At 61.6% G+C, this 438171-nt stretch carries 421 protein-coding genes, 7 tRNA genes, 14 pseudogenes and 1 riboswitch; of the genes and pseudogenes, 186 read left to right on the top strand and 256 right to left on the bottom strand.

All coding sequences use genetic code 11. From position 1 onward, the window contains the following. Positions 1–148: 148 nt before the first annotated feature. Positions 149–2344 carry a catalase/peroxidase HPI gene (gene katG, locus NKJ75_RS07435; RefSeq protein ID WP_352499502.1) on the bottom strand — a complete coding sequence of 732 codons (2196 nt, stop codon included), beginning with the start codon at positions 2342–2344 and terminating at the stop codon, positions 149–151. Between the two features lie 140 nt (positions 2345–2484). Between katG and NKJ75_RS07430 the strand changes: the two genes are divergently transcribed. Then, a complete protein-coding gene (locus NKJ75_RS07430) occupies positions 2485–3393 on the top strand; it encodes a hydrogen peroxide-inducible genes activator (protein ID WP_023834022.1) in 909 nt (302 codons plus the stop codon). Positions 3394–3396: 3 nt separating this feature from the next. Here NKJ75_RS07430 and NKJ75_RS07425 read toward each other — a convergent pair whose 3' ends face one another. Further along, positions 3397–4425, bottom strand: a complete 1029-nt coding sequence (locus NKJ75_RS07425; RefSeq protein WP_023834023.1) for a glycosyltransferase family 2 protein — start codon at positions 4423–4425, stop codon at positions 3397–3399. A 79-nt stretch (positions 4426–4504) separates the two neighbouring features. Here NKJ75_RS07425 and NKJ75_RS07420 point away from each other — a divergent pair, with 79 nt between their 5' ends. From NKJ75_RS07420 to NKJ75_RS07410, 3 genes and pseudogenes are all read left to right on the top strand, one after another. Next, a complete protein-coding gene (locus tag NKJ75_RS07420) occupies positions 4505–5869 on the top strand; it encodes an NDP-hexose 2,3-dehydratase family protein (RefSeq protein ID WP_352499501.1) in 1365 nt (454 codons plus the stop codon). Positions 5870–6097: 228 nt separating this feature from the next. Further along, positions 6098–6829, top strand: a complete 732-nt coding sequence (locus tag NKJ75_RS07415) for a class I SAM-dependent DNA methyltransferase (RefSeq protein WP_352499500.1) — start codon at positions 6098–6100, stop codon at positions 6827–6829. Beyond that, a pseudogene (locus tag NKJ75_RS07410) lies at positions 6768–7006 on the top strand (LysR substrate-binding domain-containing protein); the annotation flags it as partial. The gene NKJ75_RS07415 and the pseudogene NKJ75_RS07410, both read left to right, overlap by 62 nt. 129 nt (positions 7007–7135) lie before the next feature. Here the strand turns inward: NKJ75_RS07410 and NKJ75_RS07405 are convergent. The 5 genes from NKJ75_RS07405 to hisS all read right to left on the bottom strand — a co-directional run bounded on the left by NKJ75_RS07405 (position 7136) and on the right by hisS (position 13830). Continuing rightward, a complete protein-coding gene (locus NKJ75_RS07405; protein WP_023834027.1) occupies positions 7136–8239 on the bottom strand; it encodes a calcium:cation antiporter in 1104 nt (367 codons plus the stop codon). A gap of 101 nt (positions 8240–8340) precedes the next feature. Continuing rightward, a complete protein-coding gene (locus NKJ75_RS07400; RefSeq protein ID WP_352499499.1) occupies positions 8341–10101 on the bottom strand; it encodes an AMP-binding protein in 1761 nt (586 codons plus the stop codon). Between the two features lie 234 nt (positions 10102–10335). After that, complete coding sequence (gene hisG, locus NKJ75_RS07395) at positions 10336–11037, bottom strand: ATP phosphoribosyltransferase (RefSeq protein ID WP_023834029.1); 702 nt, start codon at positions 11035–11037, stop codon at positions 10336–10338. Beyond that, positions 11034–12155, bottom strand: coding sequence for an ATP phosphoribosyltransferase regulatory subunit (locus tag NKJ75_RS07390; protein WP_023834030.1), 1122 nt, complete (start codon positions 12153–12155; stop codon positions 11034–11036). The genes hisG and NKJ75_RS07390 overlap by 4 nt, the downstream gene beginning before the upstream one ends. Positions 12156–12327: 172 nt before the next feature. Beyond that, positions 12328–13830, bottom strand: a complete 1503-nt coding sequence (hisS, locus tag NKJ75_RS07385) for a histidine--tRNA ligase (protein WP_352499498.1) — start codon at positions 13828–13830, stop codon at positions 12328–12330. Positions 13831–14033: 203 nt separating this feature from the next. On the opposite strand from hisS, the gene NKJ75_RS07380 reads away from it, so the two are divergent. Next, a complete protein-coding gene (locus tag NKJ75_RS07380) occupies positions 14034–14276 on the top strand; it encodes a hypothetical protein (protein WP_023681830.1) in 243 nt (80 codons plus the stop codon). Positions 14277–14402: 126 nt separating this feature from the next. Here the strand turns inward: NKJ75_RS07380 and NKJ75_RS07375 are convergent, their stop codons facing one another. Further along, on the bottom strand, positions 14403–15041 hold the full coding sequence (locus NKJ75_RS07375) for a DNA-3-methyladenine glycosylase I (protein WP_023686832.1): 639 nt from the start codon (positions 15039–15041) through the stop codon (positions 14403–14405). A 209-nt stretch (positions 15042–15250) separates the two neighbouring features. On the opposite strand from NKJ75_RS07375, the gene NKJ75_RS07370 reads away from it, so the two are divergent. Together NKJ75_RS07370 and NKJ75_RS07365 are read left to right on the top strand one after the other, a co-directional pair. Next, complete coding sequence (locus NKJ75_RS07370; protein ID WP_023686831.1) at positions 15251–15994, top strand: L,D-transpeptidase; 744 nt, start codon at positions 15251–15253, stop codon at positions 15992–15994. 271 nt (positions 15995–16265) lie between these two features. Continuing rightward, positions 16266–17186: a bifunctional 5,10-methylenetetrahydrofolate dehydrogenase/5,10-methenyltetrahydrofolate cyclohydrolase gene (locus tag NKJ75_RS07365; RefSeq protein WP_023670547.1), complete on the top strand. Its 921-nt coding sequence runs from the start codon at positions 16266–16268 to the stop codon at positions 17184–17186. 4 nt (positions 17187–17190) lie between these two features. Here the strand turns inward: NKJ75_RS07365 and glcF are convergent, their stop codons facing one another. From glcF to NKJ75_RS07345, 4 genes are all read right to left on the bottom strand, one after another. Beyond that, entirely contained in the window at positions 17191–18516 is a 1326-nt protein-coding gene (gene glcF / locus NKJ75_RS07360; RefSeq protein WP_023745707.1) for a glycolate oxidase subunit GlcF, read from the bottom strand. Between the two features lie 4 nt (positions 18517–18520). Further along, positions 18521–19732 (bottom strand): FAD-binding protein, encoded by a 1212-nt coding sequence (locus tag NKJ75_RS07355; protein ID WP_023732344.1) that lies wholly within the window; start codon positions 19730–19732, stop codon positions 18521–18523. Between the two features lie 235 nt (positions 19733–19967). Beyond that, on the bottom strand, positions 19968–21464 hold the full coding sequence (locus NKJ75_RS07350) for an FAD-linked oxidase C-terminal domain-containing protein (RefSeq protein ID WP_023686828.1): 1497 nt from the start codon (positions 21462–21464) through the stop codon (positions 19968–19970). A 258-nt stretch (positions 21465–21722) separates the two neighbouring features. Further along, positions 21723–23045 (bottom strand): DUF3422 family protein, encoded by a 1323-nt coding sequence (locus NKJ75_RS07345; RefSeq protein ID WP_023727715.1) that lies wholly within the window; start codon positions 23043–23045, stop codon positions 21723–21725. Positions 23046–23250: 205 nt separating this feature from the next. Between NKJ75_RS07345 and NKJ75_RS07340 the strand changes: the two genes are divergently transcribed. Genes NKJ75_RS07340 through NKJ75_RS07330 form a run of 3 tightly spaced genes read left to right on the top strand, consistent with a single transcriptional unit; the run spans position 23251 to position 26020 of the window. After that, positions 23251–24048 carry an FCD domain-containing protein gene (locus tag NKJ75_RS07340; RefSeq protein ID WP_023692349.1) on the top strand — a complete coding sequence of 266 codons (798 nt, stop codon included), beginning with the start codon at positions 23251–23253 and terminating at the stop codon, positions 24046–24048. 12 nt (positions 24049–24060) lie between these two features. Next, positions 24061–25197, top strand: a complete 1137-nt coding sequence (locus NKJ75_RS07335) for an alpha-hydroxy acid oxidase (protein WP_023745710.1) — start codon at positions 24061–24063, stop codon at positions 25195–25197. A gap of 55 nt (positions 25198–25252) precedes the next feature. Further along, entirely contained in the window at positions 25253–26020 is a 768-nt protein-coding gene (locus NKJ75_RS07330; RefSeq protein ID WP_023681837.1) for a metallophosphoesterase family protein, read from the top strand. On the opposite strand, the gene NKJ75_RS07325 is transcribed toward NKJ75_RS07330, so the two are convergent. Then, a complete protein-coding gene (locus NKJ75_RS07325) occupies positions 26017–26157 on the bottom strand; it encodes a hypothetical protein (RefSeq protein WP_006206855.1) in 141 nt (46 codons plus the stop codon). The genes NKJ75_RS07330 and NKJ75_RS07325 overlap by 4 nt on opposite strands. Before the next feature lie 371 nt (positions 26158–26528). Next, the gene (locus tag NKJ75_RS07320; RefSeq protein WP_023681838.1) at positions 26529–27227 is read right to left on the bottom strand and encodes a type 1 glutamine amidotransferase; all 699 of its coding nucleotides are present in this window, start codon (positions 27225–27227) and stop codon (positions 26529–26531) included. An 86-nt stretch (positions 27228–27313) separates the two neighbouring features. Here NKJ75_RS07320 and NKJ75_RS07315 point away from each other — a divergent pair, with 86 nt between their 5' ends. From NKJ75_RS07315 to NKJ75_RS07300, 4 genes are all read left to right on the top strand, one after another. Beyond that, on the top strand, positions 27314–27961 hold the full coding sequence (locus tag NKJ75_RS07315) for a hypothetical protein (protein ID WP_023692351.1): 648 nt from the start codon (positions 27314–27316) through the stop codon (positions 27959–27961). A 31-nt stretch (positions 27962–27992) separates the two neighbouring features. Next, on the top strand, positions 27993–28727 hold the full coding sequence (locus NKJ75_RS07310) for a 16S rRNA (uracil(1498)-N(3))-methyltransferase (protein ID WP_023745711.1): 735 nt from the start codon (positions 27993–27995) through the stop codon (positions 28725–28727). Between the two features lie 114 nt (positions 28728–28841). Beyond that, entirely contained in the window at positions 28842–30215 is a 1374-nt protein-coding gene (locus NKJ75_RS07305) for a glutamate--cysteine ligase (protein WP_023692353.1), read from the top strand. Between the two features lie 90 nt (positions 30216–30305). Beyond that, the gene (locus tag NKJ75_RS07300; protein ID WP_023692354.1) at positions 30306–31367 is read left to right on the top strand and encodes a DUF937 domain-containing protein; all 1062 of its coding nucleotides are present in this window, start codon (positions 30306–30308) and stop codon (positions 31365–31367) included. Between the two features lie 232 nt (positions 31368–31599). On the opposite strand, the gene NKJ75_RS07295 is transcribed toward NKJ75_RS07300, so the two are convergent. Then, complete coding sequence (locus NKJ75_RS07295; protein ID WP_023692355.1) at positions 31600–31890, bottom strand: DUF1127 domain-containing protein; 291 nt, start codon at positions 31888–31890, stop codon at positions 31600–31602. A 178-nt stretch (positions 31891–32068) separates the two neighbouring features. Here NKJ75_RS07295 and NKJ75_RS07290 point away from each other — a divergent pair, with 178 nt between their 5' ends. Continuing rightward, complete coding sequence (locus NKJ75_RS07290; protein WP_023692356.1) at positions 32069–33025, top strand: LysR substrate-binding domain-containing protein; 957 nt, start codon at positions 32069–32071, stop codon at positions 33023–33025. Between the two features lie 6 nt (positions 33026–33031). On the opposite strand, the gene NKJ75_RS07285 is transcribed toward NKJ75_RS07290, so the two are convergent. After that, positions 33032–35230: a bifunctional diguanylate cyclase/phosphodiesterase gene (locus NKJ75_RS07285; RefSeq protein WP_023827913.1), complete on the bottom strand. Its 2199-nt coding sequence runs from the start codon at positions 35228–35230 to the stop codon at positions 33032–33034. A 91-nt stretch (positions 35231–35321) separates the two neighbouring features. Between NKJ75_RS07285 and xseA the strand changes: the two genes are divergently transcribed. Next, entirely contained in the window at positions 35322–36995 is a 1674-nt protein-coding gene (gene xseA, locus NKJ75_RS07280; RefSeq protein ID WP_023727722.1) for an exodeoxyribonuclease VII large subunit, read from the top strand. An 8-nt stretch (positions 36996–37003) separates the two neighbouring features. After that, the gene (locus NKJ75_RS07275; RefSeq protein ID WP_023727723.1) at positions 37004–38122 is read left to right on the top strand and encodes a DmpA family aminopeptidase; all 1119 of its coding nucleotides are present in this window, start codon (positions 37004–37006) and stop codon (positions 38120–38122) included. A 27-nt stretch (positions 38123–38149) separates the two neighbouring features. Here the strand turns inward: NKJ75_RS07275 and NKJ75_RS07270 are convergent, their stop codons facing one another. The 7 genes from NKJ75_RS07270 to NKJ75_RS07240 all read right to left on the bottom strand — a co-directional run bounded on the left by NKJ75_RS07270 (position 38150) and on the right by NKJ75_RS07240 (position 45677). Then, positions 38150–38392 (bottom strand): DUF768 domain-containing protein, encoded by a 243-nt coding sequence (locus NKJ75_RS07270; protein ID WP_023670565.1) that lies wholly within the window; start codon positions 38390–38392, stop codon positions 38150–38152. A gap of 621 nt (positions 38393–39013) precedes the next feature. Beyond that, on the bottom strand, positions 39014–39907 hold the full coding sequence (locus tag NKJ75_RS07265) for a sugar phosphate isomerase/epimerase family protein (protein ID WP_023707957.1): 894 nt from the start codon (positions 39905–39907) through the stop codon (positions 39014–39016). 66 nt (positions 39908–39973) lie between these two features. Continuing rightward, positions 39974–40912, bottom strand: a complete 939-nt coding sequence (locus tag NKJ75_RS07260; RefSeq protein WP_023670567.1) for an ABC transporter substrate-binding protein — start codon at positions 40910–40912, stop codon at positions 39974–39976. A 76-nt stretch (positions 40913–40988) separates the two neighbouring features. After that, positions 40989–41981, bottom strand: coding sequence for an ABC transporter permease subunit (locus NKJ75_RS07255; protein WP_023745714.1), 993 nt, complete (start codon positions 41979–41981; stop codon positions 40989–40991). Continuing rightward, positions 41978–43474 (bottom strand): sugar ABC transporter ATP-binding protein, encoded by a 1497-nt coding sequence (locus tag NKJ75_RS07250; RefSeq protein WP_050592391.1) that lies wholly within the window; start codon positions 43472–43474, stop codon positions 41978–41980. Before NKJ75_RS07250 ends, NKJ75_RS07255 begins: the two co-directional genes overlap by 4 nt. A 44-nt stretch (positions 43475–43518) precedes the next feature. After that, on the bottom strand, positions 43519–44898 hold the full coding sequence (locus NKJ75_RS07245) for an FGGY-family carbohydrate kinase (RefSeq protein ID WP_352499497.1): 1380 nt from the start codon (positions 44896–44898) through the stop codon (positions 43519–43521). Then, complete coding sequence (locus tag NKJ75_RS07240) at positions 44895–45677, bottom strand: DeoR/GlpR family DNA-binding transcription regulator (RefSeq protein ID WP_023701285.1); 783 nt, start codon at positions 45675–45677, stop codon at positions 44895–44897. The genes NKJ75_RS07245 and NKJ75_RS07240 overlap by 4 nt, the downstream gene beginning before the upstream one ends. A 193-nt stretch (positions 45678–45870) precedes the next feature. On the opposite strand from NKJ75_RS07240, the gene NKJ75_RS07235 reads away from it, so the two are divergent. From NKJ75_RS07235 to NKJ75_RS07225, 3 genes are read left to right on the top strand one after another with little or no spacing between them, the layout of a single operon-like run. Further along, positions 45871–46914 carry a class II aldolase/adducin family protein gene (locus NKJ75_RS07235; RefSeq protein ID WP_352499496.1) on the top strand — a complete coding sequence of 348 codons (1044 nt, stop codon included), beginning with the start codon at positions 45871–45873 and terminating at the stop codon, positions 46912–46914. Then, positions 46898–48187: an FGGY-family carbohydrate kinase gene (locus NKJ75_RS07230; protein ID WP_023745718.1), complete on the top strand. Its 1290-nt coding sequence runs from the start codon at positions 46898–46900 to the stop codon at positions 48185–48187. The genes NKJ75_RS07235 and NKJ75_RS07230 overlap by 17 nt, the downstream gene beginning before the upstream one ends. After that, positions 48184–49035: a TIGR01459 family HAD-type hydrolase gene (locus tag NKJ75_RS07225; protein WP_352499495.1), complete on the top strand. Its 852-nt coding sequence runs from the start codon at positions 48184–48186 to the stop codon at positions 49033–49035. Before NKJ75_RS07230 ends, NKJ75_RS07225 begins: the two co-directional genes overlap by 4 nt. Positions 49036–49110: 75 nt before the next feature. On the opposite strand, the gene NKJ75_RS07220 is transcribed toward NKJ75_RS07225, so the two are convergent. From NKJ75_RS07220 to NKJ75_RS07205, 4 genes are read right to left on the bottom strand one after another with little or no spacing between them, the layout of a single operon-like run. Next, positions 49111–50292: a hypothetical protein gene (locus NKJ75_RS07220; protein ID WP_023745720.1), complete on the bottom strand. Its 1182-nt coding sequence runs from the start codon at positions 50290–50292 to the stop codon at positions 49111–49113. A 21-nt stretch (positions 50293–50313) separates the two neighbouring features. Continuing rightward, complete coding sequence (locus NKJ75_RS07215) at positions 50314–51324, bottom strand: succinylglutamate desuccinylase/aspartoacylase family protein (protein ID WP_023686805.1); 1011 nt, start codon at positions 51322–51324, stop codon at positions 50314–50316. A 2-nt stretch (positions 51325–51326) separates the two neighbouring features. Next, positions 51327–51671, bottom strand: a complete 345-nt coding sequence (locus NKJ75_RS07210; RefSeq protein ID WP_023686804.1) for a RidA family protein — start codon at positions 51669–51671, stop codon at positions 51327–51329. Positions 51672–51709: 38 nt separating this feature from the next. Next, positions 51710–53035, bottom strand: coding sequence for an alanine racemase (locus tag NKJ75_RS07205; protein ID WP_352499494.1), 1326 nt, complete (start codon positions 53033–53035; stop codon positions 51710–51712). 71 nt (positions 53036–53106) lie between these two features. On the opposite strand from NKJ75_RS07205, the gene NKJ75_RS07200 reads away from it, so the two are divergent. Further along, positions 53107–54048: an amidohydrolase family protein gene (locus tag NKJ75_RS07200; protein ID WP_023692366.1), complete on the top strand. Its 942-nt coding sequence runs from the start codon at positions 53107–53109 to the stop codon at positions 54046–54048. Here NKJ75_RS07200 and NKJ75_RS07195 read toward each other — a convergent pair. Genes NKJ75_RS07195 through NKJ75_RS07180 form a run of 4 tightly spaced genes read right to left on the bottom strand, consistent with a single transcriptional unit; the run spans position 54022 to position 58531 of the window. After that, on the bottom strand, positions 54022–54993 hold the full coding sequence (locus NKJ75_RS07195; protein ID WP_023695084.1) for an ABC transporter permease: 972 nt from the start codon (positions 54991–54993) through the stop codon (positions 54022–54024). The genes NKJ75_RS07200 and NKJ75_RS07195 overlap by 27 nt on opposite strands. Further along, positions 54990–55955 carry an ABC transporter permease gene (locus tag NKJ75_RS07190; protein ID WP_023686801.1) on the bottom strand — a complete coding sequence of 322 codons (966 nt, stop codon included), beginning with the start codon at positions 55953–55955 and terminating at the stop codon, positions 54990–54992. The genes NKJ75_RS07195 and NKJ75_RS07190 overlap by 4 nt, the downstream gene beginning before the upstream one ends. Next, positions 55952–57451, bottom strand: coding sequence for a sugar ABC transporter ATP-binding protein (locus NKJ75_RS07185; RefSeq protein WP_196815217.1), 1500 nt, complete (start codon positions 57449–57451; stop codon positions 55952–55954). Before NKJ75_RS07185 ends, NKJ75_RS07190 begins: the two co-directional genes overlap by 4 nt. Positions 57452–57478: 27 nt before the next feature. Next, positions 57479–58531 (bottom strand): ABC transporter substrate-binding protein, encoded by a 1053-nt coding sequence (locus tag NKJ75_RS07180; protein WP_023748647.1) that lies wholly within the window; start codon positions 58529–58531, stop codon positions 57479–57481. Between the two features lie 229 nt (positions 58532–58760). On the opposite strand from NKJ75_RS07180, the gene NKJ75_RS07175 reads away from it, so the two are divergent. From NKJ75_RS07175 to NKJ75_RS32845, 4 genes are all read left to right on the top strand, one after another. Next, positions 58761–59567, top strand: a complete 807-nt coding sequence (locus NKJ75_RS07175; RefSeq protein ID WP_023723361.1) for an IclR family transcriptional regulator — start codon at positions 58761–58763, stop codon at positions 59565–59567. 1431 nt (positions 59568–60998) lie between these two features. Next, a complete protein-coding gene (locus NKJ75_RS07170) occupies positions 60999–61376 on the top strand; it encodes a hypothetical protein (protein WP_023729078.1) in 378 nt (125 codons plus the stop codon). Between the two features lie 34 nt (positions 61377–61410). Further along, positions 61411–61539 (top strand): hypothetical protein, encoded by a 129-nt coding sequence (locus NKJ75_RS07165; protein WP_023729077.1) that lies wholly within the window; start codon positions 61411–61413, stop codon positions 61537–61539. Between the two features lie 81 nt (positions 61540–61620). Continuing rightward, on the top strand, positions 61621–61977 hold the full coding sequence (locus NKJ75_RS32845) for a hypothetical protein (RefSeq protein ID WP_502903841.1): 357 nt from the start codon (positions 61621–61623) through the stop codon (positions 61975–61977). Positions 61978–62999: 1022 nt separating this feature from the next. Here NKJ75_RS32845 and NKJ75_RS32840 read toward each other — a convergent pair. Continuing rightward, entirely contained in the window at positions 63000–63308 is a 309-nt protein-coding gene (locus NKJ75_RS32840) for an AraC family transcriptional regulator N-terminal domain-containing protein (protein WP_502896565.1), read from the bottom strand. Between the two features lie 463 nt (positions 63309–63771). On the opposite strand from NKJ75_RS32840, the gene NKJ75_RS07150 reads away from it, so the two are divergent. From NKJ75_RS07150 to NKJ75_RS07125, 6 genes are all read left to right on the top strand, one after another. Continuing rightward, positions 63772–64314: a sigma-70 family RNA polymerase sigma factor gene (locus tag NKJ75_RS07150; protein ID WP_352499493.1), complete on the top strand. Its 543-nt coding sequence runs from the start codon at positions 63772–63774 to the stop codon at positions 64312–64314. Further along, positions 64311–65150: an anti-sigma factor family protein gene (locus tag NKJ75_RS07145; protein WP_031204120.1), complete on the top strand. Its 840-nt coding sequence runs from the start codon at positions 64311–64313 to the stop codon at positions 65148–65150. Before NKJ75_RS07150 ends, NKJ75_RS07145 begins: the two co-directional genes overlap by 4 nt. Positions 65151–65430: 280 nt before the next feature. Further along, a complete protein-coding gene (locus tag NKJ75_RS07140; RefSeq protein ID WP_023670610.1) occupies positions 65431–65676 on the top strand; it encodes a DUF680 domain-containing protein in 246 nt (81 codons plus the stop codon). A gap of 95 nt (positions 65677–65771) precedes the next feature. Then, on the top strand, positions 65772–66743 hold the full coding sequence (locus tag NKJ75_RS07135; protein ID WP_023834044.1) for an MBL fold metallo-hydrolase: 972 nt from the start codon (positions 65772–65774) through the stop codon (positions 66741–66743). 31 nt (positions 66744–66774) lie between these two features. Further along, positions 66775–67254, top strand: a complete 480-nt coding sequence (locus tag NKJ75_RS07130; RefSeq protein WP_023670612.1) for a tetratricopeptide repeat protein — start codon at positions 66775–66777, stop codon at positions 67252–67254. A 53-nt stretch (positions 67255–67307) separates the two neighbouring features. Next, a complete protein-coding gene (locus tag NKJ75_RS07125) occupies positions 67308–67811 on the top strand; it encodes a DoxX family protein (RefSeq protein WP_023834045.1) in 504 nt (167 codons plus the stop codon). Positions 67812–68154: 343 nt separating this feature from the next. Here the strand turns inward: NKJ75_RS07125 and NKJ75_RS07120 are convergent, their stop codons facing one another. The 21 genes from NKJ75_RS07120 to NKJ75_RS07020 form a co-directional block, all read right to left on the bottom strand. Further along, on the bottom strand, positions 68155–68463 hold the full coding sequence (locus NKJ75_RS07120; RefSeq protein WP_280806236.1) for a flavin reductase family protein: 309 nt from the start codon (positions 68461–68463) through the stop codon (positions 68155–68157). Beyond that, a complete protein-coding gene (locus NKJ75_RS07115; RefSeq protein WP_023834046.1) occupies positions 68427–68660 on the bottom strand; it encodes a flavin reductase in 234 nt (77 codons plus the stop codon). Before NKJ75_RS07115 ends, NKJ75_RS07120 begins: the two co-directional genes overlap by 37 nt. Before the next feature lie 27 nt (positions 68661–68687). Next, positions 68688–70118 (bottom strand): FAD/NAD(P)-binding protein, encoded by a 1431-nt coding sequence (locus NKJ75_RS07110; RefSeq protein WP_023746468.1) that lies wholly within the window; start codon positions 70116–70118, stop codon positions 68688–68690. Further along, positions 70115–71290 carry an FMNH2-dependent alkanesulfonate monooxygenase gene (gene ssuD, locus NKJ75_RS07105; RefSeq protein WP_023746467.1) on the bottom strand — a complete coding sequence of 392 codons (1176 nt, stop codon included), beginning with the start codon at positions 71288–71290 and terminating at the stop codon, positions 70115–70117. Before ssuD ends, NKJ75_RS07110 begins: the two co-directional genes overlap by 4 nt. Before the next feature lie 33 nt (positions 71291–71323). Continuing rightward, entirely contained in the window at positions 71324–72571 is a 1248-nt protein-coding gene (locus NKJ75_RS07100) for an SfnB family sulfur acquisition oxidoreductase (RefSeq protein ID WP_023746466.1), read from the bottom strand. After that, on the bottom strand, positions 72568–73359 hold the full coding sequence (locus tag NKJ75_RS07095; protein WP_023746465.1) for an ABC transporter ATP-binding protein: 792 nt from the start codon (positions 73357–73359) through the stop codon (positions 72568–72570). The genes NKJ75_RS07100 and NKJ75_RS07095 overlap by 4 nt, the downstream gene beginning before the upstream one ends. Before the next feature lie 65 nt (positions 73360–73424). Next, entirely contained in the window at positions 73425–74756 is a 1332-nt protein-coding gene (locus NKJ75_RS07090) for an ABC transporter substrate-binding protein (RefSeq protein ID WP_023701787.1), read from the bottom strand. A gap of 50 nt (positions 74757–74806) precedes the next feature. Then, the gene (locus tag NKJ75_RS07085; protein WP_023701788.1) at positions 74807–75856 is read right to left on the bottom strand and encodes a branched-chain amino acid ABC transporter permease; all 1050 of its coding nucleotides are present in this window, start codon (positions 75854–75856) and stop codon (positions 74807–74809) included. 3 nt (positions 75857–75859) lie between these two features. Next, positions 75860–76756 carry a branched-chain amino acid ABC transporter permease gene (locus NKJ75_RS07080; protein ID WP_023701789.1) on the bottom strand — a complete coding sequence of 299 codons (897 nt, stop codon included), beginning with the start codon at positions 76754–76756 and terminating at the stop codon, positions 75860–75862. After that, positions 76756–77658, bottom strand: a complete 903-nt coding sequence (locus tag NKJ75_RS07075; RefSeq protein ID WP_023670621.1) for an ABC transporter ATP-binding protein — start codon at positions 77656–77658, stop codon at positions 76756–76758. The genes NKJ75_RS07080 and NKJ75_RS07075 overlap by 1 nt, the downstream gene beginning before the upstream one ends. A gap of 51 nt (positions 77659–77709) precedes the next feature. Further along, positions 77710–78810: a dimethylsulfone monooxygenase SfnG gene (gene sfnG / locus NKJ75_RS07070; protein ID WP_023701791.1), complete on the bottom strand. Its 1101-nt coding sequence runs from the start codon at positions 78808–78810 to the stop codon at positions 77710–77712. 24 nt (positions 78811–78834) lie between these two features. Beyond that, entirely contained in the window at positions 78835–79401 is a 567-nt protein-coding gene (locus NKJ75_RS07065; protein WP_352499492.1) for an NAD(P)H-dependent oxidoreductase, read from the bottom strand. A 793-nt stretch (positions 79402–80194) separates the two neighbouring features. After that, positions 80195–81433, bottom strand: a complete 1239-nt coding sequence (locus tag NKJ75_RS07060) for a Zn-dependent hydrolase (RefSeq protein WP_352499491.1) — start codon at positions 81431–81433, stop codon at positions 80195–80197. Beyond that, entirely contained in the window at positions 81430–82278 is an 849-nt protein-coding gene (locus tag NKJ75_RS07055) for a BtpA/SgcQ family protein (protein ID WP_352499490.1), read from the bottom strand. The genes NKJ75_RS07060 and NKJ75_RS07055 overlap by 4 nt, the downstream gene beginning before the upstream one ends. Further along, entirely contained in the window at positions 82275–83186 is a 912-nt protein-coding gene (locus NKJ75_RS07050) for a ribokinase (RefSeq protein WP_352499489.1), read from the bottom strand. Before NKJ75_RS07050 ends, NKJ75_RS07055 begins: the two co-directional genes overlap by 4 nt. Before the next feature lie 2 nt (positions 83187–83188). Further along, positions 83189–83959, bottom strand: coding sequence for a glutamine amidotransferase (locus tag NKJ75_RS07045; RefSeq protein WP_352459480.1), 771 nt, complete (start codon positions 83957–83959; stop codon positions 83189–83191). Between the two features lie 32 nt (positions 83960–83991). Next, positions 83992–85080 (bottom strand): phosphotriesterase family protein, encoded by a 1089-nt coding sequence (locus NKJ75_RS07040; RefSeq protein ID WP_352499488.1) that lies wholly within the window; start codon positions 85078–85080, stop codon positions 83992–83994. A 1-nt stretch (position 85081) separates the two neighbouring features. Then, positions 85082–86092, bottom strand: coding sequence for an ABC transporter permease (locus tag NKJ75_RS07035; protein WP_023672472.1), 1011 nt, complete (start codon positions 86090–86092; stop codon positions 85082–85084). Beyond that, positions 86089–86889 (bottom strand): ATP-binding cassette domain-containing protein, encoded by an 801-nt coding sequence (locus NKJ75_RS07030; protein ID WP_023713118.1) that lies wholly within the window; start codon positions 86887–86889, stop codon positions 86089–86091. The genes NKJ75_RS07035 and NKJ75_RS07030 overlap by 4 nt, the downstream gene beginning before the upstream one ends. A 95-nt stretch (positions 86890–86984) precedes the next feature. Beyond that, positions 86985–87926 (bottom strand): ABC transporter substrate-binding protein, encoded by a 942-nt coding sequence (locus tag NKJ75_RS07025; RefSeq protein WP_352499487.1) that lies wholly within the window; start codon positions 87924–87926, stop codon positions 86985–86987. Positions 87927–88067: 141 nt separating this feature from the next. Continuing rightward, complete coding sequence (locus NKJ75_RS07020; RefSeq protein ID WP_023672469.1) at positions 88068–88685, bottom strand: cupin domain-containing protein; 618 nt, start codon at positions 88683–88685, stop codon at positions 88068–88070. A gap of 177 nt (positions 88686–88862) precedes the next feature. On the opposite strand from NKJ75_RS07020, the gene NKJ75_RS07015 reads away from it, so the two are divergent. After that, positions 88863–89072: a hypothetical protein gene (locus tag NKJ75_RS07015; RefSeq protein WP_023701801.1), complete on the top strand. Its 210-nt coding sequence runs from the start codon at positions 88863–88865 to the stop codon at positions 89070–89072. A 154-nt stretch (positions 89073–89226) separates the two neighbouring features. Here the strand turns inward: NKJ75_RS07015 and NKJ75_RS07010 are convergent, their stop codons facing one another. The 3 genes from NKJ75_RS07010 to NKJ75_RS07000 all read right to left on the bottom strand — a co-directional run bounded on the left by NKJ75_RS07010 (position 89227) and on the right by NKJ75_RS07000 (position 90404). Beyond that, positions 89227–89451: a hypothetical protein gene (locus NKJ75_RS07010; RefSeq protein WP_352499486.1), complete on the bottom strand. Its 225-nt coding sequence runs from the start codon at positions 89449–89451 to the stop codon at positions 89227–89229. 70 nt (positions 89452–89521) lie between these two features. After that, a tRNA-His gene (locus NKJ75_RS07005) sits at positions 89522–89598 on the bottom strand. Positions 89599–89945: 347 nt separating this feature from the next. Beyond that, positions 89946–90404 (bottom strand): phasin, encoded by a 459-nt coding sequence (locus NKJ75_RS07000; RefSeq protein WP_023669330.1) that lies wholly within the window; start codon positions 90402–90404, stop codon positions 89946–89948. 324 nt (positions 90405–90728) lie between these two features. Here NKJ75_RS07000 and NKJ75_RS06995 point away from each other — a divergent pair, with 324 nt between their 5' ends. Then, on the top strand, positions 90729–94733 hold the full coding sequence (locus NKJ75_RS06995; RefSeq protein ID WP_352499485.1) for a PAS domain S-box protein: 4005 nt from the start codon (positions 90729–90731) through the stop codon (positions 94731–94733). A 265-nt stretch (positions 94734–94998) separates the two neighbouring features. Here NKJ75_RS06995 and NKJ75_RS06990 read toward each other — a convergent pair whose 3' ends face one another. After that, complete coding sequence (locus NKJ75_RS06990) at positions 94999–96963, bottom strand: acetoacetate--CoA ligase (RefSeq protein WP_352499484.1); 1965 nt, start codon at positions 96961–96963, stop codon at positions 94999–95001. A 365-nt stretch (positions 96964–97328) separates the two neighbouring features. Between NKJ75_RS06990 and NKJ75_RS06985 the strand changes: the two genes are divergently transcribed. Beyond that, positions 97329–99182 carry an AsmA family protein gene (locus NKJ75_RS06985; protein WP_023746253.1) on the top strand — a complete coding sequence of 618 codons (1854 nt, stop codon included), beginning with the start codon at positions 97329–97331 and terminating at the stop codon, positions 99180–99182. A gap of 42 nt (positions 99183–99224) precedes the next feature. Here NKJ75_RS06985 and NKJ75_RS06980 read toward each other — a convergent pair whose 3' ends face one another. The 7 genes from NKJ75_RS06980 to NKJ75_RS06950 all read right to left on the bottom strand — a co-directional run bounded on the left by NKJ75_RS06980 (position 99225) and on the right by NKJ75_RS06950 (position 107352). Continuing rightward, positions 99225–100043, bottom strand: coding sequence for an ABC transporter permease (locus NKJ75_RS06980; protein ID WP_023669326.1), 819 nt, complete (start codon positions 100041–100043; stop codon positions 99225–99227). Beyond that, positions 100040–101005, bottom strand: coding sequence for an ABC transporter permease subunit (locus tag NKJ75_RS06975; protein WP_027049422.1), 966 nt, complete (start codon positions 101003–101005; stop codon positions 100040–100042). Before NKJ75_RS06975 ends, NKJ75_RS06980 begins: the two co-directional genes overlap by 4 nt. A gap of 9 nt (positions 101006–101014) precedes the next feature. After that, positions 101015–102154, bottom strand: a complete 1140-nt coding sequence (locus NKJ75_RS06970; RefSeq protein ID WP_023729070.1) for an ABC transporter ATP-binding protein — start codon at positions 102152–102154, stop codon at positions 101015–101017. Positions 102155–102236: 82 nt separating this feature from the next. Continuing rightward, positions 102237–103334, bottom strand: coding sequence for a polyamine ABC transporter substrate-binding protein (locus tag NKJ75_RS06965; RefSeq protein ID WP_023669323.1), 1098 nt, complete (start codon positions 103332–103334; stop codon positions 102237–102239). Positions 103335–103760: 426 nt separating this feature from the next. Continuing rightward, positions 103761–104714: a DMT family transporter gene (locus NKJ75_RS06960; RefSeq protein WP_023689324.1), complete on the bottom strand. Its 954-nt coding sequence runs from the start codon at positions 104712–104714 to the stop codon at positions 103761–103763. A 160-nt stretch (positions 104715–104874) separates the two neighbouring features. Then, positions 104875–105774, bottom strand: a complete 900-nt coding sequence (locus tag NKJ75_RS06955; RefSeq protein ID WP_031193251.1) for a DUF2167 domain-containing protein — start codon at positions 105772–105774, stop codon at positions 104875–104877. A gap of 150 nt (positions 105775–105924) precedes the next feature. Next, complete coding sequence (locus NKJ75_RS06950; RefSeq protein ID WP_352499483.1) at positions 105925–107352, bottom strand: helix-turn-helix domain-containing protein; 1428 nt, start codon at positions 107350–107352, stop codon at positions 105925–105927. A gap of 248 nt (positions 107353–107600) precedes the next feature. Here NKJ75_RS06950 and aceA point away from each other — a divergent pair, with 248 nt between their 5' ends. The 3 genes from aceA (at position 107601) to NKJ75_RS06935 (ending at position 109923) form a co-directional block, all read left to right on the top strand. Further along, positions 107601–108890, top strand: coding sequence for an isocitrate lyase (aceA, locus tag NKJ75_RS06945; RefSeq protein ID WP_352499482.1), 1290 nt, complete (start codon positions 107601–107603; stop codon positions 108888–108890). A gap of 52 nt (positions 108891–108942) precedes the next feature. Further along, positions 108943–109185: an SMc00767 family acetate metabolism repressor gene (locus tag NKJ75_RS06940; RefSeq protein WP_023669318.1), complete on the top strand. Its 243-nt coding sequence runs from the start codon at positions 108943–108945 to the stop codon at positions 109183–109185. A 276-nt stretch (positions 109186–109461) separates the two neighbouring features. Beyond that, positions 109462–109923, top strand: coding sequence for a response regulator (locus NKJ75_RS06935; protein ID WP_352499509.1), 462 nt, complete (start codon positions 109462–109464; stop codon positions 109921–109923). Positions 109924–109953: 30 nt separating this feature from the next. On the opposite strand, the gene NKJ75_RS06930 is transcribed toward NKJ75_RS06935, so the two are convergent. After that, positions 109954–110661: an HAD family hydrolase gene (locus tag NKJ75_RS06930; RefSeq protein WP_352499481.1), complete on the bottom strand. Its 708-nt coding sequence runs from the start codon at positions 110659–110661 to the stop codon at positions 109954–109956. 147 nt (positions 110662–110808) lie between these two features. Here NKJ75_RS06930 and NKJ75_RS06925 point away from each other — a divergent pair, with 147 nt between their 5' ends. The 3 genes from NKJ75_RS06925 (at position 110809) to NKJ75_RS06915 (ending at position 114773) form a co-directional block, all read left to right on the top strand. Then, a complete protein-coding gene (locus tag NKJ75_RS06925) occupies positions 110809–112245 on the top strand; it encodes a glutamine synthetase family protein (protein ID WP_023669313.1) in 1437 nt (478 codons plus the stop codon). Between the two features lie 120 nt (positions 112246–112365). Then, positions 112366–113652 carry an NAD(P)/FAD-dependent oxidoreductase gene (locus NKJ75_RS06920; protein WP_352499480.1) on the top strand — a complete coding sequence of 429 codons (1287 nt, stop codon included), beginning with the start codon at positions 112366–112368 and terminating at the stop codon, positions 113650–113652. A gap of 275 nt (positions 113653–113927) precedes the next feature. After that, positions 113928–114773 (top strand): SH3 domain-containing protein, encoded by an 846-nt coding sequence (locus NKJ75_RS06915; RefSeq protein ID WP_023746246.1) that lies wholly within the window; start codon positions 113928–113930, stop codon positions 114771–114773. 21 nt (positions 114774–114794) lie between these two features. Here the strand turns inward: NKJ75_RS06915 and NKJ75_RS06910 are convergent, their stop codons facing one another. The 3 genes from NKJ75_RS06910 to NKJ75_RS06900 form a co-directional block, all read right to left on the bottom strand. Further along, positions 114795–116090: a Mur ligase family protein gene (locus NKJ75_RS06910; protein WP_352499479.1), complete on the bottom strand. Its 1296-nt coding sequence runs from the start codon at positions 116088–116090 to the stop codon at positions 114795–114797. A gap of 85 nt (positions 116091–116175) precedes the next feature. Continuing rightward, positions 116176–117471, bottom strand: a complete 1296-nt coding sequence (locus NKJ75_RS06905; RefSeq protein ID WP_023704507.1) for a Mur ligase family protein — start codon at positions 117469–117471, stop codon at positions 116176–116178. A gap of 179 nt (positions 117472–117650) precedes the next feature. Next, complete coding sequence (locus NKJ75_RS06900) at positions 117651–118397, bottom strand: SDR family oxidoreductase (protein WP_027049416.1); 747 nt, start codon at positions 118395–118397, stop codon at positions 117651–117653. 321 nt (positions 118398–118718) lie between these two features. On the opposite strand from NKJ75_RS06900, the gene zwf reads away from it, so the two are divergent. The 3 genes from zwf (at position 118719) to edd (ending at position 122772) form a co-directional block, all read left to right on the top strand. Further along, positions 118719–120188 carry a glucose-6-phosphate dehydrogenase gene (gene zwf, locus NKJ75_RS06895; RefSeq protein ID WP_023669307.1) on the top strand — a complete coding sequence of 490 codons (1470 nt, stop codon included), beginning with the start codon at positions 118719–118721 and terminating at the stop codon, positions 120186–120188. Continuing rightward, positions 120170–120886, top strand: coding sequence for a 6-phosphogluconolactonase (gene pgl / locus NKJ75_RS06890; RefSeq protein WP_352499478.1), 717 nt, complete (start codon positions 120170–120172; stop codon positions 120884–120886). Before zwf ends, pgl begins: the two co-directional genes overlap by 19 nt. 62 nt (positions 120887–120948) lie before the next feature. Beyond that, entirely contained in the window at positions 120949–122772 is a 1824-nt protein-coding gene (gene edd / locus NKJ75_RS06885) for a phosphogluconate dehydratase (RefSeq protein WP_352499477.1), read from the top strand. A gap of 67 nt (positions 122773–122839) precedes the next feature. Here the strand turns inward: edd and NKJ75_RS06880 are convergent, their stop codons facing one another. The 4 genes from NKJ75_RS06880 to NKJ75_RS06865 all read right to left on the bottom strand — a co-directional run bounded on the left by NKJ75_RS06880 (position 122840) and on the right by NKJ75_RS06865 (position 129210). After that, a complete protein-coding gene (locus NKJ75_RS06880) occupies positions 122840–124498 on the bottom strand; it encodes a vWA domain-containing protein (RefSeq protein WP_352499476.1) in 1659 nt (552 codons plus the stop codon). A 148-nt stretch (positions 124499–124646) separates the two neighbouring features. Beyond that, entirely contained in the window at positions 124647–125639 is a 993-nt protein-coding gene (locus NKJ75_RS06875; RefSeq protein ID WP_032905230.1) for a GlxA family transcriptional regulator, read from the bottom strand. Positions 125640–125656: 17 nt separating this feature from the next. Then, entirely contained in the window at positions 125657–126556 is a 900-nt protein-coding gene (gene folD, locus NKJ75_RS06870; RefSeq protein ID WP_023669302.1) for a bifunctional methylenetetrahydrofolate dehydrogenase/methenyltetrahydrofolate cyclohydrolase FolD, read from the bottom strand. A gap of 356 nt (positions 126557–126912) precedes the next feature. Beyond that, positions 126913–129210 carry a GumC family protein gene (locus NKJ75_RS06865; RefSeq protein WP_352499475.1) on the bottom strand — a complete coding sequence of 766 codons (2298 nt, stop codon included), beginning with the start codon at positions 129208–129210 and terminating at the stop codon, positions 126913–126915. Positions 129211–129408: 198 nt separating this feature from the next. On the opposite strand from NKJ75_RS06865, the gene NKJ75_RS06860 reads away from it, so the two are divergent. Beyond that, entirely contained in the window at positions 129409–130704 is a 1296-nt protein-coding gene (locus tag NKJ75_RS06860; protein ID WP_023669300.1) for a lipopolysaccharide biosynthesis protein, read from the top strand. On the opposite strand, the gene NKJ75_RS06855 is transcribed toward NKJ75_RS06860, so the two are convergent. From NKJ75_RS06855 to NKJ75_RS06845, 3 genes are read right to left on the bottom strand one after another with little or no spacing between them, the layout of a single operon-like run. After that, the gene (locus NKJ75_RS06855) at positions 130701–131624 is read right to left on the bottom strand and encodes a DUF6492 family protein (RefSeq protein WP_023669299.1); all 924 of its coding nucleotides are present in this window, start codon (positions 131622–131624) and stop codon (positions 130701–130703) included. The genes NKJ75_RS06860 and NKJ75_RS06855 overlap by 4 nt on opposite strands. Then, complete coding sequence (locus NKJ75_RS06850) at positions 131621–132415, bottom strand: WecB/TagA/CpsF family glycosyltransferase (protein WP_023669298.1); 795 nt, start codon at positions 132413–132415, stop codon at positions 131621–131623. The genes NKJ75_RS06855 and NKJ75_RS06850 overlap by 4 nt, the downstream gene beginning before the upstream one ends. Then, positions 132412–133584: a glycosyltransferase gene (locus tag NKJ75_RS06845; RefSeq protein ID WP_023834059.1), complete on the bottom strand. Its 1173-nt coding sequence runs from the start codon at positions 133582–133584 to the stop codon at positions 132412–132414. The genes NKJ75_RS06850 and NKJ75_RS06845 overlap by 4 nt, the downstream gene beginning before the upstream one ends. A 172-nt stretch (positions 133585–133756) precedes the next feature. Here NKJ75_RS06845 and NKJ75_RS06840 point away from each other — a divergent pair, with 172 nt between their 5' ends. The 3 genes from NKJ75_RS06840 to proC all read left to right on the top strand — a co-directional run bounded on the left by NKJ75_RS06840 (position 133757) and on the right by proC (position 136942). Further along, the gene (locus NKJ75_RS06840; RefSeq protein WP_023692395.1) at positions 133757–134755 is read left to right on the top strand and encodes a glycosyltransferase family 2 protein; all 999 of its coding nucleotides are present in this window, start codon (positions 133757–133759) and stop codon (positions 134753–134755) included. Continuing rightward, on the top strand, positions 134724–136043 hold the full coding sequence (locus tag NKJ75_RS06835) for an O-antigen ligase family protein (RefSeq protein WP_023746238.1): 1320 nt from the start codon (positions 134724–134726) through the stop codon (positions 136041–136043). The genes NKJ75_RS06840 and NKJ75_RS06835 overlap by 32 nt, the downstream gene beginning before the upstream one ends. Positions 136044–136126: 83 nt before the next feature. Further along, the gene (gene proC / locus NKJ75_RS06830) at positions 136127–136942 is read left to right on the top strand and encodes a pyrroline-5-carboxylate reductase (protein ID WP_023832763.1); all 816 of its coding nucleotides are present in this window, start codon (positions 136127–136129) and stop codon (positions 136940–136942) included. A gap of 22 nt (positions 136943–136964) precedes the next feature. Here the strand turns inward: proC and NKJ75_RS06825 are convergent, their stop codons facing one another. The 7 genes from NKJ75_RS06825 to NKJ75_RS06795 all read right to left on the bottom strand — a co-directional run bounded on the left by NKJ75_RS06825 (position 136965) and on the right by NKJ75_RS06795 (position 146201). Then, positions 136965–137864: an MBL fold metallo-hydrolase gene (locus NKJ75_RS06825; protein WP_023740456.1), complete on the bottom strand. Its 900-nt coding sequence runs from the start codon at positions 137862–137864 to the stop codon at positions 136965–136967. 269 nt (positions 137865–138133) lie between these two features. Continuing rightward, on the bottom strand, positions 138134–138526 hold the full coding sequence (locus NKJ75_RS06820; RefSeq protein ID WP_352499474.1) for a type II toxin-antitoxin system VapC family toxin: 393 nt from the start codon (positions 138524–138526) through the stop codon (positions 138134–138136). Further along, positions 138526–138768, bottom strand: a complete 243-nt coding sequence (locus NKJ75_RS06815; protein ID WP_023669292.1) for a type II toxin-antitoxin system VapB family antitoxin — start codon at positions 138766–138768, stop codon at positions 138526–138528. Before NKJ75_RS06815 ends, NKJ75_RS06820 begins: the two co-directional genes overlap by 1 nt. Positions 138769–138846: 78 nt before the next feature. After that, complete coding sequence (locus tag NKJ75_RS06810; protein WP_023834060.1) at positions 138847–140160, bottom strand: NAD(P)H-dependent oxidoreductase; 1314 nt, start codon at positions 140158–140160, stop codon at positions 138847–138849. A 152-nt stretch (positions 140161–140312) separates the two neighbouring features. Further along, complete coding sequence (locus NKJ75_RS06805) at positions 140313–141707, bottom strand: multicopper oxidase family protein (RefSeq protein ID WP_352499473.1); 1395 nt, start codon at positions 141705–141707, stop codon at positions 140313–140315. Positions 141708–141890: 183 nt separating this feature from the next. Then, positions 141891–145760, bottom strand: coding sequence for a caspase family protein (locus NKJ75_RS06800; protein WP_081726077.1), 3870 nt, complete (start codon positions 145758–145760; stop codon positions 141891–141893). Positions 145761–146126: 366 nt separating this feature from the next. Beyond that, positions 146127–146201 (bottom strand) — tRNA-Thr (locus NKJ75_RS06795). 498 nt (positions 146202–146699) lie between these two features. On the opposite strand from NKJ75_RS06795, the gene NKJ75_RS06790 reads away from it, so the two are divergent. Further along, positions 146700–146855: a hypothetical protein gene (locus tag NKJ75_RS06790; protein ID WP_352499472.1), complete on the top strand. Its 156-nt coding sequence runs from the start codon at positions 146700–146702 to the stop codon at positions 146853–146855. 219 nt (positions 146856–147074) lie between these two features. Here NKJ75_RS06790 and NKJ75_RS06785 read toward each other — a convergent pair whose 3' ends face one another. The 10 genes from NKJ75_RS06785 to NKJ75_RS06740 form a co-directional block, all read right to left on the bottom strand. Continuing rightward, the gene (locus NKJ75_RS06785) at positions 147075–147743 is read right to left on the bottom strand and encodes a hypothetical protein (RefSeq protein ID WP_352499471.1); all 669 of its coding nucleotides are present in this window, start codon (positions 147741–147743) and stop codon (positions 147075–147077) included. Between the two features lie 144 nt (positions 147744–147887). Beyond that, on the bottom strand, positions 147888–148037 hold the full coding sequence (locus NKJ75_RS06780) for a hypothetical protein (RefSeq protein ID WP_352499470.1): 150 nt from the start codon (positions 148035–148037) through the stop codon (positions 147888–147890). 206 nt (positions 148038–148243) lie between these two features. Then, positions 148244–148741, bottom strand: coding sequence for a hypothetical protein (locus NKJ75_RS06775; protein WP_352499469.1), 498 nt, complete (start codon positions 148739–148741; stop codon positions 148244–148246). Between the two features lie 10 nt (positions 148742–148751). After that, positions 148752–149933, bottom strand: a complete 1182-nt coding sequence (locus tag NKJ75_RS06770) for a peptidoglycan-binding protein (RefSeq protein WP_352499468.1) — start codon at positions 149931–149933, stop codon at positions 148752–148754. Positions 149934–150066: 133 nt separating this feature from the next. Continuing rightward, positions 150067–150714, bottom strand: coding sequence for a hypothetical protein (locus NKJ75_RS06765; RefSeq protein WP_352499467.1), 648 nt, complete (start codon positions 150712–150714; stop codon positions 150067–150069). Beyond that, positions 150711–151196, bottom strand: coding sequence for a hypothetical protein (locus tag NKJ75_RS06760; protein ID WP_352499466.1), 486 nt, complete (start codon positions 151194–151196; stop codon positions 150711–150713). The genes NKJ75_RS06765 and NKJ75_RS06760 overlap by 4 nt, the downstream gene beginning before the upstream one ends. A 3-nt stretch (positions 151197–151199) precedes the next feature. Then, a complete protein-coding gene (locus NKJ75_RS06755) occupies positions 151200–154709 on the bottom strand; it encodes a phage tail protein (protein ID WP_352499465.1) in 3510 nt (1169 codons plus the stop codon). Beyond that, a complete protein-coding gene (locus NKJ75_RS06750; RefSeq protein WP_352499464.1) occupies positions 154709–155551 on the bottom strand; it encodes a phage/gene transfer agent baseplate hub protein in 843 nt (280 codons plus the stop codon). The genes NKJ75_RS06755 and NKJ75_RS06750 overlap by 1 nt, the downstream gene beginning before the upstream one ends. After that, positions 155548–156159, bottom strand: coding sequence for a DUF2460 domain-containing protein (locus tag NKJ75_RS06745; protein ID WP_352499463.1), 612 nt, complete (start codon positions 156157–156159; stop codon positions 155548–155550). The genes NKJ75_RS06750 and NKJ75_RS06745 overlap by 4 nt, the downstream gene beginning before the upstream one ends. Continuing rightward, positions 156149–159385 (bottom strand): tape measure protein, encoded by a 3237-nt coding sequence (locus tag NKJ75_RS06740; RefSeq protein ID WP_352499462.1) that lies wholly within the window; start codon positions 159383–159385, stop codon positions 156149–156151. The genes NKJ75_RS06745 and NKJ75_RS06740 overlap by 11 nt, the downstream gene beginning before the upstream one ends. A gap of 56 nt (positions 159386–159441) precedes the next feature. On the opposite strand from NKJ75_RS06740, the gene NKJ75_RS06735 reads away from it, so the two are divergent. Next, the gene (locus NKJ75_RS06735; protein ID WP_352499461.1) at positions 159442–159768 is read left to right on the top strand and encodes a hypothetical protein; all 327 of its coding nucleotides are present in this window, start codon (positions 159442–159444) and stop codon (positions 159766–159768) included. A gap of 7 nt (positions 159769–159775) precedes the next feature. Here the strand turns inward: NKJ75_RS06735 and NKJ75_RS06730 are convergent, their stop codons facing one another. The 5 genes from NKJ75_RS06730 to NKJ75_RS06710 all read right to left on the bottom strand — a co-directional run bounded on the left by NKJ75_RS06730 (position 159776) and on the right by NKJ75_RS06710 (position 162069). Then, entirely contained in the window at positions 159776–160090 is a 315-nt protein-coding gene (locus NKJ75_RS06730; protein ID WP_502903840.1) for a phage tail assembly chaperone, read from the bottom strand. 29 nt (positions 160091–160119) lie between these two features. Then, entirely contained in the window at positions 160120–160584 is a 465-nt protein-coding gene (locus NKJ75_RS06725) for a phage-derived protein YdaY family protein (protein ID WP_352499459.1), read from the bottom strand. Positions 160585–160620: 36 nt separating this feature from the next. Then, positions 160621–161121: a hypothetical protein gene (locus NKJ75_RS06720; protein ID WP_352499458.1), complete on the bottom strand. Its 501-nt coding sequence runs from the start codon at positions 161119–161121 to the stop codon at positions 160621–160623. Positions 161122–161230: 109 nt separating this feature from the next. Next, a complete protein-coding gene (locus NKJ75_RS06715; RefSeq protein ID WP_352499457.1) occupies positions 161231–161668 on the bottom strand; it encodes a hypothetical protein in 438 nt (145 codons plus the stop codon). Then, on the bottom strand, positions 161665–162069 hold the full coding sequence (locus NKJ75_RS06710; protein ID WP_352499456.1) for a hypothetical protein: 405 nt from the start codon (positions 162067–162069) through the stop codon (positions 161665–161667). The genes NKJ75_RS06715 and NKJ75_RS06710 overlap by 4 nt, the downstream gene beginning before the upstream one ends. Positions 162070–162152: 83 nt before the next feature. Between NKJ75_RS06710 and NKJ75_RS06705 the strand changes: the two genes are divergently transcribed. Continuing rightward, entirely contained in the window at positions 162153–162347 is a 195-nt protein-coding gene (locus tag NKJ75_RS06705; protein WP_352499455.1) for a hypothetical protein, read from the top strand. Here NKJ75_RS06705 and NKJ75_RS06700 read toward each other — a convergent pair. Then, positions 162287–162667 (bottom strand): hypothetical protein, encoded by a 381-nt coding sequence (locus NKJ75_RS06700; protein WP_352499454.1) that lies wholly within the window; start codon positions 162665–162667, stop codon positions 162287–162289. The genes NKJ75_RS06705 and NKJ75_RS06700 overlap by 61 nt on opposite strands. A 13-nt stretch (positions 162668–162680) precedes the next feature. Here NKJ75_RS06700 and NKJ75_RS06695 point away from each other — a divergent pair, with 13 nt between their 5' ends. Next, positions 162681–162887 (top strand): hypothetical protein, encoded by a 207-nt coding sequence (locus tag NKJ75_RS06695; RefSeq protein WP_352499453.1) that lies wholly within the window; start codon positions 162681–162683, stop codon positions 162885–162887. Here the strand turns inward: NKJ75_RS06695 and NKJ75_RS06690 are convergent. From NKJ75_RS06690 to NKJ75_RS06550, 29 genes are all read right to left on the bottom strand, one after another. Continuing rightward, positions 162850–163896, bottom strand: coding sequence for a phage minor head protein (locus tag NKJ75_RS06690; RefSeq protein WP_352499452.1), 1047 nt, complete (start codon positions 163894–163896; stop codon positions 162850–162852). The two genes, NKJ75_RS06695 and NKJ75_RS06690, sit on opposite strands and share 38 nt — an antisense overlap. Then, positions 163896–164099 (bottom strand): hypothetical protein, encoded by a 204-nt coding sequence (locus NKJ75_RS06685; protein ID WP_352499451.1) that lies wholly within the window; start codon positions 164097–164099, stop codon positions 163896–163898. The genes NKJ75_RS06690 and NKJ75_RS06685 overlap by 1 nt, the downstream gene beginning before the upstream one ends. Beyond that, the gene (locus NKJ75_RS06680) at positions 164099–164608 is read right to left on the bottom strand and encodes a DnaT-like ssDNA-binding protein (protein WP_352499450.1); all 510 of its coding nucleotides are present in this window, start codon (positions 164606–164608) and stop codon (positions 164099–164101) included. Before NKJ75_RS06680 ends, NKJ75_RS06685 begins: the two co-directional genes overlap by 1 nt. Before the next feature lie 2 nt (positions 164609–164610). Next, entirely contained in the window at positions 164611–164913 is a 303-nt protein-coding gene (locus NKJ75_RS06675) for a phage fiber-tail adaptor protein (RefSeq protein WP_352499449.1), read from the bottom strand. 14 nt (positions 164914–164927) lie between these two features. Beyond that, entirely contained in the window at positions 164928–165152 is a 225-nt protein-coding gene (locus NKJ75_RS06670; protein ID WP_352499448.1) for a hypothetical protein, read from the bottom strand. After that, complete coding sequence (locus NKJ75_RS06665) at positions 165152–167629, bottom strand: hypothetical protein (protein ID WP_352499447.1); 2478 nt, start codon at positions 167627–167629, stop codon at positions 165152–165154. The genes NKJ75_RS06670 and NKJ75_RS06665 overlap by 1 nt, the downstream gene beginning before the upstream one ends. Next, positions 167630–168568 (bottom strand): hypothetical protein, encoded by a 939-nt coding sequence (locus tag NKJ75_RS06660; protein ID WP_352499446.1) that lies wholly within the window; start codon positions 168566–168568, stop codon positions 167630–167632. It lies immediately after the preceding gene. Then, positions 168565–169494, bottom strand: coding sequence for a hypothetical protein (locus NKJ75_RS06655; protein ID WP_352499445.1), 930 nt, complete (start codon positions 169492–169494; stop codon positions 168565–168567). The genes NKJ75_RS06660 and NKJ75_RS06655 overlap by 4 nt, the downstream gene beginning before the upstream one ends. A gap of 3 nt (positions 169495–169497) precedes the next feature. Beyond that, entirely contained in the window at positions 169498–169836 is a 339-nt protein-coding gene (locus NKJ75_RS06650) for a hypothetical protein (RefSeq protein WP_352499444.1), read from the bottom strand. Positions 169837–169904: 68 nt separating this feature from the next. Then, positions 169905–170885, bottom strand: a complete 981-nt coding sequence (locus NKJ75_RS06645; protein WP_352499443.1) for a major capsid protein — start codon at positions 170883–170885, stop codon at positions 169905–169907. 123 nt (positions 170886–171008) lie between these two features. Further along, a complete protein-coding gene (locus NKJ75_RS06640; protein ID WP_352499442.1) occupies positions 171009–171869 on the bottom strand; it encodes a hypothetical protein in 861 nt (286 codons plus the stop codon). 207 nt (positions 171870–172076) lie between these two features. After that, positions 172077–172385, bottom strand: a complete 309-nt coding sequence (locus NKJ75_RS06635; RefSeq protein ID WP_352499441.1) for a hypothetical protein — start codon at positions 172383–172385, stop codon at positions 172077–172079. Between the two features lie 55 nt (positions 172386–172440). Further along, positions 172441–172525: transfer RNA gene (locus tag NKJ75_RS06630), tRNA-Ser, on the bottom strand. A gap of 5 nt (positions 172526–172530) precedes the next feature. After that, positions 172531–172899, bottom strand: coding sequence for a hypothetical protein (locus NKJ75_RS06625; protein WP_352499440.1), 369 nt, complete (start codon positions 172897–172899; stop codon positions 172531–172533). 96 nt (positions 172900–172995) lie between these two features. Further along, positions 172996–173092: transfer RNA gene (locus tag NKJ75_RS06620), tRNA-Ile, on the bottom strand. Positions 173093–173802: 710 nt separating this feature from the next. After that, a tRNA-Met gene (locus NKJ75_RS06615) sits at positions 173803–173879 on the bottom strand. 108 nt (positions 173880–173987) lie between these two features. Further along, positions 173988–175238 (bottom strand): hypothetical protein, encoded by a 1251-nt coding sequence (locus NKJ75_RS06610; RefSeq protein ID WP_352499439.1) that lies wholly within the window; start codon positions 175236–175238, stop codon positions 173988–173990. A 3-nt stretch (positions 175239–175241) separates the two neighbouring features. Next, entirely contained in the window at positions 175242–176090 is an 849-nt protein-coding gene (locus tag NKJ75_RS06605; RefSeq protein ID WP_352499438.1) for a radical SAM/SPASM domain-containing protein, read from the bottom strand. Then, positions 176090–176284 (bottom strand): hypothetical protein, encoded by a 195-nt coding sequence (locus tag NKJ75_RS06600; RefSeq protein WP_352499437.1) that lies wholly within the window; start codon positions 176282–176284, stop codon positions 176090–176092. Before NKJ75_RS06600 ends, NKJ75_RS06605 begins: the two co-directional genes overlap by 1 nt. Beyond that, positions 176281–176925, bottom strand: coding sequence for a class I SAM-dependent methyltransferase (locus NKJ75_RS06595; protein ID WP_352499436.1), 645 nt, complete (start codon positions 176923–176925; stop codon positions 176281–176283). The genes NKJ75_RS06600 and NKJ75_RS06595 overlap by 4 nt, the downstream gene beginning before the upstream one ends. Beyond that, positions 176925–177977: a pyridoxal phosphate-dependent aminotransferase gene (locus NKJ75_RS06590; protein WP_352499435.1), complete on the bottom strand. Its 1053-nt coding sequence runs from the start codon at positions 177975–177977 to the stop codon at positions 176925–176927. The genes NKJ75_RS06595 and NKJ75_RS06590 overlap by 1 nt, the downstream gene beginning before the upstream one ends. Next, positions 177974–178180, bottom strand: coding sequence for a hypothetical protein (locus tag NKJ75_RS06585; RefSeq protein WP_352499434.1), 207 nt, complete (start codon positions 178178–178180; stop codon positions 177974–177976). The genes NKJ75_RS06590 and NKJ75_RS06585 overlap by 4 nt, the downstream gene beginning before the upstream one ends. Continuing rightward, positions 178177–179619, bottom strand: a complete 1443-nt coding sequence (locus NKJ75_RS06580; protein ID WP_352499433.1) for a DUF4055 domain-containing protein — start codon at positions 179617–179619, stop codon at positions 178177–178179. The genes NKJ75_RS06585 and NKJ75_RS06580 overlap by 4 nt, the downstream gene beginning before the upstream one ends. Then, a complete protein-coding gene (terL, locus tag NKJ75_RS06575; RefSeq protein ID WP_352499432.1) occupies positions 179619–181112 on the bottom strand; it encodes a phage terminase large subunit in 1494 nt (497 codons plus the stop codon). The genes NKJ75_RS06580 and terL overlap by 1 nt, the downstream gene beginning before the upstream one ends. Beyond that, on the bottom strand, positions 181112–181795 hold the full coding sequence (locus NKJ75_RS06570) for a helix-turn-helix domain-containing protein (RefSeq protein WP_352499431.1): 684 nt from the start codon (positions 181793–181795) through the stop codon (positions 181112–181114). Before NKJ75_RS06570 ends, terL begins: the two co-directional genes overlap by 1 nt. Further along, positions 181792–182037, bottom strand: coding sequence for a hypothetical protein (locus NKJ75_RS06565; RefSeq protein ID WP_352499430.1), 246 nt, complete (start codon positions 182035–182037; stop codon positions 181792–181794). The genes NKJ75_RS06570 and NKJ75_RS06565 overlap by 4 nt, the downstream gene beginning before the upstream one ends. After that, on the bottom strand, positions 182030–182245 hold the full coding sequence (locus NKJ75_RS06560) for a hypothetical protein (RefSeq protein ID WP_352499429.1): 216 nt from the start codon (positions 182243–182245) through the stop codon (positions 182030–182032). Before NKJ75_RS06560 ends, NKJ75_RS06565 begins: the two co-directional genes overlap by 8 nt. Then, the gene (locus NKJ75_RS06555; protein ID WP_352499428.1) at positions 182235–183023 is read right to left on the bottom strand and encodes a ParB/RepB/Spo0J family partition protein; all 789 of its coding nucleotides are present in this window, start codon (positions 183021–183023) and stop codon (positions 182235–182237) included. The genes NKJ75_RS06560 and NKJ75_RS06555 overlap by 11 nt, the downstream gene beginning before the upstream one ends. Further along, positions 182983–184317, bottom strand: coding sequence for a GNAT-like putative antirestriction protein (locus tag NKJ75_RS06550; protein ID WP_352499427.1), 1335 nt, complete (start codon positions 184315–184317; stop codon positions 182983–182985). Before NKJ75_RS06550 ends, NKJ75_RS06555 begins: the two co-directional genes overlap by 41 nt. Positions 184318–184415: 98 nt before the next feature. Here NKJ75_RS06550 and NKJ75_RS06545 point away from each other — a divergent pair, with 98 nt between their 5' ends. The 19 genes from NKJ75_RS06545 to NKJ75_RS06455 all read left to right on the top strand — a co-directional run bounded on the left by NKJ75_RS06545 (position 184416) and on the right by NKJ75_RS06455 (position 197306). Beyond that, positions 184416–184664, top strand: a complete 249-nt coding sequence (locus NKJ75_RS06545; RefSeq protein WP_352499426.1) for a hypothetical protein — start codon at positions 184416–184418, stop codon at positions 184662–184664. A gap of 123 nt (positions 184665–184787) precedes the next feature. Then, positions 184788–185045 (top strand): hypothetical protein, encoded by a 258-nt coding sequence (locus NKJ75_RS06540; RefSeq protein ID WP_352499425.1) that lies wholly within the window; start codon positions 184788–184790, stop codon positions 185043–185045. After that, the gene (locus NKJ75_RS06535) at positions 185045–185779 is read left to right on the top strand and encodes a DNA N-6-adenine-methyltransferase (protein ID WP_352499424.1); all 735 of its coding nucleotides are present in this window, start codon (positions 185045–185047) and stop codon (positions 185777–185779) included. The genes NKJ75_RS06540 and NKJ75_RS06535 overlap by 1 nt, the downstream gene beginning before the upstream one ends. After that, a complete protein-coding gene (locus NKJ75_RS06530; protein WP_352499423.1) occupies positions 185776–188001 on the top strand; it encodes a DNA cytosine methyltransferase in 2226 nt (741 codons plus the stop codon). Before NKJ75_RS06535 ends, NKJ75_RS06530 begins: the two co-directional genes overlap by 4 nt. Positions 188002–188075: 74 nt before the next feature. Further along, positions 188076–188297 (top strand): hypothetical protein, encoded by a 222-nt coding sequence (locus NKJ75_RS06525; protein WP_352499422.1) that lies wholly within the window; start codon positions 188076–188078, stop codon positions 188295–188297. A gap of 243 nt (positions 188298–188540) precedes the next feature. Continuing rightward, on the top strand, positions 188541–188843 hold the full coding sequence (locus NKJ75_RS06520) for a hypothetical protein (RefSeq protein WP_352499421.1): 303 nt from the start codon (positions 188541–188543) through the stop codon (positions 188841–188843). A gap of 36 nt (positions 188844–188879) precedes the next feature. Beyond that, positions 188880–189161: a hypothetical protein gene (locus NKJ75_RS06515; protein WP_352499420.1), complete on the top strand. Its 282-nt coding sequence runs from the start codon at positions 188880–188882 to the stop codon at positions 189159–189161. Continuing rightward, positions 189158–190729 carry a DUF4942 domain-containing protein gene (locus tag NKJ75_RS06510; RefSeq protein ID WP_352499419.1) on the top strand — a complete coding sequence of 524 codons (1572 nt, stop codon included), beginning with the start codon at positions 189158–189160 and terminating at the stop codon, positions 190727–190729. Before NKJ75_RS06515 ends, NKJ75_RS06510 begins: the two co-directional genes overlap by 4 nt. A gap of 64 nt (positions 190730–190793) precedes the next feature. After that, positions 190794–191135 carry a hypothetical protein gene (locus NKJ75_RS06505; RefSeq protein ID WP_352499418.1) on the top strand — a complete coding sequence of 114 codons (342 nt, stop codon included), beginning with the start codon at positions 190794–190796 and terminating at the stop codon, positions 191133–191135. After that, a complete protein-coding gene (locus tag NKJ75_RS06500) occupies positions 191117–191563 on the top strand; it encodes a hypothetical protein (protein ID WP_352499417.1) in 447 nt (148 codons plus the stop codon). The genes NKJ75_RS06505 and NKJ75_RS06500 overlap by 19 nt, the downstream gene beginning before the upstream one ends. 104 nt (positions 191564–191667) lie before the next feature. After that, positions 191668–192342, top strand: coding sequence for a hypothetical protein (locus NKJ75_RS06495; RefSeq protein ID WP_352499416.1), 675 nt, complete (start codon positions 191668–191670; stop codon positions 192340–192342). Then, positions 192339–192941 carry a DUF488 family protein, N3 subclade gene (locus NKJ75_RS06490; protein ID WP_502903835.1) on the top strand — a complete coding sequence of 201 codons (603 nt, stop codon included), beginning with the start codon at positions 192339–192341 and terminating at the stop codon, positions 192939–192941. Before NKJ75_RS06495 ends, NKJ75_RS06490 begins: the two co-directional genes overlap by 4 nt. 103 nt (positions 192942–193044) lie before the next feature. Next, positions 193045–193245 (top strand): hypothetical protein, encoded by a 201-nt coding sequence (locus NKJ75_RS06485; RefSeq protein ID WP_352499414.1) that lies wholly within the window; start codon positions 193045–193047, stop codon positions 193243–193245. Positions 193246–193291: 46 nt separating this feature from the next. Next, complete coding sequence (locus NKJ75_RS06480; RefSeq protein ID WP_352499413.1) at positions 193292–193705, top strand: hypothetical protein; 414 nt, start codon at positions 193292–193294, stop codon at positions 193703–193705. 4 nt (positions 193706–193709) lie between these two features. Continuing rightward, positions 193710–194510 carry a hypothetical protein gene (locus tag NKJ75_RS06475; RefSeq protein WP_352499412.1) on the top strand — a complete coding sequence of 267 codons (801 nt, stop codon included), beginning with the start codon at positions 193710–193712 and terminating at the stop codon, positions 194508–194510. Then, a complete protein-coding gene (locus tag NKJ75_RS06470; RefSeq protein ID WP_352499411.1) occupies positions 194503–195012 on the top strand; it encodes a hypothetical protein in 510 nt (169 codons plus the stop codon). Before NKJ75_RS06475 ends, NKJ75_RS06470 begins: the two co-directional genes overlap by 8 nt. Before the next feature lies 1 nt (position 195013). After that, positions 195014–195889 (top strand): ParB/RepB/Spo0J family partition protein, encoded by an 876-nt coding sequence (locus NKJ75_RS06465; protein WP_352499410.1) that lies wholly within the window; start codon positions 195014–195016, stop codon positions 195887–195889. Further along, complete coding sequence (locus NKJ75_RS06460) at positions 195886–196443, top strand: HNH endonuclease (RefSeq protein ID WP_352499409.1); 558 nt, start codon at positions 195886–195888, stop codon at positions 196441–196443. Before NKJ75_RS06465 ends, NKJ75_RS06460 begins: the two co-directional genes overlap by 4 nt. A 134-nt stretch (positions 196444–196577) precedes the next feature. Then, positions 196578–197306, top strand: a complete 729-nt coding sequence (locus NKJ75_RS06455; RefSeq protein WP_352499408.1) for an antA/AntB antirepressor family protein — start codon at positions 196578–196580, stop codon at positions 197304–197306. 25 nt (positions 197307–197331) lie between these two features. Here the strand turns inward: NKJ75_RS06455 and NKJ75_RS06450 are convergent, their stop codons facing one another. The 15 genes from NKJ75_RS06450 to NKJ75_RS06380 form a co-directional block, all read right to left on the bottom strand. Next, complete coding sequence (locus NKJ75_RS06450; RefSeq protein ID WP_352499407.1) at positions 197332–197604, bottom strand: hypothetical protein; 273 nt, start codon at positions 197602–197604, stop codon at positions 197332–197334. Continuing rightward, the gene (locus tag NKJ75_RS06445) at positions 197601–197882 is read right to left on the bottom strand and encodes a hypothetical protein (RefSeq protein WP_352499406.1); all 282 of its coding nucleotides are present in this window, start codon (positions 197880–197882) and stop codon (positions 197601–197603) included. The genes NKJ75_RS06450 and NKJ75_RS06445 overlap by 4 nt, the downstream gene beginning before the upstream one ends. After that, on the bottom strand, positions 197879–198583 hold the full coding sequence (locus NKJ75_RS06440) for a hypothetical protein (RefSeq protein WP_352499405.1): 705 nt from the start codon (positions 198581–198583) through the stop codon (positions 197879–197881). The genes NKJ75_RS06445 and NKJ75_RS06440 overlap by 4 nt, the downstream gene beginning before the upstream one ends. A 168-nt stretch (positions 198584–198751) precedes the next feature. Continuing rightward, positions 198752–198994, bottom strand: coding sequence for a hypothetical protein (locus tag NKJ75_RS06435; RefSeq protein WP_352499404.1), 243 nt, complete (start codon positions 198992–198994; stop codon positions 198752–198754). Continuing rightward, entirely contained in the window at positions 198994–200115 is a 1122-nt protein-coding gene (locus NKJ75_RS06430) for an MT-A70 family methyltransferase (RefSeq protein ID WP_352499403.1), read from the bottom strand. The genes NKJ75_RS06435 and NKJ75_RS06430 overlap by 1 nt, the downstream gene beginning before the upstream one ends. 2 nt (positions 200116–200117) lie before the next feature. Further along, positions 200118–200459, bottom strand: coding sequence for a hypothetical protein (locus NKJ75_RS06425; protein ID WP_352499402.1), 342 nt, complete (start codon positions 200457–200459; stop codon positions 200118–200120). After that, on the bottom strand, positions 200456–200809 hold the full coding sequence (locus tag NKJ75_RS06420) for a hypothetical protein (RefSeq protein WP_352499401.1): 354 nt from the start codon (positions 200807–200809) through the stop codon (positions 200456–200458). Before NKJ75_RS06420 ends, NKJ75_RS06425 begins: the two co-directional genes overlap by 4 nt. 32 nt (positions 200810–200841) lie before the next feature. Next, positions 200842–201150: a hypothetical protein gene (locus NKJ75_RS06415; RefSeq protein ID WP_352499400.1), complete on the bottom strand. Its 309-nt coding sequence runs from the start codon at positions 201148–201150 to the stop codon at positions 200842–200844. Further along, entirely contained in the window at positions 201150–201575 is a 426-nt protein-coding gene (locus tag NKJ75_RS06410; RefSeq protein WP_352499399.1) for a hypothetical protein, read from the bottom strand. Before NKJ75_RS06410 ends, NKJ75_RS06415 begins: the two co-directional genes overlap by 1 nt. Beyond that, positions 201565–202257 (bottom strand): hypothetical protein, encoded by a 693-nt coding sequence (locus NKJ75_RS06405; protein WP_352499398.1) that lies wholly within the window; start codon positions 202255–202257, stop codon positions 201565–201567. Before NKJ75_RS06405 ends, NKJ75_RS06410 begins: the two co-directional genes overlap by 11 nt. A gap of 4 nt (positions 202258–202261) precedes the next feature. After that, positions 202262–203116, bottom strand: a complete 855-nt coding sequence (locus tag NKJ75_RS06400; RefSeq protein ID WP_352499397.1) for a helix-turn-helix domain-containing protein — start codon at positions 203114–203116, stop codon at positions 202262–202264. Continuing rightward, the gene (locus NKJ75_RS06395) at positions 203113–203619 is read right to left on the bottom strand and encodes a GIY-YIG nuclease family protein (RefSeq protein ID WP_352499396.1); all 507 of its coding nucleotides are present in this window, start codon (positions 203617–203619) and stop codon (positions 203113–203115) included. Before NKJ75_RS06395 ends, NKJ75_RS06400 begins: the two co-directional genes overlap by 4 nt. Positions 203620–203675: 56 nt before the next feature. Continuing rightward, positions 203676–203903: a hypothetical protein gene (locus tag NKJ75_RS06390; RefSeq protein ID WP_352499395.1), complete on the bottom strand. Its 228-nt coding sequence runs from the start codon at positions 203901–203903 to the stop codon at positions 203676–203678. Between the two features lie 109 nt (positions 203904–204012). Beyond that, entirely contained in the window at positions 204013–204564 is a 552-nt protein-coding gene (locus NKJ75_RS06385) for a hypothetical protein (protein ID WP_352499394.1), read from the bottom strand. Then, positions 204533–204796 (bottom strand): helix-turn-helix domain-containing protein, encoded by a 264-nt coding sequence (locus NKJ75_RS06380; protein WP_352499393.1) that lies wholly within the window; start codon positions 204794–204796, stop codon positions 204533–204535. The genes NKJ75_RS06385 and NKJ75_RS06380 overlap by 32 nt, the downstream gene beginning before the upstream one ends. Before the next feature lie 93 nt (positions 204797–204889). Between NKJ75_RS06380 and NKJ75_RS06375 the strand changes: the two genes are divergently transcribed. The 33 genes from NKJ75_RS06375 to NKJ75_RS06215 all read left to right on the top strand — a co-directional run bounded on the left by NKJ75_RS06375 (position 204890) and on the right by NKJ75_RS06215 (position 220258). Continuing rightward, entirely contained in the window at positions 204890–205486 is a 597-nt protein-coding gene (locus NKJ75_RS06375; protein WP_352499392.1) for a helix-turn-helix domain-containing protein, read from the top strand. Positions 205487–205807: 321 nt separating this feature from the next. After that, on the top strand, positions 205808–206887 hold the full coding sequence (locus tag NKJ75_RS06370) for a hypothetical protein (protein ID WP_352499391.1): 1080 nt from the start codon (positions 205808–205810) through the stop codon (positions 206885–206887). Continuing rightward, on the top strand, positions 206884–207108 hold the full coding sequence (locus NKJ75_RS06365) for a primosomal protein N' family DNA-binding protein (RefSeq protein WP_352499390.1): 225 nt from the start codon (positions 206884–206886) through the stop codon (positions 207106–207108). Before NKJ75_RS06370 ends, NKJ75_RS06365 begins: the two co-directional genes overlap by 4 nt. After that, positions 207105–208124, top strand: coding sequence for a recombinase family protein (locus NKJ75_RS06360; RefSeq protein ID WP_352499389.1), 1020 nt, complete (start codon positions 207105–207107; stop codon positions 208122–208124). Before NKJ75_RS06365 ends, NKJ75_RS06360 begins: the two co-directional genes overlap by 4 nt. A 1-nt stretch (position 208125) precedes the next feature. Then, entirely contained in the window at positions 208126–208539 is a 414-nt protein-coding gene (locus tag NKJ75_RS06355) for a hypothetical protein (protein ID WP_352499388.1), read from the top strand. After that, positions 208536–208979 carry a hypothetical protein gene (locus NKJ75_RS06350; RefSeq protein WP_352499387.1) on the top strand — a complete coding sequence of 148 codons (444 nt, stop codon included), beginning with the start codon at positions 208536–208538 and terminating at the stop codon, positions 208977–208979. Before NKJ75_RS06355 ends, NKJ75_RS06350 begins: the two co-directional genes overlap by 4 nt. Further along, on the top strand, positions 208976–209233 hold the full coding sequence (locus NKJ75_RS06345; RefSeq protein ID WP_352499386.1) for a hypothetical protein: 258 nt from the start codon (positions 208976–208978) through the stop codon (positions 209231–209233). Before NKJ75_RS06350 ends, NKJ75_RS06345 begins: the two co-directional genes overlap by 4 nt. Next, complete coding sequence (locus NKJ75_RS06340; protein WP_352499385.1) at positions 209230–209532, top strand: amidohydrolase family protein; 303 nt, start codon at positions 209230–209232, stop codon at positions 209530–209532. Before NKJ75_RS06345 ends, NKJ75_RS06340 begins: the two co-directional genes overlap by 4 nt. Then, entirely contained in the window at positions 209529–209882 is a 354-nt protein-coding gene (locus tag NKJ75_RS06335) for a hypothetical protein (RefSeq protein ID WP_352499384.1), read from the top strand. The genes NKJ75_RS06340 and NKJ75_RS06335 overlap by 4 nt, the downstream gene beginning before the upstream one ends. A gap of 1 nt (position 209883) precedes the next feature. Then, positions 209884–210222 carry a hypothetical protein gene (locus tag NKJ75_RS06330; RefSeq protein WP_352499383.1) on the top strand — a complete coding sequence of 113 codons (339 nt, stop codon included), beginning with the start codon at positions 209884–209886 and terminating at the stop codon, positions 210220–210222. Position 210223: 1 nt separating this feature from the next. Continuing rightward, positions 210224–210541 (top strand): hypothetical protein, encoded by a 318-nt coding sequence (locus NKJ75_RS06325; RefSeq protein WP_352499382.1) that lies wholly within the window; start codon positions 210224–210226, stop codon positions 210539–210541. Position 210542: 1 nt separating this feature from the next. Then, positions 210543–211022 carry an endonuclease domain-containing protein gene (locus NKJ75_RS06320; RefSeq protein ID WP_352499381.1) on the top strand — a complete coding sequence of 160 codons (480 nt, stop codon included), beginning with the start codon at positions 210543–210545 and terminating at the stop codon, positions 211020–211022. Further along, positions 211015–211920: a DUF5131 family protein gene (locus NKJ75_RS06315; RefSeq protein ID WP_352499380.1), complete on the top strand. Its 906-nt coding sequence runs from the start codon at positions 211015–211017 to the stop codon at positions 211918–211920. Before NKJ75_RS06320 ends, NKJ75_RS06315 begins: the two co-directional genes overlap by 8 nt. Further along, positions 211917–212189, top strand: a complete 273-nt coding sequence (locus NKJ75_RS06310) for a hypothetical protein (protein ID WP_352499379.1) — start codon at positions 211917–211919, stop codon at positions 212187–212189. The genes NKJ75_RS06315 and NKJ75_RS06310 overlap by 4 nt, the downstream gene beginning before the upstream one ends. Further along, positions 212186–212389, top strand: a complete 204-nt coding sequence (locus NKJ75_RS06305) for a hypothetical protein (RefSeq protein WP_352499378.1) — start codon at positions 212186–212188, stop codon at positions 212387–212389. Before NKJ75_RS06310 ends, NKJ75_RS06305 begins: the two co-directional genes overlap by 4 nt. Beyond that, entirely contained in the window at positions 212382–212621 is a 240-nt protein-coding gene (locus NKJ75_RS06300; RefSeq protein WP_352499377.1) for a hypothetical protein, read from the top strand. Before NKJ75_RS06305 ends, NKJ75_RS06300 begins: the two co-directional genes overlap by 8 nt. Further along, a complete protein-coding gene (locus NKJ75_RS06295; RefSeq protein ID WP_352499376.1) occupies positions 212621–213019 on the top strand; it encodes a hypothetical protein in 399 nt (132 codons plus the stop codon). Before NKJ75_RS06300 ends, NKJ75_RS06295 begins: the two co-directional genes overlap by 1 nt. After that, the gene (locus NKJ75_RS06290; RefSeq protein WP_352499375.1) at positions 213016–213540 is read left to right on the top strand and encodes an ASCH domain-containing protein; all 525 of its coding nucleotides are present in this window, start codon (positions 213016–213018) and stop codon (positions 213538–213540) included. Before NKJ75_RS06295 ends, NKJ75_RS06290 begins: the two co-directional genes overlap by 4 nt. Continuing rightward, on the top strand, positions 213537–213749 hold the full coding sequence (locus NKJ75_RS06285; RefSeq protein WP_352499374.1) for a helix-turn-helix domain-containing protein: 213 nt from the start codon (positions 213537–213539) through the stop codon (positions 213747–213749). The genes NKJ75_RS06290 and NKJ75_RS06285 overlap by 4 nt, the downstream gene beginning before the upstream one ends. A 175-nt stretch (positions 213750–213924) precedes the next feature. Beyond that, positions 213925–214743 carry a hypothetical protein gene (locus tag NKJ75_RS06280; protein WP_352499373.1) on the top strand — a complete coding sequence of 273 codons (819 nt, stop codon included), beginning with the start codon at positions 213925–213927 and terminating at the stop codon, positions 214741–214743. Further along, a complete protein-coding gene (locus NKJ75_RS06275; protein ID WP_352499372.1) occupies positions 214740–215072 on the top strand; it encodes a hypothetical protein in 333 nt (110 codons plus the stop codon). The genes NKJ75_RS06280 and NKJ75_RS06275 overlap by 4 nt, the downstream gene beginning before the upstream one ends. Further along, positions 215069–215329, top strand: a complete 261-nt coding sequence (locus NKJ75_RS06270; RefSeq protein ID WP_352499371.1) for a DUF4326 domain-containing protein — start codon at positions 215069–215071, stop codon at positions 215327–215329. Before NKJ75_RS06275 ends, NKJ75_RS06270 begins: the two co-directional genes overlap by 4 nt. 187 nt (positions 215330–215516) lie before the next feature. Beyond that, positions 215517–215912: a hypothetical protein gene (locus tag NKJ75_RS06265; RefSeq protein ID WP_352499370.1), complete on the top strand. Its 396-nt coding sequence runs from the start codon at positions 215517–215519 to the stop codon at positions 215910–215912. After that, the gene (locus tag NKJ75_RS06260; protein WP_352499369.1) at positions 215909–216157 is read left to right on the top strand and encodes a Lar family restriction alleviation protein; all 249 of its coding nucleotides are present in this window, start codon (positions 215909–215911) and stop codon (positions 216155–216157) included. Before NKJ75_RS06265 ends, NKJ75_RS06260 begins: the two co-directional genes overlap by 4 nt. 94 nt (positions 216158–216251) lie before the next feature. After that, positions 216252–216530 carry a hypothetical protein gene (locus NKJ75_RS06255; protein ID WP_352499368.1) on the top strand — a complete coding sequence of 93 codons (279 nt, stop codon included), beginning with the start codon at positions 216252–216254 and terminating at the stop codon, positions 216528–216530. Between the two features lie 62 nt (positions 216531–216592). Beyond that, a complete protein-coding gene (locus tag NKJ75_RS06250; RefSeq protein WP_352499367.1) occupies positions 216593–217030 on the top strand; it encodes a Ros/MucR family transcriptional regulator in 438 nt (145 codons plus the stop codon). Positions 217031–217038: 8 nt separating this feature from the next. After that, a complete protein-coding gene (locus NKJ75_RS06245) occupies positions 217039–217275 on the top strand; it encodes a hypothetical protein (RefSeq protein WP_352499366.1) in 237 nt (78 codons plus the stop codon). Continuing rightward, positions 217272–217526, top strand: coding sequence for a hypothetical protein (locus NKJ75_RS06240; protein WP_352499365.1), 255 nt, complete (start codon positions 217272–217274; stop codon positions 217524–217526). The genes NKJ75_RS06245 and NKJ75_RS06240 overlap by 4 nt, the downstream gene beginning before the upstream one ends. Then, positions 217523–217984, top strand: a complete 462-nt coding sequence (locus NKJ75_RS06235; protein ID WP_352499364.1) for a hypothetical protein — start codon at positions 217523–217525, stop codon at positions 217982–217984. Before NKJ75_RS06240 ends, NKJ75_RS06235 begins: the two co-directional genes overlap by 4 nt. After that, on the top strand, positions 217981–218166 hold the full coding sequence (locus NKJ75_RS06230) for a hypothetical protein (protein WP_352499363.1): 186 nt from the start codon (positions 217981–217983) through the stop codon (positions 218164–218166). Before NKJ75_RS06235 ends, NKJ75_RS06230 begins: the two co-directional genes overlap by 4 nt. A gap of 202 nt (positions 218167–218368) precedes the next feature. Next, positions 218369–219454 (top strand): tyrosine-type recombinase/integrase, encoded by a 1086-nt coding sequence (locus tag NKJ75_RS06225; RefSeq protein ID WP_352499362.1) that lies wholly within the window; start codon positions 218369–218371, stop codon positions 219452–219454. Continuing rightward, a complete protein-coding gene (locus NKJ75_RS06220; RefSeq protein WP_352499361.1) occupies positions 219451–219894 on the top strand; it encodes a hypothetical protein in 444 nt (147 codons plus the stop codon). The genes NKJ75_RS06225 and NKJ75_RS06220 overlap by 4 nt, the downstream gene beginning before the upstream one ends. A gap of 22 nt (positions 219895–219916) precedes the next feature. Further along, positions 219917–220258: a hypothetical protein gene (locus NKJ75_RS06215; RefSeq protein WP_352499360.1), complete on the top strand. Its 342-nt coding sequence runs from the start codon at positions 219917–219919 to the stop codon at positions 220256–220258. A gap of 3 nt (positions 220259–220261) precedes the next feature. On the opposite strand, the gene NKJ75_RS06210 is transcribed toward NKJ75_RS06215, so the two are convergent. Further along, positions 220262–220337, bottom strand: a tRNA-Thr gene (locus NKJ75_RS06210). A gap of 150 nt (positions 220338–220487) precedes the next feature. Here NKJ75_RS06210 and NKJ75_RS06205 point away from each other — a divergent pair. The 11 genes from NKJ75_RS06205 to NKJ75_RS06155 all read left to right on the top strand — a co-directional run bounded on the left by NKJ75_RS06205 (position 220488) and on the right by NKJ75_RS06155 (position 228134). After that, positions 220488–220682, top strand: a complete 195-nt coding sequence (locus NKJ75_RS06205; protein WP_023701829.1) for a hypothetical protein — start codon at positions 220488–220490, stop codon at positions 220680–220682. Positions 220683–220816: 134 nt separating this feature from the next. Beyond that, entirely contained in the window at positions 220817–222109 is a 1293-nt protein-coding gene (gene murA, locus NKJ75_RS06200) for a UDP-N-acetylglucosamine 1-carboxyvinyltransferase (RefSeq protein ID WP_352499359.1), read from the top strand. 167 nt (positions 222110–222276) lie between these two features. Beyond that, positions 222277–222711: a DUF2948 family protein gene (locus tag NKJ75_RS06195; protein WP_023681909.1), complete on the top strand. Its 435-nt coding sequence runs from the start codon at positions 222277–222279 to the stop codon at positions 222709–222711. 134 nt (positions 222712–222845) lie between these two features. After that, positions 222846–224138 carry a histidinol dehydrogenase gene (hisD, locus tag NKJ75_RS06190; protein WP_023834062.1) on the top strand — a complete coding sequence of 431 codons (1293 nt, stop codon included), beginning with the start codon at positions 222846–222848 and terminating at the stop codon, positions 224136–224138. Positions 224139–224144: 6 nt separating this feature from the next. Beyond that, complete coding sequence (locus NKJ75_RS06185) at positions 224145–224630, top strand: UPF0262 family protein (protein WP_023669283.1); 486 nt, start codon at positions 224145–224147, stop codon at positions 224628–224630. After that, the gene (locus NKJ75_RS06180; RefSeq protein ID WP_502903839.1) at positions 224618–225082 is read left to right on the top strand and encodes an arsenate-mycothiol transferase ArsC; all 465 of its coding nucleotides are present in this window, start codon (positions 224618–224620) and stop codon (positions 225080–225082) included. The genes NKJ75_RS06185 and NKJ75_RS06180 overlap by 13 nt, the downstream gene beginning before the upstream one ends. 185 nt (positions 225083–225267) lie before the next feature. Then, a complete protein-coding gene (gene infA, locus NKJ75_RS06175) occupies positions 225268–225486 on the top strand; it encodes a translation initiation factor IF-1 (RefSeq protein ID WP_006200926.1) in 219 nt (72 codons plus the stop codon). 19 nt (positions 225487–225505) lie between these two features. After that, on the top strand, positions 225506–226132 hold the full coding sequence (locus tag NKJ75_RS06170) for a Maf-like protein (RefSeq protein ID WP_023681911.1): 627 nt from the start codon (positions 225506–225508) through the stop codon (positions 226130–226132). Beyond that, complete coding sequence (gene yacG, locus NKJ75_RS06165) at positions 226129–226320, top strand: DNA gyrase inhibitor YacG (protein WP_023669280.1); 192 nt, start codon at positions 226129–226131, stop codon at positions 226318–226320. The genes NKJ75_RS06170 and yacG overlap by 4 nt, the downstream gene beginning before the upstream one ends. A gap of 214 nt (positions 226321–226534) precedes the next feature. Then, positions 226535–226610, top strand: a tRNA-Phe gene (locus NKJ75_RS06160). 213 nt (positions 226611–226823) lie between these two features. Beyond that, a complete protein-coding gene (locus tag NKJ75_RS06155) occupies positions 226824–228134 on the top strand; it encodes a tyrosine-type recombinase/integrase (RefSeq protein ID WP_352499358.1) in 1311 nt (436 codons plus the stop codon). A gap of 313 nt (positions 228135–228447) precedes the next feature. Here NKJ75_RS06155 and NKJ75_RS06150 read toward each other — a convergent pair whose 3' ends face one another. Continuing rightward, positions 228448–229962, bottom strand: coding sequence for a hypothetical protein (locus NKJ75_RS06150; protein ID WP_023692440.1), 1515 nt, complete (start codon positions 229960–229962; stop codon positions 228448–228450). Next, the gene (locus tag NKJ75_RS06145) at positions 229959–234890 is read right to left on the bottom strand and encodes an AAA domain-containing protein (protein ID WP_023692441.1); all 4932 of its coding nucleotides are present in this window, start codon (positions 234888–234890) and stop codon (positions 229959–229961) included. Before NKJ75_RS06145 ends, NKJ75_RS06150 begins: the two co-directional genes overlap by 4 nt. A gap of 678 nt (positions 234891–235568) precedes the next feature. Here NKJ75_RS06145 and NKJ75_RS06140 point away from each other — a divergent pair. The 3 genes and pseudogenes from NKJ75_RS06140 to NKJ75_RS06130 all read left to right on the top strand — a co-directional run bounded on the left by NKJ75_RS06140 (position 235569) and on the right by NKJ75_RS06130 (position 239033). Further along, a complete protein-coding gene (locus tag NKJ75_RS06140; RefSeq protein ID WP_352499357.1) occupies positions 235569–236753 on the top strand; it encodes a T6SS phospholipase effector Tle1-like catalytic domain-containing protein in 1185 nt (394 codons plus the stop codon). Between the two features lie 249 nt (positions 236754–237002). Then, positions 237003–237840 (top strand): annotated as a pseudogene (locus tag NKJ75_RS06135) (tyrosine-type recombinase/integrase). A gap of 3 nt (positions 237841–237843) precedes the next feature. Next, positions 237844–239033 (top strand): annotated as a pseudogene (locus NKJ75_RS06130) (IS91 family transposase). Between the two features lie 111 nt (positions 239034–239144). Here NKJ75_RS06130 and NKJ75_RS06125 read toward each other — a convergent pair. The 9 genes and pseudogenes from NKJ75_RS06125 to NKJ75_RS06085 form a co-directional block, all read right to left on the bottom strand. Further along, a pseudogene (locus NKJ75_RS06125) lies at positions 239145–240203 on the bottom strand (IS3 family transposase); the annotation flags it as partial. 334 nt (positions 240204–240537) lie between these two features. Continuing rightward, positions 240538–241005, bottom strand: coding sequence for a hypothetical protein (locus NKJ75_RS06120; protein WP_352499356.1), 468 nt, complete (start codon positions 241003–241005; stop codon positions 240538–240540). Between the two features lie 71 nt (positions 241006–241076). After that, positions 241077–243173, bottom strand: a complete 2097-nt coding sequence (locus NKJ75_RS06115) for a hypothetical protein (protein ID WP_352499355.1) — start codon at positions 243171–243173, stop codon at positions 241077–241079. 27 nt (positions 243174–243200) lie between these two features. Then, positions 243201–243656, bottom strand: a complete 456-nt coding sequence (locus NKJ75_RS06110; RefSeq protein WP_352499354.1) for a hypothetical protein — start codon at positions 243654–243656, stop codon at positions 243201–243203. A 109-nt stretch (positions 243657–243765) separates the two neighbouring features. Beyond that, the gene (locus NKJ75_RS06105) at positions 243766–244533 is read right to left on the bottom strand and encodes a hypothetical protein (protein WP_352499353.1); all 768 of its coding nucleotides are present in this window, start codon (positions 244531–244533) and stop codon (positions 243766–243768) included. A gap of 83 nt (positions 244534–244616) precedes the next feature. Then, positions 244617–244754 carry a twin-arginine translocase TatA/TatE family subunit gene (gene tatA, locus NKJ75_RS06100; RefSeq protein WP_352499352.1) on the bottom strand — a complete coding sequence of 46 codons (138 nt, stop codon included), beginning with the start codon at positions 244752–244754 and terminating at the stop codon, positions 244617–244619. Positions 244755–244785: 31 nt separating this feature from the next. Then, positions 244786–250263, bottom strand: coding sequence for a hypothetical protein (locus NKJ75_RS06095; protein ID WP_352499351.1), 5478 nt, complete (start codon positions 250261–250263; stop codon positions 244786–244788). Further along, positions 250260–259955 carry a hypothetical protein gene (locus NKJ75_RS06090; protein WP_352499350.1) on the bottom strand — a complete coding sequence of 3232 codons (9696 nt, stop codon included), beginning with the start codon at positions 259953–259955 and terminating at the stop codon, positions 250260–250262. Before NKJ75_RS06090 ends, NKJ75_RS06095 begins: the two co-directional genes overlap by 4 nt. Positions 259956–260018: 63 nt before the next feature. Then, the gene (locus NKJ75_RS06085; RefSeq protein WP_352499349.1) at positions 260019–260408 is read right to left on the bottom strand and encodes a hypothetical protein; all 390 of its coding nucleotides are present in this window, start codon (positions 260406–260408) and stop codon (positions 260019–260021) included. Positions 260409–260661: 253 nt separating this feature from the next. Here NKJ75_RS06085 and NKJ75_RS06080 point away from each other — a divergent pair, with 253 nt between their 5' ends. Genes NKJ75_RS06080 through NKJ75_RS06065 form a run of 4 tightly spaced genes read left to right on the top strand, consistent with a single transcriptional unit; the run spans position 260662 to position 264982 of the window. Beyond that, positions 260662–262611, top strand: coding sequence for an AfsR/SARP family transcriptional regulator (locus NKJ75_RS06080; RefSeq protein WP_352499348.1), 1950 nt, complete (start codon positions 260662–260664; stop codon positions 262609–262611). A 12-nt stretch (positions 262612–262623) separates the two neighbouring features. Beyond that, a complete protein-coding gene (locus NKJ75_RS06075) occupies positions 262624–263106 on the top strand; it encodes a hypothetical protein (protein WP_352499347.1) in 483 nt (160 codons plus the stop codon). 23 nt (positions 263107–263129) lie between these two features. Further along, complete coding sequence (locus tag NKJ75_RS06070) at positions 263130–264356, top strand: YcaO-like family protein (RefSeq protein ID WP_352499346.1); 1227 nt, start codon at positions 263130–263132, stop codon at positions 264354–264356. Continuing rightward, positions 264353–264982 (top strand): TfuA-like protein, encoded by a 630-nt coding sequence (locus NKJ75_RS06065; protein ID WP_352499345.1) that lies wholly within the window; start codon positions 264353–264355, stop codon positions 264980–264982. Before NKJ75_RS06070 ends, NKJ75_RS06065 begins: the two co-directional genes overlap by 4 nt. On the opposite strand, the gene NKJ75_RS06060 is transcribed toward NKJ75_RS06065, so the two are convergent. The 3 genes from NKJ75_RS06060 to NKJ75_RS06050 all read right to left on the bottom strand — a co-directional run bounded on the left by NKJ75_RS06060 (position 264983) and on the right by NKJ75_RS06050 (position 268640). Next, positions 264983–266494 carry a hypothetical protein gene (locus NKJ75_RS06060; protein ID WP_352499343.1) on the bottom strand — a complete coding sequence of 504 codons (1512 nt, stop codon included), beginning with the start codon at positions 266492–266494 and terminating at the stop codon, positions 264983–264985. A 1043-nt stretch (positions 266495–267537) separates the two neighbouring features. Then, on the bottom strand, positions 267538–268239 hold the full coding sequence (locus tag NKJ75_RS06055; RefSeq protein WP_352499342.1) for an RES family NAD+ phosphorylase: 702 nt from the start codon (positions 268237–268239) through the stop codon (positions 267538–267540). Positions 268240–268244: 5 nt separating this feature from the next. Next, entirely contained in the window at positions 268245–268640 is a 396-nt protein-coding gene (locus tag NKJ75_RS06050) for an antitoxin Xre/MbcA/ParS toxin-binding domain-containing protein (RefSeq protein ID WP_352499341.1), read from the bottom strand. A 271-nt stretch (positions 268641–268911) separates the two neighbouring features. Between NKJ75_RS06050 and NKJ75_RS06045 the strand changes: the two genes are divergently transcribed. Genes NKJ75_RS06045 through NKJ75_RS06025 form a run of 5 tightly spaced genes read left to right on the top strand, consistent with a single transcriptional unit; the run spans position 268912 to position 271680 of the window. After that, positions 268912–269151, top strand: a complete 240-nt coding sequence (locus NKJ75_RS06045; protein ID WP_352499340.1) for a DUF2188 domain-containing protein — start codon at positions 268912–268914, stop codon at positions 269149–269151. 28 nt (positions 269152–269179) lie between these two features. Continuing rightward, entirely contained in the window at positions 269180–269455 is a 276-nt protein-coding gene (locus NKJ75_RS06040) for a multiubiquitin domain-containing protein (protein WP_352499339.1), read from the top strand. After that, entirely contained in the window at positions 269415–270605 is a 1191-nt protein-coding gene (locus NKJ75_RS06035; RefSeq protein WP_352499338.1) for a ThiF family adenylyltransferase, read from the top strand. Before NKJ75_RS06040 ends, NKJ75_RS06035 begins: the two co-directional genes overlap by 41 nt. Continuing rightward, a complete protein-coding gene (locus NKJ75_RS06030; RefSeq protein ID WP_352499337.1) occupies positions 270596–271003 on the top strand; it encodes a ubiquitination-like system serine protease family protein in 408 nt (135 codons plus the stop codon). Before NKJ75_RS06035 ends, NKJ75_RS06030 begins: the two co-directional genes overlap by 10 nt. Before the next feature lie 2 nt (positions 271004–271005). Continuing rightward, on the top strand, positions 271006–271680 hold the full coding sequence (locus NKJ75_RS06025; RefSeq protein ID WP_352499336.1) for a hypothetical protein: 675 nt from the start codon (positions 271006–271008) through the stop codon (positions 271678–271680). Between the two features lie 312 nt (positions 271681–271992). Here the strand turns inward: NKJ75_RS06025 and NKJ75_RS06020 are convergent, their stop codons facing one another. Then, positions 271993–272622, bottom strand: coding sequence for a hypothetical protein (locus NKJ75_RS06020; RefSeq protein WP_352499335.1), 630 nt, complete (start codon positions 272620–272622; stop codon positions 271993–271995). A gap of 255 nt (positions 272623–272877) precedes the next feature. Then, positions 272878–273093 (bottom strand): hypothetical protein, encoded by a 216-nt coding sequence (locus NKJ75_RS06015; protein WP_023692444.1) that lies wholly within the window; start codon positions 273091–273093, stop codon positions 272878–272880. Positions 273094–273216: 123 nt separating this feature from the next. Between NKJ75_RS06015 and NKJ75_RS06010 the strand changes: the two genes are divergently transcribed. The 5 genes from NKJ75_RS06010 to NKJ75_RS05990 all read left to right on the top strand — a co-directional run bounded on the left by NKJ75_RS06010 (position 273217) and on the right by NKJ75_RS05990 (position 276167). Continuing rightward, positions 273217–273984, top strand: a complete 768-nt coding sequence (locus NKJ75_RS06010) for a hypothetical protein (protein WP_023825853.1) — start codon at positions 273217–273219, stop codon at positions 273982–273984. Between the two features lie 393 nt (positions 273985–274377). Then, positions 274378–274773: an avidin/streptavidin family protein gene (locus NKJ75_RS06005; RefSeq protein WP_023692446.1), complete on the top strand. Its 396-nt coding sequence runs from the start codon at positions 274378–274380 to the stop codon at positions 274771–274773. 303 nt (positions 274774–275076) lie between these two features. Next, positions 275077–275292: a hypothetical protein gene (locus NKJ75_RS06000; protein ID WP_023692447.1), complete on the top strand. Its 216-nt coding sequence runs from the start codon at positions 275077–275079 to the stop codon at positions 275290–275292. Between the two features lie 404 nt (positions 275293–275696). Next, positions 275697–275969: a hypothetical protein gene (locus NKJ75_RS05995; protein WP_155923938.1), complete on the top strand. Its 273-nt coding sequence runs from the start codon at positions 275697–275699 to the stop codon at positions 275967–275969. A 114-nt stretch (positions 275970–276083) separates the two neighbouring features. After that, positions 276084–276167 (top strand): MucR family transcriptional regulator, encoded by an 84-nt coding sequence (locus NKJ75_RS05990; protein WP_081731033.1) that lies wholly within the window; start codon positions 276084–276086, stop codon positions 276165–276167. Between the two features lie 169 nt (positions 276168–276336). Here NKJ75_RS05990 and NKJ75_RS05985 read toward each other — a convergent pair whose 3' ends face one another. The 15 genes and pseudogenes from NKJ75_RS05985 to NKJ75_RS05915 form a co-directional block, all read right to left on the bottom strand. Beyond that, positions 276337–276615 carry a DUF2274 domain-containing protein gene (locus tag NKJ75_RS05985; RefSeq protein ID WP_023692449.1) on the bottom strand — a complete coding sequence of 93 codons (279 nt, stop codon included), beginning with the start codon at positions 276613–276615 and terminating at the stop codon, positions 276337–276339. A gap of 13 nt (positions 276616–276628) precedes the next feature. Continuing rightward, positions 276629–277846 (bottom strand): TraB/TrbI/VirB10 family type IV secretion system protein, encoded by a 1218-nt coding sequence (locus tag NKJ75_RS05980; RefSeq protein ID WP_023806697.1) that lies wholly within the window; start codon positions 277844–277846, stop codon positions 276629–276631. 10 nt (positions 277847–277856) lie between these two features. Continuing rightward, positions 277857–278885: a P-type conjugative transfer protein TrbG gene (gene trbG, locus NKJ75_RS05975; protein ID WP_031198762.1), complete on the bottom strand. Its 1029-nt coding sequence runs from the start codon at positions 278883–278885 to the stop codon at positions 277857–277859. Beyond that, entirely contained in the window at positions 278875–279606 is a 732-nt protein-coding gene (gene trbF, locus NKJ75_RS05970) for a conjugal transfer protein TrbF (RefSeq protein WP_023711815.1), read from the bottom strand. Before trbF ends, trbG begins: the two co-directional genes overlap by 11 nt. Then, positions 279607–280929 (bottom strand): P-type conjugative transfer protein TrbL, encoded by a 1323-nt coding sequence (trbL, locus tag NKJ75_RS05965; protein WP_352499334.1) that lies wholly within the window; start codon positions 280927–280929, stop codon positions 279607–279609. Positions 280930–280965: 36 nt separating this feature from the next. Beyond that, the gene (gene trbJ, locus NKJ75_RS05960; RefSeq protein ID WP_023669263.1) at positions 280966–281691 is read right to left on the bottom strand and encodes a P-type conjugative transfer protein TrbJ; all 726 of its coding nucleotides are present in this window, start codon (positions 281689–281691) and stop codon (positions 280966–280968) included. Then, positions 281688–284138: a conjugal transfer protein TrbE gene (gene trbE / locus NKJ75_RS05955; RefSeq protein ID WP_023711817.1), complete on the bottom strand. Its 2451-nt coding sequence runs from the start codon at positions 284136–284138 to the stop codon at positions 281688–281690. The genes trbJ and trbE overlap by 4 nt, the downstream gene beginning before the upstream one ends. Further along, entirely contained in the window at positions 284132–284404 is a 273-nt protein-coding gene (locus NKJ75_RS05950; RefSeq protein WP_023689361.1) for a VirB3 family type IV secretion system protein, read from the bottom strand. The genes trbE and NKJ75_RS05950 overlap by 7 nt, the downstream gene beginning before the upstream one ends. Next, entirely contained in the window at positions 284404–284712 is a 309-nt protein-coding gene (locus NKJ75_RS05945) for a TrbC/VirB2 family type IV secretion system protein (RefSeq protein WP_023711818.1), read from the bottom strand. Before NKJ75_RS05945 ends, NKJ75_RS05950 begins: the two co-directional genes overlap by 1 nt. A gap of 11 nt (positions 284713–284723) precedes the next feature. Continuing rightward, positions 284724–285692: a P-type conjugative transfer ATPase TrbB gene (gene trbB / locus NKJ75_RS05940; protein ID WP_023711819.1), complete on the bottom strand. Its 969-nt coding sequence runs from the start codon at positions 285690–285692 to the stop codon at positions 284724–284726. Further along, positions 285689–286102, bottom strand: a complete 414-nt coding sequence (locus NKJ75_RS05935) for a hypothetical protein (RefSeq protein ID WP_023711820.1) — start codon at positions 286100–286102, stop codon at positions 285689–285691. Before NKJ75_RS05935 ends, trbB begins: the two co-directional genes overlap by 4 nt. A 119-nt stretch (positions 286103–286221) precedes the next feature. Then, positions 286222–288252: a conjugal transfer protein TraG gene (locus tag NKJ75_RS05930; RefSeq protein WP_023711821.1), complete on the bottom strand. Its 2031-nt coding sequence runs from the start codon at positions 288250–288252 to the stop codon at positions 286222–286224. Positions 288253–288690: 438 nt separating this feature from the next. Beyond that, positions 288691–289709, bottom strand: a pseudogene (locus NKJ75_RS05925) (IS110 family RNA-guided transposase). Positions 289710–290046: 337 nt separating this feature from the next. After that, a complete protein-coding gene (locus NKJ75_RS05920; RefSeq protein WP_023711822.1) occupies positions 290047–291048 on the bottom strand; it encodes a ParA family protein in 1002 nt (333 codons plus the stop codon). Positions 291049–291305: 257 nt separating this feature from the next. Then, positions 291306–291575 carry a site-specific integrase gene (locus NKJ75_RS05915; RefSeq protein WP_023806689.1) on the bottom strand — a complete coding sequence of 90 codons (270 nt, stop codon included), beginning with the start codon at positions 291573–291575 and terminating at the stop codon, positions 291306–291308. 245 nt (positions 291576–291820) lie between these two features. Here NKJ75_RS05915 and NKJ75_RS05910 point away from each other — a divergent pair, with 245 nt between their 5' ends. Genes NKJ75_RS05910 through NKJ75_RS05900 form a run of 3 tightly spaced genes read left to right on the top strand, consistent with a single transcriptional unit; the run spans position 291821 to position 293873 of the window. Further along, entirely contained in the window at positions 291821–292342 is a 522-nt protein-coding gene (locus tag NKJ75_RS05910) for a KwaA family protein (RefSeq protein ID WP_023711823.1), read from the top strand. After that, positions 292343–293212 (top strand): hypothetical protein, encoded by an 870-nt coding sequence (locus NKJ75_RS05905; RefSeq protein WP_023711824.1) that lies wholly within the window; start codon positions 292343–292345, stop codon positions 293210–293212. It begins immediately after the preceding gene. A gap of 4 nt (positions 293213–293216) precedes the next feature. Beyond that, positions 293217–293873 carry a hypothetical protein gene (locus tag NKJ75_RS05900; protein ID WP_023806687.1) on the top strand — a complete coding sequence of 219 codons (657 nt, stop codon included), beginning with the start codon at positions 293217–293219 and terminating at the stop codon, positions 293871–293873. Positions 293874–293976: 103 nt separating this feature from the next. Here NKJ75_RS05900 and NKJ75_RS05895 read toward each other — a convergent pair whose 3' ends face one another. The 5 genes from NKJ75_RS05895 to NKJ75_RS05875 all read right to left on the bottom strand — a co-directional run bounded on the left by NKJ75_RS05895 (position 293977) and on the right by NKJ75_RS05875 (position 299171). Beyond that, on the bottom strand, positions 293977–295866 hold the full coding sequence (locus NKJ75_RS05895; protein WP_352499333.1) for a hypothetical protein: 1890 nt from the start codon (positions 295864–295866) through the stop codon (positions 293977–293979). Between the two features lie 10 nt (positions 295867–295876). Beyond that, entirely contained in the window at positions 295877–297322 is a 1446-nt protein-coding gene (locus NKJ75_RS05890; protein ID WP_352499332.1) for an ATP-binding protein, read from the bottom strand. A 43-nt stretch (positions 297323–297365) separates the two neighbouring features. Beyond that, positions 297366–297866: a hypothetical protein gene (locus NKJ75_RS05885; protein ID WP_352499331.1), complete on the bottom strand. Its 501-nt coding sequence runs from the start codon at positions 297864–297866 to the stop codon at positions 297366–297368. After that, positions 297863–298375 (bottom strand): hypothetical protein, encoded by a 513-nt coding sequence (locus NKJ75_RS05880; RefSeq protein WP_245260670.1) that lies wholly within the window; start codon positions 298373–298375, stop codon positions 297863–297865. The genes NKJ75_RS05885 and NKJ75_RS05880 overlap by 4 nt, the downstream gene beginning before the upstream one ends. A 313-nt stretch (positions 298376–298688) precedes the next feature. After that, positions 298689–299171 carry a hypothetical protein gene (locus NKJ75_RS05875; RefSeq protein ID WP_023711829.1) on the bottom strand — a complete coding sequence of 161 codons (483 nt, stop codon included), beginning with the start codon at positions 299169–299171 and terminating at the stop codon, positions 298689–298691. 413 nt (positions 299172–299584) lie between these two features. On the opposite strand from NKJ75_RS05875, the gene NKJ75_RS05870 reads away from it, so the two are divergent. Next, entirely contained in the window at positions 299585–299959 is a 375-nt protein-coding gene (locus NKJ75_RS05870) for a hypothetical protein (protein ID WP_245263882.1), read from the top strand. A gap of 201 nt (positions 299960–300160) precedes the next feature. On the opposite strand, the gene NKJ75_RS05865 is transcribed toward NKJ75_RS05870, so the two are convergent. Further along, positions 300161–301576, bottom strand: coding sequence for a mannose-1-phosphate guanylyltransferase/mannose-6-phosphate isomerase (locus tag NKJ75_RS05865; RefSeq protein ID WP_023711831.1), 1416 nt, complete (start codon positions 301574–301576; stop codon positions 300161–300163). 240 nt (positions 301577–301816) lie between these two features. Further along, positions 301817–302803: a nodulation protein NodZ gene (locus tag NKJ75_RS05860; RefSeq protein WP_023711832.1), complete on the bottom strand. Its 987-nt coding sequence runs from the start codon at positions 302801–302803 to the stop codon at positions 301817–301819. 974 nt (positions 302804–303777) lie between these two features. Between NKJ75_RS05860 and gmd the strand changes: the two genes are divergently transcribed. The 3 genes from gmd (at position 303778) to NKJ75_RS05845 (ending at position 307566) form a co-directional block, all read left to right on the top strand. Beyond that, positions 303778–304848, top strand: coding sequence for a GDP-mannose 4,6-dehydratase (gene gmd / locus NKJ75_RS05855; RefSeq protein WP_023692482.1), 1071 nt, complete (start codon positions 303778–303780; stop codon positions 304846–304848). Further along, positions 304848–305792, top strand: a complete 945-nt coding sequence (gene fcl / locus NKJ75_RS05850) for a GDP-L-fucose synthase (protein WP_023689384.1) — start codon at positions 304848–304850, stop codon at positions 305790–305792. Before gmd ends, fcl begins: the two co-directional genes overlap by 1 nt. Before the next feature lie 352 nt (positions 305793–306144). Continuing rightward, positions 306145–307566: a phosphomannomutase gene (locus NKJ75_RS05845; RefSeq protein ID WP_352499330.1), complete on the top strand. Its 1422-nt coding sequence runs from the start codon at positions 306145–306147 to the stop codon at positions 307564–307566. Positions 307567–307734: 168 nt separating this feature from the next. Here the strand turns inward: NKJ75_RS05845 and NKJ75_RS05840 are convergent, their stop codons facing one another. The 4 genes from NKJ75_RS05840 to pdxR all read right to left on the bottom strand — a co-directional run bounded on the left by NKJ75_RS05840 (position 307735) and on the right by pdxR (position 313287). After that, positions 307735–310131 carry a transketolase gene (locus NKJ75_RS05840; protein WP_023822549.1) on the bottom strand — a complete coding sequence of 799 codons (2397 nt, stop codon included), beginning with the start codon at positions 310129–310131 and terminating at the stop codon, positions 307735–307737. 51 nt (positions 310132–310182) lie between these two features. Continuing rightward, a complete protein-coding gene (locus NKJ75_RS05835) occupies positions 310183–311133 on the bottom strand; it encodes a PDR/VanB family oxidoreductase (RefSeq protein ID WP_023822548.1) in 951 nt (316 codons plus the stop codon). Positions 311134–311139: 6 nt separating this feature from the next. Continuing rightward, complete coding sequence (locus NKJ75_RS05830) at positions 311140–311631, bottom strand: MOSC domain-containing protein (RefSeq protein WP_031198755.1); 492 nt, start codon at positions 311629–311631, stop codon at positions 311140–311142. Positions 311632–311790: 159 nt separating this feature from the next. Beyond that, on the bottom strand, positions 311791–313287 hold the full coding sequence (gene pdxR / locus NKJ75_RS05825; RefSeq protein ID WP_502903838.1) for a MocR-like pyridoxine biosynthesis transcription factor PdxR: 1497 nt from the start codon (positions 313285–313287) through the stop codon (positions 311791–311793). Positions 313288–313370: 83 nt separating this feature from the next. On the opposite strand from pdxR, the gene NKJ75_RS05820 reads away from it, so the two are divergent. Continuing rightward, the gene (locus NKJ75_RS05820; RefSeq protein ID WP_023806678.1) at positions 313371–314603 is read left to right on the top strand and encodes a trans-sulfuration enzyme family protein; all 1233 of its coding nucleotides are present in this window, start codon (positions 313371–313373) and stop codon (positions 314601–314603) included. 52 nt (positions 314604–314655) lie between these two features. Beyond that, the gene (locus NKJ75_RS05815) at positions 314656–315558 is read left to right on the top strand and encodes a dihydrodipicolinate synthase family protein (protein ID WP_352499328.1); all 903 of its coding nucleotides are present in this window, start codon (positions 314656–314658) and stop codon (positions 315556–315558) included. A 527-nt stretch (positions 315559–316085) separates the two neighbouring features. Here the strand turns inward: NKJ75_RS05815 and NKJ75_RS05810 are convergent. After that, complete coding sequence (locus tag NKJ75_RS05810; protein WP_352499327.1) at positions 316086–316328, bottom strand: ATP-dependent DNA ligase; 243 nt, start codon at positions 316326–316328, stop codon at positions 316086–316088. Positions 316329–316720: 392 nt separating this feature from the next. Here NKJ75_RS05810 and NKJ75_RS05805 point away from each other — a divergent pair, with 392 nt between their 5' ends. From NKJ75_RS05805 to NKJ75_RS05790, 4 genes are all read left to right on the top strand, one after another. Continuing rightward, complete coding sequence (locus NKJ75_RS05805; protein WP_023689394.1) at positions 316721–317179, top strand: (2Fe-2S)-binding protein; 459 nt, start codon at positions 316721–316723, stop codon at positions 317177–317179. A 3-nt stretch (positions 317180–317182) separates the two neighbouring features. Beyond that, positions 317183–319393 carry a xanthine dehydrogenase family protein molybdopterin-binding subunit gene (locus tag NKJ75_RS05800; protein WP_352499326.1) on the top strand — a complete coding sequence of 737 codons (2211 nt, stop codon included), beginning with the start codon at positions 317183–317185 and terminating at the stop codon, positions 319391–319393. A 1139-nt stretch (positions 319394–320532) separates the two neighbouring features. Next, positions 320533–322596, top strand: coding sequence for a carbamoyltransferase family protein (locus NKJ75_RS05795; protein ID WP_023708043.1), 2064 nt, complete (start codon positions 320533–320535; stop codon positions 322594–322596). 238 nt (positions 322597–322834) lie between these two features. Further along, the gene (locus NKJ75_RS05790; RefSeq protein ID WP_023806673.1) at positions 322835–323188 is read left to right on the top strand and encodes a hypothetical protein; all 354 of its coding nucleotides are present in this window, start codon (positions 322835–322837) and stop codon (positions 323186–323188) included. Between the two features lie 51 nt (positions 323189–323239). Here the strand turns inward: NKJ75_RS05790 and NKJ75_RS05785 are convergent, their stop codons facing one another. After that, complete coding sequence (locus NKJ75_RS05785; RefSeq protein ID WP_352499325.1) at positions 323240–323878, bottom strand: FMN-binding negative transcriptional regulator; 639 nt, start codon at positions 323876–323878, stop codon at positions 323240–323242. 49 nt (positions 323879–323927) lie between these two features. Beyond that, the gene (locus tag NKJ75_RS05780; RefSeq protein ID WP_352499324.1) at positions 323928–324728 is read right to left on the bottom strand and encodes a helix-turn-helix domain-containing protein; all 801 of its coding nucleotides are present in this window, start codon (positions 324726–324728) and stop codon (positions 323928–323930) included. On the opposite strand from NKJ75_RS05780, the gene NKJ75_RS05775 reads away from it, so the two are divergent. Continuing rightward, positions 324727–325806 carry a trans-sulfuration enzyme family protein gene (locus NKJ75_RS05775; RefSeq protein ID WP_352499323.1) on the top strand — a complete coding sequence of 360 codons (1080 nt, stop codon included), beginning with the start codon at positions 324727–324729 and terminating at the stop codon, positions 325804–325806. The two genes, NKJ75_RS05780 and NKJ75_RS05775, sit on opposite strands and share 2 nt — an antisense overlap. Positions 325807–326354: 548 nt before the next feature. Then, positions 326355–328001 (top strand): MFS transporter, encoded by a 1647-nt coding sequence (locus NKJ75_RS05770; RefSeq protein ID WP_023704122.1) that lies wholly within the window; start codon positions 326355–326357, stop codon positions 327999–328001. A 407-nt stretch (positions 328002–328408) separates the two neighbouring features. On the opposite strand, the pseudogene NKJ75_RS05765 reads toward NKJ75_RS05770, so the two are convergent. The 11 genes and pseudogenes from NKJ75_RS05765 to NKJ75_RS05710 form a co-directional block, all read right to left on the bottom strand. After that, positions 328409–328801: pseudogene (locus tag NKJ75_RS05765) on the bottom strand (nodulation factor fucose acetyltransferase NolL); the annotation flags it as partial. 1287 nt (positions 328802–330088) lie between these two features. After that, positions 330089–332056, bottom strand: coding sequence for a relaxase/mobilization nuclease RlxS (gene rlxS / locus NKJ75_RS05755; RefSeq protein WP_352499322.1), 1968 nt, complete (start codon positions 332054–332056; stop codon positions 330089–330091). A 187-nt stretch (positions 332057–332243) separates the two neighbouring features. Then, positions 332244–332900, bottom strand: a complete 657-nt coding sequence (locus NKJ75_RS05750) for a lytic transglycosylase domain-containing protein (protein WP_352499507.1) — start codon at positions 332898–332900, stop codon at positions 332244–332246. A 17-nt stretch (positions 332901–332917) separates the two neighbouring features. Beyond that, positions 332918–333466, bottom strand: a complete 549-nt coding sequence (locus tag NKJ75_RS05745) for a S26 family signal peptidase (RefSeq protein ID WP_352499321.1) — start codon at positions 333464–333466, stop codon at positions 332918–332920. Then, positions 333463–333732 carry a helix-turn-helix domain-containing protein gene (locus NKJ75_RS05740; RefSeq protein WP_023808108.1) on the bottom strand — a complete coding sequence of 90 codons (270 nt, stop codon included), beginning with the start codon at positions 333730–333732 and terminating at the stop codon, positions 333463–333465. The genes NKJ75_RS05745 and NKJ75_RS05740 overlap by 4 nt, the downstream gene beginning before the upstream one ends. A 170-nt stretch (positions 333733–333902) precedes the next feature. Continuing rightward, positions 333903–334226, bottom strand: coding sequence for a DUF736 domain-containing protein (locus NKJ75_RS05735; RefSeq protein WP_352499320.1), 324 nt, complete (start codon positions 334224–334226; stop codon positions 333903–333905). A 546-nt stretch (positions 334227–334772) separates the two neighbouring features. Next, positions 334773–335444 carry a hypothetical protein gene (locus tag NKJ75_RS05730; RefSeq protein ID WP_352499319.1) on the bottom strand — a complete coding sequence of 224 codons (672 nt, stop codon included), beginning with the start codon at positions 335442–335444 and terminating at the stop codon, positions 334773–334775. Beyond that, positions 335362–336159, bottom strand: a complete 798-nt coding sequence (locus tag NKJ75_RS05725; protein WP_352499318.1) for a hypothetical protein — start codon at positions 336157–336159, stop codon at positions 335362–335364. The genes NKJ75_RS05730 and NKJ75_RS05725 overlap by 83 nt, the downstream gene beginning before the upstream one ends. A gap of 211 nt (positions 336160–336370) precedes the next feature. Further along, positions 336371–336790: pseudogene (locus NKJ75_RS05720) on the bottom strand (DUF2958 domain-containing protein). Positions 336791–337037: 247 nt separating this feature from the next. After that, positions 337038–338000, bottom strand: a complete 963-nt coding sequence (locus NKJ75_RS05715; RefSeq protein WP_352499317.1) for an ArdC family protein — start codon at positions 337998–338000, stop codon at positions 337038–337040. 372 nt (positions 338001–338372) lie between these two features. Further along, positions 338373–338606: a helix-turn-helix domain-containing protein gene (locus tag NKJ75_RS05710; protein WP_023694857.1), complete on the bottom strand. Its 234-nt coding sequence runs from the start codon at positions 338604–338606 to the stop codon at positions 338373–338375. A gap of 104 nt (positions 338607–338710) precedes the next feature. Here NKJ75_RS05710 and NKJ75_RS05705 point away from each other — a divergent pair, with 104 nt between their 5' ends. Next, a complete protein-coding gene (locus NKJ75_RS05705) occupies positions 338711–338992 on the top strand; it encodes a DNA -binding domain-containing protein (protein WP_352499316.1) in 282 nt (93 codons plus the stop codon). A gap of 94 nt (positions 338993–339086) precedes the next feature. On the opposite strand, the gene NKJ75_RS05700 is transcribed toward NKJ75_RS05705, so the two are convergent. From NKJ75_RS05700 to NKJ75_RS05640, 13 genes and pseudogenes are all read right to left on the bottom strand, one after another. Beyond that, positions 339087–340997: a putative bifunctional diguanylate cyclase/phosphodiesterase gene (locus NKJ75_RS05700; RefSeq protein ID WP_352499315.1), complete on the bottom strand. Its 1911-nt coding sequence runs from the start codon at positions 340995–340997 to the stop codon at positions 339087–339089. Between the two features lie 289 nt (positions 340998–341286). Further along, on the bottom strand, positions 341287–342468 hold the full coding sequence (gene ubiM / locus NKJ75_RS05695) for a 5-demethoxyubiquinol-8 5-hydroxylase UbiM (protein WP_352499506.1): 1182 nt from the start codon (positions 342466–342468) through the stop codon (positions 341287–341289). Positions 342469–342877: 409 nt separating this feature from the next. After that, positions 342878–342970 (bottom strand): annotated as a pseudogene (ccoS, locus tag NKJ75_RS05690) (cbb3-type cytochrome oxidase assembly protein CcoS); the annotation flags it as partial. Positions 342971–343162: 192 nt separating this feature from the next. Beyond that, positions 343163–343861: a CBS domain-containing protein gene (locus NKJ75_RS05685; protein WP_352499314.1), complete on the bottom strand. Its 699-nt coding sequence runs from the start codon at positions 343859–343861 to the stop codon at positions 343163–343165. Positions 343862–343925: 64 nt separating this feature from the next. Further along, entirely contained in the window at positions 343926–344096 is a 171-nt protein-coding gene (ccoS, locus tag NKJ75_RS05680; RefSeq protein WP_023697810.1) for a cbb3-type cytochrome oxidase assembly protein CcoS, read from the bottom strand. Continuing rightward, complete coding sequence (locus tag NKJ75_RS05675; protein ID WP_352499313.1) at positions 344093–346381, bottom strand: cation-translocating P-type ATPase; 2289 nt, start codon at positions 346379–346381, stop codon at positions 344093–344095. The genes ccoS (NKJ75_RS05680) and NKJ75_RS05675 overlap by 4 nt, the downstream gene beginning before the upstream one ends. Then, positions 346378–346875: a FixH family protein gene (locus NKJ75_RS05670; RefSeq protein WP_352499312.1), complete on the bottom strand. Its 498-nt coding sequence runs from the start codon at positions 346873–346875 to the stop codon at positions 346378–346380. Before NKJ75_RS05670 ends, NKJ75_RS05675 begins: the two co-directional genes overlap by 4 nt. After that, complete coding sequence (gene ccoG, locus NKJ75_RS05665; protein ID WP_352499311.1) at positions 346872–348431, bottom strand: cytochrome c oxidase accessory protein CcoG; 1560 nt, start codon at positions 348429–348431, stop codon at positions 346872–346874. The genes NKJ75_RS05670 and ccoG overlap by 4 nt, the downstream gene beginning before the upstream one ends. Before the next feature lie 127 nt (positions 348432–348558). Further along, positions 348559–349422 carry a cytochrome-c oxidase, cbb3-type subunit III gene (gene ccoP / locus NKJ75_RS05660; protein ID WP_023822528.1) on the bottom strand — a complete coding sequence of 288 codons (864 nt, stop codon included), beginning with the start codon at positions 349420–349422 and terminating at the stop codon, positions 348559–348561. 2 nt (positions 349423–349424) lie between these two features. Further along, positions 349425–349574: a CcoQ/FixQ family Cbb3-type cytochrome c oxidase assembly chaperone gene (locus tag NKJ75_RS05655; protein ID WP_023766610.1), complete on the bottom strand. Its 150-nt coding sequence runs from the start codon at positions 349572–349574 to the stop codon at positions 349425–349427. A gap of 11 nt (positions 349575–349585) precedes the next feature. Continuing rightward, the gene (gene ccoO, locus NKJ75_RS05650) at positions 349586–350317 is read right to left on the bottom strand and encodes a cytochrome-c oxidase, cbb3-type subunit II (protein ID WP_031198745.1); all 732 of its coding nucleotides are present in this window, start codon (positions 350315–350317) and stop codon (positions 349586–349588) included. 11 nt (positions 350318–350328) lie between these two features. Continuing rightward, positions 350329–351939 (bottom strand): cytochrome-c oxidase, cbb3-type subunit I, encoded by a 1611-nt coding sequence (gene ccoN, locus NKJ75_RS05645; protein WP_352499310.1) that lies wholly within the window; start codon positions 351937–351939, stop codon positions 350329–350331. A 556-nt stretch (positions 351940–352495) separates the two neighbouring features. Further along, positions 352496–353242, bottom strand: coding sequence for a Crp/Fnr family transcriptional regulator (locus NKJ75_RS05640; RefSeq protein WP_352499309.1), 747 nt, complete (start codon positions 353240–353242; stop codon positions 352496–352498). Between the two features lie 152 nt (positions 353243–353394). On the opposite strand from NKJ75_RS05640, the gene hemN (NKJ75_RS05635) reads away from it, so the two are divergent. Further along, positions 353395–354744: an oxygen-independent coproporphyrinogen III oxidase gene (gene hemN / locus NKJ75_RS05635; protein WP_352499308.1), complete on the top strand. Its 1350-nt coding sequence runs from the start codon at positions 353395–353397 to the stop codon at positions 354742–354744. A gap of 236 nt (positions 354745–354980) precedes the next feature. Here hemN (NKJ75_RS05635) and queE read toward each other — a convergent pair whose 3' ends face one another. From queE to queC, 3 genes are read right to left on the bottom strand one after another with little or no spacing between them, the layout of a single operon-like run. Next, entirely contained in the window at positions 354981–355715 is a 735-nt protein-coding gene (gene queE / locus NKJ75_RS05630; RefSeq protein WP_023713158.1) for a 7-carboxy-7-deazaguanine synthase QueE, read from the bottom strand. Further along, positions 355712–356068: a 6-carboxytetrahydropterin synthase QueD gene (gene queD, locus NKJ75_RS05625; protein ID WP_023807034.1), complete on the bottom strand. Its 357-nt coding sequence runs from the start codon at positions 356066–356068 to the stop codon at positions 355712–355714. Before queD ends, queE begins: the two co-directional genes overlap by 4 nt. Next, complete coding sequence (gene queC / locus NKJ75_RS05620) at positions 356068–356766, bottom strand: 7-cyano-7-deazaguanine synthase QueC (RefSeq protein WP_023807035.1); 699 nt, start codon at positions 356764–356766, stop codon at positions 356068–356070. Before queC ends, queD begins: the two co-directional genes overlap by 1 nt. Before the next feature lie 556 nt (positions 356767–357322). Between queC and NKJ75_RS05615 the strand changes: the two genes are divergently transcribed. After that, complete coding sequence (locus NKJ75_RS05615; protein ID WP_023747260.1) at positions 357323–357712, top strand: hypothetical protein; 390 nt, start codon at positions 357323–357325, stop codon at positions 357710–357712. A gap of 56 nt (positions 357713–357768) precedes the next feature. Then, positions 357769–358092: a hypothetical protein gene (locus tag NKJ75_RS05610; RefSeq protein ID WP_023807036.1), complete on the top strand. Its 324-nt coding sequence runs from the start codon at positions 357769–357771 to the stop codon at positions 358090–358092. A 71-nt stretch (positions 358093–358163) separates the two neighbouring features. Here NKJ75_RS05610 and NKJ75_RS05605 read toward each other — a convergent pair. Together NKJ75_RS05605 and NKJ75_RS05600 are read right to left on the bottom strand one after the other, a co-directional pair. Beyond that, positions 358164–359318 (bottom strand): annotated as a pseudogene (locus tag NKJ75_RS05605) (IS1380 family transposase). A 97-nt stretch (positions 359319–359415) separates the two neighbouring features. Next, positions 359416–359517: pseudogene (locus NKJ75_RS05600) on the bottom strand (LysR family transcriptional regulator); the annotation flags it as partial. A gap of 575 nt (positions 359518–360092) precedes the next feature. Here NKJ75_RS05600 and NKJ75_RS05595 point away from each other — a divergent pair. Beyond that, a complete protein-coding gene (locus NKJ75_RS05595; RefSeq protein WP_031206078.1) occupies positions 360093–360368 on the top strand; it encodes an acyl carrier protein in 276 nt (91 codons plus the stop codon). Then, positions 360369–361574, top strand: coding sequence for a beta-ketoacyl-[acyl-carrier-protein] synthase family protein (locus NKJ75_RS05590; protein WP_023808085.1), 1206 nt, complete (start codon positions 360369–360371; stop codon positions 361572–361574). Between the two features lie 319 nt (positions 361575–361893). Here the strand turns inward: NKJ75_RS05590 and NKJ75_RS05585 are convergent. The 5 genes and pseudogenes from NKJ75_RS05585 to bluB all read right to left on the bottom strand — a co-directional run. Further along, positions 361894–362773 (bottom strand): annotated as a pseudogene (locus NKJ75_RS05585) (IS1380 family transposase); the annotation flags it as partial. A gap of 682 nt (positions 362774–363455) precedes the next feature. Further along, a complete protein-coding gene (locus NKJ75_RS05580; protein WP_352499307.1) occupies positions 363456–363710 on the bottom strand; it encodes a helix-turn-helix domain-containing protein in 255 nt (84 codons plus the stop codon). A gap of 452 nt (positions 363711–364162) precedes the next feature. Continuing rightward, positions 364163–365983, bottom strand: a complete 1821-nt coding sequence (gene glmS, locus NKJ75_RS05575; RefSeq protein ID WP_023808082.1) for a glutamine--fructose-6-phosphate transaminase (isomerizing) — start codon at positions 365981–365983, stop codon at positions 364163–364165. A gap of 385 nt (positions 365984–366368) precedes the next feature. Continuing rightward, positions 366369–366494: a class I SAM-dependent methyltransferase gene (locus tag NKJ75_RS05570; RefSeq protein ID WP_352447890.1), complete on the bottom strand. Its 126-nt coding sequence runs from the start codon at positions 366492–366494 to the stop codon at positions 366369–366371. 353 nt (positions 366495–366847) lie between these two features. Further along, positions 366848–367481, bottom strand: a pseudogene (bluB, locus tag NKJ75_RS05565) (5,6-dimethylbenzimidazole synthase). Positions 367482–368492: 1011 nt separating this feature from the next. Here bluB and NKJ75_RS05560 point away from each other — a divergent pair. The 3 genes from NKJ75_RS05560 to NKJ75_RS05550 all read left to right on the top strand — a co-directional run bounded on the left by NKJ75_RS05560 (position 368493) and on the right by NKJ75_RS05550 (position 370691). After that, the gene (locus tag NKJ75_RS05560; RefSeq protein ID WP_352499305.1) at positions 368493–368780 is read left to right on the top strand and encodes a hypothetical protein; all 288 of its coding nucleotides are present in this window, start codon (positions 368493–368495) and stop codon (positions 368778–368780) included. An 831-nt stretch (positions 368781–369611) separates the two neighbouring features. Beyond that, positions 369612–369824 (top strand): hypothetical protein, encoded by a 213-nt coding sequence (locus tag NKJ75_RS05555; RefSeq protein ID WP_155921670.1) that lies wholly within the window; start codon positions 369612–369614, stop codon positions 369822–369824. Between the two features lie 111 nt (positions 369825–369935). Then, on the top strand, positions 369936–370691 hold the full coding sequence (locus tag NKJ75_RS05550; RefSeq protein WP_352499304.1) for a Crp/Fnr family transcriptional regulator: 756 nt from the start codon (positions 369936–369938) through the stop codon (positions 370689–370691). A gap of 437 nt (positions 370692–371128) precedes the next feature. Here the strand turns inward: NKJ75_RS05550 and NKJ75_RS05545 are convergent, their stop codons facing one another. The 7 genes from NKJ75_RS05545 to panB form a co-directional block, all read right to left on the bottom strand. Beyond that, on the bottom strand, positions 371129–372103 hold the full coding sequence (locus NKJ75_RS05545) for a hypothetical protein (RefSeq protein WP_023708080.1): 975 nt from the start codon (positions 372101–372103) through the stop codon (positions 371129–371131). A gap of 169 nt (positions 372104–372272) precedes the next feature. Then, complete coding sequence (locus NKJ75_RS05540) at positions 372273–372683, bottom strand: DUF2285 domain-containing protein (protein ID WP_023673629.1); 411 nt, start codon at positions 372681–372683, stop codon at positions 372273–372275. Positions 372684–372741: 58 nt separating this feature from the next. Next, positions 372742–373116 (bottom strand): transcriptional regulator domain-containing protein, encoded by a 375-nt coding sequence (locus NKJ75_RS05535; protein ID WP_352447891.1) that lies wholly within the window; start codon positions 373114–373116, stop codon positions 372742–372744. 22 nt (positions 373117–373138) lie between these two features. After that, the gene (locus NKJ75_RS05530) at positions 373139–373771 is read right to left on the bottom strand and encodes an acyl-homoserine-lactone synthase (RefSeq protein WP_031206361.1); all 633 of its coding nucleotides are present in this window, start codon (positions 373769–373771) and stop codon (positions 373139–373141) included. Positions 373772–373863: 92 nt separating this feature from the next. Then, positions 373864–374589: a LuxR family transcriptional regulator gene (locus NKJ75_RS05525; RefSeq protein ID WP_352499303.1), complete on the bottom strand. Its 726-nt coding sequence runs from the start codon at positions 374587–374589 to the stop codon at positions 373864–373866. Positions 374590–374682: 93 nt separating this feature from the next. Further along, on the bottom strand, positions 374683–375546 hold the full coding sequence (gene panC, locus NKJ75_RS05520; RefSeq protein WP_352499302.1) for a pantoate--beta-alanine ligase: 864 nt from the start codon (positions 375544–375546) through the stop codon (positions 374683–374685). Then, complete coding sequence (gene panB / locus NKJ75_RS05515) at positions 375543–376403, bottom strand: 3-methyl-2-oxobutanoate hydroxymethyltransferase (RefSeq protein ID WP_352499301.1); 861 nt, start codon at positions 376401–376403, stop codon at positions 375543–375545. Before panB ends, panC begins: the two co-directional genes overlap by 4 nt. Positions 376404–376565: 162 nt before the next feature. Here panB and NKJ75_RS05510 point away from each other — a divergent pair, with 162 nt between their 5' ends. The 11 genes from NKJ75_RS05510 to groL all read left to right on the top strand — a co-directional run bounded on the left by NKJ75_RS05510 (position 376566) and on the right by groL (position 388556). Further along, positions 376566–377534, top strand: a complete 969-nt coding sequence (locus NKJ75_RS05510) for an NUDIX hydrolase (RefSeq protein WP_023673634.1) — start codon at positions 376566–376568, stop codon at positions 377532–377534. A gap of 67 nt (positions 377535–377601) precedes the next feature. Then, positions 377602–378576: a quinolinate synthase NadA gene (gene nadA / locus NKJ75_RS05505; RefSeq protein ID WP_352499300.1), complete on the top strand. Its 975-nt coding sequence runs from the start codon at positions 377602–377604 to the stop codon at positions 378574–378576. After that, positions 378573–380114, top strand: a complete 1542-nt coding sequence (locus NKJ75_RS05500; protein ID WP_352499299.1) for an L-aspartate oxidase — start codon at positions 378573–378575, stop codon at positions 380112–380114. Before nadA ends, NKJ75_RS05500 begins: the two co-directional genes overlap by 4 nt. Beyond that, complete coding sequence (gene nadC, locus NKJ75_RS05495) at positions 380114–380968, top strand: carboxylating nicotinate-nucleotide diphosphorylase (protein ID WP_023807057.1); 855 nt, start codon at positions 380114–380116, stop codon at positions 380966–380968. Before NKJ75_RS05500 ends, nadC begins: the two co-directional genes overlap by 1 nt. A 98-nt stretch (positions 380969–381066) precedes the next feature. Further along, positions 381067–382074 carry a biotin synthase BioB gene (gene bioB / locus NKJ75_RS05490; RefSeq protein ID WP_502903837.1) on the top strand — a complete coding sequence of 336 codons (1008 nt, stop codon included), beginning with the start codon at positions 381067–381069 and terminating at the stop codon, positions 382072–382074. After that, positions 382071–383225 carry an 8-amino-7-oxononanoate synthase gene (locus tag NKJ75_RS05485; protein WP_352499297.1) on the top strand — a complete coding sequence of 385 codons (1155 nt, stop codon included), beginning with the start codon at positions 382071–382073 and terminating at the stop codon, positions 383223–383225. The genes bioB and NKJ75_RS05485 overlap by 4 nt, the downstream gene beginning before the upstream one ends. Beyond that, positions 383222–383857, top strand: a complete 636-nt coding sequence (gene bioD / locus NKJ75_RS05480) for a dethiobiotin synthase (RefSeq protein WP_352447895.1) — start codon at positions 383222–383224, stop codon at positions 383855–383857. Before NKJ75_RS05485 ends, bioD begins: the two co-directional genes overlap by 4 nt. After that, entirely contained in the window at positions 383857–385122 is a 1266-nt protein-coding gene (locus NKJ75_RS05475; protein ID WP_352499296.1) for an adenosylmethionine--8-amino-7-oxononanoate transaminase, read from the top strand. Before bioD ends, NKJ75_RS05475 begins: the two co-directional genes overlap by 1 nt. Further along, positions 385119–386102 carry a 3-oxopimeloyl-[acyl-carrier-protein] synthase BioZ gene (bioZ, locus tag NKJ75_RS05470; RefSeq protein WP_352445627.1) on the top strand — a complete coding sequence of 328 codons (984 nt, stop codon included), beginning with the start codon at positions 385119–385121 and terminating at the stop codon, positions 386100–386102. Before NKJ75_RS05475 ends, bioZ begins: the two co-directional genes overlap by 4 nt. Positions 386103–386532: 430 nt before the next feature. Next, entirely contained in the window at positions 386533–386829 is a 297-nt protein-coding gene (gene groES, locus NKJ75_RS05465; RefSeq protein WP_019863563.1) for a co-chaperone GroES, read from the top strand. A gap of 62 nt (positions 386830–386891) precedes the next feature. Then, complete coding sequence (gene groL / locus NKJ75_RS05460; RefSeq protein WP_352447897.1) at positions 386892–388556, top strand: chaperonin GroEL; 1665 nt, start codon at positions 386892–386894, stop codon at positions 388554–388556. 573 nt (positions 388557–389129) lie between these two features. Here groL and hemN (NKJ75_RS05455) read toward each other — a convergent pair. Continuing rightward, the gene (gene hemN, locus NKJ75_RS05455; protein ID WP_352499295.1) at positions 389130–390452 is read right to left on the bottom strand and encodes an oxygen-independent coproporphyrinogen III oxidase; all 1323 of its coding nucleotides are present in this window, start codon (positions 390450–390452) and stop codon (positions 389130–389132) included. A 679-nt stretch (positions 390453–391131) separates the two neighbouring features. Here hemN (NKJ75_RS05455) and NKJ75_RS05450 point away from each other — a divergent pair. Beyond that, positions 391132–391722 (top strand): hypothetical protein, encoded by a 591-nt coding sequence (locus tag NKJ75_RS05450; protein WP_352499294.1) that lies wholly within the window; start codon positions 391132–391134, stop codon positions 391720–391722. 395 nt (positions 391723–392117) lie between these two features. Here NKJ75_RS05450 and NKJ75_RS05445 read toward each other — a convergent pair whose 3' ends face one another. Together NKJ75_RS05445 and NKJ75_RS05440 are read right to left on the bottom strand one after the other, a co-directional pair. Next, the gene (locus tag NKJ75_RS05445) at positions 392118–392960 is read right to left on the bottom strand and encodes a hypothetical protein (protein ID WP_352499293.1); all 843 of its coding nucleotides are present in this window, start codon (positions 392958–392960) and stop codon (positions 392118–392120) included. Between the two features lie 519 nt (positions 392961–393479). Further along, positions 393480–394262 carry a hypothetical protein gene (locus tag NKJ75_RS05440; protein ID WP_352499292.1) on the bottom strand — a complete coding sequence of 261 codons (783 nt, stop codon included), beginning with the start codon at positions 394260–394262 and terminating at the stop codon, positions 393480–393482. A 658-nt stretch (positions 394263–394920) separates the two neighbouring features. Between NKJ75_RS05440 and NKJ75_RS05435 the strand changes: the two genes are divergently transcribed. From NKJ75_RS05435 to NKJ75_RS05410, 6 genes and pseudogenes are all read left to right on the top strand, one after another. Further along, a complete protein-coding gene (locus NKJ75_RS05435) occupies positions 394921–395667 on the top strand; it encodes a hypothetical protein (protein ID WP_352499291.1) in 747 nt (248 codons plus the stop codon). 521 nt (positions 395668–396188) lie between these two features. Then, positions 396189–397331 carry a porin gene (locus NKJ75_RS05430; RefSeq protein WP_352499290.1) on the top strand — a complete coding sequence of 381 codons (1143 nt, stop codon included), beginning with the start codon at positions 396189–396191 and terminating at the stop codon, positions 397329–397331. 18 nt (positions 397332–397349) lie between these two features. Further along, positions 397350–397610: pseudogene (locus tag NKJ75_RS05425) on the top strand (thiazole synthase); the annotation flags it as partial. Positions 397611–397631: 21 nt separating this feature from the next. Next, positions 397632–398181 (top strand): annotated as a pseudogene (locus NKJ75_RS05420) (thiamine phosphate synthase); the annotation flags it as partial. Positions 398182–398229: 48 nt separating this feature from the next. Next, on the top strand, positions 398230–398568 hold the full coding sequence (locus NKJ75_RS05415; protein ID WP_352499505.1) for a bifunctional hydroxymethylpyrimidine kinase/phosphomethylpyrimidine kinase: 339 nt from the start codon (positions 398230–398232) through the stop codon (positions 398566–398568). A 477-nt stretch (positions 398569–399045) separates the two neighbouring features. Next, positions 399046–399540 carry a MaoC family dehydratase gene (locus NKJ75_RS05410; protein ID WP_031194149.1) on the top strand — a complete coding sequence of 165 codons (495 nt, stop codon included), beginning with the start codon at positions 399046–399048 and terminating at the stop codon, positions 399538–399540. 798 nt (positions 399541–400338) lie between these two features. On the opposite strand, the gene NKJ75_RS05405 is transcribed toward NKJ75_RS05410, so the two are convergent. Together NKJ75_RS05405 and NKJ75_RS05400 are read right to left on the bottom strand one after the other, a co-directional pair. After that, positions 400339–400815 carry a type II toxin-antitoxin system VapC family toxin gene (locus NKJ75_RS05405; RefSeq protein WP_023822889.1) on the bottom strand — a complete coding sequence of 159 codons (477 nt, stop codon included), beginning with the start codon at positions 400813–400815 and terminating at the stop codon, positions 400339–400341. Further along, entirely contained in the window at positions 400812–401114 is a 303-nt protein-coding gene (locus NKJ75_RS05400; protein ID WP_023671839.1) for a hypothetical protein, read from the bottom strand. Before NKJ75_RS05400 ends, NKJ75_RS05405 begins: the two co-directional genes overlap by 4 nt. 404 nt (positions 401115–401518) lie before the next feature. Between NKJ75_RS05400 and NKJ75_RS05395 the strand changes: the two genes are divergently transcribed. From NKJ75_RS05395 to metE, 5 genes are all read left to right on the top strand, one after another. Beyond that, positions 401519–401851, top strand: a complete 333-nt coding sequence (locus NKJ75_RS05395) for a recombinase family protein (RefSeq protein ID WP_352499289.1) — start codon at positions 401519–401521, stop codon at positions 401849–401851. Between the two features lie 622 nt (positions 401852–402473). Beyond that, entirely contained in the window at positions 402474–403811 is a 1338-nt protein-coding gene (glyA, locus tag NKJ75_RS05385) for a serine hydroxymethyltransferase (protein WP_352499287.1), read from the top strand. A 53-nt stretch (positions 403812–403864) separates the two neighbouring features. Next, entirely contained in the window at positions 403865–405040 is a 1176-nt protein-coding gene (metK, locus tag NKJ75_RS05380) for a methionine adenosyltransferase (protein WP_352461117.1), read from the top strand. A gap of 108 nt (positions 405041–405148) precedes the next feature. Further along, positions 405149–406141 (top strand): adenosine kinase, encoded by a 993-nt coding sequence (locus NKJ75_RS05375; protein ID WP_352499286.1) that lies wholly within the window; start codon positions 405149–405151, stop codon positions 406139–406141. 408 nt (positions 406142–406549) lie between these two features. Next, positions 406550–406751: riboswitch (cobalamin riboswitch) on the top strand. Positions 406752–406845: 94 nt separating this feature from the next. Continuing rightward, positions 406846–409197: a 5-methyltetrahydropteroyltriglutamate--homocysteine S-methyltransferase gene (metE, locus tag NKJ75_RS05370; RefSeq protein ID WP_352499285.1), complete on the top strand. Its 2352-nt coding sequence runs from the start codon at positions 406846–406848 to the stop codon at positions 409195–409197. Between the two features lie 438 nt (positions 409198–409635). On the opposite strand, the gene NKJ75_RS05365 is transcribed toward metE, so the two are convergent. Beyond that, positions 409636–410691 (bottom strand): cytochrome-c peroxidase, encoded by a 1056-nt coding sequence (locus NKJ75_RS05365; RefSeq protein WP_023685632.1) that lies wholly within the window; start codon positions 410689–410691, stop codon positions 409636–409638. Between the two features lie 939 nt (positions 410692–411630). On the opposite strand from NKJ75_RS05365, the gene NKJ75_RS05360 reads away from it, so the two are divergent. Continuing rightward, positions 411631–411984 carry a hypothetical protein gene (locus NKJ75_RS05360; protein ID WP_023690586.1) on the top strand — a complete coding sequence of 118 codons (354 nt, stop codon included), beginning with the start codon at positions 411631–411633 and terminating at the stop codon, positions 411982–411984. Positions 411985–412120: 136 nt separating this feature from the next. On the opposite strand, the gene NKJ75_RS05355 is transcribed toward NKJ75_RS05360, so the two are convergent. Next, entirely contained in the window at positions 412121–413125 is a 1005-nt protein-coding gene (locus NKJ75_RS05355) for a glycosyltransferase family 10 domain-containing protein (protein ID WP_155921702.1), read from the bottom strand. 1155 nt (positions 413126–414280) lie between these two features. Between NKJ75_RS05355 and NKJ75_RS05350 the strand changes: the two genes are divergently transcribed. Beyond that, a complete protein-coding gene (locus NKJ75_RS05350; protein ID WP_023690583.1) occupies positions 414281–414754 on the top strand; it encodes a Ros/MucR family transcriptional regulator in 474 nt (157 codons plus the stop codon). A 220-nt stretch (positions 414755–414974) separates the two neighbouring features. Here the strand turns inward: NKJ75_RS05350 and NKJ75_RS05345 are convergent, their stop codons facing one another. Beyond that, positions 414975–415187: a cold-shock protein gene (locus NKJ75_RS05345; RefSeq protein WP_023671852.1), complete on the bottom strand. Its 213-nt coding sequence runs from the start codon at positions 415185–415187 to the stop codon at positions 414975–414977. Between the two features lie 367 nt (positions 415188–415554). Between NKJ75_RS05345 and NKJ75_RS05340 the strand changes: the two genes are divergently transcribed. The 3 genes from NKJ75_RS05340 (at position 415555) to NKJ75_RS05330 (ending at position 419048) form a co-directional block, all read left to right on the top strand. After that, a complete protein-coding gene (locus tag NKJ75_RS05340; RefSeq protein ID WP_245260682.1) occupies positions 415555–415782 on the top strand; it encodes a hypothetical protein in 228 nt (75 codons plus the stop codon). Positions 415783–416491: 709 nt separating this feature from the next. After that, positions 416492–416866, top strand: coding sequence for a hypothetical protein (locus NKJ75_RS05335; protein WP_156933859.1), 375 nt, complete (start codon positions 416492–416494; stop codon positions 416864–416866). Positions 416867–417590: 724 nt separating this feature from the next. Then, positions 417591–419048 (top strand): NAD-dependent succinate-semialdehyde dehydrogenase, encoded by a 1458-nt coding sequence (locus tag NKJ75_RS05330; protein WP_196815273.1) that lies wholly within the window; start codon positions 417591–417593, stop codon positions 419046–419048. Positions 419049–419372: 324 nt separating this feature from the next. Here NKJ75_RS05330 and NKJ75_RS05325 read toward each other — a convergent pair whose 3' ends face one another. The 6 genes from NKJ75_RS05325 to NKJ75_RS05300 form a co-directional block, all read right to left on the bottom strand. Then, positions 419373–419582 (bottom strand): hypothetical protein, encoded by a 210-nt coding sequence (locus NKJ75_RS05325; protein ID WP_352499282.1) that lies wholly within the window; start codon positions 419580–419582, stop codon positions 419373–419375. Between the two features lie 226 nt (positions 419583–419808). Further along, positions 419809–421812, bottom strand: coding sequence for a class I tRNA ligase family protein (locus NKJ75_RS05320; RefSeq protein ID WP_352499280.1), 2004 nt, complete (start codon positions 421810–421812; stop codon positions 419809–419811). 324 nt (positions 421813–422136) lie between these two features. After that, complete coding sequence (locus NKJ75_RS05315; RefSeq protein ID WP_352499279.1) at positions 422137–422916, bottom strand: phytanoyl-CoA dioxygenase family protein; 780 nt, start codon at positions 422914–422916, stop codon at positions 422137–422139. 499 nt (positions 422917–423415) lie between these two features. Then, positions 423416–424720 carry a lysine N(6)-hydroxylase/L-ornithine N(5)-oxygenase family protein gene (locus tag NKJ75_RS05310; RefSeq protein WP_023820147.1) on the bottom strand — a complete coding sequence of 435 codons (1305 nt, stop codon included), beginning with the start codon at positions 424718–424720 and terminating at the stop codon, positions 423416–423418. 9 nt (positions 424721–424729) lie between these two features. Continuing rightward, positions 424730–425113: a hypothetical protein gene (locus tag NKJ75_RS05305; RefSeq protein ID WP_352499278.1), complete on the bottom strand. Its 384-nt coding sequence runs from the start codon at positions 425111–425113 to the stop codon at positions 424730–424732. Positions 425114–425990: 877 nt separating this feature from the next. After that, a complete protein-coding gene (locus NKJ75_RS05300; RefSeq protein WP_352499277.1) occupies positions 425991–426209 on the bottom strand; it encodes a hypothetical protein in 219 nt (72 codons plus the stop codon). Between the two features lie 98 nt (positions 426210–426307). Here NKJ75_RS05300 and NKJ75_RS05295 point away from each other — a divergent pair, with 98 nt between their 5' ends. Beyond that, on the top strand, positions 426308–426988 hold the full coding sequence (locus NKJ75_RS05295) for an OmpW/AlkL family protein (RefSeq protein WP_352499504.1): 681 nt from the start codon (positions 426308–426310) through the stop codon (positions 426986–426988). A gap of 344 nt (positions 426989–427332) precedes the next feature. On the opposite strand, the gene NKJ75_RS32835 is transcribed toward NKJ75_RS05295, so the two are convergent. The 3 genes from NKJ75_RS32835 to NKJ75_RS05280 form a co-directional block, all read right to left on the bottom strand. Then, on the bottom strand, positions 427333–427584 hold the full coding sequence (locus NKJ75_RS32835) for an ArdC-like ssDNA-binding domain-containing protein (RefSeq protein ID WP_502903830.1): 252 nt from the start codon (positions 427582–427584) through the stop codon (positions 427333–427335). A 429-nt stretch (positions 427585–428013) separates the two neighbouring features. After that, entirely contained in the window at positions 428014–428229 is a 216-nt protein-coding gene (locus tag NKJ75_RS05285) for a helix-turn-helix domain-containing protein (protein WP_023682784.1), read from the bottom strand. Positions 428230–428403: 174 nt separating this feature from the next. Next, the gene (locus tag NKJ75_RS05280; protein ID WP_352499276.1) at positions 428404–428682 is read right to left on the bottom strand and encodes a helix-turn-helix domain-containing protein; all 279 of its coding nucleotides are present in this window, start codon (positions 428680–428682) and stop codon (positions 428404–428406) included. 92 nt (positions 428683–428774) lie between these two features. Between NKJ75_RS05280 and NKJ75_RS05275 the strand changes: the two genes are divergently transcribed. After that, the gene (locus tag NKJ75_RS05275) at positions 428775–429053 is read left to right on the top strand and encodes a DNA -binding domain-containing protein (RefSeq protein WP_023671869.1); all 279 of its coding nucleotides are present in this window, start codon (positions 428775–428777) and stop codon (positions 429051–429053) included. A gap of 8 nt (positions 429054–429061) precedes the next feature. On the opposite strand, the gene NKJ75_RS05270 is transcribed toward NKJ75_RS05275, so the two are convergent. Continuing rightward, complete coding sequence (locus tag NKJ75_RS05270; protein WP_352499503.1) at positions 429062–429493, bottom strand: DUF2285 domain-containing protein; 432 nt, start codon at positions 429491–429493, stop codon at positions 429062–429064. On the opposite strand from NKJ75_RS05270, the gene NKJ75_RS05265 reads away from it, so the two are divergent. Then, positions 429392–429628 carry a hypothetical protein gene (locus NKJ75_RS05265; RefSeq protein WP_352499510.1) on the top strand — a complete coding sequence of 79 codons (237 nt, stop codon included), beginning with the start codon at positions 429392–429394 and terminating at the stop codon, positions 429626–429628. The two genes, NKJ75_RS05270 and NKJ75_RS05265, sit on opposite strands and share 102 nt — an antisense overlap. Here the strand turns inward: NKJ75_RS05265 and NKJ75_RS05260 are convergent. From NKJ75_RS05260 to NKJ75_RS05220, 9 genes are all read right to left on the bottom strand, one after another. Continuing rightward, positions 429615–429872, bottom strand: a complete 258-nt coding sequence (locus NKJ75_RS05260; RefSeq protein ID WP_023747687.1) for a transcriptional regulator domain-containing protein — start codon at positions 429870–429872, stop codon at positions 429615–429617. The two genes, NKJ75_RS05265 and NKJ75_RS05260, sit on opposite strands and share 14 nt — an antisense overlap. A gap of 33 nt (positions 429873–429905) precedes the next feature. Further along, positions 429906–430532, bottom strand: a complete 627-nt coding sequence (locus NKJ75_RS05255; RefSeq protein ID WP_352499275.1) for an acyl-homoserine-lactone synthase — start codon at positions 430530–430532, stop codon at positions 429906–429908. 90 nt (positions 430533–430622) lie between these two features. Then, on the bottom strand, positions 430623–431351 hold the full coding sequence (locus tag NKJ75_RS05250) for a LuxR family transcriptional regulator (RefSeq protein WP_352499274.1): 729 nt from the start codon (positions 431349–431351) through the stop codon (positions 430623–430625). Positions 431352–431869: 518 nt separating this feature from the next. Then, positions 431870–433276 (bottom strand): aminotransferase, encoded by a 1407-nt coding sequence (locus NKJ75_RS05245; protein WP_352499273.1) that lies wholly within the window; start codon positions 433274–433276, stop codon positions 431870–431872. Between the two features lie 555 nt (positions 433277–433831). Beyond that, a complete protein-coding gene (locus tag NKJ75_RS05240; protein WP_352499272.1) occupies positions 433832–434284 on the bottom strand; it encodes a ubiquitination-like system serine protease family protein in 453 nt (150 codons plus the stop codon). A 5-nt stretch (positions 434285–434289) separates the two neighbouring features. Next, positions 434290–435744 (bottom strand): HesA/MoeB/ThiF family protein, encoded by a 1455-nt coding sequence (locus tag NKJ75_RS05235; protein ID WP_352499271.1) that lies wholly within the window; start codon positions 435742–435744, stop codon positions 434290–434292. Beyond that, positions 435741–436163: an E2/UBC family protein gene (locus tag NKJ75_RS05230; protein ID WP_352499270.1), complete on the bottom strand. Its 423-nt coding sequence runs from the start codon at positions 436161–436163 to the stop codon at positions 435741–435743. The genes NKJ75_RS05235 and NKJ75_RS05230 overlap by 4 nt, the downstream gene beginning before the upstream one ends. Further along, complete coding sequence (locus NKJ75_RS05225; protein WP_352499269.1) at positions 436163–436444, bottom strand: multiubiquitin domain-containing protein; 282 nt, start codon at positions 436442–436444, stop codon at positions 436163–436165. The genes NKJ75_RS05230 and NKJ75_RS05225 overlap by 1 nt, the downstream gene beginning before the upstream one ends. Before the next feature lie 164 nt (positions 436445–436608). Further along, positions 436609–437106, bottom strand: coding sequence for an Lrp/AsnC family transcriptional regulator (locus tag NKJ75_RS05220; RefSeq protein ID WP_352499268.1), 498 nt, complete (start codon positions 437104–437106; stop codon positions 436609–436611). Positions 437107–438171: the final 1065 nt, after the last annotated feature.

Below are 438171 nucleotides of genomic sequence, written 5' to 3'. Positions count from 1 at the left end.
GGCGGTTTAGCGTGGCGCCGCTGAGCGGGGGCGCGAGCCCCGGCGTCGGCCCCACGGCGCGCAGCTGCCAAACGGACTCATTTCCACGCCGCAATAAAAAAACCGCGCGGGCCTCGGCCCGCGCCTTTTTGCTTGGGAGGCACTGCTATCAGGCGGCGATGTCGAAACGGTCGGCGTTCATCACCTTGGTCCACGCCTTGACGAAATCACCGACGAATTTCTGCCCGGCATCCGCCGACCCGTAGACCTCGGCCAGCGCGCGCAGCTGCGCATGCGAGCCGAAGATCAGGTCGGCGCGCGTGGCGGTCCACCTGACCGCCCTGGTCTTGCGGTCGCGTGCTTCGTAGACCTCATGCGAGCCCGGCTCGGAGGCCGGATCCCAGATGGTGCTCATCGAGAGCAGGTTGACGAAGAAGTCGTTCGTCAGCGTGCCCGGCCTGTCGGTCAACACACCATGCTTCGAGCCGCCGGTGTTGGCGCCGAGCACGCGCAGGCCACCAACCAGCACCGTCATCTCCGGCGCCGTCAGGTTGAGCAGTTGCGCCCGGTCGACCAGCATGGCTTCGACCGACATGGGCGGTTTGCCACTGACATAGTTGCGGAAGCCGTCAATTTTCGGCTCGAGCGCCGCAAAGGAATGGACGTCCGTCTGCGCCTGCGAGGCGTCGGTGCGGCCGGGCGTGAAGGGGACCTTCACCGCATTGCCGCCATCCGTTGCGGCTTTCTCGACCGCGGCGACGCCGCCGAGCACGATGAGGTCGGCCAGCGAGACCTTCTTGCCGCCTGCGTTGAACTCGTTCTGGATGGCTTCGAGCTTCGCCAGCACGGTAGCCAGTTCGACAGGCTGGTTGACCTCCCAGTCCTTCTGCGGCGCCAGGCGAATGCGCGCGCCATTGGCGCCGCCGCGCTTGTCGGAGTTGCGGAAGGTCGAGGCCGAGGCCCAGGCGGTCGAGACCAATTGCGAAACGCTGAGGCCCGAAGCCAGGATCTTGGCCTTCAGCAATGCGATGTCCTGGTCGCTGACCAGCTCATGGTCGACGGCCGGAACCGGATCCTGCCAGATCAGCTCTTCCTTCGGCACCAACGGGCCGAGATACCGCACGACCGGCCCCATGTCGCGATGGGTGAGCTTGTACCAGGCACGGGCGAAGGCATCGGCGAACTGCTCCGGATGCTCATGGAAGCGGCGCGAGATCTTCTCATAGGCGGGGTCGGCCCGCAGCGCGAGGTCGGTGGTCAGCATTGCCGGCGCATGACGCTTCGAGGGATTGTGCGCGTCCGGCACCGTAACCGCGCCAGAGCCGCCCTTCGGCGTCCACTGATGGGCCCCGGCCGGGCTCTTGGTCAGCTCCCATTCGAAGTTGAAGAGATTGTCGAAGAAGTTGTTGCTCCACTTGGTCGGCGTCGTCGTCCAGGTAACTTCGAGGCCGGACGTGATGGCATCGCCGGCAATGCCGGTGGCATGCTTGCTCGACCAGCCGAGGCCCTGCGCCTCGATGCCCGCGCCTTCCGGCTCGGCGCCGACCAGTGTTGCATCACCGGCGCCATGGGTCTTGCCGAATGTGTGGCCGCCGGCGATCAGCGCCACGGTTTCCTCATCGTTCATTGCCATGCGCGCGAAGGTCTCGCGGATGTCGCGGGCCGAGGCCAGCGGATCCGGCTTGCCGTTCGGCCCTTCCGGGTTGACGTAGATCAGGCCCATCTGCACCGCGCCGAGATGGCCGTGCAACTCACGGTCGCCGGAATAGCGCTTGTCGTCGAGCCACTTGGTTTCCGAACCCCAGTCGACATCCTGCTCGGGCTCCCAGACATCGGCGCGGCCACCGGCAAAGCCAAAGGTCTTGAAGCCCATCGATTCCAGCGCGACGTTGCCGGTGAGAATCAACAGGTCGGCCCAGGAGATCTTGCGGCCGTATTTCTGCTTGACCGGCCACAGCAGCCGGCGCGCCTTGTCGAGATTGGCGTTGTCCGGCCAGCTGTTCAGCGGCGCGAAACGCTGCTGGCCCGCACCGGCGCCACCCCGGCCGTCGCCGATGCGATAGGTGCCGGCGCTGTGCCAGGCCATGCGGATGAACAGCGGCCCGTAATGGCCGAAATCGGCCGGCCACCAATCCTGCGAATCCGTCATCACCTTGTGCAAATCCTCGATCACCGCGTCGAGGTCGAGCGTCTTGAACTCCGCGGCGTAGTCGAAAGCTTCGCCCATCGGGTCCGAAAGGCTCGACTGCTGGTGGAGAACGCCGATGTCGAGCTGGTTCGGCCACCAGTCGCGGTTGGTCCTGGCGGAGGTTCCATGCGCGACCGGGCATTTGCCCGCGCTGTTGTCGTCGGTCATCGCGTCCATCTTGGCCTCCGAATTGCTGATTTATGTGTTGTTTTTTCCGGGCCGGCCGGGAGCCGCGCCATTCTGGAATGGTTCCAGACTAAGCCGTCTCTTCGATAAAAACAAATTGCCTTTCCTGTTTGTTGCGATAGGCTTTCCTTATGATTGGCTTGACCGTGCGGCAGATGCAATATTTCGAGGCTTTGGCGCAAACGCTGCATTTCGGCCGCGCAGCAAAACTCGCCGGCGTCAGCCAGCCGGCGCTGTCCGCGCAGATCGCCGAGATGGAGCAAAGGCTGAACTGCCGGCTGTTCGAACGCGGCGGCAAGACGGTGCGGATGACCGAAGAGGCGCAAGCGCTGCTGCCACGCATCGAGCGCATCCTGCGCGATATCAGCGAAGTCGAGACGACAGCGCGGCGCGGCCGCCCGGCCATGGAAGGGCGCTTCCGGCTGGGTATCATCCCGACGGTGGCGCCCTATCTGTTGCCGTACGCACTGCCGGAGCTGAAGCGGCATTTTCCCGCTTTGCAGCTCGAACTGCGCGAAGCGGTGACCGCGTCGCTGGTCGAAGACACGGCAACGGGACGGCTCGACGCCTTCATCGCCGCGCTGCCGCTCGACCAACCCGGCCTGGTTACCGAGGCGCTGTTCGCCGACCGCTTCTTCCTCGCCGTGCCGTCAGGCGACCCGGCCTTCGCCTCGCCGCCGGTGCCGCCGGAAAGCCCGGCGCTGGAGCGGCTGATGCTTTTGGAGGAAGGCCACTGCCTGCGCGAACAGGCATTGGCACTGTGCGGCAGCGTGCGCCCGGTGGCGATGGCAAGCTACGGCGCTACCAGCCTGACGACGCTCTTACAGATGGTGGCACATGGGCTCGGCGTCACGCTTATCCCGGAAATGGCGGCAAGGCCGGCCAGCGCCATGCCGGACCTCAAGATCGTGCCGTTCCAGGAGCCGATGCCGCAACGCACGATCTGCCTGGCATGGCGCCGCAACAAGGTGCGGCATGATGAGTGCGTGGAGCTGGCCAAGATCATTCGTGGGTTGGATGCGGCGGTGCTGGGGGCGTGAGAGTTAAACTCTTGATCCATCCCGACAGTTGGTGCGCTCCTGGTTGATGCGCCTGGCTCTTTTGACTTCGTCGGCGATATGCAGCGCATAGCCGTCCGCTGATGGCAGCGGCAGCGATGTTCTGCCAATCGAAGCCTTCAGAAAACCTTTGCCGGCTGTTCTCCCTGTAAGGCGACGGCGCAGCGCCGTTGCATCGATACCGCTCGAGCGGTAAAGCGCGGCAGAAATACGGTCCGGTTTGCGCCGATCGGGTTGGGGGTCATTGGCCGCGGCCATCGCGATTTGGCGCTGCTCATCCGCATCCTTGCCGGATAAAAGGATCTCCAACGCCTGATGCTGGCGGCTTGCGACGGCGTAAGTACCGCCTGGAGAGCCTCCTCCACGATAGGTCACGATCTTCAACACTGTCGGTGTATCTCCGAATGCGAAATGTGCGCCGGCACGCCAGGCTCGCATCACGAAGTCCTGCAACGGTGGACGATAGAGCGTCAACGGGTGCGCCCACAAACCTATTCGGTCGACAATGCCGCGGTCGAAAATCCAGGCGCTGGCGGGCTCAAACAAATAGTAGTTGCGATCGCAGACGTCGTGGTCCACCCGGTCAGCGCGGGATATTCGTGCAAAGAGCGGCACTGGCGAATCCATCGCCTCGCTGGAGGTACCTTCGGCGTAAAGGGCTGCGCCAACGAAGAAGTCAGAGCGCGCGTGAAGTTTCGCCCTTGCCCGCGCTATGTGATCTGGCAGCAATATGTCGTCATGGTTGAGGTAGGCAAGGAGCGGTGTCGAGGCGACGAGACTGCCTACCGAGTTCGGCCCGGATTGATGCCCGAAACGCCTTTGGAGGTTGAGATAAGAGAAACGCGAATCGGCCATCGAGCGCACCACAGCTTCGGTCTCCGGCGCGCAATTGTCGCCGACGACGAGCACCCGCCAACCCTGATCTGTCTGGCGTTGGACTGAGCGCAAGGCGATTGCCAATGTGTCGGGGCGATTATACGTCGCCACGACGAAGGTTATCTCATCGTCACGCATCGCTCCTTCCAGACCAGACATCATTCTTGTTCCCGTATCTCTCAGTGTGGTAACCAGCGGCTCGGGGGATTGGGAAAATATGCAGGACAGGCTGGATTCGGTTGAGCAGATTCTCGACTGGCGATCAAAGCAGCTATCCCTGAGTGCTTTTCACTATGAACGCATCCCGCTTTCCCAGTGCCGCGCTTGGCGCTTGGCGGACGGACGCATCGAGCATTCCACCAGGCGATTTTTCAGCGTCGCCGGCATAGCAGCCGCATCTGCCTCCCCTGCCGTCAACACCCAAAGCCAACCTATCATCGACCAGCCCGAGGTGGGAACGCTTGCTTTCCTGTTGCGACACCTGGATGGGCAATGCGACGTCCTCGTTCAGGCCAAGACAGAGCCTGGAAATGTCGGCGCGGCGCAACTGGCGCCAACCGTCCAGGCGACGCTCAGCAATTACAACAGGCTCCATGGTGGGGCGCCGACACGCTATCTCGAGTATTTTGACATCACGACCGACACGACCAGCGATCAGCTGCAGTCCGAGCAAGGAACGCGTTTTCTGGCAAAATACAACCGCAATGCGACGCGCGAAATCGTCGGCTCCGGTCCTGAGCCGGCCGGCGAGGCATGGCGATGGTGTGGCATGGAGCCTTTGCTCGCGTTGCTCCACCATGACTACGTCATCAATACAGACGCACGCTCGGTGCTGGTCGCCAGTCCGTGGGAATCGCTTGGCCCGGACGGATCGCCGTTTTCATTCGCGCGAGGTGCCTGCAATTTCGGCGCGGATCTCTTCACCTCGCATGGGACGCAAGACGACAAAGCCGTGCATAATTTCGTCGACCTGCTGGACAGGCTGTCTGCCGCCCGCTTGTCCGCATCGATTGTTCTGTGCCCTGTCCCCATCGACAGCATATCCGGCTGGATTTTCGAAGACAGCGAGATCGCCGACGAAGGTCGTAGCCGGTTCCGTGTCGGATATCATCGCATCCAGGCACTCGACCGCGAGGTGCCGCGATGGGATCAGCCGCTGCTATCGGACTTCCATGCCGTGAATGTCGTGCTGGTCTGCCAGCGGCGCGGCGGTGTGCTGCACTTCCTGTTGCGGCATGCCGTGGAGATCGGTTTTCGTGAAGGCGTTCAATTCGGCCCGAGCCTGCAATTGACCGCAACGGAGCATTTGCGCGACCCTTTTCAGCGGCCGCTCGTCGATCTCATTGAAGAGGGCATCGTTCACGCTGACGTCTGGGCATCAGACGAAGGCGGCCGTTTCGACCACAACCGTGTGCGCTACCGCATGGTCCAGCTACCTGACGGGTTGGAATGCTCCGATGGCCCGGCGGCCTCGTGGGCGACGCTGTCGCAGATACGCAAGCTTCTGAAGATTTCCGGCGCATTGACCAATGAAGCGCGCAGCGTCCTGTCCCTGCTGCTGCCGTATTTGTGGAAGGCTTGAGTCACGTTGTCTTCTGCGCCACCAATCCGAACTCCTCCACCATCGTCTCGCGCATCGAGAACTTCTGCGGCTTGCCGGTCACCGTCGTTGACCAAAAGAACCCCGTTATCGCTTCGAGGTGATCCGCCCTTCCATTCGGTATTTCGCTCTTCCAGATAGTCTATCTCTGGAACGCGCGGTTGCCGGCAGCGTTGCATCCCAACCAATTCCGTAACCGGAGGATGCGATATGGAAGGATTCAGGCCTGAAGACAGCTTTCGCGGTGACGTTGCAAGGCGTTACGACGATGAGCTGCGCGGCGATGAGGACGAGACGGTTCTGTTCCTGCAGGAGATCGCTGCCGGACGGGATTGCCTGGAATTCGCGGTCGGCACGGGGCGAATTGCCTTGCCGCTGGCGGCCACCGGTCTGCGCGTCGACGGCATCGAGCTTTCGCCCGACATGATCGACATGCTGAAGGCCAAGCCCGGCGGATCGAAGATCGAAGTCGTCAATGGCGACATGACGGCGGTGGAAACGGGCCGGCGATACGGGCTGGTCTATCTGGTATTCAATTCGATCGGCAACGTGATCACCCAGGATGGCCAGGTCAAGTGCTTCGAGAATGTGGCCCGGCACCTCGATAAGGATGGCGTTTTCCTGCTCGAATGTCGCGTCCCCACGGCGCCAATGCAGGCCGACAACGGCTTTGTCGAAATTTCCCATCCTGGAACCGGGTCGGTGCACATCGCGGCGTGCAGATATGATCCGGTCAGTCAGGTGCTCGATCTGTCACATATCGATATCGGCAACGACAGTGTCCGCATGGTCCCGCTGAGGCTGCGGCTGGCAAATCCTCCCGAGTTCGACCTGATGGCGCGTTGCGCCGGCCTGCAGCTCGACCAGCGATACGGCGGCTGGAAGCGCGAACCCTTCGATGCCCGCAGTTGGCGCCACATCAGCATCTATCGGAAGAGGTAGGCTCGGCGTCACGCTTATCCCTGATATGGCGGCCAGGCCGGCCAGCGCCATGCCGGACCTCAAGATCGTGCCGTTCCAGGAGCCGATGCCGCAGCGCACGATCTGCCTGGCCTGGCGCCCAACAAGGTGCGGCATGATGAGTGTGGGGAACTGGCGAAGATTATACGCGGCCTGGATGGCGGTGCTGGGGGTGTGAGGCGCTTGGGTCTCAGATGTCGCCTTGGGAACACCGGGAAAAGAAACTCAACCCAAGCGCGTTCGAGAGTATCCGCCTTGATGGGCTGATCGCCAGATCGCACCAAAGCCTCAAGGTATAAATATCAGAAATACATACGTAAAAAAAACAACAGCATGGACCATTCCGGTCAGGAACGTCGTCCTTTCGTTACTAAAGCTTACGCCGCATATGAAAAGCGCTAAAACCAAAAGTACTGCGTCGGCCTCCGGTAGCCCCAAGGTCAACCCTCGTCCCGTCAGCAGGCTGGCTGCTGCGACCGCCGGTATTGTCAAACCAATCGTGGCGCAAGCCGAACCCATTGCGACATTCAGGCCGCGCTGCAGCTCATTGTTGAGTGAAGCACGAACCGCCGAAATGGCCTCCGGCATCAAAACCAGACCCGCGATCATTGCCCCCACAATGCTGTCAGCCTGGCTCACCTGGTAGGCAACGAGCGCATCTTCAACACTTGCGGCGACCTGCTCGGCGAGCATGACAATTCCGATCAGCCCGATAACCAGGAGCAGAGCGCTGGAAGAGACGCTTGCGTGAGGGGTGGTTCGCGCCGAAACGTCATGTGCCAGTCCTTCGATGAAATCGTCCCGGTGCCGGACTGTCTGCGCGAACACAAAACTTGCATAGAGCAGCACAGAAAGAACGCTTACAAGGCCAAGCTGAGCTGCTGAAAATGTGCCGGGATCAGTGGTCCGCGTGTAGGTCGGCAGGATAAGCGTCATGACGGTCAGTGCGACCAGAACCGCCAGATATGCGCTGGTCCCCTGCCGGACAATTGCCTGCTTGCGGTGACGCCAGCCGCCCAACGTGAGACACATTCCGACAACGCCGGTGGAGGCAATCATCACCGTCGAGAAGACGGACTCACGCGCAAGCGTGGGGTTGTTCTCTCCATGCAGCATCATGGAAACGATGATCGACACTTCGATTGCCGTTACGGCAAAAGTCAGCACCAATGTGCCATAGGGCTCGCCCACACGGTGGGCCACCGCCTCGGCGTGATCGAGCACCACAAAAATGGTGATAAACATGATCGCACTCGAAAGCGCTCCGACGAGGATCCTGACGCTCGGCGAACCTTCGTCCACCGATAGCCCGCTGGCTCTGACCGCAACGGCCATTGCCAGGGCGGCCAAAGGCATCGCATAGGAAATCGCCGATCGTGCGAAACCAGTCATTCAAGCCCCCATGCGTCTCTGCAACCCGTGCGGAAAGCCTGTGCGAAGTACCCCAATGTCATTGCGAAGCCGGCAATCCCCATCAACCGGCACCAGCCCCCTCAAGCCGTCTTCTGCACCACCAGCCCCAGTTCCTCCACCATCGCCTCGCGCATCAGAAACTTCTGCGGTTTTCCCGTCACCGTCATGGGCAGTTCGGTGCGGAAGCGGATGTAGCGGGGGATTTTGTAGTGGGCGATCTGGCCGGCGCAGAAATTCTTGATCTCCTGCTCGGTGGCGATCTGGTTGGGCTTCAGCACGATCCAGGCGCACAGCTCCTCGCCATATTTGGCGTCGGGAATACCGAACACCTGCACCTCCTTGACCTTGGGATGGCGATAGAGAAATTCCTCGACCTCTCTGGGATAGACGTTTTCGCCGCCGCGGATGACCATGTCCTTGACCCGGCCGACGATGTTGCAATAGCCCTCGGCGTCGATCGTGGCGAGGTCGCCGGTGTGCATCCAGCCATCGCTGTCGATCGCCTCGCGGGTTTTTTCCGCGTCGTCCCAGTAGCCTTTCATGACGGAATAGCCGCGGGTGCACAGCTCGCCCGGCGCGCCGACGGCGACGGTGGCGCCCTCGGCGTCGATGGCCTTGACCTCGACATGCGGATGGATGCGGCCGACAGTGGAGACGCGTTTTTCCAGCGGATCGTCGACGCTGCTCTGGAACGAGACCGGGCTGGTCTCGGTCATGCCGTAGGCGATGGTCACCTCTTCCATATGCATCAGCGTCACCACCTTCTTCATCACCTCGATCGGGCATGGTGAGCCCGCCATGATGCCGGTGCGCAGGCTGGAGAGATCGAAGCTGGTAAAGTCGGCGTGGTCAAGCATGGCGACGAACATGGTCGGCACGCCGTAGAGGCCGGTGCAGCGTTCCTGCGCCACCGCCTTCAGCGTCGCGCCGGCGTCAAAACCCTCGCCAGGAAACACCATGGTCGCGCCCTTGGTGACGCAGCCCATCGTGCCCATCGACATGCCGAAGCAGTGGTAGAGCGGCACCGGGATGCAGAGCCGGTCGTCGACGGTGAGCTTGATCGCAGCGGTGACGAAATTGCCATTGTTGACGATGTTGGTGTGGGTCAGCGTCGCGCCCTTGGGCGCGCCCGTCGTGCCTGATGTGAACTGGATGTTGATGGCCTCGCCCGGCTTCAGCCCTTCGGAGATGCGGTCGAGGCTGTCATGCTCGTCGCGGCCGGCCATCGACAGCACATCGGCGAAATTGAACATGCCGGGCGAGTTGTCGTCGCCCATGCGAATGACGATCTTCAGCGTCGGCAATTTCTGCGCCTTGAGCTTGCCCGGGGTGGCGTTGGCGAGCTCCGGCGCCAGCGTCTCGATCATGCCGAGATAGTCGGAGGTCTTGAAACTGGCGGCGGTGACCAGCGCCTTGCAGCCGACCTTGTTGAGGGCATATTCCAGCTCCGTCAGCCGGTAGGCCGGGTTGATGTTGACCAGGATCAGGCCGATGCGAGCGGTGGCGAATTGGGTGACCAGCCATTCCCAGCGGTTGGGCGACCAGATGCCGACACGGTCGCCTTTTTCGAGGCCGAGCGCCAGGAAGCCGGCGGCGAGCGTATCGACCGTGTCCGACAATTCGCTCCAGGTGAAGCGCTTGTCCTGTCCGACGAAGACGGCAGCATCCTGCGTGGCGTATTTGCTGACCGTGCCGGAGAAAAGCTGAGGGATCGTCTTGTCGAGCAGCGGCACCGAACGGTCGCCCGACACATGTGCCAGGCCGTCGAGCGGAGCGATGAACGCCCTGCCGCGCCCGCGCAGATTGGTGGCGTTCTTGAGCTCGTCGAGATTGATCGCCATCGCCGTTTCCTCCCGGGATATGGCGAGCCTATCAGCCTGATGGGATGGTGGAAAGTAGAGGCGGTTCCCCTCCCCCTCGCGGGGAGGGTGCCTCGCGAAGCGAGGCGGGTGGGCTCCTCGGCGAAGTGCTCGACTTCCTTGGTCACGGTCGACCCGGCTTGGGTCGTCTCGCGTCGAGCACTGCCGGAGCGACCCCACCCGTCCATCCGCCTTTGGCGGCTGTCCACCCTCCCCTCAAGGGGGAGGGAGCGCGCTCATCTTCGCGGCTATTTCCCGCACTAGCGCCTCATCCGCAGCAGCACGATCTTTCCTGGCAGCCACGAGGCAGGCCTGCGACTTCAGCACAACCCCATCGGCCAGCACCTTGAGATGGTTGGCGCGCAGGGTCGAGCCGGTGGTGGTGATGTCGACGATGACATCGGCAAGGCCTGCCGCCGGCGCGCCTTCGGTGGCCCCGAGGCTTTCGACGATGCGGTAGACCTGGATGCCGTGCTTTTGCGAGAAGAACTGCTGCGTGAGCCGCCAGTATTTGGTTGCGATCCTCAGTCGCCTGCCGTGGCGCTGGCGGAAATCGGCGGCGACATCGTCGAGATCGGCCATAGTATCGACGTCGAGCCAGATGCCGGGCACCGCGACCACGACATCGGCATGGCCGAAGCCGAGGCGAGCGACGATTTCGGCGCGCGCCTCCCAGTCGGCGAGGTTTTCGCGCAGCAGATCCTCGCCGGTAATGCCGAGGTCGACCGAACCTTGCCCAATCTCGCCGGCGATTTCGGACGCCGACAGGAACGCCACCTCGATGCCCTCAGTGCCGTCGATGCGGGCGCGGTACTGGCGCTCATCGCCGGGCAGGCTGACGGCAAGCCCGGCCTTGGCCAGTACCTCCAAGGCCTGCTCCTTGAGCCGGCCTTTCGATGGGATCGCCAGCGTGATCATTGCGGCTCTCCCCGCAGCGCTTCGATGCGGTCGAGCCAGACGGAGAAGCCGACGCCGGGGATCGGCGTCTTGGCGCCGAGCAGGGTCAGCAGCCGGTCGTAGCGACCGCCGCCGGCCAGCGGCCGCTCGCCACCAAGTGCTGCGATCTCGAAGACGATGCCGGTGTAGTAATCCAGCGGACGGCCGAAGGCGGCGTCATAGCGGATCGTCTTTGCGGGCAGGCCATGCGCCTCGATGGCTTTGGCGCGGGCGGCGAATTTTTCCAGCGCCGCGCCCAGCGAAAGCCCGGCACCAGCGGCGAAGCTTTCGAGCGCAGCGCTGGCGCCGTCGAGCGGCACGTCGATGGCGAGAAAATCCCTGAGTGCTGCAAACGCTTCGTTCGACAACCGCACGCTGCGCAGTTCGGCCTTTTCGATCAGCCGCCGGGCAATGTCGGCGGGCGCGCGTCCGCCGGATGCCAGCAGGCCGGCCTCTTCCATGCCGCCGGCAATGTGGGCGGAAAGCGCTTCGAGATCGCCATCGAGGACAAGGGCCGCGACTTCGCCGTCAAGCTGACCGTTGCGTGGCGGATTGGCGAGATCGGACAACGCTGCCTGCAGCATCGGCCCCGAACCGAAGGCGCGCGCAAGTCGCATGCGCCAGCCGCGCGGCAGGCCGAGGGCCGCCAGCACCGCCTCGAAGATGGTCTGGTCGCCGAGCGTGATCGCAAGAGGTTGCGCCGGCAGCACCAGCTGCAGCAGCGCATGCGCATCGGCCAGCGAACGCGCATCGGCCTTGGCCGTATCGCGGTCGCCGAGATCCTCGATGCCGGCTTGGAAAAACTCGTTGCCGCCCTCGCGGCGCTGGCGGAACACTTCGCCGAGATAGGAATAGCGGCGCGGCGTGCCGGCCTGCGAGGCGATGTGGTCGAGGCAGACGGGGATGGTGAATTCGGGACGAAGGCACAGCGTCTTGCCGGTCTCGCTTTCGGTGAGGAAGATGCGGCGGCGCAGATCCTCGCCGGCCATGTCGAGGAATGGGTCGGCCGGCTGCAGCACCGCGACCTCGACCGCATGGGTGTTGCGGGTGGCGAAGAGTTTGGTGATTTCGGATGCGATGGCGGGATAGCGGGAGGTCATGCGTGGCGCGAGGCACCCCCCTCTGGCCTGCCGGCCATCTCCCCCTCAAGGGGGGAGATTGGCAGCTCGGAGCGCAGCGCCTCTTCTTCAACGCCGGAGATTGGCGAAACCATGCGCGACATCCAATCTCCCCCCTTGAGGGGGAGATGGCCGGCAGGCCAGAGGGGGGCGTTCAAGCGCCACCCTTCGCACGGTCAGCGGCCTGCACCGCCAAAATCTTCCTCACCTCGGCGGCCAGCTCTCCCTCCGCCACCGTCACCTGCGCCGGGCGGGCAGCCCGCCATTCAGCGTTGTCGGCGATTTCAGCGGACATGCGCGCGCCTTCGATCAGATCCTTGATCTGCAACTCGCCCTTGGCGCGCTCATCGCCGCCCTGGATGATCGCGACCGGGCTACCGCGGCGGTCGGCGTATTTCAGCTGCGCCTTCATGCCGGCGCCGCCGAGATACATCTCTGAGCGGATGCCGGCGGCGCGTAGCTCTGCGACCATCTTCTGGTAGCGGCCAAGGCTTTCCGTATCCTTGTCCATGACCAGCACGACGACCGGCGCGATGACATCGGTGGTGTCCAGCTTGCTGAGGTTCTTCAGCGCCGTCATCAGGCGGGAGACGCCGATCGAAAAGCCGGTCGCCGGCACCGGCTCGCCACGGAAGCGCGAGACCAGCCCGTCATAGCGGCCGCCACCACCGACCGAACCGAAGCGCACGATCTGGCCGTCTTCGTTGGGGATTTCGGCCAGAAGCTCGGCCTCGAAAACCGGGCCGGTGTAGTATTCGAGGCCACGCACGACGGAGCGGTCCATGGCGATACGATCTTCGCCGTACCCTGCCGCCCTGACCAAGGCTTCAATCGTGGAGAGCTCGCCAACGCCTTCCTGATAGATCGCGTTCGCATCGACATTGGAATCCTGGCGGGCCTGTTCCCTCGCTGTCGCGAGAAGAACGGCCTCGGCTTGCGCCTCATTCAGTCCGGCACCCTTGGCAAAGTCACCCTCGCCTTCCTTGCCGCCATCCCAGCGCCCCGGACCAAGCAGCAGTCTCACGCCTTCCGGTCCGAGCTTGTCCAGCTTGTCGATCGCGCGCAGCACCGTCAGCCGACGCCCTGCATTCTCATCGCCGCCAAGGCCGATCGCTTCCAGCACGCCATCGAGCACCTTGCGATTGTTGACGCGGATGACGTAGTCGCCGCGCTTGATGCCGAGCGCTTCCATCACGTCGGCCATCATCATCGCCATTTCAGCATCAGCCGCGACGCCCGGTGTGCCGATGGTGTCAGCGTCGAACTGCATGAACTGGCGGAAGCGGCCGGGGCCGGGCTTTTCGTTGCGGAACACCCAGCCGGAGCGGTAGCTGCGATAGGGCTTCGGCAGTCGCTCAAAATTCTCGGCGACATAACGCGCCGTCGGCGCGGTCAGGTCGTAGCGCAACGACAGCCACTGCTCGTCATCGTCCTGGAAAGAAAATACGCCCTCATTAGGCCGGTCCTGGTCGGGCAGGAATTTGCCCAGCGCATCGGTGTATTCGATCAGCGGCTGGTCGGCCGGCTCGAAACCATAGAGCTCATAGACCGAGCGGATCGTCGCCATCATCTTCTCGACGGCGCGGATGTCTTCCGCACTGCGGTCGGCAAAGCCGCGCGGCAGCCGCGCTTTCGTCTTTTCCGATTTGTCGGCCATGGGATGGGTCTTTTCGCTTAGTAATCGATGACTTGTTTGGAGTGGGCGTGTCCTAACCGAAGCGGCTTGGTGCGGCAAGGGTTTGCGCTTTTTCCTTCTCCTCCGAAACAAAACGCACCAAAAGGAAACAATTCCGCCATCGGCGCGGCATCGTGCCGACACAATCAGAGCCGATAAGCGCGCCGAAACAAAGGGTTGGGGCCATGACTGCGGCACACAAGTTCGACATCAGAGACGACGGCCTGCATGAAGTCCGGCTGCGGCCGGCCGAGAGCCGTGCGCAGGTGACGGCGAGCCTCGGTCCGTTTGAGGTCACCGCCGACGAGCGCAAGGGTTCCACCATGCGCGAGGCGCTGATGACCGGATTGCTGGTGATTTATCCGGCCTTTGCGGCACTGGCGGCGATTGTGGCGGGATTGTTCCTGACTGGCGCCAGCGGGACGTGAGTTCCTTACCCTCCCCTTGTGGGGAGGGTCGACGCGTAGCGTCGGGGTGGGGGTGCGGCGCCAAGATACCCCCACCCGCGCCTTCGGCGCGACCTCTCCACAAGGGGGAGGTAGGGGGACAGCGCCCTACTTCGGCCTCTTAAAGGCCTTGCGTTCCTTCTCCACCTGCTCCCGGCAAACACACCCCTCGAGATGGTCGTTGACCAGACCCATCGCTTGCATGAAGGCATAGACCGTCGTCGGTCCGACAAAGCTCCAGCCGCGCTTTTTCAACTCCTTCGAAATCCTGATCGAGACCGCTGTCGTCGGGTTGGCCCGCAGGTGGGCGAGGTCGACGATCTCCGGCCGCTCCTCCGACCCCGGCTCGAACTTCCAGAACCAGGCGGCCAGCGAGCCGAATTCATCCACCATTTCGCGCGCGCGTTTGGCGTTGTTGATGGTCGAGACGATCTTGCCGCGGTGGCGGATGATGCCGACATTGGCGACCAGGCGCTCGACATCCTCGTCGGTGAAGGCAGCGACCTTGTCGAAGTCGAAACCGGCGAAGGCCTCGCGGAAATTCTCGCGCTTGCGCAGAATGGTCAGCCAGGACAGGCCGGACTGAAAGCCTTCCAGGCAGATTTTTTCGAACAGCCTGCGGTCGTCGGCGACCGGCCGGCCCCATTCATGGTCGTGGTAGTGCAGATAGTCCGGCAGATTGCCGTGCCAGAAGCAGCGCGTGATCCCGTCGGAGCCGGTAAGCAGTCCGGTGTTGTCTTGCGCCATGGCCAATCCATCCGTTAACGCGCTTTCGCGCTGCATTTACCGCGGCTTTACCAGATTCCTGAACCCGGCGGTAACCACACCAAAAGGTTTACTGACAAAGCGGCATTTTACGCATTCCGATTCATGTTTCGGTTGCCGCTTCGCGCCAAGGATCGCGCAACCGGGGGCAAGTTCCGCCTCCGTCCGTTCGACGATCAAGGTGCGTTCCGATGAAGATCTTTTTGCGTTCCGTGCTCGGCGCCGTGGCCATTCTGGCCGCCGGCGTCACCTCCTCTGCCGCCAACGACCGCTATGCCGACAGGCCGCCGGTGATGGTGAGCCCCGACCTTTCCGCACCCTGGGTGCTGCAGCTTGGCCGGGCGCCCGGCATCGTGCGGCAGAGCCGACAGGTGGTCCAGCAGCCGCGACTTCGCTATGCGCAGCCGGCGCGACCCGATCGGGTGCGCACTGCTTCCGTGCAGGCGCCGGCCAAGCGCGTGGTGATGCGGCCGCAGATCAATCCGCTCTACCTGCCGCAGGAAGTCGCCTATGACGGCCCGCAGAAGCCGGGCACGATCGTCATCGATACGACGCAGAACTTCCTGTTCCTGGTCGAGAAGAACGGCAAGGCGCGGCGCTATGGCGTCGGCACAGGCAAGCCTGGCTTCGAATGGTCTGGCACGCACAAGATCACCAACAAGCGCGTCTGGCCGGACTGGCGCCCGCCAGCGGAGATGATCAAGCGCGAGGCCGCCAAGGGCCGCTACCTCCCGACCTATCTGGCCGGCGGCGAGGAAAACCCGCTTGGCGCCCGCGCGCTCTATCTCGGCACGACGGAATACCGCATCCACGGCACCAACCAGCCATGGACCATCGGCGGCTCGGTGTCTTCCGGCTGCATCCGCATGCGCAACGAGGACGTGGTTGACCTTTACGAGAGGGTCAATGTTGGAACGACCGTGGTCGTGATATAATCGGCTACCGAATCATCTGATCCAGAAGGTTAGACCTTCAGGATCGGGAAGAGTTTGCGGGGGACGGGCCGTGTGGGGATGCGGCCAGTCAGGAAAGGGCAGCCCGGGAAACCGCGCTGCCCTTTCTCTTTGCGGCTATAGCTGAGCCAGGCTGCGCCAGAACGTCGCGCCAGGGGGATGACGGTTCGCTTTCACGCTGCCTTGCCGCATTTCCCCTGCTATAGGGACGGCCAAACTCCCCTGCGCCAAACTCCGCTGCAAAGGTCCAGCCATGTCTCCGCCAGACGATAGCCGTTATCTCCGGGGCGGCCCGGTCGCCCAGCGCATCATGGCATCCGTGCGCGAGGATGCCGCCATCGCTACCGCCGAAGGTTTTCCGCCCAAGCTGGTGTCGATCACCGTCGGCGATACCGCTGCCGTAGATGTCTATGTGCGCAACCAGCGCGCCAAGGCCGCCCTTGCCGGCATCGGTTTCGAGGAGCGGCGGTTCCCCGCCGACATCAGCGCCGGCGAACTCGAGGCGGCGATCCACGGCCTGAACGCCGACCCGCGCGTCACCGGCATCATCATCCAGCGGCCGGTGCCGGCGCATATCCCGATCAAGACGCTGCAAGCGGCGGTGCATCCACTGAAGGACGTCGAGGGCATGCATCCGGCGTCGATCGGCAATATCGTCTACAATCAGCTCGACCTCGCGCCTTGCACGGCTGCGGCCTCGGTCGAGCTGCTCAAGGAAACCGGCCTCGACCTCAAGGGGCTCGAAGTCGTCGTCGTCGGCCATTCCGAGATCGTCGGCAAGCCGATTGCCTTCCTGCTGATGAGCGAAGGCGCGACGGTGACGGTGTGCCATCACATGACGCGCTCGGTGGCGGCACATGCGCGCCGCGCCGATGCGCTGTTCGTCGCCGTCGGCAAGCCGCGGCTGATCAAGGCCGACATGGTGAAGCCCGGTGCGGCCGTCATCGACATCGGCATCAATTCCGAGATCGGCCCGGACGGCACGAGCCGCATCGTCGGCGACGTCGACACCGAGAGCGTGAAGGAAGTCGCGTCCTGGATCACGCCGGTGCCGGGCGGCGTCGGCCCGATCACTGTGGCGATCCTCTTGCGCAACACAATGGTCGCGCTCAGCCGCCAGCGCGCGCGCTACCAGGCGACGTATGGCGTGGTGGACCGGCTGGCAGCGGAATAGCTGCTTACTCGGCGGCGACCAGGTTTCCTTCGGAGACGCCCTCCGGCTTCGGACCACCATAGGCCCAGTCGAGCAGCTTGATCGTGTGCACCACCGGCAGCTTTGCAGCCGAAGCGATCTGGGTGATGCAGCCGATATTGCCTGTGGCAACGATCTCCGCGCCGGTGGCCTCGATGTTTTTCACCTTTCGGTCGCGCAGCTTCTCCGAAATCTCCGGCTGCAGGATGTTGTAGGTGCCGGCCGAGCCGCAGCACAGATGGCCCTCGCGCGGCTCGCGCACGACGAAGCCGGCCTTGGCCAGCAACTCCTTCGGCTGGCGGGTGATCTTCTGGCCGTGCTGCATCGAACAGGCGGAGTGGTAGGCAACGACCGTGCCGGGCTTGCGCACCGGCTCCGGCAGGTCGAGGCTTGCGAGATATTCGGTGATGTCCCTGGCCAGCGCCGAGACCTTTGCAGCCTTGTCGGCATAGGCCGGATCGAGGCGCAGCATGAAGCCATAGTCCTTGATGGTGGTGCCGCAGCCGGACGCGGTGATGACGATGGCATCGAGCCCACCCTGGTCGATGGCGCGTGTCCAGGCATCGACATTCTGCCGGGCCGAGGCAAGGGCTGCTGCCTCGCGGCCCATATGATGGACCAGCGCGCCGCAGCAGGCCTCGCCCTCAGGCACCACGACCTCGACGCCGAGCCTGGTCAGCAATGCAATCGTCGTCACGTTGATGGCGGGATCGAGCACCGATTGGGCGCAGCCGGTGAGGATGGCGACGCGGCCCTTTTTCGCTCCCTGCCCGGCATGGACGCCAGGAGAGGCCATTGGCGAGGCGGCGGGAATAGAGGCCGGCGCCAGCTTCAGCATAGCACCGAGCGGCTTCAAGGCTGGGACCTTTTCGAACAGGCCGATGAACGGCTTGCCCAATCTCGCCAGCTTCAGCGCGGCGCGAAAGCGCGCGGGGTAAGGCAGCACTAGGGCCAGCAGGGCGCGGGTCAGCCGGTCGAGCAGCGGCCGCCTGTAAGTCTCCTCGATATGGGCGCGGGCATGGTCGACCAGATGCATGTAGTTGACGCCCGACGGGCAGGTCGTCATGCAGGCGAGGCAGGACAGGCAGCGGTCGATATGGGTGACGATCTCCTTGTCGGCGGGACGGCCGTTCTCCAGCATATCCTTGATCAGGTAGATGCGCCCGCGCGGTGAATCCAGCTCGTTGCCGAGTGTGACATAGGTCGGGCAGGTGGCGGTGCAGAAGCCGCAATGCACGCATTTGCGCAGGATCTTCTCCGATTCCGCGACATGCGGATCGGCGAGCTGGGCAAGGGAGAAATTGGTCTGCATCGCGTTAGCCCTGGGCCATGCGGCCGGGATTGAGGATGGCCTTGGGATCGAACTCGGCCTTGAGCCTAGCCGACAGGGCGGCCAGATGCGGCGCCTGTGGCTCGAACACCGGCACGGCGGCGCGATGCGCGGGCGCGGCGCGCACCAGCGTCGCGTGGCCGCCGCCATGTTTTCTGATCAGCCCGCGCAGCAGGGCGGCCTCGGGATCGCCCTCCTCCATGCGCAGCCAGACCAGCCCACCCTGCCAGTCGTAAAAGGCGCTGACGCCGATCTGCATGCGCAGCGTCAGTACCATCTGGTGGGCCTGGGACGGCGCCATCGAAACGCGCCAGACCGGCTTTTCACTGCCGTCGGCGAAGGGAGCGCAATCCCTGATATCACGCCAAAGGGCATGCGAGGCCTCGCCGGCAATGTCCTGCAACGGGCCGGCATTTTTCAGCAGGGTTTTCAGTGCCTCGATGCGATAGGCGACCGAAGGGCCGAACCCTTCGACGCGCAGCAGCGTCGCGGCGTCAGTGCCGAGCGCGCCGTCGGCGACACGCGCGGCGATCCGCTCCGGCAGATGCGCGGCGCTCGACACTTCGGCGCTGGAGCCGAGCGCCAGCGCCATGGCGGCGGCCGCCGCATCGTCGAGCAGGCCACGCACGGCAAGCGTGACCTCGGTCTCGGCCGCCGGCAACACCTTGAAGGTGACGTCGGTGAACACGGCCAGCGTCCCCCAGCTGTTGGCCATCAGCTTCGACAGGTCGTAGCCGGTGACATTCTTGACGACGCGGCCGCCGGACTTGAAAGCCTCGCCGCGGCCGGCAACGGCGTTGATGCCGAGGATGTGGTCGCGCGCGGCGCCCGCCTTCAGCCGGCGCGGGCCGGACAGGTTCGCGGCAAGCACACCGCCGATCGTGCCTCTTCCCTTGATGCCGCCGAACAATGGGCCGTAGTCCATCGGCTCGAAAGCAAGTTGCTGGCCGTTTTCGGCGAGTAGGCTTTCTATATCGGAAAGCGGTGTGCCGGCCTTCGCCGACAGCACCAGTTCGGCCGGCTCGTAGAGCGTGACGCCGGTGAGTTTTGAGAGATCGAGCGTGTGCTCGGTTTGCGATGGCCGACCGATGCCGCGCTTGGAGCCGTGGCCGATGGTCTCCAGCGGCGATTCCTCCGCAGCCGCCCATTGGACGGTGGAGAGGACTTCGGTGGACGAGGTGGGAGTGAAGGTGGTCATGGCGACGCGCCGCTTGCGAGTGCAGAGACGTCGAGTTCCTTCGTGCCCCCCTCTGTCCTGCCGGACATCTCCCCCACTTGGGGGGAGATTAGCAGCTTTGGCGACCGCGCCTCTCTAGCAACGTCGAAGATTGGCGAAGGCAGAGATGACTGGTGATCTCCCCCCTTGTGGGGGAGATGTCCGGCAGGACAGAGGGGGGCGCGAAGGATCGCCGACGTGAGATATTCCGCCCCCATCAAAACCTCGGAATATCCGGAAACGCGACCTGCCCGCGATGCACATGCATGCGTCCAAGCTCCGCGCAGCGGCGCAGTTGCGGGAACACTTTTCCCGGGTTGAGCAGATGGTTGGGATCGAAGGCGCATTTGACGCGCATTTGTTGGTCGAGGTCGATCTGGTTGAACATCTCCGGCATCAAATCGCGCTTCTCGACGCCGACGCCGTGCTCGCCGGTCAAGACGCCGCCGACCTTGACGCAGAGCCGCAAGATGTCGGCGCCAAAACTTTCCGCCTTGTCGAGTTCGCCCGGCACGTTGGCGTCATAGAGGATCAGCGGATGCAGATTGCCGTCGCCGGCGTGGAAGACATTGGCGACGCCGAGGCCGTATTTCTCCGACAGTTCGCGCATGCCGGCGAGCACACCCGGCAATTCCTTGCGCGGGATGGTGCCATCCATGCAGTAATAGTCGGGCGAGATGCGGCCGACCGCCGGGAAGGCCGCCTTGCGACCGGCCCAGAAGCTCAGCCGCTCCTGTTCGGATTGCGAGACGCGGCATGTGGTGGAGCCGTTCCTGTAGGCGATCGCTTCGACGAGACCGATCAGGTGATCGACCTCGACGCCCGGCCCGTCGAGTTCGACGATCAGCAGCGCCTCGACATCAAGGGGATAGCCGGCGTGGACGAAATCTTCCGCGGCATGGATCGCCGGCCGGTCCATCATCTCCATGCCGCCAGGGATAATGCCGGCGCCGATGATGTCGGCGACGCATTGGCCGCCCTGCTCGCTGGTCGGAAAGCCGATCAGCAGAGCACGGGCCGTCTCTGGCTTTTTCAGGATGCGCACGGTGACCTCGGTGACGACGCCGAGCAGGCCTTCGGACCCCGTCATGACGCCGAGGAGATCATAGCCTTCCGAGTCCAGATGATTGCCGCCAAGCCGCACCACCTCGCCGTTCATCAGCACCATCTCAATGCCCAGCACATTGTTGGCGGTCAGGCCGTATTTCAGGCAGTGCACGCCGCCGGAATTTTCAGCGACATTGCCGCCGATCGAGCAGGCGATCTGGGAGGATGGATCGGGCGCATAGTAGAAGCCCTCCTGCTCGACGGCGGTGGTGATGCCGAGATTGGTGACGCCGGGCTGAGCGACGACGACGCGATCGGGATAGTCGATGGCAAGGATGCGGTTGAAGCGGCTCATGACCAGCAGCACGGCATCCTCGAGCGGCAACGCGCCGCCGGAGAGCGAGGTGCCGGAGCCGCGCGGCACGACACGGATGTTGCGGTCGTTGCAGTATTTCAGCACCCGCGACACCTGCGCCACCGTTTCCGGCAGCACCACGACCAGCGGCAATTGCCGGTAGGCGGTGAGACCGTCGCTTTCGAAGGCGCGCATTTCGTTGGTGGCGTCGACGACGCCCTCGCCCGGCACGATGATGCGCATATCGGCGACGATCTCTGCGCGCCTTCGCATCGTGGCGTCGTCTGGCTTGGGCATGACAAGGCCGGACATTGGCGGCGTCCTCCGCTTGGCTGGTAAAAATCTTTTACCAGTTACATCCGGATGTTGCAAACACCGCGTCGGGCAAAGAGCGTACTGCCAGCCTTCCGCAGCGGCAATCTGCCGCTATTCACCCTCCCCCTTGTGGGGAGGGTCGCGAACGCAGTGAGCGGGGTGGGGGTCCGCGCGACGAAGCTCTTTACGAGCACCCTCACCCCGATCCGCTATGCGGATCGACCCTCCCCACAAGGGGGAGGGTAAAGTGCGCTCCTACTCCCCCGGATGTTTCGCCGGCTCGGAGTGCATCCGCCTGACTCGCCGCACGCCCCACCAGACCAGCAGGATGGCGACCGGCACCGCGACGGCCGTGACGACTTCCGGTGCAAAGGCATGGCCGAAGATCGAGGCGCCCTTGGCGAGATAGGAGATCAGGCCGACGACATAGTAGGACACTGCCGCCACCGACAGGCCTTCCACCGTCTGCTGCAGCCGCAGTTGCAGCCGGGCACGGTTGTTCATCGACGCCAGCAGATCGCGGTTCTGCTTCTCGACCTCGACATCGACCCAGGTGCGCAGCAGCGTGGTGGCGCGGGTTAGTTTGCGCGACAGGTTGGCCTGGCGCTCCTCGACCGAACGGCAGGTGCGCATGGCGGGTGCCACCCGCCGCTGCAGGAAGCCGCCCCAAGTGTCGTAGCCGGGCACGGCTTCTTCGTCCAGCGCTTCCAGCCGCTCGACAACGATGCCGTCATAGGCGCGGCTGGCGCCGAAGCGATAGAGGCTGGAGGCGGCATCAGCCTCGAGTTCAGCGGCAAGCTCGGTCAGGTCGGCGAGCAGCGTCTGGCTGTCGCGGGTTTCAGCGACCTTCATTTCCAGCGTGGTCTGCGCCAGCCGGTCCTCGATGCGGCGGGCGCGGCCCGACAGCGTCAGCGCCAGCGGCAGGCCGAGCATGGCAAGCGTGCGATACGTCTCGACGTCGATCAGCCGCTGCGACAGCGCGCCGGTCCGCGCCGGCGTCAGGCCGCGATCAAGCACCAGGATGCGGGTCAGGCCGTCGCCGTCCTGGCGGAAATCGGTGACGATGGCCGCATTGCCGCGCTCGACCAGCGAATAGCAGAGGCTCGTCGGGTCGAAGGCCGCAATCAGCTTCTCGCTTGCCGGCGTCCATTTGCGGATCTCCAGCCTTATGCCTGAGATCACCGTTCCCGGCGGCGAGAACCCGTTGCCGAAAGGAGAATCCTCCTGCGCCCTGCCGCTTTCGGCAAGCGGCCCTTCCCAAAGATAGGTCGAGAATTCCGTATGCCGCTCCCAGCGCAGCGTACCCTTGCCCCACTTCATGGCGTGGTGGCGGGCATGACGGTCGGGCGCCGCGATGCCGAGGCGCCGCGACAGTTCGGAGAGCACGGCCATGTCGACGCTGGAGCCGCCCTCGGTCATGAAGGCGAGTTGCACAAGCACGCGCGGCTTCTCGATCAGCGGATGCGGCCGGGCATGGACCTCGCCGATCGCGCCGGGCCGTCCCTCATGCGCGGGAAAGCCCATCACGCTGCCCTGGGCGCGCGGCTGGAATTCGAGGTTGGACGTCTCGTCCGACACGGTGGTCCCCCTGTTCTCGACCCTTCGTGTGATGGCGTCCTCTAAAGGCAATCCATGAGGCGCGTAAACACCAAAGTCTAGCATCGTAGGTCCTGCCGGCGCGACGCGCAGACCGACCCGATTGGGCAAATTGGATAAATAATTTGACCAGTTGGCGACGCTGGCTTTATCTTGCGCGACGCCGGTTCAATTTCCCAGGCCCCCGTTGAGCGATATTTTCTCCAGGATCGAGCATTCGCGCACCGCCGACGAGGTGGTGCAGCAGATCGAAAGCCTGATCCTTGAAGGCGTGCTGCGCACCGGCGACCGGCTGCCGGGCGAGCGCGAGCTGGCGCGCCAGTTCGACGTGTCGCGGCCGATCCTGCGCGATGCGCTGAAGGCGCTGGAAGGGCGCGGGCTGCTGATCACCAAGGCCGGCGGCGGCACCCATGTCGCCGACGTCATCGGCCAGTTGTTCACCAAGCCGGTGACCGACCTCATCTCGATGCACCGCAAGGCGGTGACCGACTATCTGGAATACCGCCGCGAGATCGAAGGTGTTGCGGCCGAATATGCGGCGCGGCGCGCGACAGCGGACGACATTGCGCTGCTCGACCGCATCGTGGCGCGCATGGACGAGGCGCACCGCACCGGCGATTTCGACGACGAGGCGGAAATCGACGTCGAGTTCCACCATGCTGTGTGCGAATGCGCGCACAACATCATCCTCTTGCACACGCTGCGCTCCTGCTACCGGCTGCTGTCTGAAGGCGTGTTCCAGAACCGGCTTCTGGTGTTCAGCGTGCCCGGAGCGCGCGAGGCGCTGCTGGCCCAGCACGGCGCGATCTACAAAGCCGTGAAGGCCGGCGATCCCTCAGCTGCCCGCCAAGCGGCGATGGACCATATCTCCTATGTCGAGCGCTCGATGCTCGAGGCCGAACGCAGCGGCGACTGGCAGCGCGTGTCGCGGCTCAGGCTTAAGCAGCGCTCCGACGCCGACGACGGCTTCAAGACGACTGGCTAACGAGGAACCACCATGAGCGACATCCTCACCATTGCCGATCTCAAGGACCTGGCGCGCCGGCGGGTGCCGAAGATGTTCTTCGACTATGCCGATTCCGGCGCCTGGACCGAAAGCACCTACCGCGCCAACGAAGAGGACTTCCAGAAGATAAAATTCCGTCAGCGCGTACTGGTCGACATGAGCAACCGCTCGCTGGAATCGACCATGATCGGCGAGAAAGTGGCGATGCCGGTGGCGCTTGCCCCAACTGGAATGACCGGCATGCAGCATGCCGATGGCGAGATGCTGGCCGCGCAGGCGGCAGAGGAATTCGGCGTGCCGTTCACGCTGTCGACGATGAGCATCTGCTCGATCGAGGATGTCGCGTCGGTGACCAAGAAGCCGTTCTGGTTCCAGCTCTACGTGCTTCGCGACAAGGATTTCGTGCTCGACCTGATCGACAGGGCGAAGGCTGCAAAATGCTCGGCGCTGGTGTTGACGCTCGACCTGCAGATCTTGGGGCAGCGCCACAAGGATGTCCGCAACGGGCTGTCGGCGCCGCCCAAGATGACGCTGGCCAACATTGCCAACATCGCCATGCGGCCACGCTGGCTGATGGGCATTGCCGGCACCAAGCGCCGCACCTTCCGCAACATTGTCGGCCATGCCAAGGGCGTCGGCGACGTCGCTTCGCTGACATCGTGGACGACGGAGCAGTTCGACCCGCATCTGTCGTGGAAGGATGTCGCCTGGATCAAGGAACGTTGGGGCGGCAAGCTGATCCTGAAAGGCATTCTCGACAAGGAGGACGCGCTGATGGCGGTCGAGACCGGCGCCGACGCCATCATCGTTTCCAACCATGGCGGGCGCCAGCTCGACGGCGCATCGTCGTCAATCATGGCGCTGGAAGAGATCGCCGATGCCGTCGGCGACAGGATCGAGGTGCATATGGACGGCGGCATCCGCTCGGGCCAGGACGTGCTGAAGGCGCTTTGCCTCGGCGCCAAGGGCACCTATATCGGCCGCCCGTTCCTGTACGGATTGGGCGCTATGGGCAAGCAAGGCGTGACCCTGGCGCTGGACATCATCCGCAAGGAGATGGACATCACGCTGGCACTGTGCGGCAAGCGGCTGGTGACCGACATGGGCAAGGACCAGTTGCGGCGCTAGGGTCTTGTTCACCGATTAGACCCTAGCCTCGCTGGATCACGGAGACGAAGCCGCCTTGACCGAGACCGGCATCCACTACCTCGACGCGCGCGCACCCGATGGCATGCGCCTCTATGCGATCGGCGACGTGCATGGCCGGCTCGATCTGCTCGCCGCCATGCATCGCCGCATCGAGAGCGAACTCGAATACAAGCCGACCAGCGATTGGCGCGTCATCCACCTCGGCGACTATGTCGACCGCGGACCAGAGTCCAAGGGCGTCATAGACTTCCTGATCGAGGCACAGAAACGCGATCCGCGGCATCTGATGCTCGCCGGCAACCACGATATCGGCTTCCTCGACTTTCTCGACGAGCCTGACCCGGAAGGGCTGTTCATCCGTTATGGCGGCGTGCAGACGGCACAATCCTATGGTGTCGACTTAGCGGGACACGCAAGCTGGTTCGGCAAGGCCGAGGCGTTACGGCGGGGACACCAGGCACTGGTCAATGCTGTACCGCAAGCCCATGTCGACTTCCTGCGGTCGCTGCAATTGTCACTGATATCAGGTGATTTCTTCTTATGCCATGCCGGCGTCAGGCCTGACGTGCCGCTGGCGAGCCAGAGCCCGCAGGATCTGGTCTGGATCCGCGACGTCTTCCACAACCATCCAGGGCTTTACCCGAAGGTGATCGTGCACGGCCACACACCGGTGCCGCAGGCGGAGGTGATGCCGAACCGCGTCAATGTCGACACACTCGCCTGGCAGTCAGGCATGCTCAGCGCGCTCGCCGTGGACGGCGCGGACAAGCGTATCCTGACTGTGCAGGGAAAAGCGTTTTAGCGAAGCGCGGCGGTGACGCCGTAGCCGTCGACGGCCTGATGGTTGTTGGCTGCATCGGCGGAATAAATGCCGAGACCGCACAAAACGATGGCAGACAGCATGACAAAGGACAGAAGCGCTGCTTTCACGGACGTCATCTCTAGTTGAGCTTCCTGCATCTGGGCACGAGGCGGTTACCAATGGGTTGAAACCGAGAATTCGTCTCAAAGTTTCGACGATTTCGCGCTTGTAGGTCGATTCTGTATCGGCGGTGTGTCGCGCGGATCACACAGAAGGTTCATCGCGGTTGCATTGCCGTTGCATAGCGCGCGCCTTGTAGGATAGCGTTCGGCCACAAACCAAGGACGAAAGAAGTTGTCCCCGGCAGATTCCCCGCCGCGTGCCAATTATGCAACGGATAGAGCGGTTCGCCGCTACGGCGAACCGCTCTATCTTTTTATCTGACGCAATTCCGGACGGAAAACCGCTTCACACTTTTCCTGGAATTGCTGACTGCGCGCGGCCAGTCTCAGATCGTCGCCACCCAGGCGCGGGCAATGGCCAAGCCCGCGGCGTCGGCCTCGGGGCCGTTGCGTGCCATTTCGCTGTCGAGGCGATCCTGCCAGTCGGGATGGCGATCGGCAATCAGCGGCGCGAAGGATGTGCTCCAGTCCCTCACCATCGGCTGGTCGGCCTCGAAATGGAACTGGAAGCCGTAGACGGCGCGGCCGATACGGAACGCCTGGTTCTCGGCAATTTCGCTGCCGGCAAGCCGCACCGCATTTGACGGCAGCGCGAAAGTGTCGTCGTGCCATTCGAAGATGGGGAAATCCTGGGGAAGTGCGCCAAGCACCGGATCGGTTCTGGCGTCCGGCGTCAGCGATACCTTGTGCCAGCCGAATTCCGAGGCGCCGCCGATCTGGTTCTCACCGCCGAAAGAGCGGGCAACCAACTGGCTGCCTAGGCAGATACCGAGAACCGAGCGATCCTTGGCGGCGAAATCGCGGGTCAGTTCGAGCAGCACCGGGAAATACGGGTAGTCATCGTCGGCCAGCGCATTCTGGCCGCCGCCCAGCATCACCATGGCATCGTGTCCGGTCGCGTCGTCCGGCAGCGCATCGCCCTTGTAGGGCCGGCGCAGGTCGAGATCGGCGCCGGCTTCGGCGAGCGCGGCACCAACCTGGCCAAGGCCGGTGTTGTCGTAGTTCTGGACCACCAGCACCCGCATCGCAAAACCCTGCTGACATGAAATGACGCGACGAGCGATATCATGTCGCCAGCATTGCAGCCAAGATGCGTATTCGGGAGAGAGCTATGCCACTGCAGAACCGGGTCGATCCGTTCGGCGCCATCCATGCCATATCCGAGCGCGGCCTGTTCACCGGCAATCGCGGCATCATCCACGATCCTGAGACCAAGACGCTGCTGAAAAAGCGTTGGGCCTTGCCGGCCTGGATCATCTGCGTCTGCCAATTCCGCAATGTGCGGCGCGAGCCGATGGGCAGGAATCGGCCGGGCGGCAGGGCCGGCTGGACCGAGTTGTTCTTCCTCGACGAGGTGACGGCGCTGGCCGCCGGGCACCGTCCCTGTTTCTATTGCCGGCGTGAGCGAGCCACGGATTTTGTCGGGCGTTTCGGCAAAGTCTTCGGTGTAAACGAACCGCGCGCGCCAATGGTGGACAAGCGGCTGCACAAGGAGCGGCTGGCTTCGGGCGGCAAGCCACCTGATGTCACCATGGGAGAGCTTGCCGAATTGCCGGACGGAGCGATGATCGCGGATGGCGGCTCGGCCTATGCGCTGCGCGGCGGCAACGCGCTGCCCTGGTCGTTCGCAGGCTATGGCGATGCGGCGGCCTTCGACAGCCTTGCCGGCCGTTCGCTGCGCCTGCTCACACCGGCCACGACCGTTTCGGTGCTGCGGCACGGTTTTGAACCGGTGTGGCATCGTTCCGCCGAGACTTGACGCCAGGCACCGCCTCGCCCATTCCTCGGCGATGCGCGCCAATTACAAGATGCAGCGGCTGTTCTTGGCCGACGATCTCGCAGCCGACATCGAATTCGATGCCGGCCAGCAGCAAAGCCATTACCTCATGCATGTGCTGCGGCTGGGCGAAGGCGCCGAGATTCTGGTCTTCAACGGCCGCGACGGCGAGTGGTCGGCGGCGATCGCTTCGAAGTCGAAGAAGGCGGTGCGGCTGAGAGTGCTCAGCCAACAGCGGCCGCAACCGCCTTTGCCCGATCTAGTTTATTGCTTCGCGCCGCTGAAGCAGGGGCGGCTCGACTATCTCGTGCAGAAGGCGGTGGAGATGGGCGCCGGCATCCTGCAGCCGGTGATCACCCAGCACACGCAATTGGCAAAACCCTCCATCGACCGGCTGCGCGCCAATGTCGTCGAGGCGGCCGAGCAATGCGGCATACTGGCGGTGCCGGAAGTGCGCGAGGCCGAGAAATTCGAGCGCCTGCTCTCCGGCTGGGACAAGGAACGCCGGCTTATCTTCTGCGACGAGGATGCCTCGACCAACAATCCACTGCCAGCGCTGCAGGGGTTGAGGGAAAAGAAACTGGCGCTGATGGTCGGACCGGAAGGCGGCTTTTCCGACGAGGAACGCAAGATGCTGCGGGCGCTCCCCTTCGTCACCGCCATCCCGCTCGGACCGCGCATCCTGCGCGCCGATACGGCAGCGGTGGCGGCGCTTGCGGTGATGCAGGCGACGGTCGGAGACTGGTAAGAAGCGTAAAGATCAATTCCTGTTGACCTGTGGCTCAGGATTTTTCGCTTGATCGGCTGCTGACATTTCGTCCATTTAGCGCCGGCGGGCTCCGAGAGCCGCAGAGGGGGCCCCATGGCGCGCGACACAACCGATTTCCGGGCAATCGAAGGCATCGACGAACTGGTCGAGCATCTGGCCGAAGGCAACAAGCCGCGCGACAAGTGGCGCATCGGGACCGAGCACGAGAAGTTCCCCTTCTATGTCGACGGGAACGCGCCGGTGCCCTATGGCGGCGAGCGCGGCATCCGCGCCATCCTCGAAGGCATGCAGCAAAAGCTCGGCTGGGACCCGATCATCGATGACGGCCGCATCATCGGCCTGGTCGAGCCGACCGGACAGGGCGCGATCTCGCTGGAGCCTGGTGGCCAGTTCGAGCTGTCGGGCGCGCCGCTGGAAACGATCCACCAGACCTGTCGCGAGGGCAATGCGCATCTGGCGCAGGTCCGCGAGATCGCCGAGCCGATGGGCATCCGCTTTCTCGGCCTCGGCGGCAGCCCGAAATGGTCGCTGGCCGAGACGCCGAAAATGCCGAAATCGCGCTACGAAATCATGACCCGCTACATGCCCAAGGTCGGCACCAAGGGTCTCGACATGATGTATCGCACCTGCACCATCCAGGTGAACCTCGACTTCGAAAGCGAAGCCGACATGCGCCGCAAGATGCAGGTGTCGCTGAAGCTGCAGCCACTGTCGACGGCGCTGTTTGCCAACTCGCCCTTCACCGACAGCCGGCCGAACGGGCTGCAGAGCTGGCGCGGCGACATCTGGCGCGACACCGACAACCAGCGCTCGGGCCTGCTCGAATTCTGCTTCTCGCCCGAGTTCGGCTTTGCCGACTATGTCGAATGGGCGCTCGACGTGCCGATGTATTTCGTCATCCGCGACGGCCACTATCACGACATGACGCACATCACCTTCCGCCGGTTCATGGCCGGCGCTGCCCGCAATGAAGTACCAGACGGACTGCCGACCATGGGCGACTGGGCGAACCATCTGTCGACGCTGTTCCCCGACGTCAGGCTGAAGCGCTTCCTCGAAATGCGCGGCGCCGATGGCGGGCCGTGGCGCCGCATCTGCGCACTGCCGGCCTTCTGGGTCGGGCTGCTCTATGACGAGGCCGCGCTCGACGCCGCCGAGGCGCTGACTTCGAGCTGGACGTATGAAGAAACGCTGGCGATGCGCAATGCGGTGCCGGAACAAGGCATTTCCGCGCCGTTCCGCAACACGACGCTGCGTGAGATCGGCCGCGATGTAATGACGATTTCGCGCCTTGGGCTGAAAAATCGCGGCAGGAAGAACCGCGACGGCTATGACGAGACCTCGTTCCTCAACACGCTGGACGAAGTCGTGGCGCGCGGTACCACCAGTGCCGAGGAAATGCTGTCGGCCTACCACACGCGCTGGGGCGGCTCGATCGAGCCGGTGTTCATGGAATATGCGTATTAGCGTCGCGCCTTGAGCAGCGGCAAAAGCCGCTTCAATCGAACATCGAAACGAACTAGGTTCTCCCTCGAGGATTTCCCGGAGGAGAAACCGATGCCTACCTTGTTCGACATATTGGCGCAGGCGCAGAACGGCAACGGCATGCAGGCGCTTGCCCAGCAGTACGGGCTTTCCATGCAGCAGACGCAGGCGGCTGTCGCCGCTCTGCTGCCGGCCTTCTCGCAAGGGTTGCAACGCAACACCGCCGATCCCTATGGGCTAGGCGCCTTCATGACGGCGATGGCGAGCGGCCAGCACGCGAAATATTTCGAGGACGCGACCAGGGCTTTCTCACCGCAAGGCGTCAATGAGGGCAATGGCATTCTGGGTCATCTGTTCGGCTCGAAGGAGCTGTCGCGCGCGGTGGCCAGCCAGGCCGCGCAGGCGACCGGCGTCAGCCAGCAGATCCTGCAGCAGATGCTGCCGGCCATCGCTTCGATGGTGATGGGCGGATTGTTCAAGCAGACGACAAACCAGTTGACCGGGGGTCAGATGCAGGCCGCCGGTGGCTTCGGCGGCGGCAGCAATCCGCTCGGCGAGATCATCGAACAGATGATGCGGCAGGCGGGCGGCGGGGCACAGCCTCCGCCGCAGCCAGCACCCAATCCTTACGGTGAGAACCCGCTGGGCAAAGTGCTGCAGGACATGTTCGGCGGCGGCGCCCAACAGCCGCAAAGCCAGCCGCAACAGGCGCCCAACTCCTATGGCGACAATCCGCTGGGCAAGGTGCTGCAGGACATGTTCGGCGGTGGCGCGGCACAGCAACCGCAGGGCCGGCCGCAGCAGCCAACACAGCCGCAACAGACGCAGAGCCCTTACGGCGACAACCCGCTGGGCAAGATTTTTGAAGAGATGATGCGGCAAGGCGGTGGTGGCGGCTTCGGCCTGCCCGGTGGGCAGCCGGCGCCGCAGCAGCCGCAAGCACCCCAGCCGCGACAGGCACCGCAGGAGCGCGAGGCGCCGCAACCGCAGGCCAATCCGAGCGGCAGGCCACGCAATCCGTTCGACGATATTTTCGGCAAGATGTTCGAGACCGGCGCCCAGCAGCGCGACGACTATCAGAAGGGCGTGGAAACGATCTTCGACCAGTTCAAGCGGGACATGGACCGGCGGTAGTTGGCGGTAGTTGGGCGCTGACCTTCGCGGCTTCGGAGCAAGGAACGAAGCGAGCGGCGCAGACCGCACGATGACGACGGAGCTTTAAAAGAAAAGCCCGGTCCTGGAGGAGGACCGGGCCAGTGTGCAGGCTGGCCGGCGGGGAACCGGCAGGGAGTGGGGAGCCTGCTATACTCGTTGGTCGCAGCGAGCCTGAGAAAGGTTCACGGCAACCGAAACAATGCGCCCGATATCACGCTATCTGGCGGGCGAGATCTTCGATCGTATCGGCACGATCGCTCGCAATCGCACGCAGCTTCACGGTCGGATCGGCGCCGAACGGCACATCGATGGCGACATGGAGGTCCGAGCGCGTCAGGCCGATATCGGCGAGTTCGGCGTCCGACATCTCGCCAAGGCGATAGAAGGCGCGGCGATTTTTCCAGGCCTGGTAGGCATTGAGAAGAGTGTTGGCCACGCGCGTCGCAACGGCCGGACGCGAGGTGATGCGCGAGGTCTCGGTGGCGAAATCAAACGTGGTCATGTCGGTCTCCTTCAGACTCGAACTGGACAAGACCAGGCGATCGGCGCTGGGGACAGCGGCCGTTCCGGTCTCGATTCACATGCTTTCATGTGGACAATGTGAATTTGCCACGCACCGATTGATTAATCCAACGAATGTTTCTAATCTTTAGCATCAACGCTAGTGATGGATTGGACCGATGAAAGCGCCACTCGATCTCGACCAGTTGCAGACCTTCATCTCGATTGCCGATACCGGCAGCTTCACCCGCGCGGCCGAGGAAGTGCTGCGCACGCAATCGGCGGTGTCGATGCAGATGCGCCGGCTGGAAGAGCGGATCGGCAAGCCGCTGTTCGAAAAGGACGGCCGCACCAACAGGCTGACCGAGGAAGGCGACAAGCTGCTCTCCTACGCGCGCCGCCTGCTCTATCTCAACCGCGAAACGCTGGCCGCCTTCGATGACCAGCGGCTCGAAGGCACCATCCGAATCGGCACCCCCGACGACTATGCCGACCGGTTCCTGCCCGAGATCATGGCGCGCTTCACGCGCTCCAACCCACGCGTCGAGCTGACCGTGATCTGCGAGCCGACACCAGGCTTGGTCGAGCATATCAAGCGCGGCAATCTCGATCTTGCGCTGGTGACGCACAACGATACGCGCGGCCAGTCGGAAGTGGTGCGGCGCGAGCCGCTGCTATGGGTGACCTCGGCCAACCATGCCACGCACGAACAGGAAGTGCTGCCGATGGCCTTCGGCCGGCCGAACTGCATCTGGCGGCGCGCCGCCGTCGATGTGCTCGACCGGCAAAACCGCGACTATCGAATCCTGTTCACCAGCTTCTCGGCCACCGTCATCACCGCCGCGGTGCTGTCGGGGCTGGCGATCTCGGTGCTGCCGGAATGCGCGCTGCGGCCCGGCATGCGAGTGCTGGGCGAAGCCGACGGTTTTGGCGCCCTGCCCGACTGCCGCATCGGCATCATGCGCGGCCAGACCTCGCGTCCCGAAATCGTCGACGCTCTGGCCCGGCACATCTCGGAAAGCCTCGACAATATTTCCGTGCCGCTCGGCGAAGAAACGGGAAGCTTCGATTTCGCCTCGCTCGCCTTCGCCAAGATGAAGCGGGGCAAGCCGAACCAGATCCTGCCTGGCTGGTAGGAACGATCAGGCCGACGCTGCCGCCTCCGTCGTTGCGTTGGCCGACGACAGGCCGGGCAGCGCCACCAATTGCGCCGGCTCCAGCGGCGGCGACAAGAGGTAGCCCTGCAGCTGCTGGCAGCCCATGGCGACCAGCAGCGCCTTTTGCACCTCGGTCTCTACGCCCTCGGCGGTGACCTCGACCTTGAGCGCGCCGGCGAGATCGATCAGCGCCTTGACGATGGCGCCCGAATTGCCGTCGCCGTCGAGAAGCCGCACGAAGGAGCGGTCGATCTTGAGCTTGTCGATGGCATGGCGGCGCAGATAGCTCAGCGACGAATAGCCGGTGCCGAAATCGTCGAGCACAATGCCGACGCCCGACTGGCGCAAGGCTGCCAGAGCCGCTCTGGTGGTGTCGTTGTTTTCCAGGAGAACGTTTTCGGTGATTTCGAGCTGCAGGCGCTTCGGCGCCAGTCCGGTTTCGGCGAGGATCGAGGCAACCTCTTCGGCAAAGCCGGCGTCGCGCAATTGCAGCGGCGAGACATTGACGGCGAGCCACGGCAGTTTGGTCTTCACGGCGAAGCGGCAGGCTTCCAGCAGGGCCCATGCGCCGAGCTGCCCGATCATGCCGCGTTCCTCGGCGATGGCGATGAACTGCGCCGCCGGCAGTGCGCCATGGACCTCATGCGCCCAGCGGATCAGCGCCTCGGCGCCGACAATGGTCTTGCCATCGCTGGCAAAGACCGGCTGGTAGGCGAGCTTGATACCGGTGCCGCCATTCAGCGCGCTGCGCAGCTCGCTCTCGACCTTGCGCTTGCGCAGCAAAAGGTCGTCCATGTCGCCGGCGAAGACCTGGTAGCGGCCACGGCCGTTCTTCTTGGCTTCGTAGAGCGCGATGTCGGCCTTGCGCAGCAGATCGTCTGCATCGGCATCAGGGCCTGTCGACAAGGCTATGCCGATGCTGGCGCTGATAAAGACCTGATCGTCCATCAGTTTGAACGGCTCCTGCAGTTTCTGCAGCACCCTCTCGGAAATATCCTCTGCGTTCCTGACGTCGCGGACATCGATCAGGATTACCGCGAATTCGTCGCCACCCAGCCTTGCCACCGTGTCGACGTCGCGAACAGCATGGTGAAGCCTGGCCGCCGTCTGGCGCACGAGTTCGTCGCCTGCCGGGTGACCAAGCGTGTCGTTGACATGCTTGAAGCGATCTAGATCGAGATAAAGCAGCGCGACCTTGCTTTCATTGCCGGAGGTAAGCAAGGCACGCCGCAGCCTGTCCTCGAACAGTGCCCGGTTGGGCAGGCCGGTGAGCGTGTCGTGAAAGGCGAGATATTGCGCCTGGGCCTGGCTGGTCTGCAGCGCCGATGACGCACGGCGCAGACGCCGGAGCAGAAAGGCGAGCACGCTCGCCGCAACCAGCGCGGCCAGAGCCAGGGCCGGGCTGGCCTTGCCCACCAGCGTCAGGCCGGGCCGTTCCTGGTCCCAGGCAATATAGCCGAGGATGACACCCTGTTTGTCGATAAGCGGAATGGCAGCCGAGCCAAGCGGCTGAGCCATCGGCAGGAGATGCGCCCCCGCCAGAAGATATTTCTGCGCGATCTTGCCGATCACCGCGTCGTTGATGAACTCTATGGAGACATGCAGATATTCGCTGCCGGATGCCTGGGTGACGCGATCCGAACTCGGCACCAGAGGCATGACGCTGAGTATGGCAGGCTGACCGCCAAGCGAGACCAGATCGTCGGCAACGAATTTTGCGCCGGCCTGGCTTGCGTCCTTGCTCATCATCTGGCGCAACCTGGCGATTGTCGGCCGCAAAGCGGGTTCGTCCTCGCCAAAGACGGCAGGCGACACGACCTTCCCTTCGCGCATGGCGTGGACCGGCCGGTTGGCGTCGTCCAGCACATAGACCCGGTTGTGGCCGTAATACGAGGACATCCAGACGCTGAGATTCTCTGCCATCCAGGTCTGGTTGCCGGCCTTGGCGTTGATAACGGAATCATCCCAGACGGCGACGCTTTCCTGCTCGCGCTTTACCGCGGCGATCTGGTCCTGCAGGCCGTTGGCCAGGAAAACCTTCTGCCGCTCGAGCGAGACCCGGTCGGCCTGCATGGTGGCGTAAAGGCCGAAGCCGACAACGATGGCCAGTGCAAAAACGGCAAGCGTCAGCACCGTCAGGGTGACCTGGAACGTCAACGGGCTGCGTTGTCTGCGGGCGCTCATGCGTCCTCCTTGGCCCAGAGTCAATCAGGACAGGCTTAAGATCAAGTTATGGAATCTTGACGCGGAGCGACAACAGCCGCTCAATCGGCCGATGAGCGACGCAGAATCCGAATCACGAACCAATGCCACCGAATACACGGTGAGCGAGATTTCCGGCGCGCTGAAGCGCACGGTCGAGGATGTCTTCGGCCATGTGCGGGTGCGCGGCGAAATTTCCGGCTATCGCGGGCCGCACTCTTCCGGCCATGCCTATTTCACCCTGAAGGACGACCGCGCGCGGCTCGATGCCGTGGTCTGGAAAGGCACGATGAGCCGGCTGAAATTCCGTCCCGAAGAGGGGATGGAGGTGATCGCCACCGGCAAACTCACCACCTATCCCGGCAAATCCAACTACCAGATCGTCATCGACAATCTAGAACCCGCCGGCGCCGGGGCGCTGATGGCGCTTTTGGAAGAGCGCAAGCGGCGACTGCAGGCCGAAGGACTTTTCGATGCCGGCCGCAAGCGGCGGCTGCCGTTCATGCCGCGCACCATCGGCGTCGTCACCTCGCCGACCGGATCGGTGATCCGTGACATCATCCATCGCATCAAGGACCGCTTTCCGCTGCATGTGCTGGTCTGGCCGGTAAGAGTGCAGGGCGAGACGGCGGGGGCGGAAGTGACGGCGGCCGTCAACGGCTTCAACGCGCTGGCCTGGGATGGAGCGATCGTGCCGCCCGACCTTCTGATCGTGGCGCGCGGCGGCGGCAGCCTCGAGGACCTCTGGGGGTTCAACGATGAAGGGCTGGCGCGCGCCGTCGCCGCCTCGCGCATCCCGGTGATTTCGGCCGTCGGGCACGAGACCGACTGGACCTTGATCGATCTCGTCGCCGACATGCGGGCACCCACGCCGACAGGTGCGGCGGAGATCGCGGTGCCGGTGAAAGCGGACCTCGAAGCGACACTAGCCAGTCTTGGCGCACGGCTCAAAGCAGCCACCTTGCGCAATTTCGAACGCAAGCGGCAGGCCTCGCGTGCGGCCGCCCGCGCGCTGCCCTCGCCCGACCAGTTGCTGGCGCTGCCGCGACGGCGGCTGGACGAGGCGGCCAGCCGGCTTAGCCGGGGGCTGATGGTCTCCACCGAAAGAAAGCAAGCTCGGTTCTTCGCCGTGAAGCTCACTCCGGCAACGCTGTCGCGGCGAATTGCCGAGGCGCGACGCACCAACGACCGCAACCTTTTGCGCGCCCAGGGGGCGCTGCGCGCATTGGCGAGAGCCCGGCGCGCGGAGTTGAATCGTGCGGCGGATCAGTTGCCAAAATGTGCGAAAGCATCCCTGCAACGGCACAGGCAGCAACTGGCTTTGCTGCAAGGCCGCATTACGATCGAGCCAACGGCACGGCGGCAAACCGTGCAGAGGGATCTTCTGACAGCTTTGACGAGACGAGGCACGCAAGCGGTACTGCTCAGGCTGGAGCGACTGCGCGGCCGCATCGTCCAATCCGAGAGGCTGATGGCAACGCTGTCGCACAAGGCTGTGCTGGCCCGCGGCTTCGCGCTGGTCAAGGATGCCGGCGGCGCGGTGATCAAACTGGCAGTTGATGTGGCGCCGGGCGCTGGCCTGCAGCTGGAGTTCGCCGACGGCATCGTAAATGCAGTCGCGACCGGCGACGCCGAGCGGGTGCAGGCCGTTGCCAAACCAGCGGCCACGCCGCCCGCCAGCAAACCCGCCGCAAAGCCGACGGCCAGCAAACCGAAAGAGCCGGGCAATCAGGGCTCGCTTTTTTAGAGGACCGCATGACCGGACATGACCCGCATCTTCAAACGCCGGCGGGCAAGCCGCGCGCGCGTGCTTTCGGCATTACCTTCGAGGGCACGCCGGGCGGCTTCAACGCCATCACCGATGTGCCCGGCGTATCGGTCGGCTATGCGACGCTGATTTCCGGCGAGGGTCTGCTCGAGGTTGGCACGGGGCCGGTGCGCACCGGCGTCACCGCCATCCTGCCGCGGCCGTCGGCTGAGCTCGCCACGCCGGTGTTTGCCGGTGTCTTCAGCCAGAACGGCAATGGCGAGTTGACGGGGTCGCACATTATCGAGGAAGTCGGCGCCTTCAACCTGCCGGTCACCATCACCAACACGCATTCCTGCGGCGTTACCCGCGACGGCACGCTGCGCTGGATGCAACGCGTGCTGCCGGCGGCGCTCGACAGCGGCTGGGGCCTGCCGGTTGCGGCGGAGACCTATGATGGTTTCCTCAACGACATCAACGGTCATCACGTCGGCTTCGAAGATGTCGAAGCCGCGCTCGACGGTGCCGCCGGTGGAGCGATCGAGGAAGGCAGTGTCGGCGGCGGCACCGGCATGATTGCCTTTGGCTTCAAGGCCGGCTCGGGCACGGCATCGCGCATCGTCGAGTGGCAGGGCATCAGGCATACGGTCGGCGTATTCGTGCAGGCGAATTTCGGCAAGCGGCGCAATTTCACACTGCGCGGCGCCCGCGTCGGGCCCGATCTGGTAGAGCCGGCGATGCGCGAAGGCACGCCGCGTGCCGAAAAGGGCTCGATCATCGCCATCGTCGCCACCGATGCGCCATTTCTGCCGCACCAGATGAAGCGGCTGGCAAAGCGCGTGCCGCTCGGCATCGCCATGACAGGCGGCTTCGGCTACCACAGTTCGGGCGACATTTTTCTGGCCTTCACCACCGCCAATCCGCAAGCAGCACTTGCACCGTCGGGACGAACCGCAAACGCCGCTTACATCCCGGACGTCGATATCGATCCGTTCTTCGATGCGGTGGCGCAAGGCGTAGAGGAGGCGATCCTCAATGCAATGGTCGCCAATGAGGATATGAGCGGACGCGACGGCAATTTCGTGCCGGCGCTGCCGAAGGCCTGGCTGAAAGATCGATTTGGATAGAGGACAAGGCCTGGCGGGCCTGTTGCGTCACGGCTTGGCCGCGTTGCTCTGGTCGGCCTCGGCCGCCTCTTCGAGCCGCGATGCGATCAGTTCCTGGATGTCGCCGACTTCTTCCTGGATATCTTCCAGCGGAATGCCGACCTCAGCGGCCTTGGCCGCGCACTCCTTGGCGAGGGTCTCGGCCTGCTTCTCGATCTTTACCGGCGAGTGCTGGCAGTGGACCTTTTCACCGATCCATCCGCGCAAGAACTCGATCGCATGTTCACTCATACTGCTTTTCCCTGGCGGCTATGCCGGTTGGTAACCGTAAACGTCCGCACCCGGTAAAGGATGCATGCTGCCATTCGAACCGAGTCGGCTTCGCCCGGCAAGTTGATCTTGTCGGAGGTCCGAAGAGCCGAATGAAGGGAAGGGTTCAATGAGCACGTTCTGATTGTTTGATAGAGTGGTACGTTGGCCGGGATCGGCTTCGGCTCTATGCTATTGTTCTTACGATCTTTTCCTGCTGTCGACGGCCGATTTGTATCACAATAGGGATCACAACGCGTAACACATTTTCTGCTGCTTCGTGGTACACCGCCACAGCTACACGGTCGAAGCCGCCGCTATATAGTGACATCATTATGCGATGTCGACTCTATCAGCCATCCTGCTTCTTTCCGCCGCGCTGTGTCAAACGTCATCCCCGTCCAGTATGGAGATCGGATGGCCCCGGAGGGCGTATGAAGATGTTGATTTTATTGCGTTTCGTGGGCCAAAATCAGAAAGCTCTCGTCAGCGTCACCCCGCTCGACTGCCTCCGCCACACTCAGCGCCTCCGACGTCGATTCCTTGCACGTAAGGCGCGGGCCGGATGAACGACAACATTGGCGCTTTGGCAGCGCGCTCCTGCTAAGGACGATGTCTCGATGCAACAAGCTCTGCCTTTCGCTGCGCCGTCTCCAGACCGATTGAGATGAAGGCGCGCGCATGCCGGGCCAATTCCATATTGTCGGACCACAGATTGCGCCAGATCGCCGTCTTCCGTGACAGGTTCTCGTCGACGATCTTCGACGAGAAGGATTCAAAGCTGAGGTCGTCCCTATAGCCGATCGCGGTCAGCGCATCGAAGATGGCGGCAAAGTCGATATTGCCGGTGCCGAGGAAACCGCGATGGCTCTCGCCGATATGGACATAACCGATCTTGTCAGCGGCATGGCGGATAGCCAGTCCGACATCGGCCTCCTCGATGTTCATGTGGAAGGTATCGAGATGCAGGAAGATGTTGTCGGAGCCGGTGTCCGCGATGAAGGCCAGGCCTTGTGAAGCGGTGTTGAGAAGATTGCTTTCGAAGCGATTGACGATCTCCAGATTGAGCGTGACGCCGGCGGCCTTGGCCGTCTCCGCAACCTTCGCAAGTGTACCCGCGCTGCGGTTCCACTGATCGCGCGTCGGCGCCTGCGTCTGCAAGCCGTGGCTGGTACTGAGGATGCCGCCAATCTTCTGGCCGCCGAGATCGCGGGTGAGCGCGATCGTCTCGTTGAGGATCTCGACGCCGCGCGCGGCAACCGCCTTGTCGGCACTCGAAATGTCGCCGTCGGCCGGCAGGCCGATGCTGATCGCCACGCCAAGCTTGAGGTCGGCGATGCGCCTGGCCAGCCCGCCAACGTCGACATTGGCGGGGTCAAGATAGGAGAACTCGATCAGGTCGAAACCGGCCTCCTTGGTGTTGGCCAGCGTCCGTTCGAGGTCGCCTTGCGCCGAACTCGCCGACCAGACGAAGGAATGAATACCGATGCGCGACATGATCGTCTCCCGTTTCTGGAATTGAGTTGCGGCCGGGTTGCCCCGGCCGCATCGGCCTTGGGAGGCTTAGCGGGCTGCGGTCCAGCCCTTGTAGTCTTTCAGGTTCTCGGCCGTGATCAGCTTCGGGTCGAGCAGCACGGTCGGCTCCGCCGGCTTCTTGCCGGCAAGCAGCTCAGCCGCCATCGTCAGCGACTGGCCAGCCATCACGTAGGGATCCTGCGAAGCCGAGGCCTTGATCATCGAGGTGCCGGAAGCGAGTTCCTTCTCGATATCGGGAGCGCCATCCACTGCGGTGAAGATGAACTCCGAGCGATTGAGCTGCTTGGCCGCAAGCTGGGCGCCGATCGCCGTCGGATCGTTGATGGCAAACACCGCATCGATCTTGTCGAAGCGGGTGAGCAGCGACTGGAAGACCTTCAGGCCGCCGTCGCGCGAGCCTTCGGCATTCTGGTCGTCGGAGAGGATCTTGATGTCGGGGTGTTTTGCAAGGACGTCTTTGCAGCCCTTCACCCGCTCCAGGATCGACGACGACGCCGGGCCGTTGAGGATAACGTAGTCGCCCTTGCCGCCGGTGTGGTCGACCAGATACTGGCAGGCCTCTTCGCCGGCCTTGACGTTGTTGGTCATCACGGTGACGTCGGCGCCTGGCGCCGAGACGTCGAAGGCGGCAACGACGATGCCCGCTGCTTGCGCCTTCTTCACCGCCGGGCCGATCGCCTTGGCATCGACCGCATTGAGCATGATCACGTCGACCCCGGCGGCGATGAAGGAATCGACCTGAGAGACCTGCTTGTTGAGGTCGTAGTCGGCCGACACTGAGGTTACCTCGACCTTCGGGTTGATCTTCTTGGCTGCGTCCTCGATGCCCTTGATGGTGGCGACGAAGAAGGGGTTGCCGAGCAGGCCGACCGAGATGCCGACCTTGTTGAGGTCCTTGGCCGATGCGGGCGCGATGGCGGCGGCCGCGAGTGCGACGCCGCAGAGCAGTTTAGCGATGGTCTTCATTGCTTTCCTCCAATTGCCCCGCGCCTCTCACGGTGCGTTACACAAACCGGTCGTTTACGCCGGCGACCAAGGTCAATCACGTTCTCGCTCCTGCCTGGAGCCTGTAGCGGTCGAGGGCGACTGCCACGATGATGACCAATCCCTTGATGATGTACTGCCAGATGTCCGAGACACCGGCCAAGATGAGCCCGTTGGATAGCACCGCTATGATCAGGCCACCGATCAGCGTACCCCAGATCGAGCCGACGCCGCCGACGAAGCTGGTGCCGCCGAGAATGACCGCGGCAATGGCGTCGAGTTCGTAAGACTGCCCAAGCTGCAGCCCGTTGGCCGCATAGAGCCGGGCCGCTGACATGGCGCCGCCAAGGCCGGCCAGCAGGCCGGAAACGCCATAGACAAAGAGCAGCACCAGCGGCACCTTGATGCCGGTCAGCCGCGCCGCTTCGGCATTGCCGCCGACGGCATAGATCCAGGTGCCGAGCACGGTGCGCTTGAGCACCAGCCAGGACAGCACCACGACCGACAAGGCGATGATGACCAGCCAGGGAACGCCGAACAGCGCACCGTTGCCGATGAAGTCGAACGGCAGGTCCGAGTTGAACACCGTGGTGTCCTGGCCGAGCAGGCGGGCGACGCCGCGCACAGCGGTCAGCGACCCCAGCGTGACGATGAAGGGCGGCAGTCTGATATAGGCGATCAGCAGCCCGTTGATGACGCCGAAGCCGAGGCCGACGAGAATGGCCGCCGGCACGCCCAGCAGTCCCCAATCAGGCACCAGCGACACCATCACCGCCACCATCGCCGAGGCGGCAAGTATCGAGCCGACGGACAGGTCGATCCCGCCGGTCAGGATGACGAAGGTCATGCCCGCTGCCAGCACAATGTTGATCGACGATTGCTGCATGACGATCAGCAAATTGGTCTGGGTGAAGAAGCGCGCGTTCATCAACTGAAAGCCGACCGCCAGCAGGATCAGGATCGGCAGCATGCCAAGGGCGGCGAAGGCGGTGCGCAACCGCCGGCTCCTGCCGACAGCCTGGCCACTGATCTCGGTCGCCTTGTCGGTCATCCCTTGGCCGCTCCCGTTGCAAGTTCCATAATTGCTTCCTGGCGCAGCGGCTGGTCTTTGGACGCCGTAACCTCGCCGGCAATCGTGCCGTCGCGCATTACCAGCACGCGGTCGGCAACGCCGATCACCTCCGGCAGTTCGCTGGAGATCATCAGGATGGCGATGCCCTTTTTGGCGAGATTGTCGATCAGCCGGTAGATTTCCGACTTCGCTCCGACATCGACGCCGCGCGTCGGTTCATCCAGGATGACCACTTGCGGCTCGGTCTCGAGCAGGCGGGCAAGCAACACTTTCTGCTGGTTGCCGCCCGACAGCGAACCCGCATTGGCCTGTACCGACCTGGTGCGGATGGAGAGATCCGAAACGGCCGTGGCAGCACGTCTCTCGGCGGCTTTGAAATCCCGCAAGCCGCCGGGCCGCGCATCCCTGGCCAGCACGCCCATGCTGATGTTGTCGGATATCGACATGTCGAGGAACAGGCCGAGCTCCTTGCGGTCCTCGGTGAGATAGGCGATGCCGGCATTCAGTGCCTCGCTTGGCGAGCCGATGGTTACGGGCTTGCCGTCGAGTTCCAGCGTGCCGGCGATGCGTCTGTCGGCGCCGAAGATCAGTCGCGCGAGTTCGGTGCGGCCCGAGCCGACAAGGCCAGCCAGAGCCAGTACCTCGCCCTTGTGCAATTCGAAGGAGCAGTTCTTCAGGAGATTGCCGTCCGCCATGCCGCGCACCGACAAGGCGACCGCGCGCTTGCTGTCCGGCGGGCGATGATCCTTCCTGTAAAAAGCGGACAGGTCGCGGCCAACCATCATCGAGACGAGGCGCGAGGCGTTCAGCTCGGCGCGCTCGAGTGTGCCGACATAGCCGCTGTCGCGCAGCACGCTGACACGGTCGGCCAACTGGTAGACCTCTTCCATGCGGTGGCTGATGTAGATGATGGCGATGCCTTGCGACTTCAGCGTCGCGATGACCTCGAACAGACGGTCGGTCTCGCGCGAGGTCAGAGAGGTGGTTGGCTCGTCCATGACGATGATGCGCGCGCTGGTCGAAAGCGCGCGGGCGATTTCGACCAGCTGACGCTCGCCGAGCGACAGGCTGGAAACCTGGGCCCGTGCGGAGAAGGACACGCCGAGACGCTTGATGATCTCATTGCTGCGCCGGTAGCATTGGTCGCGGTCGACGATGCCGAAACGCCTCGGCTCATTGCCGAGGAAGATGTTCTGCGCGACCGTCAGGTTGGGCGCCAGCGACAGTTCCTGATAGATAACCGCAATGCCGTGAGCCCGCGCCTTGATCGGGTCGCCGGTGGCGACCGGCACGCCGTCGATCAGTATCTCGCCGCCGGCATCAGGCCGATAGGCGCCGGACAGCACCTTCATCAAAGTCGACTTGCCAGCACCGTTTTCACCCATCAGCGCATGGACTTCGCCGGCATGGACGGTCAGCGACACGTCCTGCAGGGCGCGGACTGGCCCGAACGTCTTCGAGATGTGCCGCATTTCCAGCACTGGCTGGCGCGTGACTTCGGCCTGAGCAGCGACGATCACCGTGCGCCTCCCGCTGCCGCGCGGGGGATGCCCTGCTCGCCGATGAGGCCACGCCATGTGTCGCGATATCGGGCAAGTCCGGTGAAGCTTGCGGCACGCACGGGCTCCGGCACTTCCGCGGCAAATTCGCGGCCGACGGTCTCGAAGGCCAGCGCCGCCGCCCCGGTGGCGCTGCCCTCCAGTGTGGCCCCTTGCAGGAAGGCCTGGCTGGGACGCAGTTGCGCCACTAGCCCGGCGAGCAGGCCGCCAGCGTTCAGTCCGCCATCGACGATCACGGTGTTATCCGAATGGATCTGGTCGAGGCAGAGGTCGACCATCAGCGCGACGTAGAGCAGCGCCACGGCTGCGCGTTCCTCGGCGCTTGGCATGCGGCCGACCAATTTGCCGGCGCGGCCGGGCATTGGGCCGCCCGGCGCGAAGCTCGGCAGCGCCATGCTGCCGGCGTTGATCACCCGCTGCACTGTCGCCGGCGCGATCGCGCCTTGCCAGCCGTCGCTGATCGTGGCGAATTCGCGCCCGCCCATAAAGCGGATGGTCGGCACAGGGCCGCCGTCGACATCGACATTGACCAGCATGTCGCGCTGGCCATCGAGCGCGTCGAGCAGGCAATCCGGATTAAGCACGACGACCCAGGTGCCGGTCGAGACGACGGTGACCGGGCCAAGCTCCTGCCGGCGATAGGCATGGAGCGCGGCATTGCTGTCATGGACACCATTGTGGATGGCGATCCGCCGCTTCGTATCGCCGAGGCGTTGCTCGCCGACAACCGAGCCCGCCCGCTCGAAAGCGGGCATCCGGTCGCGCCAGCCCTCAATATCGACCAGCGAACTGAAGTCGCGCTTGCGCGGCGCCCATAAATGCGAGTGGCAGCCGAGATAGGACACTTCCGAGACCGCCCGGCCGCCAAACCGCCAGCTCCAGTATTGTGGATAGCCGAGGATCGATTTCGCGGCCGTGAATGCACCGGGTTGCACCGCCTGTAGCCACAGCATGTGGCGACCGTAGTTGAAGCCGAGCGGCAATCGCGGCGAGAAGGTCTCGGTGAAATCCGGAACGAGGCGATCTATTTGCGCGGCAATATCAGCCGGCGGCTCTTGCTCGTAGTCGAGTATCGGATGCGTCAGCGCCGCCTCGTCGACCAGGGCAAAGGTGCAGCCATGGCCCGACACCATCACGCCCTCTACGCCATGGATGTCGGTGGCCTCGCTTACGGCGCGAACCGCCCAATTGCGAAGTGCTGCCTCATCAAGCACGCTGAAGCCATCTTTGCGCATCCAGTTCGGCCGGGTCCGGCGCTCGTCGACGATGCGCCCGTCCTGAGCGAAGACGAACAGCTTCGAATTGGTCTTGCCGAAATCGAGGACGGCCATCTTCACTGGATGGCTCCCGAAGCCGAAGCGATGCGCACCATGACGCCCGCGTCTTCCAGCATGCGCGCGTCGACGTCGGACAGGCCGTCATCGGTCACCAGCGTGCCGATGCGCGACAAGGGCAGCGCGATGTTACGGGCGTGGATCGACAGTTTGCGGCTGTCGGCCAGCACCACGATCTGGTCGGCACACAGGCTGAGATCGGCGATGGAGCGGACCAGCAGCGGGTGCGATTCCAGCACGCCCTCCTGGCCAAGGCCTTGCGCGCCGAGAAAGAACTTCGATGCGTAGAACGGCTCCGCCTGGGTCGGTGAATGGATGATGCCCGGCTCACGATGCAGATCGCCGCCGGCAACGGTCAGGCTGCAATGGCCGTGGTCGCTCAGATAGGCCGCGAGCGGCATCGAATTGGTATAGAGACGGATGCTGCGCTCAGCCAGCTTGACCCCAAGGTGGAAGCAGGTCGAACCGCCATGCACGATGACCGCATCGCCGTCGCGCACCATCGTGGCCGCGAGAGCGGCGATCTGCCGCTTGGCCTCGACCGCGAGGTCGCGGTTCTCGTCATAGGGCCTGGCATAGGCAACACCCGCCTGTGAAGCGCCGTCGAGCGCCGAGATGCCGCCATAGACCTTCCGTGCTTCACCGGCCTCGTCGATCTTGTCGATGTCGCGCCGCACCGTCGCCGCCGACACGCCGAGCTGCTCCTGCAGTTCGCGCACCGACGCGAAGGGGCGATCCCGCAGCAACTCGACGATCTGACGCTGGCGGCCGGAGTCGCTCAATCGTTTTTCCTCCCAGGAGCCGTTTTTGCCGCAGCATTTGACGTAACTTACTCAACATCTTTCCGATTGCAAGAACCTTTGATGAAATTAGATCACCATTGACGTAAGTCGCTCGCATCTGCGATACACATCAACATCCCACGACGGGTATCCGAAGCTGCGAGGCTGGCGGAGCTGATAGAGGAAATGCGCCATGGCGACCTATGCGGATGCGCAGGAAATGACTGCCTTGCGGGCGCTTTCGGCCAGCATCGGGCGCAATCCAAACCTGACCCAGGCCGCCGGCGGCAACACCTCGCTGAAAGCCGGCGACACGCTGTGGATCAAGGCTTCCGGCACATGGCTGAAGGATGCGCTCTCCGAAGATATCATGGTGCCGGTGGCCATGGCGCCGCTGCTCAGGGCTGTCGAACAGCGCGACAGCGCCGCCGACCAGCCGCAGATCTTCGCCATCGAGACGCTCAACGCCCGGCGCCTGCGCCCTTCGATTGAAACCACCGTTCACGCGCTGATGCCGCAGCGCGTCGTCCTGCATGTCCATTGCGTCGAAACCATTTCGCTGGCGGTACAGGCCAATTGCGAGGTGAAAGCCGCCAGACGCCTTGATGGTCTCAAATGGGCGTATGTTCCTTATTTCCGGCCAGGCCTGCCGCTTGCCCAGGGTATTGCCGAGCGGCTTCAGGCTGGGGTCGACGTGCTGATCCTTGCCAATCACGGGCTGGTCGTCGCGGCCGATACCGTCGCCGAGGCCGAAGTGCTGCTGCGCCGCGTCACGCTGCTTCTGGCGCGGCCGGCGCGCCAAGTGGCGGAACCGGATGTTGCGGGATTGGCGGCGCTGGCCGGGAAAACCGGTTACAGGCTGCCGGCGGAAATCGAGGCGCACGCGGTCGCCATCGATCCCGAAAGCCGCCGCATGGCGTCCGGGGGCAGCCTCTACCCCGATCACGTCATCTTTCTGGGTCGGGGGTCGGTGGTGGCAAACCCCGGTGAGGATGTGCCGCGCGTCATCGAGCGGTGCGGTGCAAACCCCGTGGCGATCCTGTTTCCCGGGCTGGGCGTGCTGATGCGCGGCGATGCCAGTGCGGGCGCCGACGCCATGCAACGCTGCCTTGCCGACGTGACGGCACGCATCGACATTGCAGCGCGGCTGAACTACCTCACCGCCGCCGAGAACGATGAACTGGTCAACTGGGACGCCGAGAAGTATCGCCAGAAACTCAATGCCGCCAGCCGCTGACACGCCGCTTGCCATAGGCATCGACATCGGCACGTCCGGCGCGCGCGCGGTCGCCATGCGTCCGGATTTTTCCATTGCCGCGCGTTCCGCCGTTTCGCTCGAGTTGTTTGGCTGGAATGCCCGCGACCCTGCAGTGTGGTGGTCAGCGGTCAGCGCAGCGCTGGCGGAACTGCTTTCGGGCATCGACCGAACAGCGGTCCGATCGATCGCTGTTGACGGCACTTCAGGTACGTTGCTGCCGGTCGACGGCGCCGGGCGGCCGCTGGCCGAGCCGTTGATGTACAACGATACGGTCGCCGACAACGCCATTCTGGTCGCGATCGCTCGCGAAGCCCCAGCGACCAGTGCCGCACTTGGGGCAACGTCCGGTCTTGCCAAGGCGCTCTGGTTCCAGCGCACGCCCGGTGTTGCCGCGGTGCTGCATCAGGCGGACTGGATCGCGGGACAATTCTCCGGTCGCTTCGATGTCAGCGACGAGAACAATGCCTTGAAAACCGGTTACGACGCCACGGCCCGCTGCTGGCCGGACTGGATTGCGGCCACCGAAATGCGCATGGAGTTGCTGCCCGGTGTCGCCAGGCCGGGCGATGTCGTCGGCAAGCTCACCGCGGATGCCGCGGATGTGTTCGGCTTACCGCGCGAAATCGCCGTCGTCGCCGGAACGACCGATGGCTGCGCCTCGTTCCTGGCGACAGGTGCCGCGGCAATAGGCGACGGCGTCACCGCGCTGGGGTCGTCGTTGACCGTCAAGATCCTGTCCGACCGGCCTATCTCGGCGCCACGCTTCGGCATCTACAGCCATCGGCTTGGAGATGTCTGGCTGGCGGGCGGCGCATCGAACTCCGGCGGCAAGGTGCTGACACAGCATTTCCCTCTGGCGCGCATCGTCGAGCTGAGCATGGCGATCGACCCGATGACCGAGACCGGCCTCGACTACTATCCTCTTGCCACTGCAGGCGAACGCTTTCCGATCGCCGATCCGGCACTGCCGCCGCGTCTTGTGCCCCGACCGGTGGAGGACGCCGACTATCTGAAAGCCATGTTGGAGGGTATCGCCGCGATCGAGGCGCTCGGTTATGACAAGCTCGCCGAGCTCGGCGCGCCGCGGCTGACGTCGGTCAGAAGCGTCGGCGGCGGTGCGGCGAATGCCGCCTGGACGGCGATCCGGCGGCGCAGACTTGGTGTTGATTTCCTGCCGGCACTTTCGGACGAAGCCGCCGCCGGCACGGCGCGACTGGCGCTGACGGGCGCAAGCGCGGCGGGGCTTCTATGAGCGCGAAAACAGTCGAACACCTCACCGGCGTCAACCAGCTGGCCGAGCGCTATGATGTTTTCCTGCTCGATCAGTTCGGCGTGCTGCATGACGGCGCCAGCCCCTATCCAGGGGCGGTGGAAGCACTGTCGACGCTGAAGCGCGCCGGCAAGACCATTGTGCTGATCTCGAACTCCGGCAAGCGGGCGGGGCCCAACGAGAGCCGGCTGCTAAAGCTCGGCTTCGAACCGGGAAGCTGGGACCATTTTGTTTCTTCCGGCGAGGTCGCGTGGGAGTTCTTCCACGACATGGCGGTATCCGGAAAGCTACTGCCAAACACGAAATGCCTGTTGATAAGCCGCGACGATGACCGCTCGGCGATCGAAGGTCTGCCCTTCGCATTGACCAAGGACGGTGACGATGCCGGGCTGGTGCTGATTTCGGCCAGCGAGGGCGACCGCTACGATCTCGAGCACTATCGCCGGCATCTTGCGCCGGCTGCGGTGCGGCAGGTGCCATGCTTCTGCACCAACCCTGACAAGATCATGCTGACGGCAGTGGGGCCGCGCTTCGGCGCCGGCCGGCTGGCGGATCTCTACGAGGACCTCGGTGGTAGCGTCACGCGTATCGGCAAGCCTTACCCCGCCATATTCGGCGCCGCGCTAGCGCTGGCAGGCAATCCAGACCGCAGCACTGTGGTCTGCGTCGGCGACAGTGTCGAACACGACATCGCTGGCGGACTTGCTGCCGGCGTGGCCACGGTGCTGGTTCTGTCAGGAATATTGGCGGAGACCCCTGACCTGTTCGATCTGTTCGACACGATGGACGCCTACCCGGATTACACCATGGATCGCTTCAGGTTTCGCTGATTTGATTCACCTGGCAGCGCTCGCGCGCGAATCCGGCCTCAACGCCTCGTGGCCGACGAGCATTGGCCGGCTGGCTCAAGACCGCCGAACAGCGCCGATCCAGTCGAGCCGCGCGGCTGGAATGAGGCCGTAATTGTAGAAATTGATGCTGTCAACACCGGGCGCCAGCGCCGGCTTCATCTTGGCCGCCAGGATGTCGGGGCGGGCCATTTCCGGATAGAACAGCCGGTAGCCGGCGCCGAGGAATTTGTCCGCGCCCAGTGCCGCACGGCCGGCCGCCATCAGGCTGGCGACATCGCCGGCCTGCATGTCGTAGGCGCACAGGATCGCCCCGTCGCAGACCTTGCCCAGCGCTGCCAGATCGCAACCGCCAAGCCAGCCGTCTTTCAGATCGATAATAACGACCCCCGTCGTGGGATCGGCTACCTCGCGCAGTTCGGCGACCAGGCTGGTCACTGGCTCGAATCGCCACAAGAGATAGGCATGGAGTTCCGGCCATGGGGCAAAGGCGTCGAGCCCGCAGGCGGGAAAATTGGGAAAGCGCCGCTCAGGCACCGCACGCTCGCAGGTCTCGACGATCCATTGCCTGGTGAGCTTGCTCGCCGCCTCGGCATCGATGCCGGCTTTTGCCGCACGGGAGACGCAGGACGGACAGAAGCACAGAGACAAAAGAAAATCGTCTTCCGGCGTCAGCCCGACACCGTCCTTCTCGTGATGGTATTCATGGGCAAAGCCCATGAAGGACGGGCTTTCAAGTTCTATCCGGTCCGGCCGGTAGCTGTGCGAGATGTCGGCGATCAGCGCGCGGACATAGGCGCGCGCATCGGGATGGGAGGGGCAGAGATTGTAGTAATTGGCATCGCCGAAGGCGTTGCGGGTGACGGCCTGCGGATGCAGCATGCCCAGGCGGGTGTTGTGCAGGCAGACCGTCCAGCACGAAACTCCTAGTCCGCCCGCGTCGCGACGGCGGATGAGCTGACCGAGCACGTCGCCGCCCTCAGTGATCACGTCAGCCACCTTGGGCTGGATGGCTAGACTTCCCCAGCGCGCAGCGGTCGGCTTGAAATAGATGGTGCCGTCCTCAGGGAAATAGGCCTTGCGGCGCGGGCTGCGCGGCTGCAGGAAGCGCCCGGCATGATAGGATGTCGCCAGGCTGATCATGTTGAGCCCGGCGCGCTCGACAAGATCACGTTCGACCGTCTCCAGGCCGAGATCCTGGATGTCCCAGGGATAGGTCCACATGGACAGTTGCTGCATGGAATATCCTCTGCCTTTGGCTCAGCCGTCGACCGGCTCTGCGACCTGCATTAGGCAGTCGCCCGCCTCACACATCGTGTGCAGCCGGCGCGACAGCACCAAGCCGCTTTCGGCGAAATGCAGGGCCTCCTCGGCAACATCGAGCCGCTCGAGATCGTGGTACCAGCCGGCCAATTGTCCTGAAGTGACACTGTCGCCGAGCCTGGCGGCGGGCTCGAACCAGCCGCGGCGGGTGGCATAGAGGCCCTGGCTGTGCCTGGACAGGGACAGCAGCCTTGTCGGCGCCGAAGGCTTTTCGCCCGCGCCAAGAACCGGCGCGTCGACCACACCCATTGCTATCATCAGACGGTCGAGCGCGCGGGCCGTGATCGCCATCGAATCGACCGTTGCGGTGCCACCGCCGCCGAACTCACCGCTGACGCCGACGGCGCCGGCGCGGCGCGCTGCGCCCATCGAGGTTGGCGAGGCCTGGCCGTTGTCAGCGATAAAGCCGTAGGGCATGCCGAGCGTGCGCATCAGCTCGACGCCACGCCGGTGGCGCTCGGGATCGGCGTTGCGTTCGACCAGCGCGGTCGGCAGATGCTCCATCGACGTGCCGCCCGAATGGATATCGAAGACGACGTCGTGACGAGGAAACAGCTCCGTCTCAAGGAAATTGGCGAGCCGGCTTGTCGGCGTTCCCGAGGGATCGCCGGGAAACGCCCGGTTGAGATTGCCGCCGTCGAGCGGCGAGCAGCGCTTGGCGGCCATCACCGCAGGGGCGTTGGCCATCGGCATGATGGTGATGCGGCCCTTGATCCGCTTCGGATCGAGCCGGCGCGCCAGTTTTGCCAGCGACAGCTCGCCCTCATATTCGTCGCCGTGATTGCCGGCCATCAAAAGCAGTGACGGGCCGTCGCCATTGCGGATGAGGCAGATCGGCACCTTGACCTGAAAGTAGGGCGAGCGATCGATCGAGAACGGAATGCTTAGATGGCTGAGCGTCTTGCCGTCGCGGTCGAAATCGAGCGTGTGGGCGAGGCCGGTGTGCATGGTCAGACCGCCGCGACCGCGGTGATTTCGATGCGGAGATCAGGGTCGGCAAGCCGCGCCTCGACGCAGGCCCGCGCCGGCAGGCGGGCAGGATCGATCCAGGCATCGTAGATGCTGTTCATGGCCTCGAAATCACCGATCTGCGGCAGGAAGATGTTGACCGCCACCAGCTTCGACTTGCTGCTGCCGACCTCGACCAGCAGCGCCTCGACTTTGGCAAGCACGTCGCTGGTCTGGCCTTCGATGCCGGCCTTGCGATCGTTGGCCACTTGGCCGGCTATGTGAACGAGGCCGCCATAGACGACTGCCTGCGACATGCGCGAGCCGGACTGAAAATACTTGATCATATCGGATCCTTTCGAGGTTCTCTTTTTGGGGGATCTGGTCAGCCGAACCAGGTGGGGAAAGCGTGGCGGACGTGGCCGGTCGCGTCGACGCCGAAGATCACGCGATAACGGTCGAGGCAGGTGCAGGGATGCGAGATGCCGAATTCGACGACGTCGCCGACGGCCACGTCGTCGCTCGGTGCAATCGACAGGAAGGAATGCTGGTCGTTGAGCTTGACCACCTCGGCGCGCGCCGCCGGCATCGGCAGCGGCTTGCAGGCACGAAAGACGGTGAGCGGCGTTGGAAAGCCCTGGTCGAACGACACGTCGCGCATGCCCATGCCGCAGATGACAAGGCCCGGCTCCGGACGCGACAGCACTTCGGCCCAAAGGCGTAGCGCAGGGCGAAAGGAATGCCGCGCCGAAGCGCTGATGCCGCCTATGGCAAAACCTTTGCGGGCATCGAGGGCGCCGAGCGAACGGTCATAGGTGCCGTGGTCGTGGAAGAAGATGGCGCCGTTGCGCAGCACCAGCGTTGCGTTGCCGTCGCTGGAATCGAGGGGTGCAAGCGCCGCGACCACCTGGTCGAAGAAGGCGGAGCCGCCGGCTGTGACGATCAGCGGTGCGTCGCCGCCGACGCGGGCACGCAGCCGCAGGAACATGTCGGCGGTCATTGCCAGCAGGCCGGATATCACCTCATCGGTGCGACCGGGCTCGGGTTGCGCCGCCGCCCCTTCATAGGTCGCAACGCCGGCGATCAGCAGCCGCCCGCCGGCAGCCGTGATCGCATCGGCGATGGCCTCGGCTTGCGCGGTGGTGCGGGCGCCCGCCCTGCCCGCACCAAGTTCGACCAGCACGCGCAGCGGCGGCAGCGCCGCATTGGCGCGCCAAGCCTCGGCAAGCGCGTTCACGGCGTCGATCGAGTCGGCAAAGACATAGAGCTCGGCATCCGGCCAGGCACCAGCAAGCACGGCCAGCCGGTTGGCGCCGCCGGCTCCTCCAACCTCATTGGCGATGATCAGCCGTGTCAAGCCGGCCTTCAGCATCACTGTCGCTTGCCTGATGTCGGCGACCGTCGTGCCCCATGCGCCGGCCTCGACCAGCGACCGGGTAAGATCGGGCGCCATCGGCGTCTTGGCATGCGGAGCGATCGCAACATTGTGTTCGCGCGCATAGCGCAGGAACAGGTCGCGATTGGCGGAGAAGGCCGCCTCGTCGAGGGTCAGCACCGGAAGCGCCATGCGTCCATCGGCCGGATGCCAGTGCTCGGCCGCGACAAGGCTGCTGTCCAGCCCGGTTGTGCCGGGAGGCACGCCGCGGATGCGGTCGTCGAGCCGAAAATTTTCGCGCACCGAAAGGGCTGGAACCGGTGAGTTTTCAGTCATGCGATGCTAACCCTTTTACCGTCGCAGAACGAAGCCAGGATCGATCGCCGGTCACAGCCTGAGAGAGATACGTGCCAGAACCTTACGCCGGACCGATCATCGACGCCCATCATCATCTTTGGGATCTCAGACTGGGACGGCATCCCTGGCTCGCCGCCACGGCCAGCGAGCGCGGCGGCCTCGGCGAGCTTGGCCCCTTGCGGCGGAACTATCTGCCCGGGGATTATGCGCGCGATGCCATAGGGCATAATGTCGTCGCCACCGTCCATGTCGAAGCCGGCTGGGCGAGTGGCGACTGCATCGGAGAAACGCGCTGGCTTGAAACACTCGACAAATCGCGCGGCGTCGCCGCCCGCTATGTCGTTCACGTGCCGCTCGCCGATCGCCAGGCGCCGGCGCTGATCGAAGCGCAAGCCGCGTTCGAGCGTGTCGCCGGCGTGCGCGACATATTGAGCTGGGATCCCGACCCTGCCCGCCGTTTTGCGGCCCGTGACGGCATCATGGACGATCCGGCCTGGCGCGCCGGGCTTGCCTTGCTTGGCCAGCATCGGCTGGCCTTCGACATGATGGTGTTTCCGCGCCAGCTCGCCGACGCGGGGCTGCTTGCCAGGGCCTTCCCCGATCAGCAATTCGTGCTCAACCATTGCGGTAGCCCGATCGACCGCGACGCCGATGGCATGCAGGTGTGGCGCGACGGGCTGCGGCTTCTGTCGCAATGCGACAACGTCGCCATCAAAATATCGGATCTGGTCGCCTACGATCATGACTGGACGCTCGACAGCCTGAAGCCCGTCGTCCTGCATTGCATCGATTGTTTCGGCACCGGTCGCGCCATGTTCGGCAGCGACTTTCCGGTCGCCGGCCTGCATGCCTCGTTCGATGACATATATGACGGCTTCAAAACCATCACAGCGGACTTTTCCGCCGACGAGCAGACGGCGCTGTTCTTCGGCAACGCAAGGCGCATCTATCGGCTCGACGATGTGTCATCGGCGCGCCTGCTCCCGGCCTGAGAGCAGCAGCAGGCCGAGGATCAGCGAGCCGAACAGGATGCTGCGCCAGCCGGGCGATGCGTTGACGACGGTGATCAGCGCGGTGATGGTGACCAGCAGGATGGCGCCGGGGATGGTGCCGGCATAGGTGCCAAGCCCGCCGAGGATCGAGGTGCCACCGAGGACCACGGCGGCAATCGAGGCGAGCAGATAGGGATCGCCGATGCCGACATAGCCCTGTCCGTTCATGCCCAACACGAGCACGCCGGCAAGTCCCGAGCAGAAGCCGCTGATGCCGTAGACCGCAAGCGTCGTGGACGTGACCGGAACACCGGACAGCGCCGCGGCAAGCGGGTTGGCGCCCATGGCAAAAATCCGGGCGCCGAGCGATGTCGCATGCATCGTGGTCAGCACGATCGCCGAGACGACCACCCACAACAATACGCCAGCGGGAATGCCGGCCGGCCGGCCATTGCCGAGCCAGTGGACCAGCGGGTTCTCGGCGGTCACGGCGCTGCCGCCGGCGATGATGATCAACAGACCCTGCAAGAATGTCGCCATGGCCAATGTCATGATCATCGGGTGGACGCGCAGCAAAGCGACGCCGAGCCCGTTGACCAGGCCGATTGCCGTGGTCAGCACCAGAACGGCAAGAATGGCGGTGATGCCGGTCGGATCCACCTGCCACGACAGCAGCGGCAGGCTGACGGCGCTGACCGTGACGATGGCCGCGACGGAAAGGTCGATGCCGCCGGCGATCACCACAAAAGTCTGGCCCGCGGCAACCAGGCCGATGACGGCGCCGAGCTCCACCAGATAGCGCAGATGGCCATAAGCGCCGAAGCCGCGCGAAACGAAGCTCGCCACGATCCAGACCGCGGCAACGATGGCAACGGTGAGAAACGGCCGGCTGCGCAGGACCGTCAGGGCGCGTTTGCCGCCCGCGCTGTCATTCCATGCTGTCATTGCTGTGCCTTGCGGAATTGCGGGATGGCGACCGCGCCGATGATGATCAGGCCCTGGGCCACATATTGTGCGACCGGCGTGAAGCCGAGGAAGAACATGACGCTGATCATCAGGCTGAGCAGCAGGCTGCCGGCAAGCGCGCCGCGCATCGTGCCCTGGCCGCCTAGGAAGCCGATGCCGCCGAGCACCGCAGCGGCAATCGAGTTCAGGGTAAAGGCGGCGCCGATGACCGGGTCGCCCGAACCGGTCTGTGCGGCGACGAACAAGCCGGCGCCGGTGGAGAGCAGACCGCTGATCGCATAGGCCGCAATGCGCGCGCCGTCGACCGGCACGCCGGAGCGATAGGCGCCGACCGGATTCTCGCCGGCGGCATAGAGGCTCAAGCCAAGCGGCGTGGCGAGATAGAGCTTCCACAGGAGAACGATGAGCACCAGCAGCACGAATGCCGCCGGTGTGTTGCCGGCAAGCAGGTCGGACAGCCACGCCGGGATTGCGCCGCCGGGCCGCGGCAGGATCAGCAGTGCGGCGCCGCCGATGATGAACGACCCGGCAAGCGTCACCACGATGGCCGGCAGCCGAAGCCGTACCACGATGAAGCCGGTCGCCGCCCCGATGCCGAGGCCCGTCAGCGCCACCGCGGCAGTGCCCCCGGCGACGCCCAGCGGCCCGGCCATCGTCGTCGCGGCGATGACCGCGCCCAAGCTGACCGTCGCGCCGATGGCCAGGCTGATGCCGCCGGTGAGCATCAGGATCGCCTGCGCCATCGCGACCAGAGCCAATGGAAACCAGCTCTGCGTGAATTTGGCGAAGCCGGACGCCGTGAACAGACCCGGAAAGAGGACGCCATAGGCGATGAGAAACACCAGGACGACGGCAAACAGGCTGCGCACGCCGACATTGCGACGCAGTTGCACCGGCCAGTAGAGCGCGCCGGTCTGCCGGGCGGAGGAAGATGTGTTCATGCCGCAACCTTCCGCTGTTCGGCGCCCATCGCCGCGGAGACGATGGCTTCCTCGCTCAGCGCTCCACGCGCCAGCATGGCGACGATGCGGCCTTCGCGGACGATGGCTACACGGTCGCAAAGGTGCACGAGTTCGGGCGTGTCGGAACTGAGCAGCACGACCGCCTTGCCGGCGGCGGCGAAATTGCGAAGCATCATGTAGATCTCACGCTTGGTTTCGACGTCGACGCCGCGCGTCGGATCGTTGAGCAGAAGCACCAACGGGTCGTGCGGCATCCATTTCGCCAGCGCCACCTTCTGCTGGTTGCCGCCCGATAGAGCCTGCGCCGCCCGGCCGAGGTGACCCTTGATGCCGAGTTGGGCGGCAAGGCTTTTGGCCGTCTCGCGCTCTGCGCGGCGGCTGCGCAGCTTCAGCGCCGGCAGCCTGGCAAAGGCGGGCAGCATCATGTTGGTGATGATGGGATGGATCAGGTGCAGGCCCTCGCGCTTGCGATCCGCGGGCACATAGGCCAGCCCCAGCGCGTTGGCTTTCGGCACGCCGCCGGGCAGGCCGGAGGCGCCGTTGACGGTCGCCGACGCCGTCCGTGCCGGAATGGCGCCGTAGAGACCGAGCAGCAGATCTTCCTGCCCTTGCCCGACCAGGCCGCCAATGCCAAGCACTTCGCCCGTTTTGATATCCAGATCGACGTCGCGCATCAGGCCGGCCGAAAGATTTCGGACGGAGATAGCGTCGGCAAGCAAACTGGAAGGCTGCCATTGCGGAAAAAGATCACCGGGATCGCGGCCGACCATCAGCCGAACCAACCCGGCGGCGTCGGTGCCTTCCAGGGTGCGGTCGGCCGTGCAGGTGCCGTCCTTCAGCACGGTGACGTGCTGGCACAGCGCCATGACTTCGTTCAGTCGGTGCGAGATGTAGAGAATGGCGATGCCTTCGCCGCGCAACCGCTGCAGCAGATCGGTGAGGATTTTGGTTTCGGTTGCCGATAGCGACGATGTCGGTTCGTCGAGAATGAGCACGCGCGGCCGGCGGTAGAGCGCCTTGGCGATCTCCACCATTTGGCGGCGGCCGAGCGACAGATTCCCGACCGGCGTCGACAGCGGCTCGTGCAGCCCGACAAGTTCGCATGCGGCCCTCGCCCGCGCAGCGAGTTCGCGGTAGTCGATCAGGCCGAACCGTTTGGGATAGGCGCCGAGACCAACATTTTCGGCGATGGAAAGACTGGCCGTCAGGCTGAGTTCCTGCTGGACGACGGCGATGCCGGCCTGCCGCGCAACAGCTGGCGTCATGCGTGAGACCGCGCGTCCATCGACCTCGATCGTCCCGCCATCCGGTCTCAAGGCGCCGGACAAAAGGTTGATCAAGGTCGACTTTCCGGCGCCGTTCTCGCCGAGCAGCGCATGCACGCGGCCCGGCTGGAGAGCGATTGAAACGTCGCGCAGGACGGGGTTGCCGAAGAAAGACTTCGACACCCCGCGCGCCGCGAGCAGCGGAGCCATGGTTGTCAACGCTACAACCCTTCAGGTTTATTTCTGAGCCAGCAGCTTCTTGAACAGCTCCTCATCGTAAGGAGAAAAGATGTAGCCGTCAGCCGGGAAGTCCTTGGCCCGGGCGAGGTATTCGTCGATGTTGGAATTGTCGATCACCGGCAGCGGAATCTTGACGAAAGCCGGCACATCCTTGCCTTCCAGCGCCTGAACGGCGGTGTAGGTGGCGAAGGCGCCGAGCCAGTTCGGCTGCATCGTCGCCCAGCTCTTCAAGCCCTTTTCTTTCCAGAGTTCCAAAAACTGCCGGGCGTTCTCACCGGTGATCGGCACCTGTTCACGGCCCTGCTTGTCGAGGGCCAGCACGGCGCCTGCCGACAGAGCGCCGCCGAGCGACAGGATGCCGTCGATCTCGGGGTTGGCGAAGAGCAGGCTGGTGACGGCTTCCTGTGCCGGCGCGACGTTGTAGGGCGTGTTGGTCTCGGCAAGCACCGTCACGTCGGGATGGGCCTTGAGCTCAGCGTCGGCGCCTTTGCGCCTGTCATCGCTGACCGAAACCCCGGCGGGGCCATTGAGGATCAGGATCTTGCCCTTGCCGCCGATGGCGTCGATCAGGAACTTGGCGGCCTGGTCGCCCCATTGCGAAGAATCGGTGTTGACCTTGGCGGTGACCTTGTCGGTGTCGACGAGGCTGTCGAAGTTGATGATGGCGATGCCCTTGGCGCAGGCGTCGGCCAGAACGCGTGCCGGTGCGGTCGACGAACCGGCGATCAGGATGATGGCGTCGACATCGGAATCGATCATCGACTGAATCTGCTGGATCTGGACGTTGGCATCGCCCTGAGCGTCGGTGACGACGAGCTTGTCGACCAGTCCCTGCTTCTTCAGGGTCTCGACTTCGGCTTCGATCGTGCCTTGGGTCTGCTTCATCCAGGTCGGCACGGAATAGATGTTGGCCCAGCCGATCGTGTACGGCGCCTTGCGGTCGCCCTTGATGCAGTTGGCGGCAGCATTGGCCTGCGAGGCGACGCCAAAGCTCAGCACGAGACCGAGGCAAAGCGCGCTGGCGGATGCGAAAAACGGTGATTTCATCATGACTGTTCCCTTCAGAGGTTGTGGCCTCGACGTGCAGAACAAGGGCGAGGAAACCCGTCGGTCGCCGGGTCTTGGAAACCGTGTGTCCTCTCGGGATTTGTCTGCGTCCGGCTCGTTAGTTTGTCTGGTATTTCAGACAATGTGTCTGTATATCGGACAAATTGGATGCTAGACCGAGCCTTGACATCTTTCAAGCGCCTTGAGACGAGAACCGAAATGATTTTGGCGGATGGTCATGAGCGACGGCACTAACGATGCGATCGGGAAGGAAGCCGGCGCGGAGCCGCGCAACGGCGAACGACGACGCGGCATCGACCGCGTCATCATGCTGCTCGAGGCGTTGCTGCGGCACCGCGCGCCAATGCGCGTCGGCGACATCGCCAAGATGATCGGCGCGCCGCGTTCGACCACCTACGAGATCGTCAACAGCCTGCTCGACGCCGAAATGCTCGAAAACGTCGGCGGTGAAGGTTACGTCTATTTCGGACGCGCCATGCATCTGTTCGGCTGGGCCTACTCACATCACAACGCCCATTACCGTCGCATCATCGAGACCTTGGATAAGTTGGCCGCCGAGACAGGCGAGACGGTCCAGCTATGCGGCCTGCGTGGCAACAAATACGTCGTTCTTGACTGCCGAGATTCCCCAGGCCCGTTCCGGATCTCAAGCGATGTTGGGGTTGAGGTGCCGATCCCATGGACGGCATCCGGACGGCTGCTCCTCGGCCATATGAACGAGCAAGAGTTGAGGGATTTCATCCCATCTGGCGACTACAGGCTTCCCGACGGCCGCATCATTGCACCAGCCGAATTCTTTGCCGATGTTGCCTTGGCCCACCGGCAGGGTTTCAGCGAGACCACAGCCTTGGCCGACCGTTTCACCTGGTGCATGGCGGCCCCCATCCGTGACGGCCACGGCGCCATCAAAAGGACCTTGTGTTTGGTGTTACCCGTCGACACGCCGGAGCCACGGCGCGACGAACTGCTTGCGTTGCTGCGCGAGCGCGCCCGTGGACTGTCTCTGGCGGGAGGCTGACGATCAGCCGTCGTGCCCTCTGGTTGAAGCCTCTTAAAGGCACATGGATTCCGCTCTTCCCCATCGGTTCCATTTAGGTTCGGGACCTTAGTCCCATAGTCGGTGGATAAGGTCCGAACCAGGGAACACGCAACCGGAAGCCACATTAGGAGAAGACCGTCGATCAAAGTCCCTTCATCGCCGGTTGAGGATCCCGCCGCTCTTACTGTCGAGAGCGCGGCGGGATCCTTACGCGTGGAGCGAGCACATGAGATTTGTCGAAATTTTCACAGATGTGCTTACGGCCCTGCTTCTCGCTTTATTCGTGTGCGGGATATTCGCTGTTTTCGGAGGCCATCTGGTTCCTCCACGCTACGCAAAGATGGTGTTGCTGCCGGACCTGGATAAGATGACGACTGCATCATCTACACCCAGCTTGCCCGATTCCATCGACTTGCAACTCCAAAAGCGCCCAGAGGTGCAAAGGTCTGCCGGCGTGACACAGCGCGCAGTCGGTCTGGAGCCGCCAGTGCCATCCAGCAAGCGGTAATAATCAGCGGAGGTTTTCGTGACTTTCAGCTATCAGAGAGCGTCGGCGATTATTGACAGACCCGGGCACCTGAATTTGGCTGAAATCGCCGCTCCAAATTTCCGCATCTGCTGTTGGATTGTTTTCATCAACAGGTCCGAACGCTATGGCGAAGCAGGTTGAGCTGGCGGCGTTCCTGGCTGATCCCCGCCAGTGCTTGATCGCGGCGTGGGATCCTTGTCGAGCTTGGGATTTCGGTCCACCGGTTCGCCATTCACATCATCGGCCTTGGAGTTTGCAGGGTCCGTTTGGCCAGGATTTGGGCTGTAAGTATCTGGCGATGGAACCCGGCTGTTTTGCTGTGTCGCCGGTGTCTTAGCCTGCTCGCCATAGATTTCAGCGATCCCCCAGGCAACGAGCGCCAAGACAAGGCCTGCCAAGAGCACGCCAAGGACCGGTCGCCCCAAGCCACCCTGCCTGGCCCGCTTTTCCGGAATGTTTCTGCTCATGATCGCAACCTTGGGCTAAGAGGAGTGGCCCGCGCTCCAGGAGCGAAGACGCGGGCAGTCAAGAGCTCCGGCAGTCGGCCATGCGGCGAACAGGGAACTCGCTGCACATACCGAACTCGCTGGCGCTGTTGATGTTCCCACGGAATCCAAACAGCGCGCCGCCGGGAGCCCGACTGGCAATTTGGGTTGGAGTGGCTGGAACGAGCCAGCTCAAGGTCAACGAGCGGCGGTGTGCGTAAGCGGGCATTGCGAGCCAGACTGGAACTTTGCCGAATCTGCCGCGTTGCCGACCATGGCCGACTACAACGAGACCACCAATCCGGTGCTGACCGGTTGCAAGGCCCGCGTTGCCACCAGAGACATCTGTTTGAAGGCTATCTGAAATTTGCTCCTCGTTGTCGGCGATTCCGCCCAATGGAACATCCTGATCCGCTCGCGGTTGGGGAAGCCCGGGCCAGCGGCAGGAGCATCATCATGAACGTCGAACGTAACCCGGCCGAAGACAGAGGCGATATTCAGTCTGGGGTGACAGAGGACAAGACGCCGGGATTCGACCCGGCGGCGGCGCCCATGGAAACCGATGCCGAAGCGGCAGACACCGGCGCCGTGCCGGTTCCCGCAGCGACGGGCACGCCGGCTTTCGCTAATCAAGCAAGCTTCGCCAATGCGATGCGGCGGCCGGACGACGAGAGCGCCCCGGCCCCGAGTAAAAACGGCCCGGTGCTGGCCATTGTCGCGCTTGTCGTCGTTGCCGCCGTCGTGTTCGTTGTCGCCGCGATGCTGGCGCGATAGCAGATCCTGCGCTTGCGCCAAAACGCGTTCAAGGATGTGGCCGTGGGCAGCAGGCGATCAGCGGCTGGAAAAGCAGGTTGCAGCCGCGCATGCCACGCCGGCCGGCACCCCGACCGAGCAGCATTGCGGCATGGCCGAACCCGGCTCGGCCGCCAAGGGTTGAGGCCAGATGCTCGTTCGAAGCGGGAACATTTCACATCAAGCCAAGTTCGGGCTCGCAGAGCTTGTCGTCAAGGAACAGCACATGAAGGCCCTCACATGGCGCGGCAAAGGCGACATACGTTGCGAACAGGTGGCCGATCCGACGATCCAGGATGAACGCGACATCGCTGCAGAAAGTTCAGAACGGCGATATCGACCCGTCATTCGTGATCACCCATCAGGCTGGCCTCAAGGCCGGGCCCGCACTTTACAAAACCTTCCGCGACAAGGAGGACGGCTGCATCAAAGTCGTGATGCGCCCGCACGGCAGACCGTTCTGTCCAATGGCCCGACTTTGTTGTCCGGCCGTCTGCATGCTGAAAAGGCGAGAGTTGAAAATGGCCAAGGACAAACCCGCATCGACAAACCCGGCCGCCACACCTTCGGTCGGATCGCCTGACGCCGCCGGCCTGCCACATCCCCGTCGCGACGCTGAAGACAGCGATTCCGGCGCCAGGCCGACTGTGCCCAAGGCCGCTGGCGCCCAGGAAGCGTCCAGATCGCCACTCGACAGCCGCGTTGCAAATCGCAATGCCGGCCGTCCTCGTCAGGCAGGCACGACGCCTCGGCCGACCGACGAACCGCTGGAGTAAAATGAAACCTTAGATGCGGCGCGGGTATCTGCACCGCGGTGTGTGTGCAGTCAGGGTCTTCCTGCCTGCCGACAGCGCCATACAGGTCTTGATCTCCCGTGGATCGCCGGGATCGGCAATCAAGACTTTAGCGGGAAATTCGATGGTACCGTTGGCTGGATCGGCTTCGGCTCTACACGATTGTATTTACGATGTTTTTCCTAGCGTCGACAGCCGATTTGTATCACAATAGGTATCACAACGCGTAACACATTTTTTGCTGCTTTCATGGTACATAACCAGCTGGCGCTACGATGCCGCTTCTCGGCCGCTTTCATCAATTGATCTGCCAAGTCGCTGGCGGCGATCGGATCGTCTCGCGCCGCAATGGGGAGTTGCTCGGCAACCCACCCTGTCCAAAAACTTCAGTCCGGGAACACTCAACCCGTCAATCCCGCGTAGTGATGGCATCGAGTATCTTACTACCCACGCAGCTTGGCGTGTCCACGAACCTCCTGGCCACCGGCGCGACGCAATGGCTCCTCGTGTATGAAGGCCTAGTAGGTCGAAACGTTAACTGCCGCCGCAGCCTTAGCACCGTCGTGACGAGGGCAAGGGTGCGAGCGAGCAGTCCCATTCCCAAACCAAGGAATCCATCCCATGGCCCGAATTCCGGATCGTACAGTTGGCCGTCGCCGCAACCTGTGTACTCAAGCCCCTGCCCCTTTTGCCCGGTGCAGATCGCTTGCCCAGTACCAGGGGCGAGCGGCTCGCGTACGAGCAGTTACCAAATTCGACACGTTGTTGCTACAATCCCGCGCAAAAACGTTTCGGCCGTTCCATGCCGCTCTCAATCACGGAGTCGGCACCACCCCAGCAAGGTTGGAGGCAGTCTAAGCTCGTGACCTAGGCCGCGATCTGGTTCTTGCCAAAGCTGTTTCGAACATCCCTCGCGGGTGATAAGCGCGACGGCCGGCGCGATGGGCTTGCATGGCTGTCGGTGATTCCCGAGCGCGTGGATGCCTGCACCGTGGCGACCTGTCAGCAGCCAGTAGTGCATCTCACGAATAAGCTGGTTCTGCAGGATTGGGATTGACGCCGGACGATCGAGTAGTTTCATCAAACGCAATGCCAAAACCAGGGCGCCCGGACCAATCACATCGCCGAGAAAGAATCACGCTGTCCGGGAATAAAAAGCCGCTTGCCCTGGTCCTCCATGCATGAGCTGCTGATTGACCTTGAAGGGACGCCGCACTGCAAACCCACACATTGCCGAGCACGACGGTATCGGTCGACGAGTTCCAGGACCTCTGGAAGGCGATAGGTCGGCCGCCTGCGGCCGGCTGGCTCACCTGTCTGCCGAAGGTGCTGCCGCGGTCGGGATCGGGAAAGCTCAGGTGCCGCGCATGCGAAATGGGTCGTGAATTCGGCAATGCTTGTGCTCGAGAAGCATCCATCTGGATGCATGTTTGCGGTCCAGTGCGTGATTGACACCGATGCGACGTTTGCCCTCACATTCAACGCAGTTGGCGACCCGGGATGTTTCCTCTGGGTTCGATCGCAACGCAGAACCATTCTCGCCCCATGAGCACTCAAGGCGAGGCGCATGTGACGGTGTACCGATGCTGAGCAGCAATGCGCGAGCCGACCGCTTCGGCGAAGTGGTAATGCCCCATCTCGCCGACGCGCTTTCGCTGGCCCGCTGGCTGACCGGCAATGCCACCGACGCCGAGGATGTCGTGCAGGACGCCTGCATGAAGGCACACGCCAACATCGCAAGCTATGCCGGCGGCAATGCACGTGCCTGGCTGCTCACCATCGTTCGCAACTCGTGTTACACATGGCTGGCGCGCAATCGCCCGCGCAGCATCGTCTCGGTGGGCGACCTCGGTGATCTCGACGAGGTGAGCGCCGCTCACACAGTCGATCTGAGTGAGAGCGAAAGCCCGGAGGCGAGCCTGATTGCCAGGGCAGACGTGGCGGCCCTGGAAGCGGCGATCGCCGCTCTGCCGCAACCATTTCGAGAAACGCTCGTGCTGCGCGACGTCAATGGCCTCGCCTACCGCGATATCGCAGCCATGCTGGGCGTGCCGATGGGCACGGTGATGTCGCGGCTGGCGCGGGCGCGTGGCCTGCTGATCTCTGACCTTGGGAGGGCGCAATGAGTGCGCACAACGATGGATTGCCCGAGGACGCCGCCGGCATGAACCTGATGCTGCACGCGCTGATAGATGGCGAGCTTGACGCCGCCGCGGCCATGGCTGTCGAGCGGCGCATCGCCGCCGATCCCAAGCTGGCGGCCGAACATGCCCGCATCATGGTCTTGCAAGGGGCTGTGGCCAGGCTGACGAAGCCCCAGGTGAGCGACGAGTTCAGCGCGCGCATTGCAGCCATGGCAGCATCCGGCAGCGTCGAGGTGCTGCGGCCCAGAGCGCCGATACGGGCGAAGTCCGCTCGAACGTGGTGGTCGGCGCGCAACTTCGGATCATTCGACTGGCGCGCCATGGCGGCCTCGATCATGATCAGCGCTGTTCTGGCCAGCGGCGCGACGCAATGGGCGATGCAGCCTAGCGTAGCCGATAGCTTTGCCGCAGGCGTGGCCAGCGGCCACCAACGCAGCCTGCTGGCGACCAGCCCCGTCGATGTAGTCTCGTCGGACCGGCACACCGTAAAGCCATGGCTCGATGCAAGGCTCGGCCTTTCGCCGCCGGCTCCTAATATGGTGAAAGACGGATTTGCGCTCATCGGTGGCAGGGTCGAGGTCATCGGCGGCCGGGCAATGCCGGCGCTGGTTTATCGCCACCGCGAGCATTTGATCACCCTTGTCGCCGAGCCGCAAAATGCCGGGGCGGTGACCGACCCCGTCGATCTCTCGGAGGGCGGCTTCTCGCTGGTGCAATGGAGCGACGGCGCCTTCTCCTACTGGGCGATTTCCGACATGGAGCGGCCGGAGCTCGACGACTTCGTGGCGCGCTTCCGCGCCGCGGTCGTCCCCGGCTGATAACCGACCGTCGGCACTCCAACCGATATCGAGTGCCGACCTGCGCTAGCCTTGACGTTCCTGCCCGGGTGACAGACCACGGCAGCAGCATGGCGCCGACGTCGAACGCGTCCTCGTGCAGCGTCGGCTCCAGTTCGGGGCGGACGCCGGCCCCTGTTTTCGGGAAATCTCAAAAGAATTTCGCGCCGCCCGGGAATAAAGGGATGTCCTGATGGGTCTTGTTGTTAGCGGGGCCAATTTCCCGGCACGCACCCAAGAAACGAAAAAAGGATCTACCGAAATGACCAAGCTCGCTCTCAGCGTGGCTGCCATGCTGCTTGCCTCAACCGCTGCCTTTGCCGGCAGCGACCATGGCGGCAACAACTCCAATCAGCCGGTCGCTACCGTTGACACCAATGCCACTGCTTCCATTTCCCCCTCCCCGCGCCAAGCCGGCGTCGACACCATGGTGACGACCGGGCCGCGCCAGGGGTCGGTTCAGGACATCATCACCAGGCACAACAACGACGGCATCTGGGGCCGCTGAAGGCACCCTTCCGAACATCTTCTCTTACCACTCACGATGGAGAGCCAAACCTTTGGCTCTCCATCATCACCCCATAAGGCTGCAGGAGATCACCTATGTTCATGATGACACGTCGCACGTTGCTTGGAACCACGCTCGCCGCGACCGCCTTCGGTCTGGCCGGCAAGCTGGAATTCACCCGTCCCGCCTTCGCCGAAACGTCGGTCGAGCCGACCGTCGGCTTCTACAAATACAAGGTCGGTGATATCGAGGTCACCGCCATCTATGACGGCATCTGGCGCAAGCCGCACGACCCGGCCTTCATCAAGGATGTTTCCGTCGAGGACACCAAGGCAGCGCTTGCCAAGGCCGGCCTGACGACAGACTTCATGCCCATCCCGCTCACCGTCATCGTCCTCAAGATGAACGGCAGGCTGATCATGATGGATGCCGGATCGGGCGTCGGCCAATGGCAGACCAATGCCACCCATCTGCCGGCCAACATGGCCGCCGCCGGCATCGACTATAAGACGATCGACACCATCATGATCTCGCATTTCCACCCCGACCATGTCTGGGGCCTGATGGAAAAGGGGACCGATGCACCGGTGTTCCCCAATGCCGAGCTGATCGTCAACGCCACGGAATACAATTGGTGGACCGACCCCAGCCGGCTGGCCAAGCTGCCGGAAGGCCGCAAGCCGGCGGGCAAGCGCGTCGCCGAAAATTTTCCGAAATGGAAGAACTGGAAGCTGGTCAATGACGGCGCCGAAGTCGCACCCGGCATCCAGATCATCGCTGCGCCCGGCCACACGCCGGGACATTCGGTCTACCTCGCCAACTCCGGCAAGGAACAGCTGATGATCTCGGCCGACACCATGTATGTGCCCGCCCTTCTGGCGCCGCATCCGGAGTGGCAGGGCAGTTACGACCAGGACGGGCCGATGGCGATCACCACGCGGCACAAGCTGATCGATCGCGTGATCGCCGACAACATCCGGATCTCGGGTTCGCATTTCCCGTTCCCCGGCACCGGCGTCTTCGTGAAAGACGGCAATGCCTATGGTTTCACCCCAGTTCAGATTTGAGCGCGAGCTCCCAACCCAAGCGAGAAAGATGATGAAGCAATCCTATCTGGGCAAGCACGCCCTGTTTGGCCTGCTCGGCGCCATTGCCGTGCTGACCGTCGTTCCCGTGGCCACTATCATGCCGGCCTATGCGGTCGACGACCTCGAAGGCACCGATGCACCCGACCTCACCGCCGTCCAGGCCAAGATCGCCGTCAAGGACTACAAGGGCGCGCTGGCCGATCTGCGTGATCTCGCGCAGGACAACCAGCAGGCCGACGTCTACAACCTGCTCGGCTTCACGCTGCGCAAGACGGGCGATTTCACCACGGCGCTGACCTACTACAACAAGGCGCTCGAGCTGAAGCCCGACCACAAGGCCGCCCGCGAATATCTGGGCGAACTCTATGTAGAGACCGGCGACATGGCCAAGGCCAACGAGCAGTTGGCGTCGCTGCAGAAGCTGTGTCCCGCCGGCTGTGAAGAACTCGAAGACCTCCACAAGGCCATCGACACCAAGGTGACAAAGTAAACCAGGCAGGTGCTGCAAGGCGCCTGCCCCTTTCCCATTGCCTGGAGCCCATCGTGACAACGACACAAACCGCCTGGAAACCACATCTCACCGACTTGACCCTGCTGACGGGTCGCCTGCTGCTCTCATTGCTCTTCGTGCATGAAGGCCTGGAGCTGGCGACGCATTTCGCCGGTGCAGCCAAGGCGATGGCGGCGCTCGGCGTCAGCCTGCCGCTTTTAATAGCCACCATAGCGCTGCAGCTGGGAGCTGGCTTTTCGGTCGGCCTTGGTCTGCTGACGCGTCTGGGCGCGGTGGCGCTCGGACTGTTCTGTTTGGCAACGGCAGCTTTGTTCCACACCAATTTCGCCAACCAGAACGAATTGCTGCATCTCGAAAAGGATCTCGCCATAGCGGGCGGCATGTTCGTCCTGGCCGTAGCCGGCGCCGGGGCGATATCTCTCGACAGGGTGCTGAACGGCCTCGTGAAGCGCCGGCAACAGGACAGAGAGACGGTTGCGGCGCTCATAGCGGCCGGTAGGCCTCTCTCGTTGGGCGAAATCAAGCTTCCATTCTAAACCGGCCAACACGCCGGGCATCATACAACCCGCCCGCCCGGTCGGCGCCCGCAAACTGCCTCGGGGGGTGACGCAAGCCGTTCCTGGCGTGTCCTCCATTTTACGTCCGCTTATCGGCGCGGATAGTAATGCCCAGGAAGGACCTGCGACGATTCCGATCAGCAAGCCTCTTAATCGTTGTTGCAGTCGGCGATCTGCAGAGGTTCAAGGCATCCGTTGTTTGAATTACGTGCTCCCGCGCCGCGGATCATTCGCGGTTCTGGTATGCCAGAAGGCCAAGCATCGCGAGCGTCACTTTTCCGAGATTTGCATGGCTGTCAGAAAACGACACGTACCAACCCGCTCACGACGATCCATAGGCGCCGCGATGATAGATCAACGCCGGGCCAGGCTCTCCGCTCACCACATGCCGGACGCTGCCGAGGATTAGCGCATGGCTATGGCGAACTATCGTATCCTCGACGGTGCAATCGACTGCGGCAAGCGCACCTTCGAGCGCCAATGCGCCGCTTGCAAGGGTGGACCAGCGTGCACCCTCGTAGCGAGCCTGCCCCTTGAGGCCGCCTCGACCAGCAAAACGGTCGGCAATCGCGATCTGGTCGGCGCGTAGCACATTCACGCAGAAGTGCCGATGCCGGTGATGGCTGCCCATGTCGACGAGCTCAGGTTGATGCTGACGACCATCACCTCCGGTTCGACCGACAAGGAATGGGCTGTGGTAATTGTTGCGCCCGTCCGCTCGTCGCCGATGCCTGCGGTGACCACGGACACGGCTCCGGCCAGGTGTCGCATCGCAAATTTTAGGGAGATCCGGGTTTCATCCGGCAGAATGCGTTCGGTTAGTGTCATCTGGATAGCCTCATCGTGTTTGCACCTTCACGACGCCCTGCGACGCAACGCCGTCTGGTAACCCAACCATTGGTGAATTTCGGTGGCGATGCTCTCGGCATGGGCGGTGACTTCAGGGATGCCCATCAGCTCGCCGACGCTGCCGCGCGCCAGCGGTCCGCTGATGAAAATATTGTCGGCCGGGTGACCTGACTTACCGACCGCGCGGCCGTGGCTGTCGGTGTCGAGACCAAGGCCGGTTGGGTCAAGACGGACCAGGCCCAGATGTCCAAGGGCGGCAATCGCCGTGTTGGTGCGAAGAATGTCCGCATGCGCCGGCCCGGTCGTCACGATCACGCTGTCGAACGTCTCAACGATGAGGTCGTGTCGGCGCCTTGACCGCTGCGTGACGCGGATACGTCCGTCGGCCTCTTCGGCCTCGACAATCGATCCGGCGCGATAAGCGAGCGTCCCCTCGTCAAGGCGGCGATCCAGCACGACTGCTACCTGTGGCGCGATGCGGAAACGATGCACGTCCCAGAGCGCGCGAAGATGGCGCACCACGCGGCGCTGCTCGGCGAGCGGCAAGGCCTGCCAGATCAACTGCCCCTGACGCCGGACAGCGTCGAGGACCGGATACCCGTCTTCGCCCTGTCGCGTCGCTGCCGCGATCGTGGCCCGGATGCGCCTGAGCAGCACCGTGGCGCTGCGTAAAGGCAGGCTGGTGAAGTCGCCTATCGGGTCGCCCTGCATGGCGGCCTGCACATGCGAGCGATAGCCATGGCGCGACAGTGCCGTGATGCGGCCGCGATGACCTCTACGGTCGAGGGCTGCAATGACGTCGGCCGAGGTCAGACCGGTGCCAACAATGAGAACACGGTCGTCGCGGCCGATCGCCTGCAGCCGTTCGAGATCGTAGGGATTGGCCACCAATCCGGCGACTGAGGCCACGCTGCGCAGCGGCGCCGGGAGGGCCGGCAATGGATGCGTCGCCGCGATCACCACAGCATCGGTGGAAAGCGTTGCGCCATCGGACAGGACAAGCCGGTAGCCCTCGCCACTGCGCTCGACCCAAGCAACTTCGGCCCTGACATGGCGGATCGCCTTGCTTTGCAGGAAGGGCTGCAGGTGGGATTCGACATAGCGGCCGAAGACCCGACGCTGCGGGTAAATCGCGCCGCTGGCGGCGATGGCCTGCGTATCGTCCAGAATAGCGCCGGTCTGCTCCAGCCAGTCGGAAAAATGGCCCTCCTCACCTGAGATCAGCGTCATCCTGGACGCCCGCACGTTGATGCGGTGCGAGGGATCGGCCGTCGAATAGGCCAGACCATAGCCGAGCGCCTCGCGGGGTTCGACGACCACGATATCGGCTGCATCGGCGGGCAGCAGCCGCGCCAGGTGAAACGCGGTTGCGGCGCCGGAAAAGCCGCCGCCAATGATGGCGACCGTCAGTTTCCCAGCCCTGCGGGAAGCGCTCAAGACTGGCTCGCGCGCAGCGCCGATGGTCGATGATCTCCGGCCACCGTTTCGCCGAACGGTCCCATGTTCACCGTCGTCGGCCGGGTCGAGATTTCGTGATCGAGCGGCAGCAGCGGCAGCACCAGTTCGCCGAAGCGATAGGCTTCCTCCAGATGCGGATAGCCGGACAGGATGAAGGTATCGATGCCAATCCTTCGGTATTCGTCGATCCGTTCTGCCACGGTCGCCGCGTCACCGACCAAGGCGGTGCCGGCGCCGCCGCGCACGAGGCCAACGCCGGCCCAAAGGTTCGGGCTGATTTCGAGCTTGTCGCGGCTGCCGCCATGCAACCGGCTCATGCGCGACTGGCCAACCGAATCCATGCGGGCGAAAACCTTCTGTGCCTCGGCGATCGTCTTGTCGTCGAGGCGGCTGATCAGCCGATCGGCATCGGCCCAGGCCTCGTCATTGGTCTCGCGAACGATGACATGCAATCGGATGCCAAAGCTCACTTCGCGGCCGGCTTTTTCGGCAAGGCCCCGCACATGCTCGACCTTGGCGGCGACGTCCGCCGGCGGCTCGCCCCAGGTGAGGTATTTGTCGATCTGCTCGGCGGCGACTGCATTGGCTACCTCCGACGAGCCGCCGAAATAGAGCGGCGGGTGCGGCGTCTGCACCGGCGGAAACAGCAGCCTTCCATCCTCGATGCGGAAATGCTTGCCTTCGAAGGCGACGGTTTCGCCGCGCAGCACCGCCTTGTAGATGTCGAGAAATTCCCGCGTCACCTCATAACGCTCATCATGGCTGAGGAAGATGCCGTCGCCCTTGTTCTCGACCGGATCGCCGCCGGTGACCACGTTGATCAGCAGCCGCCCACCGGAGATGCGGTCGAGTGTCGAGGTCATGCGCGCGGCGAGCGTCGGCGATTGCAGACCCGGCCGTACGGCGACGAGGAAGCGCAACCGCTGCGTCAGCGGCGCCAGCGCCGACGCCACCACCCAGCTGTCTTCGCAACTGCGCCCGGTCGGCAGCAACGCGCCATAATAGCCGATGGCGTCGGCGGCCTTGGCGACCTGGGTGAGATAGGGCAGATCGACCGCCCTGCCGCCCTCGGAGGTGCCGAGGTAGCGGCTGTCGCCATGCGTCGGGAGAAACCACAGGACCTTAATCCTGGAGGGGGTGGCAGCGCTCATGAATAGTCCTTTGTGACTTTACGGCGTTCCCGCTCAGCTCCAGGCGTGGAGCGGCGGGTTCACCTCGTTCAGGTAATAGTTCCCCAGGATCGCGTATTTCCAGCGCACCGGATCGTGCAGCGTGTGGGTGCGGGCATTGCGCCAGTGGCGGTCGAGATTGTGCTCGGCCAGCGTGGATCGCGTGCCGGCAAGTTCGAACAGTTTGTTGGTGGCGTTTATGGCGATCTCGGTGGTGAGGATCTTGGATTCGGCGACCGCGATCTGCGCTTCCGCGACCGTCTTCGCGTTAGGATCGGCCACGGCGCGGTCGACCGCAAGGCCGGCCTTTTCCAGAATAGCCTCGGCCGCATTGGCGCGCAGGCGAAGGTCGCCGATCGCCTGGATCGTATAGGGATCCTGCCAGGCATGATCGACGCCGCTGTCGATCCACGCGCGCGACCTGGTACGCACGAAGCTGACCGTCTCGTCGATCGCCGCCTTGGCGATGCCGAGATCGACCGCCGCCTGGATGATCTGGAAGATGGGTCCGTCGGCTGTCGGTTTGTCGTACCCCTTGTAGCCGGGGACGAGATGCGTCTTCGCCACCTTCACATTGTCGAGCAGGACCGTGCCGGAGAGCGTCGTCTTCTGGCCGAAGCTCGACCAGTCATCGATGACGGTCAGTCCGGGCGCGCCGCGATCGGCGATGGCATACCAGGCGCGCCCCTCGTCATCGAGCGCCACAATCGGCACCAGATGGGCGAGCAGGGCGCCGCTTGAATAGAATTTCTGGCCGTTGACCACGACATGGTCACCGGCATCGACGAACTTGGTCTCGAAGTCGGCGGCACGCTTGGAGCCGAACTCGGAAAACGCGTTGCCAAAGCGCGTGCCGGACAGTGCCTCGGCGAAGAGCAGCTTTTTCTGCGCCTCGTCCGAAACCGTGCGGATGGCGGCGACCACGCCGAGATGGTTCTGCGGAATCTGGCCAAGCGAGGGATCAGCCGTCGAGATGATGGTGATCACCTTCGACAGCGTCACATAGGACACCTCCGGCCCCCCATAGGCCTTCGGCACATTGATCGACCACAAGCCGCTCTGCGAAAAAGCATCGAGCTCTTCCTTCGGCCAGATGCGCTCGCGGTCCCGCTTCGAGGCTTCCCTAGCGAATTCAATGGCAAGTTTTTCGGCGATGGCGATCGCCTCGGCATCGGTCTTGATGATATGCGCCTTGGCCGACGGGCGCTCGACCGGAGGCACGGCGACGCGCGCGTCGGACGGCTGCTTGGATTGGATGGTCATGCTGCAGTCTCCTGGGGAAAGTGTTGCGATGGAAGCGGCGCGCCGCCGAGATAATAGGTCTTGATGTCGTCGCGCTGGCGCAGGTCGGCAGCCGACCCTTCCAGCACGCTTTTGCCGTTTTCGAGGACGGTGGCACGATCAGCATATTTCAGCGCCACCGCCGAATTCTGCTCGGCGACAAGGATCGAAAGACCCTCGTCCCGATTGAGCCGCTTCAAGGCGCTGAAGATCTCGTCGACGATCAGCGGCGCGAGCCCCATCGAGGGCTCGTCGAGCACGAAGAGTTTCGGCCGCGACATCAGTCCGCGACCGATCGCCGTCATCTGCTGCTCGCCGCCGGAGGTGAGGCCGGACCGCGTGCGCCGTTTCTCGAGAAGCCTCGGAAACAGCGCGTAGACACGCTCAAGGTCGGCCTTCACGCCAACGCGCGAGGATGAACGCCCGAGCGCCCCGGTCAGAAGGTTCTCCTCGACCGTCAGCGAGCGAAAGCAGTGCCGGCCCTCGAGAACCTGGACCAGGCCCTTGCGGACGAGGTGCGAGGGACTTGCCCTAGAAACATCCTCGCCATCGAAAATGATCCGGCCGGCAGTGACGGAGCCGCGCTCTGCCGGCAGAAGATTGGATGCGGCGCGCAACAGCGTCGTCTTGCCGGCGCCGTTGGAGCCGAGCAACGCCACGATCTCGCCCTTGCCGACCGAGAGGTCGACGCCATGCAGGGCGGCAATGGCGCCGTTGTAGACGGCCTCGACGCGGCTGATCGACAGGATCGGATTTTCCGGGCTGGACATCGATAACTCCGCTGCGAAGATGGATGGCACGGCCGGCCCGCGGGCCGGCCGTGAGCTCTTCAAACTCAGTTGCTGACCACCGCATCGGCGTCTTCGGCCGTGCGGATCTTGAGGCCCTTTTCCTTGGCATAGGCCTCGGACGACTTCTCGATGATCGGGCGCAGCAGCTTCCAGTCCGGCGCGATCCAGTCGGACACGACGTTCCACTTCTTGCCGTCCCACTGCTGGAAGGTCACGTAGCCGTCACCTTCGTGATTGTCCCAGGAGACGTTGATCGAGTGGAACAGGTCCTTGGCACCGAGCGCCTCGACGCGCGCCGGGTCGAGCTTGAGGTGTTCGAAGCCCCAACGGACCTCATCGCCGGTCAGCGTGCGATTGCCGAATTTGGCCTGCGCGATGCGGATGGCTTCGACATTGAGGATGCCGTTGACGATGCCGAGATTGTGGTAGACCGAGCCGATGCGGCTCTTGTCCTCGAGATTGCCCTTGCCGGCGTCGTAGACCGTCTTGACGATCTCCTTGACGACCGGGTAGTCGGCGCCAGACGCCTGGGTGGTGATGGCGGTGTAGCCCTTGGCGGCGTCGCCGGCGGGGATGACGTCCTCTTCAGAGTTGGACCAGACATTGCCGACGATGTGATCGGCCGGGAAGCCGGTCTTCTGCGCGGTCTTCAGCGCAACCGGGTTCATCACGCCCCAGCCGCGCAGCACGACATAGTCGGGACGATCGCGACGGATCGTCAGCCACTGTGCCTGCTGCTCGTTGCCGGGGTGCGGGACCTCGATCTGCGACAGTTCGAAACCGTATTTCTGCGACAGCAGCTCATATATCGGGATCGTCTCCTTGCCGTAGGGCGAGCCGTGATAGAGCACGACGATCTTCTTGCCCTTGAGCTTGTCGAGGCCGCCTTCCTTGGAGGCGATGTAGTTCACGATGCCCGATGTTTCGCTGTAGGGGTTGAGCAGCAGCGGGAAGACGTAAGGGAATACCCGGCCGTCGGTGGTGTCGGTGCGGCCGTGATTGATGGTGATAAGCGGCACCTTGTCGTCGGTGATGCGGTCGATCATGGCGTAGGCGATGCCGACCGAGAGCGGGTTCCAGGCGGCGATGCCGGGATTGCTCTTCAACCGTTCGTAGACCTCGACGCCCTTCTCGACCTCATACTGGGTTTCGCCCTCGCTCCAGGTCAGCTTGACGCCATTGACGCCGCCGTCGCGGATGTTGATCAGGTTGAGATAGTCGATGAAGCCGCCGAAGAAGCCGGTGCCGCCCGCGGCATAGGGGCCGACGCGGTAGCTCTGCAGCGGGAAATATTGTTCGTCGGCATGGACGGCTGTCGCGCCGAGCACGAAAGCGGTGGCGATCGCCGCTTTCTTGAGGTGACTGAAGAAGGTCATGAGTTGCGTCTCCTGAGGTTTTGGGTCCGTGAGAGAATGTCGAGCGGCGCTCAGCTGGACCTTGAGCCGATCCGTCGTTTCAGGCGGTCGACGAGGGCCGACAGCCCGTTCGGTTCCGCGATGAGGAATATGATGATGAGGGCGCCAAGCACGATGCGCTGGCTCATATCGAGCACACCAGAATCGAACAGGCCGCCGAACACGAAGGCGCCGAGCCGAGACAGAACGAGCGGGAAGACGGCGATGAATGCGGCGCCCAGAAACGCACCGCGTATCGAAGCCAGCCCGCCGATGATGATGATGAACAGGATCTGGAACGAGCGGTCGAGATTGAAGCCGGCCGGCTCGACCGTGCGCAGATAGGTGAAGGCCCACAGCACGCCGGCGACGCCGATGATGAAGGACGAAATGGCGAACGCCAGCAGCTTGGTCCGCAGCACCGGCACGCCAATGATGCGCGCGGCGGTTTCATTGTCGCGCACGGCGATGAAATTGCGGCCGGTGGCGCTGTTGACCAGCCGCCAGACCAGTGCCGTCAGCAAGGCGACGGTGGTGACGGAAAGTAAATAGCGTCCGGCGGCACCGTCGAGCGAAAACCCGGCGACGGCAAGGTGCGGCGCGGAAATCACCCCGGACGGATTGTCGTTGGAGAACCAGCCGAACTTGGTCAACGCCCACTGCACGAAAAACTGGGCGGCCAGCGTCGAGACAGCGAGATAGAAGCCGCGCAGGCGCAGGCTCGGCAATCCGAAGATGACGCCGATGCCGGCGGCCGAAATTCCCGCCAGGATCATGGTCGCCGCCAGCGGCAGTCCTTCCACCCGCAGGTTGAAATTGTATGCGGCGAAGGCGCCTACCGCCATGAAAGCGGAGGAGCCAAGCGAAAGCTGGCCGCAATAGCCGGTCAAGAGGTTGAGGCCGACTGCCGCCAGGCTGAGCGCCAGGAACGGCAGCAGGATCGCCTCAACCAGATAGCTCGAGGCATAGGCCGGGATCAGGCCGTAGGCGACGACGATCAGCACGGCCGGCAAAGCGAATTTCCGGGCGAACTTCTGCCAGTCGATTGGAAGCCTGGCGGCGTCGAGCGCTTGCACGGCCATCGGTCAGACCCTTTCGACGGTTTTCTGGCCAAACAGGCCGGAGGGACGCACCAGCAGCGCGACCAGCGCCAGCGCATAGGCGAACCAGCCTTCGATGCCGCCGCCGACGAAGGGGCCGAGATAGACCTCGGCGAGCTTTTCGCTGGCGCCGATGATCAGGCCGCCGACGATGGCGCCAAGGATGGAATCGAAGCCGCCAAGCACCAGCACCGGCAGCGCCTTCAACACGATCAGTGACAGCGAGAACTGGACGCCGAGGCGGGCACCCCACAGCAGTCCCGCGACCAGCGCCACGAAGCCCGCGGCCGTCCACACCGTTCCCCAGATCCGCGGCAGCCGCAGTCCGACGGCAAGGGCCGCGAACTGGTCGTCGGCGACGGCGCGAAACGCCAGCCCGATCCGGGTCCAATAGAAGAAGGCGCTCAAGCCCGCCACCATCGCTGCGGCGATGCCAGCTGCCAGAAGGTCGAACGACGAGATCAGGATGCCGCCGACCTCGAAGGGCGTGTCGTCGATGCCGAGATCAAGCCCGTGCACCTGCGTGCCCCAGATCAGTTGGGCAGCGCCCTCAATGATGTAGGACAGGCCAAGCGTGGCCAAGAACAGTGTCATCGGCGAGCGGTTCACCAGCGGCCTGAGCACGGTTCGCTCGATGGTGAAACCCAGCGCGACCATGACTGCGAAGGTGATGAGCAGCGCAAGCGCAAACGGGATGCCGCGTTCGACCAGGCTGACAAAGGTGAGTGCCGCAAACAGCACCATCGACCCTTGCGCGAAGTTCAGCACACCCGACGTCTTGTAGATCAGCACGAAGCCGATGGCGACGAGCGAATACATGACTCCCGACAACAGGCCGCCGACCAGCACTTCGACAACGAAGAGAAAATCATAGTAGCTCATCAGATGCCCTCGCCATCCTCGCCCTCGGCGGTGCCGAGATAGGCCCGGATCACGTCCGGATCGGCGCGCACTTCGGCCGGCGTGCCGTCGGCGATCTTGCGGCCGTAATCGAGCACGGCGACGCGGTCGGATAGGCCCATGACGACCCCGATGTCGTGCTCGATCAGGATGATGGTGACGCCATGCCGGTCGCGCGCGGCGCGCACGAACCCGGCCATCTCGGCTTTCTCGGTCGCCGTCATGCCCGCCATCGGTTCGTCGAGCAGCAGGATCTTCGGCTCGGCAACCAGCGCTCGCGCCAGTTCGACCCGCTTCTGCAAGCCGTAGGGCAGCGTCGCGACCAGCTGATCGGCGACCGTTTCCAGATGCAGGAAGGCGATTGTCTGGTCGACCTTTTCGGCAATCGCAGCGTCTTCGCGCCTGGCGCGTGGCAGGCCGGCAATATGTTCGACAAAACTGGCGCGCCTGGTGTGGACGCGGCCCGACGCGATGTTGTCGTGCACGGAAAGCCCGGGAAAGAGCGCCAGGTTCTGGAAGGTGCGCGCGACGCCCAGACGTGCCAGACGGTTCGCGGGCACACGGGAGAATGACTGGCCGGCGATCGCGATCTTGCCGTGGTCGGCGTGATAGAGGCCGCTGATGATGTTGATCAGCGAGGATTTGCCTGCGCCGTTGGGGCCGATCACGGCGCGGATTTCGCCGCTCTTGACCTCGAGATCGACATCGCTCAGCGCCGTGACGCCGCCGAACGAAATGCCAATCCCGCTCAGAGTCAGGATCGCATCGACCTTTGCCGACAGGCGCGCCGGGCGCGTGTCCGTGAGTGGACCAGCGCCAGCAAGAATGCCGGGGATTTCGGGCGCACGCTCGTATGCGGCGGCTCCCAGCGAAGCACCAATCATGACACGTTCCTGATTTTCAAGGAGTGCGCGGCCCGCAGGCCGCGCCCTGGCCTATTCGGCGGCGACAAGCTCCCTGTCACGCGCCGCTTCCAGTTCGCGCACCAGCGGGATGATGCGCTTGCCGAAGAACTCGACCTCTTCCTGGAAATGCAGGAAGCCGAGCAGGATCAGGTCGGCGCCGGCATCCTTCAGCTTGAGGATGCGTTCGGCGATCTGTTCCGGCGTGCCGATGAGATTGCTGCGGAAGCCGTCATTGTACTGCACGAGATCTTCGAGGGACGACTTCGCCCAGTTGCCCTCGCCTTCCGGCGAGGCCTTGCCGGCATTCTTGACCTGGTCGGCAAAGCCCTGCACCGCTTCGGGATTGGCCTTGGCGACGATCTCGTCCAGCACGGCGCGTGCTTCCGCCTCGGTTTCGCGAGCAATGGCAAAGGCGTTGACGCCGATCTTCACCTTGTGGCCATTCGCCTTCGCCTTGGCCTTGATATCGTCGACCTGCTTCCTGATCTCTTCGGGCGTGTTGCCGTTGGTGAAATACCAGTCGGACACCCGCGAAGCCATGTCACGCGCGGCGCGCGACGAGCCGCCCTGGAAGATCTCGGGCTGCGGATCGATCGGCTTCGGCTTCATCGAGTAGTTGGTGAAGCGATAGAAGTCGCCCTTCAGCGTAAAATTGTCCTCGGTCCAGATGCCGCGCAACGCGCGGATGAACTCCTCCGAGCGGCGGTAGCGCTCGTCATGGTCGAGCCACAGCTCGCCGATGGCGGCGAACTCGCCACGGAACCAGCCGCTGACGACATTGACGGCCACGCGGCCATTGGTCAGGTGGTTGATGGTGGCGATCTGCTTGGCGGCCAGCGCCGGGTTCCATGGACCGGGCAAGACGGCCGCAATCACTTTCAGCGTCGTGGTCGCGGCCAGCAGTGCGTGGCTGAACGACACGGATTCATGCTGGTTGTCGGCGCCGTAGCCGGCGGTGAAGCGGATCTGGCTCAGTGCGTAGTCGAAGCCGTTGGCCTCTGCGATCTGGGCGAGCTTGCGGTTGTAGTCGATGTCCCAACCGGTCCGCTGCTCGATGTTGGAGATGACCAGGCCGCCGGAGACGTTCGGAACCCAGTAGGCGAATTTCAGGCCGTCGGAATGAGACGTCATGTCGTTGTTCCCTTTTTGGTTGGCTCAGCCGACGCGCGCTGCGGCGGCCGTTGCACGATTGGAATTGAGCAGTGAAACCGCTTCGGATGCGGCCCGTGAAATGCGTTCGCGTATCGCCTCGCCGACGATTTCGGCGCCGATGAAATCGTCAGGCGCCCCATACACGCCGGTGGGTACGGTGACGGCGCCGAAAAAGCCGAATAATGGCCACAACTGATGTTCGAGAACCAGGCCATGGTATGGACTTCCGCCTGTCGCCGCGAGAAGCAGGGTCTTGCCGGCGAGCGCGCGATAGTCGACGAGGTCGAACAGGTGCTTGAGGGCGCCGGTGTAGGAAGCCCGATAGACAGGCGTTCCGACCACGAGCAGATCGGCCTTCTCGACGCGCTGGATGATTGCTTCGCCGGACGCGCCGAGGGCGCCACGGGACAGCCCGACGAAAAGCGAAGGCGCCGCCTCGGTGATTTCGATCAGGCCGGTGTCTGCCGGGACGCGCAGCGCGACGTCCTTGACCAGCGCGTTCACCACCGCGGTTGTGCGCGATGGCGTGCTTACGCCGCCGGATATTCCGAGAACCGATAGCCTTGCCAACTCGTCAATCTCCCAGACCCTGCATGCGCATCGGTCATTCCCAAACCGGGGCAGACGATATTCGACAAAATCTATAGAGATAAGGAACGACGTTTCGATTTTTCGCCTTTGACGAGAAAAATCCGGTTCTGCTAATGTGCGGTAGCAAGGCCATCTGGCGATGGCCGAGAAGGATCAGAACGGCCGGCATTCATCCATCGACATTTTTGAAAGCGCCGATGCCTTGGGCAATAAGGTTCGTTGCCACGATGCCTGGCGTCGCCGTCGCGCAATACTACGAAGCGGCTTCCCTTGCCGGCGACATCACCAGTTACTGGGTGCCCAATCGGGATTGTCTCTTTCCATGGTGCGCGACATTGGCTTTATGATTAACCGCAGCGACAGTTGGGACACACGCATCCTTGTGGACGCCTCTAGTGCGACAACGTCCAGCAGCGCTGGACGGCTGGACGGCGCCAGTTGCTCGCGATCGACACGGGCAAGCTCTATGGCGGGCGTGGGGATTTCCTGCCGGTGGCCGAGGCGGTAGCCTAGCAGATCGCCCATCTCGGTAAGTCGACGAGATCGTCACCGCCAATCACCCACGGCGTCAATGACGGCCCAGGGATCTGGTGGGCTTTTCTGCTGGGTCAGGTGTTGAATGTGGGCCGATCATACGTCCGCGATCAATCCGCCGCAGCTCGGCCCCTTGACCACCAGTTGCAGCCCGCCGACGTCACGAAATGACGGGCGGGCACCAGGAAGCCCCACGGGTTGCCTCTTCACGCCAGCACGCCTGTGCCACCGTCGCTGCCTAAGAGGCGGCGACGGTGGCCGCTTGCAGCAGAACCCGCGCGCCGGTAACCGCGTAGGCAGGCTCCACATATTCCGCCTCGTTGTGGCTCAGCCCGTCACGGCACGGCACAAAGATCATCACGGCAGGCGCCACCCGGGCGAGGAACAGCGCGTCATGGAATGCACCCGAGATCATCTGTTTGTGCGGCAGCTGTAGGGTATTGGCGGCCTCCTCGACGGTTTTGACCATATCGGGAGAGAATGCCGCCCCCGGCATGTCGAACGATCGACTGATCGTTACCGTGCAATGCTGAGCTTCTGCCTCCGCCGCGCACACCTGGCGCAGTTCTGCTTCGATGGCATCGAGCCGCTCTACCCGCGGATGCCTGATATCGACGGCGAAGACCACAGACTGCGGTATGGCGTTGATCGATCCCGGCTGGGCGGTCACCCGGCCCACCGTCAGCCTTGCACTGCTGTCGAACGGCATGATCGTCGTCTGGAGCCTGTGAATCGCGGCAACGGCCGCGACCATCGGATCCCTGCGGTAGGCGAGGTCGGTTGTACCGGCGTGACCGGCGGCGCCCCCAATGCAGACCTCCAGCCAGCGCGTACCTTGCACGGCTGTGACGATACCGATCGGCAACCTCTCCTTTTCCAGAGACGGTCCTTGTTCGATATGCAGCTCGATGTAGCCGGATATCGACATGCCGAGGGGGCGAAGGGTTGCCTCTGGCAAGGCGGAGATCGTTGCCCCGAGCTCCTCTGCGAGGGACGCACCGTCGCTGCCGACTATGGACCGCCATGCGGAAATGTCGGCTCCGGTGAAGGCCATGGAGCCCATGACACCCGGCGTAAACCGGCTGCCCTCTTCATTGGCCCAGGCGACGACCTCGATCGGCATCCGAGTCTCGGCCCTCGCGTCCTCCAGCGCTTCGAGCGCCTCGAAGGCGGAAAGCGTGCCGAGCGCTCCATCGAAGCGCCCGCCGGTCGGCTGGCTGTCGAGGTGGCTGCCGATCAGCAGCGGCGGCAGGGTGGCATCCGTGCCCTCGCGGCGGATGAAAAGGTTTGCCATGGCGTCCTGGAAAACCGCGAAGCCGCGCTCGAGCGCCAATTCCGCCAACAGGCGCCGGGCGCCGCGATCCTCGATGCTGAACGCCTGTCGGTTTACGCCACCGGCTGGCGTCGCGCCGATCCGGGCGAAGGCATCGAGCCGGCCCAGCAGCCGCTCGCCGTCGATCTCCGGCACTAAAGTCACCGCTTGAGGCCGCGGATGAAGGCCTTCACCCGTTGCGGATCGACCTGATTCCACCACACTCCATCATGTTTCAGCGAGCTGGCGACAATGACGCCGTCGACGATGTCCAAGATATCGTTGGCGTTGTCGGGTGTCACCCCGCTGCCGACAAGCGTCGGCAGTCCGGCGGCGTCCTTGATCATCCTGATGTAGCTGAGGTCGGCGGCGTGGCCAGTGCGCTGGCCGGTGGCGATCACCGCGTCGGCATCGAAGAACACGAGGTCCTTGACCTGCTCCTCGATCGGCCGGTCGCCGACGATCGCGTGGGCGCCATGCTTGACATGCGCGTCGGCGAAGATGCGGATACCGTTGGCCCGAAGCCTAGCGCGGAAACGCATGGCGCGCGCCGCTTCGCCTTCGATAAAGCCCTCGTTGGCGACATAGGCGTTGGCCCATTGATTGACGCGCACGAAGGCTGCACCGGAGGCACTGGCGATCGACAGCGCGGGAATGGAGGCATTGGCAAGCACATTAATGCCGATCGGCCGGCCGAGTTCGCGGCGGATGCGGTCGGAGACGACGGACATATAGGCTGAAGTCTCCGGCCCAATGTCATCCGGCTTGGCAAAAGGCACGTCGCCGTGGTTTTCGACGATCACGCCGTCGCAACCGCCATGCAGATAGGCTTTCGCACCGTCGAGGCCGCGTTGATATATGGCCTCGACCGCCTCGCCATCGTAGCGCGGCGCACCCGGCAAGGGTGCAAGGTGAACAACGCCGATCACCACCTTGCTCCTGCCGAAGATCGACTGCAGCACATCATCCGCGACCTGGCCAATGGGTTTGGAGTTAGGGGAATTTGTCATGCGGTTTTCGCTTCCGTCGTTTCCATAAGCACTTTCATTTCCCGTCTGTCGGGGCAGGACTCAAGCGTGCCGGCGCGTCCGACCGAGACAGCGGCCGCGCGGACCGCAATCCGCGCTGCCGCGGGGAGCTCCATGCCGGCCGCAAGGCAACCAGCGAGGCAACCGCAAAAGACGTCGCCCGCGCCGCTGGTGTCTAGCACGGCCACGCTGGGTGCCGCGATCCGGTCGATCCGTCCTTCGCCATCGGCGACCAGGCAGCCGAGTGCGCCAAGCGTCACGATGGCAGCGCCGGCGCCCTGACGGATCAAGTCGCGGGCCGCCATGGCAGGGTCGCCAGCCTCGGTCAGTTGCGCCGCTTCGCCCGCGTTGGCGATGACGACGCTGACGTCGCTCAAGCCCGGTGTGTGGTCGGCCGCAAGCGGGCTCGGATTGAAGATCGTCATCGCTCCCGCGCCCCGCGCCACCTTCAGGCAAGTGGCCGTCATATCCGGACCCAGATTGCCCTGAAATACTACGATATCGCCGCGTGCGATCGATCGGGTAAAACCGCTGTCGGCCATAGGATTGTACGCGGCGGCGCAACTGGCTCCGGTGACGATGAGGTTTTCGCCGCGCGCATCGACCATGATCGTCGACCGATCGCTGGGCAGTGGCAGTACCGCCAGATGGCTGGCATCGAGATCGCGGCTCAACTGCTCTGTGATCCAGGCTCCGGCGGGATCGTTGCCGATCGCGGCACGGAAGCGAACATCGGCTCCGGTGCGCGCCGCGGCCACCGCCTGGTTCGCACCCTTGCCGCCAAGTCCGTCAGCATGTTCCGATGCGTTCAGCGTCTCGCCTGCCGCCGGAAACCGGTCCAACTGAAAGGTTGTATCGACGCAAACATTACCGACGACATGGACGCGCATGGCTAATCCCTGGCCGTTGCCCAGCCTAGCATCTGTTCGAACAACGTCTTGTAGCCATTCCAGGCGATGAAGCCCGGCGGCAGCCAGTGCGGGCCGACATCCGACGTCCAGGCGACGGTGCGGCCCTGGCCATATTTGCCGGTCACCAGCAGCGGCAGCGAACGGTAGTCGGAAGAGACGGTGGCGAGAACTTCCGCGCCGTCCTTGACCGTGACCTCGTTGAAGCCAAGCAGGATTGGCCAATCCTTGCCGAGGCCCTTGAGGATCGGATGGGTCTGCGGGCCGACGACGACCGGCGCATAGCCTTCTGGAACCTCGACACGGTCGTCCACCGGCAGGCAGATGACCGGCAAAACGTCCTCAACCGGCGTCTTGTGATAGCGCGCGCCACCATTGATGCCTTGGAAGCTGTAATACCCGCCGAACATCAACAGGCCGCCGCCATTGCCGACATAGTCGCGCAACAGGCGCAGCCGGTTCGGCGTCGGTTTGGAGTGGATCCAGGTATCGGGGTGAAGCAGCAGCGTGTTGGCTCCAAGATCGGAGAGCACGACCGCGTCATAGGCCGAAAGCGCTTCCATGGTCTGCGGGAAATTCCGCTGTGCCTCATGCGCCGGCATGAAGGTGACGTCGAACAGGCTGTCCTTCAGCGCGGCCAGCAACTCATCGGCACCGGTGTGATAGGTCACGGTGGGAAACTGATCGAAGCCTTTGATGTGGGTCGCGGTCGAGACCCAGGACTCGCCTGCGAGAAGAACCTTCCTCCTGGACATGTAGTCTCCCTATCTTGTTTTGGAGCCGCGGCTCAGAGGACCTCGGCGAACACAGTCTTTGGATTGTCGATGAGCATCGTGTCGATTGCCGACTGCTCGACACCATGGCGCTTCAGTCTCGGCACGAAATGCTTGAGGATGAAGCCGTAGCCGAAGCCGCCAAAGCGCGTCAGCATGATCTTCAGAAACACGTCCTGCGACAGCAGAACCCGGTCGACCAGACCCATGTCGATCAGCGAGCGGATCGCCTGCGCATTCTGCTCGTCGGACGGCGATTGCGCGTCCTGGTCGGCATAATAGAAATCCATGCCGATCATGTCGTATTCCAGGAAGGCGCCACGCGCGGCGAGGCTTTGCTGGTAGGCAAGATCGTTGTGGCTGGGGTTCATGTGGCAAAGCACCGTATGCCGGAGATCGGCGCCTTCTGTCTCGACCACGTCAAGCACATCATGCGCCAGCCGCTCCCAGCCGGGCAGATGGATCGTCAGCGGCACGCCGGTCATCTTGGCCGCACGGGCGGAGGCCCGCAGCGACTTGCGCTCCTCGTCGGTAAAATCCTTGCTGACGCCAACCTCGCCGATGATGCCGGCAATGATTTCGGGCTGCGCCGACCCGCCGCCGACATCATTGACGAGGAATTCGGTGACATCGTCGACGTCCATCGCTTTCAGCCAGTCGGGATGGGTGTGCTGCAGGTAGAAGCCCGTCCCCATGACAATCCGCAATCCCGAGGCACGGGCGATGCGCGCCAGCTTCACCGGATCGCGGCCAATGCCAATGTTGGTCGCATCCACCATGGTATGGCCGCCGAGCGCCCGGTATTTCGCCAACTCCGAAAGGGCTAGGTCGCTGTCGTCGAGCGAGACGTTGTCGCGGTTCATGTAGGGGTTCATCCGCAACTCGCCGATGATCTCCATGCTGACCGGCTGCTCGGCGATCTTCTTCTCGTCGGGATGGCAAGGGCATTTCCACGACGTCGCGCCATCGAGCAGTATGTGTTCATGCATCAGCGTCACGCCCATATCGGCAATCGCAACCGCGCCGGTAACGGTCATCACCGTGCCGGAGCGAACACCGATCGGTGCCCGTTCCCTTGGCTTGTCGTCGAACAGATGATCCATGTCAGCGGCTCCGCGTTGCGCCCTTGAACAGCCGGAAATTCAGCCAGATGGCAACGAGGATGATTGTGCCGGTAACGATCGGCGTCAGGAAGGGCGACATATGCGCAAGGATCAAGCCGTTGCCGATGACCGCGACGGTCAACGCGCCGAGCACAGTGCCGATGATCGTACCGCGCCCGCCGAACAGACTGGTGCCGCCAAGCACCACGGCGGCGATGACATCGAGCTCGAAACCCTGGCCGGCATTCGACGAGCCGGAACCGAGCCGGGCGGCGAGGATGATGCCGGCCACCGCCGCCGCCATGCCCGACAGGATGTAGACGAAGAGCGTCATGAAGCGCGTATCGACACCGGCTCGGCGCACGGCCTCTGTATTGGCGCCGATGCCGGTGACATAGCGGCCGAACGGCGTCTGGTTGAAGGCGAGATAGGCAATGATCAGCACGACAAGGGCGAGCAGCGCCGGTACCGGCACACCCAGAAACCACGCCCTGCCGATGTTGACGAAGAAGCTGGTGGGTTCGACCGGGATCGAATAGCCGCCGGTGATCAGCAACGCCACGCCGCGGATGACGGAGAGCCCGGCAAGGGTGACGATGAAGGGCGGTATCCGCTCGTAGGCGATGAAGAAGCCGTGCAAGGCGCCGATCGCAGCACCAAGCGCCAGCATGGCGATGACGACCAGCGGCCATGGCAGGTCGGCCTGCAGGAAAACCGCCGACAGCGTTGCCGTCAGCGCCAGCACGGAGCCGACCGAGAGGTCGATGCCGCCGGTGGTGATGACGAAGGTCATCGCGGCCGCAACGATCAGCAGCGGCGCCGACTGGCGCGCGATGTTGAGCAGATTGGGCGTCGTCAGGAAGGAACCGGTGATCAGCGAGAAGACCGCGCAGACGACGATGAAGAACAGCGCAATCGAGACGACGCTGCCATTGGCGAACGCCACATCCTTCCACGTGCTGTTGTGAGCGCGTTTGGGCGAGGCGCCAACACCGGCGGAGGTAACGTTCATGGTTGGACCCCCTCATCGCGGCTTGCGCGGGCCGAGCGCGCGGTGAATTTGCGGCCGACGATCAGGTTGACGACCTCCTCGATGCTGGTCTCGCCGATCTTGCGCTCGGCGACATTGCGGCCTTCGTACATGACCTGGATACGATCGCAGACCAGGAACAGATCCTGCAGGCGATGGGTGATGAGGATGACGCTGACACCACGGGCGCTGACGGCGCGGATGAGTTCCAGAACCGCCTCGACTTCCGCCACCGCAAGGGCGGCCGTCGGCTCGTCCATGATCAGCACCGAGGGGTCGAAAGAAGCGGCGCGGCCGATGGCGATCGACTGGCGCTGGCCGCCGGAGAGGTTTTCGACCTTGAGCTTGGTATCGGCAATGACGATGCCGAGCCGGTCGAGCATCTGGCGCGTCTCGCCATGCATGCGCTTGTTGTCGAGAAAGGGGACGCCGAGAACGCGGCGACGCGGTTCGCGGCCGAGGAAGAGATTGCCCGCCACATCCACCGTGTCGCAGAGCGAAAGGTCCTGGTAGACCATCTCCACCCGTGCGGCGCGGGCATCGGCCGGCGACGAGAAAGACACCGCCTTGCCATCGATCTCGATGGTGCCGGCATCAGGAATTACCGCACCGGACAGGACCTTGCTCAAGGTGGATTTGCCGGCGCCATTGTCGCCGACCAGGCCGAGCACTTCGCCAGGCTTCAGGTTCAGCGAGACATCGTCCAGCGTCTGGATAGGGCCGTACCGTTTGGAAATACCGGTCATCCTGACGCGGTAGGTCTCGCCATCGCTCATCATGGTTCCAATTCTCTGGGCGCGACATGTTCAATCGGTCGCCGGGCTGCGCAGGCAACCCTCGGGTCAATGCGCGGCCCAGCGGTCCGGGGAGGATACTACTTGAACATGTCCTTGAACTGGCCGACATTTTCCTTGGTCACGATGGTGATCGGAACGTTGATGATCGGGTCAATCTTCTCGCCCTTCTTGAGCTTGACGAAAGCTTCGATGGCAGCCTTGCCTTCACCGGCCGGATCCTGCTGGACGACCGCGACCACCCAGCCCTCTTCGAGACCCTGCACCGCCGACTTGGTCAGGTCCCAGCCGAACACCTTGACGTCGCCCGTACGGGCCTGGCTGGAGACGGCGGAAACCGCGCCGAGCAGAGCCGGCTCGCCGGTCGCGTAAAGCGTCGTCATGTCAGGATTGGCGGTCATCAGGTTTTCGGAGGCGGACAGGGCGACGTCCTGGACGTTCTGGCCGTCGACCGTGTCGAGGAAGGTGACCTTCTGGCCGCTGTCGGTGACAGCCTTCTTGAAGCCGTCGAGGCGCTGGTTCTGGATAAACGAATTGAGCGCGCCGACGACGCCGATCTTGGCGGTGCCGCTCAGCTTGGTCTTGACGTATTCGGCGTAGAACTTGCCGATATCCTCACCGGCCTTGGTGTTGTCGACGCCGACGAAGGCGACGTTGTCGCCATCGGGAATCTGCGCGTCGATGGCAATCACCGGGATGCCGGCGGCTTTGGCCGCGGTGATGGCCGGCTTCACACCGTTGACATCGATGGCGACGAGAATGATGCCGTCGACCTTCTGGGTGATGTAGTTCTCGATGGCGTCGTTCTGCGCGCTTGGTACATTGTTGGCGTTGAAGATGACGAGGTCCACGCCGGCAGCCTTTGCGGCAGCCGTTGCGCCGTCATTGATCTGGTTGAAGAACAGGGCCTGCTGGTTGATGGTCACCAGCGCATAGGTCTCGGCCATGGCGGAAGCAGAGCCGAGGGCGAGGGTCATGGCGATGGCTGCGGCGCAGCCTGAAAGGATCTTGGTAAGACGCATTCCGGTTCCCCTTGGTTTTCTCGAAAAGGCCCTTGATCGGGCTCACCTGGCGCCTGAGCGCAGAGCATATTTCAAGATGCTTGATTTCTTGTCAAGTGACTTGAATTGGCATCAACGAAGACAAATGAGGGGCTCGCCCGATCAGAATGTTGCCGGCGTGTTCACCCAGAAAATGCTGGCGCGTTCGTCGCCGACATTGCGGTACCAGTGCGGCAGTTCGGAATTGAAGACGAAGGAATCGCCGGCCGACAGGCGAAACGTCTTTTCGCCGACCATCAATTCGATCGCACCTTCCAGGAGGTAGCCGACTTCCTCGCCAGCGTGCTGGATCGGGCCGGCGCTCTCACCTCCCGCCTCGATGTGATGGATGTTGCACTGCAGGAGATGGCCGGGCGAATACGGAATGACGCGCTCGAGCGAAATGCCTTCGCCGCGCCGAAGCGGATCGAGCGCGATCAACGGCCGCGATCCAGCCCGAAAGACGATGCCTTCCTCACCATCGGATTCCTCGAACATCCAGCCAATGTTGGTGCCAAGCACCTCGACAAGCCGGTGCAGCATGGGAAGCGAGGGCGAGACCTTGCCGTTCTCGACCTTGGAAAGCAGGCTTTCAGAGCAGTTCGCGGCGGCAGCTAGCGCCTTCAAGGTCAGCCCACGCGTCTGCCGGGAGAGTTTCAACCGTATGCCGAGCCGCAGAAGGCTGGTGGCGGTCGAGCGCTCGTCGCCGCCCTTGCTGTTTTGGGTGTCCATCTTGTTCATTTGGGGACGCGAACATCTCCGCTGGTTGGGCTGACTCGTAAAACTGATCCCAGGCGTTGTCCATCCTGTGAAAAACGGACGATGCATCCAATCGACTCGGCTGGGCTTTCAAAACCATCATCCCCGACCAAACGCTACGACGCCTTCGTGATTCATTGCGGTTGAAAGGAGACCGCGATGGGCAAGCCGCTACCGCTTGAGTTGCGTCAGCGCGTTGTGCGTATGTCGATGAGGGGCATGGTCACCGCGAGGCAGCGCGCCATTTCCGCGTTTCGCCTCGCTTGTGAACAAGACGCACTCTGCCAAGCTCTCGGCGATATCTGCCACCTGTTCGAGCCAGCTGAATGCAGAAACTTCTTCAAGGTTGCCGGATACGAGGCTAATTAATCGTGACACGCTTTAGCTGAGCGTGAGCAAGGACGGAGGCTGGTTCAACCCATCGGGACGGCGGCGACCACCCATCTCCTGAAGCCGCAGATCGGCCGGCTGCCGAACAATCGATCTCTCCAACAACGTCGAGAACGAGTATCTGTGCCTTAAGCTACTGCAAGCGTTTGGCGTTTCCGCCGCCCAGGCGCAGATCGCTGCTTACCGATGGTGATGTGGCGGGTGCTCCGATCGTGCGCTCGACCCTCTGCAGGATCGTGTCGAGCGGCTCGGCGACCAGAATCTCGGCAAGCGGCCGATAAACGAACCCCAGCGATTCGGCGCGCTTGATCGCTTGGCGGTATCGAGCGCGCGCCCCGTGTGGATTTTCGCCCAGCATCAAAGCGCAACCAGGACGAAGCGTTCGCCAAAGTTTTCCAGTGAATTGAAACACTTATCGGGAAGGTCGGTGGTACCGTTGGCTGGGATCGAACCAGCGACCTCCGGATCCACAATCCGGCGCTCTAACCATCTGAGCTACAACGGCACGTTCGCCTGAGCCAGATCGTGGTGAAAATTCATTCTCCGAGATCCGCTCTGTCGTTCGGCGATGCGTCCAATACGGTCTATCAGAGACTAATTCAAGGCCTTTGATAAGGCAAAGCCGGTTCTGCCAACAGGCGCCGGTTTTCTTCGGCAAAAGAAAAAGGCCGGCGGGAGGAGGTGCCGGCCTTTTCCTGTTACGAGCCAGCGGGAGGAGGTGCTGGCTGGTCACCCCGGAGAGCAGAGGGAGGAGGTTCCACTCGCCGGGTATTCATTTGGACAACTCTATCGCACACCTATTTGTCTGACGAAATGCGACGTTTTGATGCATCGCAGAGTTGTGCGCAATTATTAGGCGGCCTTGATGTCCTTCAGGGCCTTCTCGAAAGCGGTCTTGACCGGCTTGGAGACGTCTTCGGCAGCCTTCGAAGCAACAGCCTGGAAGTCCTTGGCCTGCTCGACGGTGGTCTCGACGCGCTTGCGCAGGAAGGCGGTCTGCAGTTCGACCACTTCCGACAGCGACTTGGCGCCGATGAGGGCCTCGAGATGCGAGAAGCCGGCTTCGGCATTGGCGCGCAGAGCGGCGATGGTCTTGAGCGACAGGTCGCTGGAAACGGTCTTGGCAGTCTCGAAGGTCGATTCCAGGACTTTCTGGGTCTCTTCGGCGCCGGTCTTCAGCTTGGAGTAGGCTTCCTTCGACTGCTCGACCCCCTTTTCGGCGAAAGCGCGGATCTGGTCGGTTGCCTTGGAAGCGTCGAAGCTCGGGAATTCGACGTTTTCGATGGTCTCAGCGGTCTTGGCCTTGGTCATTTTCCATCCTTTCGGGGTAGCGGCTTTGACAAAAAGCCGTCTCGTTCATGTATGATGGCAATATAGCGGTTTTTTTGTGCGATGCAATATGTTTGTTGCAGTGCACCATAAATTTCTGCCCATGCGTCACCCAAGAGGTTATCCAGGGACATTCCGAGAGGCTGTTAACCAAGTGGCCAGAGATTCCACCTGCTTCCCGCCATGGCTTGTGGACCTTCGCCGCGCGGGCTTTTATTAACAAAGCGTTAACTGCAAATTGCCCGCCTTGTAGGTTCGCCAAGAGGGGTTCGCCAAGAGGTTTCACCGAAAGGGTCCGCCAAGCGCATGCCTTCCGAGAACTACTCTTTCCTCGATGTCGCCGTGCTTGATGCGGTTCGCCAGCGCTTCGCCGCCGGCGACGCGATCGCGATTCTGTCGGCCGACCTCGAACAGGTGATCTGGGCCAACGGCCCGGGCGCTGCGGTGTTCGGCTATCCCGATATCGAGGCCATCATCGGCGCCTCGGCTCAGCTGCCGCTGATCGCCAGGCGCCAGATCATGGCGACCGCGGGCTTCCCGCAGATCGGCAGCGACCGCGCCATTACGGTACGGCTGGCGACCGGCATCACCAGCCGCGCCGTCGGCTTCCTGGCCAGTGCGGTGACTATGCCGGACGGCGAAAGCGCCATTATGCTGGTGGTGCCGGCAGCGCAGGCCGGCTCGCGCAGTGCTGCCGACATTGCGGCCCGCGCCATCAGCGGCTTTACCGAAGACGGCCATTTCATCGCCTTTGTCGACGCCGCCGGCACTGTCGAGGCGGCTTCGGATGGCTTTGGCGCGCTCGCCATCCGGCCTGAGACGCTGGCCGCGCTTGTCGCCGACGTGGCGAGCCAGGACGACCGCATCGTCAAGCGGCTGGTCCCCGGCGGCGCAAAGTCCTATCCGGCCGGCTTCGCGCGCCTGACCGAGTCCAGGCATCTGCTGGTGGTCATCGACGAGGATCAGCTCGGTGAGGAAAATCCTGTCGGCGAGCTGGATGCCGAACCTGCTGCAGCGCAGGTCGACGATGGCCCGGCGCAAGCCGCCGCGGAGAACGCGGTAACGGTGGATGCGGTGGCTGACCACCCCACCGCAAGCGGGAATCAGGGCGCCCCACTCGCGGCCGCGCCTGATGTCGGGGAGACAGGTCCGGCTGCCACCGAGCATGATGCTTCGGCGTCAACCGATACAAAGGCGGACCATCGCGAGCAGACGACCGGCCGCGAGCAGGCGGCGAATGACAGCGCGCCGGCGCAACATGATCATTGGTACTTCCATGCCGGCGAAGAGCCGCAGGCGGGCGAGCCGGACAGCCCGGCGCAGGCCGAGCCGGACTCTGTTTCCCCGGCCGAGAGTGCGCAGTTGGACAGCAGTGCCGCTGCGCCCGCCCTGCCGTCCGACGCAGCCCCACCGGCTGCGCCTCCCGCCAAACGTGAGGTCGACCGCTCGGCGCCGCCGCTGCGCTTCGTCTGGCGCACCGACGCCGACGGCAAGTTCAGCGCGCTGTCGCCGGAATTCGGCGACATTGTCGGCAAAGCCGCCGCCGACGTGATCGGCCGCCGCTTCAAGGACGTCGCGACAACTTTCGGCCTCGACGCCTCGGGCGAGATCGCGGGCCTGCTTGAACGGCGCGACACCTGGTCGGGCCGCTCGGTACTGTGGCCGGTTGCCGGCTCCGACCTGAAGATACCGGTCGATCTGGCAGCACTGCCTGTCTATGGCCGCAGCCGCGCCTTCGAAGGTTTTCGTGGTTTCGGCGTCGCCCGCGCCGGCGATGCGGTGGTCGATCCGGAAGCAATCGGCATGGCGCTGGTCCCCAATGGCGCGCCACCGGCAGCAGCCGAGCCGGCCCCGGAACAGCCCGTGGCGGAAGCTCCCAAGGCGGCCGATCCGTTCGAGGGCGAAGTGCCGGCACTGACCATCGTGCCGAAGCAGGAACGTCGTTTTGCCGACAAGGTCATCCGGCTGGCCGAGCATCGGCAGCCCGCCAGCGACAAGCAGCCGACAAGCGAGAGGGGCCTGTCGACGCTGGAGCGCAGCGCTTTCCGCGAAATCGGCGAGCGGCTGAAGAAGGACAATCCCCCGCCGGAGCAGCCGGAGACTGCCAAGCAGGCCGAACCGGCCAATCCGGATCAGGTAATGCCAGACCAGGCCAAGGCAGATGAGCCCAAGCCGGATCATGTCGAGGCGGACCAGGCTGAAACAGCCGCGCCAGCCCGACAACCCGCCGAGGTCTCGAGTCCGGACGAAGCCGGCCCGGCTGCCGTGGCTGAACCATCGGCAGCCGCACCCGAAAGCGAAACGGCTGAGGCCGAACCGCCGGAAAGCGATGCCGAGGACGAAAAGGACCTGACGCGGCTTGACGGCGAGCAGCCGGACGACGGCCTTGCGGACAGCGAAGCAGGCGAGGCGAAGGCGCCGACAGTGTCGCGCTCCCTGCTCGACTATGCCGATCCCGAACCAGGCTCCGTCACCGAAGACAGTACGGAAGCAACGTCGTCCAACGACGAACTTGCGCCGGCTTCCGAACCGGATGATACGCAAGCCCAAGAGATCGTCGAGGCCGCAGAGCCACAGCCGGTTGTTGCCGAGACGCCGGCCAATGCCGGTGAAGACGACAGCATGACGTCGGCCGACTTCCGCGATGCCGAGGACAATGAGGATTGGGCGCCGTCCGACGAGGCGACCGATTCCGCCGTGGAAGACGGGGACAAGGCCGGCGATGCGGACACAGTGCCGGCAGAACCACAGCGCCTGAAAGTGCCGCCGCTCAAGCTTGAGGGGTTCATGCCTTCGGCATTCTCGGCCGGAGATGAACACAAGGCCCCTGACACGTCGATCCTCGGCAAGCTGCCGGTGCCGCTGCTCATCCATTCGGGCGACGAGCTTCATTACGGCAATGAGGAATTCCTCGGCCTGACCGGCTATGACACGCTTGAGGACCTGAGCGACGCCGGCGGGCTCGACGCGCTGTTTGCCGATCCCTATTCAGAAATGGCCGGCGAAAGCGACCACACACTCAAACTGAAGACGCGCGAGGGCCAGGAATTTCCGATCGAAGCCATTTTGCGTTCGGTGCCGTGGCGCGCCGGCAAGGCGCTGATGCTGGTGGTGCGACGTACCGGCGACAACGAGCCGCCGATGGTTGCGCATCTCGCAGCCGACGAGCAGACGCAGCCCGATGTCTCCGAACTCAAAGCGCGCATTGCCGAGATGCGCACCATCATCGACACCGCGACCGATGGTGTGGTGTTGATCGGCCGCGACGGCGACATCCGCTCGATCAGCCGGCCGGCCGAGGCGCTGTTCGGCTTCGACAGCGACGACGTCACCGGTAAACCGTTCGCCTCGCTGTTTGCCATCGAAAGCCAGCGCGCGGCGCGCGACTATCTGAACGGCCTGTCCGAGCCCGGCGTGGCGAGTGTGATGAACGATGGCCGCGAGGTGATCGGGCGCGAGGCGCAAGGGCGCTTCATCCCGCTGTTCATGACCATCGGCAGGCTGCCCAATGACAGCGGCTTCTGCGCCGTGGTGCGCGACATCACGCAGTGGAAGCGGGCCGAAGAGGATCTGACCCAGGCGCGCGCGGTGGCCGAGCGCGCCTCCTCGCAGAAGACCGATTTCCTCGCCCGCATCAGCCACGAGATCCGCACGCCGCTCAACGCCATTATCGGCTTTTCCGAGCTGATGGTGGACGAGAAGTTCGGCCCGGTAGCCAATGACCGCTACCGCGACTATCTCAGAGACATCAACCGCTCGGGCAACCATGTGCTCGATCTCGTCAATGACCTCCTCGACATTTCGAAGATCGAGGCCGGCCAGCAGGAAATGGACTACGAGGCGGTGTCGCTCAACGATACGCTGGCCGAGACGGTGGCGATGATGCAGCCGCAGGCCAACCGCGAGCGTGTCATCATTCGCTCCAGCTTCGCCTCGCGACTGCCGGAAGTCGTCGCCGACCTCAGAAGCGTGCGCCAGATCGCGCTCAACATCCTGTCCAACGCCATTCGCTATACGCAAGCCGGCGGACAGGTGATCGTGTCGACCGCCTATGAAACCTCCGGCGACGTTGTCATGCGGGTGCGCGATACCGGCATTGGCATGAGCCATGCCGAGATCGAGCAGGCGCTGAAGCCATTCAAGCAGATCAATGCGCTGAAGCGCGGGCGTGGCGACGGCACCGGTCTCGGCCTGCCGCTGACCAAGGCGATGGTGGAAGCCAACCGCGCCCGCTTCACCATCACCTCGACGCCGGGCGAAGGGACGCTGGTCGAGGTCGCCTTCCCGTCGACGCGGGTGCTGGCCGAATAGGGCCGGCCATTCCCGGGCGAGAATCCCGGACAAAGAAAAGGCGTCCAACAGGACGCCTTAAATGGGATTTGCTGTCACAACGGGGGCTTGAGCGAATCTGATCCTCAGGGGACGAGGAACGGGATTTCTCCCTCAAGTTACGTGCGACTATCGGCGCCGGGCCTTAACAACTCCTTACCGGCCGTCCAAAAAATTTACGAATGTGTACCACTCATGAAATCTAGGTAAATTCGACCGACATATCTGGTTAACCATCCCGGCCGCGTCACTCAGCCAGCTGCGGCAGGTTCCTGAACAGCTCCAGCGCCTCTGGATTGGCCAACGCTTCCTTGTTCTTGATGGCGCGGCCATGCACCACGTCGCGCACTGCAAGCTCGGTGATCTTGCCCGATTTGGTGCGCGGAATGTCGCTGACGGCGACGATCCTTGCCGGCACGTGGCGCGGGCTGGCGCCGCCGCGGATCTTGGAACGAATGCGCTTTTCCAGATTCTCGTCCAGCGTCACGCCGGCGGCCAGCCGCACGAACAGCACGACGCGGACGTCATTGTCGAAATCCTGACCGATGCACAGCGCCTCAAGGATCTCCGGCATCTGTTCGACCTGATTGTAGATCTCCGCCGTGCCGATGCGCACACCGCCCGGATTGAGCGTCGCGTCGGAACGGCCGTGGATGATCATGCCGCCATGCGCGGTCCATTCGGCGAAGTCGCCGTGGCACCAGACATTGTCGAAGCGCTCGAAATAGGCCGCATGGTATTTCTTGCCCTCAGGATCGTTCCAGAAGCCGATCGGCATCGACGGGAACGCTTTTGTGCAGACCAGCTCACCCTTTTGCTCGCGGATCGGCTTGCCGTCATCGTCCCATACATCGACAGCAAGGCCGAGGCCGGGACCCTGGATCTCGCCGGTCCAGACCGGTTGCGTCGGTACGCCGAGCACGAAACAGGAGACGATGTCGGTGCCGCCGGAAACCGAGGCCAGATGTACGTCCTTCTTGATGCCGTCAAAGACGAAGCGGAAATCCTCCGGCGACAACGGTGAGCCGGTCGAGGAAATCGCCCGCACACTCGACAGATCATGGCTGCGGATAGGCTTGAGCCCGGCCTTGCGCACGGAATCGATGAATTTGGCCGAGGTGCCGAAAAAGGTCATCTTCTCGGCATCGGCGAAGCTGAACAGCACATTGCCGTCGGGGTGGAAGGGTGAGCCGTCATAGAGCAGCAGCGTGGCGCCCGAGGCCAGGCCCGACACCAGCCAGTTCCACATCATCCAGCCGCAGGTGGTGAAGTAGAAGAAGCGGTCGCCTTCGACGAGCCCGGCATGCAGCCGGTGTTCCTTGACGTGCTGGACCAGCGTGCCGCCGGCCGAATGGACGATGCATTTGGGAATGCCGGTGGTACCTGACGAAAACAGGATGTAGAGCGGATGCGCGAACGGCAGCCGCTCGAACGTGACCGCTTTGGCGGTAAAGGGTGACAGCGCCTCTTCGAGCGCCACGGCCTTGTCGATGATCGCTGCGATATCGCGCGAGGTACCGAGATAGTCGACGATCAGGACCTTGCGGACGGTTTCGAGCTTCGCCGCAACGGCAGCGATCTTGTCGGCTACCTCGATTGCCTTGCCATTGTACCAATAGCCGTCCGGCGCAATGAATATGACCGGCTCGATCTGGCCGAAACGGTCGAGCACGCCCTGCTCGCCGAAATCGGGGGAACAGGACGACCAGACCGCGCCGATGGAGGCGGCCGCCAGCATGGCGGCGACGGTTTCCGGCATGTTGGGCATCATCGCCGCGATGCGGTCGCCCTTTTTCACCTTGAGCGACAGGAAAAGCTGCTGAAAGCGCGAGGTCAGCTGGTGCAGTTCGTTCCACGACAGCCGCCGCTCGATCTTGCCCTCGCCGCGAAAGACGATCGCGTCACCGGAACCGGTCTTCTTCAGCAGGTTCTCGGCGAAGTTCAGCGTCGCATCGGGAAAGAACGATGCGCCGGGCATCTTGTCGCCATCGACGAGCACCGTCCCATCGGTCCCTTTGTCGCCGACAATGCCGCAAAAGTCCCACAGCAGGCTCCAGAAGCCTTCGCGATCCTCGACCGACCAGCGGTGCAGTTCGGCGTAGGAGGTGAAGGATGTGCCGCTTTTGGCCGCTGCTGCCTTCATGAACGCGGTCAGTGGTGCTGCGTCGATCTGCTCTTGCGTCGGAGTCCAGAGCGGTGCTTCGGCAGCCATGATCGATCCTCCTTGAAGCCGGTCGGCGTCGCAAGATAGATATGCTTTTGTTTTGATGCACGTCGTTGTCCCGGAACCGCTGCACTCTTCCGGGCGACATGCACTAGCCTCAGCTTTACAGGCGCCGCTGTCCCAAAAACGCCGCGCCTCGTAACAGGCTGAAGCTGCATCGCTTATGCCTACCACCGTGCGGCAGAGCAAGATTTTGTTCCGCTAAACTCGGCCATATGTGCGCAATTGCCATCGCCGGGCCATAAAGACTTGAAATGCCTCAGCCCTAAGTCGTAGTGACGGCTGGAAGGCGTGGTGACGACTGGCGGTTACACCCGTCAGGCGTTTATCGGAATGAAAGCAACCGGGGCAATATGCCATCACCTTTGATCCGGCGCGGAATATGGGCGATCGGCGTTGCCGTGCTCGTCATCGCGCTGGTCGTCGCCGCTCTGCCGCTGTTTGCCTCGACCCGGATCGTGCGCGATCGCATCGCCTGGGAGATGAGCGCGTGGAGCGGTTTCAGGGTCACCATCGCCGGTTCGCCGCGCATCGAGGTGTGGCCGAAGTTCCGCGCCATATTGAGCGACGTCACGCTGTCCCAGTGGACCGAGACCGACGCGCCGCCGGTGATCGAGGCCGAACGGGTCGAGGTCGACCTGTCGGCCATGGCGGCGCTGCAGGGCGATGTGGTGTTTTCGACGGCGCGGCTGGTGCGGCCGACGATCCGGGTCCAGCGCGCCGCAAACGGCATATTCCTGCCCGCCATACCAACGGGCGGACGCATCACCCGCTCCATCGACACGGCGCGCGGCGTGGTCAACGCCGATCCGACGAAGCCGGACCTGAGCAAGCTGCCCGCCGATCCGTTCGGCACAGTGGAATTCAGGGACGGCCGCATGGTCGCCTCCATCGGCGGCAAGGACGTCGAATTGTTGACCAGCCTGTCCGGCCAGGCGAGCTGGGCAGCGATGAACAGCAACGCGACCTTGTCGGCGACCGGAATCTGGCGCGGCGAGAGCGTCACCGTCGATGCCGCCTCGGCCAAGCCGCTGGTGCTGTTTGCCGGCGGCGCCGCACCGGTCACGTTTTCGTTCAAGGCAGCGCCGGCCAGCTTCTCGTTCGACGGCACGGCCAGCATGTCGCAAAACGCCTATTTCGATGGCCAGGCGAAATTCGCCGCGCCCTCGCTACGGCGCGTGCTGGAATGGTCGCAGGCCGGCATTGCTCCTGGTACGGCGATCGGTTCGGTCTCGATTTCGAGCAAGATCACGGCGACCGCCGGCCGCGTCAAATTCGAAAACACCGCGGTGACGCTCGACAACAACCCGGGAATGGGGGCGCTGGATTTTTCGTTCGGCGACGCCTTGCCGGTGATATCAGGCACACTCGCCTTCGATACGCTCGACCTCAGGTCGCTGTTTTCGGCCTTCACGCCGCTGGCACCGACCGGCGAGACCGGTCCCGGCGAAATCGACACCAGCTTCGCCGACCGGATCAATCTCGATCTGAGGCTGTCAGCGGCGCATGCCTCGGCCGGCGCAATCCAGCTTGCCGACGTCGCCGCCACGGCGCAGGTGAAGAACGGGCTTGCCGTCTTCGATATCTCCGATGCGTCGGCCTTTGGCGGCAACGTGCAAAGTAGCCTGCGTTTCGACCGCAAACCGGAGGGCTCGCAGGTCGAGATCCGGCTGCTCGCCTCCGACATTGACGGCGCCGCTTTCGGCACCGCGGCCGGAATGACGCGGCTGGTGCCGGCCAGCACCGGCACTGTCTCGGTCATTCTCAAAGGGCCGGGCAAATCCTGGGACTCGATCTTCGCGAACGCGGACGGCTCGGTCTCTGCGACGTTCGGGCCTGGCGCGCTGAGCGGGCTCAATTTGCCGGCATTTCTGAAGCACACGGAACAGGGCGGCTTCTTCGCGCTCGACGACGTCTCGGACGGGACACTGCCGATGGACGGCGCCGAGCTCAAGGCCACCATCTCGAAGGGTGTGGCAAGGCTGGACAAGGCCGAGGCCAATTCGGCGAAATACAAGGTCTGGCTGTCCGGCATCGCCTCTTACGGCGGACGCGGGCTGGCGCTTTCGGGGGGTGTCACCCAGGCCGACCCGGCAGCGGCACCGGTCAATGGCCAGCAGGGATCCAACCAGTCGTCATTCTTCGTCGGCGGCACCTGGAGCACGCCGTTCATCTCGCCGATCAGCCGCGGCGTCTCAGGCGAATAGGCGGACCCTTACCGGGATCGCCCTATCCCTCGTTTGACGCAATCAACCGCGCTGCGCGGCCTGTTCGTCGAGCTGGCGTTGCACCTCACGCCGCTTGTTGGCGACCGAAGCGATGATGACGCCTACCGCCACGACGGCGATCAGGATGGTGCAGGCGGCGTTGATTTCCGGCGTCACGCCGAGACGCACCTGGCTGTAGATCTTCATCGGCAGCGTGGTGGCGCCAGGCCCGGAGGTGAAGGAGGCGATGACCAGGTCGTCAAGCGACAGGGTGAAGGCCAGCATCCAGCCGGAGACGATGGCCGGCATGATGACCGGCAGCGTGATCTGAAAGAAGGTCTTTACCGGCGTTGCGCCGAGGTCCAAGGCAGCTTCTTCCAGCGAACGATCGAACGACACCAGGCGCGACTGCACGACGACAGCCACGAAGCACATGGTCAAGGTGATGTGAGCAAGCGTCACGGTCAGGAAGCCACGGTCGAGACCGACGGCAACGAACAGCAGCAACAGCGACAGGCCGGTGATGACTTCCGGCATGACCAGCGGCGCAAACACCATGCCGGAAAACAGGATGCGGCCGCGGAAGCGGGTGTAGCGGGTCAAGGTCAGTGCTGCCAGCGTGCCGAGCACGGTTGCCACAGTGGCGGAGATGACACCCACACGCGCGGTCACCCAGGTGGCGTCCATCAGCCCCTGATTGTGGAACAGCGAGGCATACCATTTGGTCGAGAAGCCGCCCCAGACGGTGACCAGCTTCGACTCGTTGAAGGAGAAGACGATGAGCAGCACGATCGGCAGATAGAGAAAGGCAAAGCCCAGCACGACCGAGGTGACGTTGAAGCGGCTCCAGGTGGCGTTCATTTGTCCTGCTCCTGGGCGCGTGCCTGGGCCTGCTGGAAGAGCATGATCGGCACGATCAGGAGCAGCAGCAGGATGACGGCGACGGCCGACGACACCGGCCAGTCACGGTTGGCGAAGAATTCATTCCACAAGGTCTTGCCGATCATCAGCGTCTGCGAGCCGCCGAGCAGATCGGGAATGACGAACTCGCCAACCGCTGGAATGAACACCAGCAGGCAGCCGGCGATGACCCCGGGCAGCGACAGCGGGAACGTGATCTTCCAGAAGGCTGATGTCGGCGGGCAGCCGAGATCCTTTGCCGCCTCGATCAGCGAGTAATCCATCTTTTCCAGCGACGAATAGAGCGGCAGCACCATGAATGGCAGGTAGGAATAGACGATGCCGATGAAGATCGCCGTGTAAGTGTTGAGGATGATCAGTGGCTGATTGATGATGTGCAGCGACAACAGCAGCTGATTGAGCAGACCCTCGGGCTTGAGGATGCCGATCCAGGCATAGACGCGGATCAGGAACGACGTCCAGAACGGCAGGATAACCAGCATCAGCAAGGTCGGACGGATCGTCGCCGGCGCGCGGGCCATGCCGTAGGCGATCGGGAAGCCGACGAGCAAGGTCAGGATCGTCGAGACAGCAGCGATGATAACACTGGTCACGTAGGCTTTGAAGTAAAGCGCGTCCTGCGTTAGCCAGACATAATTGTCGACGCTGAGTTCGCGGAAGCGGACAAAGAACCCGGACATGCCGTCCCTGAAATCGAGCGCCGGCGTGTAGGGCGGCATGGCGATCGCCGACTGCGACAGCGAAATCTTGAAGACGATGATGAACGGGATGAAGAAGAAGAACAGCAGCCAGAGATAAGGCACGATGATGACGAGCCGGCTGACAAAGCCGGCACCGAGCCGCATCAGGAACGGTTTGGCCGCGGCCGATGGACCGGCGTCGGTGAGTGCAATGTTGGACATGGCCGCCCCCTACCGTGTCAGCACGACGCCGGCATCCGGCCGGAAGGAGACCCAGGCGCGGTCGTTCCAGGTCAGCGGGTCCTCGGTGACTCGCGCCGCGTTGAGCGCGCTTGCCCTGATGATCTGCCCGTCATCCAGCCGGATGTGGTAGACGGTCATGTCGCCGAGATAGGCAACGTCGTAGACCTCGCCCTCAAGCGCATTGACGGCGTCGGCCGGTTTCGTCGACGACACCTTGATCTTCTCCGGCCTGATGGCGAAGACGATGTCGGAACCGGCCTTTGTATCGGTGCTGTTTTCGACGACGATCTGGGCCCCTGTCGCGCCGGTGATGCGCGTGGTGTTTGCCGCACGCTCGGCGACCTTGCCCTCGAACATGTTCACATTGCCGACGAAGTGGGCAACGAAGCGCGAACTGGGGGCTTCATAGACTTCCGCCGGCGTCGCCACCTGCATCACCTCGCCCTTGTCGATGATGGCGATGCGGTCGGCCATGGTCATCGCCTCTTCCTGGTCGTGGGTGACGACGACGAAAGTGAGCCCGAGATTTTGCTGCAGGTCCATCAGCTCGAACTGCGTTTCCTCGCGCAGCTTCTTGTCGAGCGCGCCGAGCGGTTCGTCGAGCAGCAGCACTTTCGGCCGCTTGGCGACCGAGCGGGCGAGTGCGACGCGCTGGCGCTGCCCGCCGGAGAGCTGGTGCGGCTTGCGCTTGGCGAACTGCTCGAGCTTGACCAGCTTCAGCATCTCGGCGACGCGCTTTTCGATATCCGGTCCCGGCATGCCTTCCTGCTTGAGGCCGAAGGCAATGTTCTTTTCCACCGTCATATGCGGGAACAGCGCATAGGACTGGAACATCATGTTGACCGGGCGGCGATAGGGCGGGATGCCGCGCAAATCCTGGCCGTCGAGAAGGATACGGCCGGCGGTCGGCTCCTCAAAGCCGGCAAGCATCCTGAGCAAAGTCGACTTTCCGCAACCGGACGCGCCGAGCAGGGCGAAGAACTCGCGCTCGAAAATGGTCAGCGATAGATTGTTGACGGCTGTGAAGTCACCGAACTTCTTGGTGACGTTCTCGAACTGAATGTATGGCTTGGCATTCGGATCAGTCCAAGGCGCAAAATCCCTGCGGATGCTGCCAAGCGATTTCATGTCCCACTCCGTCCTGTTTTTTTGCTTCTTGCCCCAGAGAAGAATGGTCCCGGCAGATGACTGCCGGGACCAGTCGCGTTGCTTACTGGCCGGTGACGATCTTGGTCCAGCTGCGCGTGATCAGGCGCTGGGTCTTGGGATCGTAGGGCTGGACCGTATAGAGTTTCTTCAGGGTCTCGGCGTCCGGATAGACAGCCGGGTCATCCAACAGTGCCTTGTCGACGAACTGCTGCGAAGCCTTGTTGCCGTTGGCGTACAGCACATAGTTGGACGACTTGGCGATCACTTCCGGCTTCATCATGTAGTTGAGAAATTCGAGTGCCTCGGCGGCATGCGGCGCATCGGCGGGAATCGCCATCTGGTCGAACCACATCTGGGCGCCTTCCTTGGGCACGGAATAGCCGATCTCGACGCCTTGCTTGGCCTCGACCGCGCGGTTGCGCGCCTGGAAGACGTCACCCGACCAGCCGACCGCCAGGCAAATATCGCCGTTGGCGAGCGCGTTGATGTATTCGGACGAATGGAATTTGCGGATATACGGCCGCACCTTCAGCAACGTCTCCTCGGCCTTGGCGATGTCGTCAGGTGAGGTGCTGTTCGGATCGAGGCCGAGATATTTGAGCGCCGCCGGGATGATGTCGGCCGGCGAGTCCAGCACATAGACGCCGCAGTCCTTCAGCTTGGCCAGGCTGTCGGGATTGAAGAAAACATCCCAGCTGTCGATCTTGTCGGTGCCGAGTGCAGCCTGCACCTTCTTGATGTTGTAGCCGATGCCGACCGTGCCCCACATGTAGTTGATCGAATATTCGTTGCCCGGATCGTATTTGGCGGTGCGCTCCGAAACCGTGTCCCACATGTTGGAAATGTTGGGCAGCTTCGACTTGTCGAGCTTCTGGAACACGCCGGCCTGGATCTGGCGGGCCAGGAAGTTGCCGCTGGGCACGACGACGTCATAGCCGCTGCCGCCGGCAAGCAGCTTGGTTTCGAGGATTTCATTGGAATCGAAGGTGTCGTAGACGACCTTGATGCCGGTTTCCTTGGTGAAGTCGTCGATGATCGAACTGTCGATGTAATCCGACCAGTTGAAGACGTTGACGACGCGGTCCTCGGCATGGCCGCCGACGGCGAAAAGCGTCAGAAATGCCGAGGTTGCCGAAAGCCAGAGCGCTTTGCGGATCATGCTGTTCTCCTTTGATGAGTGTTCCTTCGCCAAGTCGTCGCTGTTCGAGCGCGATTGGGCATTTGCTTCAGAGTATTGAGCTTTCCGGGCAGCCACAAGCGTGAACTGCCGGCGCCATCCGGGCGGTTCGACAAGCGGCAGATCATGGCTCTGTGTGCCCGCATGGCGGGCGCACTGACGCCGTCAGAGGCTTTCGCCGTGGCGCGGGCAGGGATACGACGCTGTGGTCCGGTCTTGGTCCGACCGGCGGGGACACTTGGCAAGATAAGCCTGTCTTGTTGTTGCCGTGCCCCAGCCTGCCCGTGCCGCAGCAAGGTTGTCAATGGCCCGCGCGGGGCAAGCCCGGTCAATAGGGCGTGCGGCTTCGCTAATTGGGGAAAGACGGGCGTAATTAGGGAAGACGGGCTCAACCAAGGGAAAGGCGGGTCAATTAGGGGATGGCAGGCCGGTGGTCCCCGGCCGTGCAGGTCTCGCCTGGCGCTTGAATTCAAGCGCGATATGGACGAGCAGCGCGGCGACCACCACCGCGCCGCCGATGATGGTGCGCACCGAGGGCACCTCGCCATGAACGAGCCAGACCCAGATCGGTCCGAGGATCGGCTCAAACGTGCCGAGGAGTGCTGCGATCGCCGCCGGAACCAGCCTCGCGCCGGTGGCGAAGAAGGCAAGGCCCAGGCCGAGATTGATGACGCCGAAGGCAAACAGGAAAGCCATGTCGTGGGCCGACGTGGCAAACTGCGTGGCTTGCGATGCGGCGAAAGCCGCTGCCAGCATCGTGCCGAGGCACGTCGCCGGCGTCATGCGCACATGGGCGAAGCGCCGGGTGATGACGGTGGCAATCGAGAACATGACGGCGATCAGCAGCGACAGCCCGTCGCCGATGGGCGATACGGCGCCGTCGAGCGATTCCGACACCATGATGGCGACGCCGGCGATGACGGCGGCGATCGCCACCCAGGTCGCGACGGCGACGCGTTCGCGAAACAGCACCCAGGCAAGCAATGCCGCCAGCAGCGGCACACCGGCTTGCATCAACAGGATATTGGCAACGGTGGTGTAGGCGAGCGCGACAACGAAGCACGTCGACGCCGTGGCGAAACAGACGGCCACGGCAAGGCCGGGCAGGCCCATGTCGCGAAACAGCCGCAACATGCCGCGCCAGCCGTCGCGCCAGGCCATGAAGCAAATCAGGAACACAGCCGCCCACAGCGAGCGCCAGAACACCACCGTCCAACTGTCAGCGGTGTCGATGAAGCGGGCGATGGTGCCGCCAAAGCTCCACATCAGCGCCGACAGGAACACCAGCAGCAAGCCGACCCGCTCTTCGCGCGGCGAGACGATCGGCGATGCGGCGATTGGAGAAGATGCGGTATCGGTCATGGGGCGCGACTGTCGGCTATCTCGGGGCGGCATGATGCACAATGGACGACAGAAACGTGCCGCATTCTCTAGCGCATAGGCTACCGCCGGAGGTGATCCAGCCCGGCATTCCCTTTGGCGCACCGCCAACCGGCAGCCATACGGGCAAACACCGCCGTTTCTAGGACGTGCCCTTGTTGCCGCGGATAAAGCGCCAAAGACCGGCCAACGGTACCAGCAGCAGAATGCCGAACTTTTTCAGGGCGATGAGCGCGACCGCAATCAGGCCGGCCTTTGCCGCGAGTTTTCCAGCGATGAGGCCGCCAATGCCAACCGCGGCGACCGTGTCGGTGCCTGGCAGAAAATCGGTGTATTTCTTGCCGGTGTTGAAGTCCGCCACGCCCAGCACTTCGTCCAGGCTCTGCTTGATCTCCGGCAATTGTTCGACCGTAGCGATGTAGCTCATCACGAAGACGCCTTCCCGGCCGAGGAAACGGACGTCGTAATTGAGCGTGTGGACGGTATCGTCTCCGAACTGCAGTTCCTTGGCCCAGTGCAGCCGCTTGTGGACGAAATCATAGACCGGCGGCGAGGCCCAGCCGATCAGCTTGATCGGGGGAAAGCCGTCCTTCACCCGCTGATCGTTGGCCGACAATGTGTCCGCCTGCATGCTGCTCAGCAATTCGGTGTAGTCGATGGATGCGGCGTCGGCGTCATCGACATGGCCGATCTTTTCATAGCGCAATTCGATGCCCCAACCGTTGCCGGCGATGGGCTCGTACTTGGCCGGGAAGATCATGCCGATTGCTTCGGACGCGGTATCAGCCGGATTGCCCCAGGCCTCGGTCAGGACGGACGTCGCGTCCTTCTTGCCCAGAAAATAGAACTTGTCCTTGAGATCGAGATGGATGCCTTCGGGAAGGTCGACCGCGCCGGTCTTTGGATCGATTTTGTCCAGGAATGCCTTGCCGTCGTCACTATACTGTTGATAGTCCTTGAAGAATTCCGAGGATTTTTCTGCCAGAACAGGCCCCGCCAAAAGGGCAAGCGCCACGCCAAGCCACAAAGCTTTCCTGTTCATAAGCCGTCCCCCCCTTGGCTGCCCTGCAGCTCACTTTCGATAGCGCAGCGCCGATGCTTAATCAATATTTGGTTCGGCGATGGTTCGGGCCGCGCTGTATTGCTTAGCGCAAACAGCTGCAGTCTTCCGCGACCTCCACCCCGAGAAGCATCACTGGAAATCGAAGGCGCTCAGGCCCGTCACCATCTCGTCGAGGCCCAGCGGACGGGTCACCGGCGGCTCGGCGCGGGCGAGGCAGCCGATGCGTTCGCACAGCCGGCAAGCGGGACCGACCGGCGTGGCGGCGCCCTGTCCGGCCTTTGCCGGCAGCCCGGCGCCATAGACGATCTCGTCGCGAAAGCCGATATCGCAGCCCAACAGCAGCGCGGTGCGGCGCGGACGCTCGGAGAACGAACCCTGCGGCCCCTCGAGCGTGCGTGCGATGCAGAGGAACTCGGCGCCGTCGGGCATTTCAACCGCCTCGACCAGGATTTGGCCAGGCGAAGCGAAAGCGGCATGGACCGGCAGTTTCGGGCAGCCACCGCCAAAGCGGCTTTGCGGAAAGCCCTGGCCGCCGGCCTTGCGGAAGCGGTTGCCGGCATTGTCGACCTCGAGCATGAAGAACGGGACCCCGGACAAGCCAGGACGCTGCAGCATGGTCAGGCGGTTCGCCGCCTGTTCGAAGGAGACGCCGAAACGCGAGCGCAGCACATCGATGTCGTAACGAGCCCGCACGGCGGCGGCATGAAAGGCCTGATAGGGCATCATCAAGGCATGGGCGGCGTAGCGGCCGAACTCGAAGCGGGCGAGCCGGCGGGCTTCGTCCGTACCGAGCTTCAGCGCCTGAATTTCGCCGGCGACAGCGACCGTCATGCGGATCAGGCAGGCCTCCATGGCGACTTCGCGCAACTGGTCGAACGGCGACAGCCGCTCCGATAGAAAAAGACGCTGCGAATGACGGTCATAACGGCGGCGCCAGTTCGGCATGGTGGCCACCGGCAGCACCTTGACGACGATGCCATACTCGCGCTTCAGCCACGCCTTCAGCGCGCCGAACAGATCGTCGCCGGGGTCGAGCACCGAGGTGAAGGCCTCGGCCTCCTCCTCGAGTGCTGCAAAATGGTTCGGCCGGCGCTCGAAAATCTCGTGCACTTCGTCGATCGGCAGCCGCGCACCGGACAGCGCCGTGGCGCGGCCCTCGCGCGCCAGAAGCTCGTTGAGATCGGACAGCCGCTCGGCCTGCTCGCGGTAAGCGCGAAACAGTTTTATCATCGCAGCCGATGCGTTGGGGGCGGCCTCGGCCAGTTCGATCAGTTCCTGGTCGCCCGGCAGCTCACCGGCAAGCAGCGGGTCGCCGAACACTTCCTTCAAGGCCGAGATCGACCCTCTCGCCTCACCCTGCAATTCATGCGGGTCGACCTTGTAGACAGAGGCCAGCTTCAGGATCAGCTGCACCGTCAGCGGCCGCTGGTTGCGCTCGATCAGGTTGAGATAGGACGGCGAGATGCCGAGCCCCTCGGCCATCGCCGTCTGGGTCAGGCCTTTGGCGATGCGGATGCGGCGGATGCGCGGCCCGGCGAATATCTTCTGGTCGGCCATCGGCTTTCCTTGACAGGAATTTACACGCCTTGCGAGCGATGAGCGGCGCACCATCTTTTACAATCATGACAGATTTACAGCGGCAAGCAGTCAAACACAACACAGGTTTTCTCTTATTTTCTACCGGAAATGGCGGTTTTCCTCGCTCTCGTCGCGGCGCAATGTAAATGATGTCACACACAGACGACGCACACCATCCCAGGGTACGGCGTTTCAAGACACTGGCATCGGTTGATCTGGAGTGACCAATGACTGATTTTTACAATCTTGTCCCATCCGCGCCCGAAGGCCGCTTCGACGGCATCGAACGAGCCTATTCGCCGGACGATGTGAAGCGGCTGCGCGGGTCGGTCCAGATACGCCAGAGTCTTGCCGAAATGGGCGCCAACCGGCTGTGGAAGCTCATCCACGAGGAAGACTTCGTCAATGCACTCGGCGCCATGTCGGGCAACCAGGCGATGCAGCAGGTGCGTGCCGGGCTGAAGGCAATCTATCTCTCGGGCTGGCAGGTCGCCGCCGACGCCAACACCGCGTCGGCCATGTATCCGGACCAGTCGCTCTATCCCGCCAATGCGGCGCCCGAACTGGTCAAGCGCATCAACCGCACGCTGCAGCGCGCCGATCAGATCGAGACCTCGGAAGGCAACGGCCTGTCGGTCGACACCTGGTTCGCGCCGATCGTCGCCGATGCCGACGCCGGCTTCGGCGGACCGCTCAACGCCTTCGAGATCATGAAGGCGTTCATCGAGGCCGGCGCTGCCGGCGTCCACTATGAGGACCAGCTGGCCTCTGAGAAGAAGTGCGGCCATCTCGGCGGCAAAGTGCTGATCCCGACCGCCGCGCATATCCGCAACCTCAACGCGGCGCGTCTGGCGGCCGACGTGATGGGCACGCCGACGCTAGTCGTGGCACGCACCGATGCGGAAGCGGCAAAGCTTCTGACCTCCGACATTGACGAGCGCGACCAGCCTTTCGTCGACTACGATGCCGGCCGCACGGTTGAAGGCTTCTACCAGGTCAGGAACGGCATCGAACCGTGCATCGCGCGCGCCGTTGCCTATGCGCCGCATGCCGACCTGATCTGGTGCGAAACATCCAAGCCCGATCTGGCGCAGGCCAAGAAATTCGCCGAAGGCGTGCGCAGGCATCATCCGGGCAAGCTGCTCGCCTATAATTGCTCGCCGTCGTTCAACTGGAAGAAGAACCTCGACGACGCGACGATCGCCAAGTTCCAGCGCGAGCTCGGCGCCATGGGCTACAAGTTCCAGTTCATCACATTGGCCGGGTTCCACCAGCTCAACTTCGGCATGTTCGAGCTGGCCCGCGGCTACAAGGCGCGGCAGATGGCCGCCTATTCCGAGCTGCAGGAAGCCGAGTTCGCGGCCGAAGTCCACGGCTACACCGCGACCAAGCACCAGCGCGAGGTCGGCACCGGCTATTTCGACGCCGTCTCAATGGCGATCAGCGGCGGCCAGTCCTCGACCGCCGCCATGCATGAATCGACTGAGCACGCCCAGTTCAAGCCGGCAGCGGAATGAACCGATCGACATAACCAACAGAGGAAACGCCCGAAGGGCAAGGGAGAAGAAAATGGCATCCATAAGCCGCGTCAAGGAACGTGCAGAAGAGCAGTCCACCACGATGAGTGTCGACCAACAGGCGACAATCCGCATGCTGGCCAACGACCTGCACCGACTCAATCAATCGGTGATGAAGGCAGTCGAGGCCGGCGTCTCGGTGGAACTGGTGCGCTCGGCCCGGCATCATGGCGGCGACGGCAATTGGGGCGACCTGCTGATCCCGGTGATCGTCACGCAGAAGAGTCACGGCTGATCTTCCCTTACGGAAGCTTTGTGCTTGTGGAATCTATGGGCCCCGTCGCTCACTGGCCGATTTCAACGTCACCCGCGGGTTTTCAGCGCGGGTGACTTTCGCTTTTGAGCGTAAACTTAACTACAGTTCGAAAACAGACCTTATCTCCGAGGTTTAATATTTCCGGCTATATTTCGCAGGTCCGTCATTTCAGCTTGACATGGCGGGCGATCTCACGCCAATTGGCTCTCGGATTTCAACCCTGCATTGAAGCAGCGCCGAGTGCCCGCCCCGCCCATGTGCCCTGTGAACCGCGAGACCGACACCGCCAAACATCTGAATTCGTCAAGCAGGGACGCGAACTCCGAGATATCAACGGATTTCTCCCACGTGCTGGTCGTTGGAAAATCGCCGATCAACCGGGTGGTGGTGTCGAAGATCGTCGAGAAGTCCGGACTGAAGCCGATCTCCGAGTCGCCCGAAATGGCGGCCAATACATTGCGAACCCTCATTCCGGGCGCCGTCGTTCTCGATGGCGGCCCCGACAACGAGGACTGCCGCGCGCTGATGGCGGCCATCGACGCCTTGCGGCGGACATCTGGGCGGTCGCTTCCCAAGGTGATCCTGCTTTCAACCAAGACCGGCACGCCCGACAGCCTAGGTCTGTCGAGCGTGGTCGACGTGGTGGTAACCAAGCCGATCACCACCGAAAGGCTGCAGCCGGTGGTCGACCGGCTGATCAGTCTCGGGCGCGGCTGATCGCAATCAGCCCGAACGCGTGCCGGGCGGTCAGCCTTCCTTGCCGATGCTCTCGATCAAAGCCGGCAGTTCGCCCAGATCGACAATCTGGCGGAAGCGCGGTGCCTCGACCGGCGGCTCGACGTGTTCGAGCACCCAGGTCAGCTCGTGCGGCACATACACACCCCAGCTGCCGGCCTCGATGGCCGGCACCACGTCCGACTTGAGCGAATTGCCGACCATCATGCTGGTCTGCGGGCTGCCGTGACGGCCAAAGATCCTGGCATAGGTGGCGGCGCTCTTGTCGCTGACGATCTCGACGGCATCGAACAGGTCGCCAAGGCCGGACGCCGCCAGCTTGCGCTCCTGATCGAACAGATCGCCCTTGGTGATCAGCACCAGATGGTAGGCGCCGGCGAGCCTTTCCACGGTCTCACGCGCATGCGGCAAAGCCTCGACCGGATGTCCCAGCATGTCGCGGCCGGCGGCAAGGATTTCGGCGATGGTCGACCCCGGCACACGGCCCTCGGTCACTTCTATTGCCGTCTCGATCATCGACAAGGTAAAGCCCTTGATGCCGAAGCCGTAGACGGCAAGGTTGCGCTTCTCGGCCTCCAGCAGCCGTGCCGAAATGTGCTCGGCCTCGCCATGGTCGGCGAGTAGGGTTGCAAAATGCTTCTCGGTCAGGCGGAAGAACTGTTCGTTCTGCCATAGGGTATCGTCGGCGTCGAAGCCGATCGTGGTCAATTTGCCTGGCATACGGTGTCTTCTGCTGCTCGATCTGCGGGAGGTTGACCCTAATCTGCGTGGCGCGATTTTCAACCAGGAAGGCGAAGACAGGCAGCTCCCCTTCCCTTCCATCACCGGCAACAGCTATACTGTGATAATTGTAACCCAAACTGGTGAATGATGCCGCCTGCGAAAAAGGAAGTCCGTCCGTCGACCCGCGGAGGACGCGTCCGAACGCCTGCCTTCGTGAAAAATCAACGCGGCGTGAAGAACTGGAAGGAAGTCAGCGCTTGGCTGGAATGGCGCGGCATCGAAGACATAGAATGCATCACGCCTGATCAGGCTGGCGTCGCGCGCGGCAAGATGATGCCGTCGAAGAAATTCACTTCCAACACCTCGCTGGCGCTGCCATCGGCAGTGTTCATGACGACGATTTCGGGCGGCTATCCCGAGGATGGCAACGGTTTCCACTATCCGGAGGATGATGGCGACCTGAAGCTTATGCCGGATCTGTCGACGTTGACCGTCGTGCCGTGGGAAGAAGACCCGACGGCCGCCGTCATCTGCGACCTCGTCCATCAGGATGGCCGTTCGGTCGAGTTCACGCCGCGCAACGTCCTGAAGCGCGTGGTAGCAGCCTATGACAAGCGCGGGCTGAAGCCGGTGGTGGCGCCCGAGATCGAATTCTATCTGGTGCGCAAGAACCCCGACCCGGATTATCCGTTGACCCCACCCGTCGGGCGTTCCGGACGGGCAATCGGCGGCGGCGCCGGCTATTCGATCGCCGGCGTCAACGAGTTCGACGAACTGATCGACGACATCTACCATTTCTCCGAAAGCCAGGGCCTGGAGATCGACACGCTGATCCACGAGGAAGGCGCCGGCCAGCTCGAGATCAATCTGCGTCACGGCGATCCGGTCGAGCTCGCCGACCAGGTGTTCATGTTCAAACGCACCATCCGCGAGGCAGCGCTCAAGCATGAGATCTATGCCACCTTCATGGCCAAGCCGATCCAGGGCCAGCCAGGTTCTGCCATGCACATCCACCAGTCGATCATCGACAAGAAGACCGGGCTGAATATCTTTTCGGCGAAGGACGGCTCGGAAACCGACGACTTCTTCCATTTCATCGGCGGCATGCAGAAGCATGTGCCGAACGCGCTGGTGATGTTTGCCCCTTACGTCAATTCCTACCGCCGGCTGACGCAGTCGGCCTCGGCGCCGGTCAACAACAAATGGGGCTATGACAACCGCACCACGGCGTTCCGCGTGCCGCGCTCGGATCCGGCGGCGCGGCGTGTCGAAAACCGCATCCCGTCTTCCGACGCCAACCCCTATCTGGCGCTGGCGGCCTCACTTGCCTGCGGGCTGATCGGCATCACCAACAAGATCAAGGCCGAGCCTCCGGTGCTGACCACCGCAAACGCCGATGAGATCGACCTGCCGCGCGGCCTGCTCGAAGCCGTCGACCTGTTTGAGGGCGACGAGGAGCTGTGCGCCCTTTTGGGCAAGTCCTTTGCCGCAACCTATGCAGCGATCAAGCGGGCGGAGTTCGAGACCTTCATGGAAGTGATCAGCCCGTGGGAGCGGGAGTATCTGTTGCTCAACGTGTGAGCGGCGACTTCGTCGTGTGAATGGTGAATAGTGAATGGTGAGTAGTTTCATATTGGATGGATGAGCGCAGACGTCGTGCGTCTCGCAGCCATTCACCATTCACCATTGGCTGGTGTCCCCATGCCTTACCAATCACCTATCTCCCCCGGTCGCTCCTGGTACGAAGACACAGCCGGACCACGCCCTGAGTACCCTGCCCTGGACGGCGACCGCAGCTGCGACGTCGTCGTCGTCGGCGGTGGCTTCACCGGGCTGTCGGCGGCCGCTCATTTGGCGAAGGCGGGAGCCGACGTCGTTCTGATCGAAGCGCATCGCTTCGGCGACGGCGCTTCAGGGCGCAATGGCGGCCAGCTCGGCACGGGCCAGCGCGCCTGGGCCGAAGAGATGGAGGCCGAATACGGCTTCTCCCGCGCCAAGGCGCTGTTCGACCTTGCCGAAGAGGCGAAAGCGCACCTGCTCGAATTCGCCGCCGTCAACCAGATCGACATCGACTATATGCCGGGCCAGTTGTCCGTGGCGCACAAGCCGCGTTATCTCGACGACTACAAGGCACATGCCGAGATCATGGCCGGCCGCTTCAATTATCCGCACATCGCCTTCATGGATGCCAGGGAAACGGCCGAACGGCTGGGCTCCACACGCTACTTCGGCGGCACCCGCGACACCGGCACCGGACACATCCACCCGATGAAGCTGGTGATCGGCACGGCAAAGGTGGCGGCAGCGGCCGGCGCGCACCTGTTCGAGCAGACACTATCGACCGGTGTTACCTCCAGCGGCGGCAAGGTCAGGGTGACGACTTCGAGAGGAACCATCACCGCCCAGAAATGCCTGATCGGTGTAAATGCCTATGGCGGCACGCTCGAGCCGGTGAGTGCCGCGCACATCATGCCCATCGGTTCTTTCATCGGCGCGACGGTGCCGCTGGGCGTCGATTCGAAAGTGCTGCCGGGCGGCGAGGCGGTCGACGATTCGCGTTTCGTCGTGCGTTATTTCCGCAAATCCAGGGATGGAAGGCTGCTGTTCGGCGGGCGCGAGGTCTATGGCGTCAACGATCCGAAGGACATCCATGTCCATATTCGCCGGCAGATAGCCGAGCTTTATCCGGAACTGAGCGATGTCGAGATCACCCATGGCTGGGGCGGCTATGTCGGCATCACCATGCCCAGGAAACCGTTCGTGCGCGAGGTGATGCCCAATGTGATCTCGGCCGGAGGCTATTCCGGCCACGGCGTGATGCTGTCGAACTTCTTCGGCAAGCTCTATTCCCAGACCGTCGCCGGCAACCGCGACAGACTGAAGCTGATCGAGGACCTGAACATCCCGGCTTTTCCCGGCGGCCGGCGATTTAGAACGCCATTATTGTTCTTGGCACTGAACTGGTTTGCCCTGAGGGACCGAATATAGGGAAAGTATCTCATATCAGCCGTGGCTGGTACTGAGCTGATTCTATTGAGCTGTTGGTTGCCGCAGCGAGACGTTGCAGAATCCTTAACAAGAGCGCACAATTCCCCTGAGGGCGCACTGATGCCACAATCAAGGGCAAAGGATGCCGGTTCTGGGCGATTGAACGGGGATTTCTGCGGGCCTGCCCGCTTTGTTGTTGGGACCGATGCCGATCGAATGCCGGGCTGCCGGCGCCGATCGAAAGAACACCGGCTCATCTTTTGGAGGTGGCAAGAGTGAACGAGCCCTTCAGTTTCGGCGCGCCGGAACGTCGGCGCTTCGCCATGCAATTCGGCTATGACATGCGGCCCTCCTTCTGGCAGGGGGTGCGCACGAATTCGCATCTGGTGATCGCCGCGGTCGGCACCGCAGCGCTGCTTGGCGTGGCGGGCATAGCGCTTTGGCTGGCGTTGCCGGCCAGCGACCGGCAAGCGATCGCCAGCACACAGCAGAACGTTCCGACTTTTCCGGTCAAGACGACCAAGATTGCCCCGGTCGCGGCCACGGCTGCCGCGGTAGCGGCGCCACAAGCCGCGCGCAAGGGCGATGCGGTTTCATCGACGGTCGCTGCCGGTGGGGCTGCCATGCCGCCGCTGTCGGCGAACGATCCGCGCTGGACTGCGGCGCAATCCAACAGCGACCCTGCCGCGACGCCATCCGATCAGGCGCCTGCCGAGCAGGCTGCCGCCAAACCGTCTGATGCCGCGGCATTCGAAGAACCGGCGGCGCAGAGCGACGCCACGACGCAGCTGTCAAAGGTCGCTGCTCCCGCCAATGACGACGACGCTGAGACCGCCGCCATACCGACGCCAAAACCGCAACTTCCAGACGAGCAATCTTCCGCCGCAACGGACGATACCCAGGCCAAGGCCAAGCCACAGAAGGTGGCTGCTGCCGCCGGCACCGGACGCATCCTCAGGGCGGTGACAATGCGTAGCGGTCCGCAGAAAAACGCCGCCGCCATGGGGACCGTGCCCGCCAAGTCGTCGGTGCAGGTGATGAGTTGCAAGAAATGGTGCCAGATCGTCTACAACGGCAAGCGCGGCTGGATCTACAAGAGCTACATCAAGACCGGGGCTTGAGACGCAAGCCGCCAGATCTGGTCAGCCGCCGAACAACCACCTGAAACGGTGTCTCCTGCGAGCAAGTTTGCGCTTCGCCAGGAAATCCCGGTGTTCCTCGAACGGCACTTCGTAGAGGCCGCACATTTGGCAGCTTTCCGACTTGCGGCATATCGGGACCCAGCATTTGACGTCGTGTGTCCAGGCGAGCGCGATCCTTTCCAGATGAAGGTTGGACGAACTTTTCAGCAGAATCAGTTCTCCTGGGACTGCCGTCCGTTTGATATGATCCGAAACTTCCTTGGCAGTGCGAAGCTCAATGAAACGGCCGCTGTCGCGGTCGGCCTGGCTGGCGCGCGAGCGATGCGCATTGTCGCCGGTATAAATGACCTCATCGGCGATTTCGCGTGCGATGTTGTAGGCGGCGCCGTATTTCCTCGACGAGCCGGCGTAGTCGGATATCTGCCCCAGCACAATGCGCTTGCGAGCACCCTTGGCCTTTGCAATCATCTCCAGGGCAATGTTGAGCGAATGCCAGGGCGCTTTGGCCGTATCGACCAGGAATTTCGGACCCGCGGATACCTCTTGCACCGTAGAGCGGTTGGGCAGTGGTGCAAACGATGCCGTTCTCGCTACGACTTGCTCTGGCGGGACGCCAAGTTCCAAGGCGGCGGCAACAGCCGCTGCAGTCGGCAGCCAGAATTGCTCGCCGGGAAAAGGCGCTTGAATATTCAGGCTGCCACCGCGCCAATGAAGGGTGAACCGCAGCAATTCCGGATACGCGGCATGCACGTCACTCACGCGGTAGTCTGCCTCGCCGGACTGGCCGAAGGTCGCAATCCGGCATTTCGCGCCAGACGCCATGCCGATCACCAGTGGGTCATCGCAATTGAGAACCGCAAGTCCATCAGGTTGAAGTGCCCCGACCAGCGCCCGCTTCTCTCCCGCCACAGCTTCCAGAGTCTTGAACTTGCCGAAATGCTCCAGACGGATCATCGTAACCACCGCCACACTCGGCTTCAGCATCTGCGCCATGGCGCTGATCGTGCCGAAGTCGGAAGCGCCGGCTTCGAAAACGACGTAATCGACTTTGCCGGCCTTCCTCAGGCGCTTGTAAAGCGTTCGGATGAGCGCAGGCATTGTATTGGCCTGGGCCTGTAGATGCACCTTGCCTTGGGCGGCCAGTATGTGTGCAAGCAGGCTGGTGGATGTGGATTTGCCGGAGCTGCCGGTAATGCCGATGAACGTCGCCTTGTTACGCGCCCGCACCCAGCGCGCCTGCTGCCGTCGCAGCGCCCAGCCCAAGTCCTTGCGAATTTTCAGCAATTCCAGTTTCACACCCCGCCAGCTTTTAGCCCAGCCTAATATGCGTCGTGCCAAGTTCCAGAGTCAAACGGGCGCTGGCGTGCTTCAGCCAAAGATTCTAGCGGCCGAGGAGCCGCAGCAGTCTGTGCTTGCGGCGCTTCGATTTTCTCTGCGCCACAAACTCACGGTGCTGCTCAAACGGCACTTCATAGAGGCCGCATTGCTCGCATCCCTCGGTCTTGCCGCATACCGAAACCCAGCACTGGACGTCGTGGGTCCAGGCAAGAGCGACACGCTCGAGGTGCAGATTGGACGAGCTCTTGAGCAGGATCAACTCGTCAGGCTGCGCGGTTTGGGCGATGTAGTCCGACACTTCCCTGGCCGTGCGCAATTCGATGAAGCGGCCGCTGTCGCGATCTGCCTGGTTCGCCTTGGAGCGATGGGCATGATCGCCGGCATAAATCACCTGGTCTGCAATCTCGCGCGCGCTGCTGTAGGCTTGGGCATATCTGTTATTCGAGCCGGAAAAATCCGATAGCTGGCCAAGAACGATACGTTTTCGCCCGAATGTCGATCCGGCTACCATGTCGAAGGCAAGGCTCAGCGAATGCCAGGGCGCCTTTGCGGCATCCACGATGAAGTGGGGGCCGCCCGCGGGGACGAGCACCTGGCCGCGATTTTCCAGAGGCTGGAACGTCGCGGTTCTGTCCTTGACCATCTGCGCAGGCACGCCCAGCTCAAGAGCGGTTGCAACCGCCGCTGACGTCGGCAGCCAGAAATGCTGGCCGGGGAACGACGTCTCGATATCGAGCACACCGCCGCGCCAGTGGAGCGAGAACCGCAACGGCTTGGGATAGGCTGCCTCGATATCGCTGACGCGATAATCCGCCTGCTCCGATGTGCCGAATGTGACGGAACGGCAATAGCTCGCCGAGGCCATGCCCATCACAAGAGGGTCATCGGCATTGAGCATCGCGAAGCCGCCCGGCTCCAGCGCCGCGACCAGGGCGCTCTTTTCTCGAGCGACGTTTTCCACAGTCTTGAAACTGGCCCGATGCTCCAGCCGGACCATTGTGACAACAGCCACGTCGGGGCGAAGCAACTCGGCCATGGGCTTCATTGTATCCGGGCCGAATGCAGCAGCCTCGAAGACGACGTAGTCGGTTTTGCCGCCCTTTCCCATTCGCCTGGATAGGGTCGAGACCAACAGTTTCATAGTGTTGGCCAGAACCTGTGTGTGGACCGAACCCTGGCCAGCCAGGATGTGTCCAAGCAGGCTTCCCGCCGTCGTCTTGCCGGAGCTTCCGGTAACACCGATGAAAATTGCCTTGCTTCGCGCCCGCGCACGCTTGGCCAGGTAAAGCCGCAGCCGCCATCCCAGATCGTAGCGACTTTTCTGCTGCCTGATCTTCATCACCCGCCAACACTATCCACGATCCGTTATGCCTTTCGGGGGATCGAGAAGTCAAACTGGGGTCCGGCGTGACGACGTCAACTGTTCGTTCCTCGGCCGGCCGGCGCACCGATGCGAACTCTTGCCGACATTGCTCTGTCTGCCATGCATTGCGAACAGCGAGGTACTTCCCGAATTGCTCAAATGCAGCGGCCGCCGTCGACCTCCAGCGCCACACCGGTGATGAAGGCGGCTTCGTCCGACGCAAGCCAAAGCGCAGCGTTGGCGATATCGAGCGGCGTCGACAGACGGCCGAGCGGTATCGAGGCACGGAATTTCTCGCGGATCTCCGGCGTGTCAGTGCCCATGAATTTCTCCAGCATGCCGGTCTCGCCGGCGACCGGGCAAAGGCAGTTCACGCGGATGTTCTTGGGCGCGAGTTCAACCGCCATCGACTTGGTCGCGGTGATCGCCCAGCCCTTCGAAGCATTGTACCAGGTGAGCCCCGGCCGCGGCCGCAGACCGGCGGTCGAAGCCGTGGTCAGGATGACGCCGCCGCCCTGCCGCTCCATGATCGGCACCACGGCAAGTGCGGCGTGATAGATCGCCTTCATGTTGACTGAAGTGATCAGGTCGAAGGTCGCCTCGTCGACGTCGAGCATGTCGCCATTGCGATGGGTGTAGCCGGCATTGTTGACCATGATATCGATGCGGCCGAAGGCGCTTTTTGCGGCATAGACCATCTCGTCGAATTCGGAACGCTGCGAAACATCGGTCTGGGTCCAGATCGCGGCCTGGCCGATCTCTGCTGCAACGCGCTCCGCGCCCTTGGCGTTGAGGTCGGCGACGACGACCTTGGCGCCCTCTTCGGCAAAGCGCCTGGCCATGCCTTCGCCGAAACCTGACGCAGCACCCGTGATGACGGCAACCTTGTTTTCCAGACGCATGCTTTTTCCGCTCATTGAAGACCCACCTCGCAAGCGCATTTTCCTTTTTGTTTGATGCGTGTCTGTCTCCCAGAACCGCTTCGCACTTCTGGGCGACACGCATTAGCTTTCGTCACATTCCCGCTTTATGTTGCAGGCGCGAAAGCCCCGGGACCATCGCTTGACGAAAAGCCTCCGGGGAGCAGCCAGTGTCAAGGCACATTTGGAGCGAATCAATATGCAGTGATTTGGCCTCGATGTGACACCATGGCACTGGATAGTTTAAATCGATTAGATTATATCCTGCCGCGTCACAGCGAGCGGCGTCAAAGCGGACAGACCATGACCAGCCAGATCATTCCCGTCGAGCCTTTCGACTTCATCATTTTCGGTGGCACCGGCGACCTGTCGGAACGCAAGCTGCTGCCCTCGCTCTACCACCGCCAGCGCGACCACCAGTTTTCCGAGCCGACCCGCATCATCGGCACCTCGCGCTCCAAGATGAGCGACGAGGAATTCCAGGCTTTCGCCAAGCAGGCGATTTCCCAGCATGTTAAGCCGGCCGACATCGACGCCGAGGAACTCAAGACATTTCTTGCCCGGCTGTCCTACGTATCGGCCGACGCGACGACTGGTGCCGGCTTCGACAAGCTGAAAAAGGCGATCGGCGAAAGCGACCGCATCCGCGCTTTCTATCTGGCGGTGGCGCCGGCGCTGTTCGGCGACATCTCGCACCAGCTGAAAGCCCACAATCTCATCACGCCGAATTCACGTATCGTGCTGGAGAAGCCGATCGGCCGCGACCTCGATTCGGCGCGCAAGCTCAACGACGTGGTTGGAGACGACTTCCACGAAAGCCAGATCTTCCGCATCGACCACTATCTCGGAAAGGAGACGGTGCAGAATCTGATGGCGCTGCGCTTTGCCAACGCGCTCTATGAGCCGCTTTGGAATTCTGCCCATATCGACCATGTGCAGATCACGGTGGCCGAGACCGTCGGTCTTGAAGACCGCGTCACCTACTACGACAAGGCCGGCGCGCTGCGCGACATGGTGCAGAACCACATGCTGCAGCTGCTCTGCCTGGTTGCCATGGAGGCGCCATCGTCGATGGATGCCGATGCCGTGCGCGACGAGAAGCTGAAGGTGCTGCGGGCGCTGAAGCGCATCAACGGCAATGAGGCACCCAAGCACACCGTGCGCGGGCAGTACCGCGCCGGCGCCTCTGCAGGCGGCGCGGTGAAAGGCTATGTCGAGGAACTCGGCAAAGACAGCTCCACCGAGACCTTCGTCGCCATCAAGGCCGAGATCGGCAATTGGCGCTGGGCCGGCGTGCCGTTCTATCTCCGGACCGGCAAAAGGCTGGCGACCCGCGTTTCGGAAATCGTCATCGAGTTCAAGCCGATCCCGCATTCGATCTTCGGCGACAGCGCCGGGCCGATCTCAGCCAACCAACTGGTGATCCGGCTGCAGCCCGACGAAGGCGTCAAGCAGTTCATCATGATCAAGGATCCAGGCCCGGGCGGCATGCGGCTGCGCCAGATCCCGCTCGACATGAGCTTTGCAACATCTTTCGACGGTCGCGCGCCGGACGCCTATGAACGGCTGATCATGGATGTTATCCGCGGCAACCAGACGCTGTTCATGCGCCGCGACGAAGTCGAGGCGGCATGGAAGTGGATCGACCCGATCCAGAACGCCTGGGAAAGCGCCAGGCAGGAGGCGCAAGGCTATACGGCCGGCACATGGGGTCCCTCGGCCTCGATTGCGCTGATCGAACGCGACGGGCGGACATGGCACGAAAGCAATTGAGCGAGCCCGTCTATAACTGGAACGGCTTTGCCGGGCGCCAGGATCTGGCGGCAGCCCTTGCCGGCAATGTCGCGGCGCGCCTGACCAAGGCCATCGACGAGCGCGGCACGGCCCTGCTTGCCGTTTCCGGCGGCACCACGCCGGCAAAGTTCTTTGCAGCACTTTCGGCCATTCCGATCGCCTGGAACAAGGTGACGGTGACGCTGGTCGACGAACGGTTCGTGCCGGCCTCCTCGCCGCGCTCGAATGCGGGGCTGGTCGCGGCCAACCTGCTGCAGAACAAGGCGGCTGCCGCGCACTTCGTGCCGCTCTACCATGAGGCGGCAAGCATCGAGACCGCCGCGGCGGCCGACGATGCGGCGCTGAAGGCTCTGCCCTGGCCCCTCGATGTCGTCGTGCTCGGCATGGGCGGCGACGGCCACACCGCCTCGTTCTTTCCCGACGCCGAGAATCTCGGCGATTTGCTCGACCCGGCCTCATCAAGGATCGTGCTGCCGGTTCACGCGGCAAGCGCCGGCGAACCCCGGTTGACGCTGCCGCTGGCGCGGATCGTCGACGCCGGCTTCATCGCGCTGCATATAGAAGGCGAGGACAAGCGCACCGCCTTCGACGGTGCGATGGGACCGGGTGCGAAAAAGCCCATCCGCAAAGTGCTCGAAGCGGCACCCATCCCGGTAGAGGTGTTCTGGGCACCCTGATTTCACGCAAAGCAGTCCCGGCAGACGGTGGAGGACGTTCTTCCGGGGCTCGAAAGGACCACATGACAGCCAGACGCGACATCGAAGCCATCACGGAACGCATCCGCCAACGCTCGAAAGCCGGCCGCGAGCGCTATCTCGGCCGCATCGCCGAGGCCTCCAGCCGCACCGCCAACCGGGGCGTCCTGTCTTGCGGCAACCTCGCGCATGGCTTTGCCGTCTGCAGCCCGTCTGAAAAGCTGGCGCTCGGCGCCGACAAGGTGCCGAACCTCGGCATCATCACCTCCTACAATGACATGCTGTCGGCGCATCAGCCGTTCGAGACGTTTCCGGCGCTGATCAAGGATGCCGCGCGCGAAGTCGGCGGCATCGCGCAGGTGGCCGGCGGCGTGCCGGCCATGTGCGATGGCGTGACCCAGGGACAGCCCGGCATGGAGCTCTCGCTGTTTTCGCGCGACGTGATCGCCATGTCCGCGGCGATCGGCCTGTCGCACAACATGTTCGACGCCGCCGTCTATCTCGGCGTCTGCGACAAGATCGTACCGGGGCTTGTGATCGCGGCTCTCACCTTCGGTCATCTGCCGGCGGTGTTCGTGCCGGCCGGGCCGATGACGACGGGCCTGCCCAATGACGAGAAGGCCAAGGTTCGCCAGCTCTATGCCGAGGGCAAGGCCGGACGCGCAGAACTGCTCGAAGCGGAGTCCAAATCCTATCACGGGCCGGGCACCTGCACCTTCTATGGCACCGCCAATTCCAACCAGATGCTGATGGAGATCATGGGCCTGCATACGCCCGGCGCGTCCTTCGTCAATCCAGGCACGCCGCTGCGCGACGCGCTGACGCGCGAGGCGACCAGGCGAGCCCTGGCGATCACCGCGCTCGGCAACGCCTACACGCCGGTAGGCCGCATGATCGACGAGCGCTCTTTCGTCAATGGCGTCGTCGGCCTGCACGCCACCGGCGGCTCTACCAACCACACCATCCATCTCATCGCCATGGCCGCGGCGGCCGGCATCACGCTTACCTGGCAGGACATTTCCGACCTGTCGGAAGCGGTGCCGCTTCTCGCGCGCGTCTATCCGAACGGGCTTGCCGACGTGAACCATTTCCACGCCGCCGGCGGGCTTGGCTTCCTGATCCGCGAATTGCTCGACGAAGGCATCCTGCATGAGGATGTGCAGACGGTATGGGGCGAAGGCCTGAGGCCATATGCGGTCGAGGCCCGGCTCGGCGAAGATGGCGGCGTCGTGCGTGAAGCCTCGCCGCTGCAGAGCGGCGACGAGAAGGTGCTGGCGCCGTTCAAGAAAGCCTTCCAGCCGACCGGTGGCCTGAAGGTGCTCGCCGGCAATCTCGGCCACGCCGTCATCAAGACGTCCGCCGTGAAGCCGGAACGCCGCGTCATCGAGGCGCCGGCCAAGGTGTTCGACAGCCAGCAGGGACTGAACGAAGCCTTCAAGGCCGGCACGCTGACCGGCGACTTCATCGCCGTCATCCGCTTCCAGGGCCCGAAGGCAAACGGCATGCCGGAACTGCACAAGCTGACCACCGTGCTCGGCATCCTGCAGGATCGTGGCCAGCGCGTCGCGCTGGTCACGGACGGGCGCATGTCTGGCGCTTCCGGCAAGGTGCCGGCGGCGATCCATGTAACGCCGGAAGCGGTCGAGGAAGGGCCGATCGCCAGGATCCATGACGGCGACATCATCCGGCTCGACGCCGATGCCGGCACGCTGGAAGTGCTGGTGCCGGGGCCCGAGCTCGCGCTGCGCCGCACGGCCGACATCGATCTCATCGGCAACGAGTTCGGTTTCGGCCGCGAGCTGTTCGCTGGTTTCCGCCAGTTGGTCGGCCGCGCCGACCACGGCGCCAGTGCTTTCGGAGCAGCCTGACCAGATTGCCCTATCCATGAAAAAGGGCGACTCGTGGCCGCCCTTTTTTGCGTTCGTCCATACGATCCTATTGCACCGTGAGCTCGGCTCGCTCGCCGGCCTTGACTGTTACGGTGCCTTCCTTCGAGCTGTTGTCCGACTTCTCCGAAACGACCACATAATCGCCGGTCGCTATCGCCGCCTGATACTTCTGGTCGTAAGCGTAGCCAAGCGACTTGCGATTGCCGTTGATGTCTTTCTTAGCCTCGAAAATCTCGATCTTTGAAGCGCCGGGCGCGGTGATTGCCAGCACGCCGGCGTTCATGGCGACCTTCACATCCTGGAATTCGCCGACCTTGACGGTGAACGGCTGCTCGACGACGGCGAGGTCGACCGTCGCAATCAACACATAGTCATCGGCCGGCAGATCGAACTTGCTGTCAGGGCCATAGGAGTAGGTCACCTCTTCCCTGGTCCCGTCGATCTTCTTTTTCGCCTTGAAGACCTTGAAGCCAATGCCTGAACCATCGGCCTTGTCGCTGCCGGCAACATAGTAGGCGTTGGCCACGACATGCCCGACGCCGACGATGATGTCCTTTTCGACCGTCTTGCCGGCAGCGAGCGGAATCGTCTCGGTAGCCACGCCCTGGCCGATGGTGACAGTCACTTTCTCGTCGCCGGCCGGCAACACCACCTTGGTGGTGCCATAGTAGGTCGCGGGGTTATCGGCGCTCGGATAGTCGATCACGACAGCCGCGCCATCGACAACATCCGCCCCCACGCTTGGTCGCGGATGAATGATGAGCGTGCCGGCATTCAGGGTGAAGAGCGGCTTGTAGATCTGGCTTGCCTCGACCTTGAGCTTTTGTTCGGACTTGGCCTCCCCGTCGCGCGCGACGATGATGTAGTCGCCCGGCTCCAGATTGCCCTTGTAGGCGCCGTATTCGGTGGTGACGTTGTCGCCGCGCGTGCCATCGGCCTTGGCCTTGTAGACCTCCCAGGCATTGCCGTCGGTGATCGGATCGCCGCCTTCCGCCATGACCACGCTCGGGATGAAATTGAATTCGGGCTTTGCCGGTTCAGGGGCAGGCGCCGGAGCGGGTTCGGGTGCCGGCGCCGGAGCCGGCGCGGCGACGGTTTCGATCAGTGCTTCCTGCAGCGCCTTCTCGTCCGAGGCCTGGATATATTTGCCGCCGGTGTTGTCGGCGAGACAGGCAATCTGCTTGCCCTCGTCAGCGGTCAGGCCGAAGCCGACGACGTCGACGGTGAAATCGACGCCTGAGGCCTCCAGTTCCTTGCCCAGCGCGCACGGGTCACCTTCGCAGGTCTCAAGCCCATCGGTGATGAGAACCACGGTCGCCTTGTCCTCGGTGTATTTCAGAGCTTCGGCCGCCTGCTTGACGGCTGCGGTCAGCGGCGTCTTGCCGAGGAATTTCAGGCTGTCGGCAGCGGCCGAAATGGCGCTAGCCGAGCCGGCTTGCGGCGGCACGATCAGTTCGATGTCGTCGCAGCTGCCCTTTTCGCGGTGGCCATAGGCCATGAAGCCGATCTCGTCGTCGCCCGGGACCGACTGCAGCACGGTCCTCAGCGATTCGCGCGCGATCTCGAGCTTCGGCTTGCCGTCGATCTGGGCCCACATCGAGCCTGAAGCGTCAAGAATGATGACAACCTTATTGGCGGCAAAGCCGAGCGAAGTCATCGACAAAAGGAGCAGCGCCGCAGCGACGCTCCGCAAAAGTCCCGCCATCGAAATCTCCTTGAGGCCGCCCTCTGATCCGCGCCGGAAGCTATTTGACAGCGCGTCCGGACACAAGCCTGGAGCGGGTCACGAACGGTTGCCGTGTAACAGGATCGGCGCCGGCCGAGGCCTGTTCCGAGGCCGGCTCAGCACCGCGTCAGTACGTGGTGCGGCGCTCTTCGGAAGGCGGACGGCCGAACTGCAGCCGATAGCTCTGCGCGAAATAGGAGTGCGAGGTGAAGCCGGTGGCAATGGCCACGTCGAGGATCGGCATGTTGGTCTGGCGCAGCAGTTCGCGCGCCCGCTCAAGCCTGAGCCGCATGTAATAACGACCGGGCGTGACGCTCAAATGGCGCAGGAACAAGCGCTCGACCTGGCGCACCGACAGGCCCGCCGATTTGGCAAGCTGCACGGCTGATAGCGGCTCGTCGAGATGGTCGGCCATCAGTTCGACGATGCGCCTTAGCTTCTCCGACTTGCCGGTCAGGTCGCGCTCCGGCCCGACGCGCTGGCGGTCGCCGGCGGAGCGGATGCGCTCATGCTGGAACTGGTTGGCAACGCCGTTGGCGAGGTTCGAGCCGAAGTCGCCACGCACGATCTCCAGCATCAGGTCGATCGAGGTGGTGCCGCCGGCGCAGGTGTAGCGCTTGCGGTCGATCTCGAAGACGTTGCCGGTGCAATTGATGTCGGGAAAGCGCTCGACGAAGCCGGCGCGGTTTTCCCAATGGATGGTGCACCGATAACCTTCGAGCTGACCGGCTTCGGCCAGGAGGTAAGAGCCCACCGACAGCGCGCCGAGCGCATTGCCGCGCCGGCCCCAGCTGCGCAGCGCCGCCAGCACCTTGCTCTTGCCGGGGAACTCGACCGACAGGCCCACCGACACGAACAGGATATCGACCGGCGGCAAATCGGCGACGGCATAGTCGATCTTGAGCGGCAGGCCATTGGAGGCCATGACGGGATCGCCGTCGGCCGAGACCGTGGTCCAACCATAGAAATCGCGGCCGAGCAGGCGGTTGGCCGAGCGGAAGGTATCGATCGCCGCTGCCAACGAAAACATCGAAAACTTGTCGACCAGCAGGAACGCGAATTGCCGGCCCCCTTGAACGGGATCATCCGGCCGTTCAGAGGGTATAGTAAGGTTCGGCAAAGAAGCTGCTTTCTGGGTCAGAAGGAAGGCCGCTTCAAGCCGGCCGCAAGGTAGGCTGAGGCTAACGTATTGGCCATCAGCATGGCAATGGTCATCGGTCCGACACCGCCGGGCACGGGGGTGATGGCGCCGGCGGCCTTGGCGGCTTCGGCATAGGCTACATCGCCGACGAGGCGGGTTTTGCCTTCGCCCTTCTCGGGTGCGGCAATGCGGTTAATCCCGACATCGATCACGGTGGCGCCGGGCTTGACCCAGTCGCCCTTGATCATTTCGGGCCGGCCGACGGCGGCAACCAGAATGTCGGCTGTGCGGGCCAGCGCCGGCAGATCCTTGGTGCGGCTGTGGGCGATGGTGACGGTGCAGTTGGCGGCAAGCAACAGATTTGCCATCGGCTTGCCGACGATGTTGGAGCGGCCGACGACGACCGCGTTGAGGCCGGAAAGATCCTTGCCGCGCACGCGTTCGATCAAAAGCATGGAGCCGGCCGGCGTGCAGGGCACGAAGGCTGTTTCGAGTTCGCCGGTGCCGAGCTTGCCGACATTGATGAAATGAAAGCCGTCGACATCCTTTTGCGGTGCGATGGCCTGGATGATCTTGCCGGCATCGATATGGGCGGGAAGCGGCAGCTGCACCAGAATGCCGTTGATGGCCGGATCGGCGTTGAGTTCGCCGATGATCTTCAGCAGTGCCGCTTCGGACGTGTCGGCCGGCAGTGTGTGCTGCAGCGAATGAAAGCCGCATTCCTTGGCGGTGCGCGACTTCGACGCGACATAGACCTGGCTTGCCGGATCCTCGCCGACGATGACCACCGCTAAGCCGGGCTGGGCCTTTCCCTTGGCGACCAGGTCCTCGGTCAAGGCCTTGACCTTCTGAACCACGTCTGCGGCGACGATCTTTCCGTCAATCACTTCGGCCATGAACCATCCTCGACATCATTCCAGCCAAGGCGCGGCGCGCGCCTTGAACGTTGCTTCGTGCATGTCGTTGTTCCAAACGTTCCGCCCATTCGGGTAAAGCCCGACGGCAGCGCTTTTTGGGCGCCATGCTGCGCGGCATTGTCACGAAATTTGGCCTAAGCAATCCCGTCAAAGCGCCGTCACATGCCGTAAACTCGAAACCGGCAGCTTTTATTCTGTGCTGACGGGCTCAGAGCGACTCATCCTTTCACGGAAAGGCTGAACCGCTCTATATTCTTGTTTTGACGCAATTCCCAAGGGAAAGCGCGCTACGCGCTTTTCCCGGGAAAACCGTTTCACACTTTTCCTGGAATTGCTCAGAAATAGCGGCGGTGCGAACGGCTTTCGGTGAGTTCGCGCACCGCTTCGCGAAATTCGCGCAGGCTGGCGCGGATATCGTCGATTTGCGCCTGCTGGTCTTCCGGCGCCGCCCCAGCGGGCTTCGGAGAAGACCACGGCCCGGACGCCGCGGGCAGCGGCTGAGCCTGCGAATAGGCATAGTCAGCCGGCTGACGAGGCTGCGCGTAGCCAGGCTGCTGCGCAGGGGAATTGGCGTGCGGAACCTCGTTCCGGAAGTCCGGCTGGCGATAGCCCACAGGCTCCTGCACCGGCCTTGTATATTCGGCGGCTGGTTGGGCGCGGTAGGTCTCGACGGGTTCGCCTGACGTCCCGCTACCCGGCGCGGCTTTGCGCATCGCCGAGAACAGTCCGTCGAACAGACCTGGGCTCCGGGCGGGAGCGGCCGCGGTCGGCAACACCGGAGGTGCTGCCGGTGGCGGCGCCACAGGCAGCGGCGCGCGATAGACCTTGTCCTCGACCGGAGGGCGGCGCTCGTCCATTCTGCCGCGCGAACGCGAATTGGCAGCGCCGCGCAGGCTGGCAAAGGCGCCGCGCATGGCGCCGACACCGATGCCCGAAGCAAGCCCGAGCAGCAGGCCGGCCAGCGCTATTACAGCCCGCGACGGTCCGTTGGGTTCGAGCGGCGGTTGCGCGGGGGTCATCAGATTGATGTTGGTGGTGTTGATGTTTTGCTGTTCGCCGGTCTCCTTGGCGCGCAGAAGGTACTGTTCGTAGACGGAGCGTTTGGCGGTGGCATCGCGCTCCAGTTCGCGCAGGCTGACCAGATCGCTGTTGACGTCGCCGCTCTGGACCTTTGCCTGAGCCAGGCGGGAAGCGAGATCCTGCTCGAGCTGGACCGAGCGCTTCAAATCGACCTGTAGCGACGAGGCGATGCGGCGCAGTTCGCCTGCGATGCGCTCGCGCGAGCCGTTGAGCTGGGCACTGAGCGCCTGGTATTCGGGATGACGCGGTCCCAGACGCACGGCGGCGCGGTCGGCCTCCTGCTTCAAAACTGCATATTGCGCGCGCAGTTCGCTCATCGTGTTGGAATTGATTTCTTCCGGCAAGGTGCCGTTGATGACCGAATTGACGTCCAGCGAACGCGCCGACGCGGCCCGGGCATTGAGTTCCAGCGTACGGGCCCGGGTGACTGAGAGCTGCTCGTTGAGCTTCAGCATCTGGTCGTCGCTGATCAGATGGCCCTGCGCGTCGACGAGATCATGCGTGGCCCTGAAATCCTCGACCTTGCGCTCCGCTGTCTCGACATTCTTACGCAGGTCATCGAGCTTGGCCGTCAGCTGGTCCGTCGCGCGCCCGGCCATCCCGAACTGGTATTGGGCCGCCTCCTGCTGGAAAACGTCCCTGGTCCTATTGGCTATCTCGGCCGATTTGTCGGCGCTTTGAGTGGTGGCGCTGATGGAAACGACAAAGCTCTTGCCGCTGCGCTCAACCGACAGGCTCTTGGCCAGATTGCCGACCGCCAGCGCCTGGCGGCGCACTTCACCGCCGCCGCCAGGGCCATCCTGGCGCGACAGTATCGAGCGAATGAGCGACAGGACGCCAAGGCCGCCAGAGCCCTGTCCGTTGAATTCCGGATCGTCGACGAGATTGAGATCGGCCACGACCTTGTCGAGGACCTTGCCGGATGTCACCATCTTGATGCGGGTTTCGACAACAGCCAGCGCCGCATCGGGCTGCCCGACCGGTTGGGTGAGATCGTTGTCGGAAAGCTTCAGGTCGCCTGGCTCGATGACCATCTGTGTGGTGGCTTCGTATTTCTTCGGTGTCGAAACGGCGACGGCGACGCCGAGCACCGTCCCCAATATCGTCGTCGAGACGATCAGCAACTTGGAACGAGTAATGCCGCGGACGACCTGGAGCGGATCGATCAGCGGCTTCCATTCCTGCCCGTCATCGTCGTCGCGGTCCGGTTGCTGCTCGTGGAAAGAGCGGGGCTCATAGGCCGCGCGGGAGCTAGGCTCCTGACGCCGGCCGGAAACAGGCTCCTCACGCGCGCTGGCGGCCGAAACGGGTTCGCCGTCGGCCTGGAACTGCGGCGGCTCGGGCGGTGACGTTGGCGCCGGATTCGACCGCGCCTCGCGTTGCGATCGGGCTATGCGGTGACGCGTGGCGGCATCCTCGCGCCATGACGGATCCACCCGGTCACCGATCGAGACCGCCGACGCATCCGCCGCCTCATCGCCGCGCACAGCTTTGCCGAGCGCCAGGAGGGAGCGCTCGCGCCTCCAGTCTTCACGGTTTTCCCTGTCGACCATTGTCTCGAAACTTTACCTTCGACGGCGCGGGAGCGGCGGTCGGCCAATCGTTAAGTCACGCTAAACAGGCATGGGAAACAAAAGGTTAATTTCCGAAGTCTGCAAGTGAAAGTTTCTCGCTTCGCCACGCATTGCCGGGATCTGTAAAATGGCGTCAGAACCGCACGTTAAGCTTTGCGGCTTACGGCTTTCCTCGATATGACGCAGGCCAGCGACATACCGCAAAGGCGGACACTCGCCCGCATCGGCACCTTCCTCGCCGAAAGACGGGGGCTGGTTCGCGACTATCTTTCAGCCATCAGCGGCGCCGGCGGGCGGCTGGTGTTCTCGCTTGCCTATTTCATCGCACTTGCCAACACGCTGTCGATTGCCGAGTTCGGCATGTTCGCCACCGCCTCGGCGGCCGGCGTCATGCTGTCGCGCATCCTCGCTTTCGGCTTCATCTCGGCGCTTTACCGCACAGCCACCATCCGCCCCAATCTGATCGGCACCTTCACCGCCGGCTTCCTTTTGCTTGGCGCCGTGTCCTTACCACTGCTGGCGGCGGCCTCCTGGGGCGTCTACCTCATCTTCTTCGCCAGCACCGTTCCGCTGGCCGTCTTTGCCGCAATCGTCTTTGCAGAGGCGCTTTTGTGGCGGCCGGTCGAGGTGGTGCTGATCGTCAACAACGGGCTCGGCAAATTCGGCCGCGCCGCCGTGCTGTCGATCGTGGCCACGGCGTTCCGCGCGCTGGGCGCCGTGCTGTTCATGCTATCGGGCCAGCACAGCGTCTGGATCTGGTCGTTGTTCTACATCGGCGCCAACGCCGCCTCGCTGCTGCTGGCCTTCGGCTTCTATTATCCACGCCAGCGGCTGAGGCTGCGCACCGAGCTCTATCTCAGGCGGCTTGCCGATTCGATCTATGTTGCAGGAGCCGAAGTGCTGTTCTACCTGCAGTCGGAATTCGACAAGCTGCTCGTGCTGGCGATCGGCGGGCCGCATCTGGCCGGCATCTATGCCATCATCATGCGGCTGGTCGACCTGACGGCAATCCCGATCCGCACCTTCTCGATGATGCTGGTGCAGAGGATGATGCGGGCGCCGGAGCTGTTGTCGCGACTGCGGGTCAAGAGCGGTATCGAAGCCGGCGTGTTCCTGGTGTCGACATTGGCACTGGCCGCACTCGGCATCGTGCTGCATTTCTTCCCCAATGCACTTGGCCGGAATGTCGCCGAGGCGGCGCCCTTGGTGGCGTTGGCAATCGGCGTGCCGGGACTGCGCAACCTGGTCGAATACCAGGCCGAGCTGCTGTTCGCGCGCGGCCAGACCGCGCTCAGGGCGCTCAACCTCGGCCTGCTGGCGGGGCTGAAGGCGGTGCTGTTGACCTATGTGCTGACCACGATTGCCGACACGCCCAGGCTTGTCGTATCGCTCAATGTCGTCTTCCTGCTGCTCTATCTCGCCTCGGCGCTGCTAACCTATTCGGCGCTGCGCAAGCCCGCCAAGGCAATCTAAGCCAATCCGATCAGGCGGCGGATGCGGCCGATATCGGTGCCGATGAAGGATTGCATGCCGATCGCCACCTGCCCCGGTGCCATAGCGGCGACGAAGCTGCGGAATTCGTCATCCGACAGCGCCTCCCCGGTCCAGTGCACGCGGCAGAATTCCTCCGAGCCGTGGAAATGGCCGGCGCCCCCCAGCACATCGTCGACATAGCGGCCATAGATCATGCATTCGGAGAACCGGCGCACTGAAGCGATGACCTCGACCCAGCCGCGCGCGTGCACCTTCTCGATCTCGGCGCACATCGCCGTCACGGTCTGACGGCGCCAGGCGATCAGCGTCGAAATATAGTCGTGGTTCGAAACCTCGGATGCATCGATACCAATCGCCGAGGCCGCATTGCGCGACCAGATGCGATGCTCGTCGTGACCGTCGCTCGACAGCACGCCGTCGCGCCGGAACAGCCGCACCTTGCCGTCGCGCCAGAAGGCGCTCAGATCGAATGGCTTGAGGAAGGCGACGTCGGAATCGCAGAAGACCAGCACGTCTTCTCCAGCATGCGCAGCGATGGCGATGCGGCGCAGCTGCTGCACATGCCAGCCGCGCAGCGGCTGGGTCTTGAGACTGAGCCAGATGCGACGGCGAAAGAGGCTCATCGGATCGTCGAACACACGCAGCCAGCGCGGCAGCAGGTCGCGCTCGTCGACAACGCTGCGGCGGTCGTTTTCCAACTGGCGAAACAGCGCCACGTCGCGGTGCTCGACCAGAATGTAATGATGCGCCAAGCCGGAGACATGGCGGTCGAGGGTCTCGCACAACAGGCGGCAGCGTTCGAAATCCGGCGCATAGCTGGCGGTCACCACCGCCGCCGTCGGCGTTTGCGGCAGGGCACCGGTCTCGGCTGCAGGGCTCGGCACGACGCGGCTGTTCACCGCAACTCTCCGGCGGGCTCGGGCCGACGCGAGAATTTCTGCCTGACGACACGCAGCAGGAACACCGGATTGCCGACGACGTAGCGGCGCCACAGCCGGCCGGGCTCGATGCACAGACGGAACAACCATTCGAGCCTCAGCTGGCGCATCCACAGAGGCGCCCGCGGCACCGTGCCGGAGAGAAAATCGAGCAGCGCGCCGACGGCGATCGGCAGCGTGCAGTGGCGGGCATCGATATGACGGGCGATCCACAATTCCTGGCGCGGCACGCCCATGGCCACAAGCAGCACGTCGGGCCGCAATGCCTCGATGCGATCGACGATCGCCTGCTCTTCGGCGGGGGAGAAATAGCCGTCATGGATGACGACGAATTCGTGCTGCACCGCCAGAGCGGCTAGCCTGACCGACGCCGCCTCGGCGTTGGCGCGGGTGGCGCCAAGCAACCCGACGGTCAGCGGCCTCGCCGATGCCTGCAGAAAGGCCGGAATGAGATCAGTGCCGTTGAGATTGTCCGGGAACGGCGCGCCGTAGAGCAGCTTTGCCGCCAGATCGACGCCAACGCCGTCAGGCAGGATGAGGAAATCGTCGAGCGCCTCGGCAAAGACCGGATCGGTAGAGGCGATGTTGGCGTTGTGAGCGTTGAGAAAACTGACCTTGGTGAAGCGCCGCTCGGCAATCAGACGAGCGAGCAGCGCGATCGCGTCATCCCAGCCGATGGCAAGGACCGAAATGCCAAGGATCGTCTTCAGCGTATCGAGCCCGAAGGCGGCGCGGGCGGTGTGCATGTTCATGCAAACACCTCCTCCCCCACCGACCCGAGCTTTTCCAGGCCGAGCCTGATGGCGGCATCCAGTGCCTTGATCTGCCGGCGGTGAAAGGCGCTGCCATCGACATCCTTGACATCGGCCGCCGCTGCCTCCAGCGCGCCGGCGAAGGCGGCCGGATCGTCGGTGACGAAACAATTTGCCGGGCGATGATCGATGCCGCGCAGCGAACGGCTGGTGGCGACCGACGGCAGGCCGAGTTCGAAGGTTTCGATGGTCTTGAGCTGAACGCCGCTGCCCGCGGTGCTGATCAGTGGGATGACGGCGGCGCCGCGCACGAAATCCTGGGCGTCGGGCACGCGGCCGACAAATTCGACACCGGGATGGGCAGAGGTGATATCCGACGGCATGTTGCCGGCGACCCTGATGCGAAAGCTCCGGCGAAGATGCGGCACGACTTTTTCCAGGAACCAGTCGAGGCCGATGCGGTTCGGCTGCCAGGTCCAGGTGCCGATCAGCGCCGCGTCGCAATCGATGCGGCGCGGCTTGACCGGCTTTGGCGCCGTGGCAGTGGTCACCAGCGGCAGCACCGCCGAGCGGTCGTCGCTGGCAACGCCGAGTGCGGCGCGGTCTTCCTCGGCCAGCGTGAAGACGAAGCGAGCCCGGCGGCAGAGCCGCTCCTCCATGGTCTTGAGCAGCCTGGCCTCGCGGGCAAACAGCAGGCGCTGGAAGCGACTGTTTGCTGCTGCCGCATTCTCTTTGGCCGAACCATGTTCGACATTGTGGGCGACGAAAATCGAGGGACGGTCGGCGAACAGTTTTTCAAAGGCGCCGGCGAACTGCACCGAATTCAGGACATAGCCGTCGAAGGGACCGGCGCGCTCGATCGCGGCACGGACTTCGCTGTCGGAAACCGCGCGCAGCTTCACGGAAGCGAAGGTGAGCCCTGACAGCACCGCCTTGCCAAGCCAGGCGAGCTTCTGCCGCGCCGAGGCGCTTTCCGTGCGCACGTCGACGGCGCCGAGCACGAAGGTGTTTTCGGGGTCGCTGGGCGCCTTGCCCGGCCAGATGAAGCCAATGACGGTGACGCGCACGCCGGCGCGCCGCAAGGCGGCGATGATCGCAGCATTGGCGATCTCATAGCCCGAAGCGAGAGCGCCGTCGGGCACGATCGATGTGGCGAACAGCAGATGCATCTCACCTATCCAGGCGTCAGCCACTAGCAAAGCTGGGTGAACCCTTGATTAAATCACGCAACGCAACGGCTGAAAGGCGCGGACCGGCAGGCGCCGCTGCGAAAGGTGATTAACGAAACGTTATCGTCGCGGTGTTATCGAAAGCCAGATTCAAAACATGCGGCTGGAGCGGATGATCCCTTTGCCATCGGACGGTTCGGTTTCGATTGCGGGACGCTCTCCGGGGCTCGCCGCAGAGACGATGGAAGCCGTCGTCACGCTGCCGACCTTCAAGCGGCCGCAACTGCTGCTCGAAACGCTGGCGTCGCTCAAGGCACAGCAAACCAGCCGGCGCTTCGCCGTCATCGTCATCGAAAACGAGGCCGAGGCGCGTGAGGGCGCCCAGGCGGCCGTGCCGCTGTTCGAACGCGACGATATGAAGGGCATGGTCATCATCGCGCATGAGCGGGGCAATTGCAGTGCCTACAATGCTGGCTGGCAGACGGCGATCCTGCATTTTCCGGATTTCCGCCACCTGCTGGTCATCGACGATGACGAGATCGCCGACGCGGACTGGCTGGAGCGCATGTGCAGGACGGCGGAGACGCTTGGCGCCGACATTGTCGGTGGCCCGCAAGTGCCGGTGTTTACCGATCCTGCTCACGCCAAATGGGCCGAGCACCCGGTGTTTGCGCCGCCCTATCGCCAGACCGGGCGCGTGGCCGCACTCTATTCCTCGGGCAACCTTCTGGTCGGGCGCAATGTGCTCACCATCATGGGGCCACCCTTCCTCGACCTGCGGTTCAACTTCATGGGCGGCGGCGATTCCGACTTCCTCAGCCGCTCGGCGCAGAAAGGTTTCGTGCTTGGCTGGTGCGCCGAGGCAAAGGTGCGCGAAGGCGTTCCGGCCCGGCGCGTCGAGGCTGACTGGATCCGCGCCCGATCCTTACGCAACGGTGTAATCTCGACGCTGGTCGAAAAGAAGAAGCGCGCCGGCACGCCATTCGCCGGCGCCAAGGTGTTTGCAAAAAGCCTGGCGCTGCTGATAGCCTCGCCCGTGCGCGGCGCAATCAAATTGGCGCGGACAGGATCGCTGTCGACGGCGCTTTACCCCGTCTATGTCTCGCTCGGCCGCGTGCTTGCCGAATTCGGATACGCCAATGAGCAATACAGGCAGCCTGAGAAGAACTGACGAGCTGCTGCTGGGCGGCATCGTCACCCGCGACGGCGTGGCGACGGCGATTGCCGCGCTGTTGTTTGCCGTCGTCATCGTGTCGTTCCGGCCGTTTCAGCCGGCAGGCGCGGAACTGACCGGCGACGGCGGCGACATCGTCAACCAGCTCGGCTTCAGTTCGCTCGGCGCCATTTCGACCTTCTCACTGCTGACGTTCGCCGACCCCAAGATGGTGCGCTCGCTGCTCAGCCCGTCCTGGATCCTGATGCTCGGCTTTTTCATGCTTTCGGTCATCAACGCGACCGACCCGTCCTCGGCCATGCGCGCGGCCTTCTTCACGCTGCTTGGCGTTCTGACGATAGCGACGGTCCTGGTGCTGCCGCGCGACGCCGACAGTTTTTCGAAAGTCATCATATTCTGCGCGATCGTCGTTATCGGCCTGTCCTATATCGGCCTCATCGTCTTTCCGCATGAGGCCCTGCATACGGCCGATTCGCAGGAGCCCGAACATGCCGGCCTGTGGCGTGGTGTGTTCGCCCACAAGAACATTGCCGGACCAATCATGGCCTGCTTCAGCTTCGCCGGCCTCTATCTCTTCCGGCGCGGCCAGAAGTTCTGGGGCGTGGCGATCTTCGGCGCGGCGATGATCTTCATGCTGCACACCGGCTCCAAGACGACGGCCGGCCTGGTGCCGTTCTCGATCCTGATCGTCGTGCTGCCGGGCCTGATCGGCATGCGGTTCGGCACGCCGATCCTGTTTGCACTGGCGATCATTGCGACGGCCATCGGTACCTTAGGCATCGTCTTCATCCCCCCGGTGAAAGAGCTGGCGGCCACCTATTTCCCCGACCTCACCTATACCGGACGCACGACGCTGTGGGAGTTCTCCGGCGAGATGCTGGCGAAGAAGCCCTGGACCGGCTACGGCTATGAAAGTTTCTGGGGCACGCCGCTGCTGCTCAGTCAGGACCAGCCCTTCGACCGGGCCTGGGACATCCGGACCATCGTGCATGGCCATGACGGCTATCTCGACATTGCGGTGCTGATGGGCATCCCGGCGCTGTGCGTTGCCGTCTACACTTTCGTGATCGCGCCGCTGCGCGACTACATGCGCATCCCGCCGCGCAAGGAGAACATCTATCTCGGTGACTTCTTCATGATGGTGGTGCTGTTCACGGCGCTGAACGCGTTCCTGGAAAGCTTCTTCTTCCATCGCGGCGACCCGGTGTGGCTGTTCTTCGTGCTCGGCGTGCTTGGCTTGCGGCAAGTGTCGCTGCGGCCGATCGCGGTGCGCCGGCGACCTTGACCGGCTGGCCTGAGCACCCCTTGAGGGGCTTTCCCGTCTGCCCGCTAGCGTCTAAGGAGAACCCTTGTCTCGGAGGGCTCTCAATGACGATCAGGCTTGTTCTCGCCGGTTGCGGCAATATGGGTTACGCCATGCTTGCGGGCTGGCTGAAATCCGGCAAGCTTGCCCCGCAAGCCGTGTTCGTGGTCGAGCCCAATGCCGAATTGCGCAAGCGCGCCGAGCACCTCGGTTGCAGTGTCGCCGCGGACGCGAACGGGATCCCCGCCGACGCAGAGCCCGACCTCGTCGTCATCGCCGTCAAGCCGCAGGTGATCCGCGACGTCGCCGCCGCCTACAAGCGCTTCGGCGACGGCAGGACCACCTTCGTCAGCATCGCCGCGGGCACGCCGGTCGCCACCTTCGAGCACATACTCGGCCATCTCGCGCCTGTTATCCGCTGCATGCCCAACACGCCGGCCGCGATCGGCAAGGGCATGATGGTGGTCTATTCCAACCCGCTGGTGACCGACGACATCAGGCGTTTCGTTGCCGAGCTGCTGTCGGCGAGCGGTGTGGTGACGACGATCGACGACGAAGGCCTGATGGACGCGGTGACGGCGGTTTCGGGGTCCGGTCCGGCCTACATCTTCCATTTCATCGAGGCGCTTACGGTTGCAGCCGAGAAGGCCGGGCTGCCGGTCGAGACCGCCAGGCTGCTGGCCATGCAGACCGTCTATGGCGCTGCTGCACTCGCTGCCGAAAGCGGCGAGAAGCCCGGCGTCCTGCGCCAGCAGGTGACCAGCCCCAACGGAACCACGGCAGCCGCCCTTGCCGTGCTGATGGGCGAAGACCGGCTGACGAAGCTGCTGACCGAGGCGGTGGAAGCCGCGCGGCTGCGGTCGGTGGAATTGGGGAAGTAGCCGAGGCGCTCGCGGGGCCGTATCAGCCCCACTTCATCTCACCCTTGGCGACCTTTGCGCCCAGTTCCAGGGACGAGACGTCAAGAAGATCGGGATAGCGCCGCTTCATCGCTGCAATCAGCTCGACGCTGGATTTCGCTTTTTCGGCTTCCTTATTGAAAGCTTCGAGGTAGGCGCGGGTGAATTCCACGGCCGCCAGACCGTCCGGTGCACCGGCTACCTGATGGGACGGCACCACGATGTTTGGTTTGCGGGACGCGATTTCGTTGAGCGCGGCAATCCATTTCTTGCGGTCGTCTACGGTTGGCTCGTCGGCAACCCAGACATGTACGCCGGACGAGATCAGCACGCCGCCGAACACCGCTTCAAGGCTGGGCACCCAGAGATACCGCCGGTCTTTCAGATCGGCGACGGTGACGATCTCGATCTTGTTTCCTTCGATTTCAAGTGAGGTGATATCGGAAGCCTCGGGAATGACGACATCCGCCAGGACCTTCGGTCCATTGTCCTTGAGCTGTGGGCTCCAGACATCCAGCTTGGCTTGCACATTGGCTTTGATGGCCGCAACCGTTGCGCCGGCCGCGATGATCTTGGCGCCGGGGAAAGCATCCGCGACGGGACGGAGGCCAAAATAATAGTCAGGGTCGCTGCAACTGACATAGATCGTCGTCAGGGTCTTGCCCGTCGCCTTGATCGCATCCGCGACCGCACGGCCATCGGACAGGGTAAATCCGCCGTCGAGGAGGATGGCTTCTTTTTCCCCGGTCAGCAGCACCGGCGTGCGGCGGAAACCATTCTCGTCAGCCTGAAAATGGGTCCATTCCAGCTTGGCGGCGGCCTTGGCTGCAAAAGCCAGAGGCTGAAGCATGGCAACCATGCCCGTTGCCAGAAGGGTTTTCATCGTCTCGCGTCTTGTCCAAATGGTTTGCAAGATTTCAATCCTCAATGGGGGTTCAACTGATCGAGATTGGCATCTCGGCATGGTTTGAAAAACCCGGATCAAAAAGACAGACTGTATGAATGGATCACACAATGGCAGCCGATGGTCTGCGTCGTCAGCACGAGCGCAATGATCAGGCGTGTTGCGCGACCAGGTCAACAGCCCATGGCGCGAGCGCGGCAGCATTTGGCCTGCTGGGCGGGAGCGGCTGACGAAGCTGCTGGCCGAATCGTGGAACTGGGGGAGTAGGATCAGGCCAGATCGGTGTGGGAAAAGTCTTTCCCTTTGTAGAGTAAGGGCATCCCACAGCTTTTTGCCGAGGCATATGACAGGCAGTCAGCGAGATTGAGCTGAGCCGGGTGGCCGCGACGTTTGCCATAGTTCGAAAAAGCCTGGATCGCGAGCTTGGCATCACCGATTTCGATCGGAACCACCTCGATCTCGGCCACACGCAGGAAGTCCTCTATCGCCTTTTCGGCGAAGAGCGGCTCCACCACCAACTTCGATGAAAGCCGCATCGCCGCTTCGAGCACGACCAGCGGAGATGTTATCCGTATCGAGGCCTGCCCGATCCGGCGGCTCCAATCGGCGGCGTCTTCCTCTCCGGCGAGGACAGCGATCACCACCGAGGTGTCGATGAACATCAGGAATGTCCCCACATCTCGTCGATCTCATCCTTAGTCAAATCCCTGCCGCCGCTTCCCGCCTTGGCCTTCAGATCGTTCGATATGGCGGCCAGCCGCTCAGCCAGCGGAACTCGTTCACGTTCGCGCTGAAGCTCGGATTCGAGCGCCTCGATCACCGCCTCGGTCATTGAAATCTTTCGCTTTTCGGCAAGCTGCCGGGCGAGGTCACGGGCGCGCGGGTCTCTGATCTGGAGATTCATCCTGAGCCTCCGTTCGGTGCCACTACAACATAGGGAGTTGTCATGACAAGGCCAGCCCGACTGGCCTGTCATCCAATCTCAGCTCCCGTACAGCATCTCATCCTGCAGCTTGCGCAAAGCGAACAGCCTGGTCGTGCGGTCGGGTGTGGCGTTGTCGGTGGTGATGAGCTCGCCCTTCCTGACCGGCTTCAGCACCTTGCCGCCTTCGAGCAGGCCGACCGGCACTGCCAGATTGGCGCGCGCCTCTTCGACGGTCATGGTCCAGGAGCGGTAGCAAGTCTCGCCGATGGCATCGAAGGTCTCGCCCGTGGCGAGATCGCGCTTGGCGACCGCGCAGACCTCGGCCACCGGCTTCGGCAGCGGCACCATGTCGGGGCGGCCGTAGAGCATGATACGCGCTGCCGTCAGCGGCACTTCCAGCGAGGTCAGATGGTAGGGCCGGAAGAAGCTGTAATAGGGGCCGTGGCCGATATGCAGATCGTCCATGCGCTCGACGATGCGCGGATGCGTCGCCTCGACGATGACGAAGACGCCCGGCGCCACACCCTTGCCGATCGTGTAGTCGACAACACCCTTCTTCGACAGGATGCCGCCATCGGCGCGCGGTATCAGCACCTTGGCCAGCTGGTCGCGGTCGGCCTTGGGCCCGTGCATGCCCGGCACATCGGGCACCAGCCCGGTGGCGTTGGCGATGGCGCACATCTCGACCATGGTTTTCGAGCCGTCGACGAACTCGACCAGCATGCGCGGGTTCATGTTGCGGCGAAGGGCTTCCTCGCGATAGTCATCCGGAACGGCATCGTGGTTGAGCGGGTTGTTCTTGCCCTTGCCAGCCGAGACGATGGTGTAGCCGAGCGCGGAGGCAAACTCGATCAGCTCCATGCAGCTCGACGGCTCGTCGCCGGCGCCGACCGAATAGACGACGCCGAGCCGGTCTGCCTGCTGCTTGAGGTAGCAGCCGATCGTGACGTCGGCCTCGACATTCATCATCACCAGGTGCTTGCCGTGCTCCATCGCCTTCAAGTCGAAATCGGCGGCGACACCAGGCTTGCCGGTGGCGTCGATCACGACGTCGATCAGCGGATTGGTGACCAGCATCTCGTTCGAGGTGATGGCGATTTTCCCGGCCTCGATCGCCGCGGTGACTTTCGAACCCATGTCGGCCTCGACCGCCATCGCCTCGTCGCCATAGGCGATGCGGATGGCGTCGCGCGCCGTGTGCGGACGCCGCGTCGAGATGGCGCAGATCTCGATACCGGGCATCAGCATGCCTTGCGTGACCAGGTCGGTGCCCATTTCGCCGGAGCCGATGACGCCGATGCGCACCGGGCGGCCCTCGGCGGCGCGCCTGGCGAGATCGCGGGCCAGTCCGGTCAGGGCGACATTGGTCATGCAAGCGTGTCCACGGCTTCTTGATTGCAGGCGGGAATAGCAGGGAACGGCCCCGCTTTGCCAACGAAACCAGCGGACGGCGGCAATTTCTCCGGCAACAGGCCCGGCAGGTGAGGCCAACCCCAGTAGAGGCTGATTGACCCGCCTCGGCGTCAAACCACCCTGATATAGCTCGTCATGCCGGTTTTCTGATGTTCGATGATGTGGCAGTGCAGCAGCCAGTCGCCGGGATTGTCCGCGACGAAACCGAGCTGAACCTTCTCGTTGGGCTGCATGAGATAGGTGTCGGAGATGACCGGCTGAACCTGGCGTGTCGACGACGACAGCACCTTGAAGCTCATGCCGTGCATATGCATCGGATGCGATTGCGGCGTCAAATTCTCCATGTCGATGACATAGCTTTTGCCGAGCTTCAGCTCGGCCAAAGGCGCGGTCGGGTCCGGCGTGTCGCCCGGCCACGGTACCTTGTTGATGGCCCAGAAGGAGTAGCCTAGCGTGCCGCATATGCTGTCGCTCGGCACGTTTTCCGCCGTGGCGCTGAGCGAGAGCGCGATGTGTTTCGCGCTGGCGAGATCCACCTCCGGCACCGGGTTGGCTTCCAGCGGTGCGAGGTCGCGCAGGTCGCGCTTGAGCGAGCTGCCGGTGGCGCGCAAGGTGGCGAGGACCTTGGGTTTGGTGCCCCTGATGTCGCCCAGGCTGACGATCGCGCCCTCCTGGTCAGGCATGCGGATGGCGAGCTCCATGCGCTGCCCCGGTCCGAGCAGCAAGGCATCGGGCGCAAAACGCTGCGGCACCGGATTGCCGTCGAGCGCGATGACCGCGGCCTCCGCACCCTCGACGCGAAACGCGTAGATGCGGGTGACATCGGTGATGGCGACCCGCAGCCGCACCAACCCGCCGGCCGGCGCGTCGAATTGCGGCTGGTCGAGCCAGTTGGCGGTGCGCACCGTGCCATAGGTTCCGGTTTTTGCGGCATCGCGCGGCCGGAATTGCTGGATGAACTGCGCGTCGTCGCCGAGGCGCCAGTCGCGCAGATTGACGATTGCCTCGGCGTCGAATTTGGGATCGTTGGGGTTTTCGACCACGATCACGCCGGTGAGGCCATGGCCCATCTGCTCCAGCGTGTTGCAATGCGGGTGATACCAGAACGTGCCGGCGTCGGGCGACGTGAAGGCGTAGTCGAAATGATCGCCGGTATAGACGTAAGGCTGAACTAGGAAGGGAACACCGTCCATCTTGTTTGGAACGCGAATGCCGTGCCAATGGATGGTCGTCGGGTCGTCGATGGCGTTGACGAGACGCGCGGCAAAGGGCTCGCCTTTTTTCATCCGCAGTACAGGCGGCATGCCTGATTCACCATACGTCAGGACATCCCGGGTCTCGCCCGCATCCATGAACCTGGCCTGGATCTTTGCCGTCTTGAGCACCACCGGCTCAGGTGTGACAGCTGCCCAACCGCTGAGCCTGGTCATTGCTGCCAGCCCGACGCCGCCACCGCCGGCAACCGCAGCCGTTTTCAGAAGCCCGCGGCGGGTGAATAGGGTCATCTGGCGCTCCAACGGAATATGATTACCTGTCGTCCTGAATGACGGGTGGCGACCGGCGCACAAGCCGATACTGCCACATCGCATCTCTGTCATGCCATGGCGAGCCGGTGACATCTGCTTGCGCAACAGCGTGAACGCTGGGCGTGCCCACCATTCGCCCGCATCCGGGAGCGCGGGCTCGGATTAATGCAACTCGGCCAGCAACGCCTGTGCCTCGGCGAGGTTCTTTTCGGAACCGGCGGCGAGATCGTCCATCTTCTTGTCACGGAAGATGACGAGCGCGTCCTGGCATGCGGCGATCGCTTCCTGTGCCATCGCCTTGTCCTTGTGGGCGGCGCCCAGATCGACCAGCACGTCGCACAGGCTGTCCTGCGTGAAGGCGACAGCCGGCACCGAATTGATCTTCTTTTGCACCACGATCGCCTCGCGCAGGACCAACACCGCCTCCTCGAAATGCGCGACATTGTTTTCGGCGCGGCCGGCCATGGTCAAGGCATAGCCCATCTCGTTGCGCGCATTGGCCCAACGTTCGGGATCGCGGTCGCGACCGAGCTGCTCGGCAAGCGCCCGGTTGACGACAATCGCCTCCTCGTACAATTCAGCCGAAGGCTCGCGGGCCGCGATCATGCTCAGCGTCTGCGCGAGACTGGTCTGGTTGGTGATCCAGAGATCGGGATCGCGGGCGATCGTTCGCACCGTGGCGAGGTCGCGGTAGATCTGAGCGGCTCGTTTCAGCTTGCCGACATCGTTCGCCCAGTAACCAAGACTCGACAGCCCGCCGGCGAGATTGTTCTGATTGTTCTCCCAGACAGCCAGCGCATTCTCGCGCGTTACCACGCTGAGCGCTGCGTCATAGGCGGCAATCGCGCGGGTGAGCAACTCGACGTCCTTGCCGTCCGCGGCCATCAGCAAGGCATTGCCGATATCGCCCTTGGTGCGCGCCCATTGCATGCGGTCGGGAAAACCGTCGTAGATCCGCGCTGCCGTCTCGAAGCTCTCCACGGCCTTGGCGTAGAACGTGGCGTCGCCACCAATCCGGCCCTGGCTGTAGCGGGCAAAGCCGAGGTCGTAGTTGATATTGGCCCACTCCTCCGGGTCGGCGTCCTTGGAGTAGGCGGGGAGCGCGGCTTCCAGCATGTCGGCTGCTTGCGCCAGCAAGTCCAGGTTGGATGTATTGTCGCCCAGGATCGACAGGGTCTGGCCGAGCACGCGCCGCGTCTGGCCGATCTCCGTGACATCACCGCCTTTCGTCTGCCCGTCGAGCGCCGCCCGCAGCGCGTCGACCGATTGCTGCAGCAGTTGATCGTCAGAGGCCAGCTTGCCTGACATCATCAACGCGCAGCCGAGGCGGAATTCCGTCTTGGCCCAATTGACTGGGTCCTTGTCGCGGGTGCGAACCCTGAGCACCTGACCGTAGACATCGATCGCCTGCCGCAGGATCGAGATGTCCCCCGCGCGTTCGCCCCAGTTCGATAGCGTGCCTGCAAGGCTGTAACCAATCGAAGCGAACTCGCCCGGCGCGGCGGTTGCGGTATAGACCTCCCATGCCTGACGATACGCGGTCACCGCCTGCATGTAGTAATCGGTTCCCGTATCGAGATCGCCGAGCGTGTCGTTGACCGATCCCAGATTCTGCTGCAGCGAAGCCCAGTCAAGCGGCAGTTTCTCACGCGGATATTCGGACAGAGCGGCCTGGTACGCGGTGGCTGCCTGCATCAGCAGTTCCTTGTTCTTCTGCTTGGCGCCGAGGCGCTGCAATGCGTTGCCGAGCGTCAGCTGGCCGTTGGCCCAGCTCGCCGCGGCGTGCTCGCGCGTCCAAACCGTAAGCGATGCCAGGGCGGCGTCGCGCGCCTGCTCAAGCGTGGCGACATCGCCGTTAATGGTTCCGATCGATTCCAGCGCCGTGCTCAGATTATTCTGGATTGTCGCCCATTGCGCCGGCGCGCGTTCCCTGGTCATTTCGCCGGTCGCCGCCTGATAGGCAGCAACCGCCTGCTGCATGGTCGCGATATCCTTTTCGCGCTCACCAAGGCGATAGAGCGCTGCCCCCAGATTGACCTGGCTCAGCGCCCAGTCGAGCGGTACGCGCTCCCTGCTGTATTCCGTCAATGCCGCACGATGCGCCTCGATCGCCGCGCGGAAACTGTCCGATGTGGTCTGGCGGTCGCCGATTTCGGACAGCACGATGCCGAGATTGTTCTGCGTCGCCGCCCATTCCAGCGGCAGTTTCTTCAACGACTGCACCTCGAGCGCCGAGCGGAAGGCCGCGACAGCCCGCTCCAGAAGCGCCGTCCCGTTCTCGCGCTGGCCGAGCCGCCAGTAGACCGTGCCCAGATTGCCATAGGTCGATGCCCAGTCGTCGGGGTAGGCGTCATGCGTATAGACGGTCAGCGCCTGCTCATAGGCGGCAGCTGCCTTGTCGAGGTTTTCGCGGCCGGCTTCCCGTTCGCCCAACGTAGCAAGCGTGGCGCCCATATTGTTCTGGGTGGCCGCCCAAAGCAGCGGCAACTTTTCGCGGGTGACATAGGTCAATGCCTGTTCATAGGCTGTCAGGGCCTGGGCGAGATACGCATTGTCGCCGGAGAAGTCCCCTTGTTCCGACAGAGCGTTGGCCTCTGCCGCCTTGTAGTAGAACGCGTCTTCGTCGCTCCATTTGGCAGCCTGCTCGAAGGCCTTGGCGTAATCTTGCGCCGCCTCCTTGAAGTTGAAGGAGATTTCATAAGTCCTGGCACTGCTGGCGAAGACCTTTGCGAATTCCAGCCGCTTTGCCTTCAGCTCGGCCTCGGCCTGGTCGACCGTAGACGAAAGTTCGCCGATGCGGGCCTTGGCCTGTTCGTTGAATTTCTGCGCCGCTTCAAGCGCGCCTTCCTGAACCGCCTGTTCGGCGAGTTTCGATAGCCTGGCAATTTCGGGGTCCGGGTTTTTCAAAGTCTCGCGTTCAGCCAACACGTGTTTCAGCCGTTCGGTCTGGCCACGCAGCAGCTTGTCGAGCTCAGCCGGATCCTTGGGTATGTCGACCCCGAGCGCCTTCAGCATGGCGTAGAGCCCATCCATCGGCACCTTGCCGTCACGCGATATGGTTTCGATCTGGCGGCGCTCCGGATCGGGTAGCGTCGAGATGGTCAGCAGGAGCTGGCGTCGCTCCCTGAGGATTTCGCCCTCATCACCTTTCGGCGCCTCGGCGGGGGTGCCGAAATAGAGCAGCCGGCGCAGGCTCTCATTGACCCAGGGCCGCTGCTGGCCGTTGGTCTTGAGATAGACCTCCTCGCCGATCATGCGCAGAACGGTGCCGAATTCCTCGCCGCCCACCGTGTCGATGTGGCGCAGGATCGCTGCCGCATAGGGGCTGTTGCCATCGGCCGGACCGTCCAGCGCAACCTTGCCGGGCTCGGCGGCAAAGGCGATGACCTGGCCGAGGCTGTCGTCGACCGAGCCCTTGGCCTCGGCGCCGCCTTTCAGGGAAACCACGCCGCGCGTTTCGCCGAGACCGCCGGCGCCGATCGGCTTGCCTTCGTCGCCCTGCGCCAGCTTCAAGAGCGTGCCCGGCGGGAACGGATCGTTGCGGCAGGCGTCCAGCAGAACGATGGTGACCGGCACCTTGGCCTTCAGTTCGGCGACGATGGACGACAGCGGCACCAACTTTTCGCCGGCATTGTCGAGTGCCGAAATATCGGCATCGACAGGGACCAGATAATTCTCGCCACCGGCTTCGATGCCGTGGCCGGAATAGTAGATGATGGCGACATCGGCGCCCTCGGCATCGTCGACGAAGCCTTCGAGATCGCGCCGCAATTTGCGTGCGTCGCGATTGGTGGCGACATTTGTCTCGAAGCCGAGCTTGTCGAACATCTCCTCGATGGCGCGGGCGTCGTTTTCCGGATTGGGCAGTTTGCCGACATGCTGGTAGTCGGACTGACCGATGATGAGCGCGACGCCTTTCAGCGCCTTCGGCTCTTCAGCCAAAGCGGGGCCAAACGCGCATAGGCACACCAGTGCCGCGGCAAGTGCCGCGCACATGCGCCCTGTCGCACCTGCCGTTCGCCCAAAGAGCATTCTCTACCCCAAAACCCAACGCTATCTTCCGCAGGCGAGATGGCATCATGATGGCCGGCCGATGGCAAGTCCTTGGGCGAGCTGTGTTCTTGTCGTGGATATGCGTACGAGGCGGCTGGCTTTCAGCGTGCGAGCGGTAGTGTTCAGCATGCCGGATACGGCCAGTCCGGCCTGTTCATGAGTTGACAGGTCCGGACTTGTTGAGCAGTCGTCCGGCCCCGTAGAGCCTCTTTCTCTCAATCTTTCCGGGCGAGGGGGGCCACGGCTGGATGCGCGGGATTGGCACTTTTACGTCAGCCGGCTTTTTTGGTCCGCAACGAGACCCCGACTTCGCGACTGCATCTTTTTAAAATAAAAGGAATGAACTGGTGCTGCGAGAGAGGATTGAACTCTCGACCTCTCCCTTACCAAGGGAGTGCTCTACCACTGAGCTACCGCAGCAATCGGCGCCTCAATAGCCGCTGACGTCTTGAATTGCAAGGCGTTGCGTGACCATTCTGAGGGGCGCGCCAGAATGGTTCATCGTAACCGACGTGGCAACAAACAGGCAGGGAACGCACGGCAGGCGACACCAGCAGGCGAGAGCTACACCAGTTTTGCAACCAGGTTGGTGCCAGATCGGCAACAACACAGGAGAGGGACGAGATGAAAGACCCGGTCGATCACATTGAACGGCCCTGCCTACCATGGCGCTCATCAGCCGCTGTCACAGAGTGCGGGCTAGATGCCTCGAAGGTGAAGGCGCTGACGAGAGGCGACTTTTTCCAGCGATTGAAGGATTATGGCCAACAGCGAACAGCCATGATGACGTGCATGACGTGCTCGAATACAGCGGGACGGTGGGGAACGTGGGGCGATGACCCTCGAATGGCGCTACAGCGCGAGATCGAGTGGGAGGGCTTCGGAAGGTGGTCTCGCAGCCAAAACCGAGGCGAGCGCATGAAGGACGAGCTGGTAGCCATCGCGGCGCTCATCGAAGCGCACCGCGACGAGTTCGATCAACATGTGGCGGCGACCGAACAGCGACGCGAGTGGCTGAAAAGGAAGGCGGCGTTGGAAAAACGATCTGAGCCTGTGCGCCCTCGTTCGCTTTAGAGCCCCGTACAGAGGCGTCATGCACCCCCGGCCTTCACCAACTACCCGAGAAGGCCTCCTCGCGCGTCCTGGCCCTGTCCACGCCACGAATTGACAGGGTTTCGAGCTTTCCCCTACCCCCGATTCCAGCCAGAAACGCAAAAAAGTTCCCCACCGACCCGAAGGTCAGTGGGGACAACGGGGCATTGGGGAGGATGAGTGGTTCAGTGGGCGAGCGGTTTAAGGCCTGATCATGCGCCAAGCGTCGAGCCGCTCCTCGAGGCGCCGAATTTCCGCCTTCATGTCAGCAAAGGTGTCGCGGCCATTGCCGAGCGACGAGGCGAAGCTGGTCAGGTCGCCCCGGATCTGATCGATCTGTCGCTGAACGTTCAAATTCGAAGCGGCTTGGGTCTCGCGAAGGTTGGCGATATCGTGATCGCGGCTGAGGTTCTTCTCGCCCCATTCGTTGCGTCCGACAGTGGTTGCCCGCAAGTCGATCAGCGCGGCTTCGGATCGAGCCCGGTCTTCGGCGCCGCGCGCGGCCCGCCAGTCCATCTCCTGCCTCGAGACGGTGCTGGCGGCGAGCGCCTGGATTGACTTCTGCGTTTCGACGATAGCCGCCTTCATGTCGAGGCTGGCGTCTCTGATCGGCGTCAGTGCCTGGGTGACGAAATAGCCGAGGACGCTCGACGCCACGCCGATGGCGAGGAAGATGACCGGCCATTGCGTCTTGTTCCGCTCGGCCAGGTTGTTGGACAGCGCCGCGATCGACTGGTTGATCTGGCTAAACCCGGAGCGCATCTCGACTTCGACGTCGTTGATGCGCCTGCCCATATTGGTGACGCGCTCGCTCATCGCACCCTGCGAGGGGTCGGCAAATTGCCGGGTCATGTCGTCGCCATTTGTCATGTCTTCCGCCATTAGGTTGACGCCATGTCTGTAAACGAGTTGGAAACCGCTCGCGCGGCATTGTCAGTCCCGGCCATCTATTGATCCCCCGCGATCAGTGGTGGTCAGGGTCGGCTTGCTGCTGGAACAGCTTGCCGGCCCGCTTCAGTATCGAACCACGCCCAAGAGTAGCAGGACGATCAGGATGATGAGGATCGCGCCGTAGAACCATTGGCGCGGCACGCGTGATCCGAACAGAAGGTCGGCGAAGAACGCGATCAAGACGATGAGGAGGACTTGGAACTGGGTCAGCATGGGGAATCTCCGTTGAGACGCTTCATTTCACCAGCGCCTTGATGGTGACGCCCTTGGTGTGGTTAAGGCGCCGGCACGCGCTGAAGGTCGCGCGGTCCCGGGCCCAAAGTCGGCTTGCCTCATCGTCGGGCAAGAAGCGGTGAGGAACATCGACCAGCTGGCCACATTCGCGCATCACGCTCGGATCGACATGGCTTTTCGGCTGGTCAGCGACCCACGGCGTCGATGCCGATTGACAGCCTGGCGGGGATGCCGCGCCGAGACTTGCAAGCGCCAGCAGTGTCACCAGCCGCACTCGGGCCATTGTCTTCGTCCTTCTGTTGCCGGATGCGGTCTTCGAGATCCGCGATGCGCAGGGTGTCGGCGTCGGCCTGGTCGGCGAGATCCTGTGCGGCGGCGTCGATCTCGGCCTGCTTGGCTTTTGCCTTAGCCGCCGCGACGATCTCAGCGCGCCGCTGCTTCTCCTGCCAGACCAGGCGCTCGTTCAGTTGACCGGCGGCGTATTCGCGATCGACACGGCCGTCGACCAGCGAGGCCAGCGCCGGCCCTGCATAGGGGATGTAGCGCAGCGGCCCGATCGGCACGCCTTCGTAAAAGAAGACGATGCCGCCGGCGACGACGAGCGGCAGGCCGACGCGGGACGTCATGAAAGCCCAGACTGGGCCGAGGAACGCCAGCACGGGAGCCAAGAGTGCGAGGATCATCTCCGCACCATCAGCGCCGCTCGCCGTTCTGGAAGGCTTCAGTCGCCTTCTTGGCTCCATATTGCGAGCCGACATAGAGGACCGCGCAGACGCCGACGAATGCGCAGATCCACACCCATCCGGGTACGTCGCCGATGAAGTCCTTCACCGGCGCAAGGTAGCCGACGGCCGGCGTTGCCTGATTGAGCAGACCGACGCCGCCGACGCCTACGCCGCCAGCGCCGGCGCCGAGCCTGGTCCACCAGTGAACTCGAGCCTCCGGGATCTTGCCGGCAACTTCGGCAACCGTCGCATTGGCGCGCTCTGGTGCCATCTTCCGCGGTGAAGCGGTTGCCAGCGCCGTGAGGAACGCCTCATCGATCGTGTCATTCGGCGTGAGGCCGTCGGCATCGTTCTTGAAACTCAGGATCGAGCCGCGCGTCAGCGGTCCCATCTTGCCGTCGGAGTCGCCAGGATTGTAGCCGAGTTCCCGCAGGCGGTTCTGGACGGCCTGGATGGTTTCCTTCGTCGGAGGATCGGGAACGACTGGAATAGGGTCAGCGGCGGCCGCGGGAGCCGACAGCAGGCCAAGCGCCTTGCTGTCCGGCCAGACCTTCTCCGCCTTAGCCAGCCATGCACGCTGGTCGGCCAGGCCGGTCGTACCGCCGTTCACTGCCTTGCAAACGCCAGTTGTGTCGTTCCTGTCGGCCCGCGAGTTGATGTTGCGGTTCTTCCAGAAAATCGTCGCGGCCTTGAGCGCGCCGGGAAAGGTGCGCAGCAAATCTGGCTGCGATACGACTGGCACTCCGGTATCGTTCTCGACCTCTTCGAAATTGTCGCGGCCGGTGGTCTGGAGGATGCCGCTGCCACGGAAGGCCCAGCCGTCGCCGGGCTTCTTATTGCCAAGCCGGCCGCCGTAGACCTTCTCCGCCAGCATAGCCGGGTTGTTGGCGTAGGGCTTTGCCGCGGCGATCGTCGGGAATCGCTTCGGCCACACCTCAGTCATCCGCTTGGCGCTATAGGAGAGATTTTCCTCGAGGAGGCGCATCCCGCCGGTCTCGACGCAGACGCGGGCGAAGAAATGCCGCAGCCGGATCGGCGTGTTGATGCCTGCCTCGTCCAGCAAATGCTGGTTGGCGACAATGCCGGAGATGATGGCTTTCGATGCGTTGGGCGCGAGCCGCGCGAGATCAGCGGCCAGGTTTCGGGTCATGTGTGTGCCTTTCCGTGATCGCGTAAGTTGCATTGTTCGAATAGCGGGGGCAGTGTCGCGCCGGGTTGACGCCTAGTCGGCCAAGGCCCGGCACCCGCTCCCCCGTCAAGGAAGCTCGAGCCGGGCCGCCCGTTTAGCTCGACAGCCCCGGCAGCGCCGCATAGGCAACAGGGGCCATCAGCGTGATTGAGCGAATGAAAAATCCTTTGTAAGAAGACCCGTCATTTGGCCCACCGAAAGACGCGATCTCCTGTGGGTCAAGACTTTGAGCGGATGCGTCGGTAACGACAGCATTTCCATCGGTCGAGACGGACAGAAGACTATCCGTTCGAGTCAAGGCGACCTTGTGGACGCCTGTCAGATAAGCCCCGGTGTCGAATATCTCTCTGATGGTTGAACCCGTGTCATAGGCGTCAATCGTGCCAGAGCCGGTATTGTCGATCGCAAAGTGGTGATGGTTGCCGCTCTCCCAGATGTAGATCAACTCTGTGTAGTCGACGCCTGATAACTCCTCCCATTCGATCACAATCGTCCAATCCACCGTGATCAGGTCGATGAGCAAATCCCCGATAGCCAAGACGCCACCGGCGACATCGTTGTCCAGAATTTCAAGCCCGCTGGCGCCGACGCGAGCCGGCTTGTCAACGATGTCGGCAATCGCGACTGTGCCAGCATCCTTGGTGTAGACCTCGTTGAGAAAATCGAGGCTCCACGTCCCGATGCCTACGGGAGGCGGTCCTCCGCCCGTCGCCAGGATGAACGGGTTGATCATGAAGCTCATTGGTAGACGCCGATCAGCGTGACCTTGAGCCCCTTGGCATCGGTGCCCGCGTCATCGATGTCGATGGTGATCTTGTCGCCCTTGGCAAATGAGGTGGTCGACAGGACGGCAGCCGTTCCGGTCAGGCTGGTGTTTTCCGTCGCATCGATCGAGGGCCTGGTGGAAAAGATGGCCACCCCGGCCTTTTTGACATTGACGCGCACGATGCCAGACGAGCTCGGATCGGACAGCCCGATGAACACTTCCGACAGGGTGACGGCCGCTTCCATATAGAAGGTGATCTTGGCTGCCCCGGTCGTGATGTCGGACGTCTCGTCGCTCACGGCGATGGTCGAGCGGTATTTCTGCGCTACGGCTTCAAGGGCGGCAACCCTGCCGTAGAGCTCGGTGAAGTTGTCGTTGATCATGTCCCCGCCGGCACGCGCCTTCGTCCCGGTCCCGTCGTTCGCTGACGCGCCGAGGCCAATCATTTGCTGTGCCATGAGCTATTCCTGATCGAAGGTGAGGGTTTCGCTGTCGAAGGACCAAACATCGGAATCGAATGACGGCACAAACCCGCTGTCCAGAATGACGTGAGCACGCGCCTCATAGCCACGGCCGGCGACTGGCCGCTCCTGCCCGGGGACAAGGATGTCGAGCGCGCTCATCATGAAGACGCGGAAGGACAGTTCTGTCGGCGGATCAGAGCCGAAGTCCGTCACCACGTCCGCGCTGGCGTAATGGACGCTCGCTACCGTCGAGGTGAGCGTGCGCTTGTAGGTCGCGCCGGCGTAGATATCCCATTCGAAGGCGAGCGCCGCCTCGCCATGGTTTGCCGGGTTCAGTCCGGCAGCCAGCCTCGAGCGATAATCGGCCGAGAGATCGATGCCGTCCGGCGAGCCGGCCACCGCATCGAGATTGACGCAGGCATAAGGCGTCTCGGCGGCGCCAAGAATGAGGTTGCCCTTGACCACGCCGGTTGTCGGATCCTGGCCGATGCCGATCGCCTTGTAGAATTTCGTCGCGCCCAGGTCGGTGAGCGGTTGCGCGACCGACTTCAGCCATTCCGGCTTGATCATGACGAACACGTCGCCGACCTGGTGGCGGGAGGCAAAGACCTCGGTGCCGCGATGGCCTCGGATCGTAAAGCCGGACAGGGTGAAGGTGCCGTCGCCGTTGTCGATAGCAGTCTTGTAGCCGACGCCTTCCCATCGACCCTGCTTGCCGATGAAGGCAAAGTTGTCGCCGGCAAGCACCTGGTCCTCGGTCTTGTCGATGAGAAGATCCATGCTGCCGGCCGTGCGGCGAATGATAACCGTCGAATCGTCCGTCAGCGCGAAGGGATCGAGCGGGCTTGCCAGGACCTCGGCGCAGACACCGACGACGCCCATATGCGGCGCCTGCGTCAAAAGGGCAGAGAGTTGCGAGGCGATGTCGCCGCGGTAAAGCACGCCGCCAGCCCAATTCGTCTGGCCACGGCCGGCGAGGACGCCGTATTGCCGCAGACCCGCGCCGCCGAGATCATCGGCATAGCGGAACAGCGGGACATCGAGATGGATGTATTGCGTGGCCAGGCTGACCGGCACGAGATCCTGGGCGGCGGATGAGACCGGCGTGACCGTGGTCGCGACCCTGGTCTGGAAGTCGAGGGCGACGATGTTGGCAACCATGCTTCGATCGGTCGCTACGCTGTCGATCTGGACCGTATAGGTGACCTCGCCAGAGGGGACCGACACAACATCGCCAGGCAGATATTTCGGTTTTCCGGTTACCGAGAACGCATGGTTGCGACGCTTTGCCTGCAATTCGAAGAACTTCTCGATGACGAAGGTCTGCGCGTCGAGATCGGTCAGCACCAGCGGGCTCGAGTAGCGCTGCGTCCTGATTGAGTTGTTGATTGCCGGCATGGCGAATGATGCCGGTCGCGCGGTATAGCCTTGGTCCTTGGAGATGTATTGAAGCTCGACCCGCGTCACGGCACGGATATCGGCGTCATCATCGCTCTTGACCGCCTCGGAATCGCCGAACACCAGGTCGTCAGTGGTGATCACATCATCCAGGGAGAAAGTGGCGTCTCGACCAGGCTTCTTGAAATAGTAGCCGTTGCCGGTGTCGGCGAATGAGAAGCCATAGATTTCCTTGATCGACTGCACCACGGTGCGCACGTTCGTATCGTTGACGATGCCGACGCCGTAGCCGGAAAGCCCGTCCAGTCCTTCGAAGGTGAGTTCAGAGGGCCCGTATTTGCTCAGCGACATCACCTTGGTGAGCATCGTCTGGAGAGAAATCGCGCCCGGCAGCGTGTTCGCTTGACGATGCACCGTCCACACGTCGTCACCAGTAGCGCTCATGTAGCGGGCATTGCTCTGGTCGACGATGATCTCGCCGAGCCTGGTGCCGTCGGGAGCCACAAGGTCGCTCACAAAGAGCGAGAACGTCTTTCCCTTTATGTCGAGCAGAACGACATCGTTGCCCGATGCTGTTTCCAACATCGCCACGAAACCGGGGCGGCTGATCATCCGGTCGTGGAAGATCGGCACCAGCGCGGAGACGTTCGAGTAGCTTTTGGATGCGTTGGCATCGAAGGTGTCGACAACCGAACCATCCTCGGGATCGATGTATTTGAAGCGGTTTATCGGCCCGGCCAGGCGATAATTGACAACAAGATACCCTGTTGCAGGATCGAACCAGAGGACATTGACCGATAGGTCGATGACCCCCGTCAGGCTGCCCAAAAGGACGGCAGACCAGGCATCGCCATCGAACCTCAGTTCGTGAATATCGATATCCCCGGACAGGCTGGCGTTGGCCGAAAAGAACGAGGTGAAGCCTGACGTCACCCGGCCTTTCACCGCGACATAGGTGTTCGGCCCGTCGGGCAGGATGTTTGCGACATCGAGCGAGCCGACCGCAGGATCAAACACCGCAGCCATGCAGTTTGGATTGTCGTCAAGGCTTTCGCCGAGGAATACCCATTTCTGCCCGATCTGCTGGCCGGTGAGCCAGAACATGTTGACGGTGTCGATATAGGAAGCGAGCAGATGGCCGGTGACCGCCTCGTAGACTGCCGTCAGCCGGTTCGGCACGTCGAGCGTTTCGAAATGCACGAAGACAAGGCCGCTGCCGTTCATGGCGATCGGCACGCTCAACTGGTAGTCGACCGAATCCGATGTGTAGGGCTCGGATCCCTCAAGCGGGACGCGATACAGCTCCTGCCGGGAATCGACATCGAGAACGGCAAGCCAGACGCCGGCCAGCCCCGGAATGTCGGTCGGCTCGAGCAACTGGTAGATCACGCCTTCGGCAGGGTCATAAGCCGAGCCATGCGGGAAGGCATCGATCAAACCGCTTGGTGTCTCGCCTGACCAAACGATCTCGCCGCCGGCTGGCGTCTCGGTCGCATTGTTGGAGATCACGGCCCTGACGGTCGGCGGGCTGGTTGCCTGGAAGCCATCGAGATAGAGCATGGCGAAGTTCTGCCATGCGCCCGCGTTGGCACCGATGGCCTTGGCGGTGATCGGGTCGACAGCGGTATGATTGCCGCCATAGAAGCGGAAAGTGGACGAGGCGCCAATGCCTTTCTCGGCATCGTAGACGACCGCATCGTCGACCATCAGCCGGACCAGTTTGTAGCCGTCGCCGAAGGGATCGTAGGCCAGCAGATAGCCCATCGACGCGACCTGGCTGGCGCCCAGGATCGGCACCAGCGCGATACGGGAGAACGGGTCGTTGTTCAGCCAGCCCGTGCCTCCGACGTCGCTCAGGCCCTGCAGCGAGGTCAGCTTGACCTGCGTGTAGCCGGTGACGCTGGTGATCGTGGCGGCGCCGCCAATGACCGGGATGCCGTCGACCGGATAGGTTCCGACAACGATCGGGATCTGCCGTCCAAGCACAGAACTGAACGAAAAGGTCGCCGCGGCCGAAACCGGCTCAGGTGCCTTTGCTGCCTCCTCGGAACCCCAGCCGCCCCAAGACGATCCGACGTTCGACGAGCGTGGCGTTGCAAACCAGACCATCAGCCGGCTCCCTGCACTTCGGCCGGCGTATAGTCCTGGCCCGGGAAGCGGTTGACGTTGTTGTGGAACTTGCAGCCGCGAGCGCCTGAGCGAGACTGATCGCAACCGTCGCTGATGGTCAGTGTGTCGCCGACTTCGATGTCGAACGGCGCGCCATTGACGAGGTCGACAAGGGAGGTGCCCGGCGTCCAGCTGCGCGCCCAATCTTCATAGCCGTCGTTGGCGCCCGAGGTGAAAACCACCTTGCCGTGGGTGAAATTGAGACTGGCGGGATTGGTCACGGCGATGGTGAAGCGGCCGGCGTCCGTCACCGTGACGACAGTTGCTGTGAGCGTCAGGGGAGCGAGATCGACCCCGCATTGGTCACCGCCGAACTGGAACGAGCATTTCGGCTGCACCGTGAGCAGGAAGATGTCGGCCAGCGCATCGCCCTTGGTGACCACCTCGATATTGCCGACGAGCCGGTCCGTGAACTGCGTCTTGCCGACAAAGCCGTCGACGAGGATCTCGCGGTCGGATGGGTTGAGCGAGTTCGCCAGCCAGCAGGTGATCGCGGCGCCGCGCCAAGCGCCTCGCTTGATGTCGTCGGCGAGCAGCGGGCCCACGCTGTCGAAGGGCAGCGTCAGGTCGATGCCGGCCGGGCGACCGCCGCTGGCAACAGTCCATTTGCTGACATTGAAGCCTGGCGATTTCTGGAAGACGTCAGATACGGTGAGATCGGCGTCCCAATCCGTCATCCTGACCGTGCCCTTGATAGGGCTCACCAGCTGGATCAGAAAGCAGCGGGTGACCTCATTGCTGGCCAGCATCGCAACCAGCGTCGGCGACCAGTCATCCCTCATGGGATATCCTCTATTGCCTGCAGATCGTCGATGTTGAAAAGGTCAGGGCGCATGTTGGGGATCGACGGCTCGAAGCGATCGCCCTCGAATGCGACCGGCACATAGAAGTCGCAGGAGATCGTGATCACCGCGCCGTCGGCAGGAATGTTGCCGCCAGTGAAGGTGATCATGCCGGTGGCGCCGACCGTGTAATGCGTCGTCAGGGTCTTCTCGACATCATCGACCTTGACGACGAGCGTGCCGGCCTTGATGTGGCGGATGACGCGAACATACGGGTTGTTGCCTGCGGTGTAGGTCTTTGTCGCCTGGAACGCCGCCTGCACGCCGTCGCCGAGGCCGATCTGCTCGTCGATCAGACGGAAGTCGGCCCAATCCTTCATCAAGAAGACCTTGAAGTCACCGCGGCGGTCGTAGAAGAAGCTGCGCAGGCTGATCAGCATGGTCTCTGGAATGTTGCGCTGCGACCATGCGTAGTAGTGCCGAGCGACGGAAGCATTGGGCAACCGCGTCGTGCGCTGACTGACCGAGCGGACTTTCGTGGTGATGAAACGCGGGCCGCCCTTGAAGCCGATCGAGACGTCGTCCGGCATGATGACATTATCGACCACGCAGCGACCCCAATGCATCCTGCAGGCCGAGCGCCGTCTGGCGGCGCAGTTCGGCCTGGCTATCCCTCGACGGCTCTGCGCCGTCCGACCGGATGGTCTGGCTGAAATAGATGTTGATTTCTCGGTCGTCGCCCGCAGCGGTCGGGTCCGAGCGCCGATCTTCGAACTGGTCAGGTCGAGCGATGATCACCCTTTCATCGGGGCTCTTGAACAGTTCGACCTTCTCGGTGTCGCCGTTGCCTGGACCCATGATGCCGCCGGTGGAGAAGCCGTAGACGGCCCGATGCGCGATCTGCTGCGGGGTTGCTGACAGGCCCTGAGCGCCATAGCCAATGATGCCGCTGACGTTTTGGGCATTGGACTTGGCGGTCGCCAACGCCTTCAGATAAGCCGCATGTAGAGGGTCTGTATCGGCTCCAGACGAGGAAGCCCCGCCGCCGTATGAAGATCCGCCGCCGCTGCCACTGCCGCTATAGCTGCTCGACGCCCCCCACTTCTCGACGCCTTCGAAGGTCTTGCGGGTATTGGCTTCGATGTTCATAAGAACCGTCCACATGCGATCCTGCTCGCGCGTGGCCTCCCGGCCGGTGAAGCCGGATTGCGCGCTGGCGAGCGCCACCGATTGGGCGTTCGGAACGACGGTGCCGGCCGACTGTGGCATGACGAGTTCGGGGCCATGCTCGCCGACCCAATAGGGCGTGTTGGGCGAAATCGGGCCGCCGGCGGCGCGGGCCGGATACATGGCGTTGGCGCGGGCGAGCAGAGCCGGATCTTGATAGCTGGTAGGCTGGACGTAGCCCCACGAGTTCGTCGACGTATTGTAGATCGGCGTCGAGGAGACTTGCCGGTCGGTGCTGGAGAAGCGCGTCACGCCAACACTGGTGTTGCCCGGTTCACCGTAACCACCCATGCTGCCATAGCCGGTGCGCGGCACGGAACTTGCCGAGAGCGATGGGCCAGCGCCGCCGCCCATGCGCGTCACACCAACCGTGCTCAAACCGCCGCTGCTGTTTGGAACATTGTAGAGCGATTGCGTGCCCGAGCCGACCTGGCGGGTGACGACGGTGATGGTGACGGTCTTGTCCTTGATGCCCTGAATGGTGGAGTTGAGATCTTTGGCGTTGGCCTTGAGCTTGTCTGTCTGCAGCTGTGCCGTGATCAGCGCGTCGATGAACTTGTTGACTGCGGCTTCTCCAAAGCCTTGCTGAATGAGGCTGGCGCGCACCATCTCGATGTTGTCGCCGACTGACTGGACGGTCTGGCCGCCCGCGCGGAAGGACTCGAACAGCCGGTCGACCGAGTTCGCGGCGCCGTCAAGCAGCTGCTGGGCATTGGCGATGTCGGAGGTGTCGCCGAAGAAATCGGCGATCGAGCCGGCGCTGGTTGCGCCCTTGATGGCCTTCTCCCAGGCTGCCAGTTCGGTCGTCGTGTTGCGCAGTTCGGCGTTATAGCCGAGCAGGGTTTCGAGGTTGGCCTGGTTTGCCCGCTGCATGGCATCGGTCGCCGACATCACCACGCCGGCGGCATTCTGCACGTCTCCGAGCACACCGCCAGCGGCCTGGCCGATCTTGGGCATGCCGGAGGCCACGTCGCCGAAGCCGTCCTTGGCAAGATTGAACAGCGACGTCGCCGAAGAGATCGCTTCAACGCCGGTATTGGCGGCAGCCTTGGTTTCGGCTGCGGCCTGAATGTTGAGCGCTTGCAAGGTGCGGCCGAGGCTGTCGAAATTCTTGCGGGCTTCAGCGAGCCTGGCCGTTGCCCCGGCGAGCGGATCAGGCGCGCCCTCGAGCGAGGGAACGCTTTCCTGCAGCATCCGCCGATATTCGAGTTCGGCTTCGGCACGCTGCAGCATGGCGCCAGCTGCCGTGAAATCCGCCCTCGCCTTCTCCAGGACCTTGTCGGTCGCCTTGGCTGTCGGATCGATCGACTGGCCCATGGCCTCGTTGACCATCTTCTGCTGTTCGGCATAGAGCTTGGCCGTCTCGGCTGCGGACTGGTAGCTCTGGTAGATCTTGTAGACGCCGAAACCGACCGCGGCGATTGCGACGACCGGCCAGCTGATAGCGCCGACAATCGCGCCAGCGGTGCCGGACGCTATCCCCAGGAGGCTCATCGACCCTTCGGCGGCGGCGACCGCGACAGACAAGCCGTAAAGCGCCTCCGCCCCGGCAACAGCCCACGAAGCGAGTTTGTAGCTGATGAGCAGCTGGATCGCCGTGCCGAGCAGTCCGACATGGTCGGCAAGCACGGTCGTGACGTTGACGACGGCGGTGAGCGCATCGAACAGCGACGCGCCGACCATTTGGATGAAGTGCTGGAAGGCCGGGTTGTTGATGGCGACGATGAGTTTCTCGATCGACATGCGGAACGGATCGGTCGAGCCCTTGCCGAGTTCGAACAGGTTGCCCCAGGCATTGCCGAGGGCCTGGAGCGCACCGCCCAGCGTTTCGCGCGCAGCCTTGGCCGAGCCGCCGAACTGGTTTTCCAGTTCCTTGAGGATCAGCACCTGCGCGCCTGCGACGTCGCCGGTCTCGACCAGGCTCTTGATCACCTCTTTCTGCGAGGCGGTGAACTGGACGCCGGCGCGGCTGAGCGCGGTCACACCCAGGATAGGATCGTTGAGCGCCTTGCCGACCATGATGGTCGCGCCCTGAAGGTCCTGCTTCATGGCTGTGGCCATGTCGAGGATCGCGTCGGTCGCCTTGTTGAAGGTGTCGCCCCTGATCTTGGTGAAGGTCAAGAGCAGCGCCTGCGAGGACGTGACGGCGTCGTCTTCGTAGGCCGTGATCCTCTGCAGCGCGGCGGCATGCGCGTTGAGCCCGTCGACGCTCTGGCCGGCAACGTTGCCCGTCGAGCGAAGCGCGGCGGCGAGCTGCGTCTGCGCCTTCTCGGAATCGACCGTGTTGCGGATGAATTGCGCGAAGGCAAAGGCCGAGCCGAGCGCCAGTCCAGCAGCACCCGCAATGGCAACCAGGCTGCGATATGCCGACCCGGCGGCGGTGACCGAGCGGCCGAGCGCATCGGTCGCGCCGGCGGCGCGCATGGCCGACCCTTCGACGGCACGTCCGGCAAGCGCTGCCTCGTTGCCAAGGTTGCGGAACGAGCCGGATGCCTGCTTGTCGAAGGCCTGCGCACGCCACTTGGCCTCGTCGAAGCCCTTGTCGAGCGGCTTCAGATCAGCGCGGACTTCCACGCTGACGCTGCCGACAAGACCGGAGACTTCCATGAATTTGCCTCGCAAAAGAGCGTGCGCTATCGTCCGCCCCTTTCGGGGGAGCGACGATGCGCGGATTTCTGGTTGTGTTGATGGTGATGTTCGCCGGCCATGCGTTGGCAGGCGGCAAAGCGTCCGAAATATGCCTGAAGGCGGCGGCCCACGCCTATCTCAAGAACAGCCTCGAGCCGATCGCCGAGCAGGATTTCTCAGACCTGAGCCCGCCAAGCGCCCGGGTTTCCTACGATCCAGGCAACGGCGCCGAATACTGGTCCGATTGCACGTTTGACGGCCATCTGAAACTGGTTCAGTTCTGCCTGAATGGCGCGTGCATGGCCGCCGGCAACAAGGCCTTCGACAAGATCGTGGTGTTGCTGGCGAGGGACGGCTACTAGCCGCCCCTCATTTCGGCCCGAACATGGCGTCGAACAGGTTCGGCGATAGCGGCCGCGACGACACGACAGGGGCAGGTTTACCCGGCGCGCCGGGATCCCTGTTGGCCCGTTCGAGATAGACCCGGTCCATGGCCCGCATCGCGCCCCGGAACGATGCCAGTTCATCCGGATCATCGAGACCAAGCTCAGCCGCCCAGGAGCGGATGGCCCAGCCTGGAACAGGTCCGGTGTAGCGGTAGCGGTCGGTCGACAAGTCCCAAAACGCCGCGAGGAACGGCTCGGCGCCGGGCATCAGATCCGGTCGACGCAGGTGGTCGGGAATGGGTTCGCCGCGGTCCTCGTGGCCCTCGATCAGGCCGGCTGCTGAGTCCCCCCACTCGAACTCCCAGGCGACGGCTTCCGCGAGTTTTTTTCCAGCCCGCCCTGGGCTTCGGCCGTGCTGCGATCGACAAAACTAGCCGCCCAAACGACGGCATCGGCGAATGGCATGTAGTCGGGATCAGTAAGCCATGTCAGCGCCAGGTCCTTGTCGAACGGAACGGGCTTACCGTCTTCGGTCAGCCCGTCCCATTCGAGAAGCACGGCTTCATGGAGAGCCTCGCCAAGGAGACGCATGTCGACGTCGGTCTTGATCGCGCCGTCAGCCTCCCGATCGCTTTTCGGCACCTTGCGCTGCTTGCGGCCGCGCAGGGCAGCGAAGGTCGGCGAGGACATGCCTCGCACCCTGAGCCGAAGATTTCCCATGCCTGGGATTTCATCGACCCATTTGCCGCCTTCGACCATCTTGCTGTCGCGCTTGAGGTTACTCAATTCCATGAAGACTACTCCTGACTGTTGGCGTTGGAACTCTGCTTAGGTGGCGGCGGTCCGGACCACGTTCGAGTTGATCTCGATGGTGGCGTTGAGGTTGCGGACCGTATTGGCGGCGCCGCCGGCCGGGCTGGCATTCATCACCAGGCCAACGAAATAGGCCTTCGAATTGACGCTGCCGCTGGCGCCGCTGGCATCGTTGAACTCGACCATGAAGCCATAGTTCGCCTTGTTGGCACCCTGCGACGCCGCAATCAGCGCAACCTGACCGTCGTCGCCGGTGATTTCGGCGAAGACGTTCTGCATCGAGCCGGCATTGGTGGTGCCCTTCTGCTTGATGTCGCGGTTGCGGTTGATGAGCTGCGTCGAGATCAGCGCGGCGGTATCGCCGAACACGCCCATGGTGGTCCAGCCGTCGATTTCGGTGAACTGGTCGGGGCTGGTGATGAAGTCGCTTTCGATGAAATCGTCGATCTGCGTCGCCATGATCTCGCCGATGTAGATCTTGCAACCAGCGACGGGGTATAGGTCGGTTCCGGCCATGAGGGATCTCCTTTGAATTGGCTGGTTTCATGAAGGTGAAATCAGCAGGGTCACCGACGCTGCGGATGATGCGGGCACCGCCCGCTGGTTGGACGTGGAGGCGAGAGCCTCAACGGGCGTAGAGGCTGATCACCAGCGGCACGCGCCGGCCGATGCGGCTGGCGTCGTCGACCGGGGCCGGCATCGGGCCGCCCGCCAGGATCTGCGTGACGCTGTAGTTGGTCACCGTGATCGACCGGCGCTGGCTGTGGAACAGGGAATGGATCAACTCGGCCGCCAGTTCGACCTCGCGAAACTGCTTGTCCTGCTCGCCGTAGACGCAGACGTCGATCGCAACCTGCGGCCGAAAATCGTTGATCCCGTCGAGGTTCACGCGCGTCACGATGGGGCCAATGGTGACGGCCGGGTATTTTGCCCCAGGCGGGATTGGCCGGCGGGTGTGAACCGAGGGCCCATCGAGGAAGATGCCGAGTTGGCCGACGATGTCGGAGGCGTTGACGATCGCCGTGCGCAGCGGTTCGAGGATTTCCAGCGGCGGGGCGCTCATTTCAGCGCGTCCCTGATTTCGCGCTGAATGTCTTCCTCGATCGCATCCTTGCGGTTGGCGAGCGCTGGCCTGGCATAGGAGCGCGCTTCCATGTTCTCGTTGCCGAACTCGAGCGAGGCCGCCTGCTTGGTCGACCAGCTGACGGTGCCGCTCAGATTGGCGCCATCGAAGGCAGTCCGCCCCGATTGCACCGTGGCGCCGGTGTCGCTGGCGAAGGGCTGGCCAGGCGCCGAGGCCTGGTGCTCGACACCGCGGCGGCGATAGGTCCGGCCCGACTTCGGCGTGTCGAGGATGAGGTGTGTCGCCTCCTCGTGCACGGCTTGGGTCTGGCGCACGACGCCACGCATGGCAGCGGCGTGCACCTTTGCCAGGACCGCATCGCCCTTCCATTCGACAGACAAGGCCTTTTCCCCGCTTTCTTTTGCGTAACATATTGATTTCGTTAGCGATTATCCTCACCTGATAACTCAGGAAGGAGACTCACATGTGCATTTTCAAACGACTGACCGGCAAGGCGAGCGAGATCGCGCTACTTGCCGCAGCCTGGAATGATGAGCGTGAACAGTTGATCTCGCTCGACAATGCGCTGGCGGCCATCGCCCTGCGCCGCCGGCCGGTCTACGCCGGCGCCGAGATTTCGAAGCATTGCAGCCGCATGGTCGCGCTCGCCGGATCCTGATCGAGGATCTCGCGGACCTGGTGCCACTGCGCCTTGATGTAGACCTGGTCGCCCCGCTCCGGCGCCGTCCGTGGCGTCACGGACTCGAGCAGGACAAGAACCCCGACGTCTGTCTGAGGAATGCCGGCTTGAGCGCGAAACGTCGCGTCGAAGCTCTCGCGGATGCCGTTGAAGGTGAATGTCGCCGGCGTCGGCGACACCGGATCGCCCAAGGCGTCCGTGGTTGTAGCGCTCTCACGACGCAGAACACCGTCGGAGAGTTTTCCCCGGAATGCCCGGGCGACCGTGCGCGCGAGTGGACCTTCGAGCAGCGATGCCATATTGTCCGCCTCCGTGACAGATCGACCAACTCTTTCCGACGACGAGACCGCCGACATGCTGCATCGCATGGCGTTCGAGCTCGAGACGTCGCATGGCACCACCAGGCGGGCCGATGCGGCGCTGAAAGCAGCGCGGGCCGCCTTGTTGATGTTCCTCGCCGGACTGCTCCAGGCGAGCGAGGCTAAGCCGCCGCAGCCTCCCGACCACCCAGCCGCGTGATCACCACGCATCGGCAGCCGATGGTGTCCTCGGGCCCGGCGCCGAGGGACATGTCGCCTGGAAACATCAAGAGCGCGCCGCTGGGCGAGGTGAACGGCTCATCGAAGCCGGTCTCCTGGCCGTCCATCTCGAGATGTGCCTCGCGCGTGCGGCTGTCATGGGTGGCGAGCCAGACCTGGGTGACGACGTCGCGATCGAGTTTCGCGGTGTCGATCACCTGCTCGAAGGCCTCGCGCTGCGCCGCGCCGACCGCCTGTGTGGCTTCGGTGCGTCCGATCATCTCGCCGCGCAGGTCGAGCATGCGGTTGGCATACTGGCTGAGCGCGCGGTCGACGATGTCGGCCGGCACCGGCTTGCCGTCGCTGATCGCCTTGATGACGGCCTGGTCGAAACGCTTGTCCCTCGCCTGCCGGCCGAGATAGGCGCGCAACTCGGCTGGATCGCCCGAAAGCAGTTGCTGGCGCGCATTGGCGACGGTCTGATACTGGCCGCTGGTCAGCCCGACAATGCCGCCCTCGCGCTTGCCTGTCGCCCGGTTGATGCGGCCGACGATGTCGAGCGCCACGGAGCGCGGGCCGCGACCTGCTGCCAGGCCATCGGAGAGCGCCTGGCGCAGCGCCGTGCGTTGATCGTCCAGGATCGCGGTGACGAGCCTGGCGCCGCGGTTCTCGACCCAGCGCGCGGCCGCCGGGTTGCCCGGGTCGAAGCGCAGCAGCAGTTGAACGCCCTGGCCATCGCGCAGCGCCGGGATATCCCGTACCACAACGACACCGGTTTCCTCGAACGTGGTGCGCAACGACCTCTGCAGGGAACGGAAGGCGGCAGGATCCAGCCCGATCAGTTCCAGAGCCCGCTCGACATTGCCGGCCTCGAGCGCGCCGGCGATCGCCGCGATGCGCGCCGTGTCGCGGATTTCATGGACGGACTCGATGAAGGCCGCGCGAATGTCGCCGCCGAAGCGGTCGAGCAGCTGATCGAGCCTCTGGCGCGGCGTGGGGCGACGGGCCATCAGTTCGGCGCCGCTGTCTCGAATTGGGTGAGATCGATGGCTATCCACGAACCATCCGCCAATTGGCCTACAGCAGAGCGCGCGTCGCCGGCTTCCTCGGTCTCGTCGCCAGACGCATCAAGCAGCGTTTCGAGATGAACGACGGAGTCGTCATCCATGACCGCAATCCGCCGTTTCAAGTTGACGGCAAAGGCATCGGTCATCACGCCCTCAGAAAGAAACTGGAGGAGGTGTTCGAGCGCTTGCCGATGATGCCCGACAGAGCCTTGTCGATGATGGTGAAGATGGTCTCGGCCGGGGCGCCATCGGTGTAGATGATGTCGACCGAGCCAGCCGCTAGTTCCTTGATCTTGCCGCCACGCTCCAGGTCTGGCGACAGCGAGCCGGGATCGGCCAGCTCACGCACCGCCGCCTCGCACGTTGCGTTCTTGATCTCGACGGGAACCTCGTCCTCGTCGATGTCCTCGCCGAAGACGTCGACGGCGTCCTTGCGCGGCCAGTCCAGCCCCTGGGCGCGGCCGTTGAGCCTGGTGCCAGGGAAGCGAAGGCGATACTCGCCATCGATCCACTGCGTTGCCCTGATCAGGGCGCCTTCCTCGTCGCCGTCCGGCAAGTCAATTGCGCGCGAGTCCAGATAAGCCTCGAAATGGGCGGCGGTGACGTAGGAGTTTGCCTCGGCAAGCCCCGTTCCGTCTTCGACGACGAGCGTCATGATCAGCGCTCCTTGATCTTCAACTTTTGCGAAAAGTCATCTTCCTCGCCGTCTGACATGACGATGCGGTTGGTGACGAGATAGGTGGTGCCGGCGACGCCGCCAGAAATGCGCACCGTGGTGTTGGTGCCGGTGAAGGAGGAACCCACCTTCACCAGGTCGCCACCTCCAACCCAGGCCGCGCCGTCGAGCAGCCATGTCGAGGCCGTGATGGTGACGTCGTCTGGCAGGTCCGGCGTCCAGTCAATGCCGAAATCCCGGATCGCATCAGGGTCTTTTGGTCCCCATTTAATCGCAGTCGCCATCGGATCACCTCGTTCTAAGACTGCGATTGCCGCGAAAGTGCATCGACCGTGGCAGAGCGATTGACCGCGTCGACCGTAGAGCTTCGGCCAACGGCGTCGGCTTGAGCCATGCGCTCGACAGGATCAACCACGGCGAAAAACCCGGCTTCCGTCGGGAACACCAGCACGATCGGCGTGAAACCTCCGCCGAAGAAGCGCTTGCCGAAAAAGTGGCGTCCGAAGAAGCGCCCGCCGAACATCAGGTGGCGTCCGTCGTTACGACCAGGCGATTGCCGTCCTCATCGACCTCTGCCGTGAGACGGTCCTTGGCGTCAGCGGCGTCGCGATAATGGACCGTGCTGCCGTCGAGCCCATCGGCCTTGCCGTAGAGAGCCGCGCGCGACAGCCGCAGGAAGTCCTGCACGGTCTCCGCACCTTCGAATGCGGTTGCCAGAAGCGCCGCAGCGTTGGCCGCAGCGGTCGGGACGGTCAACGCTGCGATTGCTGCCAGGACAGCATCGTCAGCCCCTGCAAAGCCGGCAGCGAGTTCAGCATTGGTCGGAAGATCGTCAACGCTCGTCTGCGACGACCTCGCGGCGATGTCTGCCGATAGGCTGGCACCAGCCGGCGCCCCAAGGCGACTCATAATCGCCGTGGTGGCGTCGATGATCAGCGACTGGTCGGCCGGGTCGCTTGGCAGGTTGTCAGTTTTGGCTTTCACCGCGTCGTCGATCGCCTTGATCGCCGCGATGTCGGCCGAAATGGTCGCCCCGACCGGGGCGCCGAGCCGCGACAACAGCGTCGTGGTGCCGGCTGTATCGCCGCCGGCATAGGTCGAGCGCGTCGAGACAGCGGCGTCGATGCGGCCGGTGACAGTTGATGTCACCCCGACATCGGCAAGTGCTGCATCCGCCTCGGCATTGACCTGCGCCGCCGACAGGTCGTTGAAGCCGGTGACGCCGGTTCCCTTGGCCAACGCAATGTTGGTGCCGGCGGTCAAGAGCCGCGTCGTCGTCGCCCATACGGCAGTGCCGATCTCGGTCCCGGCATCAGCCGCCAGAGCCGCAGCCGTGACGCTGTTGGCGGCCAGACCGTTGACGGTGGTCACCGCGGCGATGGTGCGGGTCTGCACCTCGTCGGCGATGGCGCTGGCGGTCGGCGCGCTGCCGCCGGTCGGCGCCTGTTCCAGCGCATTGGCGGTGAAGCGATAGGTGCCGCCGTCATCCTCGACCGTGTCGTCGAGCTTGTCGGTGCTCACCTTGATCGCATCGACAACGGTGTCGACGGTGGCCAGGTTGGTGATGATGGTGCCGATTTCGGTATCGATGTAGCCGGCAACGACCGCCAGGTTTGCCGCGGTGGCGAGCGCAGCGTCGGCAATGGCCGTGTCGACCTCGGCGTTGACCTGTGCAGCAGACAAATTATTGAGTGCCGCGACCGAAGCGGCCGTGGCAAGGCCGGCCTGCAATTCCGTCGTCACGTCTGCCGCAAGTTTGGCTGCGGTGATGGAATCCGCCGCGAAGCTCGATGCTGTGATGCCCCCCGCCGCGACACTACCCACCGATCCGGTGACGTTGCCGCCGACATTGCCGGTCACCGAACCGACCGCCCCTGTGACAGAGCCGACTGCGCCAGTCACGCTCGCGATGGTGACATCGCCGGCGACCTTGGCATCGGTGATCGCATCGGCGGCAATGGCCGTGGCGGTGAGGACAGCCGCCGCCATAGCGCCGACACTGGCGTCGATGCGACCCGAGACCAGCGCTGCCGGCAGGACAGCCTTGACCGCCGCGACATCGGCCGAGACGGATGCGCCAGCCGGCGCGCCGAGCCGCGCGAATGCGTCCCCTGTCATGGCAGGTGCCGCGGCGCCTTTCCAATCGAGCACGTTGACGTCGACCTGGTTCGCGACAGTGAACGTCACCTTGTCGGTCGTGACCTTTATCGCTGAGGTGTCGACCTTCACGGCGGCAACGTCCGCGCTGACTGATGCACCTGCAGGAGCGCCGAGGCGGGCATAGGCATCGCCGGTCATCGCCGCTGCGGCGGAGCCCTTCCAGTTGATGACGTTGATGTCCTGGATCCCAGCCGTGGCAGGCGTCGAATAGATGGTGCCGAGCAGGTATTTGTCGTCGACCAGCGGAACGCCGGTCACGTTCGGCGCCGGGATGGTTCCGCCGGCCCATTTGGTGGCGTTGACTGCCTGGTCGGCAGCCAAAAGCACGCTTGCGCCAATGTCCCGCGCGGTCTGAGACGTTCCGTTGATCTTGAGCACATCGACGCGGCCAGAGGCATCGACGGAGAGTGGCAGCCCCCCATTGGCGCCAGCAGCAGCATTCGGCAGCGCCGTCATGCCCATGCGCACGGCATCGTCGATGTTGACAGCGATCAGCTGCACCTCGATCGGCATCGGCGCCATGTTGGCCGCGCCCTTGAGGTGGATTGCGCAGGACTTGGCACCGGCTGCCAGCGCCGCATTCGGCGGGCAGAACTGATACCAGCCAGGCATGTTGGTGGCGTCTATTTCCTTGAAGCCGCTCGACGTGAAGGTGCCGACCGTCATCGTCACCAGGGAGATCGCGGTTGCGGTCGTGTCGGTGTCGCGATGATAATAGGCTGTCAAAGAGCCGGATGCATTGGTCAAGCCCGTCAAGCCGCCGCCCGTCGTCGACGAAGAGTCACGGATGAATATCTGCCAAATTTCCGATGTGGCGCCGGCCAGCTTCTGCAGCTTCATTTACGTGCCCGCCATGTCAGGGATAAACAGCATGCCGGCAGATCCTGCCGAGACGTTGCCGTAGCTTATGATGATGATTTCGCCGCGAGCGCCTGCACCGCCATTGCCTGCGTTGACACCGTTCACAGTCGTTCCACCGCCGCCACCGCCACCACCGGGAATGCCGCCGTCGCCGCCGTTTTCAGGCACGGTCGCGCTGGAGTTTCCACCACCGCCACCGGAGCCGGGATAGGCAAAGCCAGCGCCGCCGTTGGCACCATGTGTCCCGCCGGCGCGATCGCGAGCGATGCCTCCCGCCGATCCGGTGCCGTAGACAGAAGAACCTTTGCCGCAGCCGGCACCCCCACCTGCCCCGCCGCGCGTTGCCGGTTGGCCAATGGTCGGTGTTGTATTCGAATTGGCACCAGCTGCACCGCCGGATCCGCCGAAGAAACCCGTGTTGGCCGCAGCGCCCGCCGCGCCGCCATTGGCGCCTGCGGTGCCGGGCGTGGTGCCGCTGCCATTGCCGCCCGCACCATCAAGACCGCCGCCACCACCACCAGCCGAAGCCGCGCCGTTGACGCCGCCGACGCCGGAACCGCCACCATAGGCCGTGATGGTGACGCCGTTGATGGTGAAGGTGGAGTTGTTTCCAACCGCCGCCTGGCTGCCGTTGCCATTGTCTACGGTCGCGCCGGCACCGCCGGTAAGCGATGCTGCCACGGTGTATGTTTCAGTCGACCCGAGTTGGTCTGCCGAATAGATGCGGTCGATAATCGCGCCACCACCACCGCCAGCGCCGCCACTGGATGATGTCGCCGCCAGCTTGCGAGCCCCGCCGCCGCCGGGACCGCCGCCGCCAATCAAGATGATGCGAACGAATTCTGCCCAGCTTTCCTTGGTCCAGGTCTGCGCGATGCCAGATGTGAAGCGCTCGAATTTTATCGGGGCGGCTGTCATGGCACGCCTATCAAGTCAGTGATGACGACGACGATGCCGTTGGCGCCAGCCCCGCCTGCTGCTGCGGTGCCGCCGGAGAGCGCAGATCCGCCCCCGCCGCCGCCACCACCGGGGTAGCCGCCATTGCCACCTGCCCCGGCTGTCGTTGCGCTGGCACCGCCACCACCTCCACCGGACCCAGGCCAACCGAGCGTGTCGATGGACCCATTCGACCCCGCCGTGCCCGTCGACGCCGCAGCGCCCAGACCGCCGGGGATCGTACCGCCAGCAGCCGCGCCACCGGCGCCACCGGCGCTATAGGCCGGTACCGTGTTTTTGCCGCCACCAGCCGCCCCGCCGCCGCCGCCGCTCAACGATTGGCCGCCAGCAAATCCGGTTGTCGTTACGCTGCCCGATCCGCCGCCGGCAGACCCACCAACAGATGTATTCGCAGGGCCGATTGCACCGCCGGCCGGGCCAGCCACGCCCCCATTCGCGCCAGCCGTACCACCTGTATTCGTTGTGGCGTCACCGCCAGCGCCAGCCATTCCGCCACCACCGCCGCCTGCCGAGGAGGAAGTCGAGCCCCCTGATCCGCGCCCGCCGCCATAGGCAGTCTGCACTGCAACTGTCGTGCCGCCGAATGTGCTGTTGCCGCCTGCGGTGCCATTGCCTCCGCCGGAGCCGCTTCCTGCCGAGCCCCCAGAGGCGCCGGCGCCGACAGAATAGGCTTCGGTCGAACCGAGTTCAGCGGCATCGAACACCATCTCGTGACGGCACCCACCGCCACCTCCACCGCCGCCCGACACGCCAGTTCCGGACGCCTGCGTATCGCCGCCACCACCGGACCCGCCGGCACCAACCAGGACAACGCGAACCGTCGTCGCGCCAGCCGGCTTGGTCCAGTTGCCGGAACCGGAGATGAATGTCTGGACGTCAACGGGCATGGTTCACGCCTCAGCGCGCCGCGCTAGTTCGGCCTCGATCGCAGCGGTAGCCTCGGCTGCGTTCTTGACGGGCTGGGCGCTGAGCTTGGTTGCCAGGCCGCGCAGCGACGGGCCGCCCTTGGCCCTCGGCAGGTAGGGCAGTGCAGCCCAATTGTCGGGAATGAGAATTTCACCGTCGGGCTGAGCCACAACGACGGGAGCAGGCGCCTCAGCGCCATTGGCGATTTCGTTGGCTTCCTCGCGTGAAAACCCATCGGCGCGCGCCTGGTAGTAGCGGTTTCTCTGAGCTGCGATCTCGTCGCGCTGGCGAAGCGCCTCTTCGCTGATGACTATGCGCCTCATGTCACTTCCTCCAGGTGGAACAATGGAAACGACGGCGACCGCTGCCGGCCGCCGTCGTTGATGTCTGGTTACGCGATCTTGTGGCGCAGAAGGACGATGCGGACGTTCTTCTCCTCGTAGACGCGTTCCCAATTGCCGGCGGCCGCGAGTTCGCTATCGCTCGGGGTCGGCTTGGCGGGAACGCCGGAGCCGGGGGACCAAGCGATGCCGCGCGGGTGCAGGACGTAGTGGCGACGGGTCACCAGGTATTCCTGACCGCCGTTCTTGAGCGGGTCGCGGCCGACTTCCGACGGGACCTTGGGAGAGCCGTCGGCAAAGCCGATGGCGCCAGGCCCGAACAGATAGGTGTCGTAGACGCCGGCGCTGCCCGCATTGGCATCGTCGACGATGACGTCCTTGCCCATGAACGACTTCATCACGATCTTGCCTTCGCTGTCGCGAATGGTCTCGATGAGGTTGCTCTTGGCAAGGACGGCCTCGACAGCGGAGTGCATGAGAATGCCGCTGATCTGGTCCTTCTTGTCGCCGAGCATCTGCGCGGCGTCGATGAAGGACGAGCCGTCGATGATGGCGGCCGCGCCCGAGAGGCCCGAGATGTCGAGTGCGTTGACATCGGGGGACTCGGCGAGCAGTGCGCCCATGGCGCCCTTGAGCGTGGCGATGAGCTGGTAATTGAGCTCACCGGACCAATTCTCGGCGATACCCTTGGCGATGGCGACCATCGGGTCGCTGCCGGCGAGGGCAGCCGAAAGATCGGTGCCGCCATAGACCAGGGCGCGTGCGTGCTGCACGGCCAGGTCCTGGCCAGTCGTGACCTTGCGGATTTCCAGATCGTCGGTGTCGTCGAGCAGCTGAGCACGCTCACTGAGCGCCTGCCAGAACGGCATCTGGATCTGCGTGCCGCCCTGCTTGCCGAAGTCGAGATCGGCAACGTTGGTGACGATGCCGGAGCGGAAGAAGGCGTTGACGAGGGTCGTGGCCTCCAGGAAGTACGGGTTGAAGCGCTCGGGGACGATGACGTCCGCGAGAGCAGTAGGGGTGTCAGCCATGGGAAAATCTCCTCTGGTTAGGCTGGTTTCGATGTGAAATCAGCCGCGTCACCGACACCGGCTGCTGATGATTGCGGGCACCGCCCGCGGCTTTAAGCTGACGGCCTCCAAGGGCCGCCAGGATTACTTCTTGTCGATCGGTCCCATCGAGCTATTGGCGTGGGCGAGATCCTTGAAGCCCGCCGTCTTCGCCAGCCGCTCGGCCTTGGCGCGATCGCTCTTGAGCAGCGCGCCCTGCTGGGTGATGTTCCACGTGTCTTTGGCGTAGGGATTGGTCTCGCCAAGACGCAGGTTGCGGCCGCCGCCGCGCTCGTCGGCGCCGGTCGGCGCTGCGATGAAATCCTTCGCCTCGTCGCTCTGTGCCCAATTGCCGATGAACTTGCCGAGCTCGTCGCCACCAAGATCGGTCTTCATGCGGGCGATGCGCTTGCCGTCCTCCTCGACGATTTCGACGTCGCCTTCGAACATGCGCTGCGCGGCCTTGAGCAGGGTTGGCTTGACGCCGGCCTTGACCAGTTCCTTGGTCAGCCCGTCGCCGACCAGCGTGGTGCGCAGGTCGCCGGTCAGCCCGCTGATGGTCTGATCCTTCTCGGCGATGACCTCGTCCTTGGCGCGCAGTGCCGCCTCGTGGCGCGTCGTCATCTGCCGTTCCTTGGCAGCGACCGCGGTTTCCACCTGCTTGCGGACGTCCTTGCCTTCGGGATCGGCTTGGCGCGCTTCGTCTTCGGTCTTCAGACGCTCCCACTCTGCGGCGTCGAAGTCCTCGGGCAGACCCTTGAGCTTCTTTTCCGCGTCGGTGAGCTTGCGCCGCGCCTCGTCGCGCTCCCGCTTGGAATTGGTGTGGCCGTTCTTGAGAGCGATGACGGCGGGATGGTCGTCGATGCCCTCGAGTTGGAGAATGAACTTGCCGTCCTTCTCCTCGTACATGGTGTGAAAGGCGTCATCGACACCGTCGAGTTTTTCCAGAATGGTCTTGAGCGGCACCGCCGAACTCCTCTTTTGGTTGGGAAAAGCCCGCACCGCGAGCAACAAAAAACCCGCCGGGATTGGCGGGCGGGGAAGCATCACAAATGAGTGGAAAACACCTCAAATCTGAGGTGGAAACTGAAAGGCGGAGGACCATTGACCGGATGACAAATCCGATCGGTCCCCCGCCCCTGGCGCACCCCAACGGGGGTTTACGGCTCTACGCTAGCACCGAAGGTGATAGCGATAAAGCGATTGACCGTCCGTCTGTAGCGACATCGCGTAAACCGGACTGAGCAACGGTGCAGATCGCACCGCATGCGGCGCCGGTGCTTCCTCGCGCTTGATGGCGACGTGGTCGGGCGTGACGGCCAGGTCCGGCACCATGAAGGAGACCTGGTAGGACGGTGCGGCGTAGAGGCCGGGGTCGTGCGTGCCGATGGACGGCGGCGCCATGAAGGCGGTGATGGCGAGCGCGACGGCGATGCTGCCGAAGGCCATGAGGATGAACGATCTGAGGCGAGACGAAGCCATTTTCAGTTCCTTTCGGTTGGGCTGCCGAGGATTGCCCGCTCGGCCGGGTTATGGCGGAATGAGGTAGGATTCGAACCCACGGTGAGTTGCCCCACTTCGGTTTTCAGGACCGCTGCCTTAGACCACTCGGCCACTCATCCGTGTTTCAGGCGTCTTCGAGCGCGGCGTCGACCACGCGATATGGGCAGCGCAGCAACGCCGCGATCTGCGTGCGGCCCTTGCCCATCGCGGCCAGACGGCGGATTTCCAAGGCCGATGTGACGTGCATTGGCGCCGGCTTCGCTGGTGTGGCGACTTCCTCGACAAGGAGAGCGGAGCGCGCACGGCGCCTGGCCTTCGTGTCTTCGGGGTCGCGCGGATAATGCTGGGCGCGGCGCTTGAGGTTGAAGCGGGCCGCGAGCTGGCTCGGATAGCTCTCCGAGACGCCGAAGTCCTTGGCGATCTGCGCCGTGGGCACGCCGGCGACATACTGAGCGAGCAACTCTTTCCGACGTTCCTCGGTCATACGCGCCATAGTGTCTCCTGGAGGGGCTGGGCCGCGCCAGAGATGATTGGATGGTGCCCCCACCAATAACCACCTCCGACGCGACCGAACGTTTAAAGGTCACCAGGCCCCCGACAGGAATCGAACCTGCATGGAGCTTCGCTGCAGCGATGGAGCCGGCGGGTGATTAGCCCGCTGCGTCTACCAGTTCCGCCACGGGGACCTGGTGCCTTTCTGGAGCGGATGCCAGGTGCTAATCCTGGCTCAACGCCTGTGGAGCAGGCATCTCTCACGGAGCATCCGCAAAACTGTCGGGACGGCTGGACCGCTCGCTACCCACCCGGGTTGACGGGGCTTAGTGGTGAGCAGCGTCATAGACCTTTCGGCCTCGGCCTTCCACGTTCGGCACCCTTGACCGGCCAAAGCCTCGTCCGTCCGCCGTCCCTGGCTCGCCCGGAAAGGGGAGAACCGAAACTGTCGGGCTTGTAGCCTCCTGTTGGAGAACCATGCCCGCCGGCTTCTCGTGTCGCCATCCACGCGCCGAACACCGGAAACGGACGTGGTCGCGGCCAGGGAGTGTGCTGGCGCTATCAATGGCCCCGTTCTAACCGCTACGGGACAACAACGGGCCTGCTTTCGTGAGGCGAACGTATCCGAGGGGAAATGGCCTCGGAATGGTCGAAGCGGCTGCGGGGGAGGATCATAGCAACCGACTGATCAGGCCGGCCCCATCGCCTCCCCCTTCTCGCTGGGTGTTGTCGTTGCCCTTGCGGGCGAATAGGTTGGCGGGTGCCGGGTTAACTCCCCACCGAGCGATTATCTCCGCCCGACTCTGCCTGTCCGTTCTGCGCTTCGTTACCGGACCCTGGGCCAAATGCTCCACCGTCTAGAACGGCTTCAACGCATGTGCGCACCCAAAAAACTCTTCCGAACTGGTTGCGGGGGCTGGATTTGAACCAGCGTCCTTCAGGTTATGAGCCTGACGAGCTACCGGGCTGCTCCACCCCACGAAACTGTTGGTGCCATATTGGTTACAACGCTGGCCAAGTCAAGCGAGGCTGTGGACAGCCGAAATGGCGAACCTGCGCAAATTCGCAAACTGACCGAAAATGCTTGCCTCACGCCTCCATGCTAATTTTTGCGACCTCTTTTGAGGGAGCAGAAATTAACACGCCGAGCCATTCGGGATCTGGCTTGCCGAGCAACTCCGCCGTCCAGCCCGACATCGAGCGCACGAACGGCGCGAGATCGGGCAACTGCCGCTGCCACGCCTGCCGGTAGCGATCCACCTGGCGCCAGGGCTGGCCGTTGTAGAAGTGCGGCGACTTGTCCATCGGGACGCCGGCGAGAACGATCCGCTCGAATCCGAGCTCGAGCAGGCCCTTGCCTGCGAGCAGGCCGGTGGAGCCGCCCCAATCGGGCGTGTGGCGGTCGACCGCGACGGCCGCCTTGTGCGCCCATATTTCAGGCTTGTTGCGTCCAGCCCTGACACGACGCGACAGCGCATCCCGGATGCCGATCCAGTCGATGCAGGCGCCGGGATGCAGCGTGAACCAGTAGTCGAGATGGCCTTCCCACTCGATGCCGATGTTGTTGGCGGCAGCGATCGCCGTCGGCGTGAACAGTTTGAGCGCCGCCGCGGCATCGTCGCGGACCGATGCGGCATCGCCAAGAATGAGCGCGGTCTTCACAGGCTCTGGCCTCCAGTCGGAAGGGATCGCGAGTGCGTCAGGTGTCGACGGCCAGATCTCGTCGGCCGTCACCAGCCTGACGTGATACTTCGCGGCCAGGTGCTGCATGACCGGCAACTCGACGGCGAAGTCGTGGTTGCCGGCCTTGCTGACACCCCCTTTGTACGCACCAAACGAGAATGTGCCGGGATTGCGCTGGTAGACCGGCGCAAAGGCCTGGTTGAGCTCCAACGTCCTGCCGGCGACGATGTTGTCGAACCCGACCAGGACGACGGTGCTGCCGCGCGGCGCATTCTCGATCGCCCAGCAGGTGGCGATCGTGCCGCGCGTGAACTGCAGCCGGCCAGTGGCGCCCATGCCGCCGAGCTTCTGGCCGATCTGGTTCCAGGGCGCCTGGTCGACCAGTTCGCACTTGGGCGGCAAGCCGCAGCGCTCGGGACGATGCAGCTTCGAAGCGATCCATCCCCGAGCCGGCCGGCGCCGGTTGTTCTTCTGAAAGGTCAGCATCATTGCCGGATGCGCTTCGATCAGGCCGTAGTCGTATTTGCCGCCATAGTCGGCCGAGGCCTGCCAGGCGCAATCCCACATGCGAACGACGAGATCGCAGCCGTCGACCCGCGGTCCCCAGCGCTTGCCCTCCGGCGAGCGGCCATGGCCGATGATGGCAATGGTCGACACGGCTCAGCCTTGCCAGGCCGAGGCGTGTTCCGATCCGTGCTTGCAGCCATCGCTGTTGCAGCCGCCGCAGGGCGACAGGCCATCGCGACCACGCAGCAGCTGTTGGCGGCGCTTGCGCATCGCCGGCGAGGTCCAGATGTCGAGCAGGTGCTCGGTGGCGGCCGAGCCGAACCGCACGCGCTTGTGCCAGTCCTGCGGGCACAGCAGCACGTCGCCGTTCCAGTCGAGCATCAGCTGGTAGGACGGGTAGAAGCATGGCCGCGCCGCGTCGATCGGCTTCTGCACCCCAACGTTGATCGTGCCCGCCCGGTTGGTCAGGTGTGACAGGCCGAAATTCTCCTCCTCCGGCTGCCAGCGATCGCGCAGGATGAACTCGCTCGAGCCGGCCTCGGCAAAGATCGCCTCGAAATGCGGGATCTGGTGCGGACCGTCATACATCGAGACGCAGATGTAATCGCAGCCGGCGGCTACCAGCTCGCGGACCAGTCTCGGATTGAGCCGGTCGCCATTGGTGGTGAGCTCGACACGGAAGTTGGCGAAGGCGCGCACCATCTCGACGATGCGTGGATGCAGCAGCGGCTCGCCGAAGCCGCAGATGTGGACCGTGCCCTGATACTCGAGTTCCTGCAGGTCGGAGGCGATCTTCTCCGCCAGCGGCATCGCCATGTGCAGGCGCTGGTTCGGATAGGCTCCCTCGTCGACGCGCGGACAGAAGACGCAAGCCCGGTTGCAGAGCTCGGTCGGGTTGATCTCGATGAACGAGAATAACGGGACGGGCCCGATCATCTGGACGTGATCGACGAAGGTGGCCTTGCGCGCCAGGTTCCGCAGCGTGGCGTCGTTGGCGTTCATCAGGAAGCTTTGCGCCAGTTCACGCGGGCGGTGCCGTTGCGGATCGTGTAACTGTCGAACTCTACGCCTGGCGCCGGATCGGAATGGCTGAGATAGACCCTCTCGCCATCGCGAAAGATGATGACGCCTTCGACGTCTTCGTTCTGCGACAGGACGGCGTCGATTTCCTCGGTGTTGATCTGCAGTCCCATCATGAAACCTTCCTGAAAATCATGAGCCCGTCGCGGTGCACATGGCGCCCGCTGTCGTCGAGATTGGCGTGGATCAGCTGCAGCCGATCATTCGCCATGAACAGGCGCAGCGCGCCGGTGAAGCCTTTGGCGATCTCGGCGCCATAGCGCTGTTCGCCGTGCAGGAAGGCCTGCGATATGACCAGCAGGCCGCCGACCGGCAGCGCGTTGAGGCAATTGGCGATGGTGACGTCGAAGCGGTGCAGCACGTACCAGAGGCACTGTGCCAGGATGACGAAATCATACGGGCCCGCGTTAAAACCGTCGGCGGTGATGTCGCCCTGCGCAAAGATCATGCCCGGGTGCAGAGCGCGGGCCTGCGCCACCGCCGCCTCGCTGATGTCGATGCCAGCGACAGGGCAGAGCGCGCTGGTGAGCATCCTGGTCAGGTAGCCGTGACCGCAGCCGATTTCCATGCCGCCGATGAACGGGCCGAGCCGCTCCAGCGCTTCCACCAGACGGATCCGGCTCGTCGCATAGTAGGGCGCCATGGGTCCGGTGCGGCCAGACTGGTCCCAGGGGTCGTCGTTCTGGCGATAGACCATCTGCCAATCGCCGATGAGCTGGAGCTTGCCGTCGATGGTCTCAGAGAAGACGCCGTCCATCACAACGCCCCCTGAAAAGCCTGGTAAAACCGCTGCATCAGCAGCACCGAGCCGCAGGTGACGAGCAGGTGACCATCGAGCGGCGCCGGAAAGTTCGCCTTCACGTGCACACCTCGTTCCTGGAGCCGGGTCGCGACGGTCGAGGCGCGGTTGCCAAGGCCGATCAGCACGTGGTTTGCGTACCAGCCGCGCGCATCGAACTCGGCCGCGAGCAGCGTGTCGCGTAGCCAGTCGCGGCCGCGGCAGACATCCTCGATGCCAGGCAAGACGTAGCTCTGCCACATGTCCATCAGAACGGTCGCGCCGTGCAGTGACGGCCCGGCGATCTCGCCGGATTCGCGGATGGCGTTGAGCGGCCGGATCACCGAGGGCTGGCCGATGGCGTAGCCGACGCGAAGGGCGGCACCGCCGAATGCTTTCGAGAAGGTGCGCAGGATGACCACGTTTTCGAAGTCGTCGACCAGCGGCAGCGCTGTCTCGGCGCCAAAGCCGAGATAGGCCTCGTCGATGGCGAACACCGCGCCGACATTGGCGCAGCGCTCGGCAATGTGCCTCAGTTCCGCCAGGCAGAAATAGGTCTCGACCGGCTGGCCCGGGTTGGGCAGGATCAGCAACCGCACGCCGCTGTCGATCTTGTCGGTGACGTCGTGCACCGACAGAAGTCGTTTCGGCTCCGTGACGATGCGCACCGGCCTTGCCTTGAAGACCTCCGAGTAGACGTCGAACATGGCGCATGTCGGCCAGGTGAAGGCAAATCCGTCACCAGGATCGCAGCACAGCAGGATGAGGCTGCGAATGAAGTCCTCGATCCCGGCGCCGACGACCAGGTTTTCCTGCGGAAGCAGGAGAAAGTCGCTCAGCCGCCGGGTGAACGCGGCATAGTCGGGATACCAGTTGTCCGGCGGGCCGGCGCGCATCGCCTCGACGAGTTCGCTCGGCCACGGCTCGGGCCGCTCCAGGCGGTGCAGCCGCATGTGCTCGCGCGGTGTCGGCGGAATACGCCGGCGCTCGACCTGGCCGAGATGCCGGAAACACTCACGAAACAACGTCACAGCGGCTTGAACTCCGTTTCGGTGAAGGTGCGTGACATGAGCCTGAGATACCGGCCCTCCGGCAGCCCTTCGCCTTCGACCTCCAGGATGACGCTGGAAATTTTCGGGTCGTAGGTCGCGCCGACGATGCGCAATTTGCAGCGTTTGTCGGGCCACAGGTCGCGCTCGAGCACCTCGCGGGCGATGCGGACTTTTGCCCTCACGCGACAGGAACCGGCTGCGGTACGGGATTGGCGGGATCGCCAGGCTTAGGCGCCGGGCCAGGAACCGCAGGCACCGGCAGGATGCCAAGCTCCTCCTGCGAGGCGGCGCTCGCTGCGTCTTCCTCGTCGATGAGCTTGCGTTCTTCCTCGGCGGTGCGGTCGGCATTGACCGCCTCGCCCTTCTGCAGCCGCTCGTACATGGTCTCGTAGCTGTAGCCGCCGTCCTGCCAGCCCTGGATGACCTGGACGACTTCGGCCGGCGTCAGCGTGCTATCGATGAACGACAGGTTCGGCTTGACGATGACCTTCGTCGGGTCGAGCCCCTTCATGATGGCGATGTGGCGCAGCACCTGTTCCAGCGCCTTGGACGAAGCCTGGGCAATGGTGACCAGCGTCGCGGTCTGCGCCGCAAAGCGAAGCCGCCTGGCGTCACCCGATTCCTGCGCCTGGGACGCTGTATCGAACAGTTTGGCGCCGGCTGCCGCTGCGGCGTCGCGCTCGTCGGTGATCGCCACCTTGTGCGCATCGATGCCGACACCCGCCGGACCGACATATTTCGCATCGGGCGTCTGCTCGCTATCGGCCTTGAGCGAGACGACCACGCCGGCGCCGACCATTTCTGGCTCGTCGGCGTTGATGATGAACAGCGTTTCCTGGCCGGTCATGAACAGCTGCCAGCGGTAGTCGGCCGAGAGCTGGTACATGTTGACCGCGGCGCGCGCCACGCCGATCAGCGGCGGCGTTTCGGGGCTCGGCGACAGGTCACGCGGTCCAACGACGACCAGCGGGATCTCTTCCAGCGGCTTGCCGCCCTTGGCTGTCGGGATGAGAGGATCGCCGGCCGCCAGCGTATCGCCGGTATAGACCGTCACCTGGTATTTGCCGTCAACGAGTTCGAGAACGCGATATTGCTTGTCTTCGACCCAATCGAAGCCGTCGCGGACCAGGCCTGACTCGTCCAGCACGTAGAAGTCGCGCGCTTCCGACCAGTTGATCAGCGCCTCGGTGCAGTAGGTCGAGATGTAGGGCTCGCCGCCGGCGCTTGGCGCGCTGGCGAGAAGCGCATAGCGACCGGTGGTGAGGATCTCGCCGGTGATCTTGGCCGCAAGCGCCTCGAGCGGCATGCCGTCGGCTGTGGCCTTTTCCCAAAGCGGATCCATGGCCGTCGGCATTTCGACCTGGATTTCGACGCGATGGATGACGCCGACCATGCCGCCGATCGTGGGGCCGACAATCTCGGGAAACTGTGCCCGCATCTGGTAGGCGCCATAGAGTGCCACGCCCTTGTCGATGCGCTTGGTGAAGCCGGACGGCATCGGCAGATAGGTCGTGTCGGCTTGCTTGACCGCGGTTTCGCCACGCGCGGCGTCGCGCATCAGCGCCCATTCCTCGACACGAACATCGTAGTCGGGATGGTGGTTGTCGACGTTGTTAGCCATCAGTGCATGTCCGCGAAGCTGGTCTTGGTTTCTTTCTTGCGCGTCGCCAGCTCATTGAAGGCGCGACTCGACGCATCGGTCTGATCCTTGAATTTGCTGTTGGGGAACATGCAGATTTCGTCGAGATACGGCTCTATCCAGGCGTCCTTGGCCGTATCTCCGGTACGCAAAATGACGACGTTGCCGGCCTCGGCCTGGGCCGACAGCGGCTCGGCCCGCGTGATCTTGTCGCCCGATTCAGGCGACTTGCGCACGTTGTAGCCGGCCAGCTGCTTGACGTAGTAGCCGACCTGGGCCTTGCCGGCCTGGCCGGGATCCTGCGGCAGCGAAATCATGATGTTGCCGCCGTGCTGCGCCTTGTCGGCCGCCGCCGTGGTCTTGATCAACTTCTCGACGCCGCCGGCGAGCAGCTGGCCGCGCGTGGCGTGCGCTATGACAAAGCGGCCATCCGGCATCGCGCCGATCTTGACGCCGGCGCTGTAGGCCGAGTCCTTCTCGTCGCTGGCCGCCATGTCCCAGCCGCGGCAGAAGCGTGTTCCCGCCGGTATCGCGCGGATGCTGTCGAACCACTCGCGGTGGAACATGCCGCCTTCGCGTGGCGCCGGGCGTTGCTGGAACTGCCCGGCAGAGGCGTAGCTGCCCATGATCTTCTTGTCGCGGTCGACGACGGTGCGGGAAAACCTGGCCTCGAACAGCAGTTCGCCGTCGACTTTTCGCGGATCCTCGAAGCCGATCGAGGTGTAGCATTTGCGCTCGGGCTCGAACTCCATCGGGAGCATGAGGTGCTCGTAGCCGTAGTCGCCGGCCAGGATCGTGCCCGACACGTCCGTTTCATGCAGGCGCTGCATGATGACGATGATGGCCGACGTGTCCGGGTTGTTGAGGCGGGTCGGCAGCGATTCATGAAACGTGTCGTTGGCCGTCTCGCGCTCGGTGTCGGACTTCGCCATCTGGACGGACAGCGGATCGTCGAGCAGCACGCGGTCGCCGCGCGAGCCGGTCATCGAGTTGAACGCCATCGCCTCGCGAAAGCCGGTCTTGTCGTTCTCGAACTTGGTCTTGGTGTTCTGGTCGCCAATCATGGCGAAGCCGGCGCCCCACCGATCCTGATACCATTGCGACTGGATCAGCCGGCGCGTCTTGACGTTGTCGCGGATGGCGAGCGAGTCCTTGTAGGACGTGCCCATGAACCGCAGATGCGGCTTGTCCTGCGGGCCCCACTCCCAGGCCGGAAAGAACACGCCGGAAAGCAGCGACTTCATCGTGCCGGGCGGCACGTTCATGAGCAGCCGCAGGATTTCCCCGGCGCTGACCGCCTCTAGGTGCTCGGCGATGGCGTCGATATGCCAGCCATGGCTGTAGGGCTGGCCGGGCTCGAGCACATGCCAGGCGCGCTTGACGAACTCGGACAGCGAGCGTTCGCAGGCGCGGCGGTCGAGCTCAATGCGCAACTCGTCCAGCGTCGGCCGGACTTCCGCCCCGGGCCGCGACATTATTTGCCCGGGCGTGCGCCCGCTTCGCGCTTCTGCCGTGCCTCCTCGACCGCCACCAGCTGCGCCAGCTCTTGCTCGGAATAGCCGGACAGATCAGGCGCGGCGCGGGTTTCGACAGGTCCGCCATCCTTGCCGGTGTTCTCGACGCGGCGCACAAAGCCCCGGCCCTTGCCCTTCATTTCGAGATACCAGCGCACGGTCTGCATCTCGCCGGCGCTGATCGCCTGGACGACGCGGCCCTCGGCAATGTCGAGCAGCTCCTCATCGATCTCGGCAGCGGCTTCCTTCACCTCGGGATGCTCGTCGAGGAAATTGTACAGCGTGCGTCGGCTGACATTCAGCTTCTCGGCGGCGGCCGTCTTGATGCCGCCGTTGGCGCGCATGATCGCAATGACGCGCGGCACATCGCCGGCTGTCAGCTTCGGCGTGGCGCCGCCGGCGTTGGGCTTTTCAGCCTTGGGCTCGGGCTTCGCTTTCGGCTGCGGCTTGGGCGCCGGTGCCGGCTTTGGCGCAGCACGCCGTTTGCCCTTGCCGGCCTTGCGCTTTGGCGCCGGCTTTTTTTTGGCCTTCACCGGAGCGGAAACAGGCGGCGGAGCGGCGGCCTTGACCGGCTCGGGCTTGGCTTTCGCCTTGGCCTTTGCCGCCGGCTTTGCGGTCGTCACCGTTGATCTGGTCCGGATCACGACGCAACTCGTGGGCGCGAATGTGCAAATTGTGCAACAGCCGCCGCATTTTTTTGCTCCCCCAATCCCAATGCCGGGAGATGCGGAACGTCATGGATGCGCGGATCCACCACCAGGACGCTTGTGACCGGAAGGGCCGGGAACACGGCCTTCGGGTTGACACGCGAGCGCTTGAATACGCCGGCCTGCTTTGCCATCGAGATCAACGTGACCGACGATGTTGAGCTACGCAGATCACGCATCGGCGTCGACCAATGTCTTGATGGCGATCCATTCGCCAGTGATGATCTGCGAAAACAGCCAGCCTGGCATATCGACCGGGACGAGCCGCTGGATTGGCGGCAAGGGTCCGGTTGAGTACGAGAAGGGCTGGAGCGGCTCGCTGTGCGCGGGCACTGATCGGACACCGTCCGGAAACGTCACGGCCACCGGCCGTATGTCACGCTGCATCTGTCTTGTCCTGTTGCTCGGCCTCGAGTTGATCGAGGCGTTCTTCGGCCAGGCGCGCCATCACCGAAAGCGCGATGCCTGAATTGACGATGTTGAGCTGGTGCTTGGTGCGCACGATGGCGTCGAAAAAGCCGTCGAACACGGATTGCGGCGCTGCATGGATGCGGAAGCGCTTCGCCCTTTTGGCCAGGGCCTCGATTTCGATCTCGAACTTGATGCGGTCTTCCGGCAGGAAGGCGAACAACAGCTCGTCGTATTTGATGTTGGCGCCGCCGAGTGCCGCGGCCGTGAGGCCCTTGCCGACGGAAAGAACGCTGTCGTCGAGGCCGGAGAACTTCTTGGCGTCGATATCGAGCGAGGCGTAAAGCTCGGCCAGCAGCGAGCGGTCGTCCTCGCCGTTGATCGAATTGTGGCTGAGCTGGATCGCGACCTTGCGCTTTTCGGTCAGCGGCGTGGTGATGACGAGCGCGTCGACCAGGAGCAGGCCGGCCTCGATGGCGGCCGCGGTGCGGTGATGACCAGACAGGATCTCGAGCGAGCCGTCGGCGTTCTGGCATACCAGGACGGTCGTGGTCAGCTTGCCGTCGATGCGGACATTGTCGACCAGGCGCTTGAACATCGCCGGCGCCATGTAGTGCGCGTTCTTTTCGCGGCGCTTGAGCGCTGCCGGATCGACGCGCCTTGCCTCGATATCGAGCGCCTTCCAGTCGACGGCCGGTGCGGGTTGCGCCTTGTCGTCAGGCTTCGACGGCTTTTGCCGGCCGGAACTGCTTGCCATACCACCACTCGAACGCTTGCTGCAGCGTCTCCTCTCGTCGGGCGCCGACGTAATTCAGCATGAAGCGGCCCTCCGGACCGTTCTTCTCCTCACGCTTGGACAGTTCGAAGATGCCGCGATACTTCATCGAGACCGGGTTTTCCGAAAATGCCGTGGTCTTGACCTCGGCGTATCGGTTGATGAAGCGCTTGCCGAGATCGCGCAGAACCTCTGCGTTGCAGGCAAGCCTGGTCACCAGCTTCGATAGCCGGCCCTCACGCGAGATGGCGAAGTCCGAAAGCAGGTAGATCGAGGCCTTTTCGCCGAATTTCGGCAGCGTGTAGATCAGCCCGCCGACCAGCATCTCGTCCACCAGGACCAGGTAATTCGCCATGCCCGGCGTGTGGACGATGCCCTTTTTGAGGTAGACGTTTTTGAGGAACGTCATCTGCGCCGCGTCGGCGCGGGCAATGGTCACCACCGAATCCGGCTTGATCCTGGCAACGTCGATCGGGCGATACTGGAACGGCGCCTGACGCGGCACCAACTGCAGATAGGAAGATTTTCCAGTCGAGACGTAGCAGAAATGCGGCTTGCCGCGCCCGGAGATGAACTCGAGCTCTGGCTTGAGATCGTCGTAGACCTGGTCGGAGAGGATGCAATACGGCACGCCGGCCTGCCTGACACGTTCGATGATGCCGCGCAGGTTTTTGGGATCGAAGATCTCGTAGCGCGGAGCGTCCCACTTGATGTTCTCGGCGAGGAACTCGAACATCTTTTCGTAACCGTTCTTGAAAAACGGCGGATAGCTGAATACGGCGGCCTTGCGCTCGATCGCCTCCTCCATGTGGAGCAGCCAGTCGCGCGGCGAATAGCTGGCGATCGGGATGAGGCCGGGAAGCTTGCGCACCTTGTCCAGGGTGCGTTCGACATACGAGCCGAAGTTGCCGATCAGGTGCTGCTTGTGGCCGGTCTTGTAGGCGTTAGCCTTGCCGCCGGCGAAGCGGCCGAGATTGAAGGCGACGGCGAGCGCTGCCAGGCGCTGGTCCGGCTCGCGAAAATCGTGCTCGTTGACGAAGTCGAGCTCACCGTGGAACTCGTAATCGAGCGGCTTGCCGAGCACGAAGCCGGCAATCGCCGAGGAGTAGAGGCTGACGTCGTTCGAGTGCATCTCGACACCAGGGAACGTGGCGAGCGTGATCTGCTCGAACCGGAACGTTCCCGAGCAGCAGTTGTAGACCCTGCCCCAGGTGTCGACCTCGGAAACGCGAAGGATCTGCGCGATGCATTCCTTCGGCACAACGCCTTGAAACATAACGCCCGCAGCCTCGCTTTTTTACTTGCATTGGGTAGGTAACCGAATAAGTTCAATGTAACCAGATTGGTTACGTCAACTTTGCGAGGACGTCTGCAATGAGCCTGGTCACGATGACCGACGATCTTTACAAGCAGTCCGGCTTCACCGGGCTGCGCCTCCAGGCACTTGCTTCGGTCGCTGCGCTCGGCCTGCCCGAATACGCCGGCGCCGAGCACCAGACCTACTTTCGCGAGCGGTTCCGCCAGACCTTGGAAACGCTCGATAGCGAAGGCGTCTGCGACGTCGTCGGCTTCATCGCCGCTCAGCGCGGCATCAAGCCTGAACCGGTGGAGAACGCGATCTGATTTGGGGAGCGGCCCGATGCGCATAGAAGAATCAGGCTGCATGAATCGCTAGGTCCCCCCCGCCTTTATGTCAAGAAAGATTTGCAACCAAATTGGCACCATCCCCTACCACGGAGATCAACGATGAAGACCACCGCAACGAAAGTACCGCACGAGATCACGCTGTTTGCGCTTATGCGATGGGCGGACGGCGCCTTCTCCCTGCTGGACATAGTCGAGACCTCGCGGAAGAACGCCAGCATCTTCACCCGCCGATGGATGCGCGACCCCGAGGTTGCCGCGATTGCCGCCATCGCACCCGGCGAGTTCTACGGCGATGCCAAGCGCAGGGTTGTTCGCCGCGCTGGTTCGCTGCTCGACCGAGCCGAGAACGTGCTCTGATGCCGATCGGCTCGCATCAATCCGCGGCCGCCGGCACGGACGTCTGGCTGACGCCTCCCGCGATCCTGGCAGCGCTCGGCGGTCCGGAGGGCTTCGACCTCGATCCATGTGCGCCGCTCGATCGCCCTTGGGATATGGCGCGCCAGCACTACACCATCGCTGACAATGGCCTGGCCCGGCCCTGGCACGGTCGGGTGTGGCTCAATCCGCCTTACAGCAACAACGTCATCGCCCGCTGGATGGGGCGTATGGCCGACCACGCCCACGGAATAGCCCTGATCTTCGCTCGCACCGAAACCCAGGTGTTTCACGAGAGCGTGTGGCGCGCCTGCGATGCGCTGCTGTTCATGGAAGGGCGGCTGCATTTCCACGATGCCGCCGGCTTGCGCGCCAAGGCCAACGCCGGCGCGCCTTCGGTGTTCTGCGCCTATGGCGCCGAGGATGCCGAGCGGCTGGCGGCCAGCGGCATCCCAGGAGCTTTCGTGCCGCTGCGGCTGCGCTCGCTGGTCTTCGGCTTCGCCTCGATCGGCTCGTGGGTCGACGAGGTGTTGAAGGTGATGCAGCACGCCGGAGACGCCGTGCGGCTGGACGACCTCTACCGCGAACTGGCCGGCAATCCGAAGGCCGGGCGAAATCCGAACTGGAAGGCCAAGATCAGACAGACGCTGCAGCGCGGCCCATTCGAGCCGCTCGGTGATGGCGTCTGGAAACTCGACACCGGGAGACTGCTTTGAACGTCCTAAACACCGAGATTGAATTTCGGCATTTCCACCTGTTCTGCGGCCTTGGCGGCGGTGCGAAGGGCTTCAACAAGGGCCACGCTCGAGTCGGCAGCCTCAACGCCAACTGGCGCTGCATCGGCGGCGTTGACGTCGATCCGGCCTCGATCCGGGATTTCAGCCGGGCAGCGAAGGTGCAGGGCACCATGCTCGACATGTTCAGCCGCGAGCAGTTCGTGGCTTTCCATGGCAAGGAACCGCCGGCCGGTTGGCGGGAAGCGACGCCGGCCGATATCCGAAACGCCGCGCATGGCGAGCGGCCTAACGCGGTGTTCCTCTCGGCACCGTGCAAGGGCTTTTCCGGATTGCTGCCGGAAGCGTCGAGCATCACGGACAAATACCAGGCTCTCAACGGGCTCACGCTGCGCGGTGTGTGGTTGATGCTGGAGGCCTGGCAGGACGATCCGCCCGAGTTGATCGTGTTCGAGAACGTGCCCAGGATCGCCAAGCGCGGCCGGTTCCTGCTCGACCAGATCGTCGCGCTGTTGCGATCCTACGGCTATGCGGTGCGCGAGACGACGCATGATTGCGGCGAGCTGGGCGGCCTCGGACAGAGCCGCAAGCGCTTCCTCCTGGTCGGCCGACACGAATCCAAGGTGCCGCCGTTCCTCTACGAGCCCGAGAAGCGGCGCCTGCGCGGCGTCGGCGAAATCCTCGAGAGACTGCCGCGCCCGGGCGATCTGACGGCGGGCCCAATGCACCGGATGCCGGCGCTGCAATGGAAGACGTGGGTGCGCCTGGCCTTCGTCGAAGCAGGCTCGGACTGGAGGTCGCTCAACAAGCTGGCCGTGGCCGACGGCGTGCTGCGTGATTTCGGGATACTGCCCGATATCGAATGGCAATCGGGCGTGCTTGGCGTCAACCGCTGGCAGGATCCCGCCGGCGTGGTCGCGGGAAGGTCGGGCCCGACGAACGGCGCGTTCGCTGTGGCAGACCCTACCCCGAGCAATTTCCCCGATGACCGATCGGGCCTGCTCGGCGTTGGAACATCGGAGGAACCGGCGTCGCTGGTTCGAGGCCAGCGATCGCCACAACAAGGCCGCTTCTCGGTGGCCGATCCTCGAGTCGACGGCCACGAGAAATCCGTGCAGCTCGGCGTGCGCAAATGGGACCAGACCGCGGCGTGCGTGAAGGGCGACGTCTCGGTCGGAACCGGTCCCTACGCCGTGTCCGATCCACGCATGGAAGGCAAGCCGCGCTTCAACAACACCTTCCGCATCGTGCCATGGGACGAGCGATCGCCGGCAGTCGCCGGTCCTGGCGGCCCAGCTGGTGGCCTCGCCGTCGCCGATCCCAGGCCATCCCAGCGCGATGACTACAAGCAGACGAAGTATCGCGTCACCAGCCTTGATGAGGCGGCCGGCGCCGTGATCGGCGCGTCGACGACCGGCAATGGCGCCTTCGCGGTCGCTGACCCGGCGCTGAATTGGGGCGAGAACGCCCATGGCAGCAAGCTGGCGGTGCAGGGCTGGGAGGATCCGGCGCGCACCGTCACTTCGAGCCGCATCCTCGCCGGCGGTGGCGCCGTCGCCGACCCTCGCCCGGCCGACGATCTGCACAGCGCAGCGCTCGGCGTGCGCGCATGGGAGGAACCGAGCGGCACGGTGCAGGGCGAGTCCTTCCCGACCAACGGTTCCTTTGCGGTGGCCGATCCCCGCCCGGTGGGGCTCAACGCCAACCGGGAGAACTATAAAACCGGCGGGCACTATGGCGTCATTCCGTGGGGTGGCGTTGGCTACGCAGTCCCAGGCTTCGCGAAATACGATCGCGGCCATTGGTCGGTGGCCGATCCGCGCGAGACGGCGGCCGAGCCGCTGTTCGAACTGCCTCAGCCGGCAGATCGCCTGGTGGCGGTGATCCGCGCACTCGACAACACATGGCATCGGCCCTTCACGACCTTGGAGCTGGCGGCGCTCCAGAGCCTGGTCGACCCCGACGACCTGGACGGCTTCAAGCTGGACGGCCAGTCGGATTCGGCATGGCGCGAGCGCATCGGCAACGCAGTGCCGCCCGATGCTGCTGCGGCGATCGCCAGCGTGATGGCAACCACTCTCCTCCTGGCCATGACGGGCGAGACCTTCATGCTCAGCTCGCAGCCGATATGGGTGCGCGACGTGGCGGTGGCGCTGGCGGTCGACGATAGAGGCAACATACCGCTGGAAGACTTTTCGTCGTAGCCCTCTTGTAACCAGATTGGTTACAGTCTAAGCTATTGTGGTTACAACGTTTTTCCCTACCACGGAGACCAGAGATGATCACGTCCGACACGGCAGAGAAGATCGAAATCCTGAAATCGCTGCGGCTGGCTTCCCCGATAAGCCCGTTCACGTTCTGGAGCTTTGAGTTTGTTGCTCTCACCGAAGCGCGCGGCCTGCCGTACCCGATAGATGCTCGCCCGCTCTTTGATGCTGGCCTGTCGCCGGAACGCGCTGCCGACAAGTATGCCAAGCGTTGGCAGATGAAGGCGGCCTGATCATGTTCTACTGCGACGAATGCCTCGACCCCTGCCGGTTCCACGATTCCGGGCTTTGCCCTGGATGCAGGGACCGCAGGGCCGATGCCATCGCGGCCGAAGAAGCCGACATGGCTTTCGATTTCAGCGAAACGAGCGAGGGAGGAGCGATGACGCCAAGGGCCGAGGCCTGAAACCATCCCTTTCGATAGGGCGGCGGGTCGTTCCCGTCGCCCGCTAAACCCCCTACCACGGAGACCAGAAATGCTTAGACAGTACCGTCCCCAGCGCTTCCGCTATGAGACCATCGGCGGCGTTCTGCGCCATGTCGGGACCATCCCGATCGGCACCATCTTCCGTAGCACTCGCCTTGACCCGCGATTTACGCGCAAGCTGATCGTCGAGGCTTGGTTGCCCCGCGAGATCGGGGCCGGTCGAGTGCGCAACGGGCGCTATGAGAACACGTTCGCCGTCGGCGGCCATCTCGCTCAGGTCAGAGACCTTTCCAACGGTCGGCGCTTCATGCTGGCCGATCACTTCATCCGCTTTTGCGTCGATCACGACTAAGCGGCAATTCTTTTCCCTACCACGGAGACCAGACCAATGAACGCGCTAAGCCACATCACAAACGCTGACCGGGCAGAATGGGCACGCACCGCCCTGGAAGCCTTCCAATCGGCCTGCCCGCAAGATGAGGACGAGAAGACCTGCATCAAGGACCTGATCACGGACCTGCTGCACCTCGCGCGCCGGGAGTGTGGCGTCGATGACGCTATGCACTTCGCTACCCTGGCGGCCAATATGCACGACGCCGAGGTCATCGAGGACGACGAGGGGGACGACGACGGCGCCACCAGCGCCGAAGCGGTCGAGGTGGCGTCATGAACGCGCTGATCCCCCGCAACACCGTCGAGCAGATCGTCGCCTATCGCGATGCCGCGGTGGCCTCCTATCACGCTTCGTTCGAAGACATCGCCCAGGCCAACGCCAAGCTGCGCGAAGCTGCCTCCCTCTGGAAGGCGGCCGCCGGCGAACACGCATCGAGCCGCTATGGCGGCGAGGCAAACGAGGTGAAGAACTTCTTCGCAGCCGTCAACCTACCGGATCGCGAGCAGTATTTCCGCACCGCCGTCCGCTTGATCGACATCTCGTGCTGGCACTACCTCGTGCAGATGACCGAGCTCGACGCATTGATGGACCGCAAGGCCAAGGACGAACTGCGCGACAGCCTGGCCTGGGTGCCGGAAAGCTACCGGCACGGTCGCGGCGACGCGCGCGAGCTGGTCAACCTCGACGACCTGCAAGGCATCCCGCCGGTGACGGTCGACAACATTTACGCGACGCTCCAGAAGTGGTCCGGAGAGGCCGAGATGATCTTCCGGCGCGGCATCGCCATAGCCTTCTCCTCCCTGGATCGCCGCTTTCGCTCACATGACGGCTTCAAAATAGGCGGCCGCGTTATCCTGACCCACGCATTCAACGAGTTCGCCGGCGGGCTTTCGTACGGCAGCACCGCCGACACGCTGCAGGACATCGAGCGCACGTTCTGCATCCTCGATGGAAAAAAACCCGGCCTCGCCTATGGCGGAATCATCGGCCAGATCAGGAACGAGCGTCGCTATGGACCGCACCAGTCCGAGCATCACGGCGAGTATTTCAAGGTGGTCGGCTACAAGAACGGCAACGCCCATCTCTGGTTCACCCGCGACGACCTGGTGGAGAAGGTCAACAAGATGCTCGCGGAATACTACGGCGAGGTGATCGGCGACGCCCAGACCAAGGAGCCGGATGACCTGTTCCGCAACCGCAAGACCACGCCGGCGCGGAATTTTGGCTTTTTCCCGACGCCCGACGGCGCAGCGCACGATCTCTTGAAGGGGATCCCGCTCACGCAGCCGGCCGACCAGCCGCGCCTGACGATCCTCGAGCCGAGCGCCGGCACCGGCAATCTGGCGCGGCGCTGCCTATCCAGCATCAAGGACTTTGCCGACCATTCCGGCTACGGCCGAGCCGACGCGATGGAGCGCTGGCGCAAGGAATACCGCTTCGACAACCATGTCGATTGCGTCGAACTGCAGCCGGCGCTGGCCGGCGCCCTCCAGGCACAAGGGCTTTATCGGAAGGTGTACGCCACCGACTTCCTGTCGCTGCGCCCGTCGGTGACCGGCCTCTACGATCGCATCGTCATGAACCCGCCCTTCGACATGGAGCGCGATATCGACCATGTCGTCCATGCGCTCGACTTCCTCAAGCCTGATGGCTGTCTGGCCGCGATCATGTCGGCCGGCACCGAGTTCCGCGAGACCAGGAAGGCGATCGCCTTTCGCGCTCTGATCGAGAAGATGAAGGGGCAATTCCGCGACCTGCCGCCAGGCTCATTCGCCGAGGCCGGAACCTACGTCAACACGGTCACCGTCAAACTCTGGAAGGACGGGCGCCGAAATTACTTTTAGCTTGACCCTATTGTAACCATTTTGGTTACATTGTACGTTTCTTACCCTACCACGGAGTCCACCGATGCTCGACAAGCCAGACACCATCAGACCTCCAGGCATCCTCGACGCGCTCGCCATGTGGGCGGAGTGGCATGCGGACATGAGCCCGCTCGGCCCGACCGGCGACTATGGCGTCGACATGCAACTCGCGGATGCGTTCCGCGCGATGCTCTACCGGCCCGCCCTCAAGGACCGGCTCGCCTGGATCGAACGCGAGATCAGGCGGCCCCGCCGGCGGCTCGCCGACGGCAGATACCCGGGCGAACTCTGCGCCTGGTGGCTCGACCTTTGGGAGGCCGAGAAGGCTCCCCTCATCACAAACAGGATCCACGAAAGGAAACTCCATTGCGTTTCATTCTCATAGATTCCGGCCTGCGCCGGGTGTTCGACATGGCCACGCCTCACCGGCTGGACGATGAGTTTATCGGCGGGATGCTGCGACGCGACAGCATGGAGCGGGTCGAGATGGCCGACGAACTCGACTTGTGGGTGTCGGCCGAGCCGGCCAAGACGCGCTTCCGCTTCTTTGCTGACGGACCCGAATATGTCGGCGACGGGCTGCTGTCTGGCCGCTCAGCTCTCGGCGACGTCAAGAGCCTGCCGCGCTGGCTGAGCTTCGAGGCGATCACCAGCTGGCTCGTATGGCCGCGCAGCTACGAACACCACCAGCCGCGCCGGCAAATTCAAAGGCCGACCAGGTTTCCCATGGTCGGCCTTCCTCTCGAAACCTACCACGGAATCACGCTCGGAAGCGCAAGAGAGAAGCCATACGTAGCGCCGATGTACGGCTAGAGCAACGCACCAAAACGGCTACAAACAGGGCTATTTTGGTTGCTCCGGCAGTGCACCAAGTTTATGATTTTGACCTGTCCAAACCCTTACCACGGAAAGAGACAATGAAGGGCATACCAATAGTCGGCAAGCGGTTTGGAAAGCTGCTGGTCGTCGAAGACCTCGGTATCCCGGTTGGAACGAAGGATCGCCGGTTCAGGGCCAAATGTGACTGCGGCGGCGAGAAGATTGCTATGAGTGGAAACCTTCGCCACGGCCGCACCACAAGCTGCGGATGCCGCGAGCATCAGCCGTTTCACAAGTCCAAAATTCGAGAAGTCGCCCGTTGCAAGAATTGCCATTGGGCGTGGAAGCCGAACGGTCGTTGGATCAACGAACCATGCCCTCGGTGCAGCTTCATCAAGGATGTACGCGTCCCGCGCACACGAAAGTTGGACGACGCCGGAAGGACCTCCCTCAAGCGATGGATTGCGAAGAACCCTGGCCACTCTACCCGCCATTCGCGAGGGATGCGCCAGACCGCAATTCTGCTCGTCGGAAAGGGAGTTCTTCAATGCGTGCGATGCGGCTGCGACCGCACAGAACTTCTTGAAATCAACCATATCAACGGCGGCGGAACGGTCGAATCTCGCAAGAGCATGACGTTCTATCGGGCGCTTGCTGCGCTACGCCGCAAGACCGACGACCTGGAACTACTCTGCAAGCCCTGCAACGCGATCCATGCCCTCGAAATGGTGCATGGTCCCCTACCCATGAAAGTAATTTGGAGCGGACAATGAAAATCCACACGAGCTGCTGGTTTACGACGTTGCCTGACACGATTCAAAAAATAGGTGTTTCGCGTGGGACTCCACGCGGATACAAAGCAGGCTATCGCAAGATGCCGGAACTGGCGCCGGGCTCCTGGTTCAACACGGCCAGCATCCGCGATTACAAGCAGCTGTTCTTCGATGGTCTGGCCAGGCTCGACGCCAGGAAGACCGTCGCCAAGATCGAAGACCTGTCCGCCGGCAAGGACTGCGCCCTGCTCTGCTACGAGCAGCCGCACAAGGACGATGATTGGTGCCATCGCGGCTACATCTCGGCTTGGTTGAAAACCGAGCTCAACCTCGACGTCCTGGAATACGGGCTGGAGGAGCGTGGCGGGGGGTGGAGCCATCCCAAGATCCCGGCGCAATACCGCCTCCAGGCGAGCAAGATCGATCCCCTGGACGTCTCCTCCTACATCGGCGCCGAGGCGCCCGACGGCCAGGGGCGCGTCTGGAAGGTGATCGGCTTCGATCCGGCCAATGTCGACCAGGCCCAGGTGCAGAGCGGCGACGACAAGCGCGCCATCTCGGCCGACGTCCTCAAGAGCCGGTTCCAGCCTATCATTTGAGGCGACAAATATTCCGCAAAATATTCCGTGGTCCACTTGTAACCAGATTGGTTACAGTCTAAGTTGTTGATGTTACTTGGATTTACTGCCACGGAGACCAAAGATGCACAAGGCACCCGGCACCGACACCAACCACTGGCACTGCTCGATCGAGGAACTCCGCGACCTGGAAGCCGCCACCAAGGCGGAAGGGAAGCGTCTCGGCAAAGCCGGCCTCGAAGGGGTCTATTCCAAGTCGGTCAAGACCTACCAGGTCAAGCAGGGCAGCCGCTTTAGCGGGAGCTATCGCATCTACACCAAGTGAGGGCTTCGGCCCACACCAGTCACAAACCCTACCACGGAGAAGACCAATGACCACCACCATCAAGACCGGCTTCGATGAAGCAATCGCGAACGCCGCCAACCCCGATCACCGCAACTACAGCCCCGCGCTGGCTCGACGCATGAAGGCCGAGCGCCGCATGTGCACCGCCCTGGTGGATGGCTGCTTGAAGCGCGGCTATGTCATTTCCGTCAGCGACGGGGAAGACTACCCGGTGAAGAAGTCGACCGACAAGGCCGAGATCATGGCGGCGCTGTTCTCGACCGACGAGGACGTGATCGTCATCCGCAATGCCGCCGGCGACAAGCTGGGCTGGTTCCAGCTGATCTATGGCAACGACGGCTGGGACGTCGTGTCCGACTACAGCGCCAACGAAATCTGCAACGCGATCTGGAACGAGGTGATCTCGCCCCTGGCCGACAAGATCGAAGCGGAGGGCTGAGGCGATGGCGAACTTCAAGTTTCACATGGGCGTAACGCTCCGTTGCTACGGCAACGTTGAGATAGAGGCCGACACGATCGAGAATGCCATCGCAGAGCTCACCGCCGACAATATCGGCGAAAGCATCAGCATCACCGAGACGACGACCGACAGCGGGCAGGATCTCGCCATCATCGGCGTTACCGATGCCGACACAGGCGAAGACCTTGGCGATTGGGATTGCGCGCCGAGCGAGTATGACCCCAAGCCGCTACCGCCTGTGATCGTCAACAGCTGCTATGCCCTGTCTATCGACGGTGACCACGCAACCACGCTGCAGCTGTTCGCCACGAAAGCCGAGCGCGAAGACGCCATGTGGGATCACGCTTTCTCACATACCGGCACGGAATCGGCGACGATCGACGAGTTCAAGGCCGAGTATGACAACGACGCCGACGAAGCGATGCATGCGACCGGGGACGGCTGGCTCACCGACGAGATGGTTGCTGCTGACGCGCCGATCCACCGCAGCGACACAGTCGACGCGCTGACTCAGGCTGAGTCATTCATCAGCGGCTTCGAAGACGACGAGTTGCAGGAAGGGATCGGCGACATTCTCGCCGGGCTTCGCGCGGCAATCCAGCGTGAGCAGGCACGGCCCGACATAATGCAGGTCTTGTATATCGTGCGTGAAGACCTTTTGGCGGCAGCATCGGACGTGCTCGACAACGCCAACCGCAAAGACGGTGAATATCCCCGCTTGATGGCGGCGAAGGAGCACGTAGAGCGTGTGATGGGCAAGGCGGAGGGCCAGGCCAATGACTGACACCTCACGCCAGGCATGGGTCGACGCGGTCGCCGCGGGAGAGACTTCCGACAGCTTTGTGGACTGGTGGGCGGCACGCGAGCGCGAATCCGAGAGCTACGAGCCGGAGATGCCGGAAATGATCGACTTCAAGCTGCGCATCGGCGTCACGACGCGCGCCTTCTACGAGATCGAGTTCGAGGAGGCATCGATCGATGCCGCCATTGAGCGCGCCAGATCGATAAAAGCCAGCACTTACGCCAGCGAGTTCGAGAACGGCATCGACGGCGACGAGATCGGCTATCTTAGCCAGGCCGACGATCGCGACGGCGACGAGACCGAGATCGACATGCGGACAGAAGGCGAGCCCTATTCCTGGATCGCCTGCGAGATCGTCAAGAGCCTCGCCAAGGTGTTCGGCGTGCCTCAATCCGACGACAGCGTGAACAACGAAATCAACAGGCTCATATCGGAAGCGCAACGGGCTTGCGCCACAGAGCCTACAGGCGGCGAGGAGGGCTGACATGAAAAAGCGCATCCCCCTCACCCAGGTCATCCCGAATCCGGCCCAGCCTCGCAAGTTGTTCGAAGTCAAAGCGCTGCGCGAGCTGGCCGATTCCATCCGCGAGCGCGGCCTGATGCAGGCCATCACGGTCCGGCCGGCCGGCGGGCATTTCGTCATCGTCGGCGGCGAACGCCGCTGGCGCGCCCATTGCCTGCTTGCGGAGGATGGTGTGCTCGGCAAGGAACCGACCATCCTCTGCGAGGTCGAGGAGATGAGCGATCACGAGATGGCGCTAAAAGCCATCATCGAGAACCTGCAGCGGGCCGACCTGCGCGCCGTCGAGGAGGCGCGCGCGTTCAAGGCGATGCTCGACATGGGCTGGACCGTGGAGAAGCTGGCGAAGGATCTTGGCGTTCAACCGCGGCGGATTGCCGACCGCACGGCGCTGCTCAATCTGGACGAGACCATCCAGAGCTTGGTCGACGCAGGTCAATTTCCTCTCGGGCACGCGACGTACCTTACCGACCTCTCGAAGGCCGATCAGATGGCGATCGTCCAACTCTACGCCAAGGGAAAGCTTCCTTCATGGTCATCAGTCCAGGCAGCAGCCCAGGCGGCGCGCGATCGGCGTGATCAAAACGGCATGTTCGATCGTGAGAACAGACCGGAGCCATCAAAGGGCGATATGGAGGCGATCAACCGCATGGAAAGAACGGTCGAACGAATCGTCGCCGCAATCTCCTCCGGGTGGCGCGATGGGGAATGCGTGGCCATCAAGACGGTCGACCCAAACCGGGCCGAGAAATGCGCCGAAACGCTGGCAGCCGCGTCTCGCAGCATCCGAAACATGGAGGCGGAGCTCCGGCGGGTTCATGCGAGAGCGCAACTGATATGAGCAAGCCGAAGATCGCTGCAGAACGCGTCAGAGCATTGCTCGACTACGACAGCGAGACCGGCGTGCTAACTTGGCGTTCCAGGCCGCCGTCTGCCTTCGAAGATGGCAAGCACAGTGCGGCGCGCAAAGCGGCGGCTTGGAACGTCCGGTTGGCTGGCAAGCGAGCCGGGACATTGAGCGTGACAGACGGCTATCGCCACGTGTCGATCGACAACTGTGACTACCGAGAGCACCGTATCATCTGGCTATGGTGGCACGGCGAATGGCCTGCAGATCAGCTCGATCACGACAACCATAGCCATGACGATAACCGCATTTGCAATCTAATCGAATCGACAGATCCCGAAAACCGTAGGAACCTGCCGCTCAGGAGGGACAACAAAAGCGGCCAAGCCGGCGTTTATTGGAACCGACAGAAGCAACAATGGTTCGCCGCGATCAACACATCTGAAAAGAGGATATTCCTCGGCGCCTTCGAGCGCCTGGCCGACGCGATCTCAACGCGAAAGTTGGCCGAGGCAGAACACGGTTATCACAAGAATCACGGCGTTTAGACCCTCAGCCTTTTCTCCGTGGGGCTGAGGAGGGGGTAGCGGCTTGGTCTCCGCTACCCCCGTTTTTTATGTGCAACCAAATTGGTTACATCATATACTTTCCTGGTTACCAACGAGTCGACCGGAGCGCGACTATGTCAGACCAATTTCCCGCCATCAGCACAGGATCCATCGGGGCCGCTGCCGTCCAGACGGTCAACGCGCGCGATCTCCACGCCTTCCTCAAATCGGGCAAGGATTTCTCGAACTGGATCAAGGACCGCATCGACCAGTACGGATTCGCCGAAAATGTGGACTTCGTGGTTTTCGCCTGGATGGGCGACAACCCGAAAGGCGGCCGCCCGGCCAAGGAATACGCCCTCTCCATCGACATGGCGAAAGAGCTATCGATGGTCGAGCGCAACGAGCAAGGCAAGCGCGCCAGGCAATATTTCATCGAATGCGAGCGGCGCGCCAAAGACCCAATGTCAGCGCTCAACGATCCGGCCGCGATGCGCGGCCTGCTCCTCACATACACCGAGAAGGTGATTGCCCTCGAAAGCCGCGTCGCTGAGTTGATCCCGTCGCATGATGCGCTCCAGCGCATTGCCGCAGCGGACGGCTCGCTCTGCATCACCGACGCGGCGAAAGCCCTGCAGATGCAGCCGAAAGAGTTCTTCGCCAGGCTGCTGCGCAACGGCTGGATATTCAAGCGGCGCGGCTCCTCGAACTATCTCGGCTACGAATCGAAGGTGAGTGCTGGCTACATCGAGCACAAGGTGACCGCGGTGCCGCGCGGTGACGGCTCCGAGAAGATCGTCGAGCAGGTGCGCATCACGCCGAAGGGCCTGACGAAGATCGCCTCATTGATCAGTCGGCATTGAGGATTTAGAAGCCCGCCAACGAGCGTCAGTCGCAGGCCTTCCCCTCACACGTCCGATGGTCGCCCCGCTCGTCCTTGCCAGCCTCTGCCGGCACAGCATCCGATTTCGCGACTTCTCTCGCCACCAGCGCGGCGCAGCGCGAGCACCGCTCCGAGTGACCAGGATCGTTGAGCCAGCCAGCCGGCGCGTCCTGGGCGCCGCAAAGCGAGCGAGCGAGACCCACGTCGACGCGGCGGAAATAGTGGGCCTTGGCGCCGCGCGGTGCCTTGGATGCCCATCCTTCACGAAACCCGGTCATGTCGCCCTGCGCTCCACCGGGATCATCCGGCCCTTGCGAAAAATGTGCTCTGCCGCGTCGCGGGTGCTGGTGATGATCTCGCCATCGCGACGCAGCCTGCCGTTGATATAGCGCAGCAGATGGTCGGTGACAGCCTTTTGTGCCTCGAGCTCACTCGCGAAGACCATTGGTTTGCCGCCTGCCGCCATCACAGGCTCGGCCTTGCCGTCCTCGGCAAAGCGCAGCATGGCGTGGTGACCGCCGACGACCGGCGTCGTGAAGCCTGCGAAATGGTTCAAAGCATGCTCTCCTGGCGAACGGAATCGGGGTGAGGCGGCACGACCTTGCGGTCAGCGAAGATCGGCGGATCTGCCTCAGAGAAGGTGCGGGCCCGGAGATGCTTGCAGACCGCCGCTTCGATCTCGCGGCCGGTGAGCAGCCGACCGAGTTCCAGCGACAGGTCGAAACCGCCGGTGCGCTTGGTGTGCGCAACCCTATGCTCGGCCGCGACGGCGCGGATTTCTTCCGACCAGAGCAGCATGATCATTCGATGATACCAGGGAACGCTCCTCCAGCCTGGCGGCCGCCAAGCCCGTCCGCTGGTCAGGACCGGCTCGGGATAGTCCCATACGGCGGTGGGTCCGCGCTCGCGGCCCACCATCGCTTCCTCGAGCAGTGTCCGAACCTTGCTTTTGCGGCCGCCGCCGTGCTCGATCCAGCCGCGATCCCGACTCCACTTCTCATGAGCGGCGACGATGATGCCGTGGCTGGCCGGTCCGAAATCCCGGAGCTGGCCGGCAAGTCGATCGAGCTTGTCGCGCTCGCTCTTGATTTCGCAAATCCAGATGCGGTCAGGCTGCACCGCGACGACATCGGCGCGGCTGCCGCCATGCTCGACGTTCATCTCGTGGACGATCCTGGCATCGGGCCACAGTTCGCGGAATCGCTTGACGACAGCGTCGCGGATCTCGACCTCGGCAGTAGAGCGACTGTGTTTCATACCTGCCTCTCGTAATCTTCGGCGATGGCGCGAAGCACGAGCACCTCTTGCCGCGCGCCGCGATTTCATGGTCAGGTCGCTTGCTGCGGCCATCTGAGAACTTGTCCAGCCATGCGATTTTCGCCAGCACCATGGCGCGCACCATGTCGAGCTTTGCCCGGTTGTCGATCATCGACCAACCTCGCGCAGGATCCGGCGCACGTCCGCCAGCTTCATGTTGATGGCGTTTTCGATGCAGCCAGGTGTGCCGGAGACGGGCGTTTCGCGGCGCTTGCCGTCGATCTCGATGACCAGCTTGCGATGGCCGCGGCTGCGGCCGCGCTCGAGCCGACATTTGCCGCCGGCGCCGCGCACGATCTCACCGACCTCGATGAGCAGCTGCCGGAAATATCGCCCTGACATGGCCGCCATCAGAGCAGTTCGCCGGTGTCGGGATCATGCGGCGGCAGATCGGCCTCCAAACCCCAGGCCTCCCAACCAGGTCGAGCCGGACCGCGCCGATTGAGCTCGATCTTGGGCGTGTTCGGCCAAAGCTTGTCGATCCAGTCGAGGAACAGTTCCGGCTTGGCCGAGTGTGCGCCGCTCGGTGCCGTGATCGCCTCGCCTTCGAACCATGACGGCAGTTTCGGGTCATACATGTCCGGCGCCACCGGATGCCCGCGCGTGGCGACAAGCAGGAGCTCGTGTTTGCCGCGGTTCCAATAGCCGGTGATGATGCGCTCTTTGAGCCAGGCGAAGGACGTCACATAGCGCGCATCGGTCTTGACCGGGCGCAGCAGGCCGATCTCGGCGTCGCGCTCGAGCACGGCAAAGCCCCATGCATCGAGGACGCAGATGGCTTCGATCAGCATCGGCGCCGTGGCCCAAAGGAACAGGATGCAATCGTCGGCCGCGATCGAGGCGACGTCGCGCGCCATGATCGTATCGAGGCTCGATGTCGGGTAGTGATTGTCGGCGGCCCGGTCCATGCCGGTGCTGCGGCTGTAGGGTTCGAAGCGCCATTCGGGATCGGCCAGGATCAGCCCGAATTTCGCGGTCGGCAGCGCCCGCTGCCCAGCGGCGAGCTCCGCCTCGCGCTGATCGCGCGACAAACGCTTTTCGCCGGCCCTGAGCAGGTTGACGGTGACGCGCTCGTTTTCGACCTCGACGCGCCCGCGCCAGTCGTCGATCATGGACTCGAACTCTTGCTCAGGGACCGCCGCCATCTTCTGCGCCCGCGACGACAGTTTGCGGTCGATGCCGACATCGGCAAGGGTTGGCGGCTCGGGAAGCTGTTCGCGCTCGGCACTGGTTTTCGGGCGGCCGCCGGGATTGAGGCCGATCGTCGTTTTCTGCCCGGCGATCAACTCGCCCAGGCGCCGCTCGGCGCGCACGCGGATTTCGGCCGCGTCGACCTCGAGCTTCTTGTTCTTCGCCTGCCTGGCATAGGCGCGCATCGCCTCGGCCTTGTCGCGCCAGTCCTTGACCTCGTCGACAGACTTGGCTTCCGCCAGGGCAATGCATGCGGCGTCGTAGCGAACGAGTGCGTTCATGGTCAGGATCCCGACGGCGGAACAAAGAGGCAGATCGTCTCGCCGACCAGCGATCCGGCCTTCGAGCACCAGTGAAAACGACCGTCGGGGCTCTGCTTGACCCGCTTGTCGGTATAGCCCACCACCTCACCGGTGATGACGATCTGGTAGCCGCCAGCCTTCTCCGCGATCCAGTCGGCCGGGACGTCGCGGCAATCGTAGTCGGCGCAGCACGAGAACGGATATTTCCAGCCCATCGGCATCTTGGGCGTGGGCGTCGCATCGTGGGCCTCCGCGACAGCGGCGGCCACAAGCGCCCACAACATGGCCGCGAGGAAACCGAGAGCGACGCTGGTCCTGATCATTCCCGCACCAGGGCGTCAAGCGCTGCGCTGCACGAAGCCGAAAGCCTGCGATCTGCAGCTATGTCCTTGTCGGCCTTGGCCCTGGCTTCAGCGATGCGCTCGGCAATGGCCGCCATCTCCGCGTCATGGCGCAGCTTTTCAGCCTTGCGATCGGCGTCAAGCATGGCGACCTCGGCCTTCATCTGCTTGCGGGTGTCGGCGATGCGCTGATCATACTTGGCCACGCCCAGCCGATGCGCCTTGGCGAGCCGCTCCAATTCTGTCTCCGGGTCCATTGGATGGAAGGGAACGACCTTGAGATCGGTCTCGATGGCGGTTTCAAGGTCTGCGGAGAGTGCTGCTGCGTTCATAGGAAAGTTTCCCTGTGTTGCCTGGTTGAAATTCATTCGTATTGGTCCGCCACCAGGACGCCGACGATCTCGTCGATCCAGTCCTCTCGCCACCAGGACGTCTTGCGATATGTGCCGAGATTACCGAGCGCCGACGCCACGCCTTTGCCGTAACCGCAGCACCTGGCGACGCCCATCTTGCGAGCCTCGGGGAACGCTTCGATCAGCGCCGCGAAGGCGATATGCCGGCCGCGCGTCTCGCGCTGCGACACTTGGCCGAGAGCGGTGAGGACCGGGTTCGTTTCGCAGAACCGGCATGCGGTTACGATCGCGAGCGCGATCTGATCAGCGGTTGGGAACATCAAAAGACCCCTTCGGCAAAGCGGTCGGCTTCTCGGTTGGCCTGGCCTTTGAGGCTGGCGGTCAACTCGGGATGCGACCATGTCGACGCTCGCAGCGTCAGCACCTCGGCCGCGATCGCGATGTCGAGGACTTCCAGGCTGGCGCGATGCCAGTGCTGGCCAAGGTGCATGCTGAGCAGGAAACGTTCGGTGGCCAGCACGATGGTGCGCGCCACCGGGAGCCCTGGTGTCCAGACGACACGGACGAAATGAAGCGGTTGCCAGGTGCCGGGCTGCAATAGCGACAGATGCGCCTCAATGTTCTCGGCGGTCGCCAGGCGGAACACGCCAGGATCGGCCGCAAAGCCGACGGCGCAGATCGCGGCATAGCCGGCGTTCTTGCGCCTGCGCACCAGGTCGCGGGGCATGTCGATGTCAATCGGCATTGGCCTCGGCCTCCTCGCGCTTGCGGCGGGCCTCGGCGCGCTTGCGTTCCTTGTTGCGCTTCTCGATCTCGCGCACGGTCAGGCGGCGGAAACTGCGGCTGGTGCGGACCAGGCCGAACTCACGTTCGATCCCAGCCAGGATCTGGCCGAGCACGCGGCCCTTGATGTCGTGCATGGCGCGGCGGTCGAAGCCGAGCCGGTGCTTGTCGTAGATCCTGCCGCATTGCTCGATCGACAGCCCGGCAGCGCGGGCGACGGCGGTGCGTTTCATGCGCAGAACGTCCTTGCCGTTGTGGCCGCCGATGACGAAGCGCAGGAGGTCGAGAATGTCGACCATGCGGTCGGAAGCGTCCTCGTGCACCACGACGCGGACTTCGGTGGCGTCGTATTGCGGCATGCCGTCGAGCAGCCGCGACAGCTCGCGCTGGTGGCGCTCGCCTTCGGTCTCACGCGCCGAGGGCATGGCCGAGCCGACGCGCGACACCATGCGCCGCTCGAGATCGGGCATCTGCCTTGCGGTGTGAACCGAATCTGACACCAGCAGCCACAACAGGTCGCGCGGTGTCGGCAGCCCTTTTGGGGTCTTCAGGTAGAACAGATACTCGGCATGGCGAAAATGCTCCACCAGGCGGTCGACCCGCTTTTCCAGATTGGCCGGCGTGTCCAGAAAAAGACTGCCCATTCGCTTATCCCCGAGCCGCCGAAGCAGGTGCCATTTTCGTTACGGATGGTGCCAAATTGGTTACATTGCTGGCAAGCGAATAGTCGGGCGGCCAGCGCGTTTTTCCGAGGATAACTTTGGCTTCCTCGCACTTAGCCGCCTTTGCCTCGCCGTGCTTCGAGCGAACATATTCGAGCCACGGTCGCCACTCAGGCCGTTCTATGTGGATGCGGTAGTAGCCGGTCGGGTCTACGTCCGGGGCGCCGTAGATGACCTCGAACATCTGTGATGACAGATAGACCGAAAGGCGCGGCACGCGCTCCCGCTGAAAAACGCAGCGGCGAAGAAAAACGAGTGCGCAGTCTGACGCCCGCTGACGTTTTTCCTCAGACAGGACTGCGAACTCACGCTCGGCAACATCGCGCTTGCCGAGGTGCTCCATTGGCCATGCCGAGATTAACTTGTCGAACAATCGATTATCTGTCCCCCCCGCCAGGGGGGTTAGGGGGACTAAGGTTCTTTCTTCCGGTTCCTTTGGGGTGTCGGCAATGACACTCCCGAGGGTGTCATCCAGCGACCCTTCCAAGGGTGTCACCGTGACACTCTCCCTCGCTACGATGATCTTGTAGGAATTGCTCGTCTGGCGACCGCTCGGGGTGAACACTGATTCACTGGTTATCCACCGGTCATCCTCAAGCGCTTTCAGTTTCCGAATGATGGTGGAGCGAGACAGAGACGTCTCCCGGCCAAGCTGCTCGAAGCCTGGATTGCACTGACCGGACTTTTCGTTGAAGCAGTTTGCCAGGGAAATCAGGATCAGCTTCATTGCTGGGTCTGGAACATGCTGATCGAGAACCCAGGCGATCTTCTGGATGCTCATTGCGATGCAGCCTCTGCCGCGAAGTGCCGCTCGATCATGTGCTCACGGCGCGCCATCCATGGAAGGATAGGTTCGATTTTAGAACACAGGCCCCAGCCGTCCTCATAAGGAACAAAGGACCAGACGCGGCTGAAATCTTCCGGCGAGACATCTGTGAGGTCGTGTCCCAGCTCCAGGTGGTATAGGCAATCACGCACCGTGCGGTCGGCCATCTGGACAGGAACGTCAAACCACTCCCCGTCAAGGCGATATGCATCGAGGCGACGGTGAGCCAGTTGCTCCACCGCACGTGCGAACGTCGTGGGGTTGATGCTCCAGATGTGCGCCTTGACGAAGGAACCCCTGTTGATAGCCTCCACCCGATCGAACACATGCCGCGAGATGCCGATCTTCACCGGCCCATGATCGGACAGCAGGGTGTAGACGCACGACCGCTCACGATATGCAGCGATATCGTAGCCAGACGAACGCAACCATGATTGTAAAGACTCGTCGATCTTCATGTCGCTCTCTCGAACAGAGGAGCGGCAATCCTACACAGTACAAATGGTATTGCCGTTTAGTGCTTTTCGTCTGACCCCGATCCCATCGAGGCGATGGTCGCCTGCAGGATTTTCGTAGTTCTTTCAATGCCGACAGTATCGTCGAGATACGCCGCCGCCGCGACCAGGTGAACCGTGGCCTCATGCTGCGCCGCCTTTGATCCGCTCGTCCGCGCCTTCATGCAAAATCCAGCAAGGACCGCACGCACCTCGCAATCTTGCAGTGATCCGTAGTCATGCTTCATGCCTTGGCCTCCCCGACCTGGGGGCCTCATGACGAGACGCCCCAGCCATCAGCATAATGTAAAAAACGTACAGAACAAAAATCACGTTATTGGCCCAGCCGACGAAACATTACCTTTGCTCACCGACTTTGCTCAGGATGGTTATCGGGTCGTTTGCTGGCGTGAGTTGCACGCCGGCCTTGCTACACCAAAGGTTGTAGCGGCCGAGAAGATCGAAGATGGCGTCTCCGCGCCAGTTCTTCGCCTCGCCGTACCAGGCCTCCCGCACGCGCCAGAAGCCGCGCGGGTAGCCGAGATTGTCACAAGCCGCGTTGATCTGCGCCTTGATGCCCATGCCGGGCACGATTGGACCGGCGGCTTCTTTGACCGCCCTTTCAAGTTCAGCTGCGATGTTTCGCATCGATTCCTCACGAACAACAGGAGAAGGAACGACGACCCGTCGGGAAATTCGGATGCCTTGTCGGACACCCCCAACGGTTTCCGCGTCATGGTCGCCAACGGTGCAAGGAGGCTTCGAATGACGCGTATTGATGATATCTGGGAACCGCTTGGCCTCGCGGCTTTGGGAATTGTCGAACGTGCGGACGCCTCTCGGACCGACCGCGGAAACTTGTTGATCGTGCCGCAGCTCAGACTGGAGCTTGGCGCTTCGCAACGACATCAGCAGCCTCCTTGCCCAGCCAATCGTTGGCAGTCACTTCGCCGTCAGTCATGACCACGATGCGGTCGAGATACGGTTGCTTCGGCATCCGGCCGGCTTCGTACCTGGCGATCGAGGGACGCGTGGTGTCGATGCGTCGACCGACCTCGGCCGACTGCAGGTTGCGCTCCACGCGCCACTTCTTCAACCGGGCGCCAGGCGCCAATTCGGAGGACTGCTCAACTTCTTCCATAAATCGCAAATCGCACCATTTTGGTTACACGTCAAGGGTTGTAACCAGTTTGGCGCAGTTTCGCTGTGGGGTATTTTGCGCTACCGCCGACTCATGAATAACGGAATCAGGCTTTTCCGCGAGAGAGCCAACCTCACCAAAGCGGAGCTTTCGCGCCGCATTGGCACCACGAGGCAACAGCTCGGCAGGCTTGAGGACAGCCAGCGAAAGCTCACCTTGGAATGGGCCCAGAAGATCGCGCCGCACGTCAACGCGACGGCGCAGGATCTGATGTTTCCCGAGATGAGCCGGATCGACACGAAGCGGTTCCACAACGTCTTCGAGATCGTGAGTGGCAAGGAAGCTCCGGCGGACTCGCCGGGTCTGGCGCTGGAGAGCGATTTTCTGGCGAGACTTCTGCCCGGCGCCAGGCGCCACAACCTGCGCTTCATGATGGTCGAGCCGTCGCAATCAAACGCGATGGTCAACAAGGGTGATGCGCTGGTGATCGACATCGACGACAACAAGCCTTCCACGCCAGGCCTTTACGCGCTCGAGATCGCCGGCGTCATTCAATGGCGCTACCTGTCGCCGACGACCACTGGCGCCGTGCAGGTTCGCAGCGACGACCCGAGCATTGCCAATGAAACGGTGCAGCCTAAGGATTTGACCGTGATCGGGCGTGCCCGCTTGAGAATATCCACACTTTGAGTTGCTTTTTTTTGGTACGCTTGTAACCAAATCGGCAACACCCCTTGCAATGTGCTCCAAATTGGTTACGATCCTGTCACGCAGAAGGATCACCGATTGATGGCCCAGCACCCCCTGGTAGTATTTTTCCATCATCAGTCGCGCTCCAGTGTCGAGTATCTGCGCGTTCCCGGCCGGGCTGGTTGCAACCCCCCACCCCTCGCCCCGCACCGACTCGGCCGGGTCCTCCCAACATAGGCAGAAGATGGCACCAGCGACCGCTTTGTTGTGGCTGCGTTGGTGCCAAAATGGTTTCACGTGAGACAGGAAGGAAGCGCTCAAATGACGGACCAGTATGGCTGGTGGAGACAGGCTTTGAAGCTGGCCGGTGGTGGCGGGCGCGAGCTGACGCGCGACCAACTGGCGCTGCTCAGCCTCTCCGAGGACAACCCGGAGTCAGGATTTTTCAGGAACCGTCCGTTCAAGGACGCGCCGCTGGTTCCTGTCGCCATCTGGCGCGACGGCCAGCGCATCATCTGCCTGCAAGGCGGCAAGGAAGCCGACGCGCAGCAGGTCTGGAGCTACGCCTGCCGCAACCCCATCAGCGAAGCGCTGTATCATTCGGTGTTGGCCGGCGGCGCCTGGCCGGACGAACCGCCGGCTGTGGCCAAGGAACACAACCTGCCGGCCAAGACCGGCGATCTGCACAAGGATCTCGCGGTCGAACTCGCGGCCGAGAAGGAAATGGCGGAAGCCTTCCTGAAAAAGCCCATCACCACGCAGGAGCAGGCCGACCAGGCCGCGATCTGGTCGAAGCGGCTGGCCGCGATCAACAAGAAGGCAACCGAGCAATTCACGGTCGAGAAGCGGCCGTGGCTCGATGGCGGCACCGCGGTCGACGACAAATGGCGTGAGGTTCGCACCGATTCCGAAGCGCTGGGCAAGAAGCTGAAAAAGCATCTCGACGCATGGCTGGCCGAACAGGCGCGGCTCGAGCGTGTGCGGCAGCAGGAGGCACGCGACAAGGCCGATCGCATCAGGCGTGAGGCAGAGGCGGCGGCGCAGCGCGCGGCAGACCTCGCCAATGAGGCGGCGGCAAACGCCGTCGAAGGCGGCGGCGGTGTCGCATCGCTGTTCAGCGAGGAGGTCGAGAAGGAAGCCGACCGGCTCGCCCAGCAGGCGGCCGACGCCGATCGCGAGGCGCAGGCGCGCCCTGTCTTCGCCGGCAGGACCGGCGCCAAGGTCACCCAGCACACCTATTGGATCGCGACCATCACGGATTATGACGCGCTGCTCCAGGCCGTGAAGAACGATCCGGAGGTGCGTCAGGCGGTCGAAAACGTCGCCGCCCGCATCGCTCGCAACAAGGACGCCACCGTGCCAGCCGGCATGGAACGCGTCGAAGACAAGAGGGCAGCATGACCGAGGGCAAATTCGTGGCCGTAAAATTCGGCAACAGCGACAGGACTTACGATTACGTCGCGACAGGCTTCGACGTGGCGGTCGGCCAGAAGGTGATCATCCCGATGCGCGGCCGCGAAGTGTCGGTCGAGGTCGTGGAGATCAAGACCGAGTCCGAACTCGCGAGCGTTTCCATCTTGCGCATCGCCCAGCCCGAGACCGCACCGGAGACAGCGCCATGAACGACCGTCCCAACCTGCCGGCGCTGGTCGCCGGCGCATCCGTAAGCGCCATCATCCCGAGCAACATCGAGGAGACATGGAGGCTTGCGACGATGATCTGCGAGGCCGAACTGGCGCCGGTGGCGCTGGTCGGCAAGCAGCCCCTCGAGAACGCCACAGACGAGGACTGGAAGCGCTGGGGCAAGAAGGCCACCAGCGCCGTTGCCACCGTCATGATGTCCGGCGCCGAGCTCGGCTTGCCGCCGATGGTGGCGCTGCGCTCGTTCACCGTGATTGGCGGGCGGCCGGCGCTGTACGGCGACGGACTGATCAACGTCGTGCGCCGCTCCGGCAAATGCGCCTATGTGCGCACCGGCTACGATGCGGCCAAGAAAGCCGGCTGGTGCGAGGCAAAGCGCGCCGACACAGGCGAGGAGAAGCGGGTCGAGTTCAACGAGACCGAAGCCAGGACGGCTGGCCTGTGGGACGATCGCCAGACGCGTCGCGGCATGATCTGGAAGAACGGCAAGAAGGAGTGGGGCGAAGTCCCCAACGACTCCACCTGGCACCGCTATCCGACGCGCATGCAGGCCTGGCGCGCCGCCGGCTATTGCCTGCGTGAATTGTTCGCCGACGTGCTCGGCGGCATCCGCGACGAGTTCGAGGCGAGGGAGATCGCCGGTGGCGAGGTCATCGAGCACAGCGAGGAGGCGCCGGCTGCCAGGCTGACGCCGCCATCGCCACCTTCACCGCCAAGCGCGGATGCGGCCGCCGAGGTCGAGACGATAACCGACAACGGGTTCCGCGACGGCGACGTGGTCGAGGAGGAGAACGGCCAGGAAGGCGAACCGTTCGACTTCGGCAAGTTCTTCGAGGATCTGCAGATCGCGCTTGCCGGCTGCGGGAGCGCAGCCGAGATCGAGGAAATCTGGACCGAGTTCGACGTGGAAGCCCGGTTCCAGGATGACGCGGACAGCCGCCAGTTGGCGGACCAGATTAAGAACAGGCGGCTGTCCGCCGTCACGCAGCGGGTCTGATATGGCCGGCCGCATCGCAACCCTGCCAGACCATGGCGCGCCGGTTTCCGGCCCGCCTGCCAAATGGCGGCCGCGCGCGCTCACCATCATGGAAAAGCTCGAGATCGTGGTGCGCCAAGGCGGCAAGGAACCGGGTGGCGACCGGCTCAATCCGCTCGACGGCGTCCAGTTTGACCACGACCCTGCCCTGCAGCGGCGGCGCTGGAACGAGGAGGCGAAGGACACGATCCCGCCGGCCTGCGCGCTCGACTTCATCGTCGCGCTCAACAAGCCAGCGCACGGCACCAAGACGGCAAAGGTCGACGTGCCCGAGATTGCCAAGCTCAAACGCCTGGAAGGCCGCACCGGCCAGAAAAAGTTCAAGCGCAAGATACCTTCACGACCATTCAGAACCGGAAAGCTCGCCTTCAAATGACGGCCATCACACGCAACGACAGACCCGAATACAACTCATGGATCAGCATGATTGATCGCTGCTACAATGCGAAGTGTAAGGACTTTCCGATCTATGGCGGTGCCGGCATTTCGGTCTGCGCGCGCTGGAAAAACTCTTTCACCAATTTCCTAGCGGATCTAGGCAAAAGACCGTCGGCGGGCCATTCGATCGACCGCCATCCGAACAAGGTCGGCAACTACGAGCCACAAAATGTGCGCTGGGCGACAGCCCAAGAACAGGCGCGTAATCGCACGAATAACATCTTTTTGCAGATCGATGGCGAGCGACTGCTGCTGGTCGAAGCCGCTGAAAAGTATCGCATGCCGGCAAAGGTAATCCGCGACCGGATTAAGGATGGATGGGAACCTAAGCGGGCTGTGTCGACGGCTATAAGCCCGCGTGCACGGAGGTCGCGATGACACGATCGAGCTACTCCGAACTCGCCCTGACGTCCGGCTTTGTCTTCATCGCCGACAGATGCCGGCCTGGTGCGATGAGCCTCACCAACGATGCAGAGCGCGTCGTGCGGGAATGCCTCGGCATCTATGGCGAGCGCCGCATCGTCTATCGCGACAGCAATGGCGATTGGGCCGAGATGCTGCACACCGGCATCCAGTTTCGCGGCTTCGCGCCATTCGCGGGCGAGATACCAGGGGAGGACCGGGCAGCATGACCGACAAATGGCGCAGGAAATCGACCTCGACTGAGGTGGATTTGAGCGATTTCAGCCGCGACCAGCTGCTCCAAGCGCTGATCGATGACGATTCGATTTCAGAGAGCGAGGCTCTTGCGATCATGGCGAGGCGCGCAGGCAAGGAAAAGGTAAAGCCCGTCCTCGAGCGCTCGAGCGGAAGTGACTTCGAGGAACTATCGGAGGTGCGGGACGAGTTGGCGCGCGGCCGGCGCGACGAGGCGCTGATCCACCTGGAGCGGTTCCTGGGTCGCGGCTATGCAGGGAGCCTTCTGTCATGAGCGACAGCTTTTTCACTGGCCGAAATCAAGTCGACCCACAGATCGAAACTGCGACGGTGCAGTTCTGCAGCGACCTCATCGATGCGGCAACGCGGCGCATCGCCAAGCTCGAAGGCCCGCTCGGCGCAGCTGTGCGCGTCCAGCGCATCTCTGACATCTGTTCCGGCGCCCACGTGCTGCCGATCGAGCATTGGTCGAAGCTGGATGCGCCAAAGCCGTCGGAGCCGGCATCGGCTGCGCCTGCCAAGTCCGGCTTCGTGAAGCGCATCGGGAAGCACATCAGCGATGGGACCGTCATCGCGTTTTGGGTCGGCTTTTCATGCGGCTGCATCACCAGAGGAGGATCCTGAGATGGACACGGAACCGCACGTCGTTGAAATCACCGATCGCGGCCATGCCGCCCAGGTCAATCGCTGGATCGGCCAGATCGAAGCGCTGACCGCGCTCGAAGACAAGGCGAAAGAGTTCGAGAGGCTTCCAGGCTTCGGGCTGGCGCTCGCCATTTTGCAGAAAGAAGTGGCGGAAAGCCGCTCGAAGGCGGTGGCAGAGAACCTTCGCGCCATCGCACGTGCCGGCATCGACGTCGTCGCCGTGCGCAATGTCGGCCTCGAGACGGGCAAGAACGGCCTGTTGAGGCTCACGGCAACGATGATGGACCTGGCCGACCTCGCCGAGATGGGAGGATCCTGAAATGGACGACAACGCACTCACCACGCCGATGGACGCCAGCGAATTGCTGAAATGCGCCCAATGCAGCAAGGGCATGCTCCACGGCCACAACCCGGTGTTCTACGAGGTGACGGTGCGCCAGTGCGTCGCAGACCTTCGCAACATAGGACGCATGCATGGCATGGAGATGATGACGGGCAGCGTCGGACTGGCGCGCGTGCTATCGCCCGACAACACGGTGGCGCAGCGCATCGGCCAGCCGGCGCGCGTCCTGATCTGCATGGATTGCGCCATGCAGCCTGGCCTGCCGGCCGCTCAATTGCTCGAGCAAGGATCCTGAGATGGGCGAGGTCACCGCGATTTCCTGGTGCGATGAGGCTCAGTCGACAGGTCGCAAGCTCGGTGCGCACAAATCGGCAGCGAAGAAGGCTGGCTGTTCCCTTGATGAATGGTATGCGCGACGGGCGCGTGGCCAACGACGATGCTACCGCTGCGAGGCTTGGAAGCCGAAAGACGTGTTCAGCCTCGATAGCACCCGCCAAGGCGGGCACGCGCCCATCTGCAAGCCTTGCAACAGTGCTCGCTCGACCCGCTCACGCTACGGGCTTTCGGAGGAGGATTTCTCTTCACTCCAAGCCGCAGGAGCCTGCCCTATCTGCGAACGCAGCGGAGTGCCCATGGAGGTCGACCACAACCATAGAACGGGTGCCGTCAGAGCGATCCTTTGCAGCCGCTGCAACAGTGCGCTCGGCATGTTCTGCGAGGACGCCGAGTTGATGCGCCGAGCGATTGCCTATCTGGAGGAGCACGACCATGGGTGAAACCACAGCCATAAGCTGGTGCGACCATACTTTTAACGGATGGATCGGTTGCATGAAGGTCTCGCCGGCGTGCGATGGCTGCTACGCAGAGGCGCTAATGGACAAGCGCTATGGTCGCGTCGAATGGGGCGCGCCTGGGCATGGGCCGGGAACGCGTGTCAGGACGTCGGAAGCCAACTGGAAACAGCCGCTCAAATGGAACCGTAAGGCGCAGGAGTCCGGAACGAGGCCATTCGTCTTTTGCTCGAGCCTCGCGGACGTCTTCGACAACCATGTGGATCCGGGATGGCGCGCTGACCTTTTCGACCTCATTCGCGCGACACCGAACCTAGTATGGCTGCTGCTGACGAAACGTCCGCAGAACATCGTTGAGATGTCGACGACAGGCAATCCGCGATGGCTCGGAGAGGCGTGGCCGCGCAACGCGGCGATTGGCACGACGGTCGAGGATCAGAAGCGCGTCGATATCAACGTGCCAGCGCTGTTAAATGCAAAGGGCGAGCTCAATCCGGCGTTCGCCTTCCTCTCGTGCGAGCCGCTGCTGGGACCGCTTCAAATCGCAGAGTATCTGCCCAACAAGCTTTGGAACGATTTACCGTCGTGGACGTCACCGGAGATTGATTGGGTCATCACGGGCGGGGAGACGGACCAGGGCAGCCATAAGGCGCGCCCGACCAACCCGCAGTGGTTCCGCAGCCTTCGCGATCAGTGTACCACCGCTGGCGTCGCCTATCATCACAAGCAGAACGGCGAATGGGTTTCGGTTTCCGAAGTGGCTGGCCCAGGAACGCACTTCAAATTCGATGACGGACGCACGGTGCGTCGGATCGGAAAAGGCCGATCCGGTAGGACCATCGACGGCGCTGAGCACGACGCTCGCCCGCAGGTGGCGGTATGACCCCGATCCAGCGCGATCATGCCCGCCATGCCCTCGGTCTCGACGGCCGGCGCAAGCAATCCTATCGCAACTACTTCGTCACAGGCGAACGCAGCGCCGATCATCCAGCCTGGCTGGCCATGGTAGAGGCCGGCTGGGCGACGCGGCGGGCCGGCTCAATACTCACCGGCGGCGATGATTTCTTCCGCCTCACGAGGTCCGGTGCCGATCTGGCGCTGGATCCTGGCGAAACTCTCAATCCAGACACGTTTCCGGCCGTGCCGGCATGAGGAAAAGCGCGACCAACGCCGCTTGCCTCGGCGCTACAACCAAGTCGATCCGCGTCTGCATGGAGCACATGGAGGAATGCCGGGCCTGCGGGACCGCTGTGCGCATCGACCTGCTCGACCATCCCGTATTCGGCTTCAAGGCCGGCTGCGCCTCGCTCGTCCTCGCCCATCATGAAACGGAGACCAAGACCGATGGCTGACCAAGTATCGCATCCGCCGCGCCTTTCCGACCTCCAGGCGAGCATCGCCCGGGCGCAGTTGGATGCCAAGATGACCATCCTCGAGCAGATGAACGAGCGCCTGACGCTCCAGCTCCAGTCGATCTTCGACGGCATTGCCCGCGGCGGTCAGGTCGAACTGGTCTATCCCGACGGTGAGGTGGTGCTGATCACCAAGGCGCGGCCGCGCAAAACTGGCGAAGGCGGCGAGTGATGGAAAGCGCAGTTGGACATGTCCAAACAGAAATCGATCCGCGCGACGTGGCGTTGATGAAGCTGCACGACATGCTGGCTGCGCGCGGGGCGCCGAAGGCCGGCAGTTTCACCAGCCTCGACGAGAACCAGAAGCGGGAATATTTCCGCGTCGCCAAACAGCGCAGCCGGATGAACGAACGCGCCGCCATCGCGATCCCGGCCACCTCGGGCAACATTCGCCAGGCTCTCGCCGACGCGGCGCTGATGATCCTCGCCACCGGAGCGCCTGGTGCTGATCAGGTGCGCAAGGTGCTTGAGACGATCTTCGCGCAGCGGCCGGGCGTGCCCATGTCGATCGAGACCAGGGCCAAGCGCGGGAAGATGCGACCGAAACTGATCGCCAGGAGCGAGCCATGAAGGATCTGCCTAACCTAGCCCTGTCCGTTCGCCAGCCGTGGGCCTACACCCTGGCGCATCAGTGGAAGCCGGTGGAAAACCGCTCCTGGCGAGCCGGCAATCCTGGCCTCAAATTCCGCGGCGATTTCGCCATCCACGCCTCGGGCGGCATGACGCGAGAGGAGTACGAGGATTGCGCGGATCTCTGCCAGTCGCTCGGCTTCACCTGCCCGCCTGCGGCAGAGCTCGATCGCGGCGGCATCGTCGGCGTTGGCACGCTGGTCGACATCGTCACCGAGTTCGACAGTCCCTGGTTCTTCGGCCCGAAGGGCCTGATCATTGCCGACGCACGGCCAGTCGAGTTCATCCAGGTCGGCGGCCAGCTCGGGTTTTTCGATTGGAAGCGCCTTCTGCCATTCGCGAAGAACGGCAAGCCTATCCTTCCCGCGAAATGGATGCTCCCGCAGGCGCCCAAGCCCGCCACGGCGAGCAAGGCGAAAGTTCCACCTCCAACCACCGACGAGCAAGGAACGCTGCTGTGAGCGGCATTCAAGACTTGAAACGCGACCAACTGCTTGCCGAGATAGGCGAGGAGATCGTCACGGCCGAAATGCTGGCTGCCCGCGTCGGCATCTGCACGAGGACAGTCTATCGCTACGTGAGCCAGCTCCGAGCGGCCGGTCACAAGATCCTGTCGGGACCAGGCTTCGGCTATTTGAGACTCGAGCGCAGACCGGAGGTCTCCCCATGAAGCTTCCCGCCACGGATAGAGCGCCGGACCTGTTGGCCGAACTAAAGGCAGTCGTCGCTTCCTACAAGCACAACAATCCGATGCGAACCGCCGATATGCACAATCCATCGTGCAGGTGTTTGCGATGCGCAATCGACCGTGCCGAAGCCGCTCTTTCCCTCGCAGGAGATAAACCATGACAAGCGACACACCAGCCGGCTACCTGTTCGAGCTTTGCTACAGTCATGCGAATGACAGGTGGAGCGGGACGATGTTTTCCGAACATCTCCCATACCCGGAATCGGACATTCGAAACGTTCGCCCTCTCTATCTCTCCCCAACCCCTCCCAAGGTAGGAAGTGGAGAACTGGATGCGGCGGCGAAAATTACAAAAATCATAGCACGCACCATGGCCGTAGCTGTCGGCAAGAACCCTGATATCGAGGGCGACACATACATGGTTTGGGCAAGGCTAGCTATGGAAAGCGCCTCGCCCTACCTCGCCCTCGCCGCTCCAGTCGATCACCCTGAAGTGGTGAAGACGCTCTCTTGGGAGAAATACCCCGCCGAGGGCTCAATGACGGAAGGCCAAAATCGGAGGCGAAACTACGTCGCTCGCGCATTGACGCCGTGGGGTTCGGCCATCTTCTTGATGGAGAATGACGGCGTGTATTCGTTCGCGGGGTGGGATGCTCTTGTCGGGTCGTATGTCGACGCTGACGATGCCAAAGCTTTCGCGCAAACCCACTTCAATGCCGCAATCCGTTCCGCCCTCCAACCCTCAGATAGCCCTGCCCTTGAGGCGGGGGTGGCGGAAGCCGCGCTTCAACTGGTCAATGCGTTTTCGATTTACACCCTCGACGACGACGAAGGCATTCGCCTTTCGACTGGCGGCCACACCATCGCGCACTACGGCGAACACTCCCGCGAAGGTATAGCGCTTCTGAAGCTGGAAGCACATTGCCGAGAACTCCGCGCCGCTCTCTCCATCCCTGCAAAGGAGTCCGGAAAATGAAGGAAGCTGCTGCACCTAGCAAAGCCGAAGGCGCAATTCGTGGTCTAGAGCGCATCAAAGCAGACTTCCAGATGCGCGGCGCGAACGCGACCACCATCGAGCGCGCAATCAGCACCATCCGCCAAGCCGCAGACCACATTGAAACCCTAGAGGCCCGCGTTGCAACGCTTAGTGCGGCTCTGGAGCCGTTTGCGAAGCTGTCGGCGATGCCAGAAATGCGCGTTCTCAAGAGCGAGACAGACATCAATCTGGAGGGCGAAGGTGGCCGCGTCAGGCCAAAGTTCGATCTCAACAAGGCTCTCCGCGCCGCCAAGGAGGCTAAGCGGTGAACAAGGTTTTCAACCGTCGCAAAGTCTACCCGTCCGAAGCCGTCTACATCGGGCGCGGGTCGCCGTGGGGCAATCCGTTTGTTATTGGCGTTCACGGGGACCGCGACGAGGTCATCCGTCGCTACGAATGCGATGTCCTGCCGAACCTTAACCTTGAGCCATTGAAGGGCAAAGACCTCGTCTGTTACTGCGCCCCGCTGAAATGCCACGGTGACAGCATCCTTGCCATCCTCGCCGCTCGTGAGGCATCCCGATGAGCATTCGCGGGGAGAGCGCCGCCCATTTCTTCAAGCGCGCGTTCCACATCGCCTATGTGGGCGGTGCCGCGAGACCAGTGGATGGCGACGGGCGAAAATCGGTGGAATTGCACGGTGGAAACCCTGCTAACCGTTTGGAATTAAACGCTATTCGTGCTACTTTAGCAAGCTGGAATTGGAGACGATTATGGACGTCGCAGTTAAGAGTGAAGCCATGATATACACAGCAAGCAAGACGGTCCATGCCGCCAAATGGAAGCAACTTCGCTCCGATGGCTGGCCGATAATCTCAACATGGATTGACGAGGCAGGTGCGGGCGAGACAGTCGATTTTGCCGACCTGTGGTCGCGTTGCGTTGACGAGGCGGCAAACGCTTCAGCCGTGCTGCTATACCGCGAACCGGGTGAAGTGCTGAAAGGTGCTTTCATCGAGGCCGGCGTAGCGCTGGCTGCGGGCAAGCCCGTCCTTGCCATCGGTTGCGAGGAATTTTCGTTCGTCAATCATCCTCTGGTCACGCAATTCGCTGACGTTCCTGCCGTTCTTGCCGCTCTCGCCACCCCCCAACAAAGGACCGGACAATGAGCGAAGCTGAGGAGAAGGGGCTCCGGAGTTGCCCATTTTGCGGCAGTGCAACCAAGCCGACAGTCATGGACTTCGATGGCGAGCCCTACGTTCCGGGCTTCGAAGTCCGCTGCGATGCGTCTGGCTGGGAAGGAATGGATGAAAGAGGTTGCGGCGCAACATCCGGATGGGGTGAAACGCGCGAAGAAGCCACAGCCAACTGGAACCGTCGCGCCGCTCTCTCAGATACTGAGAAGACAGGATGACGAGACACGCCTGTAAATACAGTCGAGCAACGATTTCTGCTTGACTTCGATGTAACCAAAATGGTTACGTTGCATCCAGATCGGATTGGATCCCATGACCACCAAGCACTCTCCGCTGAACGCGCTGAAAGCGCAGGCCGACAAGATCGCAGCCACGCTCAAAGCGGCTGAGCGCGGTGAGAAAATTGACGCCAGGTTTGCTGAAAAGATCGCGGCCGCCCGCGCCAAGGAAAGTTTCAAGGTCGGCATCGTCATGGACGACAAGGTCATCACGATCGAAATGCCTTGGGCGACGATCCGCGGCACGAACGAAGCAGGCATCGCGGAGTATATCCTCGGCCAGATGCGTGAGACCCGCAACGCGATCAACTGACTGACAACGAGATCGGAGCCGCCCGGCTCTGGTGAGTGAGACTGCAACAGGAGAAACCTACCATGGAAGCACGTAACATGCGTTTTATCGAACTGACCGCCAACATCGTGGCGGCGTATGTCGGGCACAACTCGGTGCCGGCCGGCCAACTGCCGGACCTGATCGCCAGCGTCAACGCGTCGGTGCAGAAGCTCGACATGCCGGCACCGGTGGCGCCGGCCGAATTGATCCCGGCTGTGAACCCCAAGAAATCTGTGTTCCCCGACTACATCATTTGCCTGGACGACGGCAAGAAATTCAGGTCGCTCAAGCGCCACCTGGCAGCTCTCGGCATGACGCCTGAGCAATATCGCGAGAAGTGGAGCCTGCCAGGCGATTATCCGATGGTGCCGCCGAACTATTCGGAGAAGCGCTCCGCGCTCGCCAAGGCATCCGGCCTCGGGCTCTCGGCGCACAAGCGGCTGCCCGTCAACGCCAGCCGCCGCCACGCGGTCCAGTAGAGGCAGCCATGAAGATCGGCACCGTCATAGAGCGGCTTGCGAAGGGCGACCACGTTCATCTCGGCTTTGCCAAGGGTGAGCGGCGCTGGTGGTTCGATGGACCCTACCAGGTCGTACCTGAGCACGTCTTCTATGCCGCGGTGCGCGACGGGGCTGTCGCCGTTGTTGAAGCTGGCGACAGCCTCTTTGGGCTCAAGGGAAATTCACAGACCTGGTTGGTCGAAGGGGAACTGATCGCGCCATGACGCTCGATAGCTTCCCCGGTGCCAGTTACGACCACTGGAAAACGACGCCGGACGATTGGTACATGCCCTCATGGCTCGAGCCGGACACCACCGAGCTCGCCCGAATGCACCGCAACTTTGAGCTCACTCCGTTCTTCGACGGCGACGAGTCCCGATACGAATGGCTTTGCGAGGAGCGCGACGAGCTTGCGCGCATCGATGCCCACGAGCGGGCGCCGGATGATGACGATTTCGAGGAGATGGCTGCATGAGCAGATCCGGATACAGCGACGATTGCGACGACCAGTGGCGCATGATCATGTGGCGCGGCACCGTCAAGAGCGCCATTCGTGGCAAGCGCGGCCAGGCGTTCCTCCGCGAAATGCTGGCGGCTATGGATGCCCTGCCGGAGAAGAGGCTTGTCGCGAGTGAACTGGAGGCGGAAGGCCAGGTCTGCGCCATCGGGTCAGTCGGTCGCGCCCGGGGCGTCGACATGAGCCAGATCGATCCCGAGAACTATGATGCCGTCGCCGCCACGTTCGGCATCGCAGCGCCATTGGCGCAGGAAATCGTCTTCATGAACGACGAATACTGGGACTGGTCGACCGACGAGAAGGGGCACATTCGCAAGGATGAAACCGGCAGGAGCATCTGGTTAACGCCAGAGGAGCGCTTCACGAAGATGCGGGCGTGGATCGAGAGAAACATTTCCAAGGGCGACGCAGCATGATCGAGCGCCTCGACGACAAGATCGAACTCTGCTGCGACGAGTGCAAGAACAGCGCTCGCCGCACCTTCGACAAGGACGACTTCGACGTGATGATCCAGCACGCCAAGGACGAAGGCTGGCGCATCTTCAAGCGCGGTCGGGAGTGGCAGCACCAATGCGCCGACTGCCGCGAAGACCATTGATGAACGACCAGCCGCCCGAGCTGCTGTCGGTCGCCCAATCGCCCGACTATTGGTCGGAGCGTTTCCGCGACAAAGGGTTGCGCATGTCCGCCAGGTCGTTGCGCGAGAAGGCGATCAAAGCCGGCCTCTGCTACCATGTCGACAAGCAGGTGCTAATCTCGCCCAGGCAGATCGACGAGTTGTTTCTGTGGAGTAGGTCGTCATGGCGCTCACCATCTACAAGCGAGGCCGATTCTGGTGGCTCACCGGCACCATCAAGACCAAAGATGGCGAGCAAAGAGTTCACGAGAGTTCGGGCGAGACTGACGAAGCCGCGGCAGACGCGGTCCGGCTGAGCCGCGAAAACGCCGCCAAGGACGAGTTCAACCTCTCGCCGAAGGACCGCTTCACCTTCACCCAGGCTGTCGACGCCTATCTGGACGCCGGCAAGGATGACCGGTTCATCCTGCCGCTGCTCGATTTCTTCAAGGCCACTAGGATCTCCGACCTGACCGGCAGCAAGACGCGCGAAGCCGCAAAGACGCTCTATCCCGGCGCCGTATACACGACGTGGAACCGTCAGGTGGTGACGCCGATGAAGGCGGTGATCAACCATAGCGCCGACGCCGGCGACTGCCATGCGGTCAAGATCAAGGGGTTCACCAAGAAGGACCGCGACGTCAGGAAGCCCACGGCCGCGCCGAAGCGCGCCGTCGATCGCTCCTATGTCGACACCTTCCGCGCCCACACCGACGACCAGCGGCTGCGCGCGCTGTCGCTGTTCCTGTTCCAGACCGGCGCCCGCGTCAGCGAGGCGATCGAGCTCGACGAGGCGACGGGCGATCTCGACCTGGTCAACCGCAAGGTGACTTTTCGCGACACCAAGAACGGCGAGGATCGGGAAGCCGACCTCACGATCGAGATGGTCTACGAGTTCCAGCAGCTCGCCGAGTGGAAGCGGGCTCGGGCCATGGCCGACGACTACGGCAGGGGCGCGCGGCTCGGCCGCTACCCGAACACGCGTGTATTCGGCTTTCGGCAGCGATGGGCGGTCTACAAGGCGATCAAGGCGATCTGCGCCAGCGCCGGCATCCCGTACCTGGGCACCCATCAACCAGGTCGGCACAGTTTCGCCACCGAGATGATCGTGAAGAACCGCATCGACGTCGCCACGACCGCCAAGAAGGGCGGATGGAAGGACAAGCGCGTCCTGATGGATCACTACACGCACGGCGAGACGGGCAAGGGCGTGATCGATAAGGTGTTTGGGAAGAAGCGGCCGAGGAAGGCCGCAAACGGAGGAAGATGATGACGACCGTAGGTATTGCCATGCACCGCCGTCCAGACGGCATCAACTGGCCAGATCCTGACCATGTGATGCCGGAGCCATCCCCGCCTTGGGAAGCGCAGGAGGTGGTGTTGAACACCGCCGACCGGCGACGGGTGCCTGCGCTTGTCTTCGAAGAATGGGCGGTGCACCGCATGATCGACGAATACGGCTTTGACAACGGCTGGACGACGACCACGCACGTGAACGGCGGACGCTTCACGTTCGGCGCAAGGGTGTTTGCCAGCGCAGAAGGAGCCATGGAAATGTGCCAAAAGCTGGCGGCCATCTACAAGCACTTTGCGTCATTCACCGGCGGCCGGCTAGACCTTCCATCGGACGTCAGGGTGCAGGCGAAAGCCGCATTCGAGCAAGCCGAGAGAGATGGCAAGATCCTCCTCGAACTTGTGACGATCGCATGAAGATTGAGAATGGAGGAAGATGATGGCGAAGCGGCGAGTTCCAACCGTCGACCCCATGGAAGAGACGGTGCGCTCGGCGCTAACGTTCGCAGAAATCGGCTTCGTTGAGAGCCAGGATCCGCGCGCGCTGAACCTGGATTTTTACCTGACGACCGAGGATTTGCATATCGAGGTGAAGCGCTTCCATGCGCCACGCATCGCCGAGCAGATGAGCCGAGCGCCGAACGTCATCGCGATCCAGGGACTCGATGCAGCCAAGTTCGTTGCGAGGCTCATACGAAACAGCAAGGGTCGGTTACAACCGAACCAATCTGGCACCGAGAGCTTACACCAGTCGAAAAACGCAGATGGGTTAAGTGGCTGAAAATGCGGCGGAAAATGGTGTAACCACATTTGATGCACCCCCTTACCAAGGGAGTGCTCTACCACTGAGCTACCGCAGCCGCTGATGGCGGGGCTTCTGCCATATAGAACCGGCAAGCGCAAGGCGTCTGTGAAAGGCTTTGCCAGACAAGTTTCGCTGACATGGCGGCGCCACAATGCTAGCTATCCCTTGAACAGCAGGCCCTGCCAGTTGCGGGCGGGACGGAACGATGGACGAGAAGACAATTCCACCGAAAAAGGCTGATCCGGCAAAAAAGGGCGGGACCACCCGCAAGGATCGGCTGGCCGAGCAGTTGCGCGCCAATCTCATGAAGCGCAAGACGCAAGCGCGTTCGCGGCGCACCGGTGACGCTGACCAGCGCCCGGAAGGCCTGGCGGCTGCTGAAAAAATGCACAAGGACTGACCGATATCGGCCACACTGGCCGGCCAACTTGGCCAACGGGCTCAGGAATCTTGAACCAAGCCGGCCAATGGTCTAGACGGGCCGATACGCAAACTGACGAAAACCGGCCTTTCGGGCCGAGGGGACATTCTCTCATGGATCGCATCAGAATTGTCGGCGGCAACAAGCTCGCCGGAAGCATTCCGATTTCGGGCGCGAAAAATGCCGCTTTGCCGCTGATGATCGCGTCGCTGCTCACCGACGACACGCTGACGCTGGAAAACGTGCCGCATCTGGCCGATGTAGAGCAGCTGATCCGCATTCTTGGCAATCACGGCGTCGACTATTCGGTCAACGGCCGCCGCGAGAAGCAGAATGAGGGCTATTCGCGCACCATCAACTTCTCGGCCCGAAACATCGTCGACACGACCGCGCCCTACGAGCTGGTGTCGAAGATGCGGGCGTCGTTCTGGGTGATCGGCCCGCTGCTGGCCCGCATGGGCGAGGCCAAAGTGTCGCTGCCGGGCGGTTGCGCCATCGGCACGCGCCCGGTCGACCTGTTCCTCGAGGGCTTGCAGGCGCTGGGCGCCGACATTGATGTCGACACTGGTTATGTGCTGGCCAAGACCAGGAACGGCCGCCTTGTCGGCAATCGCTATGAGTTCCCGAAAGTCTCCGTCGGCGCCACCCATGTGCTGATGATGGCGGCGGCGCTGGCCAAGGGTGAGACGGTACTCGAAAACGCCGCCTGCGAGCCCGAGATCGTCAACCTCGCCGAATGCCTCAACGCCATGGGCGCAAAAATTTCCGGCGCCGGCACTCCAACCATCACCGTCGACGGCGTCGACTCGCTGTCGGGCGCGCGCGTGCGCGTCATCCCCGACCGCATCGAGACGGGCACCTATGCCATGGCTGTGGCCATGACCGGCGGCGATGTCGTGCTCGAAGGCGCCCGCCCCGAGCTGCTGCAGACCGCGTTGGACGTGATTGCCCAGACCGGTACCGAGATCACGCCGACCAATTCCGGCATTCGCGTCCGGCGCAACGGCGCCGGCATTTCGCCGGTCGACGTAACGACGGCGCCCTTTCCGGCCTTCCCGACCGATCTGCAGGCGCAGTTCATGGGCCTGATGACCATGGCCAAGGGCAAGTCGCGCATCACCGAGACCATCTTCGAAAACCGCTTCATGCATGTGCAGGAACTGGCCCGGCTCGGCGCCCACATCACGCTGTCCGGCCAAACGGCGATCGTCGCCGGCGTCGCCAAGCTGAAGGGCGCACCCGTCATGGCGACCGATCTGCGCGCCTCGGTGTCGCTGGTCATCGCCGGTCTGGCGGCCGAAGGCGAAACGACGGTCAACCGCGTCTACCACCTCGACCGCGGTTTTGAGCGGCTGGAAGAAAAGCTCTCCAATTGCGGCGCGGTGATCGAGCGGATTTCAGCTTAACCGCACGGCAGTTGCTTCAGACAGACAGGCGTCTGGTGCTGCCTTCATTCACCGCCAACACTTCAAACCCGAGGCCCTAGCCTCGGGTTGAGTTTGTGTCGCGGTTGCACGGACCGGAAAGACCGCCTAACAGAAGGCTGAAACCAACTTTCAGGTGTGCATTCGGCATGGCAGCCCTCAAACTCATTGCGCTCGACGATCAGGATCTGAGCATCGTCTCGGCTCACGTCCAGGACGCCGTGATGAAGGTCTCGGATCTCGAATACCTGCCTTCGGCCAAGCGTTTCATATTGACCATGAACCGCTTCGTCTGGGAGGCGAAATCCGGACTGTTCAGCAAGCACAATGAGCGGCGCCAGGCGGTGTTGCATTTCGACCGCGTGCTCGGCGCCAAGACCAGCGGCATTGCCCGCGATCGGCCGGCCGAGGTGCTGTCGCTGCTGGCAATCAGCTTTATCGAAATCAGCAAGCCGGCCGGCATCGTCGAATTGGTCTTTTCCGGCGGCGGCGCGATCATGCTCGACGTCGAATGCATCGAGGCGCGGCTTGCCGACATAGGCGGCGCCTGGGAAGCCACCTCGCGTCCGGTGCACAGGGTCTAGAGCATGATCCCAAAAAGTGGGTGCCGGTTTTTGTTGGACAAAACGGGAATTGTTTGTCCAGAGATCATGCTCCAACAAAGGGCTAGATCATGATGAGATTTCAAGCAAATCTCACCATGATCTAGACGCAGCCGATGGCCATTACGCTTATCCAATCCGCTGCCGGTTTCGCTCAGCGTTTCGCCGCCTTCCTGACCACCAAGCGGGAAGTATCGGAGGACGTCGACACTGCCGTGCGCGCCATCATTGCGCGGGTTCGTGCCGAGGGCGACGCTGCCCTGGTCGACTACACGCTGAAATTCGACAAGGCCGACCTCAATAGTCTCGGCATCGCCGTGTCGAAGGACGACATCGCGCAGGCCTACAAAGACGCCGATCCGCAGACGGTCGATGCGCTCAAGTTCGCGCGCGACCGCATCCGATCCCATCACGAGCGACAAATGCCCAAGGACGATCGCTATACCGATGCCGCCGGGGTCGAGTTGGGTTCGCGCTGGACGGCGATCGAGGCGGTCGGGCTCTATGTGCCGGGCGGCACGGCAAGCTATCCAAGCTCGGTGCTGATGAACGCCGTGCCGGCCAGGGTGGCAGGCGTCGAGCGCATCGTCATCGTCGTGCCGGCGCCGGGCGGTGTCATCAACCCGTTGGTGCTGGTGGCCGCCGATATATCAGGCGTTTCGGAGATCTACCGCGTCGGCGGCGCGCAGGCGATTGCCGCCCTTGCCTATGGCACCGAGACGATCCGGCCGGTCGCCAAGATCGTCGGGCCCGGCAATGCCTATGTCGCCGCCGCCAAGCGCCAGGTGTTCGGCACGGTCGGCATCGACATGATCGCCGGACCGTCTGAAGTGCTGGTCGTGGCAGACGGCAGCAACGACCCCGACTGGATTGCCGCTGATCTTCTCGCTCAGGCCGAGCATGACGTGTCGGCGCAGTCGATCCTCATCACCGACGATCCGGCCTTCGGCAAGGCCGTCGAACAGGCGGTCGAGCGGCAGCTGCAGAGCCTGTCGCGCGCCGAGACGGCGGCTGCCAGCTGGCGCGATTTCGGTGCGGTGATCCTGGTGGAGACCATCGAGGCCGCGCTGCCGCTGGTCGACCGCATCGCCGCGGAACATGTCGAGCTTGCTATCGACGATGCCGAAGGCTTCCTGGCCAGGATGCGCAATGCGGGTGCTGTGTTTCTGGGACGCCATACGCCCGAAGTCATCGGCGACTATGTCGGCGGCTCCAACCACGTGCTGCCGACGGCGCGTTCGGCGCGCTTCTCTTCGGGCCTGTCGGTGCTCGATTTCGTCAAGCGCACCTCGATCCTGAAGCTCGGGCCGGAGCAGCTGAGAGCACTTGCGCCGGCGGCGATTGCGCTGGCCAAGGCGGAAGGCCTCGACGCGCATGGCCGCTCCGTCGCCATCCGGCTGAACATGTAGGCGGCGATGGCGGACGGCGATCAAACCCGCGCAAGGCTGATCGATGTCGAGCTCGACGAGTCGATCGGCCGTTCGACGCCCGATGTCGAACATGAGCGCGCGGTGGCGATCTTCGACCTGATCGAGGAGAACAGCTTTCAGCCGGTCAATGATGACGGCGCCGGGCCTTATCGGCTGAAGCTGTCGCTGGCCGAATCCCGGCTGGTGTTTGCGGTCGCCCGAGAGGATGGTGCTGATGTCGTCACCCATATCCTGTCGCTGACGCCGCTCAGGCGCATCGTCAAGGACTACTACCTGATCTGCGAAAGCTACTACGACGCCATCCGATCCTCGACGCCGAGCCATATCGAGGCGATCGACATGGGCCGGCGCGGCCTGCACAATGAAGGTTCGCAGACATTGATGGACCGGCTGGCCGGCAAGATCGACATCGACTTCGACACGGCGCGGCGGCTGTTCACGCTGGTCTGCGTGCTGCACTGGCGGGGTTAGACCTGACTGCGGCGCCCCGCTCGATCCTGTTTTTGTGCGGCATGAACGCCGTGCGCTCACCGATGGCCGAGCAGCTGGCGCGGCGCATGCTGCCGCCGTCCACTTTCGTCGCCTCTGCCGGCGTGCACAGGGGCGAGCGCGATCCGTTCGTCGACGCGGTGCTGGCCGAAGAGGGCCTGACGCTGGGCGAGCGCCAGCCGCGCTCGATGGACGATCTCGAGGACGACTATTTCGACCTGATCGTCACCCTGGCGCCGGAAGCCCACCACGCCGCGCTCGAACTCACCCGCTCGCTTGCCGTCGACGTCGAATACTGGCCGATGCCGGATCCGACCGATGTCGGCGGCAGGCGCGAGCAGATCATGGCCAGCTATCGCGACGTGAGAGAACGGCTGAAAGCGCGCATCAGCCGACGTTTTCTGCTTCCGGAGGTAAAAAACGCGGCGGATTGATGCATGTCGCTCAAAAGCGGTCCCGGTTTTGAGACAACGACATGCATAAAACGAAACCTTGGAGCGCGTCGCATATGACGCGATCTAAGCGTGTTCACAAGCGCACGATTATCATATAGGTTCCGCCGAAATTCCGGCCTGGGCGCTCCAGGGCGCCGGAACTGCAATCCAAGCAAAGGTATCGAATGCCGAAGGAAGAAGTCCTCGAGTTTCCGGGTGTCGTGACGGAATTGTTGCCCAACGCGATGTTCCGGGTGAAGCTCGAAAACGAACACGAGATCATCGCCCATACGGCTGGCCGCATGCGCAAGAACCGCATCCGTGTGCTGACCGGCGACAAGGTCCTGGTCGAGATGACGCCCTATGACCTGACCAAGGGCCGCATCACCTACCGTTTCAAGTAACAGTCCGGCGCGAACCGCGATGAGCATCCTGCAGAAGCTCGTGCTTGCCTCTGGTTCGCCGCGCCGGATCGAACTGTTGCAACAGGCCGGCATCGAGCCGGACCGCGTGCTGCCAGCCGATGTCGACGAAACGCCGCTGCGCGCCGAACATCCGCGCTCGCTGGCCAAGCGGCTGTCGAAGGAAAAGGCCGAGAAGGCGCTGGCCTCGCTGAAAAGCGAGGAAGACTATGCGCCAAGTTTCGTGCTGGCCGCCGATACGGTGGTCGCGGTCGGACGCCGCATCCTGCCCAAGGCCGAGACGCTGGACGACGCCGCCAATTGCCTTGGACTGCTTTCGGGCCGTTCGCACCGGGTCTATTCCGGCATCTGCCTGATTACGCCGGGCGGCAAGCTGCGCCAAAGGCTGGTTGAATCCAGGGTACGCTTCAAGCGGCTTCCACGCGAGGAGATCGACGCCTATGTCGCCTCCGGCGAATGGCGCGGCAAGGCCGGCGGCTATGCCGTCCAGGGTCTCGCCGGTTCGTTCGTCGTCAAGCTGGTCGGCTCCTACACCAACATTGTCGGCCTGCCGCTCTACGAGACGGTGGCGCTGCTTTCGGGCGAAGGCTTCAAGGTCCACACCAGCTGGCATACCGCGCGGCCATGAGCCTGGACGATAAGGTCACACCACTGCGCCCGAAGCGCCCCTGCCCCGAATGCGGCAAGCCGTCGGCGCGCGAGACCTATCCGTTCTGCTCGAAGCGCTGCAAGGACATCGACCTCAACCGCTGGCTGAAGGGCGCCTATGTCATCACCGCGCGGGATGACGAGGACGAGAGCGACGAGCCGAAGTAGGGTTTGGGCGGTGCCGGCCGCGCAATTCCACTTCGCCGACCTTACGCAATTGCTGCTTTGCCGGCGTCGGTATTGTCTGCGACAATTGCCCCGGAAAATCAGCGCTTAGGCGCTGGACAGGCCGGATTCCCGTGCTATAACCCACGCGCTTTCAAGGGGTGCCCCACGGCGCTTTCCTGAAATCCGGTCAGGCGATGTCTCGTTTGCCGGCGAGGCCCAGATAGCTCAGTTGGTAGAGCAGCGGACTGAAAATCCGCGTGTCGGTGGTTCGAATCCGCCTCTGGGCACCATCCCCCCTTGTCCCGGCACTCCCTTTCACCGAACCTTCTACGCTGCAGCTTCTGCAACCGCTTGGAATTGTTGGTCTTTTGCAGTCGCATTTGCGCGGTTAAGCGGGACACGGAGCGCTTCAGGAGCATTTGGTCCAACGAGGCGGGGGGATGGTATTTCCGTTGGTATTCGACATCCTGATGGTATCGAAACAGCCAAGGGAGACCTGACGAATGCCCCTCTCCGACGTGAAATGTCGAAATGCCCGCCCTGCTTCCAAGCTCGTGAAATTATCTGATGGGGGCGGGCTTCAGCTATGGGTACAGCCCACGGGCTCTCGCCTCTGGCGGCTCGCCTACCGCTTTGACGGAAAGCAGAAACTGCTCGCGCTGGGCAGCTATCCCCTTATCTCTCTCGCCGAGGCACGGGAGGCGCGCGATGACGCTAAAAGGCTTCTGCTAGCTGGCGTCGACCCTGGAAAGGAACGCAGCTTGCGGAAGGCCGATTCGGCAAAGGACTCCTTTCGCTCAATAGCGGACGAATATGTTGACAAACTAAAGAAGGAGGGACGTGCCGACCGGACGATCAGCAAGGTCAAATGGCTGCTCGGCTTTGCCTATCCGATAATCGGCGACAAGTGCATTCGGGAGATCGACCCGGCCACCATCCTTACCGCCCTCCGCCGCGTGGAGGTTCGCGGTCGATACGAGTCGGCCAGGCGACTGCGCTCCACGATCGGCAGCGTGTTTCGATACGCAATCGCGACCGCACGCGCCGAGACAGATCCGACCTTCGCCCTCAGAGGCGCACTCATCAGTCCGACGGTAACGTCTCGCGCCGCGATTACCGATCCGAAGGCCTTGGGCGGTTTGCTGAGGGCGATCGATGCATTTGACGGACAGCCTACAACCCGGGCCGGTCTGATGCTGATGGCGCTGCTGTTTCCCCGCCCCGGGGAGCTTCGCGTCGCTGAATGGGAAGAGTTCGATTTTGAAAGCTCGGTGTGGACCATCCCTGAAGCACGCATGAAAATGCGACGGCCGCACCGCATACCCCTATCAAAGCAGGCGATCAGCGTCCTGACTTCACTCAGGGAAATTTCTGGTGGTGGATCGCTGCTGTTTCCTAGTGTTCGATCGGCTTCACGTCCGATTTCCGACAATACGCTAAACGCCGCACTACGTCGTATGGGTTACGGCAAGGAAGAAGCTACCGCGCACGGCTTTCGAGCAACGGCATCAACTTTGCTGAACGAATGCGGCGAGTGGCATCCGGACGCGATAGAGCGGCAGCTGGCCCACATTGAGAACAACGACGTTCGGCGCGCCTATGCCCGGGCAGAGCACTGGGAGGAGCGCATCAACATGATGCAGTGGTGGGCCGATTATCTGGATGAACTCAAGAGCAAAAACCCGCGGGTGAACTCAACCGAGGGACGCCGCAAGCCTGCTGTCCATACAATAACGCGACCATCCACTTTGCACCAAACAGCGGCCGTTCATCAAAGGCCGATACAAATCTCCAACCGCCGGAAATCATACTGACCGTCGAAAAACGCCGAAACTCGTCGCCAAGTCGTAGGCCCGGAGGGGTCAACTTTCTTTCCAGGACACTATTAAGGTTAGCGGATGATGACGGTTGGTTTGGGGCCGCATGCGGTCTGACCGCTTATAGAATTTTTGGGGATAGATGCCGTTTCGACGACGCTCAAAATTATGCTTCGTTCGATCACGTTGCGCATTGACCCCTTTCGACACCGCGAGTTGTCAACAACGTGCGACGCGAAGCTGCTGCTGTCTCCGAGGTCGCGAACCGCAACTTTTCTGGATCATGTTCGCCGTTCGAGGGGTGCGGCGGCTATTTTGAGGCGGGCACGGCCCCTCCTGCACTGTCCTCCGTCTTTTCCGTTGCGGGCGGCGCGATAAGGTTTCGTCTGAGCACGTCACCGAGTTTGAACGCTTCGGCGTTCGCGTCGAGCAACTCGCCCGCACGCGCCAACACGTGCGAGTCGAAACTCGCAAAGCCCAAAGGGACCGGCAAGCCCGATTGTTGGCCGATCGGCGCGTGGACCGTTGCGGCGACGAAGGCACCCGGGACGAGCAGCATTTCGAACCCGCCGGGAAATACACGGGCGTTCGACTCGTACCCGCGGGTGAAGGCTTCCTTCACCCAGCGCTCGGCGCGCTGTGCGGTCAACGAAATCGTCTCTACGTTCTGCCGCACACCGAGATCCTCGTTCAAGCGATTGATCTGTTCGCGGAACTGTTCGACGATTTCGGCCATGATCGAGGTGCTTCCCCAAAGTGGGGCCTGGGGCACCACCCAATAGATCGCAGCTGCGGCGTGGCGCGTTTTGCGCAGGCCGTAGCTTGCGACATCGAACAGCCTACGCGCATTTTCCTTGGTGAATAGGCTGCCGATGATCGGCACGGTCGGGCGGTCAGCACGGACGTCGCCGTGGCTCGTGAAGGCGTGTCGATAGAAGCGCTGCACGCTTAACCCATCGCGGCGCGTCCATTCCTTAAGATAGTCTTGGGCAAGTTGGATCAGGAGCTGGTATGCCTCGCCATCGTCTTCCCGCCGCGCAACAGCCATGCGCTCGACCATCTCGGCGACCGCAAGCCCCACTGCCTCACGATCTGACAACTCGTAGTCTGACTTCCACTCGGAAAGGTCGATGTCGGGTAAGGTTGGCTTGAGCCCCGATGACATCAACCGGACGCGCACGAGCGTCGAAAAGCGCTCCTCAGCCGCCACCCCGTCGATGGAATAGAGCGTGCGTCGCGGGGTCGAGATTGGATCGATCTTCAGCGCGAACTCGCGAAAGAACCGACGGAACGACGACGGCACCCTTTCCGTTGCCGAGCTGACTTGCTCAACGTCGGCCAGCGGCAGTTCGGGAAGGTTCCGCTCGAAGTAGCTCAGAAATTTCTTTTCGGCGGGCGCCAGCGAGATGAGGTCGAAGCCGACGCGTGCGATCTTGCGCTCGACCTCGTAGATAAGTGGTTCTTCGACACCAGGGCGGAAGAGCGAAAGCCCCGTCTGTGTCAGCGTGATGCGTCCCTCGCTCCGACGGATGTAGTCGGCGTCCTCGACCTCGTGGAAAACGTAGGCCATCTCGCGCCGGCTATATCCGAAGAAGGACTGGACCGCTTCCTCTGTGCAGCTTCCCATTGCGCGGACGAAGCGAATTAGAAACTCGGCTGTCACGGAGACCTTGCCAACATCAGCGACTTTGTGCTCGACGACGAACCGACGACAGGGCAGCGTTAGGTCGATCGTCGCCAACTGGAGCGGGCCGTCCTCCGATTCTTCGACGAGCCCCTCGCGCACGGGGCCGAGCGTCAGCTTACTGCGGGGCTGGACGGTCATTGTGCCTTCTCCAAGGCGCCATCGATGGGCGCGGCGTTGAGCCGATTCTCCAGTAAAGCCATTGCATCTACTTCCCTTGCGTGCCCGTATTCAACGTTACTGGCAAAGGCCCGCGCGATCCGGTCCATCGGCCCGGCCTCCTCCCATCGCTTCAAGCTACCCACGATAACAAGGCGGTCCATCGCGCGGCTGATCGCGACGTTGATGCGGTTGGGCCTTGCGAGGAATCCAGGCCGAATTGTCTTGAAGCCGCCCTGCACGGGCCCGTCCCAATTATTGCGAACAAGCGACACGATCACGATGGGGTTTTCCTTGCCCTGGTAGCTGTCGATCGTGTCCACCTTCATCGCGGCTCGCAGCGAGGGATGGATCGGTGCCAAGGCGATTTTGCGCCTCACGAGGTCACGTTGGGCCGAATAGGCGCAAATGATCCCGATGCCATGGGCATGCGTTGCTTGTTGGGCAAGCCAGTCGAGGAACAGCTGGCATTCGCTCCATCGCTTAAGAAGGCTTACGATCACGTCTGCCTCAACCGTATTGGTCAGGCTCTTGCGATGATTGGGATCGGCTTGCTTGGCGCGCTCGCCAAACGGCGCCGTGTCGAACCACGTGACAGGCGCGCTGAGGTCGGCAGGTAGCGCTTCTGCGTCGATGATCGGCGTCACGCGACCATGCTCAAGGCGCTTGCCATAGAATGACCGCGAGACAATCTCACCGATCGGGGGGAGCATACGATATTGCCGTCGCAGCGTGTGACCCGCGGCAATCCCATAGGGTGTCTCGAAGATGCGCTCGAAGTCGCTCCTCGCAACCTCAGCCACGCCCACGCCGAGGCGCTCGGCGACTTCGTCGACCACTGACTCCGGATGCTGTGGCTCAAGCTGTTTATGGTCGCCGACGAGTACGATCCATGCGCCCGCCTGGATCGGCACCGCGAGCTCGCTGGCGGTGCAGCGCGCCGCTTCGTCGACGATCACGAGGTCAAAGGGTGTTGAGGTCAAGCCAAGCGCCGATCTGCCGAGCCCCACACAGGTCCCAGCGACGATCTGGCGCGTTCCGGCGAGGAAAGTTTCGAGGCTCCGTTGCTCGGTCGAGACTGTTCCCACGAAGTCGCGTGCTAGCCCTGCGACTGCCTGGAACCTAGCAACACGGTCAGCGCTCGGGCGCTCGCCCTGCGGCATGGCCTGGAGGCAGGCGTCGACAATCGTCGTGACAATCTTCTCGGCCGCCAGGTCGGCGGGCAGCGTGTCGTCTATGCCAAGCGGCAAGACCTGCTGGCTGATTGTCTCGCGAAGCGCTGTTACTCGTTGCGCCGAACTTTCCTCGTCCTGCAAGCTGGCCAGCCGGGCCGCGACGGGCCTTATCGCAATCTCGACATGGGTCAGCGCGTCGGTCAGCGCCTCTGGAATGCCCAGTCCCTGGGCGGCGACGGCCAAGCGCTCGCGCATCTCGGCACGGAACCTATCCTTCTGGAGCTGCTCGACTCGCTCGACGTGGAATGGCAGCAGGCGGTCTGAGACAACACCCTCGTTGCCGACGCGAAGGATGCTCGGTATCTCACCCGCCCGAGCGAAGAGCTTAAGCACGGCCTCGGCGGCATTGTTGACCGCTTCATGCGCTTGGCTTGCGAGCAGGACATTGCGCGCCAGCCCCAAGGTGAGAGCGGCATGCACCAACGCCGCAATGAAGACCGTCTTGCCTGTTCCCGGCGGCCCCTGCACGAGGGCGAGCGGGCGTGTGGCGAGCACAGCTGACAAGGCCTCGGCCTGCTGGTCATTGAGCTCGTACTGCTCCTTCAACTTTTCGACCGGCTGGCGATCGGGCAACGACTGCGGTGTTGCCGCGGTGCGCGGATCGAGGATTCCGATCAGGTTGCGCGTACGCGAGGTGCGCCCGACGATCCGCCTGACCGCAGCCTGGCGACGGTCGAGGCTGGTCTCCTCCATGCGGCTCCGGAAGCGAAGCTCGTCGCCCTCCTCCACTAGCGGCGGTCCGTTTCGCTGCTCCGGCCGCATGCTTTCCAGATAGAGCGTGTCAGGCTTGGATCGCTGGAGGTCGAGTTGGCCGACGGGCCGCCAATTGCCTCGGCGGTCCTCGCGCTCGACCATGACACGGTCACGCCGATTGTAGTCAAACGACCCACTCAGCAGGTCAAATTGGACCTTGTGCCGGTTGATGCTTATGTCGAAGACGCTGTCCTCGGCAACCTGCCCATAGGTGACCAACTCCCGCTCGGCATCGACGAGGATCCCCCACAGCATCGCCACGTCTACCTGACCGTTCGGCGGTGGCTCAGCAGCGATCGCCTCGATCAGGTCGTCCTCGGGCGACTCGCCTGAAACGATGTCGCGTTGTTCGGCGGGCTGCTCGCCCTCCGCGCTCACCTCGGCGTCCGTCGCCCTGGGCTGCGTCGGACCCAGGGCCGCAGTGACATCCTCGCGTTCGAGCAGCGGAGTGAGGTCTTCCAGATTGGTAACTGGACCGTCCTCGACGATGATGGCAGCTTCGAGTGACGCGAACTCGAACCTCTGGAAAAGCCTGATCCTTGACTGCTCCAGAGCGCGCCGGTTGAGCCGGTAGGGCTTTCCGTCAGCCCCGATGCTGACCTCAAGCTCCTCGCAGGCCCCGCGGATAATGAGCGTACGTCCCCAGGGGGCGCGGCGCAGGAAATAATGGCCCTCGTCCGGTAGCAAAGGGCCTGCCCCTACGTGTGGGCTAGCGAGCCGGATCGTCGCCAAGTCCGCGTCGTGCGGCTCGCCGGCTGCCAGCACATCGATCAAGGGAAGCAACGTCGCGTTCGCCGGGTCGTCGGTTCGCACCTTCGCGATTGCCTCGCGAAGGCGGCCGGATATTCTCGAATCGCTTCCGGCGAGGAGCTCCTCGCCGATGACTGTGACCGCGAAGCAATCGCGTTCGAAGCGACCGCCGCTCTCGGGGGCATAGCGCGCAGTAACAGTGTCGCCTTCGGTGGCCGTCGTAAAGTCACTCAGGTCGACGATAACCGGGTCGCTCGGTGCTGCGGGATCGACGAGGATGTTGGCAGGTTTGAGGTCGCCATGCGCCAGGCGAAGGGTGTGCAATTCCTCGACCCGCCGGGCAAGAGCGTCGATTAATTGAAGCCGCGCTTCCTCGCCAAATTGCTCCGGGTGCTCCGCCATCAACAGCGCGAGGTCGGGGCGATCGATCCACTCCTGGATCATGACGATCGCATCGCCCAGCCACATCGCACCCAGAATTTTCGCGCATCCCTCGGGCTCGACTGCCGAGAGCTCGGCGAGCTGATCTAGGAAATCAAGGATGCGCGATCCTTCCTTCTTCTGGTCGCCCCACGAAGCACGCTTCCAGACCTTTACCAGCACCTCGCGACCGTCCTTGCAGGAGCGCCACAAGGCGCGCGTCTCGTCGTCTCGCAGGATCTCGGCAGGCGGATAGGCCTGGAAGAGAGCCATCTGACTCTTGATCGCGCCGCGATGCCGCTCAAGCCCTGCTATGACTTCCGCAGGCGTGGGCCGGATGGCGACTGCAGCGTTGAAGGCCGTCAGCGCGTCTCCCGCGTCCTTGAACCGGTGCATTGGGTCGGGCGCGAGCGCGGACGCCAGCCAGCCGTAAAGTTCGACGTAGTCGGATGCCTTGTCGCACTCGCTGTCCCACTCGGGAATTCCGCTCGAGGTTGCAGGGCCCGTGCCCAGGAGGATGCGGTGAATGGCGGAAGCGGCGAGGAACACGTCGCGACGTTTAGGGGTTGTTTCGACTCCGAAGATGTCCTCTGGCAGCTTGCCTGTTGACAGGAACTGGAAGCGCGACTCGCCGAGCGAGCGAACATCGGGGTAGCTTGCCGCCATCAGGTGCGAGAGCCGAACGGTTGACGGTCGCTGCACCCAGACGCTGTGCTGTCCGAGGTCGAGGTGCGCTGCCTCCGCGAGGTGAAGCGCGTCGAGGGATGAGAGCAATTGGCGAGCCAGTTCGATTCGATCGACCCGGCTAAGGTCAGCTAGCTCGGAGCTGCCAAAATCTGTCAGACGGTGAAGCCGGCGCCGGCGGTCATAGACCTCCCAGTATCGTACGCCGAAGGTCGGGTCGCGCGTCTTGCCGCCGACAATCACGCTGTCGCACTGTTCGCTTCGGTCCTGCAGGTAGGCGATGACCTCCTGCTCGCGACCGGCGATCTCGCTACGTCCTTCTTCGGTCTGGAAGCGAGTTTCCGCCTTGGAGAAATCCCATAGCCGCAGGACTCCGAGGGTTGGCGACTGCCGTTCGTCGCTCGCCTCGAACTCCGCGAAGATTCCCTCGGGGTGCTCGAACACCGGTGCGGCGGACGTGGCATAGAAGCCACCATAGGTCCGTCGGCCAGGTACGAAGACGCCCTTGCTCATATTGAAGAACTTCGAGAGCTGGTCCTTCCACTCCGCCGAGGTCAGGATGCCAGCGGGTGGCCCTTTGCCGAACACCTCGATCCGCTTGGGAACCGACTTGAGCGAAGAAGTGAACGCCGCGACGGGCATTACCGCCCGCCGCTCGGTCTCCGAAATGCCGCTGAGGTCTGTGGCCTTGGTCAGGACCACAAGGCCCTGTACCCTAGGGACGATCGGCTTTGCGCCCTTGGCGTGGCGCTTGAGGTGGGCCTCGAGCTGAATGAAGACGTGGCGCGCGTTGGCAGATATCTTCGCGACCGGCGACGGGCCATGGTCCCGCCCGGCGTTGTACCAATGCCCATCGCGGCTCTCGATCGGGCCGAACCAATCCTTGAGATCGACGACCAGTATGCGGTCGTCCGCCACGATGATGACGTCGATCTCGCGGCTTGAGCCGGGCGCGGTAGCAAGGTCGAGGTTCGTATAAGCGAACCAGTGCGAAGGCAATGAAGCTAAGGTCTCGATGCCCTTCACCTCGCGCACATGTAGGCCGTTCCCGCAGTTGATGATCTTCAAGCGAATTCCCCCGAGCCGCTACCGCGGCCACTCCAGATGTTAGCTTTCGTTTTTGCGCTGGCAACTTCCTTTGAGCAGGATACGCGCCTTGGCGGAAGGGGGTAGATCATAGCGAACAATGTTGTCCAGAAGATCGCGGGCCACTGGCGCGGGTCGACCGACTACGTCGCAGTCCTCGACCGAACGGCGGCTTCGGGGCTCTGCCGTGGACTATCAAGATGGCGATCGGAATGTCTGCTTCCAGGCGAAGGCAAAGTTTGCCTCACCGTCCGAAATTGGGCGCATTGCGGACTGGCAGGTTTGGGGCCGAAAACAGACTGGCTGGTTCTGACGTCCGCCAAGCGAATAGCGGACATTCGAACCGACCGGGTTACGGGTCTCGGACAGACCATAAGTGGACATTGACCCTTCTAGAAAGTTGCCGAAGCTTGAGGCAAACTCCGCCCTCCTAGATTGCAGCCTTCGTCGATCACTCCCCACCAACGATGACTTCGACAATTTTCACACCTCAAGACGACTTAGAGCCACTGGCTCACATCGCAGAAACTGGAACTACGGCGGCCTCAGGCGTTATGCCGGTCACCGGCCCCCGGCCACGAGCCCTCCTGGGATTCAGGATAGACTGTTGGGACCAGTCGGTGGCAAAGTCCTGATGGATGGACTGACCGAGGAGTTTCGATGGAAGACGCGCTGAGTCCCAAGAAGCGTATTCAACTCTTCTTCGATGGCACCTCAAACTCTGCGGCCCGAGGAACGTGGGCCGATGCGACGAACATTTTTCGATTGGTGCTCGCTACGCACTATGAAGGAAACCAAATCGTTCACTACATGCCGGGCGTTGGCACCCGCCGCGATGTGTTTTCGGCTGTGACTGCGCGGGGCATGGATGAGATCCTGAGGGAGGCCTATGTTACACTCGCGGCAAACTATCTGCCGGGCGACGAAATCTATGTTTTTGGATTTTCCAGGGGTGGTGCGATAGCTCTCGCCCTAGCAGAGATAATTTCGCAGGTCGGGCTACTTCACGCGGATAGGCTCCATGAATTGCACGTTGTCTGGGACGTCTATCTGGGGCACCGAGGCAGACAGAAACTTACAGAGGCTCAGGTCCAGGAGCTGAGAAATAACCATATAAAAAACCACATTCACGAAAGTGAAACCACAAAAATCAATTTTCTCGGTCTGTTTGATCCGGTCCCGGGGAACAGCTGGGACACTCTAACAAGATTTTCAGCAGTGCGTCTTAACAGTCCGAAGTTGCCGGAATGCGTAGTCGCCGCACTGAGTCTTCTAGCGATCGATGATAATCGCAACCCTTCTTTTCGCCCGGTTGTACTCAGTGGCAAGAGTCGCTCTGATCAGTATTTAGATCAAGTTTGGATGCCAGGAGTTCATGCAGACATCGGCGGTTGCTCCGAATTTGTATTCCTAAGCGATGTAGCCCTGCTTACCATGATCAATCAGGTCAAGAAATATTGTCCGAGTTTAGTGTGGGATACGCACGCGATAGACAGCCTCAACCACAGGCTCGGGGACCGCGTACAGGTTGCGATATCCGACGAGCGTCCAGGCTTCTTGCGAAAGCTTCTCATCCGCTCGAAGCGCACGATCTGTCTAACAGACGCCAGCATTTCGTTCGAACAACAACATCCTATTGTCGAAAGGTTGAAGGGAAAGAAGATCCATGTCAGATTCAGCCGTAGGCCGTACAAGCCCGACAATTTGCCGCTGGGACTGCGAACTTTCAATGTCGAAGAGGCGCATCTGTCATTGCTTGATATTGCTCTAGAAAAGGCGTTCGCTCACACAAATGGCGATACCTCACCGTCCGAAGCCTCTCTTCCCGACACGGTATCAGGCTAGCTCAACATGAGCCTATGAACTACGGACTTCGCTATAGGCATGCAGTTGGATTGCGGGCGTCTCAGAAAACTAGGTGCTAACTCCGGCAACGAGCTGCGTAACGTCCGTTGGTGGGCCGATGAACGAACCCGCTGCGCGGGATGGGTGCGTGGGGATGAGGTAGAGATCACGAACCGGACGTCGCGCTTGCATTGAGGGTGGTTCGGCAGCGGCAGAGCATCACAGGCTTCTTCAACAAGGAGCCTGAACATGCCTCATCCAGTTCTCGAAGCTTCGATCAGCCCGTTGCGCCAGCGACTGATCGACGACATGAACATGCGGCGTTTCTCCCGGGAGACGCGACGACCTGCGCCGGTTCCAGATCAAGCAGCAGGACGACGGCGTTCCCGTGCCGACCATGAACAGCATCGTGTCGGCGCTGCGCTTCTTCTTCACGCATACGGTCGATCGTCCCGATCTGGCGCGCAAGCTCGTTCGTCTGGCGCATCCGCGCAAGCTGCCCGTGGTCCTGAGCCGCGACGAGGTTGCCCGGCTGCTCAACGCCACCACTTGCCTCAAGCACCAAGCCGCGCTCTCGGTCGCCTATGGCGCGGGCCTGCGCGTCGCCGAGGTGTCGATGCTGAAGGTCGCCGACGTCGACAGCGAGCGCATGCTGTTGCGCGTCGAGCGCGGCAAAGGCGGGCGATATCGCAACGCCATGTTGTCAGAGGACCTGCTCGCGCTGCTGCGTCAGTGGTGGAAGGTCGGGCGGCAGCAGGGCGTGATGCACCGCGACGGCTGGCTGTTTCCGGGGCAGCATCCGATGAAGCCGATCAGCACGCGGCAGCTCTATCGCGTGGTCGTCGAGGCGGCCCAGGCCGCCGACATCGCCAAGCGGGTCGGGCCGCACACGCTGCGCCACAGCTTCGCCACCCACCTGCTGGAGGACGGCACCGACATCCGGATCATCCAGGTCCTGCTCGGGCACGCCAAGCTGAACAACACCGCCTTCTATACCAAGGTCGCGACACGCACGGCGCGAACGGTGACGAGCCCGCTCGACAAGCTCGGCCTATTCAAGCCGGGAGAGATCTCGCCCGACGGCTGAGCCGTGCGCACCTCTGTCGAGGTCGCCGACATCTTCCGTGCCGCCGGGCCCGCCTATCGGGCCGTCTATGCAGGTCATCTGAGCCTGCAGCAACTCAAGGTCATGTCGGCGATCGAGCAATGTCGCACCGCGGCCCTCGGCGGGCATGTCGAAGCCTGCGAGGACTGCGGCGAGTGGCGCATCGCCTACAATTCCTGCCGCAACCGGCATTGTCCCAAGTGCCAGGGCGCGGCCGCGCGGACATGGCTCGCCGAGCGAGAGGCCGACCTGCTGCCGGTCGGATACTTCCACGTCGTATTCACGCTCCCCGCCGAGGTCGCCGACATCGCGTTCCAGAACAAGGCGGCGGTCTACGACGTGCTGTTCAAAGCGGCATCGGAGACGATGCTGACGATCGCGGCGGATCCAAAGCATCTCGGCGCGCGCATCGGCATCACCGCCGTCCTTCACACTTGGGGTTCGGCGATGACGCACCATCCGCACGCGCACATGATCGTGCCGGGCGGCGGCATCGCGCCGGACGGAAGCCGGTGGATATCGTCGCGCCCGGCCTTCCTGCTCCCGGTGAGGGTTCTCGGCAAGCTGTTCAGCCGGTTGTTCCTCAACAGGCTGATCGCGCTGCACGACGCCGGGCGGTTAGCCTTCTTCGGAACAATGGCACACCTGGCAGATCGCCGGGCCTTCCTGCACCATCTTGCTCCCGTCCTGAAGAAGCGCTGGGCTATGCCAAGGCGCCGTTCGCGGGACCGGAGGCGGTGCTCGCCTACCTGTCGCGCTACACCCACCGGGTCGCGATCTCGAACAGCCGCCTGATCGCCTTCGACAGGAACAGCGTCACCTTCCGCTACAAAGACTACCGCCGTGACGGCGCCGACCGTCAGCAGCTCATGGTGCTCACGATCGATGAGTTCATCCGCCGCTTCCTGCTCCATGTCCTGCCGCACGGCTTCCATCGCATCCGGCATTACGGCCTGCTTGCCGGCGGCTCCCGCAAAGGCAGCCTCGCACGCGCCCGCGAATTGCTGAACGTCGCTGCGCCGTCCGAGAACGACACCTCGGAAGAGCCGGCTGATGTCCGGCCGCCATGCCCCTGCTGCGGCGGACGCATGATCGTCATCGAGACGATCGAACGGTGGAGGCAGCCGCGCGGACCGCCCGACGCGAGGACAACTCACCGGGAGACCGTCCCGTGACCCGGCATGACATGATCCATGACCTGGGACCCTTGTTCCCTCCAGTTCAATGGAGAGTCCGGAGTTTCATTTCTGGCCTCATGCGGCCTGTTTTTCCAGAGCCATTTTGATGGCGAATTCGATGGGCGTGATGTTGCCCAGGGCTGAGTGTGGTCTGTTCTGGTTGTAGTCCTCCTTCCATAGATCGATTGCTGCCCGTGCTTGCGTGAGAGTGGAGAACAACGTTTCGTTCAAGCATTCGTCGCGAAATCGGCCGTTGAAACTCTCCACGAATCCGTTTTGCATCGGCTTGCCGGGCGCGATGTAGTGCCATTCGACGCCGCCTTCCTGGCACCATTTGAGGATCGCCATCGACGTTAGCTCGGTGCCATTGTCCGAGACGATCGTGCGAGGCCTGCCGAGGCGGGCGAGGATGGCATCCAGCTCCCGAGCGACGCGGGCGCCCGACAGCGATGTATCCGCGACCAGCGCCAGGCACTCGCGCGTGAAGTCGTCGACGACGGCCAGAACCCGGAACCGGCGTCCGTCCGTGAAGGCATCGCTTACGAAGTCCAGGCTCCAGCGCTCATTCGTCCGACCCGGCCGATCATCGGCCGTCTTGTTCCCAAGGCCCGTTTGCGGCCGCCACGCTTGCGGACCTGGAGCTTCTCCTCCCGGTAAAGCCGCCGCAGCTTCTTCTGGTTCATCACGATCCCTTGCCGTTCAAGCATGATGTGGATGCGCCGGTAGCCAAAGCGGCGGCGCTCGGCAGCCACCGTCTTCATCGCGGCTCGAACGGCGGCATCGTCCGACCGGATGCTTGTGTAGCGAACGCTTGAGCGGTCGACGAAAAGAGCCTTGCACGCCCGACGCTGGCTCACCCCATGCCGATCGCAGGCGTGGGCCACAGCGCATCGCTTGGCATCGGGCGTCACCATTTTTTTGCGGCGACATCCTTCAGGATGGCATTGTCTGCTCGGCCAGCAGCTTCTTCAGCTTGGCGTTCTCCTCTTCCAAAGCCTTCAGCTTGCGCGCATCGGAAACGTCCATGCCACCGAACTTGGCCTTGTATTTGTAGAAGGTCGCTTCCGAGATCCCATGCTTGCGGCAGACATCGGCGGTCTTCATACCCGCCTCCTGCTCCTTCAAAATCGCGATGACTTGTTCTTCCGTGAACCGTGAACGCTTCATTCGTCCGTCTCCTTGAGTGGGACAGACTACCAAAAACTGGAGGAGGTTCAGGGTCTCAGGTCACGTTCGTCTGCGCCCCTAAGCCCGTGTCGAAAGTACCGTCACCATACCCAATTTCTGCCTCGCTTCGTGCAAGATCAATAGCCATCATGGGCCCGGAGGATAGATCTTAGAGGCATCATCGACTTTCTTGTGGGCAAGGCTTTCCAAGCTAACAGGTCAGCGATTGCAAGCGCGGGAAAGGCGCTTTTCTGATCGCGTACCGTCGTTGGATGGACGACTGACTTTCGAAGCAGGCCGGGCTGCCGGGATGTGTAGAACTCGCTTCGGATCGCTACCGCCAGACCTCGTCAGAAGATGAAAGCCATTCCTCGACCGTTTTAGCGACGGTTTCCAGAAGGGTGCCTTTGGGTAGAGGAAGAACCTCGCCGCCGGCCTCCTTAATAACTTTTGCTACGTCCTCCGGGGATTCGTGCACCAGAATCCTCGTATTGCCCATCTCGAAACCGGAATTGCAACCATCTCCCAGATCCGTAGAAGGCACGAAGATTGGACCCGAAGCTTTTTCGCCGTTGAACCAGACCGGCTTGCCGCCAGGAAGATGCAATTGCGCCAGCTTTGGCAAATCTGCTTTGACCAGAGCAGCTATTGACGCGCTATCCTCCATCACCAGGGACCTCATACTCCAATCAACAAGTGTGTTGGCCTTGGTACCGTCGTTGAAGGTTGTGTCTCTTATTCTCACGACCTTTTTGCCGTCTATTTCGATCGTTTGCTTGTTTGGTAGGGTTGCGCTTATCACAAGGTTGCTCCAATTATCGAGTGATCCCCAGTACACTATAGGCTCAAAATATTGCCGCGCCAGCCGGGATGTCAACATACACGACCACACACGCCCAACACGCATTTCTCTCCACAAACTACAGCCTTGGCGGCTTCTCCAGCTGCCTTGCCTGCGTCTTCGATACCTTTAGCTACATTTTCAAGACCTTTTCCGCCTTCCCGGATGACATTATCTGGAGCATCGACGATTGATTGAAACGGGGTCTTGGCGAGCTTCTCGATTTCCTTTTTGGATTCTTCGGCGACGTGGCCTCCTTCCTTAAATATCTTCTTTATGAAAACGACAACTTCATTGTTGCTTCCAATCTCAACCTGGTTGTCCACCAGAAGCAGGGCGTAAGCATCTTCGGGCGCGCACGGAACGTTTGGCGCCGAATTTAACACGGCCTCCTTCAGAGCATCCCGTTGTTTGTCGATTTCGCTCGCCTCAGCAAGTTCCGGCTCCACGGTAGGTCGAGCGCGCATGCTCAAGCCATTACTTTGCACTTGGACGTCGTCGATGGTCCAACTGACCTGCAACTCCTTGTATTGAAAATAGCTGTCCTTCTTGGGCTTGCCGGCATCCGGCTTCTCGCCCAAAATGTAGGTAGAAGGCAGGCTATCAAGCAAAATTGACGGCGCCTGTTGGCCACCTCCAACATTTCTCTTGACCCGTACACCGAAAGGCTTGAGGGCTATCCACGCCTCCTTGATGAAGTCTTCTCTCGTCATGGGATTGACATCAATTTCGATTCGGACACAGCTCAACTGGGGTTGAAGAACGACTGCGGTGCCCGAGGGCGTAACCCGCTTTTCCGGCTTCAGCGAAACGGGAAGCGCTATGCTGGTCTCACCGATGAGATCGATATCCTTGCCAATCCCTCCACCGACAGCTCCGGTCGATAGGTGGATGTGGCCGGAGGCTGTCACTTTGGCACTGGCGGCGACTGTCGAACTCAGACCTGTACCAGGCACCCACCCGAGTTGCGGCGGCTGAACGCTCACTTCTCCATGCACAAAATCTTGTATCCGCGGCGTCACAGTCAAACCGACGTCTCCGAGCAAATCGTCCTTCAGCAGGAAGGCGCTTGCAATTGTGCCGCTTGCGTTGGCGCTGCTGATAATGATCTTGTTTTGTCCGTTCTTCCATGGCCGTTGAATTTCGCTGGCCAGATCCAGTATCTGTTGATTGGAAACGCGCACTTCGGCAATGCCGTCAATTCTATCGAATGGCTTTAGTTTTTCAGCTACCGATAGCCGCAACTTGTCGACAGTTTTCTGCAACTCGGACGGATCAGACGGCAGTGCCACCGGCTTCGGGAGCGGCCGTTCCGATTGACCCAACATCCAGATGCCTTGGGAAGTCACCAAGGGTACGTCGGCAACAATCAGCCGCTCGAAAGTGGGGCCGTCCAGTTTAACCTGGAGGTCATATCCACCACCCTTATCGAAATCGGAATGGCTCTTGCTATCAACTCTCGCTTCTATCTTTATCGGAGATTTTATCGCTGGCACGGCTAACGCAAGTTCCTCTCCGTACTTCAGTAGAACTCCGGCAGCGACGATTTCAGACGCGACTTCTCCAGCTGAAAAAATTTCAAAGGGATTCCAAGACAGACTAGGTCGAATGCTGGTTGGAATAACCAACAACTTTACGTCCGTCCTTCCTGTGGCGGGGTCAGTTTGGGCCGCGGGCATGAGTTGAGCGTCTATGGTCAAGGCCACGAAGGCATTGCTCCACCAATGATCCACGCGGTCCGGCACGTAACGGGCCGTCACCGACAATCGTGGCCGCAACTGTGCGGCACGCGTCTCAAACGAGACGCTGTTCAACGATATGACAAACGCGCCATCGTATCGGCCTGCCTCATCCCGTTTTCCTTGTGATACCACAAATTCAAGGCCGGTCAGAGACGCCGCCAAGTTATTGATAGAGGTTGTTGGCAGATAAGCCCGGTTCTCCCAATCTTCGGGGCGAGCACCACTTTCGAGCATCGAAGAAACGAACGAGAGCGACGCCGCCTCAGACTTCAGAGTCCCCTGTATGATGATGGGCCTGAAGTAGGCATACCAAATCACTCCGACGGCGATCGTAACCGCTAGAATTGAGAACATCGCCAATCGCGCCAACTTCGTCAGAGTTTTCATCGTTCTCTCCAAAAATGAAGGGCTAGGCTAGTACAGAGTTTCGCAGCCGTTCCCAGTCCACTTTACTTTGATATGACGTGAAGGAATTCTGAGCTTTTCAGGGGATATGGTGTCAAACACGCAATCGTTGACCCGCGAGGTATCCGCTCGTGAATCCTCTGTCACGGGAAGGAAGTGCAGCGTAGGCGAGTCACCAAGGCCGACAGCAGTTCCAAACGAACGAGTTTGATTCGGCTGGAGAAGCAGCCCGGTCGGCGTCTCCTTTCCGTTCGGGGTTGCTAGCTTTTCGACCAAGGTATTCCTTCCATGCCTACCGGTGTTGTCGATGTACGCGAAAACTGTTCCAGCGGCGGCGTTCTCGACTGAAATCTCGATGGCCTCGCCTTCCCACCAGTTTGTCAGAAAGAAGGAAAGAACGATTGCCACTAGAGCGAGAGAGCCGGCACCGATCCATTGTCTTTGGGTCAACTTTGGGAGTTCCATGATGCTCTTACCTTTCGGAGCCAAATTGGCAGATAGTGGTCTAGGAAGTCTGTAGCATCATCCCGCTGTTCCGCCTTCGCTATAGCCATGATAGGCGGCGCGAGCCGGATCAAAAATCCACGTGCTGACTGAAGACGCCGACCTGACGCGGATTGCGCGCGGCATAGCGGGTCTTGAGGTTGTCCAGCATGTGAAGCCATACTTTGTGACCTTGACCAAAGATCTTCTCGTTGGGAACGATCGGTGTTGCGAAGATGCCGGCATCGACGACCCGGTCGGCAGCCTTGACGAATATCGTCAGCGAATCGTCGCCATTGTCCCGCACACCAAATGCTCGATTGCCGGAAACCGGGTGCCAGCCCGGGCTAGAATATGTGTTGGCGGAGCCAACTTTCACGGTCGAGAACAGGAAGTCGGTAGGCGTTTCGCACGAGACGACAACCGCGCCTGTCTCCGCATCGAAAACACCGGCAATGCTGGCAAGGGTAAAGACCAGAACGGCGCCGCGATAGTCGCTGGAATTCCACAATGCCTTGCTCGCGGGATCCAGCGGCTCAACCTTGGTGTAGGAGGATCCGGAAAAAACAACACCCGACAAATTGGCGCGGATCTCAGCAAGCAGGTCCGATGCCGACTGACCATTCTTGTCGATCACCAGGGAATATTGATCGATATTGAGCTGCCCTTGACCGGTGCCAGCAATCGTCTGGACGACATCGACGTTGTCATTGAGATCCTTGGAAGCCTCGAACGTTTCCAGTTCGGACCAGCTCGGCCGGTCGAAAACCATCGGTGGAGCGACAAACTGGACGCATTCTGCGAAGGCTATTGTGGGTACTGCCATCAAACCGATCAAACTGTAGACAAGACGCTTCATTGTTACCTCCATGGAGCGCTCTTCAGCGCTTGTGCTACCTCGACTGCGAGGCGATAGAAGATGAGACGGCTGAGCGTGCTCGATCAGTCTTTCAACTGACGGCGGACATTTCCGATACCTTGTCCGATGTCGCCCATCAGAGCCGAGATGCGGCCGCGGCCGAACAGCAGGATGATGATCGCCAAAACGATCAGCCAATGCCAAATGCTTAAAGTGCCCACGACAAACTCCCTTGCTCTTCGATTTGGTTGCTCATGGTGATTCAAAGAAGGGCAGGCGCGCGCTGAATCTCGGACCGGACTCCACGAAGGTGTCCGCCGAAAACATCGTTCCCAGCAGAACCGGCTCCTTGCGGTAGCTGGCGGGCATGCGCCGGTCGACCTCCTCGAGATAAGCGACAATGCGGCCGCCGCCGAGGGTGTCCAGGGCGGGACGCTGGAGATCGAAGGTGGTCGCCCAGACCAGCGTCGCATTTTTCAGTTTCGCTTCGGGCAGTTCGAACTGTGGCTCGCTTTCAAGCGTGCGCGGATCCTGCACGGGAAGTATCAGTTGGTCCTTCTCGAAACGAAGATCATCCTTTGAAAGCGGCGTACGAAGCACGGCGCCATTGTCGTCTTTCGCCTCGTGGAACAGGGACAGCTTGACTTTGGGCCGGCGCAAGGTGGCGAAATTCCTTCGCCATTCCTGCTTCTCTCCCTCCGTGCCGGGAAGGGAGTCGGGATCGATATCCCTGATGTCCGTCGACCCCAGACCGGAGACAGAGATCGACACACGGCGATCCTCGGAGCCGGGAATCAGCGACTCCGCGATTTCGACGTTGCGCTCCGGCAGAAGCTGCATCATGACCGTCACCGGCTCAGACAACTTAAGCTCATCCCGGATGGAATTGTGCTGGTAACGCACGAGACCAAACCGTACGAAGGGCTCCGATGCGCGGATCGGTTTCAGGTCCACGTCGACATACCATTCCTCGCGGTCGAGATCGAAGCATGGCTCGAAGGTCAGCAGCGTAACGGGCAGATAGTCGTAAACGGGCTCTGCTTTTGCTCGCGAAGGCGTGCCTTCCGGCTTCGGCTGCCGGCGAACCGGCAAGAGCGCTGTGTCCACCACGTCGGGGCGATGCGGCCCCTTGAGCTTCTGCGCCAGGTCGCCGAAGGCCTCGGGCGGAATGAAGTTGCCGGATTGCGGCGTTTGGTCCTCGCGGATCGGATCGCCACCCCAGCGGGTGACGAACGCGCCGCCGGGGCCAAGATCCGCGTCGGCATAGTCGCGCAGATTGAGCACGCGGTCGCCGAACAGTATCTTGTTCTTGTCGACATTGTCGCCCGACAAAGAGGTATAGCCGGGCGGCCAAAGCACGATACCCAGGCGCTCGCCTTCGCCGGAACTGAACCAGCCGCGTGCGAGATACAACCGCGTCAGCGCGCGGCGGGTGAAGAAATGACTCCTGACACCGCTTTCTGAAGTCGCGGAACTGCGCGAGATGACGAAGGATGGTTCCGGCCGCAGGACATCCGGCGCGGCCGGGCGCCGCGTGGACTTCATCCACACCTCGGCGACCTCCGCTCCAAGCACCGCCTGGTCCGTCCGCTTCAGTGGCTGGCGCCGATAAAGAAGTTGCTCCTTGCCTCCCACATAGGTTGGTGCAGTCTCGAAGGCATAGGCGTGCCGCGACAGCGAAACCAACTTCAATGAGAGCTTGCGCGCCAGCGTGTCGCGGAAGATGTGCGGCCGTTCCGTCTTGATGATGCGTGTACGGCGCGTAACGTCCCGGGCATCCTGCTGCATGGCAATCTGCTGCGTGATGGGCACGGCGGTGCTGGCCGCGGCAAAGAGCGGCGCGAGTTCGATCGCGGTCATGCGACCCGGTGCGGCGCTGAATATGGGCGCGCCGGCCTGGCCGTCCGGCTCCGATTCAAACGCATCGCCCGCGGGAACCCCGCAGGCCCCGCTTTTGGGGTCTTTTTTTAGGGTCAGAATTTTACCGACCGCCCCGGTAGTAGGCAGATTGCCGACGCTGAGCAGCGTCACGCTATGCCGCGGCAGCAAGATCGAGCCGTTTTCCGCCACGCGAAAACCGACCACGTCGGTCGGCGCGACGTAGGCCTGTTCGCCTGTCGGTGTGGTGAGCGTTGGCCAACGGCCGGTGCGGCGCGAGATCATGCTGCGCCCACGCTGTCGGCTGTCGAGCGCGGCGCCGTCGACGCCCACGGTCTCGGCAACAAGCTGAAAGCCGTCGGCCAGGGATAGGTCAATCTCCACCTTGCCGTTGAGGAGAAGGCCCGTGGCCTCTTCGACATTTTTCAGATCGGGACTGATGACGGCCTCGCATGGCATCTCGTTGTTTCTTCGGACAGCTTCGAGTGCGCCGGCATTCTGAAAGCGGGCGGCGAGCGCCGGCTTGTTCACGGCATGACAGACCCGGAGTGTCCTGACCGCGGCGACCTCCTCGATCGGCCATTGGCGCCGAACGGCGGTCAGGATGTCTGTCGCGGTAGCTTTCAAGGTCTGTGCATCCGGCAACTCCGCACCGCCTATGCCGGTCGCGGGCTGCGTGGTTGCGACACGGGTGCAGGCGGTCGCGATCTTGTCGCCGCAGATCTGTTTCAGGTTTTCGAAGGCGGGGCCATTGGGCCCGGCGAGCTTGAGCTGAAGGGCGATCGTCTCCGGCAATGCGAAGCGCTGGTAGAACATTTCAGGCGTCGGCAGGCAGGCGATTTCCAGATCGAAGTCCTCGCCGGGGTAGAGACTGACATTCAGCTGCTGCACCCGCGTGCCATGCGCCGGCTTGGACTTGCCGACCGGCGCCAGCCAGACAATGCCGGCCTTCTGGGCGATGTCGTCAATCGATTTTGGGTGGTCCGGCCTCACGTTGCCGGCATCCTTCACACGCTTCACGACATTCACGACCAATGGCAAGGCGTGCGGATAGGCCTTGCCGTCATAGAGTGCCACTTGCAGATCGCCATCGAGATATTTGTCACTGCCGCGAATGCGTGCCCGTATCGAGAAATGGTCGATGGCAGGATCCGGCAGATAGCCCACCGACCCCTTGGGCTCGGCGTTAATGCCGCCAGGCTCGAAGACCGGAATGCCGCTCTCCGTTGCGTCCGCGACCGCGTCGACCTTGCGCCGATAAATGGCGCCCTCGGCGTCCAAAGTGTCGCGAGTGGTGGTGATGGAGACCGGAAAGCCGCTTGCGCGTGGCTCGGCATTGGAATGCGGCGCGAGCAGCGAGGGCTTCGGCGTATAAGTCACGTCGATCAGTCCGCCGCGGCGGACCTCGCCGGCATTGCCTCCGTCCATTCGCCCGTGGCGGACGACGAGGTCGAGCCCGACTTCGGGCGCCACCACGACACGCATCGTCGTTTCGGGCTTGGCCCGCTTCGGCCCCGGTACATAGTCGCCCGCAATATCCTTTTCGTCGCCATCCTGCAGACCGGACGGCACGTTGTTCCATGACCTTATGATCGCCTGGTCGGCCTGTTCGTAACCCATGCGGTCATAGCGCTGCTGGGCGAGATGGCTCGGCAGCATCAGCACCGGCGCATTGATGCTCTCGTGACGCAGGAAACGCCTTGGCCGGGCATTCTTCCCCTTGGCCGCCGGCAAGGTGCAGTTTTCCTGCGTGTTGGCGGCTGTTTCGGCGCCGTTCGCATCGGGCGAACCACCGCCGAGAAATGCCGAGCGGAAACGGAACAGATAGGGATAGCCGAAGCGCAACGGTGCCGGCCGCAGCGCCGCCTTTGCCGTTTCCATGCCCGGAAGGTCGAGGTTGCGATCGAAAGGCAGGTGGCTGGGCAGCGATTTGCCGGCAGTCCCCGCATCCGTGAGCACGCCCGCGGGAGAGCCATCCCAGGTGTAGATCGCTTCCTCGGCAACGGCCTCATAGGCTTGGTCTTTCACCGGCATGAAGCGCGCCGCCACCTGGAACGAGACTTCCTCCAGCACACCCTTTCCGCCCTTGCCGGAAAACATGTCCTTCAGGATGTTCTCGGCGACGGACTCGGCTTCGCGAAAATTGAAGTCGACATAGCGGCGCATGAGGCTTCGCCATTTCAGGCTGGCCAGAGCGTCATCGCCATTTGCGGCAGCCACATCGACGCGCCGGCCGATCGTCAGATCTTCGGCGTGAAGAACAACGATCTGGTCCGGATCCAGAAGCCCCGCCATATGCGCGGCCGATAGCGCCAGGTCGCGAGCAATTTGATCCCCGCGCCCGCGATCGAGAATTGTGAAACCGCCCGTCTGATGCGCTTCGCCACGGTCCTTTCCGGTCGTCTTGCCGTCGACGGAGCGACGCAGGTCAAGCGACACGAGATCGTAACGCGGAACCTCGATTTCATGCTTTTCGGCATCGGTCACCTTGGTCGTTGCGCCCAGCTTCCAGATGCCATCCCGCTGTTCGGCCAGATCCGGCCGGTTGAGGATTTCCGCCTTGCCGTCTTCTTTGACGACGACCAACGCCTCGAAGGCCGAAACGGGCCAGAAACTGTCGTCGTGCCGGCGCGCTGCGGTCGCGATGGCCGCGCGGCGAGGCGCGACCGGTGGAGCGAGCGCCAGATGAAGCAGTTCACCCTGGAAGGCTGCAAATGCCGACGCCTCAACTTCGAAATCGATGGCGAGGCAAAACAGTCTCGAAAGCACGGGATCGCCTTGCAGGGCGAAATAGACACCGCGCATCTCGTCCAAATTGGTGTCGGGTTTGTTGATCGGATTGCGGAGATCGGGCTGAATCAATTCGCCCTTTTCGTTGCGCTTGGCCCGATACAGCGTGCGGCGCTGTAGCCACATGCCATAATGGTGCGAAGCGCGGCGTACCGATCTGTCGGTCTTGTTGGCGCTCTTGCTGTCGTTCGCGGGTGGGACAACGACGTCGCCTGGGGCCGGCACGATGCTGGCGGCCTTGGGCGCCGGCAAGTTCGCGGCATCGCCCTTGTCGTTGCCGACCAGCTTGGAAACGTTGAGGTTCATGGCCCTCGTCATCGCTCGCAGTTCATCTGTAGCTGCCACCGCGGCATCGAACTGCTCTTTCGTGGTGCTGTCGTCCGGCTCATGGCTCTCATCATCCACGGCAAATTCGCCGCGAAGCTGTTTGGCCAGGACGCGGGCCGCGCGCTCACCCTGTTCCTCCAACGCGAAATCGCTTTGCCTGACGGGCACCACACCCTTGATCATGAGGGTCTGTTCGCGAGGCGGCGGGTCGGCGATTATGGCGCCACCATCATCGAAGCTCGGTGATCCCGCATGCTTGTCCTGAAGATCAGACTTGTGCTTGTTGCCGCTGATCGACCTTTCAATGTCTAGCGCAAGAGCTTTCCAATTTTGTGGTTCGTCCTTCACCAGACTTTGCTGCCAAAGCCGCTTGATGGCATCCCACCGTTCGGGTTTGTCAAAGGCAGCCGCTGAAATTGCCCGAACGGGTATGCGCGTCCACTCTGGCACGGCGACCGACGGGATTTTCTCGGCCGTGATGGACCGGGCTAAGAGCCCGAGGGAGGCCTTGGGGCCGAACGGGCCGAGGCCCTGCCGCAGCCGCGTGGCCATCTCGAGTGGCCAGTTCTCGAGCTCGAAAGCCCCTTCGGCGGCCAGGATCGGCTTCCTGCTGTCGTACTCAGGGGTGGCGATAAGCGTGAACTTCAGCCACTTGCCCTTCTTGTCCTGCCGCGTGCCGTTGGCGACTATGCGCAGCAGTGGGCGGACTGGAACCCTTGGCTCTGTGATGGTCATAGCTTCATTCCCTCAAGGAGGCCGGTTTCGAAGTAGGTGGCGTAGACGCCCCAGTTGATGGTCTGGTCGGCGGCATCGATGATGATGTGGCCGGGCTCGGGATCGGTTGCGCCCGTGGTCATCGGGTCGATGCCCTGGGGCGCATCGGCGGCACGGATCATGGCAAAACGGGTACCGTTCTGGTCATCGATCTGGCCGGCGCCGCTGGGCGGGCCACTGCCGAGCTTTCCTTCCTGGCGGAGTGCCGTGATAGAATAGTCGTAGTCCGCGATGCCCAGCGAGAAGGAGAAGGAATAGGTCGCTTCGCCGTACATCTCCCCGCCTTGGGCGGTGCCGAGCCGCACATAGAGCGATGTCGCGAAGTGGAATATCCATATGCTGGCCGATCCACCGGCGAAAAAGGTGCCGTAGATTTCGGTGGTCCTGCGTCCATTGGCCTTGAGGATGCGGACGAACACGCCGACCGAGATGCGGCATTGCGCCTGCATCGGACCGTAGCCGATGGCAGCCCCGCCGCCATATTCGAACGACGCCTCGAAGCCGCGAACGCCATCCGATGCGGCATAGATGGAAAAGTATCCCGATCCGACGAACGGCAGCACGCCCATGCTGAAGGGAGAAAGCCGACGGCCGAGTGACACTTTGAACAGCGCCTCCTCGTCGCCGAAGGGCAGTTCGGCGGAGACGTTGAGCGACACGTTGAAGAAGGACGTGAAGCCGACGCCGATGGTGCCCAGGTTGATGCCGTAACCCGCCTCGATGCCGGCGCCGCGGGTCATCGGCTGGATAAACACGCCATTGCCTTCCTTCGGCGTCAGGAAGCTCTGCAGGGATTGCGCGAATTCAAGATCCTTGCCGATCGTGAAGTCTTCGTATTTCACGTCGAACCGGGCTTTGGAGCCATCGCTTATGGAGAAGGCGGCGCCGCCGAACTTCAGGCGCAGCGCGTCGGCCACGCCGCCGATGAGATAGATGTCGAAAGGCCCCATGCTGGCACTGGCGGCGAATTCGGCCTTCTGGTTCAGGAGGTCGAGCGACGCCCGCACGGTGATGCCGAACGCGGAACCCACTTTCGGCTGGAAGATGGCGGTGTCGCCGGTTGGCGTGGTTACCTTCGAGTTGAAGTCGTAGGAGAACTTCACCTTGGTCGGGATCAGTGCGGCAATGGCATCTTCTATCTGGTCGCGGAAAGCGCCGAAATCGATCGCCGCCAATATATCGCCACGCAACAGGTCCTTCGCCATCTCACCGGCCTGGGCGATGATGACCAGAGGCGCCGCCCTGCTCGCATACCAGCCCTGGAAAAGGGCGACGATGCGACGACGCAACGCCGCCCGTTCGTCCCCGGTCAGTGCAGCAAAACCCTTCGCTGCTTCAACGATCGCTTTTTCCTGGGCGAGGCGGTCGCAGGTGGCGAGGTCCGTGACCGGTCTGGTTACGTCACCGATATCGCAGGCAAGCGCGCCGGTCGCGGCGAGTGCCGGTGCTGCTTCCACCAACAGTGCGCGCCGCGCGAATGGGGCGAAGAGCTGGATATTGCCAATCGAGCCGAGAAGATCTTTCCTGAGGCCGAGGATCGCGAGATAGCCGATCGTCAACGTGTCGAACAGCTGCCAGCTGGCAATCCGGTCTTCAATGGCATTTGTAATCGCCGGTGGAGCGCCTTTCAGCCGCAGCTGCAGCGCGCGCCAGTGCCGCAGCACCGCAGCCTCCGCGTTGCGCAAGGCCCGCGCCGCCACGAAGTAGGAGGCGGGATCGTCCAGACCTTGGAAATAGGCTTTCAGCGGCTTTTTGTTGCTGAGTTCCGCGCCAAGCAGGTTCTTGATCGTCTTCAGGCCGATCGGTTCGAGCTTGACGCCGGCGGCTGCAGTCAACTGCCGCTTGACGCCGTCCAGCGCGGCTATGAGCTGCGTGCTTTCCGGATCGAGCGGGAAGCCGAAGCTCGTGGCGATACCGGCCAGATCTTGCACGCCTACCTGCAAGCCGGCGATTGCGTCGACGGGACCGGCAGTGCTGATCGTTACCAGCCTGCATCCCAGGTTCACGACATCCTCGGCCGTTTGGACGAAAACTGTCTCCCACTGCGCTGCCTTGGCCTTGAAATCTTCCAGGGTCGCACGGTTTGCGTCCTTGAGTTGAGCGAGCGTGACGCCATTCGTGGTCAGGAAATCAGCGAACCCTCCAACGACCAGGCCACCCACCACAAACGGAGCGTTCTCCTGGGTGAAGCTGGCGACGCGGTTGAGAATCGACTGCACGTGGTTTGAAATCTGCTCGCCGAGCCAGCGCAATGAACGCGCGACAGCACCGATCCGTTCGACAGCCGCTTCATCGAGATCCGCGGGGTTCGCCGCATCCGCAAGCGTGCGCAGCGAAACCTGAAGGTCGACGATGTTTCCATAGAGGTCCGAAAGCTCGGAAACCAGGCCCAAGTCTGACTCAGCGCCAGCTATGAGCGTTTTCAAATTGTCTTTGTATGTCAAAAGCTTGGCTTGCAGGCCGGACTGCACGACCGCAGGATCTTCCGCGACCTTCTCGACTTCCGGCAACATGGCTTCGGCCTGCTGGAGGACGTCGATGGCCTTGCCGATGGCAAGCAACAGGTTGTTGCTTGCTTCGACCTGGTTGGCGGTGTCGCGAACCGGCAGATCGGCATGCTGACGAGGCTTGAGTTTGAGTGGCGCGCAGGCCTCGACCTCCCTGAGGAGGATGGGCAGTTTGGTGGAACCGAGCGCCAGGGGCGCGGCGTCAAACACAGCGTCGGCGGTTGACTTTAAACTGCCGAGAAGCTTTTCCGTCACCTTCTGCTTGAGCTGTGCCTGGAGGTCGCCGACATCGATGCCGAAGACGTCTTGTGCAAACGCGCCGCTGGCTGCGAGGATGGCTTTCGGGTCGCCGACGCGCACTGCCTTAGCCAGGTTTTTGCCGCTGTCGACGGCGGCGCGCGCATGCTCCAGCCCGGCGATCAGCGGCTGGATTTCGTCGACAACGCCCACAGACCACTCGGTTGCCTGGGGAAGCAGCCGGTCGATGGCGTCCTGCAGTGCAAGCGCGGCCTGGCGTTCTGTTGACTTGGCTGCTGAGGCGACGAACTGATCCAGCGCTGCCTTCGCCTCTTTTTGCGCATCGTCGATCCCGACGCGCACCGCTCCGATGTAGGTGTCAACACCGGCTTTCAAGGCGGCTTCGGCATTGCCGCCGCTGACGACTTCGACGATGGTGGCCTCGATGGTCGACTTGAGCGCGTCGCGCGTCGCGGCTCGCACCGCGTCGAGGAAGCGTGGCGCAATGCCGCCGGTGCCGGCAACGGCGTTCCAAAGCTGTGCCGCATCGGTTTCGACAGTGGGAACCAGTTTCTTGAGCAGATCGGCCAGATCCGGGGTTAGCGCCGCCAACGGCAACCGGAACGACGGCTCGGCGGACTCCACCGGCCCGCTCTGCAACCGATCGAATATCCAGTCGGTCGCAGCTTTGGCGGCTGCCTTCGGGGCATCTTCCTTCAAGGCATCCTTGAACGTTTCGAGCGCCTTGGCGATGTCAGCCAGATTTCGCAGCCCGCCGTCGGTCAGGTCGGAGATCTGCTCCTGGACGTTGCCCACGACTGCCTGTTCCAGCCGCTCCACCGGATTGGCCGTTATCGCTGCAATGCCACGCACGAGCCGCCGCGCGGCGGTGTGGATCGCGGCAAGCTTGGGCACAAGCGCGATCGCATCCTCGGTCGCGATGGCATCCGCGAGCGCCTGGCTCAGCGCCGTCAGACCGCCATCGACCTCGGGGTAGATCGTGGAGAGGCTGAGAGGCGTCAGGTTCTTGTCCGTCAGGCGCGCTTGAAGCTCCCGCTGCTTCTGCTGCAGCATGGCGTCGAGTTTGCGCCATTCGGCGGACAGCCGGACGACCACGGCCTGCAACGGCGCCAGCACGCGGGTGCGCACGTCGTTGGACAGGCTGCCGAGCTGGTCCTCGGCGCCGCGCAGCGCCGCGGTACCGAATTCCTGAACCTCCTTAAGAACAGGCACGCTGTCCATGGACAGACCGAGGAACCACATCAAATCCTTCAGTTTGATTGTGCCGAGAAGCTTGGCGTCGAGGCTGAAGAACGACTGCACCTGCTTGATAATCTCGAGTTGGTCAGGGGCTGGATCGGGGGGCATGTTGACCGGCGGCGGTTCCGATGACGGCTCGCCCGGCTGAAGCGGAGCCGGAGCGACCGTGGGCCGGGCAATCTTGTTGTTGAAGTAGTAGGCCAGCGACGAGAGTTCGCCCGTCGCAAACTTGCGTTTTCCGAAATCAGGCTGACCGCCTGCCTTCTTCTCCTGGAACGTATCGGAGGCGGCAGGCTTCTGCTGAGTCGGGCCGCCGCTCCACCAGGCTGACGCGTCGCCGCCTAACGGGCCCTTGCTACGGCTGATGGCGATGATGTGCGATTCGGGGCGCGCGATGCCGCCGGAGCGGTCGCCATTGCCACCCATTTTCATGGGCAGGTAGTCGTCGCAGATGTTAAGAAAGACCTCCTGCGGATTTGCGTTTTTCTCATCCAGTCCCAAGGCATCCCGAGGCACGGTTTCCCCAGGGAATCCATACAGGACATAGTGGCCGTCATATTCCACCTTGGCCGTTCCCGCCTCACCGCCGCTCATGCGTTCGACCGAGCCTAGCCGAATGACTGCCTGCTCCATGGCCGGGTAGAATGGCGGCTGGCCGGCGCCTTCCAGCACGCCGGTGGTGGCGAAGTTTTCTTTGTCATCGAGCTTGCCCGTCCAGCTGGCGGCCGGCGTCGACAGCGAACGGCCCTGCGCGCGCACGCGGATGGTATCCGTCTCGAACTGCGCTTCACCCGCCCGGCTGTTGGGGGCATAGTCGATCTTGCGTCCGCCAAGCGAAATCGTGCGGCGCCGGTTCAGGACGTCAATGAGGCCCGCTTTTTCAGGCTTAAGCGCCGCGTTGTAGTGATCGACAGCTGCTTTCAGAGATTCGGGCGTGGTCGCGGCGATATTGTCGACGAAGATCATAGGCATGGCCGTCGGCGAGCCGTCAATCGACACGTCGAAGCGGTAGACGCCGTTTTCGGTGATGTCCGTGCGCGGCCAGAAAGCCAGGCCGGGCCCGGCGCTAAGGCTGATCCTGCCGTTGAGATTCTCCGGATCGACGGCGCCGGCCATCGGTGAATTCGGGTCCAGTATGTCGGGGGTCTTGTCGGCAAGCAGGCGTGCCAGCTTGCCGCACCACATGCGGCCGGCGAAAGGCTGTCCGAGCGCGCCGTAGATCTTGTCCGGCTCGGTCATCCGCAGGAACATGCGCTGGCGCAACATCGCCTTGATGCCCTGTTCGGGCGTGCGCAGGAATATGCGCTCGGTCAGCTTGACAAAAGAAGCCTTGTGGCCAAGCGGCAGCAGATAACCTTTGTAGACGACCTCGGTGCGGATATCGCGGCCGAGCACGATGTCCTGCTGCAGCGTGTCTATCGAAAAGCCTTCGAAGATCTTGTGTCCGAATATATCGTCGGCCCCGGCGGAAGGCTTGAACGACGTCTCATGCAAGAAGGATCCGCCCAGGGCGCTCAGCGTCAGCGCCTTCAAGTTCAGCGGCACCGGCTTGTACAGCGCCTGGTCGTCGGTTGCGTCAAGCAACGCGAACGCCTCGCCTGGCTCGATCTGACCGGAGTCCGCGATGAGGCCGCCAACGCTGGTCACGTCGTTGGGATCGGCGTCCTTGGCGACATGACGTTTGCCGATGACGGGCAAGCCGTATGACGACGACTGCAAGACAAGCTGGTGACGATCGAAGGCGTCGAGGGAGGTGCGGAAGATGGTGTAGTCGTCCATCGGCAGCGCGTCGCGGAAGCCCGCGCGCTCACACAGCCAGCGGATCAACCGGAACCGGTTCGGTTCGGATGCCGGCACGCAGACCTTGTCAGGCTCGTTTTGCTTGAGTTCCCCAGCCACCGCCTCTGCCGTAAGCGTATTGCTCTCCATCTGCTCCCGACCGATGAACCAGGGAGCGTATGGCCCGCGCGGCGGGGCGCCGTGGCCGGGCAGCCGTAGTGCGTCGCCGCTACGATAGCCGCCAAGTGCTGCGAGACGCAGGTCCGGCGATGCCACCGCCCGCAGGCCGGGCTCCGCGTCCGTGGTCTCGAGCCTCACCGACCAAAGATCGCGCGGCTGCGCGCTGTCGGCCTTCGGCCCGGCAAGCCCCTCCCCTTCCTCGAGGCCGGGCTCCAGGGCCGCCTCCTGGAAAGCCACTCCTGGCAGATCCGCCGACGCGGAATAGACAACCGGCGGCATGCGCCGGTTGGTCCGCCAGATCGCATCCTGCGCCGTGGACAGGATCAGCCGGGAGGGGATCTCGATCGCGGTCTCGAAATCGAGCGGCTCGCCGGGGAAGGGTTGCCCCCCACCGTCAACGGGGTCGGCGGTGCGCTCGCTGTCGAGCAACGCACGCACCTTGGCCATTCTGGCTTCTCCGGTCATCGGAGATTCGGCGAAGCCCTGGAAGCGCATCATGGCCTGGTCACTGGAATTGGTGCCGCGCTTGCCAAGCGGCGGCAGGACTCCCGACGGCAGAGCCTCGTAGAGCTTGCGCGCGCGCCGCGTCACGGCCGGCTCAAGGCGCGACCAGTCGGTCAGGGCCTCGAACGTGAATGGCAGCGGCCGAAATGCCGTGCTGCCCGATCCGGGCGCCGATGGGCCGTCGCCGGAGCTGGGATAGGTGCCCGCCTCGCGCGCATCGGCTCCCACCGCCGCCTCGCAATCGATGCGGAAGGCCAGCCGGCTCTTGCCCGACAGGCGCGCGGAAAGAAGGTTCTTCACGATATCGCGCCCTAGGGCGGCGTCGACGAAGCGGTTGACGATAGCCGTCGTCAAAGCCGGCATAGCCTGATTGTCTTTGGCGTAGCCTTCAGAGCGGTTTGCGGGAGCGAGAAATTCAATCACCAGCCTTCCGGAAACCAGATTGAAGCTGGCCGGAACATCAAAGCCCAGCCGCTGCCTGATCTGTTCGGGCGTTGCCTTGCGCTTGAGCAGCGCGACCAGCTGCACCATGGTGTCGCGCCAGAAATTCCGAAACACGCTGTAGAACGGTTCGCTCGATTCAAAGAGGCTCTCGTTGCGCAGCGCATTGGCAAAATAAGCATCCTGTTCCGCCTCGCTGATTTCAGGAGGGGGCGACGATGCATCTTTTATGGGCTGTAGCCGGTCCTTCAATCCAACAACGAGATCGTCAATCCTGTCGATCATCGCGGTTACCTCGCCGCGAACAGCGTCGGGACCCACAGCCTCCATCTGCTTGCGCGCGACAGCCATCGCGTCAGGATCGAGCGCGAACGGGCCGATATAGACACGCTGGTCCGCAGGCAGGCCGGCGGCAACGGCGGCGAATGCCTTGGCCAGAGTGGCGAAAGGTCGGTTCGGCACCTCCTTGCGCGCTTCTTGCTCGACTTTGAGCTCGCTTATCTTCTGGCGAAGCAGCGCTCGTTTGCTGCTGGTCTTGGCTTCTTCAAGCTGAGCCAGGACCGAGTTGCGGTCGCTGATCTTGACCTTCTCCCCCTCGAGATCGACCTCGTGCTCTCCCTCAAGTTCGACATCCGGCAAAGGCGGTGCTTCCGGCCGGAAGATCGCCTCCTCCATCACATGTTGCGGATCGAACTCGGCGACCAGGATCGGCCGGCTGTCATGCACGGCACCGTCATCGCCGATCCAGACGCGGGCGTCGTCGAGGGCCGGCACCAGGCGCGGACCCGGATAATATTCCAGATGCAGATCACGGAAGCGCAGACGCAGTTTCATCAGGTCATAGTCGCGCCCGCAGGTCAGCGTCGCTCCGCCAAGATCGAGCGAGGCGCGGCGCACCCCGTCGGCCAGCGGACCGACCCAGACGAAGCTGGAGGCGATGGGAAGAGGATATTCCCCATGCGGGAGTTCCGCGACGAGCTTGCCATCCTCGTAGTTGAGGCGAACATCGGACTGCCGGAAGGCCAGCCGGCTGTAGCTGGTATCAGGTAGCGCGGCATTGGTGGCAAACAGCGAAAGATCGATCTGGATGCGCCGGATGCCCGCAGGGCCAGTGCCTTCCAGCGGCCGGTCGTGCAGCATGTAGAGCGTGGCATCGGGGGCGCCGCCGCGATCACCGTTGGCGATCTGGAAGAAGCGCGCCAACTCGCTGCTGTTGCGGCCGTTGCTGTCCTTGTCGGTGGGTTCGCAGACGATCGACGGCTCGGTAACCGTGATCGCGATCGCATTGGTCGTTTCGGATGTCGTGTCCGTGCCGGCCGGCGGCGCATCGTCCCCCGCCGCGGGCTTCGCCGCCGCCGAGTCGCCGGGTATTTTGCTGTCGGTGCGCAGAACAGGTTCATCAACACGCAGCAGCCCGACCGGCGACGGGATTTCGCCGCGCACCGGCCATTTGCCTTTGTGCGGCACGGTTCCGGCAATACGTGGTCCAACGCCACTGCTTTCACCCCAGAGCACAGTGCGGTGTACAGGACTGAGCTTGCGCAGCCTCGGCGTCACGGTTTCAGCAAGAACGACGCCGCGGCTCGCCACGCCGTCGGTCAGCGCCTGATTGCCTTGCGCGATAGCAAGCACGCTCTTGCCCAGCGTCAGCGCCGAGACGACCTGCAGTCTTCCCGGCATCAGGGTTGCCGGCCCGACGATTGTATCGAGGTGCAGTTCGCAGGCTTCGGCGGGCTTCAACCGAAGATGATGGCCGCTGGCGTCGCCGATTTCGACCAGGGCTTCCGGGTGCGTCAGCTGGATCGCTTCCGGCCCGGCCTGGCCAGAGAAATAGACAATCGTCGGCGGGTCCGCGGCTTCCGGACTGTCCGCACTCGGCAGCGGATCGGCACGGCGCCAGGCGAAGCTGAAGCGCGACAGCCGAGCGCGCCCCTCGAATGCGCTCAGCCGACGTTGCCCCGTGGCGGTAACGGTCCATATCAGATTGGCGTCGATGGTGACCCGGAAGTCTTCGCCTCCGGAACCTTCCGAGTGGATCAACCCGCCGAACATCGCATCGAGCGTGCGGTCGACACGGCTGTCGGCAATGTCCTCGAAGGGCAACGGGCGGGTGTTGTCGGCCGGAGTCGTGACGGCATTGCGGAAGACCTGGAACTCAGCCGGACGGCTGCTGATGATCGGGTCGAGACCGCCGCTGGTAAGCAGCCACAAATCGGTGATGTAGGAGATGATCCAGCGCAATGCCGGGCGCTGGAACTTGAAGGCGACGAAACCGCCCTTGCCCGTACCGGTGCTGGCTTTGTCTCCATAGCGCAGCCCGTATTGGACATTGCGCACGTAGACGATCCGTTGCGGCGCCGGCGACGCCGGTCCGATATCCTGCGATGCCGGTTGGACCATGTCGAAGAAGGCCGCGGGACCGAAGGCCAACGCAGGTATGGTCCAACTGCACACCGGCGTGCGTGTTTCGGGATATTTGGCCTCTGAAGCAGGATCCTGTTGCGCCTTTTCGCTCGGATCGACCTTTGTCTCGATGACATTCAGCGTCGACAGATCGTCGGAAATGCGAAATTGTAGATCGTACCAGCTCAGGCCATTCGCTTGGGAGGTCCCGGCGTAGAACAGCATCGGGGATGACGCCATGCCGCCGAGCAGACTGCGGCGGCTGAGCCGTGGATTGACGACATCCTGCCAGCCGACGGCGCGCGCGTTGGAACCAATCCCCTTGCCGACAACGACACCCATGACGAACCTCCTCGCGAAGCCTTGTTGAAGCGGACTGCCCGCCTGTCCGGCGACAGGCCGCAATCATTCCGGACAGGCCGCACCGTCGATGGCGGTGATGTTTTTGGTCCAATTGCCGTCCGCCTCGCAGCGCTGGTAGAAGCCGGCGATGCAGCCCTCGGAATCCGGCGAGTAGTGCCCCCCGGCGTTGCAGAGCACACCGGCAAGCGAATCCGGCAGGCCGGGCGCATCGTTGCCCCCTGGCACGCCCTCGTCGGCGCAACTGCCGACCTCACGCCAATCGTTGAAATCGTTGCATTCGAGCGCGACGTGGCGGAAGCAGCCGGTGAACCCCTTCGCATAGGCCTTGGAGGCATAGATACAGACCTCCTGCGCGAAAGCGGGCTGCGCCATCGACCCCCAGGCTCCCGCGACCAGGATTGCGCCGAGATAAAATGGCTTGGAAGAATTCATGGCGATGCGCTCCCCTTTTGACACCGACTTTTGGCTGACGTGTCGACGTCCTGGGGAAAGTGTCCTCCATCTGGCGTGACACGACCGTTACACGCCCAGAGGAGCGGGGACGGCTGCCGGTAAGGATGGCGGACGATCACCACGCGGCGATCTTTAGCGCCTCGATGACCCGTCCAGCAGCGCGCTAAATATTGAAGCCAGCGGGATTTGCTTTCTCTGTCGTTTTGCTAATATGAATATTGGGGGCAGGAGTATGGAAGCAGTAGAACGAGACGACGTGATCTCGGTCCGTATGAATGCGGATCCGCCGGCTTTGGTCTGCCTGTTGGGCCCACCCAAGGTGGTTGGCCTGGAAATAGATCGCACTTTTCCGCAAAAGGGTTACCAGCTTTTGGCGCTTGTGGCGCGGGCTCGCGATCACCAGATCACCCGTAGGGAAGCGGCCGGGTTGCTGTGGGACAATATTTCTGAAGATAAATCGCTTAACAATCTGCGCCAATTGATAAGACGAGTTCGAAAGGCACAGCAGGGCATCGGAATTCTTATTGAAGCAGACTTACATAATATTCGGCTTGGTCCTGATAAATTCAAAATAGATCTTCACCAGATGACGAATGGCCAGCCGTCTTCCATCATTGAATTCTATAAGGGCGACCTTCTGACTGGCGTTCGAGACACGACAGAGCTCTATCAGGACTGGTTGCGTTTCGAGAGAACACTTCTTCGCGAAAGGTTCTTTTCCGCCACCACCGAGACCTTGATGGAGATGACTCGTTTTGGAAGGGCAAACAAAGCAGAAATCGACACTCTTGCGACTCGGATGCTGGCGGTCGAACAGGATCGCGAAGAGAGCTATAGGACGTTAATCGACGCCTATGGCCGCGCCGGTTACTTTGAAGAGGCGGCGCGCCGTTATCATAATCTCGTTGAGATGTTGAGAACGGTCTATGGAACTGAACCACTGGCCGAAACGAAGGCAGTTGTGCGACGGGTCTTGTCAGGCCGCCACGCGATACAGGGAATTGATCCCGTATTAAGGATCACGCCGCCCGTGTCGCCGCCACGCGTGGCTTTTCTAACGCCGCGCTGGCTTGGAGCGGATGAAGGTGCGCAGGGCTTTCTGAAGGCCTTTATCGAAGATGTGGCCAATGAACTGGCCCGCTACAGAACATTTGTGATGCTCGCCCCGCACTCCAGCTTTCAGATTGCCCACGATTCCGGAATGCCGAGCGACAACACATTGCTTCGAGCCGACTACACCGTGAGCGGCCTCTTGAAGCCCAATGGCGTGCTGAGCCTTCGCATGGTGAGCAGCAGCGAGCAGGAAATCGTTTGGGCGGGCGATTTCAAGACAAGCATCCAGCATATCGTTGGCTGCTTTGGCCAGCTTACAACAATGATAGCCAGCACTGTCGCTGACGGCATCGAGAAAGAATTCGCGCGAAATATTCGATCCACAACAAATTACAGCGCGTATTCAAATTACCTGAATGGCCAGCGGTTCATGCAGGATTGCACGCTTTCAAATCTCCGGCGCGCGCGCAAATCGTTCCGAGCGACGGCAACGGAAGATTCGACCTTTGCGCCAGCGCATGCTCGGATAGCGCAGACGCTTTATCAGGAATGGCTGATGACGGGAGCCGAGGATCCGCTTGTTCTTAGGGAGGCGCGGGCCAGCGCGGACTACGCTGTCGATGTCGACGCGAATTGCGGCGTGGCGCAATGGATGAGTGGCGTTATCTCACTTTATCAAAGGGATTTCAGCTCGTGTGAACATCACTTCGCGGCGGCAGAAATATTGTCTCCGAATGCACCCGATTTGATGGTTCAATATGGCGATGCCTTATCCCATCTTGGCGAACCGAATAAAGGAATGGAACGTTTCCAAACCGCGCTGGATCTCAATCCATTGCCGCCAGAACACTATTGGTGGGTTGGCGCAAGCATCGCTTTCAATCAACGAGACTATCAGCGCGCGATAGATTATTGTCACAAGATCGATAACGATGAATCTGTCGTTCGCATTCTAACATCAGCTCACGCTCTCAACGGCGATACTGATGAGGCACGCAGCTATGCTCATCGGTTGCGGGAATTGTATCCGAACATCACAGCTGCAAATTTGATCAAGTTGCCACCGGATCGCAATGACGAGAACGTCAAGATATTTGTAGAAGGTCTCCGAATGGCGGGGATAAGATAGGGGGAAGCCAAGATGACTACGCAAAAGAGTGAAGCAGAAAAAAAAGGCAGAGTCTACTTCATTGGACACCGGGATTTGGGTGTCCTTATGGTGCACGAAGGCAACCAGGGCTTGAAGGTCAACATAATTTCAAAGGACGTCATTGATGCCTATGCACTGAAGGAAAGCATCCTGCCCGATAGCGTTTTCGGCATCCTCGCAAATGTCCTGTCCTACGTATCGACAGTGATTGACGCAAGAAGACCGGTAGATCTCACGAACCCAAACGAGGTGAAGTCCGCAAAAGCGATTGGACAGGCGGTAGCCTCGAATGTTCTCGGCCGTGTTCAGGTTTCGAACGTCGACTTCTGCTTCGCCACCGAGATCCCAGAGGGTGACTTCGGGATGGGGCGATTTAGCGTTGGAACCGATCCTATTGGCAATATCCTGGCGGCATTCGAATCGACCGCGTCCAATAATCTCGGCGCGATCACGTCAGACGAATTCGATAAGTAGAGACTGCAGACGATAGGAATTACGTGGCTCAAGAGCTCTCCGTCGTCCCTGGATTGAAATCTGCAGCCGCGTCCCTGCAAAGCCTGGGCCTTGAGTTTGCGGTTGCGGACGACCTATTGAAGCGAAATGGTGTAACCCGGCTGGTCAATCTTACGGGTCTCGACACTATTGATGTACCCGTTTGGAGTTGCGTACGTCCTAACTCCCGTTCTCTTGCCGTCTCATTCGGCAAGGGGCTGACCCACGGGCAGGCCCAGGCATCGGCAATGATGGAGGCGATGGAAAGCGCCTTCGCTGAAGACCGTCAAACGCTTGTCAATCTATTTGCAAGCGTTGGCGAGTTGGAGCGGCAAGGAATAAATACTGTACCACTACAGGCGCTGTCGCGCTGCCGCTTTCATCACGTGGATCGTGAGGCTCAATTGGGTTGGGTGCGGGGAACCTCGCTGAAAACCCGCGAGGAGGTTCTCGCCCCATTTGAGCTGATTGGTCTCGACTATACGAAGAGCGCGCTATCTGCCGCGTTTCGCATGTCAACTATTGGCTTGGGCGCCGGGCGGACATGGCAGGACGCAGTCTGTCACGCCATTCTGGAATTGATCGAGCACGACGCAGTCGCCATTCTTGAATTGATCCCGGCCCTGGCTGACGCATTGCCCGCCGAACGCTACCGGCCAGGCTTCAGCGAGAGGTTGGATGAGGCGCTTGAATTGTTCAAGCCAGCTGGGATCGAACCCATTTTCCGGTCGGTCTCAAGCCAGATTGGCATTCCTGTCGCGATGTGTTCCATCCCACGCCTTTCCGCCATGGGTCCAGACCGAACGTGTGCGGGGTTCGCGGCTAGGGAAAGCCTTGAAGACGCCGCCCTGGCGGCGCTGCTGGAAGCCGCCCAAGTGCGCATGACAATAATTGCCGGCGCCCGGGACGATCTGAAATGGTCCGACTATCAACAGGCCGGGCATTTTTTTGATCCTGCGCCAGCCCTGGTGCCGTCCGCAGACAATTCCCCCCTCTTTGGCGTAGCGCGCGAGAAGCCACCAACCAAGCTCACCCTGCAGGAAATTCTGCGACGACTTGGGCAAGCCGGAATCGACAACCTCTACGCCTTTCCGTTGACCCGGGCTGGTGACCCCATTCACGTGGTGCGCGTTCTGGCGGAAGGTCTGGATGTGGCGGATCAAGATTCCGGGATGAACCTCGGACAGAGTGCGCTCTCCACATTGCTGAAGCTGAGCTTTGCGGTGCAATGAGGGTCATCTTCGCCGGGCCAAGCACGTACGGCGTCGACAAATCCTTGCTCGATGGTCTCGTGATCCGCGCTCCCGCGCGCTGTGGCGACATTTTTCAGGCGGCCGAGAACGGGGCAAGCACGATTGGCCTCATAGACGGAACGTTCGAGAGCGGGATGTCGGTGTGGCACAAGGAGATCCTCTATGCGCTTGATCAAGGTATCAAGATCGCCGGCGCAGCCAGCATGGGCGCGCTTCGCGCCGTTGAGTGCGAACGGTACGGCATGGTGGGCATTGGGGAGATCTTCAAGCAGTTTCAGAGCGGTCTGAGGACGCGCGACGCGGATGTCGCGCTGCTCTTTGCTCCTGCCGAGATGGACTATATGCCGCTGACCATAACACAGGTCGATTTCGAGGAGACGCTGGCGGCTCTTGCGCTGAACGGGGCGATCCCTTCCGACGCGGCCGCTCGATTGAGGTTCGCATCGTTACAGCTGCACTATAAGAATCGGACAATTGCGAGTATCTTCTTGCAGGCTGGCATGGAGGCTAAAAGCGACATCGAGAAAGAGGTCAGAAATAACTGGATCAACAGGAAACGGCTGGATTCTCTACAGCTTTTATCGTGGGCTCACGCGGAAAGTTAGTTACTGCTTCTGGCAGAACTCTCTTATCTCCGCAACAGACCCTTCGTACTTGTTGCCGGGTGACGGGCCATCCCAGGAAAGTCCCTCTTTAGCGCCATTGGGCGGCATGTGGCTTCCGGTTACATATTTGAGAAGCCTGCAATACCAATCATCATAGGCCGAAGCTGCCAGTTCATGGCAGGTCATGCATCTATTCTGATCGTCGCCAACGTCCATTTTCGCGCCCGGCAGCAGAAGGGAACCGACCGGCGCAGACCATTGGTTCTCTTTGCCGAAGCAAGGCGAATCACCGGCAACAGATTTGCCCGGATGGAACTTCTGATTATAGCAAAGATCACTCCCCTGGTAGAAGATAAAAGAATTGTTTCCAATATGACAAGCAGTGCAAGGATCACGCTTTATGCCGCCATTGGAGTTTGGCCAGGTCGAACTTATGCCGAAATTCACAGGATTTTCCAGATCCTTTTCTTCTATTTTTTTTCCACTATCATTGACTAGCGGTTTCTCCCAAAAGCATGACTTCCCCGTTTCATAACTTTCACAAATAACTGCTACTATTTGCAGCTCCTTAACTTTTTTTGATTTTGTCGTCACCTTGTAACGCTTTAGCAACGCGCAGAGACCAGGAGGATTCGGGGCTTTTGGGTTGAAAAACAGAATTTTAGTCGGATAGTAGAAAGTGTCTTTTCCTTGCAGTTGCTGCAGAAAGCCGTCCTTGGGATCGAGATCCATCTTCTCGTTCCAGAGCGCGCTGCCGTAGTCCGGAGGGCCAGGCACAGACGGATCACTGCACGATTTGTACCCTTCGTCATTCCTCGTCAGATAACCATCGAGAAACGGGCGCAATTCGCTTTCAAGATGAGGCGGCTCCTTAAATTTGTTAGAACCTGCCAATGATCGCAATATACCCAGATATCGCTCGTATTCTCGCACAAACAGCGGACTTCCCTTGTTCTCGTAGATCAGTATGTCACTGAGGTAGTCGAGCTTCGAGATAGAAGAAGTCACCGCATCCGTGGTGGGCGACGATTCGAGTACGGCGTTCAACAATTGGTTTGCCCTGACGGCCTGCGATACCGCGCTTTCGGGAGGGTTTGCAGCCAGCGCCCTCCGCGCCAGCTCAAGATAGAGTCTGGGCAAATCGTCTCTGGTTATGTTTATAGGGCGGCGGGCATCGTCCAATGCGAGGCCGTGGTAGAATATTTCGATGTCGTCCAGTTTTATCTGAACAGTGTTTTCGGCCGCTCTGCTCGCTTGCACTACTCCTGCAAGGATCAACAGTAAAAAGAGCTGGAAATTGAATACTCTTAACAATTGATATTGCATCACCGGATCAAGCCCCCTACTTGAACGGGCCCCCACGACCCGGTTTGCCGGATAACGGGTCCACGAGAACCGGCTAACGGGATTAAACCATTTGAGCAAAGCGAAGACAGAATTGTACGCTAACCTATAGGCTACACCTTTCTTGGCCGCTTTGAGAAGACTGTATTTTTGCTTGATGCGCCGCAAGCGCCTTCGCCGGCATGAACCGATAGCGAGCCGTATCCGGGGTGGTAGAATTGCGGCTAGTCGCGCCGCTCGTGCTTAGCTGCGACGCAAGAACGCATCGGCAAGCTATCCAGTTCCTGGGAGCGATCCCAAGCGCCGCCCCTTCTGACCGATGCGATCTGTCGAGGTGGACGTTGGCATTCGGAGCATGGATTACACGCCCATCTCGAATGGCTCTGCATCCGCGTCAACGCCAAACTCCAATTCGCGCTCTTAGGCGAGAAGCAGACGCTGCCCCTCGATTTGCATCAATTGGCGGCGAACCTGATTCCTATTCTGTAGGTCACAGGTTCGATCCCTGTCGGGATCACCACGCTTTTCAATGACTTAGCTAAATGCTTCCGTACTTTTTTGCCAATTAGTACGGAAATTAGTACGGCGTTTTTGATGATCAGTTAGCGTCCCCGAACATCTATTCGCGTGATTTCGCATTGCCTGCCTCGGCAACACCCACCGATACCGACTGTCGCGTATTAGTCGGATTTGAGAAGGCCGCCCGCCTTCGCCGGAGAATAGGTGAACGTGGTGGGTCCGGAGGATGCATGAATAGCAGAATCAGGCGGTTATAGATCGGTGGACCGCAGCATTCAAATCTGTTCCAATGTTTTTCAATGTTTTTGTCCCGCCCGCAGCGCCTACATTTCCACCCGATGAACGCCTCGCTCACCTAACACGGTGAAAGGAGGATCATGACGGCGTTTCAGTCTCACATTGGAAGGTGGCGGTAGACCATTGACGCTCTGCGACGAGCAAGGAGCGTCTCGTTCGGGGCCGTCTGCTGACAGTTTATGGGACAGATGGCGAGAAGCAGCCGCATTGCTATCTGAACCATTTCGGACATTAGCGTTTCACGCTTGCGAACGACCACTGTGAGATCCAGGTCTTTGGAAAGCTGACAATCTTTCGATCGGACCGCCGATGGCAACCGAGCTGCGCTGGTGGCGGCGTGTCTGCGCTGAGGAGCCCAGCCCGTAGGGTTGGTAGTTCGCTGAATGGGGCAGCTGTTAGGCAGCTGCCCTCGGCTTGGCAAAAACGTCGCCGCGGTCGATATCCTCGTTGCGCGTGAAATCGAATATTCGGCTAACCTGAAGGCCGTCCCACCTGAACCTGTAATGGGCACCCTGGACCGCCTTGTCGGCGAGGATCTCGACACTAAACACTGCGAGAAAATCGTGGCCGGGGACCTCCTCGGTTCGGTAGAGAACGCCGTTGGCGCCGTCCTCGAACAATTGCCGACCGATCAGCCGACGTGCGGCGGCCGACATGTCCGTCGGGACATTCCGCAGGTCAATGACCTCACCTTTGACCTGGTGCGCCAGCATCCGCATGTCTACACCACACGACGGTTCGTCGGTGCGTGACAAGAATAGCTCGCGGCGCAGGACGGCACGCGCAAGTGCCGCCTGCGTGTCGAAGGCGAGGTCCATTACCGAGTAGGGTGCCGGAAGGAAATCGCTCCCTTCCGGCATGGGATAAGAGAAGGGGGCATGGTTCCAATTCTGCAGACGCGGTGAACTTGCATCCGCCGAGATATCGCCACCTGTGATGCGCGATTTCGCGGCAAGTCGAGGATTCGTCACCGCTTCCAGCTCCGCCGCGAATGCCTGCATCTCGCGGGAGCCGAAACGTTCATAGATATCGATGGTCGGGTATTTCGACGGAATGAGCCTTCGGTAAAGGCCGTCGATGCTGATCCGGGGGTACACGTAAGCTAACCTCCACGCTGGGCGTCGACATAATGTCGGACCCTGATGATGTCACTCAGATTACCGGTCATGATCACGTCCAGTGCGGACGCGCCTTCGAAATACCTGTTGGGCCTTCTGATCCATCCGACGGCAGTTTCCTCCGAATCCATGACGATGCGCAGCGCCTTGTAGATGGATCCGAGGTGCGAAATTCTCTCCAGCGTATCGGCAGACACGTCGCCGCCGTACTTTCTCCACCGGAAGTAGGTTGATCGTGATGGTGATCCCAGCAACTTGATCTGCTGGTCGGTGTTCAGCTCCCAAATGTCAGCGAGTTTGAAGAAAAAACCGAGGGGGCTTGGCAACTCGGGATGGGTTGTGGCTGTCGATTGGGGAGTAACTGTCTCATGCGTTTCCATCTGCTCCTCGATGTTGTGTCAAATCGGACTTGATTTCTCGTTGTAGTCCGATTAGCTACAGTCCCAGAACGGACTGATTCGTAAATATTCGTCTCTATTGGGATTTCGTCAAGGCTTGACGCGATGAAACACACACGTCGGGACAGGAGAATCTTAGGTCCGACCAAGTGAAAGGCGAACCCGGGTGGGACTGCACGGCAACCTGCCCCGCACTCATGTCGCTTGGAGTAGGCGTACTTTTCGTATCGGGAATTAGATAGGAGAACTACATATGGCTCATAAAAGCTCCGGACAGACCCATCATGTTGTCCACAACCCCGATGGGGGTTGGGACGTGAAGCGCGGTGGCAGCGAACGTGCCTCCGGCCATTTCGAGACCAAGCGCGAGGCCATCGACTACGGCCGCGGTGTCAGCCGCAATCAGTCGACTGAGCTCAAGATCCATAATCAGGACGGCAAGATCGCGCAGAGCGACAGCCACGGCCGAGACCCGTACCCTCCGCGTGGCTAAGACACTCGTACAAGCAAAGGAATAGACAATGCAGAACGAGAACGAAGCCCAAGGTAAGGGTAAGGACAAGATGATCGAGATCATCGTCAACGGCACGCCTTACGAAGTGCCGAAGAAGGAAGAACTGTCGTTCGTGGAAGTCGTCACTCTCGCGTACCCCGACTTCCCGCAAAACCCGGGCGCGACTTACTCCGTCACGTACACCAAGGGCCACAACGATAAGGAAGGCATCCTTGCGCCGGGCACCTCGGTGAAGGCGAAGGATGGGATGGTTTTCCGTGTTAATCGCACTAGCCAATCATAATGCGGACATCCGGCAGCTGATGGACCGGGGCTACGCGCTCCGGTTCGACAGCAAATGCCTGGTCGTGCGCAACATCCCGTACCTAAGCTCGCAATTGGAGCTCTGTTACGGGGCCATCGTCTCCAAGCTTGTCTTCACCGACCAGAACCATGTCCTTCAGGATGACCATCAGATCTACTTCGCCGGCGACGTGCCGTATGGCCTGAACGGGCAGCCCATCCCCAATCTCGCAGGTGGAGCCATGACGATGCAGCTGGCCAAGCCGGATGTTGTCGTACAGCGCTCATTTTCCAACAAGCCCCCGAACGGATTTGCCAACCTTTCCGAGAAGATCGACCACTACGTTACGATCCTGGCGGGCCCCGCCCTCAGCCGATTTCCGGACGCGAAGATTTACACCTTCGACGTCGATCATGACGTCGTCGAAGACAGCATCTTCAAATTCCACGACACCCTGACTAGCCGAGCCGAGATCGGCGACCTGGCGGCGAAATTCAAAGAAGATGTGGTGGCCTTGATCGGCCTGGGTGGGACCGGCAGCTATCTCCTGGACTTCCTGGTGAAAACCAATGTGAAAGAGGTCAGGGGTTTCGATTCCGATGCCTATTACATTCACAATGCCTACCGCTCGCCTGGGAGTGTCCTCGAGGCCGAATTCCGGCGCCCGAAGGTCGACGTGTATCAGGCCCGCTACGACAATTTCCGCCACGGGCTAAAGCTCGTCGACAAGTTTATCGACGCGAGCTGCGCAGAGGATCTGGCCGGCGTCACGTTTGCTTTCGTCTGTGTCGACAAAGGCTCAGCCCGCAAGGAAATCTTCGACCTGTTGATCGCGTTGGGGATTGCGTTCATCGACGTCGGCATGGGGCTCAACCGGCAGGACGGTGCCTTGGCCGGGATGATGCGCGCGACCCTCCTACAGCCCGCTACCGCGGCCGATATCCTCAGCCAGAACCTGATCGAGACGTCCGACCAGCCGGGCGACGAATACCGCACCAATATTCAGATTGCCGAGTTGAATGCCATCAACGCCGGCATCGCCATCATCCGATACAAGCAGTGGCGAGGGTTTTACGCGAGCGACGCCGCGACGTATCATCTGGTCATGGACACCGCCTCAACCCGCCTGTTCTCTTTCACATGCCCCTGAGCCAGATCGCGCTAAGGGAGGTTCAGTATGTTCCGCGCGAACTCGAGCCGGGCATTCTGTACGTGTCCGAAGAGTTCAGCGTCGCCGTGCACCTTTGCGCTTGCGGGTGCGGCAGCAAGGTAGCCGTGCCCTTGGGCGCCTCCGAGTGGACATTCAGTAAGAAGGACGGCAAGCCGAGCTTGTGGCCGTCGATCGGCAGCGGTCAGCTGCCCTGCAATTCCCATTACGTCATATCGAACGGTCGCGTCGATTGGGCCGCAACGATGTCAGCGGCGCAGACCGCCGCAGCACTTCGGAGCGACCAGCTGAAGCGCGAAGCCTACTATCGGTCACGCGAACCGAAGCCGGGCCTACTGCGGCGGATCTGGAACGCAATTGTCCGGCTGTTCGGAAGGTAAGTGTGGACGATTTTCACAGAGGCCTGATAACGCAGGTGCATTGCTACGAGTGCAACGCGCTGTACGACCGCATCGCCTGCCCCGTTTGCGGCCACGTGATCGAAGCCGAAAAGGTCAGGCAGCCTGACGGCAGCCATGTCGAGCGGCGAACCGTGCCGGGCGCCCTGGGTTGGTCCACCCATCTATTGCTCGAGATGATGAGGCGGGAATGGGAGCGCGCGGACGATGGCCCGGCGCCGATGGGCAAGACATCGCGGAAGTTGGTTATCGTCATCTTGTTTTGGACGTTCTTCGAGTCCCTGATGGACCGCTTCTATAACTCGGCACTTGGCGACCTCGACGAAGCCGAGGCGGCTAAGATCCTCCGCAAGTTCAAGTTCGTCGGCGGTCAACTCGACGAGCTGCACAAGTCGCTGTGGGGTGTGTCCTTCTGGGAGGACCTGGCCGCCTTGGACTACGTACCGCTGGCCGAGCAAATCCGCACGATTCAGGAGCGCCGCAATGCGTTCATCCACGGCGATCCGGAAGCCATCGACGACTCCTTGGTAGCCCGGACTATGGGCATCCTAATGGACGTGCAAGTCGCGTGGATCAAACTGTTCAACACCCGCTGCACCCATAAAAGTCGGAAAATCCCGATCTGGCACCAGGTCGAGCGCGCGGTGAAGGCACGCTAGCCGGAGCTGTCACTCAGCGTTCCGGAACGACAAGTCGAAACTTTCGGAAGGAGCAATTATGTATAGAATAACGTCCTTACATTATGCCGGCTGCAGGCCGATCATCGAGCCACAATATGGCTGGCATATAGGGCGTCACACATTGACCCCGGTGCTACCATCCTCCGTCCGCTTTCGAGCTAGATTCTCATACAATTAGACGACCGAAATGGGGGCACTTGGCTGTCGTTCGGGACGAGTGCCGGGACGTCCGCTTTCAGGTGAAGGCAATGTTTGCTTGGACGTCCGAAATGAGGCGCGAAGCAGCCTTGGTCAAGTGAGGCTCTCAGCAGTGCAGCCTCCAGTGATCCACAACACAGCCCAACTAAGCCAACTGTGCACCGTGCGGCATTCATCGCCGCCGCAGCGCGATACCGCCCTGTTGCCGACCTTCACAAGCACACCTTCCTTGGCCTCGATGTCGGCAAGTTCCCCCCTCGCCGCCAACAACATCGCGCATTGGCCGGCATCAATCATCTCCTGTGCGGCGCGGCACAGCCGACAGGTCTTGCCTTGTCCGGAACCGAAAGTGGGGCTTCGATCGACGCCGGCACGCCCCGCACATCCAATGGTCCGATCATATCTCGCCACCTGCAGGGCGTCTCGATTTGACGAAGAATCCACGGTATGCGCCGCGCCAAGGTCAGCCGCGCAGGATGAGATCGACCGCTTGAAGCAGGGCGTTTGCGAAAAGCGACACGCCGACCCCGTGCCTAAGCCGAGGAGCTGCGCCACAAACGCCTTGCGCTTGACGGAGATCTCCTCGCGCTCATCGACGAGTTCGGCCAGCATAGCATCGATCTCATCGGTGATTCCTGCCTCCGACCAGCCCGCCACTATGAGGGTCGCCAGAAAACGCCACACTTCAGGAGCGTCCAAGGTCTCGACGATGTGGCTGAACACCTTCCGGTGATATTCTTTCCGTCCGCCAGCGAAAGCGCAGCTCTAAGGTATCGAGATCCGCTGGACCTTTGCCATTTCGATGCGCGTTGCCGATTGACTCGACGAACTTTGCGAACGCATCCGTCCCATCGAGATTGTGATGAACCGGAATTCGGTTGGCTGTGCACCATTGCCCGCGGCCTCAAACAGATCTGGCAGCACCTCTTCAACGATCGTGCGCGAAGTCCAAGGCGCCATTCCCCGACGGATCTTGATTTAGTCGACCCTGCGGACCACAGGTTGGAGCGTCTGGGCATCGCCGCCTCTCGCGCGCTCGACGACGATGCGGACGCTGGCACCGTCGCGGTTGGCTACCACTTCTTCGATCATTGCGGTGAGGCCGGCCTTCAACGTTGCAAGCAACTGGTAGAGGACACCGGAAAAGTTCCATTTCCCGACCGTCAATGCGCCGCCATCGCGCTGGTTCGCCATGCAAACGTCATATCCGCGACGCCCTCGAACCCAATCCCTAAGCCGAATTATACCGGCGCGATCCGATTGAAATGGCGACTGACGCGTATGGCTTTTTGAACGCCGTCGAGTACAACTCTCGCTATGGGGATCTCGCTCTATCGACAGTTCCGGAAAACCTTAAAGGGGACGCCGCTCACCGGGCGCTATATGCCCTACAATTGGTCGAACTTGCCCAATCCGATTGGCGTCCAATGGATGGCGTATTCGTGGATGCTCGACGAATTTGGGCGTGAGCTCGCCAATACCATCAATAGATTTACCAACGACGTCCATAGCCTGACAGCTTGGTCAAGGGTGATCCAGTCGCTAACGCAGAAGAAACAATTTGACGCGACCCATGAATTCATCGACACACTCGCCACCAACGCCTTGAACTCTCCCTATGTAGTCAAGGGGCGCTTCGGCTTCGCCGCCGCCCATCTGTGCCATCAGGCGAATATGCTCAAGCGGCCAGCCACCTGGAGCGACGACCTGCCGCTCGACTACGACATCTATCCCCACGTGGCTGACAAGTATGGCAAGTCTTGGCGAGGCTACAAAGGACTTAAGCGCGCGCTTGACGCCATTGGCGCAAGTGCCTTCCGCGGTGGCACCGACGATTTCCGCAATGCCTACAATCATCGTTTCTCGCCGCGGTTTGTGGTTGGAATGACGCAACTCGTAACGCGGATCGTCAACGAGAAGACGGGCCAGGTCCGTTACGGGTTCGGCGGACGTGAGCCGCTCGACCTTGCCAAGATTGTGACCTTGCTGGAGCGAGAACAGATGCTGTTCTACGTCGCGTTCGCTAGCTTCCAAGAACTCGTACGCGAACACGAAGCGGCAATCCGAGAACAAGCCCAATGCTAGTCAGCGAATGTTCAGTGGCGCAGGGGGAGTGCGCCGATCTGAGGGGTGCATTCAATATCTGCGTCTAGAAACTGCCGTCCGGTGCGGGCAACAATTCTGTCTGAAATCAGATCCTGGACAGAGTCGTTCTTCTATTGCCGGCAACAAAGCGCAATGCGGGACAGAAAGATTGGTTGGAATGATGGATTGGCTCCGGAGGGGCGGCGGTCTCTTGTCGCCGTCGTCAGCGCATTGGATTCATCGGCCATGACGAGTGGTGAATCTAGGCTGGCTGGTTTTCTGTCTTGATTGCTTATCACCCCTTTTTCTCCCACAACTGACGGAACGTGCCTTGCTTCGTCAAGCTCCCTTTGGATATAAGCCACACAAGGTCGACCTTGGGAGGAATGTAACGTGCGAAAAGTTGAGACGGCGCTCAAGCTGCTTTCGATGACTTCAGGCAACGGTCCCGACTTTGCCGGACATTGGAAAAACGAGCTTGGTTCGAAGATGTTTCTTGCCGTTGTGGGGAACAAAGTGTCCGGTTCATATACGACCGCGAAAAGCGGGAGCGGGAAGTCCTTGACCGGAGACGTGGCCGGATTTGTAAATGGCGATCTAATCTCGTTTGTCGTCGCCTGGCCGGTAGCAGCGATAACTGCTTGGGTAGGGCAACTGACTACCGCTGCAGATGGTTCAGACGTTCTCGACACTCTTTGGCAGATGACGCAAAACGTTGCCGATGCCGAGGAACCCGACGATATGTGGGCTTCAATCAACGCAGGTGCGGATCAATTCGTTCGGGAATAGCCGCTGCCAGGTTTCGGCTGTTGCTCTCGCTCGAAGGTTCGGCGATGGTGGACCTGTGATCTGACGAAGGCTAGAATAGCCGGTCTTACCTGTCCCGGATGTATAAGTTCGTCAGACCATTTGGCGCACCGATTTTGACCGCAGCTTGCCAATTGCGAGGATTTCCGCAACTTGGCAACAAGGACGGCGTCTGGCTGACCTTGTTCCTCGACCACCTGGCCCGATCCGGATCTAGCCGCCGAATTGGCAGCGGTGCCCTGGGCGCGCCTGGGTATCAGGACGGTGATTTCAGCGGAGAATCGTATGACGAGGCTGCTGCATCAGACGACCGAGGGGCTGAGCGAAGTGGCCGTGCCTGACTTCACCTTGGCGCAAGTGCGTGAACATCTCCGCCGGTCCGGCCGCGATCCTAAGTTCCTCCCTGACGACGTGCTGCTGTCGCTTACACGTCCCACATTGGCGGCGATCTATTGCCGAATTCCCGGAAGCGAGCGCTGGGCCGGCTGTCAGCGAATATGAGCTAATCGATCGGATATTGGCGAAGGGCGACGATAGAGAACCGCACCCAGGCGCGTTCCATGCCAGCGACGGATATGCTTTGCTCCGTCTCGCTGGCACGCTACTTGATGGGAGTGCGATCTATCCGTGGACGGCCAGCGTTGCTGCCAGACTGGCCGTTGCAGACGCGACTCGCGATCGGCTCATCACCGCCGGCGTGCTGCGTCCCGCGCAGAGTCGGCCGCCTACCTGTTGTTGGAGCTCATGCCGAAAGGGCAGCGGACGTCCTGCTGGGCGACCACGCCGCAGCGCCGGTTCCCGTTCGCCATCAAATTAGGCGCTTGCTGTGCCGTGCCGCACCACGGCGACGCTTGGTCGAGACGATCACTCGCATGAGCGAGTGCACAGACAGTTCGGACCGTCTGATGGTCGCCGAACTTGCGGGATGGATGCCGATCGAGGAGTCTGTGGAGTTTCTCGAAGGCTTGGTCGACGGCGAGTCAGAAGCGGTTGAAAAGGCGGCTCTGGTCGCGTTGCGACAGCAACAGGCCGACGCCGAGACCGCAGAGCTCATCGCCGCTTTGCCGGACCAACCGCAACCGCGGCAGTGGGCTTGGCTACATGCCCTAATTCGGCGTGGCGACCCCGCTCACCTCGCAGACCCCAAGCCATCCGCGTTCGATCCATGCTTTGCTTGACCATCTTGGGGAATATTTCCGGGAGGAAGCGAATTCGCTGCTCAAGAAATGATCGAAGGAACTGGCGGACGCGCCGAAAGGCTCGAGAAAAACTCCCACCGGTAGATCGCACGCATGCACGGCCCCGATACATACCAGGCGAGGTGGGGACTGGCGAAGGACTATCCCGTGGTCGCCCTGAACTATTCGGCCGCCTGATAAGCGCTGCAAAATCGTTAGGTTTGGGAAGGAAGGCTGCTCCGGCCAAGAAAACCTACCTCAACGCGTAAAGCGAAAGCCTGATCTCAATTTTGCGAAGCGCTCGCTGGGACCGGCCGCAACGCGGTCAGGATCAAGAACCTAGCGTGCGACCAAACGACACCAAGCGCTACCCGTTGTCCAGCGTGGAAGATGATTGCCTTCGTGGTTTCTCCGACGCGCCAGCGCCCAGTAAACCTTCCTTTCTGGCCTTGGCAAATGCCCGGTCACCTTCCAGAAATCCGACCAGCATAAAGGGGATCAGTTCAGCCACGGTTTCGGACTCGCCATAGGTCTGACGGTAAAGTGCGGCATAGTCATTAAGTGCTTGGCTCAAGTCGGCGCCAACGGTGATGGTGATCTTCGAAGGTGTCCGGTCCGGAAGTTTTCCGAGTTTCAAATTAGCCATCAAGTCCTCCTGTTCACCCCGTATATGGCCGCAACACGAGGTCCTTGTGCACGACGACGCGCAACGGCCAACCAGGGCGGACAGTGATCGTGGGTTGGACGTTCAGGTTCTTTTCCGTGATCCGTTGGCCGGCTTGACTGACGTTCTGCTGGGCGGATTCACGAATTGCCTTGACCAAGTCGCTTTCATTTTCCCCAAAGCTCAACTCGGTACCAACCCCCAGCAATGTGGCCACCGCGACTCCCTTGATCAGCTGCCAAGTATGGAAATCCACCTTGTCCTCAAGCCCGGCATAGCCGGCCGCGTCGGTCACGGGCAGATTGTCGATTTCGGTAGAGGAGCCGTCCGGCATCACGATGCGTTGCCACACCAACAGAGCGCGCCTTTGCCCAAAGGCTACAACGCTGTCGTAGGTGCCGATCAGCCGTGAGCCCTGCGGGATGAGCAGGATGCTGCCGGTGACGCTGTCGTGCACATTCTCGGTGATCTGGGCGACGACAAGGCCGGGCAGATCGGAATTGATGCCGGTGATCAGGCTTGCAGCGATCACGCTACCGGCCATGATCTGATAGGGCGAAGCCGGCGTCTGCAGTGCATGCGGGTTGTAGATCCCGCCGGTGTTCCGTTGATCGATGAAATCGAGCTTGCGCTGTTGATTGTTCTGGTCGCCCTCGGCCGGCGCGACGGAAGCTCGCTGGCCTTCGGCATCTGGCTGCGGAGACGCCGTCTCGAAAGGCGAACGTCCGCCCTGCCCATTGCCAAAAGCTTCCGCCTGCTGGGGCCGGTTTTCGATGCGGAAGAGGACTTGCGACTCGCGCGCCTCAATCGCTTGTTGTGCAAGCCGCTGCGCCTCGGCGGAAACGTCTTGCCCAGGTGCGATGCCAAGCTGGCGCTGGTGCTCGAGAATAGGACGGCCGAGATCCCCGGGCAGCGGCGGTCCAAGCACCGGAGCCTTCGGCTTGCTCCCGGAATAGTCCTTGGGCAGCGATTCAAGTCCCTCGGCGGTCGGCTTGCGGTCCGTGCTGTAGAGCTCTTCGGCCTGCTGTTTCAGGCGCAATGCGGGTCCCCGCAGCGCCATCATCGTGACGCCAAAAACAGCGCCGGAACCAACAGCAGCGATCGCGACGATTATGCCGCGCCTGAACCGCACCGCTCGGCGGGGCGAGGCTCGCAGCTGCAGCTGTTCGGGATTGAGCTTCGGCGGAGCATTCGGATGGGAAGTATCGGTCATGAGCCTCCCCTCACCTGCCAAAACGCGAAAACAGCGAAACCCGCCGCGGCGGTTTCCGACCGTCGGTTCTCGTAATGCGCACCACCTGCTGCTGTTTGGTGCCCAGCCTTAGCTCGGCCGCAGCAAAGAGGCGATCGACGATGTAGTAGTTGCCGCGCATGCGATAGTTGACGAGCTGGTTGTCCCCGTCGGCTCCGACGATGAAGAGCGGCGGCGCCTCACCTTGGTCTATACGGCGCGGGAATTCGATATAGACCCTGCTGCCATCATCAAAGGCGCGCGTCGGTCTCCATGGTGGCGTGTCGCCGGCGATCGAATAGCGGAAGCGGATGTTTTCGAGTGCTACGTTCGAGGCCGCGGGCATTTCAGCCTCGGCCTGGGCGTTGCGCCGCCGAAGCGCCACGAGTTGGTCTTCGCTGTAAATCCAGGAGAGCGCCGCCATGGCAGTTTTCTCAGTGCTTTGAAGCTGCAGGTGATAGGATCGCCTGTCCGTCGTGATGACCAGATTGGTGGCAAGCCCGGGCGCGAATGGCTTCACCAGCACATGAGTGCGCTGGTCATCGCCTGAGCCACTAACGGTGTCGCCGATTACCCAACGGACCGTATCGCCGGCTGAGACCGAGGTCAGCTTCTCGCCCCGCTGCAATGAGATATCGGTGACGCGCTCCGGCGCGGCGTAGAGCTGGTAGAGCGCGCCGTCGGCAAAGGGGTAAACCTGCACCGCATTGACATAGCCAAACTTGGTGGGTTGTTGCGTCGCCGCCTTGTTGGCATCGGCGACCTGTTCTTCCGGCGAGCGCTTATCTGGGCCGGGCTTGCCGGGTGCGGGCATCAACTGACCAGGCAACGGTAACGGTTTCGGCACTTCCACGACCTTGATCGGCTTCTCCGGCGCCTTCTCGATCGCGGCTGGTTCGAAGTCCTCGTGGTCATAGGAAATCTGAGGCGGCGGCACTGGCTTCGAGGCACAGGCCGAAAGAACCGCAGCAGACGCCGACAGGATCAAGGCAGCACGAAGCAATGGGGCTCTATTTGTCATTGGCGGGCTCCTTAGGGGAAAAGGGGGTTGGCGCGGCGCTGTCGAGCTCGCGCGACCAGTCGATGGCGTTGATGAAGACGCCGAGAGGGTTCTTGCGCAGCTGGTCAGTGTTCGTCGGCGAGCGGATCACTATGGTGAGGATACCTGTCCAGCGCGTCGTGCTCGAAAGGCTACCACGCTCAAAAATCTGCTCGGTCCATTTGACCTGGAATGAACTGTCGGAAGCCCTGACGACGCTGGTCACCTGCACCGACACGCTGCGCGTGCCGATCTGACTGAACGGGTCGTTCGCCTTGGCATGCTCGTTGAGGAAAAGCGCCGCGCGGTCGGTGGCGAAATCATAGGCCGACAGCCAGTTCTGCCGCACCAGCACCGGATCGGTGGAGATGGAGCGGACATTCTGGATGAAGCGGCCGAGATGCCAGGCGATCTGGGCATCGTCAGGCTGGTAGTCCTGAATTGCCGGCGCGACGGCGCGCGCCTCACCAAAACGGTCGACCTCAACGACGTAAGGCACAAAGCGGCCCTGCGCCGACTGCCATAGAAGCCCGCCGGAAAGCCCCGCGGCCAAGGCCAGGCAGCCAAAGGCCATAAGGCGCCAGTTCCTCGCCTGCACGCGCGCTGTGCCGATGCGTTCGTCCCAGAGCTGACCGGCCTTTTGATAAGGTGTTTCAGGCTCGGACGTCTTTCCGTAACGCTGAACGGGTCGCTTGAAGAGCATCTAATCTTCCTTGTCGTTGAGAGAGGGGTTGGCGCCGCTTCCGCCCCGATCGCCATCGCGCACCACCTGCGTGGCAGCATGGCGATGGGCGCGCGCGGCCTGTTCGGAGCGCAGACGCCTTGCCCATGGAGGCGCCGGGGTTGGATCCGCAGCGGGCGAACTTCCGCTCATCGAGCTGAACGGCGTGCCACCGGTCGCTGTCCAGCCGGCATCGCGGCCGGCGTCGGCGCTGCGTCGGAAAGGCTCTGAAGCAGATCGCATTCCCTGCATCGCGGCGCCGCCAGCGGCACTCGCAACCCCCTGCAGCCCAGCAGCTACCCCGGACAGCCCGGACTCGGGCGATGTCGCGCGCCCCGTTTGCCAGGCGACGGTGGCAGCGGACCCCATGGCGGCGCCGGCACGGACTGCGGCGAGGCCGCCGGCTGTTGCCATGCGCGCGCCGGCAAACGCAGCGCCTCCGGCAACGAGCGTTGATCCAGCTGCGGCCGCCGTTGTTCCAAGTGCCGCGCCGGCGCCAAGCTGCGGCGCGCCGGAAACGAGACCCGAGGCAATCCCGGGGCCGAAAATGCCGAGCCCAAGCAGCGCCAGCGCACCCAGCACCTGAGACATGGCCGCCGCCAGGTCCGGCTCCTGGCCCTGCAGGGTGGAAGCGAACTCGCCAAAGAGCGTGGAGCCGATGCCGACGATGACGGCAAGCACCATCACCTTGATGCCCGACGAAATCACATTGCCGAGCACGCGCTCGGCCAGAAACGCCGAACGGTTCCAGAGCGCGAAGGGCACCAGGACGAAGCCGGCCAGCGTGGTGAGCTTGAACTCGAGGATGGTGATGAAGAGCTGGATGGAAAGAATGAAGAAGGCGATGAGGACCAGGAACCAGGCCAGAAGCAGCACGAAGATGGTGAGCGCGTTACCGAAGATCTCGGGGAAGCCTACTAGCTGGCTCGCTTGATTGAGGAGCGGCCAGGCGCCCTCGAAGCCGGCCGCGGCAATGCGGCCTGGCCGCAGGAGACTGTCGGCGGACAGGTTGCCGGCCGATGCGTTGATGCCGAGACCGGCAAAGGAGCGGTAAATTATGTCGGCGAGGTTCTTGAAATTGTTCAGGACGAAGGCGAAGGCGCCGACATAGAGCACTTTGCGAACAAGCCGGCCGAGAATGTTGGGCTCGCCGCCGAACGCCCAGACCAAGCCCGCGAGCGTGATGTCAATGCCGATCAGAATGGTGGTGAGAAAGGCGACGTCGCCCGAAAGCAGACCGAACCCACTGTCAATGTAGCGGGTAAAGGTCTCCATGAAGCGATCGATGACTCCGAGGTCGTTCATGTCGCCGCCTTCCTCGTTGTCTTGAAGAACTGCCGCTCAGTTGCCGGGATAAGCCGTGCCGGTGCCCAGGAAACGCTTCGTCGTCTCGCGAGCGGCTTCCTCAGACTGCGCCTTGCGCGCCGCATCCTCGGCCTCGGCCCGGAACTGGGTCGCAAGCAGCGTCTGGATCTGCATCTGCTGCTTGGTCGAAAGCGCGATCAGCTGATTGGTAGCCTGGCTTGCCTCGAGGGCACCTGCCGCGCCCTGACTGCGATTGACGAGATCGGTAAGCAGGTCGCCATCGGCCTGCACGTTCTCGACGATCTGCGACTGCGCGCTCATGGTCTGGCGGAACGCCTGCATGGCGCTCTGCCAGCGCTCGCGCGCGGCGCTCGCCACATCGCTGACCTTGATGGTGGCGTCGTAGCTTTCCGGATATTGCTGGCGCCACTGGTCCTGCAGCTTGTCGAGATCGAAGCTCAGGCCGCTCGCCTGGGTCATCAGACCGTCAATCCGTTGGAGCGAGCCGGTAAGCTGGCCCACGGAAGAGAAATCCAGGCGCTGAAGGTTGCGCGCCATGTTCTGCAGCATGGTCGCCTGGTTCTGAAGCGACTGGATTTGGTTGTTGATCTGCTCCAATGCGCGTGCTGCCGACAGCACATTCTGCGTATAGTTGGACGGGTCAAACACGATGAGCGCATAGGCCGGCTGGACGTAGTCAGCCATCGGTTTGGCAATCAGGGAAACGGTGACCAGGCTAGTAAAAAGGCGGCGTCCGATCATGACGATTGCTCCTTGTTAGGTTGAGGAAATTGCTGGAGAAGCTCGGCAGCCCAATCCAGGCCGCGCGCACTGAAGAAACGGGCGGCAAAGCTGCCCTGCCCTTCTTCGGAAAGAATATTGTCGATCAGGGTCTGGGCGGCCGGGTCGGAGGCGCCGCAAAGCGCAAGAGCGATCGGGCCTAGCCCGAGCTCGAAGAGGCGATTGCCGCGGCGCGACTGCAGATAGTAGTGGCGCTTCGGCGTGGCGCGGGCGACCAATTCGATCTGTCGCTCATTAAGACCGAAGCGCTCATAGGCTGCCCGTGCCTGCGGCTCCACCGCACGATCATTGGGGAGAAAAATGCGCTGCGGGCAGCTCTCGATGATTGCGGGTGCGATAGAAGAGCCGGCGATGTCGGCAAGCGACTGCGTCGCGAAGATGACGGAGACGTTTTTCTTACGCAGCACCTTAAGCCATTCGCGGATGCGGGCGGCAAAGAGCGGGTTGTCGAGATAGACCCAGGCCTCGTCGAGCATGAGCAGCGTCGGCCGCCCGTCAAACCGGTCCTCAAGACGATGGAACAGATAGGTGAGCACAGGCAGCACAGCGCCTTGGCTGTGCATCAGCTCCTGGGTTTCGAAACACTGCACATCCGAGATGGCCAGCCGGTCGTCATCGGCATCGAGCAGTCGGCCGAATGGTCCGTCGAGCGTGTAGGGCATCAATGCCGATTTGAGCGCATTGGACTGAAGCAGGACCGACAGGCCAGTCAGCGTGCGTTCCTGCGCCGGCGCGGTGGCGAGGCTGGTGAGCGCCGACCAGATTGCCTCCTTCACCTCCGGGGTGACGGTGACATTCTCGTGGGCAATGAGGCCGGCGATCCATTCGGCCGCCCAGCTCTGTGTGGCCGGGTCGTCGATGTGGCGCAGCGGCTGGAAAGCAAGCGCACCATTCGCACCCAACGCATGGTGGTCGCCGCCCATGGCAAGCGCGGCGGCGCGGGCCGAATTGCCTTTGTCGAAGACATAGATTTGCGCGCCAGCGTAGCGCCGGAACTGCAAAGCGATCAGGGCAAGCAGAACCGACTTGCCGGCACCGGTCGGCCCGACAATCAGCATGTGGCCGACATCGCCGATATGGGTCGAAAGCCGAAACGGCGTCGAGCCGCTGGTTTCGGCGAAAAGAAGCGGCGGAGCGTGATCGCCGGTGACCTCGGCAAGGTGCTCGTTCTCCGCTGGACCTGCCCACACGGACGACAGCGGCACGAGATGGGCAAGGTTAAGCGTGTGAACGAGCGGCTGGCGAACGTTGGCGTAGACATGACCCGGCAATGAACCAAGCCACGCTTCGACGGCATTGATGCTTTCGCGAATGGTGGTGAAGCCGAGCCCGTTGACGATCCGCTCGACGGCGCGAAGCTTTTCCGCGGCGGCTTTACGGTTCTGATCCCACACCGTCACCGTTGTGGTGAGATAGCCGAAGCCGACATGATCGCCGCCCAATGCCTGCAGTGCTGCATCGGCATCGAGCGCCTTGTTGTCGGCGTCGCTGTCGACGAGAGGCACCGGTTCGTTGGTCACCACCTCGCGCAGAATAGCCGCGATCGATTTGCGCTTGGCAAACCACTGCCGGCGGAGCCGAGTCAGCGTCTTCGTGGCTTCCGCCTTGTCGAGTGGAATGAAGCGCGTCACCCAGCGATAGGCGAAATCCTGGTTATTGAGCGCATCAAGGATTCCTGGCCGGGTGACGTTCGGAAAGCCGAGAACTGTGAGCGTGCGCAGATGCTGCTCGCCCAGCATCGGCTCTAGGCCGCCGGTCAGCGGCGCGTCAACCAGGACGCCGTCGAGATACATTGGCGTTTCCGGCACGGCGACCGGATGACGGCGTGTCGAGATCGTGCCGTGCAGGTAAGTCAGGGTCTCGGCATCGTCGAGCGCGCGCACCTCGGGCACGAAGCCCGAAAGAAGATCGAGAACGCGGTCAGTCTCGTCTCGGAACCGGGCAAGCTCCTGGCGCCAGTCTCTTTCCCCTCCCAAGTCATGCGAGTCGACGAGAGCACTTTCCGCGCGCGCTTGGCCATCGGGCCCGGGCATGAAGACCAAGGTCAGATGATAGATGCTCTCGAAATGCGCGACCTTGCCCTCGAAGGCCGCGCGCCGTTCCTCATCGATCAGCCATGAGGCAGCATCGGGAAGGGCCGAGCTCGCATAGCCCAGCGCTTCGATGCGCTCGGCCTCGAAGAATAATGCCCAGCCAGAGCCGAGCCTTCTCAGCGCATTGTTTGCCCGCGCGCATATGCCGATGAGTTCGGCCTCCGTCGCGCTTTCAAGGTCGGGGCCACGAAACCGCAATGTCCGTTGGAAGCTGCCATCCTTGTTGAGCACGATGCCGGGCGCGACGAGTGCTGCCCAGGGCAGATGGTCGGCAAGCCGGTCGGCTTTGCCGCGGTATTCGGAAAGCTTCAGCATGCAAGCCAGCCCTTTTGACGAAGATGACGGACAAGCACGCTGGCAAAATCCGGATCACGCCGTGCGGCAAAGACCGCGAGCGTGTGGCCGGCGATCCAGAGGATCAGACCGGCAATCCACTGCTGCAGGCCAAGGCCGATGGCGGCGGCCACCGTGCCATTGAGGATCGCCACCGCCCGCGGCGCGCCGCCGAGCAGGATCGGCTCGGTGAGCGCCCGATGGACCAGAACCTCGAAGCCTTCGATATGCTGCTCTCCGGTGCTCATCAGACGACTGCCCCGCCGCCAAAGGAGAAGAAGGAAAGAAAGAAGCTCGAGGCCGCGAAGGCGATCGACAGGCCGAAGACGATCTGGATCAGCCGGCGGAAACCGCCCGCCGTGTCGCCGAACGCAAGGGTAAGGCCAGTGGTTATGATGATGATCACGGCAACGATCTTGGCCACCGGCCCCTGCACCGATTCCAGGATCTGCTGAAGCGGCTGTTCCCACGGCATGCCGGAGCCGGCAGCGTGAGCCTGGGCCGTGAGAAGAAGCGCGACGGCGGCGGACGAAAGAAAGCAAATTTTCTTGCGCATGAGATGACCTTTCAAAGCTGCTGGAGTTGCGGAAGAGTGAGCTGGCCAACGGCGTAGTCGCCACTGCCGTCGAGACCCGTGACCTCGGCGATCGCGTCAACGCGGCGCGCGGGTCCTCTTCCGGCAATAAAGATGACCAAGTCGACGGCATCGGCGATCAGCCGGCGGGGAACGGTGACAACGGCTTCCTGAGCGAGCTGCTCAATACGATAGAGTGCGGAGCGTGCCGAATTGGCGTGAACGGTGGCAATGCCGCCGGGATGTCCGGTGTTCCATGCCTTCAGCAAATCGAGCGCTTCCGCGCCTCTGACTTCGCCGACGATGATGCGGTCGGGCCTCAGCCGTAAGGTCGAGCGTACGAGATCGGCGAGTGTGATGGAGCCCCGCCTCGTCCTCATGGCAACGCAGTCCTTGGCCGCGCATTGCAGCTCGCGGGTGTCCTCAATCAGGATCACCCGCTCATCGCATTCGGCGACTTCTGCCAGTAGAGCATTGGTAAGTGTCGTTTTGCCCGACGATGTGCCGCCGGCGACCAGGATGTTGCGCCGCTCGCGCACTGCCTTCCTCAGGGCATCAGCCTGCAGCGGGAGCATGACGCGATCGGCGACGTAGTTGGCCAGCGTGTAGAGTTTTGCCGCCGGTTTGCGGATGGCGAAGCATGGCGCCAGCACGACCGGCGGTAGCAGACCCTCGAAACGCTCGCCTGAGGGTAGTTCGGCACTGACGATTGGGTTGTCCGCATGCGCCTCGGCGCGCACGTGAGAGGCAACGAGGCGGACGATGCGTTCGGCCTCGGAAGGATGCATATGCACGCCGGTATCGACCCGGCCTTCTCCCAACCGGTCGAGCCGCAGCGCGCCGTCGGGGTTGACCATCACCTCGATGACGGTCGGATCGGCAAGGGCCTCGGTGATCGCGTGGCCCATGGCTGTGCGCAGCATGGCGCGGCGGCGGTGGTCGGCTGCGGGATGAGAGCTCATCCTTCGCCTCCATTGCCATTGCCGTTGCCAAGCGAGCGCTTCCCGGAGGCGATCTGGCGACCGACCTGCTCGACGAATTTGTCAAAGCGCTCTTGGGCAATCGCCTGTGTCGCCCGATCCGGGACCGGCGTGTGGGAATGAAGCGTAATCGAAAAGCGTATGAAGAGTGCGAGGCTCTCCAGGATCACCTCGACATCGGTTCGGATATGGTCGAGGTCGCGAGAAAGACGGTCGAGACGCCTGCCATAACGATTGTCGAGTTCGTTCTCGCCACGCCGCTCGATGAAGGCCTCGACTGCTTTCGCAACGATCGCCGATTTTGTGGTCGACGGGTTGCGGCTCAGCGTTTCCAGCTTCTCGCTTAACGCGGGTTCGAGCAGAAACTGGTGGCGAATGCGATGGGGCTTCATGGGGCTCGTTCCGACTGGCCGGCGCTGATGCGCCGGCGGCGGCAACGAACATCGCCGATATCTGAAAAATCGCTTATGGGCGTTATCTACGCTGAGATACGCCTGAGCTGCGAAAGCGCTTAGAAGCCGGGGATGATGTCCTTGTCGTCGCCCCTTCCCTCGTTGATACCGTAGGCGCTGGCTGCGGTGGAAACCCGGTCCATGACGCGCTTGTCTGCGAGTGCCTCGGCGTCATCGTCGGCCAGATTGAAGAGGTCGTCTTGATCAGGCTCCTGAGAGACGACGACGTGGTCTTCAGGCAGGCCGGGATGACGCTGCTGTTGCACGCCGCCGTCTTCTTCGATTGCCGCGCCGGCGTTTTCGTCATCTGCAGCGAGACGGCGGTCAACACTGCGGACTAGTCCGCTCCAATCGTCGGGGCGCGACGCAGGACAGTCCGCGTACAGACCGTCGCGCAACACCGGCGCCGGCAGCACCCGTTCGGTGAAATTCTGGTCCTCGTAGTAGCGGAGCTTGTTCGCACGGATCGGCGGCAATCCTGATATCAGCACCAGCTCGTCCGAAGGCGGCAATTGCATCACCTCGCCTGGTGTCAACAGCGGTCGCGCAGTTTCCTGGCGGCTCACCATGACGTGCGAAAGCCAAGGTGCCAGCCGATGGCCGGCATAGTTGCGCATGGATCTGAGTTCCGTCGCTGTACCGAGCGCGTCCGAGATGCGTTTGGCCGTGCGCTCGTCATTGGAAGAAAAGGCAATCCGCACATGGCAATTGTCGAGAATGGCGTTGTTCTCGCCATAGGCCTTGGAGATCTGGTTCAAGGATTGAGCGATCAGATAGGCGCGGATGCCGTAGCCTGCCATGAAGGCAAGCGCGGTCTCGAAGAAATCGAGGCGTCCGAGCGCCGGGAATTCGTCGAGCATCATGAGGAGTTGATGCCTGCGGCTCTTCTTCGGGTCACCCTCCAGGCGCTCAGTCAGCCTGCGGCCGATTTGATTGAGCACCAGTCTCACCAGCGGCTTGGTGCGCGAGATGTCCGACGGCGGCACGACCAGATAGAGCGACATCGGCCGCTCGGCATCCATCAGGTCCGCAATGCGCCAGTCGCAGGCCGATGTTGCCGCGGCCACGGTCGGATCACGATAGAGACCGAGAAACGACATGGCGGTCGAGAGAACGCCTGAGCGCTCGTTCTCTGATTTGTTAAGCACCTCGCGAGCCGCCGAGGCCACGACGGGATGGACCCGAGGTTTGTCCGCCGTGCCGAGGTGGTTGGTGGTCATCATCCGCAGCAGTGTCGTGGCAAACGAGCGTTGCGGATCCGACAGGAAAGTGGCGACGCGGGCGAGCGTCTTTTCTTCTTCGGCGTAGAGCACGTGCAAGATGGCCCCGACCAAGAGTGAATGACTAGTCTTCTCCCAATGATTCCGCCGCTCCAGCGCGCCTTCCGGATCGACGAGAATGTCGGCGATGTTCTGAACGTCGCGGACCTCATCTGAGCCCCTGCGCACTTCCAGCAGCGGGTTGTACCGCGCCGACCTTGGATCAGTCGGGTTGAACAAAAGGGAGTACGAGAACATCGACCGCCAGCCGGAGGTCAGCTGCCAGTTCTCGCCCTTGATGTCGTGAATGACGGCCGAGCCGGTCCAGGAAAGAAGAGTTGGAACGACCAATCCGACGCCCTTGCCCGAACGTGTCGGCGCAAAGGCCATGACGTGTTCCGGCCCGTCATGGCGCAGATAGTGATCCTTCAGCTTGCCAAGGAAAACACCGGCTGGTCGAAACAGCCCTGCCTTCTCGATCTCGCAAGACACGGCCCATCGCGACGAGCCATAAGTGGTGACTAGGCCGCGCTGCCGCGCACGCCAGAGGGAGCCAGCGATGGCGGCCGCGCAGCCCATGAAGCCTGTGGTGGCCGCAAGCATCCCGGCCGTGTCGAAGACCTCGGGCGCGTATGCGTCGAAATGGAACCACCACTCGAACAGTTGCCACGGCTTGTAGATCGGCCATCCGGCTGCGACAAACCATGGGGGTCCGAGTTGCGGCTGATAATCTAAAGTTTGGGCGCACCATTGAGTCGCTGTCCATACGCCGAGAATGACGATGGCGAACACAACGACTATCTGACCGACAAGGAGCTTCGTCGGTGTCATGGGCGCAGCCTCCGAGTTTTGTTAAACGGAAGCAGGATGGCGTGACGTTTCAGAATATTGAAGATACCCAATATACGCGCCCGTGCGATGCAGTGAACGTTGCAGGCTTAGAAGATTGGGGGCGCCAAGAAATGTCATCGCGAAGGCACGAGCGAATGACTTGTATGGGGCCGTGTATGGACGGCTCTCCGTTGGCAAGGGATTCTTTGAGCGTTGCCGTTGCTGGTTGGTGCGGCCATGTATCCGACCTGTAGGTGCGGCCTATCATGTGCCGCTGGCCATAATGCCATTCGCGCGTCTCAGGTCCCGATCGTAAGCTCGCACTCAAGGTGCACGGCCCCAGTGGGTTTTCCTGATCCGGCGGTATCAACCGGCTTTGTGCATTAGCTCCTGTCCGCCCTTTCCAACCTCGTCAGCGATCGCTCGCCTTATCTTGTTCTATGCGATGACCGGCTCCCTGTAGCGCTCGCCGTTCGTCATCAGTGCCCAGACCATCCGGGCGGTCTTGTTGGCCAACGCAACCGCCGCAACCTTGGCTGTTCGCCGCGCCATCAACTGCACGAGCCATGGCCTCCTGGTACCGTTGCGCTCGGCATAGCGGATGACCGCCATCGCACCCACCACGAGCAACTGCCGCAAGTAGCGATTGCCGGCCTTGGAGATACTGCCGAGCCTCTCCTTCCCCCCGCTCGAGTGCTGCTTCGGCACGAGTCCGATCCATGCCGATAGACAGCGCCCCGACTTGAACGCATGCGCATCGGCGACCGTAGCCACGAATGCACTTGCCAGCAGCGGGCCGACGCCTGGGATTTCCATCAACCTGCGACCAAGCTCGGTCTCACGCGCATTCGCCCGAACCCTACGATCGTTTTCGAGGATTTGTTTCTTCACGACCCTGAGCTGCGCCTCAAGCGAGGCATAGCCGCGCGTCAGCTGGTATCCTGGTCTCGTTCTCGTCGTTGACGACCACGAGCAGTTGCTCAATCCCATTCCGCCCGATCGGCGCTACGATCCCGAACTCGGATAGGTGTGCCCGCAACGCGTTCGATATCTGCGTGCGCTGGCGGTTGAGCATCAACCGGACCCGGTGCAGCCATCATCACACTTTGCTGCTCGGGTGATTTCGCAGGCACGAAGCGCATGGTCGGCCGAGTGACCGCCTCGCAGATCGCCTCTGCATCTGGGGCATCATTCTTCTGCCGCTTCAGATAAGGCTTCACATATTGTGCCGGCAGTAACCTCACATCGTGACCACGTGCGATTAGCTCGCGAGCCCAATAATGCGACGAGCTGCAGGCTTCGATACCGACCAGGCAACGTGGCAGGCTCTCGAAGAATGCCATCACGCGCCCACGCGTCAGCTTCCTGCGAGCGACAACCTCACTCGCCGCATCCACCCCGTGGATTTGAAACACTGACTTCGCAATATCCAGACCAACCGTCGTAACGTTGCCTATCATAGATCTCCTCCAGCTTCTGGCCCAACGATCATACCGCAGGGCGGGAGGAGAGCCGTCCACCGCATCATCTGCCGACTGTCCGGTTCTGGCCGAGAAACTCAGAAAGCCGCCGTTCGGCACCCGACCCCAAGTCAGCCCTTCGGTTTGATCATGTCGTCGCCCGAAACTTGCCGTTCGTTCGATTCCAATAGTGGACTGAGTTAGGAGCACTTCGAGACCGATCTCGGTCGAGAATCGTATCGGCTGTTGGGAGTATATTTCGACTCTTGCAGCGGCCCAAAGCAATACCCATCCCCCAATTCAATGCAGAAGTATGAGGTCAATCAAGCAATCTCTAAGGCCAAGCGGAAACTGAGTTGAGGGTGTCAACTATCTCTGCAAAATGATCGGCCGAATCCCTAGCCTTCGCAAGATGAGCACCGCGAACGCCATCGCTAGAATTACAGTAGAAGATCGGCTTCTTGGCGTCCATAGAATATGGAACAAGGCTGTGAAGATTTGGGATCAAACCCAGTTTATAATCATCATCGTGCCAAACCTGTACTTGATTCAGAGGAGTAAGCTTTTCGATAATGTTTGCGCGAATCGCAGGCTCGAGTTCGTTCCCGTAAATTTGCCAACCTTCCGTCATCCCAACAGCATTTGAACGTACGTTATGCTGTTGAACGACGTAGCCAAGGTAGCTCGGTCTCCCCTTGGGGATAGAGAGAGTGGGGTCCTTCCATGCGGTATTAGTTTGATCCCACTCTTTCCGCCATCCGACCAGCTTGTTGCCGAGGTTTTCCGTTCCTTGAATGGAAAACAGGTCGGGAGCCAGAGGCGTGATGAAGTAATCCGCCGAGGCTAGAACAGCTCGGTTCAGCGCGCCCAGGTTGGGACCGAGATCCAACAGCACCAAGTCTGCGCGGACTTTCTCGCTAGCCCATTGAATGTAGCGATGGATTGCAGATTGAGCTCGCACCGCAGGCTCGTTGCCACCTCGTGCAGCACTCCAGGTGTCGCCCAATGTGTCTTCAAAATCGCTGAGTCGAAGATCCCCCGGCACGAGATACAGCTTGCCCTGAGCGTGTGGAACCGGACTAGGCTGTCTCTGGCGAATGTCGCCGATGCCTCGTGCGACACGCTCAATGGCTCGGTAGATACTGTTTCCCTCCGTGCCCCACGATTGTCGAATAGCAGTGTCGCTCAAGCAATATGCACTCAGGTTACATTGACTGTCGCAATCGACCATCAGGACGGTGAGCCCGCGCGCGGCGAGAAGATGCCCAACATGATACATGTAGGTCGTTTTTCCGACACCGCCTTTGTTATTGAAAATCGCAATGCTCTTGGTCATTTGAAATTCCTTTTGTTCGTGATGACCATAAGCGGCCCACGGTCGGTTCGCCACAGATATGAAATTAATCTTCCTCGAATTGCGGTACAAATGTGGAATGTCCTCAGGCCTCCGCATAAGAGCAGTCAAGGTCGTGCATTGGGAATGCCAGCAATTCGTTGAATTTTACGGTTCTCCTCGATGTGCTTAAACGGCTGAAACGTCGCATGCCCAGCTCAAGAGCTGTCCGTCCGCTTCCCACCCCACAATTGTCGAAGCTACCCGGTATTCCACGTGTCAGCGCGAGTCCCTATCTCCGGTCGGGCGACCACATCGCGAATCCTGATCTTGACCAGGTCACAACCGCGAAGCTTGCTGTCGATTGCTAGATCGAATAGCGCACGGTCCCGAACGCGTCTCTTGCGATCGAGGAAAAAGCGAATTGCCCAGATCTGCTTCTGGTTGAACGGACGCTTGGTGACGACCCTCTTTCCGGCATTCCAAGCTGCGCGCTCGCGACTGGCATCATCGAATTGAGAATGGCCCATGTGAGTTCTCCTCGGCCTTGATTGGCCGAGAGAGAACGTCGCACGACACTACCGCTCAGGGGCCGTAAACCTGAATGGCAGCTTCGAGAGCAGATGCCGATAAAAGCTGCCATGGGACCTAAGATCGGAACAGGGCGGGCCCGATAGAGGGCCTTATCAGGACGAAGCGATCTCTTCGCCTAAAAACGCTGTGGACTTCTGTAGTCGTATCGCCGCCGAATGCTGCAACGTGATAGAAGAGCCAAATGTTCAATGTTTTTGCCAGACTAGTCTTCACAAGCACGGCCCTCGCCCCGGTCGGATTGACCTATGCTTGGGTTGCGTGGGTTGAATGTGCGCCCCAGACGGCAAAATTCATCCTGACAGGCTGCCTAATCCTTTGTGTCCTATGCGTCGGGATTCTCTGGAGCGCTAAACGCTCACTGCCCGCGTCTAAATTCAAAGCAGCGTCAATCGAGGCTGCGGACCATGAGAACACCGCGTTTCTCCTCCTCTATGTAATGCCGCTATTCACGTCGCAATTCAACACACTAGATTGGAAATTCTGGGTGCCAACTGTCGCAATATTTGGCGTGATAACCGCCACTGGGTACAACTACCATTTCAACCCCTTGCTTGGCTTGCTTGGGTGGCACTTCTACAAAGTCCAATCTGCTGAAGGGGTGACTTTCGTGCTGATAACGAAGAAACATCTTCGCACTGCCGCCACGGAATTGCAGGTAGGCCAGCTCACAGAATACATTCTGCTCGATCTGGGGGGAAAATAAATGACTCAACTCTACGCCGTATGCCGTCCGGCCGAGATAGCCGAAGTCAGACACATTCAATTGGCCAATCCGCTGCAGGCCCAACTAAACGGGGTGTTCGAAAACCAAGAAGCTCAATTCATGGCCGGCATCGCCAACGAAATTGCATTCACGGGCGATTGGATTCCAGACAGCGAGGATGTGCTCTTCATCCAAAGCCTGCCAGAGGCACAAGCGCTGCTAGCTGCAGCGGACCAGAACGCGGTCGCACTTCCCGTACTCGATGTCGCCAATTTTCAAGATCAATCCGTCAAGGGCCTATTCGCCGTCCTCGGCAATGGCCCAAATCGGCGGCTCTTGATCCAGAACTTTGGCCCGCAACAGGTGCTATCTAATCGTTTCGCGTTTTTATATGAGGGCGATGTTTTTCGACGGCTCGTCGAACCGGCATTCTCACTGGATAATAAATTGGTAGCAACCGTCGACGCGATAGGACTGGTCCGGTTCAAGAGTTACTCCATGTTACGGCGCGTCCTCGATATGTCCCCTGTCTTCCGAGACGCAACCGATCCTGAGCTAGCTGCATTTTGCGGCCACGCTAGCCTCGCCATCGGGGATGCTGCGGCGTTCGTAGCCGGAGCTGATGAAGGTATCCGAAAGCACGTTCTTGCAATCACGAAGACCAACGTTCTTGGAAATCACCCGGTCGCAAATATTCAGGCGCAGGCAGTGGCTATAGGATTTCCAATCGCCGTAAATGCAGGCCGTATCGAGATACCAGCCGATCGAAAAGGCGCAAAGGCTCTATTCAGTTTCCTACTGAATAAGGTCTATCTCGGGCCTATCGACCAACAGCTCTTCATAACCAATTCAAACCGACCTCTGGCCTAGCCCAATGAGTTGGGAAACGAGGGCTGCGAATAACCTGCTCCCGCTCAGTTGGGACAAGGGCAGCCTTTCGCAAGCTCTTCGCGAGTGGCGCTACACTGGTGACTACCATGACCTCGAAGCGCCCTCCGCTAACTGTGAACTCTGTGATCATCCCGACATCCGCTACCAATTCGAAATCCGCAATTTGCATACGGCCGCAAGGCTGCTGATCGGATCTGAATGCATTCATCGCTTTGGTATAGCTGCGACCGACGAAGAAGGCCGCACCTTAGACACGCTCGCCACTCGTAAGAAGGTCGATCGAGATCGGCGACAACTTGTCGAGGACGCGCGCCGCAGGCGATTAGTAAGCGCGCTTGTGGCGCTGGCGAACGTTGAACCCAATTTCGATGTTCATTCCTTTATAGACTATTTGCAGACGCGGGGTGCATTCACCCCCAAACAACTGGCGACCGTTCTCTGGAGGTTAAGAAAGAAAGGCGTCGTGCACAGCCCTCAAGACTTCAAGCTCACGATCCGCCGAGGCCGGGAAAAAGCGCAACTTTTGTCCCTGAAGGACTGGGAAATGGCGCTCGTTAAGCCGTGCCTCACGACCGAACAGTCAGCCTACCTCGAGAAAGTTGCTCATCGAAGGAGTGGCCTCGACCATCTGCTTGACTAAGCCAAATTGCCGCTCCGGAAGCGTATAGATTCGATCTCGCAAACACCGATCTCTGAGTTGTGCGCCTTCACTGGTATCGGTATGCGTCAAAGGAAAGCTAACATTACCGCAGTTCATGCGGCGTCTTGCGATTGGCTTGAATTCTGGCCACCACAATATGGTATTTTACCTTAGATCCATCCGGCACCTTTTGCTCCACACTGATCTGTTCGGAAATGTGCGGTTGATGGCCTTTCCGATCCGTGAGATCTAGCACCAGGAGGAAACCGAAACAGACACCGGTCGTCAGATAGCCCGTCGCCTGGCCGGCATACCGCTCCGCAAGTTCCGCATTGTTGAGCACGTTGTCGTCCCTCTTCACCTCCACGATCGACTTGACGCCACGATATTCGAGAGCGATGTCAGCGCGACCGCCACCGGAGTCACGGGCTTCGGCTCGGAACGACGGTGCGTCCGACATCGTGAGGAACTTCAGGAAATCTAGTTGAAGGTCGTGTTCGACCGGCAGATCGGCGCCGCGCCGAAACACGTACTCAGCAGACGGGTCGGTACTTCTGCCAACGTTGGCGCGAAAATCGAGAAAACGCACAATGAGCGTACACATGTGTTCCAGCAGCGCTCGGGGATGGTCGCGCTGGTAATCGGGATTGTCCGAGAGCTTCTCAATAACGGCGGCCCACAGCTCTGCCACTTGCCGATTGCGATCCATCCCCACGTCGAACTGCGCTGCGGTCATGGCGGCTGTAGCTGCGTCGAGGCCGGCTTTCTTGAGGACATCGACCAGCCAGCCTTCAGTCGATTCGTCAAAAGGGCTGCGATGGATAGCTCCGGCCAGTGAATGTTGCACCGTGTCGCGTAGTTGTCCGACATTCGGAGCGAGATCGCTATCAACGTTCTCGGCGAGCCATTGATTTAAGGTCTGCAGATAGTATCGCCGCTTCTGCAGCGATTGGACGAGTGCCTTTCGTCCGAGAATATCGGCGCCGTGGCCATCGGATCGAGAGAACACGCTCTCACTCGCAAAAAAGATCGATAGCAACTCGTCCTCGATCACAATGGCCGCTTGCAGCCAGGTGTCCTTTGTGAACGTGTGAGCAGCCATGGCTAACTTCGTGGCCATCGACAGCCAGTGAAAACGCTCGCGCGATGGCGCCCCGAGCCATGACTGGGCGGAGTGGCGATCGACGGCAAAGGCTGAGTACTCGATGGCTGCCCTACGAAGTTTAGGCAAATCCAACGCAAGATCGGAGTGCAGTCCTCTGTTCTGCACATCGATCAGAACAGACGTACAGATATCATACAGCGCAGCATCCGAACGTCCTTCGCTCGCCGCCAGGGAACGGCGAAACCAACCCTGCGCCGCCGTCAAGGCTGACATGAGCGCGTCCTGCGTTCTGGCCAGCAACCCGTCTTGCAAGCGATCAAGTCCGAGCTCAAGGGTAGCTTCGTCTGCTGCCTCGCCCACATGCGCCAGGTTGGAGAGAAGGTCTCGGAAGTCGTCATCGGGGTATCGACGCAGAATGGTGCCCGTGACCTTGGCGACGTGACGCAGATAGGCCCCGTCGTCGTCTGTCGTGACGGCCAGAAGATACGACTGCAGGCGCCTGACCAAACTGTGGTCGCCCTGCACTACGACAAGCGCGCCGCGCAACGCCTGCGATCGCATCCAGCTATGTTCAGACCGGGGCTCGAAACGGCGGCGGAAGATTTCCCACGCACTGCGCCCGAGAGCCTGCGGTATTGTGGGCAGTTCGTCGAGGCAGTCGACCATTTCCGCAACAGAGGTGGCGTCATCCTCTCGCTCGAGTATCCGCAGCAGCGCGCGCTGAACGGCGGCCGCGGTCACCCAGCGGGTCATCCAGCAGAACGCGTCTGCGCGCGCGGTTTCGGAAGACAGGGCCTCAATCGCGGCCAGCAATTCGTTCTCTTGAGCCGTTCCCGGGTCTAGGATGGGCGTGCCTTCCGTCGTCAGGAGCTCGAATCTGTCTTCCATCGCCGACCACTCAGAAGAGGTACTTATCCCCCTTAGCGTGTAGCCGATGATCAATAGACACAACCGCCTCCACCGCGCTGCGAGCAATGGTGCCGAGAATGATCTGAACGCCTCCGATGTCCTTCGCAGCAGAGGCAACGCTGTCCAGCATCTGCTCGAAGTCCTCGTTCACGACCTCTTCCGACGCAGGCGAGTCGATAATCAGCAAGCCTGGATGCCGGCCATGCCCGCGACGCTTGGCCACCTCCACAGCCGCCAGCGAGGTCGCGATCTTAATGCGCAATTTCTCGCCCATCGTAAGGTTGCTGAAATAGATATCGGCGCCGCCTTGGTGGACCTTCAGCCTCCCACCGCCGTCGAGGTGCATGCTGGTGATGTGGGAAACACCGAACTTCTTCGTGAGGGACATCACCGAATCAGCGATCTCTGTCAGAACGTCCGACTGCATAGAGGTCATCAGCGTCTTACTGGCGTCAGTAGCGGCACGAAGGATCTTGAGTTCGCTCTGCGTCTCGGTGTCGTCGTTGGCAGGCGATTGCAGTGAGGCGACCAGTTCCCGAAGCTGCTCGGCCCGGGCCTCCAACTGCACAACGATGAGTTCGGGGTCGGTCGGCAACGTTGAGATGGCGTCCTGAAGGTTTCGCATCCTGTTCATTCCGGTGCGGAGGCGTTCGGTCGCCTCCCTTGCTGTCTTCTCGCTGGCTTTGAACTTGGCTTTGGCGATCTGGAGCGACGAAGCCAGTTCCTCAACCAGGATCTGCGCGTACTGGATGCGATCGCTATCCAGATCGTTTTCGTGGACCGGCAAGTCGTTCTTGCACAAGGCGCAGGTGTTGTGGTCTGCGTGCTGAACCGCAGGCGCGGCCTCCTCGAACGCTGCCTCGCAGGCAGGGCAGCAAGTCGGGTTGAGCTGACGGAACGAGTATCCTGCCGACCGCTCGTCCTCGAGCTGCTTGAGCCTTCGCCGCGCGTCGTCGTAGCTGACTGTGACGGCCGCGACGGTCGCCGTGTCCGTCTCTAAGGCTATTCGAGCGGTCTCGACCACCTTCCTATCGGTCACGGTCTCCTCATCGAGGCGCGCCAGTTCCAGCCTTTTTGCGCTGCGGTCATCGGTGCCACGAGCCTCCTTCGCTTTGGCGAGTTGGCCCTCAACCTCGATAAGCCTGCTATCGAGCACTACGCTCACGCCAGAATGGTTCGGCCTATCGGCCAGTGCCTGCTCGAGCTGCTTCTGCGCGGTTAACGCAGCACTATAGGTAGAGACCCACGGCAACCCTATGAACAGTTGGAGCAGGCGAAGCGGGAGCCCGTCTATGGGCAGATCGCCGAACAGTGCCTTCGGCTCAGTAGAACTCGACAGGAAGAACGTCGAAGCTATCAGAGGCCAGCCATGGGGATGACCGCCGGTATTCTTGTTGTGGGCATAAATCACCGGGAAATCTAGTTCTTCCATCATCAGGTGCTCGGTCTGAGACTTCAGCCCGTCTCCAGCGTCACCTTCATAGAGCGTGATCCACTGACCGTCGCTGACTCCGGCTCAGCGTGGCCTTGCCCTCCGCCGCCTTCTCCTCGCCGGCAGGCTTGCGCAGCTCCATGCGATGCAGGACTTCATCGACACAATACCGGACTTCGATGGTTTCCAGCCACTTCCAAACGTCGGGCTTCACCCGACCGGGAAAGTCGCCGCGGATAGCTGCGTTGAGTAGGTGCAGGATGGATGACTTTCCTCGCAGATTGCGCTCGGACATCACGGCCCAGATGCCGATCCCTAGGTCTGACCAGGACAGATGAAACGGTCCGTCGCGCTCGGATTCGGCTCGAACACCCGTCAACTTGATGCCGTCGAAGCGAAGGCTCTTGGCGCGCGGCGGAGTAGTCTGCGCGCGAATGCCATACTTGAGCAACGCGCTTCGAACATCCGACTCCGGACTGGTGCTATCCTCGGCTATGGCTCTTATCCAGCCGTACTCGGTCGACTCGATGATCCGTTCCTTGCTCATGGTTCCAATCCGGCGAATTTGGTCAGACGCTGTTCGACCTGCTCTTGGATAGTCGGTATCACGTCGCCCTGGATGGTGCTTCCATATTGCGGGTGCTCATACTGCCATTCCTTTAGGGCGGAGCCGCTCTTGCCGCTGGCGACTCGCATTACCAACGCTAATCGGTCGCGATACCACGCCAACTCCGGGTAATCCTGAACGCACTTTTCCAGAAACGAGATCGCCTTTGGTAATATAAGGTACTCGTACCGACGAATTTTGCCGTCGTCACCGGCGAGTTGCATCGGCCTCGCTAAGCCGTAGTAGCTCAGCATTGCAAGGGCGTCCTCGACGTTCTGATAGGCGCCGTGCCGCCAGCGGACCATCCGCACCAGTCTGATGGAAGGCTCGTCGTTGATGAAGATGCGCTGAACTGCCTCTAGCAGTTCGGGTTCGCGGGTCTCCTCATAGAGATCCAGCAGGGCGTCACCCAAATAGTCAGGATAACGGACGAGGAAGTCCATTGCCATCAAGCGCTTCTCAGCTCGAAAAACGCTCACGACCTCCTCTGTAGGCCTGTCGACATCTTCACTTCCCGCAACCAAGATGAAAAGCAGCCTGAGCGCGTCGCGATGTCTATAGCTCGGCTCAAGCGATATTCGGAAAGGCGTCCCAGCTTCACCCTCTGGCCCCTTTCCTTCGACGTAAACATCCATATCAGAAGTGCCCCCCAACGCAGGGACCACGATATCTCAAACGGTTTAATTCCGCTAATCTGGTCAGGCACTACTTCGGCGTATTCTGAAGTAGGTGAGGAAATGGTGGAAATAGCGACATCGGCTATCATGCCGGTTCGGCTACGGTTCTTTCAGACCTCTCGATTTGCGCTTCAATTTTCGCCCGGGTGGTTTTGGTGGCAAGGTACTCAACCAATTCTGCAGCGTGGTTTTCGCAGCCCTTTGCCTGCTTTCGAAGAAGCGAGACGTGGTCAGAAAGTTCTTCCGTTGTGCAGAGGCCTATTGGAACCAGAGACCGTTCGCCGTTCCGAAGCACAGGATACGATTTGACTAAGCGAGTATGGCCAGGAAGGACCATCTGAGGGGACGCAGGATCGTCGCTCATGCCCACGCGCTTCAACATACGTGTAACGACACCCACAAGTTCTTTCTTGGCAAATGCTCTGTAGAAGTCGGCATGCGGGCCTGTCAGAGGTTTACTTTTGAATATCTCCTCAACGATCTCGCTTGGCTGCGCGATCTGGCCAGCCTCCATCCGTTGCCCGATGAGTTTATGCAGCTCAGACAGAAGCGCAGAGTCTTTGGCCATGACTTCTATCCCATCAATTGTTGAATGGTGAAGCTGGTAAAGCCTAAACGGCCGTCAATCCGTTCGTAGGGCCACAGCATCCAAACTAGACGTGAATCACTGGTAAGTTGAGTGGGCATCATCCGCCGATTCTAAGATTTGTCAAAGTCGTTGTCCTGACTTTGTTCGAATTTGCAGGTGACACGACACAGGCGAACCTCAGGCGGCTGCCGGGACAATGCCGCAACTGATAGATCGCCGGCCACGAAGCTATCGAACTCTCAAACCTGCAGCGCTACGTGTTGGCAGGTCAGGCGGAGGTCGGCCTCTCTAAGGCGGCCCTTGCAACCAACGCCCTTCGGTCCACCGCCCTTGATGCTCCACCGCTTGTGCGGGCCCCCGTCAATTCCTTCGTAGCTCGGGTGGCTACGGCGATGGCTGTGCCGTTTGGGCCGCTCGCCGCGTTTGTTGGCCAGCCCCTCCGTTCCTTTTATCAGCAGGCTATCTGCGGCGGGTTCCAGCTTAGCGATGGAAGTCGTCTCGTTCGAACCGTGGTTCCGATGGCCTTTCAATCAGCGCTTGCCGGGATCATGCTTGCCGCAGACCTGGTCAAGCATAGTGCGGGTTTTCCGATGAGTCCGACGACCAGCACTCGCGTGAATCTACTGCGCCCCCTTGGTTCTTACCTCCATGATCCGAAAGCCAAAGATTCCAGCGGCCGCTGCATCTGCAGCGATGAGGATTTCGTTGCCGCCTACAGGCTGAAATACGGCTGTGCCGTTGAACAGCTGAGCAACGGGTCCGCCTAAAAAGATCTGAAGTCTTCGTTACCGCGGACGGCGCGCTGTCAAGCGCTCACCGATGTTTTCGACCAGGATCGAGTGCCTGATGAGAGTGCGGGGCGGATACTATGACACGCTCGGCCCGCTGCTTTGTCAATGTTAGGCCCAGAACCCACGACAGAGATCCTTGAGCGACGGCTCGCCGTTTAACGTTTTTTGTACTGTTATCTACGTTCGACCATATTCGTCGTCGAAGCGAACGATATCATCCTCGGCGAGATAATCGCCGCTCTGCACTTCAATGATAACCAGGTCAATTCTGCCTGGGTTCTCGAGCCGATGCTTATGGCCGCAGGGGATGTAAGTAGATTCGTTTGTCCCCAGGAACAACTCCTGCTCGCCATTGACGATTTTGGCGGAGCCGCTGACCACGACCCAGTGCTCCGAACGATGATAGTGCATCTGCAGGCTCAACTGGCGACCGGGCTTCACCTCGATGCGTTTGATCTTGAAGCGCTCGCCTTCCTCCAGAACCGTATAGGTACCCCAGGGCCGGTGTACCGTGCTATGGACCAGATGAGCTTCATGTCCCGAAGCCTTGAGGCCCTCGAAGAGCTTCTTAACGTCCTGAACGCGGTCGCGGGATGTGACAAGCAAAGCGTCCGGGGAATCCACGATCACCAGATCGCTTACGCCCACCGTGCCGATGACGCGCTTGTCGGAGCTCACATATGTGCCGGTCGTGTCGACCATGTGCACATCGCCGCGTATCCTGTTCCCGCTTTCGTCGGGGGCGATCAAATCGGCCATTGCGTTCCAAGATCCGATGTCGTTCCAATCCATGTCGCAGGGAATCACGGCAAGTCTGTTAGTCTTCTCCATGACAGCGTGGTCGAGCGAGATTCGCGGCGCGGAACCGAAATGCTCAGGCGCGAGTTCGATTTTGGCAAAGCCTTGGCATTGACTGGCGCGGCCGTTCTCATAGCTGTCGGCGACGGCCTGGAGCACCTCGGGACAATGCAAAACCATCTCGTCGAGCATGGTTTGCGCACTGAAGCAGAAGATGCCGGCGTTCCAGAAGAAGCGTTGAGACGCGACATAGGCTTTGGCTGTCTCCAGATTCGGTTTTTCAACGAAACGGACGACGTTCTCACCATCTGCTTCGATGTAGCCGAATGCGGTGTCCGGTCTGGTTGGGGTGACGCCCAATGTGGCGATCCGCCCGAGCTTCGCATGTTCCATGGCCAGGCCCATGACGTCTAGAAACGCAGGCAGGTTGCTAATCAGGTGATCGGCCGGGAAGACGCACAGGATCGCGTCAGGGCCTTGCGTTGCCCTCGCATGGATCGCGGCTGCAGCCACGGCGGCGGCCGTATCCCGAGCTTCGGGCTCGAGCAGAAAGGTGCGTGGCAGGACCACGGAATCCAGTTCGTCAAATTCGTCCTTGGTCAGGAAGAGGTGGTCCCCGGATGTCACAGCGACGAGTTCCACGACACCTTCTATCGAAGCGGCGCGCAGCACAGTCTGCTGAATGAGAGAATATCCATCCGCCACTTTGAGGAAAGGTTTGGGGTGCGATTGCCTTGAGGCGGGCCATAGCCGCGATCCGGCTCCGCCGCTGATGATCACGGGAATGACTTTCATAACCAACCTCAATTTCGTCTCTGGAGTGATCGCCCGCGTTCTTTCGAGCGTCAGCGTCACGATCGCCGTCGCTCTGGCTTGTCTGCGGCCCCCGCGTAACAGCGAAGTTCTGGCGCGTTGCAGGCGGCGTCAGATGACGACGGTATCGGTAATGTACGACGCCTCCACTGGCGTCGGTGAGAAATGCGCATTCAACTATGCCTGTTGGTTGCGTCTGCCGAATTGCGCAGGTGGCGGGTCTTAACTGAGATCAGAGACTTGGCTGCCTTCTATCAAAGTCAAACGACTTGGCTCTTTCAGATCGAATTCAATTACCCGTGGTGCGAAAAGGCGTGCATATCGTGTAAAGGCGCTCGTCGGGGGAAACCGAATTACGGTATCGCAGCGCCCGAGAAGATACATCTCAACGAGGGCGGAAATTCCGCCGTCAATCCCGAGTGCTGCAGTGTGTAAGGGGCCACCTTGATTGGATCCGAAGTGCTTCGGGACAGTGAGCAGATCGGGAAACCTGGCCGACAGAAGATCCAGTATCCGCGCGCTGTCCGTGCATAAGAACAGCCGCACAGGCCTGGGGTGCGGTAACGCCTTAGCCTTGTCAATTGCAGCGCACACTTGCCGAACGGCGAGCTCCGGATCGGCCCAGTAGGGCGCATGCTCCATGATGTCTTCACCGTTACCGTGCCGAACATGAATCCCGATGATGCTGTGCCCCTCAAAACATTCCTGATAAATGGCATCTATGCGGGCTTGAATTTCTGGCCGAGGCTGGACACTCTGGAACACCTGCCGCTCTGCATCCTCATCGCACCGCCACATCAGACAAGCGTCACACACTACTGTGTTCGCTTCGACATCGTGTTCGGCCTGAAAGAGCTCGCCCAACTCGTCGCGCTCTTGGAAAATCTGCTCATCTGGCCGGTAAAGGCACTCGATCGCCGGCCTGTTCCACCACTCCGGGAAGAATGGACCAGGGAAGGAAACGTCGTTGATCCGGTCGTCGGAAATAGCCGGCACGCCAGCGATGTCATTGATCGGCTGGAAGAACACCGGAAACGCATTTGTGAAGGGTTGGTCGAGGTAGCAGGCCCCCCGCCAGTCGATGACTAGAGTTCGTCCCGACCGCTGCGCGTAGCGCCAAGCGGCCGCCAATGACCACAGACAATCACCGAACCCCGTACGCCTCCGAGAGACGACGAACCGGCGCTTTTCCAATCCACTAACATGCATTTTCGGAAATCTCGTTCAGAGAGGAGGTTGCATCCGGTTTGGAATCCTTAGTAGACACGTAGACTCGACGCCGGGCGCTTGGCAGAGGCCGGGCCATAGGGCAGAAGAGCTCACTCAGCACTGCCCACTAATCCCGTGACGCTCGCACGGCTTGAAGCCGATGCCCTCGCTTCCGGTTCAGCCTTCTCTACTGGGCCTCCGCGGCATGTGTAAAATCTATTGAGTGGATGCCGGCCATCCATGCGTTGGATGCCGTGATGAAGGGGCTCGGCTGACGCGGGCCCGGCCAATAGAGCCGAAACAGCCGGGGAACGCTGCGAGACTGCCTGCCGGAGAAAATCGTTCCGTCGACGCCACACGCCAAGGGTGCAAGGCTGCATACAGCAACCGTCCCGGGCGAGATGAGGTCGATAGCTCGACGCGCCTGGAACCAGCTGATCGACAGAATCTGCAGTCTGCTCCCAAAGTTCTGCACGACCTGTGCCGGATGCTGTGGTGAGGGCTCGCGGCCACGAACTTTGTCCTCGCCCCGAACGGAAGCTCGGGACCTACGACTCCGGGCCGGCGATGCGCCCCGGCTGCTCGGTCAGACCATCCATTCTGTGGATGCACTTTATCCAAACAATCGATTTCACTGATCCAAACAATTCCCATTAGAAGACGCTGAAGCAAGAAAGAAGGGCGTCCTCACTCGCTGATAGATGAGCAAATCAGCTGCAAGGTGCTTGGAGTACAGTCGCTCGCGGCGTGAGCTGAGCGGCACTCTGACCGCATGTACGAATCCCAGTTAGCGGCGCAACTCTATTTTGCTGTGACTCCAAGCAAGAGCAGGTGTGCTCGGCTGGCAGACTGTCAATGACGAGCTTCGCGCCGCATCTGTCGAAGTGCTCCATAGGGCACGGGGCGGGCCGCACATTGTGTCGGCGTGGCGAGCCGGAGCCGAAACCTTAAACTTTAGATAGAGCAGGAATAGAATGGGCGATAGCAGAAAAGTTGCTCTTATTACGGGCATAACTGGACAGGATGGTGCCTATCTTGCCCGTCTTCTTCTCAAAAAAGGCTACATCGTTCATGGGATTAAGCGACGTTCCTCTTCCTTCAACACGGGTCGTATCGAAGACCTCTACCAAGACCCGCACGAATCCGATCCGCGCCTGATCTTGCATTACGGTGACCTCACTGATTCGACTAACCTCATCCGCGTGGTTCAGGAATCTCAGCCAGACGAAATTTACAACTTGGCTGCTCAGAGCCATGTGCAGGTGTCGTTCGAAACACCTGAATACACAGCAAACGCGGACGGTATCGGTACATTGCGACTTCTTGAGGCGATTCGCCTCCTCGGTCTGACGGACAAGACCCGCTTCTATCAAGCCTCGACTTCGGAGCTATACGGCCTCGTGCAGTCCGTACCGCAGAACGAAACGACGCCCTTTTATCCGCGCAGCCCTTACGCCGCCGCCAAGCTCTACGCCTACTGGATGGTCGTCAATTATCGCGAGGGCTATGGTATGCACGCTTCCAACGGCATTCTTTTTAATCACGAAAGCCCCCTTCGTGGCGAAACTTTTGTGACGCGCAAGATCAGCCGCGCTGCCGCTGCTATCTATCTGGGCAAGCAGGACAAGCTTTATCTCGGCAATCTCGATGCTCAACGCGATTGGGGCCATGCGCGTGAGTACGTGCGAGGTATGTGGATGATGATACAGCAGGATCAACCGGATGATTACGTGCTGGCTACGGGCAAAACGACTCCTGTCCGCCAATTCGTCGAGTGGGCTTTCGAAGATATCGGCGTCGAGATCGAATGGCGTGGCAAGGGTGTCGGCGAAAAGGGCTATGATGTAGCGAGCGGCAGATGCCTAGTCCAAGTGGACCCACGCTACTTCCGCCCCACGGAAGTCGATCTTCTCCTGGGTGACGCTACCAAGGCGAAGGAGAAGCTCGGCTGGGTGCATGAGACATCCGTGCGCGAGCTTGCTGCGGAAATGGTGCGCGAAGACCTGAAGGTCATGCAGACATCTGTAGTCATGAAGGAAGCGTAATGTATGATCTTAACGGAAAAACCGTGTGGGTCGCTGGCCACAAAGGTATGGTGGGCAGCGCTGTTGTACGCCGACTCGCGTCTGAAGACTGCAAAGTTGTGGCCGCCCCTCGGGGAGAGCTAGACCTCAAGCGACAGACCGAGGTTGAAAACTTCGTGGCAGTGATGAAACCGGACGCTATCATTATGGCGGCGGCAAAGGTAGGTGGTATTCTCGCGAACGCCACCTATCCGGTCGACTTTCTTTACGACAATCTGATGATCGAGGCCAATATATTCGCGGCAGCCCACGAAAACAATGTCGACCGCGTCCTCTTCCTCGGCTCGTCTTGCATCTATCCGAAGATGGCACCACAGCCCATTCCTGAAAGCGCGCTTTTGACCGGGCCACTAGAGCGCACCAACGAATGCTACGCCGTCGCCAAGATCACCGGCATCAAAATGGCTCAAGCCTATCGCCAGCAATACGGCCGCGACTACATCTCCGCTATGCCGACGAATCTCTACGGGCCAGGCGACAATTATGACTTGCAGTCAAGCCACGTCATCCCAGCGCTGATCCGGAAAGCGCATGAAGCTAAGCTCATAAGTGATAAGCAAATCACCATCTGGGGCACGGGCACACCACGTCGGGAATTCATGCACGTCGACGACTGCGCCGACGCATTAGTCTTCCTTCTGAAGAACTACTCTGACCATGATCACGTCAATCTCGGCTGCGGACAGGACATCACGATCCTAGAGCTGACTAGAATGATCTGCCGTGTAGTCGGATTTACTGGGGAGATTGCGCATGATCACTCTAGACCTGACGGTACACCGCGAAAGCTGATGAGCGTCGACAAGCTGCGCACTTTGGGATGGGCAGCAAAGATCACTCTCATGGAAGGCATCGAGAGTGTCTATCATGCATTTCTAAACGGGAGCTACACCGAACGGCGGTAGATAAGAGGATTTGCTGCGTCTCAGGCCTGTACGCGCTTTCGGGACCCAGAGCTAATGTAGACTGAGACAATCACTCGATGGCGATAGCGCTCATGTGAGCCAGCCGCGAGGAGCCCCGCCGGACCCGGACCCCATCCGCTCCAACCTCGTCGCCGTGAAGGTCACGGTGCGCTGCCCACGCCGACGCCGACTGCGTCAATCCTCACAAGGGTAACCGTCGATAACCGAACGCGTCTACGGTAACCGAATGTACTTCTTGTTCTCGTCCGAGGGATCTGTCGATGGGCATTCCGGACGAGCCAAAGTTTGAGCATGTTACCTTCAAAACCCGGTTAGCAACGTCGGATTTGGTATGAAATTCGGAACAAGTGGATTACGGGGCCTGGCGACAGAATTGGCAGGAGCCGCCTCTGCCCTATATGCAACGGCATTCGCGACATTCCTGCTGGAATCCGGCCTGGCCAGAATTGGCGACGAGATACTCATAGGGCGCGACTTTCGCGCCTCGAGTCCGGCCATCGCCGCCGTCTGTGCGGCGGCACTGTCCGCGCTCGGCTTCATCGTAGTCGATTGCGGCGCAGTCCCCACCCCTGCCCTGGCACTGTATGCTCAGGCGCGTAAGAGTGGTTGTTTGATGATCACAGGCTCGCACATTCCGGCCGACCGTAATGGAATAAAATTCTATCGACCCGACGGTGAGATCGACAAGGGTGATGAGCGGGAGATAACGCGCATCGCCTTGCAGCTGGAGAAGCGCGGATACGTCCTTGAAGGTGCTGTTGCACGTCGGCAGCACCGGGAGGCCGAATGCAAGGCCTTTTTCACGGCGCGCAATCGAAAGCTTATGGAGATTAATGCTCTAAAGGGCTTAACGGTGGGCGTATATCAGCACAGCACAGTCGCGCGCGATCTCTTGGTTGACATTCTCTCATATCACTGTGCGACGGTCGTAACCCTGGGACGTTCGGAAGGTTTCATTCCTGTCGACACTGAAGCGGTCTCTGACGAGACTGCTCAACAGTTCAAGCTCTGGGCCAAAGAGCATCGGCTTGATGCGGTCGTCTCGGCAGATGGCGATGGTGACCGCCCACTGGTAGCTGACGACCACGGAGACCCCCTTCGCGGTGATTTGTTAGGCCTGATTACGGCGAACTTCCTGCAAGCGAAGGCAGTCGTCACGCCGGTCACATCAAACTCTGGTATCGAGACCGCAGGTTCTTTTAAAGTCGTGCGTACCAAGGTTGGATCGCCATTTGTTATTGCTGCCATGCTCGATTTGGTTGCGTCGGGTCACGAGCGCGTGGTTGGTTTCGAAGCAAACGGTGGTTTGTTGACCGGCACGGACTTTGACCCGAACGGAACTAAACTGCCAGCGCTACCTACACGCGACAGTTTTCTCCCCATCCTCGCGGCACTTTCCCTTGTTAATACAAGTGGGCAGCCACTGTCAGAGATTGGCAGTTCCTTTCAATTGCCGGCAGCGGCGGCGGATCGCTTGGAAAATTTTTCCGTCGAAAGCAGCACTCGCCTCATGACATACCTTCGTACAGCGGAAACTAACATTGCCGCCTTCGTCGGGTCGATTGGAGTGGTAAGCAAGGTTAGCGATGTTGACGGACTTCGTATCACTCTCGCGGATAAGCGTGTCTTGCATTTGCGTCCATCCGGAAATGCCCCGGAAATGCGGTGCTACGTCGAAGCCGAAAATCGGGAGGACGCGGAGCTTTTGCTCCGGACTGGATTGGATCGAATTCGTAATTGGACGCAAGGCTAAATAAAAGCCGCCTCCCTGCGTATTCCAGGTGACCCTGGGGGTCGCACAAGCTACTCAAGCGCGATCAGAACGTCCACAGTGTCCCGGCCCTGTCCGCTTTGAAGCGAACCGGAACGCCCGTGGAAACAGCCGATCCGTACCAGCCACGGAGCATCCGTTAGCTCATGGTCAAGGCAGCGCCTTCCGGAAGCGAACAGCCGGTCCCGCACTGACCGCCTGCGCCGCATGTACGATGGCGTTGGTGTCCAGGCCGTGGTGACGGTATAGGTCCGCAATAGTCCCCGTCTGGCCGAACTGCTCGACCCCGAGCGCCTTCACGCGATGCCCGTTAACCCCACCGAGCCACGCGAGCGTCGCCGGGTGGCCGTCGATCACGGTGACGATGCCGCAGTCACGCGATAGCGGCGCGAGCAGCCGCTCGATATGACTCAGGGCGCCAATCGCGCCACGCTGCCGGGCACGTTCCGCCGCCTGCCAGCCCGCATTAAGCCGGTCCGCGGAGGTGATCGCGAGCAGCCCGACATCGCGCCTGTCCTCCGCCAGAAGACCCGTCGCGGCAATCGCCTCCGGCGCGACGACGCCTTGATAAGCAATGACGACACTCGCGTTGGGCCCAGGCGGACGCAGCCAATAGGCGCCATTGACGATGTCCCGCGCGAGCGCCGGGTTCATGTCGCGCAGCGGCTGCTCGAGCGGCCGGGTTGACAGGCGAAGATAGACCGATCCTCCGGTCTGATCACGCAGCCACGTCGTCTCATCCGGATCCCCCTCGCCATTACGTTGCATGTAATCGAAGGCAAAGCGCATGATCACGGACAGTTCGTCGACGAAGGCCGGTTCGAAGGCGCAAAGCCCATCCTGCGCCATGCCGATCAATGGGGTGCCGATCGACTGGTGTGCCCCGCCCTCGGGCGCCAGCGTCACGCCCGAGGGCGTTGCGACCAGCATGAAGCGCGCATCCTGATAGCAGGCGTAGTTTAGCTGGTCGGCCGATCGGTAGATGAAGGGATCATAGACTGTCCCGATCGGCAGCAGGCGCACGCCATTGATCGAGTGCGAGAGACCGAGTGCCCCGAGCATGATCATCAGGTTCGACTCGGCGATCCCGAGCTCGAGGTGCTGCCCCTTCGGCCCAAATTCCCAGGTAAAGGTCGACGGAATGCGTTCGGCCTTGAAGGTGTCCGCCATGGTCTCCCGGGCGAAAAGGCCGCGCCGGTTGACCCAGCCACCGAGATTGGTCGAGACCGTCACATCGGGCGAGGTGGTGACAATGCGGTCGGCAAGCAGACTGCGCTCGCGTGCGATGTCGTTCAGGATCTGGCCGAAGCCCATCTGAGTCGAGAGCGGCTTGCCGGGCTGCCCCGGTGACGGAAGGGTTTCAGGCACCGGCACCGACGGCGCAGACAGCCTCCTACGCCCCTCACTGAAGAACGGCGCCTTTGCGAAGAAGGCGTCAAGTTCCGCTTCCGGCAAGGTGGCGGCCGCCCATTTGTCCCACTCCTCACCCCGCTTTACGCCCATTTGCAGGCGGTAGTCTTCCATCTGCGTGGGCGTCATCTGCCCCGCGTGGTTGTCCTTGTGTCCGGCAAGCGGCAGACCGTAGCCCTTGATGGTGTAACAGATGAAGCAGACGGGACGGTCATGCCTGGACGCCGCCTCGAAGGCTTCGAGGAGGCTCGGCATGTCATGCCCGCCAAGGTTCGTCATCAACGCCTGCAACTCGTCGTCGGAGCGGCGTTCGATCAGAGTGGTGACCGGCCCTTGGTCTCCGATCTCGTCGAGCAGCCGCTTGCGCCAGGCAGCACCCCCTTGGAAGGTCAGCGCCGAATAGAGCTGGTTCGGACAGCGCTCTATCCACTCGAGCAGCTTCTCGCCCCCCGGCTCGGCAAAGGCAGCCTCTTGCAGAGCGCCGTGGCGCAGGACCATCACGTCCCAGCCGAAGTTGCGAAAAATCTGCTCGAAACGCTGCCAGAGGCCCTCCCGGATCACGGCGTCGAGCGACTGGCGATTGTAGTCGACCACCCACCAGCAGTTCCTGAGCCCGTGCTTCCAGCCTTCGATCAGGGCCTCGTAGATGTTGCCCTCATCCATCTCGGCGTCGCCGATCAGGCTGACCATTCGGCCCTCGGCACGCTCCTTCATCCAGCCGTGACCCGAGACGTAGTCCTGCACCAGCGACGAGAACAGCGTCTGAGCAACGCCGAGACCCACCGACCCGGTCGAGAAGTCGACATCGTCGACATCCTTCGTCCGCGAAGGGTAGCTCTGCGCGCCCTTGTAGCCGCGGAAGTTCATGAGCTTTTCGTGGGTCTGGTTGCCCGCCAGATACTGAAGTGCATGGAAGATCGGCGCCGCATGGGGTTTGACCGCCACCCGATCCTGCGGGCGCAGGACCGAACAGTAGAGCGCGGTCATGATGGTACTCAGCGACGCGGACGAGGCCTGATGCCCCCCGACCTTGATCTCATCGCCCTCGCGGACGTGGTTGGCGTGGTGGATCGTCCAGGCTGCGAGCCAGGAGACGCAGCGCTCGATCTCGTTCAGATATTCCAGTTTCCTCGTCATTCAGTTTCCCGCAAATCAGCTGCCGGTCTCACAGGACCCCCGCCCAAATGGTCAAAGATCGAGTTTCAACACACCTGTCGCGCGCGACACACAGGGGATGAAGCGGTGGCCGCGTGCCTCCTTGGACAGGACGGCATCCCGATGGATCGGCTGTCCCCCCAGCATTGCGCATTCGCAGGTCCCGCACACCCCGTTCTCACACGAGGCCATCAACGGCACACCGGCCGCACGCAAGGCGGCCAGTGCCGTGGTCTCAGCCGAAACCTCAACCACCCTGCCCTCAGCCAGTTCTATGACGAACGGTTCCGGTGGCGCGCCATCAAACTCGGGAGGCTGGAAAGTTTCGAAATGAACAGTACCCTCGGGCCAGTGTTGAGCCGCGCGCCCCACAACCGCCATGAAGCCAGGCGGTCCGCAGTAGTATGTCTGCGCGTCGTCCGAACGGTTCGCCAGCAGCGCGGCGATGTTCTGCCGGGTCTGAGGCTCGTCGTCGAAATGGATCCGCACATTGCCGCCAGGAAGATCGCTCCCGATCGCCGCCAAGAGTGGCGTGAGCGCCCGGCTGCGGGTGAAATAGTGCAACTCGAAGGGCTTGGCCTGCCGGGTGAGCGCGCGCGCCATGGCCAGAATCGGGGTGATCCCGATTCCCCCTGCCAGCAGCAAATTCGGCCCCTCGCCTGGCTTGAGCGCAAAATGGTTGCGTGGCGCGGAGACAGGCAGTGTGGAGCCGACGGCAATGGTTTCGTGGATCCACGCCGAGCCGCCACGGCCGTCATTCTCGCGCTTCACCGCGATGGTGTAGCGGCCAAGCTCGGTCGGGTCGCCGCAAAGTGAATACTGACGCACCTTCCCTTCAGGCAGATGGACGTCGACGTGAGAACCCGCTTCGAACGCCGGCAGCACAGGTTTGCGTGGGTGTTTCAGGTCGATGACCAGCACGTCGCCCGGCTCCTTGCGGGCGGCGGTCACGGTCAGCTTCATGATGATGCGCGGCGAGGCCATGGCGTTTCACTCGTCGATGGGCAAGATCAGATCACCGGGGCGGATCACGCCCCCGACCTCGATTGTGCAGTTCAGGCCGGAGCGGTTCAGAAGCCCCTCGTAGAGACCAGGAAGCCCGAGCAACTCCTCGATATACTTGCACGGCACATTCATCCGGGCGGCCCTGAGAATCGTTTCCCCGACCCGGAAGCGTTTGCCGACAAGATGGCTAAGCGGAACGCCTCGTGTCGTCAGATTGCGCCGGTGATCTTCGGGTGCGAGTTTGGCCTTGAAGCCCGGAATTCTGGGTTCGCCCTGCGCGATGGCGTCCAAGACTTCAGCTTCGATCAGCGTCACTTCGCGAACGTCAGGACGCGCGGAATAGGTCCCCGTCTCCAGGTAGTAGCGGTCTCCGACAACGCCTTGGCCGGCAATAAGCTGCGCCTGCGCCAGCTCCTCCATTTCATAGGAAGCGGCAGGCGCGATATGGACGTGAAGCAGCTTTCCTCGCCAGGTCATCATCGCTCTCGGAAATTCGTCTCGTGGAAACCTGCTGCAAAACTGGCCTGATCAACAGCGCCAGTTGCATGGCATTTTCCCGGTCCAGTTGGCTGTTTGGAAAGAAATACGGGGGGCCCTCGGACCGTTTTCAGCGCCAGCTTTCGGCGTCGCCCCGGCTCAGTTGTTCCGCGCCGGCATCGCGTCTTGCACCTGCTTGACAACCTCTCGCAGGACCTCAACGCCCTTCCCGATCTGCCGAATGCTCAAGGCGGCATAGCCCATGACAAGTCCGACGCGATCGTTGCGGCCTTCGTCCGATGGCCGTTCGTAGAGCGGCGAGATCAGGTGTAGCCCCAGGCCAGCGTCGCGGGCGGATTCGACCAAGGCCGTTTCCCGCGATCGTGGCAGGTCATTGAACCAAACGGCGACGTGCAGTCCCGCATCTGCTCCCTGGACAGTGATGCGATCCCCGAAGCTGTGCTGCAAGGCACCCAACAACGTTTCCCGACGCTCGCCGTTCAGCCTGCGCACACGGCGCACATGGCTTTCGTAGCCGCCGCTCTCGATCAACGATGCCAGCGCTTCCTGTTCAGCGACCGGCGAATGCCGGTCTGCGAATTGTTTGGCGGTTGCGAAGACCTCCTGCAATTCGGGCGGGACGACGAGGTAGCCGATGCGCAGCATCGGCGAGAGCGTTTTGGAGATCGTGCCGAGGTAGATGACAGCCCCGTGGTCCTCGAGACTGTGCAGCGGAGGGACCGGATTGATGTCGTAGCGATATTCGCTGTCGTAGTCGTCCTCGATCACATAGGCGTTGTTGTGTCGCGCCCATTTCAGAAGCTGATGGCGGCGCGCGATCGGCATGACGCCGCCCAGCGGAAACTGATGCGATGGCGTCACATAAGCCAGTCGTGCTCCGATCCCCGCCAGCAACTCGGTCCTCATCCCGTCTTCGTCGACGATGACCGGGATGGGTGAGGCACCCGTACTGGCAAAGACCTGACGCGCCATCCTGTAGCACGGATCCTCGATGACGAAACGGTCGGCGGGATCGAGAAGCAGGCGCGCGCACAGATCAAGGCCCTGCTGCGAACCGTTCACAACTATGATCTGGTCGAGGTCGCAGCTCAGGGTCCGGGCGCGCCAGAGATAGCCCTGAAGCGCCTGGCGAAGCCGGCGCGAGCCGCGAGGATCGTCATAGGCAAGACGCAGCGGGCGCTGCCCCATCGCCTCGTTCATCGCGCGTTTCCAGACCAATGAAGGGAAATCCGACGGCGCGAGGTCGCCATAGCGGAACTCGACCTTCAGCCCAGTCGGCAGATAATCTGGCCAGGGTGACGTCGCGCGCAGCCGCTCGCCATATGCGGACAGGTGGATTGGGCCGACCCGTTGCGCGTGAGTGCGCCCCGTCCCATGGCCCATCAACGAAGACGCAACGCGAGGTCGTGCGCCTTGACGGACTTCGATGAAACCCTCCGCAGCCAGTTGCTCATAGGCGACCGTCACCGTGGTTCGCGAAACGCCGAGGTCATTTGCCAGGGCCCGGGAGGATGGCAACTGACTGCCGGTTTCGTAGACGCCGCCGAGGATTTGCTCGCGAAGGGCTTCGTATATCTGGCGTGCACCCATCGCGTGCGAGCGCGCTGCAGACCCGGCACTTGAAGACTGGACCATCTCTTTCATCGCCAACTGGATATTTCACATTGGCCAGGTTGCCGTCAATCTTTCGGAACCCCAAGAGAGATCGCAGAGGCCGAATGACCAGCTCCCATCAATCCGAAACCGATGCTCCCACGGGGTCGCTCAACCGCACCAGCCCCGGATTTGCCACCCGGGCGATCCATCATGGCTACGATCCGGCCGGCTTTTCCAATGCCGTCCAGCCGCCAGTGTTCCTGACGTCAACCTATGGGTTCGAAAGCGTGGCAGCAAACGATGCCGCCGCCGCCCTTGGTGGAAGGCTCTATGCGCGCGAATACAATCCCACGACCGAGATCCTCGAGCAGCGGCTCGCGAATCTGGAAGGAGCCGAGGCGGGGCTGGTTGTTGCCTCGGGGATGGCGGCCTTCGGCACTCTGATCCTGTCGCTCCTGTCCCAGGGCGATGAACTCATCGTCCACAAGACGCTTTATGCGAACACGCTTGCCATGGTCGAACAGGCGGTCCCCCGCTTCGGCATCAAGGTCGTCGCGGTCGATCTGTCAAATCCCCACAATCTCGATGCTGCGATCACCGAGCGGACGCGGCTGGTTTTCTTCGAGACGCCGGTGAATCCGCTGAGCCGCATCCTCGACATAGCGGCAATTGCAGAGCGCGCTCACGCGCGCGGTGTAAGGGTTGCAGTCGACAGCACCTTCGCCTCGCCCGCGCTCCAGCGACCGCTTGAGCACGGGGCGGACATCGTGCTCCATTCGATGACCAAGTACATCAATGGTCATGGCGATGCCCTTGGCGGGGCGCTTCTCGGCGACGCCCAAACGCTCCGTACGCTGCATGAAACGGGCCTGCGCTACATCACCGGCGCAGCGCTCTCGCCCCTGTCAGCTTTCCTAATCCTGCGCGGTCTCAAGACGCTGACGCTGCGTATGGAACGGCACAGCGCCACAGCCCTTGCGGTGGCTCGGGCGCTGGAAGCGCACCCGGCGGTGGCATTTGTGAGTTATCCGTTCCTCGACTCGCACCCTGATCAGGTGACGGCGCGAAAACAGATGTCCAACGGATCGGGCATGTTGGCCTTTGGCCTCCACGCTGGATACGAAGGAGCGCGCCGGATGATGGACCGGCTCAACCTGATCATTCGCGCCGTCAGCCTCGGCGATGCCGACAGCCTCATCTATCATCCAGCAAGCCTCACCCGTGCTCGGCAGCCGATCCGCAAGGATGCCCATTTGGCCGATGGAGTCGGCGAGGATCTCATGCGTCTCTCGGTGGGGCTTGAAGACGCTGATGACCTGATCGCCGATCTGCGGCGGGCTTTGGACGTCTTGTAATGACCTGGCGTGCGGCCATCTCTGCGCTCACACATAGATCTGGAGCCTTGCCATGGCATTCCTGAGCGGTCTTTCCGCGTTCCCCATCACCCCGACCAATCGTGACGGCCGCGTCGATAGCGTTGCCTTGCGCAGGCTGATTGCTCGGCTTGGCATTGCTCAGGTCGATTCCATCGGTCTTCTCGGCAGCACCGGCACATACATCTATCTGTCGCGCGAGCAACGGCGGCGGGCGCTTTCCGAGACCTTGGACCAAACGGCGGGGCAAATGCCGGTCGTGGTGGGTGTGGGCGCGCTGCGCACCGATGAAGCCGTGGGGCTCGCGCAAGACGCAAAGGCCCTTGGAGCAGCTGCGGGTTTGCTTGCCGCCGCCTCCTACACCCCGCTTACTGATGACGAGGTGTTCGATCATTTCTCCACTGTGGCGCGCGAAAGTGGCCTGCCGATCGTCGTCTACGACAATCCAGGAACGACGCATTTCCATTTCAGTCCACCCCTTGTCAGCCGCCTGGCAAAGGTGGCTGGGATTGTCGCCATCAAGAATCCGACAGACAAAAGCGATGCGATCAAGAACCACCTGACCGCCCAGAGGCGCACACTGCCGGAAGGGTTCTCGATTGGCTACAGCGGCGACTGGAACGCCGCCGAGGCCATGATCGCCGGCGCCGACACATGGTACAGCGTCCTCGCGGGCATCCTGCCCGAGGTCTGCATGACGATCGTCACAGCGGCGCAACAGGGCGATGCGGCCGAAGCGCGACGGATCAATGCCGCGCTGGTCCCGATCTGGAGCGTCTTCAAGGAGTTCTCGAGCCTTCGCGTCGTCTATGCACTCGCTGAATTGCTCGACATTTGCAGTGCCGAACCCCCGCGTCCCATCCTGCCTCTGCCCCCAGCAGCGAAGCGCCAGATCGCCGCCGCGTTGAAAGGTTTGCCATCGGATGCCAGCCGGTGAACAGCAAACCCCGTTCGGCAAGTGAAAGGTATTTACCCGCTCATTTCGAGAACTGATCGAAAACAACGCACTCGGCGTGCTGATAGCCATGGCTGGAGCGGTCTCGACGCCAATCACACCCCCTTCGAACTCGACAATCGACTGCGGAGGTACAGACTGCGCAGGGCACTCCGCCCATGCCGCACCGTTCGCCTTCAAACTAGGAATCGGTGGTTTATCCATTGGAATGGCATCGAGCCGGCGCTTTACTTCCGGCCCGGTGCGCGCATTGAAGCCGGTGCCAATGCCGCCGGCGAACACCAGATTTCCGTCCTCGACATTCGCCAGAGCACGCTTCCCGACCGCCGTAACTGTTGCCGGGTTCGCAGCCGATGACGATGAACTCATCACTCAGCACGCATTTTGTCTCACCCATTCTTGGCGCCGGCCGGATCGATATGGACTGACACGCAGCTTGGAGACGATGCCCTCGAGGCCGAACTGGGAGACTTGCGCGAGAATGTCGCTGCCGCCGCTGATCTCGTCGCTCAGAACGATGCCGTTTCGCGGCGTCTCAGCAGGTTAACTAGCGCTTTGCGCCGATCGACGAGTGGCCGATCGCGAAGACCCTCGCCGTCGATCTTGAGCAGGTCGAAGCCGGCAAGCATGGTCCTGACGTCTCCCGCCGCGGCCAAGAGCCCGCTGAAGACTTGGAATGCGCGACAAGCCTTCTGGTCAACGACGAACGCCTCACCGTCTATTATCGCGTCCGAGGCGCCGAGCTCGGCCACCGCCCGGGACGATAGCCGGAAACCTGAGGGTCCAGTCGTGGAGGTTGCGGGTCGAGGTAGGCCCCCGTCGATAGTAGTCCCATTTCATTTCGTGTAGCCAATCAGGGCCCTGCCGGACGCGGCCGACCAGCGGTCGATGTTCGCGACGACCCGAATGTCCAGTCTCGTGTAACCCAGCCTAAAGCGGCCTGTCCGCCCAAAAAATGACATTCAGTTGCCTCCAGCCTTTCGACACGACCCACTTCACGATCTCGTAACTCGCCAACCTAGCGGCTTGTTGCTTGAGCTGCGCGTTCCTACGGTGTGGTCGCTAGGCCTCAGCAACAAGAGCTCGGTTGCCAGGCGGGCGGAGGCTCAACGAGATAGCCAGCTCAGGACAAGGAGAGCAAGCAATGGTCGCTTTTACCCTCAATGGCGAGGCGCGAACACTCGACGTCGATCCAGAGATGCCGCTGCTCTGGGCGGTCCGTGACGTCATCGGACTCACGGGAACGAAATTCGGTTGCGGGCTTGCCCAGTGCGGCGCTTGCACGGTTCACGTTAACGGCATGCCGACGCGCTCGTGCCAGACCGCAGTCGGCGACATCGAAGGAGCCTCGATCACCACCATTGAGGGTGTGTCGGGCAAGATAGGCGAAACGGTCCAGGCCGTGTGGGCCGAGTTCGACGTACCTCAATGCGGCTATTGCCAGTCTGGCCAGATCATGTCGGCCGTGGCCCTCCTTACAGAAACGCCGAAGCCGACGGACGATGATATTGATTCGGCGATGAGCGGCAACCTCTGCCGGTGCGCCACCTATCATCGCATCCGCGCGGCCATCCACGAGACCGCCAACCGGCTGGAGACTTGAGGCATGTCGCAGTTTCTCTCGAAGCATACTGCCGTGCGGCCCACGCGCCGCTGGTTCCTCGTCGGCGCGGGCGTTACCACCGGCGGCCTCGCAGTGGGCTACCGGCCAGTGCTGGCCGCGCCCGACATCGCACAAACGACCCCTGCAAAGGTTCCGGCGAACCCCTTCCAGACCTATGTCGAGATCACAAAGGAGAACCGAATCATCATCCACTCCTCGCAGTTCGAGATGGGACAAGGCTCCTATTTCGGCATCGCCACCCTGGTTATGGAAGAGCTCGACGGCGACTGGGCGCAGGTGGACGTGGTCGGCGGATATGGCAATACCGCGTTCTACGGCAATCTCGCCTGGGGCGGGGCCGCACAGGCAACTGGTGGCTCCACGTCGATGGGCTCGTCGTGGGAACGCTACCGCAAGGCGGGTGCTGCCGCACGGGCCTTGCTGGTGGCGGCCGCGGCGCAGCGGTGGGACGTGCCAGCCGGCGAGATCAAAGTCGCTTCCGGGGTCGTGTCGCACGCCTCAGGGATGCAGGCGCGCTACGGTGACCTGGCTGAAGCCGCAGCGGGAATGCCGGTTCCCGACGACGTGCCGCTAAAGCCGCGCGACAAGTGGGCCCAGATCGGATCGGACAGCCTCAAGCGCTACGATTCCGCCGGCAAGACCAACGGCGCGCAGACCTACACGATCGACCTCATGATGGAGGGACTCCAGACGGCCGTTATGATCCATCCGCCGAAGTTCGGCGCCGAGATCGAGAGCTTCGACGCAACCAAGGCCAAGGCACTCGACGGCATTGTCGATGTCGTCCAGACGCCGCGAGGCCTTGCCGTGGTTGGCAGGGACACCTGGACGGCGCTGAAGGGCCGCGACGTCGTGGAGGTGACCTGGAACGAGGAGAAGGCCGAAGAGCGCGGCACGGCCGAGATCATGGCCGAATACAACAAGGCAGCAGACGATCTGGGCGCGGCCACCGCGCGCGACGACGGTAACACTCCCGCAGCGTTCGCCAGTGCTGAGAAAATCATCGAGGGGCACTACGAATTCCCCTATCTTGTCCATGCTTCGATCGAGCCACTCAACGCGGCCGCCCGAATCAACGAAGACGGCACCATCGATGTCTGGGGCGGACACCAGATGCCCGACCTTTATCAGGCGGCTGCCGCTCAGGTAGGCGGCACCACGCCGGACAAGGTGAGGCTGCACGTGATGAAGACCGGCGGCAGTTTCGGCCGCCGCGCGGTCTTGGATGCAGATGTCATTATCGAAGCTGTTTCCACAGCGCGTGCACTGGGACGCGGCAAGCCAGTGAAGGTGCAGTGGACCCGCGAGAATGACATGCGGGGTGGGCGGTACCGGCCGGCCTATGTGCACGCAGTCAAGGCGGGGCTCGACAAGAAAGGCAATGTCGTCGCTCTCCATGACCACATCGTGGGTCAATCGGTCTTGGGCGGTTCGACCTCTGCGGCGATGATCAAGAACGGCATCGATCCAACCTCCGTAGAGGGCGCCACCAACCTGCCCTATGCGATCCCGAACCTGAAGGTCGAGCTGACCACCACGGACGTGAACATCCCGGTGCTGTGGTGGCGTTCGGTAGGCTCCACCCACACCGCTTACGCGGTGGAAACCCTGATCGATGAGCTCGCCGCCGCTGCGAACCGTGATCCGGTCGACTTCCGCTTGTCAATGCTCGGTCACCATCCACGGCATGCCGCCGTGCTTAAAGTGGCTGCTGAGAAGGCAGGCTGGGACAAGCCTCTGCCGGAAGGCCGTTTCCGCGGCGTGGCCCTGCATGAAAGCCTCTCGACCTATGTCGCCGATGTGGTGGAGATCACCCTCAACGATGAAAATGGTTTCAAGGTCGACCGCGTCGTCTGCGCGGTAGATTGCGGCACCGCGATAAATCCTGACCAGATTCGCGCTCAGATGGAGGGCGGTATCGGATTCGGGCTAGGTGCGATCCTCCAGGAGGAGCTGACCCTGAAGGGCGGTGTCGTAGACCAAGAGAACTACGATACCTATACACCGCTCAGGATCGAGCAGATGCCGCGAGTCGAGGTGCACATTTTGCCGTCCGAGGAGCCGCCCACGGGAGTTGGTGAGCCAGGTGTGCCGCCGATCGGCCCGGCCGTCGCCAATGCGCTACGGGCGGCGACGGGCAAGACTATCCGCAAGCTGCCGATTATAAAGAACATGTCAGGAATGACACCATGAAACAGCCGCGATGAAGATCGCGCCGTTTTCGAACGCCTCCTGACAGGCGCTCATTTCCATGGGTCAAATTCCGGCGGCTGCCCGCTCCAATATCCGGTTTGGAGACGGCACCCCGTGTTCTGAACGACCACAGACGGGCCTTGGCGCCGGTTCCACTGAAGAACCGCTTTCGAGACGCAAATGCGTCCACTCCATGAAGAGCACAACCGTATAGCACCAGGAAGGCTAGCTACCTCCATCGCTTCGGAGACCCAGGAACCCCCAGAAAACCGAACCTCCAGAGCTCAGAGGCGCTCGTGATCACAATCGCGCTGGTGCGTGGATCATTGTTCAAGGGTTTGTCAATAGGCAGGCGAGATGGCCGATCGACATGATCTTCGCCCGATGCCCTACAAACACAATGCCAGCCGCTGTCACGGAGTCGCGAAGACGAAGGCAATGAGGGTCGACGCCGATACTCATCGTTTGGTTGACAGAGCGCTTGGAATGCCATGCGCTTCACATCGGAGTAGCCATCCGGGAAGCCTGAAGCGCTTTGAAAACGCATGTGCTGCGGCTGTTATTCATAGCGTGGATGACTTTGATCAAAACAATCGATTTCATCACTCTTCCGGAATCGTGCATGGACAAAAAAGAGCCTCACGCACCAATCACACGCTGCTCTAACGCGTGACGAAAGCTGCCTTAGGTATAATCCAAAGGAGAAAATCTTCGATGCGCCCTGACGTGCAGTGGAGGTCGTGCCGAGAAAGTGAGTTGCAACTGGCCGACAATGTCGGGCGGTGCGACCATGGTCGCTTCGGAGAATGAAATCGGGCCAGTTCACGGGGGCGGTACTGTTATTCGTCGACGGCCGCCCTTCCCAAGAACAGGCGGCATCGCAAGTTGGTTCTGCCGATGAAAACGACATCGCCGGATACATGTCAGCAGCCGCTCAGGATTGGATGATCCAGCCAAGCTCTCGGCGTGATGGCACTGTAGGCGTCACAGTCGAAGCATCTCATTGATCGTTTATGAGGCTTTCTTCGATGCCGCTGATGCCTGACGGGCGGTCGCAGCTGCAGGCGACAACACGCCTATTTAATTGGAAACAGTCGAGGTAAGCCAATTTGGCTTCCCGTTACTATTTGGAGAAAGAAATGCTGTGCCTAGGAATCAGCGGCGGACTTGACCAAGTCCATGAAAACCGATTCGAGCGTCCGAACGCCTTTATGCACGATGGCGCCGCGGTGCTCGTCCGAGACGGAAAGGTGATAGCCGCCGTAGAAGAGGAACGCCTCAATCGAATCAAGCACTCGAACAAGCTGCCAAGTGGTTCGATTCAATACTGTCTCTCGACGGCCGGGGTTCAGCTCAGCGACATTGATCGTGTCGCGGTCTACGCCAGCGAGCCCTATGCCAACGCCATGCTTGAAGGTATGTCCGCTTCCCAACCGGACATTCTCTCCACTCCGTTGGATGCTAAAATGTTGGTGCAGAACCTGTTAGCGCGTGAGTTCGGCACTAAGTTGGACAGTTCGCGTATTTCATTCGTAGGTCATCATCAGGCGCACGCCGTGAGCGCCTTTGCAATGTCGGGCTTCGAACAAAGTCTCATTCTAGCGATTGATGGCTGTGGTGATTTCCTGTCGGGCCTTGTGGCGGTAGGGTCTGGCACAGAAATTACGCAAATCGAGGCTTTCCCGGAGGACAATTCTCTTGGGCTGTTTTATCTCGAGACGATCCGCTGTCTCGGCTACGGCATGTTCGACGAGTATAAGGTAATGGGACTCGCGCCCTATGGCGACCCCGCTCCCTATCGCGAGCTCTTCGAGCAGTTGTACGAGCTCTCCGCCAACGGTGGCTACCGTGTTCACCTCGACCGCATCGGTCCGGCGTTGCTCCGCAACATCGAGATCAGGCGAAAGGGAATGCCTTTCACCCAGCAGCATCGAGATGTGAGTGCGTCACTGCAGGAAGCGCTTGAGCGGATCGTGTTCCACATTCTCCGGCACCACCGTGAGGCCACCGGCATGAAGCGGTTGTGTCTGGCGGGAGGGGTAGCCCACAACTGCACGATGAACGGCAAGCTGCTGTATTCAGGGCTTTTCGAAGACATCTTCGTGCAACCCGCGTCTCACGACGCTGGCTGCGCATTGGGAGCTGCGCTGATAGTCTCTAACGAGATGGGCCGCCCCGCGCCGCGTGAGCGACTGCAGGAGGTCTATTGGGGTCCTGATCTCGGGAGCGACCGCGCCGTGGAACAGGAACTGAATGCATGGTCCGGACATCTCGAGGTTGAACGCTCTTATGACGTAGCGAGCAGTGCAGCCCACTGGATCACCAACGGCGCCGTGATCGGCTGGGTGCAGGGTCGTTCGGAGTTTGGGCCACGTGCGCTGGGCAACCGCAGCATTCTTGCCGACCCTCGGCCCGCTGCAAACAAGGACCGGATCAATGCCATGGTCAAGAAGCGCGAAGGCTATAGGCCTTTCGCACCATCTGTGCTGGAAGAGGATGCGAGCGAATTTTTCGACCTCCCGGACGGTAAGCACGAATTTCCATTCATGAATTTCGTCGTTCGCGTGCGTGACTCAAAGCGCGCCTTGTTGGGTGCCATTACGCACGTCGACGGTACGGCTCGGCTGCAAACAGTATCGCGCGATGCCAACCCAGCTTACTGGGAGGTCATCAATGCCTTCAAGAAGCGGACAGGCACTCCAATTCTGCTCAATACGTCCTTTAACAACAATGCTGAACCGATCGTGGATACGGTTGCAGACGCGATTGCCACATTTTTGACGACAGAGCTGGATGGACTTGTGGTCGGGCCCTTCCTGGTAAAAAAACGGGCTGCAACGCTGCAGGATTGGACTGCGCTTGCGATTTCATTGCCTCCCTCAGTCTCCCTCCATCAAACCCGTGCTTACACAGCGCGAGATCATCAGGAGACTGTCTGCGAGATTATTCCGAACCACTCCAGCATTGACAGTGTGCGAATTTCAAACGACTTGTTTAATCTACTGATGCGGATCGAGGGCGAAGCCGTGTTGCGAGATCACCTCAATATGATTGAGCCGGATCAGGCCAGGCATGCAGCTCTAATGGAGGGCCTGCGAAGACTGTGGGAGCAGCGCCTGGTTCGGTTGCATCCCTCACAAGCTGGTCGGATGGATCATGGGTCCGATCAAACGCTGGACCAGCCCAATAAGCAATCAGCCTGATAGAGATGCACCTCAAGCTCGGCCAATCAAGGGTGTTTGTCGACCCCGCCTGCGAGCTCCCGCTGTGATTACGGGGTCGTCGCCTACGCGGCGGCGCCCACCAACATCTCCATCAGTCGCTTCGGCGACAAAGCCAATCATCTCCCGTAAGAGCAAGTGCTTTCGGGCAAGGTCTGCAGGTTCAAGGAGTTCGTTGAAGGCGCCGCCAGCTGGAGCTGCGTCGAGCGCATCATCGCGCATGGTCGAGCTCGGCGCCCAAGGGAAATCGCCCAATTCGACACGCGTGCGTTTGCGCTCATTCAAAACCGCTGCGCGGGTGGTCGAGGTGAAATCGGAAGTCCGTCTGTGCCAGCCGACGACGTTCCCGCAGCGCATCCTGCACATCGCCCTCGATCGCATTCCTCAACTCGCGACATACGACGGGGCGCAGGCGCCGGAAACGAACCCGCCCACCGCAACCTGCAAACTCCCGCCTGTCCTCACGACGGAGCAATCCTGTCGCCTGACCAGGCGCGTGGAAAAGCATCACAAGGGTGACCACAGCGTCGCTTCAGGCCGTCAAACGCTATTGCCGTGCGTCAAGGCGGACTAGGTGACCCGTCGGGAAGCCGGCACCAGCGGCTTTGTCGGGACAAGACACATGCTATTGGGATTTGACCGCCGCAGCCGCGAGCATCGCTTCTCCCATCGCAATGGCCCCTTGGGCACGCAGCATTTCGCCAGGGTTCTGAATGTCGCGCAACTCTTTGTTCTGGCTGAGTTTTGATTTTCCAACCAGGCCGGTGATCTCGATCTCCAAGGCGACGATTGCCCTGACCATCGTGTCGATGAAGTCCTTCGGCGCGTCGCCCATCTTCCATGGGACCGGCTGCGAGGCTTCTTGCATGTGAGTGAGCTTCGCCACGTTGCGGCGCACATACCGCTCATCATCCCGGACAGTGATGCGTCCGTGGGCATGGACGACGAGATAGTTCCAGGCCGGCACCTGCTTGTGGAATTCATGCTTGCTCGGATACCAGTTCGGCGAGATGTAAGCGTCGGCCTCACGGAAGATTACGAGAACCTCATCGCCATTGGCGACTTCCTCCCAGACTGGGTTCTTGCGAGCGACATGGCAATTGAGAACGCCCTTGTCTCCCTTCGAGCGGTCAAGCTCGAAAGGGAGGTGGTTCGCGTCCAGCGTGCCTTTGCTTTGGGTGACGAGGATACCCAGCGGGTGTCTCTCGATAAGGTCAAACAGGGCGTTCTGATCAGGGACGGCAAAATGAGGCGGAACGTACAACGGTTTATCTCCTGTCGCGAATGTGCGGTTGTTAGTAATCGGCGGGGCCTTACGGAACGTGCCCCTGAATCTTCGCTGCCGTCGACGAGTGCCCCGGATTTCGGTGTCCACCACGCTCAAGCACCGCCATCGTGAAGTGGGCGGGCACATCAGATGCCGCCGCATATGAGTGAGGTTGGTCAGTGACAAGCCGCGCACTCTCGCCTTCGCTTAAAATTTCCACGTGGGTACCTACCACAACGCTCAGGGCACCCTGACTGACCGAGATCAGCTCGCGCGTATCCGGACTATGAGCGTCCGCGGAAAACACATCGCCCGGCATCATGACCCAGCTCCACAGTTCGAACATCGTGCGTCCCGAGGTCGACGAATGCAGTTGCGCAGAGCTTCCCTTGGCGCTCGTCCAAAGCCTCCTGGTCTCTGTCCGCTCGATGGGAAGGCGCACCGTGGAAAGGTGCTCGTTCAACAAATCGGCCACCGAGAGCGAAAACGCCGCCGCCAGCCGACACAGTATGCCGATACTGGGGTTCGCCCTACCCTGCTCCAGCGCGACCACGGTTCCCTTCGATAGGCCACTTAGTTTAGCCAGGCGATCCAGGGTCAGGCTTTGGTCACGCCTCAAGTCTCGGATCCGGGCTGCTATCGCTTGCCCAAGCGCTTGCTCGGCATCAAACGCTTCCGTAACATTGGTCATTATATTGACTTGGGTCCTCGGCTCACGTATTGCGGTCAGTATAATGACCGGCACGAAATTGCAACTGCCCGTTAGGAAGGAATAACCGATGCGTTTTGAGACGAAGGCGATCCACTGCGGCCGAGGTGTCGACGCGTCCACGGGGGCCGTATCCATGCCGCTGCACACCAGCACGACGTTCGAACGAGGCGCCAACGGGTCATTTCCGTCCGGCTTCGAATACACAAGGGATGGAAATCCGACACGCAATGCGTTCGAGGCGGCCATGGCGACGCTTGAGGGAGGGGGAGACGGCATCGCCTTCGCTTCGGGCATGGCCGCAATCGCTGCAATTTTCGAGAGCCATCCGTCGGCGGGTCGGATCGTTCTGCCGGATGACATGTATTTCGGCATTCGTTCGCTGATCGAAGAGACCGACATTGGGTCTCGCTTCGACTTTGCCCCCGTCGACATGCGCGATTTGGACGCTTTGCGCGCCGCGGTGACATCGAAGCGGACTGGCCTCGTCTGGGTCGAGACGCCGTCAAACCCGATGATCCGCGTTGTCGACATTGCGGCCATCTGCGCAATCGCGCACGAGGCAGACGCCTTGGCGGTGGTGGACAATACGTGGGCCACCCCAGTGCTTCAACTGCCACTCGAAATCGGGGCAGACGCGGTGATGCACTCGGCGACAAAGTACATTGGCGGCCACTCGGATTTGATGGCCGGTGTCGTCATTGTCCCAAACGCGTCACCCCTCGGTCGCCCATTGCGGATGGTCCAGAAACACAAGGGCAGCGTCGCAGCGCCCTTCGACTGTTGGCTGGCGTTGCGGGGCCTGCAGACATTGCCGGTCCGCATGCGCGCCCATTGCGAAGGCGCCCAGAAAGTGGCCGAGGCCCTGGCGTCTCATCCGCGCGTCGAAAAAGTGCTCTTTCCTGGTTTGCAAACTGATCCGGGACACGATCTTGCTACGCGGCAAATGAGCCATTACGGAGCGATGCTATCCTTTATCGTCGAGGGCGGAGCCGATGCTGCAATGGCCGTGGCCGGCCGCCTGAAGATTGTTGTCCGGGCGACAAGCCTTGGCGGGACGCATTCTCTGATAGAGCATCGCGCATCCGTTGAAGGTGCGAAGTCCAAAGCGCCAGGCGGATTGCTGCGAATTTCTGTAGGGCTTGAACATCCTCAGGACATTATAGATGACCTGATGCAGGCCCTAGGCGAAACCTGCAAAGCGGGAGTCCAATGACGGGTGCAAGAACTCTGGCGCCGCTTTACGTGACGGCTGGCGCAGCCGACGATCGGCAGAACAATGTTCCTGCTGAGTAGAACGCACGTCCTCTGGTGAACCGCTACCGCCGTGTCGCATTGTCTCGGGCGTGGTGGTCGCCTGGGTGATGAACGTCTTCGGGTTTCCGGACGATGGCCACGCGCTCGACCGGATAGCGGAAATACCCAGATTTGCCGTTGACCTACTGCTGCTCGACCTCGTCGGAGATCGCGGTCAACAGATGGGATGGATGTGCTGGCACTACGGCAGTTTGACAAGCCGGCCATCGGGGCGCTAGCACCGTCCAAAGCCAAGAGTCGCAGGGCAGAACTGACCGCACCCAGCGGGCTGCGGGACCCATCAGCTAACGGCCAGGTTGGTACCTCAAGGCGCATCAGCACCATGGATGTCACATTGTCCTTGTTGCGAGCGCGATTTCGGAACTTCGTTGTGACGCAGTCTGTGCACAGAGCGCACCGCTGTAAGCAAATGAGCGGACGAACGACACCCAGTGGAGGAGAGAAGTGATGCGGCGTCAAGATCCTCCGCGCTTTGCGGCAAACACACTGATCCCTCTTCACAACCCGGTCTTTCGTTCTATCTGGACAGCCACGCAGATATCCAGCCTTGGCTGGCTGGTGCAGAGCGTGGCTATAAGCTGGCTCATGGCGACGATTTCAGCCTCCGATCTAATGGTTGCGCTCGTACAGGCTGCATCGACACTGCCCGCGTTCTTCTTGTCGATCCTTGCTGGAGCCATTGCAGACAGCTTCAGCCGCCGCGGCGTGATGCTTGCCGGACACTGCCTTATCGCACTGGCATCCACGGCGCTGGCACTCGCTGTGGGACTGGGCTTTGTTAGTCCATGGCTGATCCTGGGACTGAGTTTCTTGGCCGGATGCGGCTTTGCCTTGAACGATCCAGCATGGCACGCGTCGGTAGGCGATATCCTGGAAAAGCGCGACATACCCGCCGCAGTGACGCTGATGTCGGTGGGCTACAACGTGGTTCGGAGCATAGGACCGGCGCTGGGCGGTGTAATCTTAGCTTTGCTAGGCCCCCTTACGGCTTTCGCCCTCGCTGCGCTGAGTGACTTGGTCCCGTTGAGCGCTGTTCTGCGCTCAAAGTGGCAAGTTCGCTTTTCGCCTCTTCCGCGCGAGCGGATGACTACGGCCATTCATGATGGCATGCGATTCACGGCAATATCCTCAGAGATCAGAGTGGCGATTGTGCGTGCAACCCTATTCGGGCTGTCAAGCATCTCGATCCTTGCTCTGCTCCCCCTCCTGGTTCGCGACCAGCTGGCGGGAGGGCCAATTGTTTACGGGGTGCTATTGGCTGGCTTCGGCACAGGCGCCTTCATAGCCGGCATTGGCAGCAGCTACTTGAGACGCATTACGTCCCAGAACCGATTGATCACGCTCGCATCCGTTGCTTGCGCAACGTGTTGCCTTTTGATGGCCCTCACATCGTCGGTGGCTGTGGCGGCGATCGCGCTTGCAATCGGTGGCGCTGGCTGGGTTGTCACCTGGACCGGAACCGACGTGTGTGTGCAGTTGGCAAGCCCCAGGTGGGTCGTTGGTCGGACCCTGTCCATCTATTACGCCCTGACCTACGGCGGCATGGCAGCGGGCAGCTGGATCTGGGGTGCTGTCGCGCAGTACTATTCGCTGACGTGGGCTTTGGAAGGTGCTGCAGCGGCACTGTTGCTGGTCGCGGCTGTGGGAAAGCTATTGCCAGTGCGGCTATGGGAGGAATCGGATCAAGCGGCCGTCGACTTCAGGCCACCAGAACTGGCCCTCCCTTTGAAACCCAGGAGCGGTCCGATCGTGATCAAGGTGGAGTACTCGATACCCGAGGAGAGTATCGATGAATTTCTGAGCTGCATGCGCGAAAGGCGGCGCGTTCAGAGCCGCGCCGGTGCGCGGGACTGGACCCTCCAACGCGACCTTCAGAAGTCGACGCTTTGGACCGAGACATTCCGCACGCCGACATGGACGGACTATCTTCGTCTAAACCATCGGCTGACGGTGAATGACAGGGAGGTAGGCGAGCGCCTTGCCGCTCTGCACATGGGTGATTCTCCGCCTCGCATCTCACTTTCAATCGAGCGGTCGACAAGCCCCGCCCCCGGCAGCCAAGTCCAGCCTGTGCCTTTTGTATCGCGCCCGTGAGATAACCAAGACTTGTCTGGGCTTGGACACGGAACGAGCTACTCCTTGATTTGTCGAGCCTGCCCGGATTGCAAATCGTTCCGGCCGGTTAGGCGAGCATGAGAATTCGCGCGGCAATTATGTCAATCACGGGTCCCATGTTCAGCCCGCCCCCCTCTGCCGCCAGATCGGCTTGAGCACGGATTCAGGTCGCCCGTCCTTTGCATAGCGGCGGGCAACGAATAGCAAGGGGGCGGAGGGTATCCCCGTCTGCGAAGCGGGCAGAGGAGGAATCCGCAAGGCGGGTTGCTGGGGAGAGGGGTCGCGCGCCTCTTTCCGCCTCACTTAGAAAACGTGCGGCCAAGCACGTTCATGTCGGCCGTGGGCGGCCGCAACAATTGCCTACAAGGCGCAAGCGTCGTCACATATTAAGCGTAGCCGCGCGACAACCATCCGTGGTCACGCGCAATCCTGCGAATTGTCAAGCGGAGACAACGATCGCGGCACCAAGCAAAGTGGCGAACCCGATTCTGCTCGGGAGATCCCAAAGCTCTCCGAACCCTATTAGATCCATGAAGCGAAACACGGCGCCCTGAAGCAGGTAAAGCAGCAGTGTGCTCTGACCAAGCTCCACCGCAACAAAGCGAACTACGCGAGTTGAATGGCCAACTCTCCAGCATAGGAACATAAGCTGCATTGTGACTGCAGAAGTTGCTACGGAGCCAATGAACATCAGCAACACTTGTCTCGCCGACTCTCCATCGTAGATCGAAACGAGATTGTTGTAGACGTAAGTCCCTTCCCCAAACAAGAAAGCACACTCACGGCGTGCCGAGCAGCTTGGCCAAGGAGCCGCACTGGGGCCTCCGGAGTGAGTGTTATCGCTCAAGCAGCCACGTCGGCGCGGCCTAAAATCTTCGATGAGCGCGTCAGGAGAGCGTCGATCTCCACATTTCTTCCAGGAGATCGTCCCCACATCATCATGGCCACGGCTCTAACGGGCTGGTGCCCTCCCTTTCCCGTTTTTTGTCTCGATGCTCGGTTGCGCCGCCCGCCGGGGCAAGGCAAAAAAATCGTCGAGGCTGAGCCCCCACTGCGGCTTCGGCGAAATATTCATCCACGGGTTCGCATCACCGCGGGCAGCGGGCGAGTTCGTCGATAGGAGTGCGGATGGAAGTAGGCGATGCACATCGTCACCAGCGGCTCAGATTGTGTGAGGTCCACGGCTCGCTGGTTTCCGCCGACGACGGCGCGGACGGCATCGGTATGCGCAGAGCGGGTCCGTCGGCTTGGCGTCAGTTTCGGGGCAAGGGCTATTGCTGGTCGCGCGGCGCTGAGTTGGGCGGAGGATCGACGGCGCAACCCGGGGCTCCCGCGCGACGAGCAGGTTTTTTTCCCGGTCTGACCTGGCCTCGACTCCAGATGTCGCGATGACCGACGTGGCCGGCGCGATTGAACGGGTCTCATGCCCAAAGCTGCCTCGGTGCCCAGTAGCGGCACCGCATGACCCACCCGGCGCTGCTCGAAGTAAACCGCGGCCAGCCAACATCCGAAGGTGCGCCAGACCCGATGTCGCGGCGGCCTGATGGCTCCGGCGCCGTGCCGCGGCAGAAAGCTGCCGATCTCGTCTGGCATGGTCGCTGACCGCATCGTCACCCGGGCCATCGCAGCGACTTTTCTCCGTTACAAAGTCCCCGCGGGACGGACTGCCAGTTCACGCCAGGGCCAACAGCACCCGCAGGGGCGGCCGCCGCGTCTGCCGGTCCTGCGAGTAGAATAAGATCGGGAAGTGCGGCTTCATCCTCGATGCCAGAGCTCGCTTCGCCGTACCGCGGCCGCCATAGCCCCTTGCGCTATCACGAGTCAGCCCACCTTTCTAGCTGGCAGCCATCGGGAGCCGATCCGCAACCACAGGGCGGCACCTGTCGGCCCGGCTTCCGTGTCAACGCAGAACATGATGCATATTCCCAGCGCTTTTTGACAGAGCGAACTACAAAATGCAGAACACTGACTCTCCGCCAAATGAATGCTGCGAGCAAGCAGCAGGCGGAGGAACTCCGTCTGGGCTGAGTACCTGTTTCAACGTGAACAAATAAATTGTAGCCAGTTCACGAAACGCCAGGCCCGCTCCTCTGCCGTCCGATCGTCCAGGAAATCCCCTCGGCGCGCACCACGCCAGACACCTCCTTGCCGATATGATGCTCAAGCACCGGCCGCCAGGGCACCAGCGTGAACTCGCGCGATTTCTCGATGACAGCGTATTTTCCGCCGGCGAGTTCGACGCAGCGGCGCAGCGTACCGTCTATTCGATTGCCATGCTGCGCTTCAGAATACGAGAGCCCGAGTTCGTCCGAGAGCTGACTGGCAACACGGTTCAGCTCTCGTTGGCGCAGCATTGAAAGCATGTTGGCGCGATAGATGACCCGATCCTGCGCATCTTGGGCAAGACCTTGCGCGATCAGCCACTGCTGTCGGCGGGCCTGGACCTGACGTACTTCTCGACCGAAGCCAGAGTCGCGCAAGGACTCAGGGTGGGCTGATACCAGCTCCTGGTCGATCCAGGTGGCGCCGTCAAAGCCTACTTGGCTCTCCAGCGGCATTGATGAGAGCTTGTCGACGACAACAGGCTGGGCCCTCGCTCGTTGACGCTCGTAATCCGCGACGCGGTTGAGATGGTCGGGCGCGACTGTCCATGTGCCGTCCGGCTCGCGCTCGACGCCACCGGTCGCACGGCGGATCGCCTCCAGTCGCCGCACGTGCGTTTCGGCAAAGCGTTCGGTGGCCGAGGGGTCATGCTTGAGATGGATATCGATGCTGTAGCGCCCGTCGTTGACCGTGGCGATGCCGGCAATTGTGCGGTCGACTTTTCTTGGCCCGGTGTCCCTCGGCCTGATCCGCACTATGCAGCCTTCTGGTGTCGGTTGGGTGGCCCCGCCTTTGCCGATATCAAAATAGTGGCTTTTGCCGTCCACGCCGTCGACGACGAGGTAATGGCGGTCAGTGATTTCGTCGGCCAGCCCGCGCCCGACGACACGTCCGACCACGGTTTGGGCCGACCCGTCGGATCGATCGTGGATAAGATAGTCGGCGGCACTGCGGACGAGCCCCTTGCCGGTCAGCTCGCGATGGATGGTCTTGACAATGTCGCCGCGCTCGCCGATGCGGCGTAGCGTGGCTTCGAGATCATCCTCCAGGCGCCAGCGACCCGAAGGCATCTCCTCGGCGAGGCCCATCCGCTCGAGCTTGCGCAGGCGGCCCTGGTGCAGCGTCTGGCGAAAGGTGTCTCGGCTGGCTGGTGAGACATGCCCCTCGTCGCGCATGCGCATCAGCTGCCGGTCGATGCTGGTGAAGCGTTCCTGCTCCATCTCCTGGCGCAAGCGCTGCTCGATCTCGCGGTCGGTGCGCGGGCCAAGGTCGAGGCTAACCAGTTCGGCTGCGCGCTCGCGCAGGCCAGAGGAGATGTAGTCCCGCGCGATGACGAGGTTTTCGCCGTGATCGTCCCTGCCGCGCACGATGATGTGGGTGTGAGGATGGCCGGTGTTGAAATGGTCGACGGCCACCCAGTCTAGCCTGGTGCCGAGGTCTTCTTCCATTTGCGCCATGAGGCGCCGGGTGAGCAGCTTCAGGTCATCATACTCGATACCGTCTTCAGGGGCGACGATGAAGCGGAACTGATGACGGTCACCGTTCGCGCGATCGAGAAAGGCCCTGCCGTCCGCGTGGTCTTTGTCGGCAGCGTAGAGCTCGCCACGCTCGCCTTCCCGGGTGACGCCGTCGCGCTGGAGGTAGCGGAGGTGCGCACGAGCTCCGTCGACTCCCTTGCCGGCCAGCTTGACGATGCGTGCCTTGACGACTGCGCGCCGCTGCCGAAACGCCGCGTGGCGGTCGCGTGCTCTAAGAACGGCGGCAGCAGCCCCGCCGCGCCCCACCCGGCTTCCGATGAAGCGGCTGCCGCGTCCGCTCCTGCCGCCTGCTCGGTTGACCGCGGCCTGGACCTGGCCAGCGTAGCGTTTGCCCGCCTTCGAGCCGCGCGAGCCAATTTTGCCGAGCCTCGGCGTGAATTCGTCATCCTGCATGCGGCCTCCGATGAACCAGCAGCAAAATCAGAGGCTTGCGCGCCAGACCCTCCTGGACCCGCAGGCAACCTCCTGGGAAAACGATGTGCAGACAAACACTTCGCCGCCTCCAGGAGGCGATGCCTTTATCTTGCCTTTCGCGGACCTGCCTCCCTGCCCCCCGCCCGAACCACGGTAGCCGCTGCCCTCACCTGCGATCCGGCCGGCCTGACCTTGCTCGCTCCGATCCGAGCGGCACCAGGAGTTGGCCATTCGGGCCGGTCACGGAAACACCGTTTCGGAGGAAAAACAGCGACTGCCCGGACGGGATTCCCGGCGCGGTTTTGGAACGGGATTTGTCGGTGAGCGCGTCCATATCGGCGGCCGAAATGCCCGCCGCCTTGACCTCTTCCAGATACGAAACCGTCTCGCTGGGCAGTGGCCGCCCACGCTGCAAATGCTGTTCGTAGCGCTCCGGCCCGGCGTTATAGGCTGCAAACAGGCCTGGAAATCCGAAGCGGTCATACATGGCGCGCAGATAGGCAGTGCCTGCCAGAATGTTGTCGCGAGGGTCGTGCGGGGCGGGTCCCAGGCCAAGCTCTGCGCGCAACTCCTCGTAGGTGCCTGGCATCACCTGCATGAGGCCAATGGCGCCGGCGCTCGACGTGACAGGCCGCCCATTGAGCGTCGTCTGCCCCCGGCTTTCGGCATCCATGACGGCATAAATCCAGGTTTGTGGAATGCTGAAACGCCGGCTTGCTTCGGCTACCAAGGGCTGCCATCTTGCAAGCTGCGGACTATGGGAGATGACGACCGGCTTCGTGTTGGTCGCGGCGGAACAGGAGCATGGTGCGAGAGACACCATGCCCAGCATCAGGAGGGTCACTCGGTCCATAGCGGCACGAGCCTCCCGATGATATTTTCGGTCGGCACCGGACCGAAATAGCGGCTGTCGAACGAGCGATTTTTGTCGCTGCCGAGTAGGAAAACCTCGGCATCGGCGAGCTTTCGGCAGGCATTCCACCAAGGCAGCGGACGGTGCTGCGTGTCGGTTGCAAGCCGGCGCGCGACAATCTCGCCGCGGATGATGATGGCGTCGCCGAAGGCGCAGACATGCTCGCCAGGCAGCGCGGCAAGGTGCTTGACCAGCGGCACGTTGCTGGGCAGATAGAAGCGTTCGGCGGCCAGATCGACGACCGGTTTTGGCGGGCGGACGAGTACGAGATCACCAAGAGCCGGCGATCCGGACGCGACGCGATAGAGGCCGACCGGCGCACTCGCCGAGGCGTTCCAGACCAGCCAGGGCGATGGTTTGCCGAAGGCGGCGAAGCCGATCAGGGCAAGGCCCATCGTGGCCACGGCGATCGTCTTGCGCGCCCGAATGCGCCGCAGATGGCTGCCGATCAGATGGATGGTGGGACGCCGGCTCATGAGCGGCCTCCCTCGCCGGCCGAGCCGGAATCGTGCCCGCCGTCCTCGGGCCCGGTCTCCTGCGCGTGCCCCTTCGACCAATCGCCGAGTTCGTCGATGTGATAGCGGACATAGCGGCCGTGCTTGCGGAATTGCGGGCCGCCGCCTTTGAGGCGCATCTTCTCCAGCGTGCGCTGGGACAGCCCGATATAGAAGGCCGCCTGCGCGGTATTGAGAAACGGACTGCCCTTCTTGGCGCGGGCTGCGCGTTCGTTTTCGTCGTCCATGATGATCCTCGTTTCGCTACGGACAAGCGAAGGCGAGGATCGGCGAGCGAGATCGTTTTGGGGACGGGCGAAGAGTGGGGGGCGAGTTTTCGCCGCCCCCTTCGGCGGCCTCACGGGTCCTGAGAGAGGCCCCGCGCCGGTGGCGGCGCGGGGCTTTCCGGATCGGCCGGTCAGTCGACCGGGTTCCAGATGATGGCGTAAGTGTCCTCGTCATCCTGGCCGGCGGCGCGGCCGAGATTGGCGTAGAGCTTGCGGGGGCCAAACTCGGGGGCGGCAATCGACAGGCTCACATAGTCCTTGCCGGAGGTCTCGCCGGTGCGGATCCAGCCCGCACCCACTTCGACCCCTTGCGTCAGCACCCGGAAGTCGGGATGGGTGTCGGCGCTCTTTGCCTGATTGGGCACGATATCGATGTCGGCGCGGACGCTGAGCGTCTTGAGCTGGCCCTTGTAGCCGCCGTTTTCCTGTTTGGTGACGTATCCGATCGCGGTCATTTCCAGTCTCCTCTTGGTGCTCGCAGGGAACCATTCCCCTGCGATGGCGGACCGTGATGGGCGCGTCCGGACCGCCGGAACCGGGACGGCCGCAGCGATAGCGGAGGACCCGCGCGGGCAGCTTTTTTGAAGCGAAGCGGCGCGAGGAAGCCGCCGCAGGCGGCGGGGAAAAAAGCTGCCGGCGAGGGTTTCGGGCGGGCCGGATCCGCCCATAGGTCGACAGCCAGCCGCAGGGGAATGGTCCCTGAGACACAATGGAGACAGGTGGCGCGATCGGTGACACAAGAAGCCGGCGGCAATGCAGAGCGCCGGCTGCGCGGGCTCTGTCGGCAACCGGATCGGACAATTGGCCCCATGCGCCTTTGGCGCCTCAGCAAGCAACCCGGCGCGGTGCGGGGCTGCCGAAATGGGGCGAACTGGCGTCGGAATTTCTCGCGCGCGGCACTGGCTCGACAAGACGCCCAATCGGCAGCCGGCGTGGCCCATAGCGGCGCGCGCGACCTGAGCGGCGGTAATCGAGAGAACCGCCGCTCGGGCCCTGATCGACTATTCGCGCACGAACAGCGGCTGCACCTGTGTCCACTGATCGGCGGTGCGGAAGCCGCCGCGGCTGGTGTAGCTTTCGGCCGGGAATTTCATCCAGCGCGGCAGCCAGGTCTCGACCCAGGGGCGGCCATTCTCGCCCGCCAGGAAGTCGCGGATGATGTTCTTTTGCGTCTTGACCTTCTCGGCGACATTGCCGTCCGCGACCAGCTTGCCGCCGACGTCGGCCAGCATCGAATTGGCGATTTCCTTGTCGCGCAAGAGGTCGAAGAAGGCATCGTCCGGTTGCCACCATATGCCCATGTCGACGTTCAGGTGGTTGCCGAGCGCCTCGACGACGGCGCTGCCGGCTGCAAGCGTCTCGGCCATGACAAGGGTGAGAACGCGCATGACATCGTCGTCGCAGAGCGCCAAGAGGCGCGCGAACACGCCGGCGATAACAACGGCGTCGCCATTGCCGCCGGCGACCAAGCTATCCTCATCCGGTGATCCGAGCAGGGCCAATACCTCGCGCCGCTTTTTGCCGAATGCGGCTTCAGCCTTGCAGCCGGCAAGGCTGGCAGTCACCGTCTCGTTGGCTGCGCGCTGCGGCTCAGGCCGCACCTGCCACAGGCCCGAACCGGTGATGGCGTGCGCCACCACGAGGCGCAGCGCCACGGCGGGATGGTCGAGCATGGCCGCGCGCACGGCGGCATGGGATGCAGATCGATATAGTTGTGCATCGGGCCGGTGACTTCGGGGCGCGGCAGCTTGGCGGCTGTTTCTTCTTGCTCGCCGCCCTCGCGGGCGCGGCGGGCTTCCTTGCGTGACAGCCAGCCCTCGTGACACTCGACCTCGCCGCGATGCGAGACAGTGATGACGATCTTGCCGCCCTTCTTCTTCGGGGTCTTCTCGTGGTCCCATGCGTGGAAATACTGGCCCGGTTCCAGCGCACAACCTCGCTCCAGCCCTCGTTGAGATAGGTGTCGCGTTTGGTGGCAATCGCTTCGTTCTGCTTTTGCCAGAACAGGTCGGCATCGGCGAAATAGCTGTCCTCGCCGAACAGGTCCGAGGTGATCAGGCCGGGATACTCCTCGATGGCAAACAGTGCCACCTTGGTGGAAATCGACTGGCCGCCGAACAGCCATTGCTTCAATTGATAGCCACGCGGCGCGTATTGATCGGGATCGGCACAGAGTGCCAGCCAGTCCTTCTGCTGCGCCTTGGAAGACATGGTGAGATGGCGCACCGGCTCGGTGTCGATCTCCTCGCGCCGATAGGCTTCGCGGATTTTGGGCAAGAGGTCGCCAAGCGCCAGAATGCGTTTGACCTTGAGATCAGTGATGCCGAAGGTCACAGCGATGTCGAGAACGGTGCGGGCTTGCCTGACAAGCCGCGAAACGTCTCCCATTGCCATACTTCGTCAGGATCGAGGCGGGCGAGGTTTTCGATCAGGAAGCTTCGAGCGCATCGGCGTCGTCACCGTCCTCCATGATGGCGCAGGGCAAGGGATCGCCTTCACCGCGCTCGTCGGCAAGCGATTTCGCGGCGAAATAGCGCCGCCTGCCGGGTTGTCCCCGCCGCGGAGGCCGAAGGCCGACGCGGCGGGACGGTTTTTGCGCCTATCGGCGCTGCTGTTCCGCCGTGTCGGGCGGAAGCTCGGAATGGGGCTTTGATAGGGCGTCTGCTGCCTGCCGCAGCAGTCGCTCGGCCTCGGTGACGTGGCCGCAAAATGCGGGCGGCTTCGGCATGGACGGAGATCGGAAAGCGCGCCTGGAAATGCAGGTCGCGCTCTATGCCGAGGCCAAGCGGCCCTTTTACGGATGCAAGCTCGGCCAGACTGACGCTGCCAAGTTCGGGGAAGCCGAAGCCGAGATCGCAAAGACCGAACAGCGTGTCGCCATCGGCGTCGAGTTCGCTCAGAAGCGAGGTCGCGGCACCTGTCGGATCAAACAGTTTCACAACGGAAAATGGTCGATGTCGGCGCCGGCGGCGCCATGGGCGAGCAGTCGTGCGCGCAGTGGATTGGTGATCAGGATCATGGAAAGACTCCTGGTCAGAACGGGTCGCGTTGACTTCTTGCGTCCGGCGGGAGAAAGGTTCACCGGACCTTCCTCTGATCCGCCTCCCCATTAGAGACCGACCTCGAGCAGCTTTGCGCCGCGCGCGGACACATCGGCGCGTCCATCAGGAGGGTTTGCCCGCGTGGTGATCGGCTGGACGCCGGGAATGAGCGTCTGCTCCTTTGCGGCGTCGGCTCGGTCGCGGTCAGTTGAGGATCGCGCATCGTCATGCCGCAATCCCTTCTTGCGCCTCGCCTTCCGCATCGGCCGGAAGGCCAAACAGGAAATCAGCGGCCTTCGAAGCTAGGCTGGCGGCACGGAATATAGCGCGGTTGTCCTCGCGCAGCACCTTCAGCCATGAGCCGATGTAATCGGCGTGACGCACGGTCGGCTCGATGCCGAGATTGCTGCAGACGAAGGCGGCAGTGATTTCGGCGACCAATTCTTCACGCGCGTAGGCCTTGGAGCCGAACGAGCCGGAGAGGTCGCGAGCAAGCCGCGTCGGGTGGCCGGTCCAGTGGCCTAGCTCGTGAAAGCAGGTCCGGTAATAGTCGATCTGCTGATGGAACGCTGGCTGCGGCGGTACCTGAATGTGGTCGCTGCCCGGCATGTAGAAAGCGCGATCGCCGCCGACCCTGAAATCCGCACCGCTGGCGCGAATGAGCGTCTCGGCCTGCGGCACGATCTCGCACTGAGGCAGAGGCTCGGCGGCGGCATGGAGCTCTTCCGGAAGATTATCGCACTGCGCGACATTGAAGACCGTGAAGCGCTTCAAAAAAGGCACCGCCAGTGGTGCATCGCCCTCGTGGCGAGCGCGCTCCTTCTCGTCCTTGGGGACAAAGCGGTCGGCATGCACGATGGTCGTGCCGCGCTCGCCCTTCCTGACGTTGCCGCCATGGGCAAGCGCCTGCCGGAAGGTCATCCAGTTCTGGCTGGGATAGCTGCGCTCGATGACGGCGCCCCACAGGATGAGGATATTGATGCCGGAATAGGTGCGCCCCGTGGACGCATTCCTCGGCAGGCCAAGGCCTGCTTTTGCGCTGCCCCATGGCTTGACCCATGGCACGGTACCGCGCTCCAGTTCGGCAATGATGCGGTCGGTGATCTCCTGATAGAGGCTGGCGCCCAGGCGCCTGCCCTTGCCTGCGCCAGCCTCTGTGCTGGTGGTACGCTTGCTGTTTGCACGCATGTGTTATCCTCCGCTCACCAATCGCCGCGCTTTCCCCGGAAGCGGGGTGGGCGGCGAGTCGCGACCGGAAAGGCCCGCCGTGGTAGGCGGACCGCATCAGAAGGACCGGAACGAAGAGGAGGACCCTGAGCGGCACGCGAAGGGTTGCGGGCTGCCGCGGCGGGCCTAGAAGGGAGTGCCGCCCACCCCGCGCCCACCGGGAAAGGCCAACCGACAAACCGCGCCGCCCGCAAGGGCGGCGACCGTCTCAGCCCGAAGGGCTGCCCACGCCAAGGGGCGAAGCCGAATGGCCGAGACCGCCTGAGCTTGCCGAAGAAAAGCGGGCTCGGTTCACGAGCTCCTGATGCGCGTCGTCAGGCGCGCGGGCGCCCGCTAGGACCGGAGGCTGGACAGAATCTCGCACGGATCAGCGTCAAGGGCCGCAGTTATGTCGAGAAACTCGATGACGTCGAGACGCCGCTCTGCGCCCTCGTACTTGGCCACGAAGGATTGGGGACGACCAAGCTTGTCAGCCAGCTGCTTCTGGGTCAGGCCTTTGGTCTTGCGCAGCAAAACCAGCCGGGCCAGGAACCGCTGGTGGCGGGGCGATCGAAGGGATTTGGGCATGGAGGCGAACCGGTCGGGTAAAGACCGGATCAGCGACTAATCCCGGTTTCGGATTATCCCATTTTGGGATATACTGCGTGCGCTCACAGGCGAGATCCGCAGGCATGAATGGACCAATGGGAACAGATGAGCCGCGAAGCTCAACTTTGAGCGATGAAGTCCCCTGGTCGGAGAACCTCACGAGCTACGACAGGGAGCATTTCAAGATCTACCTGCGGATCCTGGATGCCTGCGCCGACAATGCCAGTGAAAAGGAGATGGCCGAGCGCATTCTCGGCATAGACCCGTCCATTGACCCGGTCCGCGCCCGCAAAGCTCTTCGCAGCCATATCGACCGTGCGAACTGGATGATGACGACCGGCTACAAGGAACTGTTCGCCGGCTGATGCACAGCGCCCACTGCCACGTGTTTCGAGCAGGCAAGTCTCTGTAGCCAAATTCGGCAGCGCACGGCCGCGACAGCCGGCGCTGCGGGAGCGGTCACAACTGGTTCGCGTGCTGTTTGACTGCCATTTCCAGTGCTTGCATCAAAGGCACAGCCTTGGAGAAGAGGAAGCCTTGAGCGGTTCGGCAGCCAAGCTTGTGCAGGGTTTGCCGATCCGCCTCTGTTTCGACGCCCTCGGCCATGACCTCGATCCCGAGCATGTCACCGAGTTCGATGACCGATTTGACAAGCAGTCGGTCCTCTCTGGACTTGGCCAAGCCGCGAATGAAGCCCTGGTCTATTTTCACCTTGCGTATCCGGCGATCCTTGAGAGATGCCAAGGTAGAAAAGCCGGTGCCGAAGTCATCGAGCGCGATGGAAATACCGGCATGCGAAAGCCGTCCGAGCTTTTCATCCACTCTGTCCGGGTCCACCGGCGATTCTTCGGTAATCTCGATTTCGAACATCGTTGCAGGCAGGCCTCTTGCCGCCAGACCATCCAGAACCATGTCGTCGATATCGCCGGCTTCCAGTTCGCGCGGGGAAACATTCATCGCCACACGAATGTTACGACGGTCAGCTTTCACCAAGCCGTCGATAAAAGCACAACAGTCGGCGAATACGGTTTGCGTCAGCAGCTGAAGCATTCCGGTTTCGCGTGCGGCTGTGATGATTTCGGGTGGAGAGATGGCACCATGTGTCGGATGGGACCATCTCAGCAAGGCTTCAAAACCGACCACGGCCTCGGTGTCGAGTTTCACGATCGGCTGGAACCAAGGTTGCAATCTTCCCGTCTTTATCGCCGAATGAAGGTCCCGTTCGATGGACTGGCGGCGTTGGAGTTCCCGGTCGAGTTCGGCATCGAACAGGCAAAATTCGTTCCTGCCATGGCGCTTGGCCGTATAAAGGGCGATATCGGCCCGCAACAGCATTTCAGTCAGGCTCGACGTCTGCGCCAAGTATATCCCTATCGATGCCCCAACGCGCACGGACGCGACCCCGATATAGGGGCGAGCAATTTTGGCTATGATATTGGAGGCGAGATCACTGGCAGAAAGCGAAGCTCTCGTTGAGGGAAAAACCAGCACGAATTCATCGCCGCCAATACGAGCTAGCGTTGAGCCTTCCGGTGCTTCCTGCTCTATGCGGCGGGCGATCATGACAAGCAGTTCATCACCGGTCCTGTGACCGTAGGTGTCGTTGACAGATTTAAAGCCGTCCAGATCAATCAGCATTGCCACGAAGGGGCCATCCGCGGTCTTGAACCGACCGATGGCGTGTTCAAGGCCCCGCCTGTTGAGAAGGGCGGTCAAATGGTCCTCCCTGGAGTTGCGCTCCATTTCCGACGCAAGTCGCTCTGCCTCATGTCTCAGGCGGCTTGCTTCGCGGAAGCGCGCCTGCCCAACAAACGAAGCGCGGACCAAGCCGCCCATGAAGAGCAGAACGGTAAAAGCCAGAATGTAGCGTTCAAAATTGCCTTTCGCCAAAAGGCACGCCACCGTGATGAGGAGTGGAGGTGTGATGAAGCTGGTCGCCGCAGCGGCATACGAACTGCCATATGTAACCGCACCAGCTGAAATGCCCGCCAGTATGACCAGATGCATCGGTGCTTGTGGTGTTGTGTATCCAACAGTCAGCACGGCCGGGAAGGACCAGGCAAACCCTGCCAGAAGGGCAAGGACGCCAAACATGCGAAGGCGCGGCAAAACGGCAAGCAAATCCTGATGGCGCCCCGTTTCCTTTAGCTGAAAACGCGCGAGTGCAAGCCGGGCGGCATTTAGCGCATTGACGACCAGGAACCAGTTTGCAGCGGCAAAGCCGCCGCCAGAAAGGGCCTGCACCCCGCAAATCAGGCCTGACAGGATCGCGCTTATCGGCATCGACACGAAGAGCCCGGCCCTCAGGTCAGCAAGCTGATCCTGACGGATTTTGGCCTCCAGCGATTCTTCTTTCTTTAGGGGTGCCATGAATGGACCAGTTTGCTTCCGTCATTGTTCGCGAGGACCAAACCTATGCAAGCCCACTGAAGGACGGGTTAACTACCCAGGGTACCCAGTGCGCTCACCATGCTTCGGGTCACACCTTTGGCTTAGCATTGCCGAATCATCAAGGTTTCGCCCGCGCGCGTGCCTTGATCCGAATCATGCCATGATCGGCGACGTCACCAGGAAGCAGCCTTGCCCGCGACGCCGCGAGCCAGCAAGACAAAGAAGCCGTGCCGAGACAGCGCTCCAGAGCGGTAGCGCTCTGTGCGATTCACCGCCTGAGCATGGCCGAAATGCCATGGCGGACAAAGGGAAGATGTTGGGCAAAGCGGAGCCCAGCATGTCTTGCAAGCCGTGCCGCCGGGTGCTCGCTTGAGTAAAGACCGACAAGCATGTTGGTGGCATGATAGAGCGGCGCCGCCGACAGCCGCAGCCGGTTTTCGTATCTGCCGAGCATGTCGGGATCGGCAATGTCGCGGCGGGCGCGACATGCTGTCAGTATTTTATGAGCGAGTTGCTTCTGGCCGCTGAGGCCGATGTTGAAGCCATGCGCGGTCACCGGGTGCATGCCGATGGCAGCGTCTCCTATCAGTGCCGCACTCGGTGCCGAGAACTTGTGCGCCCAGGTCGTGACCAGCGGATAGGCATGGCGGGTGCTTGCCAGGGTCATCTGCCCGAGGCGTCCTCGACACCGGTTCATCAATTCCATGAGGAACAATTCGTCATCGAGAACAGACAGTCTATCGGTCTCGATTGAGCGCAAAGTCAGAAGCAGCGACGACACGCCTTCCATGAGCGGCAACATCGCTATGGTCTGATGGTGGTCGAACCATTCGACCGCGATCTGGTGATGGAAGCGCTCGTGCCTCACTCGGCAAATCAGCATGGAGTGGCCAAGCGGATGGATGTTGGCGCCAATGCCGAGCAGGTCGCGCATCGCGGACAAACGCGAATCCGCTGCGACGAGCAGCCGAGCGGCCAATTGCCTGCCATCAGAAAGCGCTATGACCGCCTCGTCGTCGCTGGTTGTTGCATTGACGACCGAGTTGCCGCACAGCAGCCGGGCATGATCCTGGAAGCAGACAACTTTGAACAGGGCATCGCGGATCCGACAATTTGGGACCAGCAATCCGAGTGGTTCCCCAGATCCGCTGGGAGTATCGAAGCACAGGGCGAAAGGGCTCGATCCGTTGAGCACGCGCGCGCCATGAAGCGGCGATTTGTCCGATGCGGGGATGGCATCCCAGGCGCCGAGCTCGCGAAGGATTCTCACTGATGCGTGGGTCAGCGCGATCTCGCGACCGTCGAAAGCCGGATTCGCCAGGCTGTCGAGCGACTGCCGTTCAACCACTGCCACCTTGAGTCGGCTCCGGGCGAGCGATGCTGCGAAGGCAAGTCCGACCGGCCCAGCTCCGACGACAATGATGTCGAATGTCTCGACAGAGCCGGCCATCAGCGTGCCGCCATAGCGGCTATCTGCGATACGAAGCGCTCTTGAAGCATCGCAATCACCCACGGTTGCCGCTCATCTCCCTCGATAGACATGCGTTCTCCGTTGGAAGCCTGGTCAATGAAACCACGCCGACGAAGAGATAACGCTGATCTGGATCAACCAGGCTCGATAACCCGGCAACGGCGGGTTCACGGTCGAGTGGTCGATTGCCGCGAAAACGTTGCATGTCTAGGCATTCTGAATGGTCGGCTTCCCAATCGCGTGCCCCTCCTGGGCAAAGGTTCGGCAACGTATTGTGGCTGATCCGTTCTTCGCACGCGCGCCGATATCATCATGACGAGGCAATCCAGCAAAGACTCGGTCGACTGACGACCAGCATCCGCACAGTCGTTGGGCGCCGCCAACCGGTTCAGCCTCGCGGCTCTTCCCGATCGATAAGGATCCGCTGGGCGGAGCCGTCGAGATCTTCGTATTGGCCGCTCTTCAAGATCCACAGGAAGCCCCGGTCAAGCCCCACCAAAACAGGCAGCGGCCATCGCATTCCGTCAGGACGGGCGTCTTCGCTGACGACAGCGTGCTCGCCAACCATGACGGGCGCTATACGCCGAAGGAACTCGCCGACGGCCTCATGTCCTAGGGATGTGGGAAGGGAGCAGAACCCAATGGGACTCTGCTTCGCGTCGCTTTTTCGCAGCTACGAAACCATCACCGAGAACGGATCCGTACTGAGGAGGAGGCCGTCCTTGACTTGCCCGACGCCGGCAACCTTCTCAGCCGCAACCATCGCTGCCTTCCGCTGACGCTCATCGACAATCGCCCCCTTCAGTTCGACAAGGCCGTCGCTGACCCTCACATCGATCAAGCCACCACAGCTCCACGATTGTCCCTGCAGTTCGGCAAGGATAGCCTTGCGAATCACGTCGTCATCGGGTGGCGTAGTGCCCTCTTTCGGCATTGCGCGGATCAGGACAAGCAGCAGATCAGTTCGCGTGATGATGCCGACGACCCTTTCCTGATCGACAATCGGCACATTGTTGATGCGGTGTTGCATCATCAAGTTGACAATCTGTGCAATCGAGGCGCCAGGAGGCGCCGAGATGACTGGTGTGGTCATCACCTGATGGATAATCCGTCCATTCGAGCGCGCATAGTCATTGGCGGTTGTGCCCGGGCCAAGATCAAACTCCAGCCAGCGCGGACGCACACGCTGGGTCCCGAGTTCCTCTCGGCGCAAGAAGTCGCTTTTGCTTACAATGCCAATCAGGGCACCTTCGCTGTTCGCTACCGGCAGGCAGCTGACCTTTTTTGAAAGCATGAGCTCGACCGCTTCGGCTATTGTCGCGTTCGCATGCGTCGTGATCACTGGCTTTGTCATTATGGATTCGGCTTGCATCCTCACCCTCCTGATCTTTCGTGACGACGATAGGACATCCCGACCCGCGGCGCGTTGATCTGAGTCACTTGGAACGAGGAGGATTCTCCGCGCCGTCGTCGCGGTCGATAAGAATGCGCTCCGCCGCGCCATCGAGATCATCGTACTGGCCGCTTCTCAACGCCCACAGGAAGCCGGACAGGCCGAGTGCGCCAAGGAACAGCGCCACCGGAATGAGATAGGCGAGCGTCGTCATGAGGATCGGGCCAAGGTGCCGGCCCGCGCGGGCCTGTCCTGCCGCGCAGTTTCGGACGACGCACCCGTTGCGAAGCCTTGCAGACGCATTGCATTTCCAATCACAAGCAATGACGAGGCAGACATCGCGACCGCCGCGATGAGAGGCGTAACATGACCCAGAATGGCGATCGGCACGGCCACAGCATTGTAAACGATCGCAATTGTTATGTTCTGTCGGATCAGGCTTCCCGCCTTGCGCGACACGTCCAGCGCCAGCGGGATCGCCAAGAGGCTTTCGCGCAGAAAAACGAAGTCGGCTGCATTGCGGCCAATGTCGGCGGCCGTGGCGGGTGCGATCGAGACATGCGCGGCGCTCAGCGCTGGTGTGTCGTTGAGCCCGTCGCCAACCATCAAAACCTTGTGCCCGTCTCTCGCCAGGGTCTCGATGCGTTCAACCTTGCCGGACGGTAGCAGGCAGGGAACGAAGTCATCGACACCAAGCATGTCGGCAACCTCGGCGCAGGCTTTCGCGGTATCGCCCGACAGCATTTCCACGCACATACCAGCGTTGCGCAGTTGATCGATCGCTGCCCTGGTGTCGAGGCGTAGCGCATCTTCGAAAACGAAGGATGCGACAATCATGCCGTTTTTCGTCAGGACTGTTCCGCCATAGCCATGTTTGCCTTCGCCGCCGGTTCGCGCCTTCCAGCCAGCCCATCCGCGTCGACCCAGCCGCCAGATGCTACCGGCGGCTGTGGCTTCGATCCCGAAACCCGGGTGCTCGGTCACCGCGTCGAATTTGTGCTGGCTGCTGCTGACGGAAAAGCCGGCAATGGCCTTTGAATATGGATGACGCGAATGCGCGGCCAGGTCGGCAGCGATTGCCAGCATGGCGGGATCAATCGAAGCTGCGTTGACGAGCCGTGGCTTCCCAAGCGTGAGCGTCCCGGTCTTGTCGAACACGGCTGTATCGATCGTCGCCAGGCGCTCCATGGCCGAGCCGTCCTTGACCATGATGCCGTTTTCGAACAGGCGCCGCGCGGCCACCACCTGAACGATTGGAACGGCGAGGCCAAGCGCGCACGGGCATGTGATGATGAGAACAGCGATTGCGATCGTCATCGCCCGGTGCCAGTCGCCAGTCACCGCCATCCAGCCCAGGAAGGCTGCCAAGGCGGTGAGATGAACCACGGGCGCGTAGAGTGCCGACACGCGGTCGGCGATACGGTGATACCGGGCGCGACCACCTTCGGCGGCCTCCATCAACCGAACCATTTCCGACAGGAATGAATCCTTGGCGGCCGCTGTCGCCTCAATCGTCAGCGGACCGGTGAGGTTGAGGACACCGGCCTGCACAATCTCCCCTGGCGCGACGTTTCGCGGCGTGCTCTCGCCAGTGACCAGTGAGCAGTCAAGATCCGACGCTCCATGAACGATCGTGCTGTCGACGGGGATTCTCTCGCCGGCTGCAATGAGCAGTTGCACCCCCGGTTCGATTTCGCCAACCGGCAAATAGTCCCGTGCGCCATCGCCGCGCAGCACCATCGCGCCACGCGCGGCCAACTGTGACAGGTTCTTTACCGCGGTCCGCGCGCGTTCGCGCATCACGTGATCGAGCGTGCGGCCGATCAGGAGGAAAAACAGCAGCGACACCGACGCATCGAAATAGGCGTGGTCGCCATGGGTGATCGTCTCATAGAGGCTCATTGCATAGGCTAGCGCAACGCCGACGGCGATCGGCACGTCCATGTTCATGCGGCCGTGGCGCAGCGCATTCCACGCCGACTTGAAGAAGATGCCGCCGGCGAAGGCCAGCGCAGGAATGGCAATGAGCGCCGAGACCCAGTGGAACAAATCGCGCGTGGCGCCTTCGGCGCCGGACCAGACCGATACCGAGAGCAGCATGATGTTGCCCGCCGCAAAGCCGGCAACGGCGCCGGCGCGGATAAGCTCCGACAGCGTCTTATCCTTCGCATCGGTGTCGGCTTCGAACAGATGTGCCTGGTAGCCCAGGCGCCCGAGCACAGCGACCAATGGCGGAACCTCGTCGCCGCGCCAGCGGACCGAGACCCGCTTTGTCGACAGGTTGACGCGGGCGGCCTCGACGTGATCGAGCTTTCCCAACGCCGTTTCGATAGTCTGGATGCAGGCGCCGCAGTGAACAGTCGGCACCGAAAGGTCGGTCTGACGAAGGTCGTCGCCAAGCGATCGGCTCGCCAGCCTGACCTCCTGGCTTGACGGCAGGACTGAAGCGGGGCTGACCAGATCCACCGCCATTTCAGCGCCCGGTGCACAGCAGCTCATTTCAGCGCTCCATTGGAAATCATGATCCTGCGCACGTCGCGATAAGGTCTTGCCAGACCTGCCTCGGCGTCGATTTCGATGATCCACACGCCATCCCTTGGCATGTGCTGTGCTGCGAACTCCTGGGCCGAGGCGAGGGCGAGCGTGACGGACTCATCCTCTTTCTCGTAAGCGGGATGGCGAAACAGCACCTTCACGCCATGCAAGGGAACCGGCTTGCCGGCGGCATCGGTGAGGCCATAGCGGACTTCGCCCCATGCGATGGTCAGCTTGCCGGTCCAGCCGAGGGCTGCCTGCGCGCGCCCTTCCCCGGCCTTCTTGTTGAACTGCTGGCTCGCCACATAGGTGTTTTCGACGACAAGGCCGGTCCAGCTTGTGTTGGCAAGCGTCGCCATCGTCAGATTGACCGTTATGACCACGCCGAAAAAGGCAAGGATGATGGCCAACATGTGCCTGCCGGTGAATTCGCGGGGTCTTCGCGTGGTGGCGGTCATCTGGCGGTCTCCGGCGCATTGAAGGTGGCGGTGTATTCGTTGGACTCGAAGCTGACCTTGTCTTCGACGCGGAATGTGAAGGTCTGCGCCTGGCGATTAATCCGATCGGCGGGCAGGCGCACGAAAACCTTCAGCATCTTCAGCCGGTCCGGCTCAACCTGGACTGCAAAGGAGCGATCGGCGGGGAGATCGACGCCAACGATGCTCATCTCTGCGCCCGCCAAGCCTCCAACGGTGACGACGAGCGTTCTTGGCTCGGGGATCATGTTCAAAAGCTTGACGGTGTAGCCATTGCGGATTGAGCCGTCCGACAGCGTCACGAATTGCGGGTTGCGGTCGTGCAAGACGTTGATTTCGAGCCCGTCGCGCGTCAGCAGCGAAAAGAGCAGGCCCAGTCCGATCAGCGACCACGTCGCCATGTAGACATAGGTGCGTGGCCGAAAGATCTTGCGGACCTGGAAATGCGCCACCCTGTCCGAAAACAGGCCGTCATCCGTCCTGACCAGTGATGGATCGACCGAGCTGGCGCCGCCGGCGGTGGCCAGGATCATGTTGGCGTTGTAGTCGGAGAGCGTCGCGTAGGAGATCAGTCCTCGCGCTTTGCCGAGCTTGTCCATGACGCCGTCACAGGCATCGATGCAGAGCGCGCAGGTGATGCATTCGAGTTGCTGACCGTCGCGTATGTCGATCCCCATCGGACAGACGGCGACACAGGCATTGCAGTCGACGCAATCGCCGACGGGATGCCCTGCGGCAAGAACCTTCTTGGCGTGAGGCGTGCGCGGTTCGCCGCGCCAATCATTGTAGGTGACGGTGAGCGAGCTCTCGTCGAGCATGGCTGCCTGGATGCGCGGCCATGGGCACATATAGGTGCAGACCTGTTCGCGCATCAGCCCGCCAAACGTGTAGGTCGTCGCCGTCAGAACCGCGACGGTGATGTAGGCGACAGGCGCTGCCGTGCCGGTGAAGAGTTCGCCGAGCAGGGTCGGCGCGTCGGCGAAATAGAAGATCCATGCGCCACCAGTCGCTGCGCCTATGACCAGCCAGGTGACGTGTTTCGATGCCCGCAGCACAAGCTTACGAGTGGTCCAAGGACCGGCATCGAGCTTGATGCGGGCGTTGCGGTCGCCCTCGATCGCACGCTCGACGACCAGGAACAGATCGACCCATACGGTCTGTGGGCATGTGTAGCCACACCATGCACGGCCGACCGTTGACGTGATCAGGAAAAGACCGACGCCGGCCATGACCAGAAGACCGGCGACATAGTAGAATTCCTGCGGCCATATCTCGACGAAGAAGAAGTAGAAGCGCCGGTTGGCGACATCGAGCAGCACGGCCTGGTCGGGGGCAAACGGACCCCGATCCCAGCGCAGCCACGGCGTCAGATAGTAGATGCCCAGCGTGATCGCCATCACGATCCATTTGAATCGGCGAAAGCTGCCCGAGGCCCGCTTCGGGAAGATCTTCCTGCGCGCGGCATACATTGGCTGGCGCACTTTGGCGGAGTTGACCGTCGTGGGTTCGATCCGTTCTATTTGCGTGTTATCGAGCACGAGAAGCTCCAGTCACCAGCGACGATTTCGCCGGAGCCGACTCATCGGCACTGGATGATGCCGAGGCCCGGCTTGCGCCGGGCCTCGTCGCTTGGCGGGAGGGGGAGGACGAGAATAGGCTTCTTTCCTATTCTCCGCCGCCAAGCGAATGGATGTAGACCGTCAGTTCCTTGACCTTGATCTCGCCGAGGCGCGCGCCCCAAGCCGGCATCACGCCGTGTTTCGGTGCGGTTACCTGGGCGGCGATGGCTGCTTCGCCTGACCCGTAGAGCCAGATGGCGTCGGTCAGATCTGGAGCGCCGAGTTCCTTGTTGCCTTTTGCATTGTCGCCATGACAGGCCACGCAGTTTTCGGCAAAGACCTTTGCGCCCGGCGCGACCAATGCTTGATTGACGACGGCCCCCGACAGACTGGCGACGTAGGCGCTGACCTGTTTGATCTGGTCGGCGGTGATGATGTCGGCAAAGGCGGGCATTTCCGACAGGCGCGTATTCGGATCGGAGGCGAAGCGAATGCCATGGGTGATCGTCTGCTGAATCTGGTCCGCCTTGCCGCCCCACAGCCAGTCGTCGTCGTTGAGGTTGGGGAAGCCCTTGGAGCCCTGGGCGCCGGAACCATGGCACTGCACGCAATTGAGCTTGAACGCGGCACCGCCGGCGGCGACGGCGAATTCGCGCAGCGTGTCGTCCGCCGCGATCTCCGAAACACTTTTGGACTCTATTGCGGCGACATATTTACCCTTAGCCGCTTCAGCCCCGAACAACTCGTTCCCGACATCGTTGCGGCTAGAATAGCCGAGCACACCCTTGGTTGCCGTGTGCAGTAGAGGCCATGCCGGATAGGCGATCGTGTAGCCGATCGCCCAGACTATGGTGATGTAGAATGTGCAGATCCACCAGCGCGGAAGCGGGTTGTTGAGCTCCCGGATGCCGTCCCACTCATGACCGGTGGTTGAGATGCCGGAAACCTCGTCAATGTGATCGCTGCTCATGATCAGTCCTCCTTCAGAGGAATTTGAGCTGCTTCGCCGGCTTGCCTGCGGCTGCCGGGACGAAGTGCAAAGGCAACGGATCCGATGAAGAAAAGAGCCATGGCAAGTAGGCCCCAGCTGTCGGCAAACTCCCGCATGAAATTGTACGTCATCGCCATTGTCCTCAGCGGTAGCCGGCGGTCTCATCGTAGTTCTTGAAATCGACCAGCGTGCCCAGCATCTGGAGATAAGAAACCAGCGCGTCCATTTCGGTGACTTGCTGCGGGTTGCCGTCGAAGTCGCCGATCTTGGCCTTGGGGTAGCGGGCCTCGAGGCCGGACGTGTCGGCGTTGTGATCAGCCTGCGTCATCAGATCGGCGTTAGCATGCGCGATCATGTCATCGGTGTAAGGGGCACCGACACGCCGGTTTGCGACCAGATGCGTCGAGAAGTCCTTCACCGCGATCGGCTTGTCCTTCAGGAAGGCATAGCTCGGCATGATCGATTCCGGCACCACGGACCGTGGATCTGTCAGGTGATCCACGTGCCACAGGTTGGAATAGCGGTCGCCAACGCGGGCGAGATCCGGTCCGGTGCGCTTCGATCCCCACTGGAACGGGTGGTCGTACATCGACTCGGCCGCCAGGCTGTAGTGGCCGTAGCGCTCGACCTCGTCACGGAACGGCCTGATCATCTGGCTGTGGCAGAGGTAGCAGCCCTCGCGGACGTAGATGTTGCGCCCGACCAGTTCGAGCGGCGAGTAAGGCCGCATGCCTTCCACCTTCTCGATCGTGTTATCGAGATAGAAGAGCGGCGCGATCTCGACGATGCCGCCGATTGTCACGACCAGCAGCGACCCGAGGAGGAGAAGTGTAGCGTTCTTCTCAATGACCGCGTGTCTGTTCATCAACCTCATTTTCTGTCTCATCATCGCGCAAGCTGGAGGGCGGGGGTGGAGCGCGGCATCGGATCCTGCTCGCGCCGGTAGCCGAGGATGGTCATGGCGATGTTCCAGGCCATGATCAGGGTGCCGGAGAGGTACATGGCCCCACCGATGGCGCGCATGATGTAATAAGGATGCATGGCGGCCACGGTTTCGGCGAAGGAGTAGACTAGGAAGCCCTGCTCGTCGTATTCGCGCCACATCAGGCCCTGCATGATGCCGGACACCCACATCACCGCGGCGTAGACAACGATGCCAAGCGTCGCCAGCCAGAAGTGCCAGGTCACGAGGCGCAGCGAGTAGAGCCGTTCACGGTTCCACAGCTTCGGCACCATGAAGTAGATTGCGCCAAACGAGATCATGCCAACCCAGCCGAGTGCGCCCGAATGGACGTGCCCGATGGTCCAGTCGGTATAGTGCGACAGAGAATTGACCGTCTTGATTGACATCACCGGGCCCTCGAAGGTCGACATGCCGTAGAAGGCGATGGCCATCACCATCATGCGGATGATCGGGTCAGTGCGCAGCTTGTCCCAGGCGCCCGACAGCGTCATCAGGCCATTGATCATGCCGCCCCATGACGGCATCCACAGCATGATCGAGAACACCATGCCGAGTGTCTGCGCCCAGTCAGGCAAAGCGGTGTAGTGCAGGTGATGGGGCCCGGCCCAGATGTAGAGGAAGATGATTGCCCAGAAATGGACGATCGACAGGCGGTAGGAATAGACCGGCCGGTTGGCCTGCTTGGGCACGAAATAATACATCATGCCCAGGAAGCCGGCGGTCAGGAAGAACCCGACGGCATTGTGGCCGTACCACCACTGCGTCAGGGCGTCCTGGACGCCGGAAAATGCGGAATAGCTCTTGGATCCGAGGAAGGAGGCCGGCATCGAGAGGTTGTTGATCACATGCAGCATCGCGATGGTGACGATGAAGGAGAGATAGAACCAGTTGGCGACGTAGATGTGCGGTTCCTTGCGCTTCAAGATCGTGCCCAGGAAAAGGATCAGGTAGGCGACCCAGACGATGGTCAGCCAGATGTCGACATACCATTCGGGTTCCGCATATTCGCGGCTCTCGGTGATGCCGAGCAGATAACCGGTCGCGGCCATGACAATGAAGAGCTGGTAGCCCCAGAACACGAACCAGGCGAGATCGCCACCGAACAGCCGAGCGCGGCATGTGCGTTGGACGACATAGAGAGACGTGCAAAGCAACGCGTTGCCGCCGAAGGCAAAGACGACGCCCGAGGTGTGCAGAGGCCGCAAGCGGCCGAAGTTGAACCAGGGCTGTATGTTGAGATCGGGATAGGCAAGCTGCAGCGCGATTACCACGCCGACAAGCATGCCGATGACACCCCAGAACATGGTGGCGATGGCGCCATAGCGGATTGGACCATCCATGTAGGCGGACGGGTCGATCGGAGCGGCAGGCTTGAACTCAGTGTTACGCAGTAGGATCGCAGTGAAGCCAGCCAAGGCGAAGAACAAGACCCACATATGCTGGCGAAAGGGTTCATCCACCCCAGCGCCAGCCGCCACCAAAGCCGCGAATGCGAACAGGCTTAGAAGCACGATTTCATTGCCGAATTTCATCGCAAGCCCCGATTTCCAATTCCGGCGGATGCCAAACCGCGGTGCCTTATTGCGCAGCCGTCGCCTGCTCGCCCTGATCCATGTCAGAGCCGCACCATTTTGCTCGAGCAGCATCGAGTTCGGTGCGATCAGACTGCGACGATCGAATGTGGAAGCGCACCACCGGCCGCCCGTTTATGGATGGGGCCTGGCGTCCCCGGTCGGGCCCCGGGTGCGGAGGCGACCGCGGGCGTGTGGGGGAGCGCACCTTCTGTGACGCTGGAAAGCAGGTCGACGCCTTACCGAACCCCGCGTTCAATGCCTTGGAACAGCCAGCGCCAGCGTTACGCTGCCGTCGTGACATTCATGGCTATTGGGGAGACGGCGATTTTCCCCTGCGGATGAGGCGTATTGACTTCGGCCAAGTGTGGATGCTTCGCCCACGAGCCGAAAGGCAACTGGCGCATACGATCGGATGGAGAACGGGCTGTCGCTACGCGATTTCTTCTGAGCCCAACGCGAGCATGCCCTGCCCCGAATGAAGTAAGTGGCGTGGGCCATGCAGCTTCTGCGTCATTCAAACGGCTGTAGCGCCTCGGCCGCCGCAGCGCCGTTCCAGCCGGCTCATGCTGTCCACGGTGACGCGGCGGTTGTTCTCGATCCGAATCACGCCGTCCATTCTCAGGCTGGTCAGCTGACGGCTCACGGTCTCGTTTGTGATTCCAAGGAAATCAGAGATGTCGGCACGCGTCATCGGCAGCTCGAAGCACGCCGACCTAGCCGCGGGGTCAACATTGGAGTCGATGTTCCGGGCAATCATGAGGAGAAAGCTCGCCACCTTCTCTGGTGCGGTCTTGCGCCCCAGAGTCACCATCCATTCGCGGGCCTCGTCAAGTTCGTTCAGCGCCTGCTTGAGCAGGCGATGCACAAATTCGGGTGACTGCTTCATCATCCGTTCGATGGCCGCTCTGGGAAACGAGCATAGCGAGACAGCTGTTGCCGCTTCCGCATTGATCGCACTTTTCATCTTGAAGGGCCGACCCAGAAAATCCGGGGCGAACTGCAGGCCGACAATCTGTTGGCGTCCATCTGACAGGCTCTTCGTGAGCTTCACCACGCCTGAAAGCACGTTCGAATAACAATCGACCGCCTCGGCGTCGCCGATCAGTTCGACCCCCGGCTCGATATTGTGCCGCGACGACGTCTTGGCGAGCTGAGCCAAATGGTCTGGCTCTAGCGCGCCACAGACACCGCGGCGCCGTGCCTCGCAAGACAGGCAAAGAACGGGGATGCCGGAACTGTGAATATCCTGCCGTAATGTCATTCGATCGCTCTACCGGTCCGTGCGGGCAGGATAGCATCCACGGTAGAAAAATCCTTGCGGCAGTTTGTCCGTGCTGAAGGTTGATCGAAATCAGGGCTTAGGCTCATCCAAGCATCCACAGTTCGGGCGACGCAAACACGGTGGACCACGACATGCGACAAAAGCTAGTTGCCAGATTTGGCGAGAACGTCCCGCGCTACACGAGCTACCCGACCGCGCCGCATTTCCATCCAGGCGTTGATGCTGCCGTTTGTCGTGGCTGGCTGCAAGCGCTCGGCGGTGCTGACGAGATCTCGCTCTATCTGCACATCCCTTACTGCGACAAGCTTTGCTGGTTCTGTGCCTGCCATACCAAGCAGACACGCCATTACGAACCGGTGACCACATATCTGCGCTCACTGCATGCCGAGATCGCCACCGTCGCCAGTCTTGTCGCAGGCAAGGGTCGCGTCCGTGCCGTCCATTTCGGTGGCGGTTCGCCGACCATCCTCAAACCCGAAGATATGGTGGCGCTGGGAACGGCCCTGCGCAACAGCTTCGGCTTTCTTCCCGGCGCCAAGATCAGCGTTGAAATCGAACCCAACGATATGGATGGAGCCCGCCTCGATGCGCTTGCCGAAATCGGCATGACTCGTGCGAGCCTCGGCGTCCAGGACTTCGATCCGAAGGTTCAGAAGGCAATCAACCGCGAGCAGAGCTTTTTGCAGACCAAAGCGGTAGTCGACGGTGTTCGTTCGCGCGGCGTCGAATCCGTCAATCTAGACCTGCTGTACGGCCTGCCGCACCAGACCAGGGCGAGCGTTTCCTCAACGGTCGCGCAGGCACTGACCCTGGAGCCGGACAGGATAGCGCTTTTTGGCTACGCCCATGTGCCGTGGTTCAAGAAACATCAGACGATGATAGACGAGGCATGGCTGCCCGGTCCCGCGGAGAGATTTGCTCAATCGCAACTGGCGGCGCGGGCGATCGTGGACCAGGGGTACGAAGCAATCGGCCTCGACCATTTCGCCAAACCCGGCGATGCCCTGGCCCTTGCCGCCCGCGCCGGAACACTGCACCGGAACTTTCAGGGTTACACCGACGATTGCTGCGAAACCTTGATTGGGTTAGGCCCATCGTCCATCAGCCAGTTTCGGCAGGGCTATGCGCAGAACATGCCTTCGACCAGCGAATATCGATGCACGGTTGATGACGGCGGGCTGGCCGCTGTTCGGGGTATCGCACTTTCCAACGACGACCGCGTTCGCGGCTGGATCATCGAGCGTTTGATGTGCGACTTCGCCTTCTCGGCCATCGATCTGGTGGAACGCTTCGGCGAGGCCGGCCAGAGGCTCCTCCTTCAGTCAAGTTCCATGGCCCTCCACGATCCGGTTCGATTGCTTGAACTTGATGGCGACAGATTCGTTGTGCCGGCTGAAAGTCGCCCTTTCATCCGAAGCATCGCGGCCAGGTTCGACAAATATTTCGAAGCTGGAACGGCCAAGCACTCGGCGGCAGTCTGAGCACTCAGAGGAACGGTCATGCCTCTCAGTCGATCATGGACCGCGGTACGTTTGTTGATCGGCGACCGTCTATCGAGACAAGATTCGGAGCGGACCAGACGCGTCTTGGCGCAGCGACGAAATCGTCCGCTCGAGCCCTGCCTGTCGGATCATGGTTGTAGGCGACAGCTCCCTTCGACCTGAACCACCCGTTCACCCGAATTCTGCCGGCGCAGTTCCAGTGGAAAGGGCCTGGGCTAGACGGCTCTCTTGTTACCCCAGAGCACAACGTGCAGCTGCGGTAGCACGCGGGCCTCGAACCATCGGTCGCGGGTCACGCTGTCAACCAGCCACTCCATGCGCTTCAATATTCCGTCAAGGTCGACAGGCGCGTCATCATTTGTGGGGTGTGGCGGCGTGTGATTGCCAGGCTGCAGATAGATCGGAAGTTGCGGAAATTGCGCAGCGGCGTCTTTCGCGTAGGTGTAGTCCCTTTCGTCGAAAACAATGAGCTTGAGCACGACTTGGGGCTTGCCTTGTGCCGCCTGGAGGCACGCCTCGACAGCGGCCCAATCTGTCGTCATTTGGCTTGACGGCGGCTTTGGACTGAGGATCAGCACGTCAAGCTGCGCAAACCAGTCCCTGGCAAGCGACCCTTGGGTTTCCAGCGCAAAACGGTAACCGTCACCATGGCCCCGGTCGATGAGCGCGCCGAGCGGCTGGATGGCCGGATTGCCGCCTGATAGCGACACCATCAGCGGGCGGCCACCGGAAAGGGCAAGCACATTTTTCCACACCGCGCCAACGGACATCATCTCCCATTCATGGCGGAATTGATTGTCCACAGCATGGAGGCTGTCGCACCAGGAACAGCGATAGTCACACCCGCCGGTTCTGACGAAGATCGTCGGCAAACCTATGAGCACGCCCTCGCCCTGGATCGTCGGCCCGAAAATCTCGCTAACGCGGATTGCGGGATGAGTATTCGTCATGGCCGGTATTCCGCCCAGGTTTTCGGCGTTTCGCTCACCCGCACGGCCGCGGTTTCGCTCAGGCGTGCCTTGCACCATTCGTAGAAATGTCTGGCCAGATATTCCGCCGTGACTTGCTCGTGTCCCAGCACGTCGTTGAGATGTCGGTGGTCGAAGCTCTCGTCGATGTAGCGTTTGAATGGCGCCAAGTCATGGTAGTCGCGCACGAAGCCGTGATCGTCCAGTCCATCCGCTGAAAGCTCCACTTCGACGATGTAGTTATGTCCGTGCAGGCGCGCGCATTGGTGATCGGGTGGCAATGAGGTGAGCTGATGCGAGGCTGAGAAGTGGAATTCCTTGGTGATGCGGAACATTACGCGGTGGTCCTTCGCAGCGCTCCGAGCCAGAAGTCGGAGTCCTCATACTCCGTTGGGTCCGGGTGCCCAGCGATGTGAAACGCCTCACGCCGCTCGACGCAGGTCCCGCACCTCCCGCAATGACGCTCGGCGCCCTTGTAACAGGACCAGGTCTGCGCAAACGGCGTGCCGTATGTGGCTCCATCCGTAACAATGTCCGCCTTCGCCAGGTTCACATAGGGTGCATAAAGGCGAATCTGCGCGTAGCCGTCGAGCGCGTGGTCCTGCATCATCTGGAAAGCGTCGATGAAGGCCGGACGGCAATCGGGATAGACAACGTGATCCCCACCATGCACGGCCGTCGCCACTGCGTCAGCGTCTTGCGCTGCGGCGAGGCCGAAGGCAATGGCCAACATGATGGCGTTCCGGTTGGGCACCACGGTTATCTTCATCGTGTCTTCGGCATAGTGCCCGTCGGGCACGTCCACATTGTCGGTCAGCGCGGAGCCGGAAAGGCCGCCGCCGATCTCGTGGATATCGATGATTCGCTGCGGGACACTCAGGCGCTCCGCGCAAAGGGTGGCGAAGCCCAATTCCTTCCTATGCCGTTGGCCGTAATCGAACGATAGCAGGCCGGTAAGCTGGTGCTCCGCTGCCACCTTGTGGGCAAGAGTAACGGAATCCAATCCGCCGGAGCAGACGACGAGAGTCTTCATCGTTGGGTCCATGTTTTAACCGGGTAGGCTGCGACCGGAGATTTCTCTGCGCTCAAGTACTTCAGGAAAACCATTTTGTGAAGTGAACGGAGACCAATTCGTGCGCTTGCGTGCGATGCGCAAAAAGCCTTCGCGGTGAGCTGCAAGGACACGGACGAGACGTCACCCTTGAGCGGAATGCTCAGAGTCGAACGCTTCTCGGGGACAAAGTTCTCGACGAGCAGAGCCTGGCGGTCCCGAGCGCCGAGCGACGCCGGTGCAACGGTTTCGGGGTACAAAGCCGAGATGGGCTTGCCGCAAACAGCTCACTAATCAGGGATGTTCAGCGATGCCGAAATCCAGATATCGGGATGGATTATGAGGTCAATTGTCGCGACAGCTTGGCTGGCCTGCTCCTTGCGTTTCGTAGAAGCAGCGCATTCCACTTCAGGAGCATTTTGATGAGCACGCCCTCAATGGATGACCGGCGAACCCTGAATAACCGGTCGTGAGCCGACATCTGTGAACAAGCGGTGTGGTCGATTGCAATCACCCATGTCTTGCGCACAGGTACCTCATGGCAGTGGATGAACTGAACTTGATGGTTTTACAGATGGCAGTCGAAAGCGTCCGCTCGCTCTCGTTGAGCTTCGCTGAAAAAGCCGCCGAGATAGCCACCAGGAGCCGCGGCAGCCTGCTTTTCGACGTTCGGATCGACGGTGACGCGCAGGTCCAGCGGGTCGCAGCCATCCGATATCACGGCGGCCAATTCGGCGTGCTGGCGTTAGACGGACACGGCCTAGTTACCCACTATTGCATCGTTAACGGTATGTTCTCACATTACATTGCGGCCTTGGAGAGCTGGCACAGGATGCCCCTGTCGATGCAGGCCAAGATGGATGCCAACGGCAATGCCCGTCTTTTCGTAGCGGCGTTGCGGGATGCCGGACATATGCTGGGCACCTAGCATATGGCCAGAGTGCATCTCTGAATTTGCATGTGCATCACTGCGATGGCGCCGGCATGATCGTGATGCTCGAAAAGGGCTGCGGCGGCCGTGGCAAAGCGGTCGCCGCGATGATGGTGTCAACGGCGTTGCATCGATGCGAGCGTTTAGACAGAGGTCTCCTCCTGGCATCGCGCGCATGCAAGGAGCTACGCAAGCGCAAATGTATCAAGTATTTTGAAGCGACGACCCCTCATGCATATGGAGCTGCGATGCACGGGCGGCATAAGCCTCGTTGCCATCTAGCCGCCTTGATGCACGGCGATGAGCTTTCGGCGGCCTGCATCGGCGATCTGGCCGCCCTGTGCATTTTGACAAGCCTCGTCGGGTGCCGGCGATGATCCGTCGTGATGGCAGGCGGGGGTTTACAGGTTGCGGTCGGCGGGTTCGTTTCGGGCGCCTGCGCCCATCGTTATGTCGCGAGTTGGGGGATGCGATCGAGGACGATGCGCAGGATGCGCTGGTCGGGGCACGATGTCGGCAGGTGCAGGCGGATTTGCGATTTCATCTCGACCACCCGCGCAGCGATTTTGATGAGGCGCAATCGCAGCGTGTCGAATTGGGCGACGGCAAAGCTCGAGCGCCTCGGCATCGCGGCCCGCAAGCCCCACATCAACCAGTAAGCACCGGCATTCAGGAATAGCCGGAACTGGTTGGCCGTCGCTCTGGTGCAGGATGTGCGGTCGGCGGCAAGATGCGTCTTCCACGATGTGGTTCTCGGCCGCGCCGCGCCGGCAGTAGACATCCTCGTAGAGCGCCTTGGCCTTCCCACCGGCAAGGTTGGTGACGACGAAGCGGATATCGCCACCGTGGGCGCCGACCTCGACCCGCGCGATGATGCGCTCGACGCGGCTCCAACTAGCGGCGCCGTCAACGAACTCCTTGAACCTGCGGACCTTGCCTGTCTTGGCCGACGCTTCGAAGCGCGCCGTCGTGCTGGCATCCAGATCCGCGACATGCTTGCGCAGGATCGTGGTGGGCGCGAGGCCAAAGATGAAGTCGACGTCGTTGGGGCGGCACCAGTCGGACCTGCGGGTTGCAATAATGGCTATCGCCGCGGAGCAGGATACGAATGTTCAGCCAGTTGATCCGGATCGCCCGCACCAGACGGCGCAGGTGGGGGCGGATCTCAGCCCCACTCGGCCGCTTGGCCGGTCGCAGGATCGCGCTGACGAACCGTCCCGCACCATCGAACACGACGATCCGGCTGGAAGCCGTACTCGTCATGGTGGGCATTGAACAGGCGAAGCTGTTGGCCTCCGTGCACAGCGTCGAAGGTGTCGAGAGCGCGGCGCAGCCGGTTGGCGTCGTTGCCGTCCTCGTAGCCCGCGGCGATCATTTTCATGCGAAAGCCGATCATGTCCGCCAGGCTGTGGACGACCTGGTCCGGGCAGCGCGGATCGTCGATGCAACGCGGCAGACGCTCGGCCATCCGCAACCGCTTTTCCACCTCGGCCAAGGCCAGAACGCCGCTGTTGGACGACAGCATGCCGCCGTCGAAACGGGCGACGACGGACTTGCCGCCGACTGATGACAAACCGCTCAGCGGCAGCGCAAGATCGTTCATGGTGGGTGTGGTCTCGGGAAATGGTTCGGATCGGCTTAAGCAACCAAATCCTACGTCATTTCAACGGGCTTGCGCCACATCCACCAACCCCCATGAATTTGGCTAGGTTGATGCGGCGTGCCGCCGCCGTGAGGCTGCGCTCGCTCAGCAGCGCGTCGAGAACGACGAGAAGATTCAGATCGAGCCCTTTGAAACGAATGTCTTAGCTATCCATAGCGTGGATGAATTTGATTGAAACAAAGGATTTTACCAATTTTCCGGAATGTCGCATGGACCTGGCAGGATCTCAAGTGCGCCGATCACTGCCCCTATCGCGTGGCGAGTCCCTTGAGAAGAGCCCGAAAGAGGAAATCTGTCGCGTGCGGTGGAGATTGTACTGGAAATGAGAGGCAGCGCTCCGATCATGTCGAACTCTCCGACGAATGGCGGACCGGTACAATAGTTGATCGCAACTGGTCCGGAGCTATGAAACATCTCGATTACATATGAGGTGCCGAGTGAATACGCTGACAGCACCCACCGTCGCAGCGTTTAGCTGACGTTTGACGACGGTTCCTATCCATTTACACGCAGATTCTTGATGTGCTGGCGCAAAAGCGGGAGGCCGGCGACTTTTCTTCGTCATCGGGCTGACGCCGCAGAAGCCGGAACTCGTCCGGTTCCTATGGGCATTGGGCTTGGTCGGCGCACAGGGCTCCATGAGGGGCAATTTTGGCAACGCGACGCGACTCGGGTTTTGAACGACGCCGAAAACGCAAGCTGGAAAGGAACAAGATGGCAGATCAACTCGCCAACGAAATAATCGCCATGATCAAGAAGCGCGCCGCGTCGGAGGGCGGCATAGCGCCTGCCACAGGCGGCGAGATAACGGCTGCCACGAGACTGACTTCGCTCGGTATCGATTCACTGGGATTGGCGGACGTTCTCTGGGACCTGGAGCAGGCCTACGGCATCGAGATCGAGATGAATACGGCCGAGGCATGGTCGGATCTCCAGAATGTTGGGGACATGGTGGAAGCCGTGCGCAGCTTGCTCGCTACGGGGGTGTGAATGGACAGGCGCGTCGTGATTACTGGGATTGGCGGGATTTGCGGGCTTGGGACCAACACCGCCGCCATTTGGACAGAGATGCGAGAAGGCCGCTCCGCCATCGGCCCAATCGTCAACTCCGAGCTCCATGAATTGAGGGTCAGGATTGGTGCCGAGATCAAAGCGCTGCCGGAGCATGACATCGACCGCAAGCAACTCATCTCCATGGACCGCTTCAGCCTGCTCGCTGTTCTTGCGGCGCGCGAAGCCATGCGTCAGGCCGGACTTTCCTCCAAAGAGGGAAATAGCTATCGCTTCGGTGCGACGGTGGGCGTTGGCGGCTGCGGGTGGGATGCGATCGAGCAAACCTACCGCGCCATCCTGCTGGGCGGTAAGCGTGCCGCTCTCTTGACTGTACCCAAGGCGATGCCGGGTGCCGCTGCCGGCCAGGTCAGCATGAGTCTCGGCCTGCGCGGGCCGGTCTTCGGCGTCACGTCCGCCTGTTCCTCGGCAAACCATGCGATTGCCTGCGCGGTGGACCAGATCAGGCACGGCCGGGCCGACGTGATGCTTGCCGGCGGCAGCGAAGCGCCGCTCATATGGGGTGTGCTGAAGGCATGGGAAGCGATCCGCGTGCTTTCGCCCGATGCTTGCCGGCCATTCTCGGCCGATCGCCAGGGCCTATCGCTTGGTGAAGGCGCCGGCATGGCGGTGCTGGAAAGCTACGAGCATGCCCTGGCTCGGGGCGCCACCATCCTTGCCGAAATTGCCGGTGCCGGCCTTTCCGCCGATGCGTCCGACATCGTCGCGCCGACTGTCGAGGGGCCGGAGGCAGCAATGCGGGCCTGCCTTGCCGATGCCAGGCTGGACGCCGAGGATGTCGACTATCTCAACGCGCACGGCACCGGCACAAAGGCCAACGACCAGATCGAGACGGCGGCGATCAAGCGAGTCTTCGGTCAGCACGCCTTCTCAATGTCCATTTCTTCTACCAAGTCCATGCACGCGCATTGCCTCGGCGCGTCCGGCGCGCTCGAGTTGATCGCCTGCGTGATGGCTATCCGCGAGAGCGTCGTGCCGCCGACTGCCAATTATCGTGAGCTGGACCCCGATTGCGATCTCGACGTCACGCCCAATGTGGCACGCGAGCGCAAGGTGCGCGTGGCACTGAGCAACTCCTTCGCCTTTGGCGGCACGAACGCGGTTCTGGCGTTCAGGCAGGTGTAGAAGCCATGAGAGATGCCTCCGGCAACATTATCTTTCGCATCCAGATGCTTGCCAGATAACTATTGTGAAGGGCGGGTCATTGACCGCCTCGGCGAATGCGGGAAGTGGCAGCGGAAGCTCGACGATCCGGGGGTATCGTCTTTGCGAAATTCTTAACTGTTGAAGCGGCTTGGACGTACCGCCGCCCCGTAAAAGGTAAGCGAGGCCCTGCGGGCTCGGCTTGAGGGTCCGAAGCTGTACATGACAATGTCTGGAAGCCTCAGGGTCGGCTCTGCGCCCGTTATAGCCGCCTGAGTGCTGCCGGCCCGGCCGCGCCGCGGGCGCCGTCAACGAACTCCTTGAACCTGCGGACCTTGCCTGTCTTGGCCGACGCTTGCAAGCGTGCCGTCGTGCTGGCCTCCAGATCCGCGACATGCTTGCGCAGGGTCGTGGTGGGCGCGAGGCCAAAGATGAAGTCGACGTCGTTGGCGCGGCACCAGTCGATGACCTGCGGGTTGCAATAATGTCTATCGCCGCGGAGCAGGATTCGAATGTTCGGCCAGTTGATCCGGATCGCCCGCACCAGACGGCGCAGGTGGGGGCGGATCTCAGCCCCACTCGGCCGCTTGGCCGGTCGCAGGATCGCGCTGACGAACCGTCCCGCACCATCGAACACGACGATCGGCTGGAAGCCGTACTCGTCATGGTGGGCATTGAACAGGCGAAGCTGTTGGCCTCCGTGCACAGCGTCGAAGGTGTCGTCAATGTCGAGTACGATCCGCTTCGGCACCTGCCGGAACGAGGCGCAATAGAGATCGACCATCGCCCGTCCCATCGACCAACTCCCGCACGCCGGGTAGGTTCTCCAGCCGGCACAGCGTCGATTTCGACGCCAGATCCCGACCCGACGGCAGCGCATCCTGGGCCATCTTGAAGACCGGATCGCGGCGCAGCCGGTTGGCGTCGTTGCCGTCCTCGTAGCCCGCGGCGATCATCTTCATGCGAAAGCCGATCATGTCCGCCAGGCTGTGGACGACCTGGTCCGGGCAGCGCGGATCGTCGATGCAACGCGGCAGACGCTCGGCCATCCGCAACCGCTTTTCCACCTCGGCCAAGGCCAGAACGCCGCTGTTGGACGACAGCATGCCGCCGAAACGGGCGACGACGGACTTGCCGCCGACTGATGACAAACCGCTCAGCGGCAGCGCAAGATCGTTCATGGTGGGTGTGGTCTCCGGGAAATTTCGGATCGGCTTAAGCAACCAAATCCTACGTCATTTCAAGGCTTGCGCCACATCCACCAACCCCCATGAATTTTTCAGGCTAGCAGAGAGGGTGCTTGCGGTGCACTCACTGAACGAGATCGCAAATGGACGCGCGTAACCACCAGAACTGGCGACACCCAGTGGTCCGCTGGACCCGCAGGAGGAACCACAAGGTGTGAGCGGGTAGAGCGCAAGCGAGTGCCTACTTCGATCTTTCTAGAAGCGCGCCGGCAGCCTGGGCGGGGGGCTTGGGGGTCAGACTGCCGGCGCACGCCACTCACGAAGAGCGGCCCCTTTTCGTGGTTCGAACGCCCATAGTCAACCCGGAAACGTCAGGATGCCCGCCATGTCAATTTCAGAGCGGCGCGACTCGCCATGTTGGACGATTCAGCCCGTAGGCCGAGTTGATGCTCAAGCCAGCATCGCCTTGCCGAACTAGGAAGAGTTCGCCGTTACAATCCTTCGTCGCGAGCCGATGCCGTCGTGCACGTTTCGTAGCACTCCGGGCGGCTATATCGCTTTGTTGTTCGGCGAGCTGCGCCAGAAGGCATTCGCATCCAATCGAATCAAAAGTCGACATCAGCCGCAAGCTTCACATCACAACAGCTAGTCCACCCATTGCAGGTCATCCGACTGATCAGGCGGCGTCCGAAACGTCCAACTCCGACTCAAGAATTCCCACAGGTATGGAAAGCGATTTCGCTATCCGATCCCGATAGCCCTTGCTGTACCTCAGACCTCGCTCGATGTTTTGGATTTTCTCAGCGGCCAGCCCGCACGCGACCGCCAGGTCGTCGATCGAATATCCAAGGTGCTCGCGATAAGCGCGGACGATGTGGGTTCCCTGGGACATAGCCGTCAAGACTGGTTCGGGAATGCGCGAATCCTTCATAGACATCTCCAAGAACTGGGAGCTCCCTCGGAGATTCCTCCCCGCGGCGCACACCTAGCAAATAAAAAAAATGGTCGTCCATTCGGCCGAACCGGCCTCATGCATGGGATGGGCCGCTGAACTGGCCGGGCCGGAATATGGCGGCTCACCTGCTTCTGATCAAGTATCAAGGCTACCCGTGCTGAGAGCCTGGTCGGCGTAGCGCATGCGACCTGCGATCCTTCGTGGACCATTCTCGCCGATGGCTTTCTTGAACAGCAACTCGAACTTTCGGCACGGACACTGCCAGCTTCGGCAATCTCCACCGGCGAGGCAGCGAAAGACCCGCTCGTAACCGCTACCGAGTTTCGCAATTGCAGCAAACAATGGTCATCTGGTTTGATCCGGGCTTCGGATCCAGACAAGGGGTACCGCTTTCCTGGAGGCGCATCGCCACCTGTACAGGTTCACAATCATTCGACCGTGACCGATTTTGCGAGATTGCGCGGCTGGTCTACATCCGTCCCCATGAAGAGCGCCGTGTGGTAGGCTAGAAGCTGTATCGGGAGCGAGAAGATCATTGGCGCGATAATCTCGTCGACAACCGGCAGCACGAGCGTGTGCATGGTTTCGAGTTTTGATACGGCTGCCCCTTTTTCATCGGTGATGAGGATAATCCGCCCTCCACGGGCAGCCACTTCCTGCATGTTGGAAACGGTCTTGTCGAAAAGACGGTCATGGGGCGCGATGACGATCACTGGCATGTTCTCGTCTATCAATGCGATCGGCCCGTGCTTCAATTCACCCGCTGCATAGCCCTCGGCATGGATGTAGGAAATCTCCTTGAGCTTCAGCGCACCTTCCATCGCTAGCGGGAAACTGGTGCCACGGCCGAGATACAGGACGTCACGACACTTTGACAGTTCGCGCGACAAGAACTCGATTTCCGGCTGGATGCTCTCGAGTACGTGGCCCATCACGCGCGGCAATTCGGCGAGGCTCCTGACGAGCCCCTGCAGCTCGTCTTCGGGGACGGTCCCGCGGGCTCTGGCCGCGCCGATGGCGAGTGCTGCTAGAACGGCAAGCTGGCAGGTAAAAGCCTTGGTAGAGGCGACGCCGATCTCCGGTCCGGCAAGGATCGGGAAAACCGTATCGGCCTCCCGAGCGATGGTCGATTCGCAGGCATTGACGATAGCGCCAATTTTCAGCCCACGCTCCTTGCAGTACCTCAATGACGCAAGCGTATCGGCGGTTTCGCCGGACTGCGAGATGAAAAGAGCCGCCGACTGCGGCGGCAACGGGATCTCGCGGTAACGGAATTCGGACGCAACGTCGATTTCAACCGTCAGGCGCGCATAGCGCTCGAACCAGTATTTTCCGATCAGTCCGGCGAAATAGGCGGTCCCGCAGGCAGAGATCGCCAAGCTCGGGACCTTGGCGAAATCAATGCCAGGAACCATGTCGCGACTGTCTATGATGTTAATGTAATGACGGAGAGCATGGGCGATGACCTCGGGCTGCTCGTAAATCTCCTTCTCCATGAAGTGGCGATGGTTGCCCTTGTTGGCCAGATCGGCCGCGGCCGTGGAGATATGGCGCGGACGCTCGACGGGACGGCCGTCGATATCGAAGATATGGGCGCCCGAATTGCCGACAACGGCCCAGTCGCCGTCGATGAGATAGGTAATTTCATTGGTGAAAGGAGCAAGGGCGATCGCGTCGGAGCCCAGGAACATCTCGCCGTCGCCGTGACCGATCGCGAGCGGTGGTCCGTTGCGCGCCGCCGTGATGGTCGTCGGTTCATCTTCGAAGAGGATGGCAAGCGCATAGGCGCCCTTGACGCGTTTCAGCATGGCACGCGTGGCCTCTTGCGGCCTCATGCCCTCTCGGCGGTATCTTGCCAAGAGATGCCCAACGACCTCGGTGTCGGTGTCGGTCTGGAACTCGGCGCCATCCGCCGCCAATTCGTCCTTCAGCTCGGTGAAATTCTCGATGATGCCGTTATGGACTACGGCGACACCGTCGCTAAAGTGCGGGTGCGCATTGCGTTCGGTCGAGGCCCCGTGGGTTGCCCAACGCGTGTGGCCGATGCCGACGTTGCCGCTCAGCGGCTCTTCCTTCAGTCGCGTCTCGAGATTGACGAGCTTGCCCTCGGCGCGCCGGCGGTGCAAGGCACCCTCGATGATCGTCGCAACGCCGGCGGAATCATAGCCGCGATATTCCAAACCCTTCAACGCGCCGATCAACCGATCCGACACCGGCTGTTGCCCAACGATGCCAACAATCCCGCACATGTTCGTCTCCGCATCTTTGCGGGCAGCACCAGCCCACGCGAGACGGATACCGTCCGGCCGCTTTAAGTGGCGGCCTTGTAGTAGTAATCCATAATATTGGTAAAATCGATTGTTGTGATAACTACCATCCACCCGATGGATAGGTCGGCCGCTGTGGGGCCACGACCCAAACTTCTATTCGCGCCTGACGCTCTTATGAGGATCGCAAACTCACACCCGCGGCAGGATCACGGCCTCAGAAAGGCCAGGAGGCCTTGGACAGTGGACGGACGACGGGCCTGCGGGTAGGAGCATTGTGCCGCCGACTTGGGCATCGGCGATGGTCTGTCTTGGCGACAGCCTGAGTTCGCTTCAGGACCGTCGTCGTCTCGCGCGGCTGCCGGTGTCAGTTGACGATAACAAAATGTCCGCCGGGGGCGAGCGCCTCGCGCACGGCACGTGCCAGCCGCGGTCGGTCCGGGACGCCGTCGAAGGCGTTGGCCGTGAAGACGAAGTCGACGGGGCGTGACACCAGAGTAGCGAGTTCATAGCGCATAGCCGGCGACGAATTCGCAATTGGTCGCGCCGGCGCCGGTCAGCCGGCGCTGCGCGGCCTCCAGCTGGTCGGCGTAGTGCGACGACATGGCGGGCGATTGTGGCGATCGGCACAGCCGCCCCGCAACAGAGGTCGACCACCTCCATGCCCGGCTTCAGCCCGGTTGTCGCAAGCGCCATCTTCGCTGCGGTCGCGCTTGTCATGCTGCTCTTTCCTAGCCTTTGCAAGAACACGAACCTCGGCTTCGGTCGGAATGGCAACGTGGCGAAGGGCGACCCGATCTGCGTCAAGCTCATCGCCACGGAAGAGGCGAATGATAGGCAGCCCCACTACCGCCTGATCACCACCGGCGGCCGCCGATGTTCCCAGCATTCGCGTTCCAAGGTCGGCATGTCGTGCTCCTCGCTGGCATAGCCGAGGCAGAAATAGCCGATCAGCGTCCATTCGGGCGGCGTGTCGAGAATTTCGGCCATCTCGGTCGCATCGAGGATCGACACCCAGCCCATGCCGATGCCCTCCGCCCGCGCCGCCACCCACAGTGTGTGCACTGCCATGACGGCCGAATAGTCGATGGTCGCCGCCATGGTCATGCGACCGAGCCCATGGCCTTGTCGGGTCGTGTGGTCGGCGAAGACCGCGAATTGACAGGGCGCCTCGTCGAGCCCGGCAAGCTTCAGCCGGGCATAGAGTGCGGCGCGCTCTCCCGAAAAGCGCGTGAGCGCCTCGGCATTGCAGCGCTCGAAGCAGTCTCTCACGGCAGTGCGCCGCTTGAGGCTCTCGACCACTACGAAGCGCCAGGGCTGGCTGAGGCCAACGGAGGGCGCAATGCTGGCGAGCTCGAGCAGGCGTTCCAGCGTACCCTCTGGCAGAGCCGTTGGCTCGAAGCGCCGCACATCCCTGCGCCAGCAGCAGCGTGATCAGCCCGGAGCGAAAATCGTCGGTGAAATCTGGAGGTGACGGCATGGCGGTCTCGTTAGGTATGGATTGGGCACTAGGGAGTACAGTGTGGACAGCCTCTGCCTATTGCCAAGCTGGCTTGTTGCGTCCGACAATCGCGTCATGCGACCCCAACCGCAAACGATAGAAAAATCTTTCCTGGTGGGCGGCGCTATTACGATGCAATCGACCAAGCCAGTTTCGATCAGCTCGCAGGGCGGTGAATCGTGTACCAGGCCGTTGCTAAATGCGCCATTGACACTCAGGCGCACCCGTATCGCTCACCAAGCCTCGGAACGAGGAGAACGTCGGCCTGGAACGCGGAGACGGCGACAGGCGTCTCAGCTTGCATATACTCGTTCCTACAGCACCGCCTGCAACTCAGTTTGCTTCCGACCACGACCGGCCTCGACGTCCCCGAAGATTCCCAGGTCATTCGGCAGATACCATCGTCTGACGTCATAGCGCCGCAGCGGACAGCACCAGCTGCCCAATTTCATTTGGGGCATCGCTGAGCTTCCAGTCGCCACCGCAATTTCGTCTTCCAGCAGCGTCAGGCATGACCCAAATTGGAGCTCATCCCTCTCACGGTCAATTCGCGTTGAATTACATGTTCTACTTTCGTTCACTGTTCGGACGACACATTAGAAAGAGCTGGAATGGAGTCTATCATCAGCCCTACGACAGCCGCCAAAGGCGGCCGCTGTTCAAGCCCGCCGAAAAGTTTGGATGCCGTTCACAAGGGGAAAGCATTGGTGGGACCATGCCGGAACCATCTACCTCTTTGTTCTTCTCGGAGAAACATCGCCCGGGCCAGTGGTCTCTCGGAGAGTAAAAATAACTGACGCGCATCAGGGCTCGCGCATGTGGAACGCGATCAGCATCCCCGGTTACTGGCACATTCTACAATCAGCTACCAACTGACAAACGTATGGCAGGAGACGGATGAGACGTGGACGGTGTTCGACCGTCGTACCGCAGAGTCGCCATAAGTCGCATTTACGAGGTCCTAATATTTGATGCAAATGGCTGGGAACGTTGCTCACCCTCAACTCGGAGATGACCGTTACCATCAACAGCGGATGGGCTGGTGCCGTCATGAAGTTGGAGGGCGACTTGCCTCCTCTAGCCGTTTTCGCAACCTATTCCGTCGCCGTCTCGGTCAAGATCATAGATATCGGTGCCTACGACAGAGACCGGCCCGTGTACGTATGCGGGACCATTGCCCTTTCCGGAGGAACAGTCGACATCGCTGGCGATTGGAACACAGGCGCCTGTGTAGTTAGGGTCGCAGGATTCTTGGCCATGAGCGCTGCTGATGAATAACGCCAGAACCAGAGCGACCGCGCCTAGACGACCAAACCCCATCAAATACCCGCCAGCTAACACCCAAGAAATCTTAGCGGGCATTTTAGCTCCATGCAATATTAGCGCTGGCTTGGGCGCCTATATATCACCACCAAGTCCAAAGAGATGAGTTATTGCCCGACTGCAATGATCAAGATCGCGTTGAGGGTCGCGCGATGGCGGGCTACTTGATTTCGGTTTGGCAGATGCGTGGCCAAAGACCGACGCGTGCTGCCAGGGATATGCATCTGCGGCGGGGTTTGGCTTTTGGTATTGCTAGGCAGGAAGGTCGCTTGCTGTACAGAGGAGCTTATTGCCGAGGTTGAGAATCCTAGTACCGATCGATGGTGGTGCATCCCACAGCAGTCTGATTTGCGACAGCCGTCGTCGAGCCGGAGTGCGCATCGCCCTCTTCGGTGAGGCCTCCGTAAGCGTCTGCGACGACCGACAGAGTCGACAAGCACGCGCTTCGTTCAGCGCCCCGAGGTGATCATGGCTGAAAAGCGGTCCTACAAGGGCGGGCGATGTTAGCCTTCAAGGCCGACAAGAGGCAAACGCTATGGGATCGTGTGCAGGGCGAGGTCGGCGTCCCGGTCCCGAAGGAGCATAAGAAGGACAAGGCGGAATGGCTGAAGCCGGGACTGGTCGGCCGGGTCACGAGGAGAAGGGCGACGAGAAGCTGCGCCTCGCAAGGCTACTGGATTACTGGGAGGCTAACCAAAGAGCGCGGCCAGTCTTGGGTATATTGTACGATTGTTACCCAAGCGGCGGCCGCATGGACTCTCATCATCGTGGAACTACATTGCCACAATGGCACAGCTCTTTGAATCCGCCCCAATGAGCGCTTCATTTCAGATGATCGTCGACCACTACGAGACAGCGGTTTCACTCCAGGAGCGCATTGTAACTCGCGCTCGACAAGTCGGCTTGGCGACCAAAAGCGATGACGAATTTCTGGAGCATTTGAATGCGGCCTTAGAGCGGGTGCGCCAAACCCTGGCTGGCGCCGATCAACGCAGTTAAAATGGGACATCCGCGGTCCGCAGGCATACAGTGTGGCATCGACGGCAACTCTAAGGGCGTCCGTCGGTGTGAGCGATCAACATGCTTCCGCCCCAATAGGGAGAGGGAGCTATGACAGACTCCAGGTCACAAACTCACACTGCCGCGCAATGCGACACCGGCCAAAATTCCATCTATCGCGATTCGCTGCTGCTTCGAATGTGCTCGGCAGATTTGGCCTTGCTGCAACCTCATTTGGAAAGCGTCTCCCTTGGACTGAAGACGCATCTCGAAGTGGCGGGGTCTCCAATCAGAACCGTGTACTTCTTCGAGAGCGGTCTCGGGTCAGTGGTGGGCGAACTGCGGCCTGGTATTGAAGCTGAGATCGGAATCATAGGTTGTGAGGGTATGACCGGCTCAGCGCTTATCATGGGCGATGACCGGTCAACGCACGATTGTTACGTCCAATTAGAAGCCCGAGCCTTTGTTATCGACGCGGGCCTCTTCACCAAGGCGCTTTTGACAAGCCCAACCCTGCGAAGTTTTCTGCTCCGCTACGTTCACTACTTTCACCTCCAGGCAAGCTTCACCGCGCTCAGCAATGCCCGGATGAACATCGTCGATAGGCTCTCAAGATGGCTGGTGATGTGTGATGATCGCGTCGAGGGGAACAGCTTTGCGATTACGCACGAGTTCTTATCAGTTATGCTCGGTGTCAGGCGGCCCGGCGTCACCATAGCGCTGCAAACCTTGGAGGGCCAAGGTCTGATACGCTCAAGGCGAGGAGAGGTAGTCATTCTTGATCGCGCGCGTCTAATTGCGCTGGCAGATGGGTCATATGGCAGGGCTGAAGCCGAATACGCTCGGCTAGTCGGCAAACTGCATTGACCGCAGGCGCCGCGGCGTCCGTAGCGCCGCGACGGTGATCGCCAACGAATGTGCTCGAACAGGAGATGGTCGATTTCCTGCATTGGAGTCATGTCCGGGTAAGCCGCCTAGACAGAGCCTTCACCGCCGACGTTGCCGAGCATCGGGATCCAAGACGAAGCTGTCATGCCGGCACCGCTGCATGCGCCACGCGAGGAACAAACCGCCCCTCGCAGTCGTTCAGGATTGCGAAGCACGATACGGCTGTGCACCACCTTCCGGTGACTCCAAAGGAGACCCGAGATGACTCGGTCCGTAGAGGAGGTTTTCGAAGAGCATCTGAGGCTTCGCGCGGCAGGCGATCTCGAGGAAGCTGGAGCAATGGCGAGACTCATTGCGCCAGCCGCATAGCCTTATCTTGCCTCACAACGGGAAGGCTGTTTCGGGACTTTTCGAAATCAGCGGATCACAGGCTCGCCATGGAAGCGGCGGCGCGATGGAGGAGAAACGCCGAAGCCAACTTCCATCATCAGCCGTGGCCTGTGCGACGGCACGGTGCCCATATGGAACCCGAACGGATCCTCGACGAAACCGAAACCGGCCTTGCCGGTCAGCGTGACCGGACTCTGCTTGCCGTAGACGTCCAGAATCTCTTGCGCTGGATGGCCGACGACAAGCGTAAATTGGTGCTTGAGGGCGCGGCGATCATGGCTGCCGCGAACATAGATATGCGGGCCGGTCCCCTCGTCGACGGGCACTAGATAGAAAAAGAACTTCAACATCCGCCAGTCGTCCAGGTCGAAATGGTATTTGCCGAGCGAAGCCAGGTTCTTGTCGGCGTCCGACGCCTGGCCGGTCGGGAAGCTCCACCAGACGCGCGTCGTGATCAGCGTCGCCTGGCCGCCGAGATAGTGCGCGGCGATATCCATGAGCAGCGGATCGTTTTGGATGGCAACGGCCGACTTACAGCCCAGAATGCGCTCGAAATAATGGCCGCTGAGCAACGGACGGCCAAATCGCGCCTCAGCCTCCGCATGCTCCGCCGGCATGAATTCGAGTCGGCGATCGAAATTGCCGAAACAAGGTGTGCACCTTGCGAATGCGGCTACATCTTCAGCCACCATTGCAGGCAGGACAAGGCCGGGAAAAAGCCCATCCATCCGCAGCGCGTCGACAACGTCGTGGCAATTGACACCGGCAAACATCGTGTCCTGGGCTCTTTGCGGCCTTCGGACCGGCTTTGCACCACGCCAGTGCATTCTCCGTGCCGGCATGGTGCGCGCCAACATGAACATGGGCAGCCACGCCGGATTTTCGCGAATATCCGACAGGTAGGTCGGAATGCGTACGGCTATGCGACGCAGCATGCTGCCGTTTCGCGCGATTGTCTCAAGGCTTGCAGCGCCGGCTTTGTCGGAGTTCATAACGGTCATCGGGGTCCTCAGGTCATGAATGCACTTATCGACGAAGTTGGGTCCCGGTGTTTCGCCGAAACCCGATTCGCCGCGGAAGAACTAGGCGCTTGCCACGTTTTGTGCAACGCACCATTGCAGTGAGAAATGGAGGTTGCGCGTTCGGATAAGACAATCGCAACCACCCCAATTACCTCAGGAACTGTCTGTAGCCGCCGCCCATCAGGTAGCGGCCACGTTGGATGGCGCGGCGTACCTGATCGCGAAGATGGCCGCCTGGATGACGCCAATCTTCTTCGACACGGCGTCTCCCGAACAAGGCAATGGCGACCTCCTGATGAGATGCTCCCGCGAGCGAGCCATCCAAAGCCTGCAGTACAATACGCAGACGCGCTCCGCGGTGTTCCGGCGGAAAGCAAGCAGCTGACACGCGGCGGCAATCATTGATGTCGTTCAGGAACTGAAGGGCAGCGACATGGAACTTGAGGTGCTGCGGCTGAAGGATTGCGTCGACATATAGCCGCAACGGGCGGAGGACGGACGCACCGGAAACGGCGATCTGCAGACTCCGGCAGTTCTCCCTCAGCAGCACGTGCTGCATGCCCGCAGCTGTCAGCAGGATGTCCTTGCAGCATGAGAGCGATGAAAGGTGAAGCGGTTCAAAATCGTGGTCGAGCCCCAGCGGCTCCGCGGCCGCTCGTAGAATACAGGCGCAATCGCGCGGATCCCAAAAGACCCTCGCCGATGTAGCGTCCGACTGTGGCGCGTCCGCGAAAAAGGAGGCTCCATTGTCTTAGGAAAGCTGATTCTGTCGTCAACTCGATTATCTTCATGTCGGCCTGGGCTCCGACAAAGCAGGCGGACGGTGCCATTTTGGCGTGGTCGCGCTGGAATTGTGGATTGCGCCGAAGAAACTCCCAGGCCCAGCCAGTCCGTGGCAATCGTCTGGCGTAGTGGTAAGCGTCCTGGCGACGCCAGTCCGGCCAGCATACAAGGCCGACCGTCGCTTCCTTGGGCAAACCAGCATCCTTCATGGCACAGGTGTCCACAATGGCGCTATGCTGACGGGCCTAGAACCGGTTGCCACAGTACCGGTCCGCTCAGACGTCCCCTGCTGCGGATTCGCAAAAGGCTCGCGTGGGAAATCTCGAGAAACCCAGCCACCGCCTCCGTTTTGCCGACGCACTTGGGTTCTCCGATGCGCGACAATGGCCACGTAGCAAGGCGGAGGATCCGCTCCATGCGCGTGTCCGTCACCGTTACGATCCGGGTCAGATCCTTGGCCAAGCCGAACTCGATCATGCCCGCGAAGAGCTCGTAGGTCGCCTGGGCCAGCCCGCCCGCTGCCTTGGGCGCCGACGGAGGAAGATCGAGCGCGAAACGACTGCTCTCCCATATGTCGGTGGTCGAGGGCACGACGTCAGCACCCAGCAGCACCGGGAAGGTGTCGCGCAACATTGTGGGTCCGGTGCTGGGCAAAAGACGCACGCAACCGCGAATTCGCCAGTCGGATCCTTTGAGGAGCAGATAGACAGGCTTGAGAGCATCAAACGGATCGGATTCCATCTGGTCTTCGGTATCAACTTCCCAATCGAGCCTTTCCTTGAAGACCCGAAACCTGAGCCCATGCATCTCTTTGAGTTCGCCTGCAAACTCGTTGTAAAAGTCTGGTGCTATCAGTTGCATCATGGTCGCCTCCATGTGGGATGTGTTCCCGCCATCGAAGGGCAAAGCTGACATCGATGCAGCCTGTAGAGGTTTACAGGTATCGTGGCTGAGAATCAGGATCTCGTCAGGCCGGAGGCAGCCATTCGTGCAACGGCTTGGTTGATCGTTCGAACGCCAAACTTTGCCTTGGCGTTTTCCAGATGAAAGGTCACGGTGCGCTTTGAGACGCCGAGAAGCTGGCTAGTATCCCAAGCCGACTTGCCGCGCGCCGCCCATTTCAGGCCCTCGAACTCCCGCGGGGTGAGCGTTACACCATCCACCACGCGATGATCGGCGAGCCTGCGCCGGACATGGATATGAAAGTTGATGGCCACCAGCTGCAATGCTTTTTCGTAACGTGCCAGTGACCGCAACAGAGGCGGACGGGACTCGTCGGAAGCAAAGGTCAGGGCAGCAAACCGGCCGAGATGATCATGCATGGACATCGTCAGGCCGCCGCAGATGCCAAACTCAGCCGCACTCTCTAGAATTTGTTGCTGCGAATTCGGCAGACAGTGCCGAGCGCGATCCACACCCCAATCGAATGTATCCCAGCCTTGCAGCCCGCGCAGGATGACCGGATCGAGACTGTGGTACCGCTGTTGCAGATAACGTGACGTCCAGGATGAAGGATAGTTTGAAATCAATTGGGGGGCGTCGCCGGAGGCTGACGGGTAGGTGAAATAGGCGAATAGCGGGAAGTCGAAGCCGGCTGCAGCGGAGGCCATTGCCTCACAGAGATCGGCAGCATCAACACTTGCAGACAGTTGCTCGACGAAGTTCTCAAACACGCGATGCATGTGTCCTGTGCGTAACCTCCGTAACGCTCAATGCCAGGCAGAGACCTTGTTTTAGATGATCCCGGACGAATACGGCGCGTGCCGAGAACGTGGCTAATCTGTTGAACCAATCCGAAATAGTCTGACGTTGTCTATGAGCCGTGTGCCGCCGAGCCAGGCGGCGGCAAGCAACCGTGCCGGTCGATCGAGGCTTGTTATCGGCTGCAGATCTGCTTCATCGCGAAGTTCCAGGTATTCGACCTCGCGATAGCCTGCAGTCAGAATTGCTGCGCGAGATTCTGCAAGCGTTGGCATGATGGGTGAGCCGCGCTCAAGCCGCTCAGCCGTCTTGAGCAGGACCGATGATAGCTTGGGAGCAACAGCGCGTTCCGCTGGCGAGAGCCGCACATTGCGCGATGATAGCGCAAGACCGTCGGCTTCACGGACTGTCGGACAGGCAACAATGGTGATTGGAATATCGAGATCCTGGGCCATGCGCCTGACCAGGTGAATTTGCTGAAAGTCCTTTTCGCCAAAGAAGCCGAAGTCAGCGCTGGTCTGCAGGAAGAGCTTGGCGACGACGGTCGCCACGCCGTCGAAATGCCCCGGCCGGAATGTACCGCACAGGCCTTCGCTGACACCGCAAACCGAAACGGTGGTGGCGAAGCCCGCCGGATACATCTCCTCTGCATCTGGCGCATAAAGCAGGTGCGCGCCAACCGGTGCCAGTTTGGCGGCATCCTCGTTCTCGGTGCGGGGATACGCGGCAAGATCGGCCTGGCTGTTGAATTGCTTCGGGTTGACGAAGAGCGTCACTATCACACGGTCTGCCTTCTCGAGTGCAGCGCGCACCAGGCTGAGATGGCCCTCATGCAGGACGCCCATCGTTGGCACCAGGGCTATCCTCACACCTTCGCAGCGCCATGCGGCGACGCTTTCGCGAAGCTGGTCAACGCTCCTGACGATCGGCACGCTCACGCTGCTTCTCCGCTCTTGGTGGCGTCCGTGTCGGCGGGCTTGCGCGCATCGGCAAACACGTGCTCTGCGGCGGGAAACTGGCGCTCCTTCACCTCGCGCGCATAGGAAGCGATCGCAGCCGCAGCCGCCTCCCGGAGTTCAGCATAGCGCTTGACGAACTTGGGCCGGAAGTCGCCGAAGAGGCCCAGCATGTCGTCGACGACGAGAATCTGGCCGTCACAGGCTGCCGAGGCACCGATGCCAATGGTCGGGGTCGCCACCTCCTTGGTGATCCGGCGGGCGAGCGCCTCAGGAACCTTCTCCAGGACGACCGCAAAGGCGCCCGCTTCGCCCACCGCAATTGCGTCGCGCCTGATGCGCTCGGCATCCCCGCCCCTGCCCTGTACGCGGTAGCCACCGATGGTGTTGATGGCCTGCGGCGTCAATCCGACATGGGCCATGACGGGCACGCCGCGTGCGGCGAGGAAGCCGATCGTCTCTGCCATCGCTTCGCCGCCTTCGAGCTTGACGGCCGTGCAGCCGGTCTCGGCCATGACGCGCGCGGCATTGCGGAAAGCCTGCTCTGGGCTTTCCTCGTAGGAACCGAACGGCAGGTCGACCACCATCAGCGCCTGCTTGATGCCACGGCGCACCGCCTGGCCGTGCGTGATCATCATCTCCAGCGTGACACCGAGCGTCGAGGGCAGGCCGTGGAGAACCATGCCGACGCTGTCGCCGACGAGCACCACATCACAATGGGGATCGACAAGCCGGGCGACTGGGGTGGTGTAGGCGGTAAGGCAGACGAGCGGCGTCCCACCTTTGCGCGAACGAATATCCGGCGGTGTGATCGCCCTGGTGTCACCATAAGCGCTCATGGGACCCTCCTTCCCCTACGTTACCAGCTGCAGCTGTCGCCTTTGGCACATTTTTGTGCAGGTGCGAAGAGCAAAAAAATGGCCATGCAGCTGCGGGGTGTTGACGTGCCAATTGGCACGCTTACACTAAATCGATTAAGGTGCCCCCGAGCTGGCCAAATAATGGACGATCAGGCAATAGGACTCAGGAAAGACAGAGCCGCCGGCAAGGCCGACAACGTCAAAGTGGACTTGATCGCCTTTGTGGTCGCCGTAAACGGCAGTCAACCCTGTGTCCTCACCATCGGCCAGGCGGACACCTTGCCCTCCGGTCCCTTTGCGCTTGAGCACCGATCGCTGCAATCCGGCTTGAGGGGGTGGGTCGAGCAGCAAACCGGCCATCGGCTGGGGTACATTGAGCAACTCTACACGTTCGCGGATCGGGATCGCATCGGCGCCGAGCGCCAGCAGCGCGTCATCTCCATCAGCTATCTCGCATTGACGCGCAAGGAACAGGCAGCGGGCTCGCCCAAGTGCGGATGGCAGAGTTGGTATGAATATTTTCCATGGGAGGACCACCGCTCCGGCACGCCTGCGGTCGTGCTGGACGTTCTGCGGCCGCGCCTGATCGAATGGGCAAACGGCGTTGGCGATTCGGCCACGCGACGTGAACGCTGGCAGCGGGCGACGATAGCCTTTGGCTTCGACGACCGCCTTTGGAACGAGGAACTCACGCTTCAACGCTATGAGTTAGTCTACGAAGCAGGCCTGGTCCAAGAGGCCGTAAGAGGGCGGGACGCAGGACCCCCGCCGCTGGTGCCCAGCAAGTCCATGGTCGCCGATCATCGCCGCATCGTGGCGACCGGCATTGCGCGGCTGCGCTCCAAGATCAAATACCGCCCAGTCGTCTTTGAGCTGATGCCGCCGGTCTTCACGCTTTTGCAGCTGCAGCGAACCGTGGAGGCGCTCGCCGGCAGGCTCATCCACAAGCCGAACTTTCGCCGACTGATCGAACAGCAGGAGCTGGTCGAGGAGACCGGAGAGGCCACCACTGAGACCGGCGGCCGGCCAGCGAAGCTTTTCCGTTTCCGCCACGCCGTTCTCGACGATAGGCTCATCGCCGGGACAAAATTGCCGCTGGCGCGGGGTTGACATCCCTTATACTCACAGCAAGTATATGCTGGTTATTTTCAATTAGAGTATAAGCGGGAGGGGGTCGATGGGCGCCATGCTGCCTACGGCCGCGTTGCTCTACGAGCGCGTCCGACGAGTGATCCCGCCGATCGAATGGCCGGCTTTCGCCGAGGATATCGAGGCGATCCTTGCGCTGAAGCGCGAGCGCAACGCGATCATCCTGGCGCACAACTATCAGACGCCCGAGATCTTCCACTGCGTGGCCGACATCGTCGGCGACAGCTTGGCACTAGCCCGCACGGCTGCGACGGTCGAGGCGCAAGTCATCGTGCTGGCCGGCGTCCATTTCATGGCCGAAACGGCCAAGCTCCTTAATCCGGGCAAGACCGTGCTCATTCCGGATCTCAGCGCCGGTTGCTCGTTGGCGGACTCAATCACGGCAGAAGACGTGCGCTTGATGCGCCAGCGTTATCCCGGCGTTCCGATCATCACTTATGTAAATACGTCCGCCGAAGTGAAGGCCGAGTCGGATATCTGCTGTACATCCGGCAACGCCAAGGCGGTCGTCGAATCCCTTGGGGTTCTCCGGGTGATCATGTTGCCGGACGAATATCTGGCCCAGAATATCGCCGCCCAGACAGATGTGCAGATCATCGCCTGGAAAGGGCGTTGCGAGGTGCATGAGCGCTTTACACCGGCCGACATCCGCGAGTTGCGCGAAAGCCATCCCGGCGTGGTCGTGCTCGCCCATCCCGAATGCCCGCCCGACGTCGTGGCTGAAGCAGATTTTTCCGGCTCGACGGCTGCCATGTCCGACTATGTCGAAAGGCAAAGGCCGCCACGTGTCGTGCTGATGACGGAATGCTCAATGAGCGACAACGTCGCGTTAGCGCACCCAGAGGTCGAGTTCATCCGGCCCTGCAATTTGTGCCCGCACATGAAGCGGATCACGCTTGCCAACATCCGCACCGCGCTCGAGCAGAACCACCATATCGTAACGGTCGAACCCGGGATCGCCGGGCGCGCGCGGCTAGCGGTCGAACGGATGCTGGCAGTTTGAGCGCCGACCTCCGCAGCTTCTTCGGGCGGCCCATCATCATCGGCGGCGGCATCGCCGGACTGATGACCGCGCTTCAACTGTCGCCGGAGCCGGTGCTTCTTCTGTCAAGGTCGCTGCTGGGAGCTGACAACTCGAGCAACTGGGCCCAGGGGGGCTTGGCTGCAAGTTTCGGCGAAGACGACGATCCGGCAATGCACCTGGCCGATACGGTTGCCGCAGGGGATGGTCTCTGCGACAGAGACGTGGCGAGCCGCATCCTCCAAGCCGCGCCCAAGGCCATAGAGGGGCTTGCGGGCTTTGGGGTTCGCTTTGACCGCACGCCGGAAGGATCACTGTGCCTCGGATTGGAGGCCGCACACAGCCGACGTCGCATCGTTCATGCGCATGGGGACGGCACCGGGCGTGAGATCATGCGTGCGCTGATCGCGGCTGTGCGTTCCACTCCGTCGATAGTTGTCGTGGAGGGCGTGGAAGCGCGCCGGCTCGCCGTGCGAGAGAATGCGATCCGAGGCGTCTGGGCGAGCTGTTCGATCGCACCTTTCTTCTTCGGCTCACGGCGGGTCGTCCTCGCCACCGGTGGCATCGGGGGACTGTTTCTCGACACCACGAACCCTTGGGGCAGTTGCGGACAAGGCCTTGCGCTTGCGGCCCGCGCTGGAGCTGTCCTAGCCGACCTCGAATTCATCCAGTTCCACCCGACCGCCCTTGACGGCCCAGAACGCCCTATGGCGCTGGTCAGCGAGGCTGTGCGAGGCGAAGGTGCTGCCCTGATCGATGAAACCGGCCAGGCTTTTCTCCAGAGCGTGCCAGGGGCGGAACTTGCGCCTCGCGATGTCTTGGCCCGCGCCGTGTGGAACCATCTTGCGGACGGCCACCATGTTTTTCTCGATGCCCGACAACGGCCAGGCCCGGCATTCGCTCGACATTTCCCGACAATCGCATCAGCCTGCCTTGGAGCGGGCATCAATCCCGCGCGCGATCTCATCCCCATTCGTCCGGCCCAACACTACCACATGGGTGGCGTTGCCGTGGACAGCTCGGGCAGGACCTCCGTCAAGGGGCTGTGGGCCTGCGGCGAAGTCGCTTCGACAGGACTGCATGGCGCCAACAGGCTCGCCAGCAATTCCTTGACCGAGGCAATCGTGTGCGCCCGCTGGGTCGCTGAAAGCGTCGCCGGAACGCCTGCGCGCAGAACAAGGCCTGCGTTTGCGAACGTCTACCCACCGCCCGCTCCGATAGCCGTGCGCGTTTTTCTGTCGCGCGCACTCGGCATCGTCCGGGATGGTCAAGGGTTGAAAGCAGCCGCGCGTGCCTTATTGCCGCTCGCCGAAAGCAAGGATGCGGTCTCGGATCCGGCGGCTGTCGGGCTAATGATTGCTGTTGCCGCCTTGTTGCGCGAAGAAAGCCGCGGCGCTCATTACCGGACAGATTTTCCTCATCATGCGACTGCCGCCCGACGGTCCGAAATCACGCTCGAAGCCGCCTTGGCGGCTGCGCGGGCACTCGGACACTCGCCAAGCTCCGAAGGTGCAAAGTGATGATGCTCTCACCGCTCCCCACGGTCCTGCTTGAGCCGCTTGTCCGGGCATCTCTTCTTGAAGACCTTGGCAGAGCCGGCGACTTGACCACGGACGCCATCGTCCCGAAGGAATACCAAGCGGGAACCGTGTTGGTGGCGCGACAGTCCGGAGTTGTCGCCGGCATCGATCTGGCGATGCTCGCTTTCGGCATGATTGATCCTGGTGTCGAAATCTCCGTGGAGCGGGCAGACGGCTGCAATGTCGTGGATGGAGAGGTCATTGCATCAGTGGTTGGCCCGGCCCGAGCCATTCTCACAGCGGAAAGGACGGCACTCAATTTTTTGTGCCATCTGAGCGGCATCGCCACAGCGACGGCATCGATCGTCGCTGCGGTTCGTGGATATGGCGCGAAGATCGTCTGCACCCGCAAGACAACGCCCGGATTGCGGGCAGTCGAAAAGTATGCCGTGCGCGCAGGTGGCGGGTCCAATCACCGCTTCGGCCTGGACGATGCAATTTTGATCAAGGACAACCACATCGCCATCGCAGGCGGCGTCCGGCCAGCGCTCGAGCGAGCACGAAGAGCGGCCGGTCATCTCGTCAAGATCGAAGTCGAAGTCGATACTCTGGCCCAGTTGGAGGAGGTACTTGGCTTCGCTCCCGATGCGGTTCTGCTCGACAACATGTCCCTCCCCGATCTTCGCCGCGCCGTCGCAATGGTCGGTGGCCGCGCTATCACCGAGGCTTCTGGCGGGATCACGTCGCATACAGCGCGAGCGGTTGCCGCGACCGGCGTTGATCTGATTTCGGTCGGCCGACTCATCCACAGCGCGCCGATCCTGGATATCGGCCTCGACCATCGGGGCTCATGATTGTCTGAGTAACGAACAGGATCGGGTCAACTGTCCTTTCCGATCATCATAGTCAGATAGCAAAGACCCGCAAGTCATACCGGAGGAACAGCATGGAGATGCAAACGGCAAGTTCAACGCAGACATCGCCACCGGCTCAATCCCCTGACCCGCCTGACCCTGGAGCGTGGACCTTGGAGAAGGCTCAGGCACTTTACCATGCCCCCTTCAACAATCTCCTCTTCCTGGCGCAAACGGTGCACCGGCAGAATTTCGATCCAAACAAGGTCCAGCTCAGCCGGCTGCTCAGCATCAAGACCGGAGGATGCCCGGAGGATTGTGGCTATTGCAGCCAGTCGGCGCGTCACGAAACCGGGTTGGAGGCGTCCAAGCTGATGGATGTCAGGCGCGTCATCGCCGAAGCGACCAAGGCGCGTGATGCCGGCGCCACCCGTTATTGCATGGGCGCGGCCTGGCGAAACCCCAAGGCGCGCGACATGGATGCCGTGGTGGCGATGGTCGAAGGCGTCAAGGCGCTGGGCCTGGAGACCTGCATGACACTCGGCATGCTCGATCTTGAGCAAGCCGCTCGACTGAAGCAGGCGGGTCTCGACTACTACAACCATAACATCGACACGTCAGAACGCTACTATAGCGAGATCATCGGTACGCGGAGCTTTGCCGAGCGGCTCGAGACGCTTGAGCACGTTCGCAAATCCGGCATCAAGGTCTGCTGTGGAGGCATTGTCGGCATGGGCGAGGAGCCGGTGGACCGGATCGACATGCTGGTGACGCTGGCCAATCTCCCGGAACATCCGCAAAGCGTTCCAATCAACATGCTGATCCCGATCGCCGGTACGCCGCTTGCAGACGCCAAGCCCATTGAGCCGATCGAATTCGTGCGCGTGATCGCGCTGGCGCGCATCATGATGCCGAAATCGCATGTCCGTCTGTCCGCCGGCCGCACCGCGATGACCGACGAGATGCAGGCGCTGTGCTTTTTTGCCGGCGCCAACTCAATCTTCGTCGGCGACACGCTGCTGACGGCGGACAATCCCGGTGAGGACAAGGATACCCTGCTGTTCCGGCGCCTTGGCATCGATCCGATGGAACTCGAGGCGCAATGAACGGGGCGCCGCTTGCCCGTTATGATGCGACCTTGCAGGGGCTAGCGCGCAAGGACCGGCTGCGGACGCTTTCGCCCCGCGCCGGGCTGGACTTCTCGTCGAACGACTATCTCGGGCTGGCCGCGTCCAGAAGACTTGGCGATGCGGTTGTGGCGGCGATTGCGCGGGGCACGCCGGTTGGCGCCACCGGGTCGCGGCTGTTGCGCGGCAATGCACCGGAACACGAGCAGCTCGAGGCAGACGCGGCGGCATTCTTTGGAGCCGACCGCGCGCTGTTCTTCGGCAGCGGCTACATCGCCAACTTCGCTCTGCTGAGCGCCCTGCCGCAGAAGGGCGATCTTTTGGTTCTCGATGAGCTCGCCCATGCCAGCATGCATGAGGGTGCGCAGGCCGGACGCGCCCAATTCGTGCTGGCCGCGCACAACGACGTCGATGCTGTCGAGGATGCGATCACGCGCTGGCGCGCTGAAGGCGGCATGGGGCGCATCTGGATCGCGGTCGAAAGCCTCTACAGCATGGATGGCGACCGCGCGCCGATGGCGAGCCTGATGGCGCTTGCCGATCGGCACGAGGCATTCATCGTCGTCGACGAGGCGCACGCCACTGGCGTCTGGGGACCGGACGGCCGGGGGCTGGCCGCCGCATTCGAGGGCCGCGACAACATCATTGCCCTCCATACCTGCGGAAAGGCGCTCGGCTCGTCCGGCGCACTGGTCACCGGACCGGGAACGCTGTGCGGTTATCTCATCAACCGTTGCCGGCCATTCATCTACGCCACCGCGCCATCGCCGCTGATGGCGGTAGCGGCACGCGAAGCGCTCGCCATACTGTCTGACGAGCCCCTGCACCGCGTTCAGCTGCATGAACGCGTTGCCTTCGCCGGCCGTCAATTGGCCGAGCGCTGCGGCGTGGCGCCTAGCGGCTCACAGATCCAGCCCTTCGTCATCGGCGACGTCAAGCGCACCATGGCAGTGGCGGCGCGCCTGCAGGCCCGCGGCTTCGACATACGCGGCGTTCGTCCTCCGACCGTACCCGAGGGCACGTCGCGGCTGCGCATCTCACTGACGCTCAACATCGGCGAAGCCGACATTTCCGCCATGGTCGAGGCGCTGGTCGAGGTGTTGGCCCAAACATCACCAGAGGCGATATGACCCAACGCATTGTCATCACCGGAACGGATACCGGAGTTGGCAAGACCGTGTTTGCGGCTGGGCTCGCCGGTTTGCTGGACGGCTTTTACTGGAAACCGGTGCAATCGGGCCTCGACGGCGAGACCGACAGCGAGGTGGTCGCGCGGCTTGCCGGCTTGCCCTCAGAGCGCGTGCTGCCGGAAGCCTACCGCTTGCGGAGCCCGCTGTCGCCGCATCGTTCGGCCGAGATCGACGGCGTGGCGATCAAGGCTGCCGATCTTGCTTTTCCCGTCCTACCGACGCCGCTCGTCATCGAAGGCTCCGGCGGCCTGATGGTGCCGCTCAACCGGCGCACAAGGTTCATCGACATCTTCGCTGAATGGCGGCTGCCCGTTATTCTGTGCGCCCGCACCACGCTCGGCACCATCAACCACACCTTGCTCTCGGTCGAGGCGCTCCGCGCCCGCTCCATCCCGTTGGCGGGCATCGCTTTCATCGGCGATGAGATGGCCGATACGCAACGGACCATCGTGGAATTCAGCGGTGCGCCGCAGCTCGGCAGGCTGCCGCACCTGGATGTGCTGACGGGCAAAACACTGAGGGACGCAATGGTTGCCGGCTTCGCCTTCGCCTCGATTGCTGGAGGTGACTGATGTCGCAGTCTCATGTGTGGCATCCCTTCACCCAGCACGCGCTCGAGCCTGCGACCCCAGAAATCGTCCTGACTGAGGGCGCCTATCTCCACAGGGCCGACGGCGCCCGCATCCTGGACGCCATCTCCTCCTGGTGGGTCGTCACACATGGCCACCGCCATCCCCACATCATGAAGGCAATCGAGACAACCGCGTCGAGCCTCGACCAGATTATCTTTGCGGGCTTCACGCACGAGCCGGCAGAGCGCTTGGCCAAGGCGCTTGTCGGCCTCGCTCCCGCTGGACTCGACTGGGTGTTCTATTCCGACAGTGGCTCGACCTCAGTCGAAGTCGCGCTGAAGATGGCGCTCGGTTATTTCCGCAACATCGGCGCGCCGCGCTCGCGCATCGTCGTCATGGAGCACAGCTATCATGGTGACACGATCGGAACGATGAGCGTCGGTGCGCGTGGCGTGTTCAACGCCGCCTACGAACCCTTGCTGTTCGAGGTCGACATCGTCCCCTTTCCGGCCGCGGGGCACGAGCAGGAGACGCTGGATCGTTTCCAGGCTGTGACCCGCGATCGACGAGCCGCAGCCTTGATCGTCGAGCCGCTGGTGCTGGGCGCCGGCGGCATGCTGATGTATCCAGCATCGGTTCTGGCCGAATTGAAGAAGATCACTGAGGCCTCCGGCACGCTGCTGATCGCCGACGAGGTGATGACCGGCTGGGGACGCACCGGAACCATGTTCGCCTGCGAGCAGGCATCGATTTCTCCAGATATCCTGTGCACCTCCAAAGGCTTGACCGGCGGCACCATCCCGCTGGCCGTAACGCTTGTCACCGATGCCATCTTCCGGGCGCACTATTCCGAGGACCGGAAGAAGACGTTTTTCCATTCGAGCTCCTACGCCGCCAATCCGATTGCCTGTGCGGCAGCACTCGCCAATGTCGAGATCTGGCGCGACGAGCCAGTGGCCGAGCGGATCACGGCCTTGAGCGTGATGCAGGCCGTCGGGCTGCAACGCTTTCGGGACAATCCATATTTTGCCGACTGTCGAGCCACGGGAACGATCGCGGCGCTCGACCTGCGAACCGGTTCCGCAGGTTATCTCGCCGAGATTGGTCCGAAGCTGCGCGCTTTCTTCCTCGAGCGCGGCCTGCTTGTGCGCCCGCTCGGCAATGTCCTCTACCTTCTGCCACCCTATTGCATCGCAGACGACGAGCTCGAACGAGTCTATGACGCCATCGAGGAGGCCGGGGAACGCTTCGGGTCCAGGCCATGAGCAAGTCGTCGCGCATTCTCGGACTTGGCCATCACGTGCCTGGGCGCAAGGTGGCCAATGCCGAGATCGAGAGCAATCTCGGCCTCGAGCCGGGCTGGATCGAAAGGCGTACCGGAATCCGTTCGCGCTTCTGGGCAACGGACGAAGACACGCTGTCGGGTCTTGCCACCCGGGCTGGCGACATGGCGCTGGTGAACGCCGGTATTGCGCGCCACGACATCGGTCTGCTGTTGCTTGCCACCTCGACGCCCGACCATCTTCTGCCGCCCAGCGCGCCGCTGGTCGCACACAAGCTTGGCCTTGGCCGCGCAGGCGCGGTCGATCTGACCGGCGCCTGCGCTGGCTTCATCTATGCGCTCATGTTTGCGGACGGGTTCACCCGCCTGCATGGCAAACCAGCGCTGGTCATCGCCGCCAACATTCTCAGCCGCCGCATCAATCCAGCCGAGCGCGCGAGCTCAGTCTTGTTCGCCGATGCCGCCGGCGCCCTGGTGATCGGTCAGTGCGATGATGCTGATCGGGGCATTCTCGGTGCCTCGGTGGCTTCGGACGGCTCGCGCTACGGGCTGATCCAGATTCCCGCAGGAGGAAGCAACACGCCGTTCCATGGCGACCTCGACCTCGGGCAGACCCGGATGACGATGACCGACGGGCCCGAAATATTCGCAAAGGCTGTCGAGATGATGACCGATTGCTCGACAACCGCGCTAGCCGCTGCGGGAGTGCGGCCACACAATGTCGGCCGGTTTGTGCCGCATCAGGCCAATACTCGGATTTTCGGCGCGGTCGGAAGAAACCTCGGCATTGCTGACCAAGCAATTGTCAAGACGATTGCCGAATACGGCAACTCTTCGGCCGCGACGGTCCCGCTGTCGCTCTCGCTCGCCAACCAGATGAAGCCATTCCAGCCAGGAGAGAAAATCCTTCTGGCGGCGGCCGGTGCGGGTCTCAGCGGCGGCGCTCTCGTGGTTGGAATCTAGTCGGCCGGCTCACGCGCGCAGGACTGGTCATGAATGGCAATAGGTGCAACAGAACCAATGCCAAAATGGCCTTCTGAAGCTCGACATGACCAAGCTGACGCAGCACGACCCGTGCGAGCCTCTGGATGAGTTCAAATGCAACACCCGTTGCACCAACCGTACCATCTGAATAAAGCTCAATTACAAAGGGTGAGCCGCCCCATATATGTCGGATACCCGACATTGTTCACATAAAAGGCTCGATGCTTACACGCTCTTTTCTGGCTGCTCTTTGCTGTCTTCTCTTTTCTCTTTGCTCTTTGCTCTTCCGTCTTGACTAGCAGGAGCCTGCGGCTTATCTCATTGCCGCGTTAGCACTCGCTTCGGCTGAGTGCTAGGCATGCTCCGGCAACGGAGCACCGTTCAACATCCGCACCAAGGAAATCCAAAAATGGCAAAGTCGAATTTCCGGCCGCTGCATGACCGCGTGGTCGTACGCCGGGTCGAATCCGAATCCAAGACCGCCGGCGGGATCATCATCCCGGATACGGCAAAGGAAAAGCCGCAGGAAGGCGAGATCATCGCCGTCGGCTCCGGCGCTCGCGACGAAGCCGGCAAGCTGGTCCCGCTGGACGTCAAGGCCGGCGACCGCATCCTGTTCGGCAAGTGGTCGGGCACCGAAGTCAAGCTCAATGGCGAAGACCTTCTGATCATGAAGGAATCCGACATTATGGGCATCATCGGCTGATTATCGGCCTCACCGTCAACTGAATTTCGGGCTTGATCGCAAGCCCCTGCCAGGAGCTAAAAATGGCTGCTAAAGACGTAAAATTCTCCCGCGATGCCCGCGAGCGCATGCTTCACGGCATCAACATCCTCGCCGACGCGGTGAAGGTCACGCTCGGTCCCAAGGGCCGCAACGTCGTCATCGACAAGTCGTTCGGCGCACCGCGCATCACCAAGGACGGCGTCACCGTCGCCAAGGAAATCGAACTTTCCGACAAGTTCGAAAACATGGGCGCGCAGATGATCCGCGAAGTTGCTTCGAAGACCAACGACATCGCCGGTGATGGCACCACGACCGCGACCGTTCTGGCGCAGTCGATCGTCCAGGAAGGTAACAAGGCGGTTGCCGCCGGCATGAACCCGATGGACCTGAAGCGCGGCATCGACCTGGCCGTGACCGAAGTCGTCGCGGCTCTCGGCAACGCTGCCAAGAAGATCAAGACCTCCGAGGAAGTTGCCCAGGTCGGCACGATCGCCGGCAATGGCGACGAGTCGGTCGGCAAGATGATCGCCGAAGCGATGCAGAAGGTCGGCAACGAAGGCGTCATCACGGTTGAAGAAGCCAAGACCGCCGAGACCGAGCTGGAAGTCGTCGAAGGCATGCAGTTCGACCGCGGCTATCTCTCGCCCTACTTCGTCACCAACGCCGACAAGATGGTTGCCGAGCTCGAGGACGTCTACATCCTCCTGCACGAGAAGAAGCTGTCCAACCTCCAGGCCATGCTGCCGGTTCTCGAAGCCGTCGTGCAGACCTCCAAGCCGCTGCTCATCATCTCGGAAGACGTCGAAGGCGAGGCTCTGGCCACGCTGGTCGTCAACAAGCTGCGCGGCGGCCTGAAGATCGCCGCCGTCAAGGCGCCGGGCTTCGGTGATCGCCGCAAGGCCATGCTGGAAGACATCGCCATCCTGACCGGTGGCCAGGTCATCTCGGAAGACCTCGGCATCAAGCTCGAGAATGTCGGCCTCAACATGCTCGGCCGCGCCAAGAAGGTGTCGATCTCCAAGGAGAACACCACCATCGTCGACGGCGCCGGCAAGAAGGACGAGATCCAGGGCCGCGTTGCCCAGATCAAGCAGCAGATCGAAGAGACCACGTCGGACTACGACAAGGAGAAGCTGCAGGAACGTCTGGCGAAGCTCGCCGGCGGCGTTGCGGTGATCCGCGTCGGCGGCGCGACGGAAGTCGAAGTCAAGGAAAAGAAGGACCGCGTCGATGACGCCCTCAACGCGACCCGCGCGGCCGTGGAAGAAGGCATCGTTGCAGGCGGCGGCGTCGCACTGCTGCGCGCTTCGGCCAACATCAAGGTCACCGGCGTCAATGCCGACCAGGCTGCCGGCATCAACATCGTTCGTCGTGCACTGCAGGCTCCGGCCCGTCAGATCGCTTCGAACGCAGGTGCTGAAGCTTCGATCGTCGCCGGCAAGATCCTCGACAACAAGGGCGCGACCTACGGCTACAACGCCCAGACCGGCGAGTATGGCGACATGATCGCCATGGGCATCGTCGACCCGGTCAAGGTCGTTCGCACCGCTCTCCAGGACGCGGCTTCGGTCGCCGGCCTGCTCGTCACCACCGAAGCCATGATCGCGGAGGCTCCCAAGAAGGAGTCGGCCGGCGGCGGCATGCCTGGTGGTATGCCCGGCGGTGGCATGGGCGGCATGGGCGGGATGGGCGGTATGGATTTTTAATCCAGCCCCTATCAACTTACAGCGGACAGGGCGGCAGCAATGCCGCCCTGTCCTTGTGTGCCGAACATGATCGACACCTTGGAGGTGCAGTCCCAGAGGATCTCGTTCGAACCTTGCGCACCAACGCAATAGGAGGAAAAACGCTCGGCCGATTTGGAGTTGAAGGATTTCGCTCAGCAGCGGAACAGTTGGGTAGGAACCAAGACAAGAGGTGGCCTCGACCTACAAATTTGCTGGCCTTCAGCGGTATGGATGTCTCTGAGGCGTCATCTGAGGAGGACGAGAAACGCGGCTGAGGCGATCCCTGCCGACGCCATGCTCGACCACGCGGCCCTTTCGCCAATAGCGGTCATGCAGCGTCAGCCATAGCAGCGCCAGGCCAGTCTCATCGATCTTTGCCCTCGCGATAGTCGAGTCAAGATTTTGGCGCGCACGCCGCCGCAAATCCTGCGGCCGAGTGCCGATTGTGACGCAACCCAGCACCACAGGATGGGCGGCTCGTTCTCTCGGGCAAAAGATACTCCCTGTCTTAGCTTCGGCGTTGTGTGCTTGCCCTCACCTGGGGGGTATACATCAGGCCCTGTTTATCGAGAAAGCATCGAATGCGGCAGCGACAGCGCGAATCCCAAAGCGATGCTCCCGCCGTGCGCGGACAAAACCGTTTTCGCAGTCCACTATCCCGTCCTCGGCCAGCATCGCCAAGCGCTCAGCTGAATCGAGAAGACGGATCGGATCAGATCCGTGGGCGGCACAGATTGCCGGCACGTCAGCCTCTAAATCGCACATTAATCGCTCGATGATTGCGGCTCGCACGCGGTCGTCGTCTGTGAGGCGATAGCCCTTCGATGTCGCCAGTCGGCCAGCTGCGATGTGCTGGATGTAGAAATCCCGTGTAACTTCGTTTTGGACGTACCCTTCGCCCATGCGGCCGATAGCGGACGCGCCGAAACCGATCAGGGTTCTGCAGGTGTCGGCCGAGTAGCCCAACGAGTTACGCCGCAGGCGACCGGTTTCCTGTGCCAGCGCGAGCTCGTCGTGCGGCAAGGCGAAATGGTCGAGCCCGATCTCTCGGTAGCCGGCGGCAATCAGCGTCACGGCGACAGCCGCATACTGTTCAGCGCGGGCAGCGCTGTCGGGAAGAAATTCCTCATCGATGAGGCACTGATTCTTTATTTGTGATGGGATGTGCGAGTAGCCGAACAAGGCAAGTCGGTCGGGGCGCATGGCGACCGCCGCCCTCACTGTTTCGACGCACGACTCCACCGTTTGACGCGGCAGGCCGTAGATGAGGTCGAAGTTGATCCGGTTTACTCCATGCCGGCGCAGCATTTCCAGGGCAGCCGACGTCTGGGCCTCGCTCTGGATTCGGTTGACCGCTTTTTGAACAATGGGATCGAAGCTCTGGACGCCCAGGCTAGCGCGGTTGACGCCGGCCGCTCCCAAGGCTTCTGCCATTTCGGGCGTGAACGTGCGTGGATCGATCTCGATGGCGACCGTAGCTGTTTTCGAGATGGCGAAGCGGCGTCGCAGGAACTCCATCAGAGCGAGGAACTCGGCTGGTCCGATGAGAGACGGCGTTCCGCCGCCGAAATGTATGTCGCTCACGGGCAGCGTCTTCGGCACTCGCTCCGAAACCAGACGGATCTCGTCACGCACCGCCGCCAGATAGTTGAGGATGGGCGCATCATGGCGGGTGATGGTGGTTGGGAATCCGCAATACCAGCAGGCTGATCGGCAGAACGGAACGTGCAGATAGAGTGACACCGGATCATCAGCCGGCAAGTTCCCGAGCCATTCCTCATAAGCCTCGGCCCCGACCGCCGCAGAGAACTCCGACACAGTGGGATAGATAGTGTACCAAGGCAGCCGGGCCTCTCGATATTTCGTGGTCTGCAAAGGCACAATCCCATACTGATAACAACCAACCCTACCCACCGCGCCCGCCTGGGTCCTTGCGCTATGTCAGTCCGTTCCGTTTGGGCTCGAATCTAGATCTTTTTAGCAATGGGCCACAGGCGCCGCTGCCCATCACTTCGCGCTACGGCACCCTGAACGCCGTTTACGAGGCCCCGGACGCCGATGACTGGGAATCGACCACTACGCGTCGACGCTCCGAGCGTCCGGCCGGCTCCGGGCCCTCAAGCGGCTCTTCGCGCCGACGCCGGGGGGCAAGGACCTCCTTGACCAGGGCGCCAGCGTCGATTTGGTGTTGCCGGTGGCAAGCGTGACGGATCCGCTCTTCAATCGGATCCTGGGGGGACTGGCGCCCCTCAAAACCGGTGGCGCGGAACGAGCCCCGATCTGCATCTTGAAAGGCGCGATTACCAGCCGATGTAGCGCAGCCAGTCGCGGAGCTGCTTCTCAAGGTTAGCACGCGAGATCTTGGCGGGCTTCGGGATCACGCCGCTTGGTTTGCGACCCGCAGACGCTGGTATGCGAACCAGTCGCCGAGTTCACCCTCGACGGCGTATGTCTTTGGCGCGACGGACGTCGGCCCGCGACGCCAGTGAAGCAGAAGCCCAGCGCCGACAGCGGACCGCCTCGCGCGCCGCTGCCGGTAAATCTGACAACGCCCATGCGGCCCCTGAACGATCAGCTGGCCGACCTCCTGAAAGGTCGTCTCGATGATAAGAAGATGGTGGCCTTCGGCTCGGGCGGCACAGGGCTAAGAGCGAAGCGCCGCAATCCAACCCTGACAGGGCTGATCCAGCGCGACAGCAATGGGCTAGCCGCGCCCGGCTGGTGGCATCTCGAGAGCTATGCCTCCGAGCACTATTTCGTGCTGGAGGGTGACGAGGAATCCTCGGGCTCCGAAGGCCCATTCCACAATGACCGCATCCGCATCGAGGTCGAGATTGGCGACAGCCCCTTCGTGGACGAGGATGCCGCCCCAACGACTGCCGACGATGGGCTCCTGGTCCCGGCGCCGCCGGATACATCAACATGGACGACCTGCGCGAGCACAAGAAGCTCGCTCTGCGCCAAGCCGCATGACCAGCATCATGGCCGCCCCATTTTGCAGAACTTGACGCACACAACCGGCGGAGCTGCCTTGCCGAGCACCTCGACTAGCTTGCGATCACGCCCTTTGCTCCTTTGCAATCGGGCGACGGCGCCCAGATGGGAGCAACATGACGAACGCGCCTTCGGCGCCTCTGAGCGCTAGCCGATGGCTGCCGAACAACAGACGCTCACCAATTTTTTCGTACAGTGAGCGCTGGAAAAATTGAGCTTCCGCTAGCCAGAGCAGGAAAGAAGCCAGAAGAGTGCCAAAGGCGTTTATCTCAAGGAGCTAACTTCATACATCGATAAGCGACTGTCTGAATTGCGCTCCTTCAGGCGTAGCTATCAGCAGCCCACCTGTGGCATCTTTGCGCTCGGAGTTTCAGCAATTCCTAGAGGACTCACAAGATGCTAGCTCCCGTCCGCCATTCGTGCCCATTCCCAAATACACCCGATTGCCCGCGCAGAAACGCGAACCCTTCTCGAGCACTGGCTCGCCTCAGAATGCCGCTGCCCCAGTAATGATCAACGTTTGGAAGATCATGACGCGTGGTCGTCTCAGTTTTCATCCCGCTCCTCGGTTTCCTCGGCAAGAATCTCCCTCTCCTGCTCAAGTCTTCGAATAAGGCGATCGATCTCTTTGACCCCAATCGCGCCAGTTGAAACGAGGTGAAAGCTGGCATCTTTCGACAGCATCCCTGCCCACTCGCGCTGATCGCCGTGCGGGCTCGCCACTCGCTCGACCCCCTTGGGTTTGGCATGCGGGTCGCCGGTCAGCACCGGTGGCCATGAAAACCAATCATCCGCGTACGGGACCTTGTACGACTCCTTTGCCCAATATCGGTCATGGTCGAACCGAGGAACCCGATCCATGTCCACGCCCAGATCGTTCAATCGCTCGTAGAATCCCGTGTAATTGAAGTTCTGCGGGTCACTGTGGCCGTCCGGAATCCCGCGATCGACTTCTATATGTGGCACGATCGTGAGAACTCGATCGACCGTACGGCAAGCGCCAATATAACAAGCCGCTAGGCTCGTGTACTGCGCCGAGTTCGGAGAGCCCCCCTCCTCGTAGTCTATTTCAATGTTAATTGCCTTGCCCTTAAGATCGAACTTAGGCAGCTTTCCGTTCTTTGGCTTCAAGCCGGACTCTGCCTTCGTCGCCCACACGTTCGTCTCTTGGAATGGCCACAAATGGACCACCTCTCCCGTTTTGAGAATTACCGCGTGCGACTTGTTACGCTTTTTCCCAATCCAAGGCTTCACTGTGTCGTAGGTGAGCTTTCCGTCCACGGTCTGGTGGAGGATGAAGTGAGTGCGCCCGGCGCAACTGCCATCCTTAAGGTCACAAGCGTCCTCGAGGTCAGCCAATGGATCTGTCGAAATATCGTTAATGCCCATGTCCCACTCCTAGCAAATAAATCCCCGATACTAGCATAACGCCAATTCGGACGCAAAGTAGCCGAGGCCGGCTCGTAGCCGCACGGTCCGTTACAAGGACTCCGCCTTAAAGACCGTCTATGCCAACGGATTGGCCGAAAGACGAGGGCACTCTCGAAACCTTCCTGCACAAGCTGAGGCTGAAACTGGGCGAAGCCAAGCGAGCCAACAAGCCCTGGCTTCGGCTCAAGATCACAGGCCTTTGTTTGCCGGACCCCTACGTGGCTCTCATGGTTGACCGCCAAACTAGGCTACAAGGTCAAACTCCGAGAGACCAATCCGGAGGCTGTAGTCCATCCCACCGTCGACGCACGCTTTGAGTTCAGCGACGTCCCGCAGTGCGCCGGGTTCGGACCTTACCGACCTCAGGCTCCACGCAACCACAAGAGTTCGCCCATTTTTACATCGAAGAAGCCACTCCTATCTAACACCGGCAATTCCGGTCGAAGATGATCAATCGCTGCCGCCAACCTGCGGCTGTTACTTGGATTTCGTACTTCTGCCGTCCTGGTTCTGAGCCCTCTTGGGCTTGGAGTTCAGCGGTACGTCGCGCCAATAATATTCCGCGTAGCGCGAGAAGGCCCAAATGAAGCTGGCGGTCAGCCAAACCAGGGAGATTAGGACAAGGGACAGAAGCAAATTCTGCCACCACGGAGAAATATCTGCCCATTGCCCTGGATCATACCTGTTCAGATCGGTGGAGGAGGAGGGAAGCGCGTTTTCGACATTAATCCCGATCCAGAAGACGATGTTCGAAACAATAAAGAGCGATGTGGCCAGGTAGAGCGTGATCTCAATCCGGTTCGATATTCGATCCGCGGCGGTGACGTTGAGCTGATAGAAAAACTTGGAAAAGAAAGTCACGAGAAAAAGCGTTGTCGCGGCAATGACCAGCGCCGGCGCCAGACGCTTTATCCATGGATCGATCGCATCGATCGGGATGACGTTGAGATTGAATATCCAGTCCACGATCAGAGCGGTTCCACCGACTCCGATAGTGAAGACGAGAACCCGCGCGATCTTATCACCTTGCCGATAGAACCTTTGCAACTTTTGCCGCGCCGCATCGACATAACGGTTCGTGTCAAATCCATACTCGTCGAGGAAGGCTATGAACGCCAGAATGATGCCGAAGAATGCATCGCCGAAGGATTTGCCGTAGACGCCGAAAAGCGCGTAAGTGATAGACACGGCTGCGACAGCCAGTTTCAGATTGAAATGTCTTGACCTGGGTGTAGCCGGTTTGTTCAGCAAATCGTTCACGGTTTCCCTCCGCTGTAACATTTCCCCGACAGCCAGAATAAGCCGGTTAGATCGAATTGCAATTGCGCGATGACGGGACCGTGCCGGTAGTAAGTTGCAACCTTTTTGGACCTTACAACCTGAATGAACCGAATTCACGCCCCTGAAATCGCTCACGTGTTAAATACTCAGAACAAGCTCGTCATTCATTACGACGTTCATTGAGCAGGATTGTTGAGCATTACCCTTTCATGAGCCCTGAACTCACGTGTGCTAGTGTGCCAGGCCTCTTGTCGCTGACCATTCAGCGACCAGCAGGCGCGGTCTTGTCAATCACAGCTGAAATCGCCTTCTGCCACACGCCGACGAGGTCACGCGCTTTCACTACCAACTTTGCTCAACGGAAATTCTGGATCACGTTTGAGCACATGCCAATCTGAATTTCCGGAACGATCTCTTTGATAATACTTCCGGGATCATCCTGAAGTCACTCGCCTAGCCAGCTCAGTTCGCTTCAACGTAGGCAGCGGCTCGATACCGCCCATAGCCGACCTTCACGAGCAGCCCTTCCTCGCACATCCGGAAGAGGTAGCACCGTGGGATGCCGACGTCGGTGAGATCGCGAGTCCGTACCTCGCGCGTTCTTGCGCCAGAGCAACGGCGCGATTCCGGAGCGATGGTGGACGCCCACCTGCGAGGTGTAGCGCTTCCGCGCGGTCCCGATCACGTTTTCGCATTTGATGCGGCAGTGCCGCGTCCCGGAGTAGCGCTATGGCGAATTCGTATTTCTCAGATTCATCGATCCCGGAGAGCAACTTCCAAAGATTTGGCCAATCGTGAGCATTGGCGGCGGCATAAGCCGCAGCTCTTTGTGCAGCAGATGCGCGAGGTTGGCGGCTTCGGATTTGAGGACATTCCACGCACGGCAGTTTGTTCTGCCCAATTGAGCGCGGATATCGTGCCGCTCATCTACCATGGAAGCAGTCGAACGACGCCGCTCGCTGGCAAAGTGTTCGCCTTGCGCTTGCCCGATCTCATCGATTTCAAACACGAGAAGCTTCACTTCGAAACGCGCGAAACCTTGTGTCGCACATACAACATAGACGCCACCGCTGACATTGTTCTAACCGGCGTCAATCACGATCATCGGATTGAACCGTGGTGGACCCTTGGCGAGCAGCGCACCGCCATCATTAGGGGACAAAGGAACTTGGAATCGCGCTTGATCCCGAACTTCGGTCTTCTGCTCGACAATCCGCGAACAGATGATCTTCACGCGATAAAGCGTATCGCCATCACATTCGAAGAATTCCAGCGTGAAGGGGTGGCCTGCGCACTCCATCCTAACGGCCGGACCTATCGGGACTTTGAGCGCTGGTCGAGATTTATTGCCGAGCGCTGTTTGGTGCAAGGCTGCAGCGCGTAGTTGTCGAGCATCAGCTCGCCAACATGACGGCGTCGTGCCGAGCGGTGCCGCCGCATGATGCCTCAACGTCGGGCTCACCACAAACAATGCTGTCCCCATTGAACGAAACTGTCGCGAAGCGAACAGTCGAACTGTAGCCGAACGTTTTCCGTTCGTGCTTGGGTGGATCCGCAAGGCAAAAACAAGGAAGTGCGAACCAAGGTCCGCCCGCACAATTGAGCTTCAAGCCGCAGCTGGTCGTCAGGCTGGCACGTCATTTGCGGTCGAATGCAGGACCCTTTGTGACGCCTACCTTTACCAGCTGAGTTGACTGTGATGATTGTACAAAATTTTGCATACCTCCATTTCGGCGAAAATTAAGTAATCGGCAGCTAAAACCAAATATTGGACAGCAATCACCAGAATACATTCTAGGATTTCCTTCAGGGCTTAGCTGACGGCGCAGCAAAACTGCGCACGTTTCGAAGTTGTTCACAGAATCACTCGCGTCCATCACTTTATTATTAAAGCGGAGATCGACAATGACCATTAGGAGCCTCCTCCTCGGCTCAACTGCGGCACTGATTGCCGTTTCCAACGCTCGCGCCGTCACCACCGCCGCCGAGCCTGACCCGACTGAGTACGTCAAGATCTGTGACGTCTACGGCTCGGGCTACGTCTACATTTCAGGCACCGAGACCTGCCTGCGAATCGGCGGCTCTGTCCGTTACAACGTCGGATTGTTTGACCACTCAAGAACCTCGGATGTGAGGACTGGTGAGCATCAGAGCGCGTTGCAAAACAACACACGCTTCACATTGAAAACCTGGACCGGCCAGGAGACCGAACGCGGGACGTTGAAGACCTACACCGAAACCCGCGTGAACTTCGGCAGCCACCAGACATCGGTTTCGGACAGTTCTCGGTCCTATGCCTTGAACGGAGGCAGCGGCCTGACTATCGCCTGGATTCAGCTTGGTGGCCTGCGAGTTGGTAAGGACCGGTCGGCTTTCGACATGTTTATTGGCTGCGCGGGTGATGTACTGAACCAGACGCCGGCTCCGTACGGCGCTTTCGATACCAATGTGGTTCAGTACTACTTGGACGCAGGGAACGGCTTTTCGGCCGTGGTTTCGCTGGAACAAGGCTCGGACGTGGTCGGCACAATCGACAGCTACGCTCCCCACATAGTAGGCGGCTTGAAATACGCACATGGCTGGGGAGCGATCACCGGCGTTGCAGCTTATGATAGCAACTACGAATCGGTGGCCGCCAAGGTCCGTGTCGACATCAATGTCACCAACGAACTGTTGCTATCCGGAATGTTGGGCTACGGTTCCCATGGCCAGCTCAACTACGGCTCGATGAATTCGGTAGACGCTCATGGTCGCGGTTTCTATAAACCTTGGGGCGGGAACTGGGCTTTCTGGGCTGGCGCCGGTTACGAGCTCACCGAGTCAGCTTCGTTCAACCTTCAGCTCTCGGGTGATCAGCTCAACAACTATGGTGTCGCTGCGAACGTCGCCTATGCGTTCCTTCCAGATTTCACAGTTACGGCTGAACTCGACTATGACCGCTACGGAGGCTCCGCCGTCGGAAAGGTGAAAGCTTCCGAAGTGAACTGGACCAATGCCAACAAGAAGAGCAGTGTCGGCGGTATCCTGCGTTTCGAACGCTCATTCTAATGCGATGAAGCGTTGAGCTCCGAGGTCCAGTTGATGCGCGGACATTCCCCCTACATTCCGTTGATTGTGCATGCACGGCTCGGACGGCCGTCGTACGCGGCGACCGTCATAGAGGGGTTTGACGCCGTGCTCCTGAACACGGCGGTCCCGAGGGCGGCCGATCCGGTCGGCATGGCGCGTGCGTTCGGCAAAGCGGTCGATGCCGGTCGTGAAGCTTTCAGCTCGGGAATGCTCGAACGGCGCTACCCACCGACGATCGGCAGGGCCGTCTACTCATGAAGTCGTGGACGTGCCGGCTGGATTGACCGGCTGGTTCCGCTCGGCGTGAGTCTGGTGCAGCTCCGGATAAAGGATATGGACGAGAAAGGACTGCAGACGGAAATCCGCCGCGCGAACGACGCCTGCGCGGTCCATGGTTGCCAAGTGAGTCAACGACATTTGGCGCACGGCAATCGTGGAAGGCTGCGACTTCGTCCATCTTGGTCAAAAGGATTTGGCTGCCGCCGATGCTGGCGATGAAATAAGTCGGATTGAAGCTCGGCCTGTCGATCCACGATCACACCGAACTGGAAACGGCGCCAGTGGCGGAACCGGAGTATGTGGCGCTCGCCCCAGTCTATCCAACAGCCTCAAGAAGATGAATGGGCGTCGCGAGGACTCGAGCGGATCAGCGGTGGAAGCACCAGGTCGCGCCGATCCCATTGGTCTGCATCGGCGGCCTCAACCTGACCGTCTCGAAGGCGTTTTTTGAGGCTGGCGCGGAAAGCGCAGCCGTGGTCACCGACTTTGCGCTGAACGACGCCCCAGAAGCGCGCACGCGAGAATGGATCGAAAGACAGAGCAATGGCGCCGAGGCGAGAACCGCATCTGCTCGTTGTTGTCGGGTCAGATTCCCGCGGTGGGGCTGGAATTGCCCGCGAGATCGAGACGATCGCTTGCCTTGACGTGCGCACCTGCCTTTGCTGTCAGCGCGCTGACGGTGCAAACCCAGGAAGACGCCTTGGAAATCCAAGTTACGCAACCCGGTCTGGTGACGGGTCAAATGCGCGTTGCGCTTCAAGCTAACAGAGTGGCCGGCACCAAGGTTGGCATGCTCGCAACGGCTGAGATCATCGTCGCTGCGGTTGCAGGCTGTGCTGCGCGTATCGGGCGCATATCGACAGTCCAGATCCGGTGCTGGCTTCCACGTCAGGCCGAGCGCTTCTTGAAGCAAGCGCCATCCCGCATCATGAAGTAGCATCTGATGCCGCTTTGCCGTGTCGACACCCAATGTCATTGAACTGGCGCTTCTTGCCGGCTCAGTGCTACCGGTGAATGAGGCCGGCGCGCTTCAACAAGGACCCCAAGCCACCCCGTCTGCCGGACTCCTCCAAATTCGAAACACGGATGGTTCCTATCCAGACAATTGATTTTATCAATCTGCGACAATACCGCATAGCGGCGCCGGCGGAATGATCACCGGTAGCAAGACGAGCTGCTTTCAGTGGCCTGCACGAGGCGCACCGCGACCGAGTACAAGCCGGCTCGTCTGCAGCCATGTTCGGATCGGCCGCATCGGTGCGCCGAATGAGATTGCCGGCGGAACGCTCTATTCGTGCAGCTGTGACGGCAGTCATCTCACCGGAGCCATCCTGCCGATGGATGGCCGGCAGTCGGTGCAGCATGGGCTGACACTGTTCACGGAATGAAGCCGCTCGCGCTTCGGACGGTTGAAATGGAGGACATTAGCTTGGAACCGATCAGTCTCGACGAGCTTCTGGCCAGCGTCGGCAAGGAAGTCGGCGTGTCGCCGTGGCGGGTGGTCTCGCAGCGGATGATCGACCAGTTCGCCGAGTCCACCGATGACCACCAGTTCATCCACTGCGATCCGGAGCGCGCCAAGCGCGAGACGCCGTTCGGCGGCACCATCGCACATGGCTTCCTGTCGCTTTCGCTTTTGTCGGCGATGACTTTCGAGACCATGCGGCCGCTCGAAAACTGCAAGATGGGTGTCAACTATGGCTTCGAATCGCTGCGCTTCCTGGCGCCGGTGAAAACCGGATCGCGCATCCGCACCCGTTTCGTACTGGCCGACGTCAAGGTCAGGCCGTCGGGCTGGGTGCAGACGGCGCTGGGCGTGACGATTGAGATCGAGGGCTCGAAAAAGCCGGCGCTGACCGCGCGCTGGTTGACGCTGACGCTGATCAAACGCCAGCCGGAGGCGGCCTGAATTGTCAACGAGCGTCAGCAGAGACGATCTTCACGTGCCGGGGCGATGTAGGCGACCAGTGCGCACCGATCGGCAACGCGGCCACGGGGGTCGGCTAGATAGAGTGGCAGGAATGCCTAATCGGGGCTCCGACTCGGAAGGGGCTTCGATGTATCGGAAGCGCTTCGGCTTTCGGCGCTGCATTCCTTCTTCACGAAGGGCCATGGAGAATTCCCGACTACGGGGTCGAAAGATCGGCTTGTGATTGGAGTGGGCAGATCCTCCCGGACTGAAACTGCCAATAGGGTGTTATCGAGTCAACCGGGTCGAACTTGAGGTCGCGGGTGTCGCTGATCGGCTGCTCGTCGAGCTCGAGAGCTGCCAGCTAACGGCAGAACACGGCTATGGCAAGAGCTCCGCAGTTGATGTGGACGCCCAGAGCTGGGAGTACAGACCGACAAGTTCCCGGCGGGCGAACTTGCCATTGGTAGCGCGCCAGACCAGCCGCGAGAAAGCCTCGATGAGAAGGCCCCCCGAGCCGCACGCGGGATCGACTACAGCGGCGTTTGGCGAGAGGCCTTCGAAGGCGAGATCGAGTGTAAGATGGACGAGCTCGACACGCGAATCGCAGTCCCTGCGATCGCCCCTTATCCGCGGCGCTCGTGCGTGCGAACTGTTAGTAGGTTGAGCTGACTAGATGAACCGGGATGCTATTCAGCGGAACTGTAAAAGACGTCCCTGGCCGAACTAAGCAAGATCAATCCAGCCATCGCTAAAGGTAGGCGAACGAGACGTTCGGACTCCGTGCCGCTGAAATCCTCAAATTGAATCGGCCGGACCGTTGGAGCTATCATCACCCGCTTGGCTTCCAGAGCTACGGAGCGGGTTGATTACCTGAACGTCCTCGAAGTCCTTTTCATTGTCGGTCACTACGACACACTCATTGACTTCGGCTACAGCGGCAATGATTGTGTCTAGGGCGCTCCGCGAACGGCCTCTGGCTTTGCCGTTGGCCATCAGCCGCGCCCACACGAGGCCAGCTTTCTCGTCGAACGACAGCACGCGGCCAGCGAACAGCGCTTGCGGGCCTTCGGAGCCCTCGAACCAAGTTTCAAGGCTGCTGCGCTTTTTCCCCTTCGGCTTCTCTAGGATGCCTCGGCGAATTTCGGCGACAGTAAGCGAAGCAATGAAGAGGTCTTCGTCCTTCTGCGCGCCCATCCAGGCCAGCAACGAGCCCGAAGGCTCCGGCTTTATGACATTGCTGATGATATTGGTATCAAGAAGGTAGCGCGTCACAGGTCGATCTTGCGCCCCTCTTCGCGCGGCCGGCTGAGGTCGAGATTGGAGCCAACCAGAGGCGAGCGACGCAACGCGGCGAGAATGCTGCCCGCTTTCGGTGGCTCACCCGCCACGGCTTGCTGTATGGTCCGACGAAGCTGTCGGGCATCCGGCCCGCTCTCCGTTAATTTTCGGGCAAGAGTTCGCAGTAGATCGCGGTCTGCGTCGAAGGCCTGGATCTCGAACCGCGCGATGCCGCGCTCAGCCAGGCGAGAGCGATAATTCTCGATGGCTCTCTTCTGTGCAGTGTTGCCCATCGCGTGCCTCCGTTCTCTATCCGGATATATAGCCATGGCTTCTTCGGAGCACAAGGTGCCCCGTCATCGGCCAGCACTGGCTCCTGCGCGACGCGCGTTATTGATAGAATTCCAGCTTGTCGAAGCACTGTGACTTGGCATCATTGTCGCGAAACGGAGTATTTCGCGTCAGGACAGGAACGCGATCATAGCGCGCCGAAACGGCAACAGCCGAAAAGCTTCGTGTGGTCGCCGGCGCGGCCCGCGAATTGGCTGTGTCTGCGTCGCCGGAGCCCGATCGACGCTTCGTCAATCTGGTCCGGCTGCTGGCGCGACAGGCCGCACGGGATTTCGTTCAAGCCGAAACGGATGGCCAGACGCGAGACCGCGTCCCGGAGTAAGGGGCCGCCTCATGAAGGTCGCGCTTGGCGCTCGCTACTCAACTGACAATCACCGAGACGCCTCGATCGAGGATCAGTTGCGGCTCTGCTGCTTGCGTGCTGAAAAGCAAGGCTGGACAATCGTCGACAGCAATACCCACCGCGCGATCTGCGGCGGGGTCGCTGTTGCGTCCCGGCCTTCAGGAGCTGATCAGCGATGCGATGCAGGGCAAATTCCTGATCGTGCTCGCAGAGGCGATGGATCGCCTGACCGTGACCGATGCAAACCGGGAGCAGGCCAGGCTGGGCAAACGTTGCAACAGATCCTTCAAGGAAATTCATAGACTCTTAGCAACTCCGGCTCGCTGTGAATGGTAGGCTTATTGCAACGTCTGAGGTCAGTGGTTCCAAACCGTGGCCCCGCTTGTCTTCGACTGGCCGACCTGCTTGCAATTTCGGCTAAAGGCAAGAAGAGCGCCCATTTGTTTGTTCGACACAGGATATCGACGGTCGTCACGGCCACCGAGATTTGTCCGGTCGTTGGACAACCCTTCGAAATCGCAACTTCTGCGGAGAACGCGAAATGAGAAATTCGGTAGGACTTGGTCCTGAGCCATGATGACACTGGTTAGTCGCCTACGCATGGCAGCGCATCCTGACCGCCTTCGAATCCTGGGCCTTTGTGCGCATGCGGACCTAACTGTCTGCGAGCTAGCGGAGATTCTGAGCGTGTGTCGAGAGCGGGTTGCGCGACACGTCCGGCTGCTCGCCAGAGCCGACTTTCTTTGCTGCAACGAACAGCCTCCGTGGCGCTCGTACCATCTCAACGCAGGATCCAACGACGGCGGGCTGGTTCAATTATTGATCGATCTCCTGCCCCATCGCGACGGCTATCATAAACAGGACCTGCAGCGGCTCGAAGCGGTACGAGACACGCGGCCGAAAGGGACCGCGTGCTTGATCGTGAAATAGGTCAATCCAATTGGAGCGCGAAGCTACCATGGACAACTCCGCAGACGGCGCGATCGCACAGCCGGACACCCACGGGCGGTCTTCCTTGGCCGCGGTTGATTGCCGCGTCCACGAGCTGCTTCTGAGACAGGAGCGGCAGGAGCGGACGACCCTCAAGCTCATCGCCTCAGAGAACTTTGCGTCCTCGGCCGTGCTGGAAGCGAACGGCTCGATTTTCACGAACAAGTACGCCGAGGGGTACCCCGGCGCGCGCTACTACGCTGGAAACGAGATCGTTGATGAGCTTGAGAATCTGGCCATTGAGCGCCTGAAAACGCTATTTGGCAGCGAGCATGCCAACGTCCAGCCTTATTCCGGCTCGCCGGCCAACCAGGCTGTCTATCGTGCGCTTTTGAGTCCCGGTGACAAAGTCATGGGCTTGCCCCTTCCGGAAGGGGGCCATCTGACTCATGGTTGGGCCATCAACTTTTCCGGAACTGACTATCAACGCGTGCCCTATGGACTAGATGAAAAGACACAGCAGATTGACTATGACCGCTTGCGCGAGACAGCCAAGCGGGAACGGCCGCGGCTCATTTGGGTCGGCGGAACCGCTTACCCGCGTGTCTTTGACTACGCGGCAATGGCAGAAATTGCCCTGGAAGCGAACTCCTATCTCGTAGCCGACATTGCGCACATCAGCGGCCTGATTGCCGCGGGAGCGCACCCGAATCCCGTGGGCCATTGCGACGTGGTCAGCAGCACGTCCCACAAGTCGATCCGCGGTCCCCGCGGTGGCTTCATTTTGTCAAGGAACGAAGATCGCTATCAGGCCCTGTATCATACAAAGAGCAAATACAATCTCGCCAGACGAATAGACCGGGCGGTCTTCCCTCACCTGCAAGGCGGACCTCACATGAATGCCATCGCTGCGCTAGCGGTTGCCTTGCACGAAGCCGCGAACCCGTCCTTCCGAAGCTACGGCCAACAGACGGTCAAGAATGCCAAGGCTCTGGCACATGCACTGCTTGAGCGAGGTTATGACCTGGTTACCGGGGGGACGGACAATCACATGCTGATCCTTGATCTTCGCGATCGGCCACTATCGGGCAAGGCCTATGCCGAGCGACTAGCAAAGGCAGGAATCATCACAAACTTTAATATGGTGCCTGGCGACCCGCGGCATCCGGCGGTCACAAGCGGAATTCGCCTGGGGGCGCCAGCAGTGACGTCAATGGGCATGCGCGATGTGGAAATGGTGCAAATTGCTGGCTTCATTGACTCCGTCCTCCAGCGGCCAGACGACGAAGATCTCCATGCCTGCGTGCGAAGAGACGTTGCCGACTTGTGCGCTGCGTTCGAGGTCCCGGGCATCTCCGACAAGTAAGGTGGGCCAAGCAAAATGCCCATACCACATCCAACATCCGAAGCGAGGTATTCATGGCTAGGCAGTTCGTGTTCTCTTCCGAATCGGTTGGCGCGGGGCACCCGGATAAGTTGGCCGACAACATCTCGGATGCCATCCTCGATGCCATCCTCCGCACAGATCCCAAGGCGCGCGTCGCCTGTGAAGCGTTGGTAAAATCAGGGATAGTCGTTCTGGCTGGCGAGATCACCAGCGATGCCCAGGTGGATTACAGCCAAGTTGCGCGCGATACGATTCTCGACATTGGGTACGACGACGAGGCCGTCGGCTTTGACGGCCGGCGTTGCTCCGTCGTTCATGCCCTCACCGAGCAATCGCCCGACATCAGCCAAGGCGTTGACGAGGGAAGAGGGCAAGACCTCCAGCAGGGAGCGGGAGATCAGGGCCTCATGTTCGGCTACGCATGCCGCGAAACCGATACCCTGATGCCTTTGCCGATCCAGCTCGCTCATCGCTTGACGAAACGGCAGGCGTATGTCCGGAAGGCACAACAGCTTGGCTGGTTGCGTCCTGACATGAAATCCCAAGTCTCAGTGCGCTATGAGGGGTTGCGCCCGGTCGCCCTGGATACCATCGTCGTGTCGACGCAACATGACGAGCAGGTCTCGCAAGAGACTGTCCGCGAGGGCGTCATTGAGGAAATCATAAAGCCTGTCCTGCCGACCCACCTGGAGACGGAAGGCGTCAGAATTCTGGTCAACCCGACGGGGCGGTTCGTAGTCGGCGGGCCGCGCGGCGACTGCGGTCTCACTGGACGCAAGATCATCGTCGATTCCTATGGCGGGATGGGTCGTCATGGCGGCGGCGCCTTCTCGGGCAAGGACCCGTCCAAGGTTGACCGCTCGGCTGCCTATGCAGCCCGCTATGTCGCAAAGAACATCGTCGCTAGCGGACTTGCGGACGTGTGCGAGGTGCAGCTTGCTTACGCAATCGGCGTGGCCAGTCCGGTTTCCGTCATGGTCAACACGTTCGGGACAGCCAGGGTTGAGGAAAGCAGGATCGAGCGCCTCATTCTTGAGTTGTTCGATCTCAGACCGAAAGGCATTATCAAGATGCTTGATCTCTTACGCCCTATATACCGCAATACAGCGACCTATGGCCATTTCGGCCGTGAAGAGCCTGATTTCACCTGGGAGAAGACAGACAGGGCGGACGAATTGCGTCGCGAGGCAGGACTCGCCGCCCCGTGAGAGCCGCCGGCGAACGGATTGGCAAGCGGAAAGCCCATTTCCACCGGGCAGACCCGCGCCTGGCAGGCGTGGCGAGAAGCCGGCTCGGGTTTTTTGGCGGAGACATTGATGCCGGGTTATGACGTGCTTTGCATCGGCAATGCCATTGTCGACATCATCGCCCAGTGCGACGAGGCATTCCTCGAGATCAACGGCATCATCAAGGGCGCGATGAACCTGATCGACACGCGCCGCGCCGAACTGCTCTACAGCCGCATGGGCCCGGCGATCGAGGCCTCCGGCGGCAGTGCCGGCAACACGGCGGCCGGCGTAGCCAGCTTCGGCGGACGCGCCGCCTTCTTCGGCAAGGTCTCCAACGATGCGCTGGGCGAAATCTATGCGCACGATATCCATGCACAGGGTGTCGCCTTCGACACCAGGCCGCTCAAGGGCGAGCCGCCGACGGCGCGCTCTATGATCTTCGTCACGCCCGACGGCGAGCGCTCGATGAACACCTATCTCGGCGCCTGCGTCGAGCTTGGCCCTGAGGATGTCGAGGCCGACAAGGCATCCGGCGCCAAGGTTACCTATTTCGAGGGCTATTTGTGGGATCCGCCGCGCGCCAAGGAGGCGATCCGGCAGACGGCGAAGCTCGCACACGAGGCCGGACGCGAAGTGTCGATGACGTTGTCGGATTCGTTCTGCGTCGACCGCTACCGGGACGAGTTCCTCGAGCTGATGCGCTCGGGCACTGTCGACATCGTCTTTGCCAACAGCCACGAGATCAAGTCGCTCTACCAGACAAAATCCTTCGACGAGGCGGTGGCGGCTATCCGCAAAGACTGCAAGATTGCCGCCGTCACCCGCTCCGAAAAAGGCTCAGTGATCGTGCGCGGCGACGAGACCGTGGTCATCGAGGCGACCGCCATCAAGGAGTTGGTCGACACCACCGGCGCCGGCGACCTCTACGCCGCCGGTTTCCTGCATGGCTACACGCAGGGCCGCAACCTCAAGACCTGCGGCGACCTTGGCTCGCTGGCGGCCGGCCTGGTGATCCAGCAGATCGGCCCAAGGCCAAGGCAGAATTTGCGCCGCGAGGCGGAAGGGGCTGGGTTGCTGTAGATGCGCCGGCAACTAACCAGCCGCCCTACTGACGCGATGACCGCAGTGGCGGAACTGTGTCAAAGCTCGCTGATAGCGACAGCCATTCGCTTCGGAGAACTGACCCATGCTGCTGCCGTGAAGCTCGCTGGAGGAGCGGTGCAAGGCGTGCTTGCCATGACGGCATTCACCGTCATCCAGATCGTCACCAGCATTTTCCAGAAGCTCAGCTTGGGGAAGGCCAGTAAGGTTCCTGAGGTAACGGAGAACTCGCGGCGTCCGTCGGACTTGACTTGCGATCACGTCCCACGATGCCGAATACGGGCAGCAGACTGAATATTTCACAATGCTAGACAAAGGCGTAAAAGCGCGATCACATAACAACATAAACATTTCGTTATGCGTCATTGACAAAAGAGCGAACTGCTGTGATTGTCTGCGTGTCGTGGTTCTCGCGTGCGGCGCTGCCGCAGCGGAGCTAAGAGGGAAGCCGGTGCGATGCCGGCGCTGCCCCCGCAACTGTTAGCGGCGAGCCAACCCCAATCACGTCACTGAGGCGAATACCCTCAGGAAGACGGGTAGAGGCTATGACCCCGCGAGCCAGGAGACCTGCCACGCGAATTACGTCCACGGGCGGGGTGTCTCGGTGGCCGCTGCAACCCGGCGTTGATGCCGGCCTGCTAGCGCCTTCCTTGTCACCGACGCCCCAATCATCGGGGTATGACATGACTGTCTCTCAGCAAATTCCTGTAGCAACGCTCGGCGTGCCGCGCTTCGGTCGTCGGCGAGAACTGAAATTCGCGCTTGAAAGCTACTGGTCCGGAACATCGTCCGCTGGCGACCTTCTCACGACGTCGAAGGCGCTCCGTGCCGCTAGCTGGGAAGAGCAGCGCGATCGCGGCGTGTCGAAAATCCCGTCGAACGACTTCTCGCTTTACGACCATGTGCTCGACACCGCAGCCATGGTCGGGGCCGTTCCATCCCGTTACGGCTGGAATAGCGGCGAGGTCCCACTTGACATCTACTTCGCAATGGCGCGCGGCAACCAGGGTCAGACGGAGGATTGTGGACACGCTGGTTACCAGGAGGAGGCTCATGGACCTGGTGTAACCGCGATGGAAATGACCAAGTGGTTTGACACCAACTACCACTACATTGTGCCGGAACTCGATGATGATCAGACGTTCGCCCTCTCGTCATCGAAGCCGGTCGATTACTTCCTCGAGGCTAAAGCTCTCGGCATTCACACACGCCCAGTCATCCTTGGACCCATCACCTTCCTCAAGCTGGCGAAATCGCCTGCCGAGGGGTTCGGTCCCATCGCGCTCCTACCGCGGCTGCTGCCGGTTTACGAGCAGCTTCTGGAGAGGCTGAAGCTGTCGGGAGCCGACTGGGTGCAGATCGATGAGCCAGCGCTTGTCCTCGATCTGAACCCGAACGAACGAGCTGCGTTCGAATTCGCCTATGGCCAGCTGTCGAAAGCCGCGCCCGAGCTGAAGATCATGCTGGCTACGTATTTCGGGTCGCTGGGAGACAATCTCGAAACCGCGATTTCTCTGCCCCTGGCCGGCCTGCATATTGATCTCGTGCGCGCTCCCGAGCAGCTGGAAACGGTGGCTCGGCTCGCTCCGAAGGATCTGGTGCTCTCGCTTGGCTTGATCGATGGCCGCAACGTCTGGCGTGCGAACCTGCCCGCCATTCTCGACCGCATCAAACCGATCGTCGCCGGCTGGCCCTTGGACCGCGTCGAGATCGCGCCTTCTTGCTCGATGCTGCATGTGCCGATTGATCTGCGCATGGAGACGGAACTCGACGCGGACATCAGGTCGTGGCTCGCCTTCGCGGCCCAGAAGACCGACGAGCTGGTCTTGCTGGCCCGGGCCCTGTCCCAAGGCAGGGATGCGGTGGCAGGCGCGTTGAAAGCGTCTGCCGAGGCTGCCGCCACGCGCGTGACATCCACGAGGATCCATGACCCGCTTGTTCAGGGGCGGATCGCTAGCATTGAGGACAGCGCGAAGCGACGAGAGAGCGCTTTTGGCGAGCGCTCCAGAGTCCAGGCCGGCTCACTCGGGCTGCCGCCGTTCCCGACGACGACCATCGGGTCCTTCCCGCAGACGCCGCAGGTACGCAAGGCGCGGGCCGCTCATGCGAAGGGCCAGCTGAGCTATGTCGACTATGAGACGTTCCTGAAGAAGGAGATCGAGGCTGCAATTCGCTGGCAGGAAGAGATCGGGCTGGACGTGCTGGTGCATGGTGAGTTCGAGCGAAACGACATGGTACAGCATTTCGGCGAGCAGTTGTCCGGCTTCGCGCTCACCCAGCATGCCTGGGTACAAAGCTATGGGTCGCGCTACGTGCGTCCCCCCATCATTTTCGGCGACGTATCGAGGCGCAATCCGATGACAGTGCGCTGGTGGCAATTCGCCCAGTCGCTTACGGAAAAGCCCGTGAAGGGAATGCTCACAGGCCCAGTCACCATTCTCAACTGGTCTTTTGTTCGCGACGACGTACCCCGCTCCGAAGCCTGCCGCCAGATCGCGCTCGCCATCCGCGACGAAGTGACGGATCTCGAAAGATCCGGCGCAAGGATGGTCCAGATCGATGAGGCCGCGTTTCGCGAAGGATTGCCACTGCGCCAATCTGACTGGAAAGTCTATCTCGACTGGGCTGTCGAATGTTTCCGGATCGCTTCAACGGGTGTAAAGGACGCGACTCAAATTCATACCCACATGTGCTATTCGGAGTTCAACGAGATCATTCACGCGATCGCTGGAATGGATGCGGATGTCATTTCGATTGAGACGTCGCGCTCGAAGATGGAACTGTTGGACGCCTTCACGAGCTCCAAATATCCGAACGAAATCGGTCCTGGCGTCTATGATATTCACTCACCACGCGTCCCGGAAGTCGGCGAGATTTCGGACTTAGTCATGCTTGCCCGCGAGCGACTGTCCGACGGCCAACTGTGGATAAACCCGGACTGTGGCCTCAAAACACGCAAATGGGAGGAGGTCCGCCCTGCCCTCATTAACATGGTCGCTGCAGCACGCGCGCTCCGGCAGAAAGTGCAGGCGTGAGGCTTCTCTTCCTCACCGTGTGGGGAGTTGCCGGCTGGCGGATGTCGGCCGGGAATATGCCAAACCGATCACACTCTTGGAAATGAGCCACTCGGCGCAAATGTGCAATTTCCCTACGGCACGTGTCTTAATCCCGCAGAAATATAAATGTGGCACTACGCTATAATATCGGTTCCTTGGGGACATACAGGCCCCGCGCCTCGAACAAATCGGACACGCGTCGTTTCTCAAAGTAGACTGCTTGGCGCGTTCGCTCAGGCAGCGACAATATATGGTGCTGCGTCTGTCCGCCCCCAGTTGATCGCGCAGACTACGGGCGAGGTGGCAGGGTTCGGGTATCGCTAGCGTCCCGCCAATTCGGAGATGGACGTCGCAATTCGTGTCGCCAAGTAAAAATCGCCAATCATTTTCGATTGCAAGTCCGCAGCCAGTTGGCCCTTATTTTCCTGAGATCTGCGTTACAGGCCGGGGCGTTGTCGCCGTTTCTGAGGGTAAGATGGGATAGGCGACGTCAGGTGCCTCTCCGGTCAGCGAGTTGAGGAAGGCAACAAGCAGGTCAACTTCTTCGTCCGCCAGTACTACGCCGAGCTGGGTGGTCCCCATAATGGCGACGGCCTGTTTCAGATCCCAAACCTTGCCCGAATGAAAGTATGGCGCGGTGAGTGCAACGTTGCGCAGCGGCGCCACGCGGAAGACATAGGAATCGTCGGCTGCATTGGTGACCTCAAATCGGCCCTTGTCTTTGTCCGGCAGGACTTCGGCGCTGGGCCGTTCCACGAGGCCGAATGGGTAATAGGCTTGCCCACCAACGTTGATGCCGGCATGGCAGGACGAGCAGCCTTTGTCCATGAAAAGCACCAGGCCCTGTTTCTGTTCGGAAGTCATGGCAACCTCATCACCATTCAGGAAGCTGTCGAACGGGGCAGGTGTGACCAGTGTCGCCTCGAAGGCTTCGATCGCCTTGGCGAAGTTGTCGAAGGTGACCCGATCGGCTTCAGCCGGAAAAGCTGCATCGAACCACTCGACATATTGCGGCATGGACTTGAGAGTGGCGATGAGTTGGCCCGGTGTATTGGCCATTTCGATCCCGGCTTGGACCGGTCCCTTCGCCTGAGCCTTTAGGTCTTCGGCACGACCATCCCAGAACTGGGCGATGTTGAAGACAGCGTTCAGTACAGTCGGCGCGTTGCGCTGTCCCTTCTGCCAACCATGGCCAATCGAGGTTTCGTGATTGTCGTCGCCGCCGGTGGCCAGGTTGTGGCATGAATTGCACGACAAGACGCCTGACGCCGAGACGCGTGGATCGAAGAACAGTGCCTTGCCGAGAGCGATCTTTTCCGGGGTGATCGGGTTGTTGGCGACTGTCGGCGTGGTGGATGGCAAAGCCGTGAAGGTGGCCAATGCCGTATCTCTGAGGTCGGTGGGGATCGAATCCGCAGCAAAGGCGGTGGGTGCCAGCAAGGTGACAGCCATCGTACTGAATAGGATTTTCATAATTGGTCTTCCTGCGTCGTCCACGCAGCCATTATGCGATCTGCGGCTCATGAACGCCCTGAGCTAGATCAGCTTGAGGGAGAGGACGGGGTCTCACACCTGTTTTCGCAGCTGAGCTGGGACCCTCTTGGAAGCGATCGCTCTTCTCGATTGGACTTCAGGGAGGAGGAGTATCCCTGGTTGGCAACCGGTTTTATGCATCAAAGCACGCCCTGAGGGCGGCTTCGTAGATTCGGTCACTGCGATCTTTCAGCCAAGGTTGAGAAAGTCACAGCATGCGCAAGACTGGCAATCTCTTGCACGAGGTGCGCTGCACGCCTTGCGAAAAGTGAGCTTCTGAACCGTCAGGGTTCATTCGTTGCGTGAATCGGCCTTATCGACACACGCCGACTGCACATTGTGATGTCACCAGCGATGGCGGTTTCAATACCTAAGCAGCGACGGTCTATGTGACAGTATGGATGTCGTATCGGAATAGGCGTTCCGCCTTTGTGGACCGTCACACCGGCATATAGCTCCGCTTCCACGAACATCCCATCACGCGAGGAAAGACATGGCCAACACGCGCAGTATCGCCAATCTAGCCCTTTGTGTCGACGGCGCCGCGATCGAGCAGGTCCACCCGCTGTAACTGCCTCACCTTGATCCACAGATCCTAGGCGCTGACCAGTTTGTCGTCATCATTTGACGGGCGGGGGGCATTGGCCCATAAGCGAGCCAACGCAAACTGTGCGGTTGCCAATGCGTAATGAAGTGAATTGCAATGATCTTCGGTTTGCGAAACACGCACTTCCGACGCAGCTTGCGTTGACAGAGGCGCTTTTAGGCGCAATAGCACTTCCGCTGGCCTATTTTGTGGAGTTCAACTGTGGTTCGGCCAAGGGCGCGGGGCGCCGGACCGGCCCCTTGTAAACCTAATCAAAGAGAGAGAGACCCTGCATGGAAGAAATCTTACCGCGCATCGCCACTGGTGCCGGCATCGGCCCGGCTCTCGCAGAGAAGGCCGTTGGGTTAATGCTGGGGTTCCTGCGGAGCCACGCGGCCGACGGTCCCGGCGCGCGCATGATCGAGGCCATTCCGGGAGCTTCGGAATTAGTAGCGAAGTATCATGGCGACGACCCAGAGGGTGGCGGCCTTATGGGGCTCGGGCAGCAATTGATGGGTGAGGGTCTCAGCATGGCAAAGATCGCCGCCCTCGCCAACGAGACGATCGCCTGCGCCAAGGAACATGCCGGCGACGAACTCGTGGACGAGGTCCTCAATTCCGTTCCTGGCCTTCCCCAGTTCGTCTGATCAGCGGCAGCCGGGGCGCATGACCTTGTGCGCCCGTGCCGGCCCGTCTGCGCAGCAGGCATTCTCCGCCGAGCGTTCCGCACCGATCTCGCCAGACCACCAACCGCTGGGCACGCGAATCGCGCGTTGGAGTACTTCATTCGTCTATCGAAAAATCAACTTCAGGCGATTCGATGTGTATAATTTCTGGCGGTAAGGGTTTATCCTGAACGCTTTCGATGAAGCCCGCGAGATAAGCAAACGTATTGTATTTCTCGAGGACTAGCCGTTTCGCCTCTCTTATTGCGCCGCGACGTTCCTTCCAGAGGTCTGAGTTGATGATTTCTTGAATTTTTTGGATTACGTTCTTGTCCTCTGGGTCAATCAGAACCATAGAGTCCGAAGGGAAGAACCTCGTGATTGCCGGGCTGCCGTAATAGATCGGCATTGTTTCAGCGACGAAGCAGTCCATAAGCTTCTCTGTAAAATAGTAATCAGCACGAGTATTCTCGAACGCTATACTGTAACGATAAGGTGCGAGCGCGTTCCATTTATCTCCAATCAGCCGAAAACCTCGGCCGAACAGGTCAAAATCGAGCTCCTTTCTTAGCCGTTCCAGAAACGCCAGCCGATACCGATGTCCTTTAAGCAGGGCGATGTTACTGGTAATCCATGAGAGCCGAAGTGGCTTATCCATGACTTCGCTGACCAGAAGTTGGTCATATGTCTTGTTTACAGACCAAGACCGAGTGATCGGTGGAGACAAAACGAATCGGCGAGCTGCATTCTGCCGAGCAACCAGCTCTGCGTCAGACGTCAGGACGATAGTATTTTTCCCCTGCCCTTCATGAAATGCACGATGAGCTTTCGTCGGCGGTTCGCCGATTGCAAAAATTGTCCTGTTTGGGCTCGCCTCGATATCAACAGGGAGCCCAAAAAGAGAAGCAGAGTTAAAGACAATATGCCAATCGGGCACGAAGGATGTCGTGCGTACAAAAGCGACATTGTTCCAGATTCCACTGCCCTTTGGAGTGAGCTGGTGGATTGCATCATCCAAAACGCCCCAAGAATCTAGACATGTAGCAACAATGGGCGCCGGGCGTTCCGTCAACAATTTGGCCGACAAAGCAGTTCCACTCCCTTCACTCGTGAAGGTACTCAATCGCCATTCAGGATTGCGGTAACATCGGGCAGCATAAACCTTCCGAGACCTGCTGTCGAGGCAATTGTCGCTTTGCACTTGACCAGGTTCTTCCTCGCTTCGTGTGGTGATTAGGCCGGCTGAGTGGCAGCATGCGTGCCTAAGGAGTTCGCAGCCGGCGCTGCCTAATGGTACGTTTGATCGTCTTCAGGCGGTTGATCAGCCCTTCCGCTTCGGCCGTTCTCCACGGCAGTTCAATGGCATCGCGAACGGAGTCACGGCGTAGGACCAGACCGAAACGCGTGATGGCAATGAGCCGGGTGACGCCAAGTCGATCGAAGTGCCGAGCTTGCCCAACTCACAGGCCCCGCAAAATGCCGCGGAAGGGCATGGCAAACCTGCGCATAGTGGCAAACTCATGTCATCCCTGCTTCAGGACGTCGACCTTTCTGGCCTGGTTGATCGTCAGCACATCCGGAGGCTTCATGCAGAGGGCCTCGGCGACTACCGGCGAGATCACACGGCCGGTCGCGGCATTCTGTATGAGGACGCGTCGCTGGCTGGTTGATGCGTATGATTGATGCAGGCGGCTCACTGTCCTTGCCCGGCCTCTCGGCGCGGCGCCAACTTGCGAGAAGCCGCTCCAGATTCGAGAAGCTGCCGGTCGCCGCGCTGTTTGATATCGTGGAACAGGTGTCATCCGCAGCCACTGCCGCCTCTCCAGGACCGGCTAAGAAACGCCTCGAAATACATTGATGTCCTAGGTTTATCAGCGGCGGTTCCCAGCCCCTTGCAAGAGCGGCTCACCGGCGATGAACTTACATCACTTTGGCCGTTGCCAATGAACGTTTGTTCCATCGTCCCTGACGCCACACCATCAAGCGACCACTATCGCTCGATTTCACAGTCCAAAGAAGCAAAGCGCGACAAAAACAGCGCGCTTAGCCTCGAGGCTACTAGGAACTTCGGCGCAAAGTTAGAGCGGAACGCGCCACGCACCTCGGCAGGGTCGCCAACAACGAGTGGCTCAGCGGTCACAACGCGAAATATGGCGCATCGATGTCGCTTCTGGACGAGCATTGGCAATAACGCAGTCAGAGACATTGTTGCTTTCAGCGGCAACCGGCCCTATGAAGCGACGCTTCGCTGACTATGTTTCACCGCCTGGAGAGTTTCATGACAGAAGAAGCCGGAAAAAACGTCGACACCCTCATTGAGCTTGCCGCCGACGTCGTGTCGGCCTACGTGTCCAACAATCCGATCCCGGTGGGGGATCTCCCTGCCCTCATCGGCCAAGTGCATGCGGCTCTGAGAGCGACGGCCGGAGGTATCCCTGCACAAGAGCCGGTTGCCCTTACGCCCGCAGTCCCGATCAGGAAGTCGGTGACACCGGACTACATCATCTCCCTTGAAGACGGGAAGAAATTCAAATCTTTAAAGCGCCATCTGTCGACCCACTATGGGCTGACGCCGGGTGAATATCGGGCCAAATGGGGCCTGCCGGTGGATTATCCCATGGTGGCGCCGAACTACGCCGCGAAGCGTTCGTCACTGGCGAAATCGATGGGGCTCGGCCGCAAACCGAAAGCGCCGAAAGAGCCGGAAGCGCCGGTGCCGACGAAGCGAACTCGCAAGAAGGTCGCGGCTTGATTGCGGCAATTGAAATCCCTTCTGCAGCGTTGCAGCCGTCGGCTTAATCGTCGCATAAAAAAGGCGGGGCCAACCCCGCCTTCCTTTCCAACAACTTGTTTCATGAGGAATTCGCGACCCATGCAGCAATCTGCTGCCCTCACTTTTGCTCGTCCCTATCGAGCGGCCGTGAGCACTTCCGGGCCTACACGCCCACTCTTGCGACTTCGCAGGAGAAAATTCAACCAGCTTTGCTCAGGCTGCCAGCGGAGGACTTGCCAGTGCGGCGATCCTGCTCGATTTCATAGTTGATCTTCTGGCCGTCAGCGAGGGTCGAGAGGCCCGCGCGTTCGACAGCGGAAATGTGGACGAAAACATCCGGCCCGCCATTGTCGGGCTGGATAAATCCAAACCCCTTGGTGCTGTTGAACCACTTTACCGTTCCAGTCGTCATATACTTGTTCCTTCTTCTACAATGCAACGTGGGCAGGCCATTAGGCCTGTCCGAGTCATAGCCGAGAGTTGGGCGCAGCAAAAAGCGAAAAATTGTTAAGCCCCAATCAGCTGGCGCACTCCATTGTTGGCGTAGCCGCCAGCAAGCACTGTCCACACTACCGCTCGACCAGGCCGGAAGCGCTCGATCTTCCAACGCTCCTCAGCGCCCAGGTCTATGGCTCGTGCTTTGGCACGAGACGTAAGGCCGATTGCTGCTCGTGCCGTCAGGTCAAAGGCCGGGTAGTTCACGGAGCTGCCTTCGTGCATAACACCTTGGGAGCGCCTTAAGGAGTTTCGAGTTGGATTGTTTCAAGAGGGTCGAGGGGTTGATCGATGCGACCAGCGTGGAAGCGATCGATAGCGCGCGCGTTTTGCTGGACCAGTTCAAGGGCAAGTCAGAAACAATCGCCCAAGCGATTGACGACTTCCTGCTTGATTTCATGACCTTGCTGTTTGTGGTAGAAGCCACGCGCGAGCAGTTCCACAATCCGGCGAGGCGGTTAGCGCGCATCAGATTGAGCAAGGTCAGGCTGTTACTCACGCGATGCTCTTGACCTAAGCGACCACTCCGCCAGGCATGCATTTGCAGCCGAGCGCACCGGGCGGTATTTTACGCACATGAAATCAATCGCGACCGCTAAATTCTGCTGTTTGGTTCCCATGGACGACGGCAAGCGCGGACAGCTTCCGTGCTGCTGTCCTGCAGCGGCAAATGTGCTGCATGCCCCCATCCAAGGCGAGCTCGACGTTGTTTCTTACGTTGACCAAGGTCCCGCGAAAACACTCCCCTTTCCGCAGCAACTCATCACTGTTCAACCGCCTCGCGGCAGGCCATCACGCCAGAAGACAGCAACGGCATCGTTTTTCCCGCCCAGTCCTACGACCTCGTTTTCCAGCGCCTCGCGAATGTCGCCAGCCGCCGTTTTTTTACAGGTCCGTCTTCGCGCGCGAGCTGGGTCCGCGCCCACTTAGCTACGCTGCTCACGCCTCTACCCTTCAGTACCGCCCGGTCTGACTGTCGAGGACATCGGTCCGCTGGAGCGACAACATTTCAATTCTGACCATCGGTGCAGCGGCCTTCGAAGCGCATCCTGTCCCCCTTCCCCAGCAGCGCGCCCAATCGTCTTCCAATGAAGAAGATATTCTCAGCCGTGCTCGCGTCGCCTTCAGCCCCGTTCGATGGCCCACAATGTCGGATGCACAACATGTCAGACTGACTTGTCCACATGCCTCGAATGTTTTCTGATCTGGCACGGTGCATGCGTGGTCGTCCGCAAGGCGTCGCGGATCAAGGAAAATCCCTCCAATGACCATCCCCCCAAGAACACCGCCGCCGGTCTCCTGGACTCATCCCAAGATGAGGCTCGAGTGAGCCTTGGCCGCATGATTCATCTGGCTCGGCCTGCCCGCCGATCCTCCCACGGGGATCGAAGACGCAGCCCGTTCAGGAAAATGAGGAACAAATCACTGCCTCGAAACTTGCCTTTCCAACCGGAGCCATCGATCGCCCCCTGGCTGCGCAAGGCATTCACTGCCACCGCCCTGGCCCTGGCGACGACCGCTCCGGCTCTGGCCGCCACCGACGGCGGCAAGATTACGGATTTCCTGCTCGATGATGGCATGGAACGGTCGACATGACCCCGCGCAAATCGTCACTCATATGATCTGGCACAAGGTCCGCAGCGCCGACGAGCCACCGGGCAAACCCGAACTTGCCCCTTCCCTCGAGCGTCTGATCTTTAGGGCGACGCCCAACCACGCCGACAGCGAGTTCGACGGAGCCGTCTCAGTCAGCGGCTATAATACCGCCCTCACCGCCTATAAATCGCTTTGGGCGAGATGATGGGCTTCGAGGCCGCTAAACGACCATGATCGAGAGCGAGCGAAACGCGATCCTGAAGGAGCGCCGTTGCCGCACAGAGACGAACTGCTGGACGGGAAGGTCAACGCGACGTTGCGGCCAATCAGCCCTACCGCATTCCGGTCAACGGCTGGAGAGGAGATGCAGAAGCTGAACGGCACCGACGCATTCTCGATCTCCAACGGATACCGAACAACGCCGTGCTGGTGGTGGCCGGCGACGCAGAGCCTGAGACGGTGAAGGCGCTGGCAGCGAAGACCTAGGGAAAGGTTGCGCGCGGGCCGGACCTGCCACCGCGCAACCGACCGTCGAGCCCGACTAGTAGAACCGCTAGGCGTCTTGTAGCGAATTCAGATATTCTCCCTGCCACTTGGGTACCGTGGTCTGCTAGCTGTATGGCCGAGGCCCTATAAGGAACCTTTACGTCCGGAATACACACCCCACCGACTATATACACCTGCTGCGTTGAGGAGGAATCCGGTATTGCCCCTGTGCCCGCCGATGATCCGTCACCTGCGATCCCCTGACCTGTTTGGACCCATCGATCGCCTGCCGGCACTTGGCACGCGGATGGGCGAGCGGACATTTGAGGTTCTCAACCCGTCGACCGGCGAAGTGCTGGCAGAGCTACCCGATATGGGTGTCGAGGAGACATGCGCTGCGATCAACAAGGCCTATGTCGCGCAGCCTGGATGGGCAGGGTTTACCGCACGTGAGCGCAGCGACGTTCTATGGCGATGGCATCAGTTGATCATCGACCACGCCGACGATCTCGCTGCAATTCTCACTGCGGAGATGGGCAAGCCGCTTGCGGAAGCCAAATCGGAGATATCGCATGCTGCGGCGTATCTGCAATGGTATGCCGAGGAGGCAAATCGGGTCTATGGCGAGACGATCTCCGCACCATCGGCCGACCGCCGAATGTTGGTGATCAAGCAGCCCATCGGGGTCGTCGGCACGATAACGCCATGGAATTTCCCGGCCTCGATGGTGGCGCGCAAAATCTCCCCAGCCTTGGCGGCGGGCTGCACGATCGTCCTCAAGCCCGCTGAACAGACGCCGCTCGTGGCTGGAGCAATGTTCGCCCTCGCCCATCAGGCAGGCTTTCCCGAAGGCGTCGTCAACCTGGTCTACGCATCCGAAGCTGACGCGGTCGGCCGCGAACTTTGCACAAATCCCAAGGTCCGCAAGATCAGCTTCACCGGGTCTACTGAGATCGGGCGCCTACTCATGCGCCAGTGCTCAGCCCAGATCAAAAAAGTCAGCCTAGAGCTTGGCGGCAATGCACCTTTCATCGTCTTCGATGACGCCGATATCGATGCCGCGGTTGACGGTGCGATCCAGGCGAAGTACCGCAATGCCGGTCAGACCTGCGTTTCAGCGAACCGCCTTTACGTCCAGTCGCGCGTTCACGACGAGTTCGTCGAGAAATTCGTGGAACGGGCTCGCCAACTTCAAGTTGGTGACGGTTTCGCTCCCGGAGTGGACATCGGGCCTCTCATCGACAAGCAGGCTTTGGCCAAGATTGAATCCCATATTGCCGATGCCGTAGCTAAAGGCGGCGCAATTCAATGCGGGGGCAAACGCGCCGGCACGAATGGCACGTTTTTCCAACCAACGGTCCTGACCGGGGTCACCAGCGAGATGACCGTGGCGCAAGAAGAGACATTCGGGCCGCTCGCACCGATTATTCGCTTCAACGATGCGGATCAGGTCGTGCGTGATGCCAATGAAACGATCTACGGCCTCGCGGCGTATTTTTATGCCTCCAACCTGAAGCGTGTCTGGCGTGTCGCCGAGGCCTTGGAATATGGAATGGTCGGGGTAAATACCGGCCGGATGTCTTCGGAAGCGGCGCCGTTCGGTGGGATAAAACAGTCCGGCATCGGGCGGGAGGGATCCCGCCATGGCCTCGAGGACTACCTCGAATTGAAATACCTCTGCATGGGCGGCATCTGAAGCATCGGCTTGCAGGGTTCACAGACGGGGTAACCTAGCGAGCGATCTCCAAATATGTGAATTGTAGGATCGATCGGGCACTGAGGGGCGGCTCCGTACCCGAGCAACACGCAATCCTGAGGAGCGCCTCTCGACGAGACAAGCGTCTGCATGTCGGCGAAGACGGCGCGCAATGTACGGAGGATACGCTTGCGATTTAGTGGCCCTCGCCGACTATCTACAGGCGACGGGCTGTCGTTGCGCGGGTATGGTTGGAAGCTTGTGCACCATAGCTTCGTGAACGCTGGTTTTCGTGGGCAGAATTTGACTGCCATATTCCGATTGTCAGTAGCTCAGTTGTTCTTCGGCCGACGGCCGCGCCGGTACAGGCTCGGACAGAACCGAAGATACCATCAGGCAGGCATTCGCATTGGTGGTCGGCGCACGATCCAGGGCGCCAGTTTGACCAAGCGGGTCGAACCGCATGACAGCCTTGACCGGCTGGAGGACGGAAATCCCGATGCCGAAGAGGATGGTCAGCGCAGTCGAGCCCACACAGCATTTGCGGCACGAACAGCAAGGGCTGGGAAGTGATCGGCCGGCCGGTCCTCCAAGGCGCAGGTCAGGGTTGTGACGCGTTGGTTCAGGTCCGCTAATCTGGTCTCTATCGTTTGATAGCGGCTTCGGTCGCCAGCGGCAGCGAGTCAAGATATTGGCATATCGGCTTTGATTGCCTCGCATCTGGTCGAGATTGGGACAGCTCACTAATGCATCTTTGGGCTCATAGTGCTTCCTCCTCATCAAGATGAGGATTGCCGGATTTGGCGTAGAACACCAACACGGGTCCGAGATCAAAGCACGTCCCGGGCGCAAGGCGCTGGACGGACCGGGGCCATGTTTCGATTGAGACGCCATCGATGCCTCGCGCCAGCGTTCTGGCGAATCGGGGCATCAGCGGAGCGAGCGTCAGTGCCAGGGTCGCAGCGGCCGTCGTCTGAAGAGCTAGCGAAGTCCGATTGCGGGCGGGATAGAAACGTCGCGCCGCCGCATAGTTTCGCGCCCGACGGTACATCACGCAATCGCGCACGAATTCGCAGACCTGATTGGCCGCGCGCCGGACCGAGAAGCCTTCGTCCGAATATGCCCGCTCCATCGCCGCGCGATAGATCTCTATTCGAGCAAAGAAGGCGCGGTCGACTGGGCTCCAGTCGCCTGCATCGGGTACACGGCCGGCAAAATCCTGCTTGATTTCCAGGTCCAACGCATCAAGCCAGTTCAGCCAAATCCCTTGGAAGACCTCCTTCTCGGTGCGGCGCAGCGCGTCCAGCGTGAAATCCGTCCGCTCCCCTTCCGGGCGTGTCAGGCCCAAATGGAGGCGCACGACGTCGACTGTCTTTGGGCTCAGAACCTCCTTACCCCAGACCGCATGGCGGCAGCTGGTCGAGAACTTCTTGCCGTCGAGCAGGTAGAACTCGTTGACGTGATAGTGGATGCGCGGCGTCCAGTGGGAGAAGACCTCGGCGTAAAGAGCGGGGTAGAGTAGCGCATGGTAGAAGGAATTGTCGAAGCCGAAGAAATGGACAATCTGCCAATCGCTGCCGGGCACCTCCGCCTTCCAGTCACGACCCAGCGAGCGGCCGAGCGCCTGGATGTTGTAAAGAAAACCGAAGGCCATCTCCGGCCACACCCAGATCACTTGACCCGGGAACCCTTCGGCCGGCAGGCCCCAGTCCGAGGGGTGGGTAATGGGCACTGAAAATTCGCCGCGTTGGCGTAGGCGCGCGAAGACATCCAAGATGCGTAGCGGGACGCCTGATGCCCTTAGATGCCGGTCGATATTGTCGTAGCAGCGGTCCAGGGCAAGTTCCGGACGGCGGAGGGAGCCGACCAGCGGCGCTTCGGCAGACTGCCGTGACCGCGCTGCACCCAAGTCGTGGCAAAGGTTTGGGGCGCCGCATTCCTCGCAGATGTTGCCGGCGGCGGAGCCGCCGCAATCGGGGCAGAGGCCTCTGACATCCGGCTCATAAAGATAGTGGCCTGTCACAGCATCGAAAAGCGCAGGGCTCTGGCGCAGATCTACCGCCGTGCTGCTCAGAAGAGTTCGGAAACACGCGGCTTGAAATTCGCGGTAACCGTCATCGCTCATTGTGGCTTGGAAGCTGTGGACGTCACAATCGAGAAGTGCAAGCGTGGCGCGAATCTCGTCGGAGTAGTAGCGCGCCACGTTTGCAGGCGTCCATTGATCGGTAGCGGCGCGTGTCGCGACGTAGCTCTGGTAATCGTCGCTTCCGGTCAGGTGATACGCCTCGACTCCTTTCATGCGCAGGAAACGAGTATAGACGTCAGCGCCGAAATAGGGGCCAGAAAGATGCCCCAGATGCAGATCGCCATTTGGCGTTGGCGGCGTGGAGAAGACGAAGGTCGGCCCGCGTGGAACCGTGGTCTTTTCAGCGGCATGAAGGGCCGCCTCGCCGTCTCGCCAGTAGACATCGACGAAATCCAGGTCTTTGTTCCCGTCGTTGCGCAGCACATGCGCTTCAAAAGGATGGAACAGAACGACGTCGCCGGCCGCGACCGAGATTTCCCCAAGGTCGGTGGTGACCTTGCCCGCACCAGACAGGACCACGAAGGCCTCGATTTCGTCGTGCCGATGGGGCTCGGATGTGACCCCGGGTCCAACCTTTCCGAACGAAAACCCCGTGCGAGCGCTGCCCGTTCCAAGCGTGGCCGTGTCGATACCGAACGCCCGCGACAGCTCCGTTCGAGAAAACGTGTATTTGCGCATGACAACGAACCTAAGGTGTTGAAGAGTGGGCCGGACCTTCGGCTGCAACGAACAGCCTCAAGTGCACTTCATGGAGAGAAACGGCAGTCCGACCCGTTGGCGGCCCGGCCAGGATAGTGCAGCTCTGGGCCGGCAGGCGGGCGACCAAGGGGGGCGCTAGTCGGGCTGTAGGCACACAGAAGACCGCCTGCGACCACCTCCACAATCCACGTGGCCGAAGCGTCCGATGCTCCGCGAGCCCGCAAATCAGACCGCCATACCGTCCGCGCATTTTTTGAGCGGTCGATCAGTTTAGTGTGCATGCCTCCGCCTGGCTGCGTGAGCTCAATCGCGATAGAAGATCCCATTTGGGGGCTTGAGATTGTCGAGATCGGCCACTTTGCCCTCGGGCGGGTTAAGGGCGCGCTTAAGCACGTTATATTCAGCGCGGGTCGGCCCACCGGTTGAGGCACGCTGGAACACCAAGTAGAGTGTCCGCCGAGAACGATTGCTTTTGTTCGGTCGTGAGTAGTGCGGTGCGTAATCGTCGAAGATGAAGATGTCGCCAGCCTTCCATACTACGGGTTCCCAGGAGAACGTTTCGGCTATTTGAGGATAGATCACCCCACCGGCATCCATGGGAAAGACCCCCTTTTTGTGGTTGCCGGGGCTGAAGAAAAGCCCGCCGTTTTCCGGGTCGGAATCGTCGATGGCTATGGCAACCACCGCATGGACCATCCGGCCGGGGAGTTTGTGTGGAATATGATAAATGTCCTGATGCGGGAGATAGCCGCCGCTGTCTGGGTAGTGGAAAATCAGCAACTCCTTGAGCCTGCGCGAATCTTCGCCAAGCAAATCCTCGACCGCTGACTTTATGCGCTGATCTTCTAAGAGCAAACGGCGCAATGGATCATGGAAATCGAGAAAATTCTCGATCTTGGAGATGATCTTTCGATTGTCCGTCGTCTTCTCGAACCACATGAGCCATTTATCATCGCTGACATCCCAGCGTGACATATCTTCGACAAAATTAGAGATATCTTCCTGAGCCGTTGGCGCAAAGAAGCTTTCGAGCCTGACGTATCCGTCTTTCTTCCACTTGTCTCTTTGTGCATCAGTCAACATGCGAAAAGCCTCCTGTTGGAAAGACTGGTTGGTCGGACATCCCAATTAGGGCAGTCGGGCGCTGGGGAAGTTGCGGGTCCACGGAGACGGTCCCGCGCATGTGGGACGGCGATGCTAAGTGCGTTCCGCTCCGACGGATTTTGTCCGCAGAAGCTCGGCGCGAGACTGCCTATGTCAGGCTCAGCCGGGTCCAGGGCTTCGGTAAACTGGGCCGGATCATTCGGTTCACCCGGTCCAGCCGCGACACGCGTCGCTAAAGGCCGGCACCATCCGACCGCCGACCCAGCCATGGCCGCCAACACCACGGCGCTCTTTCGAGTGAGCGACCTGGTACGGTCTTGACAACCGTAGGGGAAATGCACGCCCCCAGAATAATGCGATGCGCCGCTTGGTCCAAGAACTTGTTCGGTCACAATTTCGGAGAAGCCTCCGGCCTTCGCCGCAGCGGAGGCGGACATCATTCCTAGGATGCCACCGCCGATGATCAAAAGTCTACGAGTCATATCCCGCTGCCCATTTCTTCGGCTGCGGGGGCGGGCCAGCTCTCGATCGAGGTATGGCTGATGAAGCCAGGATGCTCGGGGTTCGCGCATGGCGCGCGCCCAATAAGGCTATCGAGGATGCGGCGCGCGCGCCAGGCCAGCAGGCTTAGGTTCGGATCGGCCAGGCCGCGCTGCCCGAGGCTCGCATTTTGTACGAAGATGCGTCTGTCACGCGGTCCGTCCCAGCTCACCGAAAAATCCTCGCGAATAGCTAATTCATTGTCGATATGCTCCAGCCGGTGCGCGATAGGTTCGAAGAAGTCTGGGATCGCGTTCTCGTAACCGGTGGCCAGCACGACGATGTCAGCCGCGACTTCTTCGACCTCGACCATGCCGTGCTGCAGGGTCAGCCTGTGACCCGCGCCGGCGTTGATGCAGTGCGAGACGGTGCAGCCCGGCCGCAGTGTGATGTCGGATCGGTTTGGCTCGAAAAATGCGTGGCGGTAGAGCGCCTGATAGATCGCCCGCAACGTGCTTTCTGAAATGCCGTCCGAGGCAAGCACGAAACGCCGCAGGAGCAGCTTACGCTGCGACTCGCTCATGGCCGCGAAACGATCCGAAAAGCAGGGCATGAACAACTCGTTTGTGAACGGGCTGTTGTCCAGAGGCAGATAGTTTTCGCGCTGCGAGACCCAAGTGATCGAGGCAGGCCGCCGTTCTTTCGGCAGGCCGATAAGATGCAACATCACCTCGGCTCCCGATTGTCCTCCGCCGACCACGCAGACATGCTTTCTCCGCACCTCAGGGTGGATGTGCAGTAAAACAGATGAGTGGAACAGGTTGCGTCCAGTCCAGCCCTGGAACTGAGGCGGAATTTGCGCCTGCTTGCCAATGCCGACCACGACGTCTCTGGCGCCGAGAACCGCCTTATCCGTCCGCACCCGAAACTCGCCGTCAAAGCGGATTTCGCGCACTGTCTCGCCGCCACGCACAAGTGGGTTCCTGTGGAAGACCCATTTCAGGTATTGTTCGAACTCCACTCTGAGCACGGCTTCGAACTGTGCGTTCAGGAAGTGATACAGACGCCCGTTCTCGTGCAGGAAGTTTACGAAAGTGTAGGCTGATCGCGGATTCACTAGAGTGACCAGGTCCTTGAAGTGGCTGACCTGGAGCTCCGAGGAATCGAATGCACTGCCTGGGTGCCAGCGGAAGTCGACCTGCCGGTCCAGGAACACGGCCCCTTTCCCAACTTGCTCGTGTAACTGACACGCGAGGCTCAAATTGGACGGGCCAGCACCGATCCCAACGCAAGATAACTCCACTGCTTCCTCCTATAGAGTCTTCTCACTAGGCGGTTTGTTCGCGGCGAATATCGGCCGCAGCCGCTGGCCCCCCTCGCGGACGTTCGGAGCACCGGTCCCGACCGGGTTTGCGAGAATTTGCCCAGCGCGTTCGCGTCGTCGAATGTAGACCGGAGCATTCCAGCGCGGTGAAATCGAGGGGTTAGGCCGGCGACGTGGGGCAACGACGTATGTCTTTCCGTTCGTCTGGATGCCCGCGTCGCCGTCACGCGAGACGCTTTGCAGGCCCATTAACGTGTTTGAAGCCGGCCCAATCGCCGGCCCGACCATGACGCGCCGGCCTTTCGGCGGCTTGATGGCAGGCGAAAGCGCGGTGTTCACTACGGCGACGGCATTTTCGGTGCGCATGATCATGGACGGCGTCTCGCTGATGCGTTCGCAGAGTCCCATGCATAGGCCGTGCCAGAGAAGGAAGCTTTTTAAACAACGGGTTGGCGGATTTACGTCCTGTCCGAAATCCGACATTGAGGGGGACGCTTCAGGGCGGTGCCCGATTTGTAGTCGATGTCGCCTTTTCCGAATAGCTAATCGGGCACCTTCTGCACCAGAATACTTCTCATGGAGACCAGCATCATAACTAACAGTGCAGAACCTTGTGTCTCTGCCGGACAAATCGCGATGTGCCTCTCCCATTGAGGTCGGCAGTTGCAAGAGCTGCCAGATCCTTCGCCCTATCGTGCCGTTGCACTGGCTCGATCCCGACATCCTCGGAGGCGGCGATCATGAAGAGTGACGCAATCTCATGTCCGCCGCGACGCCTCTCTCATGAGGAACCAATTCTCTGTGTTGGTGTCGGATCGATGCTCTTGATGACATGGTTGCGGATGGGCGCATGCCCAGACCTGAGCGCATCAATGATTGCGCGATCTGGGGCCTTCACCAACTGGATTGTCGAATCTCTGTAAAGATAGCGGGAAGGAGAATTGCGTTCTGACCAGTCTGCCGGTTCCAAAAGCACGACGCCATTCGGTCCCTGCGACTCAATCCAGGCGGGGGGATGAGGCCGCACAGCAGTCTTTTGCGCGCCCACCGGTCGGCCAGGATGGAGCCGTAAACGCAGTTATTCGATGATCGCCGCCGCAGAGTCCGCAGACTGTGCCGCGCCCGACACCGGCGACGTAGTGGCCGTCGATCGCCCCGTCGCCGATGTCGATCCGAAGCTCGGCCAGTTTCGCAGTGAGCTTCACTGCTTATTCCGCAGTGCCCACCGAGCTCGCACAGGAGGTTCTCATCAGGCGGTCACGGCTGCATTCGTTGTCGGATCTTCGACGATGTCGGACATCAGACACAGCGCAATCAGGTTAATCGTATTGTTCTGAAATGGTTTTCTCATTTGGCACGACACCTGCAAAGGAGTCCGCAAAACGCGCTGCGGCACGGACTGAGGAGAAATCATGCCATGATCAAGCGCGCCGAACATGCGGTCGCAGCCGCGAAGCAGACTGGGCAATGAGCGCTCCGCCACTATCAAGCAATTCGAGCAGGATTTTTCGTAATTCAGTCCACATTTCTGAAGAGCAAGGAGAGAATATCATGGCGAGAAACCAAATGCGCGCGGCGCGGGGAGTAACAGCGGCCGTTGTCCTCATTGTGATGGGACAGCAGGCCGTCGCGGCGGACCTTGCGCAAGCGGCGAGCGTCCCGCAGGCGGGAGCCTCGGTGACGGAAGCGCCAAGCCCTTGGCAGCTCCGCCTGCGTGCGTTGGGGGTCGTCACTGAGGATTCGGGCTACGTCAATGCAGTGCCCGGCTCCGATCTTTCGTATTCGAACACCGTGACGCCGGAACTCGATATCTCCTACTTCTTCACCGACAACATCGCCGCCGAGCTCATACTCGGCACCACCTATGCTAACATCGGGGGCCAAGGTACGATCGGCGGGCTGGGCAATATCGGCAAGGTTTGGCTGCTGCCGCCCACGCTCACCTTGCAGTATCATTTTACCGATTTAGGCGCGTTCAAGCCCTATGTAGGCGCCGGCGTGAACTACACGATCTTCTGTAACCAGGGTGCCGGCAGTGCCGATGCTCTCAAGGTCAAGAACACGTTCGGCACCGCGCTGCAGGTCGGATTCGACTACATGGTGGATCAGCACTGGGGCGTCAACTTCGACGTGAAGAAGCTTTTCCTTAAGCCAGACTTCGACGTCACGGTCGACGGCGCGAAGCTGACGGGAAAGGCGGAGCTCGATCCCTGGTTGATAGGCGCAGGTGTCACCTACCGCTTCTAACTACGAAAGGTGAAGACGGCTGCTGATCGCCGATCGGAAATAAGGGCGCCTCATGCGCCCTTATTTACGGTCGTCCCTGCACGCGCGACCTGAAGAAGCCGTTGTCGAGGGGCGGCCGCCCTCCTCCAGCGGACCAAGAAGGGTAACCTCGTGGTCAATGCGGGCTCGACTAACGCCTGAAATGGAGGTGCTTAGATGCGCTTCGGACCAGGATGGCTATTGGATATTGTTGATGGAAACCAAAGTTAGGTCTATGCGCGGCATCATTCTCCCGGACGTCATGTTTGAGCTATGCGCCTGTGTTAAGCAATCACGGAACTCCTCGACGCCGACAAGATGCCTTGTCAGCCACGCTGCGGCAGCTGCTGTTCTTTTGCTGCAGGAGCGGCGACTGGCGCATTGGCTGCATTCCTCGGCAGGACGAGGCCTGCTTTTGCGCTGCCCCATGGCTTGACCCATGGCACGGTGCCGGGCTCCAGCTCGGCAATGATGCGGTCGGTGATCTCCTGATAAAAGGCTGGCGCCGGGGCGCATGCCCTTGCCTGCGCAAGCCTCTGTGCAGGCACAACGCTTACTGTTTGCATGCGCCGTTTCATCCTCCGCTCACCAATCGCCGCGGCTTTCCCCGCTAGCGGGGTGGGCGGCGAGTCGCGACCGGAAAGGCCCGCCGTAGTAGGCGGACCGCACCCGAAGGACCGGAACGAAGAGGAGCACCCTGAGCGGCACGCGAAGGGTTGCGGGCTGCCGCGGCGGGCCTAGAAGGGAGTGCCGCCCACCCCGCGCCCACCGGGAAAGGCCAACAGACAAACCGCGCCGCCGCAAAGGCGGTGGCCGTCACAGCCCGAAGGCTGCCCACGCCAAGGGGCGAAGCCGAATGGCCGAGACCGCCTGAACTTGCCGAAGAAAGCGGGCTCGGTTCACGAGCACCGGCTGCGAAGGCGCGCGGGCGTTCCTGTCAGCAGCATGAATGCCTGAAAACCTTCTGGCCGAGTCTCATCAACCGCGTTTCATCCCCGCTTCCAGATTTATTCAGAATGAGGGTTGAGTAGATCGGCCGGATCGATTCCGAGCACTCTGGCGAGTTTCGCCACCGTATCAATGCTGGCGGCATAGACCGAGCGCTCAAGTGCGCTGACATATGTTCGGTCAACGCCAGCCTCATGCGCCAGCGCTTCCTGGGACAATTTCTTTTTTTGACGATGCCTACGCAGATTGCGGGCAAAGACCTCTCGGATTTCCATGCACGAGAAGCCACCCTCTTGTCGAGGATTTCACCACGGTGTATTCTCTACAAAGATCAGAGACATCAAAGGGCGAGCGGCTGCACGACAACATTTCGCGAGGGCAAATCCCCTGAGCCGTGAACTCAAGGACGGGAATCGTGAAGTTTGTCGGCCAAACAAAGCGCACGCCATCTACAGGTCACGAGCGCGACGCAATTGTGCCAGAAGCTCGCAAGGATCGATACCGAGAGCCTCGGCGACCTCGAGAAACTCGATGACGTCCAGCCGACGTTCACCACCCTCGTACTTGGCCACGAACGATTGTGGCCGGCCCAACATATCAGCAACCTGGGTCTGGGTGGCCCCTTTGGTTTTGCGCGCCGCAATCAGTCGTTGCAGCAGCCGGCGCTGGCGAGCTGATCGAAGTGATTTCGGCATCAGACGAACCGGGCCAAGAAGGAACCGGCTCATGGACTAATCCCAGTTTCGGATTATCCCATCTTAGGATATTGTGCGGTCAAAGATTTGCGCGGCGCGGGATAGGTCTTACGGCGAGAGATGAAATGGTAGACAGATTGCTCAAACCTGCTGTTGCCGACGAGGTCCCATGGGCGGAGAGCCTGACCGCTTACGACGATGAGCACTTCACGACATATTTGAAGCTCTTAGATGCATGCGCCGGCAATGCCAGCGAAGAAGAGATGGCCCAGGCGATATTGGGAATCGATCCGGTGCAAGAGCCTGCGCGCGCCCAAAGGGCGGTTCGCAGCCATCTCGCGCGCGCCCACTGGCTGGTGGTGGCGGGGTACAAGGAGCTGTTCTCTGGCCGCCAAAAGGCCTGATGGTGGCGTTATAGAAGAAGACGCTTATAACCACCGTTCATTAGCGAGCGCCCGCGTCTGACTGCACGGCGGACGCTGTCTCGAAGATGGTCACCGGGGTCGGCCCAGTCCTGCTCGACACGGGCTCTGCCGAAGAGAGCAAGGCCGATTTCGCGGTGTGATATGCCAGCGATGAAGCCGTCGAGGGCATGCAAGACTCGGCGCAACCGCGAGCTACGGGGCTCGGTCGGAAAGAATCCTGATTGCAGCCTGCCGGTCCAACAGAGGCTGTTCAGACATTCCAACGCGTTCAGGCGCTGCTTCAGTTCCTCTGGCGACCAGAGGACGGAGGATGTCAATTGCACAGGTTCGAGGATGCTGACGCCGGAAGCAGCCAGCTGCAAGCTCCTGCCACTGTCCTCGACCAGGAGGTGCTGATGCCCGTCCCGCGTGACGAGCATGGAGATGCGGCAGGAGTGCCGGGCGAGATCAAGCAAGTCGACCCCGCGCTGCCGCGCCGCCGTTTCGGCCACAATGGGCAAAACATGCGGACATTGGCAGGGGCACCAAAAGACGCTCGCATCAGTTCCTTTTGAGCTTGCAAAACAGAAGGCCCCACCGCGAGAGATCAACAGTATTCGAAGCCAGGCTGATAATGTCCATGGACCGGGCGTTCGTGCGTTCGGCACCGCGTAGCGCGTTCGCCAGATCTTTTTGGAAGTCCGGATTGCGCCTGAGGAATTCCCAGGCCCAGCCTCGGCTTGTGAGCTGGTCGACATAGCCATAGGCACGATCATCTTGCCTGTCCGGCCAAGCAGGGCCAGGTCTTGTTTCGTCCATTGCATCATGTCCAAAAAGGGTTGGATTGCAGGCTCAGGCGATCTTAATGACCGGGGTCCACAGGACCGGGCCCTTGAGCCCGCCATTGCGGCGGAGGGCTTCCAAGCTCTCTCTCGAGACGTCGAGATATCCGGCAACGGCGCGTGTGTTGCCAATTGTTTGCGGATCGGACAGTCGTTCGAGTGGCCAGCCGGCGCGACGCAAAATCCGCTCCATGCGCAGATCGGTTACGGTGATGATGCTGCGCAGACCGCGTGACAAACCAAACTCGACCATTCCGGCAAACAGCTCGTAGGTGCCAATTGCGATGCCCCCCTGTTTGGGCGCGGAAGGCGGCAGATCAAGCGCAAAACGGCTGCTTTCCCAAACACGTGGATCTTCCGGCGTTGGACGGTCGGCAAGAAGAGCGAAGAAGCTATCACGCAGCATCGTCGGTCCTGTAGTCGGCAACAGGCGCACGCAGCCGTCGATGCGTCCGGCGGGCGCACGCAGCAATAGGTAATGGGGACGAAGCGCATCGAACGGATCGACCTCAAAGCCGCCGCTGAACGAAACGTCCCAATCAAGTCGATCCCTGAAAACGCGATACCGCAAGCGATGCATCTGCTCGAGCTCGTCGCTGAACTCAGCGTAACAACCCGGCGTGATCAACTGCAACATGATGGCCTTCTCCTCGCATGGATAGCACCTGCGATTGAAGGCAAAGGCCGGAGTTGAAACAACCTGTGTATGTGCCCAGGTTCCGGGAGGTCAGATGAAGAGAGATGGCCGCGACAGTGCAAGCCGAACAGCTGCCTGAATAGCCGTTTTCACGCCAAGCTTCTTCCTGGCGTTATCCCGATGATAGGCTGCGGTGCTCCGACTGATTCCCAAGATGCGGCCGATTTCCCACGCCGTCTTGCCCCGAGCCGCCCACTTCAGACACTCCATTTCCCTTGGAGAGAGGGTAACGCCATCCACGGTCCTGCCGTCGGCCAGCTTGCGACAGGCATGAATATGGAAGAAGATCGCGATGAGTTCGAGCGCGCGGTCATATCGATTAATCAGGCGAAAGAACGGTGGTCGCCTTTCATCGGAGGCGAAGGTCAGTGCTGCAAATTTACCGGTTCTGTCATGGATCGGGATCGTGAAGCCGCAGTGAATGCCAAATTGCGTCGCCTCATCCATCAGTTGTCGCTGCTGCGTCGATAGTTCGAGATCAGCACCGTGCGCATCCCAGTTGAATGGTTCCTGACCACCACGCGCTCGATGAATTACCGGGTCAATCTTTTCATACCGACTGTGAAGGTAGTGAGATGTCCAGGATAGAGGGTAGGTGGAAATCAGGCGCACGTTGCGGCCCTTGCCAGAAGAAGGGAAAAAATAGGCGAAAGACGGCAAATCGAGCGAAGAGGCAATCTCGCCCAGAGCGTTGCGCAGGTCAGTCGCGTCAGCGCTGTCTGCGATCTGCCCTACAAATCTATGAAAAGCGTCTTGCATAGCTAAACTGCAGTGAGTTCTGGCCCCTCCAGGAGCCAAGACGGGCGGGCGAATGCGCAGCCATTCTGGGTGAAGGCCCGGCCGGAGACTGAGCTCCGTGCCGGGCCGTGCGCCTTGGGAGGGCGATACGTGCTCGACGGCGCTGTTATCGACGTCGAGACCTCATTCCAGCGCCATCTGTTAGCAGGGTGCAGTTGTCCTCTTGGGTTTGCACTTCATTGCGGTCGGGCTGTCTTTTTGCGTGCGGCTGGAGATGGAGGAGCTCAGCCTCACGGTACATTGGGGTGTGAGAGCGTCACCTCTACATTCTTGCAGCAGCTCACGTGAGCGTCTTCGCACGCGAAGGCGGCACTGTGTCTTTCGAGACTGGCGTCGTATTTCGGCATCGGCTGGCACACCCTCCATGCAAGTTGCCTTCAAAAACGGAGCGGATTGTTGCGCCCCTGCTCATGATGCTACACGGCTGCCGCACGTGAATATCCCGGCGATCCGAGTTGAAGGCGTCGTCTCACGCCAGGTCATATCGCGCCTTCCGCCTGCAGCGCACGGTAGGTCGTATCGAGTGATTTCGCAGTCGCATCGACGATGATGTCGATCTCTTTTCGGGTAATGATCAAAGGTGGGGCAAAGCCGAGAATATCCCCATGCGGCATGGCGCGGCCTATGACGCCATTTTCAAACAAAGCAGCGGCGACCCGCACGCCGACCTGAAGTCCGGGTTCAAATGGCACCCGGCCCTTCGGATCCCCCATCAGCTCCACGGCGGCTAAAATGCCGATGCCGCGAACCTCGCCGACAATGGGATGTCCCTCCAGTTCGGCTTTCATACGGGCTTGCCAATAGGGTCCGACGTCCCGAACATGTTCCAGGATGTTTCTTTCCTTTAGCAATTTGATGTTGGCAAGCGCTGCGGCAGCACAAAGCGTGTGACCGGAATATGTCCAGCCATGGCCGAGTGGGCCGTGCTTTTCCGTTCCTTGTTCCAACACCGACCAGACGCGATCGCCGATGATTGACCCGGAGATAGGGAGGTAGGCTGAACTCAAGCCCTTGGCGATGGTCACGAAATCCGGACGCATGCCATAGAGATGGGAACCGAATTTCTCACCGGTTCGCGCGAAGCCGCAGACCACCTCATCGGCGATAAGAAGGATATCGTACTTGTCAAGCACTCCTTGGATCGCGGCCCAATATCCCTTAGGGGGCGGAACGATGCCGCCGGTCCCAAGTACCGGCTCTCCGATGAAGGCGGCAACCGTCTCTGGACCCTCAGCAAGAATAAGGGCTTCAAGTTCGTTGGCACAGCGCCTGGCGAACGCTTCCTGATTTTCGCCATCATGCGCTTGGCGGTAATGGTGGGGCGTCGTCGTATGGCGCACCAAATTCAGAGGCAGGTCGAAGAAATCGTGAAAAAACGGAAGCCCTGTCAGGCTTCCGGTGACCAGCCCGGACCCGTGATATCCGCGATTGCGCGAGATGATCTTCTTCTTTTCAGCGCGGCCGAGGATATTGTTGTAGTACCAGACCAGCTTGATGTTGGTTTCGTTGGCGTCGGAACCCGAAAGGCCGAAATAGACCCTTCGCATATTCTGACCGAAATATTCGACCACGGCCTCTGCCAAGAGGGCAACCGGCGCCGTGCCTTGACTGGCATAGACATGCGCGAACGGCAGCTCATGCGCTTGCCGAGCGATGGCTTCGGCGATCTCCGAGCATCCATATCCCATGTTGACACAGTAAAGCCCTCCGAAACCGTCAAGGCTCTTTCGGCCGTCGGTATCCCAGATGTACACGCCTTCCGCACCGGCCATGATCCGGTTTGGCGTCTCGCCGCGGCTGTGCTTGGCCAAGTGCGTGGACGGATGGAAGACGAAGCTTCGATCCTTCTCCCGCAGTTGCTCGGTTCCCAGATTACTCAAGCTCATAGTTCCTCTCCTCGCGAGCAGTAGGCAGAAGACACTCACCCAGCCACCTATTAAAAACAAGCATACCCGCAAACACCTCTCGAGTTTCGCGGGAATGCACGTCTTTAGCCGACGAATTCGCGAAAATCGGCCTCGAACGCCGTGAAAAACCCGGATCTTGGGCCTCGCGAGTTACCCTGCCTTCATGCGGACGTATCGAGGCACGCCGCCGTGCTCTGATCGCCGGCGGATATCTGCGAAGGGTAGCGCATGCGTAGCCGAGGGCGTCGTATTTCGAGATAGCACCGCCCGGGCTGCCATCGCAGATCCCCAGCGGAATCTCCGCGATGCCTTCTTCGTGTCACACGAGCTGATGCGCGCGATCGTGGCAGCACCCATTGCGCTGATCAGGATTACCACCGTGCTCTCAAAACAGATCCGCAGCGTTATGGTTATGAGCGTTCGGATCGCTGAGTGATGCGGCAGGCATACTCAAGAAGGCCGCCCGGAGTCTCCTCATCTACCAGCGAAGGCCCACATCTCGTCACTATCGGTCCACGATCCTAGGAGCGTGCTCTAGATCCTCCTTTCGTATAGATCTGGACGGGCTCGCCAAGGCTCGACACCGGTATCCCCACACCAGTAAACTCTTCCGTCTCTAAGCCAGAAATGGCTCATGCACCCTTTGTTTCTCCAGACAGAGGGATCCAAAGTCGGCCTCCCGTATTGGCTCAGTTGGATACGCCACCAGGGGTCATGCGGAGGATGCATCGGTAACGAAACGACCTCGCCACAGCCACAGGGACACCTAAAGAGGGACCAGTATGGCCGCCCTTTGTGCACGATCGTGATGAACTGTCCTGGCGTGACCCTGTCATTCGGAGGTGTTTTTTCGAAAACTTCATTCCGAGCGAACAGTATACCCGGAAGTCGCTCCTCAGAAGGAGTCCTGTTGGGTTCTTTTGGAGTACGAAGACCGAGGATGATTTCCTCCAGCCGCCACACGAGCCTTAGCAGCCAAGACCACATACCAATTAACTCGCCTTACCTAGGGACGGCATATCGAGCCGGCAGCCATCCTCAGGCTTGAGCAATAAGCCATTCGGACCGCAGCAAAAGCATTCGGCATTGTCCCTTGGCATATTGCTGTGAATTGCCATATGCACGAAGTCGTACCATATGTTGTCGCGGCTAATGTCGGTAGGAAGCCGTCGGTAGGGGCGCACCAGATCAAACAATGTCGCTACGGCCATATCGGCAGTCGCACTGGTGAAAGGACCCACGCCGGGAGCCCGCTCGCCGCCCCCGACTAGATAGAACTCCGTCCGAAGCGTTTCTGGATCCAGCTCCGCCAACTCCGGACGTTCCTTTAGCGCACTCTCGTAGCTGAGCTTTTCCTCAGTGACGACGCCTTGGCACCTCAAGCACGCACCAAATTCGGGCAGAACTGTGCTAACCCGGCCTCTATGGTCACGCAGATAAGGCTGACGCTCCTGGTCGAAATCAATCTTGCCTGTGAGTCCGCAGTCAATAAGGCCTTGGCAGTAGTAGTACACTGCCTGATTGAGGACCTCCCTTCCAGCAACATCGTCAGTACAGCCGAACACTAGGTCAGCGCTGGAGATCGCATCAATCGCTTCCGGGGACTCGTTCACATATGCCGGGATGGCAGCGACAGCTACCGATAAACCTAGGTCTCGTATGTATTGGGCCAACGTGGCTGCTTTACTCTCGCCGATATCGGAACTGCGATATCCGCGCACGCGATTGAGATTGCTATCTTCGAGCAAATCCCCGTCGATAATGATGAGTTCGCCAACGCCGGCCCGGGCGGCGAGTGTGGCGACCGACGATCCCGTTCCACCACATCCGACGATTGCGATACGCAACGATCTGAGCTTATCGTTGAAAGGCTTGCCAAAGGCAGCCTCCTGGCGCCGGAGCACTTCCGATGGAGTGGCTTCATCTGTCTTGCCCAGATGAACTGCCAAGTCAGCCCCGAGCACACAGACATGCCGGACATCAGTCACGCGGTCAGGCGACGCACCCGACCGAACTCTCGCACACCACTGCCCGTCAGCCAAAACGGTCGCGATAAGCGACACATCACGGCCGTTGCAGCCAGCGTATCCCCTCAGAATGCTTTTTTCGTTCAGATCATCCTTCGTCGAGAAATCCAAAACGCCTCTTGGATGACTGTGGGCGAACCCCAACTCGAGCCGCTCCCGCTCGCAACGAATGTAGATGTCCTGCAACCTGCGCAGATTGATGCGCAAGTGAACCGGGGAGCTCTCTAGTATCCAGTCGCCATCCATCTCAATCACGTCAACCGCCACAAAACGCGTTGACGGCGATAGTCCCGCTACGGTCCTTTCCATTTTGCGGAAGAGAACTAGCGCGCCGCGCTCGTGACCGTCGGGGTGCCCCGTCAACCAACCCTTGAGCCTGCTGTCGAGAGAACCGGTAATGGCAATGCGAGGTCCGTTCAAGAACGCCTCGCGTCAGGGTATCTAAACGCCCACGAAATCCGGTCCATGATGTTTTGAACGTTGTCGACTTTTGCTTTCCAAGGATTTCCATTCCAGTGCCTAGACCAGCGGCAAAACACCACGCCTGCGTGAGTGCGCGGATCCTCATTGGGACCAGGGCCGCCAGTGTTTGGTATCAACCCACCGTCAGCCCTATACAATCGCGGGTGTACCCAGAACATGTCCCCCCCCGAGACATTGTAGTTCTGCGGAATGACATACAATACATCGACCGCATCCGCGGGCTTTTCGTCGGACACATAAACACCCTTGGGCAACGGAAAGTTTTTGAAAATAATAAATCGGTCACCCTCTTGTTCCTCAAAACTTACACCAGATTTTTTAAGTGTCTCGTAATCAGAATTGAACAACAGTGCCATTATGCATTTCCGGCTTCGGAGCTTGCATCCTGGGCGTAAAACTTTTCGATCCCCGGCTGTCCCAGATCGATTGGGTCATCCCCCCCAACCAGCCGACCGGGATGGCCGGCTACTTTCATATACAAGTCCATGCCGTCTGGTATGCCAGGACCAAGGCCTCGCACTTCGGAGCCCGTTATGAACCGATTGCTCCATTCGTAACTCTCGTTTTCGATTTTGAATTTGTACTTCTCGTGGGCAGCCATACCTTCGTCCTTCTTCCGTAGTTTTTCGGTAGCCATTGTCTCAAGCGCATCGTTGCTTGCGCACCCTAAATTGTGGAGTACACCCGGCCGACCCGCTCTTTATACCGCAAATGCCTCTCAGATTTCGCGGGAATGTACGTCTTTGGCCCTAAGATTCCCGGAATTGGCGCCGACCACCGTGGAATCAGCGCTTCAAGCGTTTATCTCTGTTTTAGGGAGGACAAGGGAATTGGTGAATTGGATTTCACTGGTTTCGTAACGACAAGGCTGTAGTATTGCTCGATCCCCAAGCCGGCCTCTAGCAGTCCCTCCATGAAGTCTTGATACGCGGCCATGGAAGGCGATGAAACGCGCATTAGATAATCAACCCGCCCCCCAATAGCCCAGCAGTCGAGGATTTCCGGAATCTGTTGGATCGCGGTCTCGAAGTGCCGTTGATCCTCAAGCCGATGGCGGTCCAAAACCACCTCCACCATTACAGATATGATGCCCCCGATGAGGGCTGGACTCAGGCGCGCGTAGAACCCCTCAATGATCCCTGCGCCTTCGAGCACACGAAGCCTCTCCGAACATGCTGAAGCTGAAAGGTGAACACGCTTTGCGAGCTCGCTTTTCGAAATCCGACCATCGGATTGGACCTCTGAGAGAATCCGTAGATCCCAAGTGTCTAGTTGCACCGGGCCGGATTTTAGTTTCATAATCTTGCTCTCAAACGGTGGCCGAAAGGGCAATTGGTCCCCCAGCAAATTCTATCCATCAGCTCAAGCGAGCGAAGGCAGTGAACATATCTGTCTTCGGCCCAATACGCGTACGTGTGAGGTTGCCGAATGTCAGGTGACCGCGCAGAAGGGTTTCAGAGAGTCGGGCCTTGCCCTTCCCTGCCCAGGTCCGGTGCTTGAAGTAATGGGCAAGCTAGACAGCACCGAGCGTTGATCGCATGTGCGGCCGACTCGACACCCTCATCTCTTACCGCACGGACCGGTCCGCTAAAAAGGCACGCTTCCCGCAGATCGAGCCTAGGGGCTTAATCCGCCCATCAGTTGGGGTCCGCAGCATGATTTCTATCAGTCGATAGCTACTTTGTTGATTCCTGGCGGGCAAATATTGAATCGATATCATATCTATCCAAGAATTAGATGGGGCCTCACACATGTCTTAAATCTAGGTACTCTGATCGCCCCTAGCTGTGAGCTTCAGGAGGTTGTCTATTCGGATCGAAACGAGGAGACTTGAAACCAGGCTTCACCACTCACCCGAGGGTGCAAATGGACTCGACAAAAATGCCGGTCTCACGCAATGCTTAGAGGAGATGGAGCTATCATTTGAGAGGCGTCTGTCACAAGCCGCTGCGGCGCGAACATATGCGTGTCGGCGGAATCGTGGCGCGCTGGCTGTCGCTGTGAGCGACATCGGATTGGGCGATCGGTCCGAAACTACGAGCGCCCGAACCCGAGCGAGATGATCCACTATCGAGATCAAGAAGCCTGGCTTCAGCCAATCGGCCAATGCATCACCGGTTGTCCACAAACAGGCAAGTCCCGCGCGCCGGCTGGGGAGTTCGTTCATTTGTGCTCGATGATTGTCGCATCGCCTTCTCGAAATCATGCCAAACGAGAAAAGGAGCGCATTCAGGGCGGCGGCCGGGGTTGTGTGCGTCAAGTTCTGCAAAATGGGCGATCATGATGCTGGTCATGCGGCTTGGCGCAGAGCGAGCTTCTTGTGCTCGCGCAGGTCGTCCATGTTGATGTATCGGTTGGCCTCCA

This window comes from Mesorhizobium sp. M0058, from assembly GCF_040323095.1.
In the GTDB taxonomy this organism is placed as follows: Bacteria; Pseudomonadota; Alphaproteobacteria; order Rhizobiales; family Rhizobiaceae; genus Mesorhizobium.
This window is presented reverse-complemented; position numbering and strand designations above follow the sequence as displayed.

What these genes read in the sequence shown, in the direction of transcription:
- NKJ75_RS07095 (WP_023746465.1), bottom strand. Translation starts at nt 73,359, where the DNA reads ATGTCCAGCCCGGAAAATCCGATCCTGTCGATCAGCCGCGTCGAGGCC.
- NKJ75_RS05670 (WP_352499312.1), bottom strand. Translation starts at nt 346,875, where the DNA reads ATGACCGCCACCACGCGAAGACCCCGCGAATTCACCGGCAGGCACATG.
- queC (WP_023807035.1), bottom strand. Translation starts at nt 356,766, where the DNA reads ATGAAGACTCTCGTCGTCTGCTCCGGCGGATTGGATTCCGTTACTCTT.
- NKJ75_RS07115 (WP_023834046.1), bottom strand. Translation starts at nt 68,660, where the DNA reads ATGACACTAACCGAACGCATTCTGCCGGATGAAACCCGGATCTCCCTA.
- NKJ75_RS06905 (WP_023704507.1), bottom strand. Translation starts at nt 117,471, where the DNA reads ATGAAGATCAGGCAGCAGAAAAGTCGCTACGATCTGGGATGGCGGCTG.
- NKJ75_RS06295 (WP_352499376.1), top strand. Translation starts at nt 212,621, where the DNA reads ATGGAAAGCGCAGTTGGACATGTCCAAACAGAAATCGATCCGCGCGAC.
- NKJ75_RS07425 (WP_023834023.1), bottom strand. Translation starts at nt 4,425, where the DNA reads ATGCGTGACGATGAGATAACCTTCGTCGTGGCGACGTATAATCGCCCC.
- NKJ75_RS05930 (WP_023711821.1), bottom strand. Translation starts at nt 288,252, where the DNA reads ATGACACCGACGAAGCTCCTTGTCGGTCAGATAGTCGTTGTGTTCGCC.
- NKJ75_RS06335 (WP_352499384.1), top strand. Translation starts at nt 209,529, where the DNA reads ATGAGCGACAGCTTTTTCACTGGCCGAAATCAAGTCGACCCACAGATC.
- NKJ75_RS07335 (WP_023745710.1), top strand. Translation starts at nt 24,061, where the DNA reads ATGAGCGACATCCTCACCATTGCCGATCTCAAGGACCTGGCGCGCCGG.
- NKJ75_RS06950 (WP_352499483.1), bottom strand. Translation starts at nt 107,352, where the DNA reads ATGGCCGACCAGAAGATATTCGCCGGGCCGCGCATCCGCCGCATCCGC.
- NKJ75_RS06565 (WP_352499430.1), bottom strand. Translation starts at nt 182,037, where the DNA reads ATGCGTGATCTGCGTAGCTCAACATCGTCGGTCACGTTGATCTCGATG.
- NKJ75_RS05805 (WP_023689394.1), top strand. Translation starts at nt 316,721, where the DNA reads ATGGTCGCTTTTACCCTCAATGGCGAGGCGCGAACACTCGACGTCGAT.
- NKJ75_RS06715 (WP_352499457.1), bottom strand. Translation starts at nt 161,668, where the DNA reads ATGAGCGCCCCGCCGCTGGAAATCCTCGAACCGCTGCGCACGGCGATC.
- NKJ75_RS05875 (WP_023711829.1), bottom strand. Translation starts at nt 299,171, where the DNA reads ATGGCCAAAGACTCTGCGCTTCTGTCTGAGCTGCATAAACTCATCGGG.
- NKJ75_RS06555 (WP_352499428.1), bottom strand. Translation starts at nt 183,023, where the DNA reads ATGGCAAGCAGTTCCGGCCGGCAAAAGCCGTCGAAGCCTGACGACAAG.
- NKJ75_RS05985 (WP_023692449.1), bottom strand. Translation starts at nt 276,615, where the DNA reads ATGGCTAATTTGAAACTCGGAAAACTTCCGGACCGGACACCTTCGAAG.
- NKJ75_RS05935 (WP_023711820.1), bottom strand. Translation starts at nt 286,102, where the DNA reads ATGAAGCCCCATCGCATTCGCCACCAGTTTCTGCTCGAACCCGCGTTA.
- NKJ75_RS05615 (WP_023747260.1), top strand. Translation starts at nt 357,323, where the DNA reads ATGGCAGTGGATGAACTGAACTTGATGGTTTTACAGATGGCAGTCGAA.
- NKJ75_RS07020 (WP_023672469.1), bottom strand. Translation starts at nt 88,685, where the DNA reads ATGAACAAGATGGACACCCAAAACAGCAAGGGCGGCGACGAGCGCTCG.
- NKJ75_RS05655 (WP_023766610.1), bottom strand. Translation starts at nt 349,574, where the DNA reads ATGACGTACAATTTCATGCGGGAGTTTGCCGACAGCTGGGGCCTACTT.
- NKJ75_RS06290 (WP_352499375.1), top strand. Translation starts at nt 213,016, where the DNA reads ATGAAGGATCTGCCTAACCTAGCCCTGTCCGTTCGCCAGCCGTGGGCC.
- groES (WP_019863563.1), top strand. Translation starts at nt 386,533, where the DNA reads ATGGCAAAGTCGAATTTCCGGCCGCTGCATGACCGCGTGGTCGTACGC.
- NKJ75_RS06260 (WP_352499369.1), top strand. Translation starts at nt 215,909, where the DNA reads ATGAGCGAAGCTGAGGAGAAGGGGCTCCGGAGTTGCCCATTTTGCGGC.
- NKJ75_RS07210 (WP_023686804.1), bottom strand. Translation starts at nt 51,671, where the DNA reads ATGATCAAGTATTTTCAGTCCGGCTCGCGCATGTCGCAGGCAGTCGTC.
- NKJ75_RS05915 (WP_023806689.1), bottom strand. Translation starts at nt 291,575, where the DNA reads ATGGGCCATTCTCAATTCGATGATGCCAGTCGCGAGCGCGCAGCTTGG.
- NKJ75_RS06300 (WP_352499377.1), top strand. Translation starts at nt 212,382, where the DNA reads ATGGCTGACCAAGTATCGCATCCGCCGCGCCTTTCCGACCTCCAGGCG.
- NKJ75_RS07365 (WP_023670547.1), top strand. Translation starts at nt 16,266, where the DNA reads ATGTCTCCGCCAGACGATAGCCGTTATCTCCGGGGCGGCCCGGTCGCC.
- NKJ75_RS06625 (WP_352499440.1), bottom strand. Translation starts at nt 172,899, where the DNA reads ATGGCGCGTATGACCGAGGAACGTCGGAAAGAGTTGCTCGCTCAGTAT.
- NKJ75_RS07250 (WP_050592391.1), bottom strand. Translation starts at nt 43,474, where the DNA reads ATGCGGCACATCTCGAAGACGTTCGGGCCAGTCCGCGCCCTGCAGGAC.
- NKJ75_RS06400 (WP_352499397.1), bottom strand. Translation starts at nt 203,116, where the DNA reads ATGAGCATCCAGAAGATCGCCTGGGTTCTCGATCAGCATGTTCCAGAC.
- NKJ75_RS06455 (WP_352499408.1), top strand. Translation starts at nt 196,578, where the DNA reads ATGTCAGACCAATTTCCCGCCATCAGCACAGGATCCATCGGGGCCGCT.
- infA (WP_006200926.1), top strand. Translation starts at nt 225,268, where the DNA reads ATGCCGAAGGAAGAAGTCCTCGAGTTTCCGGGTGTCGTGACGGAATTG.
- glyA (WP_352499287.1), top strand. Translation starts at nt 402,474, where the DNA reads ATGGACAACTCCGCAGACGGCGCGATCGCACAGCCGGACACCCACGGG.
- NKJ75_RS05365 (WP_023685632.1), bottom strand. Translation starts at nt 410,691, where the DNA reads ATGAAAATCCTATTCAGTACGATGGCTGTCACCTTGCTGGCACCCACC.
- NKJ75_RS05275 (WP_023671869.1), top strand. Translation starts at nt 428,775, where the DNA reads ATGGTAGACAGATTGCTCAAACCTGCTGTTGCCGACGAGGTCCCATGG.
- NKJ75_RS06540 (WP_352499425.1), top strand. Translation starts at nt 184,788, where the DNA reads ATGAAGACCACCGCAACGAAAGTACCGCACGAGATCACGCTGTTTGCG.
- NKJ75_RS07355 (WP_023732344.1), bottom strand. Translation starts at nt 19,732, where the DNA reads ATGACCACCTTCACTCCCACCTCGTCCACCGAAGTCCTCTCCACCGTC.
- NKJ75_RS05240 (WP_352499272.1), bottom strand. Translation starts at nt 434,284, where the DNA reads ATGTGGTCTTGGCTGCTAAGGCTCGTGTGGCGGCTGGAGGAAATCATC.
- NKJ75_RS07180 (WP_023748647.1), bottom strand. Translation starts at nt 58,531, where the DNA reads ATGATGAAATCACCGTTTTTCGCATCCGCCAGCGCGCTTTGCCTCGGT.
- NKJ75_RS06205 (WP_023701829.1), top strand. Translation starts at nt 220,488, where the DNA reads ATGGACGAGAAGACAATTCCACCGAAAAAGGCTGATCCGGCAAAAAAG.
- NKJ75_RS06940 (WP_023669318.1), top strand. Translation starts at nt 108,943, where the DNA reads ATGGCATCCATAAGCCGCGTCAAGGAACGTGCAGAAGAGCAGTCCACC.
- NKJ75_RS06155 (WP_352499358.1), top strand. Translation starts at nt 226,824, where the DNA reads ATGCCCCTCTCCGACGTGAAATGTCGAAATGCCCGCCCTGCTTCCAAG.
- panB (WP_352499301.1), bottom strand. Translation starts at nt 376,403, where the DNA reads ATGAGCGCTTATGGTGACACCAGGGCGATCACACCGCCGGATATTCGT.
- NKJ75_RS07030 (WP_023713118.1), bottom strand. Translation starts at nt 86,889, where the DNA reads ATGATGAGCGATGGCGAGACCTACCGCGTCAGGATGACCGGTATTTCC.
- NKJ75_RS06220 (WP_352499361.1), top strand. Translation starts at nt 219,451, where the DNA reads ATGATGACGACCGTAGGTATTGCCATGCACCGCCGTCCAGACGGCATC.
- NKJ75_RS06390 (WP_352499395.1), bottom strand. Translation starts at nt 203,903, where the DNA reads ATGAAGCATGACTACGGATCACTGCAAGATTGCGAGGTGCGTGCGGTC.
- NKJ75_RS05780 (WP_352499324.1), bottom strand. Translation starts at nt 324,728, where the DNA reads ATGGATACGGCCCCCGTGGACGCGTCGACACCTCGGCCGCAGTGGATC.
- NKJ75_RS06550 (WP_352499427.1), bottom strand. Translation starts at nt 184,317, where the DNA reads ATGTTTCAAGGCGTTGTGCCGAAGGAATGCATCGCGCAGATCCTTCGC.
- NKJ75_RS06515 (WP_352499420.1), top strand. Translation starts at nt 188,880, where the DNA reads ATGAACGCGCTAAGCCACATCACAAACGCTGACCGGGCAGAATGGGCA.
- NKJ75_RS07170 (WP_023729078.1), top strand. Translation starts at nt 60,999, where the DNA reads ATGGAACATCCTGATCCGCTCGCGGTTGGGGAAGCCCGGGCCAGCGGC.
- NKJ75_RS06355 (WP_352499388.1), top strand. Translation starts at nt 208,126, where the DNA reads ATGGCCGGCCGCATCGCAACCCTGCCAGACCATGGCGCGCCGGTTTCC.
- NKJ75_RS07150 (WP_352499493.1), top strand. Translation starts at nt 63,772, where the DNA reads ATGCTGAGCAGCAATGCGCGAGCCGACCGCTTCGGCGAAGTGGTAATG.
- NKJ75_RS05245 (WP_352499273.1), bottom strand. Translation starts at nt 433,276, where the DNA reads ATGAGCTTGAGTAATCTGGGAACCGAGCAACTGCGGGAGAAGGATCGA.
- NKJ75_RS06900 (WP_027049416.1), bottom strand. Translation starts at nt 118,397, where the DNA reads ATGCGTCTGGAAAACAAGGTTGCCGTCATCACGGGTGCTGCGTCAGGT.
- hisD (WP_023834062.1), top strand. Translation starts at nt 222,846, where the DNA reads ATGGCCATTACGCTTATCCAATCCGCTGCCGGTTTCGCTCAGCGTTTC.
- NKJ75_RS06385 (WP_352499394.1), bottom strand. Translation starts at nt 204,564, where the DNA reads ATGTCGTTGCGAAGCGCCAAGCTCCAGTCTGAGCTGCGGCACGATCAA.
- NKJ75_RS05845 (WP_352499330.1), top strand. Translation starts at nt 306,145, where the DNA reads ATGAAATTCGGAACAAGTGGATTACGGGGCCTGGCGACAGAATTGGCA.
- NKJ75_RS07350 (WP_023686828.1), bottom strand. Translation starts at nt 21,464, where the DNA reads ATGTCCGGCCTTGTCATGCCCAAGCCAGACGACGCCACGATGCGAAGG.
- NKJ75_RS05870 (WP_245263882.1), top strand. Translation starts at nt 299,585, where the DNA reads ATGGCTGTGCCGTTTGGGCCGCTCGCCGCGTTTGTTGGCCAGCCCCTC.
- NKJ75_RS06970 (WP_023729070.1), bottom strand. Translation starts at nt 102,154, where the DNA reads ATGAAATCGCTTGGCAGCATCCGCAGGGATTTTGCGCCTTGGACTGAT.
- NKJ75_RS06675 (WP_352499449.1), bottom strand. Translation starts at nt 164,913, where the DNA reads ATGGCGACTGCGATTAAATGGGGACCAAAAGACCCTGATGCGATCCGG.
- yacG (WP_023669280.1), top strand. Translation starts at nt 226,129, where the DNA reads ATGAGCCTGGACGATAAGGTCACACCACTGCGCCCGAAGCGCCCCTGC.
- NKJ75_RS06090 (WP_352499350.1), bottom strand. Translation starts at nt 259,955, where the DNA reads ATGGGTGTCGTTGTCGGCAAGGGGATTGGTTCCAACGCGCGCGCCGTC.
- NKJ75_RS05485 (WP_352499297.1), top strand. Translation starts at nt 382,071, where the DNA reads ATGAACGGGGCGCCGCTTGCCCGTTATGATGCGACCTTGCAGGGGCTA.
- NKJ75_RS06810 (WP_023834060.1), bottom strand. Translation starts at nt 140,160, where the DNA reads ATGACCAATGTCGCCCTGACCGGACTGGCCCGCGATCTCGCCAGGCGC.
- NKJ75_RS07215 (WP_023686805.1), bottom strand. Translation starts at nt 51,324, where the DNA reads ATGCACACCGGCCTCGCCCACACGCTCGATTTCGACCGCGACGGCAAG.
- NKJ75_RS06305 (WP_352499378.1), top strand. Translation starts at nt 212,186, where the DNA reads ATGAGGAAAAGCGCGACCAACGCCGCTTGCCTCGGCGCTACAACCAAG.
- NKJ75_RS06790 (WP_352499472.1), top strand. Translation starts at nt 146,700, where the DNA reads ATGAAGGACGAGCTGGTAGCCATCGCGGCGCTCATCGAAGCGCACCGC.
- NKJ75_RS07185 (WP_196815217.1), bottom strand. Translation starts at nt 57,451, where the DNA reads ATGGCTCCGCTGCTCGCGGCGCGCGGGGTGTCGAAGTCTTTCTTCGGC.
- NKJ75_RS06805 (WP_352499473.1), bottom strand. Translation starts at nt 141,707, where the DNA reads ATGACCCTATTCACCCGCCGCGGGCTTCTGAAAACGGCTGCGGTTGCC.
- NKJ75_RS05315 (WP_352499279.1), bottom strand. Translation starts at nt 422,916, where the DNA reads ATGTTGACTGATGCACAAAGAGACAAGTGGAAGAAAGACGGATACGTC.
- NKJ75_RS06705 (WP_352499455.1), top strand. Translation starts at nt 162,153, where the DNA reads ATGTGCATTTTCAAACGACTGACCGGCAAGGCGAGCGAGATCGCGCTA.
- NKJ75_RS06350 (WP_352499387.1), top strand. Translation starts at nt 208,536, where the DNA reads ATGACGGCCATCACACGCAACGACAGACCCGAATACAACTCATGGATC.
- NKJ75_RS05920 (WP_023711822.1), bottom strand. Translation starts at nt 291,048, where the DNA reads ATGACCAAGAGCATTGCGATTTTCAATAACAAAGGCGGTGTCGGAAAA.
- NKJ75_RS06835 (WP_023746238.1), top strand. Translation starts at nt 134,724, where the DNA reads ATGAGCAATACAGGCAGCCTGAGAAGAACTGACGAGCTGCTGCTGGGC.
- NKJ75_RS06035 (WP_352499338.1), top strand. Translation starts at nt 269,415, where the DNA reads ATGGGATGGTTTTCCGTGTTAATCGCACTAGCCAATCATAATGCGGAC.
- NKJ75_RS05745 (WP_352499321.1), bottom strand. Translation starts at nt 333,466, where the DNA reads ATGAGCCGGCGTCCCACCATCCATCTGATCGGCAGCCATCTGCGGCGC.
- trbJ (WP_023669263.1), bottom strand. Translation starts at nt 281,691, where the DNA reads ATGATCGGACGCCGCCTTTTTACTAGCCTGGTCACCGTTTCCCTGATT.
- NKJ75_RS05860 (WP_023711832.1), bottom strand. Translation starts at nt 302,803, where the DNA reads ATGCATGTTAGTGGATTGGAAAAGCGCCGGTTCGTCGTCTCTCGGAGG.
- NKJ75_RS05865 (WP_023711831.1), bottom strand. Translation starts at nt 301,576, where the DNA reads ATGAAAGTCATTCCCGTGATCATCAGCGGCGGAGCCGGATCGCGGCTA.
- NKJ75_RS06785 (WP_352499471.1), bottom strand. Translation starts at nt 147,743, where the DNA reads ATGACAAATGGCGACGACATGACCCGGCAATTTGCCGACCCCTCGCAG.
- fcl (WP_023689384.1), top strand. Translation starts at nt 304,848, where the DNA reads ATGTATGATCTTAACGGAAAAACCGTGTGGGTCGCTGGCCACAAAGGT.
- NKJ75_RS07315 (WP_023692351.1), top strand. Translation starts at nt 27,314, where the DNA reads ATGCCACTGCAGAACCGGGTCGATCCGTTCGGCGCCATCCATGCCATA.
- NKJ75_RS06920 (WP_352499480.1), top strand. Translation starts at nt 112,366, where the DNA reads ATGCCTTACCAATCACCTATCTCCCCCGGTCGCTCCTGGTACGAAGAC.
- NKJ75_RS06815 (WP_023669292.1), bottom strand. Translation starts at nt 138,768, where the DNA reads ATGAATCTCCAGATCAGAGACCCGCGCGCCCGTGACCTCGCCCGGCAG.
- NKJ75_RS05995 (WP_155923938.1), top strand. Translation starts at nt 275,697, where the DNA reads ATGGTCGCCGAACTTGCGGGATGGATGCCGATCGAGGAGTCTGTGGAG.
- NKJ75_RS06735 (WP_352499461.1), top strand. Translation starts at nt 159,442, where the DNA reads ATGCGCGGATTTCTGGTTGTGTTGATGGTGATGTTCGCCGGCCATGCG.
- NKJ75_RS06240 (WP_352499365.1), top strand. Translation starts at nt 217,272, where the DNA reads ATGACGCTCGATAGCTTCCCCGGTGCCAGTTACGACCACTGGAAAACG.
- NKJ75_RS06840 (WP_023692395.1), top strand. Translation starts at nt 133,757, where the DNA reads ATGATCCCTTTGCCATCGGACGGTTCGGTTTCGATTGCGGGACGCTCT.
- NKJ75_RS06725 (WP_352499459.1), bottom strand. Translation starts at nt 160,584, where the DNA reads ATGGAATTGAGTAACCTCAAGCGCGACAGCAAGATGGTCGAAGGCGGC.
- NKJ75_RS06490 (WP_502903835.1), top strand. Translation starts at nt 192,339, where the DNA reads ATGAAAATCCACACGAGCTGCTGGTTTACGACGTTGCCTGACACGATT.
- aceA (WP_352499482.1), top strand. Translation starts at nt 107,601, where the DNA reads ATGACTGATTTTTACAATCTTGTCCCATCCGCGCCCGAAGGCCGCTTC.
- NKJ75_RS05280 (WP_352499276.1), bottom strand. Translation starts at nt 428,682, where the DNA reads ATGAGCCGGTTCCTTCTTGGCCCGGTTCGTCTGATGCCGAAATCACTT.
- NKJ75_RS06460 (WP_352499409.1), top strand. Translation starts at nt 195,886, where the DNA reads ATGAGCAAGCCGAAGATCGCTGCAGAACGCGTCAGAGCATTGCTCGAC.
- bioD (WP_352447895.1), top strand. Translation starts at nt 383,222, where the DNA reads ATGACCCAACGCATTGTCATCACCGGAACGGATACCGGAGTTGGCAAG.
- NKJ75_RS06780 (WP_352499470.1), bottom strand. Translation starts at nt 148,037, where the DNA reads ATGCTGACCCAGTTCCAAGTCCTCCTCATCGTCTTGATCGCGTTCTTC.
- NKJ75_RS06420 (WP_352499401.1), bottom strand. Translation starts at nt 200,809, where the DNA reads ATGAACGCAGCAGCACTCTCCGCAGACCTTGAAACCGCCATCGAGACC.
- NKJ75_RS07190 (WP_023686801.1), bottom strand. Translation starts at nt 55,955, where the DNA reads ATGAACACATCTTCCTCCGCCCGGCAGACCGGCGCGCTCTACTGGCCG.
- NKJ75_RS06150 (WP_023692440.1), bottom strand. Translation starts at nt 229,962, where the DNA reads ATGACCGTCCAGCCCCGCAGTAAGCTGACGCTCGGCCCCGTGCGCGAG.
- NKJ75_RS06430 (WP_352499403.1), bottom strand. Translation starts at nt 200,115, where the DNA reads ATGAACGCACTCGTTCGCTACGACGCCGCATGCATTGCCCTGGCGGAA.
- NKJ75_RS06010 (WP_023825853.1), top strand. Translation starts at nt 273,217, where the DNA reads ATGGGGATCTCGCTCTATCGACAGTTCCGGAAAACCTTAAAGGGGACG.
- NKJ75_RS06770 (WP_352499468.1), bottom strand. Translation starts at nt 149,933, where the DNA reads ATGACCCGAAACCTGGCCGCTGATCTCGCGCGGCTCGCGCCCAACGCA.
- NKJ75_RS05410 (WP_031194149.1), top strand. Translation starts at nt 399,046, where the DNA reads ATGGAGGACATTAGCTTGGAACCGATCAGTCTCGACGAGCTTCTGGCC.
- NKJ75_RS07040 (WP_352499488.1), bottom strand. Translation starts at nt 85,080, where the DNA reads ATGGATCATCTGTTCGACGACAAGCCAAGGGAACGGGCACCGATCGGT.
- NKJ75_RS05445 (WP_352499293.1), bottom strand. Translation starts at nt 392,960, where the DNA reads ATGGGCATTAACGATATTTCGACAGATCCATTGGCTGACCTCGAGGAC.
- zwf (WP_023669307.1), top strand. Translation starts at nt 118,719, where the DNA reads ATGACCAGCCAGATCATTCCCGTCGAGCCTTTCGACTTCATCATTTTC.
- NKJ75_RS07285 (WP_023827913.1), bottom strand. Translation starts at nt 35,230, where the DNA reads ATGAGCGCCCGCAGACAACGCAGCCCGTTGACGTTCCAGGTCACCCTG.
- NKJ75_RS05530 (WP_031206361.1), bottom strand. Translation starts at nt 373,771, where the DNA reads ATGATGCAACTGATAGCACCAGACTTTTACAACGAGTTTGCAGGCGAA.
- trbE (WP_023711817.1), bottom strand. Translation starts at nt 284,138, where the DNA reads ATGCTGAAGCTTTCCGAATACCGCGGCAAAGCCGACCGGCTTGCCGAC.
- NKJ75_RS06235 (WP_352499364.1), top strand. Translation starts at nt 217,523, where the DNA reads ATGAGCAGATCCGGATACAGCGACGATTGCGACGACCAGTGGCGCATG.
- NKJ75_RS06225 (WP_352499362.1), top strand. Translation starts at nt 218,369, where the DNA reads ATGGCGCTCACCATCTACAAGCGAGGCCGATTCTGGTGGCTCACCGGC.
- NKJ75_RS06670 (WP_352499448.1), bottom strand. Translation starts at nt 165,152, where the DNA reads ATGTTCGGCGGGCGCTTCTTCGGACGCCACTTTTTCGGCAAGCGCTTC.
- NKJ75_RS07290 (WP_023692356.1), top strand. Translation starts at nt 32,069, where the DNA reads ATGAAAGCGCCACTCGATCTCGACCAGTTGCAGACCTTCATCTCGATT.
- NKJ75_RS06485 (WP_352499414.1), top strand. Translation starts at nt 193,045, where the DNA reads ATGCACAAGGCACCCGGCACCGACACCAACCACTGGCACTGCTCGATC.
- ccoP (WP_023822528.1), bottom strand. Translation starts at nt 349,422, where the DNA reads ATGAGCAGCGATCACATTGACGAGGTTTCCGGCATCTCAACCACCGGT.
- trbG (WP_031198762.1), bottom strand. Translation starts at nt 278,885, where the DNA reads ATGACAAATAGAGCCCCATTGCTTCGTGCTGCCTTGATCCTGTCGGCG.
- NKJ75_RS05885 (WP_352499331.1), bottom strand. Translation starts at nt 297,866, where the DNA reads ATGAGCAAGGAACGGATCATCGAGTCGACCGAGTACGGCTGGATAAGA.
- NKJ75_RS06345 (WP_352499386.1), top strand. Translation starts at nt 208,976, where the DNA reads ATGACACGATCGAGCTACTCCGAACTCGCCCTGACGTCCGGCTTTGTC.
- katG (WP_352499502.1), bottom strand. Translation starts at nt 2,344, where the DNA reads ATGGACGCGATGACCGACGACAACAGCGCGGGCAAATGCCCGGTCGCG.
- NKJ75_RS06930 (WP_352499481.1), bottom strand. Translation starts at nt 110,661, where the DNA reads ATGCCAGGCAAATTGACCACGATCGGCTTCGACGCCGACGATACCCTA.
- glmS (WP_023808082.1), bottom strand. Translation starts at nt 365,983, where the DNA reads ATGTGCGGGATTGTTGGCATCGTTGGGCAACAGCCGGTGTCGGATCGG.
- NKJ75_RS07390 (WP_023834030.1), bottom strand. Translation starts at nt 12,155, where the DNA reads ATGACCTCCCGCTATCCCGCCATCGCATCCGAAATCACCAAACTCTTC.
- NKJ75_RS05360 (WP_023690586.1), top strand. Translation starts at nt 411,631, where the DNA reads ATGGAAGAAATCTTACCGCGCATCGCCACTGGTGCCGGCATCGGCCCG.
- NKJ75_RS06975 (WP_027049422.1), bottom strand. Translation starts at nt 101,005, where the DNA reads ATGTCCAACATTGCACTCACCGACGCCGGTCCATCGGCCGCGGCCAAA.
- NKJ75_RS06450 (WP_352499407.1), bottom strand. Translation starts at nt 197,604, where the DNA reads ATGACCGGGTTTCGTGAAGGATGGGCATCCAAGGCACCGCGCGGCGCC.
- NKJ75_RS05540 (WP_023673629.1), bottom strand. Translation starts at nt 372,683, where the DNA reads ATGCAGCACGTGCTGCTGAGGGAGAACTGCCGGAGTCTGCAGATCGCC.
- trbB (WP_023711819.1), bottom strand. Translation starts at nt 285,692, where the DNA reads ATGAGCTCTCATCCCGCAGCCGACCACCGCCGCCGCGCCATGCTGCGC.
- NKJ75_RS05535 (WP_352447891.1), bottom strand. Translation starts at nt 373,116, where the DNA reads ATGAAGGATGCTGGTTTGCCCAAGGAAGCGACGGTCGGCCTTGTATGC.
- NKJ75_RS06845 (WP_023834059.1), bottom strand. Translation starts at nt 133,584, where the DNA reads ATGCATCTGCTGTTCGCCACATCGATCGTGCCCGACGGCGCTCTCGCT.
- NKJ75_RS06665 (WP_352499447.1), bottom strand. Translation starts at nt 167,629, where the DNA reads ATGAAGCTGCAGAAGCTGGCCGGCGCCACATCGGAAATTTGGCAGATA.
- NKJ75_RS05230 (WP_352499270.1), bottom strand. Translation starts at nt 436,163, where the DNA reads ATGGCACTGTTGTTCAATTCTGATTACGAGACACTTAAAAAATCTGGT.
- NKJ75_RS06860 (WP_023669300.1), top strand. Translation starts at nt 129,409, where the DNA reads ATGACGCAGGCCAGCGACATACCGCAAAGGCGGACACTCGCCCGCATC.
- NKJ75_RS07195 (WP_023695084.1), bottom strand. Translation starts at nt 54,993, where the DNA reads ATGACAGCATGGAATGACAGCGCGGGCGGCAAACGCGCCCTGACGGTC.
- ccoO (WP_031198745.1), bottom strand. Translation starts at nt 350,317, where the DNA reads ATGAGGTTGATGAACAGACACGCGGTCATTGAGAAGAACGCTACACTT.
- NKJ75_RS05905 (WP_023711824.1), top strand. Translation starts at nt 292,343, where the DNA reads ATGACTCAACTCTACGCCGTATGCCGTCCGGCCGAGATAGCCGAAGTC.
- NKJ75_RS06075 (WP_352499347.1), top strand. Translation starts at nt 262,624, where the DNA reads ATGACTACGCAAAAGAGTGAAGCAGAAAAAAAAGGCAGAGTCTACTTC.
- NKJ75_RS05400 (WP_023671839.1), bottom strand. Translation starts at nt 401,114, where the DNA reads ATGGGCAACACTGCACAGAAGAGAGCCATCGAGAATTATCGCTCTCGC.
- NKJ75_RS06495 (WP_352499416.1), top strand. Translation starts at nt 191,668, where the DNA reads ATGAAGGGCATACCAATAGTCGGCAAGCGGTTTGGAAAGCTGCTGGTC.
- ubiM (WP_352499506.1), bottom strand. Translation starts at nt 342,468, where the DNA reads ATGGCCGGCTCTGTCGAGACATTCGACATCATTGTCGTCGGAGCTGGG.
- NKJ75_RS06115 (WP_352499355.1), bottom strand. Translation starts at nt 243,173, where the DNA reads ATGAAAACTCTGACGAAGTTGGCGCGATTGGCGATGTTCTCAATTCTA.
- NKJ75_RS05815 (WP_352499328.1), top strand. Translation starts at nt 314,656, where the DNA reads ATGGCATTCCTGAGCGGTCTTTCCGCGTTCCCCATCACCCCGACCAAT.
- NKJ75_RS07310 (WP_023745711.1), top strand. Translation starts at nt 27,993, where the DNA reads ATGCGCGCCAATTACAAGATGCAGCGGCTGTTCTTGGCCGACGATCTC.
- NKJ75_RS06215 (WP_352499360.1), top strand. Translation starts at nt 219,917, where the DNA reads ATGGCGAAGCGGCGAGTTCCAACCGTCGACCCCATGGAAGAGACGGTG.
- NKJ75_RS05725 (WP_352499318.1), bottom strand. Translation starts at nt 336,159, where the DNA reads ATGGGAGACGTTTCGCGGCTTGTCAGGCAAGCCCGCACCGTTCTCGAC.
- NKJ75_RS05270 (WP_352499503.1), bottom strand. Translation starts at nt 429,493, where the DNA reads ATGCTCGTCACGCGGGACGGGCATCAGCACCTCCTGGTCGAGGACAGT.
- NKJ75_RS05830 (WP_031198755.1), bottom strand. Translation starts at nt 311,631, where the DNA reads ATGACCTGGCGAGGAAAGCTGCTTCACGTCCATATCGCGCCTGCCGCT.
- NKJ75_RS07370 (WP_023686831.1), top strand. Translation starts at nt 15,251, where the DNA reads ATGAAGATCTTTTTGCGTTCCGTGCTCGGCGCCGTGGCCATTCTGGCC.
- NKJ75_RS06980 (WP_023669326.1), bottom strand. Translation starts at nt 100,043, where the DNA reads ATGAACGCCACCTGGAGCCGCTTCAACGTCACCTCGGTCGTGCTGGGC.
- NKJ75_RS06760 (WP_352499466.1), bottom strand. Translation starts at nt 151,196, where the DNA reads ATGGCACAGCAAATGATTGGCCTCGGCGCGTCAGCGAACGACGGGACC.
- NKJ75_RS05800 (WP_352499326.1), top strand. Translation starts at nt 317,183, where the DNA reads ATGTCGCAGTTTCTCTCGAAGCATACTGCCGTGCGGCCCACGCGCCGC.
- NKJ75_RS06700 (WP_352499454.1), bottom strand. Translation starts at nt 162,667, where the DNA reads ATGGCATCGCTGCTCGAAGGTCCACTCGCGCGCACGGTCGCCCGGGCA.
- NKJ75_RS05550 (WP_352499304.1), top strand. Translation starts at nt 369,936, where the DNA reads ATGACAGACTCCAGGTCACAAACTCACACTGCCGCGCAATGCGACACC.
- NKJ75_RS06525 (WP_352499422.1), top strand. Translation starts at nt 188,076, where the DNA reads ATGATCACGTCCGACACGGCAGAGAAGATCGAAATCCTGAAATCGCTG.
- NKJ75_RS06535 (WP_352499424.1), top strand. Translation starts at nt 185,045, where the DNA reads ATGCCGATCGGCTCGCATCAATCCGCGGCCGCCGGCACGGACGTCTGG.
- NKJ75_RS06560 (WP_352499429.1), bottom strand. Translation starts at nt 182,245, where the DNA reads ATGCAGCGTGACATACGGCCGGTGGCCGTGACGTTTCCGGACGGTGTC.
- NKJ75_RS06935 (WP_352499509.1), top strand. Translation starts at nt 109,462, where the DNA reads ATGTGCCCTGTGAACCGCGAGACCGACACCGCCAAACATCTGAATTCG.
- NKJ75_RS06315 (WP_352499380.1), top strand. Translation starts at nt 211,015, where the DNA reads ATGGGTGAAACCACAGCCATAAGCTGGTGCGACCATACTTTTAACGGA.
- NKJ75_RS05795 (WP_023708043.1), top strand. Translation starts at nt 320,533, where the DNA reads ATGCTGTGCCTAGGAATCAGCGGCGGACTTGACCAAGTCCATGAAAAC.
- NKJ75_RS06925 (WP_023669313.1), top strand. Translation starts at nt 110,809, where the DNA reads ATGATGCCGCCTGCGAAAAAGGAAGTCCGTCCGTCGACCCGCGGAGGA.
- NKJ75_RS05610 (WP_023807036.1), top strand. Translation starts at nt 357,769, where the DNA reads ATGATCGTGATGCTCGAAAAGGGCTGCGGCGGCCGTGGCAAAGCGGTC.
- NKJ75_RS06990 (WP_352499484.1), bottom strand. Translation starts at nt 96,963, where the DNA reads ATGGCTGCCGAAGCACCGCTCTGGACTCCGACGCAAGAGCAGATCGAC.
- NKJ75_RS06030 (WP_352499337.1), top strand. Translation starts at nt 270,596, where the DNA reads ATGCCCCTGAGCCAGATCGCGCTAAGGGAGGTTCAGTATGTTCCGCGC.
- NKJ75_RS07320 (WP_023681838.1), bottom strand. Translation starts at nt 27,227, where the DNA reads ATGCGGGTGCTGGTGGTCCAGAACTACGACAACACCGGCCTTGGCCAG.
- NKJ75_RS06375 (WP_352499392.1), top strand. Translation starts at nt 204,890, where the DNA reads ATGAATAACGGAATCAGGCTTTTCCGCGAGAGAGCCAACCTCACCAAA.
- NKJ75_RS06505 (WP_352499418.1), top strand. Translation starts at nt 190,794, where the DNA reads ATGCTCGACAAGCCAGACACCATCAGACCTCCAGGCATCCTCGACGCG.
- NKJ75_RS05710 (WP_023694857.1), bottom strand. Translation starts at nt 338,606, where the DNA reads ATGCCCAAATCCCTTCGATCGCCCCGCCACCAGCGGTTCCTGGCCCGG.
- NKJ75_RS06265 (WP_352499370.1), top strand. Translation starts at nt 215,517, where the DNA reads ATGGACGTCGCAGTTAAGAGTGAAGCCATGATATACACAGCAAGCAAG.
- NKJ75_RS05790 (WP_023806673.1), top strand. Translation starts at nt 322,835, where the DNA reads ATGGTCGAGCTCGGCGCCCAAGGGAAATCGCCCAATTCGACACGCGTG.
- NKJ75_RS06965 (WP_023669323.1), bottom strand. Translation starts at nt 103,334, where the DNA reads ATGATCCGCAAAGCGCTCTGGCTTTCGGCAACCTCGGCATTTCTGACG.
- NKJ75_RS05840 (WP_023822549.1), bottom strand. Translation starts at nt 310,131, where the DNA reads ATGACGAGGAAACTGGAATATCTGAACGAGATCGAGCGCTGCGTCTCC.
- NKJ75_RS06425 (WP_352499402.1), bottom strand. Translation starts at nt 200,459, where the DNA reads ATGATCAGGACCAGCGTCGCTCTCGGTTTCCTCGCGGCCATGTTGTGG.
- NKJ75_RS07025 (WP_352499487.1), bottom strand. Translation starts at nt 87,926, where the DNA reads ATGCGTCTTACCAAGATCCTTTCAGGCTGCGCCGCAGCCATCGCCATG.
- NKJ75_RS06480 (WP_352499413.1), top strand. Translation starts at nt 193,292, where the DNA reads ATGACCACCACCATCAAGACCGGCTTCGATGAAGCAATCGCGAACGCC.
- NKJ75_RS06110 (WP_352499354.1), bottom strand. Translation starts at nt 243,656, where the DNA reads ATGGAACTCCCAAAGTTGACCCAAAGACAATGGATCGGTGCCGGCTCT.
- NKJ75_RS05525 (WP_352499303.1), bottom strand. Translation starts at nt 374,589, where the DNA reads ATGCATCGCGTGTTTGAGAACTTCGTCGAGCAACTGTCTGCAAGTGTT.
- hisG (WP_023834029.1), bottom strand. Translation starts at nt 11,037, where the DNA reads ATGATCACGCTGGCGATCCCATCGAAAGGCCGGCTCAAGGAGCAGGCC.
- NKJ75_RS06325 (WP_352499382.1), top strand. Translation starts at nt 210,224, where the DNA reads ATGGACGACAACGCACTCACCACGCCGATGGACGCCAGCGAATTGCTG.
- NKJ75_RS06000 (WP_023692447.1), top strand. Translation starts at nt 275,077, where the DNA reads ATGACGAGGCTGCTGCATCAGACGACCGAGGGGCTGAGCGAAGTGGCC.
- NKJ75_RS06800 (WP_081726077.1), bottom strand. Translation starts at nt 145,760, where the DNA reads ATGCTCTTTGGGCGAACGGCAGGTGCGACAGGGCGCATGTGCGCGGCA.
- NKJ75_RS05640 (WP_352499309.1), bottom strand. Translation starts at nt 353,242, where the DNA reads ATGACATTACGGCAGGATATTCACAGTTCCGGCATCCCCGTTCTTTGC.
- NKJ75_RS05510 (WP_023673634.1), top strand. Translation starts at nt 376,566, where the DNA reads ATGGACGATCAGGCAATAGGACTCAGGAAAGACAGAGCCGCCGGCAAG.
- NKJ75_RS06435 (WP_352499404.1), bottom strand. Translation starts at nt 198,994, where the DNA reads ATGGCGGCCATGTCAGGGCGATATTTCCGGCAGCTGCTCATCGAGGTC.
- NKJ75_RS07255 (WP_023745714.1), bottom strand. Translation starts at nt 41,981, where the DNA reads ATGACCGACAAGGCGACCGAGATCAGTGGCCAGGCTGTCGGCAGGAGC.
- NKJ75_RS05880 (WP_245260670.1), bottom strand. Translation starts at nt 298,375, where the DNA reads ATGGCAATGGACTTCCTCGTCCGTTATCCTGACTATTTGGGTGACGCC.
- NKJ75_RS06050 (WP_352499341.1), bottom strand. Translation starts at nt 268,640, where the DNA reads ATGGAAACGCATGAGACAGTTACTCCCCAATCGACAGCCACAACCCAT.
- NKJ75_RS07145 (WP_031204120.1), top strand. Translation starts at nt 64,311, where the DNA reads ATGAGTGCGCACAACGATGGATTGCCCGAGGACGCCGCCGGCATGAAC.
- NKJ75_RS05730 (WP_352499319.1), bottom strand. Translation starts at nt 335,444, where the DNA reads ATGCTCGACCATCCCGCCGTGGCGCTGCGCCTCGTGGTGGCGCACGCC.
- NKJ75_RS07035 (WP_023672472.1), bottom strand. Translation starts at nt 86,092, where the DNA reads ATGAACGTTACCTCCGCCGGTGTTGGCGCCTCGCCCAAACGCGCTCAC.
- NKJ75_RS06380 (WP_352499393.1), bottom strand. Translation starts at nt 204,796, where the DNA reads ATGGAAGAAGTTGAGCAGTCCTCCGAATTGGCGCCTGGCGCCCGGTTG.
- NKJ75_RS07270 (WP_023670565.1), bottom strand. Translation starts at nt 38,392, where the DNA reads ATGAGTGAACATGCGATCGAGTTCTTGCGCGGATGGATCGGTGAAAAG.
- bioB (WP_502903837.1), top strand. Translation starts at nt 381,067, where the DNA reads ATGCAAACGGCAAGTTCAACGCAGACATCGCCACCGGCTCAATCCCCT.
- NKJ75_RS06195 (WP_023681909.1), top strand. Translation starts at nt 222,277, where the DNA reads ATGGCAGCCCTCAAACTCATTGCGCTCGACGATCAGGATCTGAGCATC.
- NKJ75_RS05345 (WP_023671852.1), bottom strand. Translation starts at nt 415,187, where the DNA reads ATGACGACTGGAACGGTAAAGTGGTTCAACAGCACCAAGGGGTTTGGA.
- NKJ75_RS05705 (WP_352499316.1), top strand. Translation starts at nt 338,711, where the DNA reads ATGAATGGACCAATGGGAACAGATGAGCCGCGAAGCTCAACTTTGAGC.
- NKJ75_RS07430 (WP_023834022.1), top strand. Translation starts at nt 2,485, where the DNA reads ATGATTGGCTTGACCGTGCGGCAGATGCAATATTTCGAGGCTTTGGCG.
- NKJ75_RS07405 (WP_023834027.1), bottom strand. Translation starts at nt 8,239, where the DNA reads ATGACTGGTTTCGCACGATCGGCGATTTCCTATGCGATGCCTTTGGCC.
- NKJ75_RS06685 (WP_352499451.1), bottom strand. Translation starts at nt 164,099, where the DNA reads ATGACCGATGCCTTTGCCGTCAACTTGAAACGGCGGATTGCGGTCATG.
- NKJ75_RS06750 (WP_352499464.1), bottom strand. Translation starts at nt 155,551, where the DNA reads ATGAGGGATGACTGGTCGCCGACGCTGGTTGCGATGCTGGCCAGCAAT.
- NKJ75_RS07230 (WP_023745718.1), top strand. Translation starts at nt 46,898, where the DNA reads ATGCCGCCAGCCGCTGACACGCCGCTTGCCATAGGCATCGACATCGGC.
- NKJ75_RS06605 (WP_352499438.1), bottom strand. Translation starts at nt 176,090, where the DNA reads ATGAACGCCAACGACGCCACGCTGCGGAACCTGGCGCGCAAGGCCACC.
- NKJ75_RS07325 (WP_006206855.1), bottom strand. Translation starts at nt 26,157, where the DNA reads ATGACGTCCGTGAAAGCAGCGCTTCTGTCCTTTGTCATGCTGTCTGCC.
- NKJ75_RS05220 (WP_352499268.1), bottom strand. Translation starts at nt 437,106, where the DNA reads ATGAAACTAAAATCCGGCCCGGTGCAACTAGACACTTGGGATCTACGG.
- NKJ75_RS05700 (WP_352499315.1), bottom strand. Translation starts at nt 340,997, where the DNA reads ATGGCACCCCTAAAGAAAGAAGAATCGCTGGAGGCCAAAATCCGTCAG.
- NKJ75_RS06170 (WP_023681911.1), top strand. Translation starts at nt 225,506, where the DNA reads ATGAGCATCCTGCAGAAGCTCGTGCTTGCCTCTGGTTCGCCGCGCCGG.
- NKJ75_RS07090 (WP_023701787.1), bottom strand. Translation starts at nt 74,756, where the DNA reads ATGACCTTCTTCAGTCACCTCAAGAAAGCGGCGATCGCCACCGCTTTC.
- NKJ75_RS06370 (WP_352499391.1), top strand. Translation starts at nt 205,808, where the DNA reads ATGACGGACCAGTATGGCTGGTGGAGACAGGCTTTGAAGCTGGCCGGT.
- NKJ75_RS07010 (WP_352499486.1), bottom strand. Translation starts at nt 89,451, where the DNA reads ATGCTGGGCGAAAATCCACACGGGGCGCGCGCTCGATACCGCCAAGCG.
- NKJ75_RS06880 (WP_352499476.1), bottom strand. Translation starts at nt 124,498, where the DNA reads ATGGCGGGACTTTTGCGGAGCGTCGCTGCGGCGCTGCTCCTTTTGTCG.
- NKJ75_RS07420 (WP_352499501.1), top strand. Translation starts at nt 4,505, where the DNA reads ATGCAGGACAGGCTGGATTCGGTTGAGCAGATTCTCGACTGGCGATCA.
- NKJ75_RS06600 (WP_352499437.1), bottom strand. Translation starts at nt 176,284, where the DNA reads ATGATGGGACTGCAGATCAACACCGAGGAAATCGACGCCGTCCTGTCG.
- NKJ75_RS07045 (WP_352459480.1), bottom strand. Translation starts at nt 83,959, where the DNA reads ATGTCCAGGAGGAAGGTTCTTCTCGCAGGCGAGTCCTGGGTCTCGACC.
- NKJ75_RS05305 (WP_352499278.1), bottom strand. Translation starts at nt 425,113, where the DNA reads ATGATCATGCGCACCGAAAATGCCGTCGCCGTAGTGAACACCGCGCTT.
- NKJ75_RS06320 (WP_352499381.1), top strand. Translation starts at nt 210,543, where the DNA reads ATGGGCGAGGTCACCGCGATTTCCTGGTGCGATGAGGCTCAGTCGACA.
- NKJ75_RS05900 (WP_023806687.1), top strand. Translation starts at nt 293,217, where the DNA reads ATGAGTTGGGAAACGAGGGCTGCGAATAACCTGCTCCCGCTCAGTTGG.
- NKJ75_RS05685 (WP_352499314.1), bottom strand. Translation starts at nt 343,861, where the DNA reads ATGCAAGCCGAATCCATAATGACAAAGCCAGTGATCACGACGCATGCG.
- NKJ75_RS06955 (WP_031193251.1), bottom strand. Translation starts at nt 105,774, where the DNA reads ATGAACAGGAAAGCTTTGTGGCTTGGCGTGGCGCTTGCCCTTTTGGCG.
- NKJ75_RS06690 (WP_352499452.1), bottom strand. Translation starts at nt 163,896, where the DNA reads ATGGCCCGTCGCCCCACGCCGCGCCAGAGGCTCGATCAGCTGCTCGAC.
- NKJ75_RS06105 (WP_352499353.1), bottom strand. Translation starts at nt 244,533, where the DNA reads ATGAAGCGTCTTGTCTACAGTTTGATCGGTTTGATGGCAGTACCCACA.
- NKJ75_RS06740 (WP_352499462.1), bottom strand. Translation starts at nt 159,385, where the DNA reads ATGGAAGTCTCCGGTCTTGTCGGCAGCGTCAGCGTGGAAGTCCGCGCT.
- NKJ75_RS06230 (WP_352499363.1), top strand. Translation starts at nt 217,981, where the DNA reads ATGATCGAGCGCCTCGACGACAAGATCGAACTCTGCTGCGACGAGTGC.
- NKJ75_RS06365 (WP_352499390.1), top strand. Translation starts at nt 206,884, where the DNA reads ATGACCGAGGGCAAATTCGTGGCCGTAAAATTCGGCAACAGCGACAGG.
- NKJ75_RS06255 (WP_352499368.1), top strand. Translation starts at nt 216,252, where the DNA reads ATGACCACCAAGCACTCTCCGCTGAACGCGCTGAAAGCGCAGGCCGAC.
- glcF (WP_023745707.1), bottom strand. Translation starts at nt 18,516, where the DNA reads ATGCAGACCAATTTCTCCCTTGCCCAGCTCGCCGATCCGCATGTCGCG.
- NKJ75_RS06080 (WP_352499348.1), top strand. Translation starts at nt 260,662, where the DNA reads ATGGAAGCAGTAGAACGAGACGACGTGATCTCGGTCCGTATGAATGCG.
- NKJ75_RS06415 (WP_352499400.1), bottom strand. Translation starts at nt 201,150, where the DNA reads ATGTTCCCAACCGCTGATCAGATCGCGCTCGCGATCGTAACCGCATGC.
- NKJ75_RS07300 (WP_023692354.1), top strand. Translation starts at nt 30,306, where the DNA reads ATGCCTACCTTGTTCGACATATTGGCGCAGGCGCAGAACGGCAACGGC.
- NKJ75_RS06330 (WP_352499383.1), top strand. Translation starts at nt 209,884, where the DNA reads ATGGACACGGAACCGCACGTCGTTGAAATCACCGATCGCGGCCATGCC.
- NKJ75_RS05945 (WP_023711818.1), bottom strand. Translation starts at nt 284,712, where the DNA reads ATGCGCAAGAAAATTTGCTTTCTTTCGTCCGCCGCCGTCGCGCTTCTT.
- NKJ75_RS05835 (WP_023822548.1), bottom strand. Translation starts at nt 311,133, where the DNA reads ATGGCCTCGCCGCGCATCATCATGAAGCTGACCGTGACCGCCGCCCGC.
- NKJ75_RS05590 (WP_023808085.1), top strand. Translation starts at nt 360,369, where the DNA reads ATGGACAGGCGCGTCGTGATTACTGGGATTGGCGGGATTTGCGGGCTT.
- trbF (WP_023711815.1), bottom strand. Translation starts at nt 279,606, where the DNA reads ATGCTCTTCAAGCGACCCGTTCAGCGTTACGGAAAGACGTCCGAGCCT.
- NKJ75_RS06660 (WP_352499446.1), bottom strand. Translation starts at nt 168,568, where the DNA reads ATGACAGCCGCCCCGATAAAATTCGAGCGCTTCACATCTGGCATCGCG.
- NKJ75_RS07165 (WP_023729077.1), top strand. Translation starts at nt 61,411, where the DNA reads ATGTGGCCGTGGGCAGCAGGCGATCAGCGGCTGGAAAAGCAGGTTGCA.
- NKJ75_RS06310 (WP_352499379.1), top strand. Translation starts at nt 211,917, where the DNA reads ATGACCCCGATCCAGCGCGATCATGCCCGCCATGCCCTCGGTCTCGAC.
- NKJ75_RS07260 (WP_023670567.1), bottom strand. Translation starts at nt 40,912, where the DNA reads ATGAAGACCATCGCTAAACTGCTCTGCGGCGTCGCACTCGCGGCCGCC.
- NKJ75_RS06635 (WP_352499441.1), bottom strand. Translation starts at nt 172,385, where the DNA reads ATGGCTTCGTCTCGCCTCAGATCGTTCATCCTCATGGCCTTCGGCAGC.
- NKJ75_RS07175 (WP_023723361.1), top strand. Translation starts at nt 58,761, where the DNA reads ATGGTCATGAGCGACGGCACTAACGATGCGATCGGGAAGGAAGCCGGC.
- NKJ75_RS05910 (WP_023711823.1), top strand. Translation starts at nt 291,821, where the DNA reads ATGTTCAATGTTTTTGCCAGACTAGTCTTCACAAGCACGGCCCTCGCC.
- NKJ75_RS05980 (WP_023806697.1), bottom strand. Translation starts at nt 277,846, where the DNA reads ATGACCGATACTTCCCATCCGAATGCTCCGCCGAAGCTCAATCCCGAA.
- NKJ75_RS06650 (WP_352499444.1), bottom strand. Translation starts at nt 169,836, where the DNA reads ATGAGGCGCATAGTCATCAGCGAAGAGGCGCTTCGCCAGCGCGACGAG.
- NKJ75_RS07400 (WP_352499499.1), bottom strand. Translation starts at nt 10,101, where the DNA reads ATGGCGATCAATCTCGACGAGCTCAAGAACGCCACCAATCTGCGCGGG.
- NKJ75_RS07265 (WP_023707957.1), bottom strand. Translation starts at nt 39,907, where the DNA reads ATGTCGCGCATCGGTATTCATTCCTTCGTCTGGTCGGCGAGTTCGGCG.
- proC (WP_023832763.1), top strand. Translation starts at nt 136,127, where the DNA reads ATGACGATCAGGCTTGTTCTCGCCGGTTGCGGCAATATGGGTTACGCC.
- NKJ75_RS07000 (WP_023669330.1), bottom strand. Translation starts at nt 90,404, where the DNA reads ATGACCAAGGCCAAGACCGCTGAGACCATCGAAAACGTCGAATTCCCG.
- NKJ75_RS05595 (WP_031206078.1), top strand. Translation starts at nt 360,093, where the DNA reads ATGGCAGATCAACTCGCCAACGAAATAATCGCCATGATCAAGAAGCGC.
- NKJ75_RS07055 (WP_352499490.1), bottom strand. Translation starts at nt 82,278, where the DNA reads ATGACAAATTCCCCTAACTCCAAACCCATTGGCCAGGTCGCGGATGAT.
- NKJ75_RS07205 (WP_352499494.1), bottom strand. Translation starts at nt 53,035, where the DNA reads ATGACTGAAAACTCACCGGTTCCAGCCCTTTCGGTGCGCGAAAATTTT.
- NKJ75_RS06680 (WP_352499450.1), bottom strand. Translation starts at nt 164,608, where the DNA reads ATGACGCTCGTCGTCGAAGACGGAACGGGGCTTGCCGAGGCAAACTCC.
- NKJ75_RS32835 (WP_502903830.1), bottom strand. Translation starts at nt 427,584, where the DNA reads ATGAAACGGCGCATGCAAACAGTAAGCGTTGTGCCTGCACAGAGGCTT.
- NKJ75_RS07140 (WP_023670610.1), top strand. Translation starts at nt 65,431, where the DNA reads ATGACCAAGCTCGCTCTCAGCGTGGCTGCCATGCTGCTTGCCTCAACC.
- NKJ75_RS07085 (WP_023701788.1), bottom strand. Translation starts at nt 75,856, where the DNA reads ATGGCCGTGCAAGCGCTCGACGCCGCCAGGCTTCCAATCGACTGGCAG.
- hemN (WP_352499308.1), top strand. Translation starts at nt 353,395, where the DNA reads ATGCGACAAAAGCTAGTTGCCAGATTTGGCGAGAACGTCCCGCGCTAC.
- trbL (WP_352499334.1), bottom strand. Translation starts at nt 280,929, where the DNA reads ATGAACGACCTCGGAGTCATCGATCGCTTCATGGAGACCTTTACCCGC.
- NKJ75_RS06580 (WP_352499433.1), bottom strand. Translation starts at nt 179,619, where the DNA reads ATGGCTAACAACGTCGACAACCACCATCCCGACTACGATGTTCGTGTC.
- NKJ75_RS07130 (WP_023670612.1), top strand. Translation starts at nt 66,775, where the DNA reads ATGAAGCAATCCTATCTGGGCAAGCACGCCCTGTTTGGCCTGCTCGGC.
- NKJ75_RS05990 (WP_081731033.1), top strand. Translation starts at nt 276,084, where the DNA reads ATGCACGGCCCCGATACATACCAGGCGAGGTGGGGACTGGCGAAGGAC.
- NKJ75_RS06085 (WP_352499349.1), bottom strand. Translation starts at nt 260,408, where the DNA reads ATGAATTCTTCCAAGCCATTTTATCTCGGCGCAATCCTGGTCGCGGGA.
- folD (WP_023669302.1), bottom strand. Translation starts at nt 126,556, where the DNA reads ATGGCCGAAGTGATTGACGGAAAGATCGTCGCCGCAGACGTGGTTCAG.
- NKJ75_RS07295 (WP_023692355.1), bottom strand. Translation starts at nt 31,890, where the DNA reads ATGACCACGTTTGATTTCGCCACCGAGACCTCGCGCATCACCTCGCGT.
- NKJ75_RS06820 (WP_352499474.1), bottom strand. Translation starts at nt 138,526, where the DNA reads ATGTTCATCGACACCTCGGTGGTGATCGCTGTCCTCGCCGGAGAGGAA.
- NKJ75_RS06410 (WP_352499399.1), bottom strand. Translation starts at nt 201,575, where the DNA reads ATGCCGATTGACATCGACATGCCCCGCGACCTGGTGCGCAGGCGCAAG.
- NKJ75_RS06280 (WP_352499373.1), top strand. Translation starts at nt 213,925, where the DNA reads ATGACAAGCGACACACCAGCCGGCTACCTGTTCGAGCTTTGCTACAGT.
- NKJ75_RS05580 (WP_352499307.1), bottom strand. Translation starts at nt 363,710, where the DNA reads ATGAAGGATTCGCGCATTCCCGAACCAGTCTTGACGGCTATGTCCCAG.
- NKJ75_RS06360 (WP_352499389.1), top strand. Translation starts at nt 207,105, where the DNA reads ATGAACGACCGTCCCAACCTGCCGGCGCTGGTCGCCGGCGCATCCGTA.
- NKJ75_RS06065 (WP_352499345.1), top strand. Translation starts at nt 264,353, where the DNA reads ATGAGGGTCATCTTCGCCGGGCCAAGCACGTACGGCGTCGACAAATCC.
- NKJ75_RS06960 (WP_023689324.1), bottom strand. Translation starts at nt 104,714, where the DNA reads ATGACCGATACCGCATCTTCTCCAATCGCCGCATCGCCGATCGTCTCG.
- NKJ75_RS05375 (WP_352499286.1), top strand. Translation starts at nt 405,149, where the DNA reads ATGCCGGGTTATGACGTGCTTTGCATCGGCAATGCCATTGTCGACATC.
- NKJ75_RS05430 (WP_352499290.1), top strand. Translation starts at nt 396,189, where the DNA reads ATGACCATTAGGAGCCTCCTCCTCGGCTCAACTGCGGCACTGATTGCC.
- ssuD (WP_023746467.1), bottom strand. Translation starts at nt 71,290, where the DNA reads ATGAGCGCTGCCACCCCCTCCAGGATTAAGGTCCTGTGGTTTCTCCCG.
- NKJ75_RS05740 (WP_023808108.1), bottom strand. Translation starts at nt 333,732, where the DNA reads ATGGACGACGAAAACGAACGCGCAGCCCGCGCCAAGAAGGGCAGTCCG.
- NKJ75_RS06465 (WP_352499410.1), top strand. Translation starts at nt 195,014, where the DNA reads ATGAAAAAGCGCATCCCCCTCACCCAGGTCATCCCGAATCCGGCCCAG.
- NKJ75_RS05715 (WP_352499317.1), bottom strand. Translation starts at nt 338,000, where the DNA reads ATGCGTGCAAACAGCAAGCGTACCACCAGCACAGAGGCTGGCGCAGGC.
- nadA (WP_352499300.1), top strand. Translation starts at nt 377,602, where the DNA reads ATGGGCGCCATGCTGCCTACGGCCGCGTTGCTCTACGAGCGCGTCCGA.
- NKJ75_RS07220 (WP_023745720.1), bottom strand. Translation starts at nt 50,292, where the DNA reads ATGCAGCAACTGTCCATGTGGACCTATCCCTGGGACATCCAGGATCTC.
- NKJ75_RS06520 (WP_352499421.1), top strand. Translation starts at nt 188,541, where the DNA reads ATGCTTAGACAGTACCGTCCCCAGCGCTTCCGCTATGAGACCATCGGC.
- NKJ75_RS07050 (WP_352499489.1), bottom strand. Translation starts at nt 83,186, where the DNA reads ATGCGCGTCCATGTCGTCGGTAATGTTTGCGTCGATACAACCTTTCAG.
- NKJ75_RS06470 (WP_352499411.1), top strand. Translation starts at nt 194,503, where the DNA reads ATGACTGACACCTCACGCCAGGCATGGGTCGACGCGGTCGCCGCGGGA.
- NKJ75_RS05770 (WP_023704122.1), top strand. Translation starts at nt 326,355, where the DNA reads ATGCGGCGTCAAGATCCTCCGCGCTTTGCGGCAAACACACTGATCCCT.
- NKJ75_RS07305 (WP_023692353.1), top strand. Translation starts at nt 28,842, where the DNA reads ATGGCGCGCGACACAACCGATTTCCGGGCAATCGAAGGCATCGACGAA.
- metE (WP_352499285.1), top strand. Translation starts at nt 406,846, where the DNA reads ATGACTGTCTCTCAGCAAATTCCTGTAGCAACGCTCGGCGTGCCGCGC.
- NKJ75_RS05255 (WP_352499275.1), bottom strand. Translation starts at nt 430,532, where the DNA reads ATGTTGCAGTTGATCACGCCGGGTTGTTACGCTGAGTTCAGCGACGAG.
- hisS (WP_352499498.1), bottom strand. Translation starts at nt 13,830, where the DNA reads ATGGCCGACAAATCGGAAAAGACGAAAGCGCGGCTGCCGCGCGGCTTT.
- NKJ75_RS06850 (WP_023669298.1), bottom strand. Translation starts at nt 132,415, where the DNA reads ATGAACATGCACACCGCCCGCGCCGCCTTCGGGCTCGATACGCTGAAG.
- NKJ75_RS07375 (WP_023686832.1), bottom strand. Translation starts at nt 15,041, where the DNA reads ATGGCGCAAGACAACACCGGACTGCTTACCGGCTCCGACGGGATCACG.
- NKJ75_RS06405 (WP_352499398.1), bottom strand. Translation starts at nt 202,257, where the DNA reads ATGGGCAGTCTTTTTCTGGACACGCCGGCCAATCTGGAAAAGCGGGTC.
- rlxS (WP_352499322.1), bottom strand. Translation starts at nt 332,056, where the DNA reads ATGCAGGATGACGAATTCACGCCGAGGCTCGGCAAAATTGGCTCGCGC.
- terL (WP_352499432.1), bottom strand. Translation starts at nt 181,112, where the DNA reads ATGTCGCGGCCCGGGGCGGAAGTCCGGCCGACGCTGGACGAGTTGCGC.
- NKJ75_RS05475 (WP_352499296.1), top strand. Translation starts at nt 383,857, where the DNA reads ATGTCGCAGTCTCATGTGTGGCATCCCTTCACCCAGCACGCGCTCGAG.
- NKJ75_RS05225 (WP_352499269.1), bottom strand. Translation starts at nt 436,444, where the DNA reads ATGGCTACCGAAAAACTACGGAAGAAGGACGAAGGTATGGCTGCCCAC.
- pdxR (WP_502903838.1), bottom strand. Translation starts at nt 313,287, where the DNA reads ATGGTCCAGTCTTCAAGTGCCGGGTCTGCAGCGCGCTCGCACGCGATG.
- NKJ75_RS06995 (WP_352499485.1), top strand. Translation starts at nt 90,729, where the DNA reads ATGCCTTCCGAGAACTACTCTTTCCTCGATGTCGCCGTGCTTGATGCG.
- NKJ75_RS05450 (WP_352499294.1), top strand. Translation starts at nt 391,132, where the DNA reads ATGCGGCCCCTGAACGATCAGCTGGCCGACCTCCTGAAAGGTCGTCTC.
- pgl (WP_352499478.1), top strand. Translation starts at nt 120,170, where the DNA reads ATGGCACGAAAGCAATTGAGCGAGCCCGTCTATAACTGGAACGGCTTT.
- NKJ75_RS06765 (WP_352499467.1), bottom strand. Translation starts at nt 150,714, where the DNA reads ATGAGCTTCATGATCAACCCGTTCATCCTGGCGACGGGCGGAGGACCG.
- NKJ75_RS07235 (WP_352499496.1), top strand. Translation starts at nt 45,871, where the DNA reads ATGGCGACCTATGCGGATGCGCAGGAAATGACTGCCTTGCGGGCGCTT.
- murA (WP_352499359.1), top strand. Translation starts at nt 220,817, where the DNA reads ATGGATCGCATCAGAATTGTCGGCGGCAACAAGCTCGCCGGAAGCATT.
- NKJ75_RS06015 (WP_023692444.1), bottom strand. Translation starts at nt 273,093, where the DNA reads ATGGCGAACCAGCGCGATGGCGGCGCATTGACGGTCGGGAAATGGAAC.
- NKJ75_RS06720 (WP_352499458.1), bottom strand. Translation starts at nt 161,121, where the DNA reads ATGGCCGGAACCGACCTATACCCCGTCGCTGGTTGCAAGATCTACATC.
- NKJ75_RS06395 (WP_352499396.1), bottom strand. Translation starts at nt 203,619, where the DNA reads ATGAAGATCGACGAGTCTTTACAATCATGGTTGCGTTCGTCTGGCTAC.
- NKJ75_RS06775 (WP_352499469.1), bottom strand. Translation starts at nt 148,741, where the DNA reads ATGATCCTCGCACTCTTGGCTCCCGTGCTGGCGTTCCTCGGCCCAGTC.
- NKJ75_RS06095 (WP_352499351.1), bottom strand. Translation starts at nt 250,263, where the DNA reads ATGACCATCACAGAGCCAAGGGTTCCAGTCCGCCCACTGCTGCGCATA.
- NKJ75_RS06040 (WP_352499339.1), top strand. Translation starts at nt 269,180, where the DNA reads ATGCAGAACGAGAACGAAGCCCAAGGTAAGGGTAAGGACAAGATGATC.
- NKJ75_RS07075 (WP_023670621.1), bottom strand. Translation starts at nt 77,658, where the DNA reads ATGATTGGTGCTTCGCTGGGAGCCGCCGCATACGAGCGTGCGCCCGAA.
- NKJ75_RS05285 (WP_023682784.1), bottom strand. Translation starts at nt 428,229, where the DNA reads ATGGAAATCCGAGAGGTCTTTGCCCGCAATCTGCGTAGGCATCGTCAA.
- NKJ75_RS06275 (WP_352499372.1), top strand. Translation starts at nt 214,740, where the DNA reads ATGAAGGAAGCTGCTGCACCTAGCAAAGCCGAAGGCGCAATTCGTGGT.
- NKJ75_RS05735 (WP_352499320.1), bottom strand. Translation starts at nt 334,226, where the DNA reads ATGACCGCGATCGGATACGTCACCAAACAGGAAAACGGCGGCTACAAG.
- queE (WP_023713158.1), bottom strand. Translation starts at nt 355,715, where the DNA reads ATGACGAATACTCATCCCGCAATCCGCGTTAGCGAGATTTTCGGGCCG.
- NKJ75_RS06595 (WP_352499436.1), bottom strand. Translation starts at nt 176,925, where the DNA reads ATGGACGGCGTCTTCTCTGAGACCATCGACGGCAAGCTCCAGCTCATC.
- gmd (WP_023692482.1), top strand. Translation starts at nt 303,778, where the DNA reads ATGGGCGATAGCAGAAAAGTTGCTCTTATTACGGGCATAACTGGACAG.
- ccoS (WP_023697810.1), bottom strand. Translation starts at nt 344,096, where the DNA reads ATGACGACGCTCGCCTATCTCATTCCGGTGGCGCTGTTCCTTGGCGCA.
- metK (WP_352461117.1), top strand. Translation starts at nt 403,865, where the DNA reads ATGGCTAGGCAGTTCGTGTTCTCTTCCGAATCGGTTGGCGCGGGGCAC.
- NKJ75_RS32845 (WP_502903841.1), top strand. Translation starts at nt 61,621, where the DNA reads ATGAAGGCCCTCACATGGCGCGGCAAAGGCGACATACGTTGCGAACAG.
- NKJ75_RS05260 (WP_023747687.1), bottom strand. Translation starts at nt 429,872, where the DNA reads ATGGACGAAACAAGACCTGGCCCTGCTTGGCCGGACAGGCAAGATGAT.
- NKJ75_RS06250 (WP_352499367.1), top strand. Translation starts at nt 216,593, where the DNA reads ATGGAAGCACGTAACATGCGTTTTATCGAACTGACCGCCAACATCGTG.
- NKJ75_RS05895 (WP_352499333.1), bottom strand. Translation starts at nt 295,866, where the DNA reads ATGGAAGACAGATTCGAGCTCCTGACGACGGAAGGCACGCCCATCCTA.
- nadC (WP_023807057.1), top strand. Translation starts at nt 380,114, where the DNA reads ATGATGCTCTCACCGCTCCCCACGGTCCTGCTTGAGCCGCTTGTCCGG.
- NKJ75_RS07415 (WP_352499500.1), top strand. Translation starts at nt 6,098, where the DNA reads ATGGAAGGATTCAGGCCTGAAGACAGCTTTCGCGGTGACGTTGCAAGG.
- NKJ75_RS05775 (WP_352499323.1), top strand. Translation starts at nt 324,727, where the DNA reads ATGCCGCTGCACACCAGCACGACGTTCGAACGAGGCGCCAACGGGTCA.
- NKJ75_RS05330 (WP_196815273.1), top strand. Translation starts at nt 417,591, where the DNA reads ATGATCCGTCACCTGCGATCCCCTGACCTGTTTGGACCCATCGATCGC.
- NKJ75_RS05295 (WP_352499504.1), top strand. Translation starts at nt 426,308, where the DNA reads ATGCGCGCGGCGCGGGGAGTAACAGCGGCCGTTGTCCTCATTGTGATG.
- NKJ75_RS05545 (WP_023708080.1), bottom strand. Translation starts at nt 372,103, where the DNA reads ATGACCGTTATGAACTCCGACAAAGCCGGCGCTGCAAGCCTTGAGACA.
- NKJ75_RS06985 (WP_023746253.1), top strand. Translation starts at nt 97,329, where the DNA reads ATGCCATCACCTTTGATCCGGCGCGGAATATGGGCGATCGGCGTTGCC.
- queD (WP_023807034.1), bottom strand. Translation starts at nt 356,068, where the DNA reads ATGTTCCGCATCACCAAGGAATTCCACTTCTCAGCCTCGCATCAGCTC.
- sfnG (WP_023701791.1), bottom strand. Translation starts at nt 78,810, where the DNA reads ATGACGTCTCATTCCGACGGCCTGAAATTCGCCTACTGGGTTCCGAAC.
- NKJ75_RS07120 (WP_280806236.1), bottom strand. Translation starts at nt 68,463, where the DNA reads ATGGGCAGCCATCACCGGCATCGGCACTTCTGCGTGAATGTGCTACGC.
- NKJ75_RS05890 (WP_352499332.1), bottom strand. Translation starts at nt 297,322, where the DNA reads ATGATGGAAGAACTAGATTTCCCGGTGATTTATGCCCACAACAAGAAT.
- NKJ75_RS07015 (WP_023701801.1), top strand. Translation starts at nt 88,863, where the DNA reads ATGGGCAAGCCGCTACCGCTTGAGTTGCGTCAGCGCGTTGTGCGTATG.
- NKJ75_RS06045 (WP_352499340.1), top strand. Translation starts at nt 268,912, where the DNA reads ATGGCTCATAAAAGCTCCGGACAGACCCATCATGTTGTCCACAACCCC.
- NKJ75_RS05250 (WP_352499274.1), bottom strand. Translation starts at nt 431,351, where the DNA reads ATGCAAGACGCTTTTCATAGATTTGTAGGGCAGATCGCAGACAGCGCT.
- NKJ75_RS05950 (WP_023689361.1), bottom strand. Translation starts at nt 284,404, where the DNA reads ATGAGCACCGGAGAGCAGCATATCGAAGGCTTCGAGGTTCTGGTCCAT.
- NKJ75_RS07080 (WP_023701789.1), bottom strand. Translation starts at nt 76,756, where the DNA reads ATGAGCTACTATGATTTTCTCTTCGTTGTCGAAGTGCTGGTCGGCGGC.
- NKJ75_RS06440 (WP_352499405.1), bottom strand. Translation starts at nt 198,583, where the DNA reads ATGAAACACAGTCGCTCTACTGCCGAGGTCGAGATCCGCGACGCTGTC.
- NKJ75_RS07275 (WP_023727723.1), top strand. Translation starts at nt 37,004, where the DNA reads ATGACCGGACATGACCCGCATCTTCAAACGCCGGCGGGCAAGCCGCGC.
- NKJ75_RS06245 (WP_352499366.1), top strand. Translation starts at nt 217,039, where the DNA reads ATGAAGATCGGCACCGTCATAGAGCGGCTTGCGAAGGGCGACCACGTT.
- NKJ75_RS05555 (WP_155921670.1), top strand. Translation starts at nt 369,612, where the DNA reads ATGGCACAGCTCTTTGAATCCGCCCCAATGAGCGCTTCATTTCAGATG.
- xseA (WP_023727722.1), top strand. Translation starts at nt 35,322, where the DNA reads ATGAGCGACGCAGAATCCGAATCACGAACCAATGCCACCGAATACACG.
- edd (WP_352499477.1), top strand. Translation starts at nt 120,949, where the DNA reads ATGACAGCCAGACGCGACATCGAAGCCATCACGGAACGCATCCGCCAA.
- NKJ75_RS07135 (WP_023834044.1), top strand. Translation starts at nt 65,772, where the DNA reads ATGTTCATGATGACACGTCGCACGTTGCTTGGAACCACGCTCGCCGCG.
- NKJ75_RS06510 (WP_352499419.1), top strand. Translation starts at nt 189,158, where the DNA reads ATGAACGCGCTGATCCCCCGCAACACCGTCGAGCAGATCGTCGCCTAT.
- bioZ (WP_352445627.1), top strand. Translation starts at nt 385,119, where the DNA reads ATGAGCAAGTCGTCGCGCATTCTCGGACTTGGCCATCACGTGCCTGGG.
- NKJ75_RS06655 (WP_352499445.1), bottom strand. Translation starts at nt 169,494, where the DNA reads ATGCCCGTTGACGTCCAGACATTCATCTCCGGTTCCGGCAACTGGACC.
- NKJ75_RS06645 (WP_352499443.1), bottom strand. Translation starts at nt 170,885, where the DNA reads ATGGCTGACACCCCTACTGCTCTCGCGGACGTCATCGTCCCCGAGCGC.
- NKJ75_RS07225 (WP_352499495.1), top strand. Translation starts at nt 48,184, where the DNA reads ATGAGCGCGAAAACAGTCGAACACCTCACCGGCGTCAACCAGCTGGCC.
- NKJ75_RS06475 (WP_352499412.1), top strand. Translation starts at nt 193,710, where the DNA reads ATGGCGAACTTCAAGTTTCACATGGGCGTAACGCTCCGTTGCTACGGC.
- NKJ75_RS06545 (WP_352499426.1), top strand. Translation starts at nt 184,416, where the DNA reads ATGAGCCTGGTCACGATGACCGACGATCTTTACAAGCAGTCCGGCTTC.
- NKJ75_RS05350 (WP_023690583.1), top strand. Translation starts at nt 414,281, where the DNA reads ATGACAGAAGAAGCCGGAAAAAACGTCGACACCCTCATTGAGCTTGCC.
- NKJ75_RS05750 (WP_352499507.1), bottom strand. Translation starts at nt 332,900, where the DNA reads ATGGTGTCTCTCGCACCATGCTCCTGTTCCGCCGCGACCAACACGAAG.
- NKJ75_RS06755 (WP_352499465.1), bottom strand. Translation starts at nt 154,709, where the DNA reads ATGGTCTGGTTTGCAACGCCACGCTCGTCGAACGTCGGATCGTCTTGG.
- NKJ75_RS05320 (WP_352499280.1), bottom strand. Translation starts at nt 421,812, where the DNA reads ATGCGCAAATACACGTTTTCTCGAACGGAGCTGTCGCGGGCGTTCGGT.
- ccoN (WP_352499310.1), bottom strand. Translation starts at nt 351,939, where the DNA reads ATGAAATTCGGCAATGAAATCGTGCTTCTAAGCCTGTTCGCATTCGCG.
- NKJ75_RS06185 (WP_023669283.1), top strand. Translation starts at nt 224,145, where the DNA reads ATGGCGGACGGCGATCAAACCCGCGCAAGGCTGATCGATGTCGAGCTC.
- groL (WP_352447897.1), top strand. Translation starts at nt 386,892, where the DNA reads ATGGCTGCTAAAGACGTAAAATTCTCCCGCGATGCCCGCGAGCGCATG.
- NKJ75_RS06340 (WP_352499385.1), top strand. Translation starts at nt 209,230, where the DNA reads ATGACCGACAAATGGCGCAGGAAATCGACCTCGACTGAGGTGGATTTG.
- NKJ75_RS07380 (WP_023681830.1), top strand. Translation starts at nt 14,034, where the DNA reads ATGACTGCGGCACACAAGTTCGACATCAGAGACGACGGCCTGCATGAA.
- NKJ75_RS05820 (WP_023806678.1), top strand. Translation starts at nt 313,371, where the DNA reads ATGACCAGCTCCCATCAATCCGAAACCGATGCTCCCACGGGGTCGCTC.
- NKJ75_RS06140 (WP_352499357.1), top strand. Translation starts at nt 235,569, where the DNA reads ATGGAAGACGCGCTGAGTCCCAAGAAGCGTATTCAACTCTTCTTCGAT.
- NKJ75_RS07100 (WP_023746466.1), bottom strand. Translation starts at nt 72,571, where the DNA reads ATGACCATCCAATCCAAGCAGCCGTCCGACGCGCGCGTCGCCGTGCCT.
- NKJ75_RS05675 (WP_352499313.1), bottom strand. Translation starts at nt 346,381, where the DNA reads ATGAGCTGCTGTGCACCGGGCGCTGAAATGGCGGTGGATCTGGTCAGC.
- NKJ75_RS06865 (WP_352499475.1), bottom strand. Translation starts at nt 129,210, where the DNA reads ATGGTCGACAGGGAAAACCGTGAAGACTGGAGGCGCGAGCGCTCCCTC.